The organism is Mediterraneibacter gnavus ATCC 29149, from assembly GCF_008121495.1.
Taxonomy (GTDB): Bacteria; Bacillota; Clostridia; order Lachnospirales; family Lachnospiraceae; genus Mediterraneibacter; species Mediterraneibacter gnavus.
In genome coordinates this window covers 3,218,815-3,552,639 of sequence record NZ_CP043051.1, presented here as the reverse complement: position 1 = coordinate 3,552,639, position 333,825 = coordinate 3,218,815, and the positions used below count along the sequence as shown (strand labels likewise).

Here is a 333,825-nt window from a genome sequence, read left to right as displayed (position 1 = left end):
TTCCACACGTTTGAATTGAAGGTAAGTATGGATGAACTGATATCGGATGAAGCGGCGCAGGATATTCAGATTAATTATGGAATCTGGAAATTAGAAAAAATAAAGAACAGAAGAAAATTACAAGAATTTCAAAAGAAGATATTGAGTTTTATACAGACTGTAGGTGCGGTGTTTTTGGCAATTACACTTCTTTTGCGGGTTCAACTGGATATGAGCGTGCCGATGTGGTGTACGATACTTTGTCTTTGTGTCGTTGCAGCGGCATTGATTCTTCATTTTGTGATTTCTAAGAAACTGGAAGATATGTAGGTGCGGTTAAATGTATGGAGAGGTGAGGCGGCCGTGTTCTTGAAAACAGAAAAACTGACAATCCGAAAAATGACAACAGAGGATTTGTTTCCACTGTATCATGTGCCCTCGGATTCCGAGGTCATGGAGTATCTTGAACCGCCGTTTTCCATGGAAGCAGCGAAACAATTCCTGTATAAAGCAGGTATATGCGAGACTCCTTTGCTATGGGCGGTGGAAGATGCGCGTAAAGTTTTTATCGGCTATTTACAGACTGTGACTTTAAAAGAGAAGGAGAACGAAGATGGCAAAATTAGAACAGACAGTAAGTGGAGATTTTTATGAATTACTTCGTAAAATTGAAAATGGCATACAGAACAGTAGTATGTCAGCATCATTGGAAGAGTTCAGTGACTTTGAAAGTGGAACTGCCAGATGCAGTGTTCGTGTTTTCGAACGATATAGTTATGTTGGAGATAATCGGGTGAGCCTGAATGTAACTCTTTTTCAGAATGGAAGCGGACCGATTCAACTTTCTGCGATTGCTGCAGGCGGCAGTCAGGCAATGCTTTTCAAGATCAATACCTGGGGTGAAGAAGCGTTTCTTGACAAACTAAAGGAGCTATTGTAAATTGAAAATACGGAGGTTAGAGAGAATGAAACGAATTAATTACTCGGTGCAGTTTTAAAACTGGCAGCAGATTGTATCGAGGTTAAAATAAAAGTAAAAACATATGCTGGCAGGGCTGCACCGATCAAATCATTTTATTTATAGAAAATTTGAAAGGAAGCAGTTAAAATGAATAGAGCAGAATTAAAATCAATTTGGAAAAAGGAAGAGAAGACGGCATATATCAAAGGTTGGGATTTTTCGCATATCCATGGGAGGTATGAGGAAGAGAATGATTTGCCGTGGGATTATGAGAAGATCGTGAGACAGTATTTAACGGATACGGCCAAAGTGTTGGATTATGATACGGGCGGGGGTGAATTTTTATTGTCTCTGAATCATCCGTTTGCCAGAACAGCAGCGACAGAAGGATTCGAGCCGAATGTGCGATTGTGTCAGGAGAAGTTGCTGCCTTTAGGAATTGATTTTAAAGAGTGTAATACACCTTCAAGGATTCCGTATGATAATGAGACATTTGATATGATTATAAACAGGCATGGAAATTTTGATGCCAGGGAATTGTATCGATTATTAAAAAAGGGTGGAATCTTTGTTACACAACAGGTTGGCGGCGATAACGATAGAGATTTAGTGGAAATGGTTCTGCCTGAAGTGGAAAGTCCGTTTCCTCATTTAAATCTGGAAGAGCAGAGAAATGCGTTTGTCGATGCAGGATTTCATATTCTTGCTGCAGAGGAAGCGTATCGACCAATTAAATTTTATGATATTGGTGCGTTTGTATGGTTTGCACATATTATTGAATGGGAGTTTCCTGGTTTTTCAGTTGATAAATGCTTTGAGCAGTTGCTGAAAATGCAAAGGATAATTGAGAATCAAGGGAAAATTGAAGGGACGATTCATCGGTATTTGATTGCAGCGAGGAAATGATAGACTGTGAAGAAGTTTTTAGGTCTCTTGTCTGAAAAAGGCAAGGGGCTTAATTTACATATGGAGAAGTAGAATGAAGAAGTTATTTGTTGTATTGGGAATTTGTTTATGTCTGTGTTTTGGATGTGCAGAGGATAATCGCTCACCGATTCTTCCAAAAGCGGAGAATGTTGACTCTATTTGTATTGATTTCACGAACAGTATTCAAAAAATATATGATGATTCAGAAAGCATCCAGAAGATATTATCAGAGATTGCGACTGGAAAACGAACGGAGAAACAATCGATTCAAGATTATCCGTCAGCAGAAGAATATGGAACGATAAATATTGAAAATAATGGTGGAATGACAACCATGTTTTATTATGAAGAGAACGGGAAATATTATATTGAATGTCCATATAAAGGAATTTATGAAATAGAAAACAATTTTGAAGATATGATTTAAATCCGGAAGCTACAAAGGAGCCGAAAACGGTTCTAAAGTGATAAGGGGGATATAGGTGATTTATAAAAAGATAGAAATCGAAGAAATGGAACATTTCTGGAGTTTGTTAAATGCTCTTGATGCAGAAACGAATTTTATGATGTATGAACCAAATGAAAGAAAGCAGCATATGGATATTCAAGAATTAGAAACGGATATCTATCATAACGTGATACATGGAAATGACTTTTTACAAATTGCAAAGGCAGACAATAAAATAGTGGGGTATCTCCGGGCAGAGAGGGGAGAGTTTCATCGAAATTTTCATACTGCATATATTGTTGTGGGTGTATTGAAAGAGTATCAGGGGAAAGGGATCGGCACGACTTTTTTTGAAAATCTGGAAAAATGGGCGAAGGAAAATTCTGTCATTCGGCTGGAGCTTACTGTGGAATGTCATAATGAAGCAGCAAGAAAATTATATGAAAAAAGTGATTTTAAAGTAGAAGGAATAAGAGCAAAATCAATGTTGGTAAAAGGAGAAGTTGTGGACGAGTATTATATGGCAAAAATTTTATAAATTCCGAATAAGAAAATTGAAATCAGGAAGGAGCTTTCTATGAGCCATATTTTAATCATAGATGACGATATTCATATCAATGAAATGCTGGAAGAGGTTCTGATACAGGAGGGATATCAGGTCTCCCATGCCTATTCCGGGACAGAGGCATTACTGTTTCTGGCAAACGAAAAGCCGGATCTGATTTTATTGGATTTGATGCTGCCGGGGCTTACAGGAGAGGAAGTGCTGTCGCAGATTGAAAAAATTCCGGTGATTGTGATGAGCGCAAAGGTTGAAGTGAAAGATAAGGTTGCTCTTTTGCTGAATGGCGCGGAGGATTACATTACAAAACCGTTTGAAATTGAAGAATTGCTGGCAAGGATTGTTGTGCAGCTCAGGAAAAGTACAAGATCAGATTCTTCGGAAAAACTGATGTATAGAGAAATTACAGTGAATATGGTCACGCATGAAGCATGGGTTGGGGAACATGAGGTAAAACTGACAAAGACAGAATTTGCCATCTTGAAAATTTTGCTGGAGCATCCAAAACAGGTGATCACAAAGACTGTGCTGCTTGACCGTGTCAGCGAAGAAACACCGGATTGTATGGAAAGTTCACTGCGGGTTCACATCAGTAATCTGAGAAAGAAGCTGCGGGAAATCTCGGGGAAAGATTATATAGAAGCAGTATGGGGAATCGGTTTTAAGATGGCAGAGTGAGAAATATTTACAGTTTCTTTGCACTTTTCTTAACAGCTTTCTTAACACTTTACAGATAGAATATGTTGGAAAGAAAAGGTAAGGAGGCCAAATTGTTATGGAGTATGTATTAACCACCGATCATTTATGCAAAAACTACGGGCACTTTAAGGCACTGAACCAGTGTTCTATGCATGTCCCGAGAGGTGCAATTTATGGATTTGTAGGAAAGAACGGGGCGGGGAAAACTACATTGATCCGTCTGATCTGCGGACTGCAAAGACCGACATCCGGAAGTTACAGGTTATATGGAAGCGAAAATACGGACAAGAAAATTTTGGAAGCGCAGAGAAGAATCGGCGCAGTTGTGGAGACCCCGTCGATTTATCTGGATATGACGGCGGAAGAAAACATGAAAGAGCAGTATTATGTTTTGGGCTTGCCGTCTTTTGAAGGGATCCCTCAGACTTTGAAACTGGTGGGGCTGGAAGATGCAGGGAAGAAAAAGGCAAAAGATTTTTCTCTCGGAATGCGTCAGAGACTGGGAATTGCGATTGCGCTGGCAGGAAAACCAGATCTGCTTGTGTTGGATGAGCCAACCAATGGTCTGGATCCACAGGGGATCGTAGAGATGAGGGAACTGATATTAAAGCTGAACCGGGAAAGACAGATCACGGTGCTGATTTCAAGTCATATTTTGGATGAATTGTCAAGACTTGCTACTCATTATGGATTTATTGACAAGGGAACTATAGTGAAAGAGATTACGGCAGAAGAGCTGGAAAATACCTGTAGGAAGTGTGTGAAACTGCAAGTGACGGATACTGCTGTACTCGCTCATATTCTGGATAAAAGAGGTCTTGAATATGAGATCTTGTCAGATACGCAGGCAAATGTTTATGGGGAACTGGTAGTTTCCGATGTTGCGTTGGAGTTGGCAGAACAGAATTGCAGGATGTTTTCCGTGCAGGAATACGAGGAAAGTCTGGAAAGCTATTATCTCAACTTAGTGGGAGGTGGCAAGCATGAATAAATTATTTCGTGCGGGACTCTATCGGCTTCGCAAAAATAAGGGCGCATATGCCTGTGTTATCATTCCTCCCATCTATAGTGTCTGCCTGATGCTTTCGCAATATATGCAGATGAAAGAAAGTGGGGCAAATTATCTACTGGATCCGTTTCTATTTCATTTTTTTCTGGTGATGGGAGTTTTGCTTTCGGTATTTGTCAGTTTATATGTTGGAACAGAATATCACGATGGAACATTGAGAAATAAACTGATCAGCGGTTCTTCAAGAAATGCAGTATATGGATTGAATCTGTGGATCAGCTTTCTGGTTGGGACGTGCAGCGTGTTGTTGGCTTATACGGCAGGGTTGGCGGCAGGCATTCCCATGTTCGGCGTGATAGAGATGCCGGCTTTGACAATGCTGCAGACCTGTGTGGCAGGAATTTTGCTGGTGCTTTCTTATGTTTCGATCTTTCATATGATCTCCATGCTAAGCTCCAGTAAGACAACCTCTGCGGTAGTCTGCATTCTGGCGGCAGTTTTTATGATGGTGTTTGCGGGGATTATTTTTTCGAAATTGTCTCAGCCGGAGATGATCACACAGGCGGTAATCGCAAATGGAGAAACCGTTATGGAAACAGTAAAAAATCCTGCTTATCTGACGGGAATAAGCCGTACGGTTTATCAAAATATCCTGGATTTTCTGCCGGCAGGGCAGGCCGTACAGATTTTTAATCAGGGAGTTCTGAATCTCGGAAAAATGATGGGATATTCGATTTTGATCATTTTCGGAACGAGCCTGGCAGGATTGTATCTATTTAATCGGAAGGATATCAAATAGGAGAAGTGAGTGGAAATGGAAGTTGGAGTATGGTGTGGAGCAGGAATTCTGGTTTTGTATAATATTGTGCTGCAGATCAAGGTGTATCTGTTGCGAAAATCAGCAAAAGAAATCCGGAAAGATTTTCAGAAATTATTGAAGACCAATACAAACACCATAATCCGGATTTCCAGCCGTGACAGGGAGATGTGTGCGCTGGCTTCTGCAATCAATCTGCAGTTGGAAACATTTTATGAGAAAAGACGATGCTATGAACAGGGAAACCTGGAACTAAAAGAAGCGGTTACCAATATCTCTCATGATCTGCGGACGCCATTGACTGCGATTTATGGTTATTTGAACCTGCTCAAAAAAGAAGAATGTCCGGAGCATATAAAGCGTTATCTGGATGCGATTGAAAACCGGGCACAGGCACTCAAACAATTGACGGAAGAATTGTTTCGTTATACAATTGTGATATCAGAAGCGGAAGAGATGACGCTTCAAGTCTTACCGTTAAATGGGATTTTGGAAAGCAGCATATCCGCGTATTACTCCGTTTTAAAGCAGAATCATATTGTTCCGGAGATTTCGATTCCGGATCAACAGATCACGGGGAGAGTAAATGAAAATGCTCTGTCCCGTGTTCTTGGCAATATTCTCAGTAATGCGGTGAAGTACAGTGACGGCGATCTGAAAATTGTATTGTCGGAAGACGGTGATATCCGGATTTCCAACCATGCATCAGGTTTGTCAGAAGTACAGGCAGAACGATTATTTGATCGTTTTTATACCGTGAATACGGCCAGAAAATCAACAGGCCTTGGATTATCTATTGCAAAGGCACTGATGGAGAAAATGGGCGGAACCATCACAGCGGATTACAGAGAGAACGTACTGGAGATCTGCGTGAGTGTGCAGAAGTTATAATGGAATTACAGAAGTTATTTATGAGGGAGAGAGTCTATGAAAACAATCGGCATGATCGTTGCTGTTGAGCTACAGTCAGTACTGAAGCGTTATGGAGCAAAACTGGTTAAGAGAAAAGAGACAGCAGGGTATCAGGTGCTGGAATATGAGACGGACCAATATCGGATGGTTATTGTGAATTGTGGACCGGGAGAAATTGCGGCAGCATCCGGAACGCAGTTTCTGATCAGTGAATATCACGTAGATATCGTGATGAATTTTGGTGTAGTGGGTGGTCTTACGGAAGAGATGTCCAAAACAAAAGTCTGTATTGTGGAGAAAGTTGTTCACTATGATTTTGACACAAGTGCGGCAGACCATACAGAAGTGGGACGATATTCGCAGTATCCCGATATCTTTCTTCCAACGACGAAAGTGTTAAGTGATACAGCCAGAAAGATTCATCCGGAATTAGTGCCTGTAGTCTGTGCTTCGGGAGACAAATTTATTGCAGATCCCGAGCAGAAAATAAGAGTGCATGAAATGTTTAGTGCGGATATCTGTGAAATGGAGGCTGCGGGAATCGTGCTTACCTGTAATCGAAATCAGGTGCCATGCATGTTGGTAAAATGTGTGAGTGACGGAATTGAAGGCGGTTTTGAAGAATTTCAGGAGACAATGGATGCGGCAGCAGATCTGTGTCTGGAGGTAGTGGAGAAAATTGTTGCCGGAATGGAAATTAGTAAGAGGTGAGACATTGAAAATTAGAAAGAAAAAAGCAACTTTTGCAATAATTTTTATATCTATTTTTATAATCATTGGTATAGTTACTTTTTCCTATCTACGTTTAAAATCATCCAGGGAGTCGGCGGCAGTTTCCTGTATAGAGGAGGACATTAAAAAGGGCAGTGTTTCTGGAAAAAACAGAGAAAAGCTGGAATCTTATTTGTCAGAAGAAGGACAAGATGTGTCATATTACTTTATAAAAGGATATTTAGATTACCAGGACGCAGAATATGAGATGGCAATTGAAAATTTCAAATTGGCGGCAAAAAGTATGACAGATACGGACGATTCATTTTTAAAAATATATACTTATATTTTTTGGAATTACGCCCTGGAAGAAATGGGAGAGACTGAGGACTTAATTCAAAACAGTAAAATGGCTTTGACCTATATGGCACAGGATAAAGCGTATAAAAATGATATGTTTTTACATAGGGAAATCGCAGCATTTTTATATAACAATGCTGCGCACATTGGGGAGAGCACGGAGCTTTTGACCGATTATCTAAACAACACAAGAGGTCTGAGTAATAAAGTAAAAGTTCAGTTAAACGGAAACATAGGTCAATTATACAGTTTGAATGAAAGGTACTCCGAAGCGTTGATGCATTATTTTGATGGTATTTATATCATTGATACAACATCAGATATTCCGGATGATAATTATTATAAGTGCAAATTTTTGACTTGCATTGGCGATATTAATTTTATGCTGGAAGAATATGAAAATGCAATTTCCTATTACAAAGATGCAATAAAAGTTACTCTGGATGATAAAAACAGGGAAGCTTCTGATAAGAGCCTTTCTGTTATCAATGGGGCTCATGCTTACATTAAGCTTGGACAATATGAGAAAGCGATTGTCTGGCTGCAGCAGTTAGACGAGTGGATTCCAAATCTTGAGGCGTATGCCAGAGATGATATTGAAATTTTGAAAAATGACATCTTGGCAAAAGCTGAGATTCACAATGAGCAGTTTGAAAAAGCAGAAGAATATCTTGAGAATGCAGCAGCGCTGCTTGAAAATGATGACGAAGAATTTTCAAGCAAAAAAGATGTATATGTCAATTTGACGTATGCGGAATTATATATGGCGCAAACCAGGTATGAAGAAGCACTGTCGTTGTATGAACAGCTCTTAAGTCAGTCTGCGGAAGAAGAACTTGGTCTTGAAGAAGTTATTTATCAGCAAATGTGTAAAATTTACCAGGAAAGAAATGATTTTGAGAACTATAAAAAATATAGTACCTTGTACAGTGATCAGATAATCAAAAATAATAAGAACTTTAGCAAGACTTATGTTTCTTCGATTCGAGAGGTGTATCAATATCAGCTGCTGGCAAAAAAAGAGGGACAATATCAAGTGGCTCTGCTGGTGAATATTACGGTGATCTTAGGGTTGCTCGTCATCGTGGTCTGGACTGTCAGATCCGGGATGAAATCAAGAAAAATGAGCTTTACAGATTCTATGACTGGCTTGTTTAACAGAAAATATTTAACGTACTATTTGGAGAAAAACAGAAAAAATTATGGGAAAAACCGACTTCTGTTTTTATTATTGATATTGACTATTTTAAAAAGTATAACGATCATTACGGACATGTTCAAGGAGATTCTGCGATAAATGAGGTTGCCGATATACTGAGAAACAGTGTAAGAAAAAATGATACGGTTATTCGATACGGAGGCGAGGAAATGGTGATGTTCATTTCCGGGATCAGGCCTGATGCTGCTTTGAGAACAGCAGATGAGATTCAAAAGAAGCTTTCAGAAAAAAGTATAGAGCATAAATACTCAGATATATCAGACAAACTGACTGTCAGCATGGGGATTTATAATACAGAATATGCAGGGCAGGATATTTATAGTCTGATTGATAAGGCAGATATTGCGTTGTATCGCGCAAAAGAAAAAGGACGAAACAGATATGAAGTATATACAGAGGAATACTGATTGTTCGAAACGGATGATATATTATCGAAAACCATAGAAAAGGGAAAAGAAAAAAATGAATGGAAAAACAATGAGTATCAATCGAGAAGAAATACTTGCTTTGACAAGACGTATGACAGTAAAACGAACTTCCATGACCAGAATCGCAGGATGCTATGCAGACGCAGAAGGTTTTATTGACGGAACATTTAACGTGAATTTTCTGAAACTATCTCCTGCAGAACGTGAGAAAAATCTGGAGCTTGCGAAAACGGTTCCATTTGCACAGACCAATCAGAATCTGAAACGCTATGTATTTCCAGAATCTGAACAGGGAGGTATGCGTCAGCTGCTAATGGGAATCCGGGACTGTGGGTTAAAAAACGATGCACTGTTGGATGTGTTTTACGAGAAAGTGACAGAAGTGTATCAGACAGAACAGGAGTATGCTGTGTATTTGTTTCATGACCGGTATGACATTCCTGCAAAGGCGAAGGATAAGGAACGACTGGGAGAATCTGAGCAGATGTTTGAGTATCTGATCTGCGTGATCTCTCCGGTTACAGGAGATTATGAACCGGGAAAACCAGAATGTGGATTTTTATTTCCGGCCTTTTTTGATGGGGGAGCGGCATTGAATTGTGTGGATGTGTTTCAGGCAGATTCAGAACATCCGCATCAGGAATTACTGCAGATATTATTTTCCGAAAAATCTTGAAAAAAGGAGTTTTTTTTAGTATAATCAAGCACATAGGTAAAAGCATTGAGAGATTTGAAAGGGGGATGACAGCCATGTTTATGTACAGCTGTGTTTGCGACCGACAAATGGGAAATGTCGGCTCTTTTCATGTGCAATCTCTGATAGAAAAAGCGCACCGATTACTCTGTGACAAGGAGGATCTGTGCGCTTTTTTTGTGCCAAATCTAATAAAATAATGAAGGAGAGAACACAATGAAAACAAAAAAAATCGTGGCAGTCAGTTCGGCACTTATGATTGGGACAACGACTGCTCTCACAGGATTTCCAGCGGTGGTACTGGCACAGGAGAATATGCAGGAAGCCGTGACGTCGGAACAAGAAGAAAAGTATACAAAAGTGTCTGTGAAGAATCCGGTGGCGGACAGCGAAGAACTTACAGGGGAAGGGCAAAACAACGGGCGTGCTCAGCATGCGTTTGACGGTAATGAGTCAACAGTGTGGCATACACTCTGGAGCCAGGATGGACAGAAAAAAATGCCGCATTGGATCAGTTACAGTCTGGATCAGGTGACCAAGATCGGAAGAATCGATTATCTGGGAAAACCGGCTCAAAATGGTGTGGGAAACGGTGTTTTTAAGAATATAGATGTTTATTATACAACAGATCCGGGAGCAGATCCGGCCAGTGATACGGGATGGAAAAAAGCAGGGTCTTTTGAGAATATTACATATAGTCCATCTACTGGAACAGGCACCAATCGTGCAGCGACTTTTGAGTTTGACCCGGTAGAGGCGTTAAAGGTCAAAATTGTTGTCAGAGAAAGCTATTCGTCAGGTTCCGGGCAGGAGCCGGAGAACCAGTATGCAAATGCTCTGGAAATCACAACGTATGCGGTCAATGATGTTCCGGAGGATAAATTGGAGATTGGTGTAACGATTGATGATCAGTCATATACAGGGAAAAGCATACAGGAGATCGTAGATAAAAATAGTATCACGCCAAAGAATGTAGAGAGTCTGAGCATTACAAACGGAAATCTGGAATACAAGGATCTTGTCTGGCTGGGTGGTGTAACTGATCACAACGTCAAATTTCGAAATCTGAAAAGATTGACAGTTGATTTAGAACATACAAAAATGTATACAGAGACAGGAGAAGAAACAAAAGCATTGCCGGCATACGCATTTTCAGGGCTGAATAATCTGGAAGAAGTGAGGCTTTCGGGAGTGAAGGAACTGGGAAGCTTTTGTTTTCTGAATGCAGGGAACAGAAGCTCTCAGGGCTTGGAAGTGTTTGAAATTTCAAGTGTTACAAAGATTGCAAACCATGCATTTAATGGGGCGAAGTTCACGGTAAGAATGAAAACTTTGAGTTTGCCGAATGCTCAGATCATCGGAAACAGTGCTTTTGACAGCGGTGGAGCAAATTTTACATCAGTTGATTTGAGCGGTATTGTGGAATTAGGGGAAAATGCATTTAAAGAGTGTTCGTTTGAAGAGCTTGTTTTCCCAGAATCATTAAGATCCATCGGGCGTAATGCAACACCGATCAAGGAAAGAGCTTCTGTAACATTTTTGTCAGAAACAGCACCAGAGATGCCGACTATTACAGGGCACACTCCGTTTGGGGATACAGATGAGCTGAAGGAGAAAAATGCAGCAGTGACGGTTCCGGGAGCTGGTATCAGCAGTTATTATGGAGAAAAAGTTACGAATACGTCCGTCTTTGTAAAAGAAGATATCAACCCAATATTTAGAAATTGGAATATCAATGCAACAGGACATTGTCTTGTAAAATATATGGTAGATTCAAAGGAATCGTTTGCATTTGTGCCAGAGGGTGAGAAGATTGGAGAGGCAAGACTGCCGGAAGTAACGATTCCGGAAGGAAAGGTGTTTAAAGGCTGGTCAGAAAAAGAGGATGGCAGCGGGGAGCTTTTTACAAAAGACAGTAAAGTAGAAAAAAATATTACATTATATCCGGTATTTGAAGAAAAGAAAAATACACCGCCGGTTATTAATGTAGAGGATAAGGAGTTAACAGTTGGAGATACTTTCGATCCTTTGGAGGGGGTGACAGCTACAGATGAGGAAGATGGAGATATCAGTGGAAGTATTGAAGTGTTGAATAATGAAGTGGATACAACAAAAGTTGGTATCTATGAAGTGACGTATAAAGTAACAGACAGTCAGGGAGCAAGTACAACAAAGACGATTTATGTAACTGTAAATCCAAAACAGGAAGTGCTGAATGAAGTGCCGGTGATCGATGCATCCGACCGAGTATTGACAGAAGGAGACGCATTTGATGTATTGGAAGGGGTAACAGCTACAGATAAGGAAGACGGAGATATCAGCGGAAGTATTGAAGTGTTGAATAATGAAGTAGATACAACAAAAGTCGGTATCTATAAAGTAACGTATAAAGTAACAGACAGTCAGGGAGCAAGTACAACAAAGACGATTTATGTAACTGTGAATCCAAAACAGGAAGTGCTGAATGAAGTGCCGGTGATCGATGCATCCGACCGAGTATTGACAGAAGGAGACGCATTTGATGTATTGGAAGGGGTAACAGCTACAGATAAGGAAGACGGAGATATCAGCGGAAGTATTGAAGTGTTGAATAATGAAGTAGATACAACAAAAGTCGGTATCTATAAAGTAACGTATAAAGTAACAGACAGTCAGGGAGCAAGTACAACAAAGACGATTTATGTAACTGTGAATCCAAAACAGGAAGTGCTGAATGAAGTGCCGGTGATCGATGCATCCGACCGAGTATTGACAGAAGGAGACGCATTTGACGTATTGGAAGGGGTAACAGCTACAGATAAGGAAGACGGAGATATCAGCGGAAGTATTGAAGTGTTGAATAATGAAGTAGATACAACAAAAGTCGGCATCTATAAAGTAACGTATAAAGTAACAGACAGTCAGGGAGCAAGTACAACAAAGACGATTTATGTAACTGTAAATCCAAAACAGGAAGTGCTGAATGAAGTGCCGGTGATCGATGCATCCGACCGAGTATTGACAGAAGGAGACGCATTTGACGTATTGGAAGGGGTAACAGCTACAGATAAGGAAGACGGAGATATCAGCGGAAGTATTGAAGTGTTGAATAATGAAGTAGATACAACAAAAGTCGGCATCTATAAAGTAACGTATAAAGTAACAGACAGTCAGGGAGCAAGTACAACAAAGACGATTTATGTAACTGTGAATCCAAAACAGGAAGTGCTGAATGAAGTGCCGGTGATCAATGCATCCGACCGAGTATTGACAGAAGGAGACAGATTCGCCGTATTGGAAGGAGTAACAGCTACAGATAAGGAAGACGGTAATCTGACAGATAAGATCCAAGTGCTGAAGAACACCGTGAATAAAGAGGAAGCAGGAACCTATGAAGTGACATATAAGGTAACAGACAGTCAAGGAGCAAGCACAATAAAGACGATCACAGTTACTGTGAGGGAAAAGAGTGCAGATAAGCCTGCGGAACCTCAGAAGCCGAACAAGCCGGCTGACACAAAGCCTGGAAAACCAAGTCAGCAGTCCGAATCGCCGAAGACAGCGGATATGTCTAATATTGGTTTGTTCGGATCTATGTTTGCAGGTTCGTCTGGATTACTGACAATGTTGCTGGGGAAAAGACGCAAAAAGAAATAAGTGGTTTATGAGATTTTAGATACAGTAGCAGGTGCAAAATCGGAAGTTGTGCAGAAGACAGTGCTCCGATCATGCCTATTTTGGTGTTGGAGAGGAGTGGAAAGAGGAAGACTTTGTGCATCACCTTTCAGATGCAGAGTGGAAGGAGTTTGAGAAAGAATTTGCGGATTTGATTAGATAAATCTGGAAAAGGACTTGAAATTCAATGAAGATCAAGTCCTTTTCTTTTTAAATCTGTTTTGTTGTCCACTTGCTGCAATCCCATACTGCGTGTACGACATCCTGGTAAAATTCCGGTTCATGGCAGATTAAAAGCACACTTCCACGATAATCAAGCAGTGCTTTTTTCAAGGAATCTTTTGCATCCACATCCAGATGGTTTGTCGGCTCATCCAAAAGCAGGATATTGGTATCGCGATTCACCAGTTTACAGAGTCTTACTTTTGCCTGCTCTCCTCCGCTTAAGACGCGAACCTGGCTTTCAATGTGTTTTGTTGTAAGTCCGCATTTTGCCAGAGCAGAACGTACTTCATATTGTGTGAATGAAGGGAATTCCTGCCAGATTTCTTCAATACAGGTTGTTCGATTATCTCCTTTGACTTCCTGTTCAAAATATCCGATCTGCAAATTTTCTCCCAGTTCACAGGTGCCGGAAATCGCAGGAATCAGCCCGAGAATACTTTTCAACAATGTCGTCTTTCCGATTCCGTTGGCGCCGACCAGAGCAATTTTCTGCCCTCTTTCCATAGAAAGAGACAGTGGTTTTGACAATGGTTCATCGTATCCGATCACAAGATCTTTTGTCTCAAAAATATATCTTCCCGGAGTTCTTCCGTATCGGAATTTGAATTCCGGTTTCGGACGTTCTGCTGCAAGCTCGATCACGTCCATCTTGTCCAGTTTCTTTTGTCTGGACATTGCCATATTTCTCGTAGAAACACGCGCTTTATTTCTTGCTACAAAGTCTTTTAATTCGCTGATTTCCTGTTGCTGCCTTCTGTAGGCTGCCTCTAACTGTGCTTTTTTAACGGCATATACCTCTTCAAAATGATGATAATCTCCTACATAGCGGTTCAGCTCCTGATTTTCCATATGGTAGATAATATTGATCACATCGTTTAAGAACGGGATATCATGGGAAATTAAAATAAATGCATTTTCATAGTCGATGAGATACCGTTTCAGCCATGCGATATGTTCTTCGTCCAGGTAGTTGGTCGGCTCATCCAAAAGCAAAATATCGGGCTTTTCAAGCAGTAATTTTGCCAGAAGGACTTTGGTGCGCTGTCCGCCGCTTAAATCGGTTACGTCTCTTTCGAGACCGATATCCAGAAGTCCAAGTGCCTTTGCAACTTCTTCAACTTTGGCATCGATAATATAAAAATCGTGCAGAGTCAGAGTGTCCTGAATGGTTCCCAACTCCTCCATCATTGTATCCATTTCTTCCGGAGAGGCCTCTCCCAGAGAATCGCAGATTGCATTCATGCGTTCTTCCAGTTCAAACAAATATGAGAATGCGGACTTTAATCCATCTCGAATCGTCATTCCTTTTTCTAAGACCGTGTGCTGATCAAGGTATCCGACACGGACATTTTTTGCCCATTCAATCTTACCTTCATCCGGCATCAGTTTTCCGGTAACAATATTTAAAAAAGTGGATTTTCCTTCTCCGTTTGCGCCCACCAGTCCAATATGTTCTCCCTTGAGAAGGCGAAAGGATACATCTGCAAAAATGGCGCGATCTCCAAATCCATGTGTGAGATGCTCTACATTTAAAATACTCATGACATAACTCCTTTTTGGTCGTATTTCACTTATCAGAACCATTGTACAGGAAAGAGTTGTATTTGTCATCAAAATTCACCTTTTTGCAGATTTTCCATATTATGTACTGTAATTATATGAAAGGAAAGAACACACTATGCAAAATAATCGGTCTTATTCCAGAAACGAACGGTTTACCTGTCAACAGCAGCCTTATCGCAATATGCCGGTGCAGCGTCGACAGAATCCTTCTTCCTCCTGTGGTGAAGCAGTCTCGTCGCCTTGTTCCTGCCGCATTCCCCGTGATCCACTGGAACATATGACTCTCGCGATGGCATATGTTCCCTGGCAGACATGGGAAGACACTTATGATGTTCATAAGGGATTAGAATGTGGAACAATCTTCCCTGTTTTAAACAAACCATTTTATGGAAAAGGGGGATGTAATCAATGACAGACCGTCCATGTAGAACAGAATTATTAAATCATATCAACGCTGTCAGTTTCGCGGTGGATGAAGTGAAATTATATCTGGATACCCACCCGCAGGATCCGGATGCACTGGCTTATTTCGAAAAATACAGCCGGATGCGCAACCAGGCAATGAAAGAATATGCCATGAATTTCGGACCTTTGACGATTGATACAGCCACAGCATCCTGCAGTGAATACTGGAAATGGATCAATGAGCCGTGGCCGTGGCAGGAAGGAGGATGCTGATTATGTGGAATTATGAAAAACGATTGCAATATCCGGTAAAGATTACACAAACGAACCCACAGATTGCCAAAGTGATCATTTCACAATTTGGCGGACCGGACGGGGAGCTCGCTGCATCAATGCGGTATTTATCTCAGCGGTATACCATGCCATATAAAGAGGTGACCGCAACACTTACGGATATCGGCACGGAGGAATACGCTCGTAGAAGATGCAACTAATAAATATACTCCGAAAGCACCGTTATTTCGGCACTTTCGGGTACACATCGATTGTGAATTCAGAGTTTTTCTGGTTTTTCTTGTTCCGCTTCGTCTTAGTCAGAACAATCCTGTCAATCAGCTGTCTCAAGGCGCTGTTCTTTTCCGAGACAGTCAGAGAGTCCCACTCACTCAATAAATTCTTGCACTTCGGCACAAAATTTTTCCGGTTTGCCTGTCTTGCGATTGTGGTATGCAAATCTTCACGGGCAGCAGTGATGTTATTCATGCAGTCTCTGATCCGCTGCTCCAGTGCATTCGAACGCTCAATAAAAATTTCTTTTGTGTAAATTCCCTGCTCTAAAAAATCGAATAAGGATTCCCTCTGCTTTAAAAGCGTCTGATGTTCAGTCTCAAAATTTGTGACGATCAATTCTTTTGCGGCAATAGCAGCAGTATCTTCCTCATGAGTGTCAGCAAATTCATATTTGGCTATGTAGTCTTTCAGCCACCCCAGAAGAGCTTCTTCCAGTTCATCAATCCGTATTCCGACCGTGGAACATTCGGTATACTGGCAGATCAGCACATCATAGGGCGTTTTCGTCTGCGCTTTCTTGCGGACCATAAGCCGGCCGCATTGCGAGCATCTGACCAGACCTGCAAATAGATTTTGTATCGGTCTGTCGTTTCTGACTGGAGCAGAAAAACATCCTTTTGGTTGGTTCGCGCGTTTAAATAAGTCTGGGCTGATCCGTGGCGCCCATGCCGCATCTGAGAGGATGTAATCTGTGGCTTTTGGACGGGACTTTACTACACGCCCATCTTTTACAGCCCTGACAGTCTTACGATGCCCCCAGCGGACTTTACCGATGTTTGCTGGATTTGAGATAATCCCTTTTAAAGTAGATGGCGTAAAAGGTTTGCCACTCCTTGCAAGGATCCCCATATTGGACATATAGGTACAGGCTTTCTGGTATCCGTACTGCTTATTTCCGCACAGATCATACATTAGATCAAGGACGGGTGCTTCTGTCTGATGTGGGGCGAGAGAGTAGTGTTTTCCATCCGGCGCAATGACGCGCTCCCATCCATAAGGGGCAACATTGCCAACGTAATAACCGTCAGAACTGGAACGTTCCCTGCCACGCTGCATTCGGCGCTTGATTGTGGCGTACTCCCGGCGGCTCATAAATAAACTGAACTCAAAGTACTCATTATCATACTCGTTTGCAGGATCGTAGGTTTTATTTGGTGTTACAATCCGGGTGTTGGAATAAAAAAATGCACGCTGCACACGCCCCTGATCGATCGTATCACCTCTGGCCAGACGATCTACGTCCATTACGAGGGCACCATCCCACATACAGGCTTCCACCTCGGATAGTACTTGCGTCATGACTGGACGGGCATCGATACTGTCTCCAGACACAACTTCCCTGTAAATCGCACCGATCGGAAGAGAGAGAGTCTTTGCCAACTCTAACAGGGTAGTAATGTGGCGTTCCAGAACATCAATCCCTAGCGCTTCCAGTTCGGCGTCTTTTCTGGATTTTCTGGCGTAGATAAAATAAGACATTGTATCACACTCCTATGTTATTGTATTTAAATTTGGGTACAAAAATAACAGCCAGCACATGAACAAATGTTCCGCTTGCAAGCTGTTTCCGAAGATGATACAATATTCGTGGATTTCAATCGCATATCTTCGGATATGTAGACCGTCTCTGTTGGCGCAGGGGCGGTTTTTATTTTATTCCCCTAAAGAATTTAAAGAATTCATTATGTCTTCTGTGCTCATTCCGGCAGCAGAAGCGGTATATGCATCAGTGATTTGTGCGGCGTACTGTGTATACACATCAGTTAACTTTAATGACCATTCCTCGTAAACACTATATTCGTCTCCATTTTTCTGCATCAGCGTAGCCATTTCGGAAACGCCCTGATTAGAAATCTCGGCCAGTTTTTCAACCTTGCTATTTGATAATTCAGCAAGCGCATTTAAGTCTCCGGCAATCGGAGCTGCTTCGTTATTATATTCTTCCACAAGTCCCGGAGTCGCGTCAGCAATCTTCTTTGTATAATCATCGAGAATGCTTTGATATGTCACTTCGACTTCCGGTTCTTTTTCCGTAGCCTCTGTTTTCGCAGTATTCTCTTTTTCTGGCTCTTTATCTCCGCCACACGCTGTCATGGACAACGCCATAGTTCCAATCAACAGCATGGTTACAATTTTCTTTTTCATAAATTCCTCTTTTCTCCTGTACCTCAACACCACTTTACTCTATATAAACGCCGAAGCGGTTATATCATTTCCATGACCGCTAAATTAGGAATAAAATAGATAACATAATTATCTACAGCAATATACTCACCGTATTTTCCTTTATAGCAGTCAATAGCTTCTTGCAGATATTCTTCAGTGACATGTAGATGTTCTGCAACCTCATATCTATTTTGGCATCCAGCATTAAAAGCTGATATGATGCCTCGCAATCCGATCATCCGGTTATACCCGTGCAATCTTCCTTTTTGTTCTTGCTTCATATTTTCAATATCTTGTAGATCAAAGATATCACCGACAGCAGTATGGTGATGTCCGATTTCTTCAGCTAAGACGCAAGCCTTTTCTGCGGATGTTTTCAACCTATTGGATATCGCAATTCTATTTCTGTATATTAAACCATCACTGCCGGAAAGAGCCTTTTCGCGGACAATAAGTCCGCTACTATTTGCCTCTTCCAATAGTTCTTCATAAACTGTCATTGTATCACTCCCATTCAGAGTCATCCATCATGATGTCTTTATCGTGTTTTCTCATTTCATCTGTTACTTTAATATCGGTGCGTTCATGAGCTGCTAATACTGATAAATGATTGTTGGATTCTATAAAGTTCGGATTTCCAAGTAATATTTCAGAATAGTTCAAAAGACTTTTCTTTCCGTTATTATTCAACTTTCTCATGTTCTCTAAAAGTCTATATTCTAATCTATTTTTTCTGAGCACACTTTGATCGTAAGCTTTCTTGAATTCCTCTACATTATTAAATGATAGGTTGTCAGGACCAATCGCATCTTTAAATTCGTAGTCATTACGTCCCATCGGTACGTCAAATCCCATCAGCCATGACTCGCTTACATTCAATGCTTTTCCTAAAACGAACAATTTTTCTTGATTAGGTTCATTTTTCCCGGAACAGTATTGACTTATATCTGATTTGTTCATTTTTATCCCATATTGTTCACAGTATGGTGCAGTTAATTTCAGAACATCTACTTGTCTAAGTCCCTTTGTCTCCATAATCTTTTTTAGCCTAGTAGCAGTGCTTTCTTTCTTCATATAAATGTACCGCCTTTCTGAGTATAAATATATCACACACTTAACAAAAGTTCAATATGAAAAACAAAAAAGTTCAAAAAAATTAACTTTTGTATTGACAAGTGTACAAGTGGGTGTTAAGATACAAGTGGTTCAAATATTTGAACAAAGCGAAAGGAGGATAATATGGCATTCAATTATGACAAATTAAAAGGTCGGATAATTGAGAAGTTTGGAACTCAGTATAGGTTTGCGGAAGCTATGAAATGGTCGGAAAGAACGCTTTGCTTGAAATTGAGTAGTGAGAGACCGTGGAAGCAGACAGATATCTGTAAAGCAGTAGAACTTCTAGATTTGGCACAGGAAGACATACCTAAATATTTTTTTAAAGAAGAAGTTCAAAATATTGAACTTTGAAAGGATGGTCAGATGACAGAACTCGTATATTTAAAAAATGATGAAGCAGTGTGTGACAGCTTACAGGTGGCTGAGAAGTTTCATAAAGAACACAGAAACGTGTTGCAAAATATAGATAATCTCATTGCTGAAAATTCAGCAGTGCAAAATATGTTCAGGCAATCACATTACAAAGCAGACAATGGTCAGTCATACAGGAAGTTTTATATGAACCGCGATGGCTTTTCCCTTCTGGCAATGGGGTTCACTGGTAAGAAAGCTCTTGAATGGAAATTGCAGTACATCAAAGCATTTAATCAGATGGAAGCGTTCATCAAAGAAAAGACAACTCAGACATGGGTAGAAACAAGAAAAGCCGGAAAACTGACCAGAAGAGCAGAGACAGACACCATTCAGAAGTTAGTGGGATATGCAAAGGGCCAGGGGAGTACACACGCAGAGATGCTTTACATGACCTATTCAAAACTGGCAAATAAGATGGCTGGAATTGGAAAACGTGATGAAGCAACAGTGATGCAACTGAATAATCTTTCACTGATGGAAAACATCATTCTCCATGTGATCGACACTGGAATACTGACGGGAAAACATTACAAGGAGATTTATCAGGATTGTAAGAAGAGATTGGAAACCGTGAAGGATCTGGCTTACCTAGAATCTGTTGCGTAGCCGATTACTTCGGTGTATCAGTTGAGTATTTTTTGGAGTAGAAAGCGAGGAAATGGAAAATGAAAGCAAACGTAATTATAAACGCACAGAACGAACAGGAAGCAGAAAGGCACATCGAGCAACTTCAAAAGAACGGATACAAAAGAGTAGCAAATTGTTATTGGACAGAGATTTTTAAAAAAGAAGATGGATGGACAGTACAGGTAAACAGAGATTTTTAATACAACGCTGACCTATCGGCAGGACGGGGAGAAAGAGGAAGAATATGTTGAAAAAAGCAAAGCATAATCAAAAAACAAGAGATTGGTACGTTAAGCTTGTAAAGGGCTTGCCGCTTGAGAAAAAAATAGTATATCTGAAAATAGCAGAAAGACAAAAATACAACTACTATTGCGATTGCTCTGACGGATGGACAACAGAGCAATGTATTGAGTACGAATCGCAATGGAATGAAATTATCGAAATGCTGAATGAATTAGAGGAAGAACAAAAAGCATAGCCGGACACGTTCCGGCACTGTAATGCAGCCGAAGCCGGTTCCAAGCCCGGAAGATGCAGAGGACAGAATATAAGGAAGGAGGAAAATGATATGTGGATTTCACGATGGTATTGGGAATCTCAAATAATATGTGAAAAGCTTGGGTGCAAGCCAACAGAAATAAAGATACCGGATTTAAAAACAGAAGATGACAGCTGGGAAAATCCAGTCAGTAAACTCACAGTAGAAGAAATTGATTTTCTTTATGAAAATGGTTATTTGAATCCAAGATAGATACCACCAGTCAGGAAAAAGGCCGGTGGTATTTTTGTACTCATTTTGGAGGTGATGTAATTTGATTGTGGTGAGAATTCGACCAGAGCGAATTGAAATCTTTGGACACGCAGGGTATGCAGAACCCGGAAAAGACATTGTTTGCGCTGGCGTCACGGCGCTTACGCAGACGCTGATCCAGTCAATTGAAAATTTAACAGATGATAAAATAGAATACAGAATCTCTTCCGGAAAGGTTGAGGTAGAATACAGGAATCTGTCAGAGAAATCAAAAACTCTGGTGGATTCCTTTTTCGTTGGCATCTGTTTGATTGCAGAAGAATTTCCGGAACATGTGAAAGTGAGGTGAGAATATGGGTAAAACAGAGACTTTTATCAGAGCGGCCACAACAAGTGAACAGCCACTGGTTTTGGAATTTGCGCATGAGGGGAAAGAGTATCTTGTGAAGAATTTTACAGACGGTGATGTGTATGTTGCGCTCAAAGAAAGTGCGACAAAGGAAGAAAGCGCATTGATTCCAGCGCAGACGGCGCAAACTGTAATTAGGAACAAAAATTACTACGCAGGAAGTAACCTCGTCCAGATCATCCCCACAGCAACCAGTGAAAAAGGAGTAGAAGTACAATGCTTAAAATGGTAGACGGAACAGGAATCATAGGAGTGGATATGATCTGCCCTTTAGGAGTCTCCACTCCGCAGCCACCTAATTATGACAGGGTAGAGCTAGAGGGCACAGGGATGTTGGTACTTCCGAATAGCTTGGATACGCCGCTTGAGAGGTTGGAGCTTGGTGGAAAGACGGAGCAGGTGCAGACGAGTGGGAAACAGTTATTTGATGCGAGCCGGTATGAAGGAGTCACTAAAAATGGTGTTACCGTGACGGTCAAAGATAGGCTTTACGCTCCAATAATCTTATTGAATAATTGTAACAATACGTCTTTTACGCCGGACGCATTGAATACAAGACCAACGGCTACTAAGGCAACTACCAAGAATCCGATAAGTTTGGAAAACTCACGCTTGAATCCCAAGTAGATTCCGATAACAACAATCGCCATCAGCACAAGGCTCTGTGCGTTGCTTAAAAACCAGTTATAAAGGTTCTGTCCAAAATTCATGCTTTCTTTTCTCCTTTCAGTTCCATCATTTTTCTGTCAGACTGTCTGCCAGTCTGTAAAATACACATGGCAATCACGCCAACTGTTCCCCCTAAAGAGAAGAACAGGAAGTCAAATAATAATCGTTGCATTTTTCAATTCTCCTTTTCCAAAATTACATCTTCGGTAGATGTGGTCTGTTGTTCGATTATCTTGTAATGCTTTTCCGTCAGTTTCGTAGATTTACGGATTTCTTTCAGATAATCAACGCCTGTTTTCGCTGTGATTGTTTCCAGCATTTTGAGTGTCGGGTCAACCTGCCGTTGAATCCAACGTAGGGTTCTGTCCAGTGTGTAGGGTTCGGGTTTGGTTGTGAGCTTTAACGGCTCTCTGTTTTCCCCGATGAACCACGCCCAGCGGACAGATAATTTCCAGTCGCTCCGTTTCTTGTCTGCTTCCTTATCCACGAAGCGTACATAACGGTTGATAATAGAAAATGCCGTCCGTTCAGCGTCATAGTAAGTCAGCAGGTCACGGACAGCATAATAAGCACGTTCATTTTTCAACCGTATTTCAAATCTGTTTTTTATGGGGGCTTCCTCAATTGGAATCCCTAGTTTGATGTACTGCTCATAGCTCTTTTCATAGACACAGAAGTACACCTCACTTTTTAATGAACCGATATAAAGCGTGTAGCCCATACCAGCCTTGTCCTGTTCCTCATGCTTGACCAGTTCGCCGGAAGCATAGGACTTAAAGGAACGGAACACCGATACACATTCCTCATTCCGGCATTTTTCAGTCAGTTCTGGAATATCCAACATTCCTGTATGGTCATTGATGGCAAGGTCAAGGCGTTTCATCACACCGCCGTCCACAAGAGCGTCCATAAGGAAGTCATACCAGCTCCGTTCCTGTGCCAGCAGATAGCTTTCAAACTGGCGACAGCCTTTTCCTTTCAGTTCCAGCAGGACACCTTTTTCTTCATCGGGAGAAGTGTATACGAAAATATCTCCGATGTAATAGTGTTCCGTGTAGCTGTAATGCCCGAAGTCCTCATGTATCATGTACTGGATATTGAGCTGTAAAATGTCCTTAATGATATGTCCAATATCCAGTGTCGGAAACCGTATCCTCACATAATCAAATAGCATGGTAAGCGGTGCTTCTGGATTGAATTTTTCCAGAGCTTCCAAAAGTTTCGCTTTCATTTCTTCTGTGACCGCCACCTTGCCGGATTCGATACGGCTTAAATGTTCACGGCTGATTCCAGCCATGACCGCAAGTTTCGTCTGGGATACACCGTACTGCAAACGCCTGTCTGCAAAATCCTGTATCCACTCTGTATCATTCAGTGCGATACCCCCTTTACGAAAAAACTGTGACATTTTTTATCAGATGTCACAGCAGTAAAAAAAGCTACCAAACGCTTGATTTTAGCCAAGAATCGATAACTTTTGTGTATGTTTCCTTGTGATTTGTGCCCCTCTGTTAGATACCGAGGGGCTTGATATATGCTGGCGTGGCTACCGCCACACCAGCAAGGCTAGTCCGTACCTGTGGCTTTCGCTTCGCACGCCACCAGTCCGTCCTGCCTTATGTGTGCAAATTCTCCAATCGTATCTAAGAAATCATATCCTTTTGGTACAAGGGGAGTATAAAATTCCGATATGACACTTGTTCCTACATCACAGTATCCACGCCCTTTGATTTGCTTCTGGAAAAACTGCTTTTTCACATCACTTCCAAAGAGCATACCATAGCCAAGTTCACTCATCCGACCAAGCCCCACACGGAAATTGAAGTTATCTCTGATACCATCTCCGAAATATTTTGCGTCTGGACGCTGGCAAGCTACAATCAGAAAGTATCCAGCCTGTCTGCCGAGCATAACGATTTTCTTTAGCTGGCTTAACAGGGCAGTGCTTTCCTTTGTCGTCAGCATTTCCAAAAACGCCACATATTCATCAAAGATAAGGAACTGTGGAGCAAGCCCCAGATAGGCATAGTTTTCCCCTGTGCGGTAGTTCGGGTGCAGTTTCATTTCTTCCGAGCGTGTGACCATGCCCTCATAAAAGGCATTGACGCAGTCAATCATATCGTCTTTCGTGTGGTAGACATTTCCCATGACTGTTCCCAAGTCTGCAAGGTCAGCGTTCTTCGGGTCAAGAATGTACAAATCTGCATTGGTTCTAAGCAGTGCTTCGATGATGGTCAATAGAAAAAAGGTCTTTCCACCGCCAGTACCACCGCAGATAAGGGCATGAGGGAGTGAATCATATTTCCATACCAGATTTTTCATTAACCGCAGACCGCCGTTTTTAGCAATCACTTCATCAATCGAAATACGGTTTGCTATCATATCATAAAGCAGGGTGTATTCGATATAGCCGTCATGCAGTGTCTTGTCGGTCATTTCACAGTATAGCCCCGACTCTAACTTTTCCTCTAAGGACAGGAGCTGTTCTTGATATTTTCCCATTGTGATTTCACACAAGATATGGAGCAAACCATTATCCATCTGATAATAGATTTTTGGAAACCATACGATTTTTTCTCTTGATCTGCTTTGCAGGTCAGTGAAAAAACCGTTGTTTTTGGTAGTTTCTGCTTCGTACCATTTATTTTCCAGTACCATACGAGCCAGTTTTTGTCGGTGGAGCAACCGCTTGATACGGTCATATCCATAACGGTAGTAGAGAAAAGCAACCAATGCACAAACACCAGTCGCTATCAGAACCGTAATGGAATTGTAGGCAGTCCATGTGATTCCGGCATGGAGCAGGTTAAAATCTTTCCAGTCGGTAACAAGAAGCTGTCTCAGATTCAGAAGCAGGAACACCGCAATGAACAGGAGCAACAGCCAGCCGATACAAAAGTGATAGACCAGTGATTTATCACTGGCACGAATCCTGTTACCTTTAGATTTTTTCCATACTTTCATATAAACTCCTTTCTTTGGACGTAAGAAAAGCAGTCAATCATGTAGACTAACTGCTTTGTGAATATAAATATAAAATTATAAAGGCTGAATTTTTAATTCTGTATTATTCATCATATTTGAGCAAATAAAGCAAATCTCTATATCCCGATTTCATAAGTAATTGTTTGAAACCAGAAAGCACTTCTTCTTTTGTATAATTGTTGTTTTCCAAAAACTGATTATCTTTTTCACTAAGGTACTGATAAAAAAGAGCCACCGCCATTACTTCGTTTTTGTTTGTATAGTCAATGCTATCTAAAAGTATGTTCTCTGCTTCGTTAATCTGTCCTAAATCAATCATATTAAGAAAATTTTTCAAATTTTTTCCCGATACTTCATACTTGTTTTCTTTTTCAAGTTCAACAGAAACATACTTTTTCCCAAAGGCTAATGAAAATAATACTCTTACCATTTCTTTTATCATTCGCATGATGTAATCTTTTTCATCGGTAAAATTCATTTTCCCATCTCCTTAAATGTTGGTTTAATTGTTTGGGACATATAAGCTAACTTATAAAACTGGAAGTTGTTACTTTCTGCATACCGTGTTCCCTAAAATGATAATTACCACAACATCAACCAAAATAATCCCCAATGCAATATATACAAAAAATGCAGGTAAAATATTTTCCAATAACACCATAGTTAATGCAAGAATTGCGATAATGGACATTCCAAATCCCATTGTCCTACATAACTTCTTTTCATCGTATTTTTCCTTTTCTTCTTTTGAAGCTGTATTATATCCAGAAATAAACCAACTTCCGTGTCCAGAAAGTAAAATTATAGAAAGTACAGCAAATATCACAAAGACAATCCACACTATCACATCAGAACCTGTTGCTAAATCTGCTAATTTCATATAAATACACCTCCTAAAATTCCTATTTTCTTAATTCTATAAATAACAATCACTCTACCGTTCATACGATGCAATAATTTCTTTGCTATCTGCTGTTTTATAATCAAGTGTTCCTAAATTACCAATTAAATCAAATGTCATATCTGCATTAACCTGTAATTCATCTTCAAGCATAGACGCAGATGGTTCAGCTTTTAGAAAAACTGTTAATCCATAAGGTTTTGTTTCAGACTGTATCTCTATGCTGTCATAAGAGTAGCCCTCTGGATAATCCTGTTTACTTACAATATTTATAACATTTGAAGAATCACCCACATAATCTGTCTTATATTGTGATAAATCAGGAATTTCATACAATGTTTCCTTTCTGCCACATGCAGACAGGTAAATTATTAACATGACAATCGGAATAATTGCAAGTATTTTTCTCTTCATAAAACCTCTCCTTTCCAAGCCTAAATTTAAATATGAACAATCAACTAGACACATCAATATGATTATATATATTATATCAATTACATCTGACCAGTACAATGAAAATCATAGGTTACAGACTTATTTCTTCGGCGGTTGCTGTGGGGCATTGTTCTGTGGATTTCCGGCATGAGCATCTTTGTTCTTTAGAAGAATATCGTCTGCCTTTACATACCAGTCCACATCTGCACCACGATAATTCGCATTGGCTACCGTGTCTGCAACAGGATTGATAAGTTCCACTTCGGCGTTGTAGCCATAATCTTTTAACGGCACAGTCGCCGGAACAGATACCTGTATCATGCGTCCCTGTGTGTTGCATTTCAAATCGTAGGTGCGTTCCTTAATTTCTTCACTGACCGTTCCATCTTCATTCTGTACATGAACCTCACGGCGTAATGCGGAGAACTTCAACACTCCGAAAGTCTTTTCTTTATCAATGACGATTCCATTTGCTAATCTCATAATCTTAATACCCCCTTATTTACTTTCCACTGGTAACATATCGTCTGCAAGTAAGATGTAATTGACAAATCCACGTTCCCCGATTTTATAGCCATCGGTAGTGATTCGTGGATTGATAAGTTTTACTTTCTGCTCCGGCAAGAAATGTTTTTCGCCAGCTTTGGCAGGAAGTGTCACAACTACATCATCAGCTCTCTGCACATCGGAATACAGGTTGTAGCTTCTGGTAATGACAGCCATACGCCCGTTGATTCTCTGCTGTTCCGTAGTATTTTCTCCGGCAAACTCCAAGTTCCCGAATGTCTTTTCCATGTTTGGTACGACAAATCTTAATTCCATAAATGATTGACCTCTTTTCTTTCTGTTTTAGTTTCTTTCCTGCTGTACTTTGTGGGGAGATACACTCCCCACGCCCCTAGTGGACTTCACGCTCCCGTAAATCAGAGCTTCACGGGAGCGTGAAGTTGCAAAAAGGGTGGCGACCTCGAACGCTCTACCAACCGCTACATTACCGCCTTATGATTTCTTTCTACGGCGTTTGAAGTAAAGCATACCGCCAAGCCCTACGCAGGAAAGACCGAGCATGGCAAGATAAGCATAGATATTGGTATTGTCGCCTGTTTTTGGACTGTCACTTGTCTTAGTAATCGTAGATGGTGTATCCGGCGTGTCGGTATCCTTTGGTGTGTCTGGGACTTCCGGCACTTCCTTGATTGTCACAGTCTGTCCATCGTCTGTGATGTCCTTATGTTCCGTCACTTTCTTTGGTTCGTCTGGATTGCTTATATCGTATAATTCCTCAAATGTAACAAGGCTCTTGCCACCAAGAGAAGAACCATCAAAGGTAAAGGCAATCTCTACCGTCATTTTTTCACTGTCGGCTGTGAACTCATAATCATTGGATACTTTCTTTCCATCAATCAGAAGTTCTGCATTTTCCTCTTTTAACATCTGCCAGCCGGAAAGTTTGTATTTTATTCCAATTTCCAGACCATCTAATGTGACTTTATCCACAATCGTTACATCTTTTTCGGCTTCGATTTCTTTCTTGCCGTTCTTGTCCGTAGCAGTAGTATGGATTGTGATGATACGTTCCGTGATAAGAACCGTCTGTCCATCATCGTTGATGTCTTTATGTTCGGCAACCTTGACAGGCTCTTTCGGATTGCTCATATCGTACAATTCCTCAAATGTAACAAGGTTCTGACCGCCAAGAGCTGAACCATCAAAACTGTAGGTAATCTCAACCGTCATTTTTTCGCTGTCAGCAGTGAATGTGTAATCACTGTCTACATGTTTCCCGTCAATCAGAAGTTCGGCGTTTTCTTCCTTTAACATCTGCCAGCCGGAAAGTTTATATTTTGTTCCAACTTCCAAGCCATCAAGTGTGACTTTGTCCACGATCTTGATGTCTTTTCCGGCAACAATCATTTTTTCGCCTGTTTTCTTGTCGGTAGCTGTGGTATGGATTGTGATTTCTTTTTCGTATTCATCGGTCAGTGTCCCTAAATCTACGGTCACTTTATTTCTGGATACGACTACCTCAAATGCTGGAATCAGCTTAAATCCGGCGTTGGAATCACACTTTAATTCCTCAATCACATAGGTATCATAAAGTAATGCACCTTTGCTGTCGTCTGGTTCAGATGTACCAAACCATACACCGTCCTCACTGGATTTTCCGGCATTGGTATTGACCTTGTGGGAAGCCCAGCTTGAAGCAGTGGAGAACTGACCGTTTTTGTCAGTAACTACAATATGGGATTCTCCCGTTGTCTTGCTTGTGATTCTGAATGGAACACCTGCAAGGCGTTTGTGTGTACCTGCACCGATTTTTACACCCTCAATATCGCCACGCTTAATCTGGTTGTAGACAGAGTGAGATTTGTCAGTCAAGTCCACGATTTTTCTATCTTCCGTGATAGAAAAGTCGATTGCTTTTGCACCATCTGTTAAGTAGCCCTCTGGTGCTTTACTTTCTTCTAATCTGTAATTTCCGTAAGGAAGCAAGTCAGCAGAAGTAGAATCAATTCCATCAATGCCTGTCTGAATCTTCTTGACAGTTTCATTCTTGTTGTATAATTTTCCCTCTACCAGTACAGGACTGTCATTTAAGGAAATGATATTAAATTCTGTGTACTGTAAGGTCGCACTTCCCTGTGCTTTGGTATCCTTTGTTTCAAGGTCACGTTTCTGGATTTTTACACCGCCACGGATAACCTTGTCAGATACGGAATACTGGTTGCTTCCAGAAAGTACGGTAAGTTCGCCATCTTCGGAAATCTGTGTAAGGTACGTCCCCTTAATCTGTTCAGAACTTCCGTCAGCCTGCATATATGCACCATCTAATAAGTAGCCGTTAGGAGCTTTTGTTTCTGTGACAGTGAGTGTACCAAGTGGCAGTACATTTTTACCGTCCTGTGTATAGAAGCTGTCGCCGGATACCTTGTAGCTGTCGGCAAGTCTGGATACATAATGGATAGTTCCGTCACTGTCTTTTTCTGCAACGGTTTTGGTTGTCCATGTACGGGTAGCCTTTGCAGGAAGATTGTCTGCATTGTAGTATCCGTCATAATAGCTCCATGTGAACTCTGCACCCTCTAAAGAAGCAGTTCCCTGTGGAGTGGATTTTCCTGTTTCCATGTCGATTTTAAATAAATCAATCAAAGTTTCGGTGACCTTTGGAGTGTCAGCAACAGTCAAAGTCGCTGTTTTTCCAACTTCCACATTTAAGGCATGTACAGTAGAATCCAGCTTGTAACCCTTTGGAGCAGAAAGCTCTTTGATGTAAACTGTTCCGGCTTTTACCTCAACTTCTTTGGTATCGCTGTTTCCATCGGCAGTAAGTGTGGCAAGCTGGCTGTTACAGCCCTTATCAGAATAGACGCCAAATGTCGCACCCTCAAAGGAATAGTTGGCATTGCCATCTGTGACCGTGGGATTGGAAGAAGTCTTTTTGACCTTTGCATTTCCCACATTTAACTTCGCCCAGAACTGTCCGATGTCCTGTCCTTCGCCAGTGTAGATGTAACCGCCACATTCATAGCGTCCCTTGTTTGCTTTCACAAATACTTTCGCACCAGCGTACACTTCATTCTGTACCGCCTGTGGGATTTCATTATAGGAAGCTCTGACGTTATCGCATTGCCAGCCGAGCTGTTCACTCAATCTCTGCCAGACAACACACTGTTCCAACAGATAACCTTGTTTATAATTCAAGTTCGTATGAGAAGCGGTATATTGCTTGACGTACTCTAAAGAAAGAGCAACGTCCGCAATCTGATCGCTACTCATGCGGGTGCTTGCGTCAGAACGTGTTTTATATCCATTCTTGAAACTGGTATTGATGTCCACACAGTAGGCAGTTTCGCCCTCAACTTTCATGTGTCCCTCATTGAATGTAGATTTGATAGAACCATCATTCATAACGTGTTCAATGTAGCCGACACGTTCTGCTGATTCTGTCCAGTATTGATTGCTGGAAGCATGAACCGCCGTCACTGGTAATGCCGTGAGAATCGTTGCAAAAGCAAGCGTTCCTGTCAGCAATCGCTTTACTAGCTTATTCATATTTCTCTTTCTCCTTTCGATTTTTGGTATGAAAAAAGACGCTCATTTCTGAACGCCTAAATATTGAAAACACTGGAACTATGTAGGATAGCTTGTTTTATCTTCATATTATATTGTGTAATGTTGTTCTTACGAAGTCGCCCCAGAACAAAAAGCCCGTACGACTTACGATAACATTCTCAGGCTTGTAAAAGATCCGGAAGTCTGTGATCCGATTCGTTTCCTGCGTCAGCGTGAAATCGTGCATTACCAGAGATTCGGTGAAAATCTTCGGATCGTGCAGGAACACCTGGACAGCAAAAACTTCTATGCATTCAATCCTGAGTTTGATAAAAATCCGAATTGCGGATGTAAGCGCTCATAAAAAAGCAGGCGGAGTTATGAGGATAACTCTGCCTGACTTTTTATTCGAAAGGGCATTTACTTTTTTCGGGAAGTTTTGTATAATGAAAAACGGTAGTTGCACGACGGGGTGTGGCTCAGTTTGGTTAGAGTGCACGGCTGGGGGCCGTGAGGTCGCAGGTTCGAATCCTGTCACCCCGATTGATCACAAGTTGGACACTTTGGCGAGTGTCTTTTTTTGTTCGATTTTGAAAAAGGCAATTATCGGGTGGAGAAATATTCCCGCGTCTGCTATAATCGGTAGAAGAGGAAAACAGGGGAGACAGGGAGAAGTAAGATGGAACAAAGGAAAAAAGTACTTATTACCAACCTTTATTTTCAGAAGTTTACAGGATCTGAGCTGCATGTGCTGGAGTTTGCACATCTGTTCAAAGAAAAGGGATATGATGTGGTGATTGCTGTATATAAGAAGTCTTATCCACTTCTGCAGGAGTTGGAAGAGGGGATCACAGTGATTGAATGTCAGAAAGAGGCACTCAAAGAGATGGAATTTGAGATTGTCTTTATCCAGCATTTCCCGGTGTTTGATTATCTTGTGAGCCGGTACGGATTAAAATATAAACGAATGGTTGTCTCGAAGCTGAGTGTGATCAATGCCATGGAGAATCTTCCGGTCTGTACGCAGGAAGCGGCCTTCATTCTGTGTGTCAGTCCTGAATGTGCAGATATGGTAGCCATGCAGGTTCCGGAAGGAACGAAGATACGGGTTTTTCAAAACTGTGTGGAAGCAGAGTATTTTGAAGGAAGCAGCGAGTATGCAGGATACAAAAGAGCGTTGGATAAGATCGCGATCATTTCCAATCATATCCCGCAGGAGCTTTTGGAGCTCAAGGAAAAGATGGGCGGGTATTATCAGGTGGATCTGATCGGACTTGGGTATCGCACGGAACAGGTGAATGCAGAGTTTTTGCAGCAGTATGATCTGGTCATTACGATTGGAAGAACCGTACCGAGGTGTCTTGCAATGGGCGTTCCGGTTTATGTTTATGATTATCTGGGAGGTCCCGGATATCTGACAGAAGCCAATTTCAGTCTTGCTGAGCGGAACAATTTTTCGGGAAGAGGATTTGAAAAAAAGACATCAGATGAACTGTTAAAAGAGATCAAGGAAGGATATGGCCCGGCAGGAGAGTGGCTGCCGCTCTGGCAGAAGATCGCTGCGGTGGATTATCAGTATGCCAGCCGGTTTGATGAGATGTATGAAGAACTGATGGCATCTCCGGAGCTTACAGAATGCAGGACATACTATTCGGGAATTGAAGCAGAGAGAATGAAATTCTACAGCGATATTGTGTCCGGATATATCAGTGGAAAAGAATGTCAGGAATCTAAGTGTTACTATGATATCGGAAACGGTTTCTGCGAGGAGGACAGCGAGACATGGCCGAGTATGTCAGGATATAAGATTCAAAAATCCTGGCTTCTGGAAAATGCAAAGATGATGCGCTTTGATCCATGCAATGCAGCGTGCCGTTGTGAGATCTGCAGTGTGAAGATCAATGGAAGATCTGTGGAACACGAGATGAAACCAGTCAATGCAGTTTCTACAGATCGTGGAAAGAGTCTCTTTCTGACGGATGATCCGCAGTACCTGATGGATATTCCGGAGTTGGACGGCGGACCTGCATGGCTGGAAGTAGAATACCGGTTTGATATTCTTTCCGAACAAGAGGAAAAAAACTACTATTGCGAAAAGATAAAAGATCTGGAGGAGCAGCTGACAAAAGCCCGGCATCAGTTGTGGGAAGAACGGCGCAAGGCCACTTCATTCGGAATGAAGAAAACGAGAAAGTAAGGTTTTTCTTGGATTTAAGTATAGCATGTGATATATTAAAAGGCGTTGTTGCGGGCAGGATACTGTCCGGATCTGAAAAAAGAGTCTACATAACCTGTCTGAAAACTGGGAATGTTAAGGACAGGTTACATAAGTTTTAAGAGGAGATATACAGTATATGTGTGGATTTGCAGGATTTGTAGGAGAAGTTGAGAACAGAGAACAGGTGCTGGAGAATATGATAGATACGATCATCCATCGCGGACCGGACAGTTCCGGCAAATTTGTGGATGAAGATGCGGCACTTGGATTCCGGCGTCTTTCAATCATTGATCTTTCAGAAAGCGGAGATCAGCCATTATATAACGAGGACAGAAGCAAGGTGCTTGTATTTAACGGTGAGATCTATAACTATCAGGAACTGAGAGAAGAACTGATTCAGGCTGGACATACATTTGTTTCCAATACGGATTCGGAAACTTTGATCCACGGATACGAGCAGTGGGGAGAAGAACTGGTTTACCGTCTTCGCGGAATGTATGCATTTGCAATCTGGGATCAAAAGGCAAAAAGACTGTTTTCAGCGCGGGATATTTTTGGTATTAAGCCGCTTTATTATGCGCAGATGAATGGAACATTGATGTTTGGATCAGAAATCAAATCTTTTTTGGAGCATCCGAAGTTTGATAAAGTGTTTAATGAAGATGCATTGGGAAATTACCTGTCTTTTCAGTTTGTTCCGACCAATGAGACGTTCTTTAAAGGCGTGTTCTGTGTACAGCCGGGCCATTATTTCGTTTATGAGAACGGGAAAATGACGATCAAACGGTATTTTGAACCGAATTTCACAGGAGATACGACAAAATCCTTTGAAGAAGTTGTAGATGACATTGAAAAAGTCATGAAAGAGTCTGTGGAGATGCACAAGATCAGTGATGTAGAAGTTGCTTCCTATTTGTCCAGTGGAGTGGATTCCAGTTATCTGACATATTTAGGTCAGGTGGATCGTACCTTTACCGTTGGATTCGACGAAGGAAAATACAGCGAGATTCAGGATGCGAAAGAGTTTGCAGCAAGCATCAACATGAAAAATGATGCAAAAGTCATCACTCCACAGGAATACTGGGACAATCTGTCCGATATCCAGTATTATATGGATGAACCGGTGGCAGATCCTGCGGCGATCGCACTTTATTTTCTGAGTCAGGAAGCAGCGAAGAAGGTAAAGGTAGTGCTGTCCGGAGAAGGTTCGGATGAATTGTTCGGAGGATATAATATTTACTGTGAGCCTCTGGAGCATACTTCGTTTAATAAAATTCCAATGCCGATCAGACGAATGCTTGGAAATTTTGCAGAGAGATGCCTTCCAAGAGGCATGAAAGGAAGAGGCTTCCTGATGCGTCACGGAAAAACTCTGGAAGAACGTTATTTTGCCAATGCGACGAATATTTTTACAGAGAGAGAAGCGAACCGTATTTTGAAAAAAGGCTGCAAGCCGGGAATTCAGAAGGTGACTGCACCACTGTATGAGCGCGTGAAAGACAAGGATTCTGTGACCAAGATGCAGTATGTGGATATGCATCTCTGGCTGGTACATGATATTCTGATGAAGGGGGATAAGATGGGAATGGCCAATTCTCTGGAAGTGCGTGTCCCGTTTTTGGATAAAAAAGTACTGGAGCTTGCCCAGACACTGCCGTTGCATTATAAAGTGAGAGCACCGAAGACAAAAGTGGCACTTCGCGGGGCGGCAGAAAAGGTGATCCGCAGTAAGACTGCAGAGAAGAAGAAACTGGGATTCCCGATTCCGATCCGGGTATGGCTCAAAGAAGATGCGTATTACAATCGGGTAAAAGAAATGTTTCTTTCTGATGCGGCAAAAAAATTCTTTGATACAGAGCTTCTTGTGAAAATGCTGGATGAACACAAGCATGCAAAACATGCAAATGAAAAGACAGATAACAGTCGGAAGATCTGGACTGTCTACATTTTCCTTGTATGGTATGACCGGTTTTTTGAACATGGAAAACCGGTGCATCCGGCAATGAGCGCAAGATAACCGAGTAAAATAAAAACAGGGGAGATGTTATGAGCAGCAAAACGGTACAGCCGATTCGCAGAAGAGAGCAGGGGGAAACGAAAAGCAGACGTTCTGCCAGACAGAAACGGGAGAAAAGAGAGATTGCGCAAAGCAGTGTGCCGACCACGTATTTTGATTATAATCTGATGCTGGTCATTATATTTTTGACTTGCTTTGGACTGATTATGCTCTATAGTGCCAGTGCGTACAGCGCTCAGGCGGATTTTCAGGATGACATGTCCTATTTTATCAAACAGGCAATGATCAGTGCGGGCAGTTTTGGAGTTATGTTGATCGTTTCCAGGATTGATTATCATGTTTATGGAGCTTTTTCTTTTGAAATCTATGTGTTTGCCATGATTATGATGGCGCTGGTGCAGACGCCTCTTGGAACAACGATCAATGGAGCCAGACGATGGATCCAGCTTCCGGGAAATATGACATTGCAGCCATCTGAGATTACAAAGATCGCGATTATTTTGTTTATTTCCTGTGAGATCTGTAAGATGGGAAGAAAAGTCAATGACTGGCTTGGAATCCGGAGACTTCTGATCTATGGCGGGGTGGCAGCAGGTGGAGTGTTTATTCTTACAGACAACTTAAGTACTGCCGTGATCGTAATGGCGATTACCTGTGTCTTGATTTTTGTGGCACATCCGAAGACAAAGCCGTTTTTGATGATCGCTGCCATCGGAGCAGGAATTTTGATCGTGATAGTGGCCATACTTGCGGTTTATGCGACGAACAGTGATAATTTCCGAATCGGAAGAATCACAACATGGCTGGATCCGGAAGGGCACTCGGATGGCACCGGCTTCCAGGTGCTTCAGGGACTGTATGCGATCGGATCCGGGGGATTCTTCGGAAAAGGTCTTGGAAACAGCACGCAGAAGCTTGGTATGATCCCCGAAGCGCAGAATGATATGATTCTGAGCGTTATCTGCGAAGAACTTGGCGTTTTCGGAGCAATCGTAGTATTGATCCTGTTCGGACTTCTTCTATATAGATTGATGTTTATTGCAAGAAATGCACCGGATCTGTACGGCTCACTGATCGTGACCGGAATTTTTGCACATATCGCGCTGCAGGTGATCTTAAATATCATGGTTGTAACGAACATGATCCCGACAACGGGTGTTACGCTTCCGTTTGTCAGTTATGGAGGAACTTCGGTTCTGTTCCTGATGACGGAGATGGGACTTGCCCTGAGTGTATCCAGGAGAATTAAGCTTCAGACAGAATAGGAAAAGCAAAAGATATAAAAATGTCTTTTCATCCGACACAAAGTGTGGTATATTAAGTAACGTAGTATTGAAAACCACATATAATAGATGGTGGAAAAAGAAAGTGTGGTTTGGGAGGAAAGACATGAGCTATAAAGTAATTGTTGACAGTTGCGGAGAATTTACGCCGGAGATGAAAGCAGACGGAGGATTTGAACACGTTGCTCTCGGAATTCAGATAGAAGACACTCAGTGGACAGATGATGACAGCTTGAAGCAGGAAGAGCTGCTTTTAAAGATTGCAGAAAGTACATCCTGTGCGAAGACATCCTGTCCGTCTCCGGAAAGATATATGGAAAGTTATCACTGCGATGCCGAACGTATTTATGTGGTGACACTATCGGCAGAATTGAGCGGATCATATAACAGTGCGGTTCTTGGAAAAAATCTGTATGAAGAAGAATATGGGGAAAAACAGATTCATGTATTTAATTCACGCTCCGCTTCAGTAGGAGAGACTTTGATCGCATTGAAGGTTCAGCAGTGTGAAAAGGCCGGGATGACGTTCGAAGAAGTTGTGGAAAGTGTAGAGTGTTATATTGAGGAGCAGCACACTTATTTTGTACTGGAGAATCTGGATACTTTAAGAAAGAACGGAAGACTTACGGGAATCAAATCACTGGTAGCGGGAGCCTTGAATATCAAACCGATCATGGGATCTACTCCGCAGGGAACGATCTGTCAGAAGGAAAAAGCGAGAGGCATGAAAAAAGCACTTGTGAAGATGGCGGACTGCGTGGCAGCAGATGTGGTCAATGCAGGAGATAAGATTCTGGCTATTGCACACTGTAACTGTGAGGAGAGAGCAAAAGAAGTGCAGCGCCTTTTAAAAGAACGGTTTGCAGTGAAGTCCAGTTTTATCGTAGATACATCCGGGATCAGTACGGTTTATGCCAATGACGGAGGAATTATTGTTGTAGTTTAGAGTCGGATGTGGTACACTATGTAGAAAGAGTGCAGGACAGAAGCTGTCAAATACATAGGGGACAAAGGAGCTTTTAGATATGAGTCAGGAAAAAGTAGACCGCTATAAACAGGAAAAGGCGAATCGGAAGAAGAACATGAAAAAGCAGCGCATTATGAACATTGTCAGAAAGTGTGTACTGTCACTGGCTGCATTGGCATTGGTGGGATGGCTCGGATATTCCGCATATGTGTCTCATGAGTCAAAGCAGGAACGGGAAGTGGCAGAAGTGAATTATGATGCGGTGAATAATTATCTGAGCGGACTTGGCGAATAAAAGAATAAAGAATGATATGAGAACAGGTTTTGGAAGCCTGTTCTTTTTTTAACCAAATTTTTACAGAATTGTGACATAGATGTGAAAAATGTGAAAAAAGGGTTGAAAAAGGGGGCGTGGTGGTTTACAATGGTTTCAAGTGGTAGGAAGTGGTGAATAGTGGCATAAAGTGGGGCGAAAGTGGAGTTCTGCTTTTAGAAGGGATTCCAGATGTTATTAGGAGAGTTTAATCATAGTATTGATGAAAAAGGCCGACTCATCATTCCAGCCAAATTACGAGATGACTTGGGAGAAAGCTTTGTGATCTGTAATGGCTTGGAAGGGTGTCTTTTTGTGTATTCTCAAGACGAATGGAATCAGTTTGTTGCTGAATTAAATACCTTACCACGGATGAACAAGGATGCCAGAATTTTCAAGCGTTATTTTTTTGGAAGTGCTTCTGAAGGCAGCTTTGACAAGCAGGGGAGAGTTTCTGTACCTGCATCACTTCGAAAAGCTGCACATCTGGAGAAGGACGTTGTCCTGGTGGGAGTTCAGGACCGCGTGGAGATCTGGGATAAAGCACTTTGGGAAGAGCGCAGTATGGTCAGTGAAGAAGATCTGGATGCGATTGCAGAACGTATGGAGGCGATCGGTATCCGAATTTGATTCTGGACAGAGAGTGAATGGAGGATTCTATGGCATTTAAACACACATCAGTTTTACTTGAAGAGACAGTAGATGGTCTGAAGGTGAAGCCGGATGGCATCTATGTAGACGCGACACTTGGCGGGGGAGGACATGCATATGAAGTCGCAAGCCGCTTAAGTGACAAGGGGAGATTTATAGGAATAGACCAGGACGCCGACGCGATTGAAGCGGCGGGCGCCAGATTATCCGGTTTCGGGGAGAAAGTAACAATAATCCGGAGCAATTATTGTGATATGAAACCGAGGCTCCATGAAATAGGAATTGACAAGGTAGACGGGATTGTAATCGATCTGGGAGTGTCTTCATATCAGTTAGATACGGCGGAGCGCGGTTTCTCTTACCGCACAGATGCGCCGCTTGACATGCGGATGGATCAGAGACAGACTACGACAGCAAAAGACATTGTCAATGACTATAGCGAAGCGGAACTTTACCGTGTCATCCGTGATTATGGAGAAGATAAATTTGCAAAGAATATTGCAAAACACATTGTGATGGAGCGCGGAAAGCATCCAATTGAGACAACAGGACAGTTAAATGAAGTTATCAGAAGAGCCATTCCGATGAAGTTTCAGAAAACATCCGGACATCCGTCCAAAAGGACATTTCAGGCAATCCGGATCGAGCTGAACAGAGAGTTGGATGTACTTCGGGAGACTCTGGATGATATGATCGATATGCTGAATCCGGGAGGTCGGATCTGTATTATCACGTTTCATTCTCTGGAAGATCGGATTGTAAAGAGTGCATTCCGAAAGAATGAAAATCCGTGTACCTGTCCAAGTCACTTTCCGGTTTGTGTATGTGGAAACATATCGAAAGGAAAAGTGATCACAAGGAAACCAATTCTTCCTTCTGAGGAAGAGTTGATGTATAACAGCCGTTCAAAAAGTGCCAAACTTCGCATTTTCGAACGAAGCTGAAAAAAATGAGGGTGAGTATCTGAAAAAATAAAATCTGCCGGGAAGGGGAGAGCCCGGCAGATTGTACGTGGAAAGGGGCAGACCAAATGGCTGCAGGAAAGAGAACTACATACAGAAGACAATCTAATACAGGAAACAGATCTGGACAGTTCTACGTCTATGGAAATGTAGCGCATCAGCCGAAGGTATTGCCAAATCAGGAGAAACAAGCAGTGGAAGTACGTCCTAAAAAACGGACAAGCAGTCAGGTGAAAAAGAACCGCAGGCGTGCATTGGATATGAGCCCGATCTATACAGGGTTTTTGACAGTGGCGGCTGTTTGTGCGGTTTTCATCTGTGTCGTATATCTGCAGCTCCAGTCAGAACTCGTGCAGAGGTCAGAAAATATCACGGCTCTTCAGGAAGAGCTGTCAGATCTGACAGAGGCGAATGATACGGCATACAATGCGGCAGCAGATTCTGTGAATCTGCAGGAAATCCGGGACAAAGCAATGAATGAACTTGGCATGGTATATGCGGCGAATGGTAATGTGGTGGAGTATGACAGCCCGACCAGTGATTACGTGAAGCAGTATAATGAGATACCATCTGACGGGATTCTTGCAAAGTCAAAGGACGTGTCAAAATAGGAAGATGTAATGACAAGAAGACGAAGAAAAAATCCATTTCAATTTTTAACAAAAAAATTTCCGAAAAGGATGCAAAAGAAGCTGGTAATGCTGTTTGTGGCAATTATACTGGCTTTTGTTGTTCTTATCGGAAGAATTACGTATATCAATGTATTCAAAGGTGGAAAGTATACCAGGATCGTTCTGAACCAACAGCAGTATGGAAGCAGGACCATTCCGTATAAACGAGGAGATATCGTAGACCGGAACGGAACAAAAGTAGCGACCAGTGAGCGTGTGTATAATGTGATCCTGGATGTGGTGGTTGTGACAGACGAGGGAGAGAGCGATAAGTATATCGATTCCACACTGGACGTTTTAGAAGAATGCTTTGGTATTGACAGTGAAGAAGTAAGGGATACGATCAAGGCAAATCCGGACAGCCGTTACGAGGTTTTAAAAAAAGGCGTTTCTTATGAAGATGCCAAGAAATTCCAGGAAATTGACGAGGATGATAAAAAATATCCGAATGTTCAGGGGGTCTGGCTGGAGGATGATTACCAGCGTACATACCCTTACAACAGTCTTGCAAGTGATGTGATCGGATTTTCCGTATCCGGAAATCAGGGAGCAATCGGCATTGAAAGTGCATACAATGATATTCTTAACGGTACAGACGGAAGAGAATATGGATATTTTGACAGTGCTTCTTCAGTAGAACGTACTGTGAAAGCGGCAAAGAATGGAAATACGGTAGTGTCCACGATCGACGTTACACTGCAGAGCATTGTAGAAAAATATATTCTGGAATTTAATGAGGCACACAAAGGAGAAGAACGGGAGGATGAGCTGGGAAGTAAGAATACGGCTGTGATCATAATGGATCCGAACAGCGGAGAGATTCTTGCAGAGGCTTCGTACCCGAACTTTGATCTGAATAATCCAAGAGATCTGACGCCGTGGTATACGACGGAAGCGTTGGCAAAAATGTCAGATGATGATAAGCTGAATGCAATGAACAATCTCTGGAGAAATTTCTGCGTCAGTGATGCCTTTGAACCGGGATCGACAGCCAAGCCGTTTACTCTGGCCACAGGTCTGGAGACCGGAGCTTTGACCGGTCAGGAAACCTATGTATGCCAGGGTGGTACATGGAAAGGTGACTGGTATATTCAATGTCACAATACGTCAGGGCATGGGACAGAGAATGTAGATCAGGCAATCGCCAATTCCTGCAATGTGGCTCTGATGGCTATGGCCGATAAGATCGGAGTGGAAGATTTTATCCGGTATCAGCATATCTTTGGATTTGGAGAGTACACAGGAATTGACCTGCCGGGAGAGGCGTCCACAGAAAATCTGATCTTTACTGCAGAGAATATGGGGGAGACAGATCTTGCAACGTCTTCCTTTGGGCAGAGTTTCAATGTAACGATGACACAGATGGTGTCGGCATTTTCTTCTCTGATCAATGGCGGGTATTATTATCAGCCTCATGTGGTGAAGCAGATTCAGGATGAAAACGGAAACGTGATTGAAACAAACGATCCGACTTTGCTTCGAAAAACGGTATCAAAACAGACTTCTGACCGTGTCAAAGAAGCGCTTCGCGCGGTAATGACAGACGGAACCGGAGTTCCGGCAAATGTAGAGGGATACGACATTGGCGGAAAAACCGGAACAGCGGAGAAGCTTCCGCGAGGGAATGGAGACTATCTGCTTTCTTTTATTGGATATGCACCACAGGAAAATCCGGAAGTTGTGATCTATGTGGTCATCGATGAGCCAAATGTGGAAAATCAGGAATTAAGTTCGTATGTTCTGGAGCTGTCACAGAAGATCATGGCGGAAGCATTTCCATATCTGAACATTACAAGAAACGGGGATGCACTGCCAGAGGACAGCGGTGTAAGAGAAGACGTACAGCAGGATTTCGATGAGAACTTCGAAGATACCTACAGTAATCAGGATGGCGCCTATATCGATCCGAACTACCAGCCGGATTATGATAGCTGGGCAACCTCTCCGGAATCATCGGAAATAACAGAATAAAACAGGAATAACCTTACAGAAGAGAAAATATGTTGTATAAAGTCTTCTGTAAGGTTTTTTTATGAAAAATAAAACGTATCATAAAAAGAAAATTCTGGTAGTGTTTACCTGCGCGTTTCTGATTTTGACAGGTTTGATCGGGCGACTGGTCTATCTGATGGTGTTTGATGCCGAGTATTATCAGAAACGAGCCGAGGATCTGCATAAACGGGAACGTAAGATCAAGGCAGCCAGAGGAGAAATCGTGGATCGAAATGGCGTTGTGCTTGCTACAAACAAAACAGTGTGTACGATTTCTGTGATCCACAGTCAGATCAAGGAACCGGAACGGGTGACGGAAATTCTCGCAAAAGAGCTTGAAATGGATCAGGCAGAGGTGAGAAAGCGAGTGGAGAAGGTCTCTTCCATGGAAAAAGTAAAAACCAACGTGGAAAAAGAAGTGGGAGATAAGATCCGGGAGTATAATCTGGATGGAGTCAAGGTGGATGAAGACTATAAGCGATATTATCCGTATGACAGCCTGGCATCCAAGGTGCTTGGATTCACAGGAGGAGACAATCAGGGGATCATTGGTCTGGAAGTGAAATATGAAGAGACATTAAAAGGCAGCAACGGAACCATTCTCACGACAACGGATGCAAGAGGAATCGAACTGGATGCGGTCGCGGAAGGCCGGATCGAGCCTGTGGCCGGCAAAACGCTGGAGATCAGTATGGATTATAATATTCAAAAATATTGTGAGCAGGCGGCTGAAAAAGTCATGCGGGAAAAACAGGCGGACGGAGTGTCGATTTTACTGATGAATCCGCAAAACGGAGAAATTCTGTCTATGGTCAATGTGCCGGAATTTAATCTCAATGATCCGTTTGAATTGAATACAGGAGAAGAACTGGAAGGAGAAAAATTGCAGGATGCGTTAAATGCAATGTGGAGAAATCGATGTATCAATGATACGTATGAGCCGGGATCCACATTTAAGATCATTACGTCTGCAGCCTGCCTGGAAGAGGGAGTCGTGACACCTGAGGATACCTTTTCCTGTCCGGGATACCGCATGGTAGAAGACAGAAGAATCCGGTGTCACAAAGTGGGCGGACATGGCAGTGAAACCTTTGTTCAGGGAATTCAGAATTCCTGCAACCCGGTGTTTATCGATATTGGTCTGCGTCTCGGAGCAGAGCGGTTTTATGACTATTTTCAGCAATTCGGACTTCTGGATCTGACGGGAATCGATCTGCCGGGAGAGGCGGGAACCATTATGCATCAGGTGGAAAATATCGGTCTGGTGGAGCTTGCCACCATCAGTTTTGGACAGTCATTTCAAGTTACGCCGGTTCAGATGGCAGTGACAGTCAGTTCCATTATCAATGGAGGGCGAAGAGTTACCCCGCATTTCGGAAAAGCCGTTCTTGACAGGGAAGGAAATGTGCTGGAAACATTGTCCTATGAAGAAAGATCAGGTGTGGTATCAGAGAAAACATCGAAAACGATGCAGACACTTTTGGAGGGAGTTGTTGCCAATGGGTCCGGGAAAAATGCATATATCGAAGGATATTCCATCGGCGGAAAGACAGCCACCTCTCAGACACTGCCGCGAAGTGCGAATAAGTACATTTCTTCCTTTATCGGATTTGCACCGGCAGAGGATCCGCAGGTACTGGGAATGGTGGTGATCCATAATCCGCAGGGGATTTATTATGGAGGAACGATCGCCGCACCGGTCCTTCGCAGTATTTTTGACAATGTCCTTCCATATCTCGGGATTGAAAAACAGTAGGTAATGCGGTATACTAATTGAGATATTGAAACAAAAGAGATGAAGAGGTGGAAGTATGAGTTATCATGTAGTAATACCGGTATTGGTATCGTTTGCTTTGAGCCTGGTGCTCGGACCGATCGTAATACCATTCCTTAGAAAACTGAAAATGGGACAGACAGAACGGGAAGAGGGAGTACAGTCTCATTTGAAGAAGGCAGGAACGCCGACCATGGGAGGAATTATCATTCTGGCCAGTGTCGTTATCACGTCCCTGTTTTATGTAAAAGATTATCCGAAAGTGATTCCGATCCTGTTTCTGACGCTTGGTTTTGGTCTGATTGGATTTCTGGATGATTATCTGAAGGTTGTGATGAAACGTTCAGACGGTCTGTATCCGAAACAGAAGATGGCACTCCAGCTGGTGGTGACAGCAATTTTTGCATATTACGTGTTTAAAGTGGCAGACATTCCGATGTCTATGCTGATTCCGTTTTCCGGTGGAAAATACTGGGATATCGGCTGGCTGGCAGTTCCGCTTTTATTTATTGCAGTGATCGGTACTGTAAACGGAACGAATTTTACAGACGGACTGGACGGACTGGCATCCAGCGTGACGGTTCTGGTAGCTACGTTCTTTACGGTGGTTGCTATTGGAACAAAGAGCGGAGTAGAGCCGATCACCTGTGCGGTTGTAGGTGCGCTCCTTGGATTTTTATTGTTTAATGTATATCCTGCGAGTGTGTTTATGGGAGACACCGGTTCTCTTGCACTGGGCGGTTTCGTGGCAGGAACGGCGTATATGATGCAGATGCCGTTGTTTATCATTATTGTAGGGCTGATCTATCTGGTGGAAGTGGCATCGGTGATGATCCAGGTTACATATTTTAAGAAGACCGGTGGAAAGCGTTTCTTTAAAATGGCACCGATCCATCATCATTTTGAATTGTGCGGCTGGTCAGAGACAAGAGTTGTGGCAGTATTTTCAATTGTGACTGCACTGCTCTGTCTGATCGCATTAATGGGGGTATAGACATGAAGTTTAAAGACAAAAAAGTACTGGTGTTTGGTTCCGGTATCAGTGGTGTTTCTGCTGCGGCTCTGCTGCTGCAGGAAGGTGCAGAAGTCGTATTGTATGATGGGAATGACAGGTTGGATGCGGCAGGAATCAAAGAACAGATCGAAGGACAGGCAAAGGGGAGCGTAAGCGTTGTTCTCGGAGCATTTCCCGAGGCGCTTCTTTCAGAGCTTTCTCTGGTTGTGATGAGTCCGGGTGTTCCGACAGATTTACCATCGGTGAATCAGATGCGGGATGCAGGGATTCCGATCTGGGGTGAAATTGAACTGGCATATGTCCTTGGTAAAGGGGATGTGCTGGCAATCACCGGAACAAATGGAAAGACGACCACGACAGCACTGCTTGGTGCAATCATGAAAAATTTCCGGGAAAGCACATTTGTTGTAGGCAATATCGGCAATCCTTACACGAGCGTTGTGCGGGAGACAAAGGATGATTCTGTTATTGTGGCAGAGATGAGCAGTTTTCAGCTTGAGACGATTCACACATTCTGTCCCAAAGTCAGTGCGATCTTGAATATCACGCCGGATCATCTGAACCGCCATCACACGATGGAAGCTTATATCGAAGCCAAAGAGCAGATTGCAAAAAACCAGACAGAAGAAGATGTCTGTGTTTTGAATTATGAGGATGATGTGACCAGAAAATTCGGAGAAAGAGTCAAAGCGCAGGTGATTTATTTTTCCAGCCGCCGCAGACTGGAAAAAGGAATTTATCTGGAAGATGGCAATATCATCTATTGCAGAGAAAATCCGGAGAAAGTCTGTCATGTGGATGAATTAAAACTGCTTGGAATGCATAATTATGAAAATGTAATGGCAGCTGTGGCTATGGCGGCAGCGTATCACGTTCCGATGGAGATCATCCGTAAGACCATTCGGGAATTTACGGCAGTGGAACATCGGATCGAGTTTGTGGCAGAAAAGAACGGGGTTGCATATTACAACGACTCCAAAGGCACAAATCCGGATGCCGCGATCAAAGGAATCCAGGCAATGAACAGGCCTACATTTTTGATCGGCGGAGGATATGACAAGGATTCTTCTTATGATGAGTGGATTCAGTCTTTTGACGGTAAGGTAAAAAAACTGGTGCTTCTCGGAGCGACAAAAGAGAAGATCAATGAGACGGCAAAAAGGCTGGGATTTACAGATACGATTCTTGCAGATACGTTTGAAGAGGCGGTCAATATCTGTGTAGAACAGGCAGAACCCGGAGATGCAGTTCTTTTGTCTCCGGCGTGTGCAAGCTGGGGAATGTTTAAGAATTATGAAGAACGCGGAGATAAATTCAAAGAACTTGTAAATCAATTATAAGGAGTGGATCTGCATTGAAGCATCCGGCAAAAAAGCAGCGGTATGATTATACTCTGCTTGTGGTGGTATTGCTCCTGGTCGGGATTGGTCTGATACTGCTATACAGTACCAGCGCCTATAATGGCCGGGTAAAGTTCCATGATTCTTTTTACTATTTGAAAAAGCAGGGATTTGCGACAGCGTTGGGACTGGCAGGCATGTTTATTGTGGCAGGGATCGACTATCACAGGTGGATTCCTTTTGCAAAGCTTGGATATGTCACTGCAATCGTTCTGTCTGTAGCAGTCATGTTTATAGGAGATGAGTACAATGGGTCCAAAAGATGGCTTTCTTTGGGACCCATTTCTTTTCAGCCGTCTGAGTTTGCGAAAGTGGCAGTCATTTTATATTTGTCCTGCGTAATCTCAAACCAGGCAAGAAAGATGGAAAAATTTACAACACTTGTCAAAGTTATGCTGCCAGTTCTTCCTGTGGTAGGCCTGGTAGGTGCAAGTAATCTAAGTACGGCCATTATTATCCTGGGAATTGCGGCAGCACTTGTTTTTGTGGCAAGTCCGAAGTATGCCCAGTTTCTTGGAATGGGTGCGGCAGCGGCAGGGTTTATGGGGATATTTCTGGCACTGGAAAGTTATCGTCTGGAGAGACTTGCAATCTGGAGAAATCCGGAAAAGTATGAAAAAGGGTACCAGACACTGCAGGGACTTTATGCCATCGGTTCCGGAGGGCTGTTTGGAAGAGGGCTTGGAAAAAGCGTACAGAAGTTGGGATTTCTGCCGGAAGCCCAGAATGATATGATTTTTTCTATCATCTGTGAAGAACTGGGACTGGTCGGAGCAAGCCTGATCATTTTATTGTTTCTGATTCTGATCTGGCGCTTTTTTGTGATCGCAACACATGCGAAGGATCTGACCGGTGCCTTGATCGCAACAGGAGCGATGGCGCATATGATGATTCAGGTGATCTTGAATATTGCGGTTGTGACGAACAGTATTCCCAATACCGGGATCACGCTCCCCTTTATCAGCTATGGGGGAACTTCGGTGGTATTTCTGCTGTTGGAAATGGGGCTTGTGTTAAGTGTGTCTAATTTGGTAGAATAAGCAGAGAAAGAAAAGGAGGAAGCCTTATGAAACAAAAGAAAAAGAAGATTCGAATGGCGGCACTGATTACAGTCCTGTCGGTACTTGTGTTATTTTTTGCGGTATTTCTTCTGTTTCAGACAAGGAAGATCGAGGTGACCGGAAACCAGTACTGTCAGGACGAAGAACTGGTAAAATGGGTTCAAAAAGACAAGTATGCATTCAACTCCATCTATATCTGGTGGAAGTATAATTATGGAGATGTGACAAAGCCGGCAGCGATCGAATCCGTGAAAGTTTCAATTAAAAACCCATGGACGGTCGTGATGAAGGTAAAAGAGAAGGAGTTTCTTGGTTATTTTGATTACCAGGGAGAGTTTTTGTATTTTGATGAGGACGGAACAGCTGCGTTAAAGACAACGGAAGTGATTCCCGGGGCGCCGTTTATCGAGGGATTGGAGCTTAATACCAAAAAAGTGAAAATGAACAAAAAACTCCCGGTCACAGATCAGGATATTTTTGAACGTATCGTGGAGGTGACAAGACTTTCCAACAAATATGAACTTTCTTCCGACCGGCTTACCTGCAGTGACGGAGGAGTCAATCTGATTTTCGGAGTGGTCACAGTGCAGCTGGGAAAAGGAAACTATGAGATGAAGATCGCACAGATTTCGCCGATCCTTGAGAAGCTTAATGAAAAGTTTGCGGGGCAGGCAGGTGTACTGTACCTGGAGAATTATGAAACGTCCGGTACTTCCGTGCGTTTTGTACCGGAGAAAGCAGCGGAAACAGAAGCAGATGAGGGCCAGGACGCCGGACAGACGGACGAAAATCAGTCAGGAGAATCTGAAGCTGCACAGACGGATCAGACATCTGCAGCAGGAACCGGTGAAGGAGAAACAACTGAATAAAAAAAACATAAAATACACAAAAATCTATTGATTATTTGCGTGAAAGACTATATTATATACTTATTGAATTCTATTGTTCATACATATTTATGATGGGATGTATAAAATAAGTTGATAGGACGACGAAGGAGGAACTACCCTTGTTAGAGATTAAGACAAACGAATCAGAAGCAGCTGCAAGAATTATTGTTGTCGGAGTCGGCGGAGGCGGTAACAACGCGGTAAACCGTATGATCGATGAGCAGATTGCAGGTGTAGAATTTATAGCAGTGAATACAGATAAACAGGCACTGCAGTTATGCAAAGCACCAACATTGATGCAGATTGGCGAGAAGCTTACAAAAGGACTTGGTGCGGGAGCACAGCCTGAAGTAGGTGAGAAAGCAGCAGAGGAGAGTGCAGAAGAGATTTCCGCAGCACTCAAAGGCGCTGACATGGTATTTGTCACCTGTGGTATGGGTGGTGGAACCGGAACAGGAGCAGCTCCTGTAGTCGCACGTATCGCAAAAGAGCAGGGCGCACTGACAGTTGCAGTTGTGACAAAGCCGTTCCGTTTTGAATCACGTACAAGAATGGCGAATGCACTGGCTGGTATTGATAAATTAAAAGAGAATGTAGACACGATGATCGTGATTCCGAATGATAAACTTCTGGAAGTAGTAGATCGCAGAACGACAATGCCGGAAGCATTGAAGAAAGCGGATGAGGTTCTCCAGCAGGGTATTCAGGGTATCACAGACCTGATCAACGTACCTTCTCTGATTAACCTTGACTTTGCAGATATTCAGACAGTTATGAAGGATAAGGGAATCGCACACATCGGTATCGGTGAGGGACGCGGTGATGACAAGGCTCTGGAGGCAGTAAAACAGGCTGTTGCCAGTCCGCTGCTTGAGACAACGATTCAGGGAGCATCACACGTTATCATTAATATTTCCGGTGATATCACTCTGATGGATGCATCTGATGCTGCTGATTATGTACAGGAACTTGCAGGAGAGAATGCAAATATTATCTTCGGTGCGATGTATGATGATACAAGATCTGATGAAGCTACAATTACAGTTATTGCAACAGGACTTCACAATGTGGGTGGAAGTGCATCCAAGTTAAAAGCAAGACTGGAAGGACAGCAGAAGATGGGATCTATTCTTCCAAATGCGGACAAGTTTGCAAGAACACCGGCAGCAGAGTACGGTGCAGGAAGAACAACAACAGGAAATTCCACAATCCCGACCCTTCAGGGACAGGGAAGAGTGCCTTCAAGCACAGTAAAAGAGCAGTCCATTAAGATTCCGGATTTCTTTAAAAAATAATAAAGTCAGTTTGGGACAGGTTTCGACAAGAGACCTGTCCTTTTTTCCTTTTCACACGATTGTTGTCGAAATAAAGTCTGTTTCTCTGTCAGTTTCTGACAAATTTTCAAAATGATTCTGATTATAATAAATCTTGTTTGAGTGCCAAATCGATTTAGTACCAACGAGAAAGAGGGTGGAACATGTACTATGAAGTATACATAGATGTCATGTTTTTGGTGAATTTTATGATGGACGTCCTTATCCTGTTTTCTGTAAAAGCCTTGATGAAGATGCCGGGCAGTACGAAAAGAGTGATTGCAGGCGGTCTGGTCGGATCAGGACTTTCCTGTCTGGTGGTAATTTTGCGGCTGCCCGTGGGAATCACAATGGCAGTGCTTCATATGCTTGTCAGCAGCGGGATGGTGGTATGCGGTCTTAAAATTCGCAGCTTTTCGGAATTTTTAAAGTGTTATATTTTATTGTATTTTGTTTCCGTTTTGATTGGCGGGATTCTGGGAATGTTAAAACCCTATGTGAAATACACAAGTCTCTATTTTGCTGTTGTGATTGGCTGCTATTACACAATCCGCGCGATCTGGGAGTTTTTGTGCCGGCTTCAGAAGGAGGAACTCAAGATTTGCCGGATCATCTTGTATCAGGAAGGAAGCTGCTGTGAGATACGCGGGCTTTGGGATACCGGAAATGTGTTGAAAGATCCGCTGAGTGAAAAGCCGGTATGTATTTTAGAGCAAAGCACAATAGAAAAGCTGACCGGAGAAAAGGAAAACTTGAAAGGGTTTCATCTGATTCCATATCGGACAGTAGGAAAAAGTGGTGTCATGCCGGTATTTGAATTAGAGAAAATGTATATTGTACAGAAAAAACAGTGGATTTATCGTCCGCTGGTCGGGATATGTGAAGAACAGATATCAGAACAAGGGATGTATCAAATGATCATCAACCCTGAAATATTAGGAGGAAGAAAAAATGGTTGTAAAAGTAGCAATGCCGCAGCAGTTTAAATTAAAAGTAGTACCCAGTCTGAAAGGGCTGCTGTTTCCGAATCAGAAAGAGGTTCATTACATCGGGGGGTCTGAAGTGCTGCCGCCTCCGTTGGAGACAGAACGAGAAACAGAGGTGATCAGAAGACTCGGATCAGAATATGATCAGGAAGCAAAAAAAATGTTAATTGAGCACAATTTGCGTCTGGTCGTGTACATAGCAAAAAAATTTGATAATACCGGAGTGGGAGTAGAAGATCTGATCTCGATCGGAACAATCGGTCTGATCAAAGCAATCAACACATTCAATCCAACCAAAAAGATCAAGCTTGCGACCTATGCATCCCGATGTATTGAAAATGAAATCCTGATGTATCTGCGAAGAAACAGTAAGACTAAAATGGAAGTTTCCATTGATGAGCCTTTAAACGTGGATTGGGACGGCAATGAACTGCTGTTGTCTGATATCCTCGGAACAGAGGAGGATACCATCTATCGGGATCTGGAAACGGAAGCGGAGAGAAAGCTTCTGGTGCGTGCCATCAACCAGTTGTCCAGCAGAGAAAAGCTGATTGTCAAGATGCGTTTTGGTCTGGATAATCCTGATGGAATCGAAAAAACTCAGAAAGAAGTAGCAGATTTACTGGGAATTTCACAGTCATACATTTCCCGTCTGGAGAAAAAGATCATGCAGAGATTGAAGCGGGAAATCGTGCGTTATGAATAAATTAGAAGAATCCTCAAAAAGTGCTTTCACTCCGTAAAAAAGGTGTTATAATGAGAAAAAAGGGTGGTGAAGCTATATGAAACTTACATTTATAGGAGCAGCCCATGAGGTGACCGGAAGTTGTCATTTGCTGCAGGCAGCGGGGAAAAATATTTTAATTGACTGTGGTATGGAGCAGGGACCGGACCTGTATGAAAACCCAGGACTTCCCATTGCAGCGGGAGAAGTGGACTATGTATTTTTGACACATGCACACATCGATCATTCAGGTCTTTTGCCCCTTTTGTGCAAGAATGGATTTAAAGGGCAGATATTGACCACATTTGCCACAGCGGATTTATGTAACATTATGCTTCGTGACAGCGCTCATATTCAGGAATTTGAAGCTGAATGGCGCAACCGGAAAGGAAGACGTGCCGGAGTGCCGGAGTTTGAGCCGCTTTATGTGATGGCAGATGCAGAGGCTGCGATCAATCTTTTCGTTCCATGTGGATATGGAGAACGGCTTCATATTTGCGATGGGGTGGAAATCCGGTTTACAGATGTCGGCCATTTGCTTGGTTCGGCAAGTATTGAGGTCTGGATTACCGAAGGTGAGATTAGCAGGAAGATCGTATTTTCAGGAGATGTGGGGAATGTGAATCAGCCGATCATCAAAGATCCAAGGTGTACGGATACCGCAGATTATGTGGTAGTGGAATCCACCTATGGAAACCGGGTACATTCTTCGGAGAAGATAGATTATGTCTCTGAATTTACGAGAATTTTGAAAGAAACCTTTGATGCAGGCGGTAATGTCGTGATCCCGTCATTTGCAGTGGGACGTACGCAGGAGATGCTGTATTTCATCCGGGAGATCAAAGAACATGGACTTTTGCCGGAATATTCTGATTTTGAGGTATATCTGGATAGTCCGCTGGCAATTGAAGCGACCAAAGTGTTTACAAAAAATATGCGGGAATGCTTCGATGAAGAAGCAATCAAACTGGTGGATGAGGGGATCAATCCTCTGGTATTTCCGGGGTTGAAGACATCCGTTACAAGTGATGATTCGAAACTGATTAATTTTATCGAAAAGCCGAAAGTAATTATTTCTGCATCGGGTATGTGTGACGCAGGACGGATCCGTCATCATTTGAAACACAATTTGTGGAGAAAAGAATGTACAATTCTGTTTGTGGGATATCAGGCGAACGGGACATTAGGAAGGCGGCTTCTGGAAGGTGAGAAGAATATCAAGCTGTTTGGAGAGCCGATCGAGGTTCATGCCAGAATTGAAAGTCTTCACGGAATCAGTGGTCATGCAGATATGAATGGTCTGATAGCATGGCTGAAAGGATTTAAGACACCGCTTCAGCATGTATTTGTGGTGCATGGCGAAGACACTGTGACAGAAGAATTTGCGCAGAAAGTAGAAGAGACGCTTGGATGTCCGACGTGGGCGCCATTCCCGAACGGGGAAGTCGATCTGGCTGCGAATGAGATCTTAAACGAAGGTGTGCGGATTGCCGTGAAAGGCAAGAAGCCATCCCAGAAGAAAGCAGACGCTGCATTTGAGCGTCTTATCGCAGCAGGAAGAAGACTTTTGGATGTTATTTACAAACGAGAGGGAATTCCGAATAAAGACAAAGCAAAATTTGAAAGTCAGATCAATAATCTTGCTGATAAATGGGATCGTTGGGAATAGTGAGAAAGAGAAAATCACGGATGGGAGAAATCTCATCCGTGGTTTTTTGTGAGAAAAAATGAGGCTTGTTAATGATTCTGAATACGTGAAATGGTACAATGAAGATAGGAGGCAAAAGATATGAAAGGAAGTCTAGTACCATGTGGTCATACATTTAGTGATTTCCAGATTTATGATGAGAAGACTGCAAAGGAAGAATGTATCAAAATGGTTAGAAATATTATGGAATATTGGAAAGCAGAGGCGGCAAGAATTGAACAGGAACAAATTTTATAAAAAGAAAGTTCTTTTTGAAATTTAGAAATGCACATTGCTTTTTCTTTGTATGGGACTGTCAGATTTAAGACTTTGATTTGTCAAATGAGAGACTAAATAATTAGAAGGAGGCAAAGGCATGACGGCATATGTGTTTTTTATGATTTTCTGCAGTTTGATCGGTGTGGCAGTAGGAGGAATCGCAGTATTTGGCATTTTTGCCATTCGGCGGGCAATCAGAAACAAAATGCAGGAAAAAGAGTCAGAAAAGAAATAAAATGAAGAAGAGGGCATAGAGGGATACGTGAGCTTGTCAAGGAGTAAAACTTTTTTTATTTTCCGTAAAACCGCATAGACTGCCTGCAGATGGTGAATTCTTTTAATTAGAAACAGGACAGGAGGATTCACAAATGGCAGGAAATAAAGTGGAATTATGCGGGGTAAACACAGCGAAGCTCCCGCTTTTGAAAGAAGAGGAAAAGGAAGAGCTTCTTGCAAGGATCAAGGAGGGGGACGAAGACGCAAGAGAACAGTATATCAAGGGGAATTTAAGACTGGTACTCAGTGTGATCAAACGGTTTTCATCCAGCAGTGAAAATGCCGATGATCTGTTTCAGATCGGCTGTGTGGGACTGATGAAAGCAGTCGATCATTTTGACCCCTCAAGACTGGTGAAGTTTTCGACGTATGCAGTTCCGATGATCATCGGTGAGATCAGACGATATCTGCGGGACAATAATTCTATCCGTGTGAGCCGTTCTCTGCGTGATACGGCATATAAAGCAATCTACGCCAAAGAAGGATTTGTGAAGAAATATTCCAAAGAGCCTACGGTGCAGGAAATTGCTGAGGAGATCGGGATATCCAAGGAAGATATCGTGTTTGCACTGGATGCAATCCAGATGCCGGTCAGTCTTCATGAACCGGTATACAGCGACGGAGGCGATACGCTGTATATCATGGATCAGGTGAGTGATAAAAAGAACCGGGAAGAAAACTGGGTAGAAGAGCTGTCGCTGGAGGCAGCGATGGAACGCCTCAATGAACGGGAACGTTTTATCATCCAGCTTCGATTTTTTGAAGGAAAGACACAGATGGAGGTGGCAGAACAGATTCAGATTTCGCAGGCGCAGGTGAGCCGGCTGGAAAAAAATGCATTGAAAATAATGAAACAATATCTGTTGGGCTAAAGGCTGTTATTCTTTCCAGTAACAAAATTTCAGAGAAAACTGCATAAAAATGATTTTACGGTTGAAATTTCCAGAACTTCATACTATGATAAACACGTAGAATAGATGGAGGAGATGGAGACGATGATGTATAAGAGTTGTATTTTTGACTTGGATGGAACACTGACCGATACGCTGGATTCTCTTACATTTTCTGTGAATCTGACCATGAAAGAGATGGGACTGCCAGAGATTACAAGAGAGCAGTGCCGGATGTTTGTGGGAAACGGAAGCAGAGTTCTTCTGGAAAAAGCACTGCGTGCCGCGTCAGAAGAAGCTTTTGAGAGGCTGGAGGAAGCGATGGAAATATATGGGAGAGTCTTCAATGAGAATTGTATGTATCATGTGGCTCCCTATGAAGGAATCGTGCAGCTTTTGGGTACATTAAAAGAGCAGGGAATCAGATGCGCTGTTCTTTCCAATAAACCGGACAGACAGGCGGTTCATGTTGTGGAAACTGTATTTGGAAAAGATCTCTTTTTTAAAGTGCAGGGACAGAAAGAAGGCGTGCCGAGAAAGCCGGATCCGACAGCAGTCCTTCAGATTGCAGGGGAGATGGGAGCGACTCCTGAAGAGACCATCTATATCGGAGACTCCGAGGTAGATATCAGGACCGGACATGCAGCCGGGATGCGCACGATAGGCGTTTCCTGGGGATTTCGAAGCAGAGAGGTCTTAAAGGAAGCGAACGCAGCGTATATCGTGGATACGGCACAGGAGCTTCTGGAACTGATATCCGCATGGGAAGAGAAAAAAGGGAGGTAACGGAGCATGAATGAATACGATGAGGAATGTCTGCTTACGTTTCTGAAAAAACAATCGCAGCTTTTTGACGAGCCGGTGGCAGAGACAATGGAAGAGGCAGAGGCTTTTCTGGAAGACTGTATGGCGGTCGTAGTAGATTCTCTGGATGAAGTAAGAGAATATTTTGAGGAGAGCGGTGCAGACGTGGAGAATATGGATGCGGAAGAACTCGAAGAGGCATCTGAAGTATTCCCGCTTTCAGGTGGACGCTATCTGATCGTGGAAGGGTAAAAGACAATCAAAGATATGCAGGAAGCCGCAGTTTTGTTGACTGCGGCTTTTTCTACGGCCTGCCGGATGGCATTTAGAATGATCTGAGAAGTATAAGGCGCGTCATCGGACAATTCCACGGCGTCCAGTGACTGAGTGTCATAAATCTGGTCGGCAATTTCTTCGATCGCAGGCTGGATCAGAGGAAACATTGTAGTCACGGTTTCATCCAGGTTGGCAAACCGGATGGAATTGATCCTGGAGCTGTCCACAGATACTTCCACTTCCAGATTTGTGTTGTTCAGTGTGAGGGTGGATGTGTAAGTACCAGGTGTATACTGTTTGTGAGATGTTTGCTTTTTGTCTGTATGTCCGGGACCAAACATGACGAAAAGCAGCACGATCAGAAGAATACAAAGGAGCGCGAACACAGCAGTATAGATGAGCTCCTTTGTGTGAAGGACAACGATTTTTGTTTTGGAATCCATAAGAATAATCCCCCTTGTTTTTTATCATTTTATGAGGCATATCCGGAAAATATTCCCGTCTTTTGCGTGACAAAAGCCGGGGAATCCTGTAAAATAGGTAACGCAGTTTAAAAGGACAGATTGGAAAAAGAAGAGGTGGACAACTATGTTTATCATTGTAGGACTTGGAAATCCGACACCAGAATATGAGGGAACGAGACACAATGTCGGATTTGAAGTAATAGATGCACTGGCACGAAAATATAATATTGATGTAGATACGAAAAAACACAGAGCTTATATCGGAAAAGGAATGATTGAGGGGCAGAAGGTAATCCTGGCAAAACCTCAGACTTATATGAATCTGAGCGGGGAAAGCGTCAGAAGTCTTCTGGACTATTATAAAGTGGACGAAGAGCAGGAGCTTCTTGTCATTTATGACGATATCAGCCTGGGAGTGGGGCAGATAAGGATTCGGGCGAAAGGAAGTGCCGGAGGGCATAACGGGATCAAAAATATCATTGCCCATTTGGGTGGACAGGTATTTCCCCGTATTAAAGTAGGTGTGGGAGAAAAACCGCCGAAATGGGATCTGGCTGATTATGTGCTGGGACATTTTTCAAAAGAAGAACAGGAACAGATGGAAGAGGGATATGAACATGCAGTTTGTGCAGTGAAGGAGATTGTGACAGGCAATATCGAGGCTGCAATGAACGAGTATAATCGGAAAAAGAAGGAAAAATAAAATGATGCAGGCTTTTATCGCACCGCTTGCGGGACTTGCAGAATATCAGGAGATTTTACAGAAGCGAAGGAAAGAAAAGGGGATTCTGCAGATCGCAGGCTGTGTCAATTCACAAAAAACACATTTGATGTATGCGCTTGGCGATGGTTTTTCTTACAAGATCATCGTTTTTTCCAGTGAAGAAAAAGCGCAGAAGGCATATGAAGAATATCGCTTTTTAGATTCCGGGGTATTGTATTATCCGGCAAGAGATTTGTTGTTTTACCATGCGGATATCAAAGGAAATTATCTGATGAAGCAGCGGATGGAAGTGATTCGCAGTATGGTGACAAGACAAAAGAATCAGGAGATTACAGTGATCACGACTATGGATGCTTTTCTGGACGGGCTTTCTCCGGCAGAGGAGATCGTTTCGAAGCGGATTCAGATCTCATCCGGAGATACTGTTGATTTTACTAAGCTTCAGGAGAGACTTTCCTGCCTTGGGTATGCGCGGGAAGTACAGATTGAAGGACCGGGACAGTTTGCAGTGCGCGGCGGGATCCTGGATATTTTTCCGCTTACAGAAGAGGTTCCGGTGCGTGTGGAGCTCTGGGGCGATGAGGTAGATTCGATCCGGACATTTGACGTAGAAAGTCAGCGTTCGATTGAAAACCTGCAGGAAATTGAGATTTATCCGGCAGCAGAACTGCAGAGTCAGAAGAAGCAGTCTTTTCTGGAGTATTTTCCGACAGAAGAGTCGATCCTGTTTCTGGATGAGCCGCAGAGGCTGATTGAAAAAGCAAATGAGATTGAAGAGGAATTTCAGGAGAGCGTCCGCAAGCGGGAAGAGGCCGGGCTGGAAGAAACGCAGGAGCTTACGGTCTATCCGGTGCTGGAAATCTTAAACCGGATCAATCAGTTTTATGGAGTGGCATTTACCGCGCTGGAAGGAAAGTGTAAGGGGTTAAAGATCCGGGAAACAGATTATATTCAGACGAAGGGTGTCAATCCGTATAACAACAGTTTTGAGATGCTCACAAGGGATTTGAAGCGGCTGAAAAGAAATCAGTACCGGGTGATCTTGCTGTCTGGTTCCAGGACAAGAGCAAAGCGCCTGGCGGAAGATCTGAGGGATTATGATCTGAGCAGCTTCTACAGCGAAGATATGGATCGTGAAGTGCAGCCGGGGGAAATTATGGTGGCATACGGGCATGTGACACAGGGATATGAATATCCGATGCTGAAATTCATGGTGATCTCTGAAACAGATATTTTTGGCAGACAGAAGAAAAAGAAACGCAGAAAACTATATGAAGGACAGAAAATCCAAAGTTTCTCCGAATTAAAGGTTGGAGATTATGTGGTACATGAAAATCATGGTCTGGGTATCTATCAGGGAATTGAAAAGATTGAAGTAGATAAGATCACCAAAGATTATATGAAAATTTCTTATGCGGGAGGAAGCAGCCTGTATATTCTTGCAACGCAGCTGGATCTGATCCAGAAGTATGCAGGAGCAGATGCAAAAAAGCCAAAGCTGAACAAGCTGGGAAGTAACCAGTGGACGAAAACAAAGAATCAGGTGCGCGGGGCAGTCAGACAGATTGCCAGGGATCTGGTGGAGCTGTATGCGGCAAGGCAGCAGGAGAATGGATATCAGTATGAACCGGATACGGTCTGGCAGAAGGAATTTGAAGAAATGTTCCCGTTTGAGGAGACCGATGACCAGCTGCAGGCGATCGCCGATACCAAGCAGGACATGGAGAGCAAAAAGATCATGGACCGCCTGATCTGCGGAGACGTCGGATACGGAAAGACGGAAATTGCCATTCGGGCTGCATTTAAGGCGATCCAGGACGGAAAACAGGTGGTATATCTGGTGCCGACAACGATTCTGGCACAGCAGCATTACAACACGTTTGTGCAGAGGATGAAAGAATTTCCGGTGCGCGTGGATTTGCTCTGCCGGTTTCGGACGCCTGCCCAACAGAAGAAGACAACAGAAGATCTGAAAAAAGGACTGGTGGATATTCTGATCGGGACGCATCGTGTTTTGTCAAAGGATGTGGAATTTAAGGATCTGGGACTTTTGATCATAGATGAAGAGCAGCGATTTGGCGTGACACACAAAGAGAAGATTAAAAAACTGCGGGAAAATGTGGATGTACTGACGCTGACTGCCACGCCGATCCCGCGGACGCTGCATATGAGTTTGATTGGAATCCGCGATATGAGCGTGCTGGAAGAGGCGCCGATGGATCGGATGCCGATCCAGACATATGTGATGGAGTACAATGATGAGATGGTCCGTGAAGCTATTCAAAGAGAACTGGATCGGGACGGACAGGTGTATTATGTATATAACCGGGTAAGTGATATTGCGGAAATTGCAGATCATGTGCAGAAACTTGTTCCGGACGCGACAGTGGCGTTTGCTCACGGGCAGATGGCGGAGCATGAGCTGGAAAATATCATGTATGATTTCATCAACGGAGACATTGATGTGCTGGTGTCAACAACGATTATTGAGACCGGACTGGATATTTCCAATGCCAATACGATGATCATCCATGATGCAGATCGTCTGGGACTTTCTCAAATGTACCAGCTGCGGGGGCGTGTGGGAAGATCCAATCGGATGGCGTATGCATTTCTCCTGTACCGAAGAGACAAGCTGCTAAAGGAAGTGGCGGAAAAAAGACTGGCGGCAATCCGGGAGTTTACAGATCTTGGTTCCGGATTTAAAATTGCGATGCGGGATCTGGAAATTCGTGGGGCAGGAAATCTTCTGGGTGCAGAACAGCATGGGCATATGGAGGCTGTCGGATATGATCTGTACTGCAAGATGCTCAATGAAGCGGTAAAACAGTTAAAAGGCGGAACCGAGGAGGAAATCTATACGACCGTGATGGATCTGAATGTGGATGCGTATATCCCGAATTCCTATATTCCGAACGAATATCAGAAGCTGGATATTTACAAGCGGATCGCGGGAATTGAAGATGAGGAAGAGATGGATGATATGCTGGAGGAGCTTATCGACCGGTTCGGGGATGTACCAAGAAAGGTACAGCAGCTTCTTCAGATCGCAGGTCTTAAAGCGCTTGCACATTCAGCTTATGTGACGGCAGTGGAACAAAAAGGAGAAGAATTCCGGTTTACCATGTATGAAAAAGCGAAGGTCAATCCGCAGAAAATTCCTCCGTTGATTCAGAGCTACCGGGGAAATCTGGTGTTTAAGGCGGAGGCAGTGCCGTATTTTGTCTATTATAAAAAGGGTAGAAATAAAAAGGAAAAGGATGAAACGGTTCTGGAACTTGTGAAAAAGCTCTTAAATGATATAAAGAGCTTGTTAGAGGAGAAAAAAGACGTTATAATGAAATAATTAGGTACAATTAGAGGAGGAATTTATGGTTGGATTGAAAAAAAGAGGTGTGATCACCGCAGTTGCCGGTATTTTAGCGGCGGTTACGATAACAGGATGCAGTGCTGCCCCTGATAATGATGCTACAGTAGTAACGGTCGGAACAGAGAAGGTTTCGTATGGTGTTGCTAATTTTTATGCGCGTATGCAGCAGGCGCAGTATGAGTCGTTTTATGCAGGCCTGATGGGGATGAGTGCGGACACAATGTGGAGCCAGGAAGTGGAAGAAGGCAAGACATATGAGGAGAATATGAAAGACAGTATTTTAGAGTCTCTGGAAAATATGTATCTTGTAAAACAGCATGCTTCTGAATATAAAGTGGAGTTGACAGACGAAGAAAAGAAGAAGATCGACAAAGCCGCAGAGGAGTTTGTGGAAGACAACACATTGGAGGACAAAGAAGTTGTGTCCGGATATAAAAAATATGTCAAAGAATATCTGGAACTTGCTACGATTCAGCAGAAGATGGATGCACCAATGAAAGAGGGCGTGGATGAAAATGTTTCAGATGAGGATGCAGCACAAAAGAAGATCGAGTATGTCCAGTTCTCTTATACGAAGAAGGATGATTCCGGACAGTCTGTTCAGATGACTGACGATGAAAAGAAGGCAGAAAAAGAAAAGGCACAGACCTTTCTGGATACAGTCAGCGCAGATCCGGACAAGGACATGAATGCAGCAGCTGCTTCGGCAGAAAAAGAAGTGCAGACGGCGACATTTGATTCTGAGTCCAGCACACTGAACGCAGATCTTTTAAAGGCGGCAGATGCGCTGGAAAATGTAGGGGACGTGACAAGCCTGATTGAGACAGACGATGGAATCTATGTGGCGAAGCTGACAAGCAAGCTGGATCGTGAGGCAACAGATCAGAAGAAAAAAGAAATCGTAGAAGAGCGCAAGCAGAAACAGTATGAAGATCAGGTGGAAACATGGCGCAAAGAGACTGACATCAAGGTAGACAAAAAAGAATGGAAAAAAGTAGACTTTGAAGATCAGGGTGTGAATGTAAAACAGACAACGACTGATTCAGAAAAATAGAATGTAGGAAAAAGGAGAAGAAATCCTGAAAAAGTGAGGGGGTTCTTCTCCTTTTTATTTGCGCCGTCGGAAAATCTGTATAAGAACAATCAGCAATAAAAGGGCGGACAGACTGTATCCGAGGAAACTGATCCAAGGGAGTCCAAACCACTTTGGAATGCTGTAAATGTCCGAGGCAAGACCTGATCCGATAAACAGGGCAGCAGAAAGAATCGTCAAAAGCACCCGGTTTGTAATGGAATAAACATCACGGCGGAAATGCTCGCCATCAGAAAGCTGCAGGTTGACTTGTGCCTGCCCGTTTTTTGTAATGTTCAAAAGATCAGAAAGCTGGGCAGGGATGTTGAGGGATTTGTCCAGTGAAGTATAAACCTGGCGTCCCTTATGTTTTAAAATGTGCCTTGCATCCAGCTCATGGATCAGCAGATTGGACATATGTACAGATAAAATCCGCAACAGATTTACATCCGGAGCACATGCACTTAAAGTTCCTTCGATCGTGATCATGCTTCGCGCAAGCAGTGTGACATCCGGGGTAATTGCAAGCCGGTGATCCTTGACCAGCTGCAGGAGCCGTTCGATCAGATCGCCAAGCCGCATGGTGCCGAAGTCCATGGAAACATACTTGCTGACAATATCATCAATATCCGTGTACAGGCGGGCATGGTTGACACGCTCCTGAGGTTCGGCAAACGCGAGTAATACGTTTTTCAGAGAATAAATATCATTCTCAAGAAGTGCCGTGATCGCTTTGCGAAGCAGCAGCTTGGTGTTGGAAGACAGATGTCCTGCCATTCCGAGATCCAGCCATGCAATCTGCCCTTTGCTGATCCAGAGATTTCCAGGATGCGGATCCGCATGGAAAAATCCATCCTCCAAAATCTGTTTGCAGTAGTTTTCCGCTGTCTTTTCGCCAATTTCAGTCATGTCGTAGCCAAGACTTTTTAGTTCCTCTATATGATCGATCTGGATTCCGTCGATATAGTCCATGACAAGAAGTCTTGGAGTCGTCAGTTCGTGATACACCACGGGGCAGGTCGTATAGGCGATTTCTTTTTGGTTGGCGTAAAACAGATCTAGATTGGCGGCCTCTTTTTCAAAGTCAATCTCTTCTCTGGTAGTCTCCCAGAGTTCATCTAAAATCGTATGAAAGTCGATCAGATTTTTAGTTCCCAGTGTCAGTTTTAAAATACCGGAAGCTTTTTTTAAAAGCCGGATATCATTTTCCATCGTCTTTTGGATGGCCGGTCGCTGTACCTTTAAAACAACCTTTGTTCCGTCTTTTAGCTGTGCGGGATGTACCTGTGCAATGGAAGCAGAGCCAAGCGGAGTCTGTTCGATGGAAGAAAAAATGTCAGAGACAGGTCGCTGTAATTCGGATTCAATGATTGAGACTGCAGTCTCATATGGCATGGGGATCACATCGGTACGAAGCCTTGTCAGCTCCTGACAGTATACTTCCGGGAGCATATCGGAACGCATGGACATGATCTGCCCCAGCTTGACATAAGTAGGGCCCAGATCTTCCAGAATCTCGCGGAGCTTGACCGGTGTCAGACCCGAGGTCAGATGGTGTTTTTTTAAAACTTTTAAAATCTCGTTCAGCCGCCTGCCGGAGGCGGCTGAATCTTCTTCCGTGTATGATGGATACCGGGAAGGATCCATTGTTTTTTGTTCTTTATTCATTCTGATTCTTCGGGTGTCCTTTCATCGGAGGTAATATCTGGATCTTCAGGCTGTTCTTTTCTTGCTTCTTCTGTCTGGGCAATCTTTTCTTTCAGAGCGTTTAATTCCTCTTCGGTCATCTGATCGACAGAATTCATGGCATCTGTATAATTCCTGGTAACGGTGACAGAAATATGTTCTTTGACTTTTTCTTTTGCTGTATGTTTCAGTTCTTCATTGAGCATTCTGCCCTGTGCAACGGTCAGTTCGCCTTTTTCTACCAGATCATCGATCAGTTCTTTTGCGTTTTCTGCAGTAGAGGCGACAGCACCTACACCTGCTAAAAATACTTTTCTTAATCCTTCTGTGAATTCCATAAAGACCATCCTTTCTTGAAGTACATGATTGTCATTTGTTGTTTTCTTTATTATAGCACGTATCAGGAGGAATGTTTCTTACTTTTTTGTTAAAAATATGAAAAAAAGTAAGAGGGAAAAAGCAAAATATGGTATAATTTTCTATATCAGACAGGGGAGGAAACAGGTGTGGAAAAAGTGAGAGAGAAGGTACTTTTTGCACTGCAGGAAGTACAGAGAGCAGTGATCGGAAAGCAGGAAGTGACAGAGACGGTGATGAAAGCATTTTTGGCGGGTGGGCATGTGCTGGTGGAGGATATTCCGGGACTTGGCAAGACGACCATGGCGATTGCTTTTTCCAGAGCGATCGGACTGCAGAAGCGCAGGGTGCAGTTTACACCGGATGTACTTCCGTCAGACCTGACCGGATTTACCATCTACCAGAAAGAGAGAAATGCGTTTGTATATCATCCGGGAGCCGTGGTCTGCAACCTGCTTCTGGCAGATGAGATCAACCGGGCGTCTCCGAAGACGCAGTCAGCCCTTTTGGAAGTGATGGAAGAGGGGCAGGTGACCGTGGATGGGAAAACCAGGAAGATTGCTCCGCCGTTTCTGGTGATCGCTACGGAAAATCCGTCCGGCTCCGCAGGGACGCAGTTGCTTCCGGAATCTCAGTTGGATCGTTTTATGGTCTGTGTAAAGATGGGATATCCGACAATTCGCGAAGAGATGGAGATTCTGCGAAAAAATGAGAATGGCCGTACGTCAGATGCCGTTCAACAGGTGATGACAAAGGAAGAACTTGAGGAAGCACAGCGGGAGACTGCACAGATTTTTATGCATGAGCGGATTCTGGAATATCTGGTGCAGCTGGCACAGGCTACTAGGGAACATGAGATGCTGGAGCTGGGGATGAGTCCAAGAGGAACAGTGGCACTTGCAAAGATGGCGAAAGCGGGTGCGTATCTGGCAGGAAGAGAATATGTGGTTCCGGCAGATGTCAGGGGAGTGTTTCGGGAGACTGCACAGCATCGGATCCTGTTAAATACAAGGGCAAGGATCAGCAAAGTAAAACAGAAGGAAGTACTGCAGGAAATTTTGTCCGCAGTAGAATCACCATCATTGAAAAAGCGATAAAAAGGAAGGAGCGTATATGGGAAAACGGATGATAACATATCTTCTTGTGCTTGGCGCAGTGGGATATCTGTTTTTGATGTATATTTATCCGGCACTGAGCGGGCTGTTGATTTTTGTGCTTCTGTATCCGGCGGCAGGAATCGTTTATCTTATTTTTGCGGGGAGAGGACTTTCTGCCAGAGTAAAGCGGCTCTCGGATTACGGAGAAAAAGAACAGCAAATGAAAGTCAGTATACAGGTTTGCAGGGAAAGTTCTCTTTGGATCGGAAAGTGCAGGATTCTGCTGGAAATGGAACATGCAGTATCCGGCATCAGACAAAAAGACAGTTTATGGCTTTCTGAAAAGCAGGCAGACTATACATTTGAACCAGACAGGTGCGGAGAGTGGAAGCTGACGATTACAGAAGTGAGAATCTATGATTTTATCGGAATTTTATCTGTGGGTAAAAAGCAGCAGGAAAAGGAGCGATTCACAGTCCTGCCGAAGATCTGTGCAATGCTGGTAGAGATTGGGAGAAGGACGCGGGAATTTCCGGTTGAGCCGGAAACCTATTCCAATGAAAGGGGTGGGCAGGATGCTACGGAAATCTATCAGATCCGGGAGTATCACATTCCGGATCCGGTGCAGATGATCCACTGGAAGATCAGTGCCAAGGCGGGAAAAATGATGGTCAAAGAATCCAGTCATCCTCTTGGATGTGCGGTATGTATCAGACTTTGGCTTTCGGATGCAGCGAAAGATTTCAAAAAGCTGGAGCGTATGATGGAGATTTGTGCTTCACTTTCCAGGACTCTGGTAGAAGAACACTGTATGCACGTTGTGGCATGGTTTGATCAGAAAAACGTCCGTGTTGTGCGATGGCGCGTGAAGGATGAGGAGACGTTTTATGAAATGCTCTGGGAGCTGATGGAAGCAGTCCCTGTAGCGAAACGAGAGGAAGAGCAAAGCGGGTTTGAAGAAGTGTTTCGAACACAGAAATTTTCCAGTGTTCTTGTACTGGATGGCCAGGGGATTCAGGGATGGAATGATACCGGGATTATCCAGGTGTGATATGGGGAGAAGGGGTATGAAAAGAAAAAAGAAGGATTTGAATCAACATAGCTGGAAAGTTCATATCTTACAGTTTCTTACCGTTGGTTTTGCACTGTGGTCCTGGTGGGAGACTGCCGCCGGAGTGAAATTGACGCAGAAATTACCTCAGGATCAGACAGAGAGGTGGATGGCAGTACTTTTGATCACCGGTTTTTTAGGGAGTGTCTGGCTTGGGACAATGCTGGTAAAAAGAAAGAAGCTCCTGCTTTGTATTTCTGCGGTTTTCTATCTTGTACCAGTGATATATACGGCGGTTTTGACGTATTTCCCGGATCCGAGAGAATGCTGGCTTCAGATGATTGCAGCCGGATTGTATGTGACAGTGCTTACATCGATGTCTTGTAATGTTCTGCAGAATGTCTGCATTGTGGGAATAAGCTTCGTATTTCTGGCATTTTGTTCGGTCCAGCTGGGAGAGCAGATGGAGCCGATGAAAGAAAAAGAAGATGGGGTATATCGGACGACCAGACGATATGTGAAAGAGCATGTAATCCAGAAAGCAGAAGAGACGTGGAATGCATGGAGTGCAGACAGGCAGACAAGAAAAGAAGCACAGACGAAAAAGGAAGAGCAAAAGGAAGAGTCAGAAAAAGAGGAACGAAAAACACAGGCAAAAATCCCGCAGACAGAGCAGAATATGATTCCGGAAGAGACAGGCATGGATTCTTCCGGCGGTATGGAAGATTTGCGGGAGCTGGGCAGCTTTGTCCCCAGGAAGGGTGTGTTGTTCACTGTGACGCAGGAGGAAATGCCGACAGATACGATTTATGTTTCGGAGAAATATGGAAAAGAATATGACGGGGGATCCTGGAGAGAAGGAAGTGCGACGGATCCGGCAAGTGTATATTTGCAGTATCCATCCTCTTTGAAGCAACTTCGCAAATTGTGCAACGAACTGCAGGAAGCAGATTCTTTTGAAGAAGCAGAGCGGTTCGTGGAAGAAACATTAAAACGTCAGGCTGTGTATGATGTAAATCCGGGATCGACACCGTCCGGCGAGGATTTTGCGGAGTATTTTTTGTTTGAAAACCACAAAGGATTTTGTGTGCATTTTGCAACGGCTGCAACCTTGATGTATCGAATGCTGGGGATTCCGGCCAGATTTGCAGAAGGTTATGCCATTCCGGCATCTGCATTTTCACAGCAGGAAAATGGGCAATATGTGGCAGAAGTTGAGGGCAGCATGGGCCATGCCTGGTGTGAAGTCTGGCAGGAGGATACCGGCTGGAAGGTCGAGGATCATACAGGTGCAGCTTCTGCGTTGGAAAATGTGGAGAGGGCAAGAGCATCATCGGATACGTGGCAGCAGATCCGAAAGGCGCTCTTCCAGTGTTTGAAGGTGATCGGCGTTATACTTCTGATGTTCGCGCTGATAATATTGCAAGCGTGGATACGGACTGTGCGGAAACGAAAACGGTGCCGAACGGGATCAATCGATGCAAGGATCCGGTTTGTTTATCAGAGCCTGTACGAGGTTGCAGAGTTTCTGCATCCATCCGGGGAAGATCCATTTTCAATGCAAGGAAAAGAAGCGGTGAAAAAATCTCTTCCGGAACTGGAAGAGGCCGATCTAAACTGGATGTATGACACGATGATGCGCACTATGTTCTATAAAGGCTGTGATATCCGCGATGGAGAACAGATGTATCGTTTGTATGGACAATGCAGAAAAAAAGTAAAACAAGGATTAAACGCCTGGAAAAAGCTGCAGTGGAATGTGATAAAATGTTTTCCATAGATAAAAAACAGATTATGTTTATAAAGAGAAAATGAAGTGACTGTGACAAGTTTTTAGATTTCGTTCATTGCTTTTGCTGAAAGAAACTTGTATACTGGAAACATCTCTGAAAGGAATCCCTTTCAGTTATATCTGAACCGGCAACAGCCGGCATTTCGGATTTTCCCAGTAAAGAAGCAAGAAAAAGCGAATGGAAAACCGGAACGAGGTCTATCATCGAAAAATTAATCGAAAGAATTAGTTATGAAAAGTCCTGTTTCCCGGTAAATTCATTCGGAAAACAGGAGGAATGTGAATGGAAAAAGAGAATACAACGCAGTTTCTGATGAGACCGAAAAATGATTTTTGTTTCAAACAGTTGATGGCAGATGCACAAATCCGTCAGGCATTTTTGTCGGCAGTTACGGGGATTCCCTATGAGGAAATCGAAGAGACAACACTGTTGCCACCAGTCTTGAGAAACGGTATAAGGAAGACAAGCTTGGAATTTTGGATGTTCGGATCCAATTGAAAAACAGCGGTCAGGTCGATGTGGAGATGCAGGTGGCAGCGTACGAGTACTGGGCAGAGAGAACTTTATTTTATCTGTCAAAAATGTTTACGGAACAGATTCATGAAGGCGAAGGATATGATGTGCTGGAAAAATGTATCCATATCGGGATTCTGGACTTTGAAATATTCGAAGATACGGATGCATTCTATTCCCGGTTTCACTTATGGGAGGACAGCCGGCATATCAAGTACAGTGACAAGCTGGAATTGCATGTATTGGAATTGCCGAAGCTGGCAAAGCACCAGTATCCGGAGACAGAACTGCTAAGTTGGATGCAATTTATCAATGCAGAGACAGAGGAGGAATTCAAAATGGCAGCAGAGAAAGACCCTTATATTGAGAAGGCCTATGAGAGTCTGGTGCATCTGAGTGCAGATGAGAGGGCACGGTTAGAGTATGAGGCAAGAGAAAAGCAGATCCGGGATCACCAGTTCTTTTCAAGAATCTATAAAGAGACGGGATATAGGCAAGGGGTGAAAGAAGGGGAAGAAAAAGGTAGAGAAAAGGGCAGGATTCAGGAATGTATTGAAATTCTACAGGAGATGGGAGAAACGAAAGAACATGTTTTGCTTCGATTGAAGGAGAAGTTTAAGCTCTCAGATACGGATGCAAATCAATATTTAGAAAAATACTGGAAAGAGTGAATTGATATACAAGAAAAAGCAACATTTCATGTTTTGTTGACATGGAATGTTGCTTTCTTTCATGGTGGAAGTTCTCTGTATATAAATCATACCTGTTTTCGGGCTGATTGTGAAATTTTTTGAAACACTGTCAGCAGTCTTCGATTATCTTCTGGATCCATGATGCAGAAGCGGACAAATTCTCCCTCTAATCCGGTGAAGGAAGAACAGTCCCGGATCATCAGTCCTTCCCGGATACAGGCTTCAAATACGTCAGATGAAGTCAGTCCATCTTTTTGGATCTGTACCAGCAAAAAGTTGGCATAAGCCGGATAAACATAGAAAAAAGGAAGTTCACGCAATTTTGTATACATGTATTCACGCTCGGAAAGTATCAAATTGCGTGTCTTTTTTATATACTCTTTGTCCTGAAACAAAAGTTCGCCGGCAAATGCGCCAAGGCTGTTTAATGACCATGGAATCTGTTTGCTCTTCAATTTTTTGAGAAATTCAGCATTTCCGGTGATACCGTACCCGAACCGCATACCAGGAGCGGCAAAAAATTTGGAAACACCACGCAGTACCATCAGATTCTGGAAATTTTGGGTCAAAGGAACTGCGGTGACGGCATCTACATCAGGTGCAAACTCCACGTACGTTTCATCGATCATCACAAAGATGTTGTGATCCTGACAAAACTCCAGCAGCTTTATCAGCTCCGGATGAAAAATTGCGGAAGAAGTCGGATTGTTCGGATTGCATAAAATAAGAAAATCAATCTGCTTTTTAGCCAGCGCCAGACACAGTTCCTCTACAGACAATTGGAAATCCTGTTCTGGTTTCAGATAAAAGCAGTCGATTGTGCTGTCTGAAAATCCAAGTTCTCTGGAGTATTCGGAATAAGTGGGTCCAAGGATCATCGTATGCTTTGGACGGCGCTCTTCAATCAGCAGGGAAATCAGTTCACTGGAACCATTGCCCGGCAGGATAAAGTCTGCAGGAATCTGACAGTATGTGGAGAGTATGTTTCTAAGACTGGTATAGCTCCGATCCGGGTAGGAAGAGAGCAGATCCAGATGAGTTGCAAGAGCTTTTTTTACCTGTTCGGAAAGTCCGAGCGGATTTACGTTAGCACCAAAATTGACAATATCTTCTTTTTTTAATCCGTAGTGTTCGCACACTTTTTCAATATCACTTCCGTGAAATTCCAGTTTTGTATTCATGTATACAATCCCCTTTTAAATTCTTTGATTCCACCGTTGCAAGAAATACAGTGTTGATGTTATAATACTTTATTATAGTGTGTTTACAAAAAAATGCAACGTAAGAAGAATGAGCAGGTGACGAATTTGAAGAATAAAATTAAACGCCTTTCAAAAGGAGATTTTCATATTCCACAGCCGGAGATTATTTTCCCGGAGACGCGGATCATCATGCGTGTCGGAGAAGGCGAGATGTACAAAGGAAGCTTTTCTCTCCAGAATCAGGGAGAGGGGACGATCCGTGGACTGGTTTATCCATCGTCTTTTCGGGTACGCTGTGAGGAGCAGGGATTTGATGGGAATCCGGTGAACATCTCTTATACATATGACGGATCCGGTCTGGTTCCGGGACATGTGGAACACGGAAAATTTACCATTGTGTGCAATGGCGGAGAGTATGAGGTGGCATTTACTGCCATTATTGAAAAGCCGTTTGTAATGACAACTTATGGAAAAGTACAGAGTCTGGAAGATTTTAAGAAGCTGTCTTTTCGGGATCCGGCGGAGGCAGAAAAGCTGTTCCGTTCCAGAGATTTTTATGAGATTCTGAAGTATGAGGATAAGCGGATTCAGGCATTGTATGACAATATGAGAAAATGGGAGCTGGATCAGCAGGCGTTGGAAGAGTTTTTGGTGGGCTGCAAGCAGAAAGAGAAGATTTTTCTGACGCTGGAAGAGGAGAGCAGGGCATTTATTTCTCTTCAGGAATCCAGAAAAGATACCTTTACGATCAGGAAGAATACGTGGGGATATCTGACCATTGATGTACGTACCGAAGGTGAATTTTTAAGTGTGGAGCATACCAAGGTTACTACGGAGGAGTTCATTGGGAATGCGTATCGGCTGGAATATATCATCGACTATACAAAGCTTCATCAGGGAAGCAACTTCGGGCAGATCATCCTGGAGTCCCCGTATGAGATACTGACCTATGAGATCGTGGTGGAGAAGGATGTCTGCAGAGATGAAGAGAGACGGGAGCGGGATAAAGAGTTTGCAAGTATTTTAAAGCGCTGTCTCGTTTATGAGAGCGGCAAGCTGGATCTGAACACCTGGTGCGAGGAGTCCTTAAAGAAGATCGAGCATTTGCGGAGTCTGGATGAGGACAATGAGATGTATCTTCTGGTACATGCACATATCTGTCTTTTGGGCAAACGGTTTGAAGAGGCAAAATGGATTCTGGAATCTTACAATTACAACCGGTTTGCAATCGGAAAAAATGTAGAGATCAGTTCCTATTATCTGTATCTGACCACGCTGCTTTCCAATGATTCGATCGGGACACGCAGAGTGGCAGAAGAGCTTTCAAAATCCTATATGAAGCATCCCGATAGCTGGAAGATCCTCTGCATGCTGGTGAATGTAGACTCTGAGTACAAGATCATCAGTGAACGTCTCAGAGCTTTGGAGCATCACTTCTATGAGGAAAAGACACGCAGTATCTGGTTCTATCTGGAAGCCTTCCGGTGTTTCCGTGAGAAGAGTTCTTCCTTGAAAAAACTGGGCATCTTTGAAGTGCGGGTGTTGTATTTTGCAGCCAAACACAAACTGATGACAAAGGAACTGGCATTATATACAGCCAATCTGGCAAGTCAGCTGAAAAGCTTTGACCGCTATCTTTATGAGACTCTGGTGCTTTCCTACGGGATGTATGAAGAGTCCATGATCCTGACTGCAATCTGTACACTTCTGATCAAGGGAAGCTGCATGGAAAACTGCTTTTTTAAATGGTATGAAAAAGCAGTGGAGTCGGAATTAAAGATTGCACAGCTGTACGAGTTTTATATGGCTGCGATCCAGCCTGGCAGAGTCAATAAAGCACTGCCGCGTTCCGTGTATCTTTACTTTATGCATGGAAATAATCTGGATTTCCATAAACGGGCGCTTTTGTATTCAAACCTGATCACTTATGAGGATGAATCCAGTGAGATTTATGCGCATTACAGAGATGAGATGGAAGCGTTTGCGTGGAATCAGCTGGAGCGCAGAAATATTGATCCCATGCTCCGCATTATATACAAGCGTTTTCTGACAGAAGATTCTATGGAAGCAGAGCAGATCAAAGCACTGTATGATATCTGCCATGCTTATGAGATCACAACAAAGGTACCGAATATGAAATTTATTCATGTGATCGCAGAGGATGGAACGATCACGCAGAAGGCGCCGTATACGGACAAAGGGGCAAGGGTATTTTTGTATGCAAAGACAGACCGGCTTGTATGGGAAAGTAAGGATGGAAGACATTATACAGATTCTATTCCATATGAAAGCAAGCGCCTGTTCTATGAGCTTCGTTACATGGATATCTGCAAGCGGTATATGAACAGTCTGAAGCAGAACCGTCAGGAGGAGAAGGTAGAAGAGCTTTCTCTTGAGACTGTGCGCAAGTATGGCATTGAAAATTACGGGGAAGAAGAGATCATGGGACTGTGCAGCCGTACGATCCGTGAAAACAATTATGAATGTGATGATTTCCTTACCTACGTGTGTTTTGAGATGTTTAAAAGAAAGCAGTTTGACAGAGTGATCCTGACGTATCTTGCGAATTACTACTGCGGAGCGACTACAGACATGAAACTGCTCTGGAGAGAAGCAAGAGAGTATGAGGTACACACTCAGAAGCTGGCGGAGAGGATCATCACACAGATGTTGTTCTCGGAAGAGTTGTTCGGAGAGGTTCCGATCTTTGAAGAATATTATGAAGAGGGAGCTTATTTCAGACTGCAGCAGGCATATCTGGCGTATATGTCCAGAGAATATGTAGTGGAAGAGCGCAGGATGAGCAGAAGTATTATTGATATCATCTGTAAGGAATATGAAAAGGGTGAAGAAACGATCGACATCTGCAAGATCGCCGTATTAAAATATTATTCCACCAGAGAATATACGACGACTGTGCGTAAGACTCTGAAAAAATTCTTACAGGAGCTGTGCGGCAAGCAGATTTATTTTCCGTTCTTTCTGGCATACGAAAAGGAATGGCTCATTGAGCTGCAGCTTTGGGATAAGACGCTGATCGAGTACAAAGGGCAGAAGGGAAGCCGTGTAATGCTCTACTATCAGCTTCAGAAAGAAAATTCAGAGGCGGTAGATTATGCTACAGAGGTGCTTACGCCGATGTATGAGAATCTCTATGTGAAGAAATTTGTGCTGTTCTCCAACGAGCGGTTGAAATATTATTTCAAGGAGACCATTGATGGCAACACTTACCGAAGTGATAAAGAGTGCTGCATGAAGGATGCTGTGTTTGGAGAATCCGGGCGATATGGACGACTGAATGATATTTTACTTTCAGAGGGCAGTGAAAAAGAAGAAAAGATGAAAGCATATGCACAGGAAGATGCAATCGCCGCGCATATGTTTGAACAGTATTAAGGAGGCTGACTCCTATGGGACAAGGCAATATTATAGGTTACGAGATCAATGAAAAGACCTGTCAGATCAGTTTTTATAATGAAGAAATGGCAGAGCCGGAGACGATGGAAGTAGATGCGGATAATTACCAGATCCCTCTGGTCATCGGAAAGCTGCGTGATACCTGGGCATACGGAAAAGAAGCAAAACGTCTGGCCAGCTTGAAAGAAGGATTCACCGTAAACCGGTTACTGGATAAAAGCCTGGCAGGGGAAAAAATTGAATTTGGAGAAGAATCCTATGAAGCAGTGTGGCTGCTTGCTAAATTTATCGAACTGTCGCTTCAGTCGTTTCCCAAGATCAACGGGATCGTGTTCAGCGTTCCGGAGCTGACGGAAGAGCTGGCGCAGATGCTGCGGGGAATCGCAGTACGGATGAATATTGATAAACGGCATATTTTCATTCAGGATTACAAAGAGAGTTTCTGCAATTATCTGTTTTATCAGCCAAAAGAACTCTGGCAGTATGAGGCGGCGTTGTTTTGCTGTGACAGAAATGAGATTAAAGCGTATATGCTCAGAAGGCTGAAGCCGGGGCTTGGAGGCGGAAAGACGATTTTTGTGACAGTGGACGAAGTGGCAAGTGCACATATAAAAGAACTGGCAGCCGTGTATCCGGTGCTCAATGCGGACAAGGCAAAAGATGCGGATATGAGATTCTGCCGGTTTATTGAAGGCGTGTTTGACAAGCGGATCGTATCTTCGGTCTTTCTGACCGGAGAGGGATTTGAGAATAACTGGTATCCGACTTCTCTGAGAGTCCTGTGCAATGGAAGAAGGGCGTTTATCGGAAACAATCTGTACAGCAAGGGTGCCTGTTATACCGCATACCGCAAGATGTTTATGCACATTGAGGATCCGGTTTATCTTTCCGAAGACAAGCTGACAGATCAGATCACTGTGAATATGCGGGTGAATGGACAGGAGATGTGGTATCCGATCGTATCCTGGGGATCGCACTGGTATGAATCCAACAATCAGTGGGAAGTGCTTTTAGAGGATACAGAAGATATCGAGCTTCATATTGAGTCTCTGGTACAGGGTACGTTAAAGACGGAGGTGATCCCGCTTGGAAGGCTTCCCAAGAGAGGCGAGTATTCCATGCGGCTTCAGATCGAGACGTTATTTTTAGATGAAAAAACATGTAAGATCACGGTGCGGGATGTAGGATTCGGAGAGTTTTTCCCGCCGACCGATTTTCAGGAAGAGAAGATTATACATTTAGGAGGAAATGATGGGAAGTTTAATTCTATGTCATGATCAGCATGCGGCCCATCCGTATGAAATTACGAGGATCCACTGTAAGATATTTACAATGGAAGAGCTGTGCTATTATCTCTGCAATAATCTCTACCTGATCGATTATACGATTATGAACGAGCAGCTGTGCGGATGGCTGGAAGAGGACATCGGGAAAAGGGAGCTTGCAGACCAGCTTCGGGATGTGATCCGGATGCGGGGAAGTGTGGAAAAATTTGTACTCACGATTTTGAAGAGTTCCGGAATCTACAAGGAAGCGGAGATGATCCGAATCCAGAATGTTCTGGAGCGGCTCAAAAACCAGAAGGACATTGAGCGGCAGAAATACAAAGGAGACAATCTTCTGGAAAGTGGAGAAGTGGAAGAAGCGATCCTTGTGTATCAGGCAATCTTAAATGAAGGGGAGGATGAGAATACAGATCCCAAGTTTTATGGAAAGATCTATGCAAGTCTGGGGTCTGCCTATGGAAGAATGTTCCTCTATCAGCAGGCGGCACGGATGTATGACAGGGCGTATCAGATCTGCGAAGATCCAAAGTTGTTAAAGCCGTATTTGTATGCGTCTTATAAGTATATGTCGATGGAGGAATATCATATCCTTCTTACGAAAAATGACACCTATGCGGAGATCAATACAGAGCTGCGCAGCGAGATGAAAGAAATCCGGGAAGGAATCCAGATGGAGATGTCAGAGCAGCTGACAGACAAGTGGAAACAGCAGTACCGGAGGAGTCACATATAGAGTATTTAGTAAAAGTATCCAAATCAGAGTGATCAGATTTGGATATTTTTTTGGATTAATGCGATTGATTTTGACTGAAAATGATTATATTATAAGGATAAAGGAAACGAAAATGATTGAAAATGAAAGAAAGGATGAGGAAAATGCTGGCAGAAGAGCGGTTTCGCGAAATTCTTAAGATCGTAAACGAAAAAAAAACAGTGACTGTAACAGAGCTGACAGAACTTCTGGATACTTCAGAGTCTACGATCAGAAGAGACCTGACACAGCTTCATAAAAGAGGAGCCTTGTTGAAAGTCCACGGGGGAGCAACTGTACTGAATGGGGCATATACGACAAAGGATGCAAAGGTTTCAGAAAGAGAGGGGCTGTATGTAGAGGAAAAACGCAGCATTGCAAAGCTGGCAGCGGCTCTGATCGGTCAGGAGGATTTTGTTTATATCGATGCAGGAACGAGCACAGCGTCATTGGCAGAGGCGATTTCAGAGAGGGAGGCCGTGTATGTGACGAATGGAATTCTGCATGCAAAGTGTCTGGCAGAAAAAGGCTGCCGGGTGTTTTTGCCGGGAGGCGAGCTGAAAGAGGATACACAGGCTTTAGTCGGAGGAGCTGCGGTAGAGTGGCTGAATAAGTATAACTTTACAAAAGGCTTCTTTGGCACGAATGGAATTCATCTGGAGAAAGGGTATACGACACCGGATATCAGCGAAGCACTGGTAAAAGAAGCTGCAATGAAGAGATGCAGAGAGGCATATGTTCTGGCAGATTCGAGCAAATTCGGTCATGTATCATCCGTCACATTTGCGAGGTTTGAAGATGCACAGATCATTACGGATCATATCAGTGATCCGGTATTTCAAACATGCAGTAATATAGAGGAGGCAGAATCATGATTTATACAGTGACATTCAATCCATCATTAGACTATGTAGTACAGGCAGAACAGCTGGTGCCGGGAGAAATCAACCGGACAACAAGTGAAGCAGTTTATCCGGGAGGAAAAGGAGTCAATGTTTCTGTGATCCTTTCCAATCTGGGTCTGGAGAGTACAGCATTTGGATTTACTGCGGGATTCACAGGAAAAGCATTGCAGGAGATGCTCCTGGAGTTTGGCGCAAAGACAGATTTTATACCGCTTGCAGACGGGCAGACAAGGATCAATGTCAAGATCAACGCAGGACAGGAGACAGAGATCAACGGACAAGGACCAAAGATTACAGAAACAGCGATCCAGGAGTTGTTTGAGAAGCTGAAATCCTTGAAGGCAGGAGATGTACTGGTTCTGGCGGGCAGTATTCCGTCGACTCTGCCGGAGAATATTTATGAATGGATTCTGATGTGTTTGAAAGATAAGGATGTCAAAGTTGTGGTAGATGCTACAAAAGATCTGCTGTTGAATGTATTGAAATATCATCCGTTTTTGATCAAGCCGAACAATCATGAACTTGGAGAAATGTTCCAGACGACGCTTACTACAGAAGAAGAGATCATCGCTCATGCGAAAAAGCTGCAGGAAAGAGGTGCAAGAAATGTACTGGTTTCTATGGCAAAAGACGGAGCGATCCTTGTGACAGAAGACGGTGAGATATACAAAAAGCAGCCGCACAATGGCACGGTTGTAAATTCTGTCGGTGCCGGAGATTCTATGGTGGCAGGATTTCTGGCGGGATATCTCAATACTGGCTCTTATGAGCGTGCACTGGAGCTTGGAACTGCAGCGGGAAGTGCGACGGCATTTCAGTCCTGGCTGGCATCCAGGGAGGATATTGTAAAACTGCTGGACAGACCGTACAGCGAATATCAGATTTGAAAGGGAAAAGGTATGAAAATCACGGATCTTTTGAAGAGAGAAAGTGTGGAGCTTTCCAGAACACCCGAAAGTAAGGGACAGGCCATTGATCAGATGGTAGAACTGATGGCAAAAGGAGGAAATATCAACGATCTACAGCGTTATAAAGAAGGTGTGTTAAAGAGAGAAGAGGAAGGAACGACAGGGATCGGAGGGGGAATTGCCATTCCTCATGCAAAGACAGATGCCGTCAGTGCACCGGGTCTTGCTACGATGCTGGTTCCTCAGGGTGTGGATTATGATGCACTGGACGGACAGCCGGTACATATGATTTTTTTTGATCGCAGCACCGAATACAGAATATAATGTGCATCTGGAAGTACTCAGCCGTCTTTCCATGTTTTTAATGGATGACGAATTTCGGACAAATCTGCTGGATGCAGCGGATGTAACAGAATTTCTGGCACACATTGATGAGGCGGAGAGAAAGAAATTTCCTGAAGAGTACGGAGAAGAAAAACAGACGCAGGATCAGCCGGAAGAGGGATACCGGGTACTGGCAGTTACTGCATGTCCCACAGGGATTGCCCACACATATATGGCGGCGGAAAGCCTGGAAAACAAGGCGAATGATGTTCCCGATTCTGGCAGGATATATCGCCATGGCGCTTGCGGACAGACCGGCATTGATGCCCGGAATCGTAGGAGGTCTTCTGGCAAAAAGCGGTATGACAATGGCTGCAGAGGAGGCCGGCTGGGTGTCTTCTGGTTTCTTTGGCGCACTGATCGCAGGTTTTGCGGCAGGACTGATCATGCTCGGTTTAAAGAAAATTCTGGAAAAGCTTCCAAAAGCGCTGGAGGGAACAAAGCCGATGCTTTTGTATCCGTTTTTGGGAATCGCGGCAATGGGAGCCCTTATGGTATTTGTGGTCAATCCGCCGGTCGGAGCGTTCAATGAGTGGCTGAATCAGGTGCTGGCAAGTATGGGAGAATCCAGCAGAGTCCTGCTCGGAGCAGTGCTTGGAGGTATGGTTCCGCCGATCGGAATTGCTCTGGCGACACTGTTTTTTAAAAACCGGTTTACAAAGAGTGAACAGCAGACAGTGGCAACGAATTTCATTATGGGACTTTCCTTTATCACAGAGGGGGCAATCCCGTTTGCAGCTTCCGATCCGCTGCTGTTTCTGGCTGCCGTTGCGGCAGGTTCTGTCGTGGCAATGCTTGGAATCGTTCTGCTGAAAAAACTGCTTGCAGCAAAGTGAGAAAATGTGCAAAAAAATCAGAACAAAAATTGCGAAAAGTGATAAATAAAGCACAATATATAAGAACATCTTATTTATCTGTTGAGAAATAAATAATAAGCCACAGGAAATACAAGGCAGAGGGAATATTGATTTTCCCTCTGCCTTGTATTATAATCTATCTGCGGGATGTGCCGATAATCCCAGATCGAGTGAATGAAATTTAAGAAAAAGGACAGGTGTGAACGTATGAAAAAATTAGAACAGCTTTACGAAGGAAAAGCAAAGAAAGTATTTGCGACAGAAGATCCGGACGTTGTGATCGTAGACTATAAAGATGATGCGACAGCATTCAATGGAGAGAAGAAAGGAACAATCGTAGGAAAAGGTGTGATCAACAACCGTATGACAAACTACATTTTCCAGGTTCTGGAAAAAGAAGGTGTTCCGACTCACTATGTAGAAGAACTCAGCGACCGTGAGACAGCTGTAAAAAAAGTGGAGATCGTACCACTTGAAGTGATCGTCCGCAATGTGGCAGCGGGAAGCTTTTCTAAAAAACTCGGTATCGAGGAAGGAACAAAATTGTTAGCACCTACTTTAGAGTTCAGCTATAAAAATGACGATCTTGGAGATCCGATGATCAATGATTATTTTGCAATTGCAATCGGAGCTGCAACAAGAGAAGAGATCGACAAGATCACAGAGTACACATTCAAAGTGAATGAAGTCTTAAGAAAATTCTTTGATGAGGCAGGAATTGAACTGATCGACTTTAAAATCGAATTCGGACGTTTCCATGGAGAGATCATCCTTGCAGATGAGATTTCACCGGATACATGTCGTCTGTGGGATAAAGAGACCCATGAAAAACTGGACAAAGACCGTTTCCGCAGAGATATGGGAAATGTAGAAGACGCATATCAGGAAGTCTTCAGACGTATTGGAATTAAATAGAAGGAGTTCATCCATGAGTGATTTTGAAAAAGTGGTAACAGGGCTGGGAGAAGAATGCGGAGTATTTGGCGCATATGATATGGACGGACAGGATGTTGCGTCTTCCATTTATTACGGACTCTTTGCACTCCAGCACAGAGGTCAGGAAAGCTGCGGCATCGCAGTAACTGACACATACGGACAGCGCAAGGTGCTGTCACGTAAAGGGTTGGGGCATGTAGATGATGTGTTCAACGAAGAGACATTACGTGAATTGAAAGGCAATCTGGGAGTAGGACATGTACGGTATTCTACAGCGGGAGGTACCCGTGTGGAGAATGCACAGCCTCTGGTAATCAATTATGTAAAAGGAACTCTGGCTATCGCACACAATGGAAATCTGGTCAATGCAGTGGAGCTTCGGGAGGAATTGTCAAAGACAGGTGCAATTTTCCAGACGACTATTGATTCAGAGGTTATTGCTTATCATGTGGCAAGAGAGCGTCTGAATGTTTCTAAGGCAGAAGATGCAGTAAAAAATGCTATGAAGAAGATCAAAGGAGCCTATGCGCTGGTGATCAGCAGTCCGAGAAAGATGATCGGGGCAAGGGATCCGTTTGGATTGAAACCACTCTGTATCGGAAAACGGGACAATACGTATTTTCTGGCATCTGAAAGCTGTGCGATCGCAGCAGTCGGGGCAGAGTTTGTAAGAGATGTCCTTCCGGGTGAGATCGTAAGTATTACAAAGCATGGCATGTCTTCGGACATGAGTATGGCGCTGCCGGAAGAAAAACGTGCGAGATGTATTTTTGAATATATTTACTTTGCAAGAACAGACAGTACGATCGATGGAGTCGGAGTCTATCATTCCAGAATTGTTGCTGGAAAAGCACTGGCACAGTCTTATCCGGTAGAGGCAGATCTGGTGGTTGGTGTTCCAGATTCCGGCCTTGTGGCTGCCATGGGATATTCACAGCAGTCCGGGATTCCTTATGGAACCGCGTTTCATAAAAACAGTTATGTAGGACGTACATTCATTAAGCCGAAACAGAGTGAGCGTGTGTCCAGTGTGAAGATCAAGCTGAACGTGATTCCGGAAGTGGTAAAAGGGAAGCGGATCGTTATGGTGGATGATTCCATTGTTCGAGGAACGACCTGTGCAAATATCATCAAGATGTTAAAGAAAGCAGGAGCGACAGAAGTACATGTGAGAATCAGTTCTCCGCCGTTTTTACATCCGTGCTATTTCGGAACAGACGTGCCGTCTAATGAGCAGCTGATCGCGCACTCTCATACAACAGAGGAGATCTGTGAGATGATCGGAGCAGACTCTCTGGGCTATATGGAAGTAGAAAAATTAAAAGATATGGTAGGCGATCTGAAGTTTTGTGATGCCTGCTTTACAGGAAATTATCCGATGGAGGTGCCGGGAGAAGATATCAGTCTGGCATTTGAATAGGAAAAAAGGAGAATACGATTATGAGCAATGACCGTTATGTAAGTCCGTTGTCCGAGCGCTATGCAAGCCGTGAGATGCAGTACATCTTTTCACCGGACAAAAAGTTCAGAACCTGGAGAAAACTCTGGATCGCACTGGCAGAGACAGAAAAAGAACTGGGACTGAATATTACAGACGAGCAGATAGAAGAATTGAAAGCGCATGCGGAGGACATCAATTACGATGTTGCAAAAGAGCGTGAGAAAGTAGTAAGACATGATGTTATGTCACATGTGTATGCATATGGTGTGCAGTGTCCGAAAGCGAAAGGAATCATCCATCTGGGAGCAACCTCCTGCTATGTAGGGGACAATACAGATATGATCGTAATGTCAGAGGCTTTAAAGCTGGTGAGAACAAAACTGGTCAATGTGATCGCAGAACTGGCAAAATTTGCAGATGCACAGAAATGTCAGCCGACACTTGCATTCACACATTTCCAGCCGGCTCAGCCAACTACGGTAGGAAAGAGAGCGACTCTCTGGCTGCAGGAATTTGAGATGGATCTGGAAGATCTGGATTATGTTCTGGGAAGTTTAAAACTTCTTGGATCCAAAGGAACGACAGGAACCCAGGCAAGCTTTCTGGAGCTGTTTGACGGAGATCAGGAGACGATTGATAAGATCGATCCAATGATCGCAGAAAAGATGGGATTTAAGGCATGTTATCCGGTATCCGGACAGACTTATTCCAGAAAAGTGGATACAAGAGTATTGAATGTACTGGCCGGAATTGCGGCAAGTGCGCACAAATTCTCTAATGACATCCGACTTCTTCAGCATTTGAAAGAAGTGGAAGAGCCGTTTGAGAAGACACAGATCGGTTCTTCTGCCATGGCATATAAGAGAAACCCGATGAGAAGTGAAAGAATCGCGTCTCTTTCCAGATATGTGATGATCGATGCATTGAATCCGGCAATCACCTCTGCGACGCAGTGGTTTGAGAGAACACTGGACGATTCTGCAAACAAGAGACTGAGTGTGCCGGAAGGATTTCTTGCAATCGACGGAATCCTGGATCTGTGCCTGAATGTTGTGGACGGGCTTGTAGTATATCCGAAAGTCATCGAGAAACGTCTGATGTCAGAACTTCCGTTTATGGCGACAGAGAATATCATGATGGATGCGGTAAAAGCCGGAGGAGACAGACAGGAGCTGCATGAGAGAATTCGTGAGCTTTCCATGGAAGCCGGACGCAATGTCAAAGAAAAAGGTCTGGACAACAATCTTCTGGAGTTGATCGCAGCGGATCCTGCGTTCAACATGAGTCTGGAAGAGCTGAAAGAGACGATGGAACCGCAGAAATATGTAGGTCGTGCGAAAGAGCAGGTAGAGTCGTACTTAAATAATGTGATTTATCCGCTTCTGGAGGAAAATAAAGAAATTCTCGGAGTAAAAGCTGAGATCAATGTTTAGTTTTGCCATAACAGGCAAAGGAGAAGGAGTGTTGCAAAAGAGCAGCATTCCTTTTTCGCATACCAAAGAAAAAGCAGGGAGAATGGAAAAAGAATGAGAACAAGTGGCGATTGCGTTTGGGAGAAACAGCATATCTGGAACATACCGGATGGATTAAAGAAAGTGATTGCAGGAGTTGTGACGGTCAGCCTTTTGGTTGGAATCGGTGATGCCGTCAGTATGGTACCGTTACAGGAAGATATGAGGTCATATGCTGCGACTGCGGGTGAAACGATACGATGGAGTGTTCCGATCCGGTTGGGACAGATGGTAAAACAGGAGAGTATCCGGACCTATACACTGGCAGAAATGGAGAAACATGTGCAGATAGAAACGGAGAAAGTAGCTGAAGCTTCGTCAGCCATGCCACAAGAAGAAGCGGTAGAACCGGTGGAGACAGTGCAGAGTCAGACTATACAGCCAGTGATTCCTGAGACGATGCCGGAAGAAATTGTGAATACCTTACCAGGGGAAGATATGACACAGGAAGAGTCTCCGGCAGAGGCGTATATATATTATCAGGGGTTCAAAATTGATCAGGAGGGAATGATCTGTGGATTTGACCCTGCAAAAAGCGAGATGATGGATGGATATCTGGAACTGCCGTCAGAAAATTGTATTGGAATTCGAAGAGGAACGTTTTCGGGAGTTGGAACCGGCATTTTTGAAATTTATATTCCGGAGAATATTCAGAATATAGAAAACGGTGCGTTTTCTGAACTGGGAGAACTGACATGGATCGAAGCAGGAGGCACAGGTGAATATACGGCAAGAGATGGGATTTTATTTTCCGGAACAGAGCTGGCAGCGTTTCCTGCCGGAAGAACTGGAATTTTTGAGATGCCCAAGGATGTGACTTCGATCCGTGCATCTGCATTTGCCAATACAAACCTGGATAAAATAGATATGAGAAACTGTATTTCGATTTTGTGTGATGAAGGAATATTCGGAGACGGGGCAGGCTGCGAGATCATGGAGGGGAAGAATGGAATATAAACAGATATTGAATATTGCGGTTCTTGCAGGAGAAATCATGCTCAGAAGTGGAGCGGAGACCTATCGTGTGGAGGATACCATGAAGCATATTCTCAACACCGCGAGAACAGAAGTGGCAGAGGCATTTGTTATGATGACAGGGATTGTTGCTACTTTGGATAATCCGGACATGGAAATGCTCACCGCTATGCGCAGAGTTCATGACCGCGGGACGAATATGCATCGTATTGTGCAGGTAAATGAAATATCCAGAAGATACTGCAGGGGAGAGATGACAGTTGAGGAAACATATAAAGAGTTGAAACAGATCAAGGGAAAACAGTATTCAGTGGCGGTATATAATCTGGCGACGATTCTGGTTCCGGTCGGGTTTGCTCCTCTTTTTGGAGGGGGAGTGAAAGAGACTCTGGTCTCTGCGGCAGTAGGATGTATCCTGGCATTTTTGATTACACTGGGCAAAAAAATCCAGATGAGCAGCTTTATTTTGAATGCAATCTGTGCATTCGGGGTAGCAGTGACAGCTGCCTGTGTGAATAGGGTTACATCCGGCTGGAATCTGGATATCGTGATCATCAGTTCTCTGATGCCCCTGGTGCCAGGTGTAGCGATCACCAATGCGATCCGGGATACGCTGCGGGGGGATTATATTTCCGGAGGTGCCAGGATACTGGAGGCATTTTTGACAGCAGCTGCAATCGGGCTTGGAGCAGGTACCGGGATGATTTTTGTAGGAGGTATCGTATGAGTGTGTTGATGGGAGTGGTGGGAAGTTTTGTTGCGATCATTGCGTTTTCTGTACTTTTGGAGACACCCGGAAAATATCTGTGGCAGACGGGTGTGGTCGGAGCAATAGGAGGCGGTGTTTATCTGCTTTGTACACACCGTGGAGTGGATGTGGTGCCGGCTTCTTTCTTTTCTGCGCTGGCAATTGCGTTTATGGCACATCTTTTTGCAAGGATTTTCAAAGCGCCGGTGACGGTGTTTCTGATTGCAGGAATCCTGCCGACCGTGCCGGGGGCCGGAATGTACAGAATTGCCTATTCTATCGTTGCCAATGACAGGGCAGGATGTGCCTATTATCTGCTGCAGACACTGGAGATTGCGGGGATGATTGCACTGGCAATTTTTATTGTGGATGCCATTTTCCGGGTTCACATCCCCTTGTCAAGGCGGAATAGTTAAGATATAATAGAAAAGATGACGTAAATAGAAAATGGAGAAGATAAAGATGAGTAAAGTAAGAACAAGATTTGCACCAAGTCCGACAGGACGGATGCATGTAGGAAATCTGCGTACAGCATTATATGCATATTTGATCGCAAAACACGAGGGTGGAGACTTTATCCTCAGAATTGAAGATACAGACCAGGAGAGATTCATGGAAGGAGCACTGGACATCATTTACCGTACTCTGGAAAAGACAGGTCTCATTCACGATGAAGGACCGGACAAGGATGGTGGATATGGTCCGTATGTGCAGAGCGAGAGAAATGCTTCCGGAGTGTATTTGAAGTATGCAAAGCAGCTGGTAGAGCAGGGCGACGCGTATTACTGCTTCTGTGATAAAGCACGCCTGGATTCCCTGAAGACTTCTGTTTCTGAAGACGGAACAGATATCGTTGTGTATGACAAGCACTGTCTGGGGCTGAGCAAAGAAGAGGTAGAGGCCAATCTGGCAGCAGGAAAACCTTGGGTGATCCGTCTGAACGTACCGAATGAGGGAACAACCACATTCCACGATGAGATTTACGGAGATATCACGGTTCCGAATGCAGAACTGGATGATATGATCCTGATCAAATCCGATGGATTCCCGACTTACAATTTTGCGAACGTGATCGATGACCATCTGATGGGAATCACACACGTTGTCCGCGGAAATGAATATCTTTCCTCTGCACCGAAATACAACCGTCTGTATGAGGCATTTGGATGGGAGATTCCGGTTTATGTACACTGTCCGTTGATCACGGATGAGAACCATAAAAAACTAAGTAAACGCTGCGGACATTCTTCCTATGAAGATCTGATCGAGCAGGGATTCCTTTCAGAAGCAGTGGTCAACTATGTGGCACTTCTTGGATGGAGCCCGTCGGACAACCGCGAGATCTTTTCGCTGGAGGATCTGGTAGAGGCATTTGATTACCGCCATATGAGCAAGTCACCGGCTGTATTCGATCCGGTAAAACTCAAATGGATGAACGGGGAATACATGAAAGCCATGGAGGAAGACAAGTTCTATGAGATGGCAGAGCCGTATCTGAAAGAAGTCATCACAAAAGACTATGATCTGAAAAAGATTGCGAAGATGGTGAAGACCAGAATTGAAATCTTCCCGGATATTAAAGATCAGATCGATTTCTTTGAAGAGCTGCCTGAGTATGACACTGCTATGTATACACACAAGAAGATGAAGACAAATGCAGAGAATTCTCTGGAAGTTTTAAACGATGTCCTTCCGATCCTGGAAGCACAGGAAGATTACAGCAATGACGCGTTGTTTGAAACATTAAAAGGATATGTAACAGAAAAAGGAGTGAAGATCGGATTTGTAATGTGGCCGATCCGAACAGCGGTATCCGGAAAACAGAACACACCGGGCGGTGCGACAGAACTGATGGAAGTTCTCGGAAAGGAAGAATCCTTAAAGAGAATCCGTGCCGGTATCGCATTACTCCAGGCAAATTAGAAAGAGGTATTTATGAGTTTTAATCAGGCTCAGCAGGAGGCGGTCTCTCACAATGAGGGACCGTGTCTTGTTCTTGCGGGACCGGGTTCCGGAAAGACGCTCACGATCGTGGGCAGGATCCAGAAGCTGATCCAGACGTATCATGTAAGTCCGGAAGAGATTCTGGTCATCACATTTACCAAATATGCAGCAGTGGAGATGAAGAACCGCTTTTTTTCAGCGATGAAGGGGACTCGCCCTGCTGTCACCTTCGGAACATTTCATGGAATTTATTATGGGATTTTAAAGTGGGCATATCGGTTCGGACCGGAGAATATTCTGTCAGAGGAAGAAAAACGGCAGATGCTGCTTCAGATCGTCAACAGAAAAGAGATTGATGAATTTGAAGAGGAAGATTTCCTGAAAGAAATTATTTCTGAGATCGGGATCGTGAAAAACAACGGGCTGAAGATTGAAGAATATGAGACGACGATCTGCGGGAAGGAAACTTTCCGGGAGATATACAGAGAATACGAAAGAAAACGGAACGAAGAGCGGAAAATTGATTTTGATGATATGCTGCTGCTGTGCAGAGACCTGTTCATAAAACGGCCGGATATTCTGAAAAAATGGCAGGAGAAGTTTCGCTATATTCTGATCGATGAATTTCAGGATATCAATCAGGTGCAGTATGATGTCATCCGGATGCTTGCGGCGCCTGAAAACAATCTGTTTGTGGTAGGAGATGATGACCAGTCGATCTATGGATTTCGCGGAGCGGATTCCAGACTGATGTTTCAGTTTCAGAAGGACTTTCCAGATGCAAAACAGCTTCTCCTGGATGTAAACTACCGGTCTTCGAAAAATATTGTCAAAAATTCTCTGAAAGTGATCGCAAACAACGAGGTACGGTTTGACAAAAAAATCCGGGCATGGAAAGAAAGTGGGGAGACACTGCATGTACAGGAAGTGAAAGATCCGGTGGAGGAAGCTTCTTATGTGGTGGAACAGATCAAAAAACAGATGGAAACAGGAATTTTGGCAGAGGAAATCGCAGTACTCTTTCGTGTTCACACAGATGCGAGGGCGGTTGTGGAAGCTCTGATCGATGAAAAGATTCCATTCCAGATGCGGGAACATCTGCCGAATCTGTACAATCATTTTATTGCAAAAGATATTATGGCATATTTCAGGCTGGCAATGGGGCAGCGTGAGCGCAAAGATTTCCTGCAGGTCATGAATCGTCCGAAACGGTATCTGGGAAGAGACTGCCTCCCGGGAAGAGTGGTTTCTTTTGAGGAGATGCGGAAATTCTATTGTGATAAAGAGTGGATGCAGGACCGGATCGACCAGTTTGAATGGGATTTGAAAATGCTTGCGAAAATGGCTCCATATGCGGCAATCCAGTATTTGAAGAAAAAAATCGGATATGACGAATTTCTGCGGGAATATGCGACTACGAAAAACATGAAAGCTGCGGATTTAAGAGAAGTACTCTCTGAGATTGAAGAGGCGGCAAAGCCGTTTCAGACGATGGAAGAGTGGTTTGTCCATGTGGAAGAATATACGGAAGCACTGAAAAAGAAAGAACAGCAAAAAGAACAGAACCAGGAGGGTGTCCGTCTGATGACATTGCATGCGTCCAAAGGGCTGGAGTTTCATACGGTGTTTTTGATCGAGGCAAACGAGGGACGAATTCCATATCAGAAAGCAGAGAAAGAGCAGAATGTAGAAGAAGAGCGCAGGCTGTTCTATGTGGGAATGACCCGGGCAAAAGATGTGCTGAAAATCACATATGTGAAAATAAAAAACGGAAAGGAGATCTCTCCTTCCCGCTTTGTAGAGGAACTGTTCGAGGGCGTCTGACTTACTCAGCGTCAAGATCGATCTCGTCAAATTCCAGGGAATCCATCCACTCATCGAATTTGTCGGCAGCAGCATCGTACTCGTCGTCATCTTCGATGTTTTCCAGGTTCGGCTCACCGTCTTCTGTCTCAGAGAAACGGTAGATGTACACATCGCTTTCTTCGGACTCTTCTCCGTTCTCATCGAGCGGAAGGAGTGCGATGTACTGTCTGCCGGCTGCTTCGTAGATCGTCAGGACGGCACACTCCAGTGTCTCGTCATTGTCCAGTGTCAGAGTAACTGTTACACCTTCGTTTTCATTCATTGTTTCATTCATGTTTTCGCTCATAGCACGTTCTCCTTTTTTCTTGATATGCCTACTCTAACAAAAACCAGAGGAAAAAGCAAGAAAAACATCAGGTTCTTTCTATTGACAATGCTGAAAAACAGGGTAGAATAAAATAGATTATGCATATATGTTGGAAAAACAGAGTCTTAGCAATCAGGAGGACAATAGATGAAGAGAAAAATTTTGGGAGTCTTTGTGACAGTTATGTTCGGTTGTATGGTACTTTCCGGATGCAAAAAGAATGTGGGTACACCGGAAGATAACGCTGTAGTAGAAAATGAGGACGAGCAGGCACAGGATACAGAAACATCAGAAGGGCACACATTTGGCTACAGCTGCATTGATATTTATAATCCATATTATGATGTTGTAAAAGAATCGATCCGAGGGGAACTGGAAGCAAAGGGAGATACCCTGGTGGTAAAAAATCCGGACGGAGATGTGAATAAGCAGATCCAGCAGATTCAGGAGATGATCGATGAAGGAGTGGATGCAGTCTTTCTCGCACCGGTAGACTGGGAAGCGATCAAGCCTGCGCTGGAAGCCCTGGATGAGGCAGATATTCCGGTCATCAATGTGGATACGCAGGTGAAGGACACAGATCTGACAGCTGCGTATATCGGCTCTGACAATAAAAATGCAGGTGCAGTCTGCGGTGAGAATTTGAAGACACAGTGCCCGGACGGCGGAAAAGTAGTGCTTTTGGAATGCCCGTCCCAGAACTCAGTGAATGAGCGTATCACAGGATTTGAAGAAGCGATCAAAAATGCAGGATTTGAAGTAGTGGCGCGTGCAGATGCCGGCGGCACCAAGGAGAGTGCAAAGGAGAAAATGGCACAGATTTTGGCAGAAAATCCACAGGTAGATGCTGTGATGTGCGGAAATGATCAGATGGCACTCGGTGCACTTCAGGCAGCAAAAGAGGCAGGAAAAAGCAGTCTGAAGATTTATGGAGTGGACGGCTCACCGGAGATGAAAAGTGAACTTACAGATGAAAAGTCAATGATCGCCGGGACCGGAGCGCAGTCTCCGATCAATGTTGGAAAGCAGGCGGCAAAGATTGGCGAGGCTATTTTGAATGATGAGGATTATGAGAAAACAACGTATATCGATACATTTTTTATCGGGAAAGATAATGTTGAGATGTATGGAACAAATGGCTGGCAGTGAGGAATAAATATATGAAAAAAACAGAAGGATATCCACAGCCTTTTGGAGCTTCCAGAAGAGGCAGAAGTGTGAATCTTGCAGTATGTGTTCCAAAAGACGTATCTTGCGAACTGCTCTTGTATAAAAAGGGCGAAAGCGAACCAGATCAGGTAATCGAAATGCCGGCAGAAGAAGGAATCGGAGAAGTCCGCTTCCTGGCGCTGGAAGATCTGGAGGAAACCCAGTATGAGTATAATTACAGAATTGACGGAACGGTCTGTCTGGATCCTTACGTGAGAGAGATCGCGGGACATAAAATGTTCGGTACCGGCTGGGAATTCAACCGGCATCAGATAAGAGGAAGATTTCTGCAGAGAGGATATGACTGGGAAGGGGATAAAAGACCACAGATTCCTGTGCAGGATGTGATCGCGTATAGTCTGCATGTAAGAGGCTTTACGATGCACTCTTCCTCCAGAGTAAAGCATAAAGGGACATTTCTGGGTGTCCGGGAAAAATTACCATATTTGAAAGAGCTTGGCATCAATCAGATTCAGTGTATGCCGGTGTATGAGTTTCAGGAAGATATGGGAAGCTACCGGAATTACTGGGGCTATGGCACAGGATATTATTTTGCACCGAAAGCCGCATATGCAGCTTTTGATGATGCACAGACAGAATTAAAAGATCTGGTAAAAGCGTGCCACAAAGCAGGAATCGAAGTTGTTCTGGAAATGCCGTTTACAGAAAAGATTCTTCCCCAGACTGTGTTGGAATGTCTTCGTTTTTATCTTCTGGAGTATCATGTGGATGGGTTTGTGGTGAATCCTTACAATGTGCCATGGGACAGTCTGAATGCGGATCCGATCTTAAAGGGAGCAAAGATCTTCAAAAAAGAAGAGGGCTTCCAGAACAGTATGCGCAGGTTTTTAAAGGGAGATGAAGGCATGGTCAGAGAAGTGATACGACAGCTCTGCCGCCGGACCCCAGAAGACGGCTGCTGTAATTACATTACTTCACATACAGGGTTTACACTCTGTGACCTGGTCTCTTATGACGGGAAGCATAATGAGGCAAACGGAGAGCGCAATCAGGACGGTCCGGATTATAATTACAGTTGGAACTGCGGTACGGAAGGACCAAGCAGAAAAAGAAGTGTGATGACACTTCGCAAAAATCAGATGAAGAATGCTTTTCTTCTGCTTCTGCTTTCGCAGGGAACACCATGCATTCTGGCGGGAGATGAGTTTGGAAACACACAGGATGGGAATAACAATGTGTATTGTCAGGACAATGAGACCGCATGGCTGAACTGGGGAAGACAGAAAAGTTATGAAGATCTGTTTCGATTTGTGAAACGATTGATCGCCCTTAGAAAATCCAATCCTGTCTTTCATCAAAGACAGGCACTGCTTGGCCTGGATCGGACAGCGTGCGGGATTCCGGATGTCTCTTATCACGGAGAAAGTGCATGGCAGGTACAGGATGCAGTAGTCAGCAGACAGCTTGGAGTTCTCTACAGCTGGGAAGATACATTTTGGTTTGTCGCATATAATATGCACTGGGAAGCACACGAATTTGCTCTTCCGGCTCTGAAAAAGGAAATGAAATGGTATCAGGTTGCAGGAACAGAAGAGGTGCCAGATGAGGCAGAGTGTCTGAAAGAGCAGAAGATGATAGAGGTAAAGGCAAGGACAATAATTCTGCTGCAAGGCAGATAGAAAGGAAATTCAGAGATGAACGCACTCCGACATTTTGGTACGATCACAAAACATAAGCTCCTTGTGATGAAGGCATGCTTTCAGGTAGGTTTGTACAGACAGGGGCTGCTCCATGATCTGTCAAAATACGGATGGACAGAGTTTCGTGTGGGGTGTCGATATTACCAGGGAACCAGAAGTCCGAATAATGCAGAGCGGGAGGAAAAGGGGTATTCTTCTGCCTGGCTGCATCATAAAGGGCGCAATAAGCATCATTATGAATACTGGATTGATTACGGAACGCATGGTGCCGTGCTCGAAGGAATGAAAATGCCGGTCAATTATGTGGTGGAGATGTTTCTGGACCGAATTGCTGCAAGCAAGGTATATCGCGGAACTGCCTATACAGACCGGGATCCTCTGGATTATTTCCTGGGAGGGAAAGGGCAGTATCTGATGCATGAGGAAACAGAAGCGCTGCTTGAAAAACTGTTGATCATGTTGGCAAAACAGGGTGAGGAGAAAACTTTTTTGTATATCCGGCAGGAAGTTTTAAAAAAAGGTGATAAAAAATCAGGGTGTAAAGCATGATGCTTTACACTCTGATTTTTTGCAGTAAAACTTTTGTTTTTGGAAGCCAAAACTGAACCATAGGTCCTGTCAGAAAAATGGCGATAATTGTTCCGACACCAACTGTACCGCCAAGGATAAATCCGAGGCTTACAAAGAAAGCATCACATCCCATTCGTATCCAGCGAAATTCAATCCGTTCGAGTTTGTCGGAGAGGATGATGGCAACCAGGTCATTCGGTCCGGTGCCGGCATTGCTGTTGATTACAACAGACATTCCCAAAGAGAGAATCGCACATCCGACCAGAACGCTGATGATACGAACCGGCATTCCTGAAGAAGCATTGATGTATTCTTTGAAACACCAGGTGAAAAAGTCAATGATAGGGCCTCCGCAAAATGCACAGACAATGGTTCCGGGTTTGACATATCCTTTGGTTGTTAACAACATCAGAACCATCAAAATACACAGAACAATGACGTGCACAGTTCCGACAGACAATCCTGCAACCCGGGATAACCCCTGAATAAATACTGTGAAAGTATCGGTGCCAAGTGCCGAGAGCAAAAAGAGCGTAACACCAAGATGCGCAATGATCAGCCCCAAAAGAAGAACCAGGAGTGCACGAATCCAGTCGGTGATACTTCGCTGGGAAGTATCAGATGCAAATGTTTGTTTTTTCCCCATGATATGCTCCTGTTCTATTGTGGATAAACGAGTTGCTCTTCGGTGATTTTATTCAAAACCTGAGTCAGGTATTTTCGTGCAACAAATCTGGCCATCGGCAGATTCATATCCAGAAAGTTTCCGCAGTCTTTTGCACAGGCTCCGGGAACTTCCTGATCGTAAGATGCGATAAAAGCAAACATCTCTTTCATCAAAGGAAGAATATCGCAGGATTCATAATCACCGATAAGAAGCAGATAGAATCCGGTGCGGCATCCCATTGGTCCGAAATAGAGTGTTTTTGGGCCATATTCTGCATGGTTGCGAAGAAAGGTAGCGGCAAGATGCTCGATGGTATGTACTTCTGCAGTATTTAGAACAGGTTCTTCATTGGGATTTGTGATACGGATATCAAACGTGGTAACCGGGGTATCTCCTGCAAGATCTTTTCTGGAAACGTAAAGTCCCGGAGTCAGTTTGATGTGATCGATCGTAAAGCTTGTAATTTTTTCCATGGTAATCTCCTTGTTTTTTTATGTGTCATTATTATAGACAAAATCAGGCGAATTTGCAAGCGGAAAGGAACAAAGAACGGTTGACGGGAGACAGGAAATATGCGTATACTAAGGGACAGAGTGATCGGATAAAAGAACATATCTTAGGAGGAAAACAACGGTGAGATTATATATGGTACGACATGGCGAAACGAATTGGAATAAAGCGAAGAAAGTGCAGGGGAGAGCAGATATTCCTCTCAATGCATATGGAAGAGAACTGGCAGAAAAGACAGCAGAAGGACTGCGGGGGATTTCTTTTGATCTGGCGTATACGTCCCCTTTATCCAGAGCAAAAGAAACAGCACAGATTGTTTTGCAGGGGAGAAAGATCCCCTTGATCGAGGAACCTCAGATACAGGAGATCTGCTTTGGTGATTATGAAGGCATTGTGTACCGAGGAGAAGGTCTGGATCCGCAGAGTGCGGAGTTTGTGAAGTTCTTTGATGATACTGCAAATTACATCCCAAAGGGAGAGGGTGAGTCCGTTGGACAGTTGATGGAGAGAGTGGACGGCTTTCTGAAAGCGTTATATCAAAATCCAGAATTGCAGGATAAGATGATTTTGCTTTCTACGCATGGTGCTGCAGTCACGGCAATGAAAAACTGTATCAAAAATGAATGGAGTCCGGCAAAATTCTGGCAGATGGGAGTGCCAAAGAACTGTGCGGTGACGATCGTGGAAGTAGAGGGGGGCATCCCCAAAATTATCGAAGAAGATAAACTATATTATTAAAACAAAAATACGGAAAGAACCCAACATCCGGGGATTCTTTCCGTATTTTTAATGTTCTAATCTTCCTCTTCTGTCTCGACAGTGTAAGTCTGGCGCTTTCTTGCCATCTCATCGCTTTCGAGATATTCGTCATAAGTTGTGATCTTATCGATCAGTTTTCCGCCCGGTACGATCTCCATGATACGATTTGCAGTCGTCTGCACGATCTGGTGGTCACGGGAAGTAAATAAGAGTACTCCCGGGAATTTGATCATACCGTTATTGAGCGCAGTGATGGATTCCATATCCAGATGGTTGGTAGGTTCATCTAATAACAGAACATTTGCGCCGGAAATCATCATCTTGGAGAGCAGGCAGCGTACCTTCTCACCACCGGAGAGGACTTTTAATCTCTTCACACCATCTTCTCCGGAGAAGAGCATTCTTCCGAGGAACCCCCGCACATAGGTGGCATCCTTGTTTTCAGAGTACTGTGTCAGCCATTCTGTGATGGTGTAATCGTTATCGAACTCTCCGCCGAAGTCTTTCGGGAAGTAAGCCTGTGAAGTCGTGATTCCCCATTTGTAAGTACCTTCATCCGGTTCCATCTCACCGATCAGGATTTTGAACAGAACTGTTTTTGCAAGCTCATTTCCGCCTACAAATGCAACCTTGTCATCGTGGTTCAGTGTAAATGTCAGGTTGTCCAGAATCTTGACTCCGTCGATGGTTTTGGAAAGTCCTTCCACGGTCAGCACTTCGTTTCCGATGTCACGGTTTGGACGGAAATCAATGTAAGGGTATTTACGGCTGGATGGTTTGATCTCATCCAGTTCAATTTTTTCCAGGGCACGTTTTCTGGATGTTGCCTGTTTGGATTTGGAAGCATTGGCGCTGAACCGGGAAATAAAGTCCTGCAGCTCTTTGATCTTTTCTTCTTTCTTTTTGTTGGCTTCTTTCATCTGACGGATCAGAAGCTGGCTGGATTCATACCAGAAGTCGTAGTTTCCGGCATAGAGCTGGATCTTTCCATAGTCGATATCCGCGATCTGTGTGCAGACCTTGTTTAAGAAGTAACGGTCATGGGATACCACAATGACTGTGTTCTCAAAGTTGATCAGGAACTCTTCCAGCCATGCGATCGCATCCAGATCCAGGTGGTTGGTCGGCTCGTCAAGAAGCAGGATGTCAGGATTACCGAACAAAGCCTGAGCAAGAAGAACCTTTACCTTTTCTGCACCCTTTAAGTCTTTCATGTATTTGTAGTGGAGGTCTGTCTCAATGCCGAGTCCGTTGAGCAGAGTTGCAGCGTCAGATTCTGCTTCCCAGCCGTTCATGGTTGCGAATTCTGCTTCCAGCTCACTTGCTTTGATTCCGTCCTCATCTGTGAAATCTTCTTTTGCATAGATGACTTCTTTTTCTTTCATGATCTCGTACAGACGTGCATTCCCCATGATGACGGTGTCCAGTACCAGATATTCATCGTATTTGTAGTGATCCTGCTGCAGGAAAGAAAGACGCTCTCCGGGAGTGATGTTTACTTCCCCTTTGGTAGGCTCGATCTGTCCGGACAAAATCTTTAAAAAAGTAGATTTTCCGGCACCGTTGGCTCCGATCATACCATAACAGTTGCCTTCGGTAAATTTAATATTGACATCTTCAAACAGCGCTTTTTTCCCGACGCGCAGAGTGACATTGTTTGCACTAATCATATTTTTTACTCCTTATTTATTATATAAAGTAATAATTCCAACGCTTATCTTAACATGAGAACCCACGACATGGCAAGGTCAGGAGTATGCTTTCTATGAAATAAACAAAGAAATATTGTGTTTTTGCAAAAATTTAACAGGATTAGGAGTTTGCGAAAAAGTGGAAAAAGTATATAATGGAACAAAGAAAGTGAGGGATGGATATGCAAAAAGCAACTTTGGTATTAGAAGGCGGAGCAACAAGAGGCGTATTTACATCGGGAGTACTGGATTATCTGATGGAGCAGGAGTTTTACACTTCTCATGTGATCGGTGTTTCGGCAGGAGCCTGCAATGCGGTGGACTATGTGTCAAGGCAGCCCGGACGGACAAGAGACTGTATGATCCCCACAGATAAGAATCTGTCCTATTATTACGGGGTGCGTAAATTTATAAAAGAAAAAAGTCTGATGAATATGGATATGATTTTTGATATTTATCCAAAACAGATTTATCCTTTTGATTTTGATACTTATTTTCAGTCAGAGATGAACTGTGAGCTGGTCACGACAAACTGTGTGACGGGAAAAGCGGAGTACATGGATGAGGTGCAGGATCCCGACAGGCTGATGAAAATCTGCCGGGCATCCTCCAGTATGCCGCTGCTTTGTCCGATCGTAAATATTGATGGGATCCCGTATCTGGATGGAGGACTTGCGGATTCTATTCCGATCCAAAGAGCGCTGGATATTGGAAATGAGAAGATCATCGTTGTTCTGACAAGAAATCGGGGATATCGCAAGAAGGCGGTTTCAAAAGCGGTGGAGAGGATGTATCGCAGAGCCTACAGATCTTATCCGAATCTTCTGCGGACTCTTTTGCGGCGTGCACCGTATTACAACCGGACGCTGAATGAGCTGGAGAATCTGGAGAGAGAAGGCAAGATTTTTGTGATCCGGCCGCAGGTAAAGCCGGTGTCCAGACTGGAGAGAAGTCAGGAGCATCTGATGGCATTTTATCATCACGGATATGATCTGATGGAAAGAGAGTATGACCGTCTCATGGAGTATCTCGAAAAATAGGTATATTTTGCATGGAAAACATGATACAATGTGGAGTATTCATGTGAAACCGGCAGAAGGAGAAACATATGAAAAAAGAAATTTTGAATTACACACAGAACAGGGAATTGTCGTGGCTGCGCTTTAATCAGAGAGTGCTGGAAGAAGCGCAAGATGAAAGTGTTCCGCTTCTGGAGAGGATGAAATTTGTATCGATCTTCACCAGTAACCTGGATGAGTTTTTTATGATTCGGGTAGGAAGTCTCTACGATATGGCATCTGTGGACAGCAAGACATTAGACAGCAGATCGGGGATGACTCCGAAAGAACAGTTAGATAAGATTTATGAGGCAGTGGCCCCGCTTTATAAAGAGCGGGATAAGACGTATGCGGAGATAAAAAAACAGCTGCATCCATACGGGGTCTGTGGGCTGGATTTCAAAGAGCTGGAGGCACAGGAAAAAAAGTATGTCAAACATTATTTCAAAGAACAGGTGCTTCCACTGCTTTCCCCACAGATCGTAGACGCAAATCATCCGTTTCCACATTTGCTCAATAAAGAACTGTATGTGATCGCAACGCTTCGTTTTGAAGAGAAAAAAATGATGGGGATCGTTCCTGTTCCTCAGTTTATTTCAGATGTGATTTATCTGCCGGGACATGACATTCGTTATATCCGGATGGAAAAAGTGATCATGGAGTATCTGGATCTTGTGTTTGAACAGTATCAGGTATCGGATATCACATACATCCGTGTCACAAGAAATGCGGACATTTCTCCTGACGATGAGAACTATGCGGACAATGAAGACTTTCGCTATATAATGAAGGAGACATTGAATAAGCGCAGAAGAATGGCAGTGGTACGTCTGGAAGTGGCCAATCCGCTGAATAAAGAGACAGAGAAATATCTCTGTGAGAAATTCAAAATTACGCCTGCCTGCATTTTTAGAACGAAAATTCCGATGAAACTGGATTATATCTTTTCAATTATGGATAAAGTACCTGTTTCCATGAAACGATCATTGGTTGATGTACCATTTGCTCCACAGCCTGCCGCACAGGTGGGAGAAGGAAGCGTGATGGCTCAGGTAAAGAAACGGGACATTCTTCTGTCCTATCCATATGAAAGCATGGATCCGTTTTTGAAGCTGATCAAAGAGGTATCCACAGATCCGGATGTGATGACCATTAAGATTACGATCTATCGTCTTGCCAAAAAGACAAGACTGGTAGAATATCTGTGTGCAGCGGCAGAAAATGGAAAAGAAGTGACCGCTCTGATCGAGCTGCGGGCCCGGTTTGATGAGCAGAATAATATTGAATGGTCAGAACGGATGGAAGAGGCCGGCTGCAGGGTACTTTATGGGTTTGACGGATATAAAGTACATTCCAAAATTTGTCTGATTACATACCGCAGTAAAAATGAGATCAAATATATCACACAGATCGGAACCGGAAATTACAATGAGAAGACCGCAAAATTGTACACGGATTATTCGCTGATGACTGCGAATCAGTCGATCGGAGAGGATGCAGCAGTATTTTTTAAGAATATGTCCATTGGGAATCTGGATGGAACCTATAAGAATCTGATCGTATCTCCGACCAGTTTGAAGCAGAAGGTTCTGGCGTTGATGGATGAAGAGATTCAAAGGGGCGAACAGGGACGGATTGTGATGAAGATGAATTCTGTGACGGATATGGATTTTATCCGGAAGGTGGCAGAGGCTTCCAGAGCAGGTGTGAAGGTGGATCTGATCGTGCGTGGAATCTGCTGTATTCTGCCGGGAATTGCAGAAGAGACAGAGAATCTGACTGTGACCAGTATTGTAGGCCGCTATCTGGAACACCCGAGAGTGTTTGTGTTCGGCACGGGAGCAGAGCAGAAAGTGTACATCGGTTCTGCGGATATGATGACCAGAAACACGGAGAAACGGGTGGAAGTGGCATGTCCGATTCTCAACGAGGAGATCAAAAAACGGCTGGTGAGAAACCTGCATGTAATGCTTGCAGATAATGTCAAAGCAAGAGCGATGACAAGTGACGGAACCTACCGCAAAAAGAAGGTAGAAGGAAAAGCCATCAATTCACAGGAAATCTTCATGAAAGAAGCACTGATGGCAAAACGAGTGGAGAAGAAACCACAGAAACAGACGTTTCTTCAGAAGATGAGACGGTTGTTTCAGAAAGAATAGAATAAACAGAAAGATGATTGTATAAATAAGAATGGGGAAAGCAGTATATATCGCAGAAAAGCCAAGTGTGGCGCAGGAGTTTGCAAAGGCTTTAAAATTAAATGCAAAGCGAAAGGACGGGTATCTGGAATCAGAAGAAGCCATCGTAACCTGGTGTGTGGGACATTTAGTGACCATGAGTTATCCGGAAGTGTATGATCCGGCACTGAAAAAATGGAGTTTGAACACACTGCCGTTTCTTCCGCAGGAGTTTCAGTATGAAGTGATCCCGGGAGTGGCAAAGCAGTTCCAGATCGTCAGCTCCCTTTTAAACAGACAGGATGTGGACACGATCTACGTGTGTACCGACTCCGGACGGGAAGGAGAGTATATCTACCGGCTGGTGGAGCAGGAAGCACATGTGACAGGAAAACAAAGAAAACGGGTCTGGATCGATTCGCAGACGGAGGAGGAGATTCTTCGCGGGATCCGGCAGGCAAAGGACTTATCAGAGTATGATAATCTGAGCGCTTCGGCCTATCTCCGCGCAAAAGAGGACTATCTGATGGGGATTAATTTTTCCAGACTTCTGACATTAAAATACGGAAACAGTATTTCCGGATATTTGAAGACAAAGTATGCGGTAGTCTCAGTGGGACGGGTGATGACCTGCGTGCTGGGGATGGTAGTGCGAAGAGAGCGGGAAATCCGTGAATTTGTAAAAACACCATTTTATCGTGTGCTTGCGACTCTGGAAGCTGAGGGAAAAACATTTGAGGGAGAATGGAAAGCGGTCAAAGGCTCCCGCTATTTCGAATCGTTTGACCTATACAAAGAGAATGGATTCAAACAAAAAGAAAAGGCGCAGGAGCTGATCGCATATCTGAAGGAGAAAGAGCCTGTCACAGGACAGATAGCGGCGATCGAAAAGAAGAAAGAGAAGAAGAACCCACCGCTTCTTTATAATCTTGCGGAACTGCAGAATGATTGTTCCAAGCGGTTTAAGATCAGTCCGGATGAGACACTGCGGATCGTGCAGGAATTATACGAAAAGAAGCTGGTGACCTATCCGAGAACAGATGCCAGAGTGTTGTCTACTGCTGTTGCAAAGGAAATCAGTAAAAATCTGAACGGGCTGTCAAAATACGGGTCCGTGGCAGTATATTTAAAAGAAATCGCGGCTATGGGAACGTATAAGAACCTGGTAAAGACCCGTTATGTCAATGATAAACAGATTACCGATCATTATGCGATCATTCCGACTGGACAGGGACTTTCGGCACTTTCGTCGGTCTCCCAGGCGGCAAGGAATGTGTATGACTGTGTTGTAAAACGGTTTTTGAGTATTTTTTATCCGCCCGCTGTATATCAGAAAGTAGCGGTGACTGTAAAGATACGGGAGGAGAGCTTTTTCTCGAATTTTAAGGTTCTGGCAGAAGAAGGGTATCTGAAAGTAGCGGGAATTCCGCAAAATGCAGGAGAACAGAGTATGGATCCACAATTTTTCCAGGTGGTGCAGAATCTGAAAAAGGGGGCACTCCTGCCGGTTTGTGCGCTGGATGTGAAGGAAGGAGAGACTTCTCCGCCGAAGCGCTACAATTCCGGATCCATGATCCTTGCAATGGAAAACGCGGGGCAGTTGATTGAGGATGAAGAGCTGCGTGCCCAGATCAAGGGAAGCGGTATCGGAACCAGTGCCACCAGAGCGGAAATTCTGAAAAAGCTGATCCATATCAAATATCTGAGCCTGAATAAGAAGACCCAGATCATCACTCCGACTCTTCAGGGAGAGATGGTGTATGATGTGGTGAACCAGTCCATTCGTTCGCTTTTGAATCCGGAACTGACGGCCAGCTGGGAGAAAGGGCTGACGTATGTGGCAGACGGAGAGATCACTCCGGATGAGTATATGCAGAAGCTGGATCATTTCATTATCAGCAGGACAGAAGGCGTAAAGCGGCTGAACAATCAATATCAGCTGAAAGGATTTTACGATGCGGCTGCAAAATATTATAAAAAACCGGTATCGTCAAACCGGACATCGCGCAAAAAAGAGAATTAAAAAGGAGAGAGTTAATTTATGAAAGAACTGACAGTAAAAGAACTTTATACATTGGATGAGACAATTGCAAAAGATATTTTTGAGGGAGTGACCTATCCGTGGGAAGTGCTTCCGAAAATCTCCCGATTTATTGTGGAACTGGGAAATACACTCAGCGAAGAGGAGTATGAAAAACAGGGAGAGAATATCTGGATCGCCAAAACAGCGAAAGTAGCAAAAAGCGCATCCATTACGGGACCGGCGATCATCGGAAAAGAAGCAGAGGTCAGACATTGCGCGTTTATCCGTGGCAATGCGATCGTGGGAGAAGGGGCAGTAGTCGGAAATTCGACAGAACTGAAGAATGTGATCCTGTTCAATAAAGTGCAGGTTCCGCATTACAATTATGTGGGAGACTCAATTCTCGGATACAAATCGCATATGGGTGCTGCATCTATTACATCCAATGTGAAGTCAGACAAGAAGCTGGTAATTGTAAAAACACCGGAAGGTGAAATCGAGACCGGATTGAAAAAATTCGGAGCTATGCTTGGCGATGAAGTAGAAGTGGGATGCGGAAGTGTCTTAAATCCGGGAACCGTTGTGGGAAGCCATACGAACATTTATCCGCTTTCTTCTGTGAGAGGATTTGTACCGGCGAAAAGCATTTATAAAAAACAGGGTGAAGTTGTAGAAAAACAATAGTGAGGGAAAATAAAATGAAAAAGATCGGGTTTATCGGAGTCGGGATCATGGGAAAATCCATGGTGCGGAATTTGAAAAAGGCAGGTTTTGATCTGCACATTTATGCAAGAACAAAAGCAAAGGTAGAAGATGTGATCGCAGAGGGTGTGACTTTTCATGACAGCATTGCAGACTGCGTGAAAGACTGTGAGGCAGTGATCACCATTGTGGGATTTCCGCAGGACGTGGAAGAAGTGTATTTCGATCAAGGGAATATTCTGGACAGCGCAAAAGAAGGTGCGTATCTGATCGATATGACAACCACCAGTCCGCAGATTGCCCAAAAGATTTATGAAGAGGGGAATAAGCGGGGATTTCATGTTCTGGATGCCCCGGTAACCGGAGGAGATACCGGTGCAAAGGCAGGAACACTTTCTATCCTTGTGGGTGGAGACAAAGAAGATTTTGAAGCATGTATGCCTCTGTTTGAAGCAATGGGAACCAATATTAACTACCAGGGAGCGGCAGGATGCGGACAGCACTGTAAGCTGGCGAATCAGATCATGATCGCAGGCGCGCTCTCCGGAGTATGTGAAGCACTTGCTTATGCACAGGCGAAAGGTTTGGATCTGCAGACAGTGCTTCATTCTGTGTCTACAGGTGCGGCAGGAAGCCGTCAGCTGGATCTGTTCGGACCGAAGATTCTGGAAGGAGATTACCGCCCGGGCTTCTTTATGAAGCATTTTATCAAAGATATGAAACTGGCGCTGATCGAATCCAATATAAGCGGTCTGGATCTCAATGTCTTAAGTCAGGTGCTGGCAGAGTATGAAGAGCTGCAGGCAGAAGGTCTTGGAGACGAGGGAACACAGGCATTGTTCAAATTGTATACACAGGAAAAAGCAGACGAATAAAGAGTTGACAAACAGAAAAGATTTTCGTATTATTGTATCAAATCAACAGTACAATGAACGGGAATCTTTTTTGCGTGATAAGCCGTAATTGGTGTGACCAGTAATGATAGACCCGTCAGACAGCTGCTGTGTCTGCACAGACAGGCTGTGAGCTGTGTAAAACACGATGGAGGAAATGATATGCTGGAAGTTCAGAAATTAAGTAAATCCTATGGAAAGTCTCTGGCGGTGGATGAGGTCAGTTTTTTTGTACCGGATGGTACAGTCGGGATCCTTCTGGGACCAAACGGAGCCGGAAAATCGACGATCATCAAAAGTATCGCAGGTCTGCTTCGGTATCAGGGGCGGATCGGAATTCAGGGACTTCCTGCCAGAAGTGTGGAGGCAAAGAGAAAGTTTGCCTATGTTCCGGAGATGCCTGCCATGTTTGATGCACTCAGCGTCAGAGAACACATCGAATACATGAGAAAAGCTTACAACAGCGGGATTACGGATGAAGAGGTGGAAGCGCTGCTTGCCCGGTTTGACCTGGATGACAAGCAGGATAAACTGGGAAATGAGCTGTCCAAAGGAATGATGCAGAAGGTGAGTATCTGCTGTGCGCTTGCCATCAGGCCGAAAGTGCTGCTTCTGGATGAACCGATGGTGGGGCTGGATCCAAAAGCGATCAAAGAGCTTAAGGAGGTCGTGCTGGAACAAAAAGCTCTCGGAGTTACAGTACTGATTAGCACGCATATGCTGGAGATGGTAGAAGAGCTGTGGGATATGATGTTTGTGATGGAGAAGAGTAAGATCATTGGTTCTTACCGGAAGGATGAGGTGGGAGACAAGGATCTGGATGCGCTGTTCTTTGAAATGACAGGTGGTGAGAAATCGTGAGAGCGCTATTGTATCTGACAAAACGAAGTATGATCAACAATTTGAAAAAAGCAGTGAAAAAGCCGCTCACACTTCTGGTTGTGTTAGCCTGTGCGGCATATGCTGTTTTTCTGGCTGTGATGCTGGCAGAATTAGCAGTGCAGATGAAGTTTGACAGTGCAAAAGGAATGGTGATCATTCTGACAGTCTGGTCGTTGTATCTGTTTTTGCTGAATTTTATGTCATATGCATCCAGAAAAGGAATTCTCTTCCGCCCGGCACATGCACATTTTATCTTCAATGCGCCTGTGGATCCAAAGGTCGTGCTAATCCATGGAGCCTGGATGAATTATCTGAGCAGTGTGGTGTTCTTTCTGATATTTATTATCGCAGGAATTACAGTTTTTGATGTCAGTCCGTGGAGAATTCTGCTGTTTGCGGGAATCTGTATCTGTAATCTGGCATTGGAGATCAGCCTGATGGTCTGCCTGTATTCCAGTGAACGGATTTCGGAGAAGGCAAGAGAGTGGATCGGCCGTGGGATCAAGGTGTTTCTGCTTATGGTTACAGGACTGATCGTTCTGTATTTCTGGAAAAAAGGCGTATCTTTTGCAGCAGTTTCTGCATTTTTTGACTGGCCGATCCTGCGGATGATTCCAATTATTGGATGGGAGATTTCTGCATTTCATCTGATTCTTTTAAGTCCGGATCTGCTCAATGCTGCAGGGATGGTTCTGTACCTTCTGACGACGATCCTGCTTGTGATCCTGGCATACCGGATGCCGTGTAATGGAGATTATTATGAGGACGCGGCAAAATTTGCAGATACCTATGCAGAAATGATCAAGCGGAAGAAAAACGGCGAAATGGTCATGGGGCTGGAGGAGAAGAAGAAAAAATTCCGCCATATGACAGTCCGTTATCAGGCAGTCGGAGCAAAGGCAATCTTTTACCGCCAGCTTTTGGAATATCGAAAAGAAAGAACGTTTATTTTCTCGAAAATGACACTTTTGAATCTCGGGATAGGCATCGTTATGGCATTTGCGATGCGAGAGACAGCACAGGAAAGCGGGATTCCTCAGATTTTTCTGCTTGGAATTCTGGCGTATATGACTCTGATCTTCAGCGGATATCTTGGAAAGTGGGAGACTGAGATTAAAACACCCTATCTTTATCTGATTCCGGATAGTCCGGTGAAAAAGCTGTGGTACTCGACACTGATGGAGCATGTGAAAGCATTTGTAGATGGAGTTTTACTCTGTGTGCCCATCGGAATCTTGTGGAAGGTAAATGTGCTGGAAGTAATCCTGGGGATCCTGATCTACACGATACTTCAGGCGAACCGGATGTACAGTAAGGTGCTGGCACAGTGCGTGGTGGGAGATGTGCTTGGACGTACCGGACAGGATGTGGTGAGAGCTTTTTTCCAGATGTTCGTGCTGGGAATCGGGGTGATGGTCGCAGCGTTGGCAGGAATCTTTATAAGTATGGATTTAGTCTTTCCAATCGCTCTGATTTATAGTATGATAGTAACTGTGATAATCGGTCTGATCGCAGCCATCCGTTTTGATTCCATGGAACAGATGGCGTAGACGGATGAAGCTGCACAGTGAAGGTAAAAGACAGGAGGAAAAAAGATGCTGAATGATAATTTTGTGACCATGGAAATCGGCAAGGCAAAGCACATTGCGCTGGTTGCTCATGATGGAAAAAAGAAAGAACTTGTAGATTGGTGTGACAGAAATAAAGAGATTTTGAAAGGACATTTTCTGTGCGGAACAGGAACAACGGCAAAACTGATCTCAGAGCGTACGGGACTTCCTGTGAAAGGATACTGCAGCGGTCCTCTCGGAGGAGACCAGCAGATCGGAGCAAAGATCGTGGAAGGACAGATCGATTTTATGATTTTTTTATGGGATCCTCTGGAAGCACAGCCTCACGATCCAGATGTAAAAGCACTGCTTCGAATCGCGGTTGTTTATGATATTCCGATCGCGAACAACCTTTCTACAGCAGATTTTATGCTGCAGTCAAAATATATGAATACGTCTTATGAGCGTAAGATTGAGAATTTCAATAAGACGATCCAGGATCGCGTGAAATCTATGAAAGAGTCAAAATAAATTTCTGAGAATTTAAATGTGAAGATTCTTGTAAGCCATTTCGGAAACGAAATGGCTTTTTAGATTGAGAGGATAAGAAAATGGAGTATTTATATACGAAGATCAGCATTATGACAAATATAAAAATTTTTGAATGGGATTGTGAAACGGATGAAATCAGTTGTTATGGGGTATTAGCAGAGCAAAGCAATCCACTGATATTATCAGAAGAACTTCGCGAACTTCTGAAAAATCGAATCATGAACCAGAAAACACCGGTGATTTATCAGGATGAGAATAAAGTGATTTTTTGTGGGATGAGAGAAAAAATGACGAAGATGCTTCTGCTGGGACCAATCTGTATTGAGGATATGTCTTATGTAGAGATACACCGATACTGTAAAGCTTATCAGATAGAAAATGAACAGTGTCCGCCCAAACTAAAACTGCAGAATCTGTTAGCTTTATTGGAGCTTTTATCTTATATAAAAATTGAGGAGAAATACGAAGATGAAGAAATTTTGGATGCGAATGGTCTGATCGAGAAACAGGAGATTGGACTTGAAGCGGATGTAAGAATAGATACAGAGGATATATATCATCATACTTATCAGGAAGAAGTAAAAACGATGGATTATATTCGTGAGGGAAATCTGGAGGAGGTAGTAGGGGCAGTAGAATTATTGGCAAGTACTGCGGGAAAGCTCTCGGAAAATGAAATCCGAAACGAAAGAAATCTGGGGATATGTTCGATTACGTTGGCAACAAGAGCAGCAATCGAAGGTGGGGCAGCTCCTGCCAAAGCGTATAAGCTCAGTGATCTTTATATCAATAAGATAGACCAGTGCAAAAGAATGACAGAAATTTTTGAATATAGGAAAAGGAGTTTGTATGATTTTGCAAAACTGGTCGTAGAAGAAAGAGAAAAAAGAGCAAACTCAAGGTATACGGAGCAGTGTAAGGAATATATACGAAAATATTATCATCAGAAAATTTGTATACCGGATATTGCGGAGGCGCTGGGAGTCAGTGAAAGCCATTTATCCAGGATATTTAAAAAAGAAACGGGAGAGAGTATTCAGAAATATAGTATGCACATGCGGATTGAAAGAGCAGAAAACTTGCTCAAATATTCCGAAGCATCTCTAACAGAGATCAGCGAGTATCTGTGTTTTTCCTCTCAGAGCCACTTTGGAAAGGTATTTAAGGTGTATAAAAATATGACGCCGAAGCAGTACAGGGACTATTATAAAAGTCCGGAATTTGTTTCAAGAGAAGAAATTTAATAAAAATGATGGAAATATAATAAATAAAGCAGAAATATGATATAGAAAAAAGAGGAAAGCAGATATGATAGCATCATCAAATGAACCGGCCGGTCATACAGGAAAGAACAGTGGAAAGGACTGAAATGTAGTGATGATGAAAGAAACAGGAACAAACAGTAAAAAATTTATCTGGCGTCAGAGGATTGGGTTTGGTATTTCAGACTATGCCTGTAATCTGGCGTATTTAATGGTAAACACATATCTGCTTATTTTTTATACCGATGTGGCAGGAATACCGGCGACAAGTGCTGCGTTTATGTTTTTGATCACAAAGTTTATTGATGCATTTACAGATTATATGGTTGGGGCGCTGGTTGATCGGACCAACACTAAAATGGGACGAAACCGACCTTGGATGCTGGCAGGGGCTCCGGTACTTGCGGTTGGAATGGTACTGGTATTTACGACACCTGATTTTTCAACAGGTGGAAAACTGGCATGGGCGTATATTACATATATTATTTTTTCTTTTGGATATACGCTGGTAAATATTCCGATGGGGTCCATTTTGCCGACTTTGAGTGCAGATGCCACGGAACGTACTAAAATTGCCACTACAAGAACAATTTTCTCGAATCTTGGATCTTTGACATCTGCATCTATGGCATTGTGGCTGATTGAAAAACTGGGACATGGAAATCAGGCGCTGGGATATAGAAATACAAATATTGTGTTTGGAATCATGGTGTTTTTGATCATGCTGATCTGTGTGGCAAGTATTCGTGAAATCAATTTGCCGCCAAGAACAAATCAAAAAACAAGTATTATCAAAGATATTGGATACCTGATAAAAAACAAACCATATATGTTAATGATTACCTATACGTTCTTTTTATTTTTGGGATATCTTGGCATGTTTGCAGCGATTGCATATTACTTCAAGTATATTGTGAGAAATGAGATGATGACTTCTGTGGCAGTGACGATCACAACGATTGTTCCGATTTTTTCAATGTTGATTGCAGCACGTCTCAATGCAAAATACAGTAAAAGAAATATTTCAATTGTGGGAACTTTGATTCAGATTTTGGGGTCTTTGATCATCTGGATAGGCGGCAGCAATGTGGCGATTGTATTCCTGGGAGTGGGACTGATGGGATTCGGAATGGGATTTCGTTCCAACATGTATTTTTCTATGCTGGCAGATGTGGCAGATTATGGAGAATGGCAGAGCGGAAGGAATCTTGCAGGAACACAGATGGCAGTCAATGGATTTTCCAATAAAGTTTCCAGTGCATGTGCGAGTGCGATTGTAGCAGGTTTGCTTGCATGGGGAGCTTATGACGGAACGGTGGCAGTGCAGTCATCAAAAGCGAATATGGCAATTTTATTTGCATTTGTTATTCTTCCGATTATTGCAAATATCGTAAGTATTGTTGTGATGTATTTCTATGATCTGGATAAACAGTACGACCAGATGGAACGTGAATTGAAAGAGCGGAGAAAAAAACTGGCAGAACAAACTGCAGAATAAAGGATAGAAAATCTGTTTTGAAAGCGGAAAAGATAAGGAGGAGAAGAGTATGTGGAAGTATGCATATCAAGTACCGGAAAATAAAAAAATAAGAGTGATTGTTCATACGGATTGTAAAAATGAGGCGGATGATCAGTTTGCGCTTGCACACCATCTGATGACTCCCAAGTTTGATGTGCGGGGAATCGTAGCGGGACATTTTTGTAAAAATCCCCAGGAATACGGAGAGGAGAATACTGCAAAAGCAAGCTATGATGAAGTAATCAGGATGATGGAGCTGATGGGGATAGAAGGAGAATATCCGGTAGCTCTGGGCGCTTCAAAGGGAATGGAAGACGAGCAGACTCCGGTAGAATCAGAGGGCGCCAGATTTATTATCGAAGAAGCTTTGAAAGTGGATGAAAGACCATTGTATATTGCTTGTCAGGGAGCTGTTACGGATGTGGCATCTGCTTTGCTGATCTGTCCGGAAATTGCAGAAAGGATTACGATTATCTGGATCGGAGGAGCCGCCTATCCGAATGGAGGATTTGAATTTAATCTGATGATGGATATTCATGCGGCAAATGTAATTTTTGCTTCAAAAGCGGAACTATGGCAAATTCCAATGGATGTATATAAACAGTTTGGTGTTTCACTGGCAGAATTGCAGTTGAAAGTGCATCCATGTGGAAAAGTAGGCAAATATTTGTTTGAGCAGTTAGAAGAATTTAATCATAAGGCGGCAGTTTACAATATGGCATGGCCTCATGGAGAAGTATGGGGGCTGGGAGATCAGGCGACTGTGGCAGTTCTTATGGAGGAACTGGAAAAAGTAAGCTATGAGATGATACCGGCACCGAGAGTGGCTGATGACATGACCTATATTCACGGGCAGGATTATCGAAAGATCAGGCTTTATAAAACAGCGGAAGTCAGATTGACGTTAGAAGACTTTTTTGCAAAACTGGCGATCAATTTTGGATAGTAAGGGTGAGGGTAAGATGAAGAAATATCTGGTGATTGATGCAGGCGGTACAGCTGTAAAATATGCGCTTATGAATGAAAGTGCCAAGATATTGGAAAGAGGCAAATTTCCGACGCCGGGATATGTGGATCATACGCTGGAAGACTTTTTGCAGAGACTGGATGTTGTTGTAGAAAAGTATCAGAAACAAATAGAAGGAATTGCTGTCAGTATGCCGGGAATGTTGGACAGCCGGAAAGGCTACTGTGTGACCGGAGGAATGTTGGCATATTTTAGTGAAGTTCCGGTCGTGCAATTACTGGAACAAAGATATAAACTTCCGGTGACGATTGAAAATGACGGAAAGTGTGCGGCACTTGCAGAAAAATGGAAAGGTAGTCTGAAGGACTGCAGAAACGGAGCGGTTGTAGTGCTGGGTACTGGTGTGGGCGGTGGGATAATCATAGACCACAAATTGTACAGGGGAGGGCATTTTACAGCCGGTGAATACAGTTATATATTGACAGATCAGAAACGATCAGAGGAAGCGAAAGGATACTGGGGCATGGCAAACGGCGCAGAGACCCTTGCCCAAAAAGCAGCTTTTTATACAGGAGAAGATCCGGAAAAATTGGATGGGATTCAGATCTTTGATCGTGCAAACAAGGGAGAAGAAGCGGTATTGAAAGCACTGAAAGAATTTACAGATACGCTGGCAGTTCAAATTTATAATTTAAATGTGATACTGGATTTGGATGTGGTGGCAATTGGCGGAGGAATCAGTAAACAGCCGCTGCTGCTGGAATATTTGAACAGAAGCATGAATGAATTAATGGAACATCATCCGATTCGTAAAATTACACCGTATGTTCCGAAACCTGAGATAACAAACTGTAAGTTTTACAATGATGCAAATTTAATTGGAGCCTTGTATCATTATGGTGTATTAAAAGAAGGGAGAGTGGAAGAATAATGTTTCCGAAAAATTTTTTGTGGGGAGGCGCAACAGCAGCCAATCAATGTGAGGGTGCATATCTGGAAGATGGAAAAGGGCTAGATATCCAGGATGTGACACCAAAAGGAATTGTGGGACCAAGAACAGAGGTTCCGACAGAAGATAACATGAAGCTGGTGGCAATAGATTTTTACCACCGATATAAAGAAGACATTAAATTGTTTGCAGAGATGGGGTTTAAGGTTTTTCGGCTGTCAATTGCCTGGAGCCGCATTTTTCCAATGGGAGATGAAGAGCAGCTAAATGAAAAAGGGATTGCGTTTTATGATGCGGTATTTGACGAATGCCACAAATATGGAATAGAGCCGTTGGTTACGATTTCTCACTATGAGACACCATTGCATTTATCGAAAGAATATGATGGATGGGTAAACCGGAAAATGATCGGTTTCTATGAAAAATATGTCAGAACGATTTTTGGCAGATATAAAGAGAAAGTGAAATACTGGCTGACATTTAATGAAATTAATTCGGTTTTGCATGAACCGTTTTTGAGCGGCGGGATTTATACGGAAAAAGAAAAGTTATCGCGCCAGGATCTGTATCAGGCAGTTCATCATGAACTGGTGGCAAGTGCACTGGCAACTAAAATTGCTCATGAGATGATGCCGGAGGCAAAGATTGGATGTATGGTACTTAATATTCCGATTTATCCTTTGACACCGCATCCGGATGACATGATAGAAGTGATGGAAAGACGGCATATGAATGATTTTTTCCTGGATGTACATGTAAGAGGTCGGTATCCGGGCTATATGAAGCGCTATTTTAAAGAACATAAGATTCAGGTGCAGTTTGCCCCGGAAGATGAGGAAATTTTGAAGCATACCGTAGATTTTATTTCATTCAGTTACTATATGAGTATCTGTGCTTCTGCAGATCCGGATCAGGGAGAAGCAGGACGGGGAAATCTGATGGGTGGTGTTATGAATCCATATCTGGAAGCTTCAGAATGGGGATGGCAGATCGATCCAAAAGGTCTTCGATATGCACTCAATGAGATGTATGACCGTTATCAGAAGCCTCTTTTTATCGTGGAAAACGGTCTTGGTGCGGTTGATGAACTGGTAGAAGGAAAAGATGGAAAACTGACAGTGGAGGATGATTACCGGATTGCCTATTTGAAAGAACATCTGTTACAGGTTGAAGAAGCAATAGAGGACGGAGTTGAAATCATGGGATATACATCATGGGGATGTATTGATCTGGTAAGTGCTTCTACAGCAGAGTTGAGAAAGCGGTACGGATATATTTATGTTGACCGCAATGATGATGGAACAGGAACTTTGAACCGGTATAAGAAAAAATCGTTCTACTGGTACCAGAAAGTGATTGAGAGCAATGGAGAAATTCTTCATCAGGAATTAAAATAAATAGATTGCATCCCGGGCGGCCGCATGATAAGATAGTTCTGTAAGTTATAGAAAACAGAACTTTATCATGCAGCCGCCTGTGCTGTATCATACTCGGTTATAACCCAGACGTTCAAGGAGTTCTTCCAGGTCTGTTCAAGAGAGTTTCCCCTGTGATGGATAAAAAGAGGATATTCTATGGTTTTATCATCTCTGTTTTCTGTAGAAAAACAGTAACGAAAGGAGGGGGACGGAGTAGGATGGAAAAAATTACTTGACAATTCAAGGAGCATATAATAGTATAATAAACAGAAGCGAACAACTGTTCGGGTAAAAAGGAGAAGATTCGGTATGGCAAGTGATGAAAAGAAAAAAGCGCTGGATGCGGCGATTGCAAAGTTAGAGAAGGATTTTGGAAAAGGTACTGTGATGAAGCTGGGAGAGGGCAGTCATGTTGCTGTAGAGACGGTTCCTACAGGGTGTCTGAGTCTCGATCTGGCACTGGGACTTGGCGGTGTTCCAAAGGGACGTGTGATTGAGGTTTATGGTCCGGAGTCCAGTGGTAAGACGACAGTGACACTCCACATGATCGCAGAAGTACAAAAGAGAGGCGGGATTGCAGGATTTATTGATGCAGAGCATGCGCTGGATCCTGTTTATGCGAAGAAGATCGGAGTAGATATTGATGAATTATATATTTCACAGCCCGACAGCGGAGATCAGGCTCTGGAGATTGCTGAGACGATGGTGCGCTCCGGAGCAGTGGATATTATTGTGATTGACTCTGTTGCGGCCCTGGTGCCAAAGCAGGAGATTGAAGGAGATATGGGAGACAGCCATGTCGGCCTGCAGGCGAGACTGATGTCGCAGGCACTGCGTAAGCTGACACCGGTCATCAGCAAATCCAACTGTGTGGTTATCTTTATCAACCAGCTCCGTGAAAAGGTAGGCGTAATGTTTGGAAATCCAGAGACAACGACAGGTGGACGCGCATTGAAGTTCTACGCTTCTGTCCGTATGGATGTCCGCAGGATCGAGACGCTGAAGCAGAGCGGAGAGATGGTCGGCAACAGAACCCGCATCAAGATCGTGAAGAATAAGATTGCGCCTCCGTTTAAAGAGGCAGAGTTCGATATCATGTTTGGAAAAGGAATCTCCAAAGAAGGAGATGTTCTGGATCTGGCAGTTGGTATTGATCTTGTCAAGAAGAGTGGTGCGTGGTATGCATATGAAGGAGAGAAGATCGGACAGGGACGTGAAAATGCAAAAGCATATCTGACCAGTCATCCGGAGGTGATGGAGGAGCTGGACAGAAAAGTACGCCAGCACTATCATTTGATCGAAGGAGAGGAAGAGGTAAAAGAGAGTGATCTGAAGCTGACTCCAAAAGAAGAACAGATGGAACTGTCGATCGAGGGAGAAGAATAAAAAATGGTCGTCACGAAAGTAGAGATGCTGACCAAGATCAAATATAAAGTGTATTTAGATGAGGAGTTCGCCTTTGTGTTATACAAGGGCGAACTGTCGCATTACCGGATTGTTGAGGGGACTCTTTTGGAGGAGGATACTGTACAGGAGATTCTGCAGAAGGTGATCTGTAAAAGAGCAAAGCTTCGTGCCATGCATCTTCTGGAGGATATGGACCGCAGCGAATCGGCACTGCGGGAGAAGCTGCGTCAGGGATTGTACCCGCCGGAAGCAGTGGAGGCAGCGATTTCTTATGTGAAGTCTTTCGGATATCTGGATGACGCGCGGTATGCGGAAAATTTTGTACAGAGCAGAAAGGCATCCAAGAGCAGACGAGAGATTTTATATCAGCTCTGCCAGAAAGGTGTATCAAGGGAAATTGCGCAGCAGGTCGTAGAAGAGTGCTTTGACGGACAGGATGAGACTGAGGCAATCCTTAAGATTATCGAGAAAAAGCGTGTGGATCTAAGGACGGCTACACCGGAGCAGATGCAAAAATTATACGGTCATCTGGCACGAAAAGGATTCCGATATGAAGACATCCGTCAAGTGATACAAAATTATGATGAGAATGCTTGACAGGGTTGGTAAAACAGTATAAAATTTAAGTGTTGTATTTATGTATGCAGATACATAAACATGTACAATGAAAATTAAATAAGGAGGTGCTCCTGTGCCGGTAATTTTATGTGTAATTATTGCGGCGGCCCTCGCGTTGATAGTCGGTGTCGTAACTCGCTATCTGACCATTACCAATCTGAAGAACAATGCGGAATCCAAGATTGGAAATGCGGAAGCGAAAGCAAGAGAAATCATTGACGATGCCGTGAAAACTGCTGAAACGACAAAAAAGGAAGCTCTTTTGGAAGTGAAGGAAGAGTCCATCCGGACGAAGAATGATCTTGAAAAAGAGACGAAAGAAAGAAGGTCGGAACTGCAGCGCTATGAAAAGCGTGTGCTGGCAAAAGAAGAAGCAGTAGACAAACGTTCCGAAGCTATTGAGCAGCGTGAAGCAAAATTTACAGCAAAAGAGGAACATTTAAGACAGCGTGAAGCCAAAGTGGAAGAACTCAGTCAGAAACGAGTGCAGGAACTGGAAAGAATCTCAGGTCTTACCTCCGAGCAGGCAAAAGAATATCTGTTGAAAACTGTTGAAGAAGATGTGAAACATGAAACAGCAAAGATGGTCAGGGAGCTGGAGTCTCAGGCAAAAGAGAACGCAGACAAGAAAGCAAAAGAGTATGTTGTCAATGCGATTCAGAGATGTGCAGCTGACCATGTAGCGGAGACTACGATTTCAGTCGTGCAGCTTCCAAGTGATGAGATGAAAGGAAGGATCATCGGACGAGAGGGACGAAACATCAGAACTCTTGAGACTCTGACAGGTGTAGAGCTTATCATTGATGATACACCGGAGGCAGTTGTGTTATCCGGATTTGATCCGATCCGAAGAGAAGTTGCCCGTATTGCTCTTGAACGCTTGATCGTGGATGGACGTATCCATCCGGCAAGAATTGAAGAGATGGTGGAAAAAGCACAGAAAGAAGTAGATTCTATGATTCGCGAAGAAGGAGAGGCAGCAGCCATCGAGGTTGGTGTACCGGGTATCCATCCGGAATTGCTGCGTCTGCTTGGACGTATGAAATTCAGAACAAGCTACGGACAGAATGCGCTGAAGCATTCCATCGAGGTTGCTCAGTTGTCAGGACTTCTGGCAGGAGAGATCGGGCTGGATGTGCGTATGGCGAAAAGAGCCGGACTTCTGCACGACATCGGTAAATCGATCGATCACGATGTGGAAGGATCTCACATTCAGATTGGTGTGGATCTTTGCAGAAAGTACAAAGAATCAGCGACTGTGATCAATGCAGTCGAAGCACATCATGGCGATGTAGAGCCTCAGACTTTGATCGCCTGTGTTGTACAGGCTGCAGATACGATCTCAGCAGCAAGACCAGGTGCAAGAAGAGAGACATTAGAGACATATACAAACAGATTGAAACAATTAGAAGAGATTGCAAACCAGTTCAAAGGTGTTGACAAATCTTTTGCTATTCAGGCAGGTAGAGAGATTCGAGTAATGGTAGTTCCAGATCAGGTAACTGATGATGATATGGTACTTATGGCCAGAGAGATTGCTAATCAGATTGAATTTGAATTAGAGTATCCTGGTCAGATCAAGGTAAATGTGATCCGCGAATCACGCGTCACGGATTACGCAAAATAGAAAACTGAATATGAAATGAAAAGCGGAATTTCTGAAACATCGTAAGATGGGAAAGGAAGTTCCGCTTTTTCGTGGATGAAAGGAAGAATTGTGTAATGAGCGAAAAGATCAAACGTCTGAAGAGAGAATTAAAGTATAAGGGAGCAATCGTAGATTTTTATCAGGATACGATGGAGATAGACGGCACTCATACGGCCACATGGGATTTTATCAGTCATAAAGGGGCTGCAGCGGTTGTTCCTGTAACAGAAGATGGAAAAATTCTGATGGTGCGCCAATATCGAAATGCACTGGAACGTTATACACTGGAGGTTCCGGCAGGCGCGCTGGATGCGGCAGATGAGCCGGGAATTGTATGTGCAGGCAGAGAGCTGGAGGAAGAGACTGGATTTCGCAGTGAGAATCTGGAATGGCTGATCACATTGCGGACAACAGTGGCTTTTTGCAATGAACGAATTGAGGTTTTTGTAGCAAGAGATCTGATTCCCTCCAGACAGCATCTGGATGAAGATGAGTTTATAGATTTAAAGGCATACACACTGGAGGAGTTAAAAGAAAAGATTTTTTCCGGTGAGATAGAAGATTCCAAGACCATTGCCGCTCTTCTGGCATATGAGACGAAGTATCGAAAAACTGAATAAATAAAAAGTCCCGGCATATAATGAAATATCGAAAGGAAAAGGAGAAAAACCATTGAAGATGTTTCATGTAAAGAGGCAGCTACTGGCTCTTTTTATGCCGGGATTTTTATTGGGAATTTTATATGTCAATCTGGAAGCGGAGCAGTTTGCAGCGGGGGCAGGGATTTTCAGCGAATATTTTTTGAAACAATACCGGGCGGCAGATATTCTGACGGGAGAGTATATCTGGTATTTGCTGCAGGTCCGTCTTTTGCCGTTTTTAGTGCTGCTGGGATCTGCTTTTACAAAATTCAGAAAAGCGGCAGTTATTCTGTTCTTGATTTGGACGGGCTTTTCTGCCGGACTTCTGTTTTCTATGGCAGTTCTCGGGATGGGAGTAAAAGGGAGCATCCTGTGCATTGCAGGAATGCTCCCCCAGTTTTTATGTTATATTCCAGCGTATCTGATCGTGGTGTGGTATGCGTACTGCTACCCGCGTATGCAGTGGAATATACAGAAAAGTCTGGTTTCCGGAGGTCTTCTTTTAGTTGGTATCGTGTTAGAACTGTATGTAAATCCGGTTTTGGTCGGCGCATTTTTGAAAACCCTTTAAGCAGAGATGAGATGTTTTAAGACAACACTGCAGCAGATGCTGACTGCAAGCTGGCTGATCAATAAGCCCCATAAATATCCCTGGATACCGAAAACGGGAATTGCGAAAAACACACTTCCGATGCGGATGGCAAGCCCGACCATGTTGATCGTAAAAGAGGTTGTTGTTTTGCCAAATCCGTTCAGGACACTCAGCAGAGAACCATTTACATACAGAAAAGGACAGATCCACGCCAGTGTGATGATAAAATTGCCGGCCAGATCACTGGCAAACAAAAATTGACCGATCAACTGTCCGAAGAACAGGAAAAACAGACAGCAGAACAATCCCATGAGAAAACAGGAGCCAAGTACTTTTTGCAGCAGTTTTCTGATGCCGGATGCCTGGTCTTTGACCTGAAGCTCGGCAACTGTCGGCATCAGCATGATAGAAACAGAATTGGTGATGGCGGACGGGAATAGAATACAGGGAAGTGCCATTCCAGTCAGAACGCCATAGGTACTCAATGCTTCGGAAGTGCTGTGATTATAAAGTTTCAGACAGCCGGGGATCGAAACAGCTTCAATTCCCTGGAGCAGGCCAAGCAGTACCCGGTTGGCAGTAAGCGGCAGGGACAAGGGGACAAGTTCCCGGAAGCGGAGTCTTATAGAAGAGAAAGAAAATCCCGGGCGGAAAATATCAGATCGGCTCTTTTGAAGTCCTCTGACAGAATAAAAGGTAGAAAACAGTTCTCCGAATGCAATTCCCGCAGCTGCGATGGAAATGTCCGCATGAAGTCCGTTTCGTATCGCGAAGCGGTACAGGCAGAAAACAGATAAGATCCTGGCAGTCTGCTCGATCAACTGTGAAACGGCAGGTATCTGTGTCTGTTTTAAACCATAGCAGTACCCCATGATACAACCATGAATAGAAGAAAGCGGCAAAGCGTAAGATAAGAGAATCAGGATCTCTTCACAACGTGGATCGCCGAGCAGCGCAGTCGAGAGATCGGCTGCGTTTTTTTGCAGGATGATCATCGTGATCACAGAGAGCAGGCATGAAATAAAAAGTCCGAGACAAAGTGTCTCAGAGGCTTCCCTGGGTTGATGGAGGGATTGTTTTCTGGCTACGGTTCTGGAAATGGCGGTCTCTAATCCTGCGGATGTAAATGAGATGCAGAGAGCAAATACCGGAAAAGTAAGCTGGTATAGGCCGACATTTTCTTCTCCGAATGTGTGGCTTAAAAAGATACGGTAAAAAAATCCCATGAACCGACACAGAAATCCCACGGCAGTCAGGATCAGGGTTCCTTGTAAAATTGTTTTTCTGGCAGACATAAATTCACCTGGAAAGAAGTGTTTTTAATAACATATTCGGTATTTTGCCTTGACAGAACAAAACGGCAATGGTATTCTACAAGAGGAAATCCTAGTAAAACAATAGGGATTGGAAAATAAGCGAATCAGCAAGAAGGTGAGAGCGTGAAATTATCTACAAAAGGAAGATACGGACTGCGCGCACTGATTGATCTTGCACAGCACGGCGGGGAAGGACCTGTATCGATCACAAGTATTGCGGAAAGACAGGAAATTTCGGAGCGGTATCTGGAGCAGCTGATGTCAAAATTAAAAAAGGCAGGTATCATCCAGAGCATCCGCGGAGCACAGGGGGGATATGTCCTTGCAAAGGAACTGGAAGAAGTTTCGGTGGGGGAGGTACTCCGTGCGCTGGAAGGAGATCTCAATCCGGTAGAATGTTCCGGGTTTCTCTTAGAGGGCGGCTGCCAGGCAGCAGATAACTGTGTGACAAAGTATGTGTGGCAGCGAATCAATGACAGTATCAATCAGACCGTAGATGAGATGAATTTAAAAGCACTCGTAGAAGTGGGCGAGAATCTCAAGGAGAGCAAGGCCGACCAGACGTGTGTTTCCAATAGAGACTGCAGAAAATAAACAAAAGGAGAAAGAACATGAGCAGACTGATTTATTTAGACAATGCGGCAACAACGAAAACTGCACCGGAAGTAGTAGATGCAATGATTCCGTACTTTACAGAGCACTATGGCAATCCATCCAGTGTGTATAGTTTTGCTTCCGGAAATAAGGAAGTGGTGAGCAGACAAAGAGAGATTATTGCGCAGGCACTTGGCGCACAGGCTAACGAAATCTATTTTACGGCAGGGGGGTCCGAGTCTGACAACTGGGCACTGAAAGCGACTGCCGAAGCGTATGAGAAGAAAGGAAAACATATCATCACGACAAAAATCGAGCACCATGCAATCCTGCATACATGTGAGTATCTGGAAAAACAGCGTGGATTTGAGATCACATATCTAGATGTGGACGAGAACGGTGTCGTAAAGCTTGATGAACTGAAAAAAGCAATTCGTCCGGATACGATCCTTATTTCTGTGATGTTTGCAAATAATGAGATCGGAACGATCCAGCCGATCCGAGAAATTGGAGAGATTGCACAGGAACACAAGATTTTGTTCCATACAGATGCAGTACAGGCATTTGGCCAGATACCGATTGATGTGGATGCCTGTCATATTGATATGCTCAGCGCAAGCGGACATAAGCTCAACGGACCGAAAGGAATCGGATTTTTATATATCCGCAAAGGAGTCAAGATCCGATCCTTTGTACACGGAGGTGCACAGGAGAGAAAGCGCCGTGCCGGAACAGAAAACGTGCCTGGTATTGTTGGAATGGGGGCAGCTGTGGAGCGTGCGATGCGGACAATGGAAACAAGAACCGCAAAAGAGCGAAAACTCAGAGATTACCTGATCGAGCGGATTGAGACAGAAATTCCATACTGCCGCTTAAACGGAGACCGCACGAACCGGCTTCCGAATAATGTAAACTTCAGTTTCCGGTTTATCGAGGGAGAATCTCTTTTGATCATGCTGGATATGAAGGGAATCTGTGCATCCAGTGGTTCTGCCTGCACATCAGGGTCTCTGGATCCGTCGCATGTATTGCTGGCGATCGGACTGCCGCACGAAATCGCACATGGTTCTCTGCGCATGACACTGGGAGAAGAGACGACCAGAGAAGATCTGGATTATACCGTAGATACACTCAAAGAGATCGTGGCAAACTTAAGAAGTATGTCACCATTATATGAAGACTTTATCAAAAAACAGAATGCATAATAAAAAGGAGTATTGATATGTATACAGAAAAAGTAATGGATCACTTCCAAAATCCAAGAAACGTAGGAGAAATTGAGAATGCAAGCGGTGTGGGAACCGTTGGAAATGCCAAATGTGGGGATATTATGAGAATTTATCTGGACATCGATGAGAATCAGATCATTCGGGATGTAAAATTTAAAACATTTGGATGTGGAGCTGCGGTTGCTACAAGCAGTATGGCAACAGAACTGGTCAAAGGAAAAAGTATTTATGAGGCGCTGCAGGTGACGAACAAGGCGGTTATGGAGGCTCTGGACGGACTTCCGCCGGTAAAGGTACACTGTTCTCTTCTTGCAGAAGAGGCAATTCATGCGGCGCTCTGGGATTACGCGGAGAAGCATCATATTAAGATCGAGGGGCTGGAAAAGCCGAAATCTGATATCCACGAAGGCGAGGAAGAGGAAGAAGAGGAATACTAAAATGAGTAAAGTTGTTGTTGGAATGTCCGGAGGGGTGGATTCTTCCGTAGCGGCATACCTTTTAAAAGAGCAGGGGTATGACGTGATCGGAGTGACCATGCAGATCTGGCAGGACGAAGAACAGGCCGCTCAGGAGGAAAACGGAGGCTGCTGCGGACTCAGTGCGGTAGATGATGCAAGAAGAGTGGCAGCTGCACTGGAAATCCCATACTATGTGATGAATTTTAAAAAAGAGTTCAAGGAAAATGTGATCGACTATTTTGTGGAAGAATATCAGAATGGAAGAACGCCCAATCCCTGTATTGCCTGTAACCGGTATGTAAAGTGGGAATCTCTTTTACAAAGAAGTCTCTCGATCGGTGCAGAGTATATTGCGACGGGACATTATGCAAGAGTGGTACAGCTGGAAAACGGAAGATATACTCTTCGGCGCTCTGCTACGCTTGCAAAAGATCAGACTTATGCATTGTATAATCTGACACAGGAACAGCTGAAAAGGACTTTGATGCCGGTGGGGAAATACACAAAAGACGAGGTACGTGCCATTGCAGAAAAGATCAATCTCAGGATTGCCAACAAACCGGACAGCCAGGATATCTGCTTTGTGCCGGATGGCGACTATGCCGCTTATATTGAAGAAGAGGCAGGGGTGAAAGTTCCGGAAGGAAATTTCGTGCTCACAGACGGTACGGTGCTTGGACGGCATAAAGGGATTACCCATTATACGGTAGGGCAGAGAAAAGGTCTGGGTCTGGCACTTGGATATCCCGCATTTGTTTTGGAGATCCGTCCGGAAACCAATGAAGTTGTGATCGGGACAAAAGAAGAATCCATGACTACACAGCTTCGAGCCAGAAATCTGAATTTTATGGCAGTGGAAGATTTAACCGAGCCTTTACATGTATTTACCAAAATACGCTATAACCACAAAGGCGCCTGGTGTACAATAGAGAAGACGGGAGAGGATGAAGTACTGTGTACCTTTGATGAACCACAAAGAGCGGTCACTCCCGGACAGGCTGTTGTATTTTATGATGGAGAGTATGTGCTCGGCGGAGGAACGATTCAATGATAACAAGTGATTCTCATATGCATACAAGATTTTCCACGGACAGTGATGCAGATATCCGGGATATGATCGAGAGTGCGCTCAAAAAAGGATTGCAGTCCATTTGTATTACCGATCATATTGACAAAGATTATCCGTTTCATGAAGATACCGGTGCAGAGGCATTTCTGGTGGATCTGGATGAGTATTTTCCGAAGCTGGCAGAGTGGAAAGAGGCATATGCGGAGAAAATTCAGATCCGGAGAGGGATTGAGCTGGGGCTGCAGCCTCATCTTGCGGGATTTTATGAAGAACTGACGAATCAGTATCCGTTTGATTTTGTGATCGGTTCAGTTCATGTGGTGCATGGGATGGATCCCTATTACGGAGAGATTTTTGAGGGACGGTCTGATGAAGAAGTTTACAAAGAGACTTTTCTGGCTACCCTGGAAAATCTGGATGCAGTCAGCAGTTTTGATGTGCTGGGTCATCTGGATTATGTGGTACGTTATGGAAAGTGTCAGGCCAGGCAGTATTCTTACAAAAAATATGCACAGGAGATTGATGAAATCCTGAAAAAAGTGATTGCAATGGGAAAAGGAATCGAGCTGAATACGGCCGGATGGAAATACGGCCTTGCATTCTGCCACCCCCATCCGGAAATTCTCTGCCGGTATAAAGAACTGGGCGGGGAAATCATCACAGTAGGATCTGATGCGCATAAGCCCGAGCATGTGGCTTATGATTTTCAGAAAGCAGCAGACGTTTTGAAGGCGTGCGGCTTTAAATATTATACAGAATTTCAGGACAGAAAACCTATTTTTAAACAACTTCTATAAAAATATATTTTAGGGTTGAATTTTTGTTTTCATTTTAGTACAATAACCGTAGTTGATGAATCTTTAACAAAGTAATTACTTGGTTGGAGATTTACAATAAACAGCTGCAAAGCAGCAACAATTTTTTTAAACTTTAGGAGGAATTAATCATGGCAGTAAAAGTAGCGATTAATGGATTTGGACGTATTGGACGTCTCGCATTCAGACAGATGTTCGGAGCAGAAGGATATGAAGTAGTTGCAATCAACGACTTAACATCTCCAAAAATGTTAGCACACCTGTTGAAATATGACTCTACACAGGGAAAATATGAACTGGCTGACAAAGTAGAAGCTGGTGAAGATTCTATCACAGTAGACGGAAAAGAAATCAAAATCTATGCAAAAGCTGACGCTAAAGAACTTCCATGGGGAGAAATCGGCGTAGACGTAGTTCTGGAGTGTACAGGATTCTACACATCTAAAGCAAAAGCTCAGGCACACATCGATGCAGGTGCTAAGAAAGTAGTTATCTCTGCTCCAGCAGGAAACGATCTTCCAACAATCGTATACAATGTAAACCACGAGCAGCTGACAAAAGATGATCACATCATTTCTGCAGCTTCTTGTACAACAAACTGCTTGGCTCCAATGGCAAAAGCTCTGAACGACCTTGCAGCAGTTAAATCTGGTATCATGTGCACAATCCACGCTTACACAGGAGATCAGATGACACTTGACGGACCACAGAGAAAAGGTGACTTAAGAAGATCTCGTGCAGCAGCTTGCAACATCGTTCCAAACAGCACAGGTGCAGCAAAAGCAATCGGTCTGGTTATCCCAGAACTGAACGGAAAACTCATCGGATCTGCTCAGCGTGTTCCAACACCAACAGGATCTACAACAATCCTTACAGCAGTAGTTGAAGGAAACGTAACAGTTGATCAGATCAACGAAGCTATGAAAGCAGCATCTAACGAATCTTTCGGATACAACACAGATGAGATCGTATCCAGCGATATCGTAGGAATGAGATTTGGATCTTTATTCGATGCTACACAGACAATGGCTCTTCCATTAGACAATGGAACAACAGAAGTACAGGTTGTTTCTTGGTATGACAACGAAAACTCTTACACAAGCCAGATGGTAAGAACAATCAAACACTTCGGAACATTACTGTAAGTCGAAATATAGAAAAATTTAATCAGTTAGATTATATTTTTGAAAAATAGGCTCACAAAGGGTCCGGTCTTATTTGGACCGGACCTTTTTGTCTGACAGAAAATAAACACAGGGAGGCAATCAAAATGCTTAACAAAAAATCAGTAGATGATATCAATGTAAAAGGAAAAAGAGTGCTTGTAAGATGTGACTTTAACGTGCCGTTGATCGATGGTAAGATCACAGACGAAAACCGTCTGGTAGCAGCTCTTCCAACAATTAAAAAATTAGTTGCAGACGGAGGAAAAGTAATCCTTTGCTCACACCTTGGAAAACCGAAGGGAGAGCCAAAACCGGAATTATCTCTTGCACCGGTAGCAGTAAGATTGTCAGAACTTCTCGGACAGGAAGTAAAATTTGCAGCAGATGCTGAAGTAGTAGGCGAGAATGCAAAAGCAGCAGTGGCAGCAATGAACGATGGAGATATCGTACTTCTTGAGAATACACGTTACAGAGCAGAAGAGACAAAGAACGGAGAAGCATTCTCCAAAGAACTGGCTTCTTTATGTGATGTGTTCGTAAACGATGCATTCGGAACAGCTCACAGAGCACACTGCTCTAACGTTGGTGTGACACAGTTCGTAGACACAGCAGTTGTCGGATACTTAATGCAGAAAGAAATCGACTTCCTTGGAAACGCAGTAGAAAATCCGGAGAGACCATTCGTTGCAATCCTTGGAGGATCTAAAGTTTCCAGCAAGATTTCTGTAATCAACAACCTGCTTGAAAAAGTAGATACACTGATCATCGGTGGTGGAATGTGCTTCACATTTACAAAAGCTCAGGGTGGAAATGTCGGAAAATCTCTTCTGGAAGAAGATTACTTACAGTACGCACTGGATATGATTGAAAAAGCAAAAGAAAAAGGTGTAAAATTACTCCTTCCTGTAGATGCTGTTGCAGCAGATGAATTCTCTAATGATGCAAACATCAAGGTTGTTCCTCAGAATGAAATCCCAGAAGGATGGATGGGGCTGGATATCGGACCTGAGACAGCAAAATTATATGCTGAAGCAGTAAAATCTGCAAAAACAGTTGTATGGAACGGACCAATGGGATGTTTCGAAATGCCAAACTTTGCAAACGGAACAGAAACAGTTGCAAAAGCACTTTCTGAGACAGATGCTGTGACAATCATCGGTGGTGGAGATTCCGCAGCAGCTGTAAACCAGTTAGGATACGGAGACAAGATGACACACATCTCTACAGGTGGTGGAGCATCTCTGGAATTCCTTGAAGGAAAAGAACTCCCGGGAGTAGCAGCAGCTAACGATAAGTAAAAAGCTTAGCGTTTACTTAGTTCTCCGCACTTGGCGAGGTATTTTCGAGCCTAGTAAGGAGAACATCCCGTAAAGGAAGCTTAGCGAAAACAAGCAAAGCTTAGTGAAAACAAGCCGCAGGCGCAGTTTGGAATAAACAGTGTACATAACAGTACAGGAAAGAGTGAAGAGTATGTCAAGAAAGAAAATTATCGCAGGAAACTGGAAAATGAACAAAACTCCAAGCGAAGCAGTTGCATTAGTAGAAGAGTTAAAACCACTGGTAGCAAATGAAGAAGTAGATGTTGTATTCTGTGTACCGGCTATCGATATCGTACCGGTTGTAGAAGCCGTAAAAGGAACAAACATCCAGGTTGGAGCAGAAAACATGTACTTCGAAGAGAGCGGAGCTTACACAGGAGAGATCTCTCCGGCTATGCTCGTAGATGCAGGAGTAAAATACGTTGTACTTGGACATTCTGAGAGAAGAGATTACTTCGGTGAGACAAACGAAGATGTCAACAAAAAAGTCCTGAAAGCATTTGAGCACGGTATTACACCGATCATGTGCTGTGGAGAGACTCTGGAGCAGAGAGAACAGGGCGTAACAATGGATTTCATTCGCCAGCAGGTAAAAGTTGGATTCCAGAATGTAACAGCTGATCAGGCAAAAACTGCAGTGATCGCTTATGAGCCAATCTGGGCAATCGGAACAGGAAAAACAGCTACAACAGAGCAGGCTCAGGAAGTTTGCAAAGGAATCCGTGAGTGCATCGCTGAAGTTTATGATGAAGCTACAGCAGAAGCAATTCGCATTCAGTACGGCGGATCTGTAAACGCTGCAACAGCTCCTGAATTATTTGCACAGCCGGATATTGATGGAGGACTCGTAGGTGGAGCTTCTCTTAAAGCTGATTTCGGACAGATTGTCAACTACAAATAGAAATCGCATTTGCCGATCATTTACAAATTAAGGTGTGGGCATGACCTTTTGGTTGCGCCTGCACCTCTTTCATTTCCCGTTCGAGAGAGTAAATTTTGAGGAGGTACAAATTTCATGAATCAGAAAGAAGCGGTTCACGAACGATTAAAAGAATATGCGTGTGTCGCACCTGATCAGATGATGCAGAAGCTTCAGATCAATGCAGAGGGGATTACGCAGGAAGAGGCAATCATCCGGCGACAGAAATATGGAAATAATGCGCCGTCTGCAAAGAATAAGGATACGATGTTTTATTGTATTCGAAGAGCTTTTGTGAATCCATTTTCTACGATCCTGTTTTTCCTTGGTTTAATCTCTTTGGTAACAGATGTATTTTTGTCCAGTGATTATCAGAAGAATCTGACAGCGGTCCTGATCATTTTTTCCATGCTGATTCTCAGTGGAATTGTCCGGCTGACTCAGGAGCTGCATTCTAAACGAGTTGCAGATGAACTGTTTCAGTTGGTGCATACAACGGTTCAGGTACTCAGAGATGGACAATGGGTGGAGTTATCTTCTTCTGAATTGGTAGTTGGCGATCAGATCCGCTTAGAGGCAGGCGACAGGGTTCCGGCAGATTTGCGGTTAACAGGCGCGACGGATTTGTTTGTTTCGCAATCAGTGATCACCGGTGAAAGTGCCATACTCGAAAAATTTCCGGAGGCTTTGCCCAAAGAACCGCAGAAACTGACAGATTACAGCAATATACTGTTCGGAGGCACGACAGTTGCAGGAGGAACGGGAACTGGGATTGTCCTGACAGTTGGTCAGGAGACAGTTTACGGTGGTCTGACTCCGTCTGTGGAGGCACGCAAGCAGAGATTTGACCGTGGTGCCAATTCGATCGCATGGGTGTTGATCCGATTTATGACAGTTTTAGTCCCGGTTGTGTTTCTTGCAAGCGGACTGACGAAGGGAGACTGGTTAGAAGCGTTTTTATTTGCACTTTCTGTTGCAGTCGGAATCACACCGGAGCTGCTTCCGATGGTGGTCAACGCCTGTCTGGCAAAAGGCAGTCATTCGATGGGAAAGAAACAGACAATCGTAAAAAATATCAATGCGATGCAGAGTTTTGGAAGCATGGATGTCCTGTGTGTGGATAAAACAGGAACATTGACCCAGGATACAGTCCTGCTGGAGTATTACATGGATATTCTCGGGAATGAGAGTCAGAAGGTGCTGGATTATGCATATCTGGCAAGTCATTATTCTACCGGAGTGGGAAATCATCTGGACGAGGCGATCTGCAAGGCGGAGAAAATGCAGGGAAAAGCAGATTACTACAGGCAGCTGACAGAAAAATATCAAAAGACAGATGAACTTCCTTTCGACTATAACCGACGTTTTTCCAGTGTATTATTGAATACGGGAGAAGAAAATATCTGGATCATCAAGGGAAGTATTGAGGAAGTTGCGAGGCAGTGCAGCATGATAGAATACCGTGGAGAGAAAACAGCGGCAGGTGCGGATATCCTGCAAAATGTTCACGCTGTGGTTGATGAAATGCTGGAAGACGGGATGAAGGTAATTGCAGTTGCCTATAAAACAATGAGCAGAGCAGCCCTTGTTCCCGAGGAAGAGCATGACTTTATTCTGTTGGGGTATCTGGCATTTTTTGATGCGCCAAAGAAGAGTGCCGCAAGTGCAATTCAGAAGCTTCACAGTCTTCATGTGAATGTAAAGGTGCTGACAGGAGATCAAAAACAAGTAGCACGATCCATTTGCAGGCGTATCGGAATTCCCGCAGAGAGTTGTCTGACAGGAGCACAGCTGGATGCTCTTTCTGAAAATGAATTGCCCATAGCGGTTGAGAAAACAAATATTTTTGCAGAACTCTCGCCAAAACAGAAAGCCATGCTGGTGGAAACGCTGCAGACAAACGGGCATACAGTTGGATTTCTGGGAGACGGTCTGAATGATCTGCCGGCTGTTATCCGGGCAGATGTGGGGATTTCCGTTGAAAATGCAACAGAAGCGGTGCGGGAGAGTGCGAATGTCATCCTGCTGAAAAAGGATCTGAATGTGCTGGAAGAAGGTGTTTTAGAGGGAAGAGAAGCATTTGCCAATATGCTCAAATACATTAAGATTACGGCATCTTCTAATTTTGGCAATATTTGTGCGATTGTTGCAGCCAGCGTGTTACTGCCGTTTTTCCCGATGACTTCCATACAGCTGCTGCTTCTGAACCTGCTGTATGATATCCTTTGTCTGATTTTACCGTGGGATCATGTAGATGCAGATCTGTTGACAAAACCGTTGGAGTGGTCTGGCAGGACACTGGGAAAATTCATGACCTTTTTTGGACCGGTCAGTTCGCTGTTTGATCTGCTGACCTTTGTGTTTTTGTATTTTGTTCTTTGTCCGGGAGTGTGCGACGGCTCTTTTGGAAGTCTTTCGGCGGAGAAGCAGAGCTTGTTTATTTCCATGTTTCAGACAGGGTGGTTTTTAGAATCCATGTGGACACAGGTATTGATTCTGCAGCTTCTGCGTACAAAACAGCTTCCGCTGATACAAAGCAGACCGGGGCGTATGGTCACGGGAGTTACGATTCTGGGGATTGTATTATTTACACTGCTGCCGGTTACTCCGGTAGGGAAGATGCTTGGAATGACTGCGATGTCTCCTGTCTATTTTCTGTTTTTGGTCGCAGATGTGATTGCGTATCTTCTGTTGGTCACACTGGCAAAAGCATTCTATATCAAAAAGAATCAGGATCTGATCTGAGAAAGGAGGAGCCGGAATATGAAAAAAAATATTGGTTATGTGAATCTGGATTCCTCCATTGCTCTGTGGCTTATGGAGCATCTGCCACCCGGTGAATTGAAAAACGGAATCGAAGATTTGCTGAATAAAGAATGCAGTTCTCTTATATTGGAATCAGATACGGATGAATTATCTGTGTGGGATCATTCGGTCATCCGCTGCGGTACGCTGGAAATTTATCCGAAATCTCGCAAGGTGGAGCAAAACGGAACAGAGATTTCTCTCACGCCGAAGGAATTTGATATCCTTTTGTTTCTTGCGCGCAATCGTGGGGAAGTCTTTACAAAGGAACAGATCTATCAGGCTGTGTGGGATGGAGAATATTTGATGGATGACAGCAATATTATGGCTTTTATTCGTAAGATCCGTAAAAAGATCGAACCCAATCCGGATGCTCCGGAGTATATAGTAACGATATGGGGAATCGGATACAAATTCAGTGACAGGCTGTAACAGTAACAATTCTTGCTAAATCGCAAGAAAATCGCAAGGTTTTGACTATGTGATTTTCTATGCGATTTTTTTATACTTTAATTAAACCCGTATTTGCGGGTTCTTATCGATATATTACATGAATGGATGGAGGTGAGAAAAATGGATTCTGACGGTAGTACGCAGATTTACAGGCAGATGTTTATAGAAAGAGAGAGGGCAGAATCTGTTTTTCTCCCTGAAATATAAGGATCTTGCCTCAAAAAGAAGGAGGTATAGACCGATGAATAAGAAAATAAATCGTATAGAAGTTCGTCAGACAGCACAGAAAGCTGCCATTCGAGATGAGCAGAATCGCCGCATTCAGTTTGCGGCAACACATCCTATACAGGAAACGTTAGGATATCTGAACACAACACTCTGTGGACTGGAACCGGGAAAAGTAGAGGAAAACCGTTCAGAATATGGTTCCAATAAAGTGACTCGTGAAAAAAAGAAAACTCTGCCGCAGAGACTGGCTGGTGCATTTATCAACCCGTTCACTGCGATTTTGTTTTGTCTGGCGCTGGTTTCATCCTTTACGGATATGATTTTTCCACATTTCTCTCTGTTTGGCTGTGTGCCAAAGGATTTTGACTGTCTGACGGTCGTCATTATTTTGACGATGGTATTTTTATCCGGAACGCTTCGTTTTGTACAGGAAAGCAGAAGCGGCAATGCGGCTGAAAAACTGCTTGCAATGATCACAACGACTTGTACTGTAACCCGCAAAGGTCAGGAAATGGCAGAAATTCCGCTGGATGAGGTGGTAGTGGGGGATATTGTTCACCTGTCTGCAGGGGACATGCTGCCTGCAGATGTGCGGATTCTGGATGCAAAGGATTTATTTGTCAGCCAGGCAAGCCTGACAGGAGAGAGCGAGCCCATTGAAAAGATACCGATGGTCAATGAGACCAGGGATGCAATTACGGATTACACTAATATTGCGTTTATGGGCAGCAATGTCATTTCCGGAAGTGCGTCAGCAGTCGTTGTTACAGTCGGGGATCATACACTGTTTGGTTCCATGGCCTCAGAAGTGGCGCATGAAGCAGTGGAAACAAGCTTCAGCAAAGGAGTCAACGCGGTATCGTGGGTGCTGATCCGGTTTATGCTGGTTATGGTTCCGCTGGTATTTGTGGCAAATGGTATTACAAAAGGCGACTGGCTCTCTGCCTTTTTATTTGGAATTTCCATTGCAGTGGGACTGACGCCGGAAATGCTGCCGATGATCGTAACTACTTGTCTTGCGAAAGGTGCTGTGTCCATGAGCAAGAAGCAGACGATCGTCAAAAATCTGAATTCTATTCAAAATTTTGGTGCGATCGACATTCTGTGTACAGACAAAACAGGAACACTGACACAGGATAAAGTTGTTCTCGAATATCATTTAAATGTAAATGGAGAGGATGACCTTCGTGTGCTCAGGCATGCGTATCTGAACAGTTACTTCCAGACAGGATATAAGAATCTGATGGATGTGGCGATCATCCAGAAAACAGAAGAGGAAGAAGCGGATGATCCACAGCTTGTTGATCTGTCCGAGCACTATGTAAAAGTGGATGAGATTCCCTTTGATTTCGCTCGCCGCAGACTGACGACGGTTGTACAGAATCGGGATGGAAAGACGCAGATGGTGACAAAGGGAGCGGTAGAAGAGATGCTTTCTATCTGCTCTTTTGCGGAGTGTGACGGAAAAGTGCGGCCAATGACAAAGGAATTAAAAAGCCGTATCCTTGCAACAGTAGATGATCTCAATGAGAAAGGATTTCGTGTGCTGGCAATCGCACAGAAAAGCAATCCGTCTCCGGCGGGTGCATTCGGTGTAACGGATGAGTGTGATATGGTGCTTATGGGATATCTTGCATTTCTTGATCCGCCGAAAGAGTCTACTGCGGATGCGATCAAGGCTTTAAAAGCCCATGGTGTGACAACGAAGATTTTGACCGGGGACAACGATAAAGTCACTCGTACAATCTGTAAGCAGGTAGGGCTTAAGGTAAGAAATATGCTGCTTGGTTCCGATCTGGAGAACATGAGTGATCAGGAATTGGCAAAAGCAGCAGAAACTACAGATGTTTTTGCAAAGCTGACACCGGATCAGAAAGCGAGAGTGGTGTCTGTATTTCGTGAAAATGGCCATACAGTCGGCTTTATGGGAGATGGTATTAACGATGCTTCGGCAATGAAATCCGCAGACATTGGAATTTCTGTTGATACAGCAGTAGATGTGGCGAAAGAATCCGCAGATATTGTGCTGCTGGAAAAAGATCTGATGGTTCTGGAAGAAGGAATTATTGAAGGACGCAAGACATATGCAAATATGATCAAGTACATCAAGATGACGGCAAGCTCTAACTTTGGAAACATGTTTTCCGTATTGGCGGCATCGGCACTGCTTCCGTTTTTGCCGATGGAAAGCCTGCAGCTGATCTTTTTGAATCTGATCTATGACCTTTCCTGTACTGCAATTCCATGGGATAATGTGGACGAAGAGTTTATTTCTGTACCCCGCAAATGGGATGCGTCCAGTGTGGGCAGCTTTATGATGTGGATCGGACCGACAAGTTCGGTTTTTGACTGGATGACTTATATTTTTATGTACTTTGTATTTTGTCCGCTCTTTGTTTCCAGGGGAGTGCTGTACAATGATCTTGCCAGTCATTTTGCCGGCGCAGATTTGGTACGGATGCAGACGGCTTATGTTGCAATGTTTCAGACGGGATGGTTTATCGAATCTATGTGGAGCCAGACTCTGGTCATCCATATGATCCGCACACCAAAACTTCCGTTTATTCAAAGCCATGCATCTGCACCACTGACGCTGATGACATTTACAGGAATCGGAGTGCTGACGATCATTCCATTTACTACATTTGGCAGAATGTTGGGATTTGTGGCACTGCCGACGGCATATTTTGCGTATCTGATTCCGTGCATCCTGCTTTATATGGTGCTGGCAACAAGTTTGAAAAAAGCATATGTGCGTCATTATGGAGAATTGCTGTAAAAGGAGGAATGAAGGATGAACTGGACAAATCTTTGGATAAAATTATTTGGAACAACGAAGTTTATGGGACTCGATATGGGATTCTGGGTATCGATTGCAGTTGTGATCGTGGTTGTGATCCTTATGAATGTAATATTCTGGAATATGGAGCTGACAGAAAAATAAAGGATAAAATATTTCCCTCAAAAATCAGAAAATAAATGACGGTACAGCTTTCAAATGGTATAATCAAATCATATGATCCAAAGGAAGCGTGAGTGAAAAGAGAGGGTGGTTATCCATGCGTATGAAAGAGAAAAAGGTACTTCTGTTTCTGGCTCTGATGTTTCTGTGCATATGCAGTCCCATGAGAGCAGAGGCAAGAGCAGGAGGAGCCAGCGGCGGTTCTTCCGGAGGCGGAGGAGGCTTTAGTTCCGGAGGCGGCAGTTATTACAGTTCGCATTCCAACCGTACCGGCAGAAGTTCCAGTCCGGTAAGCAGTGTTGTCATGTTTGGGGGATTTTTCCTGATGGCGAATGCGGGAGTCGTACTGTTTTTTGTCAAATCCAGAAGGGCATCTTCCAAAAGCTACCGGGAGATGAGGCAGTATCAGCAGTTTGGGGACAACTGGGATATCAATGAGATCCAGGAGCAGGTGAAGAATGCATATTTTGTGATCCAGGAATGCTGGAAGCGTCAGGATCCGGATTATGCAAAGGACTATATGAGTCAGAAATGTTACGATGATTTTGTAATGAAGCTGGGGTGGATGCAGGTTCGAAATGAAGTTCCGGTGCAGAAAAATGAACGGCTTTTAAGTGCGGTGCCGGTACATACATTTGACGATCTGGGGAAAGATCAGGATTATATCTGGTATTTGATCCACGGAAAAATGATCGATTATGTGGTGGATGAAAAGACGGGAAGGATGATACGCGGAAGCAGGAAAAATGAAGCGTTCTATGAATACTGGAAATTTATTCACCTGAACGGACACTGGGTTCTGGATGAAATCAGGCAGAAGGATGAAATGGATATCGATGAGTTTGCAAATTCATAAGAAAGATATTTGCAAAATCAGGGAAAAACGGTTACAATAGTCTACGGAATGAAAGAGGTAAATTCCATACAGGAATTACAAATTCACAGATAAAGTAAAAGGAGATATGGACATGAGTAAAAAACCAACCGTATTGATGATCTTAGATGGATATGGACTGAATGATACAACAAAAGGAAATGCTGTGGCAGAAGGAAAGACTCCGGTCATGGATAAACTGATGGCAGAGTATCCGTTTGTAAAAGGAAATGCAAGTGGAATGGCAGTCGGACTTCCGGAAGGTCAGATGGGAAACTCTGAGGTAGGACATCTGAACATGGGAGCAGGACGCATCATTTACCAGGAACTGACAAAGATCACAAAAGCGATCGAAGATGGAGATTTCTTTGAGAATCAGGCGCTGCTTGCAGCATGCAAAAATGCAAAAGAGAACAATACAGCTCTTCATATGATGGGACTGGTTTCTGACGGTGGTGTACACAGCCATAACGGACATATTTACGGACTTCTGGAGCTTGCAAAGAGACAGGGTGTAGAAAAAGTGTATGTACACTGTTTCCTGGACGGACGTGACACTCCGCCGGCATCCGGAAAAGAATATGTAGAAGCTCTGGAAGCAAAAATGAAAGAAATCGGTATCGGAGAAGTGGCATCTGTCAGCGGACGTTACTATGCAATGGACAGAGATAACCGCTGGGATCGTGTGGAGAGAGCTTACAATGCACTGGTAAAAGGAGAAGGCGTACAGGCAGAATCTGCGACAGCAGGGATTCAGGCTTCTTACGATGCAGATAAGACAGATGAGTTCGTAGAACCAATGGTGATCGTAAAAGACGGTGCACCGGTGGCAACTGTAAAAGATGGAGATTCTGTGATCTTCTTCAACTTCCGCCCAGACCGTGCAAGAGAGATCACAAGAACATTCTGTGATGATAACTTTGAAGGATTTGACAGAGGAGAGAGAGTCAAGACAACATTTGTATGCTTTACAGAGTATGATGTGACGATCCAGAATAAGCAGGTAGCATTTGTAAAAGAAGAGATCACAAATACATTCGGTGAATTTCTGGCAGCACACAACATGACACAGGCTCGTATTGCAGAGACTGAAAAATATGCACATGTAACATTCTTCTTCAACGGTGGAGTAGAAGAACCAAACAAGGGAGAAGACAGAATCCTTGTAAAATCTCCAAAAGTGGCAACTTACGATCTGAAACCGGAGATGAGTGCATATGAAGTATGCGATAAGCTGGTAGATGCGATCAAATCTGACAAATATGATGTGATCATTATCAATTTTGCAAATCCGGATATGGTCGGACATACTGGAGTAGAAGATGCAGCGATCAAAGCGATCGAAGCAGTGGATGAGTGTGTAGGAAAAGCAGTGGATGCACTGAAAGAAGTGGACGGACAGATGTTCATCTGTGCAGATCATGGAAATGCAGAACAGCTGATCGATGAGACAACAGGTGAGCCGTTTACGGCACATACAACAAATCCGGTACCGTTTATTCTTGTGAATGCTGATCCGGCTTACAAACTGAGAGAAGGCGGATGCCTGGCAGACATCGCTCCTACACTGATCGAGCTGATGGGAATGGAGCAGCCAAAAGAAATGACAGGAAAATCTCTGCTTGTAAAATAATCGCAGAGAACAGGTTGTTTCAACAGGAATAGAAATACAGGGAAGATACAGCAGGCAGAGGTTTGGAATTTTTTCGGGCTTCTGCCTGCTTTGTAAGAAAGGCATATTATGAGAGAGAAACTGACCCAAAGTGATGTCAAAAAGATTCAGCAGGAGATTGAACACAGAAAGCTGGTAGAGCGCAAAGAACTCATTGAAGCGGTCAAAGAGGCACGCTCTCACGGGGATCTGAGCGAAAATTTTGAATACCATGCGGCGAAAAAAGAGAAGAACAGAAATGAAAGCCGGATCCGTTATCTGGAGAGAATGTTAAAGACTGCAGTTATTGTAGAGGACCATTCCGGTGCAGATGAAGTTGGATTAAACAATACCGTTCAGGTATACTGTGAGGATGATGACGAGCTGGAGACGTACCGGATCGTAACTTCAGTGAGAGGAAGCTCCCTAAACGGACTGATCAGCATTGAATCACCGATCGGTAAAGCCCTTTTGGGACACAAAGTAGGCGATCGGGTATTTGTCAAAGTAAATGATGAGTTCGGTTATTATGTAGTGATCAAAAAAATAGAGAATACACAGGATGAAGATGCAGACAAGATCCGCAGCTTTTAGAAGGAGGAGAACATGGCATATCAGTATGAACTTGTCCTGTTTGATCTGGACGGAACGTTGACAGATTCCGGTCTCGGAATCATGAACAGTGTCCAGTATGCATTGAAAAAAATCGGCAGGGGCGTAGAAAATCTGGAAGAGCTTAAATGCTTCGTGGGACCGCCGCTTGCACAGCAGTTTGCAAAATTCTGCGGGTTTTCAGATGAAAAAGGGCATCAGATGGTAGAATTTTACCGGGAATATTACGAAGGAAAAGGGATGCTTGAAAATGCTGTTTATGATGGCATCCCGGAAGTACTGGAACAGTTAAAAAATGCGGGAATCCGTCTGGCAGTTGCGACATCCAAGCCGGAGAAATATGCAAGGAAGATTGCAGAGCATTTTAAGATCGCGCCATATTTTGAGTTTATCGGAGGGGCAAATATGGACGGAAGCCGTACGAAAAAGGCAGAAGTCATTGAGTATGTGCTGAAAAACTGTAAAGTAGAAGACAGGCAGTCGGTGCTGATGGTCGGTGACAGAGAACATGATATCTTGGGAGCAAAGGCATGCAAAGTGTCTGCATTGGGAGTCTTATATGGCTATGGTGACAGAGCGGAGCTTGAAGATGCAGGCGCTGACTGGATCGTGAGTACGCCGGCAAAGATTACGGAAAAAATACTGGGAAGGGAATGAACTGGTCAGTTTAACAAAAAATTTTGTCAGAACCCGGTATAGATTTAACATAACATCCTTACAATAAATGTTGGATAAGAACATGAGAAAAAGATTGTGAGGAATCAATATGTATACAAGATTATGGAAACTGATCACAAAACACATGGAAGAAAATTCCAGAATGGCAGTGTTTCTGACTTCTGCAATGCTGATCTGGACAATTGGAATTACGATGGCAGGAATTTTGGTCTGTATCATCAAGCATATGAATGTGATATGCAGGCTGAGTGATCTGATCTGTGCCGGAATCTATGCAGGACTGGTCTTTGGGCTTTTTGGCGGCGGATGCTTTTTATGGAATCACAGAAATCATTTATATAAACAATAAGAGCGAGGCTTATAGATGAGAAGAATGGACTTTACAACGGAGCATGTAGAATCATTTCAGCCGGGAGAGACATATGAGGTGACGGAGTGCGTACTTCCGTCCTCCTATTATTATGTGCTGGAACATGCTCTGGGTATCAGTAAAAATTTTAAGAATGCGGAGCGTTTAAAGACAACGACAGGAACAGTTGTGGATACGAGAAAAACGTCACGTTTTGATTTTGTAATCTTGGAATTTGACGAGTAATGCAGTATAATAACAGAAGAAAAATCCAAACGAGGTGATAAGAATGAACCCAGAAAGAATTGAAGCAATGTGCGGTGGAAAGGGACATGTGCTGATCAAGCATATTCTCGGAGAAAAAGAGATGAATGGAAAGTGCGGGCTTTACGCGGAAGTGACTCTGGAGCCGGGGTGTTCCCTTGGTTACCATGAACATCATGGAGAAAGTGAGACGTATTACATCCTGACCGGAGAGGGCAATTATGACGACAATGGAAGAATCCGCCCGGTAAAAGCCGGTGATGTGACATTTACACCGGATGGATGCGGACATGCACTGACCAATACCGGTGATACAGATCTTGTGTTCATGGCACTGATCATTAAAGACTGATGAAAAAGACAGTCATTCCCAAAAGAACAGGAATGACTGTCTTTTTTTATGCTTTCTGATCAAGAAGACATCGCCGGTTATATACAAGATGCAGATACATGGCATCTTTGGCGCGCAGCGTATCGTGTGCTGCGATCGCATCGGTGATCTCCCGGTGTGTTTCAATCGTTTCATGTAAAAGCCGATTGTTTGTCAGTTGGATAAAAAGCGGGATCGAGCTGTTGATTACGGGAATCAGCCGCGGAACGACCAGATTTTTACTGCTCATGGCAATGGCAGTGTGAAACTCAATGTCCTTTCCAGTGTGATCTTCCCCACGAAGGAGGAGTGCTTCGACTTCATCACACAGCGTAGAGATCTTGCGGATATCGGTCTCTTCGGCATGCAGGGCTGCCATTTCGGCAATGGCAGGCTCCAGCAGAAAACGAACATCCAGAAGATCCAGTGTCAGCTTTTTCTTGTCATCAATAAAGGTAAATCCAAGCGGATCGTCAACAACTCCGGGGGAGGCGGCAACATATGTTCCGGAACCCTGACGGATTGTTACAATATTTCTGGATGCGAGCAGTTTCATGGCTTCCCGGATGGAGCTTCGTCCGGCTCCCATTTTTTCAGAGAGAACGGATTCGTTGGGAAGTTTGTCGTTGGGCTGGAGCTGCTCTTCTAAAATATAGGCAATGATATCGTCAGATAACTTCTCAGGTAAACTCTTTTCAGTTGAATTCATCATATGACTTTTCCTCTTTTCTACAAATATAACGCAATAAATATAGGATAAAATAAGAAAAAACAAATGTCAAACAATAAAAACACACAAAAAACAAGTAAATAAATTGTGAAATATTACGGGTTGATTTTCTGGTTTAAAGATTTTAGAATAAAGTCATCAGATGAATTCAAAGCATTTGAAAGAAAATCTTTGGAAAAAGGAGAAAAAGTAACAAAATGGTCAGATGTATTAAACAAGGAAAACATATGATGAATGTAAGGGGGAAGGGAAGATGACAGAACCAGTATTTTATGCAGATCCGATGCGCTTATTGATCGCATCCGTAGCAGGAATTCTTTTATTGTTATTTTTGATCATCAAGCTGAAGCTTCATCCGGTAATTTCTATGATGATTTCCGCTGTACTGATCGGAATTGGTGCAGGCATGCCGTTACATATGATCGGGGAGACGGTAGAAAAGGGCGTAGGAAAGACATTGCAGGGAATTGCACTTTTGATCGGATTGGGATCCATGTTTGGCGGAATTCTTGAAGTCAGCGGAGGAGCCCAGCAGATGGCACAGACGCTGATCCGCAGATTCGGTCAGAAAAAAGCAGGATGGGCATTGGGGCTTACGGGGCTTGTGCTCGGTACAACCGTATTTTTTGAAGCCGGAGTCGTGATCCTGATTCCGCTGGCGTTCAATGTGGCAAAGCAGACAAAAAAATCAACGTTATATTACGCGATCCCTCTTTTGGCAGGGCTGGCATCCGGATATGCGTTTGTTCCGCCGTCAGCAGGTTCTGTTCTGGTTGCAAACGCACTGGGTGTGAATCTGGGGACGATGATGGCGGTCGGAATTCCGGTTGCACTGATTTCCACAGTAGTTGCAGGAATTATCTGGGGAAAAATCATAGGAAATAAAATCTATACCAAACTCCCTGCAAATGTAGAGGAAATTGCAGATATAGATAAAAATCTTCCATCCTTCGGGATTGTATTCACGATCATTTTAATTCCGCTTATTCTGATCTTGTTCAGCACGATCTCCGGATATCTTCCGATTCCGGAAAGTGCGCAGTCAGTTCTTCAGTTTTTAGGAGAACCGTTTGTGGCATTGACGATCGCAACTCTGACAGCAATGTACATGCTGGGAACAAGAATGGGATATAACAGAGACCAGCTGAAAAAGATTCTGGATCACTCCTTAAGACCGGTTGGAATGATTCTGCTTGTAATCGCAAGTGGCGGAGTGATTCGCTGGATGCTGCAGGATTCGGGACTTGGAAATATCATTGGACCGATCCTGGAAAAGAGCGGGATGCCGCTGATCGTGATCGCATTTCTCATTGCGTTTCTGGTACGTGCTTCTGTGGGAAGTTCAATCGTAGCAATGACGATGGCTTCCGGGATCATGGCGTCAATGCCGGCTATGGCAGACAGCTCTACACTGTACAGAGCAGCGATGTGCTGTGCGATCTGTGGCGGAGCGACGGCACTGAGTCATGTAAATGATGCCGGATTCTGGCTGGTAAGTACATTTTTGGAGATTGATGAGAAGACAACATTAAAATCATGGACGATCATGGAAACATTGATCGGAATCACAGGTCTGATTCTGGGACTGGTGATCTCGATCTTCGCATAATAAAGGAGGAGCGTATATGAAGATCATACCCGTGTATTTGAGAGACATGCAGGATGCAAAACATCTTGTGCAGGCGGCAGAAGCCTGCAAAAAAGAAGTAGATCTGCTCTGCGGACGTTATGTGGTGGATGCAAAATCAATGCTGGGTGTGTTTAGCCTTCCTTGCTTTGACGATGTAAAAATGCGGGTGGAGGACGAAGATGCAAAAATTTTGATTCAATATTTGGAACAGGGAAATGTTATCAGAATGGAGGAAAATTAAGATGGAACTGACAAGTCAGAAATTAAGAAAAATCGCACCGGAGCTGGATCCTTTGAGATTGGGAACAGGATGGAAGCTGGAGGATCTCTCCAAACCACAGATCATGATTGAAAGTACATTCGGAGACAGTCATCCGGGAAGCGGACATCTTCTGGATCTGGTCGAAGAGGCAAGACAGGGTGTTGCAGAGGCAGGTGGTTTCGGAGCTCGTTATTTCTGTACGGATATCTGTGATGGAGAAGCACAGGGACATGATGGAATCAACTATTCACTGCCGTCCAGAGATATGATGGCAAATATGATTGAAATTCATGCAAATGCAACTCCGTTTGATGGTGGAGTATTTATTGCAAGCTGTGATAAAGGAATGCCGGCACATTTGATGGCGGTAGGAAGAATCAATATTCCGTCTATTATCGTGACAGGCGGTGTGATGGATGCAGGTCCGGATCTTCTTACACTGGAGCAGATTGGAAAGTACAATGCAATGTGTGAACGTGGAGAGATCACAAAAGAAAAGATGGAATTTTACAAACATAATGCATGTCCATCCTGCGGAGCCTGCTCGTTCATGGGAACAGCATCCACAATGCAGGTAATGGCAGAAGCGCTGGGACTGATGCTCCCGGGAAGTGCACTGATGCCGGCAACCAGCAAGGATTTAAGAGAGTTTGCAAAAAAAGCCGGAAAACAGGCAGTCTGGCTGGCAGAGCATAACCTGACTCCGGACAAGATCGTAACGATGAAGTCCTTCGAAAATGCAATCATGGTACATGCGGCAATTTCCGGTTCTACCAATTCTCTGTTACATATTCCGGCAATTGCCAAGGAATTTGGAATTGAGATTGACGGAGATACATTTGACCGTCTGCACAGAGGCGCACACTATCTGCTCAACATCCGTCCGGCAGGAGAATGGCCGGCACAGTTCTTCTATTATGCAGGAGGGGTTCCGACGATCATGGAAGAGATCAAGGATATGCTGCATCTGGATGTTATGACAGTGACAGGAAAAACACTGGGAGAAAACCTGGAAGAGCTGAAGAAAAATGGATTCTACGATAAATGCCAGAGTTACCTGGATCAGTGGAATTTAAAGAGGGAAGATGTGATCCGGCCGTTTGACAGACCATTCGGAACAGATGGAAGCATTGCGATCCTCAAAGGAAATCTGGCACCGGATGGAGCAGTTGTAAAACACACGGTAGTGCCAAAAGAGATGTTTGAAGCAGTTCTTCGGGCGAGACCGTTTGACTGTGAGGAAGATGCGATCCATGCAGTACTGACACATGAGATTCAGCCGGGCGATGCGGTGATCATCCGTTATGAAGGTCCAAAAGGAAGCGGAATGCCGGAAATGTTTTACACGACAGAAGCAATTGCATCAGATGCAACGCTTGGTGCAAGTATTGCACTTCTGACAGACGGTAGATTTTCCGGAGCATCCAAAGGTCCTGCAATCGGACATATCTCTCCGGAAGCAGCACAGGGCGGACCGATTGCCCTGGTGGAAGAAAATGATCTGATCGAGATCAGCATTTCAAACAGGGTTCTTCGAATCGTGGGAGTAAATGGTGAGAGAAAATCAGAGGAAGAAATGGAAGCAATCTTAAAAGAAAGAAAAAGCCGCTGGCAGCCAAGAGAAAACAAATATACAAAAGGTGTTTTAAAGCAGTTTGCGGAAAAGGCTGTGTCTCCGATGAAGGGCGGTTATATGGAATAGGAGCTGCTGGAAACAGTGACGAATAGGATCCGGATAGGGATACCAGAGATGAATTTCTGTGCAAAAGAGTTCATCTCTGGTATTTTTGTGATATAATGATGAAATCCGGCATGATCACAAGTCGGAAATGACAGCAAAGGAGAACATTGGTGAGATGTTGAATTATATTCGTTTTTCGACCAGAAAAGGCGAAAACAAGACATTGATAGAGATTCGTACTGCGAAAGACTGCAGGCTGGATGCAGTGATAGAGAGTGTGTCCTATCCATTTTTTGAATGCGCGTATTCACTGACCGCAGAGCATGGAGAAGAGTGGCTTCTGAGGATTGCAGATTTACATATGGAAAACTGGAAAGAGGTCTATATGCCGTCAGATGCTATGCCTGATGAAGATGATGAGAACTGGGAAGTGGCATATTGTGAACAGGGCGAGAAGGAGAAAAAATCTGTGGGACGCGGCGTTTATCCGGATAACTGGAAAGAATTTTTGAAGATCATGGATGAGATCGTGCCAACTTCCATTCCCGGACAGATTAATAAAATCATTTTGGAATATCAGAGAAATGTCCGGTTCACGCAGAAAAATGAAGAGGGAACTCAAAATGAGACTGTCAACTGGGATTATAAAGAAGAAATGATCCTGGACCGGTATGAGGAAACTCTGACGATCCGTCAGGTGATCGCTCCGGGGCGGGAATTGACCAAAGAATATCATATGCGGGATGAGATTCCGGAGCTGATGGATAAGTGCATGGAATATCTTGGAAAACTGAAAAGTACCTCCGGTCAGCAGGAGCCGGACAGTGCAGCATTTAAGCTTTCCCTAGAATGCGGTGCAAGTACCAGCCGCGTGGTGACAGGAACATATAACCGGAGAGGACTTCCGGAAGGATGGGATGCATTTATCCGGGAGATCGCGGGATACATCCGGTTTTATGAAAGCTATGAAGATATTCTGAATCCTTATATTTATCGTCGTGGAAGACGTCAGGGAGAACAGATTATCTGCAGCGTGGTCTTTCATGAAAAAGGAGAGAAGCATCCGTATCTGACAGAGGATGAACATCTGGAAGTGGGAGATAAAGTGCTGGTTCAGGCAGGGCCGTACAAACAGGAGCTTCCCGGCAAGATCGTGTCAATTGATTATTATCGAAAAGAAGATCTGCCGGAAGAAATGGGAGATATTGGTGAGATTTTGAAAAAAATCGAAGAGTAAATGTAGTAATAAAATACGAAAGATAAGTGGAGAAACATAGATGAACTATTCAATGATGGAGTTGGTATGGCTGCTTTTGATCTACTCTTTTCTGGGATGGGTGGTCGAAACGATTGTCGGCACAGTGAAAAAGAAAAAGTTTGTAAACCGTGGATTTTCGACAGGTCCGTTCTGTCTGGTGTATGGAATCGCAGCAGTATTTATGGCAGTCACGATGGAAGAACTGATGGCAGAGCCTGTCTTTCAGCTGATCGGCTGTGGAGTGCTTGCAACGATCATAGAGTGGATGGCAGGAAAAATCCTGGAGCGCTTAAATCAGCACAAATGGTGGGACTATTCGAACAAGAAATGGAATTTTGACGGATACATCTGCCTACAGTATTCTGTATTATGGGCAGTGCTCGGATTTGTGGCTGTACGGTATGGAGATGCTTTTTTTCTGATAGTATATCACATGATTCCGACGCTGATCCGGGAGATTCTGCTCTGGATTTTGCTAGCAGGAATGGCTCTGGATATTTCTGCATCGCTGGCAGCAGTATTTCATATCCGGAAAGAGATGCCGACTGCAATCCGGTGGAATAAGAAAGTAGCAGTATGGACGCAGAAATTTGCATTAATGATCGTGGGTCATGTAGAAAAACGAATGGCGAAGGCATATCCTGTGATCATGGAAAAGACAGAGCAGATAGAAAAAGAAGGGAACTTTGCAGAAGGGTGCGGGTTTTATAAACTATTCTGGCTGTTTTTGATCGGAGCAGTGCTTGGAGACTTTACAGAGACGATCTTCTGTCGTCTGACAGCCGGAGTATGGATGAGCAGGAGCAGCCTTGTATGGGGACCGTTCAGTATTGTATGGGGGCTGGCGATTGCCATTGCAACGGCACTTTTATACAAGGACAGAGAAAAGCCGGACCGGCATATTTTTATTGTAGGTACATTTTTAGGCGGAGCATATGAATATGTCTGCAGTGTATTTACAGAGATTGTGTTTGGAAAAGTATTCTGGGACTACAGTAAGATTCCGTTTAACCTGGGTGGGCGTATCAATCTGTTGTACTGCTTTTTCTGGGGGATCGCAGCGGTGATCTGGATCAAGGTATTGTATCCGAAATTTGCAGGATGGATTGAAAAGATTCCGATGCTCTGGGGATATGTGCTGACCTGGATTCTGGTTGTGTTTATGGCAGTGAATATTCTGGTATCTATGGCGGCACTGGTGCGCTATGATATGCGTGCCAATGGAAGACCGGCAGAGAGTGGCTGGGAAAAAGTGATCGATGAACATTTTGATGATGAAAGAATGGATCGGATTTATCCGAATGCGAAGCCAAGATAGAAAACGGGCGGGAAAAGTAATGCTGTGACTTTTCCCGCCTGTGTTATTTATGGACTCGTACCAGCCCGATTCCAAGTGCACCGGGACCGGTGTGACATCCGATACTCATTGTAAGTGGAAGCTGAAACAATTCCAGATCCGGGTATCGTTTTTTCATTTCTTCTTTAAAAAATTCCAATGTATCAGGATCCATCTGTGTATATGCAATACCGGCTTTGAGCAGTCCCTGAGTATGGAGTGCAGAGAGTCTTCCGGAGAGATCTTTATCAAGTGCTTTGCACATGGCTTTAAAAGCAGACTTCATTCCCCGGGTTTTGGTATAGGCGTCCAGCTTGTCTCCCTGAATGGTAAGAACCGGCTTTAAATTCAATACGGTTCCGATGGCAGCAGCTGCTGCTGTGATACGACCGCCTTTTTTTAAATATTCCAAAGTGTCTACCGCAATGTAGATGGTGGCATCCATGGCTTCCGTTTCCAGAATTTCTTTGATCTGCGCCCCGGTGAATCCCTGGCGGGTAAGTTCGACTGCATCCAGAACGGATTGTGCCTGTGTAACAGAAATCCGGTGATTGTCCACAACATGCACCCGCCCTTTGAAATATTCTTCCTGCGCAAGGAGCAGGGCAGTCTGGCAGGAATTGCTCAGTCCGCTGGACATTGGAACATGAACGACTTCATCATGTTCTTTCAGCAGCTGATCCCACATCTTCATGACATCCGCAGGCGATGGCTGAGAAGTTGTAACAGGTTCTCCGGAAGAAAGTTTCCGGTAAAACTCTTCTGATGTGATATTGCATCCTTCATAAAAAGTGTCTTCCCCAACAAGGACAGGCATTGGAAGTATGTGAATGTGATACTTCTGCGCATCATCAGGCGTGATTCCACAATTACTGTCTGTCATAATTGCTATCTTTGGCATAAAATCCTCCCTTAATCCGTAACCCGCCGTTTCTATGGTGAAAGGCGAAAATAGCTTACATATTGACCGTTATTTTAACAAGTGTTAAGATTATAGCAAATCCGAAATCTAAAGACAATGAACAATATTTGTAAAATGTTAGTTAATTATACAGAAAGAGGAAAATGTAAATCATGGAAGACAGAAGAGTGATCAAAACCAAGAAAAATTTGAAGGCAACCTTGATCGAAATGATGGGAGAGATCTCATTTGAGCAGATTTCTATTACAGAATTGTGCAAGCGGGCAGAAATCAGCAGAATTACTTTTTACGCACACTACAGTGATAAATACGCACTGGCAGATGATATTTTCAGTGATATGCTTCAGATCGGAACGGATATCTATCGTACAAAACAGGAAAAAGAAAATCCGGGAAATGATCTTGTAATGGGATATTGCAATATGTTAAACAGTATTCTGGAAGTGTATTATGACTGTTTTGCATTTTTCCAGTATACCAGCCCGCAGAAAAACCCGTATCTTGCATCTGCATTTTACACTATTGTACTGGAAACAATTGAAAATCATACCAATAAAATCCGACAGAATGTAGAAGTGAAATATTCCCCGAAGAAAATTGCAGGTTTCTTGTGTTTTGGGATGCTTGGATTTATCAATGAGGCACATGGTGAGAAAACATCGATTGAAGAGATCAAAAGAGAGGCAAATCAGTTGCTTAGGGATATACTGCAGTCCGGAGTGCTGGTAAAATAATGGTAAATAGTAAAACAAAAAACGCTGCCAAAGATAAACGTTGTACCTCCGGCGGCGTTTTGTCGTTCTCAATCTATTTTGCATACTTACGGACCAGACAGGAAATGACTCCCGCCAGACAGAGCCCAAGCAGGGCATTGTGCATGGAACCGAATACATCCAGAGCACCGCGGATTCCTTTTAACACATCCGGAGACTGTGGAATGATCTGGTTGATCCAAAAGGATGCATAAGAGCACACATAGATAAAAATAAATGAGAAAAGTCCACGTCCGGTATCTTCTTTATAAGTCTTTCTGCCGTCACGGACACGAACCCGTGTCATAGCCCATAAAAAGGAGATGCATTCAAATAAAAGAAAAAATCCGGCGACTCCGGCATAAGCGGCCAGACAATAATTCTTTTCTTCTACTGCAGTTACAGGATCTCCGTAAGGAGCACTGCCGCGCCAGAAATTATAAGCCAGGAAAGCGGCTGTTCCTGCGATCAGCAAAAGAGAAACGAAACGGATGATAATGCTGGCTGTTTTATAAATGGCTTTTCCCCCATATTTTGCAGTGGTTTTTACAGGAGAAAGCAGGTCACTTTTCCTTTTGGAAGAAGACTTTTCTCTGCGGGGGCGTTCATCCTCGTAATCATCAGAATCAGAGGTCGGGCGTTTTGAACGTGATGGATTTTTTCTTCTGTCAGGTTCTTCTTCCCATTGATGGTTTTTTCGGCCGGACTGTGGAGAAACGGATCCATTTGTGATCGGATCCATTAAAATGGTCTCGTCTCCCTGCAGCGGCATTTGAATATTCTTTTTCTTTTTACCGGAAGCCCGGGGCTTTGGCTGTGATTTTAAATCTACGGTTTGAAATTCACGCTTTGTCAGTGGTTCTTCTTCATAATGAAAGATCGGATCGTCTTCATAAGTGACTTCAAAATCCTGATTAAAAAAATGTTCGTTGTTGTTCTTGGAACTCATGGAAATCCTCCTTCCGAATGCTCCTATTCTATCCTGTTTTTGAAAAATCCTCAAGAGAAGACGGGGAAAATTTAGAAAGATTTAAAAATTTCTGATGCGTTGACGCTAACCTCCATTTTGCGTATAATAAAACCAATTGAAACAAAATGGAGGCAGATTATGAAAGCAAAGAAAGTTCTCTCAGGCGCATTGGCAGCGATTCTTTTGACTCTTACACCGGGTGTGGCTGTGTGTGCAGAGGAGATGGCCGGGCAGGAGCAGACGGAAAATACACAAGTACTGTCTGCACAGGAGCAGGAAAACCAGGAAAAAGCAGCATCTTATGCGGAGAAAATAGATACAAACGAGATTTCGAACTGGCCACAGGGACCCGCGATCTATGCGGCTTCCGGCATTGTGATGGACATGAACAGCGGGGCAGTGCTTTATGCAAAAAAGGCCGAAGAAAAAAGATATCCTGCGAGTATTACGAAAGTGTTGAGTGTTTTGACTGCATTACAGTATGCGAAAATGTCCGATACCGTTGTGTTTTCAGAGGACAGTATTTCTTTTTTGCAGTGGGATGATGCGCAGATCGGGATGAAGCCCGGGGAAGAAATCAGCATGGAGTCAGCACTTTATGGGATGCTTCTGGCTTCGGCAAATGAAGTCTCCTATGCGGTGGCGGAAAATGTAGGAAAGCAGTACTTAAATGGCGGATATGCGGAGTTTATAGAAGAGATGAACCGGATATCTCAGGAATTGGGATGTACCAGTTCAAACTGGGTCAATGCAAATGGGCTTCATGATGACAACCACTATACAACAGCGCATGATATGGCGAGAATTGCAGCGGCAGCTTATCAGAATGAAGAGTTTCGAAGACTGGAGACACCGCTGGAATACAAAGTTCCACCGACGAATCTGACTGCGGAAGAAAGGATTCTGGATCAGAATCATAAAATGCTCTGGCCGGAAAACTATTATTACTATGCGAATGCGAAAGCGGGAAAGACCGGATATACAGATCAGTCAAAGACAACGCTTGTGACGATGGCGGAAGGAAATGATATGCAGCTGGCAGCGGTGGTGCTTCATACATATGGAGTAGATGCTTATACGGATACGAGGTTTATGTATGATTATGCATTTACAAATTTTGAAAGGCTGAATCTGAGGGAATGTGAAACTTCATCAGATATTGAAAGTTTTGACAAGGAAGATGCCTATGTTGTGGTTCCAAAGGGCGTTTCGTTTTCAGAATTGGAAAAAGAGTATGTTCCAAATGAAAAGGAAGGAGTAAGACAGGCTGCGGTAGAGTATTTTTATCACGGACAGCCAGTGGGGAGTGCGAAAGCAACATTGACAGAAGAAGCGTTTTCCGCATTGACAGGATCTGATAAAAAAATAAAGATCGAGTCGGTAAAACAGGAAAAGAAGGCTGAAAAATCAGAGCAAACAGAGCAGAAAAAGCTGTCAAAACTGACAGTTGTGCTTGCACTGGCAGTAATTTTGCCATTAGGATATATTATTCTGGTCGTTATTTTGTATAAACTAAATATGAGGTGGAGAAACCGGAAAAAGTAGATCGATACGGATGGGACGCATAAACACGCCCATCCGTATTTTTAATGATGATGTTTCAGGCAGTAAAGATCGTGGAACAGATATCCGGCAAAAATCAGAATCGCTGCAAAAAACAAAAAGCAGCAGGTGAGAATCAGTTCCGGAAGTGAGCGCTTCCACAGGGAAAGAGGCAGCCTGTATCCAAGAAAGGAAATATGAAACATTGCGACCAGTGTCAGAAGCAGCACTCCGAATTTTTCAAAAAAGATCCGTGCTTTGATCTTATAATAATCCTGTCGCCTGAGCGGAAGTGTCAGATATCTGGTAACACGGGATGAAATCACTCCGTTTTCTGCGATGAGAAAAAGCTCATAACAGAGATAGCAGCAGAGTACGAAAATACCGAAAATAAACCAGACAGGGAGAAAGGTGGCAGGATCCGGGATCAATCCTTTTGAAAGAGCATGATAGGCGTTCTGCATCTCAAACTGGGAGGTCGGAAGATAAAGGAAAAACAAGGTTCCTGTTAACAGCCAGTATCCTCCAAAATGAAAGGTTTGCTTCTCTATGTGGTAAACATTGTGGTTCATATAAGTCACCTCCTAAGAATTACGGGACAGCAGGTCTCGTATATGTGTATGAGAGCGTTTTAATTTGTCGGCAAGAAAGGCATCCATTTGTTCCGGACAGTGGAACGTAATAATTCCATTATCGGCAAACAGCAGGTAATCGGCAAGTTTTTTCAATGTTTCTGTAATGTGGGAGGAAATAAAAATTCCTACATCTTCATTTAAAATATCCTGCATAATCGATAGAAAGTTTTTGCGAAAGACAGGATCAAAGCCTTCCAACGGTTCATCCAAGATCAGAAAACGTGGATGATGTGCCAGTGCAAAACAGGTCTGCATTTTCATGTATTCGCCTTTGGAGAGCTGCCAGAGCTGTTTGGAGGGAGAAAAATTCATCCGGTCCATCAGCGTATAATAGCGTTCCATGGACCAGTTGGAAAAATAAGGGCCCAGAAGCTCTCCGTTTTCCAGAGCGGATTTTTCCATAAAATAAGTGAGTTCCTCTGATACATAACCAATTTGATCTTTGTAGCTGTCAGGCTCTTTTTTTAAAGAAATTCCATCCAGCGTCACATCACCGGTGCAGGCCGGATCAATCCCGGCAAGGCAGCGTAAAAGAGTTGATTTTCCGGAGCCGTTTTTCCCGGCAAGTACTGTCAGATATCCGCTTTCCAGTTGAAAAGAAGTCGGATATAACTGAAAGTGACTGTAAGATTTTGCGAGTTCATTACAAATTAGTTCAGACATATCCTAATCCCTGCCTTTCCATAAAAGTTGTATCAAGTCCTGTACCTCATCTAAAGAAAGAGACAGTTTTTTTGCATCTTCGATACAGGAAGAGAGCGCATGTTCCAGTTGAACAAGCTGTTCTTCCTGCAGAGTACGAAAATCTACCTGCTTTACAAAAAATCCTTTTCCCGGATGAGAGTAGATGAGGTTTTCGGATTCCAGTTCTTCGTAAGCGCGCTTTGTGGTGATCACGCTGATTTCCAGATCTTTTGCCAGACTTCGGATGGAAGGAAGCATATCACCTGGAGAAAGCTCCCCGTTTAACATGGATTCCTTAAATGCCTGTACAAGCTGTTCGTAAATCGGCAGTGAGGAATCCGGTTTTAAAAGAATGTTCAATGTGTACCAGGCCTCCTTTCTGTAAAGTCCTGCAGTTCGAAGCAAGTTTCATAAGAAAGGATGCTGTTTAGAAAACTGTGAATGCAGTAAGCGGTTACAAGTATATTTATGCTCATGATCAGAAACCAGAGAATATTTTTGGGGGAAGCATATTTAAAAAGTGCAAATTCGGCCACAAGCAGCAGGATCCAGATAAAATTCAGAAAGTCAAAATTGAGAATCCTATTGAAAATTTTCTGCTGATGCCCCTCTTCGGTTAACTGAATTGGAGAAGGCATGGCATGATTTAAGCAAGCTGCGATGATCAGGAGGAGAAGGAGCAGCAAGTAGGTTATTGTTTCACGAGGTGTGACAGTTATTATCCAATAATGGAAACCTCCGCCCAGAATTTGAAACAATGAGAATATCAGCAGACAGATCAAAATTTTAACCAACAGGTACATCAAAAGCAACCGACGCTTTATCTTTGTGTCAGCAGGACAAAAAGAGAGTGCTTTCAAAGAGCGTATCGGCAATTTTACTGAAAGAAGAAGTACAAAAGCAAGTCCTAAGCCTATGGAGGCAGAAGGAGTAGAAAATCCAAATGTGAAATAGCAAATGGTCCACAATGCAAATAAAATGGAGAAGTTCAGCCAGTGTTTTTTAAAATCAGACCACAGACTTTGTAAGATCAGCGTCAACATACAGTTACCTCCTGTTTTGGGAAATATAAGTTTTCATAAGAAATCATATTGTTTAAAAAAGTACGGATGCAGTAAACTGCTGCAAAAACATTTCCGATCATAGCAATGATCCAAAGTGCAATGATCCAGCTATTCCATGAGGTCTGCAGATAGCTCTGGCAAAATAAAGCAACATATTCCAAAGCAAGCAGACAGAACCAGTAGACATTGACGATGCTCATTCCTTTTCCTTCCAGTGCTTCATCAAGCTTACGATTTGGAATCCGGTTGCCGGGATCTGCTTTCATGGAAAAATCAATCAGGATAAAGCAGGACAAAAAAAGTAGCAATGTAAGCTCGGGAGTCTGGAAAAATATCAGCAGATTTCCGGTAAAGCTCAGACAGAGTAATACAAATAAAATCAGACAAAAAGAAACCTTGCTCCAAAAATAAGAGCGCAAAGATTTTCTTTTTAATCTCATATCTGCCGGACAAAAATAGATTGGTTTCAACAGCCGGACGGGAAATTTTCTGGAAATCAGGATGACAGACAACAAAATGCCGGCAGTGCCAATAAAGTATAAAAGTGTATAGGTCTCCGATCCGTTCAGTATCATTTTCCTCAGTTCAGCCTCTGAAAGCAAGTAAGCTTCTGAATCCACCATGAAAAACCAGAATCCAAAGGTAAACACAAAAATGGTAGCAATATAACACAATACCAATGTCACAAGAATCCCGAGCCAGTGTTTTTTAAAATCAGACCACAGGTGTTGGATAATCAATTTTGTCATTGGATTACACCTCCTTTGTGAAAACAGTACATCAGATCTTCCAGAGAAGGCCTGGTGACGGTCAGAGCGCCAAGATGGAGTGATTCTGCTTTGGCAGAGTCGATCAGTGTGGAATTCCGATATTCACCGAAATTTTGACAAACGACCATTTGAGAATCTAACTGCTCCAGTTGTTCTTTTGTACCATGTAAAAGGAGATAGCGATCTGCAAGTTCTTCCCGCGTTAAATCCAGTATCAGACGTCCGTAATCCATCAGAAGAATGTAATCTCCGATCTGATCCAGATCTTCGGTGATATGGGTGGAAAAAAGAATGCTTCTCGTGCCGTCCTCCACGATTTCCTGCATATATCCCATCAGTTCTTTGCGAAACAGAGGATCCAGTCCGGCCGCAGGTTCATCCATAAGAAACACTTTTGCGTCATGGGAAAATGCAAAGGCAAGCTGAAAACGTGCTTTTTGTCCTTTGGAGAGTTTGCCGATTTTTTTCTTTGGGTCCACATCAAAACGTCTGCAGAATTCCAGAAATAAGCGGTGATCATATCGACTATAGAGAGCACCGAAGCAGCGGGCGTTCGTCTCAACCCGGGTGTCTGCATCAAAGAGACATTCATCCAGAACAACGCCAAGCTGATCTTTTGCAGCAATTTCTTCGTTTTCCATGGAATGACCAGTTACAAAGACTGCTCCGGAATCTTTTTCATACAAATTCAGAATAGTTTTGATCAGAGAGGTCTTTCCGCAGCCATTTTGTCCGATCAGACCTGTGATAAATCCAGGTTTTAGTGTAAAGCTGATATCATGCAGAGCAAAGGTGTTAAGATTTTTGTTGAGATGTTGTACTTCCAACAGGTATTCCATAGTATCCCTCCTTGTATCAGTTGACTGTTTATCAACTGTATATGTTTGTATAAACAGTATATGAACAGTTGGAAGAAAAGTCAATAGTATGTAGAAAAAAGTATTAAAAATCTTGATGTAAACTCCGAATTTTTGTTGGAAATTTTCTTGACAAATCTTGGCTTTATCACGTATGCTTTTGTAAAAGCCCTTTCATGAAGGTATGGAATGTTGGAAAGAGGGAAGTTATGAATATATATGATATTGCAAAAGAAGCAGGGGTTTCGATTTCAACCGTTTCGCGGGTTATGAATCATAAGGGAAATGTAAATCCGGAAACCCGAAAAAAAGTAGAAGAAATTCTGGAAAAAAATAATTATACGCCAAGTGCGATCGCACGCGGAATGGTGAGCAAATCGATGAAGACCGTCTCTGTTTTAACAGTGGATATCCGTGTTCCGCATTATGCCAGAACGGCCTATACCATAGAGAGAGAGTTCAGCCGTCGTGGATACGAGGTTTCTCTGTGCAACACGGGCGGGGAGCTGGAAGAGACGATCAAGTATCTGCGGACAGCACGGGAGAAAAAGACGGATGGAATCGTACTGGTAGGTTCTGTGTTTAATACGCTTTGTAAAAATGCGGAAATCAGCGGGTTGCTGCAGAATATACCGGTTGTGCTTGCCAATGGAAAGCTGGAACTGCCAAATTCATATTCGGTTCTGGTCGATGACAGGTATGGAGTATCGCTTGCTGTGGAACATCTGATTCAAAAGGGACACCGCGAGATTTATTATCTGAGAGATATGGATACAGTCAGTGCACAGCTTAAATGTGAGGGATTTATTGCGGAGATGGAGAAATGTGGTCTCAAAAATGCAAGACAGCAGGTGCTGGAGACCGCATCAAGTATTGAAGGTGGTATAAAAGCGGTCGAACAGCTGATCCGGAGAAAGCAAAAATTTACGGGAATTGTTTGCGGAGAGGATATTACGGCAGCAGGAGTTGTGAAAGCGCTTTTACATTATGGAATCAAGGTGCCGGAGGAAGTAGCAGTAACCGGTTATAATAATTCGGAATATGCAAAAATTTGTGAACCGCAATTGACAACAATTGATAATAAGCCGGAATTAGTGGCAATGATGAGTGTTCAGCTGTTGACTAGTCTGATTGAAAAGACAGAGGTATATTCATCCTGCACAATTCAGCCGGAGTTAGTGGAAGGACAGACAACTTAGGCTGGCGGAAGCATAAGAGAAAGATTTTTGGAAAAATATCTGAAAGTCTTTCTCTTATTTTTTTTGAAATATAAGAAAACGCTTGCATAATGTTAAAAAAATATCAGCGATTTGCACGAAAATCAGATTAAAAAATTATACTATATGCTGAAAGTAGTGTGTAGTTGATATCTTATATTGACAAAAACAGACAGATAACTATAATGAAAGCTAGAGAAAGCGCTTTTATGAGTTTTCAAAATATTTTCACAAACTGAAAGGAGATTATCATGAGAGTTCAATATGATGTTATGGTACAGGAGTTTACAAGAGTTTTGGAGAAAAGGGGATTCAATCATGAGGATGCAGAAAATGCAGCAGTTATTTTTGCACAGAATAGCCTTGCAGGTGTGTTCTCACATGGCTTGAACCGTTTTCCGCGTGTTGTCAGCTATCTGGAAAAAGGGGAGATCGATCCGAATGCGAAAGCAACCTGTGAAATGCAGATGGGAGCCATCGAGAGATGGGACGGGCATCGTGGATTCGGGCCTTTGAATGCAAAGAAAGCAATGGATCGTGCCTGTGAACTGGCAAAAGAGTACGGAGTCGGATGCGTTGCATTAGGAAACAATAACCACTGGATGAGAGGCGGTACATATGGATGGCTCGCAGCAGATCATGGATGTATCGGTATCTGCTGGTCCAACACAATGCCGAACATGCCGGCATGGGGCGGCTTGAACCGTAAAATAGGAAACAACCCGCTGATCATGGCAGTGCCTCGTTCCAATGGTGAACATGCGATGATTGACTGTGCAGTTTCTCAGTTTTCTTATGGAAAGATTGAAGATTGCCGTCTCAGAGGTGTACAGCTTCCGGTGCCGGGTGGATATGATACAAAAGGAGAGCTGACAACAGATCCTACGGAAATCGAAAAAACATGGAGAGTCCTTCCAATGGGATACTGGAAAGGAAGCGGACTGTCTATCGTGCTTGATCTGATCGCAACCGTTCTGACAAATGGAAATTCTGTACAGAAGATCGGAACATTTGGAGATGAGATCGGACTGACTCAGATCATGATCGCTGTTGATCCGACAAAATTCAATACAGTAGAAGAGACAGATGCGATAGTAGAAGAGATTCTTGCAGATGTCAAATCTTCGGAACCGATCAAAGAAGGCGGAGAGGTTTATTATCCGGGAGAACTGGAGCTGAAAAATATCAAAGAGAACAAAGAACAGGGAATCCCGGTAATTGAAGAAGTTTGGGAATCCATCCTGAAAATGTAAGAAAAGAGAGAGAACTAGGGAGGAAATATCATGGAATATGTAATAGGAATCCTGCTGCTCGTCTCATTTGTAGGTCTTGCCGTTTACGCAGTTCGCGGCGGCAACCTGATGATGGGTATGCTGATCATGGGTATTATCTGGACAGTGCTTCCACTGATTGGAAATACTTTTGCAACAAATCCGGAATTTATCGCTGCATATCCGGGAATTACGGACATTAGTTTTGTAGATGCGATCACGAAAGTGTTCCAGTCCGGTCCGGAAGGATGGGGAAGTGTTCTTGTCAATGTTGTGTTTGGTGCATGGTTTGGTCGTGTACTGCTTCAGACAGGAATTGCAGATGCATTGATTCGAAAGGCTGTTGAGCTTGGAGGAGATAAACCAGTCATTATCTGCGTCCTGCTTTCTACAGTAACAACGGCAATTTTCTCTACATTATTTGGTGCAGGGGCAGTTGTTGCGATTGGAGTGATCATTCTTCCGATCTTGATGAGTCTTGGTATTCCGAAGACACTTTCTATCGGTTCTTTTATGTTAAGTGTAGGAGCCGGAATGTACTTGAACCCGGTACTTACCGGACAGTTTCTGGCATTCTTCCTGGGAGAAGACGGAAAACAGCTGATCACCTATGATGATCCGGCACGTCTTCGCTGGGCAGGGATCGGACTTGCTGTACAGCTGATCATGGTGATCGTGATGTGCATGTTTTCTCTGAGAAAGAAGAAAACTGTTCATGCATGGAGTGCATCCGCCGCAAGAAAAGCACGTCCGGGATATGTTCCGACAGTTGCGCTGATCGCACCGATCCTTCCGGTTTTACTGCTGGTTGTATTGAATGTTCCGATCATTCTCGGATTTATCATTGGAAGTTTTTATGCACTGGCAGTTTGTGGAAAACTGAAATCTTTCCGGGGTGCCTGCCGTGTGCTGAATAAAGATTTTTATGATGGTGTAGTTGATACAGCACCGTTGGTTGGATTTCTGCTTATGATTCCGATGTTCAATAAAGCAGCAGAACTTTGTGTTCCTTATTTTAATGCGTTGCTTGGAAATGTAATTCCGCACAATACACTGGTGATCAGTATTGCGTTTGCACTTTTAGCACCACTTGGATTGTTCCGTGGACCGCTGACACTTTTCGGTTGTGGAGCAGCAACACTGGGAATCCTGAAAGGAATCGGATTCTCAACTCCATATCTGTTTGCGCTGATGGTCATTCCTTCTATTACAATGAATGTTTCCATCTGTATGACACAGAGCTGGATCGCATGGGGAGTCAGCTACGCAAAAGTATCAACAAGAGAACATCTGAAAAAGACATTGCCGGTTGCATGGATTGTTTGTATCATCATGCAGGCCATCACTTACATTATGTTTGGTTAAGGAGGAGTTTCAAATGAGTGATAGAAAAGTACGTATGGGTATCGATGTCGGCGGAACACATACAAAAGCCGTTGCCATCGACAATGCGACCCATGAAATTATCGGAAAGTCTTCTGTGAAAACAACACATGATGACAAGGCAGGGGTTGCGACCGGAGTTGTACAGGCATTTCAGAATTGCCTGAGAGAAAATGGAATCGATCCGAAAGATGTGATCTTTGTTGCACATTCTACGACACAGGCGACCAACGCTCTGATCGAAGGAGATGTGGCAAATGTAGGAGTGATCGGTGTCGGTCCGAAAGGTGTGGGCGGCTGGATCGCAAAAGCGCAGACGAATATGAAGGATATCAACCTTGGATCCGGGCGTTTTATCCGGCTTAAGAACCGCTTCATCTGTGATGAAAATCTGTCTGACCAGCTTGTGACAGATACGATTAAATCTCTGGTGGGTGATGGTGCACAGGTTATCGTGGCCAGTGAATCTTACGGTGTGGATGACATGGAAAATGAGACCGGCATCTGCAAGATTGCAAAAGATATGGGTCTGGAAGCGACAGCAGCCAGTGAGATCACCAAGCTTTATGGACTGACCAGACGTACACGTACAGCTGCAATCAATGCGTCCATTTTGCCGAAAATGCTCAATACAGCAAATTCTACAGAACAGAGTGTAAAAAGCGCCGGGGTAGAAGTTCCTCTGATGATCATGAGAGGTGACGGCGGTGTTATGGAGATCAGTGAAATGAAAAAACGTCCGGTCCTTACGATGTTGTCCGGTCCTGCAGCTTCTGTGATGGGAAGTCTGATGTATCTGCGTGCCTCAAATGGTGTATATTTTGAAGTTGGAGGAACAACGACGAATATCGGTGTAATCAAAGACGGACGTCCTGCCATTGATTATTCGAATGTAGGCGGACATCGTACATATATCAGCAGTCTGGATGTGCGTGTCCTCGGTGTTGCCGGAGGAAGTATGGTGCGGGCAGATAAGAGCGGTGTCAAAGATGTGGGACCACGTTCCGCACATATTGCAGGTATGGACTATGCGGTATTTACTCCGGAAGAAGAAATCGTGGATCCGAAAGTCGTATTCTTCAGCCCGAAAGAGGGAGATCCTGCGGACTATGTAGCGATCGAACTGAAAAGCGGAAAGCGGATCACGATCACAAATACCTGTGCAGCGAATGTGCTGGGACTGATTAAACCAGAATATTTTGCCTATGGAAATGCCAATGCGGCGCGCAAGGCAATGCAGCCTCTGGCAGATTACATGGGAAAAACAGTGGAAGAGGTTGCAGAACAGATTCTGACAAGAGCCTATGAGAAAATTGAACCGATCATCATGGAACTGGCAGAAAAATATCGCCTGGAGAAAGATCAGATCAGTCTGGTAGGAGTCGGCGGAGGAGCCGCTTCCCTGATTGGATTCTGTTCGGATAAAATGGGACTTCGCTATTCCATTCCGGATAATGCAGAGGTCATTTCTTCCATCGGTGTTGCACTTGCAATGGTACGTGATGTAGTGGAACGAGTGGTTCCAAACCCGACACCGGAAGATATCCGCTCGATCAAAGCAGAAGCAATTGACAAAGCAGTGGAAAGTGGTGCCGCAGCGGACAGTGTGGATGTTCATATCGAGATCGATCCTCAGACTTCAAAGCTGACAGCGATCGCGCTGGGCTCCACAGAAGTAAAGACAACCGATCTTTTGAAGGAATGTACAGCAGAAGAAGCACGTCAGCTGGCAGCAGAGGATTTAAAAGAAGAACCTTCTGCAATCAAGGAAGAATGTGCAACAAAGAATTTCTATGTATTTGGTACAGACAGAAAAGGAAAACATCCGGTTCGTATTCTGGATAAAAAAGGATTTATCAAAGTGCAGAGAAATGATGGAAAAGCTCTTCTTTGTAAAGCGGGAAGCTACCGGAATGTGGTCTCTCAGATGTGGGAAGAACTGGCGATTTATCAGCAGGATGCCATCCTGCGCCCGGATTACTATATTTGCGCCGGAGCCCGGGTGATGGATTTTTCAGGATCTGTTGATCTGGATAAGATTATGATGCTGATGGAAGTTGAGATGCAGATGATCAATCCATCTGATGATGTGATCATTGTGGGAGCGAAAAACAGTCTGTAATAATAGAAGGGAATATGCAGCAATATGGACAAGAGTGGTAAAAGAAACCGGTTTTTGGATGCGCTGGCAGGCAGAAATGTACAGGAAGAACCAGAAAAGTTTCCGGAAATTCCATTGAAAGATATGGTGCAGACACTGGAGGGTGTGACAGAAGAAGCGTGGGGACGCTATGCATTTGCAAGAGAACCCCTGGAGCGAAAGTTTACGTCACAGGAAAAAGATGCGTACACTGTGAAAGCAAATGCCTGCGGACGGGAATGGGCGAAGCGCATCAGTGAAAAATATGGGACTGAAGATCCGAAGATTCTGGCCGGGAAAATGGGCATGAAAGTAAAGATGCCGAAAGTTCCGACCGGAGGAGGGGTGGTTTTGTTTGCACAGTATGTACAGCCAGATGAGATCACAATCTTTACAGACTGCGTAGATAAGGCGGCTGCGCTTGAAAAACAGTGCGGCTGCCCGCTTCTTAAAAAGGAGCGCCTGTTGGAAATTTTGCTGGCACACGAATTGTTTCATGCAGTGGAGGAACAATATGCAGGAGAAATTTTTACCAGAACAGAGAAAATTGAGCTGTGGAGAAAACCATTCTCCAACCGTTCTGTGATCTCATGCCTGTCAGAAATTGCGGCAATGGCATTTGCCAGACAACTTTCAGGGCTGAGTGTTTCTCCGTATATGCTGGACGTACTGCTTGTATATTCCTATGATAAAAATACTTCTTATGGTCTGTATGATGAAATCTGGAAATGGAACAGGGAAGTATTGTCCGATAAAAATCAGGAGGAAAAAAGATGCTGACGACAAATATTTTACTGGCTGAGAAATACGATTATCTCAGTGAGAAATTTAAAAAAGCGTTTACGTTTTTAAGAGATACCGATCTTGCCGCTCTGCCGGTTGGAAATGTACCGATTGACGGGAACGAAGTGTATGCGAATGTGCAGAGTTATTCTACAATGGATGCTGCAGATTGTCCGTTTGAAAGTCATAAAGAATACTTCGATGTACAATATGTAGTGGAAGGAGAAGAATGTTTCGGTTACGAGCCGGTAGAAAATCTGATTCCGTCCGTGGAGTATGATGCAGAGAAGGATCTGATTTTTTATCAGGAACCTGCGGATTTTGGAAGTGTCATTTTAAAAGCCGGGGATTTTGCAATCGTGCCGCCGGAAGACGGACATGCTCCGAGACGAATGACAGCAAATGGTTCCTGTCACGTAAAGAAAATTGTGGTGAAAGTAAGAGTATAGGAGGTAGTTCAAGTGAAGAGTTCATTTCGTTGGTATGGAGACAGTGATCCGGTCACACTCGATAAAATCCGTCAGATTCCGGGAATGCGTTCGATTGTTTCTGCTGTGTATGATGTGAAGCCGGGAGAAGTATGGCCGGAAGAGAGCATCAAACATCTGGTTGATGAATGTGCGGCAAATGGTCTGGTATTTGATGTGGTAGAGTCTATTCCTGTCACAGAAGAGATTAAACTTGGAAGACCGGAACGCGACCGTCATATTGAAAATTACTGTGAGTCGATCCAGCGCTGTGCGAAGTACGGAATCAAATGTATTACTTATAATTTTATGCCGGTTTTTGACTGGACGCGAACCCAGTTGGATAAAGAAGCTGAGGATGGATCTACCAGTCTTGTGATGTACTGGGATCAGCTGAAAGGGCTGGATCCACTGAAAGATGATATCCATCTGCCTGGCTGGGATGCCAGCTACACACAGGATGAGGTGCGTGAATTGATCCGGGCATATGGAGAGCTTGGAGAAGAAGGGCTGTGGGCGAATATTGAATATTTTCTGAAACGGGTGATCCCTGTGGCAGAAGAATGCGATGTCGTGATGGCATTACATCCGGATGATCCTCCGTATCCGATTTTTGGATTGCCGAGGGTGATTACATGTGAGAAAAATATTGATCGTTATTTGTCGATCGTGGACAGCCCGGCAAACAGTCTGTGTCTTTGCACAGGTTCGCTTGGAAGCTCCCCTGACAATGATATCCCTGCAATGGTGCGTAAATATTCCGCAATGGGGCGTATCGGCTTTATGCATATCAGGAATGTGAAGATTCTTCCGGACACATCGTTTGAAGAGTCAGGTCACTTGACGCAAAAAGGTTCTCTGGATATGAATGCGATCGTGAAGGCGCTAGTTGAAACGGGATTTGAAGGATATTTCCGTCCGGATCATGGACGCATGATCTGGGGAGAGAGCGGAAAGCCGGGATATGGTCTTTTTGACCGGGCGCTGGGAAGTGCGTATATCAATGGTCTGATCGAAGCAAATGGCGGAGTTATCGAAGAATAGGAAAAGGGACAGCACAATATTTTTTTCTGTCATAATATAGTATACAGCGGTCATGTTATATTCGGCATGACCGTTTTTTTATTTTTATCTGTCATAATGTGTTGATATTGTCTTCATATTTAAATATACTAGTGTAGCAGAGAAAGAATCTTTATAAGATTTTAATGGAACCAAAAAAGTTTTCATGCAGTTTTTAGATATGAAGTGTTAAATTTGACAGGAAGTGAAAAATATGGGAGCGAAGATATGAAACAGGAACAGATGAAAATCTGGGAAAGATTTTTAAAAGGGCTGCTGGTAATGACAGGGATCCTTTTTATAGCAACTGGAATTGGATATTTATTCCGGTATCTTGGATTTTCAGAAGAAAATATCATTATTGTATACATTTTAGGGGTTCTGATCATTGCAATCATTACGGTCAACAGAGGATGGAGCGTATGCTATTCGCTGCTCAGTGTGTTGTTGTTTAATTTTTTGTTTACAGAGCCACGATTTACGTTTTCTTCGTATGATTACGGGTATCCAGTGACATTTGTAACGGTGTTTATTGCAGCCATGATCGTCAGTAACCTGACCATACAAATCCGTAAGCAGGGGTATCGGGCTGAGCAGATGGCTTTACGTACCCGCATCCTGTTGGAGACGAATCAGATGCTCCAGAAGGCGAAGAATGCGGATGAGATGATTGAAGAGACTGCAAGGCATCTGATGCGCATGATGGGAAAAAATGTGATATATTATCGGGCAGAGGATGGAATACTTTCTGAGCCCAGGTTTTGTATGGCAGAACCTGGTGCAGCCAAGATGTTATACTTGCAGCAGCGGGAACGGCAGGCTGCGCAGTGGGTGTTCGAGAATCGAAAACGCGCAGGAACAGGAATGGATCAGTATCCGGATGCACATTGCCTGTATCTGGCAATCCGAAACGAAGACATGGTCTATGGCGTGATCGGAATTGCTCTGGAAGGGATGATGATGGATGTCTATGAACAGAACCTGATTTTATCCATTTTAGGGGAATGTGCACTGGCATTGGAAAAAGAGGGCTATAACAGAAAACGGGAAGAAGCGCTTGCACAGGCAAAGAATGAGCAGTTAAGAGCAAATCTCCTGCGTTCGATTTCTCATGATCTTCGGACGCCTCTGACGAGTATTTCGGGAAGTGCAGGGATTCTTCTGAACAGTGCGTCAGCGCTTGGTGAAGAGAAGCAAAAACAGCTTTATAAAGGAATTTATGATGATTCCATGTGGCTGATCAATCTGGTGGAAAATCTTCTGTCTGTGACGCGGCTGGAAGACGGGACTATGAATCTGAATCTGCAGATCGAATTGGTGGATGAGGTGATTGAGGGGGCGCTGAAACACATCAGCCGGGATCATTCGGACTATGAATTGAAATTTATTCATTCGGAAGAGCTGCTTCTGGCAAAAATGGATTCCCGTCTCATCATCCAGGTTATTATTAATATTGTGGACAATGCATTGAAATATACGCCGAAAGGCTCTAAAATAGAGATCTATGCAAGAAAAGAAAATCAGATGATCGCGATTTCCATTGCAGATAATGGAAAAGGAATTGCGGATTGTGCAAAAGAAAAGATTTTTGATATGTTTTATACTGCAGACAGTAAAGTTGCAGACAGCAGAAGAGGTCTTGGACTGGGGCTGTTCCTCTGTAAGTCGATCATACAGGCGCATGGGGGAACGATTCAGGTAGCAGATAATGTTCCACATGGTACGATTTTTACATTTACACTGCAGGCAGAGGAGGTTACTTTGAATGAATAAACCATTGATTTTAGCGGTAGAAGATGATACAGCAGTAAGAAACTTGATTACAACTACATTAGAGACACAGGATTACCGTTTCCATACGGCGGCCAACGGTGCTCAGGCAATTTTGGAAGCAGCGTCTCAGAAACCGGATATCATGCTTCTGGATCTGGGGCTTCCGGACATGGATGGAGTGGAAGTGATCAAAAAAATCCGTTCCTGGTCAAATCTGCCGATTATAGTGATCAGTGCGCGGAGTGAAGACAGGGATAAGATTGAGGCGTTGGATGCAGGTGCGGATGACTATCTGACCAAGCCGTTTTCTGTAGAGGAGCTTCTGGCAAGACTGCGTGTGATCCTGCGAAGACTTCAGTATATGGAATCCAGCTCATCTCAGGAAGAAAAAGAATTTGTCAATGGAGACCTGCGGATTGATTATGTGTCCGGCTGTGTGTATTTAAAGGGGCAGGAACTGCATATGACATCCACGGAATATAAACTTCTGATTTTGCTTTCAAAAAATGTTGGAAAGGTATTGACTCATACATATATTACGAAAGAAATCTGGGGAAGTGCCTGGGACAATGATGTAGCTTCTTTGCGGGTGTTTATGGCAACGCTCAGAAAGAAGATTGAAGAAAATCCATCTCAGCCGAAATATATCCAGACACATGTGGGGATTGGATATCGTATGTTGCGGGTGGCGCAGTGACAAAGTGAGGTTTTACGGGGCTGTGATGGCAGCCCCGCTTTGTTTTCATCTCTATGAAACATAGAAACGAGTATTACTCTCTAAATTCTAATATTGTAAATATGGGAGTTAAAAATCCAGACGGTAGCATTTGTTATATTATTGGAATCCGAAAAGAAATTAGAAACAAGATTGGAAAACAGCCTGGAGATCAGGTAACTGTAACAGTGAAAGAGGTATAGCGATCCGGACATTCCGCAACTCGTACTTTCAGAGGTGGACTTCATCTCATCTGATCAGGTATAGGTTTACAGATGGGAAGTAGTCTGAGAGAACAGACTACTCCGGCAGCTGGTGAAGAACGAATTGATTCTTGCGGAATTCCAGAATTCCTTCGTCGCGCATTTTTCCAAGTTCTTTCGAGAGGGCACTGCGATCCAGGTTGAGATAATCTGCCAGTTCCTGTCGGTTAAAAGAAATTTGAAAGACCGTGCTTTCGGCTTTGGACGCCTGAGAGGACAGATAGATCAGCAGACGTCCCCGGATGGTCTTTGGGGTTGTGCAGAAAATCCGGTTGGACAGGATGAGATTTTTGTAAATGGAAATTCGAAGGAGATTCTGCATGATCTTGTCCGTCCAGAGAGTATCTTTATAGCGGGGCTGCATCAAAGTCTCCAGATTCAGGAAAAGAAGATTTGTATATTCAGCGGCTACTGCATTCACCATCAAAGGCTCCTGACAAAAAGCGTAGGTTTCTGCAAATACTTGTCCTGCCGAGATGTTGCTCAGCAGACTTTTATTTCCCCAGAGATCTACATTTTCGATATTAACACTTCCCGTCAGAACAATTCCGATTTCTCGGACGGATTCTCCCATTCGAAAAATAAGTTCATTTTTTTCAAAAGACTGCTGACGCATGCAACTGCAGTTTTGCATTTCGTTCCATTCATTTTCTGTAATTCCCTGAAACAGAGGGGTCTGAACTTTTTTCATAAAATCTTCCTTTCTGTGGTTATAACAACCGAAATATTGCCTTGATTGTACTATACTTGAACTACAAAAACAAGGGAGGAATCAAGATGATCAGAAGAATTATTCAGATAGATGAAGAAAAATGCAACGGATGCGGAGTCTGTGCAGCTGCATGTCATGAAGGTGCAATCGGGATGGTCGATGGAAAGGCAAAACTGTTAAGGGATGATTATTGTGACGGTCTGGGTGACTGTCTGCCGCAGTGTCCGACAGGAGCAATCCGTTTTGTGGAGCGGGAGGCTGCCCCATACGATGAGCAGGCAGTGCTGGAAAACCAGAGAAAAAAAGCAGAGCAGTCAACGACAGAATTTTCCGGCTGTCCGGGACAGCGAATGAGACAGCTTCATCCAGAAAGCGGTCATAATACCGAGCAAAAGTGTGCCGCACAGTCGTCACAGCTGGCACAGTGGCCATGCCAGATCAAACTGGTTCCGGTACATGCACCGTATTTTAATGGGGCGAAACTGTTGATTGCTGCAGATTGTACAGCTTATGCATACGCAAATGTACATCAGGAGTTTATGCGTGGAAAAGTAACACTTATTGGATGTCCTAAGCTGGATGAAGGAGATTACAGTGAGAAGCTGACACAGATCATTGCGGAAAATGAGATTCAGAGTGTAACAATTCTTCGTATGGAAGTGCCATGCTGCGGAGGCCTGGAAATGGCGGCAAAGAAAGCACTGCAAAACAGCGGAAAATTTATTCCATGGCAGGTCGTGACAGTTTCGATTGGCGGAAAGATTTTAGATTAGGATTTTATAGAATGAAAAATATCAGTAAATCAGAAGTGGTTGTGTTCGGAAAATGTAATACTTAAGGTTTCAAAGTGGGGGTATCATGTATTGTGATACGCCCCTCTTTCTCAATTATTTTCCTGATTCAGAGTCCATCCATAATCATTGTGGTATATCATCTGCTTCGTCATGCCGCCGTCAATACATATATTTTCCCCAGTGATAAAACCTGCTTTATCGGAACAAAGGTATAGTACCATATTGGCAATATCCAGGGAATTCCCAACGCGGCCGGCAGGGTGTTGAATCACATCTGCACCGTCATATTTTGTGTAAGCGGTATCGATCCAACCGGGAGATATTGAATTTACACGAACTTTCCCGGCAAGACTGACAGCAAGGGAGTGCGTAAGAGCTGCTATACCGCCTTTAGCAGCAGTGTAGCTTTCAGTCTGTGGCTGACTCATACGGTCCCGGGAGGAAGAGATATTTACAATTGCCGCATCAGGAGCAAAGTACGGAAGAAAAAGCTTTGTAAGATAGAATGGCGCTGTTATGCCTACTTTTAAAGCGTAGTTAAATTCTTCATAGGAACATTCCTCGATCCCTTTCATTAGCGGCAGTGCGTTATTGATCAGATAGTCTACCTTGCCATAGTCAGCAATTACTGTTTCCACAAAGCGGTGCAGAACTTCTTTTTCAGCCAAATCGCCGACAAAGTAATCATTTGGCTGTTTGTCGATGATACAGACAAAAGCGTTGTTCTTTTTAAATTCTTCGGCAATACATTTTCCAATACCTTGTGCGCCGCCTGTGATGACAACTACTTTGTTGTGAAACATTGTGCAAAACTCCTTTTTGTTTTTAGCATACTATAGAATGTTATAAAAAGCCACTGAGTTTCTTAAGATTTCGGGGGAATCTGCAAATGTAACAAGGTATACTTTTGGGACGAAGAGGTCAATGCCAGAATATTAACCGCGATAAAAAATGCAGGAAGCAATTCGACGGTTCTTCCAGAAGGCGGAACGTCCGTATCTACTGAGTTCAAAACTTATTTATAATTGTTTATCAAAATATATTATTGCAGAAAGTTCAAGAAGATTACGGGCTCCAATGTAAAATAGACAAAAAATGGTTAGTCGTTGTATGGTGATTGTAGATTGGCTGTCTACGAAAATGGGCAAAATTAAAAGTACTATTATTAAAAGCCAAGTGGAGATACTGGCAATTCTGTATGATTTTAGTTGTATCATTTCCCACCGTTCATCCCCCATATAATTCATCTGTTTCTTAGCTTTAAAAATATATAGGCTGAGTGTTACACCTAATGAAACAATAAGAAAAAATAAAATTATAGTTTGTTCATTCATATTAGTTCTCCTTCCTATATTCAAAAATTTTGTCGATCGAAACCTCAAATATTTCTGCAATTTTAAATGCTAATTCAAGAGAAGGTGTTTCACAATCCCCCTTTTTTCACCCGAATCTTTATACCATCTTTATACGAATCCATTTCAGCTTAATACAGATTTTATTTGCAATGTCCTACAATAGGGAACAGCAAGGAGGAAAAAAATATGATGGATTTAATTGCACTAGGAATTTTAATTATTTGTTTTGGATGTGTAAAATTATTTGCGAATTTTTGTGAATCGCTGATCAATCCAAAAGAAAAATAGGAGGATATAAAGATGATCGTTCTTGGAATTTTAGTTTTATTACTTGCCGGATATCTTGTGTATGCGCTGATACATCCGGAGAAATTGTGAGAAAAGAGAAAGGACAGCAACAGGAGGAAGAGAGATGTTACAGATTATACTCACACTGGCAATTTTCTTGATACTGGTCATTCCGATGGGAAAATATATGTATCACATTGCCACAAAGCAAAAAACATTTGCGGATAAGATGTTCAATCCGATCGACAATTTTTTATATAAAATTTGCGGAATCAAACGAGAAGACATGGGCTGGAAAAAGTACGCGATGTCTTTAGTACTGGCAAATGCAGTAATGGTATTTATCGGTTATTTGATTTTACGATTACAGAATTTGCTGTTTTTAAATCCGAACGGAGCTGATGGAATGGAGGCAAGTCTTTCCTTCAATACGATCATCAGTTTTATGACAAATACAAACCTGCAGCATTATGCAGGAGAAAGCGGTCTTTCTTACGGAAGTCAGTTGTGTGTGATCATTTTTATGATGTTTACCTCAGCTGCCAGCGGTTATGCAGCATGTATGGCATTTTGCCGCGGAGTTTCCGGAAGAAAGATGGGAAACTTTTATGAAGATGTGATCCGCGTAACGACCAGAATCCTGATTCCGTTTTCGTTTGTAATCGGTCTTCTTCTGGTAAGTCAGGGAGTGCCGCAGACATTACAGGCAAATGAAACGATACAGACAATCGAAGGAAAGATGCAGGATCTGGCACTTGGACCGGTAGCCGCACTGGAAGCAATCAAGCATCTGGGAACAAACGGAGGTGGATTCTTCGGTGCAAACTCAGCGACACCGTTTGAGAACCCGACTGTTATTTCTAATATAATAGAAACGATTTCCATGATGATACTTCCGGGCTCTTGCGTTGTAGCATTTGGCCATATGATCCATGACAACAGAAAAGAAAATGCAGCGAGAAAAGCAGTTGCACCAAAACAGTTTGGTAAGCCAATGCTGATGGGAAGACAGGCAGCAGTGATTTTCGGAGCAATGTCCATCCTTTTTGTAGTAGGACTTGTAATCTGCTATTCTGCTGAGATGGCAGGAAATCCGGTGACTCATTCACTGGGACTTGCACAGGCAGGAAATATGGAAGGAAAAGAAACTCGCTTTGGAATCGCGCAGTCTGCAATATTTACAACGGTGACAACATCCTTTACAACAGGAACTGTTAACAACATGCATGATTCACTGACACCGCTTGGCGGTCTTGTTCCAATGCTCCACATGATGCTTAACTGTGTGTTCGGCGGAAAAGGTGTGGGTCTGATGAATATGGTTATGTATGTGATCCTGGCAGTTTTCATCTGTGGCCTGATGGTAGGACGTACACCGGAATATCTGAATAAAAAAATTGAAGGCAGAGAGATGAAGCTGGTGGCGCTTGTGATTTTGATTCATCCACTTTTAATTCTTGGATTTTCTGCATTGGGTGTGGCAACACAGGCAGGAACAAGCGGCATTACGAACCCGGGATATCACGGACTGAGTCAGGTTCTGTACGAGTTTGCCTCTTCTGCGGCGAACAATGGTTCCGGATTTGAGGGACTGGCCGACAACAGTGTATTCTGGAATATCACGACCGGGCTGGCAATGTTCTTTGGAAGATATTTTTCCATTGTAGCACAGCTTGCAATCGCAGGATCTCTGCTGGCGAAAAAGAAAGTGAACGAATCAATCGGTTCGCTAAAGACAGATAATGTAACTTTTATGATCATTCTTGTATTTATTGTATACATTTTTGCCGCTCTGACCTTTTTCCCGGCGCTGGCACTTGGACCGGTAGCTGAGCATCTGTCCTTATGACAGTAGAAAATGAGCGGAAAGGAGAATCCAACATGGCTAAGAAAGATAAGACAAAATTTATTACAAAGGATATTTTAAGATCCTCCATTCTGGGCGCATTTCAGAAACTGGATCTGCGCTACATGATAAAAAATCCGGTCATGTTTGTCGTAGAAATCGGATTTCTGTTCACTCTGGTCCTGACAGTGTTTCCAACACTGTTTGGCGGAAGTGAAGAATATCGCGTGTACAACGGAGTTGTAACAGTCGTACTGTTTGTGACCGTGTTATTTGCAAACTTTGCAGAGTCCGTTGCAGAAGGAAGAGGAAAGGCACAGGCAGCTTCTTTGAAAAAGACAAAGCAGGATACAAAAGCAAGACTGCTTCTGGCAAATGGAGAAGAGAAAGTGATCAATGCTTCTGAACTGAAAAAAGGAGATATCGTGCTTGTAAAGACCGGAGAGGTGATTCCGAACGATGGAGAGATCATCGAAGGTGTTGCATCTGTAGATGAATCTGCAATTACGGGAGAATCCGCCCCTGTTACAAGAGAGGCGGGAGGAGATTTTTCCTCTGTGACAGGAGGTACGACAGTTGTTTCTGACTGGTTAAAGATTAAAATCGTGGCAGAACCCGGACAGTCTTTCCTGGATAAAATGATTGCACTGGTAGAGGGCGCATCCAGACAGAAATCTCCGAATGAGATCGCGCTGAACACACTGCTGATCGTGCTGACTTTGATTTTTCTGATCGTGATTGTATCTCTGTACCCGTTTGCACAGTATCTTGGAGTACAGATGCCGATTTCCTGGCTGATTGCTCTGATGGTATGTCTCATCCCGACAACGATCGGCGGTCTGCTTTCAGCTATTGGAATCGCGGGAATGGACCGTGTGACCAGATTCAATGTAATTGCCATGTCCGGAAAAGCAGTTGAGGCATGCGGAGATGTGGACACGATGATTCTTGACAAAACAGGAACCATTACATACGGAAACCGCCTGGCAGCAGAATTTTATCCGGTCAAGGGTGTTGCAAAAGAAGATCTGACAGATTATTGTGTGATGTGTTCTTTGATGGATGCCACCCCGGAAGGAAAATCTACAGTAGAACTGGGAAGAAATTTTGGGTGTGTGATCGACGATGGCGCAGCAGACCAGATGGAATTTGTAGAGTTTACTGCACAGTCTAAGATGAGCGGTGTGAATTTAAAAGACGGAACCAGAGTCAGAAAAGGAGCTTCCGAAGCAATCAAGACTTTTGTGAAAGAAGCAGGCGGAATCATCCCGTCGGATCTGGAAGGGATTGTAACAGAAGTTTCAAATCTTGGAGGAACTCCGCTTGTTGTATGTGTAAACAACAAGATTTTAGGTGTGATCTATTTGAAGGATACAGTAAAACCAGGACTGGTGGAGCGTTTTGAAAGACTTCGCGAAATCGGAATCAAGACAATCATGTGTACCGGTGATAATCCGCTGACAGCAGCAACGATTGCGAAGGAAGCAGGAGTTGACGGTTTTATTGCAGAATGTAAACCGGAAGATAAAATTGAGGCGATCAAAAAAGAGCAGGCAGAAGGAAAAGTGGTTGCCATGACAGGTGACGGTACAAACGATGCTCCGGCGCTGGCACAGGCAGATGTTGGTCTGGCAATGAATTCCGGAACACAGGCGGCCAAAGAAGCAGCAAATATGGTGGATCTGGATTCAGACCCGACAAAGATTCTGGAAGTGGTGGAAATCGGAAAACAGCTTTTGATCACCAGAGGATCTTTGACCACATTTAGTATTGCGAATGATATTGCAAAATATTTTGCCATTATCCCGGCCATGTTTACGATGGTACTTCCACAGATGCAGATCTTGAATATCATGCATCTTTCTACGCCGGCAAGTGCGATCCTTTCTGCTTTGATCTTCAATGCGATCATTATACCGGGACTGATCCCGATTGCGATGAAAGGTGTCAAGTACAGACCGATGAAAGCAGAGAAAATGCTGCTTCGTAATATGGGAATCTACGGACTTGGCGGAATTGTTGTACCGTTTGTAGGAATTAAACTGATCGACCTGCTGGTAGCACCGCTGCTTGCAATGATCGGAATGTAGGAGGAAGCAGACTATGAAAGCATTTGGAAAAACAGTAGGAAAAACAGTTGTTTTCTGTCTTGTTATGATGCTGATGTGTTCATTTGTGTATCCGCTGGCATTGACAGGGGTCAGCCAGCTTACAATGAAGGCAAAGGCAGATGGAAGTAAAGTTGACAAAGATGGGAACCTCACAACAGATACCAAAGAGGCGGTAGGTTCTGCGCTGATCGGACAGGATTTTACAGAGGACTGTTATTTTCAGGGAAGAGTTTCCGCTGTAAATTACAATACTTATACAGAAGAGCAGAAAGAAAGCGGAGAATATGCAGGTGTTGCTTCCGGTTCTTATAACTACGCAAATTCCAATCCGGAATTAAAAGAGCGGATGGAGAAAGATCTGGAGCAGTTCTTAAAAGAGCATCCGGGAGTGAAAGCAGAGGATGTTCCGGCAGAGCTTCTGACAGCTTCCGGTTCCGGTCTGGATCCACATATCAGTCCGGAATCTGCAGAGGTTCAGATCCCGACAGTGGCAAAGAATTCCGGACTCTCTGAGGAGGAAGTAAAAAAGATCGTAGAAGAAAATACAGAAAAGAAAACACTGGGTGTATTTGGAGAAGAACGGGTAAATGTACTTGGATGTAATCTGGATATTGCAGCGGCAATGGGAAAATAGGAGGTTGCTTTGACAGAGGAAAACAGACCTGATCCGGGGCTGCTGTTGAAAAAACTACAGTACGAGGAGAAGGAAAAAGAGAAACAGACAAAGGGAAAACTGAAAATTTTTCTTGGATATGCGGCAGGATCCGGTAAGACATACGCCATGCTGGAAGCTGCCCATGAGGCAAAAAAGCATCAGGTGGATGTAGTGGCAGGTTATATCGAACCGCACGCACGTCCGGATACACAGGCAATGGCAGAGGGGCTGGAAGAAATTCCGCCCCTTATGGTCGATTATAAAGGAATCCAGCTTCGTGAGTTTAATCTGGATGCGGCGCTGGAGCGAAAACCAAAGCTGATCCTGGTGGATGAGCTCGCCCATACCAATGTCCGAGGAAGCCGGAATGAAAAGCGCTATCAGGATGTACGGGAGCTGCTTCGTGCAGGGATCAATGTATATACCACGATGAATATCCAGCATCTGGAAAGCCTCAATGATCTGGTAGGGAATATTACGAATATAGAAGTAAAAGAGCGTGTTCCTGACAGTGTGTTTGATCAGGCAGATCAGGTAGAGGTGATAGATATTGAGCCGGAAGACCTGATCGAGCGTATGAAAGAAGGAAAGATCTACGGTCCGGTGCAGGCAGAACGGGCGCTGGAGAATTTTTTCCGAAGAGAAAAGCTGGTGGCACTGCGAGAAATTGCACTTCGAAGAAGTGCGGACCGGGTGAACCGGATTGCGGAGGAAGAGAGAAATATTCTGGGAAATACCGGCTATCATACCGGAGAACATATACTGGCATGTATTTCCGCTGCGCCATCCAGCGCCAAGGTGATCCGTACAGCAGCCAGACTTTCCTATGCTTTTCATGCCCAGTTTACGGCACTTTATGTGGAAACACCTGCCATGCAGGAAGCGGGAGAGAAGACGAAACAAACCTTAAAAAGCCATCTGGAACTGGCAAAGGCGCTGGGAGCAAAAATCGTAACGGTGTATGGTGAGGATGCAGCGTATCAGATTGCGGAATACGCGATCGTGAGCAATGTCTCTAAAGTGGTCATGGGAAGAACAAACCACAGGGGAATCTGGCGCAGGCCTAGGATCGAAGTGATGGAGAAGCTGACCCATATGGCGCCCAATATTGATGTCTATATTATTCCGGATATCCGGAAGGCAACGCATAAAAGAGAGGTGCAGATCCAAAGGCGCAGAAAAACGAGCTGGAAAAACGTGTTTCTGGATCTGGCTGAAATTACAGGAGTGATGGCAGTTGCAACACTTGCAGCTTACGTGCTGTGGCTTTTCAGACTGCCGGAATCCAACATTATCATGATTTATATTCTGGGGATTCTGCTGTCCTCTTATATTGCAAATAAGAAAATTTATGCGCTGTATTCTTCTTTGATCAGTGTGTTTGCATTTAATTTTTTCTTTACGGAACCATATTTCAGTCTGAAGGCATATGACAAAGGATATCCGACTACGTTTGTGATGTTGTTTCTGGTGGGATTGTTCACAGCGACACTGACAAGGAGACTGAAACAGCAGAGCAGAGAAAGTGCCAAAAAGGCATACCGGACGGAGATTCTGCTCGAGAACAGTCAGAAGCTTCGAAGATGTAAATCGAAACAGGAAGTGTGGACTCAGGTGGCCGGGCAGGCAGGAAAGCTTTTAAATCTGTCTCTGATCATTTATCCGATGGAAGGATCTCAGATGTCAGATACGCCGCTTTTGTTTCCAAGAAAAGGGATGGATATGCTGCATCTGAAAACCTGTATCAACCGGCAGGAGCTGGCAGTGGCACAGTGGGTGGCGGCGAATCATCATCGTGCGGGAGCATGTACGCACACACTGCCTGACGCCAAAGCCATGTATCTTCCGATCCAGGATGCAAGAGACGTCAAAGGTGTGATGGGAATCCTTCTGGAGGAAAGGCGGCCGATCCAGGAGTTTGAATACGGACTTTTAATCGCGATGCTCAATGAAACAGGAGTAAAGCTGCAGGATACATTTCTGGAATGAAAAGAGTGACTTACCTCCATAAATGTGATAAAGTTAGAGTGTTGTCAAAAAGACAGCAGAATCTAATGAAAGACAATGGAGTTAGCATATGAACCTGTTAAATATTGAACATATCAGTAAAATATATGGAGAAAAAATAATTTTTGATGACGCGTCTTTTGGAGTGCAGGAGGGAGACAAGATTGGGATCGTTGGGATCAACGGGACCGGCAAGACGACTCTTCTGCGGATGATCGCGGGAACAGAGGTGCCGGATGATGGACAGATCATCCGGCAGAATGGCATGAAGATTGCCCATCTGACTCAGAATCCCGTATTTCCGGAAGGCGCGACTATTTTATCTTATGTGCAGAGTGTGGCAGAAGATATGGAGTGGAGAGTACAGAGCAATCTGAATACACTCGGAATCACAGATCATACAATGAAGATTGAGCATCTTTCCGGCGGACAGAAGAGAAGAGTGGCAATGGCAAAGGTTCTGGCAGAGGACTTTGATCTGCTTCTTCTGGACGAGCCCACCAATCATCTGGATGGAGAAATGATCTCCTGGCTGGAAGGGTATCTGCGGGCATACCGTGGAACGGTCATTATGGTCACACATGACCGCTATTTTCTGGATCAGGTCACAAACCGGATTCTGGAGATCAGCCATGGAAAGATGTACAGCTATGATGCCAATTACACAACGTTCCTGGAACTGAAAGCCCAGAGGGAGGAGATGGAACTGGCATCCGAGCGAAAACGGCAGAGCATCCTGCGTATGGAGCTGGAATGGGCAAAACGAGGATGCCTGGCAAGAACAACGAAGCAGAAAGCACGTCTGGAGCGTCTGGAAAGTCTGAAAAACGGCAGTGCTCCGGTGACAGATGATACGATCACGCTGGATTCGGTAGAAACCCGCATGGGAAAGAAGACGATGGAGCTTCACCATGTCAGTAAATCATATGGGGAAAAGGTACTGGTCAGAGATTTTTCTTATACAGTACTCAAAAATCAAAAGCTTGGAATCATCGGACCAAACGGCTGTGGAAAATCGACCCTGATCAAAATGATGGCGGGGCTGGTTCAGCCGGATTCCGGGACGATTGAAGTGGGAGAGACTGTCAAGATCGGATATTTTGCACAGGAAGAACAGGAGATGGATGACAGCCAGAGAGTCATTGACTATGTCAAAGAGATCGGCGAATATATTGTCACCAGAGATGGCAGAATCAGCGCATCGCAGCTTCTGGAGCGGTTTTTGTTTACTCCGGATATGCAATATGCGCCGATCGGGAAATTGTCGGGAGGAGAGAAAAGAAGACTGTATCTTCTGGGGATTCTGGCACAGAATATCAATCTGCTTCTGATCGATGAAGCGGGAAACTATCTGGATATTCCGACACTGACGATTCTGGAAGATTATCTGAATTCCTTTCAGGGGATTGTGATCACGATTTCCCATGACCGCTACTTTTTGGATAATGTGGTAGATCGGATTTTTGAGTTTGACGGAAACGGACATCTGCAGCAGTATGAGGGCGGATATACGGATTATCTGGAAGCGAAAAAGAAAAGAGCATCGCATGCAGTGCAGCCGGAAGAAAAGCCAGAGATGACAAAGTCCAAAAATACTGCAAAAACATGGAAACAGAACAGTCCGGTAAAATTAAAATTCTCATTTAAAGAAGCACGGGAATACGAGACAATCGATGATGATATTGCATCTCTGGAGGAACAGTTGGAGAAACTGGAGCAGGATATTCTGAAAAATGCAACAAACTCGGTAAAACTTTCCGAACTGGTACAGCAAAAAGAGGAAACACAGGCAGCGTTAGATGAAAAAATGGAACGCTGGGTTTATCTTAGCGACCTGGCAGAAAAGATCGAGAGCCAGAAAAACGGACAGCCTGCTTGAAAAAAGTAAAGAAAAATGGAAAATTGTTGTTTTTTGAAAAACAGGACAATGATAAGCTAATATACGAACAGAAAAAGGTACATGTATTTATGTTGTATTTTATTGACGTAAACCAAGGAAAGGAATATACTAATCCTTGCAGAAGGGAAATTGAAAAATATGGAGGTAAACGATATGAAAAAGCCTGTTTTAGTGATTATGGCAGCAGGAATGGGAAGCAGATATGGAGGGTTGAAACAGATTGACCCGGTAGATGAAGATGGACATATTATCATTGATTTTTCAATTTATGATGCAAAAAGAGCAGGATTTGAAAAAGTTGTCTTCATTATCAGAAGAGAGCACGAAGAAGACTTTAGAAAGAGTATCGGGGACAGAGTCAGCAAGTTCATGGAAGTAGAATATGTATACCAGGAACTGGAGAACCTGCCGGAAGGATTTTCTGTACCGGAAGGAAGAACGAAGCCTTTTGGAACAGGACATGCGATTTTGAGTTGTAAAGATGTAGTGGATGGTCCGTTTGCCGTGATCAATGCAGATGATTACTATGGAGTCAATGCATATAAGATGATCTATGACTATCTTTCATCAGGAGAAGACAATGAGAAGTACCGTTATGCAATGGTTGGATATATGCTGAGTAATACGCTGACAGAGAACGGATATGTTTCCCGTGGAATCTGTGACACAGATGAGAATCAGTGCCTGACAGGTATTACAGAGCGTACACACATCGAGAAGACAAAAGACGGAGCAGCATTTACAGAGGATGATGGCAAGACATGGGTTCCTGTAGCATTGGATACGACAGTTTCCATGAACCTGTTTGGATTTACTGCGAGTATGTTAAAGGAACTGGAGAGCAGATTTTCCGCATTTTTGACAGAGAATCTGGAGAAGAATCCGATGAAATGCGAATACTTTCTTCCGGCAGTCGTAGGCGATCTGATCGGAGAAGGAAAAGCCGAAGTAAAAGTGCTCAAATCAGCAGACAGATGGTATGGAGTTACATATAAAGAAGATAAAGAAACAGTTGTGAATGCAATCCGCAGTATGAAAGAGGAAGGAATCTATCCGAAAAATCTGTGGAAATAAATAATTGCAGGAAAAGCAGAATCAGAAAGGAGTCAGATCATGGCAATTTTAGTAGCAGGCGGAGCAGGATATATCGGCAGCCACACATGTGTGGAACTTTTGGAACGTGGATATGAGGTAGTAGTAGTAGACAATCTTTACAATTCCAGTGAAGTTGCGCTGGAAAGAGTGCAGGAGATCACTGGAAAAACTTTGAAATTTTACAAAGGAGATATTTTAAACAGAGAAGATCTGGAGCCGATCTTTGAAAATGAAGAGATCGAGGCAGTGATCAACTTTGCAGGACTCAAAGCAGTCGGAGAATCTGTAGAAAAGCCTTGGGAATACTATCACAACAACATTACAGGAACATTGATTCTTTGTGATGTGATGAGAAAACACGGATGCAAGAACATGATCTTCAGTTCTTCCGCAACAGTATACGGAGATCCGGCAGAGATCCCGATCACAGAAAAGTGTCCGAAAGGAGAAATCACCAACCCATACGGACGTACAAAAGGAATGTTGGAGCAGATTCTGACAGATCTTCACACAGGAGATCCGGAGTGGAATATTATGCTGCTTCGTTACTTTAACCCGATCGGGGCACACAAATCCGGAAAGATCGGAGAAGATCCGAAAGGAATCCCGAACAATCTGGTGCCATATATTGCACAGGTTGCAGTTGGAAAACTGGATCGTCTGGGAGTGTTTGGCGATGACTACAATACACCGGATGGAACAGGTGTCAGAGATTATATCCATGTAGTCGATCTGGCGATCGGTCATGTAAAAGCGATCGAGAGAATGAAGAAAGCGAAAGGTGTTCACATTTACAACCTGGGAACAGGCGTTGGATACAGCGTACTGGATGTCGTGAAAGCATACGAAAAAGCATGCGGCAAGGAGATTCCGTATGAAATCAAACCTCGCCGTGCCGGTGATATTGCAACATGCTACTGTGATGCTGCAAAAGCGAAGGAAGAGCTTGGATGGGTGGCAGAACGCGGAATTGAAGAGATGTGTGAAGATTCCTGGAGATGGCAGTCTGCAAATCCGGATGGATACAGATCATAAAGCAAGATAAGAGAAGGAAGATGTACTGTGTGTGGTGCATCTTCCTTTTTCGATTACTTTTTGTTGGCCCGGTAGTCAGATGCCAGAATTCCATATACACAGGCATCTACAATTCCTTTGTTATTCCAGTCGGCTTGTCTTAAAGTGCCCTCATAAATCAGGCCGCATTTTTGCATGACTTTTCCGGAATTTGGATTTTGGGGATCGTGCCAGGTTTCAATTCGGTTTACTTTTACTTCTTCAAAAAGAAAGGCAATGACTGCTGTAAAGGCTTCGCTTGTAAATCCGCAGTGCCACCAGCGGCTGCCAAGGCAGTATCCGATATGAACTTTTTCTGTTTTTTCATTTAGTTCAATTACAGAAATGGTACCGATAGGTTCGCCGATTTCTTTTGGAATAATGGCCCATTGGTAAAAGTCTGGTTTTTCGTACTCCAAAAGCCAACTTTCCAGAACTCGTTTGGTGATGTCAATGCTTTTGTGCGTTGGCCATCTTAAAAATTCGGTTACTTTTTCGTCACTGGTCCAGTTATGAAAGATCGCAGAAAGATCATCCGCAGTAAACTTTCTTAAAATCAGTCGTTCTGTCTCAATGGTTTTTGTTCCTTGATGCTCCATATATAAGTCCTCCTTCGCGTATCAATTCTGCTGTTTTTGTTTCGAGCAGTATACCATAAAAGGTGCTGATTTTAAAGGGAAATATTTTGGATATAGTTGCCTGGATATAGAAGAAACAAGTATAATAAAAGAATGGAAGTGTTGCCGGAATGGTTTGGGCTTCCTGAATCCAGATATGTGATGAATATTTGAAGGAGGAATCAGGGTGAAGGACTGGTTTACGGTAGAAAAAATTGATGAAGATACATATGCAATTAGTGAATATCAGCACTGGGAAGAAACACATTGTTATCTGTTGTGTGGCACGAAAAGAGCACTTCTGATTGATACAGGTTTGGGAGTGGCTAATATCAAAGAAGTTGTTGATAAACTGACAATGCTTCCAATCTTTGTTGTAACGACTCATGTTCACTGGGATCATATAGGAGGACATCAATATTTTGAAAATATTGGCGTCCACATTTTGGAGAAAGATTGGATATCAGAGAAATTTCCGATATCGCTGCAGCAGGTGAAAAGGAATCTGACCTGCCGGGAGTGTCAGTTTCCAGAAGAATTTGATTTGGAAAAGTATCAGTTATTTCAAGGAGATGTGCAGAGTACGTTTTCTGATGGGGAAATTTTCAATCTGGGAGAACGAACGGTGCAAGTTGTTCATACCCCGGGACATTCACCGGGACATCACAGCTTTTCGATTTCAACAGATTTGGCAGACAGGATTGAAAGTGCATGCAGAAAATTAGACAAAGAAAAGAAGTGGAAACAGGGAAGCGGAATCTTTGATTTTGGAGATTTTAAAATTCATCTTTAATAAAATACAAAAAGGAGAAGCGTAGATGATCATTGAAGGAAATGAAAAAGAAAAGGCAGCCATGGCAGAATTTCATAAGGGCAACCGAAAGGAAGGGCTTCGATTACAGGAGGAGTTTGCTGCAGCCTTTCGAGAAGAATATAAAGAGAAAGATCACTGTCCGTGTAAAAAGGCCTGCCGTTATCATGGAAACTGTAAAGAGTGCATGGCAATTCACAGGGCACACCAGGAGCATGTTCCCAATTGCATGAGAGAATTGATCAACAAGAAACTCAAAGGATTGTCAGAACTGACGGAGCATACGATCGCATATGAAATTGAACCTCCGAAAGAGATATTGAGGAAGGAAGCTCAATAAAACAAATTGATAGAGGCACTTTTACACTTTATCGAAAAAAAGCTTGACAACGGAAGTGCGCTTTGCTAATATAATAAAAAACAGAACGCACTCGGTTTTTAAAAGAAGGTGGGAAACAAAGTATGAGAAAACAGGTTTATTCTCTTTTGGTCGATAACAATCCGGGTGTTCTGAGCAGAATTGCAGGTCTGTTCAGCCGAAGAGGATACAGTATCGACAGTATTACAGCCGGAACGACGGCAGATCCGAGATTTACCAGAATTACAGTGGTGGCATCCGGAGACGAGCTGATTTTATCGCAGATTGAAAATCAGGTCAGAAAACTGGAAGATGTCATTGAGATCAAGCTGTTAAAGGATGGAGAATCTGTATTTCGCGAACTGATTATGATAAAGGTTCGCGTGACAGCAGCACAGAGAGGTGAGATCAATTCCATTGCGGATATTTTCCGTGCGAAGATCGTGGATGTACAGGAGGAGTCCATGATCATCGAACTGACAGGGACACAGTCCAAACTGGAAGGCTTTATGAACCTTCTGAAAGGGTATGAGATTCTGGAACTGGCAAGAACCGGTATCACAGGATTGTCCAGAGGCTGTGAAGATGTTACATATATTGGCTAGATGAAAACAGTATGCTAAAGGCAGGAGCCTTTAACTATAAAAACAGAAAACTGCGGCAGTGCAGAAAATTTAGGAGGAATGAAAAATGGCAGCAAAACTTTATTATCAGGAAGATTGTAACCTTTCCGTATTAGAGGGACAGACAATTGCGATTATCGGATATGGAAGTCAGGGACACGCACATGCATTGAATTTAAAGGAATCCGGATGCAACGTCATCATCGGACTTTACGAAGGCAGCAAATCCTGGGCAAAAGCAGAAGCACAGGGATTTGAAGTATTTACAGCAGCAGAGGCAGCGAAAAAAGCAGATGTGATCATGATTCTGATCAATGATGAAAAACAGGCTGCAATGTATAAAAATGATATTGAGCCGAACCTGGAAGAAGGAAACATGCTGATGTTTGCACATGGTTTTGCGATCCATTTCGGACAGATCGTACCTCCTGCAAATGTAGATGTTACGATGATCGCGCCAAAAGCACCGGGACATACAGTAAGAAGTGAATATCAGGCAGGTAAGGGAACTCCTTGTCTGGTAGCAGTAGAGCAGGATTACACAGGAAAAGCACTGGATCGTGCACTTGCATATGGTCTTGCGATCGGTGGAGCAAGAGCAGGACTTCTGGAGACAGATTTCAGAACAGAGACAGAGACAGACCTTTTCGGAGAGCAGGCAGTACTTTGCGGTGGTGTATGCGCATTGATGCAGGCAGGATTCGAGACACTGTGTGAAGCGGGATACGATCCAAGAAATGCATACTTTGAGTGTATCCATGAGATGAAACTGATCGTAGATCTGATCTATCAGTCCGGATTTGCAGGAATGAGATACTCTATTTCCAATACAGCAGAATATGGTGATTACATTACAGGACCAAAGATCATCACAGAAGATACAAAGAAAGCAATGAAAAAAATTCTTTCCGATATTCAGGATGGAACATTTGCAAAAGACTTCCTGCTTGATATGTCACCAGCCGGTGGTCAGGCACACTTCAGAGCAATGAGAAAACTGGCATCTGAACATCCATCAGAAAAAGTAGGAGCAGAAATCAGAAAACTCTACAGCTGGAGTGATGAAGATAAACTGATCAACAACTAAGGACAGTGAAAGGCGGAAAGCTGCTCACCCCAATAAGAACAGCCAGATATTGTGCTTGCACAAGTATCTGGCTGTTCTTGTTGAGCAGTCGGCGTGAGGAGGCGTGCAAAAGGAAATACTATGGAAAGAGAAAATGATTTCAGTCAGGGAAGCATTGCAAAGAATATTTTAAATCTTGCAGTTCCCATGACGCTGGCACAACTGATCAATGTCCTGTACAGTGTGGTAGACAGAGTCTATATCGGACACTTACAGGGCGTATCTGCGAATGCACTGACGGGAATTGGTCTGGCACTTCCGATTATTACAATCATCACGGCATTTGCTAATTTATTTGGAATGGGAGGAGCACCCCTTTGTTCCATTGCAAGAGGCAGCCATGAAGAAGAAAAGGCAGAGAAGGTGATGGGAAATTCGTTTTCGATGCTTCTTTTCACAGGGGGACTTCTGATGGGAATCTGTCTTATATTCCGAAAAACGCTGTTGTATCTGTTTGGAGCGAGCAGTGCGACATTTCCGTATGCAAACGCATACATCAGTATCTATCTGTGCGGAACCGTGTTTGTCATGATCAGTCTGGGGATGAATCAGTTCATCAATTCTCAGGGATTTGGGAAAATCGGAATGCTCACGGTAATGCTTGGCGCATTTACCAATATTGTGCTGGATCCGATCCTGATTTTCGGACTGGATATGGGAGTACAGGGAGCAGCTCTTGCAACGGTGATCTCCCAGGGATTATCTGCAGCCTGGGTGATGAAGTTTCTGACAGGGAAGAAAGCGATTCTTCGACTCTCCAAAAGAGCAATGCATCTGGAGTGGAAGCTTGTAAAAGAAATCATCTTTCTGGGAACATCGGGATTTGTGATGTCTGTTACAAACGGGTTTGTACAGATTGTGTGTAATGCAACGCTCCAGAGGTACGGGGGTGATATTTACGTTGGGATTATGACAGTGATCAACTCGGTGCGGGAAATTGTGACAATGCCGGTGACAGGACTGACGGCGGCATCGCAGCCTGTGATTGGATATAATTACGGGGCAGGGTGTTATCAGAGAGTAAAATCTGCAATCCGTTTTACGGCGGTCGGATGTATTGTTTTTACAACGGTTGTCTGGGCAGTGTTATTTTTAGAACCTCGTTTCTTTCTTCAGATGTTTACCAAAGAACCGGGAATTTTGCAGTACGGTGTTTCTGCCATGCGGATCTATTTTTGTGGAATCTTTATGATGGCGCTGCAGTTTGCGGGACAGTCTACAGCGGTTGCGTTAAACCGTGCGAAACAGGCCGTCTTTTTTTCTCTGTTTCGAAAGGTCATCATTGTCATTCCGTTGACCATGCTGCTTCCAATGATCGGAAATCTGGGGACAGATGGAGTGTTTTGGGCAGAACCGATTTCCAATGTTATTGGCGGTACGGCATGTTTTGTAACCATGTTGCTTACAATCTGGCCAAAGCTGAGAGAAGGAAGTTGCTGTTCGCAGTAACAGAAAAAATCGATAATATGGCAAAAAAAGAAATTGACAATCAAAGGGACACTGACTATAATGAATTTATATCAGGTGTGTAACTGTACGGCAGGCATTAACCTTACATGGACTTTATTTTAGATGTTTATGTGGGTTGGTGTCTTTTTTTGTTTTTCTCTGGAAATAGGATGCACGGGCATGAAATCTGAAATACTATCCATCAAGATCAAATGCATCAAAAACAGAGAAAAGGAGAAGTGGAAAATGAAAGACAAGATTTTTGGTGTTTTACAGCGAATCGGAAGATCCTTTATGCTTCCGATCGCGATTCTTCCGGTAGCAGGTCTGCTGCTGGGAATTGGAAGTTCTTTTACGAATGAGACAACCATTGCAACGTATGGATTTCAAAAGATATTGGGAGACGGTACAGTGCTCCATGCACTTCTTACGATCATGAACAAGGTCGGAAGTGCGGTGTTCGATAATCTGCCGCTGATTTTCGCGGTAGGTGTAGCGATCGGAATGGCGAAAAAGGAGAAAGAAGTATCTGCACTGTCTGCACTGATTGCATATTTTGTAATGAATGTAGCGATCAATGGTATGCTTGTAGTAAACGGAGAAATCACGGCAGACGGAGAAATCGCAAAAAATGTGCTGGAAGGAACCGTTGCTTCTGTCTGCGGGATACAGTCTCTTCAGATGGGAGTATTCGGCGGTATTATCGTAGGGCTTGGTGTTGCGGCGCTGCATAATCGGTTTCACAAGATCGTGCTCCCGAACGCATTGTCATTTTTCGGCGGTTCCCGGTTTGTGCCGATCATTTCTACAATTGTATACATGTTTGTAGGTATCGGAATGTACTTTATCTGGCCTCCGGTCCAGAATGGAATTTACGCTTTGGGTGGTCTGGTCACAGGAAGCGGATATGTGGGAACGTTGATTTTCGGTATTATCAAACGTGCGCTGATCCCATTTGGACTGCATCATGTATTTTATATGCCGTTCTGGCAGACTGCCGTGGGAGGCAGCATGGAAGTTGCCGGACAGATGGTACAGGGAGGTCAGAATATCTTCTTTGCCCAGCTGGCGGATTCAGCCAATGTAGTGCATTTCAGCGCAGATGCGACCAGATATTTTTCCGGTGAGTTTATCTTTATGATCTTTGGACTTCCGGGTGCAGCTCTTGCAATGTACCGCTGTGCAAAGTCGGAAAAGAAAAAAGCGGCAGGTGGATTGTTGCTTTCCGCAGCATTGGCTTGTATGCTTACAGGTATCACAGAGCCATTAGAGTTTTCCTTCCTGTTTGTAGCACCGGCATTGTTTGCTGTTCAGGTTGTACTGGCAGGTTCGGCTTATATGATCGCGCATATGCTGAATATCGCAGTAGGACTGACATTCTCCGGTGGATTTTTGGATTTCTTCCTGTTTGGTATTTTGCAGGGAAATGAGAAGACAAGCTGGATGCGGGTGATTCCGGTGGGAATTATTTACTTTATTTTGTATTATGTGATTTTTACGTTCCTGATCAAAAAATTTGATTTTAAGACACCGGGACGTGAAGACGATGATACAGCGACAAAGCTGTATACAAAAGCAGATGTCAATGCAAGAAAAGAAAGCAGTAAAAAAGGAGATGCAGGAGCAGCTGCAGATCCTGTCAGTGCTATGATTACAGAAGGTCTTGGTGGAAAGAGCAATATCAGTGATGTGGATTGCTGTGCCACAAGACTTCGTATCACAGTAAAGGATGCAGGAAAGGTAAAAGATGAGATCCTCAAGCAGACAGGATCCAGAGGAATTGTAAAAAAAGGCCAGGGAGTACAGGTAATCTATGGGCCGCATGTAACTGTGATCAAAGCGAATCTGGAGGACTATCTGGAAACCGCAGAAGATATGCCTCTGGGAGAAACAACTGCTTTCGTAGAAGAAGCAGCTTCTGAACCGGAAGAGGTGCAGACTACAAGTTCAAAAGAGCAGGATTCAGAGAAAAAAGTAAAGGAAACTGTGATCATATCCAGCCCGATTACGGGAAATGCAGTGGAGCTTTCAGAGGTTCCGGATGAGGGATTTGCCGGAAAAATGATGGGAGACGGAGCAGCAGTAATTCCGACAGACGGGATGATCCTTGCGCCGGAAGACGGTGAGGTTGTGTTTGTGTTTGAGACCAAGCATGCGCTGGGATTCCAGACAGATTCCCAAATGGCACTTCTGCTGCATATCGGAATCGATACAGTGGCACTGAACGGACAGGGATTTGAAGTTTTTGTGGAAAACGGACAGAAAGTGAAAAAAGGGGAGCCGTTGATGAAAATCGATATTTCCTATCTGAAAGAACATGCACCGTCTCTTTGTTCACCGGTTCTGTGTACAGAATTAGGAGACAATCAGAAGGTTCGTCTTTTGAAAGAAGGAGAGATAAAGGCGGGAGAACCATTGTTTGCCGTGGATGTTTATGAAGCATAGTATTGATTGCGGAAAATGTTACTGTCCGCATCAATCACCAACCGAAAAATAAAAAAATGAGCGGACCGTTCAGGTCCGCTTTACTTTTTGGCAATATTTTGATACCCTGTTATCAGAAAACAAAAACCGGGGGAATGTCATGTACAGAGTAAGTAAAGTGTTGAATAACAATGGCGTGATCGCGATTAATATGGAAGAAAATATAGAATATGTGCTGCTGGGAAAAGGAATTGGTTTTGGGAAAAAAATCAGCCAGAGATTTGAAGCGCCGGATAACTGCACCCGGTATTCTTTGAAAGAAGATACGGAACGGGGGAGTGCAAAAGAACTGGCAAAAAGCATTTCTCCGGAATATCTGGAGATCGCAGATGAAATTCTGCAAAAAGCAGAGATGAAATTTGGCACGATTGACAGGAGAATCCTGTTTCCGCTGGCAGATCATATTTCTTTTGCAGCAGATCGTATCTTAAGTGGGGAACAGATCAGTAATCCATTGACAGAGGACATCAGGGTATTGTTCCACAGCGAGTATGAGGTTGCATCCCAATTAAAAGAAATTCTTCAGAAAAGACTGGGAATTGAGATTGATGCACATGAAATCGGATATGTAGCGCTTCATATTCACTCAGCAATCGAGGATGAGAGTGTATCGGCAGCAATGCAGATGGCAGGAGCAATCCGGGAATGTGTGCAGGTTCTGGAGCGGGAAAGTGGAAAAAAGATCGATGTCATGTCTCTTGCATATAACCGTCTGATGAATCATGTGAAATACATGGTTATGCGGGCAGTGCGGGGAGAGAGCATCAAGTTGGATATGAATGAATATATGGAAGAAAAACATCCGGAGTCATTTGCGCTGGCAGCAGCGATCTGTGAAAAAATTGAACGCGGCTGCAAGATCAGGCTGGAAAAAATGGAAGTCGGTTACCTGGCAATGCATATTGAACGTGTCTACCTGGATACATTAGGCGCGCAGAATGAAGAATAAAACGAAATATTCAGAATTTAATGAAAAATCAAATGAAATATGCTAAAATAATGTCATAACTTACACGAAAATCTTTCAATGAGAGGAGTGGATACTATGACAGAAGAATTTGTAAACCTTCGTTCCAGAAAAAATCCGAAAGCACGTATCAAATTGATGGGTGGACATTTTGCGACGATGAATTCGCACGTGAACACGTATATTGATATGTCTACTGTCAAGACACGGCATAATAATGCAAGAGAGACGGCAGCTACATTGGCAGAAGAGTACAAAACCGATACTATGGTAGAAACCATCGTATGTCTGAAAAATACAGAAGTGATCGGCGCATTTATGGCAGAACATCTGGCGGATACAGGCAGGATTTCCATGAGTGCAGGAAATAATATTTCGGTTGTGACACCGGAGTTTGATACCATGGGACAGATACTGTTTCGGGACAGTAACCAGCGTATGATCGAAGGGAAGCAGGTACTGATCCTGACAGATTCTGTGACGACCGGTGCTTTGCTTGCAAAAGCCGTGGAAGCAGTGCTGTATTACGGTGGACGTGTATGTGGTATCTGTGCAGTATTCAGTGCGGTCAACCGGGCAGCAGGTATGGATGTCAGGTCAATCTTTACGGTTTCTGATCTGCCGGATTATAAAGGATATGCAGCCAAAGACTGCCCGCTGTGCAGGGAGGGGCAGAAACTGGATGGAATTGTCAATACATTCGGTCTTGTAAAATTCTGATCTGCTTCAGAATGCGGGAGCATAAACAAAAAAGACATTCGCCATGACGGTAGCGGATGTCTTTTTATGATTCATATTTATATCAAAAATTAAGCAATTCCGTTTACAGCTTTTGTAAGACGGGAAATCTTTCTGGAAACAGTTTTTTTGTGGTAAACACCTTTGCTTCCTGCTTTGCTGATCTCTCCGATTGCTGCTTTGAGAGCTGTTTTTGCAGCTTCCATATCTTTCTGAGCAACTGCAGCTTCTACTTTCTTTACAGAAGTCTTTACTCTTGATTTGATTGCTTTGTTTTTAGCAGCTTTTGTTTCGTTAACTAAAATTCTTTTTTTAGCAGATTTAATGTTAGCCAATCTGTACACCTCCAAATAGTATGAAATATTTTCAAATAGTGAATTCATAATCCCGCCAGACTCGGACACGGACGTTCTAACGGAACATACTCATTTATTTTATTCCAACTGGTCAGGGTTGTCAATACATATTTCTCAAATTATTGGAAATATTATCGGCAAATGGAGAAAAAGCGAGGTTGAGCGAAAATGTTGGAAAAGTATAGTGTTCGTACAGATTTGGCACTGGAGGAAAAGGAGCGTTTTGAGTCGGATCATGTCGAGATACAGGGAGTGATTCTGGAGGAGGACTATGATAAGGAAAAAGAAATCCGGATCACCCGGGTAAAGATTGAGACGGAAAAAGGTGCAAAAGCAATGGGGAAACCGGTGGGTACCTACATTACATTAGAAGCGCCGAATATGGCAGTGCCGGACACAGACTACCATAGAGAGGTTTCAGAGAAAATTGCGGGATTTGTGCAGGAGCTCTTAAAAGCGCAGAATGTAAAAACAGAAGAACTTTCCGTTCTGATTGTAGGGCTCGGAAACCGTCAGGTGACACCGGATGCGCTTGGTCCTTATGTGACAGACAATCTGTGTGCGACAAGGCATATTGTCAAGGAGTACGGAAAATATGCGATGGGAATGCAGCATGTGAATCTGGTCAGCACACTGGCTCCGGGTGTGATGGGACAGACGGGAATGGAAACTGTAGAGGTGGTCCGTGGTGTGGTAAAAGAAACGAAACCGGATCTTGTGATTGCAGTGGATGCGCTGGCAGCAAGAAACAGTCGGAGATTAAACCGTACGATCCAGATCGCAGATACCGGAATCCATCCGGGTTCCGGAGTGGGAAATCACAGAAACGGAATTACCAGAGAATCCATCGGAGTTCCGGTGATCGGGATCGGAGTTCCGACAGTTGTGGATGCGGCAACCATTGTCAATGATACGATGGAGAACCTGATTTTGGCGCTGGAATCTTCTGAGGCATTAAAAAGTGTGGGGGAAGTGCTCCGTTCTTACAATGCGGCAGAAAAGTATGAACTGATCAAAGAACTGATCGCTCCGCATTTAAACGGGATGTTTGTGACGCCAAAAGACGTGGATGAAATGGTGAAACAGATCAGCTATACGATTTCGGAAGGTTTAAATCTGCTTTTTTCTAACGCAGAAGAGTCATAAAAGGAAAATTTGTCTCATATAAATACCCCAGGTGTGTTGGCAGAAATCGTGCAAAGGACTGGTGTGGATATGAAGAGAGAACAAAGCCGGGCATGGATGCTGATGGCAGTGCTTGTGCTTCTGGCGGCCCTGATCGGAGGAAAAGAATTTTGGAGGGCATTCAGATATGAAAGCAGGCAGGTGTTACAGGAGTATACGGAAAAGATGTACATGCCCGGGGTGGCCTATCAGAGAGCGGATGAGACCAGAAGTTCGAAAGACTGGTTTCGGGAAAAAGCACTTTCCTGGCTGCCTTTGGTAAAATATGTTTCTGACAGGGAGAATCTGGAGCAGGAAGTGGAGGATGAGGAGACGCTGGCGAAAATACTGGAGAAGCAGGCCAACGATGAAAGCGTTGTGGATGCAGATGGGAATCTGGTGGGAGAGAGCAAGACTGCGGAAGTGCCGGCAAATCTGGGGGAGAACAAATCTTCCATCGATATGTCGATTGAAAGACTGCGGGACTTTGACTATCTTTTGAGCAATTTTTATACGGTAGACAGTTCTACGATGATCGGACCGGAGCAGTTGAATGCAGATGATCTTCTTGGAAGGAGCATGAAGATCGACCGGAAGCAGAAGGGGCCGAAAATTTTAATTTTTCACACCCATTCCCAGGAAGAATTTGCAGATTCCATTCCCGGTGACCCCTCTACCAGTATTGTAGGAATCGGGGATTATCTGACAGAACTTTTGAATCAGAAAGGAATTGAAACAATTCATGATAAAGGTGTCTATGACATCATCAACGGACAGCTGGACAGAAGCAACGCGTATGAGTATGCAGAGGCAGGTGTGCGCCCGATTCTGGAAGCAAATCCGACCATTGAGGTAGCCATTGATCTGCACAGAGATGGTGTGGCAGAGGGGACACATCTTGTGACCGAGGTGAATGGAAAGCCGACAGCGAAGATCATGTATTTTAACGGACTGAGCAGAACACGGGCAAACGGAGATATCACCTATCTGCCAAATCCGTACATTCAGGATAATCTTGCCTTTTCTCTTCAGATGGAACTGGCATCTGAGAGGATGTTTCCCGGATTTGCCAGACACATTTATCTGCGTGCTTACCGCTATAATCTGCATCTGCTTCCAAAATCTCTTCTGATCGAGGCAGGGGCCCAGACCAATACGGTGCAGGAGATGAAAAACGCCATGGAAGTACTGGCGGAGACGTTGTGTCAGGTGATCGGATAAGAACGTACTTTCGAAAAAAGTGTTTGAAAAAAGAAGGAAAACATGATATTCTGAACGTTAGCGACAAATGGAAGAAGTTTGTATTAGGAGAGAAAATATGGGAAAAAGCAATACATATGATGCGGACAGTATTTCTGTTCTGGAAGGGTTGGAGGCTGTACGCAAAAGACCTGGAATGTATATTGGAAGTGTCTCGACAAAAGGACTCAACCATCTGATCTATGAGATTGTGGACAATGCAGTGGATGAGCATCTGGCGGGATTTTGTAAAAATATTCATGTGACACTGGAAAAGGACGGTTCTGCTACGGTGGAGGATGACGGACGAGGCGTTCCGGTGGGGATGCATCAGAAAGGAATCTCTGCGGCACGTCTTGTATATACGACATTGCATGCAGGCGGAAAATTTGACGATAGTGCCTATAAGACGAGCGGAGGACTGCACGGTGTTGGTTCTTCGGTTGTCAATGCGCTGTCCGTTTATATGGATGTGCAGATCAGCAGAGAGGGATATATTCACCACGACCGCTATGAGCGCGGAGTTCCAGTGGTGGAGTTGGAGGATGGACTGCTTCCAACCATCGGAAAGACAAGAAAGACCGGAACCAAGGTCAATTTTTTACCGGACGATACGATTTTTGAGAAGACAAAATTCCGGGCAGAGGAAGTGAAAAGTCGTCTTCATGAAACTGCTTATCTCAATCCCGAGCTGACGATTGTATTTGATGACAAACGTCCGGATTCGCAGGAACATATTGAATATCATGAACCGGATGGAATTCTGGGATTTATCCGGGATCTGAATCAGAAAAAGGAAGTGCTTCACGATCCGATCTACTTCAAGGGAACAGCAGAAGGAATCGAAGTCGAAGCGGCATTTCAGTATGTCAATGAGTTCCATGAGAACGTGCTGGGATTTTGCAACAATATTTACAATGCAGAAGGGGGAACCCATCTGACCGGATTTAAGACAACATTTACGACGGTCATGAATCAATATGCCAGAGAGCTTGGTATTTTAAAAGAGAAGGATTCGAATTTTACAGGAGCAGATATCCGAAACGGGATGACCGCGATTATTTCCATCAAGCATCCGGATCCGCGGTTTGAAGGGCAGACCAAGACAAAGCTGGACAACCCGGATGCAGCAAAAGCCACCGGAAAAGTGACCGGAGATGAGATTGTTCTGTATTTTGACCGGAACGTAGAGACGCTGAAAAAAGTATTGTCCTGTGCGGAGAAGGCTGCAAAGATCCGAAAGACGGAGGAAAAGGCGAAGACGAATCTTCTGACAAAGCAGAAATATTCGTTTGACAGCAATGGGAAACTGGCAAACTGTGAGAGCCGGGATGCAAAAAAATGTGAGATTTTTATCGTAGAGGGAGATTCTGCGGGCGGTTCGGCAAAGACAGCCAGAAACCGGAACTACCAGGCAATCCTGCCGATCAGAGGAAAGATCCTGAATGTGGAGAAGGCCAGCATTGACAAGGTGCTTGCCAACGCAGAGATCAAGACCATGATCAATGCATTTGGATGTGGATTTTCCGAAGGATACGGCAATGATTTTGACATTACAAAGCTTCGCTATGACAAGATCATCATTATGGCAGATGCGGATGTGGATGGAGCCCATATTTCGACATTGCTTCTGACGCTATTCTACCGGTTCATGCCGGAATTGATCTACGAGGGGCATGTCTATATTGCAATGCCGCCGCTTTATAAAGTGATGCCGAAAAAAGGAGAGGAAGAGTACCTGTATGATGACAAAGCTCTGGAAAAGTACCGGAGGACACATGACGGTGGATTTACTCTTCAGAGATACAAAGGTCTTGGAGAGATGGATGCAGATCAGCTTTGGGAAACGACGCTGAATCCGGAAACCCGGATTTTGAAGCTGGTAGAGATCGAGGATGCCAGAATGGCCTCCGGTGTGACGGAGATGCTGATGGGTACGGAAGTCCCGCCGAGAAGGGCGTTTATTTACGAAAATGCAACAGAGGCAGAACTGGATATATAGCAGAAGTTCAGGCTTAGAGGAGAAAAGATATGAGCAGTGAATCACAGATAATCAGAACAGAATACTCGGATGTGATGCGCAAGTCCTATATTGATTATGCGATGAGTGTCATCATATCCCGTGCCCTTCCGGATGTGAGAGACGGACTGAAACCGGTACAGAGACGGACACTTTACGATATGTATGAATTAGGGATCCGCTATGACAAGCCATACCGGAAATGTGCCCGTATCGTGGGAGATACGATGGGTAAATATCATCCTCATGGTGATAGTTCCATTTATGAGTCTTTAGTGGTTATGGCACAGGAATTCAAAAAGGGAATGGTGCTGGTGGACGGACATGGAAATTTTGGTTCCATCGAAGGCGACGGAGCAGCTGCCATGCGTTATACAGAAGCACGTCTGACCAAGTTTACTCAGGAGGCATACCTTGCGGATCTGGACAAGGATATCATTGATTTCGGACCGAACTTTGATGAGACAGAAAAAGAACCTCTGGTACTTCCGGTGCGGGTTCCGAATCTTCTTATCAATGGAGCGGAAGGAATCGCAGTCGGAATGGCAACGAGTATCCCGACACACAATCTGGGAGAAGTCATTGATGCGGTAAAGGCTTATATGAAAAATGACGCCATTACGACAAAACAGCTGATGAAATACATCAAAGGACCGGATTTTCCGACAGGCGGTATTGTGGTCAATAAAGATGATCTTCCTGAAATCTATGAGACCGGACAGGGGAAGATCAAGATCCGCGGAAAGGTAGAAGTAGAAGATTTAAAAGGCGGTAAAAAACAGCTTGTCATTACAGAAATTCCATATACCATGATCGGAGCCGGAATCGGAAAGTTTTTGAATGACGTCTGCAATCTTGTAGAAACAAAAAAGACAACAGATATCGTGGATATTTCCAACCAGTCTTCCAAAGAAGGAATCCGGATCGTACTGGAACTGAAAAAAGGCGCGGATGTGGAAAATCTGAAAAATATGCTCTACAAAAAGACGCGTCTGGAGGATACATTCGGAGTCAATATGCTGGCCGTGGCAAACGGAAGGCCGGAAACGCTGGGATTAAAGGCGATCATTGAGCATCATGTGGATTTTCAGTTTGAGCTGACCACGAGAAAATACAAAACGCTTCTCGCAAAAGAACTGGATAAAAAAGAAGTGCAGGAAGGTTTGATCAAAGCCTGTGACGTGATCGATCTGATCATTGAGATTCTGCGGGGAAGCAAGTCTGTCAAAGATGCCAAAGCATGTCTGACGCAGGGAATCACAGAGAACATCAAGTTTAAATCTCAGATTTCGAAAAAGATGGCGGCTATGCTCCGTTTTACGGAAAGACAGGCATCTGCAATTCTGGAAATGCGGTTGTATAAACTGATTGGTCTGGAAATTGAAGCGCTGCAGAAAGAACACGAGACAACGCTGAAAAATATTGCCCGCTATGAAGATATTTTGAATCATTATGATTCCATGGCAACGCTGATCATGGAAGAGCTGGATGCATTTAAAAAAGAGTATGGAAGAAAGCGCCGTACTGCGATTGAAAATGCAGAGGCGGCAGTGTTTGAAGAAAAGAAAGTAGAAGAGCAGGAAGTGATCTTTTTGATGGATCGCTTCGGGTATGCGAAAACAGTGGATGTGAGTGTGTATGAGCGAAACAAAGAGGCGGCAGACAGTGAGAATAAATATGTTGTAAATTGTCTGAATACCGGAAAAATCTGTCTGTTTACGGATACCGGAAAAATGCATCAGATCAAAGTGATGGATCTGCCATATGGAAGATTCCGGGATAAAGGCGTTCCGATTGACAATGTGAGCAATTACAGCAGCAGTGAAGAACAGATTGTGACGATCTGTGACGCACAGCAGATCGCGTTTGAGAAGCTTTTGTTTGCCACAAAGCAAGGAATGATCAAGCGAGTAGACGGCAGTGAGTTCCAGGTGGCAAAACGAACCATTGCAGCAACCAAGCTCCAGGAAGAGGATGCACTGATCCATGTTGGGATGGTTCAGGAGAATCAGAATATTGTGCTGCAGACAAGAGATGGATATTTCTTAAGATTTCTGACAGCAGAGATTCCGGAAAAGAAAAAAGGTGCAGTCGGCGTGCGCGGAATCAAGCTTCAGAAAACGGATGAGCTGGAGCAGATCCATCTGTTTGAAGAGGGAACAGATACAAAAGTGAAATATGGAGAAAAAGAAGTGACCTTGAACCGTCTGAAACTGGCTAAGAGAGACGGTGTCGGGACGAAGCAGAGGAAATGATAAAAAAGTTACTGTTCACACCGGATGTTAAATATAGGTTCTGAACCGTCATGCTTGCATGTAAGGGAAAGAATCTATATTTAACATCCGGTGGAACCAGTCACCACCAATACATAAGCAATCTAGCACGAAGTGCGACACTGGAGTGCGCAAGCACGACGATTGCGCATGGATAGGTGGGGATTGGTATGAACAGTAACATAAAAAGAACATAAATTTGATTTATCCCTTGCTTTCACCAGATAATGGTGCTATACTGTCTATAGTTACATAATCAATCCGGCAGAAGAGTGAACGAAAGTTCACTCTTCTTTGTATGATAGGGCTTTTTACATATCATGCGGTCATGCGGGAGAAGATAACGATACTGGAAAATAAAAAAGTGAGATAGAAAGGAAGTTTGACGTGTCAAGAAGAGAAGAATATGAAAAACAGACAGAAGAACTTTTAGAGCCGATCGTAGCAGAACAGGGATTCGAGCTGGTAGATGTAGAATATGTAAAAGAAGCAGGAAACTGGTATCTGAGAGCATATATCGACAAGCCGGGAGGGATCACAGTGGATGACTGCGAAGTGGTAAGCAGAAGATTTTCAGACATTCTGGATGAGAAAGACTACATCGAAGATTCCTATATTTTTGAGGTGAGCTCTCCAGGGCTTGGAAGACCTTTGAAGAAAGAAAAAGATTTTATCAGAAGCGTGGGACAGGAAGTGGAGATCCGTACGTACCGTGCGATTAACAGACAGAAAGAATTTGTTGGAATTCTGAAAGAATTTGATCAGAACACAGTGACGATCTCATATGAAGATGACAGTACACAGACATTTGAAAAAAGTGAAATTGCACTTATCCGTTTAGCGTTGGATTTTTAAATTAGGAGGAAATGAAACAATGAACACAGAATTAATGGAAGCTTTGACAATTCTTGAAAAAGAGAAGAACATCAGCAGAGATACCATGATGGATGCGATTGAAAACTCTCTCATCAGTGCCTGCAAAAACCACTTCGGGACATCGGATAACATCAAGGTGATCATGAACAGAGAGACCTGTGATTATGCTGTTTACGCAGAAAAAGAAGTAGTTGAGGAAGTGTTTGATCCGGCAATCGAGATCACACTGGAAGATGCGGAAGAGATTGATTCTGCACTGCAGATCGGAGATGTTTGTCAGGTTCCGGTACAGTCCAAAGAGTTTGGACGTATTGCAACAATGAATGCGAAAAACCTGATTCTTCAGAAGATCCGCGAGGAAGAAAGAAAAGTAGTATACGATCAGTATTTTGAAAAAGAGAAAGACATTGTAACAGGTATTGTGCAGCGTTATGTTGGCAAAAATATCAGTGTCAATCTGGGTAAAGCAGATGCCATGCTCACAGAAAATGAGCAGGTCAAAGGAGAAGTGTTTAAACCGACAGACCGCATTAAATTGTACATTGTAGAAGTGAAGAACACTCCGAAGGGACCAAAGATCCTGGTTTCCCGTACACATCCGGAACTGGTGAAACGTCTGTTTGAAGCAGAAGTTGCAGAGGTGAAGGACGGAACCGTTGAAATCAAGAGCATTGCCCGTGAGGCAGGATCCCGTACAAAGATGGCTGTATGGTCAAATGATGAGAATGTAGATCCGGTCGGAGCATGTGTCGGAATGAACGGTGCCAGAGTCAATGCGGTTGTGGAAGAGCTCAGAGGAGAAAAGATCGACATCATCAACTGGAGTGATAACCCGGCTCTTCTGATCGAGAATGCCTTAAGTCCTGCAAAGGTGATCTCTGTTATGGCAGATCCGGATGAAAAAGTGGCAAGTGTTATTGTGCCGGATTACCAGTTGTCTCTTGCAATCGGAAAAGAAGGTCAGAATGCAAGGCTGGCAGCGCGTCTGACAGGATATAAGATCGACATTAAGAGCGAGACACAGGCGATCGAGTCCGGAGAACTCCCGGAGGATTACATGGATCAGATGAACATGATGGAAGAAGACGGATATGCAGAGGATTATGAGGAAACTGTCAACTATACAGACGGATATCCGGAAGATGCAGATGCATACGAAGAGATTGAGTTTGTAGAGGCAGAGGAAGAATAAACTCTTTTGAGAGGTGAGGTATTTGAACGGTAAAAAGAAAATTCCGATGCGCAAATGTGTCGGATGTGGAGAAATGAAAGCCAAAAAGGAACTGCTCAGAGTTCTGCGGACAGAAGACGATGAATTTGTATTGGATACGACCGGCAGAAAAAACGGACGGGGTGCTTATGTCTGTCTTTCAAGTGAGTGTTTTGCAAAGGCGGCAAAAAATAAAGGGCTGGAACGTTCGTTTAAGCAGGCAATTCCAAAAGAAGTATATGAACGGCTGGAAAAGGAGATGGAACAATTTGAAGCAAGATAGAGTGCTGTCCCTGATCGGGCTGGCCACAAAGGCAGGAAAATGTGCCAGTGGTGAATTCATGACAGAAAATGAGACAAAATCCGGGAAAGCTGCACTGGTGATCGTAGCGGAAGATGCATCGGATAACACCAAAAAGAAATTCCGGGATATGTGTAAGTTTTATGAGGTTCCAATTTATTTTTACGGAGATAAAGATACCTTAGGGCATGCAATGGGAAAAGAGTTCCGTGCATCTCTGGCGATATTGGACGAAGGATTTGCAAAAGGAATTCGAAAACAACTGGAAATAAAAAATAATACGATTGCATAGAGGAGGTAGTTTGAGTATGACGAAATTAAGAGTGCATGAACTGGCAAAAGAGCTGGGGATGGAAAATAAAGACCTGATGGAGATTCTGGAGAAAAAGAATGTGGAGGCGAAAACTTCCATGAGCTCCATTCCGGATGAGGTCGTAGCAGAACTGCGCAGCGGGCACGCAGGAAAAGGAACATCGGAAGATGCTCCGAAAAAGAAAAATATCGTACAGGTATTCCGCCCACAGAATTCGAAGAGCGGAAACCGCCGCCCGGGAGGATCCCGTCCGGGAAATGGACAGAACACACAGGGAACATCCCGTCAGGATCGTCCGGCAGGCGGAAGAAACGGACAGCGTCCGGCTTCCGGTCAGAATGGATCCCGTCAGGATCGTCCGGCGAGAGGGACGCAGGCAAATGGAGAGAGAGAGAACAGAAGACCACAGGAAGGACGCCCGGCAGGAAACCGACGTCCGGAAGAGGGACAGAGAGGCGGTTTCCGTCAGAATCGTCCGGCAGATGGAAGAAACGGGCAGCGTCCGTCTTCTGCTCCAAACGGTCAGAGAGGAAACCGTCGCCAGGACGAGGGGGCAAAAAATGGTCAGCGTCCGGATTCCAGAAGAAACGACAGAAATGACAGAAACGACAGAAATTCAATTCCGTCGCCATTGGTAGAGCAGCAGAAACCGCAGCGCAATAAAGCAAAAGATAAAGAAAAAGATTACAAGAAAAAAGAAAACAGAGAAGAAGGATTTGAAAGCAAGGGCAAAAAAGGCAGAAAGCAGAAGCCGACAGTAGAAGTGCAGAGACCACAGCCAAAGCCGGAAGTGAAAAAGGAAGAGGAAATCAAACAGATCACAATCCCGGAAGTACTGACAATTCAGGAACTGGCAGACAAGATGAAAGTGGTACCGTCTGTGATCGTAAAGAAACTGTTCATGCAGGGCAAGATCGTAACAGTGAATCAGGAAATTGATTTTGAGACAGCAGAAGAAATCGCAATGGAATTTGAGATCCTTTGTGAAAAAGAAGAAGTTGTAGATGTCATTGAAGAGCTTCTCAAAGAAGATGAAGAAGATGAAGCTACTATGGTAAAACGTCCTCCTGTTGTATGTGTTATGGGACACGTTGACCATGGAAAGACTTCTCTGTTGGATGCGATCCGTGATACCAGTGTGACAGACCGCGAGGCAGGTGGAATCACACAGCACATCGGTGCTTCTGTAGTAGAGATCAACGGAGAAAAGATCACATTCCTGGATACACCGGGACATGAGGCGTTTACTGCAATGCGTATGAGAGGAGCAAATTCTACAGATATTGCGATTCTTGTAGTTGCAGCAGATGACGGTGTGATGCCGCAGACGATCGAGGCGATCAACCATGCCAAAGCAGCGGGAATTGAAATTATCGTAGCGATCAATAAGATCGATAAGCCAAGTGCAAATATTGAGCGTGTAAAACAGGAACTGACAGAGTATGAACTGATTCCGGAAGACTGGGGCGGAAGCACGATTTTCGTACCGGTATCCGCGCATACAAAAGAAGGAATTCAGGAGCTTCTCGAGATGGTTCTTCTGACAGCAGAAGTGATGGAGCTCAAAGCAAATCCGAACCGTGTGGCAAGAGGACTTGTGATCGAGGCAGAGCTGGATAAAGGAAAAGGTTCTGTTGCGACAGTGCTCGTACAGAAAGGTACCCTTCGTGTGGGAGATGCCATTGCAGCAGGATCCGCACACGGAAAAGTAAGAGCCATGATGGATGACAGGGGAAGACGTGTAAAAGAAGCAGGTCCGTCCCAGCCGGTAGAAATCCTCGGATTGAATGAGGTTCCGCAGGCAGGAGAAGTCTTTGTGGGATGCGAGTCAGAAAAAGAAGCAAGAAACTTTGCAGAGACATTTATTTCACAGCACAGAGTGAAGATGCTTGAAGAGACAAAATCCAAGATGTCTCTGGATGATCTGTTCAATCAGATTCAGGAAGGAAACTTAAAAGAACTCAACATCGTAGTGAAAGCAGATGTACAGGGTTCTGTGGAAGCAATCAAACAGAGTCTGATCAAATTGTCAAATGAAGAAGTTGTGATCAAGATCATTCACGGCGGAGTTGGTGCGATCAATGAATCCGACGTGATTCTGGCATCTGCTTCCAATGCGATCATCATCGGATTTAACGTGCGTCCGGATGCGACAGCGAAGGAGATTGCAGACCGTGAAGGCGTTGACTTAAGACTTTACAGAGTCATCTACAATGCGATTGAAGATGTGGAAGCGGCAATGAAAGGTATGCTGGATCCGGTATTTGAAGAGAAGGTACTGGGACACGCAGAAGTACGTCAGACATTTAAGGCATCCGGAGTGGGAACGATTGCAGGTTCTTATGTACAGGACGGTACTTTTGAACGAAATTGTTCTGTTCGTCTGACACGTGACGGCATTGTGATCTTTGACGGACCTCTGGCATCTCTGAAACGATTCAAGGATGATGTGAAAGAAGTCAGAGCCGGATACGAGTGCGGTTTCGTATTTGAAAACTATAATGATATCAAAGAAGGCGATCTTGTAGAAGCATACAAGATGGTAGAAATAGAAAGAAAATAAGGAGCAGTTATGAGGAAAAACAGTATTAAAAACACAAGAATCAATACTGAAGTCCAAAGAGAACTGAGCAACATCCTACGCGGAGGCATCAAGGACCCGAGAGTGGCGCCGATGACTTCCGTGGTAGCGGTGGAAGTAGCACCTGATCTGAAGACATGTAAGGCATACATCAGCGTGCTGGGAGATAAGAAAGCCCAGGAAGATACGATCACAGGACTTCAGAGTGCAGAAGGATATATCCGGCGTGAACTGGCAAGAACGATCAACATGCGCAATACACCGGAGATCCGGTTTATCATGGATCAGTCCATTGAATACGGTGTCAATATGACGAAAAAAATCAATGATCTGACCAAAGATTTGAAAAGTGAGGATGAATAAATAAGCATGAAAATTGTATTATCTGATATTTTGAAGGGAAAGAAGCGGATCGCGCTCTCCGGTCATGTTCGGCCGGACGGAGACTGTGTAGGATCGTCGATGGGATTGTACCTGTATCTTACAGAGCAGTTTCCGGAAATAGAAGTTGATCTGTATCTGGAAAAGATACCGGCATCCTTTTCCATAATCTCGCGTACAGAGGAAATCAGACATACACTTTCAGAAGAGACGGCATATGATCTGTTTATCTGTCTGGACTGTGGGGACGAACAGCGGCTCGGACCGTTTGCACCGTTACTTCGACAGGCTGCACATACGGTTTGTATCGATCATCATGTGAGCAATGATGCATTTGCAGAGTTAAATTACATTCGCCCGGAGGCAAGTTCTACATCAGAGCTGGTTTATACACTTCTGGAAGATGAGAAGATCAGTAAGGCATGTGCGGAAGCACTGTATATGGGAATCGCACATGATACGGGAGTATTTCAGTACTCCTGTACCTCTCCGGAGACGATGGAGGCAGCCGCACAGTTGCTTAGAAAAGGAATTGACGGCAGTGAGATTATCGAAAAAACTTATTTTGAGAAGACCTATATCCAGAATCAGATCTTAGGGAGAGCGCTTTTAGAAAGCATGCTGGTTTTAGAAAAACAGGTGGTCGTTTCTGTTGTATCCAGAAAAGAGATGGAATTTTTCGAGGCAGTTCCAAGCGATCTGGAGGGAATCGTGGCTCAGCTTCGGCAGACAAAAGGTGTGGAAGTGGCGATTTTTCTGCATGAGACGGACACCCGGGAGTATAAGGTCAGTCTGCGTTCCAAGGGCAAAGTCAATGTAAGCAGTATTGCTCAGTATTTTGGTGGAGGCGGTCATGTGCGTGCAGCAGGGGTTACAATGAAAGGTTCTGCGCACGATGTGATCAACAATCTGCTTAGACAGATTACATTGCAGCTAAAAGAGGCATAGAAGAGAAAGACAGGAATTGTTATGGTAAATGGAATTCTGAACGTATACAAAGAAAAAGGATACACATCCCATGATGTAGTGGCAAAGCTGCGTGGAATTGTGGGGCAGAAGAAGATCGGACATACAGGCACGCTGGACCCGGATGCGGAAGGCGTGCTTCCTGTTTGTCTGGGAAGAGCAACAAAGGTATGTGATATGCTCACGGAAAAGGATAAAACATACGAGGCGGTCCTGTTGCTTGGAAAAGAGACCGATACCCAGGATATTTCAGGAACTGTGCTGAGAGTGGGAGAGACAGAAGGACTCACGCAGGAGCAGGTAAAAGACTGTGTGATGAGTTTTGTGGGGGAATATGATCAGATACCGCCCATGTATTCTGCACTGAAAGTAAACGGCAAAAAGCTGTATGAGCTGGCACGGGAAGGGAAGACGATCGAGCGCAAAAGCCGCAAAGTTGAAATCAAAGAGATCCGGATCCTGGAAATGGCACTGCCGCGTGTGAGGATGGAGGTTTCCTGTTCCAAGGGAACCTATATCCGGACATTGTGTCACGATATCGGTGAAAAGCTGGGTTGCTTTGGATGTATGGAGTCGCTTCTTCGTACAAAGGTGAGCCGTTTTGAGATTGAGAGCAGTCTGAAGCTTTCAGAAATACAGAAAAAAAGAGAGGAAGGAAAGCTTTCAGAGATTATAACCCCTCTGGATGCAGTGTTTTTCCAATATCCTGCCGTGACGGTAAAAAAAGAGGGGCAGGCGCTTGCGTATAACGGAAATGAGATTCCAATCCGCTTTGTAACAGATATGGAAGAAAGAAAAAATCAGGAATGGATACGTGTATACGATCTGGAAAATCATTTTATCGGTATCTTCTGTTTTGATAAAAACAGGAAAAAACTTACTGTGGAAAAGATGTTTCTGGATCAGGAAGAAATAAGAGGATGATTATGCAGTACGTAACAGACTTAAGCAAATATCAGACAGAAAACAGGACAGCTGTCACACTCGGAAAGTTTGACGGTCTTCACCGAGGACATCAGGAACTGATCAGCCGGATTCAAAGATTTGCGGATCAGGAAAAAGCGGAAAGTGTTGTTTTTGCATTTGATATGGGGAAAGAAGCATTGATGACAGGCGAGGAAAAGAAAGCATATCTGGAAGGATGTGTAGATACGCTGATCATCTGTCCGTTTACTGAGGCAATCCGTGAGATGGAAGCAGAGGAATTTATTGAAAAGATCCTGATTGAACAACTGCATGCCGCATACATTGCAGTGGGAACAGATTTTCATTTTGGTCATCAGAAGCGAGGAGATATCTGTATGCTGAAACAGTATGCAAAGCGCTATGGATATGAGCTGGAGATTGTAGAAAAGGCAGTGTATCGAAAAAGGGAAATCAGCAGTACCTATATCAGAGAGGCGCTGAAAGTCGGCAATGTGGAACTTGCAGAAAAGCTTTTGGGATACCGATACCGTACAGAGGGCGTTGTAGAGCATGGACAAAAGCTCGGGAGAACGCTGGGATTTCCCACTTTGAATGTCGCATGGAAGCCCGAAAAAGCAGCCCCCCGGTTTGGCGTATATGCATGCAGAGTAAAAATGGATGGAACCTGGTATTGCGGAATCGGCAATCTGGGGATCAAACCGACGGTAACGGATGCAAAACGGATTTTGACAGAGGTGTATGTATTTGATTATAAGGGAGATGCATACGGAAAATATGTGGAGATTGAATTCTGTGCGTTTGAGAGACCGGAGAGCAGATTTGCATCTCTGGAGGAGTTAAAAACACAGGTGGATCGAGATATTTTATTTGGTATGGAGTATTTTCGGGCGCAGCAGTGAGGTGGTTTATGAAGAAAGGGAAGAAAAAACCAAGTTTTCGTACAAAGCTGATCTTTCTGACTTTGTCGGCCTGTATTATTTCGACATTGATTCTTGGAATCGCACAGATGGTGTTGTCCGTTTTTCATTTTTCGAGACAGGCTCGTTCTGACCTGGAATTTTATCTCGAGAATACAAGCGGGCAGTTTGATACAAGAATCAAAAATATGGAAAATATGGTGATTTCTCTGCGGCATAATAATGTGCTGAAACATTTTATCGCGGGAGAAGCGTACAATGAGCAAGAAGCAAGGGAGCAGTTTGCAAACAGTACCGATTTGTTTTCGGAAATGAATATGGTTGATTCCGCCTCTCCGTTTATCGACTGCATCTATCTGTTTAATGAAAACGGAGAATGGGTGAGCAGTCGTTTCTACCCGGAGACAGTGGAAAATATGGAGCTTCAGAATCAAATTTATAAAGAAATCAATTCCAGTTTTTTGAAAAGCAGCAATGAATACTGGTATATGACACATGATGAACGCGCGTATGTATGTATGCGTGTATACAATGAGGAGATGGAGGAGTCCGGCTGCTGCATTATTTCCCTTGGAAAAAGTGCGGTGGATACGTTGTTTTCCAAAACAAAAGAATATCCGGAAAGCAGCTGGCTGATCACAGGAGAAAAAGGACAGATTCTGTTTGCAAATGAAAAGGGAAAAGAACAGGCAAAACAGATGCTGGAAATTCAGGATTTGGGAAGCAGTGAGGAAAAGATCGGAAATCAGATGACTCTCTTTTATGGAGGGAAAACCGGATTTGGGATTGAACTGAGGATGGCACTTCCCAAGAATCTGATCTATGCCTCGATTCGTTCCACCGTACAGCCTTTTGCAGTGATTTTTCTAATCGTGATCGGAATCACGGCGATTGTCGTATTTGCGGTATCCATGAGAATGACACGTCCGCTGAAGTTTATCGGAGAAGATATCCGGAAATTTGGAAACGGCAGACTGGATGCGCAGATGCGGGAATTTGATACAAGAGAGTTTGATGAGATCAGCACACGGTTTAATGAGATGACCGGGCAGATCAAAAATCTGATCACGGAAGTCTATGAAAAACAGCTTCTTGCTACACAGGCTCAGGTAAAATATTTGCAGTCTCAGATCAATCCGCATTTCATGTTTAACATTTTATCCATGCTCAGTATGAAAGCAGGATTGCAGGGAAACAAAGAACTGCAAAAGCTTTTGAGCGCATTTTCCAGACTGATTCAGGGAAAGATTTTCCGGAACGGAGAGATTGAAATCCCGTTATTTCAGGAGATGGAGTTGATCGAGTTTTATCTGCTTTTACAGGGAGAGCGGTTTGCAGGAAAGATTACATATGATATACTTTGCAGTGAAGAAGTGAAAAATGCCAGAATTCCGCGGCTGAGTGTGGAACCATTGGTGGAAAACGCTGTTTCACACGGTCTCGAACCGAAACCGGGAAGCGGTCATATCAGGGTGGAAGCAAAAGAAGAAAATGGGAAGCTGCGGATTCAGATCAAAGATGACGGAGTCGGATTTGATGTGGAAGAGCAGAAGAAGAACAAAGGGCAGGCGGTGGAAGATGAGAAGCATACGCACATCGGTCTTACCAATACACAGCAGATGCTTCATACGATATACGGTGAAGAAGCATCGATGAAGATTGAGAGTACACCGGGTGCGGGTACTTGTGTAACGATGTGTCTGCCGTTGGAAAAAGGGGGAAGAAAGTCATGTGGAGAGTGATGATTGCAGATGATGAACCATATATCCGGGAAGGGTTGGAAAAGCTGATTCCCTGGGAGGAGCTTGGATGCGAGCTGATCTATGTTGCGGAGAATGGTCAGGATCTGTTGGAACAGATCCGCAGCTGTCCGCCGGATATTGCGATCATTGATATAAAAATGCCGCTGATGGACGGCATGGAAGTTGCGGAATACATTTATAAAAATCATATCCGGACGTCTGTGATCTTTCTGACTGCGTATGCGGATTTTCAGTATGCACGAAAGGCAATTCAGTACCAGGTGAGTGATTATATTGTAAAAACAGCAGCTCTGGAAGAAATTCCGGCAGCCATTGCAAATATCAAACAGCGGCTGGAGAGTAAAAATATGACCTGGTATCGGATGCTCCTGGTAACACCGGTGCGTCAGGGTGAAAAGGTGAGAAAATTCTTTCTGCATGCCTTTCATTCGTTTGAATACCGCGCTCTTTCATCCGGAACGGAGGAAGAAGGACTGGTGCTTACAGTCAATGACAGTGAACGGACAGAGGAAATCTTCAGCTGTTGTGAGAAAATGAAAGCCTTTTGTAAAAACTTTCTTGGAGAGACGCCGCAGATTTTGTGCAGCCGGGCCTATCAGCAGGGAGATGATTCTTCCTTGCTCTATGAACAGACAAAGGCCTACGCCAAGGGAAGAAGTGCAGAGCAGATTTTGATCGTGCCGCAGAATGCAGAAGAGGGAGATGGGACAGATACATTGTTAAAGCGTGTTCAGACCTATATCCGGAACCATTATACAGAGCGCCTGACACTGGCGGATATTGCGGAGGCAGTCCATGTCAGCTCCAGTTATCTGAGTCGGTTTTACAAATTGAAGGCAGGAGAGAACCTGTTTGATACGATTAATTCTCTTCGTGTGGAAAAAGCCAAAGAACTGCTTTTAAGAGGAGACAAGAAAATCTATGAGATCGCAGCATTGACCGGTTTTGAGGATACGGCATATTTTTCAAAGGTGTTTAAGAAATATGCAGGATGTCCGCCAAAGGAATACGAGCAGTCCGGAGGAAGAAATCTATGAGAAAAGGAACGTGGGTTTTACTGCTTCTTATGACGGCCTGTCTGCTCGGAGGCTGCAGTAAGGAGAGCGCGGAGCAGACAGAGATTACGCTGATACATGGTTGGGGCTCCATGGAATCGGAGCATGTCAGAATGCGGCAGATTTATAAGGATTTTGAAAAAGAGCACCCGGAGATCAAGCTGAATCTGATGTCCATGACTTCATCGGATGAGGTGATCAAAAAGACAAAAAACATGCTTTCTGTTGGAGAGGTTCCGGATCTGATTTTTACAGGAGGCTACGGAAAAGATTCGGTGTACCGCTTTATGGAAGAAAAAAACAAAGCGGCAGACCTTATGCCTTATCTGGAGAAAGATCAGGAATTTGCAGACTCTGTAGCGCCGGAGATCATTTCCTACTGGCAGAAGGACGGGAAGCTGTATACCCTGTCAGATGTACTGTTGCTTGGAGGGGGATACTGGTATAACGCGGATATTTTTGAAAAAGCGGGGATTGAATCGGTACCGGAGACCTGGGATGAGTTTCTGGAGGCTTGTGAGAAGATACAGAGCTGGTCACAGAATGAAGGAAAATCGGTGATCCCGGTACAGATTACGAAAGAAAACAGTGCTTATCTGGCAGATGCCCTGCTTTTGGACACTTCCAAAGAAGCACAGGACGCAGTGGAAAATCATTCGATGATGCTAAGTGCAAAAGAACTTTTTCCGGTTTTAGAGACAATGAAGCAGATCAGACAATATGGGGACAGTACAGACAAAAATTATGGATACAGGGACGAAGGAAGTATGTTCAACAGTGGAAATACAGCCATGTATATCAATGGAGTGTGGGCAAGTAAGCTGATCGATGAAAAAATCGATGCCTGCTATGCACCGTTTCCGGGAAAGAATGGCAGCACGATCGCCAGTTCTTCCGTATGTCTGGGATATATTGTAGGCAATACCGGGAATCAAGAGACAATGGATGCCAGTGTTGAATTTTTAAAGTATATGCTCAGCGAAAAGGTACAGAAGCGGATTCTTCTGGAAACCGGACAAATGCCGTCCAGCCCAAAGATACATCTGGAAGAATATAAGGAGCAGATTCCGAGGATGTGCAATGCTGTGGAAGCAATTCGTGGAGCAGACCGTATCATTGAGGTGCCGGACAATCTCTGGACGGCAGATCAGCTGGAAAACTTTCGGAACCAGATTATGGAAGTTCTTAACGGGACTTTGGATGAAGAGCAGTTTTGTACAAATTTATATCAATAGTTGCAGCGTCATATCATGAAAATGGTATGGCGCTTTTCATAAATATGACAAAACAGAGGTAAATAAATTACAAGAAAACGGCAGAATCATAAATATATTACAAAAAACAGGAAATTGACACGGAAAAACCAGAAATAATGCAAGAAAGTGTCAATTCTATCCATAGAGTCAGGCTGATGATCATGATATTCTAAATTCAACAGGAAATCGAAGGAGGATTTAGTAATGAAAAAGAAAAGAATCATCAGCCTGATTTTGGCTACAACTATGGCGGCAACAGTAGTCGTTTCCGGATGTGGGAAATCCGGTGACTCTGAGAAAACAGATGACGGCAAAAAGAAAACAGAAGCATCTGATGACAAGGTATTGGAGTTTTATCATGGATATTATCAGGATGCAAGCGAATGGGCACCTGCACAGGTTATGCGCGATATCTATGACGAGTTTGCAAAAGAGCATGCAGATGGAGAAGTGGAATTTAAAGCAATTCCGACAGAGGATATCGACAGTGTGGTAGAAAATAAAGTGGCAGGCGGAAGCTATCCGGATATGGTGGATCTGGCAGGACGGTCTGTATCACTGGCAGCGATCAGTCAGGATTTGCTCCTTGACATGAAACCATACATAGATGAAGAAGGGATCAAAGACAACGTTGGAATCAACTATACACAGAACGACGTGGATGGAAAGATTTATACGGTTCACGATCAGCTTCTGACACTGGGATACTGGTACAATGACAAGGTGTTAAAAGACGCAGGAGCAACAACACCGGATACATGGAAGAACTGGAGCGATTTTGAAGGAGCAATGGAAAAAGTACGTTCCGCAGGCGGAGATGTGTATGCATATGGTGCCGGTCAGGGATCTACAAGATGCTTTAACGCAATCCTCGGTATGTCCGAAAATGGAAGAAAAATCGTAGGAGAGCCTCTGACAGAAGAAGCAATCGAATCCAAAGAGTTTGAAGAAGCATTCAAACAGGTGGCAAATATGGATCAGAAAAACGGATCTTCCAATGCCAGCAGCAATGCCGATGACGGTGCAAACGACTGGGCAGCAGACTTCAACAAAGGACAGTCTGCAGTGTTCTTCAACGGAGTATGGGCAGCAGGCGGATTTGAAGATACTACAAACTTTAAACCGGCAATCTTCCCGGGAAGCGTTTCCTTATCTTCTGCAAGCGGCGGAATCACAGCAGCAAATGATATGAGTGATGCAGAAAAAGAACTGGCACTGGAATTTGTAAAATATATGACAAGTGATGAAGTACAGACAAAGATCTTCAAAGAAGTAGGTGCAAACCCATGTACAACAACACTGGATCTGAATGCACTGGCAGAAGGATCTGACGAGAAAACAAAACTTCTTGCAGAGGCATGTTCTCAGGCAAATGATGCAGAATATGTGATTGCAACAATCGATTCTACATGGGGAACAGATATTGCAAATGCGATCGGTAACAAACTGATCGAATCTACCGTTTCCGGAACTGATGTAAATGCAAAATTTGAAGAATTAAAGAGTGAACTGATCGGTCTGATCGGTTAATTGTAAATCATGGAAGCTGCTCTTTGCAGGAGGTATTTAAGGAGCAGCTTCCTTCTCTATGAAATTTTCCAGAGTAGGAGGTAGCAAAATGGAAATAACCGGAAAAAAACAAAAGTTGAGAAAGAATGCGTTTATTCTCTTCTTTCTTTTACCGACTCTGGTCTGCTTTTGTGTGTTTTATTTATATCCGATCGCAACGGTGGTCATCAGTTCCTTTGCAAAATGGGACTACACGAATTTGAATGATATGCAGATGTATTCCTTTGGACATCTGTTTGACAACTATAAATATATTTTTGAGAAATATCCGTATTTCTGGGAAGGACTTAGAAATTCCTGTATCTGGGCATTGTGCGGACTTGTAATCCAGGTTCCGATCGCGACAGGAGTGGCGCTGGTAATCTCCAAGAAATGCAGAGGATGGAAGCTGACAAGAAATATTTACGTGATACCGAATATTATTTCTTCGGCAGCAATGGGATTGATCTTCTTACAGCTGTACAATCCGAAGTATGGTATTATCAATGAAATTATCCGTGTTTTTGTGCCGAATTTCCAGGACAACGTACTGTTTATACCAAAGGTAAATATGATCGCTTTGACCTGCGCATACATCTTCTTTGCAGGAACAAACATGATCATGGTTCTGGGACAGATTTCTGCAATACCGGAAGAGGTTCGTGAGGCGGCACTTTTGGATGGAGCCAAAGGATGGACACTGGATCGTTGTATCGTTCTTCCATTGATTAAAGATACAATAAAGACAATCAGTATTCTCTCCGTATCCGCAGGATTCCTGTTGTATAATGAAGTTTATTTCCTGACGAACGGAGCAGCAGGAACAAAGAGTATCAGCTTCCTGATTCGTGAACTGGCAGTTGTCAGTCCAAGAGCACAGTACGCACGTGCAAATGCGATCGGTGCGATTCAGATCCTGGGAGGTCTGGTATTGATCCTGATCATTAACATGCTGTTTCGTGAGAGAAAACAGAAAGGAGGCAGAAGATGATGAGCAGACAGAGAAAAGGCAAAGAAAATGAAGCGGTCCATGGAGTGGGGACTTTTGGAAAGATCGTTTCGTATGTTGTGATGATTCTGGTATGTTTCATCTCCCTGTTTCCGGTTATTTGGGTGGCAATTTCCTCGTTGAAGGCAGATCCTCTGGCAGAGCCGGGATTTACTCTGCCAAGTGCACTTTGTTTTGATGGATATATCGGAGTATTCCGGGACATGCATATTATGAGATACTTCTTTAACAGTTTTAAAGTGGCAGGTATTTCTGTCGTATTAAGTATCATCATGATTTCCATGTCAGCGTATGTTGTGGCAAGAATGAACTTTAAATTTAAATCGGTGGTCAGCGTCATGTTGATGTCTACATTGTTTATTCCACCGACAGCGATGACATTCCCGGTTTATAATCTGATCAACAGTATGGGAATCAACGATACGCATGCAGGATTGATTTTAATCTATACATGCAGCGGTATCGCAGTCAGCTTTATGGTCATCAAAAACTATTTCCTGACGATACCGGTAGAGCTGGAAGAAGCAGCGCGTATTGACGGCTGCGGTTATACACAGACATTTTTCAAGATCATGCTGCCGATCGCACGTCCGGGAATCCTGACAGCAGCAATGCTGGCGTTTATGAATTACTGGAATGAATACTACTGGGCATCTATGGTACTGACAACAAAAGAACTGAAGACTGTTCCGGCGATTCTGGCACAGTTCCAGAATGCATTTTCTACGAACTACAACGGAATGTTTTCCGCAATCGTTGTAATTCTGCTTCCGCCGGTGATCTTGTTCTGCTGTTTCAGCAAGTACTTTATTGAAGCACTGTCTGGTGGGGCAGTAAAAGGCTAAAAGGAGAGAAAAAACATGAAACAAGTAACAGCCATTCTTTTGGGAGCCGGACAGAGAGGGGCAGAGGCTTATGCCTCTTATGCCCTGGATTATCCCAATGAATTGAAATTTGTAGCAGTAGCGGAACCAAGAGCGGATCGACGGGAAGAGTTTGCAAAGCTTCATGATATTGCACCTCAAAACGCTGTGGAATCGGACATGGAGCTTTTGAACCGTCCGAAAATGGCGGACTGTGTTCTGATCTGTACACAGGATCAGATGCATTATGAGGCATTGAAGCTGGCCGTGGAAAAAGGCTATCACATTTTATGTGAAAAACCGATCTCACCTGTAAAATCTGAACTGATCGAGATCGGGGAGATCGCAAAGAATTATGACAAGGTGATCAGTATTTGCCACGTGCTGCGTTATTCTCCATTTTTCAGAGAGCTGAAACGGCTTCTGGATGAAGGGGCGATCGGTCAGCTTGTTGATATCCAGCATATTGAGAGTGTGGGATACTGGCATATGGCACACAGCTTTGTACGTGGTAACTGGAGAAACAAGTCCTTAAGCAGTCCGATGATCCTGCAGAAGTGCTGTCATGATATGGACATCTTATTATGGCTCGTAGGTGCGTCCTGTACAAGACTTACAAGTTTCGGAAATCTGATGCATTTTAAAGAAGAAAATGCACCAGAAGATGCTCCGGCTCACTGTCTGGACGGATGTGTACACCGGGATGAATGTCCGTATTTTGCACCTCGATTCTATCTGGAGGATTTAGAGGAAAAAGGCGGAACATTTGCAAAAGTGGTAAGTCTTCAGACGGATAAAAAATCTCTGCTGGATGCATTGAAAGACGGACCATATGGAAGGTGTGTTTACCACTGTGACAACGATGTGGTAGATCATCAGGTAGTAAATCTGGAGTTTGACAATGGTGTGACAGCAAGTATGACAATGTGTGCGTTTACCAATAAATGCGAGCGGATCATCAATCTGATGGGAACAAAAGGACAGATTCGCGGAAACATGGAAGAAAATGAAATCATTGTGGAAGATTTTGCGTCTGGAAATACAACAAAGATCAAGGTAAAAGTACCAAAAGGTGGACACAGCGGAAGCGATGTCTCCATGATGAAAGACTTTGTGGAACTGGTGGCAGGAGGCGGAACTGCAAAAAGCGTAAGCGCCGCATCAGAATCCATCGAGAGTCATTTGATGGCACTGGCGGCAGAAGACAGCCGGGAACACAACGGTGTTGTTTATGAAATGAAAGGATATGGAAAATAGTAATGAATCAGGAAATATGGAATCGGACCGAATGGTTCCGGAAAGAAAGATTCGGAATGTTTATCCACTGGGGACTGTATGCCATTCCGGCGCTGGGCGAGTGGGTAATGTCCGAAAAACGAATGACAGTAGAAGAATATGAGAAATATTTCGAGCAGTTTGATCCAACGGATTACAATCCGAGAGAATGGGCAAGACTGGCAAAAAAAGCAGGTATGAAATATGCGGTGCTGACTGCAAAGCATCACGATGGATTTTGTTTGTTTGATTCTGCACTGACAGATTATAAAGCGACAAATACAAAGGCCGGACGGGATCTGGTTCGGGAATTTCTGGATGCATTCCGTGCGGAAGGATTAAAAGTAGGGCTTTACTTTACACTGATTGACTGGCATCATCCGGACTATCCGAAATACAATGATATGCACCATCCAATGCGCGGAAATGAGGCGTATAAAGATGAAAATATCAATTTTGACCGGTATCTGGAATATATGCATGGCCAGGTGGAAGAACTGGTGACCAATTACGGAAAGCTGGATATTCTCTGGTTTGATTTCTCTTATGACAACATGTGTGAAGATACATGGAAAGCAGAAGAGTTGATCCGTATGGTCAGAAAACATCAGCCGGATGTTATTATTGACAATCGTCTGGAAGGTTCCGGAGAGAAGAACGGAAGTATCGTAACAGATCATCCGAATATTTACAGCGGAGATTTCGCAAGTCCGGAAATGATCATTCCGCCGGGAGGAATGAAAGATCTGAACGGAAAACCGATCCCGTGGGAGCTTTGTGCAACGATGAACAACCACTGGGGATACTGTTATTATGATCATACTTACAAAACATCACAGACCATTATCCGCAAACTGGTTGAATGTGTCAGCAAAGGCGGAAACTTTATCCTGAACGTAGGACCGGATGCAAAAGGAAGAATTCCGAAAGAAAGTCAGGAAATTCTGACGCAGGTAGGAGAATGGATGGAGCAAAACGGAGAAAGTCTTTATGAATGTGGAATTTCCGAGTATGACAAGCCGGAATGGGGACGTTATACACAAAAAGGAAACACGGTATATGCCCATATTTATGAAACGCCTCTGGGAGCACTCTCATTGTATGGAATCAGCCCGCAGGAGGTAGGAACAATCACCTTCCTTTCCAGCGGAGCGCAGGTGCAGAGGGGTGAGGCATGGAATACAGCTATGTATTCAGATACACCGTTTGTGGCGCTGGGTGAAAATCCGGTATTCAGTTATCCGCTGCCGGATGAAATCGATACTGTTTTGAAAATCGAGTTGAAAAAATAGGACTTTACATCCGAAAATCCCTGTGGTATACTACCTTAGGATTCAGCCGGTGTTCGGTAATCGGACAACTCCGACCGTTACTTAATACCAGGCGGTTTATTATTAAGTTTAAAGGAGGATCATACGATGATCGCAAAAGAAAAGAAACAGGCTATTATTGCAGAATTTGGAAGAAGTGAAGGAGATACAGGATCTCCGGAAGTACAGGTAGCGATCCTGACAGCAAGAATCAACGAGCTGACAGATCACTTCAAAGCAAATCCAAAAGACCACCACTCAAGAAGAGGACTTCTGAAAATGGTAGGACAGAGACGTGGACTGCTTGCATACCTGAAAAAAGTAGATATCGAAAGATACCGTGCTTTGATCGAAAAACTTGGATTAAGAAAATAATTCATGGAAGAGGGACTTCTGCCTGTGTCGGTTTATCCGGCAGGCAGAGGTCTTTTTATTTCTTGCGATTCATACATATCTATGGTATAATAATCTAGATTGCGGACAAGTATGTATACCCGAGACCACTGAAAAGTATATCGAAAGCTTCCGGTGTTTTTTTCAGTAGTTTCGGAGACACTTGTTCCGGGAAATGTTTCAAACAAAAAGGAGAATATTATGTATAAGAAATTTGAGATGGAACTTGCCGGCAGAACTCTGCGCGTGGATGTTGACAGAGTGGCAAAGCAGGCAAATGGTGCGGTTTTGATGCACTACGGAGATACTACAGTTCTCTGTACTGCGACAGCATCTGAGAAGCCAAGAGACGGGATTGACTTTTTCCCGCTGAGTGTAGAGTACAATGAGAGACTTTATGCAGTCGGAAAGATTCCGGGAGGATTCAACAAAAGAGAAGGAAAGGCTTCTGAGAATGCAATTTTAACATGTCGTGTCATTGACAGACCGATGCGTCCTCTGTTCCCGAAGGATTACAGAAATGACGTGACATTGGAGAATCTGGTTATGTCTGTTGATCAGGACTGCAGTCCGGAACTGACAGCAATGCTTGGTGCGGCGATTGCCACAAGTATTTCAGATATTCCGTTTGACGGACCGATCTCTACGACTCAGGTTGGTCTGGTTGACGGAGAATTTGTATTCAACCCGACAGCAGCACAGAAAGAAGTATCGGATCTGGCGCTGACAGTTGCATCTACAAAAGAGAAAGTAATCATGATCGAAGCCGGAGCAAATGAAGTTCCGGAGGCTCAGATGATCGAGGCTATTTTTGCGGCACATGAACTGAACCAGAAAGTCATCGCATTTATTGAGACGATCGTGGCAGAATGCGGAAAAGCAAAACATGAATATACAAGCTGCGCGGTTCCGGAAGAACTGTTTGAGGCGATTAAAGAGATCGTTCCACCGGCAGAGATGGAAGAAGCAGTCTTTACAGATGACAAACAGACAAGAGAAGAAAATATCCGTGTCATTACAGAAAAACTGGAAGAGGCATTTGCAGAGAACGAAGAATGGCTGGCAGTGTTAGGGGAAGCAGTTTATCAGTATCAGAAGAAGACTGTCAGAAAGATGATCTTAAAAGATCACAAACGTCCGGACGGACGTGCGATCGATCAGATTCGTCCGCTGGCAGCAGAGACAGACCTGATCCCGAGAGTTCATGGATCTGCGATGTTTACAAGAGGACAGACTCAGATTTGTACAGTGACAACACTGGCACCTCTTTCAGAAGCACAGAGAATCGACGGACTGGATGAGGCAGAGACTTCCAAGAGATATATGCACCACTACAATTTCCCGTCTTATTCTGTTGGAGAGACAAAACCATCCAGAGGACCGGGACGTCGTGAGATTGGTCACGGTGCACTGGCAGAGAGAGCACTCCTTCCGGTACTTCCAAGCGAGGCAGAGTTCCCGTATGCGATTCGTACGGTATCTGAGACATTTGAATCGAATGGTTCTACTTCTCAGGCAAGCGTATGTGCGTCCAGTATGTCACTGATGACAGCAGGTGTGCCGATCAAGGCAGCTGTTGCCGGAATTTCAGCAGGTCTGGTGACAGGAGAGACAGACGATGATTATCTGGTTCTTACAGATATCCAGGGACTGGAAGATTTCTTCGGAGATATGGACTTTAAAGTGGCTGGTACACACAAGGGTATCACAGCGATCCAGATGGACATTAAGATCCACGGACTGACAAGACCAATCATTGAAGAAGCAATCGCAGCGACAAAGAAAGCAAGAACTTACATTCTGGATGAAGTGATGAATAAAGCAATTGCAGAACCTAGAAAAGAAGTGGGAACTTATGCACCGAAGATTATTCAGATGCAGATCGACCCACAGAAGATCGGCGATGTTGTCGGACAGAGAGGAAAGACGATCAATGCGATCATCGAGCAGACTGGAGTGAAGATCGATATCACAGACGATGGAGCAGTTTCTATCTGCGGTACAGAAAAAGAAGCGATGGAAAAAGCAGCGAAGCTGATCGCAACGATCGTAACAGATTTTGAAGCAGGACAGCTTTTTGAAGGAAAAGTAATCAGCATCAAAGAATTCGGAGCATTTCTTGAGTTTGCACCTGGAAAAGAAGGAATGGTTCATATTTCCAAGATCTCCAAAGAGAGAGTCAACAAGGTAGAAGATGTTCTGAACATTGGAGATGTTGTGAAGGTTGTATGCCTTGGAAAAGATAAAATGGGAAGATTCAGCTTCAGCATGAAAGATGTTGCAGAAGACTAATTAGAACTGAAGAGAAAATAGAAAATCAGGATTACCATTTAAGTGGATAATCCTGATTTTCTATTTTGCATTTACGACAATGCTCTGGTCTCCCCGCATTATTTTATTAAGTATTCGTTTCATTTCTTCGCCGTTATCTCCTGACAAATCAATGCTTGAAAAAGGCAGAGTCAGTCTTTTATTGTTGTAATAAGTAATCCATATTGTATTATTTCTGGTTCCTGGAAATACATAGCGCAAATCCTTTATATACTTTTTGGCATAGAGGTTTCCGTTTATAACGAACCAATTTTTACTGACAAACATTCGTGTTGAACTTTGCACAATGATAGGGCGTTTTGATATATTTCCATATTTTATATGCGGTCAACAAAGTAAAACAAAGAAAGAATAATTCGATCCATAGAACTTCTTGATGTTTTTCAATCCACACTATTCTAAATCCCCGTACAGACTGATAAGCACAAAATCCCCATATAAAGGCTAGCAATAACTTTTTAAGTGGGTAAAGACGAAACCATTCAATCATTTTTAGCGGTCCATTTGATGGATGGTAATCTTTATTTATGAGTTTATTCGTAAGGCATTTCTGTACAATGGATGGTAAATTGACCCACAGGATAATTGCTAAAAATAGAAGCCAAATAACCATTCTGCTCCCCTTCCTTTCTCTGATCTGTCGTTTTCTTGATACCTTTATTATATCAGTTCCATGGATCCGCCACAATAAAAATGAAAGGTCTCTGTTCCGGCAGAAGTCGAGTTAAAGGACGGAGAATTTGTGAATTATATCGCATGCGATACAATTGAATATGCAAAAATGCATAATAATAGAGCAGTGAAGAAAACATTAACCATACCAGAGTGGTTGAATGAGGCGGCTACGAGAGCCGGGGTAAATTATTCTCAGGTTCTTCAAGAAGCACTGATGAGAAAATTAAATATAAGCAGATAATCATTGGAGAGCTTGGAAACAGGCTCTCTAATCTTTAAGATTTCTTAAAGATTCTTAAAGATACAGTAAAGACTATTGAGTAAGAAACAGAAAACGACTATACTAAACACTGTCAAATGTTGGAGAAGAAGGAGCAGGCAAGATGAGATACAGACAGAACAATGTAAGGAAGAAACTGATTCCGGCGTACGGGATTGTGCCGCTTTTACTGGCATTGTTATGGAACTCACTGGCATATAATGGTGCCAGATGGATTGCATCCGGGCGATATCATTACAATATTGAGACTGTGTTGGATGAGAGGATCCCTTTCATACCCTGGACATTGGTAATCTATTTTGGATGTTATCTGTTTTGGGGAATCAATTACATTTTGATTGCGGGACAGGAAAAAGAGAGTGTATATCGCTTTTTTACAGCAGATGCAATATCCCGGATTGTCTGTTTCTGTTTTTTTGTCTTGTTTCCGACGACCAATACCAGACCGGAGATTGTGGCAGACGGATTCTGGAATCAGGCCGTGATCTGGCTTTATTCCATTGATGCCGCGGACAATTTGTTTCCTTCCATTCATTGCCTGGTAAGCTGGTTTTGTTTTCTGGGAATTCGTGGGGGGCAGGAGATTCCGAAATGGTATCAATACCTGTCCTGTGTGATTGCAGTTTGCGTGTTTTTATCCACTTTGATGACAAAACAGCATGTTGTCTGGGATGTGGCAGGTGGTGTTATCCTGGCGCAGATCTGTTTTACGGTTTCCGGGAAAACACAGTGGTATCGGATATATCAAAGATTTTGTGAAAGGATACAAAGCTGTATTTTTCATTTGACAGGAGGAGCACGACATGAGAGATAAGAAAAAAGCAGTTTTTAATATTTTATTTTTATTACTTGTATTTGGTCTGACTGTATATGGTGTTTTTCGAGGAGAAGACCTTGAGAGTATGATGCACTCCATTCGACAGGCACAGTGGCAATGGCTGGTGCCGGGAGTGGCTCTGGTATTATTCTTTATATGGTCAGAATCAATTATTATCTGGTATATGATGAAATCGTATGGAACCCGGTTGAAGAAACGGTCTTGTTTTCTGTTTTCTTCCGTTGGTTTTTTCTTTAGTTGCATTACACCGTCGGCAAGCGGTGGACAGCCGATGCAGATATACTATATGAAGAAAGAAAAGATACCGATTCCAGTATCGACGGTAGTATTGATGATTGTGACGATTACATATAAGCTGGTCCTGGTTGTGATCGGAATCGGGATTCTCATATTTGGTCAGGGATTTCTGCACAGATATCTGGAAGGCATTCTGCCGGTCTATTATCTGGGATTGGGATTGAATGTGTTTTGTGTGGTATTTATGACAGTTCTTGTATTTCATCCGGTGCTGACAAAGGAAATCCTGAAAAAAGGCGTCCATTTGCTGGAAAAGCTGCGCCTGATGAAACACAAAGAAGAACGGCTGGAAAAGCTGGATGCATCTATGGATACTTACCGGGGAACGGCAGTATATTTAAAAGAGCATATGGGCGTGATCGTGGTTGTATCCGGAATTACATTTGTTCAGAGAATGGCCTTGTTTGCAGCTACCTGGTTTGTGTATCGGGCGTTTGGACTGTCAGGAACTTCATTCTTTGATATTCTGTTTCTTCAGGCAGTGATAGCAGTTGCGGTAGATATGCTGCCGCTTCCCGGTGGTATGGGGATCAGTGAAACATTATTTTTGAATATTTTTCGCCCGGTGTTCGGATCTTTGCTGCTTCCGGGTATGGTTTTAAGCCGGGGACTGGGATATTATGCAGAATTACTGATCAGTGCTGCATTTACAGTGGTGGCGCAGCTTACGATAGGAAATGAAAAAGTAAGAGAACAAAAGAAGTGTATAAAGGAGCGTGTTGAGGGATGATAGGATTTTATGATTATACGGTGGTGCTGACTTATATTAGTTTTACTTCATCAATAATCGGCATTTTTTGTGCTGTTACAGGACATCCAAAGTGGGCTGTGTTCTGTCTGGCGCTTTCCGGATTATGCGATATGTTTGATGGAAAGATTGCGCGAACGAAGAAAAACAGAACAGAGGATGAGAAGCAGTTCGGAATTCAGATTGATTCTCTGTGTGATGTGGTCTGTTTTGGAGTGTTTCCGATTGTATTATGCTATGAGTTGGGCATGCGCCGTATTTACAGTATGGCAATTTTAGTACTGTATGGGCTTGCCGGAGTAATCCGCCTTGGATATTTTAATGTCATGGAGACCAAACGGCAGCAGGAGACCAGCGAAAATCGAAAATACTATCAGGGACTTCCAATCACATCCATGTCAGTCGTACTGCCGCTGCTCTTTGTAGTATCGCTGATACTTCCGGGATATCACTGGTTTCTGTATGCACTGCATATTACAGTGGCAGTGGTCGGTATCTTGTTTGTGGCAGATTTTAAGTTCCGCAAACCAACGAATAAAGAACTGGCAGTTCTTGTCGGAATCGTAGGAGTCGCAGTCCTGTTCATCCTGTTCTATAACGGAGGATGGTGGGAGTTCTGCAGAGCGCGGTTTTTCCGGCATATGTAGTTTTCAAAGGATGAGATCAATAAGGAGGTAAAAAGGATGAAGCTGGCAGACAGAAGAGGAAACATAGAAGAATGCAGTTCAGGACAGGATCGGCTGCTGGAATGGATTTACACGCATGAAACAGGAAGGTTTCTTATGAAGGGACTGATCAATCCACATATCTCTGAAATCGGAGCTGCGTTTTTGGATTCTCGGGCCTCCAGAGTGCTGATTGCGTGGTTTATCCAGAAGAACAAGATTCCGATGTATCAGTATGAGCAGAAAAAGTACCGCTCTTTCAATGAATTTTTTAAACGAAAAGCACTTCCGGGAGCACGAAGAATCATTCGGGAGCCAGAGAGGCTGATCAGTCCTTGTGACGGAAGACTCAGTGTCTATAAAATTGAAGAAAATTCCCGGTTTCAAATCAAACATACAAGCTACAGTACAGAGAGTCTTTTGAAAAATGAAGGGCTTGCAAAACGCTATGCAGGCGGGTATGCATGGGTGTTCCGGCTTTGTGTGGAAGATTATCATCGTTACATTTATGTGGATGATGGAGTAAAATCGGAAAACGTGAAAATACCGGGAGTATTGCATACGGTCAATCCGGTGGCGAATGACAGTTTCCCAATCTATAAAGAGAATGCAAGAGAGTTTTCGCTGCTCTGCTCAGAAAATTTTGGGACGGTTTTAATGATGGAAGTAGGGGCAATGATGGTGGGAAAAATTGAAAATCGCCATCAGGCGGCAAGAGTGCGAAGAGGTCAGGAAAAAGGAAATTTTGCATTTGGAGGTTCTACGATCATTCTGCTCACACAAAAAGGAAAGGCAATGCCGGATCCGGATATCTGGGAGAATTCTCTTAATGGGATTGAAACAAAAGTAAGGCTGGGAGAAAGCGTCGGGAGAGGAAAGAAACGATAAAAAAGAGCTGAGATTTATCATCGGAAATTGAATGATAAAATCTCAGCTTTTCTATTTTATAAATTCAATGCAGTCTGATATCCTTCTGTTACAGCATCTTTGATATTTCCAGGTTTTTTGCAGTCGCCCAGTACATGACAGGTAATTCCTGCAGAGGTCAGCTGTTCCTCTAAAGTGTCAGACGGACGGTATCCCATTGCAAGAACGAGTGTATCGGCATCTGTAATCTCGTGAGTCTTTCCATCTTTTGTATATTTGATCACGGTATGATTGACTTCTTCCACTTTTGCATCGCAGAGAATCTGGATTCCTTTTTCCATCATTCTCTGGACAAGCAGACTTCTTCCCGGACCACTTTCTGCTTCCATGATCTCATGTGCCATTTCAATCAGAGTAATCTCCCGGTTTCTGGGGAAACGGTCATTCAGAACCGGAGCCAGATAATCTGCGGTTTCACATCCGACAGAGCCTCCGCCGATGACTACAATCTTGCGTCCCGGGAACTTCCTTCCATAGAGGACGTCGTCCGCAGTCATCCAGTCTTTAAATTGTGTCATAAACTGAGGAACAATCGGAGTCGCACCTGCACAGAGTATGACCTCATAATCTGGATAGTCCTTCTGGATTGTTTCCAGTGTAACCTCCGTATTTAAAAGAACCTTTACGCCGGCCTGTTCCAGTTTGTGTGCCTGATATTTGATCAGCTGTGTCAGATCCTGTTTTGCAATCGGAACGGCAGCGATCCGAACGGTTCCGCCAAGGGAATCCTGACGGTCTGCAAGTACAACATGATGTCCGCGTTTTGCAGCAACGTAAGCAGCTTCCATTCCGGCAGGACCTCCACCGATAACAAGGACATTTTTTGTCTCTTTTGCAGGGGTGATGGTGTCTTCATTTTCCGGTTCCAGAGAAGGATTGACAGTACATGCAACCCGTTTTCCGAACATAATGCCGTTTAAGCAGCGCAGACAGCCGATACATGGACGGATATCTTCCTCGTGTCCGGCCTGAGCCTTGTTGCAGAATTCAGGTTCACAGAGATTTGCGCGGCCGATCATGCAGATATCTGCCTTATCATTTTCCAGAAGTTCTTCTGCCAGCCATGGTTCTGTGATGCGTCCCACAGTTGCCACCGGGATCGAAACATGTTTTTTGATCTCTGCGGAGAGCGCGCTGTGAGATCCCATTTTTGTTCCGGGTGCAGGAATGGAGCTTCCTCTTTTGATCGTTGTTCCGCCGGAAACATGAAGCATATCCACACCGGCTTTTTCGAGCTGTTTGGAAACATAGATGGCATCATTTAAATTCAGACCCCCGTCTGAATATTCATCTCCGGAAATACGTACATCGATGATGAAATCTTTTCCACATATTTTTCTGACTTCGGCAATGACTTCAAGAGTCAGTTTTAAGCGTCCATTGATATCTCCACCATAGGCATCTGTCCGTTTGTTGTAGAGCGGAGAAAGGAATCCGCCAAGGAGTCCATGTGCATGAGCGGCGTGAATTTCCACTCCGTCAGCGCCTGCTTTTTTTACACGCAGAGCAGCCTCGCCGAACTGGCGGATAATGACCTGCAGTTCTTCAACAGTGACCGGTCTTGGCGCTTCCTTGGCATAGTAAGGACCTACAAAAGACGGAGCGATCAGCCGCGGAGTACCAGGGATCGGGAATGCCATGTAAGCAGGATGAAAAAGCTGCGGCAAAATCTTTGTGCCGTACTTGTGGACGGCAGCAGTCAGCTTTTCCCATCCCGGGATATAGCTGTCGTCACAGATGGACATATCTCCCGGAAGATATACATAAGTAGGCTCTACAGTTGTTACTTCTGTTACAATCAGTCCGACACCGCCTTTCGCGCGGGCAGCGTAGTGCTCCACCAAAGCATCTGTTACGTATCCTTTGTCAGCCAGATTTGTAGAGATCGGCGGCATAAATACGCGGTTTTTTACAGTAGTTTCTCCGATTTTGATCGGGGAGAAGAGTTTTGGATATGTATTCATAATTTGATTTCCTCCTGTACAATTCTACATTTATTTTAATATGCAGAGACAGAAATATCCTCTCTTTCCCAACACAATACAGGGCAAAATTTGTCGTGTTTTTTGCAAAAATAGATTTTCCTGTAAAAAACATAGCAAAAAATGCCTGAAAACAGAAAGGAAACAGTTATGTTCCTGTGCAGGAAGGCCGTATCGTCAGAACAATATCGTCCTCTTTCTGAGAGAGAAGCAGTTCTTTTTGACGGGCATCAGAAAGTGTACAAAGGAGTGTATCGCCATCTGACACGATTTGAATCCCCTCTGCGTGAAAGAGAAGACGGTTTGTATCATCCAGATGAAAGACCTTTGTAAGCAGTTCTTTTTGTTTCTGTGTGAATTCCATCGGACGTGTTTCCTGCTCCGGAAGAGGAAGCAGATTTTTTACGAAACGCTTCCGATAGGTGCTCGGTGTAATGCCGTAGAGTTCCTTGAAAATCTGAGAGTAGGCCTTGGAGTTTGGCATCCCGCATTTTCCGGAAATCTCTTCAATCGAAGCTTTCCCTTCCAGAAGGTCCTCCAGAGATTCCCGGACTCGCACATAGGACAGATATTTGACAAAGGAAAGTCCGGTATAGCGGGTGAACAGTCTGGAGGTATAGCTGGTGCTGAAAGAAAGCGTTTTTGCAATGTCTGTAAGGTGAATATCCTCTTGATAATGGCGGTCGATAAACTGGATTGCCCGCACGTAGTTCTCGTGGTGAGTGGAGTCCACAGGAAGCTGTTCAAAAGGTGTGTTGCGCTGCTTTTTTGCAATGCAGAGGATCTTCATCATAATCTCATTGAGGGCAAACAGATCAGTTCCATCTGCGGAATCTCCATTGAAAAGAACCATAAGAAGCCGACGGATTTCTTCTTTCAGGGAGCGCAAAAGAGCGGCATTGCTTACCGGAGTACACAAAATTGTATGGAACAGATTTTTACAGGAACCGAGCATATTTTCCGGAATCCGCTCAAAATCAATGTGAATGGTCAGAATCACGCTTTCAGGCTGCAGTTTTTTCAGTATATGGATCTCGTCCGGTGCAATCACAGCCAGTTCCTGCTCTGTCAGGGAGTGGGAGATGTGTTCTGTGATCACCTCATAACTGCCCTTTAGAACATAGGAAAGCTCCAGGCTGGTCTGTCTGGAAAATACTTTGCGGTCAAAGCTGTTGATGCTAAGACTTAAGGGATGATTGAATTTCTGTCCGGAAAAGTCATAATAATAGTTCATGTTTTGCATAGGATCACCTCGTTATCGTCAGTCTGCCGGGAAGGCATATAGTGTCAGTATAATATAAAACAAAGCAAAATAGGTGATTTTGATCATATTTTTTTGTTTTTAAGTGTTACCGTTTACATTAGATGTGGGTATTCTGAGTACATACGTGAATCAGGTAATTAAGCAGATTAGAAAAAAGAATGAGATACGTAATATTACAGAAAAACATTGATATACGTAAAAATACGTGATATAATATAACCATGATAAGGAAAGGAGATACAAAAGATGCCAATGACACCGAGAGAGATGATTAAATATCTCAAGAAAAACGGGTTTGAGGAAATCAGACAAAATGGTTCTCATATTACAATGAAGAACCGGTCTACTGGAAGAACGGTAATCGTTCCTTATCACTCCAAGGCTATGAAAAAGGGTTTGGAGCAAGCAATATTAAAGCAGGCAGGGTTAAAATAAAATCCTGCCTGAAAAATAAATGGAGGTATTACGTATGGAAAAATTATTCTATCCGGCACTTTTTCATAAGTCGGAAGAAGGCGGATTTTGGATTTCGTTTCCAGATTTTCCGGAATGTTTTACTGAAGGAGATGACATGAAACAGGCTTACGAAATGGCAGTAGAAGCATTGGGTCTTGCTTTAGTGAACAGGAAGGAAGAGAAAGAAGAAATTCCGGATCCTTCCGATTTGGATAAAATTCAAAATGAAGATGGAACGATTGTGATTGTAGAATTTGATATGTTGGAATATCAAAGGAAGCACAATTCAAAAGCGGTAAAGAAAACCCTTAGTATTCCGGAATGGTTAAATGAAGAAGCTGTGTCGATGGGAGTAAACTTTTCGCAAGTACTACAGGAAGCGTTGATGAGCAAATTGAATATAAGCAGATAAATTGGGAGGGCTTGGAAACACAATGTCATTTAGTTAAGACATTAAGCAGATGTATTCCTATCAGGCAGAGGTAGAAAATTCACTATCTTTGCCTGATTTTTCTTTTATAAAAACTTGCTCTTATATTTATGCAGCACAAAAAGACAGATTGCTATCTGCCTAAATTAACGATATACTCCACCTTTTTTGAATGAAAGCAACATAATCCGATAGCATATTTCAATTCCCTGAACGATGTTTCGATGCCCCATCGCATTGCATAAACCTTCTTTATTTCTTCTACTGGAAAATCTTCCTTTGGAAGATTGGTAATTATACTTTCATACGAATCTTCTGAAATGGCAAACCTTACTACTCTAAAATTCAACGTATAAATTTTTTTGTCATATAAATCCAGATAGTCAAATGGACTGGATTTTGCAATAAATTTAAATTTTTTGGGTTTAGCTTTCACATCTTTTGTCTGTTTTCGGGTTAATATAAGTTGCATGTCGTGGTCAAACTCATTTTCATCAGGAAGGTCAAAACTTCCTGTCATGCTTCCCCCACCGCCATCCTTTACACGAATCAGATAATACATTCCTTTTTCTTGGACATGCGCAAAAATATTATATGTTTCATATCCTCTGTCTGCGATAAAAATTGTTTTTTTCTCTCCTTTATAACGGTCAATCATTTGTGTCATTGCCAATGATTCGTTTTCTAGCCTTGCAGGTTGTATCACAAGATCAATATATCGCTTCTCGCACAGGTCGAAAAGAGCATTCAGATGAATCTGATGAAATCCCCGATCAGTTGGTTGAGACTGAAAATAAGTGCCTGCATCGTTTGGATTACGGGCAATGTTCAAATCTGAGCCATCACAAGCTAATAGTTGATAATCCTTATACTTTTTTTCGAATGAGAAACAAGAATTAAATTCATAAAACAAAAACTGGAATGCCTCCAGAAGTAGTTTGTTTCTCTGTTGACAGAACGCTGAAGCAGACGGGGTATCGACAGAGAACTGGAAATAATCCAGCAATTCTTTTTTTAAGCTTCCACTTTCCATAGAAAGAAGAAATTGAATTGTAGATACAAAATCAAGTTTTCTGTTCCGTGAAAAATCAACTTCTGGATTTTTTGAAAACAACCATGAGGCGGTCGCCATTTCATGGATTAAAGATGACAATTTGTTTTTTACATGTTCCGCAAATATCATAAGCGTTACCTCCAAAATGTAATACATTTAAGTGGCTTCGCCGCAAATTTTTCTATATTTGTCAAGGATTTTTTACAAAAAAAGAGCAGGGTATATATTTTTATATACCTTGCTCTGCAAGAGGCTGCCGACTCAATGTCTTAACTAAATGACATTGGCCGAATGGGAACCCAGGGAGATTTTACGATCACAGGCTACAGCTCAGATTCTGCAATGAAAGATTTTGTTGACGGCAGCAGCTCCATCACCGAAGGGGAGATGTTTGCAGAGGGAACGGCAGACAATACCTGTGTGATCAGTTCGGAGCTGGCATCTTACAATGATCTGGCAGTTGGAGATACGATTACGCTTTCCAATCCGAATCAGGAGGATGAAACGTATACACTCACGATTGCGGGAATCTATGAGACAGAATCTACAAGCGATTCGGCTTCCAGCATGATGGGTGGATTTATGGCAGGAGCAGACAGCTCCAATCAGATTTATGTCAGCTATCAGATATTAGAAACAATCCTGACACAGTCAGAAGAAAATGCAACGACAACAACGGACAGTACAACAGGGGAGACGACAACGACAGCCTTCGTTCGATGCTGAACGGAACCTATGCATTTGATTCTGTGTCAGATTATGAAAAATTCCAGGATGAAGTCAAAGAGATGGGACTTTCTGACGACTACACGGTTTCTTCCAGTGACCTTACTTCTTACGAAGAGAGCCTGGAGCCACTTCAGCATTTGAGTGAATATGCAGGATATTTCCTGATGGTCATCCTGGCAATCGGGGCAGTGATCCTGATCGTTCTGCATATTTTTGCAATTCGGGAACGAAAATATGAGATTGGAGTTCTGGCGGCGATTGGAATGAAGAAATGGAAGATCGCAGTACAGTTTCTGACAGAATCTCTTTGTATTACATTCTGTGCATTGATCATCGGAGCCGGAATCGGAGCGGTTTCTTCTGTACCGGTGACCAATCACCTTCTGGCACAGCAGATTGAGAGTTCCTCTTCTTTTGGACAAGAGCAGTGGTTTGGAAGAGAAACAGGTGCGCAGGGTAGCACAGAAGCGCCGGAACAGCCTGGCGGATCGAAAGAAAAAGCAGAGGCACCGGAGGTTTCAAATGCAGGAGGTCCTGGATTTGCACAGGCAGCCAATTATGTCAGCAGCATTTCTTCGGCAACGGATATGCAGGTGATTCTGGAAATGATGGGAATCGGAATTTTACTGACACTGATTTCCGGCTGCACGGCACTGATCTTTATCATGCGTTATGATCCATTGAAAATACTGAGCAACCGAGATTAGGAGGAAGAAAAATGAGTATCTTAGAATTAAACCAAGTATCATATTCTTATGAAAAAAAAGGAAATCAAGTATTGTCTGATATCAGTTATTCCTTTGAAAAAGGAAAGCTCTATGCGATTACCGGGAGATCGGGGGCAGGGAAGACCACACTTCTCTCCCTGATCTGCGGGCTTGCGACTCCGACTTCCGGGAGTATCCTGCTAAACGGAAAGGATATCTCTTCTTTAAACCGGTATGATTATCGCAGCCATGATATCGGCGTGATCTTTCAGAGTTTTAATCTGCTGCCGAAACTGACTGCCAGAGAAAATGTGATTCTTTCCATGGATATTGCGGGGTATCCATGTGAAGACAAAAAAGCACATGCGGATGAAGTCCTGAAAAAAGTAGCGCTTGGACAAAAGGAGGCAGATCGCCGGATCTTAAAGCTTTCCGGCGGGCAGCAGAGAGTTGCGATCGCAAGGGCACTGTCGTACAGTCCGCAGATTCTGGTGGCAGACGAGCCGACCGGAAACCTGGATCCGGATACACAGAATGAAATTATGAAAATCTTCCTGAATCTGGCACATGAGGATGGACGGTGTGTAATTCTTGTGACACATTCAAAAGAGGTAGCCGCCGCGGCAGATGAAGTGTATCGTCTGTAGCTTAAAGAGAATGTCTGTATATAAAAGAGAGGATAGAACGTATGAAATGGATCAAAAGAGCAGTGCTTGGGATTTTTCTTGCTGCGGCTGCAGTGATTGGAGTCCTGGGATTTACAAAGTATCAGGCAAGACAGGCGGAAGCAAAAGCAGCAGAGGAAACATCCAGAAAGAAAGAACAGATTAAAGAAATTTATACGACAGAGTATCAGGAGGCAGTAAAAAAACGGCTGGAAACAGCAAAGGAATCAGGAACGTATACAACAGAGAAAATGCTGGTGGAACAAAATCCGTTTGGAACAAATACGCTGTCTCTTTATGTCTATTTTGCAACAGAAGAACCGGTTTCTGTCTCCTATGTTGTTTCTGTGCCCGATAGCGAAATTGCAGATTTTGGAGGAAAAGTCAATCAGGAAGAGACTTATACCACAGAACATGAATTTCAGGTCATAGGTCTCATTCCGGATATGGAAAATACGATCACCTTTACGCCGGAAGCAGAAGACGGAACCATAACCACTGCTTCCTGCAAATACAAAATGGGAAGTCTTGCAGGAGAAGAAGAGGTACAGCTGAAGCAGACAGCAGGTCAGACAGATGTAAGCAGCCAGATTTCGCTTCCGGATTCCGGCTTGTATGTCATCCTTGGAAATGACAGTGATGATGTCGATTTTATGTACTATTATGATGAAAATGGAACGATCAGCGGAGAAGTTCCGCTGATCGGATATCGAAGCCATCGGCTGGTATTTGAGAATGATCGGATGTATTACAGTATTTCCGAGACAAAAATTGCAGCAGTGAATGAACTGGGTATGGTGGAGCAAGTCTATGATCTGGGAAACTATCAACTGCACCATGATTATGTTTTTGATGATGACGGAAATCTTCTGATTCTGGCAACAGATACCGGGAAACAGACGGTAGAGGACTGTGTATTAAAACTCAATCCTTCCACAGGTGAAGTCTCCTGTATTTTAGATTTGGAGGATCTGCTTGGAGATTATAAAGAAAGTCTGGGAATGGATCAGGAGGATCTGGACTGGGTACATATCAATACCATTCAGTGGATGGGAGAAGATTCCATTTTATTGAGTTCCAGAGAAACATCTACTATTTTGAAAATCCAGAATCTGAATACTGCACCCGAAATCGCATATATGATCGGAGAAGAGAGTTTCTGGGAAGGAACAGGATATGAGAATCTTCTGCTTACGAAAGATGAGAGTAACGGAAGCTTTTCCAGTGCCGGCGGGCAGCATACGGTGACTTACGTGACAGATGATTCACTGCCTGACGGACAGTATTATCTGTATCTGTTTAACAACAATTTAGGATACAGTGAGTCCAGACCGGATTATGACTGGAGTCAGATCGACCAGATCGCAACAGACCTCTCTTCGGGAACTACTTCCTAGATGCAGGGACTGATCGGAGAATACAAGGAAGATGGAACACTGGTAAAACAGTTCCAGATGAATCTCTCGAAATACTATATTTACAGGGTATATAAATATGATTTTTCCGGATATCTGTTTACAGAAGAATGATAAATGAAAATAATTCTCAATAAAAATGTTGATTTCATAATACGGATGTGTTATATTGAATTCAAGGTTAGCGATAACTAACTGAGAATAAATCATGTAAAGCCCTTTCCATGTCGTAACTGCTGAATGCGGCATAGCAGGATGTCCCCAAAGGCGGTATCGCCTGCGGGACATCTTTAAGGGAGAATGTGTGATAAAAGGAGAGACGAATCTATGAATTATTTAGAAATTGAAAAAGTAGTCGGAAGAGAAATCTTAGATTCCAGAGGAAATCCTACAGTAGAAGCAGAAATCACCTTAGCAGACGGTACAGTGGCAAGAGGAACAGCGCCGAGCGGAGCATCTACAGGTGAATTTGAAGCATTGGAATTAAGAGACGGAGATAAAGCAAGATATCTTGGAAAGGGTGTCACAAAGGCAGTTGAAAATATAAATACGGTCATTGCAGAGACAATCGCAGGAATGGATGCATCTGATATCTATGCAGTGGATCAGGCGATGATCCGTGCAGATGGCACAAAAGACAAGTCAAAACTTGGCGCAAATGCGATCCTGGCAGTTTCGATTGCAGCGGCAAGAGCAGCGGCACAGTCCCTGGAGCTTCCATTATATCGTTTCCTTGGCGGTGTTTCCGGAAACAGACTTCCTGTTCCGATGATGAATATTTTAAATGGCGGCGCACATGCGGCAAATACCGTAGATGTTCAGGAATTTATGATTATGCCTGTTGGAGCAGAAAGCTTCAAAGAAGCGCTCCGTTGGTGCGCAGAAGTATTCCACGCACTGGCTGCACTTCTGAAATCAAAAGGGCTTGCGACTTCTGTCGGCGATGAAGGAGGATTTGCACCGGATCTTGCGAGTGATGAAGAGGCAATCCAGTATATATTGGAAGCAATCCAAAGCGCAGGATACGAACCGGGCAGAGATTTTATGATTGCCATGGATGCAGCATCCAGTGAATGGAAAGGAACTGCAAAAGGGGAGTATATCCTTCCTAAGGCAGGAACCAGATTTACCTCCGAGGAACTGATCGAGCACTGGAAACAGCTGGTGGACAAATATCCGATCATTTCGATTGAAGATGCGCTGGATGAAGAAGACTGGGAAGGCTGGCAGAAGCTGACAAAAGAACTTGGCGACCGGGTACAGCTTGTAGGTGACGATTTATTTGTTACGAACACAGAAAGATTACAAAAAGGAATTGAATCAGGCTGCGGAAACTGCATTCTGATCAAATTAAATCAGATCGGTTCTGTATCCGAGACACTTGAAGCAATCAAGATGGCTCATAAGGCAGGTTACACCGCAGTATCTTCTCATCGTTCCGGTGAAACAGAAGATACCACCATTGCGGATCTGGCCGTGGCATTAAATACTTGCCAGATTAAAACAGGAGCACCAAGCCGCTCCGAACGTGTGGCAAAATATAACCAGCTGCTTCGGATTGAGGAAGAACTGGGTGAGAGTGCGGTATATCCTGGAATCCAGGCATTCAATATCAGAAGATAAGAGAATAGAGAGAATGATTTATAAGGCGACTATGCGGACAACGAAAGGTTGGAAACATGGTCGCCTTTTTAAGGTTTAAATGTCATAGCAACTTGCAATCTGTTTTTACCTTTCGAAAAATGTGTGTCTATGGTAAAATATCGACATCAGACAAAAGTATGAAACGAAGTTTGGGAGGGCAGTTATGAAGTTGTTATTGGTGGAAGATGATATAGAAATCAGCCAGATGCTCAAAAGCTATCTGGAAGCAGAAAACTATGAGGTGATTTGTGCGGTTGATGGGGAGGAAGCCTGTGAGAAGTTTGAGAAGGAATCCTACAGTCTTGTATTGTTGGACTTGATGATACCGAAAATCAGCGGTATGGAAGTGATGCAGCATATTCGAACGCACAGTACAGTTCCCATCATTATTGTATCTGCGAAAGATACGGATGCAGATAAGACGCTGGGGCTGGGTCTTGGAGCCGATGATTATATTACGAAACCATTTTCAGTAACAGAAGTATTGGCTCGTATTAAGGCAAATATCAGAAGAAGTACCCAATATTCAAAGCCGGAAGAGCAAGAAGTCTTGATGATGGGAGATCTTACTATAAATCTGACGAATTATACAGTGGAGAAAAATGGGACAAAAATAGATCTGACGGCAAAAGAGTTTGAAATTTTGAAGTTGCTCGTTCAGAATCCCCAAAAAGTATATACCAAAGAACAGATGTATTCTCTGATATGGAATGATGCCTATTTAGGAGATGAAAATGCGGTCAATGTTCATATCAGCAGGCTGCGGAACAAAATAGAAGAGCATCCGAGATCTCCGAAATATATCATTACGGTATGGGGAATCGGATATAAGCTGGGAGATCTGTCATGAATAATGAGATAATTTTATTTTTCCTGTGCATCTGTATTGCAGTGCTGATTTGTATTGTAGTTTATCAACAGTTTGTTTTTCGAAGAGGAATACAGAAGCAATTAAAAGAAATCAGTCAAAAGCTGGAAAAAATACAAGATACGGACAGCGATGAGAATATTATGATGTTCACAGATGAACAAGCTCTCATGGAACTACTGGTACAGATCAACCGTTTGCTGGAAAATCAAAGAAAAATGAAAGTGGATTATCGCCGTTCACAGATTTCAGCAAAAAAGATGCTGTCCAACATTTCGCATGATATCAAGACTCCGATGACAGTCATATTAGGCTATCTGGAGATTATGCGGATAAATGGTGACAAGGAGGATGAAATGCTTCTGAAAGTAGAACAGAAGGCAAAGAGAGTCATGGAACTGATCAATCAGTTTTTTACACTTGCGAAGCTGGAAGCAGGAGATATGGAACTGGAGATTTCAAGGATAAATATCTGTGAAGTCTGCCGCGAGAATATCCTGGACTTTTATGAATTGCTGAAACAAAAAGAGTTTCAGGTTGAAGTAAAAATTCCGGAGGAAGCAGTGTTTATTATGGGGAATAAAGAGGCGCTTCATCGTATTTTATATAATCTTATTTCCAATGTGATCCGGTATGGCTTGGATGGGCGGTATTTGGGACTTGTTCTCAGATCGGTGAAAAATGATGTTTATATTGATGTGATTGATAAAGGAAAAGGGATAGAGAAAGAATTTGCAGGGAATGTATTTGAGCGATTGTTTACAATGGAGGATTCCAGAAACAGAAGGATTCAGGGGAATGGTCTGGGGCTTACGATCGCGCAGACTCTTGCACAGCAGCTCGGTGGAGAGATTGTGTTGGAGAGTGAACCGAATGTAAAAACTACATTCACGGTAAAATTGCATAAGTGTTTCTTCTGAGATAGATTCTTTGCATTTTAAGTGAAAGAAAGAAATTCGTAAGAATTCGTCAAGAGTTTTGAAATTCTCATTTGCTAGAATGGTGATCAGAAAGGAGGCAGACGATATGACATATGTTGTACAGACAAACAAACTTACAAAAACCATTGGAGAAAAAAATCTTGTGACGAATGTGTCCATGCATGTGAAAAAAGGAGAAATCTATGGATTTCTGGGTCCTAACGGAGCAGGAAAAACGACGGTTATGAAGCTGTTGACAAATCTCTGGAAACCGACAGAAGGAAGCATCGAGCTGTTTGGAGAGAAACTGACATCGACTTCGTATGAGGTACTTAAGCGGATGGGGTGCATGATTGAATTTCCTACTTTTTATGAGCATTTAAGTGGCAGAGAGAATCTTGCGCTTCATTGTGAATACATGGGATATTACAATACAGGAAGTATTGAAAATGCCATGGAGCTATTAGGCTTGAACAATACAGGGAAAAAATCAGTACGCGAGTATTCTCTGGGAATGAAACAGCGATTAGGACTTGCACGAGCGGTGTTGTGTAAGCCGGAACTTTTGATTTTGGATGAACCGACTAATGGTCTTGATCCGGCAGGAATCAAACAGATTCGGGATTTACTGCGGATGCTTTGTACGGAATACGACATTACGATTATTGTGTCCAGTCATATTCTTTCAGAGATCGAGAGTATTGCAGATACGATCGGAGTGATCAACCGCGGTGTTCTCGTTCAGGAAATCGCGATGCAGGAAATTACGGAAAGAAGTCTTGCCTATATTGAATTGAATGTTGTGGATACAAGAAAGGCTTCGTATGTACTGTCGGATAAGATAGGGATTGACAACTTTAAGATTGTAGAAGATAGAATCATCCGAATTTATGACGGGAATATATCGGTGCAAGAATTGTCAAAGGCGCTGGCATTACACGATGTGGAAATGACTGCGATTGGAACAAAGTCAGAATCACTGGAAGAATATTTCCTCAAACTGACAGGAGGTGATGTGAGATGTTAAAATTGATCAAACTGGAATGGAAAAAGAACAACATCGGTAAGTACATTAGAAATGCTGTGATTCTTGCGATTATCCTCTGCACGTTTCTGTTTGCACTGGCGTATCTGGGAATTGCAAATGATCCGGACACCGGAGTGCCGGATGCTGCACCGGGGAATGAGATGATTTCGTCTTCCATCGAACTGTTTACGGGGATGTCTTTTTTAGTATTTACCGGGGTGATGCTGGCTTCGTTTATTGTCACAGCGTATAAAAATAAAACCATGAATCTGATGTTTTCCTATCCGATCAGACGGCAGAAAATATTAGTGTCACAAATGCTGGCAGTGTGGATTTTTAATCTTATTGCGCTGATTTTGACAAAATTGCTGGTTTATGGCTGTGTACTTGTCGGCTCACTTTTTATGAAATCTGCATTTTTGCTTGATTTTAACATGGCAAGTGCGTCATTTTATGTGCAGCTTATTCTGAAATCGATTGTGATGGTAAGTATGAGTTTTATTGCGCTGTTTATCGGTCTGGCAATGAAATCATCCAAAGCAACGATCATTTCGTCATTCCTTCTGATTTTTTTGACACAGGCGAATATCGGTGATTTTACGCTGAAAGATAATCTGGTTTTTCCTGTAATCTTAACAGGAATATCGGTTGTTTTTGCAGTACTTTCTGTGTGTCATGCGGAGACGAAAGATTTGATGTAGTGGGGCGTTTTAAGAAAAATAACGCCCGAAAATAGCAGGGAGAGTGTAAGCTGAAAAGAGAAAAGCTGTAACGTGTTATCATAAAGATAAAATGCGTTACAGCTTATATTGTCAGGCGTTACAGCCCGAAGAACTCTTTGATTTGCCCGGCAATGATGTTCATAAGTTTTGTTCTGGCTTCAATGCTTGCCCATGCGATGTGAGGTGTGATAAGAAGCCGGTTGCTGTCCGTGAAGCCGCGAAGCGGATTGTCTTCGGACATAGGTTCTGCACACAGAACGTCCAGACCGGCAGCTTGTATTTCATTTGTTTCCAGTGCGGTTTTTAAATCTGCTTCCACAACAATCGGACCACGTCCCAGATTTAAGAAGATCGCGCTTTTTTTCATCTTACAAAAGGCATTCAAGTTCATAAGATGTTCTGTATGTTCATTCAAAGGTGCATGTACAGAGACAATATCGGAAGTTTCAAGAAGTGTATCAAGAGAAACCTGATGGTAGCCTTCCTGAGGCGCTGCACCGGATGGGGAAGCATAGATGACTTGCGCACCAAAAGCTTCTGCAATCGCAGCTACTCTGCGTCCGATATTTCCAAGTCCGATAATGCCCCAGATTTTTCCTTTTAATTCGTAGAAGGTCTGGGCAAAATGAGTGAAAATGGTGTCATTTGTGTAGTGGTCATCTTTGACATAGTCATCGTAATATCGCAGATGTTCCAGAAGATAGAACAGCATGGCAAAAGTATGCTGGGCAACTGATTCGGTAGAGTATCCGGCAACATTTCTCCACGCAATCCCGCGTTTGTCTAAATATTCCTTGTCCAGATTGTTTGTGCCGGTGGCAGTGACACAGACCAATTTGAGATTTCTGGCAGCGCCGATGGAGGCTTCATTCACCTGAATTTTATTTACAATGATCACATCTGCATCCTGAATGCGTTCAGGCACTTCCTGTTGGGTGGAAAAAGGATATTTCACAACTTCTCCAAACAGATCAAATCTGGACAGATCAATGTCGTCGCCAATTGTTTTTACATCTAAAAATACGAACTTCATAGTTTGTCTACCCCTTTCATTTGTTGTATACCCATCCGGGCATCCCGTAATACATGCCCGCGGCGGGTGAACTTCGTCCGATACTGTATGGTATCATGGATTTGAGAATACTATATCACATAGAGAGGGTGGGGTCAAAAATCTAAGGTTGCGCTATCAAGTGATTCGCTAAGAAATTCCGATTTGAAGGAGCATTTATGACATTCTACAAATACAAGGGAAAGCGTATCAGCGCCACAAAGACTTAGTATCGTGGCGGTTCAATCTATTTCCCGTCAGCCTCTTTTACGTAATAAGAAACGATGGAGTTTTCAAGGGGAAAAATGAATTTCAACTTTCTCTTTTTAAATAATCATGTTATAATGCAGAAAAGCATAAAATTCTGGTTTTCTAAGCGGAACGATACCGCATCTTTTATTCTTATAGCATATCGGAAGATCTCTATGCTTTGATTTCAATCTAAAACAGCAGAGAGATTTGAGAGAAAGATGCCGTATTGGAAAGCCTCCTGCAGCTATTTTCATTCAAGGAGGTATTTATATGAACCAGACAACACAGATGCAGCCCGTAAACAGACTGTACAAATCGAGGATTTTTGCCATGCTCTACAGTGACAGGAAAGATCTGCTCGATCTGTACAATGCGGTCAGCGGAAAACATTATGAAGATCCGGAATTGCTGGAAATCAATACACTGGAAAATGCAATCTACATGTCGATGCATAATGATCTGTCCTTTCTCATTGATTCCAGACTTTCCCTATATGAGCATCAGTCCACCTACAGTCCCAACCTGCCCCTGCGGTATTTGTTTTATATCTCGGATCTGTATTCCGGGATGACAAAAGATGAAAACCTGTATGGTACGAAAAGGATTCAGATCCCGACTCCGCAGTTTGTAATCTTTTACAATGGAAGTCAGGAACAGCCGGATCGAAAAATTTTAAGATTGTCTGATGCATATTGCGTCAAAGAAGAACATCCGGCATTGGAGCTGACTGCGGTGATGCTGAATATCAACCGCGGGCATAATGAAAAGTTGAAGGAAATGTGCAAATCTCTGAAGGATTACTCGGAATATACGGCAAGAGTGCGGGAGTACGCTCAGGTAAAGCCGGTGGAAGAAGCAGTGGAACAGGCAATCAGTGAGTGTATTCAGGAAGGAATTCTTTCAGAGTTTTTGAAACAAAACAGAGCGGAGGCGAAACAAGTGAGTATTTATGAATATGATGAGGAAAAGCATATGCGGCAGGAGCGGGAAGCGTCCTGGGAAGAGGGCAGAGAGGTTGGAAGAGAAGAAGGACGAGAAGAGGGAATTAAAAAGGGAAAACAGGAGCTTTTAGAAAGGCTGATTCAAAAGAAACTGGTAAAAGGAAAATCTATTTCTGAGATTTCAGAGGAACTTGAAGAAGAGGAAGATGTTATTGCACAAATGATCCGAGAGATGGGAGAAGAGAGGGCAGCGGGCAAAGAAGAACAATAGAAAATACATATTTGGGGCTGTCGGGAAATAGATCGTTCTAAATAGGGGGCAGATGTGACTCGCACGAGTTGCATCTGCCCCCAAAACTTTCCCGTTATCCCAATTCTGAATAGCCGGTAAACCTGTAAACTTAAAAATTTTTCAAACCCACAGGAATAAACTTTCACTTCTCTCATATACATGGGATAAAGAGGTGGACAAGATGAATGAAGAGAGAAGAAAACAGCAGATCCTTCACATTCTGGCGGCCGGAATCCGCAAGGTGATGGAGGAAGCGCACCTGGACTATGGAAAGCTCCAGGAGATCCGGCTGCGAACAGATCAGCCGCTTCTGATCCTGTATCAGGGAGAAGAATTATTTTTGCCTGCAGGACGGGCGAAAAAGCATATGGTGACAAAAGAAGAGATAAAGGAGACGCTGGAATACAGCAGTCATTATTCCCTTTATGCGTATGAAAATGAAATCCGGCAGGGATTTCTGACAGTGGAAGGAGGACATCGTGTGGGGGTGGCAGGAAAAGCAATATTAGAACAGGAAAAGGTGAAAAGTCTGCAGCATATCTCGTCTGTAAATATCCGGATGTCACATGAAATTCCCGGATGTGCGGACAGGCTGCTTCCGATGATCACAAAGAACAGAGAGGTATGTCATACACTGGTCATCTCTCCGCCATGTGGTGGAAAGACAACGCTGATCCGGGATTTGATCCGGCAGATTTCAGACGGGAATGCGCATGTGAAAGGATGCACGGTAGGGGTTGTGGATGAACGCTCCGAGATCGGAGGCTGTTATCTGGGAGTGGCACAGAATCATCTGGGGAGCAGGACGGACATTCTGGATTGCTGTCCAAAAGCAGAGGGTATGATCATGCTGATCCGATCGATGTCCCCAAGAGTTCTGGCTGTGGATGAGATCGGGGCACAGGAGGAGATCCGTGCCGTAGAGTATGCTATGCAGTGCGGTTGTAAGCTGATCGCCAGTGTACATGGGAATTCGATGGCAGAGATCGCGTCCAAGCCGGGACTGGGGGAACTGGTGAGACAGCGGCGCTTTGAGCGCTATGTGGTACTGGAGAACAGAGAACATCCGGGAGAAATCAAAGAGATTTTCGATGAGCGGGGGAGTCTTTTATGCAGAAACTGATCGGCTGCATTCTGATTCTTTTGTCAACCACGGCAGGGGGATTTTTATATGGCGTGGAACAGCAGCAGTATCTGGAAAAACTGATGTACATCCGCCATATTCTGGAACTGATCCAGGGAGAAATCGAATACAGCGGCGCACCTCTTTTTGAGGTTTTTGGAAAAACTGCAAACCGGGTGCAGGAGCCTTATCGCAGCTGGATGCTGGATCTCAAAAGAAGGGTGGAGGCAAGAGGCGGGCAGAGTTTTCGGGGGATCTGGGAGGCGTGCACGGAAACAAAATTAAAGGAGCTTCATCTTAAGAGCAGGCATATGAGAGAACTTTCGGAGGTGGGGATGTATCTTGGACAGATGGATGTGAGGACAGGCAGAACAAGTATGCAGATGTATCTTGAGAATCTGGGGGCAGAAATCGAAGAAACCCGGCAGGAGATCACGGCAAAAAAGAGAATCGGAAACTGGCTCGGCGTGATGAGCGGATTGTTTCTGGTGATCGTATTATTTTAAGAAGAATTTTGCCGGGAAATCAGACAGGAGGAATTCATGACGATCGGTGTTATTTTTAAAATTGCCGCAGTCGGCATTCTGGTTTCTATTTTGAGCCAGGTATTAAAACACAGCGGAAGGGAAGAACAGGCGTTTCTGACAAGCTTTGCAGGTCTGATTCTGGTATTGTCCTGGGTGCTCCCATATATTTATGAGTTGTTTGCGTCCATGAAGCGCCTGTTTTCACTGTGAAGAGGGAGGCGGATATGAGTGTATTGCAGGTCAGTCTGATCGCGATGGTGGCGGTTCTTCTGGCAATTCAGCTCAAAGGAGGAAGAGCGGAGTACGGATTTCTGATAAATCTGGCGGCAGGCATCTTTCTTTTTTTCTGCATTGTGGGAAAACTGGAAGTGTTTATTCGGGCAGTGGAACAGATTCAAAGCTTTCTGACTCTTGATACGGAATATATTGCCATCATGCTCAAAATGGTCGGCATCACGTACATTGCACAGTTTTCTTCCGGAATCTGCAAAGATGCCGGGTATCAGGCGATTGCAGCGCAGATCGAGATATTTGGCAAGCTGGCGATCCTTGTGGTGGGGATGCCGGTCCTTCTTGCCCTTTTGGAAACAATTCAGGAGTTTCTGTTATGAGAAAATATGGGATATTCGGCATTCTCTTTTTGAGCCTGTGCCTGTTTGGGGCGGTACATACAGCGTATGCTGCAGAAGAGGAAGAAAGCCTGCAGATCACACAGGAAGAGCTGTTGGATGAATTTGATTTTTCAGATCTCGATGACAGTCTGAAAAAGATGTTCCCACGGGAAAAAATGACCTTCCGGGATGTTGTGGAGACGCTTGTGTCAGGTGATTTGAAAAAAGCGGGGGAGCAGTTTACAGGCTTTCTTTTCGATCAGTTTTTCTATGAACTGCAGACACACCGGAAACTTCTGGTATATCTGATTTTGATCGCAGTGATTGCTGCGGTGTTTGCAAATTTTTCCGGCGCCTTCGGAGAACGTCAGGCTTCAGAGATTGCGTTTTATATTCTTTATATGCTGCTTATCGCACTTTGTCTGAACGGGTTTCGATTGGCAGTATCCGAGATGGAGGCTTCGTTAAACTTCCTGCTGGAATTTATGAAGGTGCTTTGTCCGACGTATTTTTTAGCAGTTACAGCAGCCTCTGGAAGTGTGACATCCATGTTTTTCTTTGAAGTGGTACTATCTCTGATCTTTCTGGCGGAGGCAGTAATCCTGAATTTTCTGGTGCCTCTCGTCAATGTATATATGATGATCCAGGTGATGGGCAATCTTACCGGAGAAGAATTTTTGTCGCAGTTTGCTGAGCTTCTGGAAAAACTGACGGGCTGGACGCTAAAGACCATGCTGGCGTGTGTGATCGGGATCAATGTCGTACAGGGAATCCTTTCTCCTGCATTGGACTCCCTGAAACGAAGTTTTGTTACAAAAACAGTGGAGGCGATACCGGGACTTGGAAACATGGCAGGTTCCGTGATGGATGTCGTACTTGGAACGGCAGTTCTGATAAAAAACGGGATTGGAATGGCAGGCGCGGTGATCGCAGCGGGTATCTGCATTATCCCGATCGTGAAGCTTCTTCTTCTGGCGTTTTTGTATAAAACAGTGGCGGCGGTGACACAGCCGATATCGGACAAACGAATTACAGCATGTATCGGAGGGGTCAGTGAGGGGTATGAAATGCTTGTGAAAGTAATGGCGACTACAGGGATTTTGTTTTTGCTGACCATCGCTGTGGTCGCGGCTTCTGCCACGTAAAAGGAGGGAGAAGACCTTGAAAGAACTCTATCAGTGGCTTCAGGATCTGGCGGTCTATCTGATTCTTGTCAGCGCCATTTTGCAGGCACTTCCACAGGAATCGTACCAAAAATATATCCGGTTCTTTTCCGGACTGGTACTGATCATTCTTCTGATGACTCCACTGTTAAGGCTGACCGATATGGAGGACAGTTTTAGAAGTCGGGTACAGGAACAGAACATGGAACAGGAGAGCGCTTCTTTTTTGGAAGAAATCCGGGAGAAGCAGGAAGAAGGAAAGGGAGAGATGACCCTGGAGACGGAAGAAAAAGAGCAGATCGAAGTGGAGGAGATTCAGATTGGAGAATAAATGGAAGCAGTGGATTTCCGGATTTGGAAAAAAAGGAAAACTGCCGGCAAAACAGCAGCTTTTGATCCTGCTTTTGGCAGGAATCCTGCTGGTGGTGGTCGTTTCCCCGGTTCCGGATCAGAAAGATCCGGAAATCGGGACAGGGGCGGGACAGGAAGAAACGGAAACAGAAGGGGGAGAGGCGACAGAACAACAGTATGAAAGATTGCTGGAAAAAAGGGTGGAAGATACCCTGGAATGCGTGGAGGGAGTCGGGAAAGTAAAGGTGATGATCACCTTGAAATCTTCGGAAGAGAAAGTGGTGGAAAAGGACAGCCAGAGGGAAGAAAATGAAATCACAGAGGAAGACAGTAAAGGAGGGAGCAGGGTTTCAGAAGATCGTTCGCTGAGTCATACCAGTATTTATGAGCAGAAATCCGATGGGACACAGACACCTTATGTGAGTAAGGAAATGGTGCCGGAGATTGAGGGAATGGTGATTGCAGCTGATGGAGGAGATGATCCGGTCGTGGTAAAAAATCTGACAGAGGCAGTGCAGGCATTATTCGGAGTGGAGGCGCATAAGATTAAAATAATGAAACGGACAAATGCATAAAACAGAAGGAAAAAGAGGAGGATATGATTTTGAAACGATTATTTAAGAAAAACCAGATCATTATTACAGCGCTGGCGGTGATGATCGCGATCGCAGGATATCTGAACTATTCAGGACGCCTGTTCGGAGCAAAAGAAGATGGGGCAAAAGAGGCGAGTGCCGGAACCGCCAATCAGGAACTTTTGGATATCTCGGCAGAAGATCTGGAGACAGACGGAGAGATTGCAAGCAATGATTCCGAAGTAGAGGGGACACCGGGGGAGGCTGTTTTGACCAGCGGTGAGGCGGAAAATACCGTAGCGCAGGCAAAAGTTGCCAGAGAACAGATGCGTTCCCAGAACAAAGAAACGCTCCAGGCGATCATTGACAACGCGAATATCAGTGAAGAAGAAAAGAAGGATGCGATCGCACAGATGCTGCAGATGACACAGCTCTCAGAGCAGGAAGTGGCGGTGGAGACATTGATGGCATCGAAAGGCTTTTCTGAATCCGTTGTCAGTCTGACTGCTGATTCTGCGGATATTGTGGTGAATGCAGCGGAATTAACAGATGCAAATCGTGCCCAGATCGAGGATATCGTGACCAGAAAAACAAACATTGCTCCGGAAAAGATTGTCATCACACCGATCCATGAGACTGCAGAAGCCGAAAAATAAAGAAATTTGGATTGCGGCAGAGAAATGCTTGTGATACACTAAAAGGACATGTGAAGTTTTATAGAACAGGAGAAGAAGTAAGATGTCAGATATTACAAAGGAGATAGAAAAACGAAGGACATTTGCCATTATATCCCATCCGGATGCCGGTAAGACGACATTGACGGAGAAGTTTCTTTTATATGGAGGAGCAATCAATCAGGCAGGTTCCGTAAAGGGAAAGGCGACCGCAAAGCATGCGGTTTCCGACTGGATGGAGATTGAAAAGGAGAGAGGTATCTCAGTTACATCGTCTGTGCTGCAGTTTAATTACGGCGGATATTGCATCAATATTCTGGATACACCGGGACATCAGGATTTCTCGGAGGATACCTACCGTACACTGATGGCTGCAGACTCTGCGGTGATGGTCATTGATGCCTCCAAGGGTGTGGAGGCCCAGACGAGAAAATTATTTAAAGTCTGTGTGATGCGCCGTATTCCGATTTTTACATTTATCAACAAAATGGACCGGGAAGCCAAGGATACATTCGATCTTCTTGACGAGATCGAAAAAGAGCTGGGGATTGCAACCTGCCCGGTGAACTGGCCGATCGGCTCAGGAAAAGAATTCAAAGGAGTGTTCGACCGTCAGAAACAGGAGGTTGAGCTGTTCTCGGATACGAAAAAAGGAACTTCTGTGGGAGAAGTCAAAAAGGTAGATATCAACAACCCGGAGATCGACTGGCTGATCGGCACAGAAGCAAAAGTGACACTGGAAGAAGAGATTGAGCTTTTAGACGGGGCGGCTGCCGAGTTTGATCAGGAGCTGGTGAGCAAAGGAGAACTTTCTCCGGTATTTTTCGGTTCTGCACTGACCAACTTTGGAGTGGAGACATTTTTGCAGCATTTCCTTGCCATGACATCGTCTCCTCTTCCGAGAATGTCAGATCAGGGACCGATCGACCCGATGAAGGAAAAAGATTTTTCAGCATTTGTATTTAAAATCCAGGCCAATATGAATAAAGCACACCGTGACAGAATCGCGTTTATGCGGATCTGTTCCGGTGAGTTTGAGGCCGGGATGAATGTGTATCATATCCAGGGGGGCAGAGAAGTACGCCTTTCCCAGCCGCAGCAGATGATGGCAAGTGAGAGAAAAATGATTGACAAAGCCTATGGCGGAGATATCATCGGAGTATTTGATCCGGGCATCTTTTCGATTGGTGACACGCTGACAACTTCAAAGGAGCGGTTTGTATATGAAGGAATCCCGACCTTTGCGCCGGAGCATTTTGCCAGAGTGCGTCAGGTGGATACGATGAAGAGAAAACAGTTCGTCAAGGGAATCAACCAGATCGCGCAGGAGGGTGCGATCCAGATCTTCCAGGAATATAATACAGGTATGGAGGAGATTATAGTGGGAGTAGTCGGTGTCCTTCAGTTTGAGGTGCTCAAATACCGCCTGGAAAATGAATACAAGGTGGAGATCCGTCTGGAAAATCTGCCGTATGAGTACATCCGCTGGATTGAAAATGAAGAGATCGATATGAACCGTCTGGTCGGAACTTCGGACATGAAGAAGATCAAGGATCTCAAAGACAGACCGCTGCTTCTCTTTACACATGAGTGGAGCATCCGGATGACACAGGAGCGGAACGAAGGGCTGATCCTGTCAGAATTCGGGCGCTCATGACCCTTGTCAATGCAGGGCATGTCTGATATAATATGAAAAGAAGATTAGCGCAAACAGTAGACACAAACAGGAGGGTCTTATCATGGCAAAGGACGAAAGAAATATTTATACAATACAGGATGACTCCAGCATGGGAGAAGTAAAAATAGCAGATGAAGTGGTTGGGATTATCGCAGCACTTGCCGCTACAGAGGTAGAAGGTGTGGCATCTATGGCAGGCAATATCACCAACGAGCTGATCAGCAGACTGGGAATGAAAAATCTTTCCAAAGGTGTGAAAGTAGACGTGCTGGAAGGCGTTGTGACGGTATCGTTGGCGTTGAATATGAAGTATAATTACAGCATCATGGATGTATCTGCCAAGGTGCAGGAAAAAGTAAAGAGCGCTGTGGAGAATATGACAGGACTGGAAGTTGCGGATGTCAATGTGAAAGTGGCAGGCGTGGAGATGGAGAGTCAGGAGTCTGCAAAATAGAAATTCATTGCAAAAGACAGGACAGCTGTAGTATAATAAAGGATGTCGCAGGACATCCTTTTTCTGTTTTAGAAAAAGCAAAAGCCCTGCAAAAAGAAATATGGACGAAAGAAGCATAAGGGACGGAAGGAGCCGATATGGTAAGAACAGAACTTCGGGAGCACATTTTTAAGATGTTGTTCCAGATTGAATTTAATACATTAGAAGAGATGCCAAAGCATCTGGAATTGTACTTTGAAGAGCTGACAAGCGCAAAAGAGAAGGATAAAGAGTACATACAGAAAAAGCTGGAAGCAGTGGTTGAAAAGCTGGAAGAGATCGATGCGATTTTGAATGAAAAAGCAACAGGATGGAAAACCTCCAGAATGAACAAGGTCGATCTGGCGATCCTCAGACTTGCGGTTTATGAGATCAAGTGGGATGATGATGTTCCTGTAAAAGTTGCAATCAATGAGGCAGTGGAACTTGCGAAGAAATTCAGCGGGGAAGAAGGTCCTGCATTCGTAAACGGAGTACTTGCCAAGATTGCAGATTAAAGATGGCGGGGCGGACAGATGCTGAAGAATATCTACACAGTAAAACAGGTCAATGCCTATATCAAGAATATGTTTACACAGGATTTTATGCTGAACCGGCTGTACGTCAAAGGGGAAGTGTCCAACTGTAAATATCATCCATCAGGGCATATATATTTTTCATTAAAAGATGAGTCCGGCACGATAGCCTGCGTGATGTTCGCAGGCTCACGGTCAGGGCTTTCTTTTCGTATGCAGGAAGGACAGCAGGTGGTTGTTCTCGGCTCGGTCAGTGTCTATGAGAGGGATGGCAGATACCAGATGTATGCCAGAGAGATCATTCTGGACGGAGCAGGAGAGCTGTACTTAAAGTTTGAAGCGTTAAAAAAAGAGCTGGAAGAGATGGGGATGTTCGCACAGGAGTACAAGCGACCGATTCCGCAGTTTGTAAAAAAAGTCGGGATCGTGACTGCATCTTCGGGAGCTGCGGTGCGGGATATCATCAATATTGCCGCCAGAAGAAATCCGTATGTACAGCTGATCCTCTGTCCTGCCAAGGTGCAGGGGGAAGGCGCAGCGGAAAGTATCGTGCAGGGAATCCGGATGCTGGAAGAACAAGATGTGGATGTTATGATCGTGGGACGCGGAGGCGGATCAATCGAGGATCTGTGGGCATTCAATGAAGAGATCGTTGCGCGTGCGATTTTTGAGAGCCGGGTGCCTGTGATTTCCGCAGTAGGGCATGAGACGGATACGACGATCGCGGATTATGTGGCGGATCTTCGGGCTCCGACTCCTTCGGCGGCTGCAGAGCTTGCGGTGTACGAATATCAGGCTGCAGAGAATCTGATGAAGGAATATCAGATGCGTTTGAGCAGTGCGGTTTTGAAAAAGGCGGAACAGAACCGTCAGTATTTGAAACAGGCGGCACTGAAACTGCGGCTGTTTCACCCAAGGCAGAAGCTCCTTGAGAACAGGCAGTATGCCTCAGATCTGGAGTTGCAGCTGCGCAGCCGGATGGAAGAGATCCTTCAGCAAAAGAGACACCAGTTTGCTCTTTATGTGGAAAAGATGAAGGGATTATCCCCGTTGGAAAAGCTGAACCAGGGATATGCTTATATAGAAGATGAGAAAGGCCGCCCGGTGCGGCAGATTGCAGAGGTAAAAGAAGGAGATGCGATCCGTATTTATGTATCGGACGGAATGATCGAAGCGCAGGTAAAAGGAATGACAGAAGAAATCCAATATCACGCATAAAGGAGGCAGACATGGAAAATCAGGGACAGAATACGCCCGGTCTGGAGAAATTGTTTGCAAGACTGGAAGAAGTAACAGCAGACATGGAAAAGTCAGACATTACTCTGGAAGAGTCTTTTGCATTATATAATGAGGGAATGCAGCTGTTAAAGCAGTGTAATGAGACTATTGACGCAGTAGAAAAGAAAGTTCAGGTTCTGGACGAGAATGGAGAAGTTCATGAGTTTTAAGGAGATACAAAAAGAAAAAACAGCACAGATCGAACGGATTTTAAAAGCATATCTGCCCAGGGCGCAGGGGTATCAGGAAGTGATCATGGATGCCATGAGCTATAGCATGCTGGCAGGGGGAAAGCGTTTGCGCCCAATGCTGATGCAGGAGACATACCGGCTGTTTGGCGGAGCGGACAGTGTGATCGAGCCGTTTATGGCTGCCATTGAGATGATCCATACCTATTCCCTTGTTCATGATGATCTGCCTGCCATGGATAATGATGAGTATCGCAGGGGGCGAAAGACGACCCATGTGGTATATGGGGAAGATATGGGGATCCTGACAGGGGATGCGCTTCTCAATTATGCATTTGAGACAGCAGCATCGGCATTTGAGACGGCGCCGGAAAAGAGTCTTTTGATCGGAAAAGCAATTCGTATCCTTGGACAAAAAGCAGGGATCTACGGAATGATCGGCGGTCAGGTGGTGGACGTGAAATCTTCCGGTAAGAAAATTGACGGAGAGAAACTGGAGTTTATCTACCGTTTAAAAACAGGAGCTCTGATCGAGGCTTCCATGATGATCGGAGCAGTTCTGGCAGGAGCGGACGATGAGAGTGTACAGGTAGTGGAAGAGATTGCAGCAAAAGTGGGAATGGCTTTTCAGATCCAGGATGATATTCTGGATGTGATCAGTACTACTGAAGTGCTCGGAAAACCGGTGCACAGCGATGAGAAAAATGAAAAAATGACGTATGTTGTGTGGAAAGGGCTGGATGCAGCTAAACAGGAGGTGGAGCATTTGTCCAGAAAAGCCATCTCAGACGTAAGAGCACTGAATCCAAAAGATGATTATCTGGAGATTTTGCTGGAGTCATTGATATACAGGGAAAAATAAGGGGGCATACCTTATGCTATTAGAAAAGATTCAAAAAGAAAATGATATCAAACAGTTAAAGCCGGAGGAGCTGGAAAAGCTGGCAGAAGAAATCCGTCAGTTTCTTGTGGAGAAAATCAGTGTCACAGGCGGGCATCTGGCATCGAATCTCGGTGTGGTGGAGCTGACGATGGCGCTGCATCTGGCGTTTGAACTGCCGCAGGATAAGATGATCTGGGATGTGGGACATCAGTCCTACACACACAAGATCCTGACAGGACGGCGCGCCGGATTTGACGATCTGAGAAAATATGGCGGCATGAGCGGATTTCCAAAGCGAAAGGAAAGTGAATGTGACGCATTTGATACCGGACACAGCTCCACCTCTATTTCCGCAGGCCTCGGGTACGTGGCGGCGAGAGATATCAAGGGAGAAGAACACAGCGTGATCTCTATCATCGGAGATGGAGCCATGACCGGAGGGATGGCATATGAGGCACTGAACAATGCGTCCCGTTTAAAAAGCAATTTTATCATTGTATTAAATGACAACAATATGTCAATTTCTGAAAATGTGGGCGGGATGTCCAGATATTTGAACGGACTGCGCACGGCAGAGGCATATACGGGACTGAAAAAGGGTGTTGAGGATACCTTGATGAAGATTCCGGTACAGGGTGAGAAGATCCTGTACCAGATGAAAAAGACGAAAAGCGGACTCAAGCAATTATTTGTTCCGGGTATGTTTTTCGAGGATATGGGAATCACCTACCTGGGACCGGTGGACGGGCATGATATCCGAAAGCTGTATAAGACATTTCAGGAGGCGAAGCGGGTAGATCATGCAGTTCTGGTTCATGTACTCACCAAGAAAGGAAAGGGATACGGTCCTGCGGAGGAGAATCCATCCAGATTTCATGGGATCGTTCCGTTTGACATTGAGACCGGGGAGGCAAAAGAGAAGAGCTCTAAGGACAGCTATACCGATATTTTTTCCAAAGTATTCTGTGATATTGCAAAGCAAAATGATGCAGTAGTCGGAATTACAGCAGCCATGGCGGATGGAACCGGACTTGCCAGATTTGCAAGGATGTTTCCGGATCGGTTCTTTGATGTCGGGATTGCAGAAGAGCATGCGCTGACCTTTGCAGCAGGGCTGGCAGCAGGGGGACTAAAGCCGGTTGTTGCGGTGTATTCCTCGTTTTTGCAGCGGGCGTTTGACCAGGCGATTCATGATGTGTGCCTGCAGAACCTGCCGGTGATGATTGCAGTGGACAGAGCCGGTCTGGTGGGCAGTGACGGAGAGACACATCAGGGACTTTTCGATCTGTCATTTCTGAATATGATCCCGAATATGACGATCCTTTCACCGAAAAACAGATGGGAGATGGCGGATATGGTGCGGTTCTGTGCGGATTTCCAGTATCCGGTGGCACTGCGTTATCCAAGAGGCGCCGCTTACGAGGGATTGTCGGCGTTTCGTACTCCGATCGTCTATGGAAAAAGTGAGATCCTTTATGAAGAGGAGGATATTGCGGTGATCTTTGTAGGGCACATGGCAGAGCTGGCAGTTCAGGTGCGTGACAGACTGAAAGAGATCGGATATCATTGCTCACTGATCAATGCCAGATTTGTAAAGCCTCTGGATACAGAGATGCTGGAAGCTCTGACAAAGGATCACAGACTTTTTGTGACGATTGAAGAAAATGTATTGTCCGGCGGATTTGGAGAACAGGTACTTCACTATGTATCGAGAGCAAAGCTGGATGTAGGTGTCAGATGCATCGGAATTCCGGATGACTATGTAGAACACGGCAATGTAGACTTGCTGCGCAGGGAAGTCGGACTGGATGCGGAGACGATTGTAAAACAGATTATTGCAGATTATGTGACGATAGGAAAAGATTGACATGAAAGAACGATTAGATGTATTGCTTGTAAAAAGAAATCTGGCAGAGTCCAGAGAAAAGGCAAAAGCTGTCATTATGGCAGGAAATGTGTTTGTAGAAGGACAAAGGGAGGACAAAGCTGGAACGACATTTCCGGATACGGTACAGATTGAAGTGCGCGGTCATGTGCTTCCTTATGTGAGCAGGGGCGGATTGAAGCTGGAAAAGGCGATCGCCAACTTTGACGTCAGTGTGGATGGAAAAGTCTGTACAGATGTGGGTTCGTCCACCGGCGGATTTACGGATTGTATGCTTCAAAACGGTGCCAGAAAGGTATTTGCGATTGATGTGGGAAGAGGACAGCTGGACTGGAAACTCAGACAGGATGAGCGGGTTGTGTGTATGGAGAAGACCAATATCCGTTATGTAGTGCCCGAAGATCTGGGAGAACCGATTGATTTTTCTTCCATTGATGTTTCCTTTATTTCGCTGACAAAAGTGCTGGAGCCGATCCGGAATTACCTGAAGGAAGACGGTGAGATCGTGGCGCTCATCAAGCCGCAGTTTGAGGCGGGCAGAGAAAAAGTCGGCAAAAAAGGGGTAGTCCGCGAGAAGAGTACCCACCATGAAGTGATTGAGAAAGTAGCGCTGTATGCGCAGTCCATCGGATTTAAGATTTTGAATATTGATTTTTCACCGATCAAAGGGCCGGAGGGAAATATTGAATATCTGATTCATCTGAAAAAATGGCCGCATCCGGTGGAGGATGCACTCTTGGAAGATTTGAGTCTGGTTGTGGATAGGGCATTTGAGACACTTGCAAAATAAGAGGTGTGGTATGGAGCGTTTTTATATTATTACAAATCTGATGAAAGATCCGGATTATGGGATTACAAAGGAGATTCAGAAATATATAGAACAGCATGGCAGAGAGTGTATTCTGGCAAAAGAAGATGAGCAGGGATTTATTTTTCCCGGAACTGTGCCGGAAAATGTGGACTGCGGGATCGTGCTGGGCGGTGACGGAACACTGATCCGTGCGGCAAGAGAGCTTGCAGAATATGAATTTCCGCTGATCGGGATCAATCTGGGGACGCTTGGATTTCTGGCAGAAGTGGAACGGTCGGATTTTTCATATGCGCTGGAGCGATTGTTTAAAAATCAAGTGGGATTTGAGGAGCGGATGATGCTTTCCGGTGAGGTTTCCGGCAACAGCAGTTATCAGAATGTAGCAGTCAACGACATCGTGATCACCAGAGATGGAAGTCTTCGGATCGTTCACTTTGATGTTTATGTAAACGGAACGTTGCTCAATAGCTATATGGCTGACGGTGTGATCATCTCCACTCCGACAGGAACGACAGGCTATAATCTGTCAGCAGGCGGACCGGTTGTAGAACCGACAGCCAGTATGTTTGTGATTACGCCGATCTGTTCCCATGCGCTGAATACCAGCAGTATCGTGCTTTCGGCGGAAGATACGATCGAGATTGTGATCAGCCAGGGACGATATGGAAAAGACGAGCAGGCACTGGTGACGTTTGACGGGGCAGATATGCTCCGGCTTGGTACCGGAGACCGTGTCACGATCAAAAGATCAGATCATGTGACAAGACTTGCAAAACTCAGTGAAGAGAGTTTTATGAAGACAATGAGAAAAAAGATGAAAGGAAACTAATACAATGAAAGTAAGCCGTCATGCAAAAATTATTGAACTGATCGCACAACATGACATTGAAACACAGGAAGAACTGGCAGAATATTTGAACAGAGAGGGATTTAAGGTGACTCAGGCTACCGTATCCAGAGATATCCGCGATCTGCGGCTTACAAAAGTGGCAGTGGACGGCTCCAGACAGAAATATGTGGTACTGGCACCGGAAAAGGATGAGATGAATGAAAAATATATCCGTGTGCTCAGAGACGGATATATTTCCATGGATATGGCGCAGAATATTCTGGTGATCAAGACCGTTTCCGGAATGGCAATGGCGGTAGCGGCCGCAGTAGATGCCATGAAATGGAAAGAAGTAGTAGGGTGTATCGCAGGGGACGATACGATCATGTGCGCGATCAGAAGCGTACAGGATACGGAACATGTGATGGATAAGATTCGAAAGATTGTGTCAAAAGGGATATAGGAAAAAATATGCTTCAAAATTTACATGTAAAAAATCTGGCGCTGATCGACGAGGTGGAGGTGGATTTTGGACCGGGACTCAATATTCTCACAGGAGAGACAGGAGCCGGTAAATCCATTATCTTAGGTTCCGTAAATCTGGCACTCGGCGGAAGATACAATGCGGATATGCTTCGAAAGGGCGCCAGGTTCGGACTTGTGGAACTGATGTTTTCAATTGAAAATCAGGAGTTGATCCGTCAGCTGGAAGAAATGGATATCTTTCCGGAAGACGGGATGCTGATCTTAAGCCGGAAATTGATGGAAGGCAGAAGTGTCAGCAAGATCAATGGAGAGACGGTGACGATGGGAGTACTGCGGGATGTGGCAAGTCTCCTGATTGATATTCACGAGCAGCATGAACATCAGCGTTTGTTAAATAAGCGCAATCACCTGACGTTTCTGGATGTATATGCCAAAGAGCAGGTGGAAAAGCCAAAACAGAAGATGGCCCTGGCTTACCGGGCATATCAGGAGTACAGCCGCAGGCTGGAAGCATCTGGAATGGAAGAGAAGGAGCGGCGCAAAGAGATTGATCTGACGGAGTATGAACTGCATGAGATTGAAAGCGCGCATTTACGCATGGGGGAAGACGAAGATCTGGAAAGTCTCTATCAGAGGATGACGCAGAGTAAAGACCTGACCAGTGCGGTGGCCCAGACATACCAGTACACCAGTGAAGATGACCGAAACAACGCCAGCGACCTCTTAAGCCGTGCAATCCGTTCCCTTCAGGAAGTGGAAAATTTCGATGAAAAAGGAAATGCACTGTATGGACAGCTGGTGGAGATTGACAGTCTGCTCAATGATTTTAACCGGGAACTCTCGGAGTATGCCAAAAGCTTTGAATTTTCAGAAGAAGAGTTTTATGAGACAGAGAACCGCCTCAATGAGATTAATCGATTAAAGGCAAAATATGGGAATACAGTCAATGAAATTCTGGAATACGCAGAGGAAAAACGGCAGAGACTAAATGAACTGGAGCATTATGAGACTTATATTGAAAATCTGCGGTCTCAAACCGAAGCGGCGCAAAAGGAAATGCAAAGCTGTGCCGAAAAGTTGAGTAAGATTCGAAAAAAAGCAGCTATTTCCTTTACAAAAGAGATCAAAGCAGGGCTTGAGGATCTTAATTTTCTGGATGTACAGCTGGAAATGCGTTTCTTACAAGAGGCAAAAATGTCTGCTCTGGGAATGGATGACGCGGAATTTTTTATTTCTGTAAATCCGGGAGAACCGCCAAAGCCGCTTGGAACTACGGTTTCAGGAGGTGAACTCTCCAGAATCCTTCTGGCGATCAAGACTGTGCTGGCAGATAAAGAAGACACGCCAACACTGATTTTTGATGAGATCGACTCCGGGATCAGTGGAATTACAGCCGGAAAGGTGGCAGAAAAACTGCATATCATCGGACAGAAGCGTCAGGTGATCTGTATCACCCATCTTCCGCAGATTGCGGCAGCTGCCGATGCCCACTATCTGATTCAAAAGCAGACGGATCAGACGACGACAAAAACAGGCATTTTTCCGTTGGATGAGGATGCTTCTGTGGGCGAGCTGGCGCGTCTGCTTGGCGGCGCCCAGATAACGAAAAATATTCTGGACAGTGCAAAAGAAATGAAAGAAATGGCAAAGAGAGTATAGAATTCCAGTGTGAAAATAAAAAAATGTCACATACTAAAACGGATACCTTTTGGTGTCCGTTTTTTTACGTTTGGCAGAGAGGATGTGACAAAGATGAAAAGAAAGTATAGGCAACTGGCAGCTGTTCTTATGTTCCTTGTGTGTCTCTCCGGCTGTGCGATGTCTCCCCAAAAGGAGACACAAAAGGTCAGAGAAGCCAGTACCCAGGCAGTCATGGAGGAAGGCGTCATACCAGGCGGCATGCCGGTCGGGATTTACATGGAGACGGATGGTGTTATGGTACTTGGTACAGACCAGATCACCGGCGCAGACGGAAAACAGTATCAGCCTGCAGAGAATCTGGTGCGGCCGGGAGATTACATTGTGGCATGGAATGATGAAAAGATTGAAAATAAAAAAGAACTGTTCCAGAAATTATCCGATCTGGACGAAGATCAGGTGGCGCTGACACTGCGAAGAGGGCAGCAGGAGCTGACAGTTGCGGTCAAACCCGTAGAAACGAAACCAGACGAATATAAGCTGGGAATCTGGGTGAGAGACAATGTGCAGGGACTTGGGACGATTACCTTTATGACCAGAGACGGAGCTTTTGGAGCGCTGGGGCATGGGATTCATGATATGGATACAAGCGCGCTTTTGTCGATTCGGCAGGGGACTCTTTATAAGACCAGTATTCATTCGATTCAAAAGGGACAGAACGGAATTCCAGGGAGTATGGAAGGAATGATCGTGTACAGTCATTATAATCGTCTTGGAACCATAGATAAAAATACGGAGGCGGGGATTTACGGGACGATTGAATCCGCAGAAAAACTGTTTTTGCAGCAGGAGATGGTTCCGGTGGCAGAGCGGGGAGAAATACAAAAAGGAAAAGCTGTGATTCGCTGTTATGTTAACGGAGAAGTAGAAAATTACGACATTTTGGTGACAGATATCGACGATTCCGGACAGGAAATCAACAAAGGGCTGGTGATCGAGATCACAGATCAGAGACTGCTTGATGCGACCGGCGGCATCATACAGGGGATGAGCGGAAGCCCGATTTTACAGAACGGAAAGCTGATCGGAGCGGTTACGCATGTGTTTGTACAGGATTCGGCAAAAGGCTACGGTATTTTTATTGAGAATATGTTGTCGAATCTTTCTGCCTAGTTTTGTCGAATAAGGTCTCCCTGATTTTCTTGCATTTTGGCAGATAGGGCAGATATAATGAAAAGCGTGGCGTTTAAAAGTTCAGGCAGTGAACAGAGGGAGAGGAACTATGGAACAGGTAAACGTGGCGATTGCTGACGATAATGAGCGGATTTTGGATCTTCTGGAGGAAATCATCAACATGGACAAAGAACTTCATGTTGTAGGAAAAGCAAAAAATGGGGAAGAAATGTGTCAGATCATCCGAAATAAGCAGCCGGATGTCGTATTATTGGACCTGATCATGCCGAAAATGGATGGTCTGACTGTGATGGAGAAGATCAATCAGGATAAAAATGTACAGAAGCGTCCGGACTTTATCGTAGTGACAGCAGTCGGCCAGGAGCGGATTACAGAAGATGCATTCAATCGAGGCGCAAATTACTATATCATGAAGCCGTTTAACAACGAAATGCTGTTAAATCGGATAAAAACAGTCAGAAGACCAGTGAGAAGCTGCGAAAAGAGGAATGATGAACTGTCATCACAGGTTCCATACATCAGAGAAGGGGATTTGGAGAACAGAGTGACAAACCTGCTCCATGAGATCGGAATTCCGGCACATATTAAGGGGTATCATTATCTGCGGGATTCGATCATCATGGCAGTGCAGGATATGGATGTGTTAAATGCGATCACAAAGGTGTTGTATCCAACCGTAGCAAAACGGTATCAGACGACATCCAGCCGTGTGGAGCGGGCAATCCGTCATGCGATCGAGGTAGCATGGAATCGTGGAAAACTGGATACACTGGATGAGCTGTTCGGTTATACGGTCAGTACCGGAAAGGGGAAACCGACCAACTCAGAATTCGTGGCATTGATCGCAGATACGATCCAGTTGGAATACAAACACAGATAAACCACACAGAAACCTTTGCAATCTTCGGGAAATGGAGTATAATGTAGAAAAATACTGGCTTAGTAAAACGGAGGGAAATGGGAGGGAAAGCTATGAAGAACATTTTATTTGCAGCTTCAGAATGTGTGCCATTTATCAAAACAGGAGGACTGGCAGATGTTGTCGGTTCACTTCCAAAATATTTTGACAAAAAGAAATACGATGTGCGGGTGGTACTTCCGAAGTATTCCTGTATGAACCAGAAATGGAAGGACCAGCTGGAATATATGGATCATTTTTATATGAATCTGGCGGGAGAAGACCGTTATGTAGGAATTCTGAAATATGTGCAGGACGGGATCACATTTTATTTTATTGATAACGAGTATTATTTTAATGGATTTGCACCGTATGACGGAGATCCGAGATGGAATATCGAGAAATTCGCCTTTTTCTCAAAGGCTGTGCTGAGTATCCTGCCGGTGATCGACTTCCGTCCGGAGCTGATCCATTGTCACGACTGGCAGACAGGCTTGATTCCGGTTTATCTGGACAATTTTAGATTTCTGGGTGAATATTACAGAGGAATCAAGAGTGTCATGACGATCCACAATCTGAAATTCCAGGGCGTGTGGGACACCAGCACTGTACGTCAGATCACAGGGCTTCCGGAGTATTACTTTGCTCCGGATAAGCTGGAGGCATACCGGGATGCCAATCTGTTAAAAGGCGGTATCGTCTATGCGGATAAAGTGACAACGGTAAGTCAGACATACGCGCAGGAGATCAAGACACCGTTTTTTGGAGAAGGTCTCGATGGTCTGATGAGTGCAAGATCCAATGACCTTTGTGGAATTGTAAATGGACTGGATTATGATGAGTACTGTCCATTTAAGGATACACGGATCGCAAAACGTTTTACGGTCGATACATTCCGCAAGAACAAGGTTTCCAACAAGCTGTCTCTGCAGGAGGAGCTTGGACTGGACAAGGATCCGAAGGTGATGATGCTCGGTATTGTGTCCAGACTGACCGATCAGAAGGGATTTGATCTGATTGATTATGTGATGGATGAGCTCTGCCAGGATGCAGTACAGATTGTAGTACTGGGAACCGGGGAAGCAAAATATGAGAATATGTTCCGCCATTTTGCATGGAAATATTCGAATAAAGTATCGGCCAATATTTTCTATTCAGAGGATATGTCGCATAAGATCTATGCATCTGCAGATGCATTTCTGATGCCGTCTCTGTTTGAACCATGTGGATTGAGCCAGCTGATGAGTCTGCGTTACGGCACGCTTCCGATCGTGCGGGAGACAGGCGGGCTCAAGGATACGGTAGAGCCTTACAATGAGTTCGAGAAGACAGGTACGGGATTCAGCTTTTCCAATTACAACGCGCATGAGATGCTTGGCACGATCCGGTATGCAGAGCATATTTATTATGACAAAAAGCGGGACTGGAATAAGATTGTAGAGCGTGCGATGGAACAGGATTTCTCATGGAAGAATTCTGCAAAACAGTACGAGACATTGTACAAAGAGCTTATTGGAGAATAGACAAAATATACACAGGAGAAAAATGCATGAAGATTATTGACAGACTCAGAGAAGACGGGATACATATTTCCTTTGAGATTTTTCCGCCAAAGACAGATGCGGGATATGACAAAGTAATTCGGGCAGCAGAAGAAATGGCAGGCTTAAAGCCGGAATTTATCAGTGTGACTTACGGGGCAGGCGGCGGTACCAGCAAAAACACAGCAAAGATCGCATCCTATATCAAACATGATCTGCACGTAGAAAGCCTGGCACATCTGACGTGTGCTTCTTCCACAAAAGATGAGGTGCGCAGCGTTATTGCCAGCCTGAAAGAACAGGGGATTGAGAACATTCTGGCATTGCGGGGTGATATTTCAGAAGATATGGTATTTCCGAGCGAGGATCGTTTTCATTATGCCTATCAACTCGTAGAAGAGATCCGCAGACATGGAGATTTCTGTATCGGAGCTGCGTGTTATCCGGAAGGGCATGTGGAGAATGAGCATAAAGAAGATGATATCAAGTATCTGAAACAAAAGGTAGACAGTGGTGTGGATTTTCTGACAACACAGATGTTTTTTGACAATGATATCCACTATAATTTCCTGTACCGTATTCGTGAAGCAGGAATCACTGTTCCGGTATTGCCGGGGATCATGCCGATCACAAGCGCAAGACAGATGAAACGAAGCTGTGAGTTGTCCGGAACCGTATTTCCAAGGAGATTTCAGGCAATCCTGGATCGGTTCGGGGATTCGCCGAAGGCGATGGAACAGGCAGGAATTGCATACGCTACCGACCAGATCATTGACCTGCTGGCAAACGGAGTGAAGAATATCCACATTTATTCGATGAACAGACCGGAAGTGGCAGCAGCTATCATGCATAATATTTCAGAAATCATTCAGTGTTAGGAGACGGAGTAATGGATAGAATGACAAAAGAAGCTATCCGTTATCTGGGCTATGGAAGGAATGCGGTAGATGAACAGATACTTGCTTTGATCAAAGACTCTTTTGAGGGTCTGAGATCTGCAGTAAGTCCAAAATCCATCTGCCGTATTTTTGATTTACAGCATCAGAGCGAGGAGTGCTTTCAGATTGGAAATATCCGGATGAAGAGCAGAAGTCTGGGCAGAAATTTAAAACAATGTGAGAAGCTGATTCTCTTTGGAGCGACACTGGGAACAGGAGCAGACCGGCTGATTACGCGGGCATCTCTGACAGACATGGCAAAAGCAGTGGTGCTTCAGGCCTGCGCAGCGGCCATGCTGGAGGAATACTGTGATGCGTGTCAGAGAGAAATTGCGAAGCAGCAGGAAAAAGAAGGCTGGTATCTGCGTCCGAGATTCAGTCCGGGATATGGAGATTTTGATATTCAGTATCAGAAGCCATTGATGCAGATGTTAGACTGCGCAAAAACGATCGGACTGACCATGACGGACAGTTTTATGATGACTCCGACAAAATCGGTGACAGCAGTGATCGGAATGAGCCGTATCAAAGAGCGGTGTCCGATACAGGGCTGCGAGATTTGTGAAAAAAAGGACTGTGAATATAGAAGGGATACGATATGATTTTAGAACGCTTGGGAAAAGAACTTTTATTTTTTGACGGTGGGATGGGAACCTTGCTTCAGGCAAAGGGGCTTCTTCCCGGAGAATTGCCGGAGACTTGGAATCTGACGCATGCAGAGGCAGTGCGTCAGATTCACCGCAGTTATTTTGAAGCCGGAAGTGATATTGTCCTGACCAATACATTCGGAGCAAATGCGTTGAAGTTTCACGATGAGAGCTGTTCCTTAAAAGAGATTATTTTCTCTGCGGTTTCTCATGTGAAGGAAGCGGCGAAACAGGGGGTGAGAGACAACCGGGAAGTGTATACCGCGTTGGATATCGGCCCTACCGGAAAGCTGTTAAAGCCCATGGGGGATCTGGAATTTGAGACCGCTTATGAAGCTTTCAAGGAAGTGATGATCTATGGAGAACAGGCCGGAGCAGATCTGATCCATATCGAGACGATGAGTGACACCTATGAATTGAAGGCAGCGGTACTTGCAGCGAAAGAGAATACAACCCTTCCGGTGTTTGTGACGACTATTTTTGATGAGAGAGGAAAGCTGCTCACCGGAGCGGATGTACCTTCTGTAGTTGCACTTCTGGAAGGACTGCGCGTGGATGCACTGGGGATCAACTGCGGGATGGGACCTGAGCAGATGATGCCGATCCTGCATGAGATTTTGGAATATACGTCTCTTCCGGTGATTGTCAAGCCAAATGCAGGACTTCCGAAACAGCGAGATGGTGAGACTTATTATGATGTAGAGCCGGAGCAGTTTGCAAAGACGATGGAAATGATCGTAGAAACAGGAGCCTGTGTGATCGGCGGATGCTGTGGTACGACACCGGATCACATCCGGGCAATGATCGCACAGTGTAAGGATCTTTTGATCAAAACACCGGAGAAAAAAGTTCATACGATCGTATCTTCTTACGGACAGGCAGTGATGCTTGGTACGGGATCCAGGATCATCGGAGAACGGATCAATCCGACGGGAAAGAAGAAGTTCAAACAGGCGCTCAAAGATCATGATCTGGATTATATCCTCAAAGAAGGGATCATGCAGCAGGATAATGGAGCGCATATTCTGGATGTGAATGTAGGATTGCCGGATATTGATGAAGTATCGATGATGAAAGAAGTCATTACAGAGCTTCAGAGTGTGACCAGTCTTCCGCTGCAGATCGATACCGTGGATATTCAGGCGATGGAACAGGCAATGCGGATCTACAATGGAAAATCGATGGTGAATTCAGTCAGTGGAAAACAGGAATCCATGGATGCGGTATTCCCGCTGATCCAAAAATACGGCGGTGTAGTGATCGGTCTGACGCTGGATGAAGACGGGATTCCAGAAACGGCAGACGGCCGTGTGGCAATCGCAGAGAAGATCATCCGTGAGGCGGCAAAGTATGGCATTGACAAGAAAGATCTTGTGATCGATGTACTTGCCATGACCGTCAGCTCAGAACCGGAAGGGGCAAAGATTACTCTGGAAGCACTGCACAGAGTCCGGTATGATCTTGGTGTGAATACGGTTCTTGGTGTTTCCAATATTTCATTTGGACTGCCGGGAAGACCGATCATCAATGCGAATTTTTATACGATGGCCATGTTCCAGGGATTAAGCGCCGGCATCATCAATCCTGCATCGGAAGATATGATGCGTTCCTATTATGCGTATCATGTACTGATGAATCTGGATCCGAACTGTGAAAATTACATTGGACGCTACGGAAGTGCTAATGTAGAGTTCGCTTCTGCGCCCGGAAGTATTACAACCGGCGCAGGGCGGACAGCAGGGGGGATGATGACACTGCAGGCTGCGATTGAAAAAGGCTTAAAAGAGGAAGCACATCAGATTACAAATGTGCTGATGCAGGAGAAAAAGCCGTTGGATATCATCAATGAACACTTGATTCCCGCGCTGGATACCGTGGGAAAGGGATTTGAAAAAGGAACGGTCTTTTTGCCTCAGCTTCTGATGAGCGCAGAGGCTGCAAAAACAGCATTTGCAGTTTTAAAAGAAGGGCTGGAGAACAGTGGAGACGTGCAGGAGAAAAAAGAAAAAATCGTGCTTGCGACAGTCAAAGGCGATATTCACGATATTGGCAAGAATATTGTAAAAGTTCTTCTGGAGAATTACAGTTTTGAGGTAGTGGATCTTGGAAAAGATGTGCCGCCGGAGACCATTGTAGATACTGTTGTTGCACAGCAGATTCGGCTTGTGGGATTGAGTGCGCTGATGACCACGACTGTTGTCAGTATGGAGGAGACGATCCGCCAGCTCAGAGAAAAAGCACCGTGGTGCAAAGTAATGGTAGGAGGCGCTGTCCTAAATCAGGAATATGCAGATATGATCGGTGCAGATTTTTATGGAAAAGATGCAATGCAGTCCGTGTATTACGCACAAGGACTGCTGCAGCAATAAAAAGTCACAGACAAAGGAGGAAATCAAAATGTCCAATATGAGAGGCCTGGATACCCAGGTGAGAGCAATTCGCAGACGTGTGTTCAAGGAAGTGGCAAAGCTTGGATTTGAAGCAAATTCAGAGACCCTGCTGGAAGATATGGAAGCCATTCCGTATGAGATTGTCAATGATGACACGGTAAAGTACAGAGAGAGTACGTATCGTTCCCGTGCGATCGTTCGGGAGCGACTTCGTCTTGCGATGGGACTTTCCCTGCGCCCGGAAGACAAGCCGGTACATCTGACGGCGGGAGTGCAGGAAAGTAATATTTCCGAAAAATATTATGAGCCGCCGCTGATGCAGGTGATTCCGTCTGCCTGTGAAAGCTGTGAGGAGAACAAATATGAAGTCAGCAATATGTGCAAGGGGTGTCTTGCACATCCGTGCAGTGAGGTCTGTCCGAAGGGTGCCATTTCCATGGTCAACGGAAAATCCTATATTGATCAGGAAAAATGCATCAAATGCGGAAAATGTAAGGCAGTCTGTCCGTATGATGCGATCGCGAAAAAAGAGCGCCCATGTAAAAATGCCTGTGGTGTGGGAGCGATTGTTTCTGACAAATACGGCCGTGCCTATATTGACACAGAAAAATGTGTGTCCTGCGGAATGTGTATGGTGAGTTGTCCGTTTGGAGCGATTTCGGATAAGTCCCAGATTTTCCAGCTCACAAGAGCACTACAGGAAGAGGGAAGCGAGATCATTGCGGAGATTGCACCGGCATTTGTCGGGCAGTTTGGAGAGAATATTAATCCAAGAAATATCAAGGCGGCATTGATTGAATTGGGATTCAAAGGCGTGCATGAGGTGGCGCTGGGAGCAGATATCGGTGCAGTTGCCGAGGCGCATCATTATGTAGAAAAAGTCGTGACCGGAGAGCTGCCGTTCCTTCTGACTTCCTGCTGTCCTTCCTGGGCAATGCTGGCGAAGAAATTCTTCCCGGATCTGATCGATCAGATTTCACAGGAACTGACACCAATGGTGGCAACAGCGAGAAGTATTAAAAAAGAGCATCCGAATGCCAAAGTAGTCTTTATCGGACCATGTGCGGCGAAAAAGCTGGAGGCTTCCAGAAGAAGTGTTCGAAGTGATGTGGATTTTGTAGTTACTTTTGAAGAACTGCAGGCGATGTTTGATGCCAAAGAGATTGATCTTTCCCAGTATGAAGCAGAGTCCTCTTTCCACGATGCGACAGGTGCCGGAAGAGGATATGCCTGTGCAGGCGGAGTAGCAGAAGCGATTGAAAAGTGTATCAATGAATACTATCCGGATGTGGAAGTCAGCATTGAGCATGCAGAAGGGCTTGCCGAGTGCAAAAAGACACTGACGCTTGCCAAAGCCGGAAGACTTAACGGCTGCCTGATTGAGGGGATGGGATGTCCCGGAGGATGTATTGCAGGAGCAGGAACGAATATTCCGGTATTGAAGGCGAAAAAGGATCTGGCAGCTTATGTAAAGAATTCAACTACGCTGATTCCGCCGAAAGAGCTGGAAGAAATTGAGCTAGAATAGGATTTACAAAAAAAATAAGCTGTGGTATGATAAATTAGACGTGGGTCTGCTGCAAAACGAATGTCTTGCGGCAGCCCCTTTTTGTGAGATTAGCGAATGAAACCGGAGGATAAGGTATGCAGCCATATGGAGTAAACCAATTAAGAAAAATGTTTTTGGAGTTCTTTGAAAGCAAGGGACATCTGGCAATGAAGAGTTTTTCTTTGGTGCCACACAATGATAAGAGTCTTCTTCTGATCAACTCGGGGATGGCTCCGTTAAAACCATATTTTACAGGACAGGAGATCCCGCCGAGACGCAGAGTGACAACCTGCCAGAAATGTATCCGTACAGGAGATATCGAGAATGTAGGAAAGACAGCACGTCATGGTACATTCTTTGAGATGCTTGGAAACTTCTCGTTTGGAGATTACTTTAAGAATGAAGCAATCGAATGGTCCTGGGAATTTTTGACGGAGGTAGTAGGTCTGGATCCAGACAGATTGTATCCGTCCATATACGAAGAAGATGAAGAGGCATTCGAAATCTGGAATAAGAAAATGGGGATCCCGGCAGAGCGTATTTTCCGTTTTGGAAAAGCAGACAATTTCTGGGAGCATGGTTCCGGCCCATGCGGTCCTTGTTCCGAGATCTATTATGACAGAGGGGAAAAATACGGATGCGGCAGCCCGGATTGTACGGTAGGTTGTGAATGCGACCGTTACATGGAAATCTGGAACAACGTATTTACACAGTTTGATAATGACGGACATGGACATTATTCCGAACTGGAGCAGAAAAATATTGATACCGGAATGGGACTGGAACGTCTGGCATCTGTTGTACAGGATGTGGATTCGATCTTTGATGTGGATACACTCAAGGCACTGCGTGATCACATTTGCCGTCTTGCTGATACAGAGTATGGAAAAGATGCACAGGCTGATATTTCCATCCGTGTCATCACAGACCATACACGTTCTGTGACCTTTATGATTTCTGATGGAATTATGCCGTCCAATGAAGGAAGAGGATATGTGCTCCGCCGTTTGTTAAGACGTGCATGCCGCCACGGAAGACTGCTCGGAATCGAGGGAAGCTTTATTCCGGAACTGGCACAGACCGTCATCGAAGGATCAAAAGACGGATATCCGGAACTGGAAGAAAAGAAAGACTTTATTTTAAAAGTCATTGCAAAAGAGGAAGATCAGTTTAACAAGACGATCGATCAGGGACTTGGTATTCTTGCGGAAATGACAGCGAAAATGGAAGCAGAGCAGACAACAACTCTGTCTGGCGCAGATGCGTTCAAGCTGTATGACACATATGGATTCCCGATTGATCTGACAAAAGAGATCCTGGAAGAAAAAGGAATGCAGGTGGATGAAGAGGGATTCCACGCATCCATGGAAGTTCAGAGAAAGACTGCCCGTGCAGCCCGCGGAGAGACGAACTATATGGGAGCGGATGTGACGGTTTACGAATCCATTGATCCAAGTATCACAAGTACATTTGTAGGCTATGAGAATCTGGCATGGAAGTCTCCGATTACGGTTCTGACTTCTGACACAGAAATCGTAGAAGCGCTTTCTGACGGACAGAGAGGTACTGTATTTGCAGAAGAGACTCCATTCTATGCAACAAGCGGCGGACAGGAGGCAGACACAGGAATCATCCGTACAGCAGAAGGTGAATTCAAAGTAGAAGATACAGTAAAACTTTTAGGTGGAAAGATCGGTCATGTAGGAGTGGTCATCAAAGGAATGATCAAAACAGGGGATCAGGCAGAATTGTGTGTAGATGCTGAAAAACGTGCATTGTCTGCAAGAAACCACAGTGCGACACACCTGCTTCAGAAAGCGTTGAGAACCGTTCTTGGAACACACGTAGAGCAGGCAGGATCCAGCGTGAACGAAGACAGACTTCGCTTCGACTTTTCTCATTTCTCTGCCATGACAGCGGAAGAACTGCAGAAAGTGGAAGAAATCGTGAATGAGCAGATTGTGGCAGGACTTCCTGTAAAAGTAGAAAACATGCCGATCGAAGAGGCAAGAAAGACAGGAGCACAGGCCCTGTTTGGTGAAAAATACGGAGATGTGGTACGAGTTGTCAATATGGGAGACTACTCTATTGAATTCTGTGGAGGAACTCACGTAAAGAATACAAATGAGATCATGGCGTTCAAGATTCTTTCTGAATCGGGAGTTGCTGCCGGTGTGAGAAGAATCGAGGCACTGACATCCAAGGGATTGATCCGTTACTATGACAATCTGGAAAAGAAACTGAATGAAGCTGCAAAAGTACTGAAAGCGACACCAGATAATCTGGCTGAGAAGATTGCGCATCTGACAGCAGAAAACAAGGCGCTGCACAGTGAAGTGGAAAGCTTGAAGAGCAAACTGGCACAGGATGCCATGGGAGATGTCATGGATCAGGTACAGGAGATCAAAGGTGTGAAACTTCTTGCAGCAGAGGTGGATGGAGTCGATATGAACGGGCTTCGTGATCTTGGAGATCAGCTCAAAGAAAAACTCGGAGAAGGTGTTGTTGTTCTGGCATCCGGAAATGATGGAAAAGTCAGCCTGATGGTAACTGCGACAGATGCGGCAATGAAACAGGGTGCTCATGCAGGTAACCTTGTAAAAGCCATTGCAGGTCTTGTTGGCGGTGGCGGCGGCGGTCGCCCGAATATGGCGCAGGCTGGTGGAAAGAACCCGGCAGGAATCCAGGAAGCACTGAAAAAAGCAGCAGAAGCACTGGAAGGACAACTTTCTTAAAAAAATGAAAAAAATCAGTTGACGTTTCCGGAAAATATGTTATAATTCTTTGTAGTGCAATAAAAATACCCGAACAGTCGTATGATGCACAATACCAGGCTGGAGGGGAGGTTAGGTGTGAGACTATGTCAAATGTAATCGTAAAAGAAAACGAGACGTTAGACAGCGCTTTACGCAGATTTAAAAGAAATTGCGCAAAAGCTGGAATCCAGCAGGAGATTCGTAAAAGAGAACATTACGAAAAACCAAGCGTAAGACGTAAGAAAAAATCTGAAGCTGCTAGAAAACGTAAATATAACTAATATGTGCAGATAAATAGAGTGTCGTAAGACACTCTATTTTTAATGTGAATTAAAGATTGCAGAGGCAGTTGTTCATGCAGGGGAGATTATGAGTATACGAATTATGCAATAAAGGAGAAAAATGCAGGATTTCAAATCTAAAATTTCAAAAACTTTACCGAGACAAAGTGCTAAAACAATGAAATTTGATGCAAGAAATTCTTGACAATTGGGAAATATCACTATAATATAGAAAAAGGACAAGATGTCTTGTAAAACCCGGATGCAATTTATCTATTTGGGTATTTCTATTTTCAGGAGGTAATAATGATGTCATACGTTGATGAAGTAATTGATTTAGTTGTAAAGAAAAATCCTGCAGAGCCGGAATTTCACCAGGCAGTCAAAGAAGTACTGGAATCCCTGCGAGTAGTAGTAGAAGCAAATGAGGAGAAGTTCCGTAAAGATGCACTTCTGGAAAGACTTGTTGAGCCGGAAAGACAGTTCAAATTCCGTGTGCCATGGGTTGACGACAACGGACAGGTACATGTTAACACAGGATACCGTGTACAGTTCAACAGTGCGATCGGACCTTACAAAGGAGGTCTGAGACTTCATCCTTCTGTAAACCTCGGAATCATCAAATTCCTTGGATTTGAGCAGATTTTCAAGAACTCTCTGACAGGACTTCCGATCGGTGGAGGAAAAGGTGGTTCTGATTTTGATCCGAAAGGAAAATCAGACAGAGAGATCATGGCATTCTGCCAGAGCTTTATGACAGAGTTATGCAAATATATCGGCGCTGATACAGATGTTCCGGCAGGAGATATCGGTACAGGAGCAAGAGAGATCGGATACATGTTCGGTCAGTATAAGAGAATCCGCGGAGTATTTGAAGGGGTCCTGACAGGAAAAGGGCTTACTTACGGAGGATCTCTGGCACGTACAGAGGCAACAGGATACGGACTTCTCTATCTGACACAGGAGATGCTGAAATTAAACGGAATCGAACTGGCAGGAAAAACAGTTGCAGTTTCCGGTTCCGGAAATGTTGCGATCTATGCGACAGAGAAGGCACAGCAGCTCGGAGCAAAAGTTGTGACAGTCAGCGATTCTACAGGATGGGTATATGATCCGGAAGGTATCGATCTGGCGGCACTCAAAGAGATCAAAGAAGTAAAACGTGCAAGACTTACAGAATATAAAAATTATCGTCCAAACGCAGAGTACCATGAAGGAAGAGGCGTATGGAGCGTAAAAGTGGACATCGCACTTCCGTGTGCAACACAGAATGAACTTCATCTGGAAGACGCAAAAGCACTGGTTGCAAACGGATGTATTGCGGTTGCAGAGGGTGCAAATATGCCGACCACAATGGAAGCTACAGAATACCTGCAGGAAAACGGAGTTCTGTTTGCACCTGGTAAAGCAGCGAATGCCGGTGGTGTTGCGACATCTGCTCTGGAGATGTCTCAGAACAGCGAGCGTTTAAGCTGGACATTCGAAGAGGTAGACGGAAAATTACAGCAGATCATGGTAAATATTTGCCACAATATGGCAGATGCTGCTGAGAAATATGGCGCGAAAGGAAACTATGTAGTTGGTGCCAATATCGCAGGATTTGAGAAGGTTGTAGAAGCAATGACCGCGCAGGGAATTGTATAAACGATATTACAAATCATACAAAAATAATCTCTAAAGCAAATATGTGAAATGAGCAGGCGGCAGTATTCGTCTGCTCATTTTGTGTATTCTGCTTGCTTTTTTTCAGAACAGGTGTTATAATCCATATCACTTAGAGACAGATCTGGTTTCTGAGTTCTAAAAATTCATGGAATCTGAAGTACAGATTCATCGTTTTATATGATTCAGAAGTGATGGTTTTCATCACATCAGTAAAATGTATTCCAGTTATAGCAAGAAGTATACAGGAGAGATAGACGAAACGTCTGTTTTATTTTTGTACCCGAAAGGAGGGAGCAGATGGAGGAGAATGATGGCATTCGCGCTCCGCCGACAGTTGTCTGACAGCAGTAGGAAAAGAAATGGAGGTGTGAATATAAGAAGAAAGAATCGGAGATATCTGGCAGCAGGTTTGACTGTATTTTCCCTGTTGTTTGGCGGTTTGCAGGTATGGGCTGCCGAGGAGCCGGATGCCGGATGGGAAACAAAGATACAGAAAGAAGAAAAAAGTAACATGGAAATACTGATCGCTTCGGAGCAGCCTTATACATATTTGAGTCAGATGAAAGAGCGTATACAGTTTGTGGGGGCACTTTCTCTGGGAGAGCTTTATCAGCTGCAGGAAATTTTACCTTATCTGATGATCAAAGAACACATTGGAAAAGAAAGGGCTGCGTGGGATACCAAAATGTATCTGGAAGTGGTTGAGGAATGGAAAAGCCGGGAGGAAGCACTGATCAGTGAGGAAGAAAAGCAAAGCCTTACGGAAGCGCTTATAAAAATGCTTCCGGAAAACGGGCAATCTTATGTGATTGATGGAAAAGAAAGCCGGGTGGACAGTCTGCAGCGATATGGAGAGTTTTTGCAGACACAGGTGTCTTTTTCAGTGGAAGCATGCCTGGAAGAAATCCGAAACAGCAGAGCAGACGACAAAGAAGAGCCTGTTGAAAAAGAAGAAACATTGCCGGACAACGTGTCCAAAGAGCAGAAAGCAGAAGGCGCCTGCCGGATTGGAAATACATACTATGAGGATCTTTCGGCGGCTTTGCATGCAGTAAAGGATAATGAAACGATTTATATTGTACAGAGTCATACGATGAAGGATAGTTTTGTATATGTGGAAAAGACCAGAACGAGAAAGTTTCAGAATGTCCGGATTTTGCCCGAGGGCGGTCCGAGAACGGTCAGGATGCCGGACCGGCACAGGCTGGCATTTACAAAATCAAGTGTTGCGATCGGAAGTAAAGGAAGCGATCCATTGACATTTGATTTAAGTGGGACTTCCGTTCCGGATTCGGATAATTTGTATTGTGGTGCCATTTGTGCAAATAAGGGAAGTTCTGTGACATTTGAAAATTGCGTTTTTCAAAATGGAGATCAGCTGTCAAGATGGATGATTCACGGAGAATATGGTTCTGTAACAGTGGATCAGTGTAAATTTCAAAATTGCGACAATGGAGTGGGAGTTGTTACAGAGGCAAGTTCTGCATTCACGCCGACAGAAATCAGTTTTCGCGTGCAAAATTCTGTGTTTGATGGGATTGCGGATATCGGAGCGGTTCACTTTTCTATACATAGGGCCAATATCCGTGCCGAGATTCAGAACAATGTATTTAAAAACTGCCGGATCGGGATTGGCGGAATCCGAAGTGATGAAGCTCCATATACCGGACCGATAAGTGCACGGATTCAGGGAAATACGTTTCAGAACTGTTATATCGGGGAAAGCTTCAGTCAGGGTACTTCGGTTGCAGCTTCTGCGTTTCAGGTAAATGTGTCCAATGAGAGGTATCATGGATGGCAAAGTACTTCACAGCATCCGAATGTGGGAGATCTCTACTCAGGATGGTTCAGTACCGGATTTTGCAATTCCAATGTAGAAGCAAGTGTGAATGGATGCAGCTATGAGAATGGCGTCCATGGAATTGCAACGATGAGTAAAGGGCGCACGGTGGTTAATAATACGACTCTGGCAAGAAACAATGCAAAAGAAGCGAATACGGAACAGTGCGGACAGAAAGGAAACGGTGGAGGTATCTTTCTCAATGGAGGAACGATTATATGGAATAGCGGAACGATTTGTGAGAATCAGGCAGATCGGGGAGGTGCCATTTATTTAAAGGATGGGGAGATTCTTTTGAAAGACGGCAGTTTTTATGGAAATCGTGCACAAAACCGGGGCGGAGGAATCTACAATCAGAGTGGAACCGTGAAACAGGAAGGGGGAAATTTTTCCGCGAATACGGCAGAGATCGGTTCCGGTGTTTATCAGGATGGAATTTACCAGATGAGTGGTCCGGCATTGGTAGATGAAGGGAATGACGTATATCTGCCAGCTGAAAAATACATTGAGGTAATGCAAAAGCTTCAGTCTGTTCCTGCGGCAAGAGTTACACCGGACCGATATGAGAATGGCAGAATGGTCGTAAAGGTAAGTTATGGAAACCGTACAGGAAGTATGGAATGGGAGCGGTTTTTGCTGACACCACAAAGCAGATATTGCCTACGCCCGGGAGATTATCAGGATCGGCGTGCAGGTACTTTAAAAGAAGCAGTTACGATCAGCAGTGAATATACGGTGCAGTATGATAAAAACACGAAAGCACAGGTGGAACAGATGCCGGAACCGTCTGTCAAATACTGGTATGAGAAAGCAGCGGTTTCGGAACAGATTCCAAAATGGCTGGACGTACCGTTTCTGGGATGGAATGAAAATCAGACGGCGAAAGAGGGACAGTATCAGCCGGGAGAAAATCTTCCTGCTGAGAAAAATCAGGATCTGACGCTGTATGCAATCTGGGAGGACCGGGTATCGATCCGTTATCTGGGAAATCACGCAGAAGAAGGACAGGAAAAGTCGGAAATTGTTTCTTATGAGGATTGTCTCCAAAACGGATATCGGATTCAGAAAAATAAAGGCTATACAGATTATAAGAGGAACAGACATACATTTGCAGGCTGGGATCAGCGTGCGGATGTGGGCGCAAAAGAAGCGGCATTTCAGGAAAATCGCGAAAACAGAATTTCTTATGAAGAACTTCGAAAGATTGCTGCCAGTCAGAGAACCGAAACCGGGGAGAGCAGGGAAATGGCAAAAGTGGCATTGTATGCAATCTGGGACCGGGCTCCGGAGATTTCAGCACCGGATAAAGAGTACTTTGAAGGAGAGACCGTAAAAAAGGAGGATCTGTTGAAAGATGTTCAGAGTACGGATCGGGAAGATGGGGAATTAACTGCACAGATTAAGATCGTTCAGATTGAATATGCGCCCGGCAGACTGACAGAAGATGGAAAAGCGGATAAAGAGGTGAAAACATGGAAAGACGGAATGTCATCAGAAGAACTTCTGGATACGTGGTTTTTGCAGCTGGATAAAAAAGACAGCCCGGTCACACATAAAGTCGTATATCAGGTTACGGACAGCATTGGAAATATTACAGAAGAGTCCTGCAGCGTTAAGATCAAATATAATGAATTTCCGGTGATTGAAGCACAGGATCGCTATTTTACTCTTCAAGAGGCACAGCAGGGTGCAATTACGGAAGAAGTGTTAAAGACTCAGGCAATATTAGAAGGAAAAGTAAAAGCCAATGACACGGAAGAAGGAGATCTTTCTGAAAAATTGAAACTGCTCGATTTTCATCCGGAGGAATTTCAAAAATTTACGGATTCAGGGTATATCGTGTTGAATTGGCATGTTCAGGACAGCATGGGTCCGGATGGCAAAGGAAAAGAAACGGTTCGGCCGTTTACTGTGTATGTTGTCAAAGATGGAGAAATTTTAAAAGCACCGCATAAACAGAATGTTCGTTTTATCAGTGAAAAATATTATCGGATCAATGAGAATGTGGATGCAGACGCTCTGACAGAGGACGAAAAAGAAGCATACAGTAAAAACGGAGGACTTCATGTAGACTCCAAATGGTATCAGGAACAGGAGTATCAGGATGTGATCGAAAAAACATGGAAAAAGAATGGTGGAAAAGTATATCGTTTTACGCATGAGGATGCCAGAAGAGCGGAAGAATTTGTGGATACCCACGGAATCGGAAACAGTCGGGATGAGAATGCACTGGCGATGTTTGCAAATGAGTTTCTGAAATAAATTGACAATATCGAGTATCGATAATATAATGAATGTATAAATTATCGATACTCGATATTTCTTTTTGGGAGGAGGAAATCTCATGAGAACAAAGAAAAGAGTGTTTCGTAGTTTTGGATATCTGGAATGTGATGCATTTGCAGAATATCTAAAGGAAATGGCAGCATCTGGATGGCATTTTTCATTTCCGGAATTTACTACATCTGTTATGGTCAGAAAATTTTACGTCTTTCAGTGGAAGAACCTCTGACAAAAGAACAGATTCAGGTTGTGGAAGAACGACTGAAATTGAAAGAATAAAGAAGGGTGTGGACTATGGCAAGAGAGCAGTTTCAGACACTGACAGAGCCGATGTATTATATTTTGATCGCGTTATCCGAAGAATGCTGTGGAGTGGACATTATGGAAAAGGTGCAAAAAATTTCCGGCGGAAGAGTGAAGGTTGGTCCGGGAACGCTGTATACAATGCTGTCTAAATTTGAGGAAAATCAGATTATTTTCAGGACAAAAGAAGAAGGAAGAAGAAAGTCTTATGTGATCACAGAACATGGAAGAAAATTGCTGCAGGAAGAGCACGAAAGATTATGTATCATGCTGGCAGATTGGAATGGATATTTTGACAAAAACTTGCTATACTACAATAATAGACAAGAGAAGAAGGAGAACGAAAGATGAATATATTTGATATTCTCGGACCGGTTATGGTAGGACCATCCAGTTCCCATACTGCGGGAGCAGCAAGGATCGGCTATATTACAAGAAAGCTGCTGGGGAGCCAACCGAAAAAAGCAAGGATCGGATTGAGCGGTTCTTTTGCGGCAACAGGGAGAGGACACGGAACAGATCGTGCTCTGGTAGCAGGACTTTTGGGGATGAAACCAGATGATATGCGGATTCCGGATAGTTTTTCTGTTGCAAAACAGGAAGGACTGGAGTTTGAAATATACAATACACAGATTAAAGAAGCGCATCCAAATACAGCGCTTTTGGATGTAGAAGGAGTTGACGGAAAGACGATCGTGGTGCAGGCATCATCTCTTGGCGGCGGGAGAATTATGCTCAATGAACTGGATGAAATCACCGTAAACTGTACAGGCGCCTGTCCGACATTGATCATAAGAAACGAAGATAGCCCGGGACAAGTGGCAGAGGTGACTTCTGTATTATATGGAAAGAAAGTCAATATTGCCACACTTCAGCTTCACAGGGACAAGCGGGGCGGTTATGCGGTTATGGTGATTGAAACGGATCAGCCTGTAGAACCGGACACGATTCGGGATCTGGAACGTTTAAACGGTATCAGCAAAGTGACTTACATTGAGACAGAGGGGGTATAGCGGATGGCATTTCATTCATTAGAGGAGATTCAAAAATCCTGCCGGGAGAAGAACGTTTTGTTTTGGAGAGCGGTCCTTTTAGAAGATATGGCAGATCGATCTGTGACAGAGACGGAGTCAATGCAGTCGATGCAGCAGATGTGGACAGCGATGAAATCAGCGAGTGAGCAGTATGACAGGACACAGGTCTCTGCCAGCGGACTGGTCGGAAAGATGGGGGCGCAGATGGAGGAATACCGTCAGAGTAAAGAGCCGCTGTGCGGTCCATTTGTCTCAAAGGTGATCGCAAGAGCATTGGAGATGGGAGAATCCAATGCCTGTATGAAGCGGATCGTGGCAGCACCGACAGCAGGTGCATGCGGGGTGCTGCCGGCTGTACTGGTTCCCCTTTATGAAGAAGAACGGGTATCGGAAGATGAGGTGATCCATGCATTGTATACCGCGGCCGGTATCGGCCAGGTGATCGCATCCCGTGCATTTATTGCCGGAGCGGCAGGTGGATGTCAGGCGGAGATTGGAGCGGCATCTGCAATGGCAGCAGGCGCACTCGTGTTTTTACAGGGTGGAGATGAAGAGCAGATCTCACATGGAGCGGCCATGGCGCTGAAAAATCTGTTGGGACTGGTGTGTGATCCGGTAGCCGGTCTTGTGGAAGTACCCTGTGTAAAGAGAAATGTGATCGGAGCTGTCAATGCTTTATCATCTGCGGATATGGCACTGGCGGGAATTACCAGCAGGATTCCGCCGGATCAGGTGATCGATGCGATGAAGGAGGTCGGAGAGAGTATGCACGTCTCTCTGCGTGAGACAGGAGAAGGCGGAGTTGCCAATACGCCGGAAGCGCGGAAAATCAAGGAAAAACTGGGAATGTAGTATGGTTTGCAGAAAAAATCGTTGACAACAAAAGGAAAATGCTTTATAGTTTTCTTAAATAAAAGGGAGTAACCAGCGCTTATGGCGTGCACGATGTCGTCAATACGATGGAAAAGTTCATCCGTATCGTGATTAAATGGTGAGACTTTTGTTGCATACATAACTTGCAATAAAAGTCTCTTTTTTATTGCATAAAAGAAATGGAGGAATGAATGTGAAAAACTATTATCAGTTTTCTGCAGAAGAAGTCAAACAGGATATTAATGGAAAACAAGAGCCGTTGACAGCTGCGGAAGTAAAAGCACATCAGGAGAAGTTCGGACCAAACGAACTGGTAGAAGGGAAGAAAAAGACCACACTTCAGATCTTTCTGGAGCAATACAAAGATTTCCTTGTGATCATTTTGATCGCTGCAGCGATCGTCTCCGGATTTTTAGGAGATGCGGAGAGTGCCATTGTTATCCTGATCGTAATCACGATCAATGCGATTCTTGGTACGGTACAGACCGTGAAGGCAGAGCAGTCGCTGGCCAGTCTGAAAAAGCTCTCCGGACCGGAGGCAAAAGTATTGCGTGACGGAAGTGTTGTTCCGATTCCATCTGCAGAAGTAACAGTCGGAGATATCGTTATGCTGGATGCGGGAGATTATATTCCTGCAGACGGACGTCTTTTGGAGAGCGCCAGTCTGAAAGTAGACGAGAGTGCTCTGACAGGAGAAAGTCTTGGTGTAGAAAAAATGACAGATGCCATTGAAGGCGAGGTTCCGCTTGGAGACCGTACGAATATGGTATATTCCGGAAGCTTTGTCACATACGGAAGAGGTTCCTTTGTAGTAACCGGTATTGGTATGGAGACTGAGGTCGGTAAGATCGCAAGTCTGTTAAAGACCACATCTGAAAAGAAAACGCCACTGCAGGTGAATCTGGATCAGTTCGGACAGAAACTTTCCATCATCATTCTGGTGTTCTGTGGTATTTTATTTGGAATCAATGTATTCCGCGGTGGTAATATCGGAGATGCGTTCCTGTTTGCAGTTGCACTTGCAGTTGCAGCGATTCCGGAGGCACTTAGTTCTATCGTAACAATCGTACTTTCTTTCGGTACACAGAAGATGGCAAAAGAACATGCGATTATCCGAAAACTGCAGGCAGTGGAAGGTCTGGGAAGTGTTTCTATTATCTGTTCTGATAAAACAGGTACCCTGACTCAGAATAAGATGACAGTCGAGCAGTATTATGTCAATGAAACAGTGATTCCTGCAGATAAGATCGATGTGAAAGATTCTGAGCAGGAAAAACTGATGTATTTCAGTATTTTGTGTAATGATTCTACGAACGTAGATGGTGTGGAGATCGGAGATCCGACAGAGACAGCCCTGATCAATCTGGGAAGCAAGCTTGGTCTGGATATTCAGAAGATCCGTGGAGAATATCCGCGTGAGAGCGAAAATCCATTTGACAGTGACAGAAAACTGATGTCTACCAAGCACACGATTGATGAGACACCGATCATGGTTGTCAAAGGTGCGGTTGATGTCATTATGGGACGTACAGCAAGCATCCAGTGTGGAGATGAAGTGCGTGCCATTACTCCGGAAGATATTGAGAAAATCGAAGCACAGAATCAGAGCTTTTCAAGAGAAGGGCTTCGTGTTCTCGGATTCGCCTACAAGGCAGTATCTGCGGAAGAAGAGTTGTCTCTGGAAGATGAAAACAATCTGACATTCCTTGGTCTGATCGCTATGATGGATCCGCCGAGAGAGGAATCTATGGCAGCGGTTGCGGAATGTAAGAGAGCGGGTATTCGTCCGATCATGATCACAGGTGACCATAAAGTGACAGCGGCAGCGATTGCAAAACGAATCGGAATTCTGGAAGATGAATCAGAAGCATGTGAAGGTGCAGTGATCGATTCGATGTCCGATGAGGAACTGAAAAACTTTGTAGAAGGTATTTCTGTTTACGCACGTGTTTCACCGGAGCATAAGATCCGTATCGTACGTGCATGGCAGGAAAAAGGAAATATCGTAGCCATGACAGGAGACGGTGTCAATGATGCACCGGCACTCAAACAGGCAGATATCGGAGTTGCTATGGGTATCACAGGAAGTGAAGTATCAAAGGATGCTGCTTCTATGGTACTGACAGATGATAACTTTGCAACAATCGTCAAAGCAGTAGAGAACGGAAGAAATGTTTACCAGAACATTAAGAATTCCATTCAGTTCCTGCTCTCCGGTAACTTCGGAGCAATCCTGGCAGTATTATATGCATCTATCGCAGGACTTCCGGTTCCATTTGCACCGGTACATCTGTTGTTCATCAATCTTTTGACAGACAGTCTTCCGGCTATTGCCCTTGGACTGGAGCCGCATTCGAAAAAGGTAATGGATGAAAAACCGAGACCGATGAATGAATCAATCCTGACAAAAGATTTCCTGACAAAGATCGGAACAGAAGGTCTTTGCATCGGAATCACGACAATGATCGGATTTATGATCGGTCTGACGGGAGAAGGCGGAAACGCAGTACTTGCCAGCACAATGGCATTTGGAACATTGTGTACAGCAAGGCTGGTACACGGATTTAACTGTAAGTCTGATTATCCGGTAATTTTCTCCAAGAGATTCTGGAACAATATTTATCTGATCGGAGCATTCCTGCTTGGTCTGGTATTGATCACTTGTGTAATGACGATTCCGGCACTGGATGAAGTCTTCAAAGTACAGACACTGACCTTTACACAGTTGCTGATCGTATATGGTCTGGCACTTGTAAATCTTCCGATCATTCAGCTGATGAAAAAAATCAAACTGATGTTCAGAAAAAATAAATAAACAGGCAATGAAAAAGTCCCATTGGAAAGTTTGATCCAATGGGACTTTTTTCTGCCCTTTTCAGGTGTGACGTTTGATCGTCTCTTTTAATACATATTTTTTATCACTGTAGCGGTCTACAATATAACGGTTTGCTTTTTTCTCCAGATCGTCGGAAAGTGGAGCGAGGGTTATTTCTTCACCGTATTTGCGCTTCAGCGCCCGCTCTAACAGATAGTCACAAACCTGCGGATTCTTCGGAAGAAGAGGTCCGTGCAGGTAGGTTGCGATTACATTCTTGTATACAACGCCTTCATAACCGGATTTTCCGGTATTTCCCAGTCCGAAAAATACTTTTCCAAATGGAGTGTGATCTCCGATATAAGTGCGGCCTCCATGGTTTTCAAATCCTACAACAGGAGTGTCAAACAGCGGACTGTTCAGGATAATGTTGCGGATGAGACGCTCCGGTTCCCATTCGGTCGTGATATCCAGAATGCCAAGACCTTCGATCATCTTTTTATCGGTTTTATAATATTTGCCGAGCAGCTGATAGCCGCCGCAGACGGCAAGCACAACGCCGTTATCCTCTACATATTCTTTGAAATCCTTGCGAATCTCTTTTAGATATCCGCAGACGAGCTCTTGTTCTCTGTCAGAACCTCCGCCCAGAAGTACGATATCCAATTTGGAAAAGTCAATGTTATCTCCGGAGAGTACGGGAATGACTTCTGCCTCGATTCCGCGCCAGTTGAGACGTTTTCGGAAACACTGGATATTTCCGCGGTCTCCGTACAGATTCAACAGGTCGGGGTATAAGTGTCCAATCGTCAGTTTCATGCCTGTTCTCCTTTCTGTTCCTTTGTATTTTGCGCCAGTTCTTTGAGCATTCGGTTTGTGCGGTAAAGCCCGGAGTAGTTGACAATGATGTAGAGATTTTTCGTTCCGTTTTCGGTCAGCTCTTCAACACGGGAGCGCATATCATCAGTTGAAGTACAGTCGATGTCCTCATATTTGAGACGAAGCCCCATATCATGCTTGCGGGTTCCGCACGTTGTGATGGTAGCTGCATTGCTGTCTGCAAGATACTGGAAATCGACATCCCAAAGCCAGGAAACATCTTCTCCGTCCTGGTAGGTATCATTGATCTGAATGATAATATCCTTTGGTTTTGGATCTTTTAAGACGAGAGAAATCTTCTGCTGGAATCCGATCGGGTTTTTGGACAGGTGAAGCTGTACTCTGGCACCGTTGATCATCAGGATTTCTTCCCGGTTGTTTCCATAGTCAAAAGACTCTGCCATCTCTTTAAAATGTGCCATCGGGGCATGCATAGTATGCAGTGCCGTATAGGCAGCAAGGGTGTTGTAAATATTGTAAGGTGTCCGTACCGTAGAATCCAGGTGCAGATCTCCCATATCGAAGGCGTAGAGTTCGTCTTTGAGCGTGATCTGTGTGGCTGTAAAATCAGGATCCGGGCGCTCCCATCCGCAGTTCGGGCAGTGATAAATTCCAAGCTGTCCATAATGGAAGAAATCATACTGCAGTTTCTTTCCGCATTTTCGGCAGAAAATACTTTCCCGGATCTCAGAGCGGGAGATGTCATCAAAAATCTGTTCGCTGATCCCGTATGTCACAAACGGATTGCCGCTTGTTTCCGCCAGGGAATAGGAAAGAATATCATCGCAGTTGATGATCAGTGTCGTATCAGGGACACTGGTGACGGCTGTTTTCAATTTGTCAAAGGTAATATCTACTTCACCGAACCGGTCCAGCTGATCTCTGGAAATATTTGTCAAAAGCGCACAGTCCGGTTTTAACTGAGGGAGAACTCCCACAGATGCGATCTCATCGACCTCAATGCAGGCATAATCCGCATTCAGCTGTCCGTGCTTGTCTGTGGCCAGAACAAATGCCGAAATAATCCCGTTGAGCATGTTGGCTCCGGTGCGGTTGATGATCACGGTTTTTCCCTCGGCCTTCAATGCTTTGTATAAAATGGCATTGGTCGTTGTTTTCCCGTTGGTTCCCATGGTAACGATCGTCTTCTCCCGGATTTGGGAAGCCATGACGCTTAAAATATTGGGATCGATCAATCTTGCCACATATCCGGGGAGGGTAACGCCGCTTCCGCGGTTTAATTTTTTGATCAGGGCACTTGTCCCTTTTGCACATGTAATTGCAAGTCTGCTTCTTAATTTCATAGTAATCCACTATCATCCTTTTCTTTGAAATACTTGTATTATTATAAGGGAAATGGAGGAAGAAGACAAGGAATCTGCATGATTTTCCTGTTTTAGAAGAAGAGTTTTTGAAGATTTTCTAAAGTTTTCTGGAATCTACTGGAAAAACGCATTCAGTGTGTTAAAATGTAAGCAATTATACGAAACAAAGATCCTATCAGGATTGGACATACGGAAGGAAGCGAGAAAAATGCGGCAGAAAAAGCGTGGAGAAAGAAGAGTAAAACGAAGCATAGACGAAACGCAGACGATGGAGATCACACTGGAGAAGCGGATTCCCACCACAAGATACCGACCGGATCATCAGACGGGGCTGACTGCGCAGCAGGTGCAGGAGCATCGGATGCATGGGTGGACCAATCAGCCGGTGGATCCGCCGTCTAAGACTACAAAAGAGATCATTCAGGAAAATGTCTTTACCTATTTTAACCTGATCTTTCTGGTACTGGCAGTTCTGCTTTGCCTGGTCGGTTCCTTTCGAGATCTGACCTTTTTACCTGTAATTGTATTGAATACTCTGATCGGGATCATTCAGGAGACCAGGGCGAAAAAAGTACTGGATAATCTGACGATGCTCAATGCACCTCATGCAATGGTGATACGGGATGGAAAGAAGAGTCAGATCAATGCAGAAGATCTTGTGGTAGATGATATCGTAATCTTCGAAGCCGGAAATCAGGTGTGTGCGGATGCCGAAGTGTGTGCAGGAGAAGTGCAGGTCAATGAGTCGCTTCTGACCGGAGAATCGGATGAGATCACAAAACGAAAAGGCGATCAGCTGATGTCTGGAAGTTTTATTGTATCCGGACAGTGTCATGCAAGGCTTGACAAAGTGGGGGCGGATTCTTATATTTCCAGGCTGACACTGGAAGCAAAAGCTATGCAGAATACAGAACAGTCGGAGATGATCCGTTCTCTGGACAAGCTGGTCAAATGGGTCGGCGTTGCCATTATTCCAATCGGGATTATTTTGTTTATTCAGGCATTTGTATTTCAGGGCGAAGGGTTTCGATCCAGTGTGACGTCCATGATCGCGGCTGTGATCGGAATGATCCCGGAAGGGCTGTATCTGCTTGCCAGTGTGGCGCTTGCAGTAAGTTCGATCCGTCTGGCACAGAAAAAAGTATTGCTGCATGACATGAAGTGTATTGAGACGCTTGCCCGGGTCAATGTACTGTGTGTGGACAAGACCGGAACGATCACGGAAAATACAATGGAAGTGCAGGATGTGATTCCGACCAAGGAATACGAGGAAGGTGAGCTGCGCCCGCTTTCGGAGCTTCTGGGAGATTTTACGGCTGCACAGAGCAGTGATAATATTACCATGGAAGCAATGAAACGGTATTTTAAAATCGCATCCGGGAAGAAGGCTGTGGCAAAGACAGGATTTTCTTCCGCATCCAAGTACAGCAGTGTGACGTTTGAAGAGGCGTCCTATGTGTTGGGAGCACCGGAATTTGTGCTCAAAGAACAGTATGAAAATTATGAGGAAGCAATCAGTGCACATGCGTCCAAAGGAGCCCGCGTTCTGGTATTTGGAACAGCAAAAGAAGAACCGGATGGGAAGCCTTTGAAAGAAGCAGTCACGCCTCTGGCTTATGTACTGTTAGCAAACCCGATCCGTCAGGAGGCGAAAGAGACCTTTACGTATTTTGCGGAGCAGGGTGTGGAGGTGAAAGTTATTTCCGGGGACAATCCCCTGACCGTGTCAGAGGTGGCAAAAGAGGCGGGAATCGCAGGCGCAGAACGATACGTGGATGCGTCCACGCTTCATACGGAAGAGGAGATGCGGGCAGCAGTCCTGAACAATGCAGTATTTGGCCGTGTCACTCCGAACCAGAAGCGGAAATTTGTGCAGATATTGAAGGAAGAAGGAAAGACTGTGGCCATGACCGGAGACGGTGTCAACGATGTGCTGGCCTTAAAAGATGCGGACTGCAGTATCGCTATGGCATCCGGAAGTGATGCAGCGGCACAGGCATCCCAGCTCGTTCTGCTGGAATCGGATTTCTCCTGTATGCCGGAAGTGGTACTGGAGGGAAGAAGAGTCGTCAATAATATTCAGCGGTCAGCCAGTCTGTTCCTTGTAAAAAATATTTTCTCGTTCCTGCTGTCGCTGGTATCCTTTGTATTTATGTTTACCTATCCGCTGGAACCGTCGCAGATTTCACTGATCAGTATGTTTACGATCGGAGTACCGGCATTTTTCCTGGCACTGGAGCCGAATAAGAATATAATCAAAGGGCATTTCCTTACAAACGTATTCTTAAAAGCACTTCCTGCGGCACTGACTGATGTGCTGGCAGTTGGGGCGCTGGTCATATTCGGACGGACATTTGGAGTGAGTTCAGCTGATATTTCCACAGCAGCAACAATGCTGTTATCCATTGTAGGATTTATGATCCTGTACACGATCAGTGCACCTATGAATGTACTGCGCAGTGTGATCCTTGGCGGATGTATCGTGGGACTTCTGTTCTGCAGCATTTTCCTCAATGATCTGTTTGCGATTACAGGGATGACTACGAAGTGCGTGATGCTGTTTGTGGTATTTGCCATTGCGACAGAGCCGGTGCTGCGATATCTGACCTGGCTGATCGGAAAGCTGCGATTCTATTATAAGCGGCTCAGAGGACAGAAAGAAGTGTAGGAAGCGAACAGTCCGGATAGATTGTAAAACATAAAAACGAGATGCATCATATGGAAATGCATCTCGTTTTGTGTTTTACTGAAGTTTATTTAAATTCCATCCGGATATTCTACGCCATCCGGCAGAGGATCCCATTCATTCAGCCCCAGATGCTGTTTGAATTTTGCCTGTTCCATGGTAATCTTGACCGGATCTTCGGCAAGGTATTCCATCAATTCGTCAATTCCCTCCCGGGTCACGTTATTTACAAGAAAAATACGATCGCAGCCGGCATTTAAAAGCCACTGTTTTATCATAGGAACATTGGCATAGGGGGAATCGGTCTTGGTAATGATGCCAATCAGCGGCCGCAGGATAAACGTGCGCAGACAGGGACTAAACAGGTTGTATGGTTCATCCGCTGCCTGAACGATCCCGACAACGTCCGCTTCAAAAGAAAAGCATGCAAGACCGGCACCGAACTGTTTTGACTCCGCATATTCTCCCGGAGAGTCAATGGTATCATCCGCCGTAATCGTATATTGTGTTTTTTCATAGTGAAGCTCTTCCCCTTTTAATGCCTGTGTCAGGGAAGTCTTTCCGGCTTCACTTCTTCCCATCAAAAATAATTTTTTCATATCGTCATGTCTCCGGTCCTCTTAGTTTTTATGGATCTCACAGGTGCGAAATCCCAGATCTTCATGAAAAAATCGAACGACTTCTTCCACCGCAGTCTGTACCTGTGACAGACCGCCGGTTAAAATGAGGGAACCGCAGAAGCGATCCATAAATCCAATTTCTACATCGGCGCTTTTCATTGCCACATCCGCAGCAACGACAACTGCTTCCCATGGGGTAAAACGGATCAGACCAATGGATTCTCCGGTGTGATCCTCCCCCTCATGTACACCGATATGCAATCCCAGATTCTGATAAACAGGGGTCTGGGAAGTATTGATGATGTGAGCCAGACAAACTTCTTTGCCGGGAACACGAACACGTGTCATGCGCAGTTTTTTCCCTTTCAGATGCTCATAGTCATCATTGAAAATCTTTTCCAGAAGTTCTTCCTTTGTTATACGAGTCATGGTCACACTTCCTATCTCTTTGTAATATCACAAACGACATATCCCAGAGAATCTCTGAAAAAGGTTACCACTTCTGTCAGGGCAGACATGACGTCTGAAATCTCTCCTGTGATGATGAGTGTTCCTGTAAAACGATCTGCAAATCCAAGGTAAATGTTTCCGCTTTTTACTGCGATATCGGATGCGATGACAGCAGATTCCGGCGGCGTCATATTCATAATTCCGATAGCAGAAGAACGATAATCGACCTGTGGATTCAGACCAAGTTTCTGATATACGATCGGCGCCGGACCACCCATTACATGAGCAAAGGTGATCTCTTTGCCGGCTACGGTCTCCTGCACGATTCGGATCTGTTCTTCATGGTTGTTTGACATTTAAAAATTCCTCTCTTTCATAACATAAGTAAATGATACTATTTGTGGAATTTTCTGTCAAGGTTACATATCCTGTCACGATAAACATTGACAATGCCGGAAATATATGATACCATGAAAAACAGTTTAGTATAGTAAAGTGGTCAATCATTAGCATAATGACGTACAAACAGGGAGGAAACAAAGATGAAAAAGAAATTAGCGCTGATTTTGGCAGGGACAGCGATGGCAGCAATGGTACTGGCAGGATGTGGAGAAAAAAACAATGCATCCGGGGAAGATGCAAAGACAGCAGAAAGTGTGGAAGATAAGAAAACGTTTACGGTAGGATTTGATGCAGAATATCCGCCATACGGATATATGGACGAGAACGGAGAATACACAGGATTTGATCTGGAGCTGGCAGAGGCAGTCTGTAAACTGGAAGGCTGGGAGCTTGTAAAAAAACCGCTCAACTGGGATTCCAAAGACATGGAACTTAATTCCGGTTCGATTGACTGCATCTGGAATGGATTTACCATGAATGGAAGGGAAGACGATTATACATTTTCAACTCCGTATGTAGACAACAGTCAGGTGATTGTTGTGGCAGAAAAATCCGGTATTGATACCCTGGAAGATCTGGCGGGAAAGACAGTCGGTGTACAGGCTGCAAGCGCGGCACTGGATCTACTGCAGAGTGAAGAAGAAGGCGGTCAGAAAAAACTGGCAGATACATTTGGAGCTTTGAATGAGTTTGCAGATTACAACACCGCATTTACCGAGCTTCAGGCAGGCGCGCTGGATGCACTTGCAATCGATGTGGGAGTTGCCAATTATCAGATCAAGTCCAGAGGGGAAGGATATAAGATTCTGGATGAGACATTGAATACAGAGCAGTATGCGATCGGGTTTAAGAAAGGGAATCAGGAGCTGTGCGACGTAGTCAATGCGGATCTGAAAAAACTGACAGAAGACGGAACAGTTGCAAAGCTGGCTGAGAAATACGAGATTGCGGATATGGTGACTTTAAAATAAGAGGGGAAGAGACATGAGTTTTGATGTGATGTTGAGGCAAATGACAGCAGGATTCGGACAGACCTGCCTGATCTTTTTTATGACGCTGATCTTTTCTCTGCCTCTGGGGATGCTCGTATATTTCGGAAGGGTGAGCAGGATCAAGCCGATCAGCTGGATCGTGAAGATCTATATTTCGATCATGCGCGGAACCCCGTTGATGCTGCAGCTTCTGGTGTGGTATTTCGCACCGTATTATCTGTGGCAGATGAATATCGGCGGGTATAAGCTGACGGCGATCCTTCTTGGATGCTCTCTGAATTATGCGGCATATTTTGCAGAAATCTATCGTTCCGGAATCGAATCGATCCCCAAAGGACAGTATGAGGCAGCCACACTTTTAGGGTATTCCAGAGGGCAGACATTTTTCCGGATTGTGCTGCCGCAGATGGTAAAGAACGTGCTTCCGTCTGTGACAAATGAAGTGATCACACTGGTGAAAGATACGTCCCTTGTGTATTCCCTGTCTTATATTGAGATGTTTGCAGTGGCAAAACAGATTGCGGCGGCACAGACAACCGTACTTCCATTTTTTATTGCCGGTGTTTACTACTATATCTTTAACTATGTGGTTGCCGGAGTGATGGAATTATTTGAAAAAAAGCTGAATTATTATCATTAGGAGGTTTCCGGAATGAGTCTTTTGGAAATGAAACATATCAAAAAAGAATTCGGCGGGATGCCGGTGATCCGGGATATTTCGCTTTCTGTAGAGCAGGGAGAGATTCTGGCGATCATCGGCCCGTCCGGTTCCGGCAAGTCTACGCTGCTCCGCTGTGCGACGATGCTGGAGACGATTGATGACGGTGAGATTTTGTATCTGGGAAAAAGAGCGGCATGGGTGGAAAATGGAAAACCCGCTTTTCCGAAAAAGCAGGAGATGAAAGAGATTCAGTCCTGCTTTGGTCTGGTATTCCAGAACTTCAATCTGTTTCCTCATTTTTCCGTCATCAAAAATATTACAGATGCACCGATCCGTGTGCAGAAGCGAGAGAAAGAAGAAGTCTATGAGGAGGCGAAGAAGCTCCTTACAAAGATGGGACTTGCGGATAAGGCGGATGCATATCCGTATCAGCTCTCCGGAGGGCAGCAGCAGCGTGTATCGATCGCACGGGCACTGGCGATGAAACCGAAGATGCTGTTTTTTGATGAACCGACTTCTGCGCTGGATCCGGAGTTGACGGGGGAGATTTTGAAGGTAATTAAGGATCTGGCGGCAGAGCATATGACTATGGTGATCGTGACACATGAAATGAATTTTGCGCGGAACGTGGCTGATAAGATCATCTTTATGGATAAAGGTGTCATTGCGGTGGAAGGCACTCCGGAAGAGGTCTTTACATCAGAACATGGAAGAATGCAGGAATTTTTGGGGAAATTATCGGTGGAATAATATGGAGAAATGAGACAGGGAACCTTCGGCGGTAGCGGGAGGTTCCCTGTTTTGAAGTTCTGATTGTGATTATTTTGGTAAAATGCTAAAATAAGAGAAATAGTGCAGAAAAAGATCGAAAAGGAACAAATATGGAAGAAAAGAAGATTATACAGTTGAAACAAGGATTGACGACAGCGTTTATCAATTACAGTCATGCGTCAAATCTGGCATACAAGCCACAGTTTATATCAAACAATTATAAAGAAGGGCGTAAGGTAATCTCATCTGTTGAGGACGAGCTGCTGAACTGTGAAGAATTTGCAATCAGTGTTGCGTTCATTACAATGGGTGGTATTACGCCGCTTCTTCAGACATTACGGGAGTTGGAATATCGCGGGGTCCGGGGAAAGATACTCACAACAGACTATCTGACATTCAGTGAACCAGAGGCTCTGCGAAAGCTCGCACAGTTTGAAAATCTTGAGCTAAAGATGTTTGTGACAGAAAATAGAAAAGAAGGATTTCATACAAAGGGATATATTTTCAAAAAGGAAGAAATATATCGGATCATTGTGGGAAGTTCCAATATGACATCAAGTGCTCTGACAACAAATCGGGAATGGAATACAAAGATTGTTTCAACAGAGCAGGGGGAATATACGCATAATGTTGTAGAGGAATTCGACCAACTGTGGAATTCTGAGCAGGCATTGCCTTTTGAAGAATTTATTAAAAGATATACAGATGCTTATACAAGAAATAAGATTATTCAAAAACAGAAGAAATTAGCGCGTGAGACAGAAATTCCATCTTTGGAGGTTTATCGATTACAGCCGAATTCTATGCAGGTTGGATTTATCAACAATCTGCAAAAAATATATGAGGCTGGAGAAAATCGGGCATTGCTGATTTCAGCAACGGGTACTGGGAAAACATATGCCTCCGCTTTTGCTATGCGTGAGTTGGGGTTTCAGAGAGTTTTGTTTTTGGTACATCGAAATCAGATTGCAAAACAAGCCATGAAGTCGTATCGGAAAGTGTTTGGTGGACAAGTGGTGATGGGACTGGTTACGGGAAAACATCAGAAATATGATGCGGATTTTGTGTTTGCTACGATCCAGACATTAAGTAAAGACGAGATATTAGAGAAATATGGAAAAACAGCATTTGATGCGATTGTGATTGATGAAGCGCATCATAGTGCTGCAAATAGTTATAAAAAGGTAATGGATTATTTTCAGCCTAAACTTTGGCTTGGGATGACGGCGACCCCGGATAAACGGGATGATAATCTGGATGGAAGAAATATTTATGAAATTTTTAACCATCAGATTGCTTATGAGATTCGTTTGCAGGATGCTATGGAAGAAGATTTGCTTTGCCCGTTTCATTATTTTGGAATTACCGATTTGGAAGTGATTGCAGATGCAGGAAAATCTAAGCAGGAAAAGGTGGAAAATTTCAGATGTTTAACATCGGATGAGCGTGTACATAATGTCATGAAACAGGCAGAATTTTTTGGCTATAGTGGAGATAGAGTAAAAGGCTTGATTTTCTGCAGTCGTATTGACGAGGCAAGAGAACTATCGACCAAGTTTAATGAAAAAGGATGGAGAACGCTTGTATTAAGTGGTAGCGATTCAGAAGCGACGAGAGCAGTAGCTATTGAAAGACTTGCCGGTGATGAAGATGAGGATGCATTGGATTATATTATTTCTGTGGATATTTTCTCAGAAGGTGTAGATGTTCCGGAAATTAATCAAGTTATTATGCTTCGACCAACGGAATCTCCAGTTATTTTTATCCAGCAATTGGGACGAGGCCTTCGTAAAGCAGAAGATAAAGAATACGTAGTTGTTATTGATTTTATTGGGAATTATCGTAACAATTTCATGATTCCAATTGCACTTTCCGGAGATCTCAGTTATAACAAGGATAATATTCGCCGTTATGTTACAGAAGGCGGACGAGTAATCCCTGGGGCAAGTACGATCCACTTTGACGAGGTTTCAAGAAAACGAATTTTTCAAGCGATTGATAATGCGAATTTTAGTGATATTAAATTGATTCGTGAGAATTATACAAATCTGAAAAATAAGTTAGGACATATTCCGGCATTGGGTGATTTTGATAAATACGGAGAAATGGATGTACTTCGGATTTTTGATAATAATAGCTTGGGCTCTTATTATAAGTTTCTTGTGAAATATGAAAAAGAATATACAATTCGGTTGTCCGAAGCGGAAGAAAAGGTAATAGAATTCGTTTCTAAAAAGCTGGCAAGTGGGAAAAGAATTCATGAGCTGGAAATGTTGAAACGATTGCTTAAATATCAACATGGAATCATGACCCAATTAAAGAAATCATTGCATGAAAATTATAACTGTTCCATGGATGATGATTGCGCAGAGAATGTTGTTAACATGATGACAAATGAATTCCCTACAAGCGCAGCTAAGAAAACATATTCTCAGTGTGTTTTTTTAGAAAAAGAAGGATCAGACTACAGTATGTCCCAATCATTTGGCGAAATGCTGCAAAATGAAGATTTCTATAATATCTTAGAAGAACTAATTGACTTTGGTATTTCTCGTTATAAAGAAAATTTCAGCATGCGTTATCAAGATACGGATTTAGTTCTGTATCAAAAATATACATACGAAGATGCTTGTCGTTTGTTAAATTGGGAAAGAAATGAAGTTCCATTGAATATTGGTGGATATAAGTATGATAAAAAAACAAAAACATTTCCTGTATTTATCAACTATGATAAGCAGAATGATATTAGTGATACTACAAAATACGAAGATCATTTTACAAGCCACAATCGATTGATTGCGATTTCAAAAAGTGGAAGAAGTATTGAATCAGAAGATGTGCAGAATTTCTTAAATGCGAAGGAACGAGGAATAGATGTTCAGCTTTTTGTGAGAAAAAACAAGGATGATAAAATATCAAAAGAATTCTATTATTTGGGGCGAATGTATGCCACGGGCGAAGTAAAAGAATTTATAATGCCGAATACGGATAAATCAGCAGTTGAAATCGAATGGGCATTGGATACTCCGGTTCGAGAGGATATTTACGAGTACATTATAAATGGGTAATGGTGTTCAGCGATGAGAATAGGAAAGGAATGAATTGTTCATGAAGACAGTTAGAGTTGTTGCTGCTATAATAATTGAAAACGGCAAAGTGTTTGCGACACAGCGCGGATATGGTGAATTTAAAGATGGATGGGAATTTCCCGGAGGAAAGATTGAACCTGGCGAGACACCAGAAGAAGCGATTGTAAGAGAAATTAAAGAAGAACTAGATACGGAAGTGGAAGTGATTGAGTTGTTGGATACGGTTGAATACGATTATCCGAACTTTCATTTATCTATGGGGTGCTTTATTTGTAAAATCAAATCCGGGGATTTGGTGCTCAAAGAACATGAAGCTGCAAAATGGTTGACGAAGGATACACTGGGAAGTTTGGAGTGGCTACCGGCGGATATGGGATTAGTCGGAGAAATTGAAAAATATTTGAAGGAAGATTAACATGTTTAAAATTACAGAAGGTGACTTTAAAAATCAAACATATGGGGACGAAAGTTATTTGTCTAATTGGCCAATGCTTTATATTTTGGAAAATGGAAAGCAAGCTTATATTGGAGAGTCAAATCATGTGAAAAATCGTATGTCCCAGCATCATAGTTCTGTAGATAAGCGAATTTTCGATAAAGTACATTTTATTTATTCTTCTAGATTTAATCAGTCTGTTACATTTGATTATGTAAAAGAAATTTTATCCGGCGAAGTGAAGTCGAAGAAAAGTTTTGCAAATTACAATTTAATATTAATGACTGACTTTACGAAGTTCAATAATTTGATGTACCAGAAGGAAAAAGAAGTAGGCCTGGTGAGAATGGCAGCTGGATATGCATGGGACTGGCTTAGTAAAAATGATAAAACTGTTTATGATATTGAGATTCAGGAAATAAAGAAACAATGGAATCATTGTACAGAAGGTTGGGTTCATTCAGAAAATGCAATTGATGAGGTCGGGTGTATCCATTCTATACAGGGGTATGACTTAAATTATGCATTTATTATTCTTGGGGATGAAATAGGATATGATCCGGATGAAAAAAATATTATAATTCGTGCGGAAAATTATTTCGATCAAAATGGTAAAAAGACAGCAGAATATGAAGAACTTAAAGAGTATATACAACATATTTATTATGTTCTTATGACAAGAGGAATTCGAGGAACATATTTATATGTAAGCGATCCGAATCTTAGAGATTATATTTCACGATATGTAGATGTAGAATAAGAGGAGAAGAGGTATATCAAAATGACACAAGAAACGATTAATGAGGTATTAGAGTTCAGAGATGATAGAAATTGGAAACAGTTTCATAATCCCAAAGATTTGGCTATTTCTATTAGTCTGGAAGCAGCAGAATTGCTTGAAGTATTCCAGTGGAGTGCAGGAGATGTGGTTTGTGAAAAAAAGTTGGATAAAATAAAGGAAGAGTTAGCTGATGTAGTTAACTATTGTATTCTAATGGCTGATACTTGCGGATTGGACTTAGATGAAATTGTTCGTGACAAAGTTAAAAAGAACAATGAGAAATATCCAGTAGAGAAAGCCTTTGGGAGTAAAGAAAAGTATACAGAATTTAAATAATAGTGTATTCGTTTTTAATGATACGGGATAGATGTTGTATCAATCTGGAATTACAGGATGTGAAGGAAGTTATTTCTTTACTGAGAAGATGCAGTAATAGTTTGTAAAGAAAGCACATCAAACGGGTAGTATCTATCTGGAGGAATTTGGAAAGTTACGAAAAATTTTTAGCATGAAGGGGAAGTTTGTGCCATAGCGACAGAGAAAGTTAATATGTTATGTAAGGTGTAGCAGAGGTTTGTGATTGGGCAGACTTCTGCTATAATTGTTTTGATATCAAATATAAAAATAGCTTCCTGTATAATTCAAAGTGTAGAGAGTAAATAATTTTACAAAAATAGATACCTAAGTTAAACTGTCATTGCTGACCGGCCAGTTAGCAAATGAACAGAATAAGGAAGGTATTTACAAATGAATTCTACACAAAACAAGAAGATTGAGCAAGTAAAAGAAACAACAATGATCGTTGGTATTGATGTTGGAAGTGAAAAGCATTATTTCAGGGCTTTTAACTGGAGAGGCATCGAGCTTACCAGAAAGCCTGTACCGTTTTCAAACTCTATGGAGGGATTTGGTCCTATGTCAAGAAAAAGTACAAATTAAATGTAACCAATTTTCTCTGTTCTGAGCGAAGTTTAACTTGCTATTTTTACTGCATTCTCCTCGATGTTTTCAAGATATTGTTCCTCATATTCATTTGGAGACAAATATCCACAATGACTGTGAATGCGTACGGTATTATAAAATGTTTCGATGTATTCAAAAATCAATTTATGTGCATGTGCATAATTAAAGATTTTAAACCGGTTGATCCATTCTCTCTTCAAAAGTGCATGGAAAGATTCTATACAGGCGTTATCCCATGGATATGCTTTCTTTGTACTATTTATATTCTAACACCATCCTGCATATGGTGGCGCTCAATAACCTTAAGATGGATAAAGGGACAAAAACACCAGTAAATCCGGTTATTCACAGCTACTATACCAACAAATGTAAAAGCAAGAAGAAAAACGTAGCTATCGGGGCTGTTATGCATAAAATCTGCAACATCATTTTTGCCATGCTCCGGGATAATAAACCGTTTAAGATCATCACTCCTCACGAACACTGTGAGCAGTATCTGGCAGCGCATCCTGACAAAGCACGGAATGCAGCTTAACAGGTTCTCATAAATTTTAAAATTTCCACATGGGTGGGCTTATTAAAGTTACCCTTTTTTACGTCAACTGCTTGAAAAAACATTTTTAACATTTTTCATTTTACCTATTGACATTTCTTAGCTGGACTTATGATTAAGTGGAGCTTCCTTTGCACATCCGGTGCAAAACTGTGACTGTCGAAGACAGGAACCAGAATACAAAAGTTTTTCCTATAAATTAGATGTGGATGGATAAGTAGGAAGGTGGTGAAAACTTTTTTGAAAAACGTGGGTTTGGGGAGCGGAATCCCCAACAAGTTGCCCGAATGAGAAAATGTAGAATTGCATTTTTGAATTGATGGGCGAAACTTGCTCTTAATGTCTAAATGTATAGAGGTTAAGAGCAGTTTCCATTAAAGAACTAAGTACTTTTTGAAGAGATAGAGAATTTTGCGGTTATAAGGAGACTACTGAAGAAATGAACAAGAGAGAGTTTTATAATCATAAAAGATCGTTTCTTTTTTTGATTTGTTTTAATCAAATTGAAATATCAAACTGGAGAATTAAATCACCAAAATTGTTATAGAAATATGTATATTGAACAGGATGTGTTTTCTTTAATTTTTGGAAACGATTCTCTAATGGATTTTCAAGGTGAGCCCCAAATCCACAATACATGCATCCATTTCTTGAATATCCCATTTCATAGAGTCGGGATATTTGGACATTGTATTTTTCAATATATTCATTAATATCATCCGTGGTCCAGAATGACAGCGGACGAGACTGATTATCTTTTCGTATGTGAAATACGTTACATCCATAGTCCAACCAATCTTTTTCTCTTTGATAACTTTCTGATGCGAGAATTCCAATTATTGCGCATTCTAACCCTAGCTCCTTGGCTTTTTTTCGTAGAGGTTCCTTTTTGAGTTTGTCACAACACTTATCAGATATTTACTGGGAATTTGGTAATAAAGCGTTGGCCAATCGTCATCTATTGATTACTGGAACATCTGGACAGGGAAAAACTTATAGCATTCAGACAATGTTGTATGAACTAGCTAGATGTGATATTTCTTCTGTTATTTTCGACTATACAGAAGGATTTATGTTGCAACAATTGGAACCTCCTTTTAAGGAATCTCTCGATGGAAAGATAGTTCAAAAAATTGTATATAGTACAGGAGTACCAATTAACCCATTTAAACGCCACGAAGTAGATTTGGCGGGAATGAAGATTCTTGAGAAAGAATCCGATGTAGCAGCAAGATTATCTGATATTTTTTCTCATGTCTATGACTTTGGGGCACAACAGAATGCGGCAATTTTTGAAGCAGCATATAATGGTCTTGTAAAGTATGGGGATAATATGAATATCCGAAAGTTTCAGCAGGAATTAGAGGAAGTTGCTGAGATAAATAAAGCGGCAAATACAGTAATTTCAAAGATGACACCATTCTTTCGAACTGTCGATTTTACAGAAGATCCAGAATTTGACTGGGAAAATATACTGTATAATGATGAAGGCAAAGTTAATATCATACAATTGACTTTATTTTCGAGAGAAATGCAGGTTATTATTACAGAGATGATGCTGTGGGATGCCTGGTATTATACCAAAAAATTTGGATCAAAAGATAAACCATTTGTGGTTGTTTTAGATGAAGCACAAAATTTATCACATACAATTAAATCTCCAAGTGCAGCTATATTAACCGAAGGAAGAAAATTTGGATGGTCAGCATGGTTTGCTACGCAATCACTTAAGATATTAAAAGATGATGAGGTCGTACGATTGTTACAAGCATCATTTAAACTATATTTCAAACCAACTGACGATGAGATGACAAAAATTTCAAAGCAGATAGATGTTACGGGAGACGGAAATTGGTTAAGTGTGATTCAAGGATTACAGAAAGGACAGTGCATTGTAGTTGGCGATAGAATGTTAGCGAATGGAAAAGTTGGGGCTGTAAGTCCGACGGTTACAAATGTATTGTCATTTGAAAACAGACAGAGTGAATGTTGATGTAATGTAATTTTGAGTAATTGATAATGAGTTACAGTACGAGTAATAAGTAAACGCCAAATAGCGAGTACCTTTTCAAAATCATCCTATGTGAGATAATAGACTCATCATTATAAAGTCCAAAAAGTTTAGTACTCAACTTTTTAGACTTAGCTACAGGAGGTGAGTCATGAAATCTCACACAAGTTTAGTTGCACAGCAAACCCGCTTGAGCGAATGGGCAGAACTAATCAGGGACTGTAAAAACCGTCCACAGGGAATGAAAATCGATGAATGGTGTCAGCTGCACGACATTACAAAAGCGAGTTACTACTGGAGACTCCGGAAAGTCCGTGAGGCTTACTTAGAAACTGCGGATCATACACAAGCCTTTGTAGAAGTTCCTTCCTCTGCACTCCATCCGGTAAATACGACCTCAGAGCATAAAATCGCTGCCATAATCAGAAGTGGAAACAACCTCACGTTGGAAATTACCGACCAGGCTTCTGCCTCCTTTCTAAGTACACTTTTGGGAGTGATTAGAAATGCTCAATGATGGTACCGGATTCAAAAAAGTGTATCTGGCAACTGGATTTACGGATCTGCGCAGAGGAATTGACGGCTTGGCAAGAGTCATACGTTTTCAGTTCCAGCTCGATCCTTATGATAAGAATACATTATTCTTATTTTGCGGTAAGCGTACGGACCGGATAAAAGGACTCATCTGGGAAGGTGATGGATTTCTCCTTTTATTAGAATAGAATTATTATTCGAGATAATCTCTTGGAAAGCCCAGAAATTAAGACTTTCTAAGAAATCTTCTCGAATAATGATATCCTATTAGTGACTCTTCAAAAAATCAGGAACATTTCTTTCTTCCAAGTCTTTTTCATCAATATAAATCGAACGCGGAAAATTCATTTCGTTCCATTCACGGATATGTTTATCAACTGTTGCCTGTGGACTTTCTGTATAAATCTGTGTCGTTTGAACTGATGCATGTCCCAGGAAAGCTTTTATTACCATAATCGGAACTCCCGCTTCTAACATATGTTGTCCGGTTGTATGTCTCATACTATGAGGTGAATAGTGTTCTTCTTTGAAAAGATTGGGTGTTTTTTCTTTAGCGAGTTTTATATATTTTTTGTATATTTCTTCCACGCATGATATTGTCATATGCTCATGCGTCTGACTCGAAAATATATGTCTGTCAGGTTCTGTTTCTATTCTGCGATGTTTAATATATTTTTTAAGCATAGATGCACAAGTGTCAGGAATACGTATGCGACGTGCTTTTGAACCTTTTCCTACTATATCAATAGTAGTACCAGTTGATCTGAAATTGACAGATTTTACAGTAAGATCACACACTTCCTGTGCACGTGTGCCTGTTGCATACATAAAGCTTAATAAAACCATGTCTCTTAAACCAGTCTCACTTTTTGGGTTAGGCAGTGCCAGAAGGATCTTTACTTCATCGGTGGTAAAACCAACACGCCGCTTTTTAGGTGCTTTTTTTGATGGAATCCTCAATACAGCACTTCTAAAAGTTGATGCTGCATCAAAGTCATAGTTTTGTGCATACTCGGAAAAAGAATACAGTGCGGCAAGTCTTTGATTTCTGGTTGTAACTGAACATTTACGTTCATGTTCAAGCCATGACATAAAATCAGAAAGCGTATTTACATCTAAACAGCCAAAAGTAATCTCATCTGCTTTCATGTTTTTGACTGAATACATATATTTTATTAAAAGTGTAAATGTTGTTTTATAAGAGTTGATTGTGTTCTTACTTAACCCACGTGCTTCCGGCATATATGTATTTACATAGTATTCAAGATATTTCATAAAAATCGAAGGAGTCTTCTGCTTTCTCATAAATCAACCTCCGGAAACAGAGATTCTGTGAAATCAGCAAACAAGAGCATATCTTCTTCGAAGAGTTCACTGCTGAATTTCATATATTTTTCACTTTCCACAAGGGATTCATGACCACAATATACAGAAAGATATGGAGAAGCCATATCGATATGATATCCTGCAGTTTCCAGCTGTTTAAAAGCATGGAACATAAAACAATGTCTTAAACAGTGCAGGCATGGAGCACGTTTATGAGGATCTTCATTCCCTTTGATAATACCAGCTTTCCTAAGAATCTTTTTAAATTGGCGTTCAGCAGTTATTGGGGATAAATGTTCGCTTTGTCCTGGGAATAAAAATGGATTATCTATACCATAGATTTTTATCACCTTACAATAATCCTTCAGCATGTTTGTTAATGTTTCATGCATTGGAACTAATCGTTGTTTCTTGTTTTTTGAATGTATAATACGGATGACTCCGTTTTCTAGATCCAGATGCTTCATCTTCAAATTTAGAGCTTCGCCTAATCTGAGTCCACAACAATACAAAAGGCGTATGAGAACCGCCATTTCCATATGTATATGCGGAATGCTGCTAAATTTGTTTGTCATTGAATATGCATCAGCAATAGCAAATATATTCGACAATTCCTCATCACTAAATATATAGGGAATATACAAATCTTTCGTTTTCTGGAAGGGCGGAAGATAAACAACTTTTCCCATATCGGCTCTATATTTCATAAAGTTTCGTATAGTCTTTATGTATCCATTAATAGATGCCTCTGGAACACCTACATCATTAAGCCACTGATTTATTATTGTTTGTGGTACAATTTCATCATTATAAGATATTTTTGTAAGATATCTGTCAAAAGAAGACAGGCGATAATTATCCAAACGATAGGTATTCCATGCGAAAGTCGCAACACGATACTCCATGAATGACTGCATGTCGTCTTTAAAACAACTTTTAAAAATCACGGTTCTCATATACGACCTCCTTTCAGGAATTGGTGAAGTGTTCCTGAAGGTGCCGGGCATGCAAGAGCACAATTCCTAAGCATCTGAATATCAAGACGTGCATAGTGCCTGATTGCATTAGGACTATCATGTCCCAGTACTTTTCTTACGGTTTCATAAGATATGCCATCGTTTACCATCGATGACGCAAGAGAAGCTCTCAGACTATGAGGTCCATGTTTTTTACGAAGTGTCAACAGTAACCTTTATGCAATAAAAGAGTATTTTGAAACGAGACCTGTTTATCTGGAATTAAAGAACAAATATTTTGGCAGGGGAAAATTCAAAGAGGAACATAAGAAGGAACTTAACGGATATTATCGTTCGGAAAGGATCTTAAAAGAAAATCTAGACCCAAGTGGGAAGATTCCGGAAGGACAATGGAAACGAGAAGCCGCTCGTTTATCAGAAGAGATAGCGGCTTTACGAAAAGAAGATAAACGGATCCATGCGATGTTACGAAAGTATGAGGGAATCAAAAATCATGTGGAAGCTTTGATGGCAGAGGAAGGAGAAGGGGTCTCTCTTCCAGAAACAAACAAGCGGGAGCAATCCATAGAAACAAAAGAAGCAGTGAGAACCATGAAACCAAAGAAGAAACATCATGGAATGGAGTTATAGGAGGAATTTTAGAAAATGGAAGAATATACAAGAGAACAGATTCAAAGAGCAGATGATACCGATTTATATGTTTTTCTTTCTGGGAGAGGAGAACAGTTTAAGCGATGTGGAAAAGAATACCGGTGGTTACGACATGACAGTGTGATGATCAACAAGAACGAATGGTATCGTTTTAGTCAGAATAAAGGCGGTCATGCCATCGATTTTATGAAAGAATTCTACGGTCTTTCTTTTGCAGAGGCAGTCAAAGAATTATTAGGAGAAGAGGGAGTTGGAGAAACCAACAGAAGAACGGCCAAGGAAGATGCAGGCAGACAGAAGGTCTGCCCCATCCCCTTGCCTGGATTGGAACTGCCAGAAAGAAATGAAAGCTGTGAGATTGCAAGAAAGTATCTCATTGAACAGAGAAAACTATCGGAACAGCTTGTAGATCAGATGATTGCAAAGGGGGATATTTATGAAAGTAAAAACTATCACAATGTGGTATTCGTTGGAAGAGACAAAGAACAGAATCCCAGATATGCAGCTATGCGGGGAACCGATGAGCACCGATATCGTGGGGAAGCAAAAGGTTCGGAAAAAGCCTATGGATTTGGACATATAGGAACGGATGAAAAACTGTTTGTGTTTGAATCGCCCATTGATTTTTTGTCTTATATCACCGCAGTTCCGGAAGAATGGGAAAAGCATAGTTATATTTCTCTGGGAGGATTGAGTGAAAAAGCGATGAAACAGGTCTATATGGAGCATAAAAACATTAGGTCTATCTATTTGTGCCTGGATAATGATGAGCCTGGAAATGAGAGATGCAGGCAGTTTGTTTCCATGATTCCAGAGGAATTTTGTGTATTTCGTTTAGAGCCAGCCAAAAAAGATTGGAATGAATGTCTGGTTGCAGGACTTCATGTAAAAGAAATGGCAAAACAAATCTGCTTGCGAGACAACAGGGAAAATCTGATTCCAGTCACCAAGATGTCAGAGGTTGAGGAAACGGTGGTCCAGTGGCTATGGTATCCGTTCATTCCCTTTGGAAAGGTTACTTTGATCCAGGGGAATCCGGGAAAAGGAAAAACATGGCTTGCAATGGCAATCGCCGCATACTGTACGAATGGAAAAGAACTTCCCAATGCACTTCCCATAGAACCCTTTAATGTGTTGTATCAAACAGCAGAGGATGGAATAGCAGATACCATTAAGCCTAGATTAGCAAAATGTGGTGCAGATATGACAAGGGTGCGATTCATCAATGAAGATGAAAAACAGCTTTCTATGACGGACGATCGGATTGAAAAAGCCATCCGCCAGAACAATGTACGCCTCATGATCATGGATCCCATACAGGCCTATCTGGGAGCCAATGTGGATATGAACCGGGCCAATGAGATACGGCCATTATTCCGGCATCTCAGTACGATTGCAGAGAGAACTGGATGTGCCATTGTTCTCATTGGACATTTGAATAAGTCATCGGGAAGTCAGAGCGATTACCGTTCCCTGGGATCCATTGATATCGCAGCGGCAGTACGAAGTATCTTATTTGTAGAAAAGGTGGAAAAAGAGAAGGAACAGGATGTCCGAGTGGTATATCAGCAAAAGGATTCTCTTGCTAAGAAGGAAAATCCGGTAGCGTTTTCTTTGGGAGAAGAAGGCTTAAAATGGTTAGGAGAATACGATATATCCATTGAAGATCTGCTGATGGGGAAAGCAGGAACGAAAAAGGAAACGAAACTGGAAAAGGCACAGAAATTGATCCTGGAGTTATTAACCAAACGGAAAGTAATGTGTTTAGAAGAATTAGAGGCAGAGCTACTAGCCTATGGGATTTCTTCCAGAACAGGAAGAGATGCAAGAAAGCAATTGGAAAGTAGATTGAGCTACGACTGGTGTCAGAGAAGAAAAACAGTTGCGTTAATCACAGAATAAAGAATGACATTGGCAAAAAACTACTTTGGCATTGGCAGTCTTTATAGATACCTTTGCCAGCCGCCAATGTCAAAAACAAAGATAATAGAAGGAGGCATACAAATGACAAGTTATGATATACCTTATTGGAAGAAGTATACATTATCCATTGAAGAGGCAGCATCCTATTTTCGTATTGGAGAAGGAAAGCTTCGTAAGTTAGTCAGTGACAATCCAAATGCAGAGTATTTGCTTTGGAATGGGAATCGTGTACAGATAAAACGAACAAGATTTGAAAAATTTATTGATACACTCAGTGCGATATAAAATGAAATTTAAAAGAAGGAGGTGTTCGAATTAGGGGTTACATGATATACTAACAATATCATGTTGCGTCCCCTTGGAGGTAGGATATGATTTCAAAGAGACGTGATGATAAAGGCAGAGTTCTCCAGCAAGGAGAATGGCAGGAACCAAGTGGACGTTACCGCTATAAATATACAGATTCACTTGGTAAGCGTAAAATATTATATAGTTGGAGATTGACAGAAGCAGATAAGATGCCGGAAGGTAAACGGGCAGATCTTTCTCTCAGGGAAAAAGAAAGAAAAGTTCAGTCCTTACAGATGCAAGGGATTACAGGAAGTAACATTACAGTGCTTGAACTTGTGGAACGATATCTTTCCCTGAAAACAGGAGTAAAGCATAATACTTTAGCGAATTACAAATTTGTGGTGAATGTATTGAAAAAGGAAGAATTCGCTTATAAGAAAGTGGATGATGTGAAACTTTCTGACGCAAAGATTTTTCTGATAAAACTACAAAGAGATGGTAGAGGATATAGTTCCATTCATTCCATCAGAGGTGTTTTAAGACCTGCTTTTCAAATGGCTGTGGATGATGACTTGATTCTAAAAAATCCATTTGGATTTGAATTAGGTACAGTACTTGTTAATGACAGTCAGAAAAGACAAGCTGTTTCTCCGGAAGATGAAACTAAATTTCTTGATTTTGTAAAGAATGATCCGCATTATAATCAGTATTATGATGCATTTTATATCTTATTCAAGACAGGTCTTAGAATATCTGAATTTTGTGGACTTACTGTAAAAGACTTGGACTTTAAAGAAGATATTATCAATGTGAATCATCAGTTGCAAAGAACTCGAGAAATGAAGTATATCATCGTATCTACAAAGACAACAAGTGGTACGCGGTTACTTCCAATGGAAGCGGATGTAAAAGAAGCATTTCTTCGAATCTTGAAGAATAGAAGGAAACCAAAACGTGAGCCGATGGTGGATGGATATGGAGGATTTCTGTTTCTGGACAAGAATGGAAGGCCAATGGTTGCACTTCATTGGGAAAAGTACATGCAGCATGCAAGAGAAAAATATAATCGTGAGAATTTGTTGCAATTGCCGCCAGTTACTCCACATATATGCAGGCATACTTATTGTACAAATATGGCCAATTCAGGGATGAACCCAAAGACACTGCAATATCTGATGGGGCATTCAGATGTATCTGTAACACTCAATATTTATACGCATACCGGCTATGATGATGCAAAGAAAGAACTTGCCAGATTAAAAGAAGCAAGGGATGAACTGGAAAAGAAAAAGTTTATAACCCAAAAACATGCACAAACAACTCATGTAAGCCTTATCTCATAAGGAATTTGGGACTTTAAAAATAACCCATTTGTACCACAAATGCCCGAAAAAACATGAGAAAATACAAGAATTTATAAGAAAAAGAACCTTTCAAGTAAAAAATGCACAAAGGCTGAAAAGCCAGTATTTATAAGGCTTTGAGAGGATATGAGGAGATAAAATGGAGAAAATAAAGGTACTATTTATCTGCCACGGCAACATCTGCCGCAGCACCATGGCGCAATACGTTTTCCAGAACCTGATCAACAGATACGACCTCACCGATCAGTTCTACATTGATTCCGCAGCTACCAGCCGCGAGGAGATCGGTAATCCGATTCATCACGGCACTCGGCGGAAATTAAAAGAAGTCGGCATTCCATGCGGTGATCACCGCGCACGCCAGCTGCAAAAGTGGGAATATGACGAATTTGATTATTTGATCGGAATGGATTCCATGAATATCCGGAATATGATGCGGATTCTGGGGAGTGACACGGACGGGAAGGTGTCGAAACTGCTTGATTTTACAGAGCGGACAGGGCAGGATATCGCGGATCCGTGGTATACCGGGAATTTTGACAGGACATACGAAGATGTGAAAGAAGGCTGTGAAGCCTTACTGCAGGACTGCCTGCTGCGCCTATAGAGCGCAGCTGAGCAGTTTTTTTAGATTGTTGTGGAATTGTTTTCCGTGGACATGAAGTTTATGACGTTCGGAATTGGAGAGATCCTGATTCAGATGTTTTTCGTAACGATTGAAGAGTACGCGATAGTCCATATTCTGACGGTGGCTCCAACGGATCAGTACCCAGTTCATTGCGTCCTCGGTCCAGTACTGGGATGGGATGCCGGCTTCTTTCAAGACAGTGATATACTGCATGGCGCGCACAGACAGTTTGTTCAGATGTTTTTGTTTTTCCGCCTCAGAAGCAGCATCTTTCCGGCGGAAGAACAGAAACGTACGTTTTTTCTTCTGGGAGTTGTTCTCCAAAAATTCCATCGCAAGATCTACGGTTTCCTGTAGACGACAGGCAGCGTTCCAATACACGACAAACGGAGCAGCCTGTTCATCATCCTCGGGACCAACGGTAAAGGTGCGGAAGACACGGATTTGTCCGCCGCCTAATTCTTTGTCATATTCGTGCCGGGATTCGGGATTGGAAAGTACCCGGTACGCCTCCAGTATTTCCTGCATACACGCAGTGGTGTCGATGCCCTGATTCATATTGGCATCCGGGTGATATACTTTAGCAAGCGCATTTTTTGCACTTGTGATTTCCTGTAATGTAGCTTCCCGGGAAACACCGAGAATATCATAGTAAGTACGGGAATTCATAAGAACCTCCTTCGATTTATAGAATCTCCCTTTCAGAGAATGAAAGAGAGTAAAAATATACATAAAAAAAGCAGATGGCAAGAAAAAATCAGTCTGCCCGGACGGAAATCTGACGATTGCCGATAAGAATATCTGCACCAAATTATTATATTACCTGGATATGGAAAATGCAAGCAATTTTGCTGACGGAATTGCCCGATTGTGTTATATTTTTTTATAGAGAAAAAAGTCAGGAATAACAGACATAGAAAAGAGGTTATCAGACATGTATATTGCAGACTTACACACCCATTCCAGATATTCCAGAGCCACCAGCAAAGAGTGTACGCCGGAGTATCTGGATCTGTGGGCGCGCAGAAAAGGCATCCATCTGATCGGGAGCGGGGATTTTACGCATCCGGCATGGAGAGAAGAGTTAAAAGAAAAATTAAAGCCCGCAGAAGACGGATTTTATGTGCTGAAAAAAGAATACAGGATTCAGGATGGGAATACGCCGGATCACATGATTCCCCGATTCGTGATCACCGGAGAGATCAGTTCTATCTATAAGAAATACGATAAGGTTCGGAAGGTTCACAGTCTTTTGATCCTTCCCGGGCTAAAAGAGGCAGAGAATCTTTCGGAGAAACTGGAAGTGATCGGAAATCTGCATTCGGACGGGCGGCCGATTCTTGGGTTGGATTGCCGGGATTTACTGGAAATCATGCTGGAGACAACACCAGATGGCATGTACGTTCCGGCACACATCTGGACACCGCATTTTTCCATGTTCGGAGCATTTTCCGGATTTGATACGGTAGATGAGTGCTTCGGGGATCTGAGTTCTCACATTCATGCAGTGGAGACGGGATTATCCTCGGATCCGCCGATGAACTGGCGGGTGTCCATGCTGGACCGGTTTCAGTTGATTTCCAATTCCGATGCGCATTCTCCGGCAAAACTGGGAAGAGAGGCCACTCTTCTGGATATTGACTGGTCCTATGAAGGTCTGAGAGGTGCCATTCAAAATGGCAGCGGTCTGGCAGGCACCATTGAATTTTTCCCGGAGGAAGGAAAATACCATATGGATGGGCATCGGAAGTGCAATCTTTGTCTGACACCGATGGAGACAGAAACATATCAGGGGAAATGTCCGGTGTGTGGAAGAAAAATCACTATTGGTGTCTCTCATCGGATTGAACAGCTGGCGGACAGGGCGGAAGGTTTTGTAAAAGAAGGCGCCAATGGATTTGAAAGTCTGGTTCCACTTCCGGAAGTCATCTCGGCATGCGTGGGTGTTTCTTCCCGAAGTAAGAAGGTACAAAAAGGATACGAGCAGATGCTGCGGATGATCGGACCGGAATTTGAGATTCTGAGAACTGTGCCATTGGAGGAAATCCGGCAAAAGTCCGGATTTCTGATCGCAGAGGGAATTGAGCGTCTGCGAAACGGCGAGGTAGAGCGGATTCCGGGATTTGACGGAGAATACGGAACGATCAAACTGTTTCAGCCGTATGAACTGGAAGAGGTCGATAGACAGCGGTGATTGCCGGACCGAAAGAGGGGTGTTGATTTTCTCACGTTGACTTGCTAGAATAGAAGAAACAATAAGATTCGTTGCACCCGGATGGAAGGATGCCTCCAGTTTGGAACATCCTTCCCTTTTTGTGGGGAGCCGGATTTCAGGAAAAGAGGTTTGATATCATGCAGTATGATTTTACAACGATTATGGACCGGCGGGGAAAGGATGCCATCGCAGTAGATGCGCCTGCCGGAAACAATACAGGCAATGATTTTTTCGCAGGTGCGAAAATTCGGGAAGGGTTTGATCTGATCCCGATGTGGGTAGCGGATATGAATTTTCCGGCGCTTCCGGCAATTCCGGAGGCGATCATCCAGAGGACAAAGCATCCGGCATACGGTTATTTTGATCCGTCGGCGGCATATTATGACGGGATCATCAACTGGCAGAAGACACGTAATGGCGTGAACGATCTGACAAAAGAGTGCATCGGCTATGAGAACGGTGTGCTCGGCGGTGTGGTTTCGGCTTTGAAAGTACTGTGTTCCAATGGGGATTCTGTTTTGCTGCAGTCTCCGACGTATATCGGATTTACACATTGTATTGAGGACAATGGATGGAATATCGTTCTGAATCCACTGGTGTTGGATGAAGAAGGAATCTGGCGGATTGATTACGAAGATATGGAAGAAAAAATTGTGCAAAACAAGATCCATGCGGCAGTTTTTTGTTCGCCGCACAATCCGACCGGACGTGTCTGGGAGCGCTGGGAGATTGAAAAGGCAATGGAAATCTATCAGAAGCATGATGTGTATGTGATCTCAGATGAGATCTGGTCAGATCTGACACTTCCGGGATATCAGCATATCCCGACACAGTCTGTGTCCGAGGATGCAAAAAACAGAACCATTGCGCTTTACGCTCCGTCCAAGACATTTAATCTGGCAGGATTGATCGGTTCGTATCATATCATTTATAATTCGTATTTGAGAGACCGGGTATGTATGGAAGGGAAAATGACCCATTACAATTCTATGAATGTGTTGTCCATGCATGCGCTGATCGCGGCATATTCGAAAGAAGGAATGGAGTGGGTGGACGAGCTTCGCACCGTGCTGGATACGAACATTTCCTATGCCATGGAGTTTATCAGGCGAGAATTTCCGGGTGTTTCCGTGTCCAGACCGCAGGGGACGTACATGCTCTTTTTAGACTGCACAGACTGGTGCGAGGCGCATCACCAGACCATTGAGGAGCTGCAGAGGGCAGGCATGGAAGTGGGCGTGATCTGGCAGGATGGTCGTCCGTTCCACGGAGCGTGCCATATCCGGATGAATCTGGCGCTGCCGCACAGTCGTGTGAAAGAAGCGTTTGAACGATTGAAACAGTATGTGTTTCTCGACTGAAAAATAGTGACATAAAAAAGGAGTACAACATGCAGTATATCATTCCGCACTACTATAAGAAGTTTGCATGTATCGGCGGGGACTGTCCGGATACTTGCTGCGCAGGGTGGCAGATTATGATCGATCCCGCTTCGCTGAAAAAATACAGACAGACAAAAGGGCGGCTTGGCAGCCGCCTGCACAATGAAATTGACTGGGAGGAAGGCGCGTTTCGCCAATATGAGAAGCGCTGTGCCTTTCTCAATGAAGAAAATCTGTGTGATCTGTACATAGAAGGCAACGGATCCGGGATGTTCTGCAAGACCTGCAGGCTGTATCCGAGGCATGTGGAAGAATTTGAAGGACTGCGGGAGATTTCCCTGTCTTTATCCTGTCCGGAAGCAGCAAACCTGATCTTGGGCTGCGAAGAGCCGGTCCATTTTCTGGAGGCGGAAAATCCGGATCGGGAAGAAACTTATGAGGAGTTTGATTTCTTCTTGTTTACCAAACTGGAAGACGCGAGAACTCTGATCTTTCAGATTCTTCAGAATCGGGAGTATCCAGTCCGGCTGAGAATGGCAATCGTGCTGGCACTGGCGCATGATCTGCAGGAGAGGATCGACAAAAATGCCCTGTTTGAGATTGATGGGCTTCTAAAGCGTTACGAGAAGGAACGCGTCTGGACCTGGTTTCAGGAAAAACTGGACAATCTGGATACAGAGGAAAAAACGCAGCAGGAGGTTTGCGGCAATCTGTTTGTGATCCTGAATCATCTGGAAGTGCTCAGAGACGACTGGAAGGGATATGTCAAAGAAGCAAAAAATATGTTGTTGGAATCAGAGCTGTCAGCAGAGCAAAGAAAAGAGTTCGAATCCGTGTTTACGGAGAAGATCATGGAACAGCTGATGGTTTATTTTGTATTTACTTACTTTTGTGGGGCAGTCTACGATGAACAGGCATATGGGAAACTAAAATTTGCAGTGGCAGGTTGTATTTTGATCCGGGCGCTGGCAAAAGGTGTATTTTTGAAAAATGGAACGCTGGAGTTTTCGGATGTTGCAGAGGCGGCACGCCGGTATGCAAGAGAAGTGGAGCATTCGGATTTCAACAAGTGCAAAATGGAGCAGATGCTGCAGGATGAAGGCAAATTTGGACTGGAAAAATTATTTGTAATTTTATAAAAGGCGATAGGATAAGAAAGAAACAACAGGGGGGATTTTATGACAAAGACAGCAGCGCCTATGACAAGCGGCTCGATCTGGAAACAGATGACTTTTTTTGCGATGCCGATTTTTCTGGGCAATTTATTTCAGCAATTATATAACACCGTGGATTCTCTGATCGTTGGAAATTTCCTGGGGAGCAGTGCACTGGCCGCAGTCAGCTCCTCCGGAAGTCTGATCTTTATGCTGATTGGATTTTTGAGTGGAATCTCAGCGGGAGCGGGGGTAATCGTTGCCCGGTTTTTTGGTGCAGGAGATGAGAAAAATCTGCAGCGCGCGGTACACACCACAGTCGCATTTGGTCTGGTGGCGGGAGTTTTGATGACCGGCGTGGGAGTGGCACTTTCTCCGCAGATCCTGCGGTGGATGGATACGCCCGAAAGTGTAATGAGGGAATCGGTGACATATCTACAGATTTATTTTGCGGGATCTTTAGGATTTGTGATGTACAATGTCCTGGTGGGAATTCTGCAGGCTGTGGGAGACAGCAGACATCCTTTGTATTATCTGATCGTATCGTCTGTAATCAATCTGGTGTTGGATCTGTTGTTTATCACAGGATTTCATACAGGAGTGGGAGGTGCGGCGGTTGCAACCGTGATCTCTCAGATTGTGAGTGCACTCCTTTGTTTCTGGCAGCTGCTGCGGACAAAGGAAAGCTATGGATTGAAAATTCGAAAAATCCGTTTTGACAAAGGAATCCTTGTCCAGATCATCAAGATCGGACTGCCTTCCGGAGTGCAGAACTCTATCATTGCGTTTGCAAACGTGATCGTACAGTCCAATATCAATGCATTCGGAGAAATGGCAATGGCGGGCTATGGGGCCTACACAAAGGTGGATGGGTTCGGTTTTCTGCCCATCAACAGCTTTACTATGGCACTGACGACATTTGTAGGACAGAATCTGGGTGCAAAGCAGGAGGAGCGCACGAGAAAAGGGGCGCGATTTGGAATTCTCGCAGCAGTTATATTGGCAGAACTGATTGGTGTCGTGGTATTTCTTCTGGCACCACAGCTGATCGCGGCATTTGACTCTTCTCCTGAGATCATTCGGTTTGGTGTGGAAAAAGCCAGAACAGCAGCGTTATTTTACTGTCTGCTTGCATTTTCACATTCCATTGCAGCAATTCTGCGCGGTGCGGGGAAGACGATGGTGTCCATGATCATTATGATGATGTGCTGGTGCGTGATCCGGGTGTCTTTCCTTTCCGTGATGATTCCGCTCACTCACAGCATTCAGGTGGTATACTGGGTATATCCGCTGACATGGAGTTTAAGTTCTCTGGCATTTTTCTGGTATTATAAGAAAGCGAAGTGGATATAATAAATAGTAACAGACCAGATCAGGGAATGGAGAATCGAAATGAAACGTGTTCTCGCAGTGTTACTAAGCGCAGTACTGAGTCTCTCTGTGGCTGTTGTGCCCGGGATTCAGACTCTGGCAGAAGAGCCGGATGCAGCTCAGAAAACAGAAGGGCAGCAGGAGGCAGAGGTGGAAGTACAGGCACCAAGTGCCGTTTTGATGGAAGCGTCCACAGGCGCTGTGTTGTATGAAAAAGATGCAGATACAAGACGCGCGCCGGCCAGTGTCACGAAGATCATGACTATGCTTTTGATCTTTGATGCACTGGAGGATGGAAAAATTGCGCTGGAAGATGAGGTGTCAACCTCGGAATATGCAGCGTCCATGGGCGGTTCTCAGGTGTTTTTGGAACCCGGAGAAACGCAGAGTGTGGATACGATGTTAAAATGTATTTCCGTAGCCAGTGCCAATGATGCCTGTACCGCCATGGCAGAGTACATAGCGGGCAGTGAAGAGGCTTTTGTAAAGATGATGAATGAACGGGCGGCAGGGCTCGGCATGAAAAATACAACGTTTCAAAACTGTAACGGACTGGATACCGAGGGACATTTGACGACGGCAAGAGATATTGCTCTGATGTCCAGAGAATTGATCGAAAAATATCCGAAGATTCATGATTACTGCATGATCTGGATGGATACGATCACCCATACCACAAAAAAGGGGACTTCTGAATTTGGACTGTCCAACACGAACAAACTGGTACGGCAGTATCCATATGCCACAGGTTTAAAGACGGGCTCTACCGATGAGGCCAAATTCTGCGTGTCTGCGACAGCCGAAAAAGATGGGATGGAGCTGATCGCGGTGATCCTGAGCGGAGAAAATTCCAAACAGCGGTTTCAGGACGCGACAAAACTGTTGAATTATGGATTTGGAAAATGTCAGGTGTATGAAGACAATGATCCTCCGAAGTTAAAACCGATCGAAGTGCAGGGTGGTGTCAAAGAGCAGATTCTCTGCGAGTATGCGGATACGTTCCGCTATCTGGACACAAGCGGAGCAAATCTGGCAGGGGTGACAAAGAAGGCACAGATGAAGCAGTCTGTAAAAGCTCCGGTGAAAAAGGGACAGAAAGTAGGCGAACTTGTCTATGAGCTGGGAGAAAAAGAAATCGGAAGAGTGGAGATTCTGGCAAAAGAAAGCTGTAAAAAAGCAGAATTTCTGGATTATCTGAAAAAAGTGATGCAAAAAATCAGGGTGTAGCGAAGTGCTGCACCTTTCCTTATGTTGAACTGCATTCAAAAAAATGATAGGATAAGAAGAAAAAATGACAAAAAGGAGAATGCCATGAAAGCAGTGATCTTAGTGGTCTTTGTTCTGACAGTGGCGGCAGTTCTTTGTCTGCTGGAAGCGTACCGGGAGCAGCAGTATTTCAAGGTGACAGAGGACGTTGTTGTATCCCACAGGCTGAACGGGCTGAAAAAGGAAAAGAAGATCGTGTTTTTAAGCGATCTGCACAATAAAGAATATGGAGTCGGAAATGAACGTTTGCTGGATGCGATCTGCAAAGCGAGGCCGGATCTGATTCTGATCGGCGGGGATATGCTGGTCGGGAAGAAAGGGTGTTCCTTTGCTCCGGCTCTGGAATTTGTTTCGAAACTTCCTGCGATCGCTCCGGTGTATTATGCCTGCGGGAATCACGAGCAGCGGATGAAAAGAAAACCGGAAGTCTATGGGGAGGTTTATCAGGAGTATCAAAAGCAATTAGAAGAATGCGGCGTGCATTTTCTGGAAAATAGCAGCGTCCTGCTTAAGGAGGATGACTGCCGGATCCGGATCTCGGCTCTGGAACTGCCCCTTGCAACTTATACAAAATTCAAAAAATACCGGGTCACAGAGCAGGATGTAACAGCATGTATTGAAAAAGAAGCTGCAGATTATGAGATTCTTCTGGCGCACAATCCGGTTTATTTTGACGCATATAAAAAATGGGGAGCAGATCTGGTGCTTTCCGGGCATCTTCACGGCGGGATTATCCGTCTGCCGGGAATCGGAGGTCTGATCACGCCTCAGGCGATTCCGTTTCCGAAATATTCCGGGGAGATGACAACAGAAGGAGAGCAGACGATCATTGTAAGCCGCGGGCTTGGCACTCATACGATCAATCTTCGTTTTTTGAATGAGGCAGAGATGATCGTGATTCATCTACGGGGCGAAAAAGACAGTTGAGAATTTGAAGGATTTCCCGTATAATGAAACACAGTGCGAAAAAACAGACGGTAGATGGGAGAAATAAAACAGATGGGGATACCGGTAAAATTGCAGGTTTTTGAAGGTCCGTTGGATCTGCTGTTACATTTGATCGAGAAAAATAAGATTGATATCTATGACATTCCGATCGTAGAGATCACCAGCCAGTATATGGAATATATCCGGCAGATGGAGCGGGAAGATTTAAACGTCATGAGTGAATTTCTCGTGATGGCGGCAACACTTCTGGATATCAAATGCCGGATGCTGCTCCCGAAAGAGATCAATGAAGAGGGTGAAGAGGAAGATCCGAGAGCAGAGCTGGTAGAACAGCTTTTACAGTATAAAATGTACAAATATATGTCCTATGAGCTGCGGGATCGTCAGGTAGATGCAGACCAGTATTTTTACCGGGAGGTAGATATTCCCAAAGAGGTGAAAAGTTATGTTCCTGCGGTAGATCTGGATCAGCTTTTAGGGGATGTGACGCTGGTACAGCTGAGGAAGATTTTCCGGGAAGTGATGCGCAGGCAGGAAGAGAAGATCGATCCGGTGCGGAGTAAGTTCGGTAAGATCGAGAAAGAAGAAGTACCGCTTCCGGACAAGCTTTTGTATGTGGAGACTTATGCAAGGACACATAAAAAATTCAGTTTTCGTATGCTTCTTGAAAAACAGAGGAGCAAGATGCATATTGTGGTGACATTTCTGGCAGTGCTGGAGTTGATGAAGACGGGCATGATCCGTGTTTATCAGGAAGAAATCTGCGGGGAGATCCTGATCGATTCCCAGATATAACAGAGCATGTCAGGAGAAACAGGAAGGAAAGAGAAAGAATGGAGCAAAAAAAACTGCAGGCAGCCATAGAAGCAATTTTGTTTGCAATGGGAGGCTCTGTGGAGCTGAAAAAACTTGCACAGGCGATCGGACATGACGAAGAAACGACAAAAAAAATAATCCGCCAGATGATGGACCGGTATGAGAAAGAAGATCGGGGAATCCGGATCATCGAACTGGAAGCTTCGTTTCAGATGTGCACGAAAAAAGAGATGTATGAATATTTGATCCGGGTAGCAAAGCAGCCGAAAAAACAGGTTCTTACGGATGTACTTTTGGAAACGCTTTCGATCATCGCCTACAAGCAGCCGGTTACAAAACTGGAAATCGAAAAAATCCGTGGCGTCAAATCGGATCATGCAGTCAGCAAGCTGGTAGAATATGATCTGGTTGAGGAAGTGGGGCGTATGGATGCGCCGGGAAAACCGCTTTTATTTGGAACCACAGAAGAGTTTCTGCGCAGATTCAGTGTACATTCTCTGGATGAACTTCCTGCGCCGAATCCGGAGCAGGTAGCACATTTTAAAGAAGAAGCAGAGGATGAGGTACAGTTAAAGTTAAACCTGTAGTTCTGATTAAAAATCTTCGGACATAGGATATAGCAAAGAATGTCTGGAGAATAAAAAAGCAATGCATGAGAAAAGAAGGGAAAGAGGACGAACATATCGGGTCGGGCTGATCCTGGGCTTTTGTCTTCTGATTGCAGTAAATGGTCTGTTTCCGGTTTCGTGTGTATATGCGGAGGAAGAACAGACAAAAATCGCATACGGGGAGAATACTCCAGGACAGTTATACGCCCGGTCGGCAGTTTTGATGGATGCAGACAGCGGGCGTATTTTGTTTGCAAAAAATGCCGAAACAGAGCGTCCTATGGCGAGTACAACCAAGATCATGACCTGCATTCTTGCATTGGAACGTGCAGACCCGGATGAGAGTGTGTCAGTCAGTGCCAATGCGGCAGCCCAGCCCAGAGTCCGACTGGGGACAGTGGAAGGACAGAAATTTAAGCTTAAGGATCTTTTATATTCTCTGATGCTGGAATCACATAACGATACAGCGGTGATGCTGGCAGAACATCTGGCTGGAAGCGTGGAGCAGTTTGCGGATGAGATGAACCAGAAAGCAAGAGAACTGGGACTTAGCCATACCCATTTTGTCACACCCAATGGTCTGGACGGGGCAGATGACGGCGGGAGCCATCGGACCACGGCAGAAGAACTGGCAAGGATTATGCGCTATTGTGTGATGGAGTCTCCAAAGCGGAAGGAATTTCTGGAAATTACAGGCGTGTCTTCCTATCAGTTTTCGGATCTGGAGCAGACGCAGACGTATTCCTGCATCAATCACAACGCGTTTCTTACGATGATGGAAGGCGCTGTATCCGGAAAAACCGGATTTACCGGGGAGGCAGGATATTGCTACGTGGGGGCATTAAAAAGAGAAAAGCGAACCTTTATCGTAGCACTTCTGGCGTGCGGCTGGCCGAACAATCGGAGCTATAAATGGGAGGATACAAAAAAACTGATGGAGTACGGTCTGGAACATTTTGAATATCAGAGTATGAAAGGCGCCGGGCAAAAATTTAAAATCCGGGTGACGGATGGGATTCCGGATTCCAATCAGAAAGAGGCGTATACATATGCAGAAGCACTGTCAGAGCAGTCAAATCTTTCGTTTCTGCTGGCAGACTGGGAATCTGTTCAGGTAAGAAGGAACATTCCGGCAGTATTACCGGCTCCTGTCCGGGAAGGGACAGAAGTGGGAACGATAGAATATCGGGTCAACGGAGAAACTCTTGCCAGACTTCCGGTAGTAATCCAAAGGTCTGTGGGAAAAATTGATTTTTCATGGTGCTGGAAGAAAATAGCAGCAAAATATTTCTTAAAAGAGAAAATATATTAAAATAAATCAAGGCAAGTGATTAAAAATGTCACTGGTATCGAATGGAAGAGTATGATAGTATAAACGAAATAAAAAAAGACAAGTAAATTGATGTAATATAAGGAGTGCTTGCGATGAAGAATTTTGAAAAATATGAAAGAAGCTATTTTATGCCGCCGGTGCCGTGCTATGACTGGGTGAAGAAAGACCATATTGAAAAACCGCCCGTCTGGTGCAGCGTGGATCTGCGGGATGGGAATCAGGCATTGATCGAGCCTATGAGTCTGGAGGAAAAAATAGAATTCTTCCAGATGCTTCTGGATGTCGGCTTCAAGCAGATCGAAGTGGGATTTCCGGCAGCGTCTGAGACAGAATATCAATTTCTGCGTACATTGATCGAGCAGAATATGATCCCTGAGGATGTAACGATCCAGGTTCTGACACAGGCGAGAGAGCATATTATCAAACGGACCTTTGAAGCGGTCAAAGGAGCGCCGCATGCGGTCATTCATCTGTATAATTCAACTTCTGTCGCACAGAGAGAACAAGTGTTTAAAAAGAATAAAGAAGAAATCAAAAAAATTGCGGTAGACGGAGCCATTCTTCTGAATGAGCTGGCAAAGGAGACAGAAGGGAATTTCACGTTTGAGTACAGCCCGGAAAGTTTCCAGGGAACCGAGGTGGATTATGCGCTGGAAGTGTGCAATGCAGTTCTCAGAGTGTGGGAGCCGTCCAGGGAGCGAAAAGTGATCATCAATCTTCCGACAACCGTGGAAAACGCGATGCCGCATGTGTTCGCAAGTCAGGTGGAATATATGAGCAAGCACTTATATAACAGAGAACATGTATTGTTATCGCTTCATCCGCATAACGACAGAGGATCCGGCGTCAGTGACGCAGAGCTTGGAATTCTGGCAGGAGCGGACCGGATCGAGGGAACGCTGTTTGGAAACGGCGAACGGACCGGAAATGTGGATATTATCACGGTTGCTATGAATATGTATTCACAGGGAGTGGATCCGGGCTTGGATTTTTCCAACATGAGTGAGATCAGTGAGACCTATGAGAGACTTACCAGAATGCAGGTTTCTCCGAGACAGCCATATGCCGGAGAACTGGTATTTACCGCGTTTTCCGGTTCTCACCAGGATGCGATCGCAAAAGGAATGGCATGGAGAGAAGAGAAGCAGTGCCAGACATGGTCGGTTCCTTACCTTCCTCTGGATCCAAAAGATGTGGGACGCCGCTACGAGACCGATGTGATCCGTATCAACAGTCAGTCCGGAAAAGGCGGAGTCAACTATATTTTAAAACAGAGCTTTGGAATCAGCCTTCCGCAGAAAATGAGAGAAGAGGTCGGCTATCTTGTAAAGGATGTGTCGGATAAAGCGCATAAAGAACTGACGCCAGACTGGGTATACCATATATTTGAAGATCATTATATTCACGTAAAAACAATCTTTACAGTAGATGAATGTCACTTTAAACAGGAAGACGGAATCCTTGCGGAGGCGACGATCCACCATGCGGGAAGCGACCGTGTGATCAACGGAATGGGAAATGGACGTCTGGATGCGGTGAGCAATGCTATTAAGCACTATTTTGACATCGATTATGAGCTGGCATTTTATGAAGAACATTCCATGACAAAAGGGTCTTCATCCAAAGCGGTCGCTTATGTGGGCGTGATCTGCAATAAAAAGCGCTACTGGGGAGTCGGCATTGATGCCGATATCATCAAAGCTTCTGTAGAAGCCCTGGTCGTGGCAGTCAATAAGATCGAAGAACTCCGAAATCAGCAGGAATGCAAGGATGCAAGACTCTTGGAGATCACGAATTATATCTATGCAAACTATAAGCATGTGACACTGGATGAGCTGTCCGAAAAGTTTTTCCTGTCGAAACCATACCTTTCCAAATATATCAAGGAAAAATCAGGAATGACATTCGGAGACATCCTGAAAAATGTCCGGATGAAAAAAGCCTGCACGATGCTCAGGGAAGGCAATGCAACTGTAGAGAGTATCGCAGAGACTGTGGGATATCAGAACGTAGAACATTTCAACCGGATCTTTAAAAAGATGTATCAGGTCACTCCGGTGCAATTCCGTAATCAGAAGTAAAAAACAAAGACATATTTCCAAAGTCAGGAAATATGTCTTTTTTTATAAAAATTCGGAAAAAATAAAAGAAAATGGCAAAGAAATAACAAAAAACAGAAATTTAATTGAATTTTTTCGCTAAGTAATATATACTAGAATAGGCAAAAATTTTGGTTTATATTTAAACACATTTTATAATATGGAGGGCTAGAATATGAGCAACAATGCAACAGAAAACTCAGCAAGCAGAAGAATTGCCACAGTGCTTGATGAGGGCAGCTTTGTTGAAATCGGTGGTGCAGTTACAGCAAGAAATACAGATTTCAACCTGCAGGAAAAAGAAACTCCGGCTGACGGGGTCATTACCGGCTATGGAGTGATTGACGGAAATCTTGTCTATGTCTACAGCCAGGATGCATCTGTTTTAAAAGGTGCGATCGGCGAGATGCATGCAAAGAAGATTGCAAACATCTATGACATGGCAATGAAGATGGGAGCGCCGGTCATCGGTCTGATCGACTGTGCAGGTCTTCGTCTTCAGGAAGCGACAGACGCGCTGGAGGCATTTGGAAGCCTGTACTTTAAACAGGCAATGGCATCCGGTGTGATCCCTCAGATCACAGCTGTTTTTGGTATGTGTGGCGGTGGTCTTGCAGTCGTGCCGGGACTGACGGATTTCACATTCATGGAAAATAAAGAAGGAAAATTGTTCGTTAATTCACCAAATGCTCTGGAAGGAAACATTGATTCCAAATGTGACACAGCGAGTGCTGAATATCAGAGCAAGACAGCAGGGCTTGTCGATGTGACAGGAACAGAAGAAGAGATCTTAGGGCAGATCCGTTCTCTGATCTGCATGCTCCCTGCAAACTTTGAGGATGATGCATCCTATGACGAATGTACAGACGACCTGAACCGTGTCTGCGCAGATCTTGCCAATGCTGCGGAAGATACAGGAATTGCACTTGCCACAATTTCTGACAACAATATTTTCTTTGAAACCAAGAGAGAATATGCAAAAGAAATGGTAACAGGATTTATCCGTCTGAACGGAATGACAGTGGGAGCTGTTGCAAACCGTTCCAAAGTATATGATGCAGAAGGAAATGCAGAGTCCTATGAACAGGTTCTGACAGTTGACGGATGTAAAAAAGCAGCAGATTTTATCAATTTCTGTGATGCTTTCTCGATTCCGGTATTATCCCTGACAAACGTGACAGGATTTGAAGCAACTCTGGAAGCTGAGAAGGATATGGCACGTGCAGTTGCAAAACTGACTTACGCATTCGCGAATGCATCTGTACCAAAGGTTAATGTGATCGTAGGAAAAGCTTACGGAAGCGCATATATTGCGATGAACAGCAAATCTATCGGGGCAGATCTGGTATACGCATGGCCGACAGCTGAGATCGGAATGATGGATGCTTCTATGGCAGCAAAGATCATGTATGCAGATGCAAACGCAGAGACATTGAAAGAAAAGGCAGCAGAATACAAAGAGCTGCAGTCCAGCCCGGTTTCCGCGGCAAGAAGAGGATATGTGGATGCAATCATTGATGCAGCCGATACAAGAAAATATGTGATCGGAGCATTTGAGATGCTGTTCACAAAGAGAGAGGATCGTCCGGCAAAAAAACACGGTACGGTTTAGTGAGGTGAGGCAAAGTGAAGAAAAAATTAAGTTTAATCGTACTTGCCTGTGCTCTTACCTTAGGTGTTTCAGGATGCGGCAGCGAGGCAGATACGACAACAAGTAATGAAAAAGAGTCCATGGTGGCTTATTCAGAGGCGATTGTCAGCAGCTTCAGTCAGACACCGGATGAAGTTTTTGACCAGTATGAAGAGATGTCCGAACTGCAGCTGGATCTGATGCTTCTGAATACAGGACTTCCTGTAGATTCTGAGAATTTCCTTTCCATGATTGAAGCCTGGAAAGCGGGAGAGGCAGAATGCGGAGCATTCAAAAGCTATGGAGAATTCGAGACAGAGATGACAAGCTCCGGAATCGTAGTTTCTACAGAAGCAGAGTATGAGAATAAGACTGCAGACATTGAATTTACATTCGATGAAGAACAGCAGATGGACAGCTTGACGATCAATGCACATTATTCTACTGCGGAGATTCTGAAAAAAGCGGGACTGAACACCATTCTTGGAATGGGAACTGTATTCGTTGTTTTGATCTTTATTTCATTCATTATTTCTCTGTTCAGATTTATTCCGGAACTTGAGAAGAAATTTAAGAACAAAAAAACTGCAGAACCGGCAAAAGCACCGGCTCCGGCTCCTGTACCAGTTGCAGAACCGGCAGCAGAAGAAGCTTCAGATGATGCAGAGCTTGTAGCAGTGATCTCAGCAGCGATCGCAGCGGCAGAAGGAACTTCTGCAGACGGATTTGTAGTTCGCTCGATCAAGAGAAGAAAATCGAATAAATGGAACAAATGGAATTAATCAGGAGGATTTTAAAATGAAAAATTATACAATTACTGTAAATGGAAATGTATATGATGTGACAGTAGAAGAAAAGGGAGCAGGTACTGCACCGGTTGCAGCGGCAGCACCAGTTGCAGCTCCAAAGGCAGCACCGGCAGCGGCTCCGAAAGCAGCAGCACCGGCAGGAGCAGGAAGTATCCAGGTAAAAGCGGGAGCAGCTGGAAAAGTATTCAGTATTGACGCAAGCGTAGGACAGGCTGTAAAAGCAGGAGATGCCATTGTAACAGTAGAAGCTATGAAAATGGAAATCCCTGTAGTAGCTCCGGAAGATGGTACAGTTGCTAGCATTGATGTGGCAGTAGGCGACGCAGTAGAGTCAGGAGCAGTATTAGCCACATTAAACTAGGAGGTTTTGACAAATGGAATATATTTCAAATACGCTGGGGAACCTGGTAGAGCAGACTGCGTTTATGAACCTGACGTTCGGAAACCTGATTATGATCGCAGTTGCCTGCTTTTTCCTTTATCTGGCGATTAGACACGGCTTTGAACCGCTGCTGTTAGTTCCGATTGCATTTGGTATGCTTCTGGTTAATATTTATCCGGATATCATGCTTCATGCAGAAGATTCGGCGAACGGAACAGGCGGACTTCTGTATTATTTCTATGTTCTGGATGAGTGGTCAATCCTGCCGTCTCTGATATTCCTTGGTGTCGGTGCGATGACAGACTTTGGACCATTGATCGCGAACCCGAAGAGTTTCCTTCTGGGTGCGGCAGCACAGTTTGGTATTTTCGCCGCATACCTTGGAGCAATGGCAATGGGATTCTCTGACAAAGCGGCTGCAGCGATTTCTATCATCGGTGGTGCTGACGGCCCGACTTCTATTTTCCTCGCAGGAAAATTACAGCAGACAGCAATCTTAGGACCGATCGCGGTAGCGGCATATTCTTATATGTCACTGGTTCCGATCATTCAGCCGCCGATTATGAAGCTTCTTACAACAGAAGAAGAGCGTAAGATCAAGATGGAGCAGTTAAGACCAGTTTCCAAACTGGAGAGAATCCTCTTCCCGATCATCGTTACGATCGTAGTATGTACGATTCTTCCTACAACAGCTCCTCTGGTAGGTATGCTGATGCTTGGTAACCTGTTTAAAGAATCAGGTGTTGTAAGACAGCTGACAGAGACAGCATCCAATGCTTTGATGTATATCGTAGTAATCCTGCTTGGTACATCTGTAGGTGCTACAACAAGTGCAGAAGCATTCCTGAACATGGATACACTGAAAATCGTTGCACTGGGACTGATCGCGTTTGCATTCGGTACAGCAGCCGGAGTATTGTTCGGTAAACTGATGTGCTGGGCAACAAAGGGCAAGGTAAATCCTCTGATCGGTTCTGCGGGTGTGTCTGCGGTTCCTATGGCAGCCCGTGTTTCTCAGAAAGTCGGAGCAGAAGCAGATCCTACAAACTTCCTGCTGATGCATGCGATGGGACCGAACGTTGCCGGAGTTATCGGTACTGCGGTGGCAGCCGGAACATTTATGGCGATCTTTGGTGTGAAATAATAATGGAGGACAGTAAAAATGGCAGAAATTGCAAAAAAACCAATTAAAATTACAGAAACAATTCTGCGTGATGCGCATCAGTCTCTGATTGCGACAAGAATGACAACAGAGCAGATGATGCCGATCGTGGATAAAATGGATAAAGTCGGATATCATGCAGTAGAGTGCTGGGGAGGAGCTACATTTGATGCATCACTCCGTTTCCTGCACGAAGATCCATGGGAGAGACTTCGTAAATTCCGTGACGGATTCAAGAACACAAAACTGCAGATGTTATTCCGCGGACAGAACATTCTGGGATACCGTCCATACGCAGATGACGTGGTAGAGTATTTCGTACAGAAATCTGCTGCAAACGGAATTGACATCATTCGTATCTTTGACTGTATGAATGATATGAGAAATCTGCAGACAGCAGTTACAGCAGCGAATAAAGAAAACGCCCATGCACAGGTTGCAATGTCCTATACATTGGGTGATGCATATACTCTGGAATATTGGGTAGATCTCGCAAAAAGAATTGAAGACATGGGAGCAAATTCTATCTGTGTAAAAGATATGGCAGGTCTTCTTTGCCCATATCAGGCAACAGAACTTGTAACAGCATTAAAAGAAGCAGTTGAGATTCCAATCGAGATGCATACACACTATACATCAGGAGTTGCTTCTATGACATACCTGAAATCTGTAGAGGCTGGTGCTGACATCATTGATACAGCAATGTCACCATTTGCACTTGGAACTTCTCAGCCGGCAACAGAAGTGATGGTAGAGACATTCAAAGGGACTCCATATGATACAGGACTGGATCAGAACCTGCTTGCAGAGATCGCTGATTACTTCAGACCGATCAGAGACGAAGCACTTGAGTCCGGACTGCTCAATCCGAAGAACCTTGGTGTGAATATCAAGACACTTCTGTACCAGGTACCGGGAGGAATGCTTTCCAACCTGACATCTCAGTTAAAAGAGCAGGGAGCAGAAGATAAATTCTATGAGGTTCTGGAAGAAGTACCGCGTGTGCGTAAAGACCTTGGAGAGCCGCCGCTTGTTACACCTTCTTCTCAGATCGTTGGTACTCAGGCAGTATTCAACGTGCTGATGGGAGAACGCTACAAGATGGCAACAAAAGAGACAAAAGATGTACTGTCTGGAAAATATGGAGCAACAGCAAAACCGTTTAATCCAGAAGTACAGAAAAAAGTAATCGGAGAAGATGCAGAAGTGATCACATGCCGCCCAGCCGATCTGATTCCAAACGAGCTGGATACACTCCGCAAAGAGTGTGCACAGTACAGCCAGCAGGATGAGGATGTGCTGACATATGCATTGTTCCCACAGGTTGCAACAGACTTCTTCAAATACAGAGATGCTCAGCAGACAAAAGTAGATGCAAAAGTAGCAGATACAGAAGACGGAGCATATCCGGTATAATAAAATGAAAGAAAAGGATTGGAAGATGAAAGTTTTCCGGTCCTTTTTTGTTGTCCGGAAAAGAAATAAAAATTCAATTCCTTGTGCAGAATCTGTTTTAGTGATATAATTACCCGTGGCAAAGGAGGACGATTTTATGTGTATCAAAGATAGAATAGAACGATTACGTCAGAAAATGGAAGAACACCATATTTCTGTTTATATGATTCCGACAGCAGATTATCACCAGAGTGAATATGTAGGTGAACACTTTAAATCCAGAGCATTTATCACAGGATTTACAGGCTCTGCAGGGACTGCTGTCATCACAAAAGAAGAAAGTTGTCTCTGGACGGACGGAAGATATTTCCTTCAGGCAGAAAGCCAGCTTCAGGGAAGCGGGATCCGTCTGCAGAAGATGGGAGAACCGGGAGTGCCGACGATCGCAGAATATATTGAATCTGTACTGGGAGAATCTGAAAATATCGGATTTGACGGAAGAACCATCGGGATTACAGAAGGAGAACAGTACGAAAAGATCGCGAAAGAGAAGCACGGACAGGTGTACTATGGCTGTGATCTGATTGATGAGATCTGGGAAGAGAGACCGGCGCTGTCTGAAAAACCGGCATTTTATCTGGAAGAGACCTATACAGGAGAATCTACGGCATCGAAACTGAAACGAGTCAGAGAGAGAATGGAGAAAGAAAATACAGGCTATCATCTTCTGACCAGCCTGGATGATATTGACTGGCTGCTGAATGTGCGCGGACAGGATGTGGAGTATTTTCCGCTTCTGCTTTCTTATGCGCTGATCACCATGGATTCTGTGGAATTATATGCAGATGAAAGAAAGTTTGATGAGAATATCTTAAAGCATTTTGAGGAGTGCCAGGTACATCTGCATCCATACAATGCAATCTATGAAGATGTAAAATCTCTTCCGGAGGGGGCTTCAATTCTTCTGGATCCACAGAGAGTGAATTATGCATTGTATCGCAACATTCCGAAAGCTGTCCGTATTGTAAAGGAAGAAAATCCGGAAGTGCTGATGAAGTGCGTGAAAAATGCAGCTGAGATCGAGAATATCAGAAGAGGTCACATCAAAGACGGCGTGGCGCATACAAAATTTATGTACTGGCTGAAGAAGCATGCTGGCAAAGAGACGATTACAGAGCTGAGCGCATCTGAGAAGCTGGAGAACTTCAGAAAAGAGCAGGAAGGATATCTCTGGCCGAGCTTTGATCCGATCTGTGCCTATGGACAGCATGCGGCGATCGTGCATTATTCTTCTACACCGGAGACGAATGTGGAATTGAAAGAAGGCGGACTGTTTTTGACAGATACCGGCGGAAATTATTATGATGGATCCACAGATATCACACGTACGGTGGCGATCGGTGAGGTTGACGAAAAACAGAAAGAAGACTTTACAATGGTAGCCTGCAGTATGCTGCGTCTTGCTGACGCAAAGTTTCTTGCCGGATGCAGCGGCATGGTTCTGGATTATGCAGCCAGAGAACCATTCTGGCGCAGAAACTTAAACTATAATCATGGAACCGGACATGGCGTGGGATATCTTGGGAATATTCACGAGGCGCCGATCGGATTCCGCTGGAAGGCAACAAGGGATGCCATGTGCGAGATTGAGCCGGGAATGGTGATCACAGACGAGCCGGGAATTTATATAGAAGGTTCCCATGGAATCCGCATTGAAAATGAGCTGCTTGTGCGTGCAGGAGAAAAGAACGAATATGGACAGTTTTTGTATTTTGAGCCGCTTACCTTTGTTCCGATTGATCTGGATGCGCTGCGTCCGGAATTGATGACAGAGGAAGAAAAGCAGCTGCTTAATGCATATCATCAGAGCGTATATGAGAAGATCAGTCCATATCTGGAAGCAGAAGAGAAAGAATGGCTGAAGGAATACACCCGTCCTGTAAAATAGCAGAATGAAAAACAAAGAGGAAGAAGAGGAAATGAAGTGTGAGTGAAAATAGTACAAACGAATTATTGATCCGCATGGAAGAAAAATACAAAAAAATGAGCAAAGGCCAGAAACGGCTTGCGGATTATGTGACGGAAAACTATGATAAGGCTGTATTTCTGACAGCAGCTCGTCTCGGAGAAGTGGTAGGAGTCAGTGAATCCACAGTTGTACGTTTTGCCACACAGCTTGGATACAAAGGATATCCCGGTTTCCAGAAAGCACTGGAAGAACTGGTGCGCAACAAATTGAATTCCATTCAGAGGATGGAGGTTACCTATGGGCGGATCAGTCAGTCGGAAATTCTGGAAACGGTGCTTCAGTCAGATATTGAAAAGATAAAACTGACATTGGCCGGGATTGATCAGAAAGCATTTGAACTTGCGATTGATACGATTCTCAGTGCTAAACGTATTTATGTAGTGGGAATACGCAGCTGCGCACCGCTGGCCTCCTTTTTATGCTTTTATCTGAATCTGGTATGTGAAAATGTTACTGCTGTCAACACCAACAGTTCCAGTGAGATTTTTGAACAGCTGATCCGGATCAACGAAGAGGATGTGATCATTGGGATCAGTTTCCCGAGATATTCTATGCGCACGCTCAAAGCGCTGGAGTTTGCGAGCAACCGGAAAGCAAAGGTGATCACACTGACAGACAGTGTGCACTCACCTATGAATCTGTATTCTTCCTGTAATCTGATCGCCAGAAGTGACATGGCTTCGATCGTGGATTCGCTGGTGGCCCCTTTGAGTGTGATCAATGCGCTGGTGGTGGCTCTCTGTATGAAAAAGCAGAAAGAAGTAGTCAATACACTGGAAACACTGGAGCAGATCTGGGGCGAATATCAGGTATACAGTAAAGATGAATTGAATCAGGTGGATGATACGCTGACAGAGTCTTCTTCTGGAAAAAGCGAGGAGAATAAAGATGAGTAAAGTGCTGATAATCGGGGGCGGCGCGGCCGGAATGATGGCTGCAGTCGCTGCCGGAGAAAACGGTCATGATGTGTGGCTGTATGAGAAAAATGACCGTCTGGGAAGAAAATTATTCATCACCGGGAAGGGACGCTGCAATATTACGAATGCAGGGGACATGGAAACCCTGTTTGCTTCCGTGATGAGCAATCCAAAGTTTTTATACAGCAGTTTTTACACCTTTACAAATGATCAGGTGATTGATTTTTTTGAAGAGCTTGGTGTCAGAACAAAAATAGAACGGGGCAATCGTGTGTTTCCGTTATCTGACCATTCTTCCGATGTGATCGCGGGACTGAAGCGAAAACTGGAGACTCTGGGTGTCCATATCTGTCTGGAAACAGAGGTGGAAAAGATAGAGGAAAGAGACGGGAAGTTCCAGGCAATCGTCTTAAAAGGCGGACAGCGAAAGACAGGAGATGCCTGTATTGTCGCGACAGGAGGAATCTCTTACCCGGCGACAGGATCTACCGGTGACGGATACCGGTTCGCAAAAGAAAACGGACATCAGATTACAAAACTATATCCGGCTCTGGTTCCGATGGAAGTCAGGGAATGGTATGCAAAGGAACTGCAGGGGCTCTCTCTTCGCAATGTAAGCGCAGCGGTCTATGATGGAAAGAAGAAGCTGTATGAAGATTTCGGTGAGATGCTTTTTACCCATTACGGAGTCAGCGGACCACTGATGCTAAGTGCCAGCAGCGTGATCGGAAAGAGGCTTTCTGAAAAAGAACTGTGTCTGGTGATCGATCTGAAACCTGCTTTGACGGCAGAACAGCTGGATGCCCGTGTGCTTCGCGAATTTGAGGAGCATAAAAACAAACAGTTTAAAAATGCGGTGGATCATTTGTTCCCATCCAAATTAAAACCAGTTATGCTGGAGCTTTCCGGTATTTCGGAAGAGAAGAAAGTCAATGAGATTTCAAGAGAAGAGAGACAGCGATTCGTACATCTGATCAAACATTTTGAGATGACTTTAAGCGGACTTCGCAGCTACAAAGAGGCGATCATCACAAAAGGCGGAGTAAATGTCAAAGAGATCGATCCGGGAACGATGGAGTCAAAAAAGATTTCCGGACTGTATTTTGTGGGAGAAGTTCTGGACCTGGATGCACTGACAGGCGGATTTAATCTGCAGATTGCCTGGTCTACGGCATATCTTGCGGGAATTTCCATTCCTTAACGAATAGAGCAGGAAAGAAAAGGAGAAGCAATATGGGATATAATGTGGCGATTGACGGACCGGCAGGAGCAGGGAAAAGTACCATTGCGAAGCTGGTCGCAAAAGAAAAAGGATATATTTACGTAGATACCGGAGCGATGTACCGGGCAATGGCGGTTTATTTTCTGCAGGAGGGGATTTCCCCGCAGGATACAGAAAAAATCCGTCTTGCGGCACAAAATGCGGATGTGAGCATCTGTTATGAGGACGGGATCCAGCAGGTTTATTTAAACGGATCCAATGTCACAGACAGACTCCGCGAGGAAGCAGTCGGAAATATGGCTTCTGTCAGTTCTGCAGTTCGGGAGGTACGTGCAAGGCTTCTGGACCTGCAGAGAAACCTGGCCAAAGAAGCGGATGTGATCATGGACGGAAGAGATATCGGAACCAATATCCTCCCAAATGCAGATGTCAAGATCTATCTGACGGCCAGTGTAAAAACAAGGGCAGACCGACGGTACAAAGAACTGACAGAAAAAGGGATTTCCTGCAGCTATGAGGAGATTGCTGAAGATATAAAGAAGCGGGATGAGCGTGACATGAGCCGTGAAACTGCGCCTTTAAAGCAGGCAGAGGATGCGATTTTGATAGACAGTTCTGACATGAGCATCGAGGAAGTAGTTCATGCCATCTGCAGACAGTGCAAATAAATGGCGGAGGCAGAGGATGAATGTAAAACGTGCAAAGACTGCCGGTTTTTGCTTCGGCGTAAAACGGGCGGTAGAAACAGTTTATGAACAGGCAAAAAATTCGGATGCAGCACCAATCTACACTTACGGACCGATCATTCACAATGAAGAAGTCGTAAAAGATCTGGAAAATCAGGGCGTGATCGTCCTTCGTACGGAGCAGGAGCTGGAACAGCTTACAGAGGGAACGGTCATTATCCGTTCTCACGGAGTGGCAAAATATATCTACGAGAAGCTGGAGAAAAAGAAGATCCAGATCGTGGATGCAACCTGTCCATTTGTGAAGAAGATCCATCGCATTGTAAGCCGGGAAAGTGCAGCCGGAAAACAGATCGTCATTATCGGGAATCCGAAGCATCCGGAGGTGGAAGGAATCCGCGGCTGGGCAGGAGAACAGGTTTTTGTGGTGGAAACAAAAGAAGATGCCGCTTCCCTTGTACTGGATTCGGCAAGAGCCGTATGTGTTGTCGCCCAAACGACATTTAATTACAATAAATTTCAAGATTTAGTTGAAATTATTTCGAAAAAGAGTTATGATGTAAGTGTTTTAAATACAATCTGCGGTGCGACCAGGGAACGCCAGACGGAAGCCAGGAGCATTGCGGAAGAGGTGGATGCTATGATAGTGATTGGTGACAAACATAGTTCCAATACCCAGAAGTTATTTGAAATATGCAAGGGAGCATGTAAGGATACGTACTATATACAGACACTTGACGATTTGGATTTGAATCAATTAGGGTCAGTGGAAACAGTAGGTATTACAGCAGGGGCATCCACGCCCAATAATATAATTGAGGAGGTTCAAAATAATGTCAGAATTATCTTTTGAACAAATGTTAGAAGAATCATTTAAAACAATTCACAACGGAGAGGTAGTAGAGGGAACTGTAATTGATGTGAAACCAGATGAGATCATCCTGAATATCGGATACAAAGCAGACGGTATCATCACAAAGAGTGAATACTCCAACGATCAGTCTCTGGACCTGACAACAGTTGTTTCTGTTGGTGATTCTATGACTGTAAAAGTATTGAAAGTCAATGATGGAGAAGGTCAGGTGTTACTGACATATAAGAGACTCGCAGCAGAAAAAGGAAACGAAAGACTGCGCGAAGCATTCGAGAACAAAGAAGTTTTAAAAGCAACAGTAACTCAGATCCTTGGCGGAGGACTGTGCGCAACTGTAGAAGGTGCACGTGTATTTATTCCGGCAAGCCTCGTATCAGATTCTTATGAAAAAGATCTGAGCAAATACGAAGGACAGGAGATTGAGTTTGTGATCAGCGAATTCAACCCAAGAAGAAACCGCGTGATCGGTGACAGAAGACAGCTTCTTGTAGCAGAGAGAGCAGAAAAACAGAAAGAACTGTTTGCAAAACTGCAGGTTGGAGATACAGTAGAAGGAACTGTTAAGAACGTAACAGATTTCGGTGCATTTATCGACCTTGGCGGAGTAGACGGACTTCTTCACATTTCTGAAATGTCATGGGGAAGAGTTGAGAATCCGAAGAAGGTATTCCAGGTTGGAGATCAGGTAAAAGTTCTTGTGAAAGACATCAACGATACAAAGATCGCACTGAGCTTAAAATTCCCTGAGACAAATCCATGGGCACACGCTGCTGAAGACTTCGCAGTTGGTTCTGAGGTTACAGGAAAAGTTGCACGTATGACAGATTTTGGTGCATTCGTTGAACTGGCGCCTGGAGTAGATGCATTACTGCATGTTTCTCAGATTTCAAGAGCACATGTAGAAAAACCATCTGATGTTCTTTCTATTGGACAGGAAATCACTGCAAAAGTGGTAGATCTGAACGAAGCAGAGAAGAAGATCAGCCTGAGCATGAAAGCACTTGAGCCAGACACTGTTGAAGAAACAGAAGAGTAGAATGAAACACATAGAGAGGTGGAGTTTAATGGCTTCGCCTCTTTTTTTGCGAAGAACTTTTTGCTATAATAAAATCTAGTGCAGCAAAAGAAAGGAAGGAAAATTAGATGGGACTTTTAACATTTAAAGGTGGAATCCACCCAAAAGACGGAAAAGCGCTTGCTAAAGATCAGCCGATCAAAGAGCTCTTGCCTCTGGGTGAACTGGTGTATCCGCTGTCTCAGCATATCGGTGCGCCTGCAGTTCCATTGGTGAAAAAAGGCGACCATGTCTTAAAAGGACAGAAGATTGCGGAAGCAGGCGGATTTGTATCTGCGCCGGTTTACGCATCCGTGGCAGGAACTGTAAAAGCAATCGAAATGAGATACAATCCGGCGGGAAGTAAGGTAAATTGTATCGTACTGGAAAACGATGGTACATATGAGGAAGTGGAATACACCCCGATTACTTCTCTGAAAGAACTCACAAAAGAAGAAATTATCGAGAGAATCAGTGAAGCCGGTGTTGTGGGAATGGGTGGTGCAGGATTCCCGACAAAGGTAAAGCTTTCTCCAAAGGAAGCCGATAAGATTGAGTACATCATTGCGAACGGTGCGGAATGTGAGCCGTATATTACAGCAGATTACCGTCGTATGATGGAATGTACAAGGGAGATTGTCAGCGGAATGGAAGTGGTGCTGTCTTTATTCCCGAATGCAGAAGGAATTTTTGCAGTGGAGGACAATAAAAAAGACTGCGTAGAGAAATTAAAAGAGGCGATTGCCGGAAAATCCCGTATGAGCGTGAAAGTACTGGAGACGAAATATCCGCAGGGTGCAGAGCGTCAGTTGATCTATGCCACGACAAAGCGTGCCATTCATGCGGCAATGTTGCCGGCAGATGCAGGATGTATAGTAGATAATGTGGAGACTCTGATCGCGATCAATCAGGCGGTACGTTTTGGAAAGCCTCTGATGGAGCGTGTAGTCACAGTCAGTGGTGATGATATTCAGAATCCGGGAAACTTTAGAGTTCCAATCGGAATGAACCACAGAGAACTGGTGGATGCCGCCGGAGGATTTATAACAGAACCTCAGAAACTGATTTCAGGAGGTCCGATGATGGGATTTGCCATGGTCACACTGGATGCGCCGGTGACAAAGACATCTTCTTCGATTCTGGCGTTTCAAAAGGATGAGGCAGCAGAAGCAAAAGAGACTGCCTGCATCAACTGCGGACGTTGTGTGGAAGTATGTCCGAGCAGGATCATTCCTTCCAGACTGGCAGATCTTTCAGAGCGTCACAACGAAGAAGGATTTGTGAAGATGAACGGACTGGAATGTGTGGAATGTGGTTCCTGCAGTTTTGTCTGTCCGGCAAAAAGAAATCTAAAACAGGCGATCGGTTCTATGAGAAAGATTGCACTGGCAAACAAAAGAAAGTAAGAAAGTGAGGACAAAATCGTGAGTGCAAACTTCAATGTATCTCCTTCCCCGCATATAAGGGATCGAGTGAAGAGCAGCAATATCATGCTTTTTGTAGTGATCGCGCTGCTTCCTGCGACTTTTTTTGGCATTTATAATTTCAGACATGAGAATGCGTGGCTTCTGGTTCTGGTGACTACAGCTTCCGCAGTACTCGCAGAATATATTTATGAGAAACTGATGCACAAACCTGTGACAATTCAGGATTTCAGTGCGGTTGTGACAGGTCTGTTACTGGCCTTGAACCTTCCGCCTACATTGCCGCTCTGGATGGGAGCGCTTGGCTCTGTGTTTGCGATCATCGTTGTAAAGCAGCTGTTCGGCGGTCTTGGACAGAATTTTATGAACCCGGCACTGGGAGCGCGTTGTTTTCTTTTAATCTCGTTTACAGGGAAAATGACATACTTTGTATATGATGGAGTGACAGGACCGACACCGCTGGCAAATTTAAGAGCCGGTGAGGCTGTGAATACGTTTGATATGATGATGGGAAATATCCGCGGAACAATCGGAGAGACTTCTGTGATCGCGATTATGATCGGTGCCATGTTCTTGATCCTGATGGGCGTGATCGATCTTCGGATTCCGGGAACTTATATCGTAACATTTGTAATCTTTATCACTCTGTTCGGCGGTCATGGCTTTGATCCGCAGTACATTACCGCTCATCTCTGCGGAGGCGGACTGATGCTGGGAGCATGGTTTATGGCAACCGATTATGTGACTTCTCCGATCACAAAGACCGGACAGATTGTATACGGAGTCTGTCTTGGACTTCTGACCGGAATCTTCCGTTTGTTCGGAGGTTCTGCAGAGGGTGTTTCCTATGCAATTATCATCAGTAACCTTTTGGTACCGCTGATCGAAAAGATCACTCTTCCAAGACCATTTGGAAAAGGAGGGGAACGCTAATGAATAAGATGATAAAAAATACATGTATCCTGACAGTGATCACCCTTGTGGCAGGATGTCTTCTGGGACTGGTCTATGAGGTGACAAAAGCGCCGATCGCAAAAGCGAAAGAAGCGGATAAACAGGCAGCATACCAGAAAGTGCTTCCGGAGGCGGATTCCTTCGAAGCATATGCAGATTTTGACGAACAATCAGCTGCTTCTATCCTTCAGGATGCAGGATATGATGCAGATATCACAGAAGTAGCGCAGGCAATGGATAACAACGGCAGTGTGATCGGATATGTGATCTCTGTAACTTCTCATGAGGCATATGCCGGAGATTTGAGCTTATCTGTCGGAATTTTAAATGACGGAACTGTAAAAGGTGTGGAGATGCTCTCGATCAGTGAGACCGCAGGTCTTGGAATGAAAGCAGATGAGAGCGAGTTTAAAGATCAGTTCAAAGATAAAAATGTAGAGAAATTTACCTATACGAAAAACGGCGAGAAGGGTGATGACAAGATTGACGCCATCAGTGGTGCAACGATCACGACCAACGCTGTGACCAATGCAGTCGATTCCGCGCTGGTATATTTTCAGAATACTTTCCAGAATGAGTTAGGAGGCATGATCAATGAATAGATGTACAGAGAGACTTTACAATGGTCTGATCAAAGAAAATCCAACCTTTGTTCTGATGCTCGGAATGTGTCCGACGCTTGCGGTGACGACTTCTGCAATCAACGGAATCGGTATGGGACTTTCTACAACCGTAGTACTGGTGCTGTCCAATATGCTGATCTCCATGCTGCGTAAGATCATTCCGGATTCCGTACGTATGCCTGCATTTATCGTTGTTGTGGCATCTTTTGTAACGATTGTACAGTTTTTGCTGGAAGGGTTTGTTCCAAGTCTGTATGATTCACTGGGACTTTATATTCCTCTGATCGTAGTAAACTGTATCATTCTGGGAAGAGCCGAGAGTTATGCATCCAAAAATCCGGTACTGCCGTCTGTTTTTGACGGAATCGGAATGGGACTTGGATTTACAGCCGGCCTGACTTCCATCGGAATTGTTAGAGAGCTGATCGGTTCCGGAAAAATCTTTAATTTCCAGGTACTTCCGGATACATATGAGCCGATTACGATCTTTATTCTGGCACCGGGTGCATTTTTTGTTCTTGCGGGTCTGACAGCATTGCAGAACAAGATTAAGAACCGTGCACAGAAAAAAGGAAAACCGGTAAACAATAATGACGGATGTGCCGGAGGATGCGCGTCCTGTGCAGGGTGTGGCAGCGCCGGAACAAAAGAGTAGGAGGAGCGGACGATGAAAGAATTATTATTGATCGCAGTTGGCTCAGCGCTTGTAAACAACGTTGTACTGAGCCAGTTCCTTGGAATCTGTCCATTCCTTGGAGTATCAAAAAATGTAAAAACAGCAGCCGGTATGGGAGGAGCCGTTGTCTTTGTTATCACGATTTCTTCGTTTGTAACGGGGCTGATCTACCAGTTTATTTTAGTGCCGCTGCATTTCGAATATCTGCAGACGATTGTGTTTATCCTTGTTATTGCGGCACTGGTGCAGTTTGTAGAAATGTTTCTGAAAAAAGCAATGCCGCCGCTGTATCAGGCGCTGGGAGTTTACCTGCCTCTGATTACAACCAACTGTGCGGTACTCGGAGTTGCACTGACAAATGTGCAGAAATCTTATAGCATTGGTGCGGGCGTTGTCAACGGAGTTGCAACAGCAGTCGGATTCCTGATTGCAATCGTACTGATGGCTGGAATCCGTGAAAAAATCGAGTACAATGATGTTCCGGAATCCTTTCAGGGAACTCCGATCGTGCTGGTAACAGCCGGATTGATGGCGATTGCGTTTTTCGGATTCTCGGGATTGATTTAAGGAGGACATAAGAGATGATATCAGGAATTTTGATCGCTGCGGCGATTGTCGGAGGAACCGGACTGTTTATCGGCGTCTTTCTTGGAGTATCCGGCAAAAAGTTTGCAGTAGAAGTAGATGAAAGAGAAGAAGCCATTCTGGCAGAGCTTCCGGGAAATAACTGTGGTGGCTGTGGATATGCAGGCTGTTCCGGTCTTGCAGCTGCGATCGTAAAGGGAGAAGCCGAAGTTGGCGGATGTCCGGTCGGAGGCGCACCTGTCGCTGAGAAGATCGGAGCAATCATGGGACAGAGCGCAGGAAGTCAGGAACGAAAGGTTGCATTTGTGAAATGTGCCGGAACCTGCGAGAATGCATCAAATGTATATGAATATTACGGAATTAAAGACTGTACGATGGCGAATCTGATGCAGGACGGAGGACAAAAAGGATGTTCTTATGGATGTCTTGGATTCGGAAGCTGTGTGAAGACCTGTCCGTTTGATGCCATTCACGTGGAGAACGGGATTGCGGTTGTAGACAAAGAAGCATGTAAAGCATGTGGAAAATGCATCGAAGCCTGTCCGAAAAAGCTGATTGAGCTGATTCCATATAAGCAGAAGACATTCGTGCAATGCAGCTCCCATGACAAGGGAAAGGCATTGATGAGCGTCTGTAAAGTGGGCTGTATCGGATGTAAGCTTTGTGAGAGAAGCTGTGAAGCCGGTGCGATCACTGTGTTGAACGGTCTGGCTCATATTGATGCAGACAAATGTACAAACTGTGGTGTGTGTGCAGAAAAATGTCCGAGAAAGATTATTATTCCGAGACAGACTGCAGAATAGGATTTATCATGTAAAACTCCCCGATCGGGGAGTTTTTGTTATATTTTACCACCTGCAAAATCAAGAGATTTCTTGAATCTTAATCACAATTTTTGTAATATAATCGGCTTCATCAGAAATTACAAAATCGTTCAAACCAACTTCGTAAGCGTAGCCAGTAAGTTGTAAATTATTTTTATTGGCATAATCCAACATCTGTTGATACAGTGCTGGCAATTTATCCCATGTACCCTTTTGATAACCGCAAAGATATTTTCCTTTTGGTTTTATAAGACTATTTGGAACAGACTTCTTGTTCAAGGCAATCGTATATATCCCCTCATATTTATCAAAGTTCATCTTATATACATTATCAAGCGAAATAAGACTTCCCATTCCCATGCGTATTTGTTCGATTCCCCATATATCTTTCAAGTGGGAAAAAATTTCTGATATATCATCTTTTGAGAAATCATAAGGATAGACTAAAAGCCTTTCTGATTTGCATTCTTCAATTCTGATTTCCTGCTCTTGCAAAGTTTCACAAAAAGCGATTTTCGCTTTCTTCCTTTGCATTACAGTTTTAATATCTTTCAGCTTTTGAATTTGCTTATCAATTTCTTTTTCTTTCTCATTCACAATTTTTAAGAAGTTGGCAGGTGTAGGATTTTTTCGATATGCTTCAATTTCTTCAATACTCATATTTAATTCTTTCAGCATACGAATATATTCAAAATCTATGCTTTGTGAAATATCATAATAGCGATATCCATTTTCAGCCTTGGTAAGCGGACGGAAAAGACCGATTTCATCATAATAATGTAATGTACGTTTATTTACTTCGTGTAGTTTTGCGAATTGTGCGGTTGTTAGCCTTTTAATTTCTTTTCTCATTTTCGTATATCTCCTTATTGACATTACAGTTACTGTATACTTTATCATACATGATATAAATGATGAAAACAAGGAGAAGAACAATGCAAATAGAATTAAGAGAATATCAAAAACAAGATTTTAAAGCTTTGGAAACTATCATCAGAGAAACTTGGCATTATGATGATTTTAGTACATCAAAAACGGCGGTCAAATTAGCAAGAGTATTTCTAAGCAGTTGCTTAACAAACTATACTTTTTCAAGAGTAGCGGTAGTTGACGGAAATGTGGCAGGTATTATACTGGCGAATAATATTACCAAACATAAAAGTCCTCTTTCAAACAGGCTGTTGCAGATAAAATCAATACTATCATTATACAGTTCAAAAGAGGGGCGAAATGTTTCAAAAATCTTTGGTAACGTCAATGGAATAGATAAGCAATTACTAAACGAAAATAACAAGACTTATCCGGCAGAACTTGCCTTATTTGCCGTAAGTTCTTCGTGCAGAGGAAAAGGGATTGGAAAAATGCTTTTTCAATCAGCACTCAATTACATGAAGCAGGAAAAGCTGAAAGAATTTTATTTGTTTACAGACACAAGTTGTAATTATGGTTTTTATGAACACCAAGGAATGAAAAGACGTTTAGAAAAGAAACACGTATTTAACATTAAAGGACAGCAGGCAGTAATGAATTTCTTTATTTATGATTATCAGCTTTCAAATTGAGTTAAGAACTGAAAGGAGCTTTCTCTTATGGAACAAAAAAGGATCAAAATGAAACAACTACACAAAAAGTCTGTGATATGGTAAAATTTATACAATATATTGAGAAAACAAAAAATGTCAGAGAGGAATGGTCGTATGAAAAGATATGTTGCATTATTAAGAGGAATCAATATCAGTGGCAAAAACAAAATAGCGATGTCTGAATTAAAAGCGGGTTTTGCAGAACTTGGATATACAGCAGTTTCTACATATCTTAATAGCGGCAATGTTGTTTTCTGCGCGGACATTGATGACAAAGAGGGACTTTCAAATGAAATAAGATCCATGATAAATAAACGATTTGGGTTGGACATTCCCGTTTTTGTTGTTTCGCAGGAAGAGTTGGAAGACATATTGAAAAATGCTCCAGAATGGTGGGGAGACAGCAACAAGGAGATCTATGATAATCTTATTTTTATGTTTCCGAACATATCTTATGACAGTTTTTATAATGAAGTTGGAAATCCAAAAGAAGAGTACGAAAAAATCTATCATTATAAAAATGTGATTTTCTGGTCTTTTAGCCGCAAAGATTATCAAAAAACAAATTGGTGGTCAAAAACTGCCAGTTCAAAGATCAGTGACAGAATTACGATCCGGACGGCAAATACAGTAAGAAAAATTGTTAAAATGTAATGAATGGAGCAAATTGCATATGAATGCTTTAATTGTATATGGAAGTAATTATAATGTAGCAGTTTATTGCTCAATCAACTATGTTCCCAAAAGTAAAAAATCGGAATTTTATGAGGTGAGTTATGTAAAAAGCAAAAGCAATTAATATTTTGGGAGAATTTTGTGGCAAGCGTGATATAGAAGAATTTACACAAAATGTATTAGAAAAAAATTGGAATCAATCAGGCTGATGTAATGGTTTTATTTGGAGGAAGCATTATAGCTGGTGGTGATATTCTTGCTGAAGCCATTCAGAACGAAGTGGCAAAGAAAAATGTTATTGTCGGAGGTGCTGGACACACAACAGAGACATTGAGAAATGTTGCTGGAGCAACAGATTATTTTAGGGAATTTAGGTTATTCTATTTTGTAACAAGGAAAGATAGAAAGGTGTGGATGTTTATATGGCAAAGAAATTAGACTTAAACAAACCAGTATTTGAATTGGTTCAGGAATATCCTGAGCTTGTAGATGTTTTAAAGGATTTAGGATTTTCAGAGATTACAAAGCCTGCAATGCTTAACTCTGTGGGACGCATCACAACAATTCCAAAGGGAGCTAAGATGAGAAACATATCCATGATGAAGGTTGTGCCGGCACTTATGAGTAATGGGTTTGAACTTATTGGGAAGATGCCAAATATCTTTGCACTTGGAAAGAATAATGCAGGAGACGAGACCAGCAGTGAAGATGGGGCTTTTCAGGAAAATACAAGAGAAAAGATAAAGAGCTATTTAAAGCGACTTGGAGAAGGCGAAGACTTAGAGAGTGTGCGCAAAGACTTCGTAGAGAATTTTTCAGAGGTAGAGGCATCTGAAATTATGAAAGCTGAGCAGGAGCTAATTAAGGAAGGCACACCAATCACAGAAGTGCAGAAATTGTGCGATGTTCACAGTGCCTTATTTCACGGTGCAACAAAGGAAGAAAAGATTGCAAATGCAGAAAAAGCAGTAGAAGAGTCACTTAAGAAAGAGGAGACATCTAAGAAACTGATGCCGGATGCATACAATCAGAAGCATGCTGCAGCAAAGACTCTTAGAGAAACTGTTGGACATCCGATGTATCGATGGGCTCTTGAAAACGAGAAGATAGCCGCATTGATTCATGAAATTCAAGGAGATATTGAGTCTGGGAATGATGTAGGAGAGAAGCTATCTGAGCTTCGACAGATTTCTATTCATTATGCAGAAAAAGGAGATCTTGTCTATCCGGTATTAAAGGTACGCTATGAGATCTCAGGACCTTCGGATGTGATGTGGACAGTGGATGATGAAATTCGTGATGAGCTAGCTGCACTTGATAAAATATCAGATTATGATGAAGAATGGATGAACCGACTTCAGACAGTTCTCAAACGAGCAGATGAGATGATCTATAAAGAAAATAATATTTTATACCCTATCTGCGCAGTGAATTTCAGCAGGGAAGAGTGGTATGGCATTTACGAGGATGCTAAGGACTATGCACCTGTATTTGGAGTAGAAATGATCTGGGATGAGGCAGAAAAATATAGTGCTGATAAAAAAGCAAGAACAGAGGCGGCTCTAAGCGATGGAGAAATCATATTAGGTGGTGGTCATATGACAGTTCCACAGCTGGAAGCACTTCTCAATACATTGCCTATCGAGATTACATTTGTGGATGATAATAATATCAATCGCTTCTTCAACGAAGGACCAAAGGTGTTCAAACGCCCTCAGATGGCGATTGACAGGGAAGTATTTTCTTGCCATCCACCTAAGATAGAAGCGATGGTGCGAGCAATTTTAGATGATTTTAGAAATAATAAGCGTGACAGAGTTCCAGTTTGGATGGAGAAGAATGGAAAACCATTCCTTGTAACATATATGGCAGTAAGAGATAAGAAAGGCAATTATCTTGGAACGGTTGAAGTAGTACAGGATATGCAGTTTGCAAAAGAGCATTTTGAACAATAAGGAGGGCAAGGATATGCACCGAATCGTGTGATTGGATCAGGAACGGTTCTGGATACAGCAAGACTAAAAGAACGTCTCGGGGAGCATCTGGAAGTAGATAGTCGAAGTGTTCATGCGTTTATTGTTGGAGAACATGGAGACAGTGAGATTGCCGCTTGGTCAAGTGCCAACGTGTCAGGTATTCCACTCCATGATTTCTGCGAGATGAGAGGGCATCATGACCATGAAGGAGCTACGTCAGAAATTGCGGAGAAAGTAAAAAACAGCGCCTATGAAATTATTCAAAGGAAGGGTGCTACTTATTATGGAATAGCAATGTCGGTAAAGAGAATATGTGAAGCTATAATCAGAAATGAACGTTCGATACTTCAAATTTCAACAATGATGGATGGAGAATACGGAATCAAGGATGTAGTTCTGTCTATGCCAAGTATTGTAGGTGCAGAAGGATTTATATCAAAGGTTCCCATTTCACTATCTGAAGATGAAATCAAGGCATTACACAAATCAGCTGAAACACTGAAATCAGTGCTGGAAGAGGCATTGGAATAAAATTGTTGTGAAATCGCATACAGCGTATTTGGCAAAGGGGATGGGCGCATCCCCTTTTTTCTATAGTAAAAGTTTCATTTTTTTATCGTTAACTTCTATAAGATTTTCATCTTGCATACGACCAAGTTCTCTGGACAGTGCACTTCGGTTTACACCTAAGAATTCTGCAAGTGCTGTCTGTGTAAAGGGAACATGGAGATACCCTTCTGAGTCTGGCGCTAAACTATGCAAATAGATTAGAATTCGATCTCTTAAAGATTTCTGATTTGCAATTCTTAGTTTTAGATTTGAAAAAACATTTTGTGAGGCAAGTATTTTGAGCATGTTAGTGGTTAAATTCAGTTGGTAAGAGCATGGACAGGAAGAACCGCTTATAATACCTTTAAGATTAATTAACATAATGGTGCAGTTAGTCAATGCTTTTAGCTGTATTGGACTGTATGGTGTTTGCACGCATGCCAGGGCTTCTGCAAATGATCGACCACGTTCAAAATGATTCATATTGATTTTGCTGTAGTTTTCATTGATAAATGATCCTTCAACTGTTCCATCAAGCACAATTCCGGAATATAACAAAGGTTCTCCTAGGTGTTGAATTAATTCGTCTTTTTCAAAAGAGAGAATTGAGGCCTGGAGGAAGTTGAAAATTTGCGGATAGTGTTCAAGAGGAATTCCTTCAAATAGCTTTGCTTTCGATAGTATCGGAAGATACTTCTGATAATCATCTAGTTTCTTCATATGCTTATTACCATCCTTTCAAATGAAATTTTATCATATCATCGATATTGTTGCTACAGCAACAGAAAAACAAGAGGCCTATGGATAAAATAATAGATGTAAAGAAGAGAAAGAGAGGTGGAAACGATGAAAGAACAAGCTGGAAAAATTATAGATTTTGTAAGAGAAAACAGAACAGTGCCAGGGTGTACCATCTCGAAGCAAATCTATCATGAGAATGGCACAGGGATATCAATTTTTTGCCTGGAGAAAGTATTCTAACACCTATTCAACGGTCGGTTGGAGTTAGTGCAATAAAAGATTCTATATATAAAGAGATTGAATTTCGAAAGGAGACTATTATGAACGAGGTAATCAAGGCGGGAGAAGTATTTAAGTTAGCAGAGTTACTTCCATATCAGGAAGGAAAGATTGTAAATATGGATTTGGCGCATAATGACAAGATGAAATTTGTTGTTATGAGTTTTGATGCAGGAACAGGTCTTTCAGAGCATGCAGCTCCGGGAGAAGCCCTTGTGATGGCACTTGATGGAGAGGCTGTGATTGGATATGAGGGACAGGAGCAGGTGATCCACGCAGGAGAAACTTTTAAGTTTGATAAGTTTGGAAAGCACTCAGTAAGTGCAACAAAGCAGTTCAAAATGGCACTGTTATTGGTTCTTGAGTAAATATGAGGAGATATCGCTATGAACTATTTAGAGATTGAAAAAGTAATCGGAAGACAGATTATTGATTCCACTGCCCCATTGGAAAGCAGCAAGTGCATATAACGAATACTGTGAGCGGGGAGTGGCTTTTAGTCCATCCTCTGCCTTATTACAGTCAATGCGTAACATATATCCGGCAGATGTATAAATGTCAATGCTGTTGTGATACATGTTGTATTTTGCGTAAATGGTATTCATGTTGTGTCTCCTTCAAATCAATAAAAATATAGAAGCATTTCAATCAGTTCACCATGTCATTTTCATTTTATGTTATAATGTGTTATCAGATTTTTTTTGCCCTTGTATTTTCCCTTATCAGAGTTCGTAAACTTATATGGGAAGATATAACACAAGGGAAACAATAAGGGAAAGCTCACCTGCGA

323 protein-coding genes, 1 tRNA gene and 7 pseudogenes are annotated in these 333,825 nt (G+C 43.7%); 275 read left to right on the top strand and 56 right to left on the bottom strand.

The features are described from left to right. The first annotated feature begins 27 nt into the window (after nt 1-27). From FXV78_RS17745 to FXV78_RS18400, 15 genes are all read left to right on the top strand, one after another. Nucleotides 28-309 carry a hypothetical protein gene (locus FXV78_RS17745; protein WP_004844257.1) on the top strand — a complete coding sequence of 94 codons (282 nt, stop codon included), beginning with the start codon at nt 28-30 and terminating at the stop codon, nt 307-309. A gap of 33 nt (nt 310-342) precedes the next feature. Next, on the top strand, nt 343-633 hold the full coding sequence (locus FXV78_RS17740; RefSeq protein ID WP_044949403.1) for a GNAT family N-acetyltransferase: 291 nt from the start codon (nt 343-345) through the stop codon (nt 631-633). Further along, entirely contained in the window at nt 593-919 is a 327-nt protein-coding gene (locus FXV78_RS17735) for a DUF6054 family protein (protein WP_004844253.1), read from the top strand. Before FXV78_RS17740 ends, FXV78_RS17735 begins: the two co-directional genes overlap by 41 nt. A gap of 168 nt (nt 920-1,087) precedes the next feature. Then, entirely contained in the window at nt 1,088-1,846 is a 759-nt protein-coding gene (locus FXV78_RS17730; RefSeq protein ID WP_004844252.1) for a class I SAM-dependent methyltransferase, read from the top strand. Nucleotides 1,847-1,919: 73 nt separating this feature from the next. Continuing rightward, complete coding sequence (locus FXV78_RS17725) at nt 1,920-2,294, top strand: DUF5301 domain-containing protein (RefSeq protein WP_004844251.1); 375 nt, start codon at nt 1,920-1,922, stop codon at nt 2,292-2,294. 55 nt (nt 2,295-2,349) lie between these two features. Further along, on the top strand, nt 2,350-2,853 hold the full coding sequence (locus FXV78_RS17720) for a GNAT family N-acetyltransferase (protein WP_004844250.1): 504 nt from the start codon (nt 2,350-2,352) through the stop codon (nt 2,851-2,853). Between the two features lie 39 nt (nt 2,854-2,892). Further along, nucleotides 2,893-3,555 (top strand): response regulator transcription factor, encoded by a 663-nt coding sequence (locus FXV78_RS17715; RefSeq protein WP_004844249.1) that lies wholly within the window; start codon nt 2,893-2,895, stop codon nt 3,553-3,555. A gap of 97 nt (nt 3,556-3,652) precedes the next feature. After that, nucleotides 3,653-4,567, top strand: coding sequence for an ABC transporter ATP-binding protein (locus FXV78_RS17710; protein WP_004844248.1), 915 nt, complete (start codon nt 3,653-3,655; stop codon nt 4,565-4,567). Then, complete coding sequence (locus FXV78_RS17705; RefSeq protein WP_004844247.1) at nt 4,560-5,384, top strand: ABC-2 transporter permease; 825 nt, start codon at nt 4,560-4,562, stop codon at nt 5,382-5,384. The genes FXV78_RS17710 and FXV78_RS17705 overlap by 8 nt, the downstream gene beginning before the upstream one ends. Before the next feature lie 15 nt (nt 5,385-5,399). Next, a complete protein-coding gene (locus FXV78_RS17700) occupies nt 5,400-6,293 on the top strand; it encodes a sensor histidine kinase (protein ID WP_004844246.1) in 894 nt (297 codons plus the stop codon). A gap of 36 nt (nt 6,294-6,329) precedes the next feature. Then, nucleotides 6,330-7,025: a 5'-methylthioadenosine/S-adenosylhomocysteine nucleosidase gene (locus FXV78_RS17695; RefSeq protein WP_004844245.1), complete on the top strand. Its 696-nt coding sequence runs from the start codon at nt 6,330-6,332 to the stop codon at nt 7,023-7,025. A gap of 214 nt (nt 7,026-7,239) precedes the next feature. After that, nucleotides 7,240-8,682, top strand: a complete 1,443-nt coding sequence (locus FXV78_RS18405; RefSeq protein WP_131588785.1) for a tetratricopeptide repeat protein — start codon at nt 7,240-7,242, stop codon at nt 8,680-8,682. Beyond that, nucleotides 8,613-9,011: a GGDEF domain-containing protein gene (locus tag FXV78_RS17685; protein WP_226971826.1), complete on the top strand. Its 399-nt coding sequence runs from the start codon at nt 8,613-8,615 to the stop codon at nt 9,009-9,011. The genes FXV78_RS18405 and FXV78_RS17685 overlap by 70 nt, the downstream gene beginning before the upstream one ends. A gap of 55 nt (nt 9,012-9,066) precedes the next feature. Further along, nucleotides 9,067-9,708, top strand: a complete 642-nt coding sequence (locus tag FXV78_RS17680) for a DUF4317 family protein (protein ID WP_004844242.1) — start codon at nt 9,067-9,069, stop codon at nt 9,706-9,708. A gap of 234 nt (nt 9,709-9,942) precedes the next feature. Further along, complete coding sequence (locus tag FXV78_RS18400; RefSeq protein ID WP_243133488.1) at nt 9,943-13,362, top strand: immunoglobulin-like domain-containing protein; 3,420 nt, start codon at nt 9,943-9,945, stop codon at nt 13,360-13,362. 228 nt (nt 13,363-13,590) lie between these two features. Here FXV78_RS18400 and FXV78_RS17635 read toward each other — a convergent pair whose 3' ends face one another. Beyond that, complete coding sequence (locus FXV78_RS17635; protein ID WP_009244403.1) at nt 13,591-15,147, bottom strand: ABC-F family ATP-binding cassette domain-containing protein; 1,557 nt, start codon at nt 15,145-15,147, stop codon at nt 13,591-13,593. Between the two features lie 136 nt (nt 15,148-15,283). Between FXV78_RS17635 and FXV78_RS19010 the strand changes: the two genes are divergently transcribed. From FXV78_RS19010 to FXV78_RS17620, 3 genes and pseudogenes are all read left to right on the top strand, one after another. Continuing rightward, nucleotides 15,284-15,580: a spore coat associated protein CotJA gene (locus FXV78_RS19010; protein WP_024854476.1), complete on the top strand. Its 297-nt coding sequence runs from the start codon at nt 15,284-15,286 to the stop codon at nt 15,578-15,580. Continuing rightward, the gene (locus FXV78_RS17625) at nt 15,577-15,846 is read left to right on the top strand and encodes a spore coat protein CotJB (RefSeq protein ID WP_004844200.1); all 270 of its coding nucleotides are present in this window, start codon (nt 15,577-15,579) and stop codon (nt 15,844-15,846) included. The genes FXV78_RS19010 and FXV78_RS17625 overlap by 4 nt, the downstream gene beginning before the upstream one ends. A gap of 2 nt (nt 15,847-15,848) precedes the next feature. Beyond that, nucleotides 15,849-16,049, top strand: a pseudogene (locus FXV78_RS17620) (manganese catalase family protein); the annotation flags it as partial. 40 nt (nt 16,050-16,089) lie between these two features. Here FXV78_RS17620 and FXV78_RS17615 read toward each other — a convergent pair. From FXV78_RS17615 to FXV78_RS17600, 4 genes are all read right to left on the bottom strand, one after another. Beyond that, nucleotides 16,090-17,622 (bottom strand): recombinase family protein, encoded by a 1,533-nt coding sequence (locus tag FXV78_RS17615; RefSeq protein ID WP_004844202.1) that lies wholly within the window; start codon nt 17,620-17,622, stop codon nt 16,090-16,092. A gap of 174 nt (nt 17,623-17,796) precedes the next feature. Next, a complete protein-coding gene (locus FXV78_RS17610; protein WP_004844203.1) occupies nt 17,797-18,288 on the bottom strand; it encodes a hypothetical protein in 492 nt (163 codons plus the stop codon). A gap of 59 nt (nt 18,289-18,347) precedes the next feature. Continuing rightward, a complete protein-coding gene (locus FXV78_RS17605) occupies nt 18,348-18,809 on the bottom strand; it encodes an ImmA/IrrE family metallo-endopeptidase (RefSeq protein ID WP_039960033.1) in 462 nt (153 codons plus the stop codon). A gap of 4 nt (nt 18,810-18,813) precedes the next feature. Then, a complete protein-coding gene (locus FXV78_RS17600; RefSeq protein WP_004844205.1) occupies nt 18,814-19,383 on the bottom strand; it encodes a transcriptional regulator in 570 nt (189 codons plus the stop codon). 165 nt (nt 19,384-19,548) lie between these two features. On the opposite strand from FXV78_RS17600, the gene FXV78_RS17595 reads away from it, so the two are divergent. From FXV78_RS17595 to FXV78_RS17570, 7 genes are all read left to right on the top strand, one after another. Further along, nucleotides 19,549-19,779 carry a DUF739 family protein gene (locus FXV78_RS17595; RefSeq protein WP_004844206.1) on the top strand — a complete coding sequence of 77 codons (231 nt, stop codon included), beginning with the start codon at nt 19,549-19,551 and terminating at the stop codon, nt 19,777-19,779. Nucleotides 19,780-19,791: 12 nt separating this feature from the next. Continuing rightward, nucleotides 19,792-20,448, top strand: coding sequence for a Rha family transcriptional regulator (locus tag FXV78_RS17590; RefSeq protein WP_004844207.1), 657 nt, complete (start codon nt 19,792-19,794; stop codon nt 20,446-20,448). Nucleotides 20,449-20,507: 59 nt separating this feature from the next. Next, entirely contained in the window at nt 20,508-20,669 is a 162-nt protein-coding gene (locus FXV78_RS18050) for a hypothetical protein (RefSeq protein ID WP_004844208.1), read from the top strand. A gap of 44 nt (nt 20,670-20,713) precedes the next feature. Then, nucleotides 20,714-20,947, top strand: coding sequence for a hypothetical protein (locus FXV78_RS17585; RefSeq protein WP_004844209.1), 234 nt, complete (start codon nt 20,714-20,716; stop codon nt 20,945-20,947). 90 nt (nt 20,948-21,037) lie between these two features. Further along, nucleotides 21,038-21,220 carry a hypothetical protein gene (locus FXV78_RS17580; RefSeq protein ID WP_004844210.1) on the top strand — a complete coding sequence of 61 codons (183 nt, stop codon included), beginning with the start codon at nt 21,038-21,040 and terminating at the stop codon, nt 21,218-21,220. 67 nt (nt 21,221-21,287) lie between these two features. After that, nucleotides 21,288-21,569: a ribosomal-processing cysteine protease Prp gene (locus FXV78_RS17575; RefSeq protein WP_004844211.1), complete on the top strand. Its 282-nt coding sequence runs from the start codon at nt 21,288-21,290 to the stop codon at nt 21,567-21,569. 4 nt (nt 21,570-21,573) lie between these two features. Further along, nucleotides 21,574-21,861, top strand: coding sequence for a hypothetical protein (locus FXV78_RS17570; protein WP_004844212.1), 288 nt, complete (start codon nt 21,574-21,576; stop codon nt 21,859-21,861). A gap of 256 nt (nt 21,862-22,117) precedes the next feature. On the opposite strand, the gene FXV78_RS17565 is transcribed toward FXV78_RS17570, so the two are convergent. The 10 genes from FXV78_RS17565 to FXV78_RS17520 form a co-directional block, all read right to left on the bottom strand. Further along, a complete protein-coding gene (locus FXV78_RS17565; RefSeq protein WP_004844214.1) occupies nt 22,118-22,339 on the bottom strand; it encodes a hypothetical protein in 222 nt (73 codons plus the stop codon). Next, nucleotides 22,336-22,470, bottom strand: coding sequence for a DUF3789 domain-containing protein (locus FXV78_RS17560; RefSeq protein WP_004844215.1), 135 nt, complete (start codon nt 22,468-22,470; stop codon nt 22,336-22,338). The genes FXV78_RS17565 and FXV78_RS17560 overlap by 4 nt, the downstream gene beginning before the upstream one ends. Nucleotides 22,471-22,473: 3 nt before the next feature. Next, a complete protein-coding gene (gene mobT / locus FXV78_RS17555; RefSeq protein WP_004844216.1) occupies nt 22,474-23,706 on the bottom strand; it encodes a MobT family relaxase in 1,233 nt (410 codons plus the stop codon). A gap of 158 nt (nt 23,707-23,864) precedes the next feature. After that, on the bottom strand, nt 23,865-25,262 hold the full coding sequence (locus FXV78_RS17550) for a hypothetical protein (protein WP_004844217.1): 1,398 nt from the start codon (nt 25,260-25,262) through the stop codon (nt 23,865-23,867). Nucleotides 25,263-25,365: 103 nt separating this feature from the next. Further along, nucleotides 25,366-25,761: a DUF6483 family protein gene (locus FXV78_RS17545; RefSeq protein WP_004844218.1), complete on the bottom strand. Its 396-nt coding sequence runs from the start codon at nt 25,759-25,761 to the stop codon at nt 25,366-25,368. A gap of 69 nt (nt 25,762-25,830) precedes the next feature. Further along, complete coding sequence (locus tag FXV78_RS17540) at nt 25,831-26,163, bottom strand: DUF3784 domain-containing protein (RefSeq protein WP_004844219.1); 333 nt, start codon at nt 26,161-26,163, stop codon at nt 25,831-25,833. A 54-nt stretch (nt 26,164-26,217) separates the two neighbouring features. Next, entirely contained in the window at nt 26,218-26,598 is a 381-nt protein-coding gene (locus FXV78_RS17535) for a DUF4825 domain-containing protein (RefSeq protein ID WP_004844220.1), read from the bottom strand. Nucleotides 26,599-26,718: 120 nt separating this feature from the next. Beyond that, entirely contained in the window at nt 26,719-27,102 is a 384-nt protein-coding gene (locus FXV78_RS17530) for a YdcP family protein (RefSeq protein ID WP_004844221.1), read from the bottom strand. A gap of 15 nt (nt 27,103-27,117) precedes the next feature. Beyond that, nucleotides 27,118-27,441 (bottom strand): YdcP family protein, encoded by a 324-nt coding sequence (locus FXV78_RS17525; RefSeq protein WP_004844222.1) that lies wholly within the window; start codon nt 27,439-27,441, stop codon nt 27,118-27,120. 177 nt (nt 27,442-27,618) lie between these two features. After that, the gene (locus FXV78_RS17520; protein WP_004844223.1) at nt 27,619-30,672 is read right to left on the bottom strand and encodes a VaFE repeat-containing surface-anchored protein; all 3,054 of its coding nucleotides are present in this window, start codon (nt 30,670-30,672) and stop codon (nt 27,619-27,621) included. Between the two features lie 133 nt (nt 30,673-30,805). Between FXV78_RS17520 and FXV78_RS18925 the strand changes: the two are divergent. From FXV78_RS18925 to FXV78_RS17405, 25 genes and pseudogenes are all read left to right on the top strand, one after another. Continuing rightward, nucleotides 30,806-31,036: pseudogene (locus tag FXV78_RS18925) on the top strand (manganese catalase family protein); the annotation flags it as partial. 104 nt (nt 31,037-31,140) lie between these two features. Beyond that, nucleotides 31,141-31,215 (top strand) — tRNA-Pro (locus FXV78_RS17510). A 136-nt stretch (nt 31,216-31,351) separates the two neighbouring features. Beyond that, entirely contained in the window at nt 31,352-32,869 is a 1,518-nt protein-coding gene (locus tag FXV78_RS17505; protein ID WP_004844225.1) for a glycosyltransferase family protein, read from the top strand. Between the two features lie 157 nt (nt 32,870-33,026). Next, a complete protein-coding gene (gene asnB, locus FXV78_RS17500; protein WP_004844226.1) occupies nt 33,027-34,907 on the top strand; it encodes an asparagine synthase (glutamine-hydrolyzing) in 1,881 nt (626 codons plus the stop codon). Nucleotides 34,908-34,936: 29 nt separating this feature from the next. Next, nucleotides 34,937-36,172: an FtsW/RodA/SpoVE family cell cycle protein gene (locus FXV78_RS17495; protein ID WP_004844227.1), complete on the top strand. Its 1,236-nt coding sequence runs from the start codon at nt 34,937-34,939 to the stop codon at nt 36,170-36,172. A gap of 124 nt (nt 36,173-36,296) precedes the next feature. Beyond that, the gene (locus tag FXV78_RS17490) at nt 36,297-37,136 is read left to right on the top strand and encodes a DegV family protein (RefSeq protein WP_009244400.1); all 840 of its coding nucleotides are present in this window, start codon (nt 36,297-36,299) and stop codon (nt 37,134-37,136) included. A 79-nt stretch (nt 37,137-37,215) separates the two neighbouring features. After that, the gene (locus tag FXV78_RS17485) at nt 37,216-37,452 is read left to right on the top strand and encodes a hypothetical protein (RefSeq protein WP_004844229.1); all 237 of its coding nucleotides are present in this window, start codon (nt 37,216-37,218) and stop codon (nt 37,450-37,452) included. Between the two features lie 210 nt (nt 37,453-37,662). After that, on the top strand, nt 37,663-38,100 hold the full coding sequence (gene mraZ / locus FXV78_RS17480; protein WP_004844230.1) for a division/cell wall cluster transcriptional repressor MraZ: 438 nt from the start codon (nt 37,663-37,665) through the stop codon (nt 38,098-38,100). A gap of 29 nt (nt 38,101-38,129) precedes the next feature. Further along, on the top strand, nt 38,130-39,065 hold the full coding sequence (gene rsmH, locus FXV78_RS17475; protein WP_009244399.1) for a 16S rRNA (cytosine(1402)-N(4))-methyltransferase RsmH: 936 nt from the start codon (nt 38,130-38,132) through the stop codon (nt 39,063-39,065). Nucleotides 39,066-39,151: 86 nt separating this feature from the next. Continuing rightward, on the top strand, nt 39,152-39,694 hold the full coding sequence (locus FXV78_RS17470; RefSeq protein ID WP_004844232.1) for a hypothetical protein: 543 nt from the start codon (nt 39,152-39,154) through the stop codon (nt 39,692-39,694). A gap of 9 nt (nt 39,695-39,703) precedes the next feature. After that, a complete protein-coding gene (locus FXV78_RS17465; RefSeq protein ID WP_004844233.1) occupies nt 39,704-41,725 on the top strand; it encodes a peptidoglycan D,D-transpeptidase FtsI family protein in 2,022 nt (673 codons plus the stop codon). Nucleotides 41,726-41,786: 61 nt separating this feature from the next. Further along, entirely contained in the window at nt 41,787-43,502 is a 1,716-nt protein-coding gene (locus tag FXV78_RS17460; protein ID WP_004844234.1) for a peptidoglycan D,D-transpeptidase FtsI family protein, read from the top strand. Nucleotides 43,503-43,557: 55 nt separating this feature from the next. After that, the gene (mraY, locus tag FXV78_RS17455) at nt 43,558-44,514 is read left to right on the top strand and encodes a phospho-N-acetylmuramoyl-pentapeptide-transferase (RefSeq protein WP_004844235.1); all 957 of its coding nucleotides are present in this window, start codon (nt 43,558-43,560) and stop codon (nt 44,512-44,514) included. A gap of 2 nt (nt 44,515-44,516) precedes the next feature. Then, on the top strand, nt 44,517-45,875 hold the full coding sequence (gene murD, locus FXV78_RS17450) for a UDP-N-acetylmuramoyl-L-alanine--D-glutamate ligase (RefSeq protein WP_004844236.1): 1,359 nt from the start codon (nt 44,517-44,519) through the stop codon (nt 45,873-45,875). A 14-nt stretch (nt 45,876-45,889) separates the two neighbouring features. Next, complete coding sequence (locus tag FXV78_RS17445; RefSeq protein WP_004844237.1) at nt 45,890-46,975, top strand: FtsW/RodA/SpoVE family cell cycle protein; 1,086 nt, start codon at nt 45,890-45,892, stop codon at nt 46,973-46,975. A gap of 26 nt (nt 46,976-47,001) precedes the next feature. Continuing rightward, nucleotides 47,002-47,865: a cell division protein FtsQ/DivIB gene (locus tag FXV78_RS17440; protein ID WP_105084785.1), complete on the top strand. Its 864-nt coding sequence runs from the start codon at nt 47,002-47,004 to the stop codon at nt 47,863-47,865. Nucleotides 47,866-48,005: 140 nt separating this feature from the next. Next, entirely contained in the window at nt 48,006-49,181 is a 1,176-nt protein-coding gene (ftsZ, locus tag FXV78_RS17435; RefSeq protein ID WP_004842578.1) for a cell division protein FtsZ, read from the top strand. A 182-nt stretch (nt 49,182-49,363) separates the two neighbouring features. Beyond that, entirely contained in the window at nt 49,364-50,185 is an 822-nt protein-coding gene (locus FXV78_RS17430; RefSeq protein ID WP_004842583.1) for a sigma-E processing peptidase SpoIIGA, read from the top strand. After that, on the top strand, nt 50,151-50,891 hold the full coding sequence (sigE, locus tag FXV78_RS17425) for an RNA polymerase sporulation sigma factor SigE (RefSeq protein WP_004842584.1): 741 nt from the start codon (nt 50,151-50,153) through the stop codon (nt 50,889-50,891). The genes FXV78_RS17430 and sigE overlap by 35 nt, the downstream gene beginning before the upstream one ends. Before the next feature lie 76 nt (nt 50,892-50,967). Beyond that, the gene (locus FXV78_RS17420; RefSeq protein ID WP_004842588.1) at nt 50,968-52,578 is read left to right on the top strand and encodes an MBL fold metallo-hydrolase RNA specificity domain-containing protein; all 1,611 of its coding nucleotides are present in this window, start codon (nt 50,968-50,970) and stop codon (nt 52,576-52,578) included. A gap of 120 nt (nt 52,579-52,698) precedes the next feature. Beyond that, nucleotides 52,699-52,854 carry a hypothetical protein gene (locus tag FXV78_RS18045; protein ID WP_004842590.1) on the top strand — a complete coding sequence of 52 codons (156 nt, stop codon included), beginning with the start codon at nt 52,699-52,701 and terminating at the stop codon, nt 52,852-52,854. 118 nt (nt 52,855-52,972) lie between these two features. Next, on the top strand, nt 52,973-53,110 hold the full coding sequence (locus FXV78_RS18040) for a hypothetical protein (protein WP_004842591.1): 138 nt from the start codon (nt 52,973-52,975) through the stop codon (nt 53,108-53,110). A gap of 133 nt (nt 53,111-53,243) precedes the next feature. Beyond that, nucleotides 53,244-54,023, top strand: a complete 780-nt coding sequence (gene sigG / locus FXV78_RS17415; RefSeq protein WP_004842593.1) for an RNA polymerase sporulation sigma factor SigG — start codon at nt 53,244-53,246, stop codon at nt 54,021-54,023. A gap of 126 nt (nt 54,024-54,149) precedes the next feature. Further along, complete coding sequence (locus FXV78_RS17410) at nt 54,150-54,827, top strand: HAD family hydrolase (protein WP_039959647.1); 678 nt, start codon at nt 54,150-54,152, stop codon at nt 54,825-54,827. Nucleotides 54,828-54,833: 6 nt separating this feature from the next. Beyond that, nucleotides 54,834-55,097, top strand: a complete 264-nt coding sequence (locus FXV78_RS17405) for a hypothetical protein (RefSeq protein ID WP_004842596.1) — start codon at nt 54,834-54,836, stop codon at nt 55,095-55,097. On the opposite strand, the gene FXV78_RS17400 is transcribed toward FXV78_RS17405, so the two are convergent. Then, the gene (locus FXV78_RS17400; protein ID WP_004842599.1) at nt 55,076-55,564 is read right to left on the bottom strand and encodes an FMN-binding protein; all 489 of its coding nucleotides are present in this window, start codon (nt 55,562-55,564) and stop codon (nt 55,076-55,078) included. The genes FXV78_RS17405 and FXV78_RS17400 overlap by 22 nt on opposite strands. A gap of 145 nt (nt 55,565-55,709) precedes the next feature. On the opposite strand from FXV78_RS17400, the gene pth reads away from it, so the two are divergent. From pth to FXV78_RS17385, 3 genes are read left to right on the top strand one after another with little or no spacing between them, the layout of a single operon-like run. Further along, nucleotides 55,710-56,288, top strand: a complete 579-nt coding sequence (gene pth / locus FXV78_RS17395; RefSeq protein ID WP_004842601.1) for an aminoacyl-tRNA hydrolase — start codon at nt 55,710-55,712, stop codon at nt 56,286-56,288. Between the two features lie 4 nt (nt 56,289-56,292). After that, nucleotides 56,293-59,655 (top strand): transcription-repair coupling factor, encoded by a 3,363-nt coding sequence (gene mfd / locus FXV78_RS17390; RefSeq protein ID WP_039959648.1) that lies wholly within the window; start codon nt 56,293-56,295, stop codon nt 59,653-59,655. 25 nt (nt 59,656-59,680) lie between these two features. Further along, complete coding sequence (locus FXV78_RS17385; protein ID WP_004842605.1) at nt 59,681-60,733, top strand: peptidyl-prolyl cis-trans isomerase; 1,053 nt, start codon at nt 59,681-59,683, stop codon at nt 60,731-60,733. A 54-nt stretch (nt 60,734-60,787) separates the two neighbouring features. Here the strand turns inward: FXV78_RS17385 and FXV78_RS17380 are convergent, their stop codons facing one another. Together FXV78_RS17380 and FXV78_RS17375 are read right to left on the bottom strand one after the other, a co-directional pair. Continuing rightward, nucleotides 60,788-62,419 carry an ABC1 kinase family protein gene (locus FXV78_RS17380; protein WP_023924319.1) on the bottom strand — a complete coding sequence of 544 codons (1,632 nt, stop codon included), beginning with the start codon at nt 62,417-62,419 and terminating at the stop codon, nt 60,788-60,790. After that, nucleotides 62,416-62,775, bottom strand: coding sequence for a phasin family protein (locus FXV78_RS17375; protein WP_009244389.1), 360 nt, complete (start codon nt 62,773-62,775; stop codon nt 62,416-62,418). Before FXV78_RS17375 ends, FXV78_RS17380 begins: the two co-directional genes overlap by 4 nt. Nucleotides 62,776-62,943: 168 nt before the next feature. Between FXV78_RS17375 and FXV78_RS17370 the strand changes: the two genes are divergently transcribed. The 5 genes from FXV78_RS17370 to FXV78_RS17355 all read left to right on the top strand — a co-directional run bounded on the left by FXV78_RS17370 (nt 62,944) and on the right by FXV78_RS17355 (nt 67,919). Continuing rightward, nucleotides 62,944-63,891 (top strand): AAA family ATPase, encoded by a 948-nt coding sequence (locus tag FXV78_RS17370; protein ID WP_004842613.1) that lies wholly within the window; start codon nt 62,944-62,946, stop codon nt 63,889-63,891. 16 nt (nt 63,892-63,907) lie between these two features. After that, on the top strand, nt 63,908-64,942 hold the full coding sequence (locus tag FXV78_RS17365) for a DUF58 domain-containing protein (RefSeq protein WP_004842614.1): 1,035 nt from the start codon (nt 63,908-63,910) through the stop codon (nt 64,940-64,942). Between the two features lie 16 nt (nt 64,943-64,958). Continuing rightward, the gene (locus FXV78_RS17360; protein ID WP_159308428.1) at nt 64,959-66,722 is read left to right on the top strand and encodes a transglutaminase-like domain-containing protein; all 1,764 of its coding nucleotides are present in this window, start codon (nt 64,959-64,961) and stop codon (nt 66,720-66,722) included. Nucleotides 66,723-67,017: 295 nt separating this feature from the next. Further along, nucleotides 67,018-67,233 (top strand): hypothetical protein, encoded by a 216-nt coding sequence (locus FXV78_RS18390; RefSeq protein ID WP_004842618.1) that lies wholly within the window; start codon nt 67,018-67,020, stop codon nt 67,231-67,233. Next, a complete protein-coding gene (locus FXV78_RS17355) occupies nt 67,212-67,919 on the top strand; it encodes an Rpn family recombination-promoting nuclease/putative transposase (protein ID WP_233447387.1) in 708 nt (235 codons plus the stop codon). The genes FXV78_RS18390 and FXV78_RS17355 overlap by 22 nt, the downstream gene beginning before the upstream one ends. Nucleotides 67,920-68,005: 86 nt before the next feature. Here FXV78_RS17355 and FXV78_RS17350 read toward each other — a convergent pair whose 3' ends face one another. Further along, nucleotides 68,006-69,121, bottom strand: coding sequence for a pyridoxal phosphate-dependent aminotransferase (locus tag FXV78_RS17350; RefSeq protein ID WP_004842624.1), 1,116 nt, complete (start codon nt 69,119-69,121; stop codon nt 68,006-68,008). A 126-nt stretch (nt 69,122-69,247) separates the two neighbouring features. Between FXV78_RS17350 and FXV78_RS17345 the strand changes: the two genes are divergently transcribed. From FXV78_RS17345 to FXV78_RS17280, 14 genes and pseudogenes are all read left to right on the top strand, one after another. Next, complete coding sequence (locus FXV78_RS17345) at nt 69,248-72,538, top strand: DUF5717 family protein (protein ID WP_039959643.1); 3,291 nt, start codon at nt 69,248-69,250, stop codon at nt 72,536-72,538. A 14-nt stretch (nt 72,539-72,552) separates the two neighbouring features. Continuing rightward, entirely contained in the window at nt 72,553-73,836 is a 1,284-nt protein-coding gene (locus tag FXV78_RS17340) for a DUF5716 family protein (protein ID WP_004842626.1), read from the top strand. Next, a complete protein-coding gene (locus FXV78_RS17335; RefSeq protein ID WP_009244382.1) occupies nt 73,811-74,578 on the top strand; it encodes a hypothetical protein in 768 nt (255 codons plus the stop codon). The genes FXV78_RS17340 and FXV78_RS17335 overlap by 26 nt, the downstream gene beginning before the upstream one ends. Nucleotides 74,579-74,721: 143 nt before the next feature. Next, nucleotides 74,722-75,471, top strand: a complete 750-nt coding sequence (locus FXV78_RS17330; protein WP_009244381.1) for a DeoR/GlpR family DNA-binding transcription regulator — start codon at nt 74,722-74,724, stop codon at nt 75,469-75,471. Further along, entirely contained in the window at nt 75,468-76,388 is a 921-nt protein-coding gene (gene pfkB / locus FXV78_RS17325) for a 1-phosphofructokinase (RefSeq protein WP_004842630.1), read from the top strand. The genes FXV78_RS17330 and pfkB overlap by 4 nt, the downstream gene beginning before the upstream one ends. A 12-nt stretch (nt 76,389-76,400) precedes the next feature. Continuing rightward, a pseudogene (locus FXV78_RS18920) lies at nt 76,401-77,629 on the top strand (fructose PTS transporter subunit IIA). Between the two features lie 228 nt (nt 77,630-77,857). Then, complete coding sequence (gene purC, locus FXV78_RS17315; protein ID WP_009244379.1) at nt 77,858-78,565, top strand: phosphoribosylaminoimidazolesuccinocarboxamide synthase; 708 nt, start codon at nt 77,858-77,860, stop codon at nt 78,563-78,565. A gap of 13 nt (nt 78,566-78,578) precedes the next feature. Continuing rightward, on the top strand, nt 78,579-80,006 hold the full coding sequence (purF, locus tag FXV78_RS17310; RefSeq protein WP_004842639.1) for an amidophosphoribosyltransferase: 1,428 nt from the start codon (nt 78,579-78,581) through the stop codon (nt 80,004-80,006). A 20-nt stretch (nt 80,007-80,026) separates the two neighbouring features. Next, nucleotides 80,027-81,460: an adenylosuccinate lyase gene (gene purB / locus FXV78_RS17305; protein WP_022037167.1), complete on the top strand. Its 1,434-nt coding sequence runs from the start codon at nt 80,027-80,029 to the stop codon at nt 81,458-81,460. A 93-nt stretch (nt 81,461-81,553) separates the two neighbouring features. Continuing rightward, nucleotides 81,554-82,495: a leucine-rich repeat protein gene (locus FXV78_RS17300; protein WP_004842644.1), complete on the top strand. Its 942-nt coding sequence runs from the start codon at nt 81,554-81,556 to the stop codon at nt 82,493-82,495. Then, nucleotides 82,485-83,240 (top strand): threonine/serine exporter family protein, encoded by a 756-nt coding sequence (locus FXV78_RS17295; RefSeq protein WP_004842647.1) that lies wholly within the window; start codon nt 82,485-82,487, stop codon nt 83,238-83,240. The genes FXV78_RS17300 and FXV78_RS17295 overlap by 11 nt, the downstream gene beginning before the upstream one ends. Continuing rightward, nucleotides 83,237-83,677: a threonine/serine exporter family protein gene (locus tag FXV78_RS17290; RefSeq protein ID WP_004842649.1), complete on the top strand. Its 441-nt coding sequence runs from the start codon at nt 83,237-83,239 to the stop codon at nt 83,675-83,677. The genes FXV78_RS17295 and FXV78_RS17290 overlap by 4 nt, the downstream gene beginning before the upstream one ends. Before the next feature lie 46 nt (nt 83,678-83,723). Beyond that, nucleotides 83,724-85,184 carry a glutamate--tRNA ligase gene (gltX, locus tag FXV78_RS17285; protein ID WP_009244376.1) on the top strand — a complete coding sequence of 487 codons (1,461 nt, stop codon included), beginning with the start codon at nt 83,724-83,726 and terminating at the stop codon, nt 85,182-85,184. A 12-nt stretch (nt 85,185-85,196) separates the two neighbouring features. Continuing rightward, entirely contained in the window at nt 85,197-87,029 is a 1,833-nt protein-coding gene (locus tag FXV78_RS17280) for an ATP-dependent helicase (protein WP_004842654.1), read from the top strand. 1 nt (nt 87,030) lies between these two features. On the opposite strand, the gene FXV78_RS17275 is transcribed toward FXV78_RS17280, so the two are convergent. Continuing rightward, nucleotides 87,031-87,357 (bottom strand): DUF1292 domain-containing protein, encoded by a 327-nt coding sequence (locus FXV78_RS17275; RefSeq protein ID WP_004842655.1) that lies wholly within the window; start codon nt 87,355-87,357, stop codon nt 87,031-87,033. A 168-nt stretch (nt 87,358-87,525) separates the two neighbouring features. On the opposite strand from FXV78_RS17275, the gene FXV78_RS17270 reads away from it, so the two are divergent. The 3 genes from FXV78_RS17270 to FXV78_RS17260 are packed head-to-tail and all read left to right on the top strand — an operon-like array spanning nt 87,526 to nt 90,797. Next, nucleotides 87,526-88,527, top strand: coding sequence for a sugar ABC transporter substrate-binding protein (locus FXV78_RS17270; RefSeq protein WP_004842656.1), 1,002 nt, complete (start codon nt 87,526-87,528; stop codon nt 88,525-88,527). Nucleotides 88,528-88,538: 11 nt separating this feature from the next. After that, on the top strand, nt 88,539-90,227 hold the full coding sequence (locus FXV78_RS17265; protein ID WP_004842659.1) for an alpha-amylase family glycosyl hydrolase: 1,689 nt from the start codon (nt 88,539-88,541) through the stop codon (nt 90,225-90,227). A gap of 15 nt (nt 90,228-90,242) precedes the next feature. Beyond that, the gene (locus FXV78_RS17260; protein ID WP_004842660.1) at nt 90,243-90,797 is read left to right on the top strand and encodes a DUF5662 family protein; all 555 of its coding nucleotides are present in this window, start codon (nt 90,243-90,245) and stop codon (nt 90,795-90,797) included. Nucleotides 90,798-90,801: 4 nt separating this feature from the next. Here the strand turns inward: FXV78_RS17260 and FXV78_RS17255 are convergent, their stop codons facing one another. Both FXV78_RS17255 and FXV78_RS17250 read right to left on the bottom strand, forming a co-directional pair. After that, entirely contained in the window at nt 90,802-91,464 is a 663-nt protein-coding gene (locus FXV78_RS17255) for a YczE/YyaS/YitT family protein (RefSeq protein WP_004842661.1), read from the bottom strand. Nucleotides 91,465-91,478: 14 nt separating this feature from the next. Continuing rightward, nucleotides 91,479-91,958 carry an S-ribosylhomocysteine lyase gene (locus tag FXV78_RS17250; protein ID WP_004842662.1) on the bottom strand — a complete coding sequence of 160 codons (480 nt, stop codon included), beginning with the start codon at nt 91,956-91,958 and terminating at the stop codon, nt 91,479-91,481. Nucleotides 91,959-92,118: 160 nt separating this feature from the next. Here FXV78_RS17250 and FXV78_RS17245 point away from each other — a divergent pair, with 160 nt between their 5' ends. After that, on the top strand, nt 92,119-92,733 hold the full coding sequence (locus FXV78_RS17245) for a histidine phosphatase family protein (protein ID WP_039959645.1): 615 nt from the start codon (nt 92,119-92,121) through the stop codon (nt 92,731-92,733). A 56-nt stretch (nt 92,734-92,789) separates the two neighbouring features. Here FXV78_RS17245 and FXV78_RS17240 read toward each other — a convergent pair whose 3' ends face one another. Then, complete coding sequence (locus FXV78_RS17240; protein WP_004842668.1) at nt 92,790-94,424, bottom strand: ABC-F family ATP-binding cassette domain-containing protein; 1,635 nt, start codon at nt 94,422-94,424, stop codon at nt 92,790-92,792. 197 nt (nt 94,425-94,621) lie between these two features. Here FXV78_RS17240 and FXV78_RS17235 point away from each other — a divergent pair, with 197 nt between their 5' ends. From FXV78_RS17235 to FXV78_RS17150, 18 genes are all read left to right on the top strand, one after another. Then, nucleotides 94,622-95,485: a patatin-like phospholipase family protein gene (locus FXV78_RS17235; RefSeq protein ID WP_004842670.1), complete on the top strand. Its 864-nt coding sequence runs from the start codon at nt 94,622-94,624 to the stop codon at nt 95,483-95,485. A gap of 68 nt (nt 95,486-95,553) precedes the next feature. Continuing rightward, nucleotides 95,554-97,662, top strand: coding sequence for a polyphosphate kinase 1 (ppk1, locus tag FXV78_RS17230; RefSeq protein WP_004842673.1), 2,109 nt, complete (start codon nt 95,554-95,556; stop codon nt 97,660-97,662). Nucleotides 97,663-97,693: 31 nt separating this feature from the next. Then, on the top strand, nt 97,694-99,703 hold the full coding sequence (locus tag FXV78_RS17225; protein ID WP_004842675.1) for a DNA topoisomerase: 2,010 nt from the start codon (nt 97,694-97,696) through the stop codon (nt 99,701-99,703). A gap of 18 nt (nt 99,704-99,721) precedes the next feature. Then, nucleotides 99,722-100,387: an LbetaH domain-containing protein gene (locus FXV78_RS17220; RefSeq protein WP_004842677.1), complete on the top strand. Its 666-nt coding sequence runs from the start codon at nt 99,722-99,724 to the stop codon at nt 100,385-100,387. A gap of 14 nt (nt 100,388-100,401) precedes the next feature. Further along, entirely contained in the window at nt 100,402-101,280 is an 879-nt protein-coding gene (locus FXV78_RS17215) for an NAD(P)-dependent oxidoreductase (RefSeq protein ID WP_009244364.1), read from the top strand. Between the two features lie 180 nt (nt 101,281-101,460). Then, nucleotides 101,461-102,159 (top strand): ABC transporter ATP-binding protein, encoded by a 699-nt coding sequence (locus FXV78_RS17210; RefSeq protein ID WP_004842679.1) that lies wholly within the window; start codon nt 101,461-101,463, stop codon nt 102,157-102,159. Continuing rightward, nucleotides 102,156-103,730, top strand: a complete 1,575-nt coding sequence (locus FXV78_RS17205; RefSeq protein WP_009244362.1) for a putative ABC exporter domain-containing protein — start codon at nt 102,156-102,158, stop codon at nt 103,728-103,730. Before FXV78_RS17210 ends, FXV78_RS17205 begins: the two co-directional genes overlap by 4 nt. A gap of 45 nt (nt 103,731-103,775) precedes the next feature. After that, nucleotides 103,776-104,261, top strand: a complete 486-nt coding sequence (locus FXV78_RS17200) for a methylglyoxal synthase (RefSeq protein ID WP_004842684.1) — start codon at nt 103,776-103,778, stop codon at nt 104,259-104,261. Nucleotides 104,262-104,341: 80 nt separating this feature from the next. Continuing rightward, entirely contained in the window at nt 104,342-105,526 is a 1,185-nt protein-coding gene (locus FXV78_RS17195; RefSeq protein ID WP_004842685.1) for an AraC family transcriptional regulator, read from the top strand. 133 nt (nt 105,527-105,659) lie between these two features. Next, nucleotides 105,660-107,042, top strand: a complete 1,383-nt coding sequence (locus FXV78_RS17190) for an MFS transporter (RefSeq protein ID WP_004842686.1) — start codon at nt 105,660-105,662, stop codon at nt 107,040-107,042. A 49-nt stretch (nt 107,043-107,091) separates the two neighbouring features. Continuing rightward, nucleotides 107,092-108,009 (top strand): nucleoside hydrolase, encoded by a 918-nt coding sequence (locus tag FXV78_RS17185; RefSeq protein ID WP_004842688.1) that lies wholly within the window; start codon nt 107,092-107,094, stop codon nt 108,007-108,009. A gap of 16 nt (nt 108,010-108,025) precedes the next feature. After that, on the top strand, nt 108,026-108,961 hold the full coding sequence (locus FXV78_RS17180; protein WP_009244359.1) for an ROK family protein: 936 nt from the start codon (nt 108,026-108,028) through the stop codon (nt 108,959-108,961). After that, nucleotides 108,961-110,376 (top strand): glycoside hydrolase family 1 protein, encoded by a 1,416-nt coding sequence (locus tag FXV78_RS17175; protein ID WP_004842691.1) that lies wholly within the window; start codon nt 108,961-108,963, stop codon nt 110,374-110,376. The genes FXV78_RS17180 and FXV78_RS17175 overlap by 1 nt, the downstream gene beginning before the upstream one ends. Before the next feature lie 330 nt (nt 110,377-110,706). Then, nucleotides 110,707-111,783 (top strand): recombinase RecA, encoded by a 1,077-nt coding sequence (recA, locus tag FXV78_RS17170; RefSeq protein ID WP_004842695.1) that lies wholly within the window; start codon nt 110,707-110,709, stop codon nt 111,781-111,783. 3 nt (nt 111,784-111,786) lie between these two features. After that, complete coding sequence (locus FXV78_RS17165) at nt 111,787-112,401, top strand: regulatory protein RecX (RefSeq protein WP_004842697.1); 615 nt, start codon at nt 111,787-111,789, stop codon at nt 112,399-112,401. 115 nt (nt 112,402-112,516) lie between these two features. Continuing rightward, nucleotides 112,517-114,049, top strand: coding sequence for a ribonuclease Y (rny, locus tag FXV78_RS17160; protein ID WP_373120411.1), 1,533 nt, complete (start codon nt 112,517-112,519; stop codon nt 114,047-114,049). A gap of 95 nt (nt 114,050-114,144) precedes the next feature. Continuing rightward, entirely contained in the window at nt 114,145-114,690 is a 546-nt protein-coding gene (locus FXV78_RS17155; RefSeq protein WP_004842701.1) for an NUDIX hydrolase, read from the top strand. Nucleotides 114,691-114,748: 58 nt separating this feature from the next. Beyond that, on the top strand, nt 114,749-115,282 hold the full coding sequence (locus tag FXV78_RS17150; RefSeq protein ID WP_004842702.1) for a hypothetical protein: 534 nt from the start codon (nt 114,749-114,751) through the stop codon (nt 115,280-115,282). On the opposite strand, the gene FXV78_RS17145 is transcribed toward FXV78_RS17150, so the two are convergent. Beyond that, nucleotides 115,279-116,598 (bottom strand): oligosaccharide flippase family protein, encoded by a 1,320-nt coding sequence (locus tag FXV78_RS17145; RefSeq protein WP_004842704.1) that lies wholly within the window; start codon nt 116,596-116,598, stop codon nt 115,279-115,281. The genes FXV78_RS17150 and FXV78_RS17145 overlap by 4 nt on opposite strands. Nucleotides 116,599-116,742: 144 nt before the next feature. Here FXV78_RS17145 and FXV78_RS17140 point away from each other — a divergent pair, with 144 nt between their 5' ends. From FXV78_RS17140 to FXV78_RS17055, 19 genes are all read left to right on the top strand, one after another. After that, entirely contained in the window at nt 116,743-117,213 is a 471-nt protein-coding gene (locus FXV78_RS17140) for an RrF2 family transcriptional regulator (RefSeq protein WP_004842705.1), read from the top strand. 17 nt (nt 117,214-117,230) lie between these two features. After that, on the top strand, nt 117,231-118,418 hold the full coding sequence (nifS, locus tag FXV78_RS17135) for a cysteine desulfurase NifS (protein ID WP_004842707.1): 1,188 nt from the start codon (nt 117,231-117,233) through the stop codon (nt 118,416-118,418). Between the two features lie 17 nt (nt 118,419-118,435). After that, entirely contained in the window at nt 118,436-118,879 is a 444-nt protein-coding gene (gene nifU, locus FXV78_RS17130; protein WP_004842708.1) for a Fe-S cluster assembly scaffold protein NifU, read from the top strand. 1 nt (nt 118,880) lies between these two features. After that, nucleotides 118,881-119,951: a tRNA 2-thiouridine(34) synthase MnmA gene (mnmA, locus tag FXV78_RS17125; protein WP_004842710.1), complete on the top strand. Its 1,071-nt coding sequence runs from the start codon at nt 118,881-118,883 to the stop codon at nt 119,949-119,951. Beyond that, nucleotides 119,948-120,766 (top strand): histidinol-phosphatase HisJ family protein, encoded by an 819-nt coding sequence (locus tag FXV78_RS17120; protein ID WP_004842711.1) that lies wholly within the window; start codon nt 119,948-119,950, stop codon nt 120,764-120,766. Before mnmA ends, FXV78_RS17120 begins: the two co-directional genes overlap by 4 nt. Nucleotides 120,767-120,915: 149 nt before the next feature. Next, nucleotides 120,916-121,929 carry a type I glyceraldehyde-3-phosphate dehydrogenase gene (gene gap, locus FXV78_RS17115; RefSeq protein WP_004842713.1) on the top strand — a complete coding sequence of 338 codons (1,014 nt, stop codon included), beginning with the start codon at nt 120,916-120,918 and terminating at the stop codon, nt 121,927-121,929. A gap of 125 nt (nt 121,930-122,054) precedes the next feature. Then, nucleotides 122,055-123,248, top strand: coding sequence for a phosphoglycerate kinase (locus FXV78_RS17110; protein WP_004842714.1), 1,194 nt, complete (start codon nt 122,055-122,057; stop codon nt 123,246-123,248). A 172-nt stretch (nt 123,249-123,420) separates the two neighbouring features. Next, complete coding sequence (gene tpiA / locus FXV78_RS17105; RefSeq protein ID WP_004842716.1) at nt 123,421-124,170, top strand: triose-phosphate isomerase; 750 nt, start codon at nt 123,421-123,423, stop codon at nt 124,168-124,170. A gap of 114 nt (nt 124,171-124,284) precedes the next feature. Further along, nucleotides 124,285-126,933 (top strand): magnesium-translocating P-type ATPase, encoded by a 2,649-nt coding sequence (gene mgtA, locus FXV78_RS17100; protein WP_009244354.1) that lies wholly within the window; start codon nt 124,285-124,287, stop codon nt 126,931-126,933. Nucleotides 126,934-126,951: 18 nt separating this feature from the next. Beyond that, nucleotides 126,952-127,425: a winged helix-turn-helix domain-containing protein gene (locus FXV78_RS17095; RefSeq protein WP_004842923.1), complete on the top strand. Its 474-nt coding sequence runs from the start codon at nt 126,952-126,954 to the stop codon at nt 127,423-127,425. 262 nt (nt 127,426-127,687) lie between these two features. After that, entirely contained in the window at nt 127,688-130,453 is a 2,766-nt protein-coding gene (gene mgtA / locus FXV78_RS17090) for a magnesium-translocating P-type ATPase (RefSeq protein ID WP_004842925.1), read from the top strand. A 15-nt stretch (nt 130,454-130,468) separates the two neighbouring features. Then, complete coding sequence (locus FXV78_RS18035; RefSeq protein WP_004842926.1) at nt 130,469-130,618, top strand: hypothetical protein; 150 nt, start codon at nt 130,469-130,471, stop codon at nt 130,616-130,618. Between the two features lie 121 nt (nt 130,619-130,739). Next, on the top strand, nt 130,740-131,492 hold the full coding sequence (locus FXV78_RS17085) for a Tim44 domain-containing protein (RefSeq protein ID WP_226979864.1): 753 nt from the start codon (nt 130,740-130,742) through the stop codon (nt 131,490-131,492). 112 nt (nt 131,493-131,604) lie between these two features. Next, nucleotides 131,605-133,143, top strand: a complete 1,539-nt coding sequence (gpmI, locus tag FXV78_RS17080) for a 2,3-bisphosphoglycerate-independent phosphoglycerate mutase (RefSeq protein WP_009244352.1) — start codon at nt 131,605-131,607, stop codon at nt 133,141-133,143. A gap of 108 nt (nt 133,144-133,251) precedes the next feature. Beyond that, a complete protein-coding gene (gene greA, locus FXV78_RS17075; RefSeq protein ID WP_004842929.1) occupies nt 133,252-133,755 on the top strand; it encodes a transcription elongation factor GreA in 504 nt (167 codons plus the stop codon). Between the two features lie 12 nt (nt 133,756-133,767). Next, the gene (locus tag FXV78_RS17070; RefSeq protein WP_004842930.1) at nt 133,768-134,430 is read left to right on the top strand and encodes an HAD family hydrolase; all 663 of its coding nucleotides are present in this window, start codon (nt 133,768-133,770) and stop codon (nt 134,428-134,430) included. A 109-nt stretch (nt 134,431-134,539) separates the two neighbouring features. Beyond that, nucleotides 134,540-134,800 (top strand): hypothetical protein, encoded by a 261-nt coding sequence (locus FXV78_RS17065; RefSeq protein ID WP_004842931.1) that lies wholly within the window; start codon nt 134,540-134,542, stop codon nt 134,798-134,800. A gap of 15 nt (nt 134,801-134,815) precedes the next feature. After that, the gene (locus FXV78_RS17060) at nt 134,816-135,046 is read left to right on the top strand and encodes a hypothetical protein (RefSeq protein WP_009244351.1); all 231 of its coding nucleotides are present in this window, start codon (nt 134,816-134,818) and stop codon (nt 135,044-135,046) included. Between the two features lie 43 nt (nt 135,047-135,089). Further along, the gene (locus FXV78_RS17055) at nt 135,090-135,416 is read left to right on the top strand and encodes a cupin domain-containing protein (protein WP_004842933.1); all 327 of its coding nucleotides are present in this window, start codon (nt 135,090-135,092) and stop codon (nt 135,414-135,416) included. A 46-nt stretch (nt 135,417-135,462) separates the two neighbouring features. On the opposite strand, the gene FXV78_RS17050 is transcribed toward FXV78_RS17055, so the two are convergent. Further along, the gene (locus FXV78_RS17050; RefSeq protein WP_004842934.1) at nt 135,463-136,146 is read right to left on the bottom strand and encodes a FadR/GntR family transcriptional regulator; all 684 of its coding nucleotides are present in this window, start codon (nt 136,144-136,146) and stop codon (nt 135,463-135,465) included. Nucleotides 136,147-136,417: 271 nt separating this feature from the next. On the opposite strand from FXV78_RS17050, the gene FXV78_RS17045 reads away from it, so the two are divergent. The 5 genes from FXV78_RS17045 to FXV78_RS17025 all read left to right on the top strand — a co-directional run bounded on the left by FXV78_RS17045 (nt 136,418) and on the right by FXV78_RS17025 (nt 142,313). Next, the gene (locus FXV78_RS17045; RefSeq protein WP_004842937.1) at nt 136,418-137,773 is read left to right on the top strand and encodes a GntP family permease; all 1,356 of its coding nucleotides are present in this window, start codon (nt 136,418-136,420) and stop codon (nt 137,771-137,773) included. Nucleotides 137,774-137,789: 16 nt separating this feature from the next. Beyond that, entirely contained in the window at nt 137,790-138,035 is a 246-nt protein-coding gene (locus FXV78_RS17040) for an HPr family phosphocarrier protein (protein ID WP_004842938.1), read from the top strand. A 1-nt stretch (nt 138,036) separates the two neighbouring features. Continuing rightward, nucleotides 138,037-139,758, top strand: coding sequence for a dihydroxy-acid dehydratase (gene ilvD / locus FXV78_RS17035; RefSeq protein WP_023924306.1), 1,722 nt, complete (start codon nt 138,037-138,039; stop codon nt 139,756-139,758). 154 nt (nt 139,759-139,912) lie between these two features. After that, entirely contained in the window at nt 139,913-140,974 is a 1,062-nt protein-coding gene (locus FXV78_RS17030; protein ID WP_105084783.1) for a hypothetical protein, read from the top strand. A 40-nt stretch (nt 140,975-141,014) separates the two neighbouring features. Beyond that, the gene (locus FXV78_RS17025) at nt 141,015-142,313 is read left to right on the top strand and encodes a putative ABC transporter permease (protein WP_039959694.1); all 1,299 of its coding nucleotides are present in this window, start codon (nt 141,015-141,017) and stop codon (nt 142,311-142,313) included. Nucleotides 142,314-142,356: 43 nt separating this feature from the next. On the opposite strand, the gene FXV78_RS17020 is transcribed toward FXV78_RS17025, so the two are convergent. After that, nucleotides 142,357-143,232 (bottom strand): DegV family protein, encoded by an 876-nt coding sequence (locus FXV78_RS17020; RefSeq protein WP_004842943.1) that lies wholly within the window; start codon nt 143,230-143,232, stop codon nt 142,357-142,359. Between the two features lie 173 nt (nt 143,233-143,405). On the opposite strand from FXV78_RS17020, the gene FXV78_RS17015 reads away from it, so the two are divergent. Then, nucleotides 143,406-143,987, top strand: coding sequence for a TetR/AcrR family transcriptional regulator (locus FXV78_RS17015; protein WP_004842944.1), 582 nt, complete (start codon nt 143,406-143,408; stop codon nt 143,985-143,987). 73 nt (nt 143,988-144,060) lie between these two features. On the opposite strand, the gene FXV78_RS17010 is transcribed toward FXV78_RS17015, so the two are convergent. Next, on the bottom strand, nt 144,061-144,954 hold the full coding sequence (locus FXV78_RS17010) for a hypothetical protein (protein ID WP_004842945.1): 894 nt from the start codon (nt 144,952-144,954) through the stop codon (nt 144,061-144,063). 159 nt (nt 144,955-145,113) lie between these two features. Between FXV78_RS17010 and FXV78_RS17005 the strand changes: the two genes are divergently transcribed. Continuing rightward, the gene (locus tag FXV78_RS17005) at nt 145,114-146,520 is read left to right on the top strand and encodes a D-alanyl-D-alanine carboxypeptidase family protein (RefSeq protein ID WP_004842947.1); all 1,407 of its coding nucleotides are present in this window, start codon (nt 145,114-145,116) and stop codon (nt 146,518-146,520) included. A 41-nt stretch (nt 146,521-146,561) separates the two neighbouring features. On the opposite strand, the gene FXV78_RS17000 is transcribed toward FXV78_RS17005, so the two are convergent. The 6 genes from FXV78_RS17000 to FXV78_RS16975 are packed head-to-tail and all read right to left on the bottom strand — an operon-like array spanning nt 146,562 to nt 150,509. Beyond that, the gene (locus FXV78_RS17000) at nt 146,562-147,089 is read right to left on the bottom strand and encodes a hypothetical protein (RefSeq protein WP_004842948.1); all 528 of its coding nucleotides are present in this window, start codon (nt 147,087-147,089) and stop codon (nt 146,562-146,564) included. 12 nt (nt 147,090-147,101) lie between these two features. Then, nucleotides 147,102-147,815, bottom strand: a complete 714-nt coding sequence (locus FXV78_RS16995) for an ATP-binding cassette domain-containing protein (protein WP_004842949.1) — start codon at nt 147,813-147,815, stop codon at nt 147,102-147,104. Nucleotides 147,816-147,818: 3 nt separating this feature from the next. Further along, nucleotides 147,819-148,196 (bottom strand): GntR family transcriptional regulator, encoded by a 378-nt coding sequence (locus FXV78_RS16990; RefSeq protein ID WP_004842950.1) that lies wholly within the window; start codon nt 148,194-148,196, stop codon nt 147,819-147,821. Then, a complete protein-coding gene (locus tag FXV78_RS16985) occupies nt 148,193-148,879 on the bottom strand; it encodes a hypothetical protein (RefSeq protein ID WP_004842951.1) in 687 nt (228 codons plus the stop codon). The genes FXV78_RS16990 and FXV78_RS16985 overlap by 4 nt, the downstream gene beginning before the upstream one ends. Then, the gene (locus FXV78_RS16980; RefSeq protein ID WP_004842952.1) at nt 148,873-149,649 is read right to left on the bottom strand and encodes a hypothetical protein; all 777 of its coding nucleotides are present in this window, start codon (nt 149,647-149,649) and stop codon (nt 148,873-148,875) included. The genes FXV78_RS16985 and FXV78_RS16980 overlap by 7 nt, the downstream gene beginning before the upstream one ends. Further along, nucleotides 149,646-150,509, bottom strand: coding sequence for an ABC transporter ATP-binding protein (locus FXV78_RS16975; RefSeq protein ID WP_004842953.1), 864 nt, complete (start codon nt 150,507-150,509; stop codon nt 149,646-149,648). Before FXV78_RS16975 ends, FXV78_RS16980 begins: the two co-directional genes overlap by 4 nt. Before the next feature lie 227 nt (nt 150,510-150,736). On the opposite strand from FXV78_RS16975, the gene FXV78_RS16970 reads away from it, so the two are divergent. The 10 genes from FXV78_RS16970 to FXV78_RS19005 all read left to right on the top strand — a co-directional run bounded on the left by FXV78_RS16970 (nt 150,737) and on the right by FXV78_RS19005 (nt 161,541). Further along, a complete protein-coding gene (locus FXV78_RS16970) occupies nt 150,737-151,726 on the top strand; it encodes a LacI family DNA-binding transcriptional regulator (RefSeq protein ID WP_009244340.1) in 990 nt (329 codons plus the stop codon). Nucleotides 151,727-151,995: 269 nt separating this feature from the next. Beyond that, nucleotides 151,996-152,997, top strand: a complete 1,002-nt coding sequence (gene yiaK / locus FXV78_RS16965; RefSeq protein WP_004842955.1) for a 3-dehydro-L-gulonate 2-dehydrogenase — start codon at nt 151,996-151,998, stop codon at nt 152,995-152,997. Nucleotides 152,998-153,027: 30 nt separating this feature from the next. Beyond that, nucleotides 153,028-154,380, top strand: a complete 1,353-nt coding sequence (locus FXV78_RS16960) for a hypothetical protein (RefSeq protein WP_004842956.1) — start codon at nt 153,028-153,030, stop codon at nt 154,378-154,380. A 13-nt stretch (nt 154,381-154,393) separates the two neighbouring features. Next, nucleotides 154,394-156,520: a hydantoinase/oxoprolinase family protein gene (locus FXV78_RS16955; protein WP_009244338.1), complete on the top strand. Its 2,127-nt coding sequence runs from the start codon at nt 154,394-154,396 to the stop codon at nt 156,518-156,520. A gap of 24 nt (nt 156,521-156,544) precedes the next feature. Then, a complete protein-coding gene (locus FXV78_RS16950) occupies nt 156,545-157,318 on the top strand; it encodes a hypothetical protein (protein ID WP_004842958.1) in 774 nt (257 codons plus the stop codon). Beyond that, nucleotides 157,312-157,770, top strand: coding sequence for a NanQ anomerase/TabA/YiaL family protein (locus FXV78_RS16945; protein ID WP_004842959.1), 459 nt, complete (start codon nt 157,312-157,314; stop codon nt 157,768-157,770). Before FXV78_RS16950 ends, FXV78_RS16945 begins: the two co-directional genes overlap by 7 nt. Before the next feature lie 12 nt (nt 157,771-157,782). After that, nucleotides 157,783-158,832 (top strand): mannonate dehydratase, encoded by a 1,050-nt coding sequence (locus FXV78_RS16940; protein ID WP_004842960.1) that lies wholly within the window; start codon nt 157,783-157,785, stop codon nt 158,830-158,832. Between the two features lie 246 nt (nt 158,833-159,078). Continuing rightward, nucleotides 159,079-160,623, top strand: a complete 1,545-nt coding sequence (locus FXV78_RS16935; protein WP_009244337.1) for an ATP-binding protein — start codon at nt 159,079-159,081, stop codon at nt 160,621-160,623. Beyond that, nucleotides 160,616-161,320, top strand: a complete 705-nt coding sequence (locus tag FXV78_RS16930; RefSeq protein ID WP_004842962.1) for a response regulator — start codon at nt 160,616-160,618, stop codon at nt 161,318-161,320. Before FXV78_RS16935 ends, FXV78_RS16930 begins: the two co-directional genes overlap by 8 nt. 53 nt (nt 161,321-161,373) lie before the next feature. Then, nucleotides 161,374-161,541, top strand: coding sequence for a DUF1905 domain-containing protein (locus tag FXV78_RS19005; protein ID WP_004842963.1), 168 nt, complete (start codon nt 161,374-161,376; stop codon nt 161,539-161,541). A gap of 97 nt (nt 161,542-161,638) precedes the next feature. Here FXV78_RS19005 and FXV78_RS16920 read toward each other — a convergent pair whose 3' ends face one another. After that, entirely contained in the window at nt 161,639-162,292 is a 654-nt protein-coding gene (locus FXV78_RS16920; protein ID WP_004842964.1) for a Crp/Fnr family transcriptional regulator, read from the bottom strand. An 86-nt stretch (nt 162,293-162,378) separates the two neighbouring features. Between FXV78_RS16920 and FXV78_RS16915 the strand changes: the two genes are divergently transcribed. Next, a complete protein-coding gene (locus FXV78_RS16915; RefSeq protein ID WP_004842965.1) occupies nt 162,379-163,086 on the top strand; it encodes a 4Fe-4S binding protein in 708 nt (235 codons plus the stop codon). Nucleotides 163,087-163,196: 110 nt separating this feature from the next. On the opposite strand, the gene FXV78_RS16910 is transcribed toward FXV78_RS16915, so the two are convergent. Together FXV78_RS16910 and FXV78_RS16905 are read right to left on the bottom strand one after the other, a co-directional pair. After that, nucleotides 163,197-163,910 carry an SDR family oxidoreductase gene (locus FXV78_RS16910; protein WP_004842966.1) on the bottom strand — a complete coding sequence of 238 codons (714 nt, stop codon included), beginning with the start codon at nt 163,908-163,910 and terminating at the stop codon, nt 163,197-163,199. 216 nt (nt 163,911-164,126) lie between these two features. After that, nucleotides 164,127-164,441 carry a hypothetical protein gene (locus tag FXV78_RS16905; RefSeq protein WP_004842967.1) on the bottom strand — a complete coding sequence of 105 codons (315 nt, stop codon included), beginning with the start codon at nt 164,439-164,441 and terminating at the stop codon, nt 164,127-164,129. A 321-nt stretch (nt 164,442-164,762) separates the two neighbouring features. On the opposite strand from FXV78_RS16905, the gene kdpF reads away from it, so the two are divergent. From kdpF to galE, 9 genes are all read left to right on the top strand, one after another. Continuing rightward, a complete protein-coding gene (kdpF, locus tag FXV78_RS19000) occupies nt 164,763-164,840 on the top strand; it encodes a K(+)-transporting ATPase subunit F (protein ID WP_073963370.1) in 78 nt (25 codons plus the stop codon). 34 nt (nt 164,841-164,874) lie between these two features. Next, nucleotides 164,875-166,599, top strand: coding sequence for a potassium-transporting ATPase subunit KdpA (locus tag FXV78_RS16895; RefSeq protein ID WP_004842969.1), 1,725 nt, complete (start codon nt 164,875-164,877; stop codon nt 166,597-166,599). 32 nt (nt 166,600-166,631) lie between these two features. Then, nucleotides 166,632-168,686: a potassium-transporting ATPase subunit KdpB gene (gene kdpB / locus FXV78_RS16890; RefSeq protein WP_039959695.1), complete on the top strand. Its 2,055-nt coding sequence runs from the start codon at nt 166,632-166,634 to the stop codon at nt 168,684-168,686. Nucleotides 168,687-168,699: 13 nt separating this feature from the next. After that, the gene (gene kdpC / locus FXV78_RS16885) at nt 168,700-169,341 is read left to right on the top strand and encodes a potassium-transporting ATPase subunit KdpC (RefSeq protein WP_004842972.1); all 642 of its coding nucleotides are present in this window, start codon (nt 168,700-168,702) and stop codon (nt 169,339-169,341) included. A 9-nt stretch (nt 169,342-169,350) separates the two neighbouring features. Then, nucleotides 169,351-171,351, top strand: a complete 2,001-nt coding sequence (locus FXV78_RS16880; RefSeq protein ID WP_004842973.1) for a DUF4118 domain-containing protein — start codon at nt 169,351-169,353, stop codon at nt 171,349-171,351. Nucleotides 171,352-171,439: 88 nt separating this feature from the next. Then, nucleotides 171,440-173,248, top strand: a complete 1,809-nt coding sequence (locus FXV78_RS16875; protein ID WP_004842974.1) for an ABC-F family ATP-binding cassette domain-containing protein — start codon at nt 171,440-171,442, stop codon at nt 173,246-173,248. After that, the gene (locus tag FXV78_RS18030) at nt 173,245-173,493 is read left to right on the top strand and encodes a hypothetical protein (protein WP_004842975.1); all 249 of its coding nucleotides are present in this window, start codon (nt 173,245-173,247) and stop codon (nt 173,491-173,493) included. Before FXV78_RS16875 ends, FXV78_RS18030 begins: the two co-directional genes overlap by 4 nt. Continuing rightward, nucleotides 173,423-174,343 carry a sugar phosphate nucleotidyltransferase gene (locus tag FXV78_RS16870; RefSeq protein ID WP_009244324.1) on the top strand — a complete coding sequence of 307 codons (921 nt, stop codon included), beginning with the start codon at nt 173,423-173,425 and terminating at the stop codon, nt 174,341-174,343. Before FXV78_RS18030 ends, FXV78_RS16870 begins: the two co-directional genes overlap by 71 nt. Nucleotides 174,344-174,382: 39 nt before the next feature. Continuing rightward, complete coding sequence (gene galE, locus FXV78_RS16865) at nt 174,383-175,399, top strand: UDP-glucose 4-epimerase GalE (RefSeq protein ID WP_004842977.1); 1,017 nt, start codon at nt 174,383-174,385, stop codon at nt 175,397-175,399. A 53-nt stretch (nt 175,400-175,452) separates the two neighbouring features. Here the strand turns inward: galE and FXV78_RS16860 are convergent, their stop codons facing one another. After that, nucleotides 175,453-176,016 carry a GNAT family N-acetyltransferase gene (locus FXV78_RS16860; protein ID WP_004842978.1) on the bottom strand — a complete coding sequence of 188 codons (564 nt, stop codon included), beginning with the start codon at nt 176,014-176,016 and terminating at the stop codon, nt 175,453-175,455. Between the two features lie 205 nt (nt 176,017-176,221). On the opposite strand from FXV78_RS16860, the gene FXV78_RS16855 reads away from it, so the two are divergent. The 8 genes from FXV78_RS16855 (at nt 176,222) to FXV78_RS16820 (ending at nt 184,572) form a co-directional block, all read left to right on the top strand. Then, a complete protein-coding gene (locus FXV78_RS16855; protein ID WP_004842979.1) occupies nt 176,222-176,827 on the top strand; it encodes an MBL fold metallo-hydrolase in 606 nt (201 codons plus the stop codon). A 25-nt stretch (nt 176,828-176,852) separates the two neighbouring features. Continuing rightward, nucleotides 176,853-177,185: a hypothetical protein gene (locus FXV78_RS16850; protein WP_004842980.1), complete on the top strand. Its 333-nt coding sequence runs from the start codon at nt 176,853-176,855 to the stop codon at nt 177,183-177,185. Between the two features lie 122 nt (nt 177,186-177,307). After that, complete coding sequence (gene ilvN / locus FXV78_RS16845; RefSeq protein WP_004842981.1) at nt 177,308-177,808, top strand: acetolactate synthase small subunit; 501 nt, start codon at nt 177,308-177,310, stop codon at nt 177,806-177,808. A gap of 85 nt (nt 177,809-177,893) precedes the next feature. Next, nucleotides 177,894-178,913 carry a ketol-acid reductoisomerase gene (gene ilvC / locus FXV78_RS16840; RefSeq protein WP_004842982.1) on the top strand — a complete coding sequence of 340 codons (1,020 nt, stop codon included), beginning with the start codon at nt 177,894-177,896 and terminating at the stop codon, nt 178,911-178,913. Between the two features lie 120 nt (nt 178,914-179,033). Beyond that, nucleotides 179,034-180,401, top strand: coding sequence for an MATE family efflux transporter (locus tag FXV78_RS16835; RefSeq protein WP_004842984.1), 1,368 nt, complete (start codon nt 179,034-179,036; stop codon nt 180,399-180,401). Between the two features lie 246 nt (nt 180,402-180,647). Further along, nucleotides 180,648-182,846: a PTS sugar transporter subunit IIABC gene (locus tag FXV78_RS16830; protein ID WP_039959700.1), complete on the top strand. Its 2,199-nt coding sequence runs from the start codon at nt 180,648-180,650 to the stop codon at nt 182,844-182,846. 139 nt (nt 182,847-182,985) lie between these two features. Then, nucleotides 182,986-183,834, top strand: coding sequence for a PRD domain-containing protein (locus FXV78_RS16825; protein ID WP_009244319.1), 849 nt, complete (start codon nt 182,986-182,988; stop codon nt 183,832-183,834). A 96-nt stretch (nt 183,835-183,930) separates the two neighbouring features. Beyond that, nucleotides 183,931-184,572: a type I phosphoribosyltransferase gene (locus FXV78_RS16820; protein WP_039960195.1), complete on the top strand. Its 642-nt coding sequence runs from the start codon at nt 183,931-183,933 to the stop codon at nt 184,570-184,572. An 89-nt stretch (nt 184,573-184,661) separates the two neighbouring features. On the opposite strand, the gene rpsT is transcribed toward FXV78_RS16820, so the two are convergent. Beyond that, on the bottom strand, nt 184,662-184,925 hold the full coding sequence (gene rpsT / locus FXV78_RS16815) for a 30S ribosomal protein S20 (RefSeq protein ID WP_009244317.1): 264 nt from the start codon (nt 184,923-184,925) through the stop codon (nt 184,662-184,664). 189 nt (nt 184,926-185,114) lie between these two features. Here rpsT and gpr point away from each other — a divergent pair, with 189 nt between their 5' ends. The 28 genes and pseudogenes from gpr (at nt 185,115) to FXV78_RS16675 (ending at nt 217,308) form a co-directional block, all read left to right on the top strand. After that, nucleotides 185,115-186,092 carry a GPR endopeptidase gene (gene gpr, locus FXV78_RS16810; protein WP_004844749.1) on the top strand — a complete coding sequence of 326 codons (978 nt, stop codon included), beginning with the start codon at nt 185,115-185,117 and terminating at the stop codon, nt 186,090-186,092. A gap of 69 nt (nt 186,093-186,161) precedes the next feature. Then, nucleotides 186,162-187,331 carry a stage II sporulation protein P gene (locus FXV78_RS16805; RefSeq protein ID WP_039960202.1) on the top strand — a complete coding sequence of 390 codons (1,170 nt, stop codon included), beginning with the start codon at nt 186,162-186,164 and terminating at the stop codon, nt 187,329-187,331. 97 nt (nt 187,332-187,428) lie between these two features. Continuing rightward, on the top strand, nt 187,429-189,351 hold the full coding sequence (locus tag FXV78_RS16800; protein ID WP_009244315.1) for a DNA gyrase/topoisomerase IV subunit B: 1,923 nt from the start codon (nt 187,429-187,431) through the stop codon (nt 189,349-189,351). A gap of 29 nt (nt 189,352-189,380) precedes the next feature. Further along, entirely contained in the window at nt 189,381-191,624 is a 2,244-nt protein-coding gene (locus FXV78_RS16795) for a DNA gyrase/topoisomerase IV subunit A (RefSeq protein WP_004844752.1), read from the top strand. A 405-nt stretch (nt 191,625-192,029) separates the two neighbouring features. Further along, nucleotides 192,030-192,497 carry a ribosome maturation factor RimP gene (gene rimP / locus FXV78_RS16790; protein ID WP_004844753.1) on the top strand — a complete coding sequence of 156 codons (468 nt, stop codon included), beginning with the start codon at nt 192,030-192,032 and terminating at the stop codon, nt 192,495-192,497. Between the two features lie 19 nt (nt 192,498-192,516). After that, nucleotides 192,517-193,710 carry a transcription termination factor NusA gene (gene nusA, locus FXV78_RS16785; protein WP_004844754.1) on the top strand — a complete coding sequence of 398 codons (1,194 nt, stop codon included), beginning with the start codon at nt 192,517-192,519 and terminating at the stop codon, nt 193,708-193,710. A 46-nt stretch (nt 193,711-193,756) separates the two neighbouring features. After that, nucleotides 193,757-194,011: an RNase P modulator RnpM gene (rnpM, locus tag FXV78_RS16780; protein WP_039960204.1), complete on the top strand. Its 255-nt coding sequence runs from the start codon at nt 193,757-193,759 to the stop codon at nt 194,009-194,011. Then, nucleotides 193,998-194,321: a L7Ae/L30e/S12e/Gadd45 family ribosomal protein gene (locus FXV78_RS16775; protein WP_004844756.1), complete on the top strand. Its 324-nt coding sequence runs from the start codon at nt 193,998-194,000 to the stop codon at nt 194,319-194,321. The genes rnpM and FXV78_RS16775 overlap by 14 nt, the downstream gene beginning before the upstream one ends. A 16-nt stretch (nt 194,322-194,337) precedes the next feature. Next, nucleotides 194,338-196,905, top strand: coding sequence for a translation initiation factor IF-2 (gene infB, locus FXV78_RS16770; RefSeq protein ID WP_004844757.1), 2,568 nt, complete (start codon nt 194,338-194,340; stop codon nt 196,903-196,905). Between the two features lie 9 nt (nt 196,906-196,914). After that, nucleotides 196,915-197,286 (top strand): 30S ribosome-binding factor RbfA, encoded by a 372-nt coding sequence (rbfA, locus tag FXV78_RS16765; protein ID WP_004844758.1) that lies wholly within the window; start codon nt 196,915-196,917, stop codon nt 197,284-197,286. 6 nt (nt 197,287-197,292) lie between these two features. After that, entirely contained in the window at nt 197,293-198,252 is a 960-nt protein-coding gene (locus FXV78_RS16760; RefSeq protein ID WP_004844759.1) for a DHH family phosphoesterase, read from the top strand. Nucleotides 198,253-198,273: 21 nt separating this feature from the next. Continuing rightward, nucleotides 198,274-199,194: a tRNA pseudouridine(55) synthase TruB gene (truB, locus tag FXV78_RS16755; protein WP_004844760.1), complete on the top strand. Its 921-nt coding sequence runs from the start codon at nt 198,274-198,276 to the stop codon at nt 199,192-199,194. 2 nt (nt 199,195-199,196) lie between these two features. Then, nucleotides 199,197-200,096, top strand: coding sequence for a bifunctional riboflavin kinase/FAD synthetase (locus FXV78_RS16750; protein ID WP_009244308.1), 900 nt, complete (start codon nt 199,197-199,199; stop codon nt 200,094-200,096). Nucleotides 200,097-200,104: 8 nt separating this feature from the next. Then, nucleotides 200,105-201,856 (top strand): cache domain-containing sensor histidine kinase, encoded by a 1,752-nt coding sequence (locus tag FXV78_RS16745; protein ID WP_004844762.1) that lies wholly within the window; start codon nt 200,105-200,107, stop codon nt 201,854-201,856. Next, nucleotides 201,844-202,914 (top strand): response regulator transcription factor, encoded by a 1,071-nt coding sequence (locus tag FXV78_RS16740; RefSeq protein WP_039960197.1) that lies wholly within the window; start codon nt 201,844-201,846, stop codon nt 202,912-202,914. Before FXV78_RS16745 ends, FXV78_RS16740 begins: the two co-directional genes overlap by 13 nt. Further along, on the top strand, nt 202,911-204,167 hold the full coding sequence (locus FXV78_RS16735; protein ID WP_004844764.1) for an ABC transporter substrate-binding protein: 1,257 nt from the start codon (nt 202,911-202,913) through the stop codon (nt 204,165-204,167). The genes FXV78_RS16740 and FXV78_RS16735 overlap by 4 nt, the downstream gene beginning before the upstream one ends. Nucleotides 204,168-204,392: 225 nt before the next feature. Then, nucleotides 204,393-205,718, top strand: a complete 1,326-nt coding sequence (locus tag FXV78_RS16730) for an ABC transporter substrate-binding protein (RefSeq protein ID WP_004844765.1) — start codon at nt 204,393-204,395, stop codon at nt 205,716-205,718. Between the two features lie 88 nt (nt 205,719-205,806). Beyond that, nucleotides 205,807-206,727 carry a carbohydrate ABC transporter permease gene (locus FXV78_RS16725; protein ID WP_039960200.1) on the top strand — a complete coding sequence of 307 codons (921 nt, stop codon included), beginning with the start codon at nt 205,807-205,809 and terminating at the stop codon, nt 206,725-206,727. Further along, entirely contained in the window at nt 206,724-207,590 is an 867-nt protein-coding gene (locus FXV78_RS16720; RefSeq protein ID WP_004844767.1) for a carbohydrate ABC transporter permease, read from the top strand. The genes FXV78_RS16725 and FXV78_RS16720 overlap by 4 nt, the downstream gene beginning before the upstream one ends. Before the next feature lie 15 nt (nt 207,591-207,605). Further along, entirely contained in the window at nt 207,606-208,865 is a 1,260-nt protein-coding gene (locus tag FXV78_RS16715; protein ID WP_004844768.1) for a Gfo/Idh/MocA family protein, read from the top strand. Nucleotides 208,866-208,867: 2 nt separating this feature from the next. Continuing rightward, a complete protein-coding gene (locus tag FXV78_RS16710) occupies nt 208,868-210,175 on the top strand; it encodes an alpha-L-fucosidase (RefSeq protein ID WP_004844769.1) in 1,308 nt (435 codons plus the stop codon). Between the two features lie 126 nt (nt 210,176-210,301). Further along, nucleotides 210,302-210,568, top strand: coding sequence for a 30S ribosomal protein S15 (gene rpsO / locus FXV78_RS16705; protein ID WP_004844770.1), 267 nt, complete (start codon nt 210,302-210,304; stop codon nt 210,566-210,568). Nucleotides 210,569-210,787: 219 nt separating this feature from the next. Beyond that, entirely contained in the window at nt 210,788-212,878 is a 2,091-nt protein-coding gene (locus FXV78_RS16700; RefSeq protein WP_009244303.1) for a polyribonucleotide nucleotidyltransferase, read from the top strand. 799 nt (nt 212,879-213,677) lie between these two features. After that, nucleotides 213,678-213,833: pseudogene (locus FXV78_RS16695) on the top strand (toxin-antitoxin system, antitoxin component, HicB domain protein); the annotation flags it as partial. Nucleotides 213,834-213,975: 142 nt separating this feature from the next. Beyond that, entirely contained in the window at nt 213,976-214,686 is a 711-nt protein-coding gene (locus FXV78_RS16690; RefSeq protein WP_004844833.1) for a phosphatase PAP2 family protein, read from the top strand. Continuing rightward, nucleotides 214,676-215,737, top strand: a complete 1,062-nt coding sequence (locus FXV78_RS16685; RefSeq protein ID WP_004844834.1) for a lysylphosphatidylglycerol synthase transmembrane domain-containing protein — start codon at nt 214,676-214,678, stop codon at nt 215,735-215,737. The genes FXV78_RS16690 and FXV78_RS16685 overlap by 11 nt, the downstream gene beginning before the upstream one ends. Next, the gene (locus tag FXV78_RS16680) at nt 215,734-216,402 is read left to right on the top strand and encodes a CDP-alcohol phosphatidyltransferase family protein (protein ID WP_004844835.1); all 669 of its coding nucleotides are present in this window, start codon (nt 215,734-215,736) and stop codon (nt 216,400-216,402) included. The genes FXV78_RS16685 and FXV78_RS16680 overlap by 4 nt, the downstream gene beginning before the upstream one ends. 36 nt (nt 216,403-216,438) lie before the next feature. Then, nucleotides 216,439-217,308 carry a phosphatidylserine decarboxylase gene (locus FXV78_RS16675; protein ID WP_004844836.1) on the top strand — a complete coding sequence of 290 codons (870 nt, stop codon included), beginning with the start codon at nt 216,439-216,441 and terminating at the stop codon, nt 217,306-217,308. Nucleotides 217,309-217,364: 56 nt separating this feature from the next. On the opposite strand, the gene FXV78_RS16670 is transcribed toward FXV78_RS16675, so the two are convergent. Beyond that, the gene (locus FXV78_RS16670) at nt 217,365-219,311 is read right to left on the bottom strand and encodes an oxidoreductase (RefSeq protein WP_004844837.1); all 1,947 of its coding nucleotides are present in this window, start codon (nt 219,309-219,311) and stop codon (nt 217,365-217,367) included. A 166-nt stretch (nt 219,312-219,477) separates the two neighbouring features. Continuing rightward, complete coding sequence (locus FXV78_RS16665) at nt 219,478-220,572, bottom strand: helix-turn-helix transcriptional regulator (RefSeq protein ID WP_004844838.1); 1,095 nt, start codon at nt 220,570-220,572, stop codon at nt 219,478-219,480. 267 nt (nt 220,573-220,839) lie between these two features. Here FXV78_RS16665 and FXV78_RS16660 point away from each other — a divergent pair, with 267 nt between their 5' ends. Both FXV78_RS16660 and FXV78_RS16655 read left to right on the top strand, forming a co-directional pair. After that, nucleotides 220,840-221,028 (top strand): type II toxin-antitoxin system HicA family toxin, encoded by a 189-nt coding sequence (locus tag FXV78_RS16660; RefSeq protein WP_004844840.1) that lies wholly within the window; start codon nt 220,840-220,842, stop codon nt 221,026-221,028. Between the two features lie 34 nt (nt 221,029-221,062). Then, on the top strand, nt 221,063-221,461 hold the full coding sequence (locus FXV78_RS16655; protein WP_039960233.1) for a type II toxin-antitoxin system HicB family antitoxin: 399 nt from the start codon (nt 221,063-221,065) through the stop codon (nt 221,459-221,461). A gap of 151 nt (nt 221,462-221,612) precedes the next feature. Here the strand turns inward: FXV78_RS16655 and FXV78_RS16650 are convergent, their stop codons facing one another. After that, nucleotides 221,613-222,662: an IS4 family transposase gene (locus tag FXV78_RS16650; protein WP_233447385.1), complete on the bottom strand. Its 1,050-nt coding sequence runs from the start codon at nt 222,660-222,662 to the stop codon at nt 221,613-221,615. Nucleotides 222,663-222,824: 162 nt separating this feature from the next. Between FXV78_RS16650 and FXV78_RS16645 the strand changes: the two genes are divergently transcribed. From FXV78_RS16645 to FXV78_RS16605, 10 genes are all read left to right on the top strand, one after another. Next, nucleotides 222,825-223,259 carry an ABC transporter permease gene (locus tag FXV78_RS16645; protein ID WP_064787016.1) on the top strand — a complete coding sequence of 145 codons (435 nt, stop codon included), beginning with the start codon at nt 222,825-222,827 and terminating at the stop codon, nt 223,257-223,259. Beyond that, nucleotides 223,253-223,969 carry an ABC transporter permease gene (locus tag FXV78_RS16640; RefSeq protein ID WP_004844844.1) on the top strand — a complete coding sequence of 239 codons (717 nt, stop codon included), beginning with the start codon at nt 223,253-223,255 and terminating at the stop codon, nt 223,967-223,969. Before FXV78_RS16645 ends, FXV78_RS16640 begins: the two co-directional genes overlap by 7 nt. A gap of 11 nt (nt 223,970-223,980) precedes the next feature. Then, nucleotides 223,981-224,616, top strand: a complete 636-nt coding sequence (locus FXV78_RS16635) for an ABC transporter ATP-binding protein (protein WP_004844845.1) — start codon at nt 223,981-223,983, stop codon at nt 224,614-224,616. A 41-nt stretch (nt 224,617-224,657) separates the two neighbouring features. Further along, nucleotides 224,658-226,031, top strand: a complete 1,374-nt coding sequence (locus tag FXV78_RS16630) for an aryl-sulfate sulfotransferase (RefSeq protein WP_004844846.1) — start codon at nt 224,658-224,660, stop codon at nt 226,029-226,031. Continuing rightward, a complete protein-coding gene (locus FXV78_RS18490; RefSeq protein ID WP_004844847.1) occupies nt 226,032-226,163 on the top strand; it encodes a hypothetical protein in 132 nt (43 codons plus the stop codon). It begins immediately after the preceding gene. A 213-nt stretch (nt 226,164-226,376) separates the two neighbouring features. After that, on the top strand, nt 226,377-227,672 hold the full coding sequence (eno, locus tag FXV78_RS16625) for a phosphopyruvate hydratase (RefSeq protein WP_022037434.1): 1,296 nt from the start codon (nt 226,377-226,379) through the stop codon (nt 227,670-227,672). A gap of 184 nt (nt 227,673-227,856) precedes the next feature. Then, nucleotides 227,857-228,543, top strand: coding sequence for a response regulator transcription factor (locus tag FXV78_RS16620; protein WP_004844849.1), 687 nt, complete (start codon nt 227,857-227,859; stop codon nt 228,541-228,543). Beyond that, nucleotides 228,540-229,481, top strand: coding sequence for a sensor histidine kinase (locus FXV78_RS16615; RefSeq protein WP_004844850.1), 942 nt, complete (start codon nt 228,540-228,542; stop codon nt 229,479-229,481). Before FXV78_RS16620 ends, FXV78_RS16615 begins: the two co-directional genes overlap by 4 nt. A 106-nt stretch (nt 229,482-229,587) precedes the next feature. Continuing rightward, complete coding sequence (locus FXV78_RS16610; RefSeq protein ID WP_009245833.1) at nt 229,588-230,508, top strand: ABC transporter ATP-binding protein; 921 nt, start codon at nt 229,588-229,590, stop codon at nt 230,506-230,508. Next, a complete protein-coding gene (locus tag FXV78_RS16605; protein WP_004844852.1) occupies nt 230,502-231,209 on the top strand; it encodes an ABC transporter permease in 708 nt (235 codons plus the stop codon). The genes FXV78_RS16610 and FXV78_RS16605 overlap by 7 nt, the downstream gene beginning before the upstream one ends. A 118-nt stretch (nt 231,210-231,327) precedes the next feature. Here FXV78_RS16605 and FXV78_RS16600 read toward each other — a convergent pair whose 3' ends face one another. Then, nucleotides 231,328-232,263 (bottom strand): D-2-hydroxyacid dehydrogenase, encoded by a 936-nt coding sequence (locus tag FXV78_RS16600; protein WP_004844853.1) that lies wholly within the window; start codon nt 232,261-232,263, stop codon nt 231,328-231,330. Between the two features lie 540 nt (nt 232,264-232,803). Here FXV78_RS16600 and FXV78_RS16595 point away from each other — a divergent pair. The 36 genes from FXV78_RS16595 (at nt 232,804) to FXV78_RS16425 (ending at nt 272,481) form a co-directional block, all read left to right on the top strand. Then, on the top strand, nt 232,804-233,745 hold the full coding sequence (locus FXV78_RS16595; protein WP_064786673.1) for a hypothetical protein: 942 nt from the start codon (nt 232,804-232,806) through the stop codon (nt 233,743-233,745). Nucleotides 233,746-233,947: 202 nt separating this feature from the next. Beyond that, nucleotides 233,948-234,889 (top strand): stage III sporulation protein AA, encoded by a 942-nt coding sequence (spoIIIAA, locus tag FXV78_RS16590; RefSeq protein ID WP_004840242.1) that lies wholly within the window; start codon nt 233,948-233,950, stop codon nt 234,887-234,889. Continuing rightward, a complete protein-coding gene (locus FXV78_RS16585) occupies nt 234,877-235,395 on the top strand; it encodes a stage III sporulation protein AB (RefSeq protein ID WP_004840243.1) in 519 nt (172 codons plus the stop codon). Before spoIIIAA ends, FXV78_RS16585 begins: the two co-directional genes overlap by 13 nt. Before the next feature lie 36 nt (nt 235,396-235,431). Further along, nucleotides 235,432-235,626: a stage III sporulation protein AC gene (spoIIIAC, locus tag FXV78_RS16580; protein WP_004840244.1), complete on the top strand. Its 195-nt coding sequence runs from the start codon at nt 235,432-235,434 to the stop codon at nt 235,624-235,626. Nucleotides 235,627-235,640: 14 nt separating this feature from the next. Beyond that, on the top strand, nt 235,641-236,027 hold the full coding sequence (locus FXV78_RS16575) for a SpoIIIAC/SpoIIIAD family protein (RefSeq protein ID WP_009245829.1): 387 nt from the start codon (nt 235,641-235,643) through the stop codon (nt 236,025-236,027). Beyond that, nucleotides 236,024-237,172: a stage III sporulation protein AE gene (locus FXV78_RS16570; RefSeq protein WP_004840246.1), complete on the top strand. Its 1,149-nt coding sequence runs from the start codon at nt 236,024-236,026 to the stop codon at nt 237,170-237,172. The genes FXV78_RS16575 and FXV78_RS16570 overlap by 4 nt, the downstream gene beginning before the upstream one ends. A gap of 16 nt (nt 237,173-237,188) precedes the next feature. Continuing rightward, on the top strand, nt 237,189-237,521 hold the full coding sequence (locus FXV78_RS16565; RefSeq protein ID WP_004840247.1) for a stage III sporulation protein AF: 333 nt from the start codon (nt 237,189-237,191) through the stop codon (nt 237,519-237,521). After that, a complete protein-coding gene (locus FXV78_RS16560; RefSeq protein ID WP_004840248.1) occupies nt 237,511-238,116 on the top strand; it encodes a hypothetical protein in 606 nt (201 codons plus the stop codon). The genes FXV78_RS16565 and FXV78_RS16560 overlap by 11 nt, the downstream gene beginning before the upstream one ends. Nucleotides 238,117-238,145: 29 nt before the next feature. Then, the gene (locus FXV78_RS16555) at nt 238,146-238,772 is read left to right on the top strand and encodes a SpoIIIAH-like family protein (protein WP_024854698.1); all 627 of its coding nucleotides are present in this window, start codon (nt 238,146-238,148) and stop codon (nt 238,770-238,772) included. Between the two features lie 82 nt (nt 238,773-238,854). Further along, on the top strand, nt 238,855-240,447 hold the full coding sequence (locus tag FXV78_RS16550; RefSeq protein WP_004840250.1) for a peptide chain release factor 3: 1,593 nt from the start codon (nt 238,855-238,857) through the stop codon (nt 240,445-240,447). A gap of 82 nt (nt 240,448-240,529) precedes the next feature. Then, the gene (locus tag FXV78_RS16545) at nt 240,530-240,922 is read left to right on the top strand and encodes an Asp23/Gls24 family envelope stress response protein (RefSeq protein WP_004840251.1); all 393 of its coding nucleotides are present in this window, start codon (nt 240,530-240,532) and stop codon (nt 240,920-240,922) included. Nucleotides 240,923-241,059: 137 nt separating this feature from the next. After that, nucleotides 241,060-241,458 carry a transcription antitermination factor NusB gene (gene nusB, locus FXV78_RS16540; RefSeq protein ID WP_004840252.1) on the top strand — a complete coding sequence of 133 codons (399 nt, stop codon included), beginning with the start codon at nt 241,060-241,062 and terminating at the stop codon, nt 241,456-241,458. 21 nt (nt 241,459-241,479) lie between these two features. Next, on the top strand, nt 241,480-242,694 hold the full coding sequence (gene xseA, locus FXV78_RS16535) for an exodeoxyribonuclease VII large subunit (protein WP_172624264.1): 1,215 nt from the start codon (nt 241,480-241,482) through the stop codon (nt 242,692-242,694). Nucleotides 242,695-242,705: 11 nt separating this feature from the next. Then, the gene (gene xseB, locus FXV78_RS16530; protein WP_004840255.1) at nt 242,706-242,924 is read left to right on the top strand and encodes an exodeoxyribonuclease VII small subunit; all 219 of its coding nucleotides are present in this window, start codon (nt 242,706-242,708) and stop codon (nt 242,922-242,924) included. Continuing rightward, nucleotides 242,914-243,804 carry a polyprenyl synthetase family protein gene (locus FXV78_RS16525; protein ID WP_039959188.1) on the top strand — a complete coding sequence of 297 codons (891 nt, stop codon included), beginning with the start codon at nt 242,914-242,916 and terminating at the stop codon, nt 243,802-243,804. The genes xseB and FXV78_RS16525 overlap by 11 nt, the downstream gene beginning before the upstream one ends. Before the next feature lie 13 nt (nt 243,805-243,817). Further along, nucleotides 243,818-245,692, top strand: coding sequence for a 1-deoxy-D-xylulose-5-phosphate synthase (gene dxs, locus FXV78_RS16520; RefSeq protein WP_004840257.1), 1,875 nt, complete (start codon nt 243,818-243,820; stop codon nt 245,690-245,692). A gap of 1 nt (nt 245,693) precedes the next feature. Then, a complete protein-coding gene (locus FXV78_RS16515; protein WP_004840258.1) occupies nt 245,694-246,500 on the top strand; it encodes a TlyA family RNA methyltransferase in 807 nt (268 codons plus the stop codon). Nucleotides 246,501-246,510: 10 nt separating this feature from the next. Then, the gene (locus tag FXV78_RS16510) at nt 246,511-247,350 is read left to right on the top strand and encodes an NAD(+)/NADH kinase (RefSeq protein ID WP_004840259.1); all 840 of its coding nucleotides are present in this window, start codon (nt 246,511-246,513) and stop codon (nt 247,348-247,350) included. 4 nt (nt 247,351-247,354) lie between these two features. Beyond that, nucleotides 247,355-247,813, top strand: a complete 459-nt coding sequence (argR, locus tag FXV78_RS16505) for an arginine repressor (RefSeq protein WP_004840260.1) — start codon at nt 247,355-247,357, stop codon at nt 247,811-247,813. Nucleotides 247,814-247,821: 8 nt separating this feature from the next. Beyond that, entirely contained in the window at nt 247,822-249,495 is a 1,674-nt protein-coding gene (gene recN, locus FXV78_RS16500) for a DNA repair protein RecN (protein ID WP_004840261.1), read from the top strand. Between the two features lie 93 nt (nt 249,496-249,588). Next, nucleotides 249,589-250,647, top strand: coding sequence for a SpoIVB peptidase (gene spoIVB, locus FXV78_RS16495; RefSeq protein WP_039959190.1), 1,059 nt, complete (start codon nt 249,589-249,591; stop codon nt 250,645-250,647). A gap of 109 nt (nt 250,648-250,756) precedes the next feature. Beyond that, entirely contained in the window at nt 250,757-251,548 is a 792-nt protein-coding gene (gene spo0A, locus FXV78_RS16490; RefSeq protein WP_004840263.1) for a sporulation transcription factor Spo0A, read from the top strand. Between the two features lie 92 nt (nt 251,549-251,640). Continuing rightward, nucleotides 251,641-253,089 carry a glycogen synthase GlgA gene (gene glgA / locus FXV78_RS16485; RefSeq protein WP_009245815.1) on the top strand — a complete coding sequence of 483 codons (1,449 nt, stop codon included), beginning with the start codon at nt 251,641-251,643 and terminating at the stop codon, nt 253,087-253,089. Between the two features lie 26 nt (nt 253,090-253,115). Then, a complete protein-coding gene (metF, locus tag FXV78_RS16480; protein WP_004840265.1) occupies nt 253,116-253,985 on the top strand; it encodes a methylenetetrahydrofolate reductase [NAD(P)H] in 870 nt (289 codons plus the stop codon). An 11-nt stretch (nt 253,986-253,996) separates the two neighbouring features. Next, nucleotides 253,997-254,647, top strand: coding sequence for a vitamin B12 dependent-methionine synthase activation domain-containing protein (locus tag FXV78_RS16475; protein ID WP_039959193.1), 651 nt, complete (start codon nt 253,997-253,999; stop codon nt 254,645-254,647). Further along, entirely contained in the window at nt 254,644-257,061 is a 2,418-nt protein-coding gene (locus FXV78_RS16470) for a homocysteine S-methyltransferase family protein (protein WP_004840267.1), read from the top strand. Before FXV78_RS16475 ends, FXV78_RS16470 begins: the two co-directional genes overlap by 4 nt. 37 nt (nt 257,062-257,098) lie before the next feature. Continuing rightward, entirely contained in the window at nt 257,099-258,610 is a 1,512-nt protein-coding gene (locus FXV78_RS16465) for a 4Fe-4S dicluster domain-containing protein (protein ID WP_039959220.1), read from the top strand. A gap of 116 nt (nt 258,611-258,726) precedes the next feature. Further along, on the top strand, nt 258,727-261,366 hold the full coding sequence (gene alaS, locus FXV78_RS16460; RefSeq protein WP_004840269.1) for an alanine--tRNA ligase: 2,640 nt from the start codon (nt 258,727-258,729) through the stop codon (nt 261,364-261,366). A gap of 125 nt (nt 261,367-261,491) precedes the next feature. Then, complete coding sequence (rpsU, locus tag FXV78_RS16455; protein ID WP_004054229.1) at nt 261,492-261,668, top strand: 30S ribosomal protein S21; 177 nt, start codon at nt 261,492-261,494, stop codon at nt 261,666-261,668. 309 nt (nt 261,669-261,977) lie between these two features. Then, complete coding sequence (gdhA, locus tag FXV78_RS16450) at nt 261,978-263,312, top strand: NADP-specific glutamate dehydrogenase (protein ID WP_039959198.1); 1,335 nt, start codon at nt 261,978-261,980, stop codon at nt 263,310-263,312. Between the two features lie 331 nt (nt 263,313-263,643). Then, nucleotides 263,644-267,435: a right-handed parallel beta-helix repeat-containing protein gene (locus FXV78_RS16445; protein WP_039959200.1), complete on the top strand. Its 3,792-nt coding sequence runs from the start codon at nt 263,644-263,646 to the stop codon at nt 267,433-267,435. An 82-nt stretch (nt 267,436-267,517) separates the two neighbouring features. Beyond that, nucleotides 267,518-267,685, top strand: a complete 168-nt coding sequence (locus FXV78_RS18025; protein WP_004840274.1) for a hypothetical protein — start codon at nt 267,518-267,520, stop codon at nt 267,683-267,685. 65 nt (nt 267,686-267,750) lie between these two features. Beyond that, the gene (locus FXV78_RS16440) at nt 267,751-268,110 is read left to right on the top strand and encodes a PadR family transcriptional regulator (protein WP_004840276.1); all 360 of its coding nucleotides are present in this window, start codon (nt 267,751-267,753) and stop codon (nt 268,108-268,110) included. After that, nucleotides 268,107-268,772: an L-serine ammonia-lyase, iron-sulfur-dependent subunit beta gene (gene sdaAB / locus FXV78_RS16435; protein ID WP_004840278.1), complete on the top strand. Its 666-nt coding sequence runs from the start codon at nt 268,107-268,109 to the stop codon at nt 268,770-268,772. Before FXV78_RS16440 ends, sdaAB begins: the two co-directional genes overlap by 4 nt. A 3-nt stretch (nt 268,773-268,775) precedes the next feature. Then, on the top strand, nt 268,776-269,645 hold the full coding sequence (gene sdaAA / locus FXV78_RS16430) for an L-serine ammonia-lyase, iron-sulfur-dependent, subunit alpha (RefSeq protein WP_004840279.1): 870 nt from the start codon (nt 268,776-268,778) through the stop codon (nt 269,643-269,645). A gap of 208 nt (nt 269,646-269,853) precedes the next feature. Beyond that, entirely contained in the window at nt 269,854-272,481 is a 2,628-nt protein-coding gene (locus tag FXV78_RS16425; RefSeq protein WP_004840281.1) for a cation-translocating P-type ATPase, read from the top strand. A gap of 60 nt (nt 272,482-272,541) precedes the next feature. Here the strand turns inward: FXV78_RS16425 and FXV78_RS16420 are convergent, their stop codons facing one another. Together FXV78_RS16420 and FXV78_RS16415 are read right to left on the bottom strand one after the other, a co-directional pair. Continuing rightward, nucleotides 272,542-273,300, bottom strand: coding sequence for a type 1 glutamine amidotransferase (locus FXV78_RS16420; RefSeq protein WP_004840283.1), 759 nt, complete (start codon nt 273,298-273,300; stop codon nt 272,542-272,544). Further along, nucleotides 273,297-274,664: a Mur ligase family protein gene (locus FXV78_RS16415; RefSeq protein WP_004840284.1), complete on the bottom strand. Its 1,368-nt coding sequence runs from the start codon at nt 274,662-274,664 to the stop codon at nt 273,297-273,299. The genes FXV78_RS16420 and FXV78_RS16415 overlap by 4 nt, the downstream gene beginning before the upstream one ends. A 289-nt stretch (nt 274,665-274,953) precedes the next feature. Between FXV78_RS16415 and FXV78_RS16410 the strand changes: the two genes are divergently transcribed. Next, nucleotides 274,954-277,353, top strand: a complete 2,400-nt coding sequence (locus FXV78_RS16410; RefSeq protein WP_050785320.1) for a cation-translocating P-type ATPase — start codon at nt 274,954-274,956, stop codon at nt 277,351-277,353. An 89-nt stretch (nt 277,354-277,442) separates the two neighbouring features. Here FXV78_RS16410 and FXV78_RS16405 read toward each other — a convergent pair whose 3' ends face one another. Genes FXV78_RS16405 through FXV78_RS16395 form a run of 3 tightly spaced genes read right to left on the bottom strand, consistent with a single transcriptional unit; the run spans nt 277,443 to nt 278,797 of the window. Continuing rightward, the gene (locus tag FXV78_RS16405; RefSeq protein ID WP_004840287.1) at nt 277,443-277,970 is read right to left on the bottom strand and encodes a EutP/PduV family microcompartment system protein; all 528 of its coding nucleotides are present in this window, start codon (nt 277,968-277,970) and stop codon (nt 277,443-277,445) included. Nucleotides 277,971-277,991: 21 nt separating this feature from the next. Continuing rightward, a complete protein-coding gene (locus tag FXV78_RS16400; RefSeq protein WP_004840289.1) occupies nt 277,992-278,420 on the bottom strand; it encodes a BMC domain-containing protein in 429 nt (142 codons plus the stop codon). 11 nt (nt 278,421-278,431) lie between these two features. Further along, a complete protein-coding gene (locus tag FXV78_RS16395) occupies nt 278,432-278,797 on the bottom strand; it encodes a BMC domain-containing protein (protein WP_004840290.1) in 366 nt (121 codons plus the stop codon). A 186-nt stretch (nt 278,798-278,983) separates the two neighbouring features. Between FXV78_RS16395 and FXV78_RS16390 the strand changes: the two genes are divergently transcribed. From FXV78_RS16390 to FXV78_RS16355, 8 genes and pseudogenes are all read left to right on the top strand, one after another. Further along, on the top strand, nt 278,984-279,814 hold the full coding sequence (locus FXV78_RS16390; protein WP_004840294.1) for an amino acid ABC transporter substrate-binding protein: 831 nt from the start codon (nt 278,984-278,986) through the stop codon (nt 279,812-279,814). Nucleotides 279,815-279,827: 13 nt separating this feature from the next. Further along, on the top strand, nt 279,828-280,475 hold the full coding sequence (locus FXV78_RS16385) for an amino acid ABC transporter permease (protein ID WP_004840296.1): 648 nt from the start codon (nt 279,828-279,830) through the stop codon (nt 280,473-280,475). A 12-nt stretch (nt 280,476-280,487) separates the two neighbouring features. Next, nucleotides 280,488-281,246 (top strand): amino acid ABC transporter ATP-binding protein, encoded by a 759-nt coding sequence (locus tag FXV78_RS16380; RefSeq protein WP_004840298.1) that lies wholly within the window; start codon nt 280,488-280,490, stop codon nt 281,244-281,246. Between the two features lie 131 nt (nt 281,247-281,377). Continuing rightward, the gene (locus tag FXV78_RS16375; RefSeq protein ID WP_004840299.1) at nt 281,378-284,335 is read left to right on the top strand and encodes a DEAD/DEAH box helicase; all 2,958 of its coding nucleotides are present in this window, start codon (nt 281,378-281,380) and stop codon (nt 284,333-284,335) included. Nucleotides 284,336-284,375: 40 nt separating this feature from the next. After that, nucleotides 284,376-284,771 carry an 8-oxo-dGTP diphosphatase MutT gene (gene mutT, locus FXV78_RS16370; RefSeq protein ID WP_004840300.1) on the top strand — a complete coding sequence of 132 codons (396 nt, stop codon included), beginning with the start codon at nt 284,376-284,378 and terminating at the stop codon, nt 284,769-284,771. 1 nt (nt 284,772) lies between these two features. Then, nucleotides 284,773-285,552 carry a DNA/RNA helicase domain-containing protein gene (locus FXV78_RS16365; protein WP_004840301.1) on the top strand — a complete coding sequence of 260 codons (780 nt, stop codon included), beginning with the start codon at nt 284,773-284,775 and terminating at the stop codon, nt 285,550-285,552. A 21-nt stretch (nt 285,553-285,573) separates the two neighbouring features. Continuing rightward, nucleotides 285,574-285,909, top strand: coding sequence for a nucleotide pyrophosphohydrolase (locus FXV78_RS16360; protein ID WP_004840303.1), 336 nt, complete (start codon nt 285,574-285,576; stop codon nt 285,907-285,909). A 411-nt stretch (nt 285,910-286,320) separates the two neighbouring features. Next, nucleotides 286,321-286,482: pseudogene (locus tag FXV78_RS16355) on the top strand (IS110 family RNA-guided transposase); the annotation flags it as partial. Between the two features lie 62 nt (nt 286,483-286,544). On the opposite strand, the gene FXV78_RS18915 reads toward FXV78_RS16355, so the two are convergent. Continuing rightward, on the bottom strand, nt 286,545-286,736 hold the full coding sequence (locus tag FXV78_RS18915; protein WP_004840307.1) for an IS3 family transposase: 192 nt from the start codon (nt 286,734-286,736) through the stop codon (nt 286,545-286,547). Nucleotides 286,737-286,810: 74 nt separating this feature from the next. Between FXV78_RS18915 and FXV78_RS16345 the strand changes: the two are divergent. After that, nucleotides 286,811-287,071, top strand: a pseudogene (locus tag FXV78_RS16345) (IS110 family RNA-guided transposase); the annotation flags it as partial. 516 nt (nt 287,072-287,587) lie between these two features. Here FXV78_RS16345 and FXV78_RS18910 read toward each other — a convergent pair. Beyond that, nucleotides 287,588-288,007 (bottom strand): phosphoadenosine phosphosulfate reductase domain-containing protein, encoded by a 420-nt coding sequence (locus FXV78_RS18910; RefSeq protein ID WP_081448175.1) that lies wholly within the window; start codon nt 288,005-288,007, stop codon nt 287,588-287,590. On the opposite strand from FXV78_RS18910, the gene FXV78_RS16335 reads away from it, so the two are divergent. From FXV78_RS16335 to tnpB, 3 genes are all read left to right on the top strand, one after another. Next, a complete protein-coding gene (locus FXV78_RS16335; protein ID WP_039959206.1) occupies nt 287,979-289,082 on the top strand; it encodes an ATP-binding protein in 1,104 nt (367 codons plus the stop codon). The genes FXV78_RS18910 and FXV78_RS16335 overlap by 29 nt on opposite strands. A gap of 169 nt (nt 289,083-289,251) precedes the next feature. Next, a complete protein-coding gene (locus FXV78_RS16330) occupies nt 289,252-289,617 on the top strand; it encodes a hypothetical protein (RefSeq protein ID WP_004840314.1) in 366 nt (121 codons plus the stop codon). Next, nucleotides 289,607-289,822, top strand: coding sequence for an IS66 family insertion sequence element accessory protein TnpB (gene tnpB / locus FXV78_RS16325; protein ID WP_004840316.1), 216 nt, complete (start codon nt 289,607-289,609; stop codon nt 289,820-289,822). The genes FXV78_RS16330 and tnpB overlap by 11 nt, the downstream gene beginning before the upstream one ends. 79 nt (nt 289,823-289,901) lie before the next feature. On the opposite strand, the gene FXV78_RS16320 is transcribed toward tnpB, so the two are convergent. The 3 genes from FXV78_RS16320 to FXV78_RS18905 are packed head-to-tail and all read right to left on the bottom strand — an operon-like array spanning nt 289,902 to nt 292,143. Further along, nucleotides 289,902-290,939 (bottom strand): tyrosine-type recombinase/integrase, encoded by a 1,038-nt coding sequence (locus tag FXV78_RS16320; protein WP_004840319.1) that lies wholly within the window; start codon nt 290,937-290,939, stop codon nt 289,902-289,904. Next, on the bottom strand, nt 290,936-291,916 hold the full coding sequence (locus FXV78_RS16315) for a tyrosine-type recombinase/integrase (protein WP_004840320.1): 981 nt from the start codon (nt 291,914-291,916) through the stop codon (nt 290,936-290,938). Before FXV78_RS16315 ends, FXV78_RS16320 begins: the two co-directional genes overlap by 4 nt. Further along, entirely contained in the window at nt 291,913-292,143 is a 231-nt protein-coding gene (locus tag FXV78_RS18905) for a tyrosine-type recombinase/integrase (protein ID WP_278285235.1), read from the bottom strand. Before FXV78_RS18905 ends, FXV78_RS16315 begins: the two co-directional genes overlap by 4 nt. Before the next feature lie 256 nt (nt 292,144-292,399). Here FXV78_RS18905 and FXV78_RS18370 point away from each other — a divergent pair, with 256 nt between their 5' ends. The 5 genes from FXV78_RS18370 (at nt 292,400) to FXV78_RS16285 (ending at nt 296,773) form a co-directional block, all read left to right on the top strand. Continuing rightward, nucleotides 292,400-292,567, top strand: coding sequence for a hypothetical protein (locus FXV78_RS18370; protein WP_004840324.1), 168 nt, complete (start codon nt 292,400-292,402; stop codon nt 292,565-292,567). Nucleotides 292,568-292,582: 15 nt separating this feature from the next. Further along, nucleotides 292,583-294,490 carry an AAA family ATPase gene (locus FXV78_RS16300; protein ID WP_023923575.1) on the top strand — a complete coding sequence of 636 codons (1,908 nt, stop codon included), beginning with the start codon at nt 292,583-292,585 and terminating at the stop codon, nt 294,488-294,490. Nucleotides 294,491-294,592: 102 nt separating this feature from the next. Then, on the top strand, nt 294,593-294,796 hold the full coding sequence (locus FXV78_RS16295) for an excisionase (protein WP_009243293.1): 204 nt from the start codon (nt 294,593-294,595) through the stop codon (nt 294,794-294,796). Between the two features lie 86 nt (nt 294,797-294,882). Beyond that, nucleotides 294,883-296,145 carry a tyrosine-type recombinase/integrase gene (locus tag FXV78_RS16290; protein WP_004840332.1) on the top strand — a complete coding sequence of 421 codons (1,263 nt, stop codon included), beginning with the start codon at nt 294,883-294,885 and terminating at the stop codon, nt 296,143-296,145. Nucleotides 296,146-296,305: 160 nt separating this feature from the next. After that, nucleotides 296,306-296,773 carry a low molecular weight protein-tyrosine-phosphatase gene (locus tag FXV78_RS16285; protein ID WP_004840336.1) on the top strand — a complete coding sequence of 156 codons (468 nt, stop codon included), beginning with the start codon at nt 296,306-296,308 and terminating at the stop codon, nt 296,771-296,773. Here the strand turns inward: FXV78_RS16285 and FXV78_RS16280 are convergent. Then, nucleotides 296,768-297,463, bottom strand: coding sequence for a J domain-containing protein (locus FXV78_RS16280; protein WP_009244771.1), 696 nt, complete (start codon nt 297,461-297,463; stop codon nt 296,768-296,770). The two genes, FXV78_RS16285 and FXV78_RS16280, sit on opposite strands and share 6 nt — an antisense overlap. A 265-nt stretch (nt 297,464-297,728) precedes the next feature. Here FXV78_RS16280 and FXV78_RS16275 point away from each other — a divergent pair. The 27 genes and pseudogenes from FXV78_RS16275 to rnfB all read left to right on the top strand — a co-directional run. Next, a pseudogene (locus FXV78_RS16275) lies at nt 297,729-298,982 on the top strand (endonuclease Q family protein); the annotation flags it as partial. Nucleotides 298,983-299,146: 164 nt separating this feature from the next. Further along, nucleotides 299,147-300,370: a MalY/PatB family protein gene (locus FXV78_RS16270; protein WP_039959211.1), complete on the top strand. Its 1,224-nt coding sequence runs from the start codon at nt 299,147-299,149 to the stop codon at nt 300,368-300,370. 29 nt (nt 300,371-300,399) lie between these two features. Further along, nucleotides 300,400-301,530, top strand: a complete 1,131-nt coding sequence (gene fliB / locus FXV78_RS16265) for a flagellin lysine-N-methylase (RefSeq protein ID WP_004840344.1) — start codon at nt 300,400-300,402, stop codon at nt 301,528-301,530. Between the two features lie 39 nt (nt 301,531-301,569). Next, entirely contained in the window at nt 301,570-302,898 is a 1,329-nt protein-coding gene (locus FXV78_RS16260; RefSeq protein ID WP_004840345.1) for an MATE family efflux transporter, read from the top strand. Nucleotides 302,899-302,937: 39 nt separating this feature from the next. Further along, on the top strand, nt 302,938-304,143 hold the full coding sequence (locus tag FXV78_RS16255; RefSeq protein ID WP_004840347.1) for a D-alanyl-D-alanine carboxypeptidase family protein: 1,206 nt from the start codon (nt 302,938-302,940) through the stop codon (nt 304,141-304,143). 84 nt (nt 304,144-304,227) lie between these two features. Next, nucleotides 304,228-305,109, top strand: coding sequence for a metallophosphoesterase (locus tag FXV78_RS16250; protein WP_039959214.1), 882 nt, complete (start codon nt 304,228-304,230; stop codon nt 305,107-305,109). A gap of 72 nt (nt 305,110-305,181) precedes the next feature. Next, nucleotides 305,182-305,925: a segregation and condensation protein A gene (locus FXV78_RS16245; RefSeq protein ID WP_039959228.1), complete on the top strand. Its 744-nt coding sequence runs from the start codon at nt 305,182-305,184 to the stop codon at nt 305,923-305,925. A gap of 38 nt (nt 305,926-305,963) precedes the next feature. Beyond that, entirely contained in the window at nt 305,964-306,533 is a 570-nt protein-coding gene (gene scpB, locus FXV78_RS16240) for an SMC-Scp complex subunit ScpB (RefSeq protein ID WP_004840351.1), read from the top strand. A 61-nt stretch (nt 306,534-306,594) separates the two neighbouring features. Beyond that, nucleotides 306,595-307,866 carry a D-alanyl-D-alanine carboxypeptidase family protein gene (locus FXV78_RS16235; RefSeq protein ID WP_004840352.1) on the top strand — a complete coding sequence of 424 codons (1,272 nt, stop codon included), beginning with the start codon at nt 306,595-306,597 and terminating at the stop codon, nt 307,864-307,866. Between the two features lie 113 nt (nt 307,867-307,979). Next, nucleotides 307,980-309,968, top strand: coding sequence for a 2-isopropylmalate synthase (locus tag FXV78_RS16230; RefSeq protein ID WP_004840354.1), 1,989 nt, complete (start codon nt 307,980-307,982; stop codon nt 309,966-309,968). A 193-nt stretch (nt 309,969-310,161) separates the two neighbouring features. After that, entirely contained in the window at nt 310,162-311,598 is a 1,437-nt protein-coding gene (locus FXV78_RS16225; RefSeq protein ID WP_004840356.1) for an acyl-CoA carboxylase subunit beta, read from the top strand. Nucleotides 311,599-311,612: 14 nt separating this feature from the next. Next, on the top strand, nt 311,613-312,398 hold the full coding sequence (locus tag FXV78_RS16220) for an OadG family transporter subunit (RefSeq protein WP_004840360.1): 786 nt from the start codon (nt 311,613-311,615) through the stop codon (nt 312,396-312,398). A 16-nt stretch (nt 312,399-312,414) separates the two neighbouring features. Beyond that, nucleotides 312,415-312,786: a biotin/lipoyl-containing protein gene (locus FXV78_RS16215; RefSeq protein ID WP_004840361.1), complete on the top strand. Its 372-nt coding sequence runs from the start codon at nt 312,415-312,417 to the stop codon at nt 312,784-312,786. A 13-nt stretch (nt 312,787-312,799) separates the two neighbouring features. After that, nucleotides 312,800-313,951, top strand: coding sequence for a sodium ion-translocating decarboxylase subunit beta (locus FXV78_RS16210; RefSeq protein WP_004840363.1), 1,152 nt, complete (start codon nt 312,800-312,802; stop codon nt 313,949-313,951). Between the two features lie 18 nt (nt 313,952-313,969). Continuing rightward, entirely contained in the window at nt 313,970-315,385 is a 1,416-nt protein-coding gene (locus FXV78_RS16205; RefSeq protein WP_004840365.1) for an oxaloacetate decarboxylase subunit alpha, read from the top strand. A 136-nt stretch (nt 315,386-315,521) separates the two neighbouring features. Continuing rightward, nucleotides 315,522-317,312, top strand: coding sequence for an aminopeptidase P family N-terminal domain-containing protein (locus FXV78_RS16200; RefSeq protein ID WP_039959216.1), 1,791 nt, complete (start codon nt 315,522-315,524; stop codon nt 317,310-317,312). A 74-nt stretch (nt 317,313-317,386) separates the two neighbouring features. Next, nucleotides 317,387-318,289 carry a MurR/RpiR family transcriptional regulator gene (locus tag FXV78_RS16195; protein ID WP_004840370.1) on the top strand — a complete coding sequence of 301 codons (903 nt, stop codon included), beginning with the start codon at nt 317,387-317,389 and terminating at the stop codon, nt 318,287-318,289. Further along, complete coding sequence (locus FXV78_RS16190) at nt 318,282-319,511, top strand: BaiN/RdsA family NAD(P)/FAD-dependent oxidoreductase (RefSeq protein WP_004840373.1); 1,230 nt, start codon at nt 318,282-318,284, stop codon at nt 319,509-319,511. Before FXV78_RS16195 ends, FXV78_RS16190 begins: the two co-directional genes overlap by 8 nt. Before the next feature lie 32 nt (nt 319,512-319,543). Further along, the gene (cmk, locus tag FXV78_RS16185; RefSeq protein WP_004840374.1) at nt 319,544-320,200 is read left to right on the top strand and encodes a (d)CMP kinase; all 657 of its coding nucleotides are present in this window, start codon (nt 319,544-319,546) and stop codon (nt 320,198-320,200) included. A 16-nt stretch (nt 320,201-320,216) separates the two neighbouring features. Next, nucleotides 320,217-321,071, top strand: coding sequence for a 4-hydroxy-3-methylbut-2-enyl diphosphate reductase (gene ispH, locus FXV78_RS16180; RefSeq protein ID WP_039959231.1), 855 nt, complete (start codon nt 320,217-320,219; stop codon nt 321,069-321,071). Then, on the top strand, nt 321,052-322,128 hold the full coding sequence (gene rpsA / locus FXV78_RS16175; RefSeq protein ID WP_004840377.1) for a 30S ribosomal protein S1: 1,077 nt from the start codon (nt 321,052-321,054) through the stop codon (nt 322,126-322,128). Before ispH ends, rpsA begins: the two co-directional genes overlap by 20 nt. Nucleotides 322,129-322,235: 107 nt before the next feature. After that, the gene (rsxC, locus tag FXV78_RS16170) at nt 322,236-323,552 is read left to right on the top strand and encodes an electron transport complex subunit RsxC (protein WP_004840378.1); all 1,317 of its coding nucleotides are present in this window, start codon (nt 322,236-322,238) and stop codon (nt 323,550-323,552) included. A gap of 84 nt (nt 323,553-323,636) precedes the next feature. Beyond that, entirely contained in the window at nt 323,637-324,503 is an 867-nt protein-coding gene (locus FXV78_RS16165) for an RnfABCDGE type electron transport complex subunit D (protein WP_004843456.1), read from the top strand. Continuing rightward, nucleotides 324,503-325,126 carry an RnfABCDGE type electron transport complex subunit G gene (locus tag FXV78_RS16160; RefSeq protein WP_004843455.1) on the top strand — a complete coding sequence of 208 codons (624 nt, stop codon included), beginning with the start codon at nt 324,503-324,505 and terminating at the stop codon, nt 325,124-325,126. Before FXV78_RS16165 ends, FXV78_RS16160 begins: the two co-directional genes overlap by 1 nt. Further along, nucleotides 325,119-325,802, top strand: coding sequence for an electron transport complex subunit RsxE (gene rsxE, locus FXV78_RS16155; RefSeq protein ID WP_004843454.1), 684 nt, complete (start codon nt 325,119-325,121; stop codon nt 325,800-325,802). Before FXV78_RS16160 ends, rsxE begins: the two co-directional genes overlap by 8 nt. 12 nt (nt 325,803-325,814) lie before the next feature. Next, nucleotides 325,815-326,390 carry an electron transport complex protein RnfA gene (locus FXV78_RS16150; RefSeq protein WP_004843453.1) on the top strand — a complete coding sequence of 192 codons (576 nt, stop codon included), beginning with the start codon at nt 325,815-325,817 and terminating at the stop codon, nt 326,388-326,390. A 14-nt stretch (nt 326,391-326,404) separates the two neighbouring features. Beyond that, nucleotides 326,405-327,211, top strand: coding sequence for an RnfABCDGE type electron transport complex subunit B (rnfB, locus tag FXV78_RS16145; protein ID WP_004843452.1), 807 nt, complete (start codon nt 326,405-326,407; stop codon nt 327,209-327,211). A 60-nt stretch (nt 327,212-327,271) separates the two neighbouring features. Here rnfB and FXV78_RS16140 read toward each other — a convergent pair whose 3' ends face one another. Next, nucleotides 327,272-328,084 (bottom strand): MerR family transcriptional regulator, encoded by an 813-nt coding sequence (locus tag FXV78_RS16140; protein WP_009244752.1) that lies wholly within the window; start codon nt 328,082-328,084, stop codon nt 327,272-327,274. 83 nt (nt 328,085-328,167) lie between these two features. Between FXV78_RS16140 and FXV78_RS16135 the strand changes: the two genes are divergently transcribed. The 5 genes from FXV78_RS16135 to FXV78_RS16115 all read left to right on the top strand — a co-directional run bounded on the left by FXV78_RS16135 (nt 328,168) and on the right by FXV78_RS16115 (nt 331,997). Continuing rightward, entirely contained in the window at nt 328,168-328,794 is a 627-nt protein-coding gene (locus FXV78_RS16135; protein ID WP_039959821.1) for a GNAT family N-acetyltransferase, read from the top strand. Nucleotides 328,795-328,929: 135 nt separating this feature from the next. Continuing rightward, nucleotides 328,930-329,469, top strand: coding sequence for a DUF1697 domain-containing protein (locus FXV78_RS16130; RefSeq protein WP_009244750.1), 540 nt, complete (start codon nt 328,930-328,932; stop codon nt 329,467-329,469). Between the two features lie 234 nt (nt 329,470-329,703). After that, nucleotides 329,704-329,928, top strand: a complete 225-nt coding sequence (locus tag FXV78_RS18740) for a hypothetical protein (RefSeq protein WP_004843447.1) — start codon at nt 329,704-329,706, stop codon at nt 329,926-329,928. Further along, nucleotides 329,913-331,445: a DUF438 domain-containing protein gene (locus FXV78_RS16120; protein ID WP_004843446.1), complete on the top strand. Its 1,533-nt coding sequence runs from the start codon at nt 329,913-329,915 to the stop codon at nt 331,443-331,445. The genes FXV78_RS18740 and FXV78_RS16120 overlap by 16 nt, the downstream gene beginning before the upstream one ends. A gap of 27 nt (nt 331,446-331,472) precedes the next feature. Further along, on the top strand, nt 331,473-331,997 hold the full coding sequence (locus tag FXV78_RS16115) for a Rossmann-fold NAD(P)-binding domain-containing protein (protein ID WP_004843445.1): 525 nt from the start codon (nt 331,473-331,475) through the stop codon (nt 331,995-331,997). Between the two features lie 60 nt (nt 331,998-332,057). On the opposite strand, the gene FXV78_RS16110 is transcribed toward FXV78_RS16115, so the two are convergent. Continuing rightward, nucleotides 332,058-332,735: a Crp/Fnr family transcriptional regulator gene (locus tag FXV78_RS16110; protein ID WP_004613243.1), complete on the bottom strand. Its 678-nt coding sequence runs from the start codon at nt 332,733-332,735 to the stop codon at nt 332,058-332,060. A 341-nt stretch (nt 332,736-333,076) separates the two neighbouring features. On the opposite strand from FXV78_RS16110, the gene FXV78_RS18555 reads away from it, so the two are divergent. Then, the gene (locus FXV78_RS18555; RefSeq protein WP_009244745.1) at nt 333,077-333,403 is read left to right on the top strand and encodes a cupin domain-containing protein; all 327 of its coding nucleotides are present in this window, start codon (nt 333,077-333,079) and stop codon (nt 333,401-333,403) included. Nucleotides 333,404-333,430: 27 nt separating this feature from the next. On the opposite strand, the gene FXV78_RS16100 is transcribed toward FXV78_RS18555, so the two are convergent. Further along, complete coding sequence (locus FXV78_RS16100; RefSeq protein ID WP_004843443.1) at nt 333,431-333,640, bottom strand: hypothetical protein; 210 nt, start codon at nt 333,638-333,640, stop codon at nt 333,431-333,433. Nucleotides 333,641-333,825: the final 185 nt, after the last annotated feature.

Excerpts from the sequence above, each read along its gene's own strand:
- FXV78_RS17385 (WP_004842605.1), top strand. The coding sequence starts at position 59,681 with ATGGTTGGATTGAAAAAAAGAGGTGTGATCACCGCAGTTGCCGGTATT.
- FXV78_RS16750 (WP_009244308.1), top strand. The coding sequence starts at position 199,197 with ATGCAGTACGTAACAGACTTAAGCAAATATCAGACAGAAAACAGGACA.
- FXV78_RS16920 (WP_004842964.1), bottom strand. The coding sequence starts at position 162,292 with ATGAAAAAAGTTCAGACCCCTCTGTTTCAGGGAATTACAGAAAATGAA.
- FXV78_RS16735 (WP_004844764.1), top strand. The coding sequence starts at position 202,911 with ATGAGAAAAGGAACGTGGGTTTTACTGCTTCTTATGACGGCCTGTCTG.
- FXV78_RS17625 (WP_004844200.1), top strand. The coding sequence starts at position 15,577 with ATGACAGACCGTCCATGTAGAACAGAATTATTAAATCATATCAACGCT.
- FXV78_RS16945 (WP_004842959.1), top strand. The coding sequence starts at position 157,312 with ATGCTGACGACAAATATTTTACTGGCTGAGAAATACGATTATCTCAGT.
- FXV78_RS17180 (WP_009244359.1), top strand. The coding sequence starts at position 108,026 with ATGAAGAAATATCTGGTGATTGATGCAGGCGGTACAGCTGTAAAATAT.
- FXV78_RS17350 (WP_004842624.1), bottom strand. The coding sequence starts at position 69,121 with ATGAATACAAAACTGGAATTTCACGGAAGTGATATTGAAAAAGTGTGC.
- FXV78_RS16135 (WP_039959821.1), top strand. The coding sequence starts at position 328,168 with ATGCAAATAGAATTAAGAGAATATCAAAAACAAGATTTTAAAGCTTTG.
- FXV78_RS16315 (WP_004840320.1), bottom strand. The coding sequence starts at position 291,916 with ATGAGAACCGTGATTTTTAAAAGTTGTTTTAAAGACGACATGCAGTCA.
- gpmI (WP_009244352.1), top strand. The coding sequence starts at position 131,605 with ATGAGTAAAAAACCAACCGTATTGATGATCTTAGATGGATATGGACTG.
- FXV78_RS17225 (WP_004842675.1), top strand. The coding sequence starts at position 97,694 with ATGGGGAAAGCAGTATATATCGCAGAAAAGCCAAGTGTGGCGCAGGAG.
- FXV78_RS16950 (WP_004842958.1), top strand. The coding sequence starts at position 156,545 with ATGGACAAGAGTGGTAAAAGAAACCGGTTTTTGGATGCGCTGGCAGGC.
- FXV78_RS16635 (WP_004844845.1), top strand. The coding sequence starts at position 223,981 with ATGAGTATCTTAGAATTAAACCAAGTATCATATTCTTATGAAAAAAAA.
- FXV78_RS17550 (WP_004844217.1), bottom strand. The coding sequence starts at position 25,262 with ATGAAAGTATGGAAAAAATCTAAAGGTAACAGGATTCGTGCCAGTGAT.
- FXV78_RS16995 (WP_004842949.1), bottom strand. The coding sequence starts at position 147,815 with ATGTCTGAACTAATTTGTAATGAACTCGCAAAATCTTACAGTCACTTT.
- FXV78_RS16680 (WP_004844835.1), top strand. The coding sequence starts at position 215,734 with ATGATAGGATTTTATGATTATACGGTGGTGCTGACTTATATTAGTTTT.
- FXV78_RS16675 (WP_004844836.1), top strand. The coding sequence starts at position 216,439 with ATGAAGCTGGCAGACAGAAGAGGAAACATAGAAGAATGCAGTTCAGGA.
- FXV78_RS16395 (WP_004840290.1), bottom strand. The coding sequence starts at position 278,797 with ATGTCAAACAACCATGAAGAACAGATCCGAATCGTGCAGGAGACCGTA.
- FXV78_RS16650 (WP_233447385.1), bottom strand. The coding sequence starts at position 222,662 with ATGATATTTGCGGAACATGTAAAAAACAAATTGTCATCTTTAATCCAT.
- mfd (WP_039959648.1), top strand. The coding sequence starts at position 56,293 with ATGCAGGCTTTTATCGCACCGCTTGCGGGACTTGCAGAATATCAGGAG.
- infB (WP_004844757.1), top strand. The coding sequence starts at position 194,338 with ATGACGAAATTAAGAGTGCATGAACTGGCAAAAGAGCTGGGGATGGAA.
- FXV78_RS16100 (WP_004843443.1), bottom strand. The coding sequence starts at position 333,640 with ATGAATACCATTTACGCAAAATACAACATGTATCACAACAGCATTGAC.
- FXV78_RS17200 (WP_004842684.1), top strand. The coding sequence starts at position 103,776 with ATGCTGAATGATAATTTTGTGACCATGGAAATCGGCAAGGCAAAGCAC.
- kdpC (WP_004842972.1), top strand. The coding sequence starts at position 168,700 with ATGAAAGCATTTGGAAAAACAGTAGGAAAAACAGTTGTTTTCTGTCTT.
- mraY (WP_004844235.1), top strand. The coding sequence starts at position 43,558 with ATGAGTTATCATGTAGTAATACCGGTATTGGTATCGTTTGCTTTGAGC.
- FXV78_RS16190 (WP_004840373.1), top strand. The coding sequence starts at position 318,282 with ATGAGTAAAGTGCTGATAATCGGGGGCGGCGCGGCCGGAATGATGGCT.
- rsxC (WP_004840378.1), top strand. The coding sequence starts at position 322,236 with ATGGGACTTTTAACATTTAAAGGTGGAATCCACCCAAAAGACGGAAAA.
- FXV78_RS16620 (WP_004844849.1), top strand. The coding sequence starts at position 227,857 with ATGAAGTTGTTATTGGTGGAAGATGATATAGAAATCAGCCAGATGCTC.
- recA (WP_004842695.1), top strand. The coding sequence starts at position 110,707 with ATGGCAAGTGATGAAAAGAAAAAAGCGCTGGATGCGGCGATTGCAAAG.
- FXV78_RS17545 (WP_004844218.1), bottom strand. The coding sequence starts at position 25,761 with ATGAATTTTACCGATGAAAAAGATTACATCATGCGAATGATAAAAGAA.
- FXV78_RS17585 (WP_004844209.1), top strand. The coding sequence starts at position 20,714 with ATGTTGAAAAAAGCAAAGCATAATCAAAAAACAAGAGATTGGTACGTT.
- FXV78_RS16200 (WP_039959216.1), top strand. The coding sequence starts at position 315,522 with ATGTGTATCAAAGATAGAATAGAACGATTACGTCAGAAAATGGAAGAA.
- fliB (WP_004840344.1), top strand. The coding sequence starts at position 300,400 with ATGCAGTATATCATTCCGCACTACTATAAGAAGTTTGCATGTATCGGC.
- FXV78_RS17290 (WP_004842649.1), top strand. The coding sequence starts at position 83,237 with ATGAGTGTGTTGATGGGAGTGGTGGGAAGTTTTGTTGCGATCATTGCG.
- FXV78_RS17150 (WP_004842702.1), top strand. The coding sequence starts at position 114,749 with ATGTTTCATGTAAAGAGGCAGCTACTGGCTCTTTTTATGCCGGGATTT.
- FXV78_RS18025 (WP_004840274.1), top strand. The coding sequence starts at position 267,518 with ATGAGAACAAAGAAAAGAGTGTTTCGTAGTTTTGGATATCTGGAATGT.
- FXV78_RS17020 (WP_004842943.1), bottom strand. The coding sequence starts at position 143,232 with ATGCCAAAGATAGCAATTATGACAGACAGTAATTGTGGAATCACGCCT.
- FXV78_RS16820 (WP_039960195.1), top strand. The coding sequence starts at position 183,931 with ATGACAGAAGAATTTGTAAACCTTCGTTCCAGAAAAAATCCGAAAGCA.
- FXV78_RS17195 (WP_004842685.1), top strand. The coding sequence starts at position 104,342 with ATGGAGTATTTATATACGAAGATCAGCATTATGACAAATATAAAAATT.
- FXV78_RS17635 (WP_009244403.1), bottom strand. The coding sequence starts at position 15,147 with ATGAGTATTTTAAATGTAGAGCATCTCACACATGGATTTGGAGATCGC.
- FXV78_RS16195 (WP_004840370.1), top strand. The coding sequence starts at position 317,387 with ATGGAAGAAAAATACAAAAAAATGAGCAAAGGCCAGAAACGGCTTGCG.
- FXV78_RS16955 (WP_009244338.1), top strand. The coding sequence starts at position 154,394 with ATGAGTGATAGAAAAGTACGTATGGGTATCGATGTCGGCGGAACACAT.
- mraZ (WP_004844230.1), top strand. The coding sequence starts at position 37,663 with ATGTTATTAGGAGAGTTTAATCATAGTATTGATGAAAAAGGCCGACTC.
- FXV78_RS17000 (WP_004842948.1), bottom strand. The coding sequence starts at position 147,089 with ATGAACCACAATGTTTACCACATAGAGAAGCAAACCTTTCATTTTGGA.
- FXV78_RS16400 (WP_004840289.1), bottom strand. The coding sequence starts at position 278,420 with ATGACTCGTATAACAAAGGAAGAACTTCTGGAAAAGATTTTCAATGAT.
- sigE (WP_004842584.1), top strand. The coding sequence starts at position 50,151 with ATGGTTGTAAAAGTAGCAATGCCGCAGCAGTTTAAATTAAAAGTAGTA.
- FXV78_RS16385 (WP_004840296.1), top strand. The coding sequence starts at position 279,828 with ATGAGTTTTGATGTGATGTTGAGGCAAATGACAGCAGGATTCGGACAG.
- sigG (WP_004842593.1), top strand. The coding sequence starts at position 53,244 with ATGGCAGGAAATAAAGTGGAATTATGCGGGGTAAACACAGCGAAGCTC.
- FXV78_RS17235 (WP_004842670.1), top strand. The coding sequence starts at position 94,622 with ATGGATATGCAAAAAGCAACTTTGGTATTAGAAGGCGGAGCAACAAGA.
- ispH (WP_039959231.1), top strand. The coding sequence starts at position 320,217 with ATGAATGTAAAACGTGCAAAGACTGCCGGTTTTTGCTTCGGCGTAAAA.
- FXV78_RS17405 (WP_004842596.1), top strand. The coding sequence starts at position 54,834 with ATGAATGAATACGATGAGGAATGTCTGCTTACGTTTCTGAAAAAACAA.
- FXV78_RS17495 (WP_004844227.1), top strand. The coding sequence starts at position 34,937 with ATGAGCAGCAAAACGGTACAGCCGATTCGCAGAAGAGAGCAGGGGGAA.
- FXV78_RS17260 (WP_004842660.1), top strand. The coding sequence starts at position 90,243 with ATGAACGCACTCCGACATTTTGGTACGATCACAAAACATAAGCTCCTT.
- FXV78_RS17610 (WP_004844203.1), bottom strand. The coding sequence starts at position 18,288 with ATGAAAAAGAAAATTGTAACCATGCTGTTGATTGGAACTATGGCGTTG.
- sdaAA (WP_004840279.1), top strand. The coding sequence starts at position 268,776 with ATGGCATTTCATTCATTAGAGGAGATTCAAAAATCCTGCCGGGAGAAG.
- FXV78_RS16600 (WP_004844853.1), bottom strand. The coding sequence starts at position 232,263 with ATGAAGTTCGTATTTTTAGATGTAAAAACAATTGGCGACGACATTGAT.
- alaS (WP_004840269.1), top strand. The coding sequence starts at position 258,727 with ATGCAGCCATATGGAGTAAACCAATTAAGAAAAATGTTTTTGGAGTTC.
- FXV78_RS17095 (WP_004842923.1), top strand. The coding sequence starts at position 126,952 with ATGAAAAAAAATATTGGTTATGTGAATCTGGATTCCTCCATTGCTCTG.
- FXV78_RS17595 (WP_004844206.1), top strand. The coding sequence starts at position 19,549 with ATGGCATTCAATTATGACAAATTAAAAGGTCGGATAATTGAGAAGTTT.
- FXV78_RS17570 (WP_004844212.1), top strand. The coding sequence starts at position 21,574 with ATGGGTAAAACAGAGACTTTTATCAGAGCGGCCACAACAAGTGAACAG.
- FXV78_RS17065 (WP_004842931.1), top strand. The coding sequence starts at position 134,540 with ATGTATACAAGATTATGGAAACTGATCACAAAACACATGGAAGAAAAT.
- FXV78_RS16825 (WP_009244319.1), top strand. The coding sequence starts at position 182,986 with ATGTACAGAGTAAGTAAAGTGTTGAATAACAATGGCGTGATCGCGATT.
- FXV78_RS17165 (WP_004842697.1), top strand. The coding sequence starts at position 111,787 with ATGGTCGTCACGAAAGTAGAGATGCTGACCAAGATCAAATATAAAGTG.
- FXV78_RS16970 (WP_009244340.1), top strand. The coding sequence starts at position 150,737 with ATGAATATATATGATATTGCAAAAGAAGCAGGGGTTTCGATTTCAACC.
- FXV78_RS16390 (WP_004840294.1), top strand. The coding sequence starts at position 278,984 with ATGAAAAAGAAATTAGCGCTGATTTTGGCAGGGACAGCGATGGCAGCA.
- FXV78_RS16640 (WP_004844844.1), top strand. The coding sequence starts at position 223,253 with ATGCTGAACGGAACCTATGCATTTGATTCTGTGTCAGATTATGAAAAA.
- spoIVB (WP_039959190.1), top strand. The coding sequence starts at position 249,589 with ATGAAAAGAAAGTATAGGCAACTGGCAGCTGTTCTTATGTTCCTTGTG.
- FXV78_RS17735 (WP_004844253.1), top strand. The coding sequence starts at position 593 with ATGGCAAAATTAGAACAGACAGTAAGTGGAGATTTTTATGAATTACTT.
- FXV78_RS17010 (WP_004842945.1), bottom strand. The coding sequence starts at position 144,954 with ATGAGTTCCAAGAACAACAACGAACATTTTTTTAATCAGGATTTTGAA.
- FXV78_RS17430 (WP_004842583.1), top strand. The coding sequence starts at position 49,364 with ATGTACTATGAAGTATACATAGATGTCATGTTTTTGGTGAATTTTATG.
- FXV78_RS17600 (WP_004844205.1), bottom strand. The coding sequence starts at position 19,383 with ATGAAGAAAGAAAGCACTGCTACTAGGCTAAAAAAGATTATGGAGACA.
- rsxE (WP_004843454.1), top strand. The coding sequence starts at position 325,119 with ATGAATAGATGTACAGAGAGACTTTACAATGGTCTGATCAAAGAAAAT.
- mgtA (WP_004842925.1), top strand. The coding sequence starts at position 127,688 with ATGAATAAGAAAATAAATCGTATAGAAGTTCGTCAGACAGCACAGAAA.
- FXV78_RS16575 (WP_009245829.1), top strand. The coding sequence starts at position 235,641 with ATGAGTGTATTGCAGGTCAGTCTGATCGCGATGGTGGCGGTTCTTCTG.
- FXV78_RS16660 (WP_004844840.1), top strand. The coding sequence starts at position 220,840 with ATGCCAATGACACCGAGAGAGATGATTAAATATCTCAAGAAAAACGGG.
- FXV78_RS16935 (WP_009244337.1), top strand. The coding sequence starts at position 159,079 with ATGAAACAGGAACAGATGAAAATCTGGGAAAGATTTTTAAAAGGGCTG.
- FXV78_RS17410 (WP_039959647.1), top strand. The coding sequence starts at position 54,150 with ATGTATAAGAGTTGTATTTTTGACTTGGATGGAACACTGACCGATACG.
- truB (WP_004844760.1), top strand. The coding sequence starts at position 198,274 with ATGGTAAATGGAATTCTGAACGTATACAAAGAAAAAGGATACACATCC.
- FXV78_RS17005 (WP_004842947.1), top strand. The coding sequence starts at position 145,114 with ATGAAAGCAAAGAAAGTTCTCTCAGGCGCATTGGCAGCGATTCTTTTG.
- FXV78_RS17050 (WP_004842934.1), bottom strand. The coding sequence starts at position 136,146 with ATGATGAATTCAACTGAAAAGAGTTTACCTGAGAAGTTATCTGACGAT.
- FXV78_RS17055 (WP_004842933.1), top strand. The coding sequence starts at position 135,090 with ATGAACCCAGAAAGAATTGAAGCAATGTGCGGTGGAAAGGGACATGTG.
- metF (WP_004840265.1), top strand. The coding sequence starts at position 253,116 with ATGAAGATTATTGACAGACTCAGAGAAGACGGGATACATATTTCCTTT.
- FXV78_RS16980 (WP_004842952.1), bottom strand. The coding sequence starts at position 149,649 with ATGACAAAATTGATTATCCAACACCTGTGGTCTGATTTTAAAAAACAC.
- FXV78_RS17185 (WP_004842688.1), top strand. The coding sequence starts at position 107,092 with ATGTGGAAGTATGCATATCAAGTACCGGAAAATAAAAAAATAAGAGTG.
- mobT (WP_004844216.1), bottom strand. The coding sequence starts at position 23,706 with ATGTCACAGTTTTTTCGTAAAGGGGGTATCGCACTGAATGATACAGAG.
- FXV78_RS16685 (WP_004844834.1), top strand. The coding sequence starts at position 214,676 with ATGAGAGATAAGAAAAAAGCAGTTTTTAATATTTTATTTTTATTACTT.
- FXV78_RS17530 (WP_004844221.1), bottom strand. The coding sequence starts at position 27,102 with ATGAGATTAGCAAATGGAATCGTCATTGATAAAGAAAAGACTTTCGGA.
- FXV78_RS17145 (WP_004842704.1), bottom strand. The coding sequence starts at position 116,598 with ATGTCTGCCAGAAAAACAATTTTACAAGGAACCCTGATCCTGACTGCC.
- FXV78_RS18740 (WP_004843447.1), top strand. The coding sequence starts at position 329,704 with ATGGTTTTATTTGGAGGAAGCATTATAGCTGGTGGTGATATTCTTGCT.
- FXV78_RS17250 (WP_004842662.1), bottom strand. The coding sequence starts at position 91,958 with ATGGAAAAAATTACAAGCTTTACGATCGATCACATCAAACTGACTCCG.
- FXV78_RS16850 (WP_004842980.1), top strand. The coding sequence starts at position 176,853 with ATGATCATTGAAGGAAATGAAAAAGAAAAGGCAGCCATGGCAGAATTT.
- FXV78_RS17560 (WP_004844215.1), bottom strand. The coding sequence starts at position 22,470 with ATGCAACGATTATTATTTGACTTCCTGTTCTTCTCTTTAGGGGGAACA.
- FXV78_RS16655 (WP_039960233.1), top strand. The coding sequence starts at position 221,063 with ATGGAAAAATTATTCTATCCGGCACTTTTTCATAAGTCGGAAGAAGGC.
- rnpM (WP_039960204.1), top strand. The coding sequence starts at position 193,757 with ATGCGCAAATGTGTCGGATGTGGAGAAATGAAAGCCAAAAAGGAACTG.
- FXV78_RS16285 (WP_004840336.1), top strand. The coding sequence starts at position 296,306 with ATGGAGAAAATAAAGGTACTATTTATCTGCCACGGCAACATCTGCCGC.
- yiaK (WP_004842955.1), top strand. The coding sequence starts at position 151,996 with ATGAGAGTTCAATATGATGTTATGGTACAGGAGTTTACAAGAGTTTTG.
- rpsO (WP_004844770.1), top strand. The coding sequence starts at position 210,302 with ATGATCGCAAAAGAAAAGAAACAGGCTATTATTGCAGAATTTGGAAGA.
- FXV78_RS18045 (WP_004842590.1), top strand. The coding sequence starts at position 52,699 with ATGAAAGGAAGTCTAGTACCATGTGGTCATACATTTAGTGATTTCCAG.
- FXV78_RS16870 (WP_009244324.1), top strand. The coding sequence starts at position 173,423 with ATGAAAAAGCCTGTTTTAGTGATTATGGCAGCAGGAATGGGAAGCAGA.
- FXV78_RS17540 (WP_004844219.1), bottom strand. The coding sequence starts at position 26,163 with ATGAAATTAGCAGATTTAGCAACAGGTTCTGATGTGATAGTGTGGATT.
- FXV78_RS16975 (WP_004842953.1), bottom strand. The coding sequence starts at position 150,509 with ATGGAATACCTGTTGGAAGTACAACATCTCAACAAAAATCTTAACACC.
- FXV78_RS17360 (WP_159308428.1), top strand. The coding sequence starts at position 64,959 with ATGAAAAGAAAAAAGAAGGATTTGAATCAACATAGCTGGAAAGTTCAT.
- FXV78_RS16715 (WP_004844768.1), top strand. The coding sequence starts at position 207,606 with ATGAAACAAGTAACAGCCATTCTTTTGGGAGCCGGACAGAGAGGGGCA.
- FXV78_RS16595 (WP_064786673.1), top strand. The coding sequence starts at position 232,804 with ATGAACCAGACAACACAGATGCAGCCCGTAAACAGACTGTACAAATCG.
- nusB (WP_004840252.1), top strand. The coding sequence starts at position 241,060 with ATGGTAAGAACAGAACTTCGGGAGCACATTTTTAAGATGTTGTTCCAG.
- ppk1 (WP_004842673.1), top strand. The coding sequence starts at position 95,554 with ATGAAAAAAGAAATTTTGAATTACACACAGAACAGGGAATTGTCGTGG.
- FXV78_RS18370 (WP_004840324.1), top strand. The coding sequence starts at position 292,400 with ATGTTACGAAAGTATGAGGGAATCAAAAATCATGTGGAAGCTTTGATG.
- FXV78_RS16475 (WP_039959193.1), top strand. The coding sequence starts at position 253,997 with ATGGATAGAATGACAAAAGAAGCTATCCGTTATCTGGGCTATGGAAGG.
- FXV78_RS17505 (WP_004844225.1), top strand. The coding sequence starts at position 31,352 with ATGGAACAAAGGAAAAAAGTACTTATTACCAACCTTTATTTTCAGAAG.
- FXV78_RS17190 (WP_004842686.1), top strand. The coding sequence starts at position 105,660 with ATGATGAAAGAAACAGGAACAAACAGTAAAAAATTTATCTGGCGTCAG.
- rpsU (WP_004054229.1), top strand. The coding sequence starts at position 261,492 with ATGTCAAATGTAATCGTAAAAGAAAACGAGACGTTAGACAGCGCTTTA.
- purB (WP_022037167.1), top strand. The coding sequence starts at position 80,027 with ATGAGCAATGACCGTTATGTAAGTCCGTTGTCCGAGCGCTATGCAAGC.
- mgtA (WP_009244354.1), top strand. The coding sequence starts at position 124,285 with ATGAATCAGAAAGAAGCGGTTCACGAACGATTAAAAGAATATGCGTGT.
- FXV78_RS16670 (WP_004844837.1), bottom strand. The coding sequence starts at position 219,311 with ATGAATACATATCCAAAACTCTTCTCCCCGATCAAAATCGGAGAAACT.
- FXV78_RS17470 (WP_004844232.1), top strand. The coding sequence starts at position 39,152 with ATGGCTGCAGGAAAGAGAACTACATACAGAAGACAATCTAATACAGGA.
- FXV78_RS16255 (WP_004840347.1), top strand. The coding sequence starts at position 302,938 with ATGAAACGTGTTCTCGCAGTGTTACTAAGCGCAGTACTGAGTCTCTCT.
- FXV78_RS16510 (WP_004840259.1), top strand. The coding sequence starts at position 246,511 with ATGGAGCGTTTTTATATTATTACAAATCTGATGAAAGATCCGGATTAT.
- FXV78_RS16415 (WP_004840284.1), bottom strand. The coding sequence starts at position 274,664 with ATGAAATTAAGAAGCAGACTTGCAATTACATGTGCAAAAGGGACAAGT.
- FXV78_RS18490 (WP_004844847.1), top strand. The coding sequence starts at position 226,032 with ATGCAGGGACTGATCGGAGAATACAAGGAAGATGGAACACTGGTAAAA.
- FXV78_RS17330 (WP_009244381.1), top strand. The coding sequence starts at position 74,722 with ATGCTGGCAGAAGAGCGGTTTCGCGAAATTCTTAAGATCGTAAACGAA.
- FXV78_RS16710 (WP_004844769.1), top strand. The coding sequence starts at position 208,868 with ATGAATCAGGAAATATGGAATCGGACCGAATGGTTCCGGAAAGAAAGA.
- FXV78_RS16465 (WP_039959220.1), top strand. The coding sequence starts at position 257,099 with ATGAGAGGCCTGGATACCCAGGTGAGAGCAATTCGCAGACGTGTGTTC.
- FXV78_RS16860 (WP_004842978.1), bottom strand. The coding sequence starts at position 176,016 with ATGGAGCATCAAGGAACAAAAACCATTGAGACAGAACGACTGATTTTA.
- cmk (WP_004840374.1), top strand. The coding sequence starts at position 319,544 with ATGGGATATAATGTGGCGATTGACGGACCGGCAGGAGCAGGGAAAAGT.
- ilvD (WP_023924306.1), top strand. The coding sequence starts at position 138,037 with ATGGAACTGACAAGTCAGAAATTAAGAAAAATCGCACCGGAGCTGGAT.
- dxs (WP_004840257.1), top strand. The coding sequence starts at position 243,818 with ATGCTATTAGAAAAGATTCAAAAAGAAAATGATATCAAACAGTTAAAG.
- FXV78_RS17240 (WP_004842668.1), bottom strand. The coding sequence starts at position 94,424 with ATGATTAGTGCAAACAATGTCACTCTGCGCGTCGGGAAAAAAGCGCTG.
- FXV78_RS16725 (WP_039960200.1), top strand. The coding sequence starts at position 205,807 with ATGGAAATAACCGGAAAAAAACAAAAGTTGAGAAAGAATGCGTTTATT.
- FXV78_RS16130 (WP_009244750.1), top strand. The coding sequence starts at position 328,930 with ATGAAAAGATATGTTGCATTATTAAGAGGAATCAATATCAGTGGCAAA.
- FXV78_RS17085 (WP_226979864.1), top strand. The coding sequence starts at position 130,740 with ATGAAAGAGAAAAAGGTACTTCTGTTTCTGGCTCTGATGTTTCTGTGC.
- FXV78_RS17695 (WP_004844245.1), top strand. The coding sequence starts at position 6,330 with ATGAAAACAATCGGCATGATCGTTGCTGTTGAGCTACAGTCAGTACTG.
- FXV78_RS18555 (WP_009244745.1), top strand. The coding sequence starts at position 333,077 with ATGAACGAGGTAATCAAGGCGGGAGAAGTATTTAAGTTAGCAGAGTTA.
- FXV78_RS17605 (WP_039960033.1), bottom strand. The coding sequence starts at position 18,809 with ATGACAGTTTATGAAGAACTATTGGAAGAGGCAAATAGTAGCGGACTT.
- gltX (WP_009244376.1), top strand. The coding sequence starts at position 83,724 with ATGAGTAAAGTAAGAACAAGATTTGCACCAAGTCCGACAGGACGGATG.
- asnB (WP_004844226.1), top strand. The coding sequence starts at position 33,027 with ATGTGTGGATTTGCAGGATTTGTAGGAGAAGTTGAGAACAGAGAACAG.
- FXV78_RS16585 (WP_004840243.1), top strand. The coding sequence starts at position 234,877 with ATGCAGAAACTGATCGGCTGCATTCTGATTCTTTTGTCAACCACGGCA.
- FXV78_RS16375 (WP_004840299.1), top strand. The coding sequence starts at position 281,378 with ATGGAAGAAAAGAAGATTATACAGTTGAAACAAGGATTGACGACAGCG.
- FXV78_RS16160 (WP_004843455.1), top strand. The coding sequence starts at position 324,503 with ATGAATAAGATGATAAAAAATACATGTATCCTGACAGTGATCACCCTT.
- FXV78_RS16120 (WP_004843446.1), top strand. The coding sequence starts at position 329,913 with ATGGCAAAGAAATTAGACTTAAACAAACCAGTATTTGAATTGGTTCAG.
- FXV78_RS16320 (WP_004840319.1), bottom strand. The coding sequence starts at position 290,939 with ATGAGAAAGCAGAAGACTCCTTCGATTTTTATGAAATATCTTGAATAC.
- FXV78_RS17295 (WP_004842647.1), top strand. The coding sequence starts at position 82,485 with ATGGAATATAAACAGATATTGAATATTGCGGTTCTTGCAGGAGAAATC.
- FXV78_RS17335 (WP_009244382.1), top strand. The coding sequence starts at position 73,811 with ATGGGAAGTTTAATTCTATGTCATGATCAGCATGCGGCCCATCCGTAT.
- FXV78_RS16690 (WP_004844833.1), top strand. The coding sequence starts at position 213,976 with ATGAGATACAGACAGAACAATGTAAGGAAGAAACTGATTCCGGCGTAC.
- pfkB (WP_004842630.1), top strand. The coding sequence starts at position 75,468 with ATGATTTATACAGTGACATTCAATCCATCATTAGACTATGTAGTACAG.
- FXV78_RS18050 (WP_004844208.1), top strand. The coding sequence starts at position 20,508 with ATGAAAGCAAACGTAATTATAAACGCACAGAACGAACAGGAAGCAGAA.
- greA (WP_004842929.1), top strand. The coding sequence starts at position 133,252 with ATGAGAGAGAAACTGACCCAAAGTGATGTCAAAAAGATTCAGCAGGAG.
- FXV78_RS17270 (WP_004842656.1), top strand. The coding sequence starts at position 87,526 with ATGAAGAGAAAAATTTTGGGAGTCTTTGTGACAGTTATGTTCGGTTGT.
- glgA (WP_009245815.1), top strand. The coding sequence starts at position 251,641 with ATGAAGAACATTTTATTTGCAGCTTCAGAATGTGTGCCATTTATCAAA.
- FXV78_RS17375 (WP_009244389.1), bottom strand. The coding sequence starts at position 62,775 with ATGGAATTCACAGAAGGATTAAGAAAAGTATTTTTAGCAGGTGTAGGT.
- FXV78_RS17380 (WP_023924319.1), bottom strand. The coding sequence starts at position 62,419 with ATGAATAAAGAACAAAAAACAATGGATCCTTCCCGGTATCCATCATAC.
- FXV78_RS16290 (WP_004840332.1), top strand. The coding sequence starts at position 294,883 with ATGATTTCAAAGAGACGTGATGATAAAGGCAGAGTTCTCCAGCAAGGA.
- FXV78_RS16960 (WP_004842956.1), top strand. The coding sequence starts at position 153,028 with ATGGAATATGTAATAGGAATCCTGCTGCTCGTCTCATTTGTAGGTCTT.
- purC (WP_009244379.1), top strand. The coding sequence starts at position 77,858 with ATGAAAAAATTAGAACAGCTTTACGAAGGAAAAGCAAAGAAAGTATTT.
- FXV78_RS16805 (WP_039960202.1), top strand. The coding sequence starts at position 186,162 with ATGAAGAGAGAACAAAGCCGGGCATGGATGCTGATGGCAGTGCTTGTG.
- scpB (WP_004840351.1), top strand. The coding sequence starts at position 305,964 with ATGGAGCAAAAAAAACTGCAGGCAGCCATAGAAGCAATTTTGTTTGCA.
- FXV78_RS18390 (WP_004842618.1), top strand. The coding sequence starts at position 67,018 with ATGGAAAAAGAGAATACAACGCAGTTTCTGATGAGACCGAAAAATGAT.
- FXV78_RS16295 (WP_009243293.1), top strand. The coding sequence starts at position 294,593 with ATGACAAGTTATGATATACCTTATTGGAAGAAGTATACATTATCCATT.
- FXV78_RS17220 (WP_004842677.1), top strand. The coding sequence starts at position 99,722 with ATGAAAGAACTGACAGTAAAAGAACTTTATACATTGGATGAGACAATT.
- FXV78_RS18035 (WP_004842926.1), top strand. The coding sequence starts at position 130,469 with ATGAACTGGACAAATCTTTGGATAAAATTATTTGGAACAACGAAGTTT.
- FXV78_RS17040 (WP_004842938.1), top strand. The coding sequence starts at position 137,790 with ATGAAGATCATACCCGTGTATTTGAGAGACATGCAGGATGCAAAACAT.
- FXV78_RS16720 (WP_004844767.1), top strand. The coding sequence starts at position 206,724 with ATGATGAGCAGACAGAGAAAAGGCAAAGAAAATGAAGCGGTCCATGGA.
- FXV78_RS16525 (WP_039959188.1), top strand. The coding sequence starts at position 242,914 with ATGAGTTTTAAGGAGATACAAAAAGAAAAAACAGCACAGATCGAACGG.
- FXV78_RS16245 (WP_039959228.1), top strand. The coding sequence starts at position 305,182 with ATGGGGATACCGGTAAAATTGCAGGTTTTTGAAGGTCCGTTGGATCTG.
- FXV78_RS16270 (WP_039959211.1), top strand. The coding sequence starts at position 299,147 with ATGCAGTATGATTTTACAACGATTATGGACCGGCGGGGAAAGGATGCC.
- FXV78_RS16420 (WP_004840283.1), bottom strand. The coding sequence starts at position 273,300 with ATGAAACTGACGATTGGACACTTATACCCCGACCTGTTGAATCTGTAC.
- FXV78_RS17460 (WP_004844234.1), top strand. The coding sequence starts at position 41,787 with ATGAAAAATAAAACGTATCATAAAAAGAAAATTCTGGTAGTGTTTACC.
- FXV78_RS16110 (WP_004613243.1), bottom strand. The coding sequence starts at position 332,735 with ATGAAGAAACTAGATGATTATCAGAAGTATCTTCCGATACTATCGAAA.
- eno (WP_022037434.1), top strand. The coding sequence starts at position 226,377 with ATGAATTATTTAGAAATTGAAAAAGTAGTCGGAAGAGAAATCTTAGAT.
- FXV78_RS17265 (WP_004842659.1), top strand. The coding sequence starts at position 88,539 with ATGAAAAAAACAGAAGGATATCCACAGCCTTTTGGAGCTTCCAGAAGA.
- FXV78_RS17730 (WP_004844252.1), top strand. The coding sequence starts at position 1,088 with ATGAATAGAGCAGAATTAAAATCAATTTGGAAAAAGGAAGAGAAGACG.
- FXV78_RS16140 (WP_009244752.1), bottom strand. The coding sequence starts at position 328,084 with ATGAGAAAAGAAATTAAAAGGCTAACAACCGCACAATTCGCAAAACTA.
- FXV78_RS16440 (WP_004840276.1), top strand. The coding sequence starts at position 267,751 with ATGGCAAGAGAGCAGTTTCAGACACTGACAGAGCCGATGTATTATATT.
- FXV78_RS16610 (WP_009245833.1), top strand. The coding sequence starts at position 229,588 with ATGACATATGTTGTACAGACAAACAAACTTACAAAAACCATTGGAGAA.
- FXV78_RS16365 (WP_004840301.1), top strand. The coding sequence starts at position 284,773 with ATGTTTAAAATTACAGAAGGTGACTTTAAAAATCAAACATATGGGGAC.
- FXV78_RS16470 (WP_004840267.1), top strand. The coding sequence starts at position 254,644 with ATGATTTTAGAACGCTTGGGAAAAGAACTTTTATTTTTTGACGGTGGG.
- FXV78_RS19010 (WP_024854476.1), top strand. The coding sequence starts at position 15,284 with ATGCAAAATAATCGGTCTTATTCCAGAAACGAACGGTTTACCTGTCAA.
- kdpB (WP_039959695.1), top strand. The coding sequence starts at position 166,632 with ATGGCTAAGAAAGATAAGACAAAATTTATTACAAAGGATATTTTAAGA.
- FXV78_RS16915 (WP_004842965.1), top strand. The coding sequence starts at position 162,379 with ATGATCAGAAGAATTATTCAGATAGATGAAGAAAAATGCAACGGATGC.
- FXV78_RS17745 (WP_004844257.1), top strand. The coding sequence starts at position 28 with ATGGATGAACTGATATCGGATGAAGCGGCGCAGGATATTCAGATTAAT.
- gap (WP_004842713.1), top strand. The coding sequence starts at position 120,916 with ATGGCAGTAAAAGTAGCGATTAATGGATTTGGACGTATTGGACGTCTC.
- tpiA (WP_004842716.1), top strand. The coding sequence starts at position 123,421 with ATGTCAAGAAAGAAAATTATCGCAGGAAACTGGAAAATGAACAAAACT.
- sdaAB (WP_004840278.1), top strand. The coding sequence starts at position 268,107 with ATGAATATATTTGATATTCTCGGACCGGTTATGGTAGGACCATCCAGT.
- FXV78_RS17025 (WP_039959694.1), top strand. The coding sequence starts at position 141,015 with ATGAACTATTCAATGATGGAGTTGGTATGGCTGCTTTTGATCTACTCT.
- FXV78_RS17300 (WP_004842644.1), top strand. The coding sequence starts at position 81,554 with ATGAGAACAAGTGGCGATTGCGTTTGGGAGAAACAGCATATCTGGAAC.
- FXV78_RS16405 (WP_004840287.1), bottom strand. The coding sequence starts at position 277,970 with ATGAAAAAATTATTTTTGATGGGAAGAAGTGAAGCCGGAAAGACTTCC.
- FXV78_RS16740 (WP_039960197.1), top strand. The coding sequence starts at position 201,844 with ATGTGGAGAGTGATGATTGCAGATGATGAACCATATATCCGGGAAGGG.
- FXV78_RS16280 (WP_009244771.1), bottom strand. The coding sequence starts at position 297,463 with ATGAATTCCCGTACTTACTATGATATTCTCGGTGTTTCCCGGGAAGCT.
- nusA (WP_004844754.1), top strand. The coding sequence starts at position 192,517 with ATGAACACAGAATTAATGGAAGCTTTGACAATTCTTGAAAAAGAGAAG.
- mnmA (WP_004842710.1), top strand. The coding sequence starts at position 118,881 with ATGAGTAAAGTTGTTGTTGGAATGTCCGGAGGGGTGGATTCTTCCGTA.
- FXV78_RS17580 (WP_004844210.1), top strand. The coding sequence starts at position 21,038 with ATGTGGATTTCACGATGGTATTGGGAATCTCAAATAATATGTGAAAAG.
- FXV78_RS17120 (WP_004842711.1), top strand. The coding sequence starts at position 119,948 with ATGATAACAAGTGATTCTCATATGCATACAAGATTTTCCACGGACAGT.
- FXV78_RS16910 (WP_004842966.1), bottom strand. The coding sequence starts at position 163,910 with ATGTTTCACAACAAAGTAGTTGTCATCACAGGCGGCGCACAAGGTATT.
- FXV78_RS17465 (WP_004844233.1), top strand. The coding sequence starts at position 39,704 with ATGACAAGAAGACGAAGAAAAAATCCATTTCAATTTTTAACAAAAAAA.
- FXV78_RS18040 (WP_004842591.1), top strand. The coding sequence starts at position 52,973 with ATGACGGCATATGTGTTTTTTATGATTTTCTGCAGTTTGATCGGTGTG.
- FXV78_RS17525 (WP_004844222.1), bottom strand. The coding sequence starts at position 27,441 with ATGGAATTAAGATTTGTCGTACCAAACATGGAAAAGACATTCGGGAAC.
- FXV78_RS16445 (WP_039959200.1), top strand. The coding sequence starts at position 263,644 with ATGGCATTCGCGCTCCGCCGACAGTTGTCTGACAGCAGTAGGAAAAGA.
- FXV78_RS17535 (WP_004844220.1), bottom strand. The coding sequence starts at position 26,598 with ATGAAGAGAAAAATACTTGCAATTATTCCGATTGTCATGTTAATAATT.
- FXV78_RS16550 (WP_004840250.1), top strand. The coding sequence starts at position 238,855 with ATGTCAGATATTACAAAGGAGATAGAAAAACGAAGGACATTTGCCATT.
- FXV78_RS17565 (WP_004844214.1), bottom strand. The coding sequence starts at position 22,339 with ATGAATTTTGGACAGAACCTTTATAACTGGTTTTTAAGCAACGCACAG.
- FXV78_RS17705 (WP_004844247.1), top strand. The coding sequence starts at position 4,560 with ATGAATAAATTATTTCGTGCGGGACTCTATCGGCTTCGCAAAAATAAG.
- FXV78_RS17700 (WP_004844246.1), top strand. The coding sequence starts at position 5,400 with ATGGAAGTTGGAGTATGGTGTGGAGCAGGAATTCTGGTTTTGTATAAT.
- galE (WP_004842977.1), top strand. The coding sequence starts at position 174,383 with ATGGCAATTTTAGTAGCAGGCGGAGCAGGATATATCGGCAGCCACACA.
- ilvN (WP_004842981.1), top strand. The coding sequence starts at position 177,308 with ATGAGAAAACAGGTTTATTCTCTTTTGGTCGATAACAATCCGGGTGTT.
- FXV78_RS17070 (WP_004842930.1), top strand. The coding sequence starts at position 133,768 with ATGGCATATCAGTATGAACTTGTCCTGTTTGATCTGGACGGAACGTTG.
- FXV78_RS16545 (WP_004840251.1), top strand. The coding sequence starts at position 240,530 with ATGGCAAAGGACGAAAGAAATATTTATACAATACAGGATGACTCCAGC.
- FXV78_RS17015 (WP_004842944.1), top strand. The coding sequence starts at position 143,406 with ATGGAAGACAGAAGAGTGATCAAAACCAAGAAAAATTTGAAGGCAACC.
- FXV78_RS17215 (WP_009244364.1), top strand. The coding sequence starts at position 100,402 with ATGAAAAAGATCGGGTTTATCGGAGTCGGGATCATGGGAAAATCCATG.
- nifU (WP_004842708.1), top strand. The coding sequence starts at position 118,436 with ATGTATACAGAAAAAGTAATGGATCACTTCCAAAATCCAAGAAACGTA.
- rbfA (WP_004844758.1), top strand. The coding sequence starts at position 196,915 with ATGAGGAAAAACAGTATTAAAAACACAAGAATCAATACTGAAGTCCAA.
- FXV78_RS17615 (WP_004844202.1), bottom strand. The coding sequence starts at position 17,622 with ATGTCTTATTTTATCTACGCCAGAAAATCCAGAAAAGACGCCGAACTG.
- FXV78_RS17275 (WP_004842655.1), bottom strand. The coding sequence starts at position 87,357 with ATGAGCGAAAACATGAATGAAACAATGAATGAAAACGAAGGTGTAACA.
- FXV78_RS16250 (WP_039959214.1), top strand. The coding sequence starts at position 304,228 with ATGAAAGCAGTGATCTTAGTGGTCTTTGTTCTGACAGTGGCGGCAGTT.
- FXV78_RS16930 (WP_004842962.1), top strand. The coding sequence starts at position 160,616 with ATGAATAAACCATTGATTTTAGCGGTAGAAGATGATACAGCAGTAAGA.
- FXV78_RS16570 (WP_004840246.1), top strand. The coding sequence starts at position 236,024 with ATGAGAAAATATGGGATATTCGGCATTCTCTTTTTGAGCCTGTGCCTG.
- FXV78_RS16230 (WP_004840354.1), top strand. The coding sequence starts at position 307,980 with ATGAAGAATTTTGAAAAATATGAAAGAAGCTATTTTATGCCGCCGGTG.
- pth (WP_004842601.1), top strand. The coding sequence starts at position 55,710 with ATGTTTATCATTGTAGGACTTGGAAATCCGACACCAGAATATGAGGGA.
- FXV78_RS17045 (WP_004842937.1), top strand. The coding sequence starts at position 136,418 with ATGACAGAACCAGTATTTTATGCAGATCCGATGCGCTTATTGATCGCA.
- recN (WP_004840261.1), top strand. The coding sequence starts at position 247,822 with ATGCTTCAAAATTTACATGTAAAAAATCTGGCGCTGATCGACGAGGTG.
- FXV78_RS16730 (WP_004844765.1), top strand. The coding sequence starts at position 204,393 with ATGAAAAAGAAAAGAATCATCAGCCTGATTTTGGCTACAACTATGGCG.
- FXV78_RS16410 (WP_050785320.1), top strand. The coding sequence starts at position 274,954 with ATGGAGATCACACTGGAGAAGCGGATTCCCACCACAAGATACCGACCG.
- purF (WP_004842639.1), top strand. The coding sequence starts at position 78,579 with ATGAGTGATTTTGAAAAAGTGGTAACAGGGCTGGGAGAAGAATGCGGA.
- FXV78_RS16835 (WP_004842984.1), top strand. The coding sequence starts at position 179,034 with ATGGAAAGAGAAAATGATTTCAGTCAGGGAAGCATTGCAAAGAATATT.
- FXV78_RS16235 (WP_004840352.1), top strand. The coding sequence starts at position 306,595 with ATGCATGAGAAAAGAAGGGAAAGAGGACGAACATATCGGGTCGGGCTG.
- spoIIIAA (WP_004840242.1), top strand. The coding sequence starts at position 233,948 with ATGAATGAAGAGAGAAGAAAACAGCAGATCCTTCACATTCTGGCGGCC.
- spoIIIAC (WP_004840244.1), top strand. The coding sequence starts at position 235,432 with ATGACGATCGGTGTTATTTTTAAAATTGCCGCAGTCGGCATTCTGGTT.
- FXV78_RS16380 (WP_004840298.1), top strand. The coding sequence starts at position 280,488 with ATGAGTCTTTTGGAAATGAAACATATCAAAAAAGAATTCGGCGGGATG.
- FXV78_RS16985 (WP_004842951.1), bottom strand. The coding sequence starts at position 148,879 with ATGTTGACGCTGATCTTACAAAGTCTGTGGTCTGATTTTAAAAAACAC.
- kdpF (WP_073963370.1), top strand. The coding sequence starts at position 164,763 with ATGATCGTTCTTGGAATTTTAGTTTTATTACTTGCCGGATATCTTGTG.
- FXV78_RS16830 (WP_039959700.1), top strand. The coding sequence starts at position 180,648 with ATGAAAGACAAGATTTTTGGTGTTTTACAGCGAATCGGAAGATCCTTT.
- FXV78_RS16330 (WP_004840314.1), top strand. The coding sequence starts at position 289,252 with ATGAAATCTCACACAAGTTTAGTTGCACAGCAAACCCGCTTGAGCGAA.
- spo0A (WP_004840263.1), top strand. The coding sequence starts at position 250,757 with ATGGAACAGGTAAACGTGGCGATTGCTGACGATAATGAGCGGATTTTG.
- FXV78_RS16225 (WP_004840356.1), top strand. The coding sequence starts at position 310,162 with ATGAGCAACAATGCAACAGAAAACTCAGCAAGCAGAAGAATTGCCACA.
- gpr (WP_004844749.1), top strand. The coding sequence starts at position 185,115 with ATGTTGGAAAAGTATAGTGTTCGTACAGATTTGGCACTGGAGGAAAAG.
- argR (WP_004840260.1), top strand. The coding sequence starts at position 247,355 with ATGAAAGTAAGCCGTCATGCAAAAATTATTGAACTGATCGCACAACAT.
- FXV78_RS16425 (WP_004840281.1), top strand. The coding sequence starts at position 269,854 with ATGAATGTGAAAAACTATTATCAGTTTTCTGCAGAAGAAGTCAAACAG.
- FXV78_RS17725 (WP_004844251.1), top strand. The coding sequence starts at position 1,920 with ATGAAGAAGTTATTTGTTGTATTGGGAATTTGTTTATGTCTGTGTTTT.
- FXV78_RS16210 (WP_004840363.1), top strand. The coding sequence starts at position 312,800 with ATGGAATATATTTCAAATACGCTGGGGAACCTGGTAGAGCAGACTGCG.
- ilvC (WP_004842982.1), top strand. The coding sequence starts at position 177,894 with ATGGCAGCAAAACTTTATTATCAGGAAGATTGTAACCTTTCCGTATTA.
- FXV78_RS16300 (WP_023923575.1), top strand. The coding sequence starts at position 292,583 with ATGGAAGAATATACAAGAGAACAGATTCAAAGAGCAGATGATACCGAT.
- FXV78_RS16795 (WP_004844752.1), top strand. The coding sequence starts at position 189,381 with ATGAGCAGTGAATCACAGATAATCAGAACAGAATACTCGGATGTGATG.
- FXV78_RS16745 (WP_004844762.1), top strand. The coding sequence starts at position 200,105 with ATGAAGAAAGGGAAGAAAAAACCAAGTTTTCGTACAAAGCTGATCTTT.
- FXV78_RS17110 (WP_004842714.1), top strand. The coding sequence starts at position 122,055 with ATGCTTAACAAAAAATCAGTAGATGATATCAATGTAAAAGGAAAAAGA.
- FXV78_RS17340 (WP_004842626.1), top strand. The coding sequence starts at position 72,553 with ATGGGACAAGGCAATATTATAGGTTACGAGATCAATGAAAAGACCTGT.
- FXV78_RS16150 (WP_004843453.1), top strand. The coding sequence starts at position 325,815 with ATGAAAGAATTATTATTGATCGCAGTTGGCTCAGCGCTTGTAAACAAC.
- FXV78_RS16875 (WP_004842974.1), top strand. The coding sequence starts at position 171,440 with ATGAACCTGTTAAATATTGAACATATCAGTAAAATATATGGAGAAAAA.
- FXV78_RS17485 (WP_004844229.1), top strand. The coding sequence starts at position 37,216 with ATGAGTCAGGAAAAAGTAGACCGCTATAAACAGGAAAAGGCGAATCGG.
- mutT (WP_004840300.1), top strand. The coding sequence starts at position 284,376 with ATGAAGACAGTTAGAGTTGTTGCTGCTATAATAATTGAAAACGGCAAA.
- FXV78_RS17490 (WP_009244400.1), top strand. The coding sequence starts at position 36,297 with ATGAGCTATAAAGTAATTGTTGACAGTTGCGGAGAATTTACGCCGGAG.
- FXV78_RS17680 (WP_004844242.1), top strand. The coding sequence starts at position 9,067 with ATGAATGGAAAAACAATGAGTATCAATCGAGAAGAAATACTTGCTTTG.
- FXV78_RS17255 (WP_004842661.1), bottom strand. The coding sequence starts at position 91,464 with ATGGGGAAAAAACAAACATTTGCATCTGATACTTCCCAGCGAAGTATC.
- FXV78_RS16260 (WP_004840345.1), top strand. The coding sequence starts at position 301,570 with ATGACAAAGACAGCAGCGCCTATGACAAGCGGCTCGATCTGGAAACAG.
- rpsA (WP_004840377.1), top strand. The coding sequence starts at position 321,052 with ATGTCAGAATTATCTTTTGAACAAATGTTAGAAGAATCATTTAAAACA.
- FXV78_RS16165 (WP_004843456.1), top strand. The coding sequence starts at position 323,637 with ATGCTTTTTGTAGTGATCGCGCTGCTTCCTGCGACTTTTTTTGGCATT.
- FXV78_RS18400 (WP_243133488.1), top strand. The coding sequence starts at position 9,943 with ATGAAAACAAAAAAAATCGTGGCAGTCAGTTCGGCACTTATGATTGGG.
- FXV78_RS16615 (WP_004844850.1), top strand. The coding sequence starts at position 228,540 with ATGAATAATGAGATAATTTTATTTTTCCTGTGCATCTGTATTGCAGTG.
- FXV78_RS17210 (WP_004842679.1), top strand. The coding sequence starts at position 101,461 with ATGCTGGAAGTTCAGAAATTAAGTAAATCCTATGGAAAGTCTCTGGCG.
- FXV78_RS16645 (WP_064787016.1), top strand. The coding sequence starts at position 222,825 with ATGGGAACCCAGGGAGATTTTACGATCACAGGCTACAGCTCAGATTCT.
- FXV78_RS16760 (WP_004844759.1), top strand. The coding sequence starts at position 197,293 with ATGAAAATTGTATTATCTGATATTTTGAAGGGAAAGAAGCGGATCGCG.
- FXV78_RS17060 (WP_009244351.1), top strand. The coding sequence starts at position 134,816 with ATGAGAAGAATGGACTTTACAACGGAGCATGTAGAATCATTTCAGCCG.
- FXV78_RS17715 (WP_004844249.1), top strand. The coding sequence starts at position 2,893 with ATGAGCCATATTTTAATCATAGATGACGATATTCATATCAATGAAATG.
- FXV78_RS16665 (WP_004844838.1), bottom strand. The coding sequence starts at position 220,572 with ATGCAAAACATGAACTATTATTATGACTTTTCCGGACAGAAATTCAAT.
- FXV78_RS19005 (WP_004842963.1), top strand. The coding sequence starts at position 161,374 with ATGAAACATAGAAACGAGTATTACTCTCTAAATTCTAATATTGTAAAT.
- FXV78_RS16800 (WP_009244315.1), top strand. The coding sequence starts at position 187,429 with ATGGGAAAAAGCAATACATATGATGCGGACAGTATTTCTGTTCTGGAA.
- FXV78_RS16205 (WP_004840365.1), top strand. The coding sequence starts at position 313,970 with ATGGCAGAAATTGCAAAAAAACCAATTAAAATTACAGAAACAATTCTG.
- FXV78_RS17400 (WP_004842599.1), bottom strand. The coding sequence starts at position 55,564 with ATGGATTCCAAAACAAAAATCGTTGTCCTTCACACAAAGGAGCTCATC.
- FXV78_RS17175 (WP_004842691.1), top strand. The coding sequence starts at position 108,961 with ATGTTTCCGAAAAATTTTTTGTGGGGAGGCGCAACAGCAGCCAATCAA.
- FXV78_RS17030 (WP_105084783.1), top strand. The coding sequence starts at position 139,913 with ATGTTGAATTATATTCGTTTTTCGACCAGAAAAGGCGAAAACAAGACA.
- FXV78_RS16905 (WP_004842967.1), bottom strand. The coding sequence starts at position 164,441 with ATGAATGAACAAACTATAATTTTATTTTTTCTTATTGTTTCATTAGGT.
- FXV78_RS17420 (WP_004842588.1), top strand. The coding sequence starts at position 50,968 with ATGAAACTTACATTTATAGGAGCAGCCCATGAGGTGACCGGAAGTTGT.
- rnfB (WP_004843452.1), top strand. The coding sequence starts at position 326,405 with ATGATATCAGGAATTTTGATCGCTGCGGCGATTGTCGGAGGAACCGGA.
- murD (WP_004844236.1), top strand. The coding sequence starts at position 44,517 with ATGAAGTTTAAAGACAAAAAAGTACTGGTGTTTGGTTCCGGTATCAGT.
- FXV78_RS17710 (WP_004844248.1), top strand. The coding sequence starts at position 3,653 with ATGGAGTATGTATTAACCACCGATCATTTATGCAAAAACTACGGGCAC.
- FXV78_RS17590 (WP_004844207.1), top strand. The coding sequence starts at position 19,792 with ATGACAGAACTCGTATATTTAAAAAATGATGAAGCAGTGTGTGACAGC.
- xseB (WP_004840255.1), top strand. The coding sequence starts at position 242,706 with ATGGAAAATCAGGGACAGAATACGCCCGGTCTGGAGAAATTGTTTGCA.
- FXV78_RS16605 (WP_004844852.1), top strand. The coding sequence starts at position 230,502 with ATGTTAAAATTGATCAAACTGGAATGGAAAAAGAACAACATCGGTAAG.
- gdhA (WP_039959198.1), top strand. The coding sequence starts at position 261,978 with ATGTCATACGTTGATGAAGTAATTGATTTAGTTGTAAAGAAAAATCCT.
- FXV78_RS16895 (WP_004842969.1), top strand. The coding sequence starts at position 164,875 with ATGTTACAGATTATACTCACACTGGCAATTTTCTTGATACTGGTCATT.
- FXV78_RS17440 (WP_105084785.1), top strand. The coding sequence starts at position 47,002 with ATGAAACAAAAGAAAAAGAAGATTCGAATGGCGGCACTGATTACAGTC.
- FXV78_RS16515 (WP_004840258.1), top strand. The coding sequence starts at position 245,694 with ATGAAAGAACGATTAGATGTATTGCTTGTAAAAAGAAATCTGGCAGAG.
- rsmH (WP_009244399.1), top strand. The coding sequence starts at position 38,130 with ATGGCATTTAAACACACATCAGTTTTACTTGAAGAGACAGTAGATGGT.
- tnpB (WP_004840316.1), top strand. The coding sequence starts at position 289,607 with ATGCTCAATGATGGTACCGGATTCAAAAAAGTGTATCTGGCAACTGGA.
- FXV78_RS17520 (WP_004844223.1), bottom strand. The coding sequence starts at position 30,672 with ATGAATAAGCTAGTAAAGCGATTGCTGACAGGAACGCTTGCTTTTGCA.
- FXV78_RS16215 (WP_004840361.1), top strand. The coding sequence starts at position 312,415 with ATGAAAAATTATACAATTACTGTAAATGGAAATGTATATGATGTGACA.
- FXV78_RS16360 (WP_004840303.1), top strand. The coding sequence starts at position 285,574 with ATGACACAAGAAACGATTAATGAGGTATTAGAGTTCAGAGATGATAGA.
- FXV78_RS17365 (WP_004842614.1), top strand. The coding sequence starts at position 63,908 with ATGGGAAAACGGATGATAACATATCTTCTTGTGCTTGGCGCAGTGGGA.
- FXV78_RS16630 (WP_004844846.1), top strand. The coding sequence starts at position 224,658 with ATGAAATGGATCAAAAGAGCAGTGCTTGGGATTTTTCTTGCTGCGGCT.
- FXV78_RS16700 (WP_009244303.1), top strand. The coding sequence starts at position 210,788 with ATGTATAAGAAATTTGAGATGGAACTTGCCGGCAGAACTCTGCGCGTG.
- nifS (WP_004842707.1), top strand. The coding sequence starts at position 117,231 with ATGAGCAGACTGATTTATTTAGACAATGCGGCAACAACGAAAACTGCA.
- FXV78_RS17280 (WP_004842654.1), top strand. The coding sequence starts at position 85,197 with ATGAGTTTTAATCAGGCTCAGCAGGAGGCGGTCTCTCACAATGAGGGA.
- FXV78_RS17155 (WP_004842701.1), top strand. The coding sequence starts at position 114,145 with ATGAGCGAAAAGATCAAACGTCTGAAGAGAGAATTAAAGTATAAGGGA.